Below are 459,033 nucleotides of genomic sequence, written 5' to 3' on the forward strand. Positions count from 1 at the left end.
GTTTCGCGGCGTACGGGAATCGGTTGGTCATCGCGTCCTGCTCAGCCTGAAACGCCAAAATGTCCGCCGTCATTTGGGGTGACCAGTGAACCCAGATCGGGTCCGGGAGGTCGGTCAGGTCGGCGTCCATCCGAATTTCGTGGGGAAGCAGGGCCCATCGCCTGCTGCGCGGGAGTGTTACCGAACAGCAGGAACGGAAACTCCGTACCAGCGGGCGGTGGAACAGAAGGGCATTCGCTTGACGGTCGGCATTCCGTCGCAGGTACCCAGAGAAAGCGCTGAGGAGTTCCGTCCTTGGCTTGCGCCATGATCTGCTGAGCGGCGTACGGCTGCACACCCCATATAGCCGCCAGTCGTGCCATGTTCGCGGGGATAGACACGTTGCGGTCGCGGTCGGCGTTGGTCATACCTACGTCTGAGCCGATCCACAGTGATCGGAGCATGCCGCCCGTCTTCGACCCTTCACGGGCGAACTCGGCGTTCAGGGTCGCCACCTCGTCGGCGTGGATGGTCACGGAATGACGGAAGAAACGGGTCACAAGGTAGGGGGTGTCGAGAGGCTTACCCTCTTCGTCCTTGGACACCTTCACCGTCTCGGCGAAGGCTTTGACGATGCCCTGCCCGGTGCCGTCTGCGATGGTGCCGCCCAGCGGGGGCACCAGTTCCTTCGCGGCGCTCATGGTCGCCGTCTTGCCACCTGATGGTGGCGATACCTCTGCCACGTAGGTGTTCAGTGAGGTGCCGCCTGCCAAGGTCTTCCCCTCTTTACCGTTGCGGCGAACCAGAACCACATTCGGCGGTGGCTCAGGCGGTGCGCCATCACGGCTACCAAAAGGCCCCACGGAGACATACGTCCTTCGCTGCGCGCAACCTGATGAATGCGCTGAAGTTGCGGCTTTGCGTTCCAGAAATTGGTGGTGGTTTCAATGTCGTCCAGGAGGTCGCCGTCAGTTGGCTCTCCGATGGGTTCGGACGGTCGTACGGGTCAGCGGAGTTAGTCCGTGTTACATTTGACTTAGACATTTGAAGATTCCTTCCGGTGGACTTCTTGGCGGCGGGCGGGGTTTCGTCGTTTCTAGGGCTTAGCGGTCGGTCGCGGCGTGGAGACGGTGACCCCATATCAGGAGCGCGTCGCGCGGGCGAACTAGCCACACGGTCACCCGCTGCCCGTTGCCCACGCGCTGGGCTGGAAGCCTTCCTGTGCGAATCGCATGGAGGACTGCGCCGCGTGTGACACGAAGCGCTGCGCCGTTTCCGTCGCCGTCATGCGCGGCGCGTCGGCGTCGAACAGGGCGTCTGGAGTTGTGTGTCGATGCCTACGCTCACGGCTTTCCTTTCATCCCGTCAATTGTTTGCTCAGTACGTCAACGCTATCTCCAGATTTCAGAATCGCCTACAAATTCGACACCCCTCGAAACAAGTGCAAATGAGAAAGTGGTGTCCCCTACCTGTGTATATGTGTAGATATCGACGTAACACCCTTCGCCATCACCGCAGCGTGAGGGCAGGGCCAACGGACTCAAGAAGTTTGCTGTTATGTTGACGTATACAGGCAATCGAGCATGTGTGACCAAGGTCACACCGAGTGCGGGCGTCGGGGGCGCGGAAGCAAGGCTGGATACCGCCCAAACCGCCGCCGCGAGGGTTTGGGCGGCGTATGGCTGCGTATGGCGATTTCGGGTCGAGGACGCTAGGCGGTTTTTGGCGGTTTTGTCGATGACTAGGCGGTTATGGGGGGTAGTAGCCTTGAAAAAGTGGTGTCCCGCGACGCATACCCGCAGGTCAGAGGGCATGTAGGCGATTAATGATTATGGCGGTATGGCGGTATGGCTGTCTTGAGCGCCGCGAAAACCCCTCCCGCTAACGCGCCGCCGCTCTCACAACGCGGCTCACCGAAACGCATATCCGCAGCTCAGAGTATATAAATATATAAGTGTCACGTCCCCAGGTATTCATAACGAGAGCAAACCCCTAGCGGCGTAGGCGATTCATGGCTGGAGTCGCCATATCGGGGCTCAAGACAGCCATACCGCCATACCGCCATAAATGCGAGCGGCGAAATATGCCCTGACCTGCGGATATCCTGCTGTGCGGCATGGCTAAACGGGGTCTTTATCGCCTAAACGACCCCAGAACCGCCTACAAACCGCCTACAGCCGCCACCACCCGCCATGCGTCACCCACAGCCAAGCGCCCCTCTTTCCCCTCCCACCACCCTCACGCCGCGCCCGAAAACCCACCCGACCAGCCGATTCAGAGTCCCGTGTGGCGGGTGACCAGGTGACCGTGTGTGTACGCCGCGCAGTCCCGATATACCGCTGACCAGCGGAAACGGGACCATATGCCCGCTAGTGGTCACATGGTCACCACGTGCCCCACAGCCGCGCCCTCCTGCCCACCACCGCCCCGATGGGCAGGCGACCGCCGTTTCAGGGCTCTCACAGGGCACACAGCCGCGATTCCCGCATCAGGTGTCCGATTGCCCGCCGCGACCCGCCCAGTGGCTCAGAGGGGCGCACAGCGCCCCTCAGCGCCACCTGCGCATCCCGCAACGGATCGGTTGACCGCCGCCCGATGCCTGATGTGCGCCGTCCACGCACCACGGAAGTTCCCGGTGTGCGCATGACCGCCGCACAGCGGCAGTTGTGGCGTTTTTGATTACAACTGCCCCGAAAAGGCTGCAACTGCCCGATGCCCGAGGGCAGGTAGACCACCTTCTCCCGCGACCCCAGGAAAAGTCCCCATCGACCACCCCACCCGCCCAACGCAGCGCCCTTCACCGTCCCCGTGTGCGCAGCGCCAAAACCACAGTTCACGAAAAATACATGCAGGTCAGAAGGTGTCGTTACCGCCGACACCTTCGCAATACGCAACGCCACCCCCAACCGCAGGTAGGGGTTTATCGCAGAAAATACCCGCAGGTCAGAGGTGTTACGCACGAAAATCACCGTTGCACCTTTCTGACCAGGGATGACGTCTTTCGTGGTAGAATTGGGCATGTGCAAAGCATCGCCGAAGGTGGGAAACGGTGCCGCTGTGCCGACCCTGAAAAGCAGGAGAAGCGGCGGGCGGCAGCAGCGAAACGGCAGGCGGAGTACATGCGCAAGAAACGCGCCGAGCACGCCGCCGCGACCGCCGTCACCGATCCCGTGGACATTGTGGACGCAGCGCCCGAAACGTCACCGGAAACCGAGCACACCGAAGCGGTACAGCGCCTCACTGACTACCTCACCGCGATCCGCGAGCAGGAGACCGCAGCCCATGCCGAGCAGGTAGCGGCAGCGATGGAAGCGGTGTCATCCGTCCCGAACCTTCACGGGGATTACCGTCCCCGAACCGACCGCCGATCCCATCACCGTGGACGACGCCTACACCGCCCACCTGGCACGTGAAGCGGCGGAGGAGCGCAGAGCAGGCAGAGCAAGAACAACGGGACGCAGCCCCGAAGCGCAGGGCTCAGGCCGCCCCGCCGAGCAGGCGAGGGTGGAAGCGAACTTCCGCGAGTTCATGGAAGAGATGCGCGCCGCGCAGGTGTTACGTCCACCTAACAGCAAACGTCGTACAGTACCCCTATACAAGTCAACACCCTCATCTACAGGGTATTTTGCATAGAGACCCTGTACGATGGGCATATGACAGCAACTGTTTCCGGGGCGAGCCTCTTGCTGACCCTTCGGCGACAAACCGCCGAGGTGCACCGCGCGCGGGAGGCAGCCCACGACGCGAGCCGAGCACGGTTCTTGACCATCGCCCGCCTTCGCGGTTTGGGCGTCCCGTACCGCGCCATCGGCGCGGCGATGGGCTTGACCGCGAGCGCCGCGCAACGCCTGATCGAGACGGCACGCGAGCGTCACCCGGAACTGATGACCCACAGACACAGCCCGCGACGCTGGGCGCAGGTACGACCCTGAAGGCAGGTATCCGATGAACAAGACCACAGCCGCAGCGGCAACCCTCACGGTGCTCACCGCTTTGTCCGGTGCGGGTTTTGGTGCACGGGTAGGTGCTGAACCACGGCAGGATGGGCAGAGTGTCACGTCCCCGCATCGAGCGCGCCCGCACCGTGGTGCAGGCAGCGCCCGCCCAGTGAGCCGCTGTGCGCCGAGATGTTGGCACGGTGTGCGCCGATTCCGCCCGCGCCGATGACCCGCCTGGACGTGTCGGTGCCCGAGGAACCGAAGACTGACATGGCAGCGGAGTACAGCGCCGCGTGGGATGAGGTGAAGGCACGATGAGCCCGTACCACGGAATCAGCCAACGCCTTGGCGAGCTGGCAGAGCAGGTCAACGACTACACCGCCTCTGTGTCCACCTTTCCCCGGAAAGGGCACCACCGTTGACGCGGCGAACGCCGCGAGGACAACGATGGCTCAGCATCTGGGAAACCTGGCAGATTGGCTACATACCGCATCGGTAACCGCAGACGCAGGCGTCCTACGACAAGGGGAGGCAGCGCCGAGCCCCTCCGACATCACCGACCTGCGAGGCTTGCCACGCGTCAGGCAACGACCCCGAGGTGGTGAAGGAACTCAAGGACGCGATGGGCAAGAAGGAAGCCGCGCAAGACCTGCACAACTCCGACACAGCAGGTACCGAGTGGGGTGATCAGCCCGCAGCCCCGCAGGTGCCCCATACCTAGTACCGAAAACCCGAACGGCGACTTCGGTGACGGAACGGGCGGCGGTCTGGGCGACCTGGACGGCGACCGTACTGAAGACCCCGACGTGGAGGGCGCTGAGGACACCCCCGTCACGATGAGCGAAGGCGGTGAGAGCGCACCGGTAACCATGTCCACAGGCACGCCCGAAGCTCCCGTCACCATGACTGACCCGATCAGCGACACCAACGTGGGTACCGAGACGAGCGCGGACACCACGATTCCTCCCACAGCGGAGAGCGGGCACAGGGCAGCTCACTCAACCGACTCAGGCGACTGGCGGGCAGCCGATGCAGACAGGCGGCAGCAACCCAACGCCGCGTACGGACCCGGTGGCGGTGCGCCTGGGCAGCTTTCGCAGCCGCAGGCATCCCGTGGAGGGGCACCTCAGTCACCCGAGAAGAAGCGCGAAGCGCAGGATCGGCGGACGAGCGTGACGCGGCTCTGGACGCTGGAACAGGTGTTGCTGGTACCGCCGCTGCGGGAATCCTTGGCGCAGGGCTCACGTCCTCACCGCCGACCAACACGTCTGGCGCGCAGGGTGTTACGCCCCCTCAGGGGACACCCCCGACTACCAACACCCCGCCCGCAGGTGGTGGCGTGATGGGCGGGGCTGGTGGTGTACGCCCGCCCAACGGCTCGATGGGCAGCGGCGAAAATGTCGCCCACATGAAGCGTCCCGTGATTCTTCGTTCCGAGGAGGAGCTGAACCGCGAACTGGACGAACTGCTGGGCATCCTGACGACCGCGACGACGAGGAGCCGAAGCGATGAGCGACGAAATCACCGTAGACCCTGAGGCATTGGCGAACGAGAGGCAGCGACTGACCGCGCTTTCGAGCAGCATCTCCGCGACCATCACCGCCATCGACACCGCAGCGGCAGACGTGCTCACGGAGACCGCCGAGTGGGGCACGAAGTGGGAGGCACTGGGAGCCTATGACCCGACCGCCGCGTCCCTCAACGAGGGCATGGTGAAGATCGCCGCATCGCTGGGCGCTATCAAATCCGAACTGGACAACCAGGCGCAGGTCACCGTCACACGCGCCGAGGACACCGAGGCTGGAAGCCGAAGCCGGACGCCGCTTCGACGGCATCGACACCGACCTGGGCACAACAGGACGTTCCACACCGCCGCCCGCCGATTCGGGTTCTAGCGAAGGGTCTTTCAAGATATGAGCCGCAAAGTGTCACGTCCCCTAGCCACTGGTACCGAACTGTTTGTACCGAGCGTTGTATCAGGTATGGGCACACGGAAGCGCTGGGCGACCGTCACCGCAGCGGTGGTGACGGCTATCGCGCTGTCCGCGTGCGGGACAACGACGACCGCTGGCACCGCAATCAGCTCACCCGCCGTGACCACGCCAAAAGCTCCTATGCCGACTTTGACCGCCGCGCCGACAACCGCCGCCGCTGCCGAGACCGTGCAGGAATTGGTATGGAGGGCGCTCAACGACATCGACCCTTTCTGGGAGACCGCGCTGGGGCGCACGATCAGCGCAGAGGTGGTGCCGTTCGATAGCCGCCTTGGCGAGCGCCCGACGTGCGACGGTGACGCCGTGAAGGTGGCGGGCTACTGTCCCGCAACCACGAAATCGGACACGATCATCTGGGATGTTTCCGAGTTGGAGCGCATCCGCACCGAAGGCGGCGACCTGGCGGTGGCTCTGGTGATGGCTCACGAGTACGGGCACGCCGTCGAGGACGCCGTGGGGCAACCCTCACGCGGTGTTACCGCCGAAAACCGCGCCGATTGCTTGTCCGGGGCATACATGCGTACCAACGCGACCGACTACACCGGGGACTGGGACGCGGCGGTGAATGCTGCCAAGCCCGAAGGTACCGAGGATGCCGACCAACGCGCAGCCCGCATTGCAGGCATCGAAGCGGGGCGGGCGATGACTGATCCCGCCGCGTGTTTGTCGTACTCACCGTAAACGCTTACCCCACAACATATTTCATAACTCAGCAGCCCACCACGGCGGCTCATACCGCACCACCCACGGTCTATCGGGGTCGGTCACAATCACCGCGCCGTCGTCCTCGAACGCGGGCAACGGGTCGTCATACGGGTCAGCCCAGTCCAGCTCGGTCGGACACCACCGCGCGGCGTCCGTCCACGGGAAGTCATCGGTGTCGTCGTCGTCCAGCTCCAGGGCGTCGATGGTGTCAAGCAGCGCGTCCAGCGGGTCAGTCACGGCGGCGGGATCAGCTCCAGGCGTGCCACGCCCTCGGGACAGTGCAGCTCCGCCCAAGGGCGGCGGGACAGTTGCCTATTCACCAGGTCGCACAGCATCAGGTAGTGCTCGGTGTCGTTGAGGTGGTGGATGATCCCCAGGTCATCGCACATCTCCTCAATCCCGCAGCCCATCCGCCGCGCCATCCGCCCCTCCAGGTAGTCGCCGCTCACGGTCACGGTGTCCCCGCCGTCGCGCGGTATCCAGGTCACCCTTGCCTGTAGCCACATTCGGTCAGCGTCGGTGATGAAGGGCGTGAGGTCGTAGGTCACGACGCGGCTCTTTCGATCCTCACCACATCGGACGATGTCCTGATGGTCACGCACCCATCGACACCAGGGGTGTCCAGGACGACACCGAAACCGTGCCCGATTCTCGGGTAGTCGATCACGCTGACGATGGACACCGCATCACCGTCCCATCGCATCACGGTGTCATCGTCGGGGCGGGCGCGCGCGATGGTCATGGCGTCGAAGTCCCACACATGCACCGCGCCGCTGATGGTTGTTACCCACAGACCCGGTACTCGCGCGCGTCAGGTAGACGGGGATGTCTTCGGTCACGTCGTTGCTCATGGTGTCAGCATCGCTCAGCCACCGACATCAGGCAGCAGGTAATGGGGACGTGCAGAATCCAGCGATGTGACCTGATTCGAGTCACGGCCACGTAACAGGTTCGTCAGGCGTACTTCACCGCGTGGTCCGTTAAAGCTCCTTGTCGCTCGCGCCATCGGCACGAATCGCCTTGCGCACTTCGGAGTCGAGCAAGTTGAGCTTCACCAGTCTCCCGACTTGTTCTTCGCCAGCGATTCGAAGCCCGCGTACTCGGACGGGTACCGCTCCACGAAGGCGGCGAAACCCTTCAGCCGCTCGATACCGTCATCGAAGTGACTGCCGTGCGGATCGACCACCGATGCGATCACGGTGCCGTCTGCCTTCTGCTGAAGAAGATGAAATCGGGCTGCGCAGTGGTCCAGCTTCCGTCCTTCCTCTGATACGGCACGCGAATTGCATTCTCCGTTGCCGCCGAAGGATTGCGGTACCAGCCAACGACCTTCGCAGTACCCTTCCGCGCTAGCTCGGTCTTCACGACTTGGTGCTCCCAACCGCTCCTGAAGTCCAGCGGATAGTCGCCGTTCGCATCGGACAACAGGTGCCGCCGCGAAGTGGGCATGGGTTCTTTCCTTCCTTGTCCTGGTCGGCTCCAGCTTGTGGTCGGCAATACTGCTGGTTGAGGTAGCGGCACCAGCACGTCCCTGATCCTGCTGTACTGGGCCTTCTGCTCATCGCTGAGTGCACGAATCCCCGCGTCGTAGGTCGCCATCCATTCCTTGACTACAGCGGTTGCCTTCTCATCGAGCGCCGTTTTCACCACTGGAAGTGTTGTAAGCGCAGCCACTTCGAGTTTCGCCTGGATGAGGTCCATGTTGCCGTCCGCGTCCTTGTCACGTTCGGCGCGGAACTTTTGGTACTTCGTGGCGATGTTCTTGGTGATGGCTCGACTCGCGGCGCTGAACGCCGCGTCGATGGCGCGGGTATCAGCGGCGAGCGTCATCTTGTCCGAGTTGGTTGAGCCGTCCTTCATGTTCACTTCAGTCACCGCGACATCGGCGGTCTGGATGTCCGCTATAGCTTTTGCGATGGCGTCCTTGTGCTCCGACGAGTTGAAAATCCCGTCGAGCACGTCGAATAACATTGCAGCGCTTTCGCGTTCGCGTCTGTCAGCAGTCCGTCACCCGCAAGTGCGACAGCGGCGTCGAACAGATTCGCTAAGGGTTTGGCGGCAGGTTGCGGCTTCGTCTCACTGGGCAAGAGCGGGAACAGATCGAACACCGCCTGTGGGACGTAGCTGTCCTTGCGTGGGTCTCCGTCGTCAACACCGCCTGGGGGCACGATGTTTTGATGCAACGTCACTGGATCGCGCAAAACCCGCTGTTTGCCGCCGTCATTCTCTCCATCCGAGCTGGATTCGTCGTACGCACGGTTGGTCAGTGCTTTTGCCACCTCGTCGGTGGTCTGCGAATCGAACTTGGGAAGCAGGCAGGTGACCGAGTTCAGCAATTCGTCCGAGGGTATCCGTCGTGCTAACGGTACGGACCATGCGCCCGGAACTGTGTAATGAAGGTGCGGTCCCGTCCGCCCGCATCGAGAACAACACCTCGGCTCGTGGGCAGTCCCATCCTGTGTTCACCGCGTTCTTGGCAAGAAGCACACGGATATAGGACTTCCGCTTGAACAGTTTCGGGTTCGACGTGACGGACGTTGATGCCTGCCGTTGCGATGTCGAGTGGTCCCCGAACACGTGGCGAATGTTCTTCTCGGTCAGTTCATCCCACTCTTCGAGGATGGTACCGACAATGAGTTTGAGTTCAGCGTCGCTTGGTTTGTCTCCGACCTGAACCACCAGCAGCGGAAGCGGGATCAATACCCTGTTCCTGGCAGTAGGCATCCCAACGCGCAGTTTGGTCCTTCACAGATGCCACGGCTGCCCGCAGCATCGTTGTCTCGAACTGTCCATCTTCACTTGGCGCATTGAGGACGATGGTGTCTTTGAGGAGCCGGAGTCCTGAACATCAGCGACTGAGACTGTCGTCGTCCTCGGTCATCCGACCAGTGGCACCCTCCATAGCCTTCTTGAACCGCTCAGGCGTCGCGGAGATGCCCCACACGATTGGCACTGGCGGACGGTCACCTTCCCCGTTGACCAGACGCAGCGCCGTGGTGGACTTGTTCTGCTTACCGTTGGTCATACCCTTGTGCGCCTCATCGAGGACCAAATAGAGGGTGCGCGTGGGTTCTTCGATGGTGTTCTTAATGGTGTCCCACAGCGTCCAAGGACGCGTCGCGGTTCGTTGAGTCCAACTCGTTGAGCCGTCATACAGCTTCTGCACATTCAGGAAGTACACGGTCAGCGGGTCGAAGACTTCTGGGAAGTGAGGAATGATCAAGACTTGTGGATCTGGGAGGGCGTGCCTTCCCGCAAATATGATCCCGGTAGTCACTTGATCAAGTCAGCGTTGCAGCGCTGGCGGAAAGGCACGCTTCGTGCTCACGGTAGTCAACAACAACGAAGGTTCCAACCCGGCCGGCCAAGACCGCTCGATCCTCGATGAGATCGTGCGTGACGGGGCCCGGCAGATGCTCGCCGCGGCACTGCGCGCTGAGGTCGCCGCCTATATCGACCAGTTCGTCGATCAGGTCGATGAGAATGGGCACCGGCTGGTGGTGCGCAACGGGTATCACCACGAACGTGAGGTGATGACCGCCGCCGGTGCGGTCGCGGTGGCACCCGGGGTCAACGACAAGCGTGTCGACCGGAAACCGGTGAGCGGCAGAAGTTTTCGTCGAAGATCCTGCCTGCGTGGGCACGCAAGAGCCGGATCTCTGCGGTGCTTCCGTTGCTGTACCTGCATGGGCTGTCCTCCGGTGATTTCGGGCCGCCTGGAGCAGTTCCTGGGGTCGGGCGCGGGGCTGTCAGCAGCCACGATCACCCGGCTGACCAGTCAATGGCAGAAAGAGGCCGCCGCCTTCGCCGACCGGGCTATCACCGCCGATTATGTGTACCTGTGGGTCGACGGCATCCACCTCAAAGTGCGTTTGGAGCAGGAGAAACTATGCCTGCTGGTGATGATCGGGGTCGCGCCGACGGCAAGAAGGAACTCATCGCCCTGGCTGATGGGTATCGGGAATCGACCGAGTCGTGGGCCGATCTGCTGCGCTCGTGCAAACGCCGCGGCATGACGGCGCCGGCCCTGGCGGTCGGGGACGGGCGCTCGGGTTCTGGGCCGCGCTGCGGAGGTGTTCCCACAAGCGCGTGAGCAACGCTGCTGGTTCCATAAACAAGCCAATGTGCTTGCTGCACTGCCGAAATCAGCACACCCCAACGCGATCAAAGCGATGCAGGAAATCTACAACGCCGAAGACGACACGCACGCACGCCAAGCGATCGTGGCCTTCGAGAAGGCTTACGGCGCCAAGTACCCCAAGGTTGTGGCCAAGATCATCGATGACGCCGACGTGTTGCTCGAGTTCTACCGGTACCCGGCCGAACACTGGATACACCTGCGCACCACTAACCCGATCGAATCCACCTTCGCGACCGTGCGACTGCGGACCAAGGTCACCAAAGGCCCCGGATCCCGCGCTGCGGGTCTGGCGATGGCCTACAAGCTGATCGAGGCCGCACAGGCGAAATGGCGAGCGGTCAACGCACCCCACCTGGTGAAACTGGTCCGCGACGGCGCCACCTTCGAAGGAAAACTCGCCGAAACCGACTCCACCTCACCCACCGAGGAGGCCGCCTGAAACTCGCTCATCCACAAGTCTTGACAATATCTCCTGGGAAGTCCGTGTTGTTGATGGACAGAAGCTGGTTCGAGTTCAGCTCCGACGCGGTGAGCATCCTGCCTTTGGTTTGATTGTTGAGGCTCTCATCGTCAGTCAGCCAGAGAACAACCGCCGTGGGGTCGTGTTCGATGTCGTATTCGTTCGAATCTTTGAACAAGGCTTCGATCACTGCCGAAGCGATGACGGTCTTGCCCGCGCCAGTGACGGCAGCGAGAGCAAATGCGGTGCGCTTGTTGTAGTTCGGGTCACGGTAGATTTTGCGTGCAGTCACCAGTTTCGACAGCACCTCACGTGCAGCCGAGTCCTGGTAGTCGAATAGCGAGAAATGCACTTCCGGTTACTCCTACACGCGAGTTGTGTTGATTTCGAAGTTATTCAGGTAGTTCTCGTACAAACGCACCACATCAAGCCGATGCCCGTTCACTTCGTCGGGCAGCTTCGATGTGACGCGCTGAAACAGTGCATCGTCGTCGGTCACCACATACACACAGCGCAAGACCTCGACCTTCTCCAGAGAGCGTACGAAGCCGCGCCAATGGTCAGGGTCGAAGAGCACGCCGTAGTGATCGGCAACTGCGAAAGTGTCCGTGCGCGTGTCAATTCGAGAGCCTTGCCCACCCGCGCGCAGCCACAACATCGGCGCTACGGCGGTGAAAGCTAGGTCCAGCCGCACAGCTTCGGCGTCTTCGTAGGTCAGGGTAAAGAACTCGACGTTCTCCTCGAAGCCCTCGGACATCGGGAACTCATCGGTGAACTTGTAATTACCCTTGATGGTCTCGCCTTCGGGAGTCCGCCCCGTCACCGCCGCTTTGATTCGAGGTTTGGTGATGTACTCACAGATTCCCCACGCCTCCCATGCGGCATCACCTGGGTACCGTCCCTCCTCACGGAGCTTCTTCTGCTCGTCAGCCGAGACTTCGTTGTTCGTGATGGAGATGGACTGTCGCCAACCGTTGTCTTGACGGTTCAACCGCATCACGGCATGAGCAGTCGTTCCCGATCCTGCGAAGAAGTCAAGGATCACCGCATCGGGCTTGTCCTTGAGGAAGAACCGCAGGCAATCCTCCACGGCGTACAACGATTTCGGAAAGGGAAAACTACGCCCAGGCAGAAAACTCGACAAGAGAGTGGAGCCATGCTCGGAGGCGTTGTGAGCGCGCAGCTTCCATTGAGTAGGTGCGATGCGTCGCCCGTCGCGCCGACCAACCGCGATGAGCGATCCATCCTCTGCCCGACCTGTGACCTCAAACTGATCAGACATCACGGCTTCGTACGCACCGTCTGGCAAGTAGTTCACGACAAAGCCGTAAGTAGTTGGACGCCCAAGTCGTACACGTCCCTGTTCTATCCGCGTTCGCAGTTCGCCCGCCGATATCTGCCACCGTCCTTCCTTGCCATTCCGTCGCAGAGGCAAAATCGCAACGAGCCCCTTGCGCGTCGGAGCCTCATGAACACCCGCTGGGAGGGCGTCACCAACATCAACGATCTTCGGGATGGACGGGTCGGCGTATATCGGATAGAACATCGACGGACGGTCAGCCCGCGCGGCGTTTGATCCACGGCGCATCATTGAGGTCCACTCGGGAGTTTGAAGCTCCGGTTCCGTGTCAACGTCCTCAGCCGAAACATCCTCTGTACCCGCTGCTGAACTCGACCACTCGGGACCAAGGAGGAGCCGAGTGGGAGCCGCAGCGCCCAACATCGCATAGAAAATGTACTCATCGGTGCGGCGGAACTCAGCGCCCCGTGACACGCCCTTGGGGTTTATCACCGATGAGACCATTTGGATACGCGCCTGCGGGAAAGTCTGCTCCAGCAGTAACCCCAGTCGATGCACTTCCTTCTCGTCAATCGTGACGATCAGAACCGAGTCATCGGGATCGAGCAGTTTTTTCGCCAGCTCCAGTCTCCGCTTCATGAAAGCCAGCCACTTGCTGTGCGAGTAGGTATCTTTCGGGTCCACGAAGTCGTTGTTGTACTTCCAGTCGTTGGCTCGCGTGTTGTACGGCGGGTCAATGTAGATGCAATCGACCTTGCCCGCGTGCGTAAACGACAGGGCTTCCAGCGCGTGTGCGTTTTCGGCGTTGATGACAGTGTGGAACGGCTTCTCCCCGCCGCGCTCGATGCGGTCTCCTGTGGACTTGAGTCCGGGGTAGATGGGGTCACGGAAGTCAGCGATCACCACGAGGTTGTCGAGCGGCTGGTTGTCCCTCAGCGCGTCTGTGTCGGCACTGACAATCTCGGCAACGCGACCACCCTTGGCGCGGCGCACCTTGTTCACGCGCCAGGTGCGCCCTCCCTCGTCGTCTTTGATGCGCACCTTGTCGAGAACACGCACGGCGCGTCCGGGCAGTTCGACAGTCTCGGGTAGGTGACGATTGAATACCAACCCGAACTCGCGGTCGGCGGTGACGGACTTAATGGCGCGGCGGAGGTCGTCCGCTAGCGACGGGTCATTGTCGCGGACCCTACTGAGGAGCGAGTCGATCAGATTCGTTGCCCTCGGAGCTGGTACCGCTGCTGATGGCTCGTCTGACATTCGAAATGACCCCCTCAACCTGCACTGTTACTGCCTAGACCCTATCGAGTCGGCGTCGATAGCGGTCAGGGACACGGACCTTCTCTCACAATCTGGAGGTAGGGGCAACAAACCAGCGACACAACCGCGCATCCGCCCACTGCCACGCCGCCGTGACCAGCTCGCCGTCACCCGTTCCAGCCGCCGACGACCGACCACGACGCGGACCTCTGTGCGGAATCGCTGCGTTAGTCCTCACCGCTATCTGGGACAGGTGCTCACCCAGAAGCGGTCAATCGCAGTTCCTGCGAAGGGACGTGACATAAGTGGTCAGCCCCTCCCCCGTTGACCACTTATTAGCCGAATATGTGGACAACCCCGCTGTTGAGCGAGGCGGTTCATTAACAGTTTCCCCAGTTCACAGGGTTTTATAGTCCGCCGTTGTCGGTCGCTGATATCAGGTGACAGCGGTGACCACTAACAGCGGGTCCGGGGTTCGAAACCCTGACGGCGCACCAAGGCCGGAGCCGGTATCTGCAAGGCGGATACCGGCTTTCTGCTTTCATGGCCCACCGCTCACCCGGCCCGGTAACTTTCCCCGACACTCTGTTCAGCCTCTTCGAGCAGCATTTCGACGGCCCCCGCCAGGTGTGCCGCGGCGTAGCCACGGTCGCGATACTGCTCGGACTTGAAACGATTGAGCTCCCTCCGTAGATCGTTGAGGGTTTCGTCGCTCACATATGCCATCAGGAACTCCAGATATGGGTAAGCGACGACTCGCACCGGCCCCCCGAAGGTGCCGATGCGAGCCGTCGTCAGTGTTGTTAACGAACCTCGACTTTGGCGGCACCGTCGGTGTACGTGATGGTTCCGTGCTGGAACTCCGACTGCCAGCCCCCTGGGATCGTTTTCTCGTCGGCCGTGGGGTAGCCGAGGCGCCCGCCGGCACCGCCGTCGTTCTCCCACGCGTCACGGATACCGCCCCACACGATGTGTGCGCCCGTTTGCGGCGTCCAATAGATGGCACCGCCGTCGAACGTGCTGAAGCGGCCGCCATTGGGCGCGGGTTCCTCGCTGGCGGTCGGCGCCCCCAGCGGGCTGTTGGCCCCGCCGGTCGCGTTGTACTTCTGCAGGATGATGCCCTGCACGACGAACTCTCCGTTCGGCGTGACGATGGTCGTGCTGTCGGCGCCACCGGCCGGTGCGCCGGGTGCTCCCGGCTGGCCAGGTGCGCCAGGAACTCCAGGTGCTCCCGGCTGGCCGGGTGCCCCCGGCGCGCCCGCTTCGCCGGGGGCACCGCCTGGCTCGCCGTTGGAGCCCGGAGCAGCCCCTTGCTCGCCCGGCGCGTCGACTCCCGGCACGCCCGACGCCGTGGCGGCACCCGATTCGGCACCGGTGGTTGCCGCGCCTTCCCCACCGGTCGACTCGGGTTTGTCTGAATTGCTCGAACAACCAACACCGAGTACGCCCGCGGCAGCAGCTGCGATGATGGCGGCAAATTTCGCTTTCGTTTGCTGCATTAGAATCTCCCCTTGTCACACGGCCCATCCGTGTCGCGATTCCACTCAGATCCCAGCCCGCCTCCCCCGGCCAAGACCTGAATCCGACCTTAGCTGGGCGAGGACTCAGTAGCAACCAATTCTCAAATAAGAGCCGTTCACACCGTGCCTTACATTAAGCCTCACCATTTTCCAATGTTCGCCTGACTTAGTCGCGAAATCCCCTGCGCTGCAATGGAAGAACAGCCGGCGCGCATCAGCCGGCATCGGCGTCGCTGCGCAATCGCGGCCGGAGGGCCAAATTGCACTCCCAATGCAGCAAATGCAGACCCACGCTGCAACGTAGGCTCGAACGAGCTGCCGACCCGCAGAAACGCCACCGCCGGCCGCCGATCACAGCTCGGAAAAGTACGAAAGTCGACGACATCCAGCAATGTCGGGTGAATTGCGGACACTCCGCGCCCGCAGAGCCTCCCACTGCATCTGCAAATTGGCTGAGAATGTGCTAGAGCCAGGGATTCAGCGCGTTACAGATGCACGAAATCTGACTATTTGACGATTGCGCAAGTTACTGCCAAGTACGCTGGAAGCAGCGCATACGCTGGTCAGACACCCGTCAAGATGCTAGGCTCAAGTTAGCTGGCGTCCCGCGTATCGCGAACTGACCAGTCGAACGCATGGAAACGAGGTGTTAGCTGATGAGCATCACTGCGGGCAGGCCGAATGCCGAGACGCCGAGCGGTGCCGCAGTTGCTGCGCAACAGCCCCTCGCGGTGTACACCTGCAGTCGCCTCGGCCGCGTCGCCAATCCCCCGAGTTTTTCGTTGACGGATTGGCTCCTGCCGGGCCGCCGCCGCTGAGCGGCGAATCTGCGCCAGCCGCTGAGCGGCCGGCATCCGCACGTCGAAATCCCGAAACAGTCCGCACTGAACGGTGATTCAAACCCATGCCGCCGGTGCGGCATGGGCGACAGCTCAGTGCCGTTTGATCCGGCGAATGACGATGAAGACCACCAACGCGCCGGTGCCGGCCAGCGAGGCGATCACGACGGGCTTCTTGACGAAGCCCAGCACGACGGCCTTGGCGTCGTCGGCCAGCCGTTGCGGATTGGCGCGCTCGGCCAAAGAGTCCACAGTTGCTGCCAACTGGTCGCGAGCTTGATCGATCTCTTGTTTGATCGTGTCAGGATCCCGGTTCACCACTGCGCTCCTCCAAGCCGCTCTGAGTCGTGCTGCCCTGCCGAACTACCCTAGAGCAGCGTGCCGTGTGACGACGGCACCGGTCGAGAAGAAGGGAATCCAGCGCATGCCGCCAACCCCGCGACTCCAGGTGGGTGACACCGCCCCCGCGTTCAGTTTGCCTGACGCCGACGGCAACACCGTCAAGCTTGCCGATTACCGGGGCCGCAAGGTCATCGTGTACTTCTACCCCGCCGCGTCGACGCCGGGTTGCACCAAGCAGGCGTGCGATTTTCGCGACAGTCTCGCCGAACTCAACGGGGCCGGGCTCGACGTCGTGGGAATCTCGCCCGACAAGCCGGAGAAGCTGGCCAAGTTCCGCGACAACGAGGGGCTGACCTTCCCGCTGCTGTCCGACCCGGACAAAAAGGTTCTGACGGCCTGGGGCGCGTTCGGCGAGAAGACGATGTACGGGAAAACCGTTCAGGGCGTTATCCGTTCGACGTTCGTGGTCGACGAGAAGGGCAAGATCGAGGTCGCGCAGTACAACGTGCGGGCCACGGGGCACGTCGCCAAACTACGCCGCGATCTCTCGGTCTAGGTCAGGTCTGCGTCGTCAACAGCAGGGCCAGGTAGGCCAGGTAGGCGGTGACCATCGCGGCTCCTTCCCCGCGGTGGATCCGTCGTCCCGAGATGAAGATCGGGATGCACACCAGAGCCGCGGCCGCCATGATCGGAATGTCGACCCGTACCAGGCTCTGCGACACCGGCAATCCGTGTGCGGGCACCAGGCACGTGACGCCGAGGATCAGCACGATGTTGTAGATGCTGCTGCCGAGCAGGTTGCCGATCGCGACGTCGCGCTCACCGCGCACGGTCGACACGACGGTGGTGACCAGTTCGGGGGCCGATGTGCCGATGGCGACGACGGTCAGGCCGATGAGGGCGTCGGACACGCCGAATCCACGGGCCATCCCGACGGCTCCCGTGACCAGCCACTCGGCCCCGATGATGATGACGACGATGCCGCCCAACATCATCGCGGTGTCGTAGGCGGCACGTCGCCGCGACGGTGCGGCCCTCGGGCTGTCCGGGTACGCATGTGCGTACTCGGCGACGACGTCTCGGCTTTCGCGCCGCGAGGCTCGGATCAGCGCCGCGGTGTACACGGCCGCGCAGCACACCAGGATCGCGCCGTCGATGCGGGACAGCACGCCGTTGGCCGCCAGCAGCCACAGCAGCACGGCCGCACCGGCCATCACCGGCAGATCGAACCGAAGCGTGCGGGCCTCGATCGCCAGGGGCCGCAGCAGTGCGCTCAGGCCGAGGATGAACAGGATGTTGACGACGTTGGTGCCTGCGATGTTTCCGACCGCGAGCTCGCCGCTGCCCTCGGTGGCCGCGGTGATACCGATCGCGAGTTCGGGCAGGCTGGTGCCGATCGACACGACCGTCAACCCGATCAAGATCGGACTGATCCCGAGCCGGGCCGCGACGTTGGTGCTGCCGCGGACCATCGCTTCCGCCCCGACGGTCAGGGCGATGAGGCCGACCACGAACCACGCGGCGTCTCCGGCCATGCGTGGACTAGCGCGCCAGCGCTTCGAGCAGTAGCGCTTCCGCTGTCGCGGCCTTCCGGAGCACCCCCAGGTGCAGGCTCTCGTTGATGCTGTGCGCCTGCGTGGCGGGGTCTTCGACGCCGGTGACGAGGATCGTCGCGTTCGGGAAGGTGGCGGCGAACTCGGCGATGAACGGGATCGAGCCGCCCATGCCCATGTCGATGGGATCGGTGCCCCAGGCTTGCCGGAACGCCGCGCGTGCGGCGTCGTAAACGTCTCCGGTGGAGTCGATCTGGTAGGGCTGGCCGATGTCGCCCGGTGTCACCGTGACCTGTGCGCCCCACGAGACGTGCTTCTCGAGGTGGCGCGTCAACGCGTCGAGGTGCGCCCGGGCGTCGCCACCCGGTGCGACACGCATGCTGATCTTGGCTCTGGCCCGCGGAATCAGGGTGTTGGACGACTTGTCGATGGGCGTGGTGTCGATGCCGATGACGGTGATGGCGGGCTTGGCCCACATGCGTTGTACCACTGAGCCGGAACCGATTTCGGACACGCCCGGCAACAGACCGGACTCTTCACGCACCCAGTCGGGTCCGCGGTCCACGTCGGCCGCCGTGGCCTCGTGCAAGCCGGCGACCGCGACGTTGCCGTCGTCGTCGTGAAGGCTGGCGAGAACGCGCACCAGCACACTCAGGGCGTCGGGCACCACGCCGCCCCACAGCCCCGAATGCAGACCGTGATCAAGCGTGGCCACCTCGACCACGCAGTCGGCCAGACCGCGCAGGGATACGGTCAGCGCGGGCTGTTCGGTGCTCCAGTTGTCGGAATCGGCGATGACGATGACGTCGGCGGCCAGCGCGTCTTTGTGCGCGGCCAGCAGCGCGCCCAGTGACGGGGAACCGGACTCCTCCTCACCTTCGACGAACACCGTCACGCCCACCGGCGGCTTGCCGTCGAACGCCCGGATCGCCGCCAGATGTGTTGCGATACCGGCCTTGTCGTCGGCGGTACCGCGGCCGTAGAGCCGGCCGTCGCGTTCCGTCGGTTCGAAAGGCGCGGAGTTCCACTGCGCCGGGTCGCCTTCGGGCTGTACGTCGTGATGGGCGTAGAGCAGAACCGTGGGGGCGCCGTCGGGCGCCGGGTGATGCGCGATGACCGCGGGGGCACCGCCTTCGCTGACGATGCGGACCTCGGGAAAGCCCGCATCGGAGAACAGTTTCGCGACCGCCTCGGCACTGCGGGCCACCTCGTCGCGGCGGGCCGGGTCGGCCCATACCGACTGGATGCGGACCAGATCCTCCAGATCGGCCCGCACCGACGGCAACACCTGCTGAACCCGCTGCACGACATCACTCATGGTGACGAGCGTAGTGGGTCGCCCCACCCGCGCGAGCAGACGTCAAAGTCCCCCGGAAGGCGCTTTCCAGGGGACTTTGGCGTCTGCTCGCCGGTTAGGGTTCCTCGATGATCGCGACCGCGGCGGCGGTGTCCGCCTCGTGGGTCAGCGATACGTGGATGGTGACGTCCTCCAGATGCTTGGCGATGTCACCGGACAGCCGCACCTTGGGGCGCCCCCACATGTCGGTGACCACCTCGATGTCGCGGTGGATCCCCTCCGGCAACGCCGGGCGCTTGGAGAACCGTGAACTCGACCAGGCCTTGATCACGGCTTCCTTGGCCGCCCACCGAGCCGCCAGGTGCCGGGCCGCCGACGAACTCTTGTCCGCGGCGTCCCGGCGCTCACCTGGCGTGAACGTCTCGGCGAAAACCGTGCCCGGCCGATCAACCTGCTCGGCGAAATCCGGTATGGAAACCAGATCGATGCCTACTCCGACTATCGCCACGCAGCGACCTTAGCGGACGTAAAGGTCGTCATCGCCGAGTCGGGCATCTGCGTCGAGCAACATGGCCGCTTCCTGGCGCTTCTCCGGCACGTCGTGGTCGAACCGGCGGTCGGCAGGCTTCTCGTACATCGGGCGTCCACCTGCGATGGCCGAGGCCAACCGCCGCTGACCGGCCAGCGTGCGCTGCTCGGCCCGCTTGCGGTAGCTCTCCCGCTCAGCGGGATCCAGCGCCGCCATGAAGGCCTCCGGGTGCACCAGCGCGACCAGACCCGACACGTGGCCGAACCCGAGGCTGGTGATCAGACCGGCCTTGAGCGGGAACTTGCCGCGCAGGTCGAGGGCCTCGCGCACCCACACGAAGTGGCCGGAGCCGGCCAGCTCGTCGTCGACGCAGTCCAGGCTGCGGTTCGGCGGAATGATGCCGTCGCGCAGGATCTGGCACAGACCCATCATCTGGAACACCGCCGCGCCGCCCTTGGCGTGCCCGGTCAGCGTCTTCTGGCTGACGATGAACAGCGGGTTGCCCGCCGAGCGTCCCATCGAGTCGGCGAGCCGCTCGTGCAGCTCGGTCTCGTTGGGATCGTTGGCCAGGGTCGAGGTGTCGTGCTTGGAGATCACCGCGATGTCGTCGGCACCGACCCCCAGCTTGGCCAGCGAACGGGCCAGCTGCGAATCCTTGCCGCCACGCCCGGCGCCGAGGGCACCCAGGCCCGGAGCCGGGATCGAGGTGTGCACGCCGTCGGCGAAGCTCTGCGCGTAGCCGACGACCGCCAGCACCGGCAGGCCCATCTTCGCGGCGAGGTCGCCGCGGGCCAGCAGGATCGTGCCACCGCCCTGGGCTTCCAGGAAGCCGAGGCGACGACGGTCGTTGGCGCGCGAGAACTTCGAGTCGCTGATGCCCTTGGCCCGCATCATCTCGGTGTCGGCGGTGGCCGCCATGTCACCGAAGCCGATGATGGCTTCCAGGGTCAGGTCGTCGAAGCCGCCCGCGACCACGAGGTCGGCCTTGCCGAGGCGGATCTTGTCCACACCCTCCTCGACCGAGACGGCCGCGGTTGCGCACGCACCGACCGGATGGACCATCGCGCCGTAGCCACCGACGTAGCTCTGCATGACGTGTGCCGCAACGACGTTGGGCAGCACCTCCTGCAGGATGTCGTTCGGCTTGGCGCGGCCCAGCAGGTTGCCGTGGTACATGGTCTGCATCGAGGTCATGCCGCCCATGCCGGTACCCTGCGTGGAGGCCACCAGGCTCGGGTGCACCCAGCGCATCAGCTCGGTCGGGGTGAAGCCCGACGACAGGAACGCGTCGACGGTCGCCACGATGTTCCACAGCGCCACCCGGTCGATGGAATTGGCCATGTCCGGGGTGATGCCCCACACCGTCGGGTCGAACCCGGTGGGGATCTGTGCGCCGACGGTCCGCGACAGCTTGGTCTTGCGCGGGACACGGATCTCGGTGCCCGCCTTGCGGATCACCTGCCAGTCGCTGGAGTCCGGCACCGGCCGGGCCACCGTGTGCTCGGGATCGAACGACACGAACGCCCGGGCGTCGGCCTCGCTGGAGACCACGAAGCTGAAGTCCTTGTCCAGGAACACACTGACCAGCAGCGGCGAGGCGTGATCGGGGTCGATCGCACCGTCGTCCACGAATTCGCGGATGCCGCAACGCTCCACCACGGCGTCGTGGTAGCGCTCCACGATCTCCGATTCGGGAACCAGCTCACCGGTCGACGTGTCGTACCAGCCGGCCTTGGGATCGTCCTCCCACTTGACCAGACCGGTGGTCCACGCCAACTCCAGGACGCCGGCCGCCGACAGTTCGCCGGAGACCTCCATCTCGAAGCGCGTGCGCGACGAACCGTACGGTCCGAGTTCGGCACCACCCACGATCACCACCAGGTCGGCCGGGTCGACATCGAGGTCGTCCCATTCCGGCGCCGGGGCCGGGTCGTACCCGCGCGGCGGGGACGGCAGGGCCGCAATGGTGCCATGAGCATCGCCGTCGTCGTCTGAATCTGAGGCAGCAGAGGACATCTCCTCGCGGGCCTTGGCGGCCAGCTCAGCCATGTCGATCTTGATGTCGCCGAGCCCGCCGGTCAGATCAGCCTTGATGGGCGCGCTCGCCGCGGCCACCTTGGACTCCACCGTGCACAGATCCAGCAGCATCGCCGCCATCTCGTCGGTGGTGTAGGTGGTCACGCCGGCCTCTTCGACCGCGCTGACGATGGCGTCGTTGTGGCCCATCAGGCCCGTGCCCTTGGTCCACCCGATGAGCGCATGCGCCAACGTGACCCGCTCGGCCCACGACGACTCCGCGCTCCACCGGTTCACCAACGCGTCGAGCGCCGACTTGGACTCGCCGTAGGCGCCGTCACCGCCGAACATGCCCCGGTTGGGCGAGCCCGGCAGCACGACGTGCAGGCGCGAGGCGATGTCGCGCTCGGCACCGATGGTCGACAGCCCGCCGATGAGCCGCTGCACGGCCCACAGCAGCACCTTCATCTCCATCTCGGAGCGCGAGCCCGCCTCCGACAGATCCCCGGCCACGCGCGGCGCGGCGAACGGGAACAGCAGCGTCGGGGTCTGCGCATCCTTGAGGTGAATCGACTGCGGCCCAAGGCTTTCGGTCTGCTCGCTACCGACCCACTCCGCGAGCTTGTCGATGTCGGAGTAGGACGCCATGTTGGCCGGAACCACCCACAGGGTGGCGCCGTAGCGGGCGTTGTCGCGGTAGAGCTGCTTGTAGAAGGCGAGCCTGGCATCGTCGAGGCGCGAGGTGGTGGCGATCACGCTCGCACCACCGGCGAGCAGCTGCCCGACCACGGCCGAGGCGATCGAACCCTTCGAAGCACCGGTCACCACGGCGATCTCATCGCTGTAGCGGCCCTTGCCCGGGTTCTCTGCGCCCGCCGCGATGCGGCCGAACAACGACGCGTGCACGTTGCGGCCCGCGGCCAGGGCCTTGCCCTGCCACCAATTCGCCTGGGTGGCAACGACATGGCCGGCACCTTCGAAGCTCTCGGACAGCCGTGGCCAATCCGCGTCGATCTCACCTTCGTCGGCCAGCCACAGCTTGACCAGATCTTCGCGGGCGCTGGCCCACCGGTCGTCGAACAGCACAGCCTTGCGGCTGTCGAACGACGGCGCAACGAGTCGCGGCCAGTCCGAACCGAGTTCGGCCGTCACCAGGTCGATCAGTTCGGCGTCGGTCGCGGCCTCGGGAGTGGTGACCGGGGTGTCCAGGCCGAGCTGCCCCAGGATCGTACGGGCCGCGTTGGCCAGCACACCGTCGCGACCGGTGACCGTCTCGGCGAACTCGCCGAGCGCGGCCGAGTCGACCACACCGCCACCGGCACCGCCGGCCGACGGCAGCGACACCGCGATGCCGCGGCGGGCCGCGACCGCGGCCACGGCCGCGTCGATGACCTTGTCGACCGTGGCGGCATCGGCCAGCGCACCTTCGTGCAGGCCACCCAGATCGCCACCGCGAACGCTGCTGCCCTCACGAGTGCCGAGCGCGACCTCGACGGTCACGTGCTTGGCCCAGCCCGGACCCAGCTCCCACGTCTTGGCGACGCGCTCGGCGATGTACGCCGGCCGCTTGCCCGACGGGCCGAGCACCGTGCGCAGCTGATCGTTGATGGCGTCGGAGAGCACCGGGCCGAACGGCTTGTAGGTCCGGGCGAGCTTGCTCACCTGTCCCTTGAGCGCGTTCAGGTCCGCTTCGGCGGCACCGTCGATGGCACCGAGGTTCAGCTCCGAGCCGAGGTCGACCAACAGCTGGTTACGCCGTGACGACGCACCGTCGGTGATGGACTCGATGGAGTCCAGGCCTTCGATCTGGTCGATGCGCATCTTGGCCGACAGCGCGATGAGACCCACCGTGGCGTCGGCGGCGTCGAACGTGAGGTCGTCCGGACGCGGTCCGCCCGAAGGCGCGGCGGGGGCCGCCGCGGGGGCCGGAGCCGCAGCTGCGGGCGCAGCGTCGGCAGCGGGGGCCGCCGGAGCCTCGTCCACCTCGGGCTCGGGTTCCGGATCGGTGTCCGTCGCGAACAGGACGGCGGCGTCGCGCTCGGAGTTGAGCACCTCGACAGTGCTGTGCGAGTACTCGGGCAGCTTGAGCGTGTTGGTCGCAAGGCCGGCCACCGTGGGCGCCGACTTCACGCCGATCTCGACGAAGCGCTCGACGCCGAGACCGCCTGCGGCCTCTTCGATGAAGAGCAGATCCTGCGTCTCGATCCAGCGCACCGGGCTGGCGAACTGCCAGGCCAGCAGCTCGATGACGATCTTGCGGCACAACTCCTTCGGCTTCTCGTTACGCCAGGTGTCGTAGTCGGCGAGGATCTCGTCGAGCGGCTCGGCCGGCACCAGATCCCGGATCTCCTGGATGAAATCCTTGTCCAGCGTGAACGGCCGGGGCACCAGGTTCGGGATGTACTTGCCGATGATCAGCTCGGGATCCTTGTCCCGCGGCATGACCCGCTCGAGGCTGCGCCGGAAGTCGGCGACACCGACCCGCAGCACCGACGAGTGGAACGGCACGTCGATACCGGGAACCAGGATGAACGACCGCTTGCCCCCGGTGATCTCGCGACGACGCTCGATCTCCTCCTCCAGCGCCTCCAGACCGCGGACGGTGCCTGCGATCGCGTACTGCGAACCACGCAGGTTGAAGTTCACGATCTCTAAGAATTCACCGGTGCGCTCGGAGATCTCGGCGACGAAGCTCTTGACGTCGGCGTCGTCGAGGTCGATCTGGCTCGGCCGGATCGCGGCCAGCCGGTAGTTGGACCGGCCGAGCTCGTCGCGCGGCACGATGTCGTGCATCTTGCCGCCACGAGCGAACACGACCTCCAGCAGCGCCTCCAGCTCGTACACGCCCGACACGCAGGCCAGGGCGGTGTATTCACCGACAGAGTGACCGCAGGCGATCGCACCTTCGACGAAGGCACCCTGCTCGCGCATCTCGGCGACCTGGGCCGCGGCCACGGTGGCCATGGCGACCTGCGTGAACTGCGTCAGGTACAGCACGCCTTCGGGGTGCTGGTAATGCACACCCGACGCGATCAGGCTGGTGGGGTTATCCCGCACGACGTGCAGCACCGAGAAGCCCAGCGTCTCGCGCGTGAACTTGTCGGCCGAGTCCCACACCTTGCGGGCGGCCTTCGACCGGGCCCGGACCTCCATGCCCATGCCCTTGTGCTGGATGCCCTGGCCGGGGAAGGCGTACACGGTCTTCGGTGCGGCCAGGCGGGCCGTCGCCGACATCACGAGTTCGCCGTTGACCTTGGCCGAGACCTCGAGAACCTCTGCGCCGACGTCGATTCCGACCCGGTCGACACGGAAGTCGATGTCGTCACCGGGCAGCACCATGCCGAGGAAGCGGGCGGTCCAGCCGATCAGCTTGGCCGGCGGAACCGGCTTGCCGTCGGTCGCCGTGACGACGTGCTGCGCCGCGGCAGACAGCCACATGCCGTGCACGATCGGCGACTGCAGACCGGCGAGCAGTGCGGCGGCGCGGTCGGTGTGGATCGGGTTGTGGTCACCCGACACCACGGCGAACGGCCGCATGTCGACGGGCGCGCCGATCGCGATGTCGCGACGACGACGCCGCGGGGTGTCGGTGGCGTTGTCCGAGATGGCCCCGCCCGCGCGCTGCGGGTCGGTCAGCTCGGCTGCGCCCGTGCGGCCACGGATCGCGAACCGCTCCTCCAGCTTGGCCAGCTCGGTGCCGTCGGCGGACTTCACGACCACCGAGACCGGGACAACACGCCCGACCTCGGTGTCGATCGCCGCGGAAGCCGTTGCGGTGACGGACAGTTCGGCGTGCTCGGTGGGCAGCGGCGCCAGCAGCTGAGCCGCGTGGTCCAGGTGCACCAGGCTCAGCAGACCTTCGACGACCGGGAAGCCGTCCTCGGTCGCTGCCGACCCGATCGCGGCGAACACCGCGGGCCAGCAGCGGCCCACGAGCGCGTCGGGAACCACGGTCAGCGTCGGGGCCAGCGGGGCACCGAACGTGGCGGTCACGCCGGTGTGGTCGGCGACCTGCTCTGGATCCCACGCCACGGTGACCTCAGCGGTCCCGTCGACGACGGGCGGCAGGGCGTCCGGACCGTCCACTCCCGCAGCGATGGCGAGCACTGAGCGCATGGCGGTCGAGGCGTCCTGCACCGAGACGATCGGCGCGCCGCCGCTGCGGACGGCGTCGGTGAGGCTGAACGGAATCTCGATCCAGGTGCCCGACAGCGGCACCGAGAGCACCACGCGGTTCTCGTCGGCGACCTCGAGCCGAGCTCCCGTGGAAGCGTTCGTCGCGGAACGGTTTTCGTTCACCTGCCAGTCGGCAGGCGGTGCGATGCGGTGCACCGGGTTGATCGCGATGCGGCCCGCCCACAGCACGTCGGGCGCGTCGAGCAGCACGGCCAGCGGGCCGCTCACGTCGGTACGGCCCTGGCGACGCGAAATCACCTGCCGGGCTTCACCATTGGTGGCGAGCACCTCGTCGACCGCGGCCTGCTCGAAGCGGTCCAGCAGCTCGCCGACGGGCTCGTCGACGCGCGTGATGCCCGCGACGGCGGCGGTGCCGGGGATGATGCAGACCTGATCGGCGTCGTAGCGGGCGTCGTGGGCCTGCCACAGCGAGTCGCTGCGCCACCAGCGGCGCACGTCCTTGTCGATCACCGGCACGAAGTTGACCGGCTTGCCCAGCGTCTTGCACAGCTCCGTGAAGAACGGCACATCGGCCGGGTGCAACTGCACCGACGCGGCATCCGGGTAGGCCCCGACCAGCGCGGCCAGCGCGGCCTTGGGATCCTCCAGCAGTTGCTCGTCGTCGAACAGCGTCTCGATCGGACCGAAATCCTGCGCGTGCAAACGGGCTTCGGCACGCTTGAGCATGTGCTCGAAGCGATCACGCCAGGTGATGTCGAGCCACGGCGAGTGGTCGCGCTTGGTGTCGGCGGTGCTGTTGCCGTCGCCGATCGCCAGCTCGACGTAGCGGCGCAGCCACTGCAGGTAGGTCATCTCGGCGACGTCACCGAAGTACGGCTTGGCGGTGTTGGCCATCGCGGCGATGATCTCGTCGCGGCGCGCGGCCACCGCGTCGGCGTCACCGGCGACCTCGTCGAGCAGCCGGCCGCAGCGCGACGCGGTGTTGTCGATCTCGTGGATGTCGGCGCCGAGCTGGCTGCGCCCGGAGGCCATGCCGCCCTGGGCTTTTCCGGCACCCACCCACTGATCGGTGCCCTGGGTCTCCACCAGCATCTGCTTGACCTGCGGGCTGGTGGTCGCCTCCAGCGTCGCCATGGCGGCGGTGCCGACCAGGATGCCGTCGATCGGCATGAGCGGGTAGCCGTGGGTTTCCGACCAGCGTCCGGACAGGTACTCCGCGGCCCGCTCGGGCGTGCCGATGCCACCGCCGACGCAGATGGTGATGTTGGACCGGCCGCGCAGCTCCGAGTAGGTGGTCAGCAGCAGGTCGTCGAGATCCTCCCACGAGTGGTGGCCACCGGCGCGGCCGCCCTCGATGTGCACGATCACGGGCTTGGTGGGCACCTCGGCCGCGATGCGGATGACCGAGCGGATCTGCTCGACGGTGCCCGGCTTGAACACCACGTGGCTGATGCCGATCTCGTTGAGCTCGTCGATGAGGTCGACGGCTTCCTCGAGATCCGGGATGCCCGCGCTGACCACGACACCGTCGATCGGGGCGCCGGACTGGCGCGCCTTCTGCACGAGGCGCTTGCCGCCGACCTGAAGTTTCCACAGGTACGGATCGAGGAACAGGGTGTTGAACTGGATGGCGCGGCCGGGCTCCAGCAGTGTGGTCAGCTCGGCGATGCGGTCGTCGAAGATCGCTTCGGTGACCTGCCCGCCGCCGGCGAGCTCGGCCCAGTGGCCTGCGTTGGCGGCGGCCGCGACGATCTTGGCGTCGACCGTCGTGGGGGTCATGCCGGCGAGCAGGATCGGGGACCGGCCGGTGAGGCGGGTGAACTTGGTCGACAGCTTCACCGAGCCGTCGGGCAGCGTAACGACCTGAGGGGCGTAGCTGGACCACGGCTTGGCCACCTCGGGCACCGCTCCAATGGTGAACAGGTTGCGCTGACCGCCGCGCGTGGCCGCGGGCACGATGCCGATGCCGAGGCCCCGGATCACGGGAGCGGTGAGGCGGGTGAGGATGTCGCCGGGGCCGAGGTCGAGGATCCAGCGGGCGCCCGCGTCGTGGACCTCGGTGATCTCGTCGACCCAGTCGACCTGGTCGACGAGGATGGCCGCGGTCATCTCCCGGGCGAGCTTGCCGTCGATGCCGACGGCCTCGGCCCACCGGCCGACGATCTCGATACCGTCGGACAGCCGCGGGGTGTGGAAGCCGACCTCGACCTGGACCGGGTCGAAGACCGGCGCGAACACCGCGCCACCGCGGACTTTGCTCTTGCGCTCGGCCTCTTCCTTCTCAGCGATCTGCTGGCAGTACAGCTCGAAGCGCGACAGCTGCTCGGGCGTGCCGGTGATGACCACCGAGCGGCGGCCGTTGCGGATGGACAGCACGGGCGGCAGCACGGTCCGGACGTCCTGGGAGAACTCTTCGAGCAGTTCGTAGATGCGCTCGGGTTCGGCGTTGGTGACCGACACCATCGGGGGGCGGTCACCCAGCACGGTGATGCCACGCCGACGGGCCACCAGCGTGCCCGCGGCTCCGATCAGCTGCGCCAGTGCCAGCAGCTCGACGTCCTTGGTGCCCTTGGCGGCCAGCGCCTCGACGGCCAGCACACCCTGGGAGTGCCCGACGACCGACACCGGCGGGGTGGCCACGAGATCCATGCCCTGCCGCGCGAGCGCGCGGATGGCGGCGATCTGGGTGAGGAGCACGCCGGGTACCGACACCGCGGCGGAGGTCAGTTGCTTGGCTGACGGCACGGGCTCTTCTGCGGCCAGCGCGCGGACCCATTGCAGCGGCTCGAAGCCGATCGGGCGGACCACCACGAGTTCGGCGGCCACGGGTTCCAGCAGCAGCTCTGCTTCGCCGGCCAGCGTGGCCAGCTCGGCTTCGATGCCCGCCGAGGAGACGAGCTCTTCGAGAGTCTCCAGCCAGGCGCTGCCCTGACCACCGAAGGCCACGGCGTAGGGTTCACCGGCGCTGAGCCGGTCGACGAGGGCGTGAGCGTCAGCAGCCTTCCCGTCGGATGCAGGTTCGTTGTTCCAACCGGCGGACACTCGGTCGTGTTCGTTGATCGTCACTGGCGCTATCTCCTCGGTGCTGCTCTGGCGTTGTCGCGTATGACTGTCGCGTCTCGGTGTTGGTCTGCGGTGTCGTCGGGCCCGTCAGGTGCGCTCCGCGTGGGAGTCGGGCCGTCGGCGATTCAGCGTCGAATCCGTCGGAATGCCGCGGGCGGCGGTCCGGGGTCTCCGGGCCGACCTGCATGGCACTCCTTGCCCTACTAAGAGTGGCATAAGAGCGAGGGATACTTTTTCGGCCAGATTGGTTACTGACGAGTTCTACGCATGGGTAACCGGCGGTAACGTAACACCCCGCCGAGTGGCGGCCCAAGCTATTCGGGACAAACGTCCTGCTGGCAGGTGGTTACGGTCGAGTAGCTACAACAGCGCTGATCAAAGCAGTATTGTTATCGAATCGTTATCTAAATTTTTCAGCCTGCCGACAGCCCTGAGCGACCCGCTTAGCAGTCGACAATCCGACACGACTTGTCCAGCGAACCGTACCGAGTTCGACAGGAAGTTTGCTGGAAAAGCTTACTAGTCGGTAAGTTTTCAGTCCCACTGACCGAATCTCGGCTTGAGGATGTGGTTGATGTCGACCCCGACACCGCCAACGCTGCGCTCGTCGATCTCCACCTGATGTAGGTGTGCGGCCGGGTGTGCGACCTTTCCCGGCGAGCCCCAGTTGTGCTGCCAGAAGTACGAGCCCAGCCCGTCCTGGACGGCCCATTCGATGGTCTTGGAGTTGGCGTACACGCCGACACGTTGGTGCCCGAGCACCGATTCCCAGCCCCGCAGATACGGCGCGACCTGCTGTTTGTACTGCTCGAACGTCGGATCGTCATCGATCGAGGCATAGATCGGCGCCCCGTTGGAACCACCGGCGGCGAGGTGCAGTTGCCAACCACGCTTGGCGTGCTGAATCCCCGCGTTCTGGCCACCGAGCCAGTCGGCGGTGTCCTGCTTGCCGTACTGGTAGCAGGACACGAGCTTGAGCCCGTTCTGGTAGAAGTCACGCGCCTCGGGAAGCTCGATCGGCTTGCCCAACATCCAGGCCCCGCCGGGTCGCCGGTCCGATACGTAGCGGATGGCGCCGATAGCTCCGGACGTCCGGATGTCACTGGCCCTGATCACACCGGCGGCGTAATCGAGCAGCACGCCGAGCGGTGCGGCCGACGCGGGAGCCGCCGACACCGCCGCCCCGAACCCCAACAGCGCAGGCGCGGCGGCTGCGTATTTGAGCACTTCGCGCCGGGACATCGACACGACCTCAGATTACGACAACTACCTCATCATTCCCGGCTATGCCACTGGCAACACAGACATCACTACTCACACGGCCGCGGGATCGGTGGCACGACACGGCCGATGACACGAAATCCTCAATGACTCTGCGGGCACACGGAGGTATTCATACGATGAACCATGCCTTCGGGGATGGTCAGTACGCCGCCCGACATGCCCGCCGTCTCCCCCGGCGCCCAACCCCAGATCGAACTGGTGGGTGTCCGAAAGGTGTTCGGCGACTCTCATCACGCGGTCGTCGCCGTCGATCACGCGGATCTGTCGGTGGCCGACGGCGAACTGTTCGCGATCCTCGGCCCGTCCGGATCCGGAAAGACCACCGTGTTGCGCATGATCGCGGGATTCGACATGCCCACGGCCGGGACGATTCGGCTCGGCGGGGACGACGTGACGACGACGCCCGCGAGGCATCGGGATGTCAACACAGTGTTCCAGGAGTACGCGCTGTTCCCGCACATGACGGTTGCGCAGAACGTCGAGTACGGGCTGCGGGTGCGCGGCGTGCCCAAGGCCGAACGACGCAGGCGCACGACCGACGCGCTCGACATGGTGCGCCTGACCGACCAGGCGGCGCGCCGCCCCGCACAGCTGTCCGGTGGCCAGCGCCAACGCGTCGCTCTCGCACGTGCCCTCGTCGGCCGGCCACGGGTGTTGTTGCTCGACGAGCCGCTCGGCGCCCTCGACCTCAAACTGCGCGAACAGATGCAGATCGAACTCAAGGCGATCCAGCGCGAGGTCGGCATCACGTTCGTGATCGTGACCCACGACCAGGACGAGGCCCTGACCCTGTGCGACCGGATGGCGGTGTTCAACGCCGGGCGCATCGAGCAGGTAGGCGCCGCGCGCGACGTTTACGAGCGCCCCGCCAATCGGTTCGTCGCGGACTTCGTCGGCACCTCCAACGTGCTCGACGGGGTCGATGCCGAACGCGTCTTCGGTCAGTCCGGCGTCCTCGCGGTGCGTCCCGAGCGGATCGCCGTGTCGGCCGATGAGGCGGCCGCTGTGCCCGGCCATCGGGCAGTCGCCGCCACGGTCACCGAGATCATCTACGCCGGGCCGCTCACCCGCGTCGCGGCACAGACCGCCACCGGGATCCCGCTGACCGCGAGCGTCCTCACCGCGAGCGCGGGGCTCTCCACCGACCTGGCCCACGGTGATCCGATCACCATGTCCTGGCCCGAATCCGCCGTGCACCGCCTCGACGGCTGACCACCGAACCACCGCAGACGCACCGAGGGAAGGACACGACGATGAAAAACCCTGCTCTCCGTACCGCTTTCACAATCGCGGCCTGCGTAACCCTGCTCGCAGGGTGTAGTGGCGCGCAAGAACAGGGCGGTGCCGGTTCTTCTCCCCCGAAGCTCGAACCGCTCAGTGCCGTCGGTGACGGCGAGGGCCAGCTCAACCTGATCGCCTGGGCGGGCTATGCCGAGGACGGTTCCAACAGCAAGGACGTCGACTGGGTGACCCCGTTCGAACAGCAGACGGGCTGCCAGGTCAACGTCAAGATCGGCAACACCTCCGATGAGATGGTGCAGCTCATGCGCAGCGGCCAGTACGACGGCGTATCGGCCTCGGGCGACGCGACGCTGCGGCTCGTCTACGCCGGGGACGTCGCGCCGGTGAACACGTCGCTGGTGCCCAACTACGACACCATCTCGTCGTTCCTCAAAGACCAGCCGTGGAACTCCGTCGACGGCCAGATGTACGGCATTCCGCACGGTTGGGGCGCGAACCTGTTGATGTACAACGTCAACGTCGTGCGCGACGCTCCGAGTTCGTGGGCCGCGGTGTTCGACGACGCGGCCAAATACAAGGGCAAGGTCACCGCCTACGACTCGCCGATCTACATCGCCGACGCGGCGCTGTACCTGTCCAAGACCCAACCGGATCTCGGCATCACCGATCCGTACTCACTGACCACCGAACAACTCGACGCCGCAACGGAACTGCTCAAGAAGCAACGGGAGAACATCGGCGAGTACTGGTCCGATTACACCAAGGAGGTGCAGGCGTTCGAGTCGGGCACATCGGTGATCGGCACGAGCTGGCAGGTGATCGCCAACACGATCGGTGCCGACAACAAGGTGCAGGTGAACACCGTGGTGCCCAAGGAAGGGTCCACCGGATGGTCGGACACCTGGATGGTGTCGTCGAAGGCCGCGCACCCGAACTGCATGTACAAATGGATGAACTGGATCACCTCGCCCGAGATCAACGCCAAGGTGGCCGAGTACTTCGGCGAGGCGCCGGCCCAGACGAAGGCCTGTGAGCACACCACAGAGAAAGACTTCTGCGACATCTACCGGGCGACCGACGCCGACTTCGCCGAACAGATCCATTATTGGACCACTCCTCAGACCAAGTGCGTCGACGGCAGCGGCGACGACTGCACGGCCTACAGCGAGTGGGTCGACAAGTGGCAGCAGATCAAGGGCTGACAGAGCGGGTGCGGTTGGCGTTGCTGCTGACGCCGCCGCTGGCCTGGCTCGGGGTCGCCTACCTGGGATCGATTGCCGTCCTTCTGGTCTCGTCGCTGTGGAGCACCAACGAGTTCACGGGAGCGGTGGTCAGGACGGTCACCACCGACAATTTCGCGCGCGTGCTGACCGAGGAGTTGTTCCGCACTGCGACCCTGCGCACGGTCGGTGTCGCACTGACCGTCACGGCTGTGTGCGCGGTGCTCGCCGTCCCGATCGCGCTCTACATGGCCAAGGTCGCCGGGCCGCGCCTGCGGCTCGCGCTCGTGGTGGCGGTGACGACTCCGCTGTGGGCCAGCTATCTGGTCAAGGCGTACGCCTGGCGGATGCTGCTGTCACCCGAGGGGCCGCTGTCCTGGGCGACCGGCTACACGCCGGGCTACGGCCTGCTCGCCACCGTCGTCACACTCACCTACCTGTGGCTGCCCTACATGGTGATACCGGTGTACGCGGCCTTCGAGCGCATACCCGACACGCTTGTCGACGCGAGCTCGGATCTCGGCGCATCGGATCTGACCACGCTGCGGACGATCCTGGCGCCCTTGGTGTTTCCCGGCATCGCCGCGGGATCGATCTTCACCTTCTCGCTGTCGCTCGGCGACTACATCGCCGTGACGATCGTCGGCGGCAAGACACAGATGCTGGGCAACATCATCTACGGCCAGTTGGTCACGGCCAACAATCAGCCACTGGCCGCCGCGCTGTCGCTCATCCCGCTGGTAGCGATCATCGGGTACCTGTTCGCCGTGCGCCGCACCGGAGCCCTGGAGAGTCTGTAGATGTTCTCGCGCAACGGTCGCCGGGCACTGCGGATCTGGACCGCGGTGGTGCTGGTGTTTCTCTACATCCCGCTGCTGCTGGTGCTGCTCAACGCGTTCAACGCATCCCGGACGTTCGCCTTCCCACCCACCGGATTCACCCTGGCGTGGTGGGCCGACGCCGCACACAGCGCCGGCATGTGGCAGGCCCTGGTCAATTCGGTGGTGGTGGGCCTCGCCGCCACCGCGATCGCATTGGTGCTCGGCACCATGATCGCGTTCGCGGTCGGGCGCTACCGGTTCTTCGGCCGTTCCGCGGTCAGTTTTCTCGTGGTGCTCCCGATCACGTTGCCCGGCATAGTCACCGGTATCGCGCTCAACGCCACCTTCACCTCGGTGCTCGCGATGACCCTGGGCCTGGCCACCGTGGTGATCGGTCACGCCACGTTCTGCATCGTGATCGTGTTCAACAACATCCAGGCGAGACTTCGGCAGATGGGGACGAGCCTGCAGGACGCGTCGGCCGACCTGGGTGCGTCACCGTGGCAGACCTTCCGATTCGTCACGTTCCCGATGATGCGGGGCGCGCTGCTCGCCGGAGCCATTCTGGCGTTCGCGCTGTCGTTCGACGAGATCGTCGTCACCACCTTCACCGCGGGTCCGACCGTGCAGACCTTGCCGATCTGGGTGTTCGCCAATCTGTTTCGGCCCAACCAGGCACCGGTGATCAATGTCGTGGCGGCCGCGCTCACGGTGCTCGCGATCATTCCGGTGTGGCTCGCCGGACGGTTCGGCGGCGACCCCGCGACCGCGCGGGTATGACGGCCGTCAGCCCGTGACGGACTGTTCGTGCAGAGCCCGCTGCAGGCTGCCGGCAAACCGCCGCGACACCACGGTCTGTGCGAGTTCGCGGCAGTCACGCGCCGGCTGGGTCGCGAGGTATTCGGTGAGCGCCGCGACGGTCACGTCGGCCAGGCGGTCGACGGCGGCGTCGGTCGACTGCGCGAGCCGGGCGATGACACGCACGCACAGCCGCTGATCGGATGCTTTCGCCACCACCCGGGCCAGCGCAGGATCGGTGAGTACGACGGCACCGTCGACCACATCGGCCAGCCCGAGGTCGACGAGGGCGCGCGCATCGTCGTCGGCCGGGTCGATGTCGAGGCGACGGTCGGCACGGCCGAGCGCCAGGCGCCGGATGCCGAGCACGTCGGCCAAATCCTGGCCGGCCCGCAAGCTCCCGAAGAACTCGGCGATGTGCGCCGAACTGAACCCTTTGCCGAGTAGCTGGCTGATGGTCTGCAACTGCGCGAGGTGGGCATCGCCGTAGTACGCCGAGCGGCCTGCCCGGCGCGGCGGATCGAGCAGCCCACGCTCGCGGTAGGCGCGGATGTTGCGGGCGCTGACCCCAGACATCCGAGCCAGATCATCCAGTCGGTACTCAGCCAATCCGACTCCCCCTGCGTCGGCTTGAACAGCGGTTCATGGCAACACCCTACCCCGGGCACAGATTTGCGAGCGAATTTTTCACCACTGTGATCAATCATTCGCCGCGCGCCATATTACGGTCATTATCTGCACATTTGTAGATTAACCCGCTCGTTAAACAACATGCTAACGCAATCACAGCCAACTCATAGAAGCCTGCGGTGAGTGAATTCACCCTGCATGAATTGGCCCACCGCCCCCAGGGTGCGCGACCATGTAGCAGGACATTAAGACAAAACCACTCGACGAAAGGCTCCGCGTGCGTCCCTGGATCGTCTGGGCCACCGGACTCCTCGCCTATATCGTTGCCGTCCTCGACCGCACCACCTTGGGCGTGTCCGGGCTTCAGGCCGCCGACAGGTTTGCCGCCAATCCGAGTGTGCTGTCGAGTTTCGTTGTCCTCCAGGTGATCGTCTATGCGGGCGCACAGGTGCCCGCCGGCCTGCTGCTGGACCGCTTCGGTTCCCGGCGGCTGATCGTCTCCGGGGCCGCCCTCATGGCGACGGGCCAACTCGTCCTCGCGCTCAGCGAATCGCTGCCCGCCGCGATCGCGGCCCGCGCCATCGTCGGGTTGGGCGACGCGCTGACCTTCATCTCGGTGCTGCGGCTCGTTCCGTACTGGTTCACCCCGGAGCGCGTGCCGCTGGTGACACAGCTGACCGGCATCTGCGGCCAACTGGGGCAGGTGCTCTCGGCGGTGCCGTTCCTGGCGATCCTGACCGGCGCGGGGTGGACCTCGGCCTACGTGTCAGTGGCCGCGTTCGGAGTCGTCGCGATGGCGCTCGTGGTCGCGCTGGTCCGTAACACCCCGAACGGACCGGTCGTGCAGACCGAAACCACCTCGATCCGCGACACGCTGGCGAGCGTCAAGACCGTATGGCTGCGGCCCGGCACCCGGCTGGGCTTCTTCACCCACATGGGAACCCAGTTCTCGGTGACCGCATTCACGCTGATGTGGGGCGTGCCCTACCTCACCGTTGCGCAGGGCGTGTCCACCACGATGGCGGGCTCGCTGCTGACGATCTCGGTCGCGGCGGCCATCACCGCCGGAATCGTGATCGGCATCCTCACCGGACGCCATCCGCACCGGCGGTCGCACCTGGTTCTCGCGATCATCGCGAGCAACGCCCTGATCTGGACCGTGGTGCTGGCCCTGCCGAGCCGGGCGCCACTGTGGCTGCTGGTCGTCCTGATCGTGGTGATCTCGATCGGCGGCCCCGGTTCGATGGTCGGGTTCGACTTCGCCCGCACCTTCAACCCGAGCACCACGCTCGGCACGGCCCAGGGCATGGTGAACATGGGCGGATTCGTGGCGGCACTACTGGTCATGCAGACCATGGGTGTGATCCTGTCGCACGCCGGCGACTACTCGTTCGAGTCCTTCCGACTCGCCTGGACCGTGCAGTACGCCGTGTGGATCCTGGCCACCGCCGGCATTCTCATCACCCGCAGCAAGGCCCGGAGACTCATGCGGGCCGAGCAGGAACGCATGCTGCTGGAAGGCTTCGAGGCTCACCCCTCGCGGTGACCGGCCAACCGCTTCGCGACGATCGCGGCGGCGTGCCGGTGCCCTATCGCCTCGAATCCGACCACCACGACCACGGGTGCGGCGGTCACGACCAACAGACACAACGGCATCGAGATTCCGGACGCCGCCATCGCCACGGCGCCGATCAACACCGCCGCGGCCAGCACCACCAGCACGGTGTGAAAGACGTCGACGTCGCCGACCAGCAGCGAGTAGATGACGAACATCGACACGAGATACGTGGCGACCGGGATCGCGACCGCGAGCACGGTGGCGACCGAGCCCAGGTGGGATTCCTCCTCGATGTAGTACGCGGCCACGTGCAGTCCGGCTCCGGTCGCCACGATCGAGGCGAACACCAGCATGTGCAGATACCCGTACCTGAACGACAGCCTGCGATGAGCGTGCAACAGATCGGCCGCGGGGACCAGGAAGTACACCCACCACATGCCGAAGGTCAGTCCGGTGCCTGCGACCACCAACAGGATCGCGTCCGTCGTCCAGCCGTGCTCGCCGACCGCCGCGGTCAGCGATGCCACGGTGCCGACCACGCCCTCACCGAGCGCGATGATCGCGAGCAGCCCGTAGCGTTCGGCGATGTGGTGGGCATGCCACGGCGTGCCGCCCATGCGGCGTTCCGCCAGGTACGGGCCGCTCATCTCGACGATCACCAACACCACCGCGGTGACGAAGAAGACCACGACCGAGGTGTGCGCGAAAATCTGGACGATCCAGCCGATCTGGGCCACGGTCACCGCTGCCGCGTACGTCAGACACGCGGTTCGATGTTCGGGATCCTGACGCGCGGCACGTAACCACTGGCCCACCAACGCGATTCGCATGACGACGTAGCCGGCGACGAGCACCGTGTTGTCGACATGGCCACCGTGCTCGACTGATGCGAACATCTGCGGCAGGCCCAGCGCCAGAATGATCACACCGACCATCTGCAGCATGGTCATGGCGCGGAACACCCAGTCGTCGGTGTCGAATGCCGACGCGAACCAGGTGAAGTTCATCCACGCCCACCAGATCGCGAACGCCGCGAAGCCGAAGCCGACCAGTCCTGCGCCGACATGATCCTCGGCCATGAGGTGCGCAAGTTGCGATGCCGCGACACCGAACGCGATCACGAACGTCAGGTCGAACAGCAGCTCCAGTGGGCTCGCCACCCGGTGCTGTTCATGTGGATCGCGCCCGGCCATGCGGCGCAACCGGTGAGTCTGTACTGGAGAGTCCGGTTTGCCCTCGTTCACCTGATCCGCCCCTTCGATGCCGTGCCCGCCGATCGACCGGTCTATTTCACCTCATCGGTGGCAAACTCACACCGCGGGCACGCGGGTCGCGCGTACGGAACCGGATCCTGCGGTGACTCAGACGGGGTCGAACGATGAAATCAGCCAGTGTCCATCGTCTTTGGTCATCCCGACCTTGACGCTGCTGACGGCGAAGGATCCGTCGGGCATTTCCTGGCTGGTGGTGTTCTGGTTGATGAACAGCAGCACCACTGCGGAATCGGGCCGCAGTTCGGCGACCGCGCCCTGGACCACTTTGGCCGTCGTCTTGACCTTCTTCTGCTGCGCGGCCGGGGTGACCACCTTGGTGGTGAAGTCGGTGTAATAGGACAGGAAGTCACCGGTCAGGTGCGCCTTGGCGTTGGAGAAGTCGCGGTCGAGGGTGTCGGGGGCATAGGACAGCAACGCGACGGTACCGTCGGTCGCCGCTTGGACGGCGGCCTGCGCCGCGGCGTCGTCCGTCTGCTTGTCCACCCGGAATTGCGTGAAGTAGAGAACCGCGGCCAGCGCCGCGGACGCGGTCAGCGCGGTGCCGAGCAGAATGGGCAGAATCCTGGTCCTGATCGCGCCACCGAGCCCGGCCCGCCGCCCGCGCTCGCCGTCGGGCGTGCGGTCGACGCCGTCGCCGGCTCCGGCAACATCTTCATCCACGGTCATGGCACGAACTCGACTTTCGACAGTTTGATCTGGTCGCCGTCTCTGGCGACTGTCACGCTGAGCCGCCAGTTCCGCGGATCCTGTTTGGCCCCTGCGGCATTGGTGACGTGCGACGTCGCCGCGACCAGGACCACCGCCGAGTCGTCGGACATCGAACTGACCGCGGCGGCGTTCACGGTGACGTCGGTACTCACCTTCGAGCTCTCGGCGACCTTGGCGAAGTCTTCGGCGGTCGCTTCGAAATCGGTCTTGAACTGACCGGTCGAGCTGTCGATTATGCGTTGGACGTCTTCCTTGGCGTGGTTGAAGTCGAGCGACATCAGCGTGACCACACCCTGGCGGGCTGCCGCAGCGAACTCGGCGGCCCGACGCTGCTCCGCTTGCGCGTCGCGGTGATGCCAGATCATGTACCCGGCGGCCGCGAGCAACGCCACGGTGAGCATGACGGCGACGCCGGCAGCGACGACTTTCCACCAGTTGCCACTCGGCAGGTTCAGCCGACGACGCGGTTCGGCAACGGTGGCCTCGTCGCCGGCGGGCTCGTCCGGCACGACCTGCGCGGCGTCGTCGGCGGCGGCGTCCGCGCCATGGTCGGTGTCGTCCACAGCCTCGGGAGGGGCGTCTGCGGCGACGGTCCCGGCCCTGGCCTTCTCCTCTGCCTGCCGGCGAAGGCGGAGGGCCCGCGCCCGTGCCCGCGCTGCCGCGGCGACCGCCTCGGCCTCCAGGGCCTCGGCCTCGGCCTGCTCGGCAAGAGCCAGCGCATCGCTGGACGACATGTCGTCGCCGCCGTCATCTCCCGAATCGAGAACCGACGACGAAGGCTTGCGGGACGGCATGTCGACCTCCTGTCCGTTCAGCAGCCTGCCAAATGAGAATCACGTTATCATTTTTTGCTAGTGTGCCGACCATACATCACTCAGGAACGCGACAAAATGCGGTATCAACTGCGGAAATGGTGTTTACATGCTGTGCGGATGCTCAGCGTGGATTGGAGGACGCCCGCGTCACCAGCCGGTCCTTCAACACCTTTCCCGTGGCGTTGAGCGGCAAGTCGTCCAGGAACTCGACGTACCGCGGAACCTTGTAGCCGGCCATTCGCTCACGGCTCCAGGCAATCACATCGTCCGCAGTAATTCCATCGCTCGCGGCAGACGATACGCCGGCGAAGGCCGGGTGCTTCACGACGTACGCCTTGCCCACCTGCCCCAGACGTTCGTCCGGCACGCCGATTACGGCCACCTGCGCGACGGCGGGATGTTCGAGGAGGAACCCTTCGATCTCGGCAGGGTAGGCGTTGAACCCGCCGACGATGAACATGTCCTTCTTGCGCCCCACGATCTTGAGCCGCCCCGACGCGGTGAACTCTCCGAGATCACCGGTGTGCAGCCAGCCGTCGGCATCGATGGCCTCGGCGGTCGCCACCGGGTCGTCGAGGTAGCCCCGCATCACGCTGTAGCCACGGACCACCACCTCGCCGTCGTCGGTGACGCGTACCTCGACGTCCGTGCACGGCAGCCCCGCCGTCGTGGCCACATCGTCGAACGAGTCGCCGGGCCGCGACAGCGTCACGTTGCCCGCTTCGGTGAGGCCGTATCCCGTCATCAGGGTCCGGAACGGAAGCTCGTCGTGGATCCGGCGCACCAACTCCACCGGGATGTCGGCCGCACCGGTGACCCCGGCCCGCAACGTCGCGAGCCTGGCCTTGTCGCGCACGGCGAGCAGCGAGTGGTACAGCGTCGGCGGCCCTGGCAGCATCGTAATGCGCTCGCGGTCAACGAGATCCACGATCCTGTCGATGTCGAAGACCGCGACCGGCAGCATCGTCGCGCCGCGCAAGAACGACGCCACCAGGCCTGCCTTCAAACCGAAGGTGTGAAAGTACGGGTTGATCATGAGGTAGCGGTCGCCGCGACGCAGGTCCGCGAGCGTCGCCCATTCGTCGTACATTCGCAACGTCTGGGAGTGACACATCATCGCGCCCTTGGGACGGCCCGTGGTGCCCGAGGTGTAGATGACGTCGGACACGTCGTCGCCGTCTACCGCACACTCGAACGGCGTGCCGCTGCTCAGGAAGTCCGATCGCAGATCGATGACCGGCACCCGGGGTAACGCGAAATCCTGTCCCAGGAAACCCTTTTGGACCATGACCGCCTTGGCGCCGCTGCGTGACACCACATCGGCGGCCTCGTCGGCCTTGAATCGCGTGTTGACGGGGACCAGCACCCCGCCGGCGGTCATGATGCCGAACGCCGCGACGATCCACGCGGCGGAGTTGGGCGCCCAGACCGCGACCCGATCCCCCTTGCCGATGCCGAGCTCTGCGAACGCTCCCGCCGCGCGCCGGATCCGGTCGCCCACTTCGGTGAAGGACAAGCGCAACGGACCGCCGGCCTCGGCCGGATTGTCGCCGTAGTCGACGACCGCTTCCGCGTCGCCGAACCGGTCCGCTGCGCTCAAGACCATCTCGGGGATGGTCCGCCAGGACGCCACCCTCAGGTGGTCACGAGCCGACCGAGGTTGCCGCCCATGATCTTTGCCTGATCCTCCACCGAGAGATGCTCGAGCGCGGTCACGTAGTGCGTCGGCTCGGCCAGGCCCTCCGGGTGCGGCCAGTCGGAGCCGTACAGCACCTGGTCGACTCCGATCAGGTTGATCAGGTCGTCGATGCCCTCTTCATAGAACGGGCTGACGTAGATGCGGTTCTTGATCTCCTCGATCGGGTTGCCCAGGAATGCCTCCGGCGCCTTCTTGTAGACCTCGGCCATCGAGTCCAGCAGCGGGAACATCCATTTCGACCCGGCCTCGACGATGCCGACCTTGAGCTTCGGGTGCCGGAACAGCGCGCCGTGGATCACCCATGACGCCACCGCATCCTGAATCGGCCGCCACTCGTTGAGGATCGACATGGCGTTGGTCTGGAACGGCAGCATCTCCTGCACCGTGCCGTCCCATTCCGAGGTGTACCGCGAGTAGCCACTGTCCGAGGAGTGCATGCCGATGAACACGTCGTACTCGACGCAGCGCTCCCAGAAGGGATCGAACTCGGGCAGCGCGAACGACCGCGGGCCCCGGAAGCCCGGCACCGGCGCGGGGCGGATCAGGATGGCGCGGGCGCCGCGCTTGACGGCCCACTCCAGCTCTTCGATGGCCTTCTCGACGATCGGCAGGGTGATGACCGGGGTGACGAAGATGCGGTTCTGGTAGTTGAAGCCCCAGACTTCGTCGAGCCACTGGTTGAGCGAGTGGATGATGACGTGGATGGCGACCGGATTGTCGCGCAGCCGCTCCTCGATGAGGCTGGCCAGCGTCGGGAACATCAGGGAGCGGTCGACGCCGAGTTCGTTCATCAGCTCCAGGCGCGGCGCAGGCTCGAAGAACGCCGGGATGGACCGCATGGGCTCACCGAACAACTCGCGCTTGCTCTTGCCGTCCGGGTTGCCGAACTTGAAGTACTCCTCCCACGCGCCCGGCTTGGCGACATGCGAGAAGGTCGGGTTGGGGATGTAGTTGCTGATGTGGCCGTCGATCGCGATCTTGGTCCGGCCGTTGACCTCGACGTACTGGACGATGTCCTTGTACTCCTTGGGGAGGTACTTGGTCATCGCCTCCGGCGGCTCGTACAGGTGGTTGTCCGCGTCGAACAGCGGAAACGGAATGTCGACCCGGTGCGACAGTTGCCCCATTGAAATGCTCCTTTTCAGTTCACGAGAATCATATTCTCAGTTTGCGGATGCCGCAATGCTCATCGGTGGCCCCGTCCGCGATCGCCCTGCGGATCGCGAACTTCTGCACCTTGCCGCTCGCGGTTCGTGGGTAGTCCTCGCCATCCGGAACCGCATGCAGCTCTTCGGGCCACTTCTGCCGGGCCACCCCGGCCCGTTCGAAGTGCTGCCGCACGTGCTCGAGCGTCGGCATCGGGTGGCCCGCCCGGATCCGCAGCACCGCCGCGACACGTTCGCCCAACCGGGCGTCCGGCGCCGCAACCACGGCAGCCTCGGCGATCTCGGGCATGGCCAGCAGCACCTCTTCGACCTCAAGGGCGCTGATGTTCTCGCCGCCGCGGATGATCAGGTCTGCGGTGCGGTCGGTGATCGTGAGATAGCCATCGTCGTCGAGCACCCCGATATCGCCTGTGCGATACCAACCTTCGTCGTCGAAACACGCCGCGGTCAGAGCCTCGTCGGTGTAGCCCAGACACAGATCGGGCCCACGGCTGTAGATCTCGCCGTCGGGTCCGAGGCGGATCTCCACGCCGGGCCGTACGTTGCCGTCGGTGAACAGCCGCTTCTCCTCGGGCGCGGACGCCCCGGACCCGGTGATCGACGGATGTTCGGTGCTGCCGTAGGCACGGAACACGAAGATGCCCAGGTCGGCAAGCCTGCGGGTGACGGCCGCAGGCACCGTCGAACCACCAAGGCCCACGGTGGTGAACCGGGCCAGATGGTTGTCGTCGAACCGCGGATGATCCATGAGGCTCGTGACGAAATACGGTGGGCCACCGCCGATCGACAGCCCGTCGCGCTCGATGAGTTCGAGCACCCTGCCGGGATCCCACACATCGCACAGGTCGATCGGCGCCCCCTCGAGCACCGGGATGAGGAACGCGCCGAGCATGCCGATGAAATGCCCGACGGGCGTCGCGGTGAGTTGACGACCGCGCTCCGGCGGATAGTTCTCCAACAGCTGCCGGGTTTCGAAGCCCAGCGTCTGGTGACTGTGGATGACACCTTTGGGTGCCCGGGTGGTGCCCGACGTGAAGGCGATCAGGGCCGGAGCGGCCGGGTCGGCGGCGACGGCGCCTGCCATCGGTTGCGCGGCCAGGAGCTCGTCGAAGCTCGGCTCCCCCACCAGACCGACTATCGGCACGTCCGCGCACAGGTCGGCCTGGAACGACATCCGGCCGAACCCCGCCGTGGTGAGAAAAACCTTGGGTTGGGCAGTGGCCAGGATGTGGGCGAGCTCCTTGCGGCCGTAGAAATGCACGATCGGCACAGTGACCGCGCCGAGAAATGCTGACGCCCAGAACGCGGCGGCCGCTTCCATCCAGTTCGGCAACTGCAGTGCCACGACGTCACCCGGGCCCACGCCGCGCTGCCGCAGCCCTGCTGCCAGCCGCCGCGCGACGAGTTCGACGTCGGCGAAGGTGCCGGCGAACGGCCGCACCTCCGAGTGCACCCAGAACCCGGTGTCGGGCGCAGCCGCCAGGCCGTCGGCCAGCATCTGGCCGATGGTTTCCGGTCGCCACCATCCTTCTTCGACGTACCGTTTGGTCAGCTCAACGGGGATGTTGCGCACGTCGGTGATGTTATTCTCACGTACCGAGAATGCCAATCCCAGAATCGGAGAATGTTCGATGGTCGACCTCGAGACCGATGTTGAACTGGCGATCATCACGATCGACCGGCCGGAGGCCCGCAATGCCATCTCGCTGAACACCATGGATGCGCTGGACAAGGCGCTGGACGGGACCGTCGGCGCGTCTGCTCTGGTCATCACGGGCGGCGGCGACCGGGCGTTCGTCTCTGGCGGCGATCTCAAGGAATTGGCAACGCTGCGAACCGAATTGGAGGCGTCCGCGATGGCCTGGCGGATGCGCTCGATCTGTGACCGGATCGCCGGGTTTCCCGGGCCGGTCATCGCCGCGCTCAACGGCCACGCGCTCGGCGGCGGCGCCGAGGTCGCCGTCGCGGCCGATATCCGCATCGCGGCCGACGACATCAAGATCGGCTTCAACCAGATCTCGCTCGCGATCATGCCGGCCTGGGGCGGTGCGGAGAGGTTGGCACGGTTGGTGGGGCGCAGCCGCGCGCTGCTGCTCGCCGGAACGGGACGCGTGCTCGACGCCGTCGAGGCCGAGCGCATCGGCCTGATCGACCAGGTGGTTCCCCGCGCCGAGTTCGCCGCGGCGTGGCGGTCGACAGCGCACCAGCTCGCGCGCCGCCCGGCCGGCGAGATCAAGCGCGTGCTCGACGGCGTACCGACCACCGAGGCCGTGGCCGCCTTCGCCCGGCTCTGGGTTTCCGACGAACACTGGGCCGCGGCCGACAAGGTGATGAACAAGGGCAAGTAGCCGATCAGACGCACGCGTCGGCCACGTGAAACCCCGGCGATGACAATTGATTCTCACTAGACGAGAATTACATTTCCGGATATCGTCAGCGGCGTGTCAAATCAGATCGCCCTTGCACCGGACATCTCGACGTGGCCCGATGCCGAGCCACAGCTGATCGGCAGTCGCTGCGCCGACTGTTCGGCCACCACGTTCCCGGCCCAGGCCCGCTGCCCCAGGTGCAGCGGTGCCAACACCGCCGAGGCTCTTCTCCCCCGCCAGGGCACATTGATCGCCTGGACCACGCAGGGATTCCCTCCCGGCGCCCCTTACAAGGGGCCGACCGGGAAAGACTTCGTGCCATTCGGTGTCGGCCTCGTGCAGTTGGGCGACGTCATCCGCGTAGAGGGCCGACTCACCGAAAACGATCCCGCGAAATTGCAATTCGGCATGGACGTGGAACTCACCATGGTTCCGTTCACGACGGACGAAGACGGCAACGAAGTCGTCACATTCGCCTTCAAGCCGGCGGGGTCCGGCAAATGACCAACGACGTTGCGATCGTCGGGGTCGGGTTGCATCCGTTCGGCCGCTTCGACAAGACCGCGATGCAGATGGGCGCCGAGGCCATCCAGTTCGCCCTCGACGACGCCGGGATGGCTTGGAAAGAAATCCAATTCGGTTTCGGTGGCAGCTACGAGGTGTCCAATCCCGATGCGGTCACCCGGTTGGTCGGCCTCACCGGCATCACGTTCACCAACGTGTTCAACGCGTGCGCCACCGCGGCCAGCGCGATCCAGCAGACCGCCGACACCATCCGCCTCGGCAAGTACGACATCGGCATCGCCATCGGCCTCGACAAGCACCCGCGCGGGGCGTTCACCGACGACCCGGCCAAGCTCGCGCTTCCGCAGTGGTACGCCGAGAACGGGCAATTCGTCACCACCAAGTTCTTCGGCATGAAGGCCAACCACTACATCCACAAGCACAACATCTCGCGGGAGACTTTGGCCCGGGTCGCCAACAAGAACTTCCGCAACGGCATGTTGAACCCGAACGCGTTCCGCCGCAAGGAGATATCCGTCGACGAGATCCTCGGCTCGGCGGTGCTGAACTATCCGCTGACCCAGTACATGTTCTGCGCCCCCGACGAGGGGGCGGCCGCGGTGATCATGTGCCGCGCCGACCTCGCCCACAAGTACACCGACACACCGGTGTACGTGCGCGCCAGTGAGATCCGCACCCGCACCTATGGCGCCTACGAGGTACACGCGACCTCAGCACCGCTCGACGAGGATCCGTCACCCACCGTGTACGCGGCCAAGGCCGCCTACGAGGCAGCCGGGATCGGCCCCGAAGACGTCGACATCGCCCAGCTGCAGGACACCGACGCGGGCGCCGAGGTCATCCACATGGCCGAGACCGGTCTGTGTGCCGACGGCGAGCAGGAGAAGCTGCTGGCCGACGGCGCCACCGAGATCCACGGATCGATCCCGGTCAACACCGACGGTGGGCTCATCGCCAACGGCGAACCCATAGGCGCGTCGGGCCTGCGCCAGATGCACGAGCTGGTCCGCCAATTGCGCGGCGAGGCAGGCGAACGCCAGGTGCCCGGCAACCCACGCGTCGGCCTGGCTCAGGTCTACGGCGCACCCGGCACGGCGTCCGCGACGATCTTGTCCCTCTAGTTTTTCCGCGAGCAGACGCGCAGGTACCCGGAAAACACTGTTACACGGTACTTTTGCGTCTGCTCGCGGAAAGAATCACCACAGGTAGATGGCGAGCACGGTGCCCCACAGCACCAGCAACCAACCGTCGGTGACCCAGCGCAGCCAGTGCGGCGCGCTCCGGATCTCCATGAAGTACCGGAACACCAGCCGGCACTTCACCAATCCCAGCACAAGCACGATCATGGTGATCGGCACACTGGGTTGCGGCGTGGCGTCCCCGCGGACGGGGCCCACCCACCAGGACGCCACGGTGAGCACGCTCAGCGCCAGCCACACATAGGTGATCAGCCGGCCTTCGGTTCGGGTCCGGGTCGTCAAAACGTCACCTCATCACGTAGACCAGGGTGAAAATCACGATCCACAGCAGATCCACCAGGTGCCAGTAGATGGCTCCGGTTTCGACCAGCGTGACCCGCCTGCCCTTCGGGTTGCGCAGCTCGGCACAGCTGACGCCGAGGAACACCAACCCGAGCGCGACGTGGAACAGGTGCACGCCCGTGAGCAGGTAATAGAACATGAAGAAGTCGTTGCTCGGAAAGGTCAGCCCCTGACCGATTTTCGCCGACCACTCGAAGGCCTTGATCGCCATGAACACCACACCGCACGCCCCGCCGCACAGTGTGAGCTGAATGGCTCTGCGGTACTGCCCGTCGCGGGTTGCCAGCACGCTACGCGCGACGAACCACGAACTGCCCAGCAGCACCAGGGTATTGGCGACACCGAAGTTGATGCTCAGGTGCCGCTGCGACTCCAAGAAAAACTCAGGCTGCCGGGCCCGGTAAACCATGAAGATGACGAAGTACGCCGAGAAGATCACCAGATCCCCGAGGACGAACACCCACATGTTCGAGTCGCTGGGCAGATGCGGTTTCGGGGTGCCGACATCGGTTCTTGCCTCGGCGTCCAGCTGCCCGGTTTCCGTCATGTGCCCTCAGTCCTGGATCTGCTCGTCGGGTGACTGGCGTTTGATCGTCACGAACAGCAGATAGATGATCGAGGTCTGCCAGACCACGAACACCACTGTGCCCAGGTAGAAGCTGATCGACCCGTTCCACGCCAGCGGGCCCGACGTGAAGATGAAGACCGGGCCGGCGAGGAGCTCGGTGACTATCATCCAGATCGACATGTAGGCAAGCCATTTGGGAAGGATTCCGTTGCGGTCCAGGAAGATCGCCAGCGCGAGCACCATGTTCTGCGTGCAGAAGCACCCCAGTGACCCCACGAACGACAGCAACGCGAGATCGTAGAGCATCGCGACGATGTGCGGATCGCGCTCGGGGCGGAATGCGGCTGCGAGGAACGAGAATGCCGCCATGAGACAGCCCGGCACGGCGCCGACCACGAGCGCCGCGATGTAGCCGTACGCGAACACCGGGGCCACTGTCATGCGCTTGATCTGCAGCGCGATGAGACCGTTTGCCACCCCGGTGAATCCGATGAAGAACATCAGCAGCGCGAACCCGATCCGGATGGTCGGCGCATGATCGGCGAAGAACGCGACGATCTGATCCTGATTGATGTCGGGACGCGGCGGCGGCATCACCCGGGTCAGGACGACGAAGATTAGCCCGAAGATGACATAGAAGACCGGTATGGTCCACCAACAGATCCACTGGTCGATCTTGGGCCGGCGCTGCCACGGCACGCGCTCGCCGCGCTCGACGGCGGGGAGGGACGCGGTCATCGGGACACCGGTTGGGCGGCAAAGGTTTCCGGGAGCGCCCGGTCTTCGAGGGACTGCCGTTTCACCGCCGCCCACACCACGCAGAACAGTACCCCGACGTTGACGCAGAACGCGCCGAGTCGCAGCCAGAACGACACGGCGCCGTCCCACGCCAGCGGACCCGTCTGGAACACCACCGCAAACGCCGCGGGCGTCATCGCCGCGGCGGTGACGACGCTGAACGGGGCCACCCACCGCGGGAAGACCGGCCGTTCGGTTGCGTCGAGCCAGACCGCAAGGGCCAGACAGAGGTTCTGTACGACGAACATGCCGACGGGCGCGATGAAGATCAGCCAGGCCATGTCGTTGAGCAACTGGACCAGCGCGGGGTCGCGGCCGGGGCGAAACGCCGCAACGAGCCACAGGATGTCGGCGATCGCGAACATCGTCGCACCGGTGGAGACCGCGCCGATGTAGCTGTAGGCCAGCACGTGACTGGGTGTGGCCATCCGCTTGATCTGCACCACGATCACCATGAAGAACGGGATCAGCATGATGGCGCACAGGTTGAACGTGATCATGGCGAACCGGATACGTGCGGCGTTGGCGGCGAAGAACGCTGCGACTTCGTCCGCGGGAAGACGGGGCGACATGGGTGGCAGGAAGCCCGGAAACGCGAAGAACGCCACGATCATCACGCCGGCGAAGAACAACGTGAGCCACAAGCTGATCCACTGGGCCCTGGTACTCATCGGATCGCTCGTCCCTCCCCGCGCCTGCCACTAGCCGATCGGCTACTTTCGACGCTAGCGCCGAGCGCTATACCGCGTCAACGGTGGATGCAAATCCGGGTACCACTGACGTAATTATCGTTCTACAATTCGAGAATGCGGTTTCCGTGTGAGCCCGCGAAGACTGCGCCGCCGACCGGGGCAGACGGCTCAGGCCGACACCTCGACGGGCTGCGGCTCGCCCTCCAGCCGCCGCAACCAGCCTTCACAGAATTCGATCACCTCGGCATGCCCTGCCGACATCCCGAGCGCCTGCTCCATCACCATCACGCGCGACACGCTCGTGGCGAACACGGTCCACACCACGGGCGGCACCTCGGATGCGTCGACGCCATAACGCTGCAGCGCGGCGGTCATGGCTTTCGTCTGTTCCTCACGGAACTTCTCGGCGTAGCGGCCGATCTCGGTTCGGAGCACCTTCCGGTGGTTTGCCAGACCCATGATCTCCATGGTCAGCCTGGTGGCACTCGGATCGGTGCCGAACCGCCACAGCGCCCACAGCGGCTGCGCCGAGTTCAACGCCAGCGCCTGGGCTTCCAACCCCTGCTCGGCCCGCCGGCGGAACACCTCGAGGAACAAGTCGTCCATCGTGCGGAAGTAGTAATGCACCAGCTGAGGCTTCAGGCCGGCCTTGTCCGCCACGCGCCGCGACGTCACCGCCGCATACCCCTCGTCGATCATCAACTGTTCGGCAGCGTCGAGCAGCACGACCCGGTTCTTGGCGTCCGGCGCCCCGATCCTTCGCGCCGATCCCATGGCCATCCCCTCTCCTGCGCCACCGCACGTTGCCACGCAGATCGTAGCTGCGCCACGCCGCGTGATCTTGACCACGACTCTACCGCCATGCTAAGCAGATGCTCAGCATTTTCGTCTCAATCCGTCCGCGCGGTGCAGCCCGCCGCGAAAACCACCGCAGCGCAAGCAGATTTCGGGAGGCAGCGCACACCATGACAGATGCCGGGACAACCGATTACGACACGGTCGACTACTTCACCGATCAGTCCCTGGTGCCCGATCCGCACCCGTACTTCGACCACCTCCGCAGCAAGTGTCCTGTGGCGCGCGAACCCAACTACGGCGTGCTCGCGATCACCAGCTTCGAAGAAGCCACCACGGTGCTCAAGGACACCGACACCTTCTCGTCGTGCATCGCCGTCGGCGGCCCGTTCCCGCCGCTGCCCTTCACGCCCGAGGGCGACGACATCAGCGAGCAGATCGACAAACACCGCGCCGAACTCCCGATGTTCGAGCACATGGTCACCATGGACCCGCCGCAGCACACCGATGCGCGCTCGCTGCTGAACCGGTTGCTGACCCCGCGCCGTCTCAAGGAGAACGAGGACTTCATGTGGCGTCTCGCCGACGAGTGCCTCGACGACTTCATCGACAACGGCAAGTGCGAGTTCCTGTCGGCGTACGCCAAACCGTTCTCCCTGCTGGTGATCGCCGACCTGCTCGGCGTCCCCGAAAGTGACCACGACGAGTTCCGGCATGTGCTCGGCGCGCCCCGGCCTGGTGCCATCGTGGGTTCACTGGAGGGCGACCAGCTCGCGATGAACCCGCTGGCCTGGCTCGACGACAAGTTCGTCGGCTACCTCGAGGACCGCCGCGAGAATCCGCGCGACGACGTCCTCACCGCGCTGGCGACCGCGAAATACCCGGACGGGTCGACGCCCGAGGTGATCGACGTGGTCCGTTCTGCGACATTCCTTTTCGCGGCGGGACAGGAAACCACCACCAAGCTGCTGTCCGCGTCGCTGCGCGTACTGGGCGACCGGCCGGACATCCAGCAGGCGTTGCGTGACGACCGGAGCCGAATCCCGACCTTCGTCGAGGAAGCACTGCGAATGGACGCCCCGGTCAAGAGCCAGTTCCGGTTGGCCAAGAAGCACACCGAACTCGGCGGTGTCGACGTGCCTGCGGGTACGACGCTCATGGTGTGCCCGGGTGCGGTCAACCGCGACCCGATCCGGTTCGAGGATCCGCACACGTTCAGCCTCGATCGCAAGAACGTGCGCGAGCACATCGCGTTCGGCCGTGGCGTTCACAGCTGCCCGGGCGGCCCGCTGGCCCGGGTCGAGGGCCGGGTCTCGATCGAACGCATCCTCGATCGCATGGCCGACATCGGTATCGACGAGGAGCATCACGGCCCCGCCGACGATCGGCGCTACACCTACGAGCCGACCTACATCCTGCGCGGCCTGACAGCACTCAACATCACGTTCACTCCGCTGCGGTGACCGAGCGTTCGGAACCGCTCCTCCGAAGCGAGAATGATATTCTCGCCGGATGCAGGTGATATTCCGGATCGTCCTCGCCTTCGCGTGATGTCGTTCTATAGTCGGCCGAGCGGGGCGAATCATGGAGGGACACGGTGAAATCCGGTTTGCTGAGCACGGTCATGGGCACCGCTCTGGTGGCGGTGGCGATCATCCTGGCCCCGCCCGCGTCAGCCGTCATGCCGTTCGGCAACTATGACCTGCACATACCGGACCGGAGAGACTTTCACACCTGGGTGTTGTCAGCCCTGGCCCCGTGCCGGGGAGAGAACAACGTGAAACGGCACGACTGCCTCGAGATCGAGCTCGTTCCCCGGCCGATCGCCAAGGCGCAGCAGAGCACCCGCGAGGCCAATCTGGTCGACGGTCGCTACACGGTGACCGTCGACGACCCGTTCGGGCTCCGCTGCGGTGACATCTATTACGGTCCCACCATCCCCACCCACGACGTTTACAGCTGGGACGCCAATACCCTGGTCGGGGAAGTGGTTTCGACTTTCGACGCCGCATGCGACAACGCACCGGGCGGTTCGCTCACCTACCCCATCACCTTGACGAGGATGTGATCGATGCGGGCCGTATCAGCCTTCGCCGCGGCCACAGCGGCGCTCACGTCGATCGGCGGTGGACTGACGGCCGCAGCCCCGGCCGTGGCCGAGGAGCCGGTGCTGCATCACGTCCGCTACACCGTGACGGCCGATGCGCCGTTCTGGGCCACGATCTACTACCGCGACGTCGACCCGCCGAGCTGGTCCGACTACAGCCACAACCCGTATGAGTTCAGCCCGCGCGCCGACGCCGACATCGGCCCGAGCCAACCGTGGATCCATGACACCATGCTCGCCGACCCGAATTCGTGGGCGATGGTGACCGTGCAGAGCGGCGATGCACCGAACATCCCGCTACCCGGATTCAACTGCACCCTCGAGGTCGACGGGGTCGTCGTGAAGAGCAACAGCGGCCCCAAGGGCGCGCTGTGCTCGCTCCGCAACTGGTGAAAAGCCCGCACAACACCTGAGCCGGGTGGCTCAGTTGCCCTCAGGTGTCCCCGCGGCGCCAGAGCACGTCACCGTTCATCGGGACGCATGTGAGGAACAACCCGTCCGGCGCCTGCGCGACCATGTTGAGTTCGGTCGGGCACGGACTGTTCTCATCCCGGATTCCGGCCAACGGCGGAGAGCGGAACCAGCGTGGCTCGTACCGCCGCGGCGATCCGCAGAACACCAGCCGACCGGGCTGGATGGAGGGTCCGGCCAGCGCCACCCCGAATACGAAGTAGGTGGTGTTGTCGCAGGGGGATCCCAGCACCACGTCCGGCCTGATACCCGGAACGCAGAACGCGTCATTGCAGGCTTGAGGTCCGGCATTCGCCTGTGGGGCAGCCAAGGTTCCGGCGACAATAGCTGAGACGGCCGCCGCCGCCACCATCACACGCACGTTGCCACTTTCCCACACTTGAAAACGAAATTCTCTGTATCGAAGAAGAATACTCCATCGCTTTCGACCTCAGTGCGGAACGCGGTTCGCGACGTCGGCAAACGTCCGCCGAATCACTGAAGCGACCCCGTCGCGACTGATATTCTCCTATTCTGAGAACGGCACTACCGCACCGGAGGAGTTGTTGCATGCCGGCAACCAGAAGGATTGCGGCCGCGGCGGTCGTGGCCTCGGCGACGTTGATCGGCCTCGGCGCGGCGCCAGCCGGCGCCGATGAGAACTGGGGTATCAACGGAACCTACGCCACGTCGGTCAACGGCGATTGGGCGAAGGTCAACGAACGCTATGAAGACCAGCCCTCAGAGCGAGCCACCTGGACGGTGAGCACCGACTGCATCTCCCCCACCGACTGCGCGGGCACCGTCACCAGTGACCAGGGCTGGTCAGCCCCGATCTACACCGTCAACGGGCTGTACTACGTCAAGCGCACCGTCCCGGAATGGCGGTTCTGCGCAGACGGCACGCCCATCGAAGGCCTGCAGATCTACAAGCTCTACCCGGTGGGCTTCGACGGCCACGTGGACCTGTCGTCGAGCGAGTACACCGGCGAACAGCAGACCACCGGCCCCAGTGGATCCTGTGGCCGCAATCAGTGGCCGGCCATCCGGGCACCCTTTTACATGAAGAAGATCTAGCCGAACCGCTTCTACTGCAACGGGAACCGGCCACAGGCGCCAGCCTGTGGCCGGTTCCGTTCGGAGACAACTAGATCGGCATCATGTCCTGCCATGACGTCACCTTGGTCGTGAGGTTGGCCTGCTTGTAGAGCCTGCCGTCCTGCCCCTGGTACTCACCCGTGCGCGGGTTGTACTTGCTGATCGCCAGTGACGGTCCGCCCGGCTGACCACCGGAGAATCCCGACGGTGCGAGGACCGGATCCATCGACGTCGGTGGCGCCGAGGGATCGATCGGCGTACCCGCAGGCGGACCGTGTGGCACCGGTACCTCCCGCGGTAAATCCGCGGGCGGCATCGGAACGGTGTTCAGATCCGGGGCCGGTGGCGGGGCCTGACCCGGGACCGGAGGTTCGGCGAACGTCACCGGGCCGGGCGGCAGCGCGCCAGGGCCCATCGCCGGGAAGCTGGGCGGCTGCTGTGGTTCCGGCGGCGCAGGCGGCCCCGCCACCGCAACCCCTGGTGGCAGCGCTGTACCTTCCAGCGGCCCGAAAGTGTTGTCGTCCAGTTCTACTCGAGAGTCCGGCGCAATCCCCTGCGAGACCAGATTCGGATCGAAGGGATAGGGGCCGAGGGTGTGCTGACGTTGCGCCAGGGGCTGATACCCATTCGGGTCATTGCACAGTTCTACGGTGGGGGCGCGCTTACCCGGGTGCTCCATGCAGGGATAGTTGCGGGCACCGCGCACCGCGATCGGAGAATCCTGCGGCAGCTTGCAGTAGATGTTGTCCGGGGTGTCGATGACAGACTCATCGGTCGGCGCCCGCCATGCCGACGGCGGCAGAAATCCGACCGTGCACGAGTTCGGATCGCCCAGCCCCAGCGAGAATTCACCGTTGGGCAAACCCGTTGGGTTGTTGCCAGGAAGGTAGGTCTGGGTCTGGGCCACATACGGCGGGAAGAGCACCAGCACTTGCTCGACCGACGCGTGATAGGTCACCAGCACCTGGCCCAGCGTGGTCATGTTCGCCAGCAGCACGGGCAGTGTGGGCTTGATCTGATCGAGCAGCCGAGAAGTCTCCTGCGCGAAGCCGGGTCCGTTCTGCAGAACCGACCGGAACTGCGCGTCGTCGGTGACCATCTGCCCGGTGATGCCGGCCAGGCTGGCGGCCCAGGTACGGATCGAATCGCCGGTTTGTGCCTGCGCATCGAGGAATGGACCGGAATCGTCGATCAGCCCGCGGGTCCGGTCGGACACCTTGTTCGCATCGTCGGTGATGGTCGACGCCGAGTCGAGCAGCGATCCGAAATCGTAGCCGGTGCCGTTGAACGCGTTGTACGACTCGTCGAGCAGCCGGCTCAGCGAATCCTTCGGGATGGTGTCCACCAGGGCACTGAGCTGATCGAGCATCGGTCCGACCTGTTGCGGCACCTCTGTGTTGTCCACCGAGATCACGGAGCCGTCGTGCAGATACGGACCGGAATCAGTGCGCGGCAACAGATCCACGTACTGTTCACCGACCGCGGACATGCTGCGGACCGCGGCCTTCAGGTCGGCGGGAACCTTCGGGGAGCGATCCAGCGACAGCGTCGCCTCCGCCCCGTTCGCGGTCAGATCTACCGCGGTGACCTTACCGATCTGCGAACCACGGTAGGTCACGTTGCCGAACTTGTAGAGCCCACCGGTGCTGGGCAGCTCCAGCTTCACCGTGATCCGGCCGATGCCGAGGAGTGTCGGAACCTGCATGTAGGCGAACAGCATGACTGCCACGCCCACGATCGATGCGATGGTGAACAGAATCAACTGGGTCCGGACAAAACGTGTGAGCATTTATCCGCCACCCCCTGTCGTCGGAGCTGGTGGATTGGCAGACGAATTGGCTTGAGCCGCATAGGGCCCGGCGAATATCGGAGGCGCCGATCCCGGTGCGGGCGGAGCGGCCGGCGCAGGTGAACCGGGCAGGGTCAACGGCTCCGGCGGCGCGACGGGCACGATCGGCCCCGCATACGGTGGTGGTGGCGGGGGCAACGCCTCCTGTCCTCCAGCCGTGTCCACGGGCGCCTCCGCCGGGGGAAACGCGTCTGGCGGTGGCGGATTGACACCGGTCTTGAGGGGGTCATAGGTGTAGTTCAGCCACGCCGGATCGCCCGGGGCCGGAACCAGCTGGGCGTTCTCCTGCTCCCAGCGGGTTCCGAGCATGAAGCTGCGCTTGAGCCGCGGAATGGTCAGATCGATGGTGGCGAACAGGTTGAAGTAGTCACCGCGAATGTCCCGATCGATGAAGTTCTGGGTGAACGGATAATGCGCGGCGAATTCGAGGACGCTGGGCAGTTCCGGTCCCACGTCGGCCAGCGCCGCGAGGGCCGGCTCGAGGTTGCGCAGGTTGCGCACCAGATCGTCCTGCGACTCGTTGGCCAGTTTGGTGGCCGTGTCGCTGAAGGTTCCGAGTTTCTGCAGGGCGGTGGTCAGCCGGGGCCGTTCCTTGATCAGGACATCCATCGCCGGCGGGATCTTCTCCAGGGCACGGGTGATGACGTCGCGCTGACCGGCGAAGGTCGATGCCAGCCGGTTCAGCGATTGAATCGAGTTCACGATGTTGTCGCGTTGCGCGTCAAGGGTTCCGACGAAGGTGTCCAACCGGGTGAGCAGGTGCCGGAAATCGGTGTCGCGACCGTTGAGGGCGGCGCTGAAGTTGTGGATGATCTCGCCGGCCTGGCCGAGGCCGCCGCCGTTGACGACGGTGGCCAGCGAGGACAGCGTCTGCTCGGTGGTCGGGTAGGTCGAGGCGTTGTTCAACGGGATCGTCGACCCCGGCGGCAGGCTGCCCTCCGCGTCTTTCCCGAGCGGCGGGTTGATCGCCAGGTGCATCGAACCCAGGAGACTGGTCTGCCCGATGCTCGCGACCACGTTGGCCGGCACCACGACGCCCGGCTCCACGGAGAACTCGATGTCGGCATGCCAGTCCCTGACCGACATGCTGCGCACGCTGCCGATCACGACGTCGTTCATCATCACGGGTGAATTCGGCTCCAGCGTCGCGACATTGCCGATTTCGACGTGGTACACGCTGGATTCCGGCCCCCGCCCCACGGCACCGGGCAGCGGCAACGAGTTGACGCCCTGGAACGCGCATCCGCCGGCCGTCAGTGCAACACAGGAGCCCGCGGCGACCGACAACCGCAGCCGTCTTCCGCTGATCATGCCGGTGGTGTCCCTTCAGCCGGAGGTGGCGGTGCGGGTGCGTCCGCCGGCGGCGGGCCTGCCGCCGGTTCCAGCGGGGCCTCGGCCGGCAGCGGGCCGGGAGCGGGCCCCTCGGGCACGCCTGCCGGATTGAGCATGTCGCGCAACGACGACGGCACATTCGGCGGCACTATCGGCGGTGCACCTGGCAGCATCTGCTGGGCACCGGGCGGCGGCGTGCCCGGCGGCCGGCCCGTGAACGGTGGAGGTGGCTCCGGTCCAGGAACGTAGGCCGACTCCGACGGCGGGATCGGGATGTCGGGCACCTCCGGTGAGCCACCGCCACCACCCGGTGCCAGGCCGGGTTCCGAATAGACCAGGTTCTCCGGGTTCGCCGACGGTGCCAGGTACGGCGCTACCGGGAACGGCATGTTGTTGAAGTTCATCAGTCGCAGCGCCGGGCCGAGGTATTGGGCGCAGAGTTTCGCCGTCTCCGGTGCTGTCGTGTTCTCCACTGCGCCGATGGCGCCGCAGATGAACTGCACCGGGTTTGAAAAGCCGTGCAACACGAACTGGCCCACCGGGCTGCCGGTGTCGGGGTTGTAGATGTTGTAGGCGTTCACCAACGCGTTGGGCGTTATGTGCAGCAGGTTCTCCACGTTCAACTTGTTGTCCACGAGGATCTGCGTGACGTTGGCCAGCCGCTGCACCTGTTCGGAGGCCTTGTCCCGACTGCCCGCGACGAACCGCTGTACCTCGACGACGGCCGTGGACAGGTTCTTCAGCGCAGCATCGAGATCCGAACGACTTCCGTCGATGACGCTGGTCAGCGTGGCCAACCGGTTTTGGAAGGACACCACCTGCACATTGCTGTCCCGAAGTGCGGTGACGAAGGTCTGCAGGTTCTTGATGATGTCGACGATGTTGCCGCTGCCCTCGGCGAGGATGCGAGCCACCCCCGACAGCTGGGAGATGGTCTCGCGCAGCTTTTCTCCGTTGCCGTCCATGGCGTTGGCGGCACTGTCGATGAACCGGGACACCGACGTGCCGTCCACCCCGTTCTTGGGGCCCAGGTCGGTGGACAACCGCATCAGCTGTTCTTTGACTTCATCCCATTCGACAGGTACCGCGGTGTGATCGAGGCCGATGACCGCGTTGTCCGCCATCTTGGGGCCGCTTGACCGGTAGGCCGGGGTGAGCTGAACGTACCGCGCCGCGACCAAATTCTGGGCGACGATCACCGCCTTGGCGTCTTCGGGAATCGGCACGCTCGGGTCGACCTTGAGGACCAGTCTGGCTTGGGTGCCTTCCGGTTTGACGGATTCGATGGTGCCGACCTTGACGCCGGAGACCCGCACGTCATCACCCGGGTAGATGCCGGTGGCCGAGGTGAACAATGCGGAGATGGTCTTCGGTGCGAAATACAACTGGCGCACCAGGACTGCCGCACCCGCCACCAGCAGCGCCACCAGGCCCACCGCGAGCCCCGTCGTCACCCGTTTGCGGTTCATCAACGCGTTCCCCCGGGAATTCCGTTGTAGGGCAACGGTAGTTCGGCACGCGGTCCCACGGTGTCCGGCGGCTGCCCGGCGTTGACACCGCGCCGGAATCCGAACGCGTAGTCCAGGAACGGCTGCAGGGCAGCCTGGCTCACCAACAGGTTTGGCACGAAGGCGTTGTAGTACGGACCGTTGGCCAGGGTTTCGGCCTGCGCGAGCCAGAACTTCTTCATGTCGGGCAGCATCTTGTTGATGTTGTCGCGGTTCTTCTCGAGAATCTCGGTCACGCGGTTGAGCCGCTCCAGGGTGGGCGCAAGTTCCTGCTCATTGTCGGCGACCAGCCCGGACAGCTGCTCTGCCACGGCGGACGTGTTGGCCAACAGGTCCACGATCGCCTGGCGCCGGTCGTTGAGCACACCGAGCAGGTCATTTGCGTTGAGGATCAACGTGTTCAGCTGCTGACTGCGCTGCGACAGGATCCCGGTCATGTCGGCGGCGCTCTTGAGCAGGCCGGCCAGGCTCTCGTTGCGGCCGTTGATCGATTTCGACAGCCGGCTCAGGCCGTCGAACGTCGGGCCGAGCTTCGGGGCCACCTGATCGATCGTCGCCGCGAGGGTGTCCAGCGACTGGTTGAGCGACGTGGTGTCGGTACCCGCGGTGTTGGTGGTCAATTCACTGACGGCATCGGTCAGGGAATAGGGCGACGACGTCCTCGACGTCGGGATCACGTCGGTCGAGCGCAAGGTGCCGCTGCCTTCGGACTCCAACGTGAGCACCCGCTCGCCGAGCAACGACCCGGTGCGAATGTGTGCCGACGTCAGCGAGCCCAGCTGCTGCTTGCCCTCGGTCGTGAAGGTGATCAACGCATCGCCGTCCTGCAGCGACACATCGGTGACCGAGCCGATCTTTATGCCCGACAGGGTGACGTCGTTTCCGACGGTGATGCCGCCGGCTTCGGTGAACAACGCGTGATGGCGCACCGACCCGGCCCATTGCGTCAACCGCTCGGGCTGCAGCCCGATGGCGATCACGAGCACCATCAGCACCACGCCGATGAAACCGGCCTTGACGAGATTGGATTCGCGGTACTTGAGCATCAGGGCTCTGCGCACCTCCCGCCTTCTTGCTTGAGCCAGGGGAAGACTGCGGTCCGGCCCTGGAGGTCGGAGACGCGCAGGTTGATACCGCACACGTAGTACATGATCCAGCTGCCGTACGACCCGAGCCGAGCCATCTTGCGGTAGTTGTCCGGGCCCTTCTGCAGGCCCCGATCCAACACGGCCTTGTTGTCATCGAGCAAGGGCGCCAACCGGTTCAGCTGGTCGACGGTGCCGGCCAGCGGCGGGCGTGCCTGGGTGAGCAGGTTCGCAACGGACGCGGTGCCGTTGTCGATCGAGGTGATCGCAGTGCCGATCGGATCGCGGTCCTCCGACAGACCGCTGATCAGTTTCTCCAGCCGGTCGATGGTGGCCGAGAACTTGTTGCCGTCCCTGTCGAGCGTGCCCACCACATCGTTGAGGTTGTCGATCAGCTGCTGGATGACCTCGTTGTTGTCACCCAGGGTGTTGGAGAACGACGAGGTCTTGCTCATCAACGAATCCAGGGTGTCCCCCTGGCCCTGAAAGATGTTGACCAGTGACGAGGTCAGCGCGTTGACGTCCTGGGGGTTGAGCCCCTGGATCACCGGACGCAGGCCACCGAGCAGCAGATCCAGGTCCAAGGCACTCTGGGTGCGGTCCACCGGGATCTGGGAACCCGCTGCCAGCAACCGGGTCGAGTCGGGCGTGTCGAGCAACTCCAGGTAGCGGTCGCCCACCAGGTTCAGGTACCGCACGGCGGCATTGGTACCGGTGGTCAACGCGACGCTTCGATCAGTGTCGAACTCGACCAGCACCGACTTGTCCGGTTGCAGCGACACACTTTTGACCGTGCCCACGCGGACGCCTGCGACGCGCACCGAATCCCCGGCCTCCAGCCGCGAGGCATCCTTGAACACCGCCGAGTAGGACGAGTACGTGCCACCGCGATACTCGGAGAACGTCATGAACAGGAACGCGGTGAGGACCGCCATCACGATCGCGAACGCCCCGAACTTCAGGAATGTGCTTCTGCCGCGGTTCATCCCGGTTGTCCGATCTGTGCGGTGTTGCGCGGCGGGCCGTCGAGCGGCCCGAACAACATCTGCTTGAGACCGTCGGAATTGAGCAGGATGCCCTGGTTGCCGTACTGCCAGGGGTTGGCATTGGTGTCGGTGACAAGGTATTTCGTCCGGTTGCCGAAGCCGACGTTGGGCAACCCCATGCAGTGTGGTCCACCCTTGGCCGCGACCTTGGGCAGGTTCTGCGGGTACCGGTAGCGTTCGATGCCCAGCGTGAACGCCAACTGGACAACGATGCCCGGATCCATTGCCGGCGGCTGGTTCTTGACGGTGACCATGCCCTGCAGCGCGCATTTGAGCGCAGGCGAGTACTCGTTGAGCAGATCGGTGGTGGGCGCCAGGAGCTCCAAGGTCTTGCTCAACGCCGGCTGATTGCCGCCGATGACGTCGTTGCCGACATCGGCCAGGCCGATGGCACTGATGAGAAAGGCGTCGAGATTCTGCTCTTGGTCGACGAGCGTGTCGCTGAGTTTGTTGGTGTTGTCGACAGTGCGCAACAGATCGGGCGCCGCGTCGCCGTAAGCGCTCGACACCGCAGCCATCGACTCGATGTCGTGCGAGAGATTCGGCAGGCTCGGTTCGAGCTTGGCCAGCAGGGCCTCGAAGTCGGTGACGGTCTTGCCCATCTTCTCGCCGCGTCCGGAGAACGCGGACGATATGGCGCCGAGGGTCTCGTTGAGCTTGACGGGGTCGATCTTGTCCAGCACCTGCGTGAGTTGTTGGAACACGGTGTTGATCTCGACGGTGACGTGGTCACCGCGCAGCACCTGCCCGGGCTGAATGGGTTTGGCAGACGGGTTGTCCGGGGCGGCCAGTTGAACGAACTTGGCCCCGAACACCGTCGAGGACGCGATGTCGACCTTGACGTCCTGGGGAATCAACTTCATCTGCGCCGGATCCATCGCGAGATGCAGCGCAGCCGTTCCGTCCGGGCGCGACTCGATCGACTCGACCCTGCCGACCTGGACGCCGCGCATCTTCACCTTGGCGTCCGCGTTCATCACCAGCCCGGCGCGATCGGAGATCACGGTCAGTGGAACCGTTTTGGTGAAGCTGCCGCGGAACAGCGCAACGGCCAGCGCGATGATCAGCCCGACCGCGACCACGGTTCCCAGGCCGGCGAGCGGCCTTGCGTAGCCGCGCGCACCGAAGCTGCGGCCGGGACGCGCCGCGACGGGTACCGCCGAGGTCGCGGTTTCGGACCGGTGGGCTGGGCCCGGGCCGATGTGTCGTGTCACTGTGTCTCCCGCCCGCTAGCCACTCAGGTTGAAGTTTCCGTTGGAGCCGTACACCGACAGCGACACGAGCAGAGTCACCGACACCACGACGATGAGCGACGTACGCACCGCGTTGCCGACCGCCACCCCGACTCCGGATGGGCCACCGCTGGCGAAATAGCCGAAATAGGTGTGGATCAGCAGGATGGTGATCGCCATCAACACGGCCTGCAGAAACGACCACAACAGATCGATGGGGTTGAGGAACGTGTCGAAGTAGTGGTCGTAGAGACCACCGGACTGCCCGAGCAGCACCACGGTGGTGAACTGGGACGCCAGGAACGACAGGATCACCGCGATCGCGTACAGCGGCGTGATCGCGATCATGCCCGCGACGATCCGCGTGCTCACGAGATATTCGACCGGCCGGATCGCCATCGACTCCAGCGCGTCGATCTCCTCGTTGATGCGCATCGCCCCGAGCTGCGCAGTCACACCGGCACCGAACGTCGCGGCCAGTCCGATCCCCGCGACGACGGGTGCTGCGATCCGCACGTTGATGAAGGCCGACAGGAACCCGGTGAGTGCCTCGATGCCGATGTTGCCCAGCGAGCTGTACCCCTGGATGGCCAGCACACCGCCGGTGGCCAGCGTCAGGAACCCGACGATCACCACGGTTCCGCCGATCATCGCCAATGTCCCGGCGCCCATCGAGATCTCGGCGATCAGCCGGACGAGCTCCTTGCGGTAGTGCAGCGCCGCGTGGGGCGTGCCCGCGATGGCCTTGGCGTAGAACAACGTGTGGTCGCCGATGCGGCCCAACAGCGAGACCGGTTTGTTGAACTGCCGGGTCAACCGTGGGTACGTGGACCGCAGGATCGTCATGGTTCCCATCGCGGCCGCCTAACCCGTCGTCATCCGGATGCCGATGGCGGTCACCACCACGTTGACCACGAACAGTGACATGAATGCGTACACGACTGTTTCGTTGACCGCGTTACCCACGGCCTTGGCGCCGCCTCCGACGATCGTCAAACCCCGGTAGCAGGCCACCATTCCGGCGATCAGCCCGAACAGCGCGGCCTTGACGCAGCTGATGATGACCTCGGGCACCCCGGTCAGCAGCGTGATCCCGGCGGCGAACGCGCCCGGGTTGACGTCCTGGATGAACACCGAGAACACGTAGCCGCCGAGGATGCCGATGATCACCACCAAACTGTTGAGCAGCAACGCAACCAGACCCGAGGCCAGGATGCGCGGCGTGACCAGCCGCTGCACCGGGTTGATCCCCAGCACTTCCATGGCGTCGATCTCCTCGCGGATGGTGCGGGAGCCGAGGTCTGCGCACATCGCGGTGGCACCGGCCCCTGCCACGATCAGCACCGTGACCATGGGTCCGAGCTGAGTCACCGCGCCGAACGCGGCGCCTGCGCCGGACAGGTCGGCGGCGCCCAGCTCCCGCAACAGGATGTTGAGGGTGAAGCTCACCAGCACCGTGAACGGGATGGCCACCAGCAGCGTCGGGGCCATGGAAACGCGCGCGACGAACCAGCACTGTTCGAGGAACTCGCGGCCCTGAAACGGCCGGCGAAACGCGAACAGGATCGCGTCCGCCGACATCGAGAACAGCGCCCCGACAGCCTGCATGACGCCGGACATGTTGCGGCCGAGCGAGATTCCCGGCAGCCATCTATCCGCCATCGGGCGCCTCCAGGACTGTCACCGCGATGCGCGCATCACCGACGCTTCGCGTCTCGCTCTCGCCGGGTCTGTGCGCGCCGAAACATTCGGCGAAACCCAGCTCCTCGTAGCTGATGAAGTCACGCACTTCGGCGACATCGACATCGGCCGGCATGAGTCCCGCCATGCCGAAGGCCTGCATGGCTTTCCTCATGCCGCCTCCGGCTGGAAGGCGTATCCGTAACCGGGCGCGCCGGACCGCACGAGCTCGACGATCACCGGTGAATCTGGGCTGCGTAGTCCCGGCACCGGAATCTCAACGGTGACTTCGGTATACACCGTGCCCGTGCGCGGCAACGGCGTCAACTCGTGGTCGGCGCTCAAGGCACAACTGTCGTCGACGCGGTTGCGCAGCGGTAGGTCCATACCGTCGCTGTCAGCGTATTTGCCTGCCCCCCAACGAACTTTGGCCTCGAAAGCGCGTTCGTAGGCCGCCGGTGAGATCTGCAGATCGGCACCCCGCGTCACGGCACCCTCCGATACCGGGCGTGCACCCCGTTCGCACCGGATCACCTGCGTCTCCCCACTCGCGACGGTGATGCCTGACAAGCTGGCTTGCTCAACGGCGACCAGGGGGCCGATGCTATCGGACTCGGCGAGTGCCGCGAGCGCAAACAAGCCAGAACTCGCTCCGGCGGTCCGGCGATGCTCGGCACCCCAGCACGGCAGGTACGTTCCGATGGACGCGATGTGCGGCATGTCGAATCCGGCCTAAGTGACGGCGCCGGCCGTCTTGAGCTCGATGATGCGGTCCCAGTCCAGGCCCAGTTCGACCAGGATGTCATCGGTCTGCTCGGCGAACCCGGGAGCGGCTCCCGTGCAGGGTGCGCTGACGTCGAACTGCACCGGATTGGCCACCAACTCCAGTTCACCTGCGCGGACGAAGTATTCGTTGGCCCGGATCTGGGCGTCCTGGGCGGCCTGCAGCGTGTCCTGCACGGGCGCCCACGGTCCGGCGAGCGTCGCGAACCGCTCGCTCCATTCCGGCAGTGTGCGCTTCTTCATGGCCTCGGTCAGGATCTCGACGGCGGCCGGGGTGTTCTCGGCGAAACCCTCGGCGGTGGCGAACCGGGGATCGTCGAGGTACTGCTCGAGATCCATGTGCCTGCACACGTCGGCCCAGAACTTGGTCGGCTGCATCATGACGAACGAGATGTAGCGATCGTCGGCGGTGGCGTAGAGCCCCACCAGCGGATTGATCGGTGAACCATGCACGCCCGGCGGGGGCTGCACCATGAGCTGATTCAGGTGTGACGTCAGCGCGAATGTATGCCCCATCGCCCACAGCCCGCTGCCGAGCAGCGAAACGTCGACGACGGACGGCTCACCCGTGCGTTCCCGTTTGAGCAGGGCCGCGGCGATCCCGCCCGCGAGGTTGGTTCCGGAGATGGTGTCGCCGTAGGCGGGGCCCGGCGGCCCGATCATGCCCTCGATGCCGGGCGGGGTGATCGTGGCGGCGGTGCCTGCCCGGCACCAGAACGCGGTCATGTCGTAGCCGCCTTTGACCGATTCTTCGCCGCGCGGGCCCAACGCACTGCCGCGCGCGTAGATGATGTCCGGGTTCACCGCGCGGATGTCGTCGACGTCGATGCCGAACTTCTCCCGGTGCCCGGGCAGGAAGCTGGTGAGGAACACGTCGGCACGACGCGCGAGCTCGACCAGAATCTCTCTGCCCTCCGGGATCGACATGTCCAGCCCGATGCTGCGCTTGCCACGGTTGGCGTGTTCGATGTTCGGGTTCGGGTCGCCCTCGACCCGCAGCGGTCCGGTCTGGCGCAGTCCGCGTTGCGGATCGCCGGTGACGGCGTGCTCGACCTTGATGACGTCGGCACCCCACTCCCGGAGCACCGCACCGGCCGACGGCACGAATCCGTACATGGCGACCTCGAGGACGCGGATGCCCTTCAGCGGGCCGCTCATGACAGCACCCGCGCAAACGTCTTCGACTCCAGGAACTCCTCGAGGCCCGCGGTGCCCATCTCCCGGCCGATACCCGACTGCTTGTAGCCGCCGAACGGACTGTCGGGACTGAAGTAGTTGCCGCCATTGATGGAGAACGTTCCGGTTCGGATCCGGCGGGCCACCGCGAGGGCACGATCCTCGCTGCCGAACACCGCACCGGACAGGCCGTAGATCGAGTTGTTGGCGATCCGCACGGCATCGTCGTCGTCCTCGTACGCGATGACGGCCAGCACCGGGCCGAAGACCTCCTCCTGGGCGATCTCGCTGTCGGGATCGACATCGGCCAGCAGTGTCGGCGTGTAGAAGAAGCCGGGGTCGACCTTTTCACCGCCGGTGACCAGGGTGGCCCCGGCCTCGACGGCACGCTTGACCATGCCGTCGACCTTGTCGCGCTGCTTCGCGCTGATCAGCGGCCCCATATAAGTCTTGGGATCGGTCGGGTCGCCGAACCGCACGTGCCCGAAGTTGGTCTTGACCAGTTCGACGATCTCGTCCTTGTGTTTGGCAGGCACGAGCAGGCGCGAGGTCAGCGCACACCCCTGGCCCGCGTGCGTCACCATGCTGAACGCGGAAAACAGTGCCGCGGTGTTGAAGTCGGCATCGTCGAGGACGATCGCGGCCGATTTGCCGCCGAGCTCGAGGAACACCTTTTTGAGGGTCTCGCTCGCTGCGGCCATGATGCGCCGCCCGGTCGGGGTGGAACCCGTGAAGGTCACCATGTCGACGTCACGGCTGGTGGTCAGTACCGCACCGACCTCGGGATCGGCGCCGGAGAGCACGTTGACCACACCCGGCGGGATGTCGGTGTGCTCGGCGATCAGCTCGCCCAGCGCCAGCGTGATCAGCGGCGTGTCAGGAGCGGCCTTGAGCACCACGGTGCAGCCGGCCGCCAAGGCGGGTGCGAGCTTGGCCAGCGCGAGCTGGTTCGGGTAGTTGTAGGCAATGATCGCGGCGACCACGCCCGCGGCCTCCTTCTCGACCCATCGGTGGTGCCGCATGCCGCGGCTGGAGATGTTGCCGAGATCCTCGGTGAGCGGGTAGGTCGCCAGGAGCTCGGCGTAGTACCGCACGATGTCGATCGGCTGGTCCAGCTGAGCGCCCGCGCACAGCGCCGCGGTGGCACCCACTTCGGCGGTGGTCAGCGCGGCCAGTTCGTCGCGATGTTCGACGAGCGCCCGGTGGAACTGGTGCAGGCACCGCACGCGCAGTTCGGTGTCGGTCGACCAATCTGTGGTGTCGAAGGCGCGGCGGGCCGCGGCGACGGCTGCCTCGGCGTCGGCGACGGTGGCGTCGGGCGCATACCCGAGGACGTCCCCGGTTGCCGGGTTGACGGAAGGAAACGTCCGCGGGGTTTCGCGCAGTTCTCCGCCGATCAACAGCCTCCGGTCAACCTGCCGTTCCTCCGCGATGGTGGGCGTTTCCTGCATCATCCTCCTCAGCGATTTCCACAGTGTGATGGAAACTTCATTCTCATCACCGGCGAATCATACATTCGCAACTTGAGAACACAAGGGAAAGCTAGATTGGCTAGTCATGGCCTATACGACCGGCTATGCCGGTCTCTGTACACACCTGTCGGCAATGCGTCGGCATCTTGCGATATATACGAACACGAGAGTACGGTTCTCATATTCGGAAGGAAGATTCTTGATGCTTGAGACGCCCGCGATCCGCCCGGCGCCAGGAGTACCGCTGTGAAGAATGCCGTCGTCACCGGTGGAGGGTCCGGAATCGGCGCGGCGATCGTCGCGCGACTGCGGGCCGACGGACTCAATGTCGCGATATTGGACCTGCACCCGTCTGACGACGAGTTCGCCCACGTCGCCGATGTCACCGACCGCGCCGCCGTGGACGCCGCGCTGAACGCCGTCCGAGCGCAGCTCGGTCCGATCTCGGTGCTCGTCAACGCGGCAGGGCTGGACTGCTTCACACGGTTCACCGAGGTGTCGTTCGACCGGTGGCAGCGCGTGGTCGACGTCAATCTCAACGGCGTCTTCCACTGCATCCAGGCGGTACTGCCCGAAATGATCGAGGCGGGCTGGGGCCGCATCGTCAACATCTCGTCATCGAGCACCCACTCCGGCGCGCCGTATATGGCGCCCTACGTCGCCGCGAAGTCCGCCGTGAACGGTCTAACCAAGACGCTCGCGCTGGAATACGGACCCGCGGGAATCACCGTCAACGCCGTTCCGCCCGGGTTCATCGACACCCCGATGCTGCGCGCCGCCGCCGACAAGGGCTACCTCGGCGACATCGACAAGACCATCGAGGCGACGCCGGTGCGCCGCATCGGCAGGCCCGAGGACATCGCGGCGGCATGTGCCTTCCTGATCTCCGAAGAGGCCGGCTACATCACCGGTCAGATCCTCGGCGTCAACGGCGGCCGCAACACATAACGAAAGGAAGCGGACAGTGGGGAATTCAGCAGGCCGGGTCGCCGGGAAGGTCGCGTTCGTCACCGGCGCCGCACGGGGGCAGGGACGCAGCCACGCGGTCCGGCTGGCCGAAGAGGGCGCCGACATCATCGCGGTCGATCTGTGTCACAACATCGACTCGATCGGCTACGCGATGGCGACCCCCGAGGATCTCGACGAGACCGCGCGGTTCGTCGAGAAGGCGGGGCGACGCATCGTCACCGCGCAAGCCGACGTCCGCATCGCCGAACAACTCAAGGACGCGCTCGAGCGTGGCCTCGCCGAGCTCGGCAAGGTCGACATCGTCGTCGCGCAGGCCGGCGTCGCAGGCATGAAGGGCAACCCGCCCCTGCAGGCCTGGACCGACGTCATCAACACCAACCTGGTGGGCACCATCAACGCCATCCAGGTGGCGCTGCCGCACCTGACCGAAGGTGCCTCGATCGTGGCGACCGCATCGGCGGCCGCACTCATGGATGCCCACAACAAGCCGAATCCCGGCGCAGATCCCGGCGGCATGGCCTACATGACGTCCAAACGCCTGCTGTCGCAGTACGTCCACGACATCGCGACCGAACTCGCGCCCCGCGGAATCCGCGCCAACGTCATCCATCCGACCAACTGCAACACCGACATGCTGCAGAGCGAACCGATGTACCGCTCGTTCCGCCCGGACCTTGAGCATCCGACCCGGGCCGACGCCGAACCGGTGTTCTACGTGCAACAGGCCATGAAGGTGCCGTGGATCGAGCCCGTCGACATCAGCAACGCGGTGCTGTGGCTCGCTTCGGACGAGGCCCGCTACGTCACCGGTATGCAGCTGCGCGTCGACGCCGGCGGCTACCTCAAGTGGTACGACTACCACGTGTGAGTTCACTGATTCGAAAGGGGTTGGCGTAGTGAAGGTTTCGGTCGATGCGAGTCGCTGCCAGGGCCACACTCTGTGCTCGATGATCGCGCCCGACTCGTTCGAACTCGACGACGTGGACGGTCACGCGTCACCGGTGTCGGATGTGGTGCCTGCCGACCAGGAGGAGGCGGTCCGGGAAGCCGCGCACTCCTGCCCCGAACAAGCCATCGTCATCGAGGACTAGCAAGGGAGACAACGCCGTGAGCATCGACCGCGACGAGCCGCCTGCCAGCGGAGTCACGACCGACGACGAACGCAAGAAGAACACCTACCACTTCGACCGGCACACGCCGGAATATCGCGGACAGTTCGAGAAGATCACCGAGGAGATGCACGCCCGGTGTCCCATGGCGTGGACGGACGTCTACAACGGGCACTGGGTGGCCGCGGGCAGCAAGGAAGTGTTCGAGCTCGCGCGCTGCCCCGCGGTGTCCAACGATCACGACATCACCGGTGAGGGCACGGGCTACGAGGGCATCAGCATTCCGCTCGCGAGCCGGGCAGCCGCCGTGCGCGGCGGGATCCTGGAGATGGACGAGCCCGACCACAGCATCTACCGGGGTGCGCTCAACCCCTACCTGTCACCGGCCGCGGTGAAGCGGTGGGCGCCGTTCGTCGACGAGATCACCCGGGCAGCGCTCGACGAGAAGATCGAGTCGGGCCGCATCGACTTCGTCGACGACCTGGCCAACGTGGTGCCCGCCGTGCTCACGCTGGCGATGATGGGGCTCGACCTCAAGAAGTGGAAGGTCTACAGCGAGCCGACCCACGCCTCGGTGTACACCCCTGAACACTCGCCGGACCGCGAACGCATCAACGACATGCACCGTGAAATGGGCATCGACCTGCTCACCAACATGTCCGCGATCAAAGAGAACCCGCGGCCCGGCCTGATCAACGCGCTGTTGCAGCTGCGGATCGACGGCGAACCCGCGCCGGACATGGAGATCCTGGGCAATCTCGGCCTGATCATCGGGGGCGGGTTCGACACCACCACCGCACTCACCGCGCATGCCCTGGAGTGGCTCGGTGAGCATCCTGACCAGCGTGAGCTGCTCAGCCGCGAACGCGAGACGCTGCTGAACCCGGCCACCGAGGAGTTCCTGCGGTATTTCACGCCCGCACCGGGTGACGGGCGCACGTTCTCGGCCGATGTCGAGGTCGAGGGCACGCAGTTCAGGGAAGGCGAGCGGCTGTGGATCTCGTGGGCGATGGCCAACCGGGATCCGTCGGTGTTCGAGGAGCCGAACAGGATCATCCTCGACCGCAAGGGCAACCGGCACTTCAGCTTCGGCATCGGCGTGCATCGCTGTGTCGGCTCGAACGTGGCCCGGACGGTGTTCAAGTCCATGCTGACCGCGGTGCTCGACCGGATGCCCGACTACGTGTGCGATCCGGAGGGCACGGTGCACTACGACAGCATCGGCGTGATCCAGGGCATGCGGAACCTGCCGGCAACGTTCACGCCGGGCCAGCGACTGGGCCCCGGCCTCGACGAGACCCTCGACAAGCTGCAGCGCATCTGCGACGAGCAGGAGCTGGCGCGCCCCATCACCGAACGCAAGGAAGCAGCGGTCATCGACTGAGTTCTGCCCTTAGGGGCAGGTAACAGGTCATCCCCCTGCGCCGATAGTCCTGTTAACCTCGATTGAGGTCGCTTTTTCGGACGTCTGGGCAAACTCGCCGCCAATACCGGCGGAACAAGATGGGGGTAGTTGGAGACATGATCAAGTTGTCGCGCGCGAAAATCGCATTCGCAATCGGCGGTCTCGCAGTGGCGATCCCCGCTTCGGCCGGTGTCGCAGCAGCAGCGCCGTTCGACGCGGTGGTCAACACCACGTGTACCTACGAACAGGTCATTGCTGCGCTCAACGCGCAGCAGCCCGCACTGGCGCAGGAATTCAACGCCTCGCCGTTCGCGCAGGGCGCGCTGCGCAGCTTCCTGGCCTCGGGCCCGGTCGAGCGTCAGCAGACCGTCAACCAGTTGCAGGGCAACCCGATGGCGCAGCAGTACTTCGGTCCCATCAGCTCGATCGCGGGCAGCTGCAACAACTACTGATCCGGCTGCTCCCCGCGCCGGGGTACCTCGCGTTGGCGGGGAACATAGAACTGCCCCCTCTTCCCTGGAAGAGGGGGCAGTTCTATTAGCCGACAAGGCCACCCCAACGGGACAGCGCGGCCCCATTGGTTGGGCCGAAAGCCCTCAACGGCGAGGCAGGCCGAGTACCTGTGTCGCGATGATGTTGCGCTGGATCTCCGACGTGCCGCCCGCGATGGTGCCCCCGAAGCTGCGGGCGTAGCGCTCGAACCAGCTCGCGAAGTAGTGGTCGAGGTTCATGTGCTCGTAGGGACCGGTGGTGGACGGATGGATCAATCCGTCGGGCCCGGCCGCGGTCAACGCGTTCTCCATCGCAGTGCGTTCGGCTTCCGAGCCGAACAGCTTCAGCACCGACACCGACGCGGTGTCCATCTCGCCCCGTGACGCCCGCGCAAGCGCCGCAGAGCCCATGGCCCGCAACGCCTGATAGTCCATGACGGTCGTGGCGTACTGATCGCGTTCGAGCTCGGTGCGCGGCTCGAAGTCGGCAAGCATGTTGTCGATGCGGTCGGCGAATCCCAGCCACATCATGGTGCGCTCGTGTCCAAGAGAACCGTTCGCAACACCCCAGCCGCCGTTCAACGGGCCGACGAGGTTCTCGGCGGGCACGCGCGCGTCGGTGAAGAAGACCTCGTTGAAGTCGAGGTTGTCCTGGCCGGTCATGTCGGCGAACGGCCGGCATACCACGCCGGGCGTGTCGGTCGGGATGATCAGCGCGCTGATTCCCTTGTGCTTCGGTGCATCCGGATCGGTGCGCACGAACGTCAGCAGGAAGTCTGCGTCGTGGGCGCCCGAGGTCCATACCTTCTGGCCGTTGACGACGAAATGGTCTCCCGCCACGACTGCGCGGGTGCGTAGCGAGGCCAGGTCGCTGCCCGCGCTCGGCTCGCTCATACCCAGGGACGCGGTCTTCTCGCCCCGTAACACGGGTACGGCCCACCGGTGTTTCTGCTCGTCGGAGCCGAACGAAAGTAGCGACGCCGCAATGATGTTGACGCCCTGCGGGTTGAAGCTGTGGTATATCCGCCGCCGGCACAGCTCGTCGAGGTGGACGAACTGCTGCACCACGGTGGCATTACGGCCACCGAACTCGGGAGGCTGGGCCGGCAGCAGCCAGCCGTTGTCGAACAACAGGCGCTGCCAATCCCGTGCCCACTGCGGCATGTGCGAAACCGACCTGGGCCGCTCCAGCGTCTGCGCCTGCGACGGCAGGTTGGCGTCGAGGAACGCGACGAACTCGGCGCGGAAGTCCTCGACGTCGGAATCGAATGTCAACTGCATTTCAGAGTCCCCTGTAGGTCGTGCGGTATTCGGCTGCGATCACCGCGCGATGCTCGGCCGCGCCGCCCAGCAGCAACTCGCCGGCCTTCGCGCGCTTCAACGCGAACTGCGCATCGTTCTCCCACGTGAAGCCCATCGCGCCGAACAACTGCAGGCCATGGCGGAACACCACGGCCTGGCACTCTCCCGATGCCGCCTTGGCCATGGCCGCGGCCAGTCGACGCCGCGGGTCGTCGGCCGCGATGGTCAGTGCGGCGAAATACGCCAGCGCACGGGCGCGTTCGATCGCGACATGCATGTCGACGGCCTTGTGCTGCACGGCCTGGAACGAGCCGATCGGCGCCTCGAACTGGTGGCGCTGCTTGACGTGCTCCAGCACGAGGTCGAGCACCCGTTGGCAGGCGCCCACGGTGGTCACGGCCAACCCGGTCAACGCCAGATGCCGGGCCCTTTCGGCGTCGGCACGCACACGGTCGGTGTCGGGGATCGCGACGGCGTGAAAGGTCACCTCGGCGACATGCAGCACCGGATCGAAGATCGAACTGCGCCGGATGACGGCCCTGTCCGCGGCAACGAGAAACACCCCGGCATCGGTGACCACCGCGAGCGTCTCGGCGCGATCGCCGTCGAGCACGTGATGTGCGGTGCCGTCGAGCACCCACCCCGTGTCGTCGCGACGCGCCGTCACACCGTCGTAGACCGCGGTGCCGGCCTGTCCGGCGTCGAACCGGTCACCTGCGAGCGGAGCGAACTGGGTCATGGTCGCCAGGTACGGCGTCAGATCGGTGGCCCTGCCCAGTTCCTCCAGGACGATCGCCAACTCGACCGCGTTGACGGGATCCGTGAGTTCCGTCCACCCCTGGTCCACATAGCTCTTCCACAGTGGTGTCGGGTCGACACCCTGTTCGGCAACCTCCCGGACCAGCGTGGCAGGGCATTGCTTGGTCACCGCATCGCGCACAGTTTCCTGCCATAGTCGCTGATCGGCATCGAATTCCAGTAGCACTCGCAGCCTCCTGATGCGCCGTCACGTCTGAACGAGAATAGCATTCTCTTCAGATGATCTATCGTTCTCCTCTGGCAACTTCCAGTTCTCCACCACGGGCCGCAGAGTGCGTGACCAGCAGGCACGTTCACCTGCGGCGAGACGATGGCGGCGACAGAGAACAATATTCTTGCTATTGAAGAATAAGGATCTAAACTGGGCAGAGGTCCGGTGTCGTGGGCGCACCGTCAGCGACGTGTGCACACCACGTTTCCGGACGAGCATCGGAGGAACCACCTTGGCCATGCACCACCCGGACGGAACCCGGACGCCCGTGATCGACGCGAGTGTGCACATCTTCTTCGGGTCGAACAAAGATCTGCGGCGAAACTTCCTGCGTGAGCCTTTTGCCAGCCGCGGGTTCCCCGACTACGAGATGAACTGGTATGGCGCGCCTGGCGGTGAATACGCCGTCGATGAGCCGCTTGCGCGAAGAGCAATAAAGGGCACAAAGGGATCCGAGCGTCAGTACCCAGGGTCCGACCCCGACCTCGCTGCTCAGCATCTGTTCGGCGACCGTGGCGTCGACATCGCGATCCTGCATCCCATGACCCGGGGCATCATGCCGGACCGTCATCTCGGCACCGCACTTGCCAACGCGCACAACGAGATGATGGTGACGCGCTGGCTCGACCACGCCGAACACGGCCGGAAGTTCCGTGGCACCATCCGGGTCAACCCAGACGACGTGGCGGGCGCGCTGCGCGAGATCGACAGATACCGGGACCATCCGCGCGTAGTGCAGATCGGGGTTCCACTTCAATCGCGTGAGCTGTACGGCAAGCCGCAGTACTGGCCCCTATGGGAGGCCGCCGCCGAGGCCGGCCTGCCGGTCGCGGTTCACATCGAGGGCGGCGCGGGCATCCAGTTTCCGCCGACGCCGTCGGGCAAGACCCGCACCTACGAGCAATACCTCGGCTTCATGGCGTTGAACTACCTGTACCACCTGATGAACATGATCGCCGAGGGCGTATTCGAGCGGATGCCTGCGCTCAAGTTCGTCTGGGCCGACGGCGCTGCCGACATGCTCACGCCGTTCATGTGGCGCATGGACTGCTTCGGCCGCCCACACCTGGAGCAGACGCCATGGGCGCCCAAGATGCCCAGTGATTACCTGCCCGGTCACGTCTATTTCGTGCAAGGTGCCCTCGACGGGCCGGGTGATGTCGAGTTCGCCGGGGAGTGGTTCGGCTTCACCGGCAAGGAGGACATGGTCATGTTCGGTTCGAGTTATCCCCACTGGCAGCTCAACACACCCGAGGTGCCAAGCGCATTCACCACCGAGCAATGCGACAAGTTGTTGTGGCGCAACGCTGCCGAACTCTACGGCCTGCACAGCGACGTAACGCCGTCAACCGTTGCGGCGCAGTAGACGGTCAGCGAGGGAGGCAGACATGTCGATCACAGCGAACCCACGGGTGCCGGCCGCCGAGCGGGTCACCGTACGGTGCGTGGACTCCGACGTCCACCCCATGCCAAGACGGGGCGAACTGGTCGAGTACATCCCCGAGCCGTGGCGCAGCAAGTATTTCACCAACCACGCTGTCGGCGACCAGATCTACTACGACGCGCCCGATTACGCGCACTCGTACGCGATGCGCGTCGACGCGTTCCCGCCCGACGGCGAGTTCGCGTGCAGCGACCCTGACATGGCGCTGCGGCAGCTCGTCATGGAGGCCGGCTCGGACATCGCGATACTCGAGCCGACGCACGGCGAGAGCCGGCTCGGCGAGGCCACGGCCGCCTATTGCACCGCGACCAACGAGTGGCTGGCCCATCATTGGCTCGACGGCCACAACAACTGGCATGAACGCTGGCGCGGGTCCATCTGCGTGGCCATCGAGGAGCCGCACCTGGCGGTGGCCGAGATCGAGAAGTGGGCTGAGCATCCCTACATGGCGCAGGTGCTGATCAAGGCCGAGCCGCGGCCACCGTGGGGCGACCCGAAGTACGACCCGATCTGGGCAGCGGCGACCAAGCACGACATCACGGTCAGCTGTCATCTGTCCCGCGGCGAGTTCGACACCCTGCCGCTGCCTCCGGTCGGGATGCCCAGCTACAACCACGATTTCATGGTCACGTACTCGCTGTTGGCGGCCAACCAGGTGATGAGCCTGATCTTCGACGGCGTGTTCGATCGCTTCCCGACGCTGCGCATCGTGTTCGTGGAGCACGCGTTCACCTGGATCCTGCCGCTCATGTGGCGCATGGACGCCATCTACGAGGCACGCAGATCCTGGATGGACATCAAGCGCAAACCCAGCGAATACGTCAAGGACCACATCAAGTTCACCACCCAGCCGCTCGACTACCCCGAGGACAAGACCGAGTTGTCGCGGGCGCTGGAGTGGATGGAATGCGACAAGATCCTGCTCTACAGCAGCGACTACCCGCACTGGACGTTCGACGATCCCCGCTGGCTCGTCAAGCACCTGCCCGAACATGCCCGCGAGGCAATCATGTTCCGCAACGGTATCGAGACATACAAGCTGCCCGAGACGGTGCCGGTGCTCGAGGGCCAGGTGCGGGTGTTCTAGTGACCGAGCAGAAACCGCCCCGGCTCGCTCAAGGGCGCGAGCACGTGGTCGCCACGGTCGATGAAATCCCGCCGGGTACCCACAAACTGGTGCCGATCGGCCGCCACGGCGTCGGGGTGTACAACGTCAACGGGACGTTCTACGCCATAGCCAACTACTGCCCCCACGAGGGCGGGCCGCTGTGCTCCGGCCGGGCCCGAGGGCGAACGGTCGTCGACGAGTCGGCGCCCGGCGATGCCGTGATGGTGCGCGACCTGGAATACATCTACTGCCCCTGGCATCAGTGGGGTTTCGAGCTGGCGACGGGCACCACGGCGGTCAAGCCGGAGTGGAGCATCCGCACCTATCCGGTGCGGGTCGTGGAGAACGAAGTGTTGGTGATGGCGTGATGCTGGGCACCCCCGTGCTCAAGCGCGGCGAAAAGTCCATCGAGATCAACGGCGGCAACGTCGTCTACGAAATCCTGGGCAGGCAAGGCGATTTCATCGCACTGACGCCGGGCGGCCGGTTCAGCAAGGACATCCCCGGGTTGCGACCGCTCGCGCAGGCCCTGGTCAAGGGCGGCTATCGAGTGCTGCTGTGGGATCGCCCCAACTGCGGTAAATCCGACGTGCAGTTCTACGGCCAGAGCGAATCGCATATGCGGGCCGAGACGCTGCAGGCCCTGATCACCAAGCTGGGCATCGGGCCGTGCGTTCTGGCCGGCGGTTCCGGGGGAGCTCGCGACTCGATGCTGACGGCCATGCTGTACCCCGATCTCGTCACCAAGCTCGTGGTGTGGAACATCGTCGGCGGAGTGTACGGCTCGTTCGTGCTGGGCTCCTACTACATCGTGCCGAGTATCCTCGCGGTCCGCGGTGCGGGCATGAAAGCCGTTGCCCACATCGACGAGTGGAAGGAACGAAGCCTGGAGAACCCGGTGAACACGGACCGCTTGTTGGCGCAGGATCCCGACGAGTTCCTCAAGCTCATGCTGCGCTGGCTCAACGCGTTCGTGCCGAAACCGGGTCAGACCATCCCCGGTGTCGAGGACGAGATGTTCGACAACATCAAGGTTCCGACCCTGATCATCCGCGGCGGGGAGAACGATCTCGACCATCCGAAACGTACGTCGCTGGAGGTGAGCTGCCTGATCAAGGGGTCGAAGCTGATCGACCCGCCGTGGCCCGAGGACGCCTGGGAGCGGGCCGGTGAAGCCCGCGCATCGGGGAAAGTCAAGCGGTTCAACATGTTCGACACGTGGGTGCAGGCCGCGCCTGCGATCCTGGAATTCCTGAAGTCGTGAGCCGCTCACACTGTTCGGATGTGCACCTCGCTGTTGAGCGAGGCCTCCAAGGCCGTGTGGATCCGGCTTTCCGGGATGCGCGCCAGGTCCGACTTCTGCAGCGTCACGGTCACCACGTCCCAACCGTCATCGGCACGGCTGCGGCTGACCTCACCGGTCAGCCCGAATCCGGCCAGTACTCCGTGCGCGTCGTCGTCGGTGCCGCGGCTCACAAAGGTCACCACCCCCGCAGTCGGACTCGTGCCGAACGCCTTGGCGCACAACTGCATCACCAACTGCTGCAGTTCGGGCGCGCCCTCCCCCGCGATCAGCACCTCGATCTCACGACGGCTCGCAGGCAGCCCGGCCAGCTCGGCGTCGAGAACCTGCGCATCGTGTCGCACAGCCAACTCACGGAGCCGCATCATGCCGTCGGCTAACCGGTCGGGCCCCAACTCGCCGGCTGGGTCCACACCGACACGCACCACCGCAGTTCTCATGCGGTCAAGCCTATCCGGGAGCGGAAAGTGACCATGACGACCGATCTGACGGTGGCGGTGTGGCCCGGCGTCACGCCGCGGCTGCTGCGCACCGGCCCGGAAACACTGGCCGAGTACACGGACGCGGGCGGGTTTGCGCCCCTTGCCGATCCGGAGCAGCTGCTCGACGCGGTACAAGCGAGCGGCCTGCTCGGGCGAGGTGGAGCGGCGTTCCCGCTCGCCGTGAAGTTGCGCACCGTGCGCGACAATGGCCGCGACGCCGGAGGGGCCGTGGTGATAGCCAACGGCGAGGAGGGCGAACCCGCCTCGGTCAAAGATCGGTGGCTACTGCGCAACCGGCCCCACACCGTTCTCGACGGTCTGCGCCTCGCGGCCCGCGTCGTCGAGGCCGACCGAGCCTATGTCTACGTGTCGGACCGCCGGGCTGCCGACAGCGTCGCGGACGCCCTGACATCCTGCCCCTGGGCCGGCGACCTGAGCATCGAATTGATCACTGTTTCACCGGGTTACGTGGCGGGCGAAGAAAGCGCCGCCGTCCATATGATCAACGGTGGACCGGCCAAACCCACCGACAAACCTCCGCGCCCGTTCGAGGAGGGGGTCGGCGGCAGGCCCACCCTGATCAGCAACGTCGAAACTCTGGCCCAGCTGGCATACGTGCACGGCCACGGCGCCGAGCAGTTCCGTGCGGTGGGCACCGACGGCTCACCGGGCACATTCCTGGCGACCGTCACGGGGGCCGGTCGTCCGGCGGCGCTCTACGAACTTCCGCACGGCGTGGCTGTGGCGGACGTGCTGACGCTGCACGGTGTCGCGGCGGCGGAGGTGCGTGGCGCGTTGATGGGCGGATACTTCGCAGGCCTGCTCAACCGCGGTGTACTCGACACCACACTGGATCACGAATCCGTGCGTGCATTGGGCAGCGGATTGGGCTGCGGCGCGATCGGTTTCCTGACCGAGGATTGTCCGGTCGCGGTCGCGGCGTCGGTGCTCGCCTACTTCGACCGGGAAAACGCCGGTCAGTGTGGTTCGTGCTTCAACGGCACCGCGGCGATGGCCGCCGTCGCGATCGCACTGCGTGACGGAGTGGCGACAGACGAGGATCTCGCCCGGTTACGCCGCTGGTCGGTCGTGCTGCGCGGCCGGGGTGCCTGTGCCACGCTCGACGGTGCGGCCAACATGGCGGGCACCCTGCTCGCACAGTTCCCCGACGTGGTGACCCGGCACCTCGAAAACAATTGTCAGACCTGTCGTTCCGGAGCCTTCACGGCCCAGCGGCCCTACGAGGTGGAACAACTGGAGGCGGTGGTCACGGTATGAAGATCAAGCTCGACCGCACGATGTGCGACGGCTTCGGGCTGTGCGCCAAGCATGCGCCCGCGTACTTTCCGCTCGACGACTGGGGATACGCGTCGCTGGAGGGCGACGGCACCGTCGCCGCCGCCGATCAGGATGCGGTCAAACGCGCCCTGTTGGATTGCCCGGTGCACGCGATCATCGAGATGCGCGAACGCACGCGCACGGCAGCGGGTTGACGACGGGAGAACAGTTGTCACAGATACCAGGTCGGCCACTTCCCACGGTCACCGCACTCAACGAGTTCTTCTGGACCGCCGGCGCCGACGGCGTGCTGCGCATCCAGGAATGTCTGGACTGCAGTGCGCTGATACATCCGCCGCAACCCGTGTGCCGCTACTGCCGTAGCCATAAACTCGGCGTGCGCGACGTGTCGGGTCGAGGGTCGCTGGCCGGATTCACCGTCAATCACCGGTTCGGCTTTCCCGATCTGCCACCGCCGTACGTGGTCGCGGAAGTAGCAGTCGCCGAGGATCCGCGAGTTCGGTTGACCACCAACATCGTCGACTCCGATCCCGCGTCGCTGACCCTTGGCCAGCCTGTCGAAGTCGCCTTCCAGCACGTCGAGGATGTCTGGCTGCCGGTTTTCAAGCCGGCAGCCGACACGACGCCGACTCCGCAACCCGTCGATGAGATCGCGCCGCAAGACTTCGGCAAATATGTCCGCCCCATGCTCGGCAAAGAGAAGTTCGAAGAGCGTTCGGCGATCACCGGCATCGGGATGTCGGCGATAGGCCGGCGCTTGATGGTGCCTCCGCTGTCACTCACCATCGAGGCGTGCGAGCAGGCTGTCGCCGACGCGGGTCTGACGTTCGACGACATCGACGGGCTGTCGACCTATCCCGGGCTCGACATGGCTGGTATGGGTGAAGGCGGCGTGACCGCTCTTGAGGGCGCGCTCGGACTGCGGCCGACGTGGATCAACGGCGGCATGGACACGTTCGGCCCGGGCGGCTCGGTGATCGCGGCGATGATGGCGGTCGCCACCGGTATGGCGCGCCACGTGTTGTGCTTCCGCACACTGTGGGAGGCGACCTTCGGCCAGTTGGTCAAGGAGGGCAAGATGGCCCCTCCCATGGGTGGCCGCACCAACAGCTGGCACCATCCGTTCGGTGCCACCTCGGCCGCACACACGTTGGCGCAGAACGCCGGCCGCCATTTCGACCGCTATGGCACCACGCGCGAGACGCTGGGTTGGATAGCGTTGAATCAACGCGCCAATGCCGCGCTCAACCCGACCGCGATCTATCGCGATCCCCTGACCATGGACGACTACCTGTCGGCGCGCACCATCACCACCCCGTTCGGCTTGTACGACTGCGACGTGCCGTGCGACGGAGCCGTCGCGGTCATAGTGTCGGCCATAGACACTGCCGCGGACCGCCCCAAGCCGCCGGTCCGGTTCGAGGCCGTCGGCACCCAGATCATCGAACGGCTCGACTGGGACCAGACCACGCTGACCCACGAGCCGCAGGTGCTCGGGCAGAGTGCACATCTGTGGTCGCGAACCTCCTTGCGGCCCGGCGATGTCGACGTGGCCGAGCTGTACGACGGGTTCACGTTCAACTGCCTTTCCTGGCTGGAGGGCCTGGGCTTCTGCGGCATCGGCGAGGCCAAGGACTTCCTCGACGGCGGCCACAACATCGCGCGCGACGGCATCATCCCGCTCAACACCCACGGCGGACAGCTGTCCCACGGCCGTACGCACGGCATGGGCCTGATCCATGAGGCCGTCACCCAGTTGCGCGGTGAGGCCGGCGAGCGCCAGGTAGCCGACGCCAAAGTGGCCGTCGCCAGTTCCGGTGGGCTGACGCCGAGTGGCGTGCTGCTGATGCGGGTGGACGACTAGCCATGGTGAGAACGGATCCACACCCCAGGGTCGTCATGGTGGACGGCGTGCCGATGTCGGCCCTCGTCGCCGAGGCTTCCGACCCCCGAGGCGTCGTCGTCGCACTGCATGGAGGCGCGACCACGTCGGCATACTTCGATTGCCCTGGCCACCCGGAACTTTCGCTCTTACGGCTCGCGGCGGACGAAGGCTACACCGTGGTCGCGCTGGACCGCCCCGGATACGGTGCGTCAGCGGCCTATCCGCAAGCCATGGCGCGACCGGACCAGCGGGTGGCGCTCGCATTCGGCGCGACCGAGCGCATCGCGGGCACTCGTGGCGTGTTCGTGCTCGGCCATTCGATGGGCTGCGAACTCGCGGTGCGGATGGCTGCGACCGGGCAGGCGCGGGGCGTCTCGCTTGCGGGCACAGGCCTGCGCTACCAGTCCGGTGCCAACGACATCCTCAAGAATGCGGCGATCGACCATCGTCCCCGCGGACTGCGGGATCTGCTGTGGCAGCCCGAGCGACTCTACCCGCCGGATGTTCTGGGCAACGGCCTATCGTCCGGCGGGACGCCGTACGAGGCTGATGTCATCAAAACGTGGGCGTCCCATGACTTTCGGGAACTTGCCGCACAGATCGAAGTGCCCGTGCAGTTCATCGCGGGTGAGCACGAAAGCGTGTGGGAATCCGACGACGAGGCGCTCGCGGCCGTAGCCGCGATGTTCACCGCCGCACCGCACGTCGATGTGGGGGTGCTCGCCGACAGCGGGCACAACCTGAGCGTGGGGCTGTCCGCCGGCGAATATCACCGGCGCGTGCTGTCGTTTGCCGACGAGTGCGCGGCGCGTACCGATGTGGAAGTGGAGGCAGGTTGATGCGTGTCGGATTTATCGGACTGGGCAGCCAGGGCGCTCCGATGGCCCGCAGGATCGTCGAAGGCGGATTCGAGACGACGCTGTGGGCGCGGCGCCCGGCATCGGTCGAACCGTTCGCGGATACGGCGGCCAAGATCGCCGGCTCCCCCGCCGAACTCGCGGCCGCGAGCGATCTGGTGTGCCTGTGCGTGGTGGGCGACGCCGACGTCAAGGAAGTGCTCGACGGCGAGACCGGCGTGCTCGCCGGCCTCGCTCCCGGCGGCATCATCGCCATCCATTCCACGGTGCACCCCGACACGTGCATCGCGATCGCGGAACAAGCTTCCCCACAGGGTGTTTCGGTCATCGATGCGCCGGTGAGCGGCGGCGAGCCCGCAGTCCAGGCCGGCACCCTGCTGGTCATGGTCGGCGGAGACGGCGAGATCGTCGAGCGCGTCCGGCCGGTGTTCGCGACATACGCCGACCCGATCGTGCACCTGGGCGGTGTCGGCAGTGGCCAGGTCGCCAAGATCCTCAACAACCTCCTGTTCAGCGCCAACCTCGGCGCCGCCATGAGTGCGCTCGAACTCGGTGAGGCGCTGGGTGTTCCGCGTCAGGCGCTGTGCGAGGTGATCACGCGGGGTTCGGCCACCAGCAAGGCCCTCAACAGCATCGCGATGTTCGGTGGCACCTTGGACAACCTCGCGCCCATCGCGGGCGCACTGCTGCAGAAGGACTGCCGCCACGCCGCGAGCCTGGCCGAAGATGCGTCGGCGCCACACGGTGCGGTGTTTGACGCAGCCGATGCCGCGCTGACCCTGATGGACCATCCGCGCTGATGCGGGTCGGTTTCATCGGTGCGGGCCGGATGGGGACACCCATGGTGTCCCGCCTGGTCGCTGCGGGACACGTCGTGCGACTGCTTGTTCGCACCCCTGAAAAACGCGCGGCTGCGGCCGAATTGGGAGCCGAGCCCGCGGACACCGTAGCTGATGTCGGCGAGGATGCCGACGTGGTCGTCGTCTGCGTCTTCACCGACGACCAGGTTCGGGAGGTATGTTGCGACGCGCTGTTCGGCGCCATGCCGCCGGGCTCGGCACTCGTGGTACACACCACCGGAAGCCCTCGTACCGCCGAGGAACTTGCGGCCATCGGCGCCGGTGGCCGCGTTGCCGTGGTCGATGCTCCGGTCAGCGGTGGGCCGCATGACATCGCCGCGGGGACCGTGACGGTGTTCGCCGGAGGTGCCGACGACGCAATGGCGCGGGCCCGTCCCGTCGTGGCGGCCTATGCCGATCCGGTACTGCACGTCGGCCCCGTCGGTGCGGGCCAGCGGGTCAAACTCGTCAACAACGCCCTGTTCGCCGCGCAGATCGGGCTGGTGACCGAAGCCGTGCGGATCGGCACGGCGTTCGGCATCGAGGAGTCGACGCTGCTGACCGCACTCACCCACGGCAGCGCTGTCAGCCGCGCCCTCGCAGGCATCGCCGCAACGGGTTCGGCCGACGCATTCATCAGCAGAGTAGGAGAATTCGTCGGCAAAGACATCGCGGTGGTGCGGAAGACCGCACAGGGCCTTGGCACTGACCTCGGTCAGTTCGACGGCCTGCTCGACATCGCGGCAGGCGCCCATTCTCCGCTTTTCAACAACTCCTGACCGCGTTACTGTTACCGTTACAGTTCAGTACATTCCCGTAACGCCTCGCGCAGCACTTCCGGCACCAGCCAGCCGCGAAGGAGGAGCCCATGACCAAGCCTCAGGTGATATTCGATCCGTTCTCCGAGGACTATTTCAACAACCCGTTCGACACTTACCGGCAGATGCGTCAGGACGCGCCGCTGTATTACAGCGAGGAGCAAGACTTCTACGCGCTGACCCGCCACGAGGATGTCTCCGCCGCGCTCAAGGACCACGAAGCGTTCTCCTCGTCGCGGGGCTGCGATCTCGCGATGGTCCAGGGCGACGAGCCGCCGCAGAAATCGATCATCTTCATGGACCCGCCCGATCACCGCCACATGCGCAGCCTGCTCAACAAGGCGTTCACCCCGCGAGCCATCCAGTCCCAGAAGGACACCGTGGTCGAGCTGATCGACCACTATCTCGGTCTGATCGACTCGGACGAGTTCGACATCGTCCAGGATTTCTCCGGTCCGTTCCCCGTCGAGGTCATCACCCGGATGGCCGGGGTCGATCCGGAATACCGCCAGCAGGTACGGCATTGGATCGACACCAGCCTGTCCCGTGAACCCGGCCAGGTCGGGCTTTCCGAGGCAGGCATGCAGGCCAACATCGACACCGCGATGTACTACTACTCGCTGGTCCAGAAGCGCCGCGAGAACCCGCAGAACGACATGATCAGTCGCCTTGTCGCAGCCGAGATCCCAGGTGACGACGGCGAGCTGCGCCGCCTGGACGACATCGAGATCACCGGCTTCGCCACGCTTTTGGGCGGGGCGGGCGCCGAGACGGTGACCAAACTGGTCGGCACCGCGATGGTGCTGTTCGCCCGGTATCCCGACCAGTGGCAGAAGCTGCTCGATGACCGCGACAAGATCCCGGCCGCGGTCGAGGAACTGCTGCGCTACGAGGGACCGGTGCAGTACAACGTGCGCTACACGCTCAAAGAAGCCCACGTGCCCAGTCGCACCATCCCGGCAGGCAAGGCCGTGTTCCTGATCAGCGCCGCGGCCAACCGCGATCCCGACGCGTTCACCGATGCCGACACCTTCGACATCGACCGGGATCGCACCGAGGCGCAGAATCTCGGCTTGGGTTACGGCATCCACAGCTGCCTGGGCGCGGCGCTCGCGCGGATGGAGAGCGCGATCGCGCTGGAAAAGCTGCTCGATTTCATGCCGCGCTACGAGGTGAATTGGGACGGTCTGCAACGCGTGCACATGCAGAACGTGGCGGGCTATTCTCACGTCCCGGTTCGGAGGTTGTCGTGAGCAAGGTTCACGTGGACTTCGGGCTCTGCGAGAGCAATGCCGTGTGCATGGGCATCATCCCCGAGGTGTTCGATCTCGATGACGAGGACTACCTCCACATCCTCGACGAGAACGTGACATCCGAGAACGAAGCCCGGATCCGCGAAGCGGTCCGGCAGTGCCCGCGGCAGGCCATCTCGATCGACGACGAATGACGCACCGCTGACGGCTCACGCCGCCGCGATCACCGTCGTACCGAAGCGCTCGACCGCCTCCAGTGCATGCGCGAGGCTGTCGCCGGGCAGCGTCACATGCAGCCACGTCACCCCGAGTGCCGCCAGCTTCTCGACGCCCGCCAGGTATGCGTCGGCGTTGAAGTCGTCGGCACCGGGGTTGCCGCCCTCGAAGTTGTTGAACACGATGTCAATTGACGACGGCTCGCGCCCGGCGATCGCCAGCCTGGCTCTCAGGTCGTCGATGCCGGCTGCGAGGCGGTCCAGCGAGTCGATGGTCGCGGTCCCGGCGGTTGCCGCGAGGCCCGGCGGCGCGGCGAATGGGCACCACCCGTCGCCGTGCGCGGCGACACGCGCCCGCGCTGCCCCGGTGTTGCCGCCGATCCAGATCGGCGGCGGACTCGCGGGCCGGGGGTGAGCGGTCACGCCCCGTGCGTTGAAGTGCGTGCCCTCGAACGTGTAGTCGTCGGTGGTCCAGATGCCGCGGATCACCTGTAGCGCCTCGTCGAACAACGCGGCGCGCTCGCCGTAGGCGACGCCCAGCGCGGCGAATTCCCGCTTGAGGTAACCCACCCCGACCGCCAGCGTGAACCTTCCGCCCGACAGCAGGTCCAGCGTCGCACCAGATTTGGCCACCACGAAGGGGTTTCGATACGGCAGGACAATGATGTTGGGCACCAGGCGCAGCGTCGTCGTCGTTGCCGCGGCGAAAGCCATCGCCACGAACGGATCCACCGCGTCGTGCCCTCCGGCGTCGAGCCAGCGTTGTGACGGCGCGGGGTGATCGGTGAACCCGAAACCGTGGAAACCCGCAGCCTCGGCAGCCGCCGCCACGGCGGCCACCCCACCCCCGCTCACGAGATCCGGGTGGTACGGATGCGTGTGCATCGGGTGAGTGATGCTGTAGCGCATGGTGTCTCAGGTCGGGAAGCCGGCGAGGATCACACCGTTGCAGTCGGCGGCCCCTTGCCGCACCTTGGCTGCCGCCTGATACGCGTCGGAGTGGTACCAGTCCCGCGCGGCGTCGACCGACTCGAACTCGAGCACCACCGTCTGCGTGCCGTGCCAGGATCCTTCGATCACCTCGGGGTTCTGATCCACGGCCACGATGGTCGCACCGGCCATGGCCGACCTCGCGAGCTTGCCGTACTCGGCCATCCCGGCCGGATCCTTGACATCCTCGGTGATGATCACATAACCCTTGGGCCCGTTGGCCATCCGGAAATCTCCTCAGTCGTCGGTTTCGATGATCGCGCGCTCAGGGCAGTTCTCGACGGCTTCGCGGGCGGATTCCCGCAGCTCGTCGGGAACCTGTTCGGGGTCGGCTACGGCGTATCCGTCGTCGGACAGGCTGAAGATCTCCGGGCACATCGTGAGGCACATGCCGTGCCCGCGACAGCGATCCTCGTCGACCGTGACCCTCATCGGACGTCGAACTCCAGGTGCAGCTCGGTGAGCCCGCGCAGGATGAACGTCGGAATGTAGGTGTAGCGCCGCTGCGCCTGCGGGCCGTGCTTGGCGTCGGAGATGCGGATGTCGGCCGTGCGGTCGAGCAGCCGTTCGATGCCGACCCGCGTTTCCGCACGGGCCAGCGGCGCGCCGGGGCAGCTGTGAATGCCGCGGCCGAAGGCCAGATGCTGACGGGCGTTCTTGCGGGCCGGGTCGAACGTGTCGGGATCCTCGAATCGGCGGGGATCCCGGTTTGCCGCGCCGTTGAGGACCATCACCGTGGTGCCCGCACTCAACTCGGACTCTCCGACCGTGACGGGGCAACGGGACAACCGGAAGTCGCCCTTGACCGGGCTTTCGATGCGCAGTGCCTCTTCGATGAAATTCGGGATGAGACTGCGGTCTTCGCGAACCCGCTGCTGGATGTCGGGCCGTTCACCGAGCACTTTGAGCGCGGTGCTCAGCAGCCGCACCGTGGTTTCCTGCCCCGCGGAGAACACGTTCGTGGCCACGCGCGCCACATCGCCGACGTCGGGGATGGAACCGTCGGGGAAGGTCGCCTCGGCGAGGCCGGTCAACACGTCCTCTCGCGGGTTCGCCCGGCGATCGGTGACGTAGTCCGAAAACTGTCCGTACAGGAACTCCAGCGGGCTGTGCGACAGGGATTCCTTACTGGTGCTGCCCACTCCACCGCCCGAGTGCTGCTTGATGCCGTCGACGAAGCCGGCGCGATCCTCGGCCGGGATGCCGAGCAGATCGGCGATCACCAGGAGCGTGAACGGGCTCGCGAAACCTTTGATGAAGTCGCCGTGGCCGGGCGCCAGATAGCTGTCGAGCACCTCGTCGGCGAGTTGCCACATCGCGTCCTCGTTCTCCTTGAGGCGCTTGGGCGTGATGAGCCGCATCAGCAGCGAGCGGTGATCGGTGTGCGTGGGCGGGTCGAGGGTGGGCAGTTGATCGCTGAACGGCAGCTCGTCACGGTGCTTTTCGATGAGTGCGGTGACCTCGTCAGCGCTGCGGCCTTCCAGCGGTACGGGGAAACCGGGGAACGGGCCGGTCACGGAGATACACGACGAGAACGTCTCCGCGTCGTTGTAGACGGCGACGGCCTCGTCCCAACCGGTCACCATGGTGACGCCGTAGTGGTCCTCCCGGCTGACCGGGCACTTGTCCCGCAGTGCCTCGAAGAACGGATACGGGTTGTCGACCAATCGTTCATCGCGGAAGAAATCGATACCGGTTGGGTCGATCGCCATGTGCTGCTCCCGTTCCTGCCACACCACATGAGAATGCGGCTCTCATCTTTGAACATTACATTTCCACAGCGGTGGATGCGCGTCAACGCAATGCCGGAATCCGCGATAGCGCCTGCGAATTAGTTAGACAAGCGTCAACTATTTCCACCGCCGGAAATCGCTGTTACAGTCCGGCTATGCCGAGGGCAGCCGCGCTGACCGCGACTGACAGTGGTCAGCGCCGTGCGTCATACCAGCGCGCTCGTTCGCACGAGACCAAGCGCGGTCTGGTGCAGGCGGCAATGGCGCTGTGGCGGACCAACGGGTATGCCGGCACCACCGTTGCCGACATCTGCCGCGCCGCCGGGGTGTCCCGCGCACTGTTCTACTTCTACTTCCCGGCCAAGGAAGACGTGCTGTTCGAGGTCGGAGTGCTGTCCACCAGGTCTGCACAGAAACGCGTGCGCGCATTGCTCGAGACCGATTACGACGTGATCGCGGTCGTCACCGAAGCACTGCGCAGCCTGGAACAGTCGATGTCACGCAACCCGCCGGAGCTGATCATCGAGACGGTCCTGGAGGGCTACCGCCATGAGCACCGCATCCTGGCCGGCGGCGCAGGCCCGGATGAGGCAGACGCCGACATGTTCGGCGAGCTGTTCGCCAAGGCCCAGGCGGACGGCAAACTCGCGGCGCACATCGACGTGGCACACCTGTCGCAGCTGGCACAGGTCATCGTCAGTGCGGGCGTACGGCATTGGGCCGGAGGCAGTTACGGCGGCCGGTCGTTCACCGACGTCGTGGCCGCCGACCTCGCCGCGTTGATCACCGGTTTCAACACCGTCACCCAGTAGATCGAGGAGCCACCATGGCATGGGATTTCGAGACCGACCCCGAATACCAGAAGGTGTTGGACTGGGCGGACGAGTTCGTCCGCGACCAGGTCGAGCCGCTCGACCTGGTGTGGCCGCACCAGCAGTTCACCCCGCTGACGGGCAAGCGCCGTGAGGCCGTCGATCCGCTCAAGGACGAGGTACGCCGCCAGGGACTGTGGGCCACCCACCTCGGTCCGGAACTTGGCGGCCAGGGCTACGGCCAGCTCAAACTGGCCCTGCTCAACGAGATTCTCGGCCGCTCCCAATGGGCGCCGATCATCTTCGGTTGTCAAGCCCCGGATACCGGGAACGCCGAGATCATCGCGCACTACGGCACGCAAGAGCAGAAGGATCGTTATCTGCGACCGTTGCTCGACGGTGAGCTCTTCTCGTGCTATTCGATGACCGAGCCGCACGCCGGCGCGGATCCCACGCTGTTCACCACCCGTGCGGTGCGCGACGGCGACGACTGGGTGATAAACGGCTGGAAGTTCTTCTCCTCCAACGCCAAGACCGCATCGTTTCTGATCGTGATGGTGGTGACCAACCCGGACGTGAGCGCGTACCAGGGCATGTCGATGTTCCTGGTGCCCACCGACACCCCCGGGGTCAAGATCGTGCGCAACGTGGGCCTACACGGCGAACGCGACAACGAAGGCTCGCACGCGCTGATCCACTACGACAACGTTCGGGTGCCCGACGAAGCGCTGCTCGGTGGCGAGGGGAAGGCGTTTGTCATAGCCCAGACTCGGTTGGGCGGCGGTCGCATCCATCACGCCATGCGGACGATCGGCCTGGCCCGAAAGGCGCTGGACATGATGTGCGAGCGGGCACTGAGCCGCGAGACACAGGGCAGCAAGCTGGCCGACAAACAGTTCGTGCAGGGGTACATTGCCGATTCGTACGCGCAGCTGCTGCAGTTCCGGCTGATGGTGCTCTACACCGCGTGGGAGATCGACAGGTACAACGACTACAAGTTGGTCCGCAAGGATATCGCAGCCGTGAAGGTGGTGATGCCGACGGTGCTACACGACATCGCCTGGCGGGCAATGCAAATCCACGGCGCCCTCGGTGTCACCAACGAGATGCCGTTCCTGGGTATGGTCACCGGTGCCGCGGTCATGGGGCTGGCCGACGGGCCGACCGAGGTGCACAAGACCACCGTCGCACGCCAGGTGTTGCGCGACCATCGACCGACCGACGACACCTGGCCGACCGAGTGGATCCCGCGCAAGCGCGAGGCGGCCCGGGCCCGGTTCGCCGACTACCTGGAAGCAGAAGTAGGGAATCAGTGAGTGAGATAGACGTTGCACGGCTGGCAGATTGGATGGACGACGCCGGCCTGCCCGGTACAGGCGAGCCGTTGTCCGCGCACTTCCTGTCCGGCGGCACCCAGAACGTCATCTACGAGATTCGCCGCGGCGAGGAAACCTGCGTGCTGCGCATGCCGCCGCCCGGTGCACCACCCGACCGCGACAAGGGCATCCTGCGGGAGTGGCGCATCATCGAAGCGCTCGACGGCACCGATGTCCCGCACACCGCAGCCGTCGGCGTGTGTGCGGACCCCGACGTGCTGGGCCGGCCCTTCTATCTGATGGGTTTCGTCGACGGCTGGTCGCCGATGGATCAACACAGCCGGTGGCCCGAACCGTTCCACAGCGACCTCACCGCCCGTCCCGGCCTGAGTTATCAACTGGCCGAGGGGGTCGCGCTGTTGTCCCGCGTGGATTGGCAGGCACGTGGCCTCGGTGATCTCGGCCGGCCCGACGGTTTTCACGAGCGCCAGGTCGACCGCTGGATCGGTTTTCTTCAGCGCATCAAGACCCGCGAGCTGCCAGGGCTTGACGTCGCCACCGGATGGCTGCGGACGCACCGCCCACTGGATTTCATCCCCGGGCTCATGCACGGCGACTACCAGTTCGCCAACGTGATGTACCGCCACGGCGCACCCGCACAGCTGGCGGCCATCGTCGACTGGGAGATGGGCACAGTCGGCGATCCGAAACTCGATCTCGCGTGGATGGTGCAGTCGTGGCCGTCCGACATGGACAACCCACACGCATCAGAGATGGGATATGTGGACATGCGCGGGATGCCCTCGCGCGATCAGGTGGTCGCGCACTACGCCGAGGTGTCGGGCCGCCAGGTCGACGATCTGGACTACTACCTGGTGCTGGCGAAGTGGAAGCTGGCCATCGTGTTGGAGCAGGGCTTCCAACGTGCGGGCGACGACGAGAAACTGCTGGCATTCGGCCCGGTGGTGACCGAACTGATGCGCTCGGCGGCCGAGCTGGCCTCTTCCAGCGACTACCGGTGATCGCCGCAGTCTGTCCACACCATGGGCCGCCGGAGGTGGTGCGTGCGCAGGAGTGCCCCTCCCCCAGCCTGCAGGACGGTCAGGTCCGAATTCGCGTGGCCGCGGCAGCCGTCAACTTTCCCGACGTGCTCATGGTGGCCGACCGGTACCAGATCAGCGTCTCCCCACCGTTCATCCCCGGTAGCGAGTTCTCCGGCATGATCACCGAAACCTCCCCCGGCGTCTCCGATTTCACGGCCGGCGACCGAGTGACCGGCACGGGACTCTTCGGCGCGTTCGCCGAAGAGGTATGCGTTGAGGCCGACGGGCTGTCAGCCATTCCGGACGGCGTCGACGATCTCACGGCGGCAGCCTTCGGGGTGGCGCACAGCACTGCGTACCACTGCCTGCGATCGGTCGCGCGGGTGTCCGCCGGCGACGACGTGATCGTGCTGGGCGCCGGTGGCGGCGTGGGGCTGGCTGCCGTGCAGCTGGCTACGGCGCTCGGTGCCCGGGTGACCGCCGTGGCATCGTCAGTCGAGAAGCTCGGTGTTGCAGCCGGTTACGGGGCCACGTATGTGGTGGACCATACGAACGGTGATGTGCGCGCGGCACTTCGCGAGGCCCTCCCGGACGGCGCGCACGCCGTCGTCGACCCCGTCGGCGGTGAGCTGTCCGAGCCCGCGTTGCGATCGTTGCGCCGCGGCGGGCGGTTCGTGACAGTCGGCTACGCCTCCGGCGTCATCCCCCGTATACCGCTGAATCTCGTCCTGTTGAAAGGCATCCATATCCTCGGATTCCACTTCCAGGACGTGCCACCACACGAGTTCGTGCGCAACGAAACCGAGTTGCGCGAACTGTTCACCTCCGGTGCCGTGGCACCGCATATCAGTGCGGTGTATCCGCTCACTCAGACAGCGGCCGCCCTGCGGGTGGTCGCCGACGGGCGCGCGGTCGGCAAGGTCGTCATCGATCTTTCGGCAAACACGCCGCCACGACGTGATCATGCCGTTACATCACGCCCAATCACTGTAACGGCGACGGGACCGTGGGGCAATCCTTGACCGGGCGATCTCCAGCCTGCTAAGCAGATGCACAGCACCTTCAATCCGGTCAGGAGATCAGCTGTGCCCACGTCAACCGAAGCCGATCTGTATTACGACCCGTACGACATCGACATCAACATGAATCCCCACGCGGTGTTCGCCCGGTTCAGGGAAGAAGCCCCGCTCTACTACAACGCCGAGCACGACTTCTATGCGCTGAGTCGCTACGACGACGTCAACAAAGCCGTCATCGACCACGACACGTTCATCTCCGGACGCGGAGCCCTGCTCGAGCTCATCAAGTTCGGCATGGAAATCCCGCCTGGCACATTGATCTTCGAGGATCCCCCGATCCACAACATCCACCGCAACCTGCTGTCACGAGTCTTCACGCCGCGCAAGGTTCTCGCGCTCGAACCTCAGATCCGCGAGTTCACCAGGCGGTGCCTGGACCCGTTGGTCGGCGCGGACAAGTTCGACTTCGTCAACGATCTCGGGGAACAGATGCCGATGCGGGTCATCGGTATGTTGCTCGGCATCCCCGAAGACCGGCAGCAGCAGATCACCGACCACGGTGAGGAGACGCTGCAGGGCAAGACGGTCGACTCGCTGGCCACCGGTGAGGTGTTCGCGGAGTTCATCGACTGGCGCGCCGAACACCCGTCCGACGACATCATGACCGACCTGCTCAACGCCGAGTTCACCGACGAGACCGGCACATTGCGCAAACTACGCCGCGATGAGCTGCTGCTGTACCTGACGGTCATTGCGACCGCCGGCTCCGAGACCACCACACGGCTGCTCGGCTGGGCAGGCAAGACCTTGGCCGAGGTTCCGGATCAGCGGCGTGACCTGGTCCAGGATCCCGACCTGATCCCACAGGCCATCGAGGAGATCCTGCGCTGGGAGCCGCCGGCGCTGCAACTCGCCCGCTACGTCACCCGCGACGTCGAGTACTACGGTCAGACCGTGCCGGAGGGTTCGGCGATGCTGCTGTTGGTTGGTGCGGCCAACCGAGACCACCGCAGGTTTCCACCTGACGGCGACGTCTTCGACATCCACCGGGAACATCGCTCACACCTGACGTTCGGTGCGGGAACGCACTTCTGCATGGGTAATGCGCTGGCGCGCTTGGAGCTTCGCATCGCCATGGAGGAGATCCTCAAGCGCTTTCCGGAGTGGCAGGTCGATTGGGCCAACGCGAAGCCGTCGGAGACCGCGGCTGTTCGCGGGTGGGCCGCCATGCCGACGTTCGTCTAGGCCTCGCGCGGTCCTCGCACACATCGACTCTGCGGTCAGGGCGCTGCCCACTCGCACTTTCACGCCCTGGGCGCAGACTCAACACGCGAAACGTCCTCGCGCACATCGACTCTGCAGTGAGGGCGCTGCCCACTCGCACTTTCACGCCCTGAGCGCAGACTCAACACACGAGTAGTCCGCCACTCAGCGCCCTCCACCCACTCAGCCCACCGCGATCAGGTCGGCCGGCACCGACCGGAAGGCCATAACACCGCACCGGAACGCCTCGGTGTAGCCGACGGAAACCGCGTCGGGGGCGTTCGCTGCCGCGAGCGCCTGTGCCTTGAAGGCGCGCGCGGCGGCCGAAAGTTCGTGGCGTACGGGATCAACGCTGAGTTCCGCCGGACAGCCGTCCCCCCACAGCGTGACTTCGGTCCGCCCCTGTTCGAGCGCGCCGAGGACTCCGCGCCGCACCCGCTCGTCGCTGTTGAAGAGATCCGCTGCGACAGCAACAGTTTGGGGATGCGGCCGGTCCTGCCACGACACCAAAACGCTCTCCAGGTCCATGGTGTCGACGCCAAGGATGTCGAGCGGTCGCACGTCTTCGTCGGCGCCGATCAGCACCGTGACGTCCCACCCCGCCATCACTCGGTCGACCAGCCACCCGCCGGCGAACCTGACCGCGTCGACCACGCAGGGTGCGACAACGTCGAGCCGGTACCGCATGTCGTCCTCCGATCTCACTGGTCTGCCTCTTCGGCCGGCACCTCGATCTCCCGGGCCAACATCTCGGCGTAACCCTTGAACACGTCCACCAGCGGCAGTGAGGGATCGAGTAACCACGAGGTCTCCATTCCGTTGACGAAAGCGAGAATCTCCACGGCCTTGGTGGCCGCGTCGAAGTCTTGGCGGTAGCGCCCGCTGAGCTGTCCGCGCCGGATGATGTCGGTGACGATGTCGCGGGCATCCTGCTGACGCTTCAGCAGGCGGTCGTGCAATGGCGCGTCGGGCTGGATGTTCTCGACCAACAGCACCGTGAAGGTGCCCACCAGTTCGGGCGCGCGTTCGAACCGCTCGGCCACGCGCGTGATCTCCTCGGCGAGATCGCCCGACCGGTCGGCGTGAATGTCGTCGTCATAGTCGCGGGCGTCGAGCACCGCGTTGAGCAATTGTTCTTTCGACTCGAAGTGGTGCAGCAGACCGGCCGAGGTGACACCGGCTTCCTTGGCGATCTGCGCGAGTGAGGTGTTGCGCCATCCGTTGCGCGCCAACAGTCGTTCGGCGACCGAGAGGATGCGCTGCCTGCGGTCCTCGCCCTTGGCGAGGAGCGACTCGTAAGGCCGTTGCCCACGGGCCCCGGAAAGGGAGGTCACCGGACTCCTTCGATTCAAACCAACCTAGTGAACACACAGTAGGTAGGTTTGCAGCGTGTGACAAGGGTCTCACCAGGATTAATTCCCGTCGACCGTCACATTTCTCGCCGGCTCATTTGCTGGCTATTGCTACAAGCCCAACGACTTCGCGATGATCACCTTCATGACTTCGCTGGTACCGGCGTAGATTCGGGCCACCCGAGCATCGGTGTACAACCGCGCGATCGGGTACTCCATCATGTAGCCATAACCGCCGAAAAGCTGCAGACAACGGTCGATCACCCGGGCCTGCATCTCGGTGCAGAAGAGTTTCACGCGGGCCGCGTCAGCACCCGACAGCTCGCCGTCGACATGCAGCGTCACCGCCCGGTCGAGCATGGCCTGGGCAGCCTCGACCTCTGTCGAACAGGCGGCCAACTCGAACTTGGTGTTCTGGAACGAGGCGACGGGCGTGCCGAACGCCTTGCGATTCTGCGTGTAGTCGATGGCCGCCGCGATCGCCGAGCGCGCCTGGGCCACGGAGCCGACTGCGACGGTCAGCCGTTCCTGCGGCAGGTTGTGTCCCAGGTAGCTGAAAGCCTCACCGTCGGCCCCAAGCACATTCGCCGCGGGCACGCGGACGTCGGCGAACGACAGCTCCGCGGTGTCCTGCACCTTGCAGCCCATCTTCTCCAGCTCGCGGCCCCGCGTGAACCCCGCCATGCCGTCCTCGACCACCAACAGGGTCAAGCCTTTTCGGCGATTCTCCGGGTCGGTGGACGTCCGCGCGACGACGATGACGAGGTCGGCCTGGATCCCGCCGGTGATGAAGGTCTTGGCGCCGTTGAGGATGTAGTCGTCGCCGTCGCGCACGGCGGTGGTCCGCATGCCCGCCAGGTCGGAGCCGGTGCCCGGTTCGGTCATCGCCACCGCGGTCAGCAACGTCCCGTCCGCAAGGCCGGGGAACCAACGCCGGCGCTGCTCGGAGTTCGCGTAGTGCAGGAAGTACGGCAGGATCACCTCGAGCTGGGTGCGGACGGTGGACAATGTCACGAATGCGCGGGCCGCCTCTTCCTGCAGCACCACGTTGTAGCGGTAGTCGGAAATTCCTGCGCCACCGTACTCCTCGGGGATGGCCATGCCGAGCATGCCCAATGCGCCCATCTGTTTGAAGACGTCGCGTGGCATCCGACCGGCCTTCTCCCAGTCCGGATAGGCGGGAACGACCTCTTTCTCGACGAAATCCCGTGCCAGAGTCCGGAATGCCTCGTGATCCTCGTTGAACAGGCTTCGCTGCACTCACATCTCCTCAGGCGAGCAGTTCGACCAGCGTGGCATTGGCGGTACCGCCGCCCTCACACATGGTCTGCAGTCCGTAACGAATTCCGTTGTCGCGCATGTGGTTGATCATCCGGGTCATGAGCACCGCACCCGACGCCCCCAGCGGATGCCCGAGGGCGATCGCCCCGCCCAGTGGATTGAGCTTGGCCTCGTCGGCGCCGGTCTCGGCCAGCCAGGCCAGTGGCACGGGTGCGAACGCCTCGTTGACCTCGAACACCCCGACCTCGGCGAGCCGTACGCCGGCCTTGTGCAGCACCTTCTCGGTCGCCGGGATTGGCCCGGTCAGCATCAACACCGGATCCGCGCCGGTCACCGCACCGGCGCGGTACCGTACGATCGGCGAAAGGCCCATGGCCACAGCATTTTCCGCGGTCATCACCAGCAGTGCGGCGGCACCGTCGGAAATCTGCGACGAGTTGCCCGCATGGATCACGCCGTCCTCCGTGAACGCCGGCTTCAGCCCGGCCAACTTCTCGACGGTGGTCCCCCGCCGCACGCCTTCGTCGTCGACCACCGGATCACCGTCATCCGGGAACACCGTGATCGTCTGCGTCTCGAAGGCTCGGCTGTCCTGCGCGGCGGCCGCTCGTGCGTGCGACGCGGCGGAGTACTCATCGAGCCGGGTCCGGCTGAAACCCCATTTCTGAGCGATCATCTCAGCCGAGATACCTTGGTTGAACGCGAAACCTTTATACCGGTCAAGCACTTTCGGGCCATAGGGTTGGCCGGTGGCGCGGGCCGCGCCCAGTGGAACGCGGCTCATCACCTCGACCCCGCCGGCCACCACGACGTCCTGCTGTCCCGACATCACGGCGTGCACCGCGAAATCCAGGGCCTGCTGGCTGGACCCGCAGGCGCGGTTCACCGTGGTGCCCGGGATGTGCTCGGGCCAGCCCGCGGCGAGCACCGAGAATCGACCGATGTTGCTGGACTGGTCTCCGACCTGGGACACGCAGCCCCACACCACATCGTCGATGATGTCGGGACTGATGCCCGTGCGTTCGACGAGCGCGTTGAGGACGAGTGCGGACAGGTCGGCGGCGTGGAACCCGGACAATCCGCCGTTGCGTTTGCCGACCGGGGTGCGGACGGCGTCGACGATGACTGTTTCACGCATGGCGAGTGCTCCGATCTCGAGATGTCGGGTATTGCGGGCCGATCGCACCCTGTTCGCGCAGCTCGGCGATCTCGTCGGCGGTCATACCCATATCCGTCAGGATGGCATCGGTGTGCTCGCCGAGGCCGGGAACCGCGCCCATCGGTTGTTCGAATCCCGTGATCACCGGCGGCGGCAGCAGAGCGGAGATCTCACCGTTCGGGGTCGCGACGGGCCGCCAGCGGTCCCGGTCTTTGAGGTGCTGATGGGCGACCACCTCACTGGGCCGGTTGTAGCGCGAGTTGCCGATACCCGCTTCGTCGGCGATCTGCTGGATCTCGGCGAGGTCGTGCTGTGCGCACCACGCTGCGATCGCGTCGGTGAGCACGTCGCGGCCCGCGCAGCGGTCGGAATTGGTGGCGAACCGCGGATCGTCGGCCAGATCCGGTCGGTCGATGATCTCGCGTGCCAGCCGCTGCCATTCCCGGTCGTTGGTGGTGCCGAGCACCACGGTCTGTCCGTCACGCGTCGGAAACGCCCCGTACGGGGACACGGCCGGCGAGCTCATCCCGAGTGGCTGCTGGTCGACACCGGAATGCTGGGTGTAGGTCAGCGGATAGCCCATGATGTCGGTCATGGTGTCGAACAGGCTGACCGCAACGGCCGGGGCAGGCCCGTTCTCGTGCCGCCGTGAGCGGCCGAGCAAAAGCGCCATGATCGACAGTGCGGCATAAAGACCCGTCGAGATGTCGGCGACCGGCGGCCCGGGTTTGGCCGGCTGGTCCGGATACCCGGTGACCGCGCACGCCCCCGATTCGGCCTGAACCAGCAGGTCGTAGGCGCGCTTGTGCGACAGCGGACCGCCGGTGCCGTACCCGTCGATCTCGACGGGTATCAACCGCGGATGGCGCTCGGCCAGATCGGCGGGCCCGAGCCCCATACGCGCGGTCGCGCCCGGCGCCAGATTGGACACCAACGCGTCGGCCCCCTCGAGCAACCGGTGCAACACCGCCATGCCTGCGGCTGACTTCAGGTCGAGGGTGATCGATTCCTTGCCGCGGTTGGCCCAGACAAAGTGGGCGGCAAGGCCGTTCACCACATCGTCGTAGTCGCGGGCGAAGTCTCCGCCCTTCGGGTTCTCGACCTTGATCACCCGAGCCCCGAAGTCTGCGAGCACCCGCGTGCACATCGGGGCCGACACCGCCTGTTCCAGTGCCACGATTGTGATCCCGGCCAGCGGCGCGGTCTGAGATTCGCTCACAGGCTCACATAACCATGCCGCCGTCGACCGGCAGCACCTGCCCGGTGATGTACGACGCGGCATCGGAGGCCAGGAAGACGAACGCTCCGGCAACTTCCTCGGCTTGGGCCCACCGCTTCAACGGGATCCGGTTCATCATGTTGGCCGCGAACTTCTCATTGGTGCGGATGGTCTCGGTCATCGGTGTCGCCGCAAGCGGCGCCAGCGCGTTGACCATGATGTTCTTGGGCGCCAGTTCCCGCGCGAGCGATTTGGTGAAGCCGATGATGGCTGCCTTGGCCGCCGAGTAGTTGACCTGGCCAAGGGTTCCGGTGATCCCCGCCGACGACGTGACGTTGATGACGCGCCCCGTGCCGTCCGTCGGCAGGTGCGGCAATGCGGCCTGGGTGACGTGGAACGTTCCCATCACATGAACGTCGAACGTCAACCGGAACGTCTCGTCGGTCAGCTTGGGAAACATCGCGGGCGACGTGACGCCCGCGTTGTTGACGACGATGTGCAGGTTGCCTTCGCCGAGCGCGGCCGCCTGCGCTGCGGCGGCCACCGCGGCGTCGCGGTCGTTCACGTCGAGCGCGGCACTGTCGGCCTTCCCGCCTCCGGCGGCGGTATTGGATTTGCCGCCTCCGGCGGCGGTGTTGATCCGTTCGGCAACCACGGCCGCCGCGTCACCACTGATGTCGGTGACGAGCACCGCCGCACCCGCCGCGGCCAGCGCCTCGGATACGGCGGCACCGATGCCGGCACCCGCGCCCGTCACCAGTGCCGAGCGTCCGGTCAGATCGAAATAGGTTCTCATCGAACGAGTTGTCTCCTCAGTAGCTCTTGGGCAGGCCGAGCACATTGGCACCGAGGAAGTTCAGGATCATCTCCTGGCTCACCGGAGCGATCTTCATCAGTCGCGACTCGCGGAAGAACCGCGAGATGTTGTACTCCTCGGAGTAACCCATGCCGCCATGCGTCTGCAGCGCACGGTCCGCAGCGGTGAACCCGGCGTCCGCGCACAAGTACTTGGCCATGTTGGCCTCACGGCCGCAGGGCTTTCCGTTGTCGTAGAGCCAGGTGGCCTTGCGCAGCACGAGCTCGGCGGCGTCGAGCCGGGCCAGCGAGTCCGCCAGCGGAAACTGGATGCCCTGGTTCATGCCGATGGGACGGTCGAACACGACCCGCTCGTTGGCGTACTGCACGGCCCGGTCCAGCGCGACCCGCCCGATGCCCAACGCCTCGGCCGCGATGAGCATCCGCTCGGGGTTGAGCCCGTGCAGGAGGTAGCTGAACCCTTTGCCCTCTTCACCGATCCGATGCTCGACGGGCACCCGCAGATCGTCGATGAACAGTTCGTTGGAGCTCACGGCGTTGCGGCCCATCTTGCGGATCGGCCGGATGTCGACGTGATCGCGGTCGAGGTCGGTGAGGAACAGCGACAGCCCGTCTGTCGGCTTCTGCGCCTCCTCACGCGGCGTCGTACGCGTCAGCAGCAGGATCTTCTCGGATTCGAGTGCTTTTGAGATCCACACCTTGCGGCCGTTCACCACATAGCTGTCACCGTCCCGCCTGGCGAATGTGGTGATGCGCGAAGTATCGAGGCCCGCACCAGGTTCGGTGACGCCGAAACACACATGCAGGTCGCCGCCCGCGATCCGGGGCAGAGTCTCCGCCTTCATCTCGTCGGAACCGAACACCACGACGGGCTGCATACCGAAGATCGACATGTGGATGGAGCTGGCGGCGTTCATGCCGCCGCCCGAGCGGGCAACCTCCTCGGCCAGGATGGTCGCCTCGGTGATGCCGAGGCCGTGGCCACCGTATTCCTCCGGGATGGTCATTCCGAGCCAGCCACCGCCGGCGATGGCGTCGTAGAACTCTTGCGGGAATTCGTGGGCCTGGTCCTTCTCCATCCAGTAGTGGTCGCCGAACTTGGCCGCCAGCTCCGCGACCGAGGCACGGATCAGCTGCTGATCCTCGGTCAGTTCGAAGTTCATCCCACCCGACACGTCGCGGTCTCTCCTTCAGTCTTTGGCGCCGGCAACGGCTTTGGCGTTGGCCTGGAAGTCGGCAAACGTGGTGCCGGTCTTCTCCTTGTGGCTCAGTGCACGGATCGACACGTCATGCCCCTCGGCAGCCTTGCGCAGCGCGCCGACCGTCGCCTGGTCTTTCGGAACGTGCGCGAACGGGTCGAAGTGGTACAGCCGCATGGCGTTCTCGTGGGTGATCTTGTTGATCTCGTCGTCGGGCACGTTGTAAGTGTCGAACACCGCGGCGAGTTCTTCTGGTGCACCGGGCCACATCGAGTCTGAGTGCGGGTAGTCCATTTCCCAGCAGATGTTGTCGACACCGATCTCATGGCGGTTCTTCACGCCGATGGGGTCGGAGATGAAGCACGTCATGAAGTGCTCCCGGAACACCTCGGACGGCAACTTGCCGCCGAAATTCTGGTGCGTCCACGTCGAATGCATGTCGTAGGTCCGGTCGACCCGGTCCAGGAAGTACGGAATCCAGCCGGTCCCGCCCTCCGACAGTGCGATCTTGAGATCCGGGTAGGCCTTGATGGGCGCGGACCACAGCAGGTCGGCCGCGGCTTGCACGATGTTCATGGGCTGCAGCGTGATCATCACGTCCATCGGCGCGTCCGGCGCGGTGATCGCGAGCTTGCCCGACGACCCGATGTGCACGTTCATCACCGTGTCGGTGTCACACAAGGCCTCCCACAACGGCTTCCAGTACTCCAGGTCATGGAAGCTGGGATAGCCGAGGGTCGACGGGTTCTCGGTGAAGGTCAGCGAGTGCACGCCTTTCTTCGACACGCGCCGCACCTCGTCGGCACACAGCTGCGGATCCCAGATCGCCGGCAGCGCCATGGGGATGAAGCGGCCCGGGTTGGATCCGCACCACTCGTCGATGTGCCAGTCGTTGTAAGCCTGTACGAGCGCCAGCGAGAACTCGGAATCGTCGGTGGCGAACAGGCGCGCGGCGAAACCGGGGAACGACGGGAAGTTCATGGTCGCCAAGACCCCGCCGGCGTTCATGTCCTTGACCCGCTCGTCGGGGTCATAGCAGCCCTTGCGGATCTCATCGAGGCCTTGCGGCTCCAACCCGTATTCCTCTTTCGGGCGGCCCGCCACGGCGTTGAGCGCGACGTTGGGGATCACGGTGTCGCGGAACTGCCACGTGTCGGACCCGTCCGGGTTGTGCACGAGCCGGGGCGCCTCATCCCGGTACTTCTCCGGCAGGTGGTTCTTGAACATGTTCGGCGGCTCGATGATGTGGTCGTCCACGCTGATCAAGATCATGTCGTCTTTGTTCATGACTGCTCCGTTCCGCTCGCCAACCGATTCTCCACTTCAGAAAACTAGCTTCTCGCCAAACGAGAATCAATGTCTGACCGCGCTGACGAGCGCGAATACCCAGGTCATCCCGCGGGTTGCCACGCTCCCATTGACCGTCGGAGAAAAAGATGGAAACCTCTTAGTCCGAAATGAGAACATGATTCTCATCAACGAGAGTCATGGAGAGGAGGCCGGAACGTGCGCGTGCCCCCGCTGCCAGCCGACGAGTGGGACGACGACGTGCGACACGCACTCGCGGTCATGCTCCCCGAGGAGCGGCTCAACCCGGAAGGTGCCGGCACCGCACTGTCGACGCTGGCCCGCCACCCGCACCTGACCAAGGCGTTCCTGCGGTTCAGCAACCACCTGCTGTTCCGCTCGACGCTCGACGCCCGGCTCCGCGAGCTCGCGATCCTGCGGATCGCGCACCGCAGGCATTGCGAATACGAGTGGGCCCACCACGTTTTCATCGCCAAGGCCCAGGGGCTGACCGACGACGAGATCGCGGATATCCAGCTCGGCAAGGCCGCTGCCACGCTCGACCAGTTGGTGCTCGACGCCGTGGACGAACTCGATGAAGAGTCCCGCATCTCCGACGCCACGTGGGCGGCGCTGTGCGAGCACCTCGACGAACGTCAGCGCATGGACCTGGTTTTCACGATCGGCGGCTACGGCCTGATGGCCATGGCTTACAACACGTTCGGCATCCAGCCCGAACACGGCACGGCCGAACCCGGACCCCGAGAGAGAAGGTAGACAAGTGGCACATTTCCCGAAACCGGCTGTCGGCAGCTGGACCGAGAACTGGCCTGAATTGGGCACGGCCCCAGTCGATTACACCGATTCGATCGATCCCGAGCAGTGGAAGCTCGAACAGCAGGCGATCTTCCGCAGGCTCTGGTTGCACGTCGGCCGGGTCGAGCGACTTCCCAAGACGGGCAGCTACTTCACCCGCGAGATGCCGTCGGTGGGCCCCGGCACGTCGATCATCGTCAACAAGGACAAAGACGGCACCATTCGCGCCTTCTACAACATGTGCCGCCATCGCGGCAACAAGCTGGTCTGGAACGACTACCCCGGCGAGGAAGTCTCGGGCAGCTGCCGACAGTTCACCTGCAAGTACCACGCGTGGCGCTATGCACTCAACGGGGATCTCACGTTCATCCAGCAGGAGCAGGAGTTCTTCGACGTCGACAAGGCCGACTATCCGCTCAAGCCAGTGCGCTGCGAGGTGTGGGAAGGCTTCATCTTCGTCAACTTCGACGACGACGCCGAGCCGCTGCGGGATTACCTCGGCGACTTCGCAAAGGGTTTGGAAGGCTACCCCTTCCACGAGATGACCGAGGTGTACAGCTACCGCTCGGAGATCAAGGCCAACTGGAAGCTCTTCATCGACGCGTTCGTCGAGTTCTACCACGCACCGATCCTGCACATGAAGCAGGCCACCAAGGAGGAGGCCGAGAAGCTCGCCAAGGTCGGATTCGAGGCGCTGCACTACGACATCAAGGATCAGCACTCGATGATCTCGTCCTGGGGCGGCATGAGCCCGCCCAAGGATCTCAACATGGTCAAGCCCATCGAGCGCATCCTCCACAGCGGCCTGTTCGGCCCGTGGGACCGTCCCGACATCAAGGGCATCCTGCCCGACGAGCTGCCGCCCGCGGTCAACCCCGCGCGCCAGAAGACCTGGGGTCAGGACTCCTTCGAGTTCTTCCCCAACTTCACGCTGCTGCTCTGGGTGCCGGGCTGGTACCTGACGTACAACTACTGGCCGACGGGCGTGGACACCCACATCTTCGAGGCCAACCTGTATTTCGTGCCGCCCAAGAACACCCGGCAGCGACTGTCCCAGGAGCTCGCCGCGGTCACGTTCAAGGAATACGCGCTGCAGGACGCCAACACCCTCGAAGCCACCCAGACTCAGATCGGCACCCGCGCGGTCACCGAATTCCCGCTGTGCGACCAGGAAATCCTGCTGCGGCACCTGCACCACACCGCGCACAAGTACGTCGATGCGTACAAGGCGGAAAAAGCAGTCAAGACCAATGGGAGCGTCGCGCATGTCTGAGACCAAAGAAGCCCTGCTGCCGGCGGAATTCGCCGACCTGGAACGGTTTTCCGACTGGATCCTGCCCACCGAGCCCGAGCGTTACGCCAAGCGGTTGGCGTCCTCGATGGAGGAGATGCAGGAGCTCTACGACGTCGGCATGGCCCGGCTGGAGGACGTCATGGTGTACCTGGACGCCCGCTTCCCGTTGCACGGCATGCCCGACGACGCCAAGCGGCTCATGCACCTGATGCAGTCGGTGGTGATGGTGAGCTTCCCGGTAGAGGTGTGGAAGCAGCCGCGCGTGCTCGACAGCGGCGCGGCATGGGTCGAGATCGTCCGGGAGCCGGTGGTCTAGAGGTGCTGACCCTCAAGGCTGCGGGCCTTCTCGACGTCGATGCCGGGACGATCATCCGCCCCGGCATCGTCTGTGTCGACGGGGACAGAATCGTGAGCGTCGGAACCGAGATTTCCCAGGGCTCCGAGGTGATCGATCTCGGCGACGCGATCCTGCTGCCCGGGCTGATGGACATGGAGGTCAACCTGCTCATGGGCGGGCGGGGCGAGAACCCCGGCCTGTCGCAGGTGCAGGATGATCCCCCGACCCGCGTGCTGCGGGCCGTGGGCAACGCCCGCCGCACGCTGCGGGCCGGGTTCACCACCGTGCGCAACCTCGGCCTGTTCGTCAAGACCGGCGGCTATCTGCTCGACGTCGCCCTGGGCAAAGCGATAGACGCCGGCTGGATCGAGGGTCCGCGTATCGTGCCCGCGGGCCACGCGATCACCCCGACGGGCGGTCATCTCGACCCCACGATGTTCGCCGCGTTCATGCCCGGTATCCTGGAGCTGACGATCGAGGAGGGCATCGCCAACGGCGTCGACGAGATCCGCAAAGCCGTGCGCTACCAGATCAAACACGGCGCGCAGCTGATCAAGGTGTGCTGCTCGGGCGGGGTCATGTCACTGACCGGAGAGGCCGGGGCGCAGCACTATTCGGACGAGGAGCTGCGGGCCATCGTCGACGAGGCGCACCGCCGTGGGCTGCGCGTCGCCGCCCACACGCACGGCGCCCAAGCCGTCAAGCACGCGGTGGCCTGCGGTATCGACTGCATCGAACACGGATTCCTGATGGACGACGAGGCCATCCAGATGCTCGTCGACCACGACCGGTTCCTGGTCACCACACGGCGACTGGCGCAGGCCATGGACGTTTCCAAGGCTCCGAAGGTGCTGCAGGACAAGGCAGCCGAGATGTTCCCCAAAGCCGAGACGTCGATCAAGGCCGCCTACGAGGCCGGGGTGAAGATCGCTGTCGGCACCGACGCCCCCGCCATCCCGCACGGGAAGAACGCCGACGAGCTGGTCACGCTGGTCGAGTGGGGCATGCCGCCGGCGGCCGTGCTGAAGGCGGCGACCGTGACGGCGGCCGAGCTGATCAACGCTGATGATCGCGGCCGTCTCGCCAACGGCCTGCTGGCCGACATCATCGCGGTACCCGGCGATCCACTGCAAGATATCAGCGTTACACGAGATGTGAAATTTGTAATGAAGGGAGGTAAGGTCTACCGCAATGAGTACGCCTAGAACTGACGACCTGGTGGAGATCCAGCAGCTGCTGGCCCGTTACGCCGTCACCATCACGCAGGGCGACATCGAAGGCCTGATCTCCGTGTTCACCCCGGACGGCACTTACAGCGCGTTCGGGGAAACCTATGCGCTGGAACGCTTCCCGGTGCTCGTCGACGCCGCCCCCAAAGGACTGTTCATGACCGGGACCGCGCTGGTGACCTTTGACGCCGACGATCATGACGCCGCGACCGGCACCCAGCCACTGTGCTTCATCGAGCACTCCACGCACGACATGCGCATCGGCTACTACAACGACACCTACCTGCGGACCCCCGAGGGCTGGCGACTGAGAACACGCGCCATGACGTTCATCCGGCGCAGCGGCGCGCACGACCACGGCAAACCGCACGCGATCGGTCGGCCGTCAGCATGACCGAACTGCATGATCCCGCCGCATTCCGTGCCGCCCTGGGGATCTGGCTCGACGAGCATGATCTGACGCCGCCGCCCGACCATTCACTGGCGGGGCACGTGCGGCAGTTCGCGCGTGTGCAAAGAGCTCTCTATGACGCCGGGTGGAGCCGCTACGGCTGGCCGGAGCACGCCGGCGGACTGGGCGGGCCGGCGATCCTGCGGGCGATCGTCGGCGAAGAGGTGGTGGGCCGCAGGCTGGCCGAACCGGGACCGTACTCGATGCTCGAGGTGCTGGCGCCGACGATGATCGACTACGCCCCGGCGGATCTGGCCGCGGAGATGGTTCCGAAACTGCTCAGCGGTGAAGAGCAGTGGTGCCAAGGTTTTTCCGAGCCGGGCTCGGGCAGCGACCTGGCGTCTTTGACCACCCGGGCCGAGCAGCGCGGTGACAAGTGGGTGGTGAACGGCCAGAAGGTGTGGACCAGCTTCGCCCAGTACTCGCACCGGTGCATCCTGCTCACCCGCACCGGTGCCGCCGAAACCCCCGATCACGATGCCCTCACTGCGTTCTTCGTCGACCTCGACTCGCCGGGTATCACGGTGCGGCCGTTGCAGACCATGCACGGCGTGGACGAGTTCTGCGAGGTGTATTTCGACGATGTCGAGGTCGACACGGGCCGCATGCTCGGCCAACCCGGGGACGGTTGGCAGCTGGCCATGGATCTGCTGCCGTATGAGCGCTCGACCTGCTTCTGGCAACGTATCGCCTACCTGTACTCGCGGTTCGACGCGTTGATCGGTGAGGTCAAAAGCCTTGGCCAAGTCGTGGATTCGGATATGGGCGAGGCCTACCTGGCGCTGCACACACTGCGCTGCCGGTCCCGTGCCACGCAGCACCGGCTGGCCGACGGACACAAGCTCGGCCCGGACACCTCGATCGACAAGGTGCTGCTCGCCGGTGCCGAACAGCAGCTCTACGACACCGCGCGGGATCTGTTGGCGGGCACGATCGAGCTCGACGACACCGAATGGCGCACCGAGTTCCTGTACTCGCGCGCCGCCACAATCTACGGCGGCACGGCCGAGGTGCAGCGCAACATCATCGCCCGCCGCCTACTCGACTTGGGGAAGGAGTGACCGATGGATCAGGAGTCGCTCGACCTGCTCGAAGAGGCATTGCGGAAGACCATGCTCTCGATTTCCGGCGCCGAGCTCGACTCTGCGCTCGCCGACCTCGGCTGGACTGACATGGTGGCCGACGTCCCCGACGTCGCGATACCACTGGTGTTCCGACTGTTGGGGGAAACCGGTTCGCACGCTTCGGTTCTCAACGACGTGCTGCTGGAGACCATCGGTGGTCTGCCCGGAGGCACCCCTCCCATGCCGTATACGGGTGGCGGTTGGGTCGTGTGGTCGCGCTCGAGCGTCACGGATCCGACCCTGGGCGGACTGCCGCTGCATCGGGTGCCCGATGGTGAGCTCATGCGGATGGGCGAGGCGCGCAAGGCCGTGGGCTGGTGGCTGGTCGGCTCGGCCCGGGCGATGCTCGCACTGGCCCGCACGCACGCGCTGGACCGGGTCCAGTTCGGCAAGCCGATCTCGTCATTCCAGGCCGTCCGTCACCGGCTGGCGGAAACCCTGGTCGCGATCGAGGGTGCGGAGGCGACGCTGAGCCTCCCGGGCTCCGAGAGCCCCGATCTCACCGCGATGCTGGCAAAGGCCGCCGCGGGCAAGGCCGCCCTGACCGCGGCCAAGCACTGCCAGCAGGTGCTCGGCGGCATCGGCTTCACCGCCGAACACGACCTGCACCACCACCTGAAGCGGGCCTTGGTTCTCGACGGATTGCTCGGCAGCTCACGCGAACTCACCCGCAAGGCAGGCGCAGGACTGAGGGCCCGCGGTTCGGCTCCCCGCCTGGCAGAGTTGTAACTTTTCCTTGGCGAGCGTGCGGGTCTGCTGCCCGACACGCCGCATCCCGGCGGCAGTTTCCGCACGCTCGTCGCGGGGTGAGCGTGCGTGAAACACTGCGTCGCGACGGCGTGTCGGCCGACAGACCCGCACGCTCGCGGTGATCAGGTGAGGGGCTCGGCGAACACCGTCGCGGTCGAACGGCCCCGCAGGACCGTCGAGCCCCGCACCACCCAGTGGTTCCCCTCGTCGGCGCCGGCGCTCGCCAGCGCGCTGCCCGAGCACAGCACTGCGGTATCCCAGTCCTTGGCGTGGTCGGCCAGCCGGGCCGCCTCGTTGACGGCGTCCCCGATCACCGTGTACTCGTACCGGTTCTCGGCGCCGATATTGCCCGCGAAAACCGACCCACATGAAATGCCCACGCCGAATTCGACATCGGGCAGCTCCCGCAATCTCGGCATCAATGCGCGCGCCGTCTCGAGGGCCGACGAGGCCGCGTTGTCGAGCCGCAGCGGCGCGCCGAACACCGCCAGCACGGCGTCCCCCTCGAACTTGTTGATCAGGCCGTGGTGGCTTTCCACGGTTTCGACCACGATCCGGAAGAACCCGTTGAGCAATTGGGCCACGTCCTGCGGTGGCCGCGAGGCGCCGAGCACCGTCGACCCCACCAGGTCGACATAGAGCACTGCGGCATCCCGGACGTCACCGCTGACCGCACCGCCTTGCTCCAGAGCATGTCGCGCCACGTCGACGCCGACATAACGGCCGAACAGTTCGCGCAACCGATTTCGCTCGGCCAGCCCCGCGACCATCCGGTTGAACCCGTATTGCAACCGGCCGATCTCCGATGGTTCGTACACCTTGACCGAGACCGCCGCCCAGCCCCGCTCGACCGCCTTCATCGCGAGCACGACCTCACGCACCGGATCGGATATCGACCGCGCGACAAGCACCATCGACCGCAATCCGAACAGCAACGAGACGACGGCGACCACCAGTACGGCGGCCTCCACCGGCGCGGTCTTCTGCACGAACCAGCCGTTGGATCGCGCCAACACGATCAACGCGATACCGACGGTCGGAAGACCACTGAACAGCACCCAGATGGTGATGAGCCGCCCCAGGATGCCCGGCATCGTCACGTGGGTGGCTGACGACGCGTTGAGCGACGCCGCGACGATGGGACGCAACATCCGCTGGGTCACGAGGAATCCCATGCATGCGGCCGCGACGCCACCGAACAGGATCGCCCCGCCCATCACATAGCCCACTCCCCCGCCGGCGCCGAGGTTCACCAGCGTGTACACGACCGCGCTCACCGCCCAGGTGCCGAACTGGATGACGGTCTGCCGCGGCCCGATCCGCATCGCGGCGCGCTGCTGTTGCGGCGTCGGATGCCGGCCCGCGGCAAACCATTTGAAGGTCGGGTACACGTTGACGTAGCCCACGACCGTATCGACGATTGCCGCCGCGGTCATCAAGGCGATCAGCGCGATCAGGTTGGCCGAGGTGAGCAGCTGCCGCGCATCGCCCACGGTGTTGCGGCTCAGCGCCAGCACCACAAGAGTCACCGCGACTGCCGCCGTGGTCTGCGCGTAGATCTGCCTGGCAGCGTAGGCCACGCTCAACCGGATGGCGTCCATCCGCGATGCTATTTGATGTTGGCCTTCATCTGCTCGATGTCGACGAGGACCGGCCAGCCACTGACGCTCAACGCATTTCCGTGGCCGGTCTGGTGGATGTCGAACACCGACTGGATCGCCGCATAGAAGCCCTGGATGTCCAACGTCTGGTTGACCGCACGTTTGGCCTGACGTAGTGCGAACGCCGGCATGGTGGCGATCTGGGCGGCCAATTCCCTGGTGCGGTCGTCGAGTTCGGCACGGGGCACGACGCGGTTGACCATGCCCGTGCGTTCGGCCTCCTCGGCGGTCAGCGCTCTACCCGTGAACAGGATCTCCTTGGCCTTGCGCGGGCCCAGTTCCCAGGTGTGACCGTGGTATTCGACACCGCCGATACCCATGAGCGCGACCGGGTCGGAGAACAGCGCGTCGTCTGCCGCCAGGATCAAGTCGCACGGCCAGCACAGCAACAGTCCACCGGATATACACCTGCCCTGTACGGCCGCGATCGACGGCTTCGGAACGTTACGCCAGCGCAGGGTGTACTCCAGGTATCGCCGGGCTTCATGCTCGATGATGAACTCGAGCGAGATCGTGTCCGGCACCGGCCCGCCGCCACGGAGATCGTGGCCCGCGGAGAAGTGCTTGCCGTTCGCCCGCAACACGATGACCTTGACGTCGGCGTCCTCGGCGGCCCTGGTCCATGCGGCGTCGAGCTCGTCGAGTAGTTCTGGGTTCTGCGCATTGGCGGCCTCAGGCCGGTTGAGGGTGATGGTGGCGATCGCATCGGCGGCGTCGTAGTCGATGTACACGTCGGTTCACTCCATGTCTATCGCGGCGTCTGTCCACGCGGCAGGCTCGGATACGACGCGATGCCCTCGTCGGGAAAAGCTTCAAAAATGCCCGCAATGAGAATAGTATTCTCATACTGAGAAAGTTACAATCTCCGACACGTTGACCGCGAGGGGGTCTGGCACCGCGATGGCAAGGCGTTCTCCGGTACAGTCAATCCATGTTCTCCCGACTCGACACACAGATGATCCGCCGGTGACCACCGCCGGCGATGAACCCGCATGGAAGCAGCGGGCTGTCGAGCGGTCCATCAAAACCGCGAAGCTGCGCGCTGCCCAGCGCGTCCAGCGCTTCCTGGACGCCGCACAGGCCATCATCATCGAAAAGGGCAGCACCGACTTCACGGTGCAAGAGGTCGTCGACCGCTCGCGGCAGTCGTTGCGCAGCTTCTACCTGCAATTCGACGGTAAACACGAGCTACTGCTCGCGCTTTTCGAAGATGCGCTGAGCCGTTCGGCCGACCAGATCCGCGCCGCCACCGCGAGCCACAGCGATCCCATCGACCGGCTCAAGGTGGCCATCCAGCTGCTCTTCGAGTCGTCTCGGCCGGACCCGGCCGCCAAGCGACCGCTGTTCACCGACTTCGCCCCGCGGCTGCTGGTATCCCACCCGGCCGAGGTGAAAGTCGCCCACGCGCCCCTGCTGGCCCTGCTCACCGAGCTCATGGAGGAGGCCGCCGATGCCGGCCAACTCCGCAAGGGCATCAGCCCGCGCCGCATGGCGGCCATGACCATGCAGACCGTGATGTTCGTCGCGCAATCCAGCGGAGGGACCGAGGACGGCGCCCCGCATCCGATCACCGCGGACGAAGTATGGGACTTCTGCGCCCACGGATTCGCCGCCGGCTGATCGAGAATTTTGTTCTTGATTCGGTAGAACTCACCTCACGCGTCGCACGCCCGGCCGCGGGTGGCCATCGATCGTGTCGACGCGATCCCGGACTCAGTCCGCTGTGAAACGACACTAGGGCCACACGATCACCAGGCCTTCGCGTCGGTGAGCGGGGGATTCAGAACGATTTTGACGCCCTCCCGAGAATATAATTCTGAAAATTCGAGAGTGCTAATTGCCAAAAGCGGTTCCGGCGTTGACACGGCGGGCACGCCGATGAAAGAGTGCTGAGCAGATGCACAACATGCGGGCATAGCGGCGTCACACCACGAACAGGAACCGAGGTAACCAATGTCAGGACGGGTCGAAGGCAAGGTCGCCTTTGTGACCGGCGCGGCGCGCGGTCAGGGGCGTAGCCACGCGGTGCGGTTGGCGCAGGAGGGCGCCGACATCATCGCCGTCGACATCTGTGGGCCGATTCGGCCGGGTGTGGACACCGCGATCCCGGCGTCGACGTCGGACGACCTCGCCGAAACCGCGAACCTGGTCAAGGGCCTCAACCGGCGCATCGTCACCGCAGAGGTCGACGTCCGCGACGCGGCCGCCGTCAAGGCCGCGGTCGACAGTGGCGTAGAACAGCTCGGCAGGCTCGACATCATCGTCGCCAACGCAGGCATCGGCAACGGCGGCGACACGCTCGATCAGACCAGCGAGCAGGACTGGGACGAGATGATCGACATCAATCTGTCCGGGGTGTGGAAGTCGGTCAAAGCCGGTGTGCCGCATCTGATTGCCGGCGGACGCGGCGGTTCCATCGTATTGACCAGCTCGGTCGGCGGCCTCAAGGCCTACCCACACTGCGGCAATTATGTTGCCGCCAAGCACGGCGTCGTCGGTCTGATGCGAGGTTTCGCCGTCGAACTCGGCCAGCACAACATCCGGGTCAACACCGTGCATCCCACGCACGTCGCAACCCCGATGCTGCACAACGAGGGCACATTCAAGATGTTCCGACCGGATCTGGAGAACCCCGGCCCCGACGACATGGCCCCGATCTGCCAGATGTTCCACACTCTGCCGGTTCCGTGGGTCGAGGCCGTCGACATCAGCAACGCGGTGCTGTTCCTGGCGTCCGACGAGGCCCGGTACATCACCGGCGTGACCCTGCCCGTCGACGCAGGCAGCTGCCTGAAGTAAGGGCCGGAATCCCTAGCCCGGCCCTAGCGTGAAGGCACCGGTCTGCGGGTGGGGGTACCAGCCACCCGCAGCCCGCGTGCCACCGTCCACGTGGATCGTCTGCCCGGTGATGTAACTCGACATCGAAGACGCGAGAAACACTGCTACCGAGGCAATTTCGTCGACATGCCCGGGCCTTCCAGCGGAATCGCGTCGGCGATCCCGCGCGGCAAGCCCTCCGGCGACAAGGCCAGCAGCCCTCCGGTGACAGTCAGATCCGGCGCCAGCGCATTGACCCTGATGCCGTGCGGCGCCAGCTCGGTCGCCGCGGTCTGCGTGTAGTTGACGACGCCGGCCTTCGCGGCCGCATAAGCTGCGTAGCCGGGCGCGGCCCGGACGCCCTCGATCGACGTCACATTGATGATGCTGCCCGGCAATTCGGCAGCAACCAACTGGCGGGCGACCCGTTGCGTGCACAGCAGCACATGACGCAAATTGCTGCGGTAGAGCGCATCCCAGCCGTTCTCTGTCGTCTCCAGCAGTGGCGAGGCGAAAACCCCGCCCGCATTGTTTACCAGGATGCGTACCGGACCGAGTTCGGAGATGGTTTGAGCCAGTGCGGCATCCACCTGATCAGCGTCCCGCACGTCGGTGACGATGCCCAACCCGTCGACGGATTCCGCTGCCGCCGCGCAACTCTGCACGTCGCGCTCCCACACCGCCACCCTGGCTCCGAAGGCGGCCAGGCCGGCCACGATGCCACGCCCGATACCGGCCCCGCCGCCGGTCACGACCGCGACCTGCCCGGTGAGCAGGATGTCAGAAGGGTTGATGGCCATGGTTGTTCAGCCTGGCGAGCCGTTTCGATGCAACACCGCGGAGACACTCACCACGTGGTCGGCACATGCCAGGTGGCCCGCAACGCCTCACCGTAGCGGGCTTGCTCCTCATGCCCGGGCATGGCGACGGTCGCGGCGAGGTATCGGCTGGTCTCGAACAGTTCGGGCGTGCATGCCACGCCGGTGATGCGCTCCGCGAGTGCGAAGCCCGCCGCACTGAGATCAATCGCGGCGACGTCCTCCGGTCCGGCGTCCAGTGGGATGCCGATGGCCCGCAGGCCATCCAGCACCACGTCGGGATCCGCGCCGAACCTCTCCGTCGGGAACAACAGGTCGAAATCCACGAGCAATCGCCCGTCGTGCCACCACTGAAATCGGTGCACGGCGTTGATATTCCGGAAGTGCGACACGACCGTCCGGTCGATGGACAGCGGCCCGATGAGACGTTCTGTGACACCCACGTAGCCGTTCGACTCCGCGATCAACGACCATCCGCCGTCGATCCCGGCGACGCCCAGCATCGCCTGATCGGGGTCGTAGCCTGCGCCCCAGTGCTCAACCGTACGGTCCAGGAGGGCATCGATACCCTGCAACAGGACCGGTGGGCCTGTCTCGAGCGAATGGGCGACCTGGTGGGGTTCGGCATCGCTGAGCACCGTGATGCAGTAGCTGTCGGCCCATTCCGGCCGCCAGGAACTCCACCACGCATAGTCGTCGGCTGTCGCGGTCAACCCGGCCCCTCCCCTGCAGGTGCGCACGTCGAGGGTATCGCACCGGTCAGCGCTTGGCGGTGCCGCGCCGCGGTTCGGTACCGATCACACCGGCATGCTCCAGCGCGTCGATCTCCGCATCGGACAAGCCCAATTCCGACAGCACGGCATGGTTGTGCTCACCGAGCAGCGGTGCAGGCTCACGATGAAACTCGCGTGGCCCGTCGGCCAGGGTGACCGGCAGGGTGCTGTGGGGCGCGGCGACGTTCACCGGATGCCCGACGTGCTCGAAGAACCGCCGGTGCCACAACTGGGGAAGTTCGCCCTGGCGGTGCGGCTGCATGACCTTGGCCACCGGAACCCCGGCCGGCCACAGTGTTTCGATGATCTTGTCACCGCCCCGTGATACGCACCAGTCCGACAGCTTCTCATCAATGAGGTCGTGCTGGGCGCGGCGGCCTGCCGCAGTGGACAGCGCAGGGGCCCTAGTCCATCCGGGACGACCGAGAGCTTCGCACAATGTGTCCCATTGCGCATCTGTCTCGACCGCGATCGCAACCCAGCTGTCCGGACGACCGAACTCGTCGATGTCGGCGCAGCGGTACAGGTTCTGCGGTGCCGCGACCGGTCCCCGGTTACCGTCCCGTTGCAACAGTGCGCCGTAGGCCGAGTACTCGATCACCTGCTCGGCGGCGATGGTGAGCGCCGCGTCCACCATCGCGGCCTCCACCAATACCGCCTCACCGGTCCGGCGGTGGTGTTCAACGGCGAGCAGCACCGCGTTGAGCGCGTGCACGCCGGCGTTGGGGTCGCCGACCGAATACGGTTCGTAGGGGGTTCGGTCCGGATATCCGGTCAGCCAACTCAATCCGGACGCATCCTCGATGATGTAGGCGAAGGCCGGGTTGTCCCGCCACGGCCCGTCGAGCCCGAACCCGGGCATCCGCACCATGATGATTCCGTCGCGCAACGCGCGGACCGTCTCGAAATCCAGTCCGATCTGGTCGATGACCCGGGGCGTGAAGTTCTCGACCACGACGTCACACGTCGCGATCAGCCTGCGTAGGACTTCGCGGCCCTGCTCGGTCTGGAAATCCAGCGTCAGGCCCTTCTTGTTGGTGTTGAGCGCCGAGAAGATGGGCGAACGCTCCCACCACTGCTCGACACTCGCGGGGATTCCGGCGATCAGCCGGGTGCCGTCGGGACGGGCCGTGGACTCCAGGTGAATGACCTCGGCGCCCAGCATGCCCAGCGCGTGTGTACACGACGGGCCGGCCCAGAACGTGGTCATGTCAAGGACTCTGAGCCGTTCCAGCGGCAGGCGGTTACGGTGCCTGGCGCCCGAGGGCGGGTCTCGGCGAGGCAGGCCGGCACCGACGACCTCACTCGTGTGCTGTCCGAGGCGCGGGGCCGCCGCGGCAGTGCGCAGCTCGACCCCGCTGATCCGGTAAGGGTGTGTAGGCTGGGTGAAACCGTCGCGGGGATTGCGCTCGAACGCACCACGCTTGACGAAATGGTCCATCTCCGTGACGTTCTCACCGTTGCCGACCGGCGAGTTGGGGATCCGGAACGCCGATGCGAGTTCCCGGAGGTCGTCCGCATGTTGTCCGCGAATCCAGCTGTACAACTCGTCGGCGTGCAGGTTCGCCTGCTCGGTTATTGTCAGTTCGGTGGTCTCGTCGATCCAGTCGTCGTGCCCCGACATGGCGCACAGATCCCACCACTGCTGAGCCGTCCCGCAGCCCAGCGCCACCAGCCCGTCGGCCGCTTGCGCCACGCCGGGCACGGTTGGCCTGCGCTCGGTCCGCCACGGCCGGTCGAGTATCTCGAAATAGGTGACCGGATAGTAGGTCAGACCGAGGATCTGGGCTTCCAGCTTGGACAGGTCGATCAGTTCGCCGTAACCGTCTCGCAGTGCGCGAAGCCAGAAGGCCTGCACCATGGCGGCGGCATAGCACCCGGCCAACCACTCCCCGACCTGACCGCCGACGTGGACCGGCGCCCGGTCCTGCGAGCCACGCCCGATGCCGATCGCACCACCGGACCAGGCCTGCAGCGTGAACTCGGTCGCCGGACGATCGTGCCAGGGCCCGTCCAATCCAAATGGCGTGATTGCGGCCACGATCAGATGCGGATGACGACGGTAGAGCTCCGTCGGTGATACCCGCTGGGCGACCGGAGACTCCGGGGACCAGACCACTGCATCGGCTGCGGCCACGAGACGTTCGACGTCACCGATTTCCGACGGGTCGACGACGACGCTGCGTTTTCCGCCCGCCAGGAAGCTGAACAGCGCACCGTCGCCGTCGAATTCGGCTCCCGATGCCGACCAACGGCGCAGCGCGTCGCCCTCGGGTGCTTCCACTTTGATGATGTCGGCACCGCCGTCGGCGAGGATCTTGGTGCAGTACCCGCCGGCGATACCGCTGGACAGATCGATGACGGTGTACCCGTCAAGTGGTGCGGTCATGTTTCTATTCGGGTTTCGCCCTGTTCTTCTTGGACAGCCGGAACTCGGGTGGGAACCTGCTGTCGTTGTCGTTGACCGCGTCCGACAGACCGGACTCGATCGACTCGAACATGTCCAGGTCGTCATCGCTGTCGTTGGCCACGCCGTTGCCCATCGACTCGAAGAACGCGCTGAGCAGGCTGCCCAGGTATTCACCCTGCTGCTGCTTGTAGATCTCGAAGAACATCTTCTGTTGAAAGACCGTGTCCACCGGCCGGTTCCGAGCACACGCGCGCGCGTACTTGTCGGTCTCGGCTTCCAACTGATCGCGCGGTACGACCTTGTTGAGGAAGTTGCAGTCGTACATTTCCGCGGCCGTGAACGGGCGGCCGGTGAACACCATCTCCTGGAACTTCCTCAGCCCCATCATCTGGACCCACGTCCACATCCGCGGGCCCCAGCCGTGGTACCGGAACGAAGGATGCCCGAACAGCGCGTCGTCGCTGGAGATCACCAGATCGGCGTCGGCACACTGATAGAAATGCCACCCGTAGCAGTAGCCCTTCGCCTCGACGATGCTGATCTTCTTGAAGTCCTGCAGCGCGCGGTTACCGGCCTGCGAGTTGGCGTACCACGCGCTGATGGTGGCACCGTTGCGGAAGGTGCCCTTGGGCGGGTACGTGACCTCCCCGACGCCGTCGTCCTCGAGCCGCAACTCCGCGAGCCGGGCCGCCGGATTGTCGTTGCCCTCCATGAACTCAGGCAGGTCGGCACCGCTGCCCAGGTTGTCCCCCACACCACGGATGATGACGACCTTGACGTCGTTGTCGGCGTTGGCCGCACGCAGCAGATCGGCGTACCGCAACCGGGCCATCGACGTCGGCGCATTGAGGAACTCGGGCCGGTTGAACGTAATGGTGGCGATCTTGGTGCGCGGATCCTTCGCGTAGAGGATGATCTCCTCCGGTTTGGGCCGGTCAGCCATCCTGGCCTCGCCAGGCCGGGCTGATCGACAGCACCTCGGCGCCATCGGCAGTGATCAGCACTGCGTCGCGGCTGAACACCGCGCCGAGCCCGCGCTGCCACACGTGTGCAGTCACCGCGAGCACCATGCCCTCCGACAGGATCTCGGCGTCGCAGGTCGCACGCAGGTGAGGTGAGACAACCGGCGGATCGAACCCCAATCCCAGGCCGTGCGCAACCGGGGCCGGCGGGATCGGCTCGCCGGCAGACTCGTAGGCGGCCAGCAGTGCGCCTGCCGGATTGCCCGGCCGGCACGCGGCAATCAGGCTGTTCCACAATGCATCACGGCGGGCATACAGTGCACGGACCGCAGCGAGGTCGGTGATCTCACCGACGGGAAAGGTGCGCGCTACCTCCCCGACATAGCCGTCGGCCAGAACCCCGGCGGACACCACCACCAGGTCTCCGTCGCGTAATCGGCCATCACCGGCAGCGCGCCGCCACGGCGTGTCCCTGCTGGTGATCCATGCGGAATCCTGCGTTGCGGGAGTGCTCACGCCGCCGGCTGCCTCAGCCTCCATCAACGCGCCGGCAAGCGTCCGTTCCGAAGCACCCGGAACGAGTTCCGCCACTGCCGAAGCCAGACCGTCCTGCGCGACCCGCACCGCCCCACGCAGCGCGGTGAGCTCCTCGGCCGTTTTGATCCGCCGGGCCGTCCGCATGGCTTGCTCACCGTCGACAAGTTCCGCGTCGGGGAACGCGAGTGGCAGCAACTTGGCGAAAGTCGGTGTGAGCGCGTCTGTCCCGACGCGCTTGGCGGTGGCGGCACCATTGACACCCTGCAGCACCCCGATGAGCGTCATCGGATTCCAGGCCAGCCCGTAGAGACGCTCGTGCGGTATCTCGTCGGGGATGCCCTCGTCCCATGTGCTGTTCAGGTGGATGTCCCCGGTCTCGCGGACCAACGCGCAGATCGGGCCGAACGGCCGGGTGCCCGCGACCCACAACTGCGGGGCGCCGGTCACGTAACGGACGTTGGCCTGCCTGCCGAGCACCAGGATGTCGAGATCGTGTTCGGCCATCTGGGCCAGCACGCGATCGCGACGCCCGTGGCGCAGATCGTGGGAGTCCGCCTCGATTTCGGTGCGGGCCTCGCTTCGCACGGGCGCGCTCACAGGTACGGGTCGTAAGGGTAGTCGGTCAGCGGCATCCAGCCGCCCTCGGTGATCACCACGATCTCCTCGCTTCGATAGCCACCCGTGCCGTCCTCCCAGATCACCGGTTCCAGAACCAGCAGCATGCCGGCCGGGAACACGAAATTGTCGTCGAACTCCTCGCCGAGATCGGTGCCGATCATCGGCATTTCGGCTGCGTTGGAGCCGATCCCGTGGCCGAGGTAGAAGTGCGGCAACCACGGTTTACGGCCACCGGCCGCGGTGATCGCCGCCCGCGCCAGATCGCCTGAAGTGGCACCGGCCTTCGTCACCGCCAAAACGGCGCCGAGGATATCTCGCCACTGGTGGAACTGGTCATGCTGGCGTTCCGTCGGTTCCTGCCCCACCAGCCAGGTGCGGCCGAAGTCCGAGCAGTAGCCGCCGTAGGTGATGGACACATCGGTCCACAGCACGTCGCCCTTGGCAAGCTCGCGTTCCGTGGTGAGCAACGGCAGCGCCAGGTCACCATGCGTGGTCCAGGTGCCTGCGGCCTTGGAAGACGGCATCACCTGCCAGATCGCCTCCAGCATGTTCGCCGTCGCACCGAGTTCGAATGCGCGCCGGACGAACTGCGCCGACAGGTCGATCTGCCGCACACCGGGCGCCAGCGATTTCTGGACGTCGACCATGGCCTCCTCGGTGATCCGGCAGGCGCGCCGGACCGCCGCGATCTGGTCGGGCGTCTTGACGAGCTTGGCCGCGCCGACGACGGGCGCCGCGTCGACGGGGGCCTTGCCGGGGAACAGCCGGGAGCCGGCGCGGCGCATCGCGCCGGTCAGCTCGTCGACGGCCACCGTCGCCCCGGGTCGGATCAGCTCGGCCAGCACCTTGCCGAAATAATCGACGCCCTCGTCGAATTCGAGGAACAGCGGCCCGTGTAAGTGGTCGTCGGGCAGGTCGGTCTCCAGCGGAGCGCCCTCGCGCGCCGGCATGAACAGGTGTGGGTACTCGTCGTCGACGAGCATGACGGCGATCGGACGCTCGACATGGGACAGCCCGGCGTCCAACAGCGGCCAGCTGGCCCCCGTGGCGTAGACCACGTTGCCGTTGCCGAGCAGGATCAGTGCCCCAACCCCCTGCTCGCGCATCGCATCCCGCAGACGCACGCTGACCTCGCGGCGCATGCGCGCGAAGTCGGGTTCGGTCGGGATGTCCAACGTGGTCGTCCCGGTCATGGCGAACGTCGTCATGAGAGCCCCAGGAACTTCTGGATGTTGGTGCTGACGATCTTGGTCGCGGCTTCGGGACCGACCGCCTCCACGACCGCGGCCAGCGACTTCTCGGAATAGCCGAACGTGGATTCGTTGTGCGGGTAGTCACTGGACCACATGACGTTGTCGACGCCGATGTCGTCGATCAACCGCAGCCCCAGCGGATCGACCATGAACGACGCGCTCATGTGACGGTCCCAGTAGTACCGGATATCCTGTTGCAGTTCATGGTTGAACATGTGCCGGTATGAGGCGAGCATGTGCTCGGCATCCTGCAGCGCCGTCGGCACCCAGGCGATACCGCCCTCGAACCAGCCGATCTTCAATCGAGGGTGCCGGTCCAGGATTCCGGAGAACAGGTACTTGGCGAACTGTTCGCGGAACGAGTCGACGTTGACCATCATGCCGACGACGACGCTGTTGTTCTGACACGGCGTCTTGGGCGGAGTCTCGCCGATGTGGTGGCTGACCGGGACGCCGGCCGCCTCGATCTCGTCCCACACCGCATCCATGTCAGTGCTGCCGTAATCGTAGATGTTGCCCTCGTCATCCTTGCCCGGGTTGAGCGGCAACAGGAACGTCTTGAGCCCCAGCGATTTCAGTTCCTCGAGGGTGCTGCGAGTGCCTTTCGGATCCCACCAGTTGATCAGGCCCACACCGTAGAAGTGGCCGCCCGAGCGCTCCTGCAGATCGGCGATGTGTTCGTTGTAGATGCGGAACACGCGCTCGCGCAACGCCTTGTCCGGGTAGTGGAACAGCGCCAGTACGGCGTTGGGGAAAGCGAGTTCCTTGTCGATTCCGTCCCCGGCGAGTTCCCGGATGCGAGCCTCGATGTTGTTCGACGCCGCCCCCGCCAGGTCGTCGTACTGCATCAGGACGCGGCCGAAGTCACCGCCCGTCCACGCCTTGCCCTTCATGCCGACCATGTACGCGCCGTCCTCGTACCAGATGCGTGGCGCGGCACCCTTGAGCTCCTCGGGGAAACGCTCGTAGAAGATGTCGTCGGCGACAGAGATATGGTTGTCGGCCGAGAAGATCACGGTGCCGTCGGGAAGACCGAGGTTGCCGGTCGCGTGGCCGCGCCGATTCTTCGGTGCGCCGAAACCTTCTGGTGGATAAAGCGTCTGAGTCATGGTGGACATCGGATGTACTCCAATCAAGGGCTGTCGGTCACCAGGTGACGGGAAGTTCGTAGACGCCGTAGGCAAGCCGGTCGTGTTTGAACGGCACCTCGTCGAACGGGATCGCCAACCGCATGGTGGGGATGCGGCGCAGCAGGGTGTGGAACACGATCTGCAGCTCGGCCCGCGCCAACTGCTGGCCGACGCACTGATGACGGCCGTAGCCGAAGCCGAGCTGTTGCCCGGCGTCACGGGAAAGGTCGAGCTTCTCGGGCTCGGGATAGGCCTTGGCATCCCAGTTGGCAGGCGCGAGATCGAGGATGATGCCCTCACCGGCGCGGATGGTCTCACCGCTGATCTCGATGTCCTCGATGGCGATGCGGCGCTGGCCGTTCTGGATGATCGACAGGTAACGCATGAGTTCTTCGACCGCGTTGGCGATCACCTTCGGATCCTCGGCGTCCCGCAGGAAATCCGCTTGCTCGGGGTTCTCCAGCAGCGCGAGCACGCCGATGCCGATCATGTTGGCGGTGGTTTCATGTCCCGCGATGAGCAGCCCGGTGCCCAGCTGCGCGGCCTCCTTGACGCTGATCTCGCCGGCCGTGACACGTTCGGCCAGGTCCGACACCGCATCCTCGGCGGGATTCTGCTGTTTGGCCTCGACGAGGTTGATCAAGTACTGCGCCAGGCTCATGGCGCCCTTCTGGCCGTCCTCTGCCGACGCGTACCTGGCCAGCCCGACATTGGCGTGATGCTGGAAGAACTCGTGGTCTTCGTATGGGACGCCGAGCATCTCGCTGATCACCACGGTCGGTACCGGCAGCGCGAGTCTGGCGACGATGTCAGCGGGCTGCGGCCCGGCCAGGATCTCGTCGATGCACTCATCGGTGATCTTCTGGATCGCCGGCCGCAAGCCCTCGACCCGCCGAAACGTGAAAGGCTTGGACAACATTCGCCGAAATCGGGTGTGCTCCTCGGCGTCGGACGTGAAGACCGAGCGTGGCCGCTTGTCGACGGTCGAGAGCATGTGCTCGTTCCAGTGCGGGAAGCCGGGGCGGCGGTCGTCGACGCTGACCCGAGAGTCCGCGAACAAGGTCCGGGCTTCCTCATGGCCCGTGATCAACCATGGGGTGCTGCCGTCCCAGATCCGTACCCTGGATAGCCCTTTCGGGATTCCCAGCATCTGCGGGGGCGGCGCGAACGGGCAGCGCGCGTCGCGCTCCATCGGATAATCGGGGATGTCGATCTGCGTCAGCGCTTCTGACATGTCATTCCTCAATGTGGATGGCAAGGGCTGGGCAGGCCGCGGCGGCGCGCCGGGCGGCCTCGGCGTGGTCAGGGCCGGGGCTGGGCTCGAGTAGTTCGACGACGCCGTCCTCGTCGCGCTGGTCGAACACGTCTGCCGCATTGAGCACGCATTGGCCCGACGACACGCATTTGTCTTGGTCGACAGCGATTTTCACACGTCCACCCCGGTGACCGGCGCGCGCCACAGCCCGACGATCGCGTCGATGAGCCCGGACGCCGCGGCGTTCCAGGACGGCCGCGGCACCGTGGCGCCCTGCGCCAGGCCGCGTTCCCGGTCGGCGCAACTGTGCATCAGCAGGTTGCGGGCCATGATGTTGCGCTCGGCCCGGACCTCGACGGGCAGATCGGGCAGGCAGTTCTTCATGCCGTCGATGACCTGCACCAGAGACGGTGAGCTCAACGCGTCCCTCACCACGATGTCGTGGTACGCCGGGTCGGCCATGACCTGCGCGGCGAACCGCGCATACCAAGTCGGATTGCCGAGTGCGGCAAGGTGATCGGTCAACGGTTGGACCAGACACGCCACCCAGTCCCGAAGCTCGGTGGAATCGCCCGTGGCCGCGACCATCTGCTCGCGCAACTCCTCGATCGGCCCGCGGTGCTTGTGTTCGATCGCGCGGACCAGATCGGTCTTGGTTCCGAAGTGGTAGCCGACCGCTGCGTTGTTGCCCTGCCCCGCCGCTTCACTGACCTGGCGGTTGGACACCGCGAACACACCATGCTCGGCGTAGAGCCGCTCGGCCGCCTTGAGGATCGCCTCCTGCGTGCTGCTGGCCCGGTCGGCCCGCGCCATCCGACTGGCTGTGGTCACCGTTACAGTCAACGCTTCTCCTGTAATTAAGTCAAGCAGTTGATTTAATCCGCGCCGCGCCTCGAGACGACGGTTTTTGCCGGGATAACCGCGTTACCTCGCCAAAACCCGTCGTCTCGACGTCAGGCTTTCTCCCGGCGGACGATCACCTTGCCCGCGACCGTGCCGCCGTCGATGGGCAACACGGTTCCGGTGACATACCGCGACCGGTCGCTCGCGAAGTACACGGCGGCCTCGGCCACGTCCTCGACCGTGCCTTCCCGCTTGAGCGGACGGTCGGCACGCATCTGGGCACGAATGTCCGCCTCGAACTGCTCGATGCGTTCACGGTCTTCCGCAGCGGCGGACTTCGCGACGATCGCGGTGCGGATGTTGCCCGGGGCGATCGCGTTGACCCGGATCTCGTGATGCGCCAGTTCGATCGCGGCGGACTTGGTGAACTGGATGACGGCGGCTTTCGATGCGCGGTAGGTCATCACGCCGCCACCGGCCTGGATGCCGCCGATCGACGTCAGGTTGAGGATCGAGCCACCGCCGTGCTCGGCCATGTGCCGGGCGGCGTCGCGGGTTCCGGCCATCACTCCGAGCACGTTGACGCCCATGACGTGGTGGAAGTCCATTAGGTCGTCATCGAGGAACCGTCGGTGCATGGTGCCCGACACCCCGGCGTTGTTGACCATGACGTGCAGTCCTCCGAACCGTTCGATCGCCGCGTCCACCAGGGCGCCGATCTGTTCGGGATCGGATACGTCCGTCGTCAGGAACGACGTGCTGTCCCCCAGCTCGGCGGCCAGCGCTGCGCCGCGGTCCTTCTCGACGTCACCGATCATGACGCGGGCGCCCTCGGTGACAAACCGCCGCACGAGCCCCTCGCCGAGCCCTGCGGCTCCACCTGTCACGACCGCGACCCTGCCGGCCAGAGCCTCTGTCATGCCACCTCTTTCAGGAAGTCGAGCACCAGGTCGACGACGGCCCGCGGCTGCTCGATCTGCGGGCAGTGCCCGGCGCCGTCGACGACCGCGGACCTCGCCCCGCCGACCTGGGCAGCGATCTCGGCGGCCCACCCGGGCGGCAGCAGCTTGTCCGCGGCGCCTTCGATGATCAGCGTCGGCACCTCGACCCGGTCGTAGGCGCGCCTGCTCGACGGGGGCGGCAGCGCATCCAGGCCCGGGCGCCGGAACCGGGCCGCGGCAAGGGATTCCCACGCACCCGGCGCGATGCTCGCCTCATACCGGCGCCGCACATACGCCTCGTCATCCACATAGGCCGCGTCGGCGAACAGCGCGGTGACGATGCGGCGCATGCCGTCGAGGGTGGCGTCGTAGTCGTACAGCGCCGCGCTGTGCTCGTTGCGCTGGATTTCCCCTCCGCCGCAGATTGCCACGAAGGAGCGCACGGGCAGTCGCGGCGCCGGCGAGGTCAGGTCAGTCCACAGGTTGACGGCGCCCATCGAGTTCCCGACGAAATGTGCTGAACCGATGCCCAACTCGGCACAGAACCGAGCGATGTGCCGGATGCGCATGCCGCGGCCGTCGGTGAAATCGACCACTTTGGCGCTATCGCCGAATCCCAGCATGTCCGGCGCCAGCACCCGGTAGTCGACCGCGAGTTCGTCGATGACCCGCTCCCAGCCGAGTTCGGCTCCCGCGCCGAATTCCCCGCCGTGCAGCAGCACGACGGGCTCGCCCGCGCCGGCCTCCAGGTAGCTGGTGGTCAGGCCGTCGACGACAAGCGTCCGGCGTTGGTAGGTCACCTCACGGCCCCGCTCGACCGCGCGAAGGTCAGCAACTGGTTGGCCAGCATGTCGAGCTGGTTGCGGACCGGTCCGTCGGCCAATTCACCCGTCTCGGACCAGATCTGGTCCGCCGAGTTGATCGCGACACCGAGCGGGGTCGGCCAGGCGCGTAACGCATGCCCGATCGAGCGCAGCTGGCCAAGCGTGCCGACAGCGGCCTGCCAGCCGTAGGCGCAGCTGATGCAGCCCCACGGCGTGTTGTCGAGGTAGACGCGGGGATCCTCGCGCAGATCCTCGATGTAGTCGAGCGCGTTCTTGACCAGACCGGATATCGCGCCGTGATAGCCCGGCGACCCCACGACCACGGCGTCGGCGTCGCGCAGCGCCTTCACCAACTCGAGTGCGGCGGGCGTGCGGTCCAGCGAATGTGGCGCATACATCGGCAGATCCAGGTCCGGACCGGCGAACATTCTCGTCTGGCCGCCCTGACGCTCAACGGATTCCAGGCAGTACCGCACCGCGCGCTCGGTCGATGAATCGGCCCGTAGCGTTCCACCGAGGCCGACGACGAACGGTGCCTTCTCAGTTGATGTCATGCTCTCCTCATTTGATCGCGATGGGGTTCACCGGGGAGCCCACGGCACCCGTCACCCGTAACGGTGGTGCGACGAGCTGGAACTCGTAGCGACTGTCGGCGGCACAGTCCGCGGCCAACGCAGCCAGATCCCAGTATTCGCCGAGCATCAGGCCCATGTCCCGCAGGCACAGCATGTGCATCGGCAGGAACGCGCCTTCGACACCGGAGACCGGATTCTCGACCATCAAGTTGTCGGCGGCGATCGCCGCGACCTCATGGTCGTGCAGCCACGACGCGCACGTCCAGTCCAGCCCGGCGCCGGGCTCGGCGCCGTTTCCGGTCTGCCGGAAACGTTCCCACCAACCTGTGCGGACCACGACGATGTCGCCGCGACGCACCTGAACGCCCTCGCGGCGCGCGGCTTCGTCCAGCTCGGCGGGGGTGATCGGATCGCCCAGCTCGCAGAACGTCTCGACGTCCCGCAGCCGCACGATGTCGAGCAACACTCCACGCGACGTGATGCCCTTGCCGTCCACCTTGTCGATACCGCAGTGGAACGCGCCGGCGCTGGTTACCGAGTCGGCGGGAAATCCGTTGTAGAGCCGGTCCTCGTAGTACACGTGCGACAACGCGTCCCACTGTGTCGCGGCCTGCAGCGGCATGATGATGAGGTCGTCGTTGAACCGCATCGGGTTGCCCTCGAAGTAGCCGGCCAACTGTCCGGCTGCCGGATTCGCCAGCCATTTCGGCCCGTACTCCAGCAGGGTGCTGGTGTCGCCGCCGTCCACGGTCATCACGTGCGTGGGGTTCTGCCGGAAATGGAACGCACCCTGCGGGCCTGACGAGCCGAAATCGACGCCCAGCGGAAAAACCTTGCCCGCCTTGACCAAGCTTGCGGCCTCCGCCACCTTGTCCGCGGTGATCAAGTTCAGGGTGCCGAGTTCGTCGTCGTCACCCCAGCGGCCCCAGTTGCGGACGTCGTCGGCGACGCGGCGGAAGTCGCTCATGTCGGCCACTGTCGAATCCCTTCCAGGGTTGCGGCGACCCGGGCGGCCACGGCACCGCCGTCGACCCAGATGACCTGTCCGGAAATGTAGCTTGCGGCTTGGCTGTTGAGGAAGGCCAACACCGAGGCCTGCTCGTCCGGACCGCACACACGGCCCAACAGTTTGGGGAAGGAATCCAGATATCCCTGCCCATACGCACCACGCAACTGGTCGAGTATCGGGGTGTCGGTCACGCCCGGACCGGTGCAGTTGATCCGGATGCCGCGCTCCCCCAATGCCAGCGCACGCGTCATGCCGTACAGGATGATCGCCTCTTTGGACAATCGGTATCCCCCGTCAGCCAGCGCGTCCGGGTTGGCCTGGCACCACGCCACCCCGTCGGCCATCGACGAGGTGGCCAGCAGCCCGGCCGTCTGGGCGGTGTTGTCCCGGTAGTTCGCCGCGGTCAGCGACGAGACGTTGGCGATCGCGGCGCCGTCGGTCAGCTTCGGCAGCAGGGCCTCGGTGAAGTGCCGCGTGCCGAGGAAGTTGATGGTCACGACGAGCAACGGGTTACCGATTCCCGACGACACCCCGGCCACGTTGAACAGCGCATCGACGGGCCCGTCGATCGCCGCCACGGCGTCGTCGATCGACCGGTTGTCCGCGAGGTCCACCTCGATGAACTCCGCGGGCACCGCATCGGGCCGACGCACGTCGAGACCGATGACATGCGCCCCCAGGCCGGCCAGTTGTGTCGTGAGGTGCGCGCCGATACCGGACGCGCATCCCGTCACAACGGCCCGACGACCGTCGTAGCGCCACACCATATTCGGGCTCAACCCGCCTGCTCGCGTGCGGCTTTCTCCTCTTTCGCCGCCTGGACGCGGCCTTCGTTCATCTCGGCCATGGCCTCGGGGATCTCACTCGCGGTGAACTTGCCGCCACGGCCGGTGGGCAGACCACCGAACGAGTAGTCCTCGTCGAAGTCCGGGGCGAGCGAAGCTTCGCGGCGGGCCTCGACCTTCTCCAGGATCGGCGCGAGCCGTCTGGCCTTGGCCGCGACGGCTTTCTCGTCACGTTCGATGAACTCGGGCAGCACCTCCTTGCCCATCAGCTCGATGGACTCCATGGTGCCCTCGTGGCTGCGGGGGTTCAGCAGCAGGATGATCTCGTCGACGCCACTGTCTTCGTAGCCGCGCAGGAATTCCCGCACGGTGTCCGGTGACCCGATGGCGCCGCGGCCCGGGCCGTACGCAAGCGTCTGATCCTGTTCGACCTCTTTGAGATAACGCTCCCACACCTTTGTGCGGCCAGGGGTGTGTGCGCCGGTCATGTAGTAGTGCATGATGCCGAACGAGAAGAAGCCACCGCCCACGCCGAGCCGCTGCACGGCCTGCTCGTCGGTCTTGGCCACCATCATCGAGAGGTCTCCCCCGATGGCCAGGATGTTGGGGTTCACCAGCGGCGTGACGGGTGCGCCCTTATCCGCGAACTCCTGGTAATAGCCGTCGACGCGCTCCTTGAGCGGTCCGGGGCCGGTGTAGGCGAAACTCAGTGCGCCGATGGCCTTCTGCGCCGCCATCTGCACCGACGACGGCCGGGTACACGCGACCCACACCGGCGGGTGCGGCTTCTGCGCAGGCTTGGGGACGACGTTGCGGGCCGGCATCTCGATGTGTTCACCCTTGAAGCCCGTGAACGGCTCCTCGGTCATACAGCGGATCGAGACCTCGAGTGCCTCTTCCCATTGGGCACGCTTGTCGGCCGGATCGATGCCGAAGCCGCCGAGCTCACCGACCGACGACGATTCCCCGGTGCCGAACTCCACGCGCCCACCGGAGATCAGGTCGAGCGTCGAAATGCGTTCGGCGACGCGGGCGGGGTGGTTGACCGCGGGCGGCAGATGCATGATCCCGAAGCCCAGCCGGATGTTCTCGGTGCGCTGGCTCGCCGCGGCCAGGAAGATCTCGGGCGCGGTCGCGTGACAGTACTCCTCGAGGAAATGGTGTTCGGTGAGCCACACCGTCGAGAATCCGGCCTTGTCGGCAGCCTCGACCTCGTCGAGCCCGTCGAGGAAAAGCTTCTGCTCGTCGTCGTCGGACCACGGGCGCGGCAGCGCGAACTCGTAGAACAAGGAGATCTTCATGGCTTCCTCTTCCTCCTAGGGAATCGTCAATGTGTTGTCTGTCGAAGCGGTATCGACCTGGGCAGCGGCATGTTTGGCGGCGACATAGCCGAATGTCATGGCCGGCCCGATGGTCGCTCCTGCGCCCGCGTAGCTGCGTCCCATCACCGCGGCCGAGACATTGCCGACCGCGTACAGACCACGCACCACGGTGTCGTCGTCGCGTAGCACCCGGGCGTGCTCGTCGGTGCGCAAGCCGCCCGAGGTACCCAGGTCGCCCAGGATGATCTGGAACGCGTAGTACGGCGGCTTGCCGAGCGGTCGCAGGTTCGGGTTGGGCAACGTCGGGTCGCCGTAGTAGTTGTCGTAGGCGCTGTCGCCTCGGTTGAAATCGTCGTCGTGGCCGGCCTGCGCGAGTTGGTTGAACCGCTCGGCGGTGGCGCGCAGATTCTCTGCCGGGACGTCGATCTTGCGCGCCAACTCATCCCAGCTGTGAGCCTCTTTGACCACACCGGATTCCAGCCAGGCGCGTGGCACCTTCCGGCCCGTCGGCACGGGCGCGAACGGCACCTTCGGGATGGGCAGGTGCCCGGCGACGACGTAGCGATGGAATGAGTCGATGTCGGTGACGAGCCAGCACGGGATGTGGGTCATGCCCGACTGCTGGCCCTTGATCATCGCGTGGGCGAAATCCATGTACGGCGCGGCCTCGTTGACGAACCGCCTGCCATCGCCGTTGACCACGAACTGTGCCGGCATCATGCGCTCGTTGAGCATGAACTGAAGGCGCCCGTCCGGCCAGCAGATGGCGGGAAACCACCATGCCTCGTCGAGCAGATCTGTTGACCCACCGACCTTTTCCCCGGCCCGGATACCGTCACCGATGGCCGCGGGGTTGCCGAAGCTCCAGTCCTGCTCCAGCACCGGCAGGTGAACTTTCCGCCAGGCCATGTCGTGGTCGAAGCCGCCAGAAGCCAGGACCACACCGCGCCGGGCCCGGATCCGCAGCGGCCTGCCGTCACGCTCCACCACCGCACCGATTACCTCGCCGTCGGCGCCCGTGATCAACTCGACCATCGGCGCATCGAGCCACAGCGGAATCCCGTGCTGTTTCATGGCCAGGCGCAGCCTGGCCGCCAGAGACTGGCCGATCGCGGCCATCCGGTCTCCGAACACCCGAGCCCGGAACATCCGCCAGATCAGCTTGACGAGTACGGCCTTGCCGCGCCAGTTCTGCCGCACCTGGTAGAAAAGCCGAAGGTCTTTGGGCGCAAACCAGATTCCCTTCGGGGCGAGCGCAAGCGGCGCCAGCAGGCGCTGCTCGTCGTCGCCCAGCTTCCGCAGGTCGATCGCGGCGACGTTGATGGTGCTGCCGAGCGCGGAGCCGCCGGGCAGTTCGGGATAGTAGTCGGCATAGCCGGGCTTCCAGACGAATTCGCACCAGTCACTGGTGCGTTCGAGGAAGTCCATCATCTCCGGGGCGGCCTCGACGTACCGACGCAGCCGGGCGTCGCTGACGGCGCCCTCGGTGATCAGCTTGAGGTACTCGAGTACGCCTTCGGGCGAGGGCACATACCCGGCGCGGCGTTGCGCGGGTGCGCCCGGTACCCAGATGCCGCCACCGGACAGCGCGGTGGAACCCCCGAATCGCGGCGACTTCTCGACGACGACGGTGTCGAGGCCTGCCGCGTCGGCGGTCAGGGCCGCAGTCATCCCGCCGCCGCCGGAGCCGACGACCAGCAGGTCGACGGTATGGTCGAAGCTCTCTGACGTCATGTGGGTACCGCCGTCCTGATTGCGAATCCTGCGATCAATTCCGGTGCCGCCCGGTAGAAGTGGGTGCCGGTCCGGTACGGACCGTGGACCGCCAACGCGGCGAACGCGGCCACCCAGGTGCGGATCTCGTGCGCCGAATTGCCGGCCTCTGCGGCGATCGCGTCGTTGGACCAGCTGTCGAGTTCGGCGAGCCTGCCGTGGTCGAATATTTCCAGCAGGCGACCGTCCCAGTCAGGGTTCAACGGCTGCAGTGCGCTGTCCCCGTTGGCGAAGTCACGAGCGGCCTGGCTCACCGCGGTCTGCCGTGCCATACGTTGCTCGGCGGTCATCGGCACGCCGTGCACGATCCGGTTCAGGGCAGCCGGCGGCGCGGTCGCCAGCGTCGGAACGGGCGGATCATGAGACAGGCCACCGGATCCGAGAACCAGAACCCGCTTGTCCAGGGTCGCCAGAAAGGCGCCGACCGCGGCCCCCAACACACGTGCCCGCGACAGCGGGCCCAGCGGGGTCGCGACCGAGTTGACGAAGATCGGCACCACCGGGCGGGCCGTCGCGTCGCCGAAGAGTTCCTGCAGCGGCTGCACGGTGCCGTGGTCGACGTCCATGCTCGACGAGATCGCGACGTCCACGCCGGATTCCCAGACCGCTTGCGCGCACGCCTGCGCGATGTCTCCTGCGACGTCGAGCGGACCTTCATGCGTCCCGTAGTCTCCGACCGCGCTTGCGGCGGTACCGATGCAGAATGGCGGCATCAGCCGATAGAAGAACCCGTTGTAATGATCGGGTGAGAACGTCACGACCAATTGCGGGTCGAAGTCGGCGACAAACTTTCGTGCTCCCGCCAAACCGGATTCGATGTCGTCAAGGAGTTCCCGCGACGGTCCCGGAAGATTGAGCAGTGGGCTGTGGGACATACAGCACAGGGCTACCGACACCATGACCTCCTCCCTGCGTCAGCTTGAGCACGTCGAACAACGCGGAGCTCAGTTCCGGCGCGCGTTGCGCGATGTCGGCTCCGGCAATGCAGCGGTCCGGGCGCAGCACCAGAACCGACTCGGTGTGGACGTCGAACCAGGATTTGAGGGCACCGGTGCGGTCGCCGACGACGACCACGGCCGGATCTTCAGGGGCATCCGCCCCCGTCCAGTGCAGTTGCGTCTGCGGCCGCGCGGCGATGAACACCGCGCCCAGCGCCTTCCACCGCTCGAACGCCTCGGCACCGAGCAGGGACCGCGGATCGTTGTTCCAGCACAGCACCGCGAAGCCCGGGCCGACGACATCGTCGAGCAGAACGTCGGAGTGTTCGCGGGTGTCGACCCTGGGCTGGATGAACAACGTGCCGACGGGCGAGGCTGCGGTGGGCGGCTTCGGGTGATGGACGGCGCCGTGCTCGTAGCGCGGCATGGGTTTGAACCGCATCTCCAGTACATAGCGTTTGAGCGTCGGCACTACCGAAGCGCCACGAATCATCCTGTCCCGCAATGCTGCAACCCTGCGGTTGGTGGGCGAGATGACGCGGCCCACCATGGTGGACAGGTCGATCATGGCGCGAGCATGCTTGCGGCGTTCGACGTCGTAGGTGTCCAGCAACCCGTCGCCGGCCTGGCCGTTGACCACCGCGGCGAGCTTCCAGCCGAGATTGGCCGCATCCCGGATGCCGCTGTTGTACCCCTGGCCCTGCCACACCGGCATCAGGTGCGCAGCGTCCCCTGCGAGCAGCATCCGGCCCTCGCGGAACGCCCCCGCGATGCGCGAGTGGTGGGTGTAGACGCGCCTGCGGATCACGTCCACCTTCTCGGGGTGAGGCACGAACGGAGCGAGCAGGCGCGCCACGAATTCGGGATCCTCGGCCTGCTCATCGGTTTCGTCGGCATGGATCATGAACTCGAAGCGCCGGATGCCATGGGCGATGGAGATCGAGGCGTACGGCCGGTCAGGGTCGGCTCCGACCTCACTGTTGGGATGCCCCAGCGGATCGTTCGCGAGATCGATCACCACCCAACGGGTCGCCGAGGTGGTGCCGTCGAACGACACTCCCATGAGGTGCCGGGTGGCACTCCGACCGCCGTCACACCCGACCAGGTACCGCGCCCGCACTGTGGGTATGCCGTCAGCGAATTCGACCGTGACGTCGTCGGCCGACTGGCTTGCCGTTTCCATGCGCCGGCCCCACGCTACCTCGACATGGTCGAACCGGTCCAGGCCCGCCAGCAACTCGGCGTCGACCATGGGCTGGACGAATCCGTTGCGCTTGGGCCAGCCGAATCGTGCGTCGGGAGGCGCCATTTCGGCAAGCAGCCGGCGACGGGCGTCGTAGAACCGCAGGATCTGGTTGGGGACGGTGTGCGGCAGTATCTGGCCGACCAGCCCGATGGACTGGAACGTGCGCAAGGATTCGTCGTCGAGGCCGACACCGCGGGGGTAGTCGATGAGAGAATCACGCTCCTCGACGACGAGCGTGCGGACACCTTGCAGCCCGAGGATGTTCGCAAGGGTCAGCCCGACCGGACCGGCGCCCACGATGACGACGTCGACCTGCTGTTGGGGTGTCATTGCCGCCCCAGCAGGAAGTCGAGGTGCAGTCGGTTGAACGTCTTCGGATCCTCGTACTGCGGCCAGTGTCCACACCCCGGCATGACCTCGAACCGGGCGCCGGGAATCATCGAGGCGATCCGGCGTCCCTCTGCGACGTCGGCGGTCGGGTCGTCACTGGTCCACACCACCAGAGTGGGCGCGGCGATGGACCCGTAGTCATTCTCCCCCAGCAGGTTTCGCGCCCGGATTTCTGGATCCTGCAGTGCCATGATGTCGCTCATGGCCGAGACGAAGCCGGGTTGACGGTAGACGCGCTGCCGGCTCGCGACGATATCGTCGTAGTCCTTGGACTTGTCGGCCATGAGCCACTTGATACGCGCCTGAACTGTTTCCCAAGAGGGGTTTTCGGCCGCGGCCATGGACAGCGTGACGATGCGCTTCATCACCTCGGGGTCGGCCTGTGAGCCACCGGCGGTGTTGAGCACGAGCCGGTCGATGCGCTCGGGGTGATCCACCGCGGCCCGAGCGGCGACCCAGCCACCCAGCGACTCCCCGGAGATGTGGGCGCGGTGCGCACCGACCGCGTCCAGGAACGACATCAGGTGGCCGACGTAGTGCGCGACCTCCAGGGGATGACCGGGCTTGTCGGTGTACCCGTGCCCGAGCATGTCGATCGACCACGTCGAGAAGTGTTCGGCGTGCGCCGCGAGATTGCGGACGTACGCCTCGGCGTGCCCTCCTGAGCCGTGCAGCAGAACAAGTGTGGGCAGACTCCGATCACCCGCGTGCAGGTAACGCGTGCGCACCCCGCCCGCGTCGAGGTATCCCTGGGAGAACTCGATGCCCTGCAGGTCGCTCCAGACGCTCTCGAATTCGGCAGCCGTGCTTGCCATGGTCCCCTCTCCGGAGAGTGCGAGAATATTATTCTCTTTATTCGTAAGCAGTTTGCTCATTTATCGCACGTTGATGTGCATTATTATCAGAGCATCACTCTCACCGAACTGTCTGTCAAGGAGGGGTGCGATGCCAGCCAGGTCCAGTCAGCCAGCGCCTCGATCGGCTGTCGACGGCGCACCCAACGGAGCCCCGGGATCCCAGACCTTGGCCCGCGGGCTCAGCGCCCTGCAGGCGATCGCCGATGCCCCGACCGGGCTGACCGTGCAGCAGGTGGCCGACCACCTCGGGGCGCACCGCACGATCGCCTATCGGCTGCTGGCCACGTTGAGCCAATTCCGTTACATCGCAAAGGGTGACGACGGTCGCTACCGACCCGCGGCGGCGCTGGCGGTCCTCGGGTCGTCGTTCGACAACAATCTGCGCCAGTTGAGCGTTCCGACGTTGCGCGCACTGGCGGACGAACTCGGCACCACCGTGTCACTGTTGGTGGCCGAGGGCGACCAGCAGGTGGCGATCGCGGTGATCGTGCCGACCCAGGTTTTCTACCAACTGTCCTTCCACGAGGGCAGCCGTCATCCGCTCGACCGGGGCGCGGCCGGAGTGGCACTGCTGGCCAGCATGCCGCCGCGTCCGGGTGAGCGCGAACTGGTTCGCCAGACCCGGGAACAGGGCTGGGTGATCACCCACGGCGAGATCGAACCCAACACGTTCGGGCTGGCCGTGCCGGTCCGAAGGCGCCTCCCGGCACCCCCCACCTGCATCAACCTCATCTCGCACCGCGAAGACGTCGTGCTGGACGGCAAGGACGCCGTGGTGCGAGCCGCACGGGAACTGTCCGCGATCCTGCACTGAAAGGCCATGCACCAGTGAATTATTGGGATATCGAAGTCGACGTCGTGGTACTGGGCAGCGGCGGCGCCGGTCTCACCGCGGCGCTCACCGCGGCCGTCAGCGGCGCATCGGTCGCCGTATACGAGAAAGCGCCCACAGTCGGCGGTACGACAGCCGTCTCGGGCGGCATCGTGTGGATTCCGGCGCACGACCGCGCGGCCGACGGCCCGTTGCCGGTTGCCGACGCCATGGCCTATCTGCGTGCACAGTCCCTCGGGTACATGGATGCCGACCTGGTCGAGACATTCGTCCGCACTGGGCCCGCCATGCTCGACTTCGTCGAGGCCAACAGCGAACTCCGATTCGCTGTTGCCGAAGGATTTCCCGACTACAAGCCCGAGCTGCCCGGCGGGCGTCCCGGCGGCGGGCGATCACTCAGCGCCGGGCCGGTGGACCTGGCCCGGCTAGGCGACTGGGCGACCCGGATCACGTCCTTTCCAGCGGATTTCAGCAATGTCGGCATCGACGCGGAGACGCGGGCCCGGATCCACGCCACCTACGACGACCCCGGCGCCGACCTGTGTGTGGCCGGTACCGCGCTGATCGCCGGGCTGCTGCGGGGACTACTGGAGCGTCACGTGTCACCGGTGACCGGAGCCCGGGCGGTCGAACTGCTTGGCGCCGCCACCGGCATCACCGGAGTGCGGATCTCAGTCGGCGGCACCGACATCCGAGTCCGAGCCCGCAGCGGCGTCGTGCTGGCAACGGGCGGGTTCGAATGGGACGCAAAGCTGGTCGAGGCGTACCTGCGGGGCCCGATGCACGGTCCGGTGTCGCCGCCGAACAACACGGGTGACGGGCTGAGGATGGTGATGGCGCACGGCGCCGATCTGGCCAACATGGGTGAGGCCTGGTGGGTTCCCGTCGTCCAGATCCCCGGGGACACCATCGACGGGCACCCACGCAGCCGCAGTGTCCGGTTGGAACGCACACGGCCCCGCAGCATCATCGTCAACCGCGCCGGGAAACGGTTCGTCAACGAGGCCGGCGAGTACAACTCGATGGCAGGGCCCTTTCAGTACCTCGACCCCAAGGTCGGTTACGCCAACGATCCGGCGTGGATCGTGTTCGACTCAGTGCACCTGCAGCGCTACGGGTTCCTCGGCGTCGAGCCCGGTGAGCCGGTACCGGACTGGTTCTGCGAATCGGTCTCTCTCGCCGACCTGGCCACCAAGACCGGTATCGATCAGCAAGGCCTGGCCGCGACGCTGGCGAGCTGGAACGACAACGTCGCCAGGAATACCGATCCCGATTTCGGCCGCGGCGCAAGCGCGTACGACGGCTATTGGGGTGACCCGTCGGCCACCACCGTGGCCGGGCAGACGCTCGGTCCGGTCGACACCGCGCCGTTCTACGCCGTGCCCGTCAAGGTGGGGGCCATGGGCACCAAGGGCGGGCCACGCACCGACCGCGACGGCCGTGTGCTGCACGTGAGCGGCGCTCCGATACCGGGACTGTTTGCCGCAGGCAACGCCATGGCGGGAGTGACGGGCAAGGCCTACGGCGGCGCGGGCGGCACACTGGGGCCCGCGATGGTGTTCGGCTATCGCAGCGGGTACACCGCGGCCACCGGCAAGTCCGTTTCCTGAGGCCACACCGGACTGTCGGTTACCCTCGTGTCGTGCTGTTCACGCCGCGCAGTGCCGCGCAGACCCGCATCCTCGATGCTGCGCTCGAGCTGATCTCCGAGCACGGGGCCGCAGGCACGTCGCTGCAGATGATCGCAGACGCCATCGGTGTCACGAAAGCCGCTGTGTACCACCAGTTCAAGACCAAGGAAGCGATCATCATCGCACTGACCGAGCGGGAACTCGGGCAGCTCGAGGAAGCGCTTGAGGCGGCCGAAGCCGAGGGATCGCCCGCACGGGCACGCGAAGTGCTGCTCACGCGCGTGATCGAGATAGCCGTGCGACGCCGGCGTGCGGCCAGCACACTGCAGTTCGACCCGGTCGTGGTGCGGTTGCTCGCCGAGCACGAACCGTTCCAGGTGTTCATCGACAGGCTCTACGCCGCAATGCTCGGAGATCAGCGCGGCAGCACCGCACGCGTGCACGCGGCGATGCTGTCAGGAGTGATCAGCGTTGCGGTGATGCATCCGCTCGTCGCCGACATCGACGACGACACCCTGCGCGCCGAACTGATCCAGACGATGCGCCGCATCGTCTCACTGCCTGCCTGATTCGGAAATCAACTGCGCGGCAGCACTGTACGGGTCGCTGATCCCGTCCGCCACCTCGGCCGCCAACCGGTCGAGTTCGGTGTGGTTGCGCAACAGCGTCTGCGCGAGCGACAGAATCTGCGTGCGAGCTCTGGCGGAGCGGCGCGCCGCCGTGTCCGCGCGATGGTGGGCATCGATCGCGGCCACCAGTTCGCCGAGCCCGTCGCCTTGCGAGGCAACGAGCTTCAGCACGGGAACGGTCGCTTCGGCCCGCAAGTCACGCGCGGTCTGATCGGCGCCGTCGCGGTCGGCCTTGTTCACCACGACAAGATCGGCCACCTCGAGCAGGCCGGCCTTGGCCGCCTGGACCGCATCGCCCGCTCCCGGGTTGAGGATGACCACCGTGGGATCGGCGAGCGCGGCGATCTCGATCTCGGACTGCCCCACACCGACGGTCTCCAACACGATCAGGTCATACGACAGTGCGGCCAGCAGTCGGATCGCGCCGGGCACCGCAGCAGCCAGACCACCCAGATGCCCGCGTGCCGCGACGGATCGGATCAGCACATCGGGATCGTTGATGTGGGCGGCCATTCGGATCCGGTCACCGAGCAGCGCGCCGCCGCTGTACGGAGATGACGGATCGACGGCCAGCACGGCCACGCGCTGCCCGAGACCGCGGTATGCGCCGACGAGCGCGGCGACCGTGGTCGACTTGCCCGCCCCGGGTGGGCCGGTGACGCCGATGACGCGCGGCGAGGCGGGCTCGAGTACTGCCAAAACCTCGTCGCGGCGGTCGCTTTCGACGAGGCTCAGCAGTTTGCCGACCGCGCGCACGGAGCCGCCGCGGGCCGAGGCGATCAGTTCGTCGATGGTCATCGGATGCGACTCTACGGAGGTGGTGCCGTGATCAGGCATTGATCTGCTCCTAGTTCACCCCGCATGAGAATGCTATTCTCTCAGTTCGAGAGTCTGAGTTGCAAGAAGGGGAACCATATGCAGATCGCCGGTAGCTCTGCGCTCGTCGTCGGCGGAGCGGGCGGCCTCGGTGAGGCGACCGTCCGCCGCCTGCACGCGGCAGGCGCCAAGGTGGTCGTCGCCGATGTCGCCGACGAGAAAGGTGCCGAGCTGGAAAAGGAGCTGGGCGTCCGCTACGTCCGCACCGACGCCACCGCCGAGGAATCCGTGCTGGCGGCGATCGCCGAAGCCGAATCACTGGGCCCGCTGCGGATTTCCGTCGACACCCACGGCGGCCCGGCCAGCGGCGGCCGGTTGGTCGGCAAGGACGGCTCACCGCTGGATCTCGACGGGTTCAAGAAGACCATCGAGTTCTACCTCACCGCGGTGTTCAACGTGATGCGCCTGTCGGCCGCGGCGATCGCCAAGACCGATCCCTTGGACGAGGGCGGCCGCGGCGTCATCATCAACACCGCGTCCATCGCCGGCTACGAGGGACAGATCGGGCAGTTGCCGTATTCGGCAGCCAAGGGTGGCGTGCTCGGCATGACTCTGGTGGCCGCGCGTGACTTGTCGCCGTTGGGCATCCGCGTCGTCACCATCGCGCCGGGCACCATCAACACCCCCGCCTACGGCAAGGCCGCCGATCAGTTGGAGCAGTACTGGGGCCCGCAGGTGCCGTTCCCGAAACGCATGGGCCGCTCGGTGGAATACGCACAGCTGGCGCAGAGCATCGTCGAGAACGACTATCTCAACGGCGAGGTCATCCGCCTCGACGGGGCGCTGCGGTTCCCGCCGAAGTGAGCCCACACCCCGCGACCGTGCGGGTCTGCTGGTCGACACACCATGCCGCGTCGGCATTTGTGCACGCTCGGGAGCATCCACCACGCCCGCAAGCGCCGAATACGAATCCGAGTGCGGTACTACGGGTAGTACCGCACTTCTCCAGGCGATGTGATGTCCCAGCGGTCGATGGTCGCCGAACGTGCGCGAAATGTTGCTGCGTACCGGCGTGGCGGCCAGCAGACGCGCACCCTCGCGGTGCCGAGAGGAACGGGTCAGCTCTTCGCGATCAGGCCGTCGACGATGCGGTTGAAGTCGGCGGTGCCGAACGACACGTACTCGGCGAGGTTGGCGTAGTCGAGCGACGCCATCACGCGTTGCTCCAGTTGGATGTTCATGAGCCGCTTGGTGGCCTCGACGGCCTGCCGCGGCAGCTCCATGAGCTTCTTGACGCATGCGATCGCCTCGCTCAACGGGTCGGCGACGACATGATTCGCCAGCCCGAGTGCCACGGCGCGCTCGGCCGTGATCCGCACGCCCGTCAGTGCAAACTCCTTGGCCTGCAACAACGAGATCTGTGAACCCCACACCAGTGGGCCGCCGTCGGCAGCCACGAGGCCGATCTGGACGTGCGGATCTGCGAAATGGGCGGTCTCGGCCATGTAGACCACATCGGACAACGCCGCCAGGCTGCAGCCCAGCCCGACCGCAGGACCATTGACCGCCGCGACCACCGGGATCCGGCAACGCAGCATGCCGATCACGAGATCACGTCCGTGTTTGATGGTCTTCTGCCGCAGCGCCTCGTCACGACGCAGCTCGTCGAGGTAGTTGAAGTCGCCGCCCGCCGAGAATGCCCGGCCCGCACCGGTGATCACCGCCGCACGTGCGTCGGCGTCCTCGTTGAGCGCTTCCCACAGCCTCGCGAGCCCGACATGCAGGTTGTCGTTGACGGCATTGAGGGCATCCGGCCGGTTGAGGGTGATGATGCGCAGGCCGCCATCGGCCCGCACATCGATTTCTGCTGGCATGCCGTACATCTGGTTACACCCCTAATCCGAGGATCCGCGACGCGATGATGTTCTTCTGGATCTGCGATGTGCCACCCATGACGCTCTGTGCGCGGCTGTAGAGGTAGGCGCTCAGCAGCTCGGGATCCGTGGTGCCGCTGACCGCAAGCGCGGCGTGACCGACCGACTGCTCGACCCAGGTCATCAGCAGCTTGTCCAGTGAACCCTGTGGACCGTGCGTGATGCCGTCGAGCTGCTCGGACAATCGGCGCCGCACGTGCAGCCGCAGCATCTCGGCCTGCACGGCAGCCCATGCCAGCTCCTCGGGAACCTTGCCCTGAACCCGAGACGCCATCTCGCGCACCAGTTTTCCGTACCGGGCGGAATACCCCAGCGTCGACGGCTCCCGCTCGTGGCTGACGACGGTCATGGCCAGCCGCCAGCCGTCACCCGGTGCGCCCACCATGTGCGACGCCGGCACCACCGCGCCGTCGAACGTGACCTGGCCGAACTCGGTCGTGACACCGTTGATCATCCGCAACGGCCGTTGCTCGATACCGTCCTGGTGCATCGACACGATGAACGCCGAAATGCCTTTGTGTTTGGGGCTGGCTCCGTCCGTGCGGGCCAGCACGAGGCACCAGTCGGCGACATCGGAGTAGCTGGTCCAGATCTTGTGCCCGTTGATGATGTAGTTGTCGCCGTCGCGGGTCGCCGTGGTGGTGAGCGACGCCAGGTCCGAGCCGGCGCCGGGCTCCGAGAAGCCCTGGCACCACCGCTCGGTCCCGTTGATCATGCCGGGCAGGAACCGCTGCTGCAGTTCCTTGCTGCCGTGGTGGCCCAGGCCCACCACGAGGTAGCCCAGACTGGGGCGGGGCGGAGCACCGGCCCGGGCGAGTTCTTCGTCGACGATCACGTCGTACACGGGCGGCAGCTCCTGGCCGCCGAACTCCTTGGGCCAGGACGTCCCGAAAAACCCTGCGGCATACAGGGCTTGGTGCCACTGCCCCTGCCGGGTCCAATAGGCGTCGCCGGATGCCTTGAACGACGCCGCGTTGTCCGCCAACCAGGCCCGCAGCCGGTCCCGGAACGCCGCTTCCTCGGGCGAATCACGAAAATCCAAGATCGATGTCCTCCAGTCCAACGGGCCACAACGCGGTGGCGGTCAGTACGCGCCGCAGGTACACGTGCGCCAGGCATTCCCAGGTGTTGCCGATGCCGCCGTGGACCTGGATCGCGGTCTCACAGACCGTGCGCGCGGCGCGCGCGCAGTACACCTTGGCGATCCGCGCGGCGCGAACCGCCTCGGCGGCCGGAAGCTCGTCGACGGCCCAGGCTGCGTGGCGCAGCACGCTGATCGAGCCTTCGATCAGCGCCAGGCCCTCGGCAAGCAGATGTGCGATGGCCTGGTACGAGCCGATCGTCGAACCGTACTGCTCGCGGACTTTCGCATAGTCGACAGCCAGAGCATGAGCGCCACGCGCGGCACCGACGATGTCCGCGCTCGTCGACGCCACTGCCAGGGCCTGCCAGCGCAGTGCCTCGTCGGCGCTGAGTTCGTGTAATTGCGAAGGAGATTCGACGACACCGACCGTACTGCGGGTGAGATCAACACCAGCCGGCGCGGCCTCGGCGCCACCCACGGTCACGGCGTGCCCGAGCCTGCGGGCCAGGTCATCGGAGAGCACCGGGCCGAGGAACGGCACGTCGACGAGACCGCGCCCGAATTCCTCAGCGACGACGGCCACTTCGACACCGGAGGCACCGTCAGACCGCAGCGTGCGCCACTCGGTCGCGGCCACCGTGCTCTCCAGCCGGGCCACCCGCCGTTCATCGGCGAGTTCGGCAACCGACCCCGGTCCCAGATCATCGGCCAGTTTCGCCGCGGCTTCTCGCAGCTGCTGTTGTTCAGCCGTCAGACGGACGTCCATGCCGCTCCTTGAGCACTCGTCGTAACACCTTTCCGGAAGGGAGTCGGGGGATCTCGGGTACGAACTCCACGCGCGCGGGCTTCTTGTACGACGCCAGCCGCTCACCGACCAGTCCGATGAGTTCTTCGGGCCGCACTGCGGCACTTGTGGTTACGGCCGCGACGACGGCTTCCCCGTCGACCGGGTCGGGTTCGCCGAACACCGCGCAGTCCACCACCGCCGGATGCCCGTGCAGCACCGCCTCGACCTCGGCAGGCGCCACCTGGAAGCCCCGGACCTTGACCATCTCCTTCGCCCGGTCGGTGATGTGCAGGAAGCCGTCGTCATCGAGGAAGCCGACGTCACCCGTGCGGTACCACCCGTCGCGGAAGGCCTCGGCCGTCGCGTCCTCGGGCAGGTAGCCCGCCATCACCGAGTCCGACCGCACTTGGATCTCTCCGTCACCGGCGATCCGCACGTCGACTCCGCGGGCCGGGATGCCGACGGTGTCGATGCGGGTGCCCGAAAGCGGATTGCACGCGATGACAGGCAATTCGGTGGTGCCGTAGGCGGTGAGCCAGCGGAGCCCGGTGCGTTCGCTGACCGCGTCGGCGACGGTACGGGTCACAGGCGTCGCGCACCACATGACATATCGCAGCGACGAAAGGTCGTAACCCTCCAATCCGGGGTGCGCGGCCAGCGCCAAGGCGATCGGCGCCACGGCCATTTCGATCGTGATGCGGTCGGATTCGATGTGCCGCAGCATGGTCTCGACGTCGAAGCGCCGGTGCAACCGCATCCATGCGCCGGTGTCGAGCACCGTCGCGATGTTGAGCAGGCCGAGAATGTGCGAAGGCGGCGTCATGATCTGCATGCGATCGTTCGCCGTGAGCCCCAGGGCGTCGCGCCAGTGCCGGATCGCGGCCGCGAACCCGCCGTGGGTGTGCCGGACCGCTTTCGGCAGGCCTGTGGTGCCCGAACTGAACACCAACAAGGCGTCGGCATCGGGCGCGGGCACATCGAACCGCCGCCGCGCGGGAATGACCGGCTCGTCCAGATGCACCATCGGCATGAGCGCCGCCAGTACCTCATGGTCCCCCACCGCGTGGGCCGGCGCGGTCAGCGCGAGCGCATGTGCCACCTCGGCCGCTTTCCACGCGGGGCTGATCAACACGGCCGCGGCCCCCAGACCCCAGATCGCCCGCAGTGCCACGACGAACTCCGGGCGGTTCGAAGACATGACCGCCACACGATCACCCGGGTTCACCCCGCGACACGAAAGCGTCGTGGCCATTCCGCCGGCCAGCGCGTCGAGTTCGTCGAGCGTGTACCCGCGATCCCCGAATGCGAGGGCAACGGAGCTGCGGACGGCCGCCTCGGTCACGAATCACCACCCATCACGCACCCGTCGCCAACCACACCGAGAAGATACTATCATTAATAGAGAATGCTATTCTCTCAATATCAGAACGCACTTGCTCAGGGAGCCTCATGACTGCAGAACCGATGGCCGCAGGCGAAACCGGCGGCAAGGTGACGATCGTGTTCGAGCGCGAGCAGGCGTCCGTGCCGCGCAGGCAAGACGAGACACTGCTCGAGAGCGCGCGGCGCGCGGGGATGACTCCGCCGTTCTCCTGCGAGGCGGGCAATTGCGGCACATGCATGGCCAAGCTTCTGGAAGGCACCGCAACCATGCGGGTGAACGATGCGCTCGATGACGACGAGGTCGCCGACGGTTACGTGCTGACGTGTCAGGCCGTCCCGGACTGCGACTCGGTGACGGTGTCCTACGACGAGGACTGAACGGACGCATCGGCATGGCGGCGGGACAATTCGTCGAACGCGGGCGCAGGCCGGTAGTGCGGTGTGTAGCCCGCCACGTGGATCGGGCTGCCCACCAACCGGAAGTCGCCTGCGGTGACAAGGATCTCGGGCACGGCTGAGAGCGCCTCGGGCAGCGTCCGGACCGCGGCGGCCGGAATACCGAGCGGCTTGAGGCGCGATTCCCAGCCTGCTGCGGTACCACTCGCCAGAGCGGCCGTGACCACGCGCAAAACCTCGTCACGCCGCGCGGCCCGTTCGGCCATGGTCTCGAAACCGTCGATGCCGGCCTCGTGTGCGAAAGATCTCCAGAACCCGTCGTGCGTCACGAACAACGCGAGATAACCCTCGGCGGTCGGAAAGAGCTGAGCGGGAACGTAATAGGAATGCGCGCCGTAGGGATGACGACATGGCTCGGTGCCGTCGTTGAGGTACGCCGACGCGCGGTAGTTCAGCTGCGACAGCATGACATCGCGCAACGAGACGTCGACCTGCCCGCCCCGTCCGGCGACGATCATCGCCAGCAGTCCAAGCGCCGCGGTCAGGCCCGTCGAGTTGTCCGCGGACGAATAGCCCGGCAGTGTCGGTGGGCCGTCCGGGTCGCCGGTCATCGCAGCGACCCCGGTGGCCGCCTGGATCACGTAATCGAATGCCGGGTCATCGCCGCCGTCCAATCCGAAGCCCGTCATCGCGACACACACGATCTCGGGATTGAAGGTCCGAAGCTTTTCGTAGGTGAGGCCAAGTTTCCGGATCACCGACGGTTTCATGTTTACCAACAGCGCATGCGAATCAGTGACCAGTTCGCCGAGTTTCGCCTGCCCCGCCGCTGAAGCCAGGTCCAGGCACAGGCTGCGCTTACCGCGGTTGAGGCTCGCGAAATAGCTGTCGCCCACCTGCCGCGAGATCTCGCCACCGGGCGGCTCGACCTTGATCACCTCGGCACCCAGGTCCGCGAGCATCATCGTGGCGTACGGACCGGCCAGCATGACGCCGACCTCGATGATGCGGATGCCGGCCAGCGGGGCAGTCATCGCAGCGCCTTGGCGAGCTCGGCGATCGCCTCACGCGTCCGGTACTTCGACGCGATCAGCTCGTCTCGGGTCTCCCCGATGGGCAGCAGCCGCACCGACAGGTCCGTCACCCCGGCGTCGGCGAACTTCTCGAACCGCGCCAGGATCGCGTCTTCGTCGCCGGCCGCGCACAGGTCTCCGACGTTTCGGGCCTCGCCGCGATCCAGCAGACGCTGGTAGTTGGGTGAGGTTTCGGCCTCCGCCAGAATCCGGTTTGCGCGATCCTTGGCGGCCTCGATCTCCGAATTCGCACACAGGCAGACCGGGATTCCGGCCACGATCCGCGGCGCCCGGCGGCCCGCGGCTGCGGCGGACTTGGTGATCTTGGGAGCGATGTGCTCACCGATGGCCTTCTCGTCGGCCATCCACAACACCGTGCCGTCGGCCGACTCGCCTGCGATCTGCAGCATCACCGGTCCCAGTGCCGCAACCAGCACGGGCATCGGCGGGTCGGCGCCGAGCACCGTCGGATTGTGCACGGTGAACGTGTCGTTCTCCACGTCGACCGGACCCGGACCGGCGAGCGCGGCCGCCAGTACCTCCAGATAGTCACGCGTGTAGGCAGCCGGTTTCTCGTACGGCAGGCCCAGCATGTCCCGGACGATCCAGTGGTGCGACGGCCCGACACCCAGTGCCAGCCGGCCATCGGCGACCGCGTGGGTCGACAAGGCCTGGCGCGCCAGTGCAATCGGATGCTGTGCCTGCAACGGAACCACCGCGGTTCCGAGCTCGATCGTCGAGCTGTGCGCGGCCATCAACGACACCATGGTCAGCGCATCGAAATCACTGGGCACCTGCGGCATCCACGCACTGTCGAGGCCTGCCGACTCGGCCCACCGGATGTCGGAGACCAGCTTGGAGACTTTGCGGGCCATGTCACCGCGCTCGGCCCCGATCATCACACCCAGCCTCATCAGCCTGAAACCTTTTCTGTCAGGGCCCGGACATCGGTTACCAACGTGTCGAGGGAGGTTCCGGTCGGGAACACCGCTGCCGCACCGGCATCCAGGAGCTTCTGCACGTCGGACTGTGGGATGGTGCCGCCGACGACCACCGCGATGTCCCCGGCATCAGCCGCCCGCAATGCCTCGACGGTGCGCGTGGTGAGCGCGACGTGGGCACCGGACAGGATCGAAAGCCCCACCAGCGCAACGTCTTCCTGCAGCGCGATCGACACGATGTCCTCGATGCGCTGCCGGATACCGGTGTAGATCACCTCGAATCCGGCGTCGCGCAGTGTGCGGGCGACGATCTTGGCGCCGCGGTCATGCCCGTCGAGACCGGGCTTGGCGACCAGAACGCGAGTCGCCATCAGAACACCACCGGCTGCCGGAACTCGCCCCACACCGACTTCAAGGTCGACACCATCTCCCCCACTGTGCAATACGCATTGGCGCAGTCGATCAACCTGTGCATCAGGTTGTCGTCACCCTCGGCGCCCCGGGCCAACGCGGCCAGGGTTTCTTTGACCGCGACGCCGTCACGCTCGGCCTTGACTTTCGAAAGTCGCTTGAGCTGGAGATCGCGCCCCTCGGCGTCGAGCTCGTACGTCGCGATCTCCGGCGCAGGTTCGTCGACGGCGAACTTGTTCACCCCTACGACAACCCGGCGTCCCGTTTCGACGTCGAGGTGGATCTTGAACGCCTCGTCGGCGATCAGGCCCTGCAGGTAGCCGTCCTCGATGCACTGCACCATGCCGCCGTGCGTATCCAGGTCAGCCATGATGTCGATGATCTTGGCCTCGGTGGCGTCGGTGAGCGCCTCGACGAAGTAGGAGCCACCGAGCGGGTCGGCCACCTTGGTCACGCCGGTCTCGTAGGCCAGGATCTGCTGTGTGCGCAGCGCGAGCGTCGCGGATTCCTCGCTGGGCAGCGCGAACGGCTCGTCCCACGCGGCGGTGAACATCGACTGCACCCCGCCGAGTACCGAGGCCATGGCTTCGTACGCCACCCGCACCAGGTTGTTCTGCGCCTGCGGCGCGTACAGCGACGCTCCCCCGGACACACAGCCGAACCGGAACATCGAGGCCTTGTCGGTGATCGCGCCGTAACGCTCCCGCACGATGGTCGCCCAACGACGCCGGCCCGCACGGTATTTCGCGATCTCCTCGAAGAAATCACCGTGGGTGTAGAAGAAGAACGAGATCTGCGGCGCGAACTTGTCGATGCTCATGCGGCCGCGCTCGACGACGGTGTCGCAGTACGTCACGCCGTCGGCGAGCGTGAACGCCATCTCCTGCACAGCGTTGGCCCCGGCGTCGCGGAAGTGCGCCCCGGCCACCGAGATCGCGTTGAAGCGCGGCACCTCCTCCGCACAGAACTCGATGGTGTCTGCGATCAGCCGAAGCGACGGCTCGGGCGGCCAGATCCAGGTGCCGCGCGACGCGTACTCCTTGAGGATGTCGTTCTGGATTGTGCCCGTGAGCTTCTCGCGCGGCACCCCCTTCTTCTCCGCCGCGGCCACGTAGAAGGCCAGCAGGATCGCGGCCGTGCCGTTGATCGTGAAGCTCGTGCTGATCTTGTCCAACGGTATGCCGTCGAACAGGATCTCGGCGTCAGCCAAGGAGTCCACCGCCACCCCGACCCGGCCGACCTCTTCGCCGTACTCGTCGTCGTCGGAGTCGTAGCCGCATTGGGTGGGCAGATCGAGCGCGACCGACAACCCGGTGCCGCCCTGGTCGAGGAGGTACCGGTACCTGCGGTTGGACTCTTCGGCGGTTCCGAAGCCCGAGTACTGCCGAAACGTCCAGGTCTTGCCGCGATAGCCAGAGGCGAAGTTGCCGCGCGTGAAGGGATAGCTGCCCGGCGCGGGCGGATCCCCGGCACGGTCGCCCGGCCCGTACACGGGCGCCAGCGGGATGCCCGAGGGAGTCTGTACGTCGTCGTTCATCACTGGATAACGTACTTGCAGAAAATGAGAATGCCAATACCGATGAAGGGAAATAGTGGGTGTGTGCAGGCTCGGAGCCGACGCGGCCATCCAGCGACGCAGCACACCAACGGGCGCGAACAGTCTGGTGAACCCGAATCACCGGCAGCGACGCCGTATGATTACGAGACTTGCTAAAAAGGAGAATGGCAATACCATTCTGATACGGTTGCGCGCGCTCGCTGCCGCATCCGACGAGGAGGCGCATGTCCAGCCAGCAGGAGTCATTCAGCGACCGGACGCTGGTCGTGTCGGGCGGCAGCCGGGGTATCGGCCTGGCGATTGCCTTGGGCGCGGCCCGCCGCGGCGCCAACGTGGTGCTGCTGGCCAAGACCGCCGAACCACACCCCAAACTCCCCGGCACGGTGCACACGGCCGTCGCCGATGTCGAGGCCGCAGGCGGCAAGGCAGTCGCCGTGGTCGGCGACGTTCGCAAGGAGGACGACGTCGCACGTGCTGTCGAGACCGCCGTCGAGCACTTCGGCGGCGTCGACATCGTGGTCAACAACGCCAGCGCCATCGCCACCGACCCCACCGAGTCGCTGCCGGCCAAGAAGTTCGACCTGATGATGGACATCAATGTCCGGGGTACTTTTCTGCTCACCAAGGCGGCGCTGCCGCAGCTGCGCAAATCCGCTTGCCCACACGTGCTGACGCTGGCCCCGCCGTTGAACCTGAACCCGTACTGGCTGGGCGCGCATCCCTCGTACACGCTGTCGAAATACGGCATGACCCTGCTGTCACTGGGCTGGGCCGCCGAATATGCCGATACCGGAATCGGGTTCAGTTGCCTGTGGCCCGAGACCTACATCGCGACCGCCGCAGTCGCCAACGGTGCGGGCGGCGAGGAGATGCTGGCCGCGTCCCGAAGCCCGGAGATCATGGCCGACGCGGCGGCCGAGATCCTGTCGCGTTCGCCGCGCGAGGTCACCGGCCGCTGCTTCGTCGACGCCGAGGTGCTCACCGCCGCGGGTGTCGACGACCTGTCCCGATACGGTGGCGGGGAGACGCCGATCATCGACCTCTTCATCGATGCACCTGGACAGGGCCAATGAGTATTTCACTGCTGCTCGAGATGGCGTCGTCTGGCAACCCGGACCGCACAGCCGTGGTGTCCGACGACATCCGGCTGTCCGCGGGAGAACTGAGCACTCTGGCCGCCGGCGGTGCCGGCGTCATCACCGGCACCGGCGCCCAGCACGTGGTGTACGTCGGAACCGGAGGCGCACTGCTGCCCCTGCTGCTGTTCGCCTCGGCCGGCGCCGGCGTGCCGTTCACGCCGCTCAACTACCGGCTCAGCAAGGACGGCCTTCACGAGCTGATCGACCGGCTGCCCGAGCCCTTGGTCGTCGTCGACACCGACTACACCGAGGTGGTGGTGGGAGCCGGCAAGCAGGTCATGACCTCCGACGAGTTCCTGGCCGCCGCCCGCACCGCTGAACCCGCGGCCGAGTTCGCCGACCCCGACGCGGTCGCCGTCGTGCTGTTCACCTCGGGCACCACCTCACGCCCCAAGGCCGTCGAGCTCACGCACAACAACCTCACCAGCTACATCACCGGCACAGTCGAATTCGGGTCGGCGGCAGAAGAAGACGCGGCGTTGATCTGCGTCCCGCCGTATCACATAGCAGGTGTGAGCGCGGCCATGTCAAACCTCTACGCCGGCCGCAAGATGGTGTACCTACGATCATTCGACGCCTCGCGGTGGGTGAATCTGGTGCGGGCAGAAGGCGTCACGTCCGCGACCGTGGTGCCGACCATGCTCGATCGCATCGTCAGCGTGCTGGAGGCCACCGGCGCGGAGTTGCCGACGCTGCGCAGCCTCGCCTACGGCGGCTCCAAGGTGGCCATGCCGCTGGTGCGCAAGGCGCTGCAGCTGCTGCCCGGCGTGGGCTTCGTCAACGCCTACGGCCTTACCGAAACCAGTTCCACCATTGCGGTTCTCGGCCCCGATGACCACCGGGCCGCGCTGGCCGCCGACGATGCCGCGGTGGCGCGCCGGCTCGGGTCGGTAGGCCAGGTGGTCCCCGGCGTCGAAGTGCAGATCCGCGCCGGCGACGGGACCGTGCTGGGGCCCGGCGAGACCGGCGAACTGTTCGTGCGGGGCGAGCAGGTCTCCGGCCGTTACACCGACATCGGTTCAGTGCTCGATGCCGAAGGCTGGTTCCCCACCAAAGACGTTGCGATGCTTGACGGTGACGGCTACCTCTTCATCGGCGGACGCTCCGACGACACCATCATCCGGGGCGGCGAGAACATCGCCCCGGCCGAGATCGAAGATGTGCTCGTCGAGCATCCCGAAGTGCGCGAGGTGGCCGTCGTCGGGCCGGACGATCCGCAGTGGGGCCAGATCATCGTCGCCGTCGTGGTGCCCGCCGAGGGCGCCTCTCCCGACCCCGACGCGTTGCGCGACCATGTGCGTAAGCAGCTGCGGGGTTCGCGCACACCCGACCGGGTGGTCTTCCGGGACGAACTGCCCACCAATGCCACCGGAAAAGTGCTGCGCCGCCAGCTTGTCGACGAACTGCAGCCGATCTCGAAGGAGTCCGCATGATCAAGAACGGCACCCGCCTGCAGAGCCAGGTGTGCGATACCCAGGTGATCGTGGTGCGCAGCGCCGAAAGCCTCGACGACCTACGCGCAGGCGGAGTCGCGATGATCGCCCTCGATGCCGAAAAGGATCCGGCCGCGACCCTCGACCCGGCCTACGCCGGCGGAAACCTGATGGGCAAACGTTACGTCGACGACGCCGGCGCAGAGGTACTGGTGACCAAAGCCGGCGCGGGAACCCTGTCGGTGGGCACCACCGCGCTGAGCCTCAAAGAGGCCAAGCCGCTTCCCGCCAGCGACTAGCACCGGCGCGGAGCCCCGCCCACGCCTCACGCGTGCCGGCTGGTCACTCCTCCGTCCACGACGAGCTGGGTGCCGGTGATGAACGACGCCTTCGGCGACATCAGGAACGCCACGGCGGCCCCGATCTCGTCGGGCCGGCCGAGCCGGCCCAGGGGCGCCGCCTGTTCGAAGCTCGTGCGGACCTCCTCGACGTCCAAGGCGATTTGCAGCATCGGGGTGTGGATGAAGCCCGGGCACACCGCGTTGACACGGATTCCCGACGGGCCCAACTGGGCCGCCATCGATCGCGTCATACCCAGCAGACCGGCCTTCGACGCGCAGTACGCCGGAATGAACGGGTTGGCCGCCAGACCTTCGATGCTGGAAATACCCACCACCGCAGGCGAGGCACCCTCACTCGCCGACTTCTCCAAGTACGGCAGGAGAAACTGCACCAACAGCGCTTGTGCGCGCAGGTTGACGTCGAGCACCGCGTCCCAGGACTCCTCCGTATAGGTGCCCACCGGTTCCGGGATCACCCGGCCCGCAGCGTGGACGAGGCCGTCGATGCCGTCGAGTTCCCGGGCGGTCTCCTCGACCGCCGCCGAGAGCGCACCGGTGTCACACACATCGATCACCGTCGACGGCATGCCCAGCCCTTCGGCCACGGCGCGAACCTCGGGAGCGATGTCCCACAAAGAAACCCGCCGTCCGTCGGCGATCAGCGCCTCTGCGCTGGCCCGCCCGATACCCGACGCTGCACCTGTCACCACCACACCTGTCATGGCGGACAGGTTAGGTGCTCGGTGGGCCGCCGCGGGCGATTTTGGTTATACCGGCTAACCGATGGGCTCGGCCAGCGCATCGGTCATCGGATCAGGGCCGGCATCGAATCCCACCCGCGGACGGTCGAAGTCGGTGACAACACGGCGCTTTCCAGGTCGACCTCCCACTCCGGGAAACGCTTGAGCATCTCTTCCAGCGCGATGCGGCCTTCGAGCCGGGCGAGTGCCGAGCCGAGACAGTAGTGGGTGCCCACACTGAAGGCCAGGTGCTGGCGCTGCTCTCGGTGAATGTCGAAAACCTCACCGTCCGGCGGGAATTGGCGGCTGTCGCGCACCGCCGCGCCGATCAGCATCATCATCACGCTGCCCTCGGGCACGGTCTGGCCATAGAACTCGACGTCACGGGTCACATACCGCGCGACATGCGGGGCGGGCGGCTCGAAGCGCAGGAGCTCCTCGATGGCCTGCGGGATCAGGCCAGGGTTCTCCACCAGCTGACGGCGTTGATCCGGATGCTCGGCGAGCACCTTTGCCGCCCAACCGATCAGCCGGGTCGTGGTCTCGTTACCGGCACCGGCCACCACGTTGAGGTAGATCAGGAGTTCTTCCCGCGTGAGCTTGCGGATGACGCCGTGCTCGTCGGTGAACTCGACATGGAGCAGGTCGGTCATGATGTCGTCGGACGGATTGTCCTTGCGCCAATCGATGTAGGTCTCGAAGATCGACCCGTCGACGAGGCCTTCCCGGGCGGCCTTCATCGGCTTGCCGGCTTCCGTGCGCAACTGTTCGTTGCCGTGGTCGCGGATCATCTCCTGGTCGTCCTCGGGGATTCCCAGCAGCGCGCTGATCACGCGCATCGGCATGATCGCGCCGAAATCCTTGATGAAGTCGATCTGTCCCGCGCCGACCAGCGGATCCAGCGACTGTGCGCAGAATTCCCGGATCTTGGATTCCAGCGCATTGATCTTGCGCGGCGTGAACATTCGGGCCAGCAGCTTGCGGTGGATGTCATGGATCGGCGGATCCTCGAAAATCAGGGCACCGGAGGGGATGTCGATGTTCGCCTTGATCAGTTCGATGATCGCGCCACGCGCCGAACTGAACGTCTCGTGATCGACGAGGCCCTTGTTCACGTCGGCGAACCGACTCAGCGCATAGAAGTCGTACTGCTCGTTGTAGTACAGCGGCGACTCGTCACGGAGCCGGGCGAACGTCGGGTACGGATCGGCGTTGATCGCGACGTCGTAGGGGTCGAAGTACACACTTTGGGTCGCGCTGGCTGTCACGGAAATCCACCTCTCTGTGTCCGAGAGCGGAGTTTACACGCGGATGCTTATGCGCGTAAGTACGTGGCGCGATCCGACCGCGCGCCTTGAAGCTCAGGTGGATTCGCGCTCAACCAGCCTCGCGACGGCCGCGGCGCTCGTTTCCTGCTCAGCGGGATACCCCAGCTCGGACATCATGGCGGCAACCGCGACGTCGACGATGGCCTTGGCGTCGAACGCCACGGAGGTCAGCGGCGGGGCGCTGACGGCACCCAACTCGGTCGCGTTCACGCCCATGACCGCCATGTCCTGCGGGCATCGCAGGCCCGCCTGCCGCAGGCCGTGCAACACCACGAACGCGGTTTCGTCGCTCTGCGCGCACACCGCGGTCACGCCGGCCGAGGCCCAGTCGGTGACGATCTCGGCGGCGTTTGAGCCGTCGGCGGCGAAGCTGGCGAGCGCGATCTCGGGCAGTGCCCGCCGTTGCGCGGCCGCGCGCAGCCCGACCAACCAGTAGTCGCCGAGCGGTCGCAATTCCTCATCCGTGGTGTAGGCGAACGCCAATCGGGTGTGACCGCGGCCCGTGAGGTACTCGACGCGCATCTCACCGATACTGCGGTCCAGTGCGCCGATCGAGTGCAATTGCGAACTGCCGAGATGGATCTGGGGTATGCCCGCGGCGGTTGCCGCTGCGAGCGCGTTACCCGAAAGCGGAAAGGTACTGGTGACGGCCATCGGATTCAGGTCGGCGATGGCATCGACGACGTTGCGGTCGTCGTCGGTTTCGAACTGCAGCGACAACACGATTCCATGGCGAGCCAACGCCGTGGTGAGCCGGCTGCCGACCTCGATGGGCAGATTGCCCAACGCGAGCCTGCCGACGATGTAGAGCACCACTCCGCTGCCACCGACCGCGAGGTTGCGCGCGGCCAGGTTGGGGCGATAGCCGAGCTGTGCGGCCGCATCGCGCACCGCCCGCTGGGTCTGCTCCGAGATGCGTTGCCCGGAAACATTGTTGAGCACGTAGCTGACGGTCGCGGTCGAGACCTTGGCGAGCCTGGCCACGTCGGCCTTTGTCGGACGGGGGCCGACAGCGGCTCCGCCCGGGCGGGGCGTTCCCTTGGCACTCACGGCTTCATCGTGGCATGTTGCTGATCCGAATCGCGAAGTCCAACCACTCCGCCGCATTGGCGATCGAGGCGCCGGCGATCGCCTTGCGCACAGTGGGGGTTGACGCTGGGGTGCCTCTTCGGTGACGTCAACAGAAAACTCGCCTCTCGGTTCGCGAGAGGCGAGTTTACCTGTCTGGCTATGCGGATGAGCCTCTTTCGGAGGCTTACCTGTCAGACGGTGGCCAGCGTGTCCGCGGTCAGCAGCGCCTGGGCCACACCGGAGACGATCGACGCAAGCCGGATGGCCTCGAAGATCGCCGTGCGCGACACGTCGGCGTCGCGTAGCACCGTCTCGTGCGCGGCCAGGCAATGCCCGCAACCGTTGATGGCCGAGACCGCGAGCGACCACAGCTCGAAGTCGGTCTTCGGCACGCCCGGGTTGGCGATGATGTTCATCCGCAGCCCCGCGCGCAGGTCGTCGTACCGCCCGTCGAGTTGCCCCTTGGTGCGGTAGAAGACGTTGTTCATCCCCATGATCGATGCTGCCCCGAGTGCGGCGTGATAGGCCTCCTCACTCAGCACGTCGAGGGCGTCCTCGGAGATCTCCTTCAGCAACTGCGGCGACTTGGTGGCCGCCGCCGTGGCCACCAGCGCACCCCACAGCTGCTGCTCGGTGAGCTCGGTGGACTTCACGATGCTGCCGAAGTTGAGCTTGAGATCCTTCGCGTACTCGGGCAGCGCTTCCTTGATGTTGTCGACGCTCACGGTCACACCGCCTCGGCCAGCAGGTCGCCGGCATCGATCGTCGGATCCCCCTTGCGCCAGTTGCACGCGCACAGCTCGTCGGACTGCAGCGCGTCGAGCACCCGCAGCACCTCGTCGACGTTGCGGCCCACCGAACCGGCCGTCACGGACACGAATTGGATCTCGTTGTTCGGGTCGACGATGAAGGTGGCCCGGTCGGCCACGCCGTCGGCATTCAGTACACCGGTTGCCAGCGACAACTCCCGCTTGAGGTCCGAGGCCATCGGGAACGGCAGCTTCTTGAGATCCTCGTGCTGGGCGCGCCACTGGAAGTGCACGAACTCGTTGTCGACCGACACGCCGATCACCTTGGCGTCACGGTCTTCGAAGTCCTCGTTGAGCTTGCCGAATGCGGCGATCTCGGTCGGGCACACGAAGGTGAAATCCTTGGGCCAGAAGAAGATGATCCGCCACTTGCCGTCGTGGTCCGTGCTGGTGACGCGGGTGAAGTAGTCATCGGGCTGCTGGGCGTTGACCTTGGACAGATCTCCGCCCACCACCGCAGTCAGGTCGTACTGCGGAAACTGATCGCCAATCGTCAAAAGTGCCATCGCAACATATCCCATCGCTCATATTTTCTGGAATGATTCCAGACTTCACGATCTTGATTCTGGTCCCGAAATGACCACTGGCGCAACCAGAAACGAGGTGATTGTGACCACAGGTCACTTTGTGACGCGGCCCATACCAGCCGTGCCGACTCCGGCATGAGCTGTCACCTCCGAACGAATCACGTGATCGGCTCAGCCCGGCGATACTGGGATACTTGGTTCACCGCGCTGCCGCCAGGCCGCGCAATCGCACCGTGTCGGAGAGGCGGGGGCAGTTGACGGGTCGGGGACTTTGCCGGTGGCTTGTCATCATGTGTTGTGCGGTCCTGCTGACGGCGTGCGGCACCGTGGTGCACGGGCGCGCGACGTCGATGTTGTTCGACCCGAACCGGGTCGGCGGGTTGCCCGTCACCGACGGCAACAGCGGGCTGCGCCCCAACGCGCCCGAACCGATGCGGACCGCGGAGAACTCCGACGGCGGCGACATCGACAACATGGTGCTGCTGGCGATCGACGACATCGAGGAGTTCTGGAAAGAGAACGACAGCTCGCTGCCGAAACCGTTCGAACCCGTCGAGACCCTGGTGTCCTACGACTCCGACGATCCGAACTCGCCCGAGGTGTGCGGCGAGAGCACCGCCGGGTTGGTCAACGCGTTCTTCTGCCTGGAAGACAATCTGATCGGATGGGACCGCGGTGTCCTCGTTCCCGGTGCTTCGAAGTTCTTCGGCGAGATGGCCCTCGTCGGCGTGCTGGCGCACGAGTACGGCCACGCCATCCAATACAACAGCGGCATCCTCGACGATTCGGCACCCGTCATCGTGGCCGAACAGCAGGCCGACTGCTTCGCCGGGGTCTACCTGCGCTGGGTCGCCGCCGGCCACTCCAAACGGTTCGAACTCAGCACAGGCGACGGTCTCAGTCACGTCCTCGCGGGCCTGCTCTACATCCGCGATCAGCTCAAGACCGAACGGGCCGCGAAGGCCCGGGGTAACGCCCACGGCTCGGCGCTCGACCGCATCAGCGCCTTCCAGATCGGCTTCGCAGGAAACGTCGACCAATGCGCGGCCATCGACTTGGAGGACATCAAGAAGCGTCAGGGCGACCTGCCGAAGTTCCTCGAATACGACAGCTACGGTGACACCCAGCCCGTCGACACCGAACTCGACGAGAAAACGCTGCAGAGCCTCATGGACGTGCTGGGCAAGATCTACTCGCCGTCGGACCCGCCCACGCTGAGCACCGACGCCGCCGACTGCCCCGACGCCAAGGCCTCCCCGCCGGCGTCATACTGCCCCGCCACCAACACCATCACGGTGGATCTTCCCGCGCTACAGGTTCTGGCCGAGGCCAAGAACGAGGACGAGCAGCAGGAGCTGCTGCAGGGCGACAACACCGCCATCTCAGTGCTCACCTCGCGCTATGCCCTGGCGATCCAACACGAAAAAGGGCTGACGCTCGACACTCCGGTCGCCGCGATGCGCACGGGCTGCCTCACGGGCGTCGGGCAGGCAAAGATGGCCGAGCCCGGCGGGGATCTGACCCTGTCCCCGGGTGACGCGGACGAGGCAATCTCGGGTCTGCTCACCAACGGCCTGGCTGCCGCCGACGTCAACGGCACCCTGTTGCCTGCCGGGTTCACGCGGATCCTCGCCTACCGCTCGGGCCTTCAAGGCGACGCCGAACAGTGCTATCAACGCTTCCCATGAGCTACTCACGCCACCACCGCGCCGGACGCAAGGAGATCACATGACCGACCCCCAGCCCTGGTGGGCTCGACCAGGTGGCGCATCGCCTGCACCGGGGGACACGCCGGGACAACCCGCGCAGCCGAGCCGCGGCGACGGGCCGTACTGGAATCCGAATCCGCCGAGTGCGCCACCGGCTCAGCACAACCCGTACGGCGCGCCACAACGATCGTACGGATCCCCCACCCCTGCCCAGACTCCCTGGCAAGGCGGCTCCAACCAGCCGGGGACCGCCAATCCCTTTCAGGCACAAGGATATTCCGGCTCACAGCCGTATCCCTCACAGCCCGAACAGCCCTACCAGGGCTACGGCGGGACGCCGCAAAAGCCGAAGTCGTCATCGAAGTGGTTGTTGATCGGTGGCCTGGCCGTTGTCGCGGTGCTCATCGTGGGCGGAGGCCTGCTGGCCTGGAGCCTGATGGGCAGCGGCAAGGAACTCGACGTCAAACAGGCCGAAGCCGGGGTGCAGGAGATTCTGAGCGACCCGATCAACGGCTACGGGTCCAACGACGTCACGGCGGTCACGTGCAATGACGGCAAGAACCCTGAGGTCGAAACGAACAAGAGCTTCACCTGCCAGGTGGAGATCAACGGCACCACCCGCAACGTCAACGTGGAGTTCACCGATGACGAAGGCACGTATGCAGTCGACGGACCCAGGTAGGTTCCGGGTGGCCGGTAACCGCGGGCCGATCCGCCACACGGTGTCGCTGCTCGCCATCGCCTGCTGCGCGATCCTGCTGGCCGGCTGCGGCACCACCGTGGTCAAAGGCCGCGCGACGTCAATGCTGTTCGATCCCAACCGGGTTGGTGGCCTCCCGGTCACCGACGGCAACAGCGGTCTTCGACCCGATGCGCCGGACGCGACGCGTGAGGTGGAGAACACCGACGGCGGCGAGATCGACCAGATCGCGGCCCTGGCGATCGACGACATCGAGGAGTTCTGGAGTCAGAACTACACCAACCTGCCGGGCGAGTTCGAACCGGTGACAGCGTTGGTGTCCTACGACTCCGACGATCCCGACAGCCCCGTCATCTGCGACGAGGACACCGTCGGGATGGTCAACGCGTTCTATTGCGGCCTCGACCATTTGATCGCCTGGGACCGCGGCGTCATGTTCTCGGTGGCGTTGCAGTACTTCCAGGACATGGGCATCGTCGGAATCCTGGCCCACGAATACGGCCATGCCATCCAGCGCAAGGCCCGCACCATCAAGAAGTCGGACCCGGTCATCGTGGGCGAGCAGCAGGCCGACTGCTTCGCAGGCATCTACATGCGGTGGGTCGCGGCGGGAAAGTCGTCGCGATTCGAGCTCAGCACGGGCGAGGGCCTGAACTACGTCCTGGCCGGCATCATCTACAGCCGCGACCCGCTCATGACCGAGGACGAAGGCGGTGGCATCGAGCGCGGACACGGGTCCGCGCTGGACCGCATCAGCGCCTTTCAGGTCGGCTTCGCAGGCAACAGCGACCAGTGCGCCGCCATCGACATGGACGAGATCAAAGAGCGCCAGGGCGACCTGCCCCACTTCCTCGAGTACGACAACTACGGCGACACGCAACCGGTGAACACCGAGATCAACGAAGACACGTTGCAAAAGCTCATGGGCATCCTGGGCGACACGTTCCAGCCTGCCGACGCGCCGAAGCTGTCCACCGACCCCGAAGACTGCCCCGACGCCAAGGCCAGCCCGCCGGCGTCATACTGCCCCGCCACCAACACCATCTCGGTGGACATCGCGGCCTTGAAAGTGTTGGGAAAAGCCAAGATCGAAGAGAAGCAGGAGGAACTGCTGCAGGGCGACAACACCGCGATCTCGGTGTTCATGTCGCGCTACGCACTGGCCGTACAGCATGAGAAAGGGCTGGCGATAGACACCCCGGTGTCGGCGATGCGCACAGGCTGCCTGACAGGCGTCGCGCAAGCGAAGATGGCAGAACCCGGCGGAGACCTCGTCCTGTCCCCCGGCGACGCCGACGAGGCCATCGCGGGCCTGCTCACCAACGGCCTGGCCGCCAGCGACGTCAACGGCACCCTGCTGCCCGCCGGCTTCACCCGCATCCTCGCCTACCGCTCAGGCCTGCAGGGCAACGACGACCAGTGCTACCAACGCTTCCCGTGACGCCACCGGCGGTGTTATCTGGATCACACCAAAATTGGCGCGTGACTACCGTCATAGAGGCTGGTGGGGCGCCCTAATTAGCAGCACTACTATTCTCGAGCCATGGGTCGGGAAGCTCACGGTGCCGCTGCCGTCGCAACGGCGGAATCCAGCATCGAAGATTATGTTCGCCCTGACGGCACCATCGTGGTGCCCGAAGGTGTGACACTGACGTCGTTCCTCGACCGCAACCGGGCCCGGTTCGGCGACGCGCCGTCCTACCGTTTCATCGACTACTCGTCGGACCCCGACGGGCAAGTCATCGAGCTGAGCTGGAACGGCCTGTGGTCGCAGGTGTGCTCGGTGGGCGCCCGTCTGCAGCAGGTCACCTCGCCCGGCGACCGGGTGGCGATCCTTGCCCCGCAAGGGGTCGATTACGTTGCGGCGTTCTTCGCTGCCGTGCACGCCGGCAACATCGCCGTCCCGCTGTTCGCGCCGAGCCTGGCCGGGCATGCCGAGCGACTGGCGGCCGTGCTTGCCGACGCCAAACCCGCCGTGGTGCTGACGACGACCGCGGCATCGGAGTCTGTCCGCAGCTTCCTGCGCACCCTGCCCGCCGCCGAGCGCCCTCGCATGATCGCAGTGGACGCCGTTCCGGGCTCACTGGCGCCGATGTTCACCGAAGTCACTCGCGGCACCGACGACATCGCGTACCTGCAGTACACGTCGGGCTCGACGCGCACCCCGGCCGGCGTGGAGATCACCCACCGCAACGTGTGCACCAATGTGATGCAGATGATCCTGGCGGGCGACCTCGAGATGGGCATCCGCGGGGTCAGCTGGCTGCCGCTGTATCACGACATGGGTCTCATCATGATCATGTTCCCGGCGTTGTGCGGCAACCACATAACGCTCATGGACCCGATGGCGTTCGTGCGCAGACCATACCGCTGGATCAAGCGCCTCGCCGAGGAATCGGCCACCGGGCCGACCCTGGCCGCCGCACCGAACTTCGCGTTCGAACTGTGCGCACAGCGCGGCCTACCGCCCAAGGGTGAGTCGATCGATCTGAGCAACGTGGTGACGCTGCTCAACGGATCCGAACCGGTGACCATGTCCTCGATCGAGGAGTTCACCACCGCGTTCGCGCCGTACGGCCTGCCCGCGACGACCGTGAAACCGTCGTACGGGATGGCCGAGGCCACGCTGTCGGTCGCCAGCATCGCGCCCGACGAGACTGCCAGCGTGATCTATCTGGACCGCGAGCAACTCAACGCCGGGCAGGCCGTCCTGGTCGACGCCGACGCCGCCGGCGCGGTGGCGCACGTGTCGTGCGGCCGGGCGATCCCCAACCAATGGGTCGTCATCGCCGGCGCCGACGGCGACGAGATGCCCGACTCCCGGGTCGGCGAAATCTGGCTGCACGGTAACAACGTCGGCCGCGGCTACTTCGGCAGGCCCGACGAATCACAACGGGTGTTCGGCAACAAGCTGCAGACCCGCCTCGACACGGGCAGCCATGCCGACGGTGTTCCCGACAACGGATTGTGGTTGGCCACAGGCGATCTCGGGGTGTACGTCGACGGCGAGCTCTATGTGACCGGCCGCATCAAGGACATGATCATCATCGACGGGCGCAACCACTATCCGACCGACATCGAGACCACCGTCAGCGAGGCCTCGCGGGCTGTGCGATCCGGCTACGTGGCGGCGTTCTCGGTGCCGGGTGCCCATGGTGAAGAGCTGGTCGTGGTCGCCGAGCGCGCAGCCGGAGCCGGCCGGGCCGAACCCGGGCCCATCGTCGACGCCGTCCGCGCGGCCGTGTCCCGGCAGCACCAGGTGCGAGTGGCCGACGTCCGCATGGTGGCGGCCGGCGTCATCCCCCGCACCACCAGCGGAAAGCTCGCGCGCAAAGCTTGTCGCGCCGAGTATCTGGCCGGAAAGTTCGAGCGGTAGCGGTTTTTCGCGCGCGGTGTCACGGCGATGGCTCTGCGTCCAGGGCGTTGAAGTGTGAGTGCGCTACGCCCTCAGCGCAGTCTCAACGCCGAAAGGTGACTAGCACTCGATTGATTCTGCGGCTAGGGCGTAGATGTGCGAGTGACCACCGCCGTCACCGCAGACTGAACGCCCGACGGCGTGGCGTAGCCGGTTCATCTGGTCTCGCACGTCGACGTGCCGCACACTCTCTGACGTGACGATGCAGGATCGCCTCGACAATTGGGAACACCGCGCCGAATGGCCGTTGGCGGCAGTGGCGGCAGTGTTCCTGGCCGCGTACTCGGTCGAAGTACTGGTCCAGCCCCGTGGGTTCGGCGCCCGCGCAGTCGAGTTCGCCACCTGGCTGTCGTGGGCGGTGTTCACCGCTGACTACGCGGCGCGGCTGTATCTCTCCCCCGACCGCAAGCAGTGGTTCGTGCGGCACCTCGCCGACCTGGCGATCGTGCTGCTGCCGCTGCTGCGTCCCCTTCGTCTGTTACGGCTCGTGGTGCTCATCGGGGTGATGCAGAAAGCCGTCGGCAACGCCATCCGCGGCAAGGTGATCCTCTACACGATTTCGGGCGCGGTGCTGCTGGTGTACGTCGCGTCGCTGGCCGTCCTGCAGGCCGAACGCAACGCCCCCGAAGCCCACATCGTCAATTTCGGCGATGCCGTGTGGTGGGCCATCACCACGATCACCACAGTCGGCTACGGCGACATGTATCCGGTGACGACGACGGGCCGAGTGATCGCGGCGCTGTTGATGATCGGCGGGATCAGCCTGGTCGGTTCGATCACCGCGACCATCGCGTCGTGGATCGTGCAGAGCGTCGCCGACGACGACAACGCCACCGCGGCCGCGACGGCCGCACACATCAACGAGCTGCGGTCGGAGATCGCGTCGCTGCGGGACGAGTTGCGGCAGGCGCCGGCCAACGGCTCGGGGACCGACCGCCGACCGTGAGACGTCACACCTGCAGATCACAGGTGACTTGAGTGCGGGCGGTGGGACTCGAACCCACAAACTCTTCCGAGCACGGGCACCTAAAGCCCGCATGTTTGCCAATTTCATCACGCCCGCAACGTCCCGATGCTACCGCCCTGGAGGTCTCCGCATCTGTCGGAGGGCACCAATATCGTCGAGCCATCACCCGGCGAGAGGGGACGCTACATGCGATCCGCCAAAGAATTCACCAACGTGCAAATGCTCATCGCCGCCGGCCTCAACGATTGTGAAATCTCGCGCCGAACTGGAATCCCCCGCAAGACTGTCTGGCAGTGGCGGTGCAAGCCCGGCGTTCGAGACAGATGTACGACTGATTCTTCGGGGCATTGCACCGTCCATGATTTCTCTGCGATTCCCGCCAAGGCGTATTGCTACGTCCTCGGCATGTATCTCGGCGACGGCTGCATCTCTCGTGGCACCCGGACATGGCACCTGAGGATCACGCTCGACTCAAAGTACCCGGGCATCATCGACAGCTGCCGTGAAGCCCTCGACATACTGATGCCCGGCCAGCACGCAGCTCTTATCCGCCGCAAAGACAACTGTGCCGACGTATCTCTCTGCTCAAACCACTGGCCGTGCCTGCTTCCGCAACATGGCCCGGGCAAGAAGCACACCAGACCCATCCGGTTGGAGCATTGGCAGGAGAACCTCGTCAAGCAGGCCCCCGAGGACTTCGTTCGGGGCTTGATCCACAGTGACGGGTGCCGCGTTGTCGCCGACGACCGTGGGGTCAAGAGCATCCGATATCACTTTTCGAATCGATCTGACGACATTCGCGGCCTGTACTGCGCAGCGCTCGACTTTCTCGGAATCCCATGGACCTGCCCCAGCAAGTACGACGTCGCTGTATACCGCAAGGCTGCCACCGCTCGCCTCGACGAGTTCATCGGCCCGAAGGTGTGAGCGCGAATGGGCCGTTCAAGTCCCGCGCCGTACCATGGATGAATGTCCACTACACGGCGTAGGAGACCGGCGCTCATCGCGCTGGTCTGTCTTGGCGCCGCCGGCTGCCTGGCACTCGCCTGGTGGCAATGGACCCGCTACGAGTCCGCCTCGGGCACCTTCCAGAACCTGGGCTACGCCCTACAGTGGCCGATGTTCGCGGCGTTCTGCTTCTACGCGTACTACAAGTTCGTCCGCTACGAGGAAGCTCCTCCCGAGCCGCAACACCGCGACACGGTGACCGAGATCCCGGCCGGGCTGCTGCCCGAAAGACCGCAGCCCGCAACACAATCGGACGACGACCCGGCACTGCGCGAATACAACGCCTACCTCGCCGAGCTTGCCAAGAACGACAACGACGACAGGACCAGTCAATGACCGCACCAGAATCATCAGACGCCGAGGTCGCCACGCCCGTCGAGAGCATCCGCAAAGCCCTGCTGGGCTACCGCGTGATGGCCTGGACGACGGGCATCTGGCTGATCGCGCTGTGCTACGAGATGGTGCTCAAGTACATCGTCCAGGTCGACAACCCGCCGAGCTGGATCGGCATCGTGCACGGCTGGGTGTACTTCGTGTATCTGCTGTTCACGGCCAACCTCGCGGTCAAGGTTCGCTGGCCCATCGGCAAGACCATCGGCGTGCTGCTCGCGGGCACGATCCCGCTGCTCGGCATCATCGTCGAACACTTCAACACCAAGGAACTCAAGGACCGCTTCGGCTTGTGAGCCGGTGCCGAACCTACCCCGAGGCCAGTGCACGCAGCGCGGGCACCAACAATGCGAGGGCGCGGCCGCGGTGGGACTCCGCGTCCTTCTCGGCGGGCGACAGTTCGGCAGCGGTCCGCGATGACCCGACCGGCAGAAACACCGGATCGTAGCCGAACCCGCCCTCGCCACGGGGTTCACGCGTCACTGTCCCGGGCCACTCCCCGCGCACCACCGTCGAACCCGACTCCGACACCAGTGCACACGCCGAGACGAACGCGGCCCCGCGCCGCTCGTCCGGTACGTCGGCCAACTGCCCGAGCAGCAGCGCGGTGTTGGCGCCGTCGTCACCGTGGGCACCCGACCATCGCGCCGACAGCACGCCCGGCATGCCGTTCAACGCGTCGACAGCGATGCCGGAATCGTCGGCCACACATGCCAGCCCGGTAGCCCGGAAGCCGTCAGTGGCCTTGGCCAAGGCATTCTCTTCGAACGTCGCTCCGGTCTCGGGCGCCTCATCGAACGGCGCGACGTCGGCCAGCGACAGCAGCGCCAGGCCCGTCACCCCGGCGGCGTCGAGCACGCGGCGCAATTCGGCCAGTTTCTTCGGATTGCGACTGGCCACCAGCAGGTCCGTCAACGCAGATCCTCCCCTGTCTTTTCGATGACCACCAGATAGAGCTTGTCCGGATCCGACTCGCTCTTCTGGCGGTACCACAGCCGGATATCGGCATCTGGCACTCTGTGCATGCGGTATGGCCGCTCACCGGCACCGGGCCTGGTGACGTGAGGATCCAGGTCGGGCCGGAAATCCGGCCGGCCCATCCGAACCACCTCGGCGTGGACGAGATGTTGTTCATGGGGCGTGAGCGTCGTCATCGTGAACACCGCGTCCTCGACGAGCAACACCGAGCCGGTACCGAACTGCGCATCGTGGTATTGAGACACCGTCTCCTGCAACGACTTCCGTGCCTCGTCCAGGCTGGCTCCGGCGACGAGCTCGCCTCGCTGGATCTGTTTTTCGGCACGGCGCGCCTTGAGCTTGGGGATCTTGAGAAGCCCGAGGTCGACGATCCTGTCGACACGCGGGTAGAACGCGGCGAGCACGACGACCACCACCCCGACCAGAACGAAGAACCCGCCCGTGAGCTTGTCGTGCGCACCGAAATAACCCCACAGTCCGGCCGCGAGCAGCACCGCGCCCAAGCCGCCCAAGAGGAGCTGACCGACCGGCTTTCCGTCAGCAGAGTCGTTCACCCCCACGCACCGGCTAGCTGCCGAACGCCTTCTTCGGTGCCGGCCCCTCGGGCAGCACGCCCGGGTACGGCAGCTCCAGCGCTTCCCGCTGAATCACGAACAACTGCTCGCACGCCCCGAGCGCCGCGTCGAGCAGCTTGTCCAGAGTGGACCGCGGGAACGTCGCGCCTTCGCCGGTGCCCTGGATCTCCACGAGCGTGCCGGTGTCGGTGGCGACGACGTTCATGTCGACCTCGGCGCGGGAGTCCTCGGTGTACGGCAGGTCGACGCGCACGCGGCCGTCGACCACACCGACCGAGACCGCCGCGATGGCGCACGACAGCGGCCGCGGGTCGGACAAGCGCCCCGCCGCGGCCAGGTACGTCACGGCGTCGGCCAGTGCCACATAGGCCCCGGTGATGGCCGCGGTGCGGGTGCCGCCGTCGGCCTGCAGCACATCGCAGTCGATGGCGATGGTGTTCTCCCCCAGCGCGCCGAGGTCGATACACGCGCGCAGCGAACGCCCGACCAGCCGGCTGATCTCCTGGGTACGTCCGCCGACCCGGCCCTTGACCGATTCGCGGTCAGAGCGGTCGTGGGTCGCGGCGGGCAGCATCGCATATTCGGCGGTCAGCCAGCCCTGCCCGGAGCCCTTGCGCCAGCGCGGAACCCCCTCGGTCACCGACGCGGTGCACATGACACGGGTCTGCCCGAACTCCACCAGCACCGACCCGGCCGGATGGTTGGTGAAGCCGCGGGTGATCACTACCGGGCGCAGCTCGTCATCGAGACGGCCGTCTTCTCGTCTGGACACCCGCCAACCCTAACGGGTCGGACCGACACGATCGGTGACGACTCAGCTGCGGGTGACGTCGAACGCCTCGCCGCACACGACGGCGTGCACAGGGCCGTCGAACTCGGCCTTGGCTTCGCTGATCACGTCCTCGCGTGATGTCCACGGCGGGATGTGTGTCAGCAACAACTCGCCCACACCGGCGGCGGCGGCCGCACGGCCCGCCTCGGTGCCCGACAGGTGCAGGCGCGGTGGGCGCGACGGGTCATCCGTCCACGACGCCTCGCACAGGAAGATGTCGGCGCCGCGGGCCAGGTCGATCAGCGCGTCGCAGTAGCCGGTGTCCCCGCTGTAGACCAGGGTCGCCCCGGTCGGATCGGTGAACCGCATGCCGTAGGACTCGGTGGGGTGGCACACCAGCCGCGGCATCACGTTGAGCGTGCCCAATTCGACCGCTTCGCCGTCCACCCAGGTGCGGACGTCGAAGATGTCGGTGAAATCGTCGATCTCGCCGCCCTCGGGCGACGAAGCGGCCCCCAGCCGGGCCCATGTGTTGGCCGGCCCGTACATCACGCCGCGGGTGGTTGCCGGTGTCGGGTGGTACCGCCGCCACACGAATAAACCGGGCAGGTCCAGGCAATGATCGGCGTGCAGATGCGAGAGCAGAACGTTAACCGAATTGGGGTCGGCGTAGCGCTGGAGCGCCCCGAGCACGCCGCCACCGAAGTCGATCACCATCGGCACCGTGTCCGGTGCGGTGATGAGATACCCCGACGCTGGCGAATCCGGTCCGACAACACTGCCGGAGCATCCCAGGACGGTCAATCGCACGTTGTCTAGCTTGCCATGTTCGTTGTCAACCTGGCGAAGACATCGCCGGTTTGGGCGACGGAGATCATGTTCCGGCGCCGGCGTGACGCCGCACCTGGCGCACCCCGTCGAGACTCGGGCCCAGGAACCGCGCCGCGAGCGTGGTGAACGCGTCGGGATCACCGGTCGCTTCGAACACGCGCCGGGCCGGCGGCGCCTCGTGCGGCTTCAGCAAATCCATCTCGGTCAACACCCGCAACAGATCCTTGGCCGTCTCCTCCGCGGACGACACCAGCGTGACGTTCTGTCCCATGGCCAACTGGATGAGCCCCGACAGCATCGGGTAATGCGTGCAGCCCAACACCAAGGTGTCCACCTCGGCGCGCTGCAGGGGCTCCAGGTAGCCCTCGGCGAGGCCGAGCACCTGACGTCCGCTCGTGACGCCCCGCTCGACGAAGTCGACGAACCGTGGGCAGGCCACACCGATCACCTCGGTGTCGCGGGCCGCGGCGAACGCATCCTGGTACGCGCGCGACGCGATGGTCGCCGCGGTGCCGATCACCCCGATGCGTCCGTTGCGCGTCGCGGCCACCGCGCGCCGGACCGCGGGCAGGATCACCTCGACGACCGGCACGGGGGCGTACCGCTCGCGAGCGTCGCGCAGGCACGCCGACGACGCGGTGTTGCACGCGATCACGAGGGCCTTGACGCCTCGGGACACCAGATCGTCGCCGATGGCCAGGGAGTGCGCGCGGATCTCCGGGATGGTCAGCGGTCCGTAGGGCCCGTTGCCGGTGTCGCCGACGTAGACGATGTCCTCGTCGGGCAGCTGGTCGATGATGGCGCGTGCGACCGTGAGCCCGCCGACGCCGGAATCGAATATCCCGACGGGTGCCAGTTGATCGGTCATGAGGTCAGGCGCGGCTGGACGGTGCGTTTGCGTGCTTCACGGGCCTTGCGCTCCGGCCCGGACAACACATAGGCCGCGATCACACCTGCGACGGCCCCGCACAGGTGTCCCTGCCACGACACCCCGGGGGTGCCGGGCAGCACGCCGAACAGCACGCTGCCGTAGACGAACAGCACGATGACGCCGACGACGATCTCCCAGAGCTTTCGGGTGAAGAAGCCGAACACGATCAGGAACGCGAGCCAGCCGAAGATCAGGCCCGACGCACCGATGTGGTTGGCTTCGCAGCGCACTCCGACATAGGGGCAGTGCGCGCCGATGTTGCCGATCAGCCACGTCCCGAAGCCGCCGAGCACCCACACGATGGCCGTCGCGAAGATGAACCGCGACATGCCCGCGAGCGTCATCAGGAACCCCAGCACGAGTGCAGGGACCGAATTCGCCATCAGGTGTTCCCAGTTGGCGTGCAGCAGCGGCGCGAACAGGATGCCCCACAACCCGTCGGTTTCCAGCGGCCGGATGCCGTTGTTGTCGAGCCGGTGATTGGTCAGCGAGTCCCACAGCTCGATGAGCCACAGCAGCGCGACGAAGCTGACGATCGTGACGCCGCCGACAACCCATGCGGGCCGCTTCTTCGGCGCGGTCGGCGTCGCCGAATATCCGGGGCTGCTCATGCCCACAACTGCCCTTCCAACGCGTCCTCTGCGTCATCAAGGCTACCGGCGTACGCGCCGGTCGACAGATACTTCCAACCCGCGTCGGCCACCACGAAGGCGATGTCGGCACGCTCACCGGCCTTGACGGCCTTGGCCGCCATGCCGAGTGCCGCATGCAGCACCGCGCCCGTGGAGATACCCGCGAAGATGCCCTCGCGCGTGACGAGATCGCGCGTGCGTCGCACCGCGTCGAACGAACCCACCGAGAATCGGGTGGTCAGCACATCGGCGTCGTAGAGCTCGGGGATGAAACCCTCGTCGATGTTGCGCAGCGCGTACACGCCTTCGCCGTAGCGCGGTTCGGCCGCGACGATCTGGACGCCCGGCACGTGCTCGCGCAGGAACCGGCCGGTGCCCATCAACGTCCCCGTGGTGCCGAGGCCTGCCACGAAGTGCGTGATCTCGGGCAGGTCGGCGAGCAGCTCCGGTCCGGTCCCGTGGTAGTGCGCATCGCTGTTGGCGGGGTTGCCGTACTGGTAGAGCATGACCCACGAAGGATTTTCCGCGGCAAGCTCTTTCGCTGTCGCCACCGCGGTGTTGGAGCCGCCCTCGGCCGGGCTGAAGATGATCCTGGCTCCGTAGAGCTCCAGCAGCTGGCGCCGCTCGATCGAGGTGTTCTCGGGCATCACGCAGATCATGTTGTAGCCCTTGAGCAGGGCTGCCATCGCCAGCGAGATGCCCGTGTTTCCGCTCGTGGGTTCCAGGATGGTGGCTCCGGGCGCCAGCAGCCCGTCGCGCTCGGCCTGCTCGATCATCCGCAACGCGGGCCGGTCCTTGATCGAACCCGTCGGGTTGCGGTCCTCCAGCTTCGCCCACAGCCGCACGTGCGGGGCGCCGTCTTCGTCGTCCCAGCGCGGTGACAGGTTCTGCAGCCCCACCAACGGCGTATCACCGAGGGCCTGCAGCAGTGAGTCGTGCCGGGCCATCGGCTACCCGCCTGCCACGGCAGGCAGGATCGTCACCGAATCACCGTCGGAGATCGCGGTGTCCAGGCCGCCGGAGAACCGCACGTCCTCGTCGTTGACGTAGATGTTGACGAAGCGGTGCAGCTTGCCGTTGTCGACGAGCCGGTCGGAGATGCCGGAATAGTTGGCCTCCAGGTCGGCGATGACGGCCTGCAACGTGTCGCCGGACGCGCTGACGCGCTTCTGTCCGTCGGTGTGCGGGCGCAGGATCGTGGGGATCGAAACGATGACTGACACGGTTGCTCCTTATCGGTACTGCTCGACGATGGTGACGGGTTCCTCGGTGACGACGCCGTCGATGATGCGGTAGCTACGCAGTTCGTGCTCGTCAGGATCACGCGTCGAGACCAGCACGTAGTGCGCGTCCGGCTCCTGCGCCAGGGAGATGTCGGTGCGGCTCGGGTAGGCCTCGGTCGCGGTGTGCGAGTGGTAGATGACGACGGGCACCTCGTCGGCCTCGTCCATCGAGCGCCACACCTTGAGCTGCTCACCGGAATCGAACCGGTAGAACGTCGGCGAGCGCTCGGCGTTGGCCATCGCGATGAAGCGCTCAGGCCGATCGGAACCCTCCGGTCCCGCGATCACCCCACAGGCTTCGTCGGGGTGGTCGGCACGGGCGTGCGCCACCATGGCCTCGACGAGGTCACGGCGAATCACCAACACTGCACTGATCTCCTTACTCGAACGCTCCCGGCAACATGCCACGGTAGGTCGGTATTCCTGCGACCGGCTCGGCCGCAAGCACACCCACCAGCACGGCACGGGCCAGGCAGTCCGCCGCAGCCGCGCCGATCTGGGTGACCAGCGCCGTCTCCGGCGACATCGCCGCGGGTGTCCTCGGGTCGGGTTCGACCGTGACCGCCCCGGTGGCCAGCGCGAACACCGTATCGCCATCCAGCGGGGTGTGACACGGCCGGATGGTGCGCGCAAGCCCGTCGTGGGCCGCGACCGCGACGCGCCGGCACCCGGCAGGGCTGAGCGCAGCGTCCGTCGCGACGACCGCGATGGTCGTGTTCAGCGGGCTCAGTTCGGTGTGCCGGTCGGCGTAGGCGGCGAGCTGCCCCGGCGGGGGTGCCGTCAAGCCGAACTCTTCGATCAGCGCTGCCATCCACGGCAGTCCGGTGGCCGGGTCCACCACGTCGCCCGCGGCGTTGACGATCACCAACACGCCCACCGTGACGCCGCCGGGCAGCGCGGTGGACGCGGTACCGACGCCGCCCTTGAGCACCCCGGCCCGCGCACCCACGCCGCCGCCGACCGTGCCGAGCGCGAACTCGGTGCCCGCCGCAGCGGCCGCGGCGGCGCCGAACTCCGCGGTAGGCCGGTTTTCCCAGCCGCCCACCGGCAGATCGAAGATCACCGCGGCAGGCACGATCGGCACCACACCGCCTGCCATCGCGACGCCGCGGCCCTGCTGCTCCAGCCAGGTCATCACGCCGTCGGCGGCGGCCAGGCCGTAGGCACTGCCGCCGCTCAGCACCACCGCGTCGACGTGGCGGACGGTGTTGATCGGGTCGAGCAGATCGGTTTCCCGGGTGCCCGGTGCACCACCGCGCCCGTCGACAGCGCCCACCGTCCCGGGCGGCGCCAGCACGACCGTGCTGCCCGACGCCCAGCCGGCACCGAGCGTCGCGTCCGGGTCGAGACGGTGATGGTGGCCCACCAGGATGCCGGCGACGTCGGTGATGGTGCCCATCTACTTCCCCATGAGTCCCAGGACCAGGTACTCCTGCAGCACGGTGAGCCACTGGTACACGTCGAGGTGTCCGGCCATGGGATGCTCCGGCGACAGGCGGTCGGGCCCCTCGGGGCCGATGTCGAGCATGGTGCCGAGCGCAAGCCGGACGTCGTTGACCGCGCCGGCCCAGGCCTGGGCGTCGTCCTCGGACAGCTCGAACTTGCCGCCGCCGTCGGGAACGGTGTCCAGCAAGCGTTGCGCGGCTTCACGTTTGGCGTCGATGATGGCAGGCTCGTGCAACCCGCGCAGCGCGCTGTTGAGGCTCTCGGCCGTGCCAGAACCCGCCGGATGCTCGGTCTGCGGCCGATAGAAATCCGGCAGCAGGCGTTTCATCGTGGCGTCCTGCGGCGGCTGCGGGTTGCCCGTACGCATCCCGGTGATGGCCTCGAGTTCGTCTGCGGGGCGCGATGATTCGCGATCGTCGAGCATCTCCAGCATCGACGTCACCAGGCTCTGCAGCAACGACGCCTCGTGTGCGGCCAGGGCCGACCGGAACCGCGGACCGTCAGCGGTCTCGACCCGCTTCCATTTGCGCACCGTCGATCAACGGTCCTGCTGCAAGGTGGCCCACAGGCCTGCGGCGTGCAGTTTGGAAACATCGGTCTCCATGGACTCGCGACTGCCCGCAGACACCACGGCCTTGCCCTCGTTGTGCACCTGCAGCATCAGCTTGGTGGCGTGCGGCTCGCTGTAGCCGAAGAGCTTTTGGAACACGTAGGTCACGTACGTCATCAGGTTGACCGGATCGTCCCAGACGATGGTGACCCACGGGCTGTCGGTGGCCTCGTCCTCTCGCGGGGCGGTGCCCACGCTCCGTTCCTCGCGGGTTCCCGGACGGGCCTTCGCCGGAGTAACCATGCGCCCACAATACCGGCTGGGGTGCGGCGAACTTAAACAGCGCTCAGCAGCTACGGTTGCTGCTGTGACGGCCGCGTTGCTCACAGACAAATACGAGCTGACGATGCTCGCCGCCGCGCTGCGTGACGGCACCGCACACCGGCAGACAACCTTCGAGGTCTTCGCCCGCCGCCTGCCCGAGGGCCGGCGATACGGCGTGGTCGCGGGAACAGCGCGCTTCGTGGAAGCTTTGGCGCAGTTCAGATTCGACCAGGCCGAACTCGACGCCCTTTCGGACTTCCTCGACGACGACACACTGGCGTTCCTGGCCGACTACCGGTTCGGCGGCGACGTCGACGGCTACGCCGAGGGTGAGCTCTACTTCCCTGGTTCCCCCGTGCTGTCGGTGCACGGCAGCTTCGCCGAATGCGTGATCCTGGAAACGCTGGTCCTGTCGATCTTCAACCACGACACCGCGATCGCTTCCGCGGCAGCCCGCATGGCGGCCGCCGCGCAGGGCCGCCCGCTGATCGAGATGGGGTCGAGGCGCACGCACGAACAGGCCGCGGTGGCGGCCGCGCGCGCCGCGTATCTGGCCGGGTTCGCCGGTTCGTCCAACCTGGAGGCGCAGCGTCGCTACGGAGTGCCCGCGCTGGGCACGGCGGCGCACGCGTACACCCTGCTGCACACCACTGCGGACGGCCCCGACGAACGTGCCGCGTTCCGCGGTCAGGTGGCGGCCCTCGGCACCGGGACCACTCTGCTGGTCGACACCTACGACATCACCAGGGGCGTGGCCAATGCCATCGAGGTGGCAGGCCCCGAACTTGGCGCGGTGCGCATCGACTCGGGTGACCTGGGAGTGCTGGCGCGCCAGGTCCGTCAGCAACTCGACGGTCTCGGCGCCACCAAGACCCGCATCGTGGTGTCGGGCGACCTCGACGAGTTCGCGATCGCGGCACTGCGCGCCGAACCCGTCGACAGCTACGGCGTCGGCACCTCGGTGGTGACCGGATCCGGCGCCCCCACCGCGAGCATGGTGTACAAACTCGTCGAGGTCGACGGTATCCCGGTCGCCAAACGCAGCAGCCACAAAGAATCCCACGGTGGTCGCAAGCAGGCGCTCCGGTTGGCGAAGGCCTCGGGCACCATCGTCGAGGAAGTCGTGTACCCGCACGGCCAACCGCCGTCGGACGCGTCCGACTTCGTCTCACGGCAGCTCACCGTGGACCTGGTCTCCGGTGGTGTTCCGGTCGGCACCTCCGATCTTGCCGACGCACGCGCGCTCGTGGCGGCCGGGCTGCACAGCCTGCCGTGGGACGGGCTGAAACTCTCCCGCGGCGAACCCGCGATCCCGACCCGGATGGCCCCGGCCGCGACGTGACCAACGTCGTCACCGAACTCCTCGCCGTCGCCGTCGACGGACTGGGCGGCACATGCCGCACCGGTCAGGTCGAGATGGCCGAGGCCGTCGCGCATGCTTTCGAATCCGGCGAGCACCTCGCGGTCCAGGCCGGGACCGGCACCGGCAAGTCGCTTGCCTACCTGGTGCCTGCCATCGCGCGTGCCCTCGAAACCGAACAACCGGTGGTGGTGTCGACGGCGACCATCGCGCTGCAGCGGCAACTGGTCGACCGCGACCTGCCCCGACTCGTGGAGTCGCTGACCAAGGTACTGCCGAGACGCCCCACCTTCGCGTTGCTGAAGGGGCGCGGAAACTATTTGTGCCTCAACAAGATCCACGGCGGCGCGGGCGAACCCGAGGACCGTCCCCAGGATGAGCTGTTCAACCCCGTCGCGGTCAGCGCCATGGGCCGTGACGTGCAGAGGTTGATGGACTGGTCGTCCGACACCGAGACCGGCGACCGTGACGAGGTGGTGCCCGGCGTACCGGACCGGTCGTGGGCTCAGGTCAGCGTCTCGGCGCGGGAGTGCATCGGGGTGTCGCGCTGCCAGTACGGGACGGACTGCTTCGCCGAGCGTGCCAGAGCCAAGGCGGGCACGGCCGACATCGTGGTCACCAACCATGCGCTGCTCGCGATCGACGCCCTGTCCGATTTCGCGGTACTCCCGGAATACGAGCTGCTGGTGGTCGACGAGGCGCACGAACTCGCGGACCGGGTCACCGGCGTGGCCACCGCCGAGCTGTCCGCGACGTCGATGGGCGTCGCGCATCGGCGCATGGCGCGCCTGGTCGACCCCGATCTCGCCGAACGGTTCGAGGCCGCGACCGCGACCCTCTCGTCGATGCTGCACGAGCTACCGGCCGGGCGCATCGACGTGCTCGACGAAGAGCTGGCCACCTATCTGACCGCACTGCGCGACGCGGCCAACGCCGCCCGCACGTCCATCGACACCTCCCCGAGCGATCCCAAGGCCGCGACCGCGCGGACCGAAGCCGTCACGGCGCTCAACGACGTGGCAGACACCGCGACCCGCATCCTGACGTCGTTCGTGCCGGCAATCCCCGACCGCACCGATGTGGTGTGGGTCGAGCAGGACGAATCGCAACGAACCACGCGGGCGACGCTGCGGGTGGCTCCCATGACGGTGTCAGGATTGTTGCGTACCAGGCTTTTTGCGCACACCACGGCCGTGCTGACGTCGGCGACGCTGAGCTTGGGCGGCAATTTCGACGCAATGGCCAGGAACTGGGGCCTGGCAGGCGGGCCCGACGGCGACGACACCAAGCCGGGCTGGCGGGGCATCGACGTGGGCTCTCCGTTCGAGCATGCGAAATCCGGAATCCTCTACGTCGCCAAGCATTTGCCGCCGCCTGGCCGCGACGGTCTCGGCACCGAGACGCTCGACGAGATCGCGGAACTGGTCACGGCGGCGGGTGGCCGAACACTGGGACTCTTCTCGTCGATGCGGGCTGCCAAGGCCGCCGCCGAGGTGATGCGCCAACGCCTCGACACCCCGGTCATCTGCCAGGGCGAGGACACCACTTCGGCTCTCGTGCAACAGTTCTCGGCCGACCCGCAAACGTCGTTGTTCGGCACGTTGTCACTGTGGCAGGGTGTCGACGTACCCGGCCCGTCGCTGTCGCTCGTGCTGATCGACCGGATTCCCTTCCCCCGCCCCGACGACCCGCTGTTGACCGCACGCCAGCGCGCGATCAGCGCGCACGGCGGCAACGGTTTCATGACGGTCGCGGCCAACCATGCCGCGCTGTTGCTCGCACAGGGCGCAGGACGGTTGCTCCGGCACACCGACGACCGCGGTGTGGTGGCGGTGCTCGACTCCCGGCTGGCAACCGCGCGGTACGGCGGCTACCTGCGCGCGTCGCTGCCCCCTTTCTGGGCCACGACCGATCCCGCTCGCGTGCGCCAGGCCTTGCAGCGATTGCGCGGCGCCACCTGAGATTCCGGCGGCGGTACGCAGAATTTCACTATCCTGGCCGCAACAGCCGCACCACGCCACGGAAGGTGAATCCATGAACCGACGGCAGCTCATCGCCGTCGTGATGGCGTGCGTGGCGCTCCCGCTGGCCGGCTGCGCGGACGTCCTGGAGGGCAAACCGGTATCGGTGTTCGCCGACCCGTTCTCGGTGGCAGGCATGCCGGCCACCGACGGGCCGAGCGGCCTGCGCCCTGACATCGACGAGCCCGCGCGCGAGGTGACGGGCACCGACGGCGGTGAGATCGACAAGCTGGCCGGCAATGCCGTCACCGACATCGAAGAGTTCTGGTCCGGCGCCTTCCCCGACGCGTTCGACGGTGACTTCAAGCCCGTGTCGAAGCTGATCTCTTGGAACGCCGAGGGATTCGACGATGAGTTCTGCGGGTTGGACACCTACGGGCTGGTCAACGCCGCGTACTGCAAGCTCGACCGTTCGATCGGCTGGGACCGGGGCGTGCTGCTTCCGACGCTGCGCAGGGACACCGGTGACATGGGCGTGGTCATGGTGCTCGCGCACGAGTACGGCCATTCCGTGCAGCGGCAGGCCGCGATGGCCGCACGGAGCACTCCGACACTGGTCGCCGAGCAACAGGCGGACTGTCTGGCGGGCTCCTACATGCGCTGGGTGGCCGAGGGAAACTCACCGCGGTTCACCCTCGACACCGGCGACGGGCTCAACAGCGTGCTGGCCGCCGTGATCTCGTTCCGCGACCCGCTGCTGAGCGAGAACGAGGCGGCCGGGGCCGCGATCGACGAGCACGGCTCGGCGTTCGAACGGGTCTCGGCCTTCCAGTTCGGGTTCACCGACGGCCCGTCGGCGTGCGCCGGGATCGACGTCAAGGAGATCCAGCAGCGCCGCGGTGACCTACCGGTCCTGCTGCCTGCCGATCAGACGGGTGAACTGCCGATCACCGAAAAGTGGGTGCGCGCCATGGTCGACGCACTGAATGCGTCGTTCAGGCCGCCGAACCCACCCGCGTTGAGCTTCGACGCACGCGCCGCACAGACCTGCCCGTCGGCGCGGCCCAGCCCACCGGCGTCGTATTGCCCGGATACCAACACCATCGTCGTCGATCTCGCCGAGCTTGAGCGCCTGGGCGCGCAGTCCGACGAGGAGAATGCCCTGGCCAACGGCGACAACACGGCGTACTCGGTGGTGACGTCGCGCTACATGCTGGCCCTGCAGCACGCGCGGGGCGCGTCCCTCGACGACGCCGAGGCCGCGCTGCGGACCGCGTGCCTGACCGGGTTGGCGACCGCCAAGCTGAGCAAGACGACCTCACTGGCCGACGGAGACAGCCTGGTACTGACCGCGGGTGACGTCGACGAGGCGGTATCGGGCATCCTCACCAACGGGTTGGCCGCCAGCGACGTCAACGGCGAGTCGGTGCCGTCGGGTTTCTCCCGGATCGACGCGTTCCGGCTCGGCGTGCTCGGTGACCAGGAACGGTGCTTCAAGCGGTTCGCGTGACGGTCAGGCCGGCATGCGCAACACGTAACCGGCCTCAAGCGCCACCCACGGCGCCCCGTCGGGGCCGATCGCCACGCCGTGCGGTTCGCTGTCGCGGGGCAGGTCGATCACGATGACCTCGCCGTCGCCGCTGATCTTCGCCAGCTGCGCCGTACCCCACAGGCTGACCCAGACGCCGTCGGCCGGGTCCGCCACCACCGCATGCGGTTTCCCGGGCAGGTCGAGCTCCTGGATCGCGTCGCCCATCGGGATGCGCCCGAGCTTCTCGGCGCGAATCTCGGTGACCCACACGGCGTCGTCGTGGGTCGCCGCGATCCCCACGGGACCTGCTGCGGGCGTGGGCAATTCCCGCACCGTGAGCTTGCCGGCCTCGGTCAGCCGACCGACGGCACCGGCTTCGTTGAGCGTGAACCACAGGGCGCCGTCGGGCCCTGTGGTGATCATCGACGGCATCCCGCCGACCACCGCCTGACTGCTGACCTCGCCGGCCGTGGTGATCCGGCCGATCTCTCCGGAGACCATCGCGGTGAACCACAGGGCACCGTCCGGACCCGCCGTGATGCCGAATGGTGCACTGCCGTCGGCCAATTCGAACTCCGACAGTTCGCCCGACATGGTGATGCGACCGATGCGGTCGTCACCGCTGCGGGTGAACCACAGCGCACCGTCCGGACCCGCCGTGATCACCGACGGACGGGACTGCGGCGCCACCGCGTACCGGGTGACGCCGCCGTCTGCGGCGATCCGGGCGATCTCGCCGGAGTGCACCAGCGTCACCCACATGGCTCCGTCGGGACCGGCCGCCAGCGCGTACGGGCCGCCGTCGACCTCGACCTTGAGTGCCCTGCTCAAGCGAGGGTGACCAGGCCGAGTTCGTTGTCGGCGGCCAGCAGTGGGTGATGCGGCAGTACGCGCACGGTGTAGCCGACGGGTCCGGCCACCGGCAGCGGCGTGCTGGTCGAGAACACCTCGTTGCCGCCGTCGGCGGTGCCCGTGTGGGTCATCGGTACGGTCACCGGGTCGACGATGGTGTCGCCGCCGTTCACGCGGCCCAGCACGGCCTGCACCACGACCTCGTCGGGCTTCAACCCGGCCAGTTGCACGGTCGCGGTGAGGCTGAGCTGCGAGCCCAGCAGTGGCGTGTCGGGCAGGCCGAAGCTGTCCACGTCGGTGATCGCGATCTTTGGCCAGGCCTGAGCGGCGCGGCGCCGGTAGGCCGCCAAGTCCCGGGCCGCCCCGAAGGGTTCGTCGGAGGTGCCTTCGACGGTGCGGCGCAGCGAGCGGGCCGCGGGCAGGTAGTACTTCTCGGTGTAATCCTCGACCATGCGCGAGGCGAGCACCTTGGGCCCGAGCACCTGCAGGGTGTGGCGCACCATCTCGACCCAGCGGGTCGGCACTCCGTGCTCGTCGCGCTCGTAGAACTTCGGGGTCACCGCGTTCTCGAGCAGGTCATACAGGGCGGCCGCCTCCAGATCGTCGCGGCGGCCCTCGTCGGCCAGCCCGTCGGCGGTGGGGATCTCCCAGCCGTTCTCGCCGTCGTACCACTCGTCCCACCAGCCGTCGCGGATGGACAGGTTCAGCCCACCGTTGAGCGCGCTCTTCATGCCCGAGGTGCCGCAGGCTTCCAACGGACGCAACGGGTTGTTGAGCCACACGTCACAACCCCAATACAGCAGCCGGGCCATCGACATGTCGTAGTCGGGCAGGAAGGCGATGCGGTGACGCACCTCGGGGCGGTCGGCGAATTTCACGATCTGCTGGATCAGCGCCTTGCCGCCGTCGTCGGCCGGATGCGATTTGCCTGCCACGATCAACTGCACGGGCCGCGCCTCATCGAGCAGCAACGCCTCCAGGCGCTCGGGATCGCGCAGCATCAGGGTCAACCGCTTGTAGGTCGGCACCCGGCGGGCGAACCCGATCGTCAACACCGACGGGTCGAACGCCGTTGCGATCCAGCCGAGTTCGGCCTCCGACGCACCACGCTCCAACCACGACTTGCGCAGCCGCTCCCGCACGTCGGCGATCAGCGTCTCACGCAGCTGCGAACGGATCCACCACAGATGGCCCGGGTCGACCTGCTGCAACTTCTCCCACACCGCGGGCTCGCGCAGCGAACCGAGATCATCGCTGCCGATCAGCTCGCGACCCAGCTCAAGCCACTGCGGGGCAGCCCACGTCGGCCCGTGCACGCCGTTGGTGATCGACCCGATCGGCACCTCGTCCGGGTCGAACCCCGGCCACAGATCGTTGAACATCACCCGGCTCACCCGGCCGTGCAGCAACGACACCCCGTTGGCCCGCTGCGCCAATCGCAGACCCATGTGCGCCATGTTGAACTTCGACGGATCATCCTCGGCACCAAAGGCGACCACCCGATCCAACGGCACTCCCGGCAGCAGGCGGGAATCCGCCGGACCGCCGGGTGGGCTGCCGAAGTACCGCTTCACCATCTCGACCGGGAAGCGGTCGATGCCCGCGGGCACCGGCGTGTGCGTGGTGAACACCGTCGAGGACCGCACCACCGTCAACGCGGTGTCGAAGTCCAACCCGGCCGCGACCAGCTCACGGATCCGCTCGACCCCGAGGAAACCCGCGTGGCCCTCGTTCATGTGGAACACCTCCGGGGCCGGCAGCCCCTCGGCCTCGGTGAACGCCCGGATCGCCCGCACCCCGCCGATACCGGCCAGGATCTCCTGCTTGATCCGGTGTTCCTGGTCACCGCCGTAGAGCCGATCGGTCACCCCGCGCAGATCGTGCTCGTTCTCCCCGATGTCAGAATCGAGCAGCAGCAACGGAATCCGGCCAACCTGCGCGATCCACACCCGCGCCTTCAGCTCACGGGCCTCCGGCAGCGCCAGCGACACCAGCACCGCAGCCCCCGACGCGTCGGTGAGCAGCCGCAACGGCAGACCCTGCGGGTCGAGCGACGGATAGTTCTCGTGCTGCCACCCGTCGGCGGTCAGCGACTGCCGGAAGTAGCCCGAGCGGTAGTACAACCCGACCGCGATGAGTGGCAGCCCCAGGTCGGAGGCCGATTTCAGGTGATCACCGGCCAGGATGCCCAAGCCGCCCGAGTAGTTCGGCAGCACCTCGGCCACTCCGAACTCCATCGAGAAGTACGCGATGCCCTTGGGCATGTCGACCCCGTCGGCGGCCTGCTGCTGATACCACAGCGGCCGCGTCAGATAGTTGTCCAGATCGGCGGCCAACCCATCGAGGCGGCGCAGGAACGCGTCATCGGAGGCCAACTCGTCGAGCCGCTTGGGACTCACGGCCCCCAGCAACGCGACCGGGTCGCCTCCGGTCTGGTGCCACAGATCCTCATCGACGGCGGCGAACAGATCCTGAGTCGGCTTGTCCCAGGACCAACGCAAATTGATCGACAGTCGTTCCAGCGCGGCCAACCTCTCGGGGAGGTGGGCACGGACAGTGAACCGGCGGAGGGCTTTCACGCGACCCAACCTTACTGACAATTCGCCGTCTCGCAGGCGATGCACCGGGCCGAAGGAAAACCCACACCGAAGGTGGGCAAACGCACAGAGAAAACAACACCAACGCGGGTTTTGCTCATATGAGCCCCCTTCGGGCCGGCGATATCGACGCGCGCAGTGATCGCTTCACGCCCGCGACGTTCGGCCGGACACTACGGTGGGTAAAGGACGCGACAAGGCAGTGAGAACCAACCAGACAGCCCAGTGCCGACAACGTGAGGAGTACTCGAGTGGCCGGTCGTATCGGAATCGACGATGTCGCTCCTGTGATTTCCGGTGGACGCTTCCCGGCCAAAGCGGTCGTCGGCGAAGTGGTCCCGGTCCGGGCGACGGTCTGGCGCGAAGGCCACGACGCGGTGGCGGCCACTCTGGTGGTGCGCTACCACGGCACCGATTATCCGCAGCTGGCCGGCGGCCCGGCGATCCCCGCGGTGCCGGTGCCCATCCAGGATGTTGTCTCGCCGGCACCCCGGATCAAACCGCAGGCGCTGCCGATGTCGAAGGGCCGCACACCTGACGTGTTCCACGGCCAGTTCACGCCTGGCAACGTGGGATTGTGGACGTTCCGGGTCGACGGCTGGGGCGATCCGATCGCGACCTGGCGTCACGCGGTGGAGGTCAAGCTCGGTGCCGGGCAGAGCGAAGGCGAGCTGTCCAACGACCTGCTGGTCGGGGCCCGCCTGCTGGAGCGCGCGGCCGCGGGCATGCCGCGGGAACTGCGCACCCCCCTGATCGAAGCCGCCGCGGCGCTGCGGACCCCTGGCGACCCGTTCACCCGCGCCGGCGCGGCCCTGTCCCCCGAGGTCACCGCGCTCCTGACGCAGTATCCGTTGCGTGAATTGCTCACGCGTGGTGAGCAATACGGCGTCTGGGTGGATCGACCCCTGGCCCGGTTCAGTTCGTGGTACGAGATGTTCCCGCGGTCTACGGGCGGATGGGACGATGCCGGCCACCCAGTTCACGGGACGTTCGCCACGGCGACCGCGGCGTTGCCCCGCATCGCCCGCATGGGTTTCAATATCGTCTACCTACCGCCGATTCATCCGATCGGCAAGGTGCACCGCAAGGGCCGCAACAACTCTGTGACGGCGGCACCCGGCGATGTCGGGTCGCCGTGGGCGATCGGCAGCGATGAAGGCGGGCACGACGCGGTGCACCCGGCGCTTGGCACGATCGACGACTTCGACGCGTTCGTGGCCGCGGCCCGCGACCAGGGGCTGGAGGTGGCACTCGACCTGGCGCTGCAGTGCGCACCGGACCACCCGTGGGCCAAGGAGCACCGCGAGTGGTTCACGGTGCTGCCGGACGGCACCATCGCCTACGCCGAGAACCCGCCCAAGAAGTACCAGGACATCTATCCGCTGAACTTCGACAACGACCCGGCAGGCCTGTACCACGAGGTTCTGCGAGTGGTCCGGTTCTGGATCTCGCACGGGGTCAAGGTGTTTCGGGTCGACAACCCGCACACCAAACCGCCGAACTTCTGGGCCTGGCTGATCGGCGAGGTCAAGAACAGCGATCCCGACGTGCTGTTCCTGTCCGAGGCCTTCACCAGGCCGGCCCGGCTCTACGGGTTGGCCAAACTCGGCTTCACGCAGTCCTATACGTACTTCACCTGGCGTACCGCCAAGTGGGAGCTCACCGAATTCGGCAACGAGATCGCCAAGTACGCCGACTGCGCACGGCCGAGCCTGTGGGTGAACACGCCCGACATCCTGCACGAGAGCCTGCAGCACGGCGGCCCGGGCATGTTCGCGATCCGCGCGGTGCTGGCGGCCACGATGAGTTCGTCGTGGGGCGTGTACTCCGGCTACGAACTTTTCGAGCACCGCGCGGTACGTGAGGGCAGCGAGGAATACCTGGACTCCGAGAAGTACGAGTTGCGACCGCGCGATTTCGAGACGGCGGTCGCACGCGGCGAGTCACTCGAGCCATTCCTGTCCCGGCTCAACGAGATTCGCCGGCTGCACCCCGCGCTGCGCCAACTGCGCACCATCACGTTCCATCACATCGACAACGACGCCCTGCTGGCCTACAGCAAATTCGACCCGATCACCGGCGACACCGTTCTGGTGGTGGTGACGCTCAACGCATTCGCACCGGAGCAGGCCACGCTGTGGCTCGACATGGGTGCGCTCGGAATGGAGTCCTACGACCGGTTCTGGGTACGCGACGAGATCAGCGGCGAGGAATACCAGTGGGGTCAGTCGAACTACATCCGTATCGACCCCGCCAAGGCGGTGGCACACGTGTTGAACATGCCGCTCGTGCCGGAGGAGAAACGGCTCGAGCTGCTACGCAGGGAATGAGGGCGAGATGACGCGAAGCAATCAACTCACCAATGCGCAACTGCGGCCCGACCCGTCAGATGTGCACCGGCTGCTCGCCGGTGAGCACCATGACCCGCATTCGGTGCTCGGCGCGCACGAATACTCCGATCACACCGTGATCCGGGCCTACCGGCCGCACGCGGTGAGCGTGGTCGCGTTGATCGGCGGCCAGCGATTCCCGTTCGAACACCTGGAGTCCGGCCTGTTCGCGGTCGCCGTGCCGTTCACCAACCTCGTCGACTACCGGCTCGAAATCGGCTATCCCGGGCCCGATGACACGATCGTCACGCACACCACGGCCGACGCCTACCGGTTCCTGCCCAACCTCGGCGAACTCGACCTGCACCTGTTCGCCGAGGGGCGTCACGAACGGCTCTGGGAGATCCTCGGGGCGCATCCACGGTCCTTCACCACGCCCGACGGTCAGGTCGACGGCGTGTCGTTCGCCGTCTGGGCGCCGAACGCCAAGGGCATCAACCTGATCGGCGACTTCAACCACTGGGACGGCAACGAAGCGCAGTTGCGCGTCATGGGCTCCTCGGGGGTCTGGGAACTGTTCTGGCCCGGCTTCCCCGCCGACGGTCTGTACAAGTTCCGGGTGCACGGCGCCGACGGTTCGGTCACCGACCGCGCCGACCCCATGGCCTTCGCCACCGAAGTACCGCCGCAGACCGCATCGCGCGTCACTCAGAGTTCCTATGAGTGGAACGACGACGACTGGATGACACGTCGGGCCGCGCTCAACCCGGTGTTCGAACCGATGAGCACCTACGAGGTCCACCTCATGTCGTGGCGGCCCGGCCTGAGCTACCGCCAACTGGCCGTCGAGCTCACCGAATATGTTGTGGAACAAGGCTTCACGCACGTCGAACTGTTACCGGTCGCCGAGCACCCGTTCGGCGGATCGTGGGGCTACCAGGTCACCTCCTACTACGCGCCCACGTCGCGGCTGGGCAGCCCCGACGACTTCCGCTACCTGGTCGACGCACTGCACCAGGCCGGCATCGGCGTCATTGTCGACTGGGTACCCGCGCACTTCCCCAAAGACGCCTGGGCCCTCGGCCGCTTCGACGGCACCGCACTCTACGAACACTCCGACCCCCGCCGCGGCGAACAACTCGACTGGGGCACCTACGTTTTCGACTTCGGCCGCCCCGAAGTCCGCAACTTCCTGGTCGCCAACGCGCTGTACTGGCTGCAGGAGTACCACGTCGACGGGCTCCGGGTCGACGCCGTCGCCTCGATGCTCTACCTCGACTACTCGCGCCCCGAGGGCGGCTGGACCCCCAACATCCACGGCGGCCGCGAAAACCTCGAAGCGGTGCAGTTCCTGCAGGAGATGAACGCCACCGTCCACAAGGCCACGCCCGGAATCGTCACCGTCGCCGAGGAATCCACCTCCTGGCCCGGCGTCACCCGACCGACGAACCTCGGCGGCCTCGGCTTCTCCATGAAATGGAACATGGGCTGGATGAACGACACGCTCGACTACATCAGCCGCAACCCCATCTACCGCAGCTATCACCACCACGAGATGACGTTCTCGATGCTCTACGCATTCAGCGAGAACTACGTGCTGCCGATCAGCCATGACGAGGTGGTGCACGGCAAGGGCACCCTGTGGGGCCGCATGCCTGGCAACGACCACGAGAAAGCCGCCGGGCTGCGCAGCCTCCTCGCCTACCAGTGGGCCCACCCCGGTAAGCAACTGCTGTTCATGGGCCAGGACTTCGGCCAGCGCGCCGAATGGTCCGAAGAGCGCGGGCTGGACTGGTTCCAGCTCCAGGAACAAGGGTTCTCCGGCGGCATCCAACGCCTGGTCCGCGACCTCAACACCATCTACCGCAGCCACCCCGCGCTGTGGAGCCGCGACACCAGCCATGAAGGCTACTCGTGGATCGACGCCAACGACTCCGCCAACAATGTGCTGAGCTTCCTGCGGTTCGGCAGCGACGGCTCGATGCTGGCGTGCGTGATCAACTTCGCAGGCACCGAACACAGCCACTACCGACTCGGCCTGCCACACACCGGCACCTGGAACGAGGTGCTCAACACCGACTCGGCGATCTACAACGGCTCAGGCATCGGCAACCTCGGCGCGGTCGAGGCCACCGACGAGCCGTGGCACGGCCGCCAGGCCTCTGCGGTCATGGTGCTGCCGCCGCTGGCCGCATTGTGGTTCGAACCCGCCTAGTTCTGTTCTCCGCCGAGCAGACGCCAACGTACCCCGGAAAGCGCTTCCCAGGGTACGTTGGCGTCTGCTCGCGGAAAAACGTCAGTACAGCGCGTTGGCGAGATTGCGGCGGCCCGCGACGACGTCCGGGTCGGCGGGGTCGAAGAGGTCGAACAGCTCGATGAGCCGCGTCCGCACCGCCGTCCGGTCATCCCCGGACGTGCGCTTGATCAGGGCGATCAGCCGGTCGAACGCGGCCGACACCTGCTGCTGCAGGATCTCGACGTCGGCCGCGGCGAACGCCGCTTCGATGTCCGCCGGTGCGGCGTCCGCGACCGCGACCGCATCGGGCCGTTGCGCACTGGCGCGCTGCAGGAACGTGATCTGCCGGACGGCACCCTTGGCCTCGGCGTTGTTGGGGTTGGCAGCCAAGATCGCCTGGTAGGCCGTCAGCGCCTCGGCGAAATTGCCGTTGTCGAGATGGTCGCGCGCCGCCGCCAGCTCCGGGTCGACCTGCTCGGGTTCATCGCTGTCGGGCGAACCGCTGAGCTTGCCGCGAGTCGCCTCCAGCAGCGAATCGACCCATCGCCGCAGCTGATCGGCCGGCTGGGCACCCTGGAAGCTCGCGATGGGCTGGCCGGCCGCCAGCGCCACCACGGTCGGAACACCCTGGATGCCGAACATCTGCGCCACGCGCGGCGTGGTGTCGACGTTGACCGAGGCCAGCGACCACTTGCCGGCATCGGCGGTGGCCAGTCCGGCCAATGTGTCGCCGAGCTGCACGCTGGAGTCGCTGCGCGGCGACCACAACAACACCACCACCGGCACCTGACTGGACCGGATCAGCACCTCGGCTTCGAAATTCGCCTCGGTCACCTCGACACCACCCGGGCCTGCGGTCGCGTCTGAACCACCGGTCTGCGCCGGGCGCTGCTTGAGCGCCGAGAGGTCAACTGCACCGGCCAATGCCGGGCCGACAGAAGGTCGTGGACGAGTCACGTATCCAAGTCTGTCACGTCGTTTCGGGCACGGCCCCGCCCGGTTGCGAGACCAGCGCCGACCGGCCCGAGGATCGCAGCCGCGCGGTGCGATCGGCCCACATGACGAAGATCACACTGCCAAGCGGCACGATGCTCGCCAGCAACGCCAGAATCCAGGTGCCGATACCCCACTTGAACGCGAGTCCGACCAATATCGCGGCCACCACGAACGCGATGAAGATGCCGCCGTGGATCGGACCGAACACCTTGACGCCGACCTCGGTGCGAGGACTGCCCAGGTACTTGAAATACATGCCGACCAGCAGGCCGGCCCAGCTGACGGCCTCGGCCAACGCGATGAGCCGGAACCAGCCGGGGATCGAACGCAGGTCAAAAGAGCTTGTCATGGCCGCCATTGTGCCCGACCCGCCGGCCAGCTACTACGTAGCGTCGTATAAGGCGTCGCCGATTAGCTGTCAGCGCCGCAGAACCAGCGCATCACCCTGGCCACCGGCGCCGCACAACGCGGCCACCGCGTAGCCCGAGCCTTTGCGGGCCAGTTCCAGCGCGGCGTGCAGTGTGATGCGGGCGCCCGACATGCCGATCGGATGGCCGATCGCGATCGCGCCGCCGTTGACGTTGACCTTCGCCGGGTCCACACCCAGTTCCCTGGTGGACGCCAGCGAAACCGCAGCGAACGCCTCGTTGATCTCGACGACGTCGAGCTGATCGACCGTGATGCCCTCGCGCGCGATCGCCTTCTTGATCGCATTCGCGGGCTGAGACTGCAACGTCGAGTCGGGGCCCGCAACCACGCCGTGCGCGCCGATCTCACAGAGCCAGCTCAGGCCCAGCTCCTCGGCCTTGGCCTTGTTCATCACCACGACCGCACACGCACCGTCGGAGATCTGCGACGACGAACCCGCGGTGATGGTGCCGTCCTTGCGGAACGCGGGACGCAGGCCGCCCAGCGACTCGGCCGTGGTGTTGGCACGGATGCCCTCGTCCTCGGCGAACTCGATCGGATCGCCCTTGCGTTGCGGAATCGAGACCGGCACCACCTCGTCGGCGTACACGCCGTCCTTCCACGCGGCGGCGGCCTTCTGGTGGGACTGCGCAGCAAACTCGTCCTGTTCGGCGCGCGTGAACTTGTCGACTTCGTTGCGCTGCTCGGTCAGCGCGCCCATCGGCTGATCGGTGAACACGTCGTGCAGGCCGTCGTAAGCCAGGTGATCGAGCACCGTGACGTCGCCGTATTTGTAGCCCTCACGGCTCTTGGGCAGCAGGTGCGGCGCCTGGGTCATGGACTCCTGGCCACCGGCGACGACGACGTCGAACTCGCCGGCCCGGATCAGCTGATCGGCCAGTGCAATGGCATCGATACCGGACAAGCACATCTTGTTGATGCTCAGGGCGGGCACGTCCCAGCCGATGCCGCCGGCCACCGCGGCCTGCCGAGCAGGCATCTGCCCGGCGCCCGCAGTCAGCACCTGCCCCATGATCACGTACTCGACCAGCGAAGCGTCCACGCCCGCCTTCTCCAGGGCACCCTTGATGGCGATCCCGCCCAGGTCGCTGCCCGAGAAATCCTTGAGCGAGCCCATCAGCTTGCCCACCGGAGTCCGCGCTCCAGCAACGATCACCGACGTTGTCATTTGTTACCTCCAGGGGTGGTTGAGAAAGCTGTGTGGCCGATCACACATTCCGCAAGCGTTCAGGTAAAGGTTACCGTTGCGTTATGACCACCGAACATGTCGATGCCCGTCCAGCGCTCTCCAGCGCCCTGGTGACCGCGATCGATCATGTCGGTATCGCGGTGCCCGATCTCGATGCCTCGATCAAGTGGTACCACGACAACCTCGGCATGATCGTCCTGCACGAGGAGATCAACGAGGAGCAGGGCGTCCGCGAGGCGATGCTGTCGGTTCGTGGCGCACCCAAGGGCAGCGCCCAGATCCAGCTGATGTCGCCGCTGGACGAAAACTCGACCATCGCCAAGTTCATCGACAAGCGGGGCCCTGGCCTGCAGCAGCTGGCCTACCGGACCAGCGACATCGACGCCTTGAGCGAGCGGCTGCGCAGCCAGGGCGTGCGCCTGCTGTACGAGGCGCCCCGCAAGGGCACCGCGAACTCGCGCATCAACTTCGTCCACCCCAAGGATGCCGGCGGCGTGCTGGTCGAGCTGGTCGAGCCGGCCGGCGACGAGCACTGATCCGCTAGGACCACCTACGCGTCGGGCCGCGGTTTGCCCGATTGGCCCAGCACGGCGTGTGCCAATGGCGGCGGTCGTCCACCGCGGCTTCCCCCATATCCGCGGGCCACGCCACGACATGAGCTGTACCCGAACGAATTTCGTGGTCACACCCCGGACACCGGTACGTCTTGACCGCACGCGCCGCGGTGACGGTCCGCACCTCGTACTCATAGCCGTCCGGGCCGGTTTCGATTCGACGCGTCGACAACGCCGGCGGCAGTCGCCGCGGTTCCCGACGTCGCCGCGCCATCAGAACAGCCGGTACTCGTCGTTGTCCATGCCCCGCATCTGGTCGTAATCCAAAGTCACGCAACGGATCCCGCGGTCGGTCGCCAAGGTACGAGCTTGCGGCTTGATCTGCTGGGCCGCGAAGACGCCGGCGACCGGAGCCAGCAGACTGTCCCGGTTGAGCAGCTCGAGGTAACGCGTCAGCTGTTCGACCCCGTCGATCTCACCACGCCTCTTGATCTCCACCGCCACCGAACGGCCCAGCTCGTCGCGGCACAGCAGATCCACCGGACCGATCGCGGTCGGGTATTCGCGACGCACCAATGTGTAACCCGCGCCGAGCAACTCGACATGTTCGGCGAGCAAGACCTGTAGGTGCGCCTCGACGCCGTCCTTCACCAGACCGGGATCGACGCCGAGTTCATGGCTCGAATCATGCTCGACGTCCTCGACCGTGATCCGCAGTTGCTCACCGGCCTTGTTCTCCACCACCCACAGCAGGCCTGCCCCATCCGAGCTTTCCTCGGTCACCCAACACGGTGGGCTCATCCAGTTCAGGGGCTTGTAGGCACGGTCGTCGGCATGCACGCTGACCGACCCGTCGGCCTTGAAGAGCAGAAGCCGGCGAGCCGATGGCAGGTGGGCCGTCAACCGGCCCACGTAGTCGACGGTGCACTGGGCAATGACGAGGCGCACCCGATCCACCTTAGGGGCACGCCCGACGAACTAGGCTGACGGCACAATGAACGCTGACAATTCGGTCGCCCGGCGACTGGGCCGCGTCCTCGAAACAGTCACGCGGCAGAGCAGCAAGATCCCCGACACGCCGGAATTCGGCTCGTGGATCCTGGGCCGGGTGTCGGAGAGCCAGCGCAAGCGGCGGATCCGCATCCAGCTGATCCTGACGACGTTCGTGATCGTCGCGAACCTGCTGGGTATCGGGGTCTCCCTGCTCATCGTCACGGTCCTGTTCCCGACCCCGAGTGTGTTCGACTCGCAGGTGCTCTGGATCACGTTCATCCTGGCCCCGGCCTACATCGCCACGGCTCTTGTGGTCGGCGTGTTCTGGGCGACCAACCGTGTGATCCGCAACGTTCGGTGGTCCTTGGAGGGGCGGCAGCCGACCATCGCCGATCAGCGCAACACGTTCTTTGCGCCGAACAAGCTCACCATCGTGCTGCTGTTCCTGTGGGGGCTGGGCACTGCCGTCCTCACCACGGCCTACGGCCTGGTGAACACCAACTACATTCCGAAGTTCTTGCTGGGCATCAGTTTTCCCGGGATCGTGGTGTCCGTCAGCTGCCACCTGTTCACCGAGTTCGCACTGCGGCCCGTGGCTGCACAGGCGCTGGAGGCCGGCCCGCCGCCCGTGCGGCTGGCACCGGGAATCATGGGCCGCACCATGGTGGTGTGGTTGCTGAGTTCTGGGGTGCCCATCTTGGGCATCCTGCTGGCGGCCGTGTTCGCCTTGACCCTGGAAAACTTGACGCCCACGCAATTCGGGTTCGCCGTGATCGGGCTGGCGGTCTTCGCACTGATCTTCGGGTTCCTGCTGATGTGGATCCTGTCGTGGCTCACCGCTACGCCCATCCGTGCTGTCCGGGCTGCGCTGAATCGCGTCGAACAGGGCGATCTCGACACCAATCTGGTGGTGTTCGACGGCACCGAACTGGGGCAGTTGCAGCGCGGATTCAACTCGATGGTGCACGGCCTGCGGGAACGCGAACGCGTCCGTGACCTGTTCGGCCGCCACGTCGGTCGCGAGGTGGCCGCGCTGGCCGAGCAGGAGAAGCCCCAGCTGGGCGGTGAAGAACGGCACGCCGCGGTCATATTCGTCGATGTCATCGGTTCCACCCAGCTGGTCACGAGCCGACCCGCGGTCGAGGTCGTCGACCTGCTCAACCGATTCTTCGCCGTGATCGTCGACGAGGTGGACCGCCATCACGGCCTGGTCAACAAGTTCGAGGGCGACGCTGTGCTGGCCGTGTTCGGCGCACCGGTGCACCTCGACCACGCCGAGGACGAGGCGCTGGCCGCGGCCCGGGCGATCGCCCGCAGGCTCCGGGCCGAGGTGCCCGAACTCGACGCCGGCATCGGCGTGGCGGCCGGCCAGGTGGTGGCGGGCAACGTCGGCGCCAAGGAACGCTTCGAGTACACCGTGATCGGCGAGCCGGTCAACGAAGCAGCGCGGCTGTGTGAACTGTCCAAATCCATACCCGGACATCTGGTGGCCTCATCGGACACCATCGCGAACGCCACCGAAACCGAGAGCGCCCATTGGTCTTTGGGTGACACCGTGACGTTGCGTGGGCTCGACGAACCGACGCGATTGGCGATTCCGGTCTAACGGCCCGCGGCGGCCAGCGCGTCGTCCACCGAACCGAACGCTGTGAGACCCGTGCCGATCACCGCATCGGGGTCGACCAGGTAGCCGTCCTTGCCCTGCGCCCGCAGCGTCGCACTCATGCCGGCGAGCAGAGCCCGCGCTGCGTCGTCGATGTCGTCGACCCGGGACACGTCGAGGATCGCCACATCGAAACGGTCACGTTCGCGGTCGACGGTGCGCGCCACCTGCTCTGCCCCGCAGAACAACAGATCGCCATGCGCCTCATAGACGCGGATCCGGTCCACGGGCTCGTACACGGCCCGCAGGGTGGCCCGCGAATCCCTTGCGACCGTGAGGAAATGCAGTCCGAGCTGTTCAGAGAGGCTGCGGCACACCCGAACTCCCCGCACGCTGTTGCCCTTGGCGTCCAGCAGAGGCGAGTACACCCCGATCCCCAGCTGCCCCGGCAGCACTGCGACGATGCCGCCTCCGACGCCGCTCTTGGCGGGCATCCCGACCGCGCTGACCCAGTCGCCTGCCGCGTCGTACATGCCGCAGGTCACCATCACAGACAGCGTGCGACGCACCACCGCGCCGTCGGTCACCCGACGACCGGTCATGGGGTTGATGCCACCGCGGGCCAGAGTTGCCGCCATCCGAGCCAGGTCGGTGCTCGTCACCTTGAACGAGCATTGCCGGAAATACACGTCGAGCACGTCGTCGGGATCGCCGTCGAGCACACCGAAGCTGTCCAGCATGTAGGCGATCGCGCGGTTGCGGCTGCCGGTCGCCTTCTCCGACGCGTACACCTGATGATCGATCTCCAACCGGCGGCCGGCGAAACCCGAGTAGAACTCCTGGATCAGGTCGAACTTCTCGTCCGCCGTCCGGCCCGGCACGAGCGAGACCGCGGCGATCGCACCCGCATTGATCATGGGGTTCTTGGGCATGTTGGTGACTTCGTCGACACTGATGACGTTGAACGCCTCCCCGGAGGGTTCGACGCCGATCCGCGCGTCGACAGCACATTGCCCGATGCGGTCAAGCGCGAGCGCATAGGTGAACGGCTTGGAAATCGACTGGATGGTGAATTCGACTGTTGCGTCCCCGGATTCGTAGACGAAGCCATCCGAGGACGACACCGACAGAGCGAATCCCTCGGGGTCGACCCGGCTCAACTCCGGGATGTAATCAGCCAATCTCCCATCGGTGACATCGGCGTGTTCGGCGCGGATCCGGTCGAGGTACTGCTGCACGAGTTGTGCCACGATCGGCATTCTAGAGCTCGGGCACACGCGGATCTTAGATGTCGGTTTTCCGCTAGTGCTGTCGGTGGTGGCGTGTAAACGTTGACGGTATGCACGAAGATTTCGACCGCTGTTACCGGGCTGTGCAGTCCAAGGACGCCCGGTTCGACGGCTGGTTCGTGACCGCCGTGCTCACCACGGGCATCTACTGCCGTCCGAGTTGTCCCGTTCGTCCGCCGTTCGCGCGGAACATGCGCTTCTATCCGACCGCGGCGGCCGCCCAGGCAGCGGGCTTCCGGGCCTGCAAGCGCTGCCGTCCGGACGCGTCGCCGGGATCCCCCGAATGGAATGTGCGCGGCGACGTGGTGGCGCGGTGCATGCGGCTGATCGCCGACGGCACGGTAGACCGTGAAGGCGTCACCGGATTGGCGGCACGCGTGGGCTACACCACCCGCCAACTGCAGCGCATCATGCAGGCCGAGTTGGGCGCCAATCCGCTCGCGCTGGCCAGGGCTCAGCGCACGCAGACTGCCCGGGTGCTGATCGAGACCACCGAATTGCCGTTCAGCGACGTGGCTTTCGCGGCGGGCTTCGCGTCGATCCGTCAATTCAACGACACCGTGCGGGCCGTGTGCGACCTGACGCCGACAGAGCTCCGCGGCCGGGCCCGAGCTCGTTTCGCACGCGAGAATCCGTCGTCTCCCGGGACGTTGTCGTTGCGGCTACCGGTCCGCACGCCATTTTCCTACGAAGGGTTGTTCGGCCACCTGGCCGCCAGCGCTGTGCCCGGCATCGAGGAGGTGCGCGGTGACACCTTCCGGCGCACGTTGCGCCTACCGCACGGCAACGGCGTGGTGGGCCTCGCCCCGCAGCCCGACCACGTGCGCTGCGAGCTGGTCCTCGACGATTTCCGGGATCTTTCCGCGGCGATTGCCAGATGCCGGCGCCTGCTCGATCTGGACGCGGATCCGCAAGCCGTGGTCGACGCGCTCGGCGCCGATCCGGATCTGAGCGCCGTGGTGGCCAAGGCACCCGGACAGCGCATACCCAGGACCGTCGACGAGGCCGAACTGGCGCTGCGCGTCGTCATCGGACAGCAGGTGTCGATCAAGGCCGCGCGGACGCATGTCGGACGCCTCGTCGCCGCGTACGGGACACCCGTCAACGATGAGCGGGGTGGCCTCACCCACGTCTTCCCCAGCGTCGCGGACCTCGCGGAGATCGATCCGAAGCACCTGGCGATGCCCGCGTCACGCAAACGGACGGTCGCCGCTTTGCTGCACGCGTTGGCATCTGGAGACCTCGGTCTCGACCCGGGCTGCGACTGGCAACTCGCACGCGAACAGCTGCTCGCACTGCCCGGCGTGGGGCCCTGGACTGCCGAGGTGATCGCCCTGCGCGGCCTCGGCGACCCGGACGCCTTCCCCGCCAGTGACCTCGGGGTGCGACTTGCCGCGGAGCAGCTGGGCATGCCGACCGATGCTCGCGCGCTGACCGAACACAGCAGTCGCTGGCGGCCCTGGCGGGCGTACGCGACCCAGCACCTGTGGACCACACTGGACCACGCGGTGAACGATTGGCCCCCGACGGGCGGGCAACGAATCCAGCAACGGGAGAAGTGATGACAACACTGCAATGCCGCACCGTCGACAGTCCGGTCGGGCCGCTCACACTGGCCGGCCGGGACGGAAGGTTGATGCACCTCCGAATGGTCGACCAGACCTATGAACCCAGCCGCAACGGTTGGGTGAACGACGATTCGGCCTTCGATGCCGCCGTGACGCAACTCGCCGAATACTTCGCCGGCGACCGCACGGAATTCGAATTGGACTTGGAAATGGTCGGTACACCATTTCAGCGGCGGGTCTGGGATGCGCTGCAAACCATTCCCTACGGGCAGACGTGTTCTTACGGAGAAATTGCGCGAGAAATCGGATCGCCTGGCGCTTTCCGTGCCGTCGGATTGGCCAACGGGCACAATCCGATTGGAATCATCGTGCCGTGCCATCGCGTGATCGGAGCCAATGGCAGCCTCACGGGTTATGGCGGTGGTTTGGACCGCAAAAGGGCGCTTCTCGAATTGGAGAAGAGCCGCCGGGAGCCGGCCCTTTTCGACTGACGTCGGATACAAAAATGCCCGGGCCCCCAATCGAAATTGGGGGCCCGGGACTTAATTTGTGTTCGGCGGTGTCCTACTTTTCCACCCGTGTGGGTAGTATCATCGGCGCTGGTAGGCTTAGCTTCCGGGTTCGGGATGGGTCCGGGCGTTTCCCTGCCGCTATTACCGCCGTAACTCTATTCTCTTGTGTGTTCAAGAGTGAATTCTTGGGTTGTTTTGGTGGTGGGGTGTGGCACCCCCGGGTGTGGGGGTGTGTGTGGTGTGGTTGCGAGCGGTGTCGTTTTTCCCTGTGTTTGGGGGGTTGTTGTAAGTTTTCGGCCGGTTAGTGCCAGTTCCCTGAACACATTGCTGTGCGTGTAGGTCTGGTCTATCGATCCCGTGGTCTGCGGGGGGCCTTATCCCTCTAAAAGGGTGAGAAGCCTGGTCTTGGAGGGGGTTTCCCGCTTAGATGCTTTCAGCGGTTATCCTGTCCGAACGTGGCGATCCAGCGGTGCCCCTGGTGGGACAACTGGTAGACCAGAGGTTCGTCCGTCCCGGTCCTCTCGTACTAGGGACAGGTTTCCTCAAGCTTCTGACGCGCGCGGCGGATAGAGACCGAACTGTCTCACGACGTTCTAAACCCAGCTCGCGTGCCGCTTTAATGGGCGAACAGCCCAACCCTTGGGACCTGCTCCAGCCCCAGGATGCGACGAGCCGACATCGAGGTGCCAAACCATCCCGTCGATATGGACTCTTGGGAAGATCAGCCTGTTATCCCCGGGGTACCTTTTATCCGTTGAGCGACACCCCTTCCACTCAGAGGTGCCGGATCACTAGTCCCGACTTTCGTCCCTGCTTGACATGTACGTCTCGCAGTCAAGCTCCCTTGTGCACTTACACTCAACACCTGATTGCCGTCCAGGTTGAGGGAACCTTTGGGCGCCTCCGTTACATTTTAGGAGGCAACCGCCCCAGTTAAACTACCCGCCAGGCACTGTCCCTGAACCCGGTTCAGGGTTCGAGGTTAGAGGCCCAATACGATCAGAGTGGTATTTCAACAACGACTCCACACTAACTGGCGTCAGTGTTTCACAGTCTCCCACCTATCCTACACAAACCGTATCGAGCACCAATACCAAGTTGTAGTGAAGGTCCCGGGGTCTTTTCGTCCTGCCGCGCGTAACGAGCATCTTTACTCGTAGTGCAATTTCGCCGAGTCTATGGTTGAGACAGTTGAGAAGTCGTTACGCCATTCGTGCAGGTCGGAACTTACCCGACAAGGAATTTCGCTACCTTAGGATGGTTATAGTTACCACCGCCGTTTACTGGGGCTTAAATTCTCCGCTTCACCCCAAGGGGTTAACGGGTCCTCTTAACCTTCCAGCACCGGGCAGGCGTCAGTCCGTATACCTCGTCTTGCGACTTCGCACGGACCTGTGTTTTTAGTAAACAGTCGCTTCTCACTGGTTTGTGCCACCCCCTACCGCTACCCACCGCAAAGGTGTTGACGGTGTGGGGGTCCCCCTTCTCCCGAAGTTACGGGGGCATTTTGCCGAGTTCCTTAACCATAGTTCACTCGTACGCCTTAGTATTCTCTACCTGACCACCTGTGTTGGTTTGGGGTACGGGCCGTGTATGTCCTCGCTAGAGGCTTTTCTTGGCAGCATAGGATCACCGAATTCGCCTCAAACGGCTATGCATCACCTCTCAGGCTGTATGAAACGCGGATTTGCCTACGTTTCGCCCTACCGGCTTACCCCAGTACAACCACTGACTGGTACGGCTACCTTCCTGCGTCACCCCATCGCTTGACTACTACCAACGAAGATCCCATGCAGCCCCACCAACGCCGCACCCCGAAGGGATTGGTCACGGTGGTTTTGGATGGTTAGTACCGCTGATTCATCAGGGACGCACATACACGGGTACGGGAATATCAACCCGTTGTCCATCGACTACGCCTGTCGGCCTCGCCTTAGGTCCCGACTCACCCTGGGCGGACTGGCCTGGCCCAGGAACCCTGGTCTTTCGGCGGGCAAGGTTCTCACTTGCCTAATCGCTACTCATGCCTGCATTCTCACTCCCACACCCTCCACCACTCGATCACTCGGCGGCTTCACCGGATGCAGGACGCTCCCCTACCCAACGACACAAGATCGTTGCCGCGGCTTCGGCGGTGTGCTTGAGCCCCGCTACATTATCGGCGCACAATCACTTGACCAGTGAGCTATTACGCACTCTTTCAAGGGTGGCTGCTTCTAAGCCAACCTCCTGGTTGTCTTCGCGACTGCACATCCTTTTCCACTTAGCACACGCTTAGGGGCCTTAGCCGGCGATCTGGGCTGTTTCCCTCTCGACGCACGGAGCTTATCCCCCGCCGTCTCACTGCCACACTCTTAGACTTGTCGGCATTCGGAGTTTGGCTGACGTCAGTAACCTAGTAGGGCCCATCGGCCATCCAGTAGCTCTACCTCCAACAAGAAACATGTGACGCTGCACCTAAATGCATTTCGGGGAGAACCAGCTATCACGGAGTTTGATTGGCCTTTCACCCCTACCCACAGCTCATCCCCTCAGTCTTCAACCTAAGTGGGTTCGGGCCTCCACACGGTCTTACCCGCGCTTCACCCTGGCCATGGGTAGATCACTCCGCTTCGGGTCCAGAACACACCACTACACCAACCCCTACGGATTGGATACGCCCTATTCAGACTCGCTTTCGCTGCGGCTACCCCACCCGGGTTAACCTCGCGACATGTCCCTGACTCGCAGGCTCATTCTTCAAAAGGCACGCCATCACCCCACACAAAAGCGAGGGCTCTGACGGATTGTAAGCGCACGGTTTCAGGTACTCTTTCACTCGGGTACTTTTCACCATTCCCTCACGGTACTAATCCGCTATCGGTCACTGGGAAGTATTCAGGCTTACCGGGTGGTCCCGGCAGATTCACAGCAGATTCCACGGGCCCGCTGCTACTCGGGAACACCATCCAAGGCAGATGTCAGGTTTTCACGTACCGGGCTCTCACCGTCTACGGCAGGCCATCCCAAGCCACTTCCGCTAACCACAACATTTTCTCACTACCCTCCAGGTGAGTAGACCTGGACAGATGGATCCCACAACCCCGCACACACAACCCCTACCCGGTATCACATGCATACGGTTTAGCCATCCTCCGCTTTCGCTCGCCACTACTCACGGAATCACAATTGTTTTCTTCCTACGGGTACTGAGATGTTTCACTTCCCCGCGTTCCCCCCCAACGCCTATACATTCAGCGTTGGGTGACACGACATCACTCGTGCCGGGTTTCCCCATTCGGACATCCTCGGATCCACGCTCGGTTGACAGCTCCCCGAGGCATATCGCAGCCTCCCACGTCCTTCATCGGCTCCCAGTGCCAAGGCATCCACCATGCGCCCTTAAACACTTACAACACAAAAAACCAAATATCAGAGAAAAATTACACCACAACAAACCACACACCACACCGAAACCCCAAAGGGCCCCCATGCGGCACACGTGCGGCTTGATGCTCGCAACCACTATCCACAAATCAAACACCACACCCCACCACCAAAGTGAGGCAACAACACGCCGACCCCCGCAACCGGAAGCCACCCCCACAAAGAGGGCACGGGCCTGTTGTCTCAAAGCCCAATAGTGTGCCTGGCAGTTCCATCACCGCAAATCCCTTGCGGCTCACATGTTTGTTGTGCACCAAGCCGGCGCCACTACAGCGCTCCAGCTCCTCACGGCTCGACCGGAACCCAATGTCCCGATCCTCTCGTGGTGCTCCTTAGAAAGGAGGTGATCCAGCCGCACCTTCCGGTACGGCTACCTTGTTACGACTTCGTCCCAATCGCCGATCCCACCTTCGACGGCTCCCTCCCACAAGGGGTTAGGCCACCGGCTTCGGGTGTTACCGACTTTCATGACGTGACGGGCGGTGTGTACAAGGCCCGGGAACGTATTCACCGCAGCGTTGCTGATCTGCGATTACTAGCGACTCCGACTTCACGGGGTCGAGTTGCAGACCCCGATCCGAACTGAGACCGGCTTTGAAAGGATTCGCTCCACCTCACGGCATCGCAGCCCTTTGTACCGGCCATTGTAGCATGTGTGAAGCCCTGGACATAAGGGGCATGATGACTTGACGTCATCCCCACCTTCCTCCGAGTTGACCCCGGCAGTCTCTCACGAGTCCCCACCATCACGTGCTGGCAACATGAGACAAGGGTTGCGCTCGTTGCGGGACTTAACCCAACATCTCACGACACGAGCTGACGACAGCCATGCACCACCTGCACACAGGCCACAAGGGAACCGACATCTCTGCCGGCGTCCTGTGCATGTCAAACCCAGGTAAGGTTCTTCGCGTTGCATCGAATTAATCCACATGCTCCGCCGCTTGTGCGGGCCCCCGTCAATTCCTTTGAGTTTTAGCCTTGCGGCCGTACTCCCCAGGCGGGGTACTTAATGCGTTAGCTACGGCACGGATCCCAAGGAAGGAAACCCACACCTAGTACCCACCGTTTACGGCGTGGACTACCAGGGTATCTAATCCTGTTCGCTCCCCACGCTTTCGCTCCTCAGCGTCAGTTACTGCCCAGAGACCCGCCTTCGCCACCGGTGTTCCTCCTGATATCTGCGCATTCCACCGCTACACCAGGAATTCCAGTCTCCCCTGCAGTACTCCAGTCTGCCCGTATCGCCCGCACGCCCACAGTTAAGCTGTGAGTTTTCACGAACAACGCGACAAACCACCTACGAGCTCTTTACGCCCAGTAATTCCGGACAACGCTCGGACCCTACGTATTACCGCGGCTGCTGGCACGTAGTTGGCCGGTCCTTCTTCTGCACATACCGTCACTCGCGCTTCGTCTGTGCTGAAAGAGGTTTACAACCCGAAGGCCGTCATCCCTCACGCGGCGTCGCTGCATCAGGCTTGCGCCCATTGTGCAATATTCCCCACTGCTGCCTCCCGTAGGAGTCTGGGCCGTATCTCAGTCCCAGTGTGGCCGGTCACCCTCTCAGGCCGGCTACCCGTCGTCGCCTTGGTAGGCCATCACCCCACCAACAAGCTGATAGGCCGCGGGCCATCCCACACCGCAAAGCTTTCCACCCCAGACCATGCAGTCCGAGTCCTATTCGGTATTAGACCCAGTTTCCCAGGCTTATCCCAAAGTGCAGGGCAGATCACCCACGTGTTACTCACCCGTTCGCCACTCGAGCACCCCGAAGGGCCTTTCCGTTCGACTTGCATGTGTTAAGCACGCCGCCAGCGTTCGTCCTGAGCCAGGATCAAACTCTCCAAACAAAAACCCCCCGGACAAACCAGGGCAGAATTCGAATCAGAAAAATCCGATCACAAACAAAAGACACCAAAACTGGCATCAAAAAACAACAACCACACCCTAAACGGGAAAAAGAATGTGGCCAAAAACAACAAACAAAAACCACCAAACACACTATTGAGTTCTCAAACAACAGACCAGATTTTTTCGGTTCCCCCTCTTCAGGGCAACCCTGCCAGCTTAAACCATCTTCGTCAGAGAGTCAAGCGGCTTTGTCTCCCCGCTGCCGGGGCAACTCGATTAGATTAGAACTTCTCTCCTCCGCGAGTCAAATCCGCTGGTCAGAGGCTTTTCAGTCCAACCGCAGCCGACTCGACCTAGGTTACCCGCTCGATCTCCGCTCCCAAACTCACCAGGTTCTCGACGAACAACGGGTAGCCCCGATCGATGTGGAAGACGTCGTGAACCTCGGTGTCGCCGTCGGCGACCAAGCCCGCGAGCACCAGCCCGGCGCCGGCACGGATGTCCGACGACCACACCGGAGCACTCGATAGCTGCGGGATCCCCCGGATCACGGCATGGTGCCCGTCCGTACGGGCGTCCGCGCCGAGCCGGATCATCTCCTCGACGAAACGGAATCGCGCCTCGAAGACGTTCTCGGTGATCATCGACGTGCCGTCAGCGATCGAGGCCAAGCCGATCGCCATCGGCTGCAGGTCGGTCGGGAAGCCCGGGAACGGCAGGGTCGCGACGTTGACGGCCTTGGGTCGCTCGTATTGCACGACCCGGAAGCCGTTGTCGTTCTGGGTCACGGTGGCGCCTGCGTCGTGCAGCTTGTGCAACACGAGCTGCAGGTGCTGCGGATCGACCCCGGTCACCGAGATGTCACCGCGCGTCATCGCAGCCGCGATCCCCCACGTCGCCGCGACGATGCGATCTCCGATTACCCGGTGCTCGGTGGGATACAGGCGATCCACCCCGGTGATGGTCAGCGTCGACGTACCCGCCCCGCTGACCTTGGCGCCCATCTGGTTGAGCATCGCGCAGATGTCGACGATGTCGGGTTCGCGCGCGGCGTTGTGGATCGTGGTCACCCCCTCGGCCAGCACCGCCGCCATCAGGATGTTCTCGGTCGCGCCGACCGACGGAAACTCGAGCTGGATCTCGGCACCGCGCAGGTGGTCGGCCTCGGCGACCACGCAGCCGTGCTCGATGTTGCATCGCGCTCCGAGCTGGCGCAGCCCCGCCTGGTGCATGTCGAGGGGTCGCGAACCGATCGCATCACCGCCGGGCAGCGCAACCTTGGCTCGCTTGCACCGACCGACGAGCGGCCCCAGCACACATACCGAAGCCCTGAACTGGCGCACCGCCGCGAAATCGGCGTCGTACTTGGGCTCGTCCGGCGACGTGATCCGAACTGTCTCGCCATCGAGTTCCACCGTCGCCCCGAGGCCACGCAGCACCTCGGCCATCAGCGGCACGTCGAGAATGTCGGGGCAGTTGGTAATCGTGCTGGTGCCCTCAGCCAGCAGTGCGGCCGCCATCAGCTTCAGCACGCTGTTCTTCGCTCCGCCGACAGCAACTTCGCCCGACAACCGGCTACCGCCGGTGACCACGAATCGCTCGCTCACGCGGCTTAGTGTAAGCAGCCGAGGGTTCAGTTTCAGAACGCTCGGCGAGAACATCGGCGGACGTGGAACGGTTGATCGGCCCCCCGGTACGGTTCTTCCATGGCTGTTCACCTGACCCGCATCTACACCCGCACCGGTGACGACGGCACTACCGGGCTCAGCGATTTCAGCAGAGTCGCGAAGAACGACAGCAGGCTCGTCGCCTACGCCGACTGTGACGAAGCCAACGCGGCTATCGGGGTTGCGGTTGCTGTGGGGAATCCGGATGAACGCATACGCGCCGTGTTGCGCCAGATCCAGAACGACCTGTTCGACGCGGGCGCGGATCTGTCCACTCCCGTGGTCGAGAATCCCGAACATCCGCCACTCCGCATCGCGCAGTCCTACATCGATCGACTCGAGTCCTGGTGCGACGAGTTCAACGAACCACTGCCGGCGTTGAACTCGTTTGTGCTGCCGGGTGGGACACAACTCTCGGCATTGCTACATGTCGCGCGCACCGTGGCCCGGCGTGCCGAAAGGTCGGCGTGGCTTGCTGTCGCCGAGCACCGCGAATCGGTGAGTGTTTTGCCGGCCAAGTACCTCAACCGGCTTTCTGACCTGCTTTTCATCCTGTCGCGCGTGGCGAATCCGGACGGCGACGTGCTGTGGAAGCCGGGCGCCGATCAGTAGGTGCGCCGGCGCGCCCGCGGAGACGGGCGTGATTCGAGCCACGACGTGAACGCCGTCAAGGCGCCCCGGTCGAGTGCGATCTCATATCCTTGGCGCCGCTCGGGACTCGTGTCCCGCAGTTCGAGCACCACGATCTCGGACGTCATGATGTCGAATTCGTCGCCACGCGGGGAACGCCGTGAAATCACTTCGAGGCCGCGGCGGCTGAGCCGCCGGTCCGGCCACCACCGCAGGCTGGAGAGCCGGTAGAAACCGGCCTCCCCGCCGCGGTACCGCATCACACCGTGCCGCCAACCGTGACCGCCCACCGCCGGGATGTCGCGAAGAATCGCCGCAGTCCCGCCGACCTGTCGTAGCTTCCACAGTCGGTAGCACAGTGCGCTGACCACCAGTGCCAGCACACAGATCAGCGCGACCATGACAATCATGAGCGCGCTCATCTGCAACGTCAGTCGATCTGGCCTAGGGCACGCAGCCGCGCCCGGCCCCACGCCGCGGTTTCCGGATCATCCGACTCGGAATCCTGCTTCGCAGCATCGGCGTTGATCTCGGATTCGAACTCTGCGTTCTCGACCAGAATCCGCACGGCTTCTTCGGTCACCGACAGGAACCCGCCGTCGACGGCGATCCGCAGATCGTCCTCGCCCTCACGCTCGACCCGCACCATCGCGTCGTCGACCAGCTGGGCCACGAGCGGGATGTGGCGTGGCAGGATGCCGATTTCGCCTGCGGTGGTGCGGGTGAACACGAACGTGGCTTTACCCGACCACAGCTCGCGCTCGACGGCGACGATCTCGACGTTCAAATCAGCCATGTCACACCACCTCTCGCACTCGGGTTGCTACAGAGTTCATCACAGCTTGGCGCCGAGGCTTTCGGCCTTCTTCGCCAGGTCGTCCAGACCACCGATCAGGAAGAAGGCCTGCTCGGGCAGGTGATCGAAGTCGCCCTTGGCGAGCTTGTCGAACGCCTCGATGGTCTCCTTGAGCGGCACCGTCGAGCCCGGCTGGCCGGTGAACTGCTCGGCCGCCATCATGTTCTGGCTCAGGAAGCGCTCGATCTTACGGGCGCGGTACACCAGCACCTTGTCCTCTTCGGACAGTTCGTCGATACCGAGGATCGCGATGATGTCCTGAAGATCCTTGTAGCGCTGCAGGATCCGGATGACTTCCTGCGCGACGCGGTAGTGCTCGTCGCCGACCACGCTGGGGTGCAGGATCGTCGAGGACGATGCCAGCGGATCCACCGCGGGGAAAATGCCCTTGGAGAACACCGCACGCGAAAGCTCGGTGGTGGCATCGAGGTGCGCGAACGTGGTCGCGGGCGCCGGGTCGGTGTAGTCGTCGGCGGGCACGTACACGGCCTGCATCGAGGTGATCGAACGGCCACGCGTCGAGGTGATGCGCTCCTGCAGCTCACCCATCTCGTCGGCCAGCGTCGGCTGGTAACCCACGGCCGAAGGCATACGACCCAGCAGGGTCGACACCTCGGAACCGGCCTGCGTGAACCGGAAGATGTTGTCGATGAACAGCAGCACGTCCTGGCCCTGCTCGTCGCGGAAGAACTCGGCCATGGTCAGGGCCGACAGCGCGACGCGCATACGGGTGCCTGGCGGCTCATCCATCTGACCGAACACCAACGCGGTGTCCTTGAGCACGTTGGCGTCAGCGAGCTCGACCCACAGGTCGTTGCCCTCACGGGTGCGCTCCCCCACGCCGGCGAACACCGAGGTACCACCGAAGTTGCGGGCGATGCGGTTGATCATCTCCTGGATCAGCACCGTCTTGCCCACGCCGGCACCGCCGAACAGGGCGATCTTGCCGCCACGCACGTACGGCGTGAGCAGGTCGACGACCTTCAGACCGGTCTCCAGCATCTCGGTGCGGGGCTCCAGGTCGGCGAAGGCCGGCGGCTTGCGGTGGATGGACCAGTGCTCGAAGTCCTTGCCGTAGCCCGGATCGTCGAGGCAGTCGCCGAGGGCGTTGAACACGTGGCCCTTGACGCCGTCGCCGACGGGCACCGAGATCGAGGCGCCGGTGTCCGACACCTCGGTGCCGCGCACCAGGCCGTCGGTGGGCTGCATCGAGATGCAGCGCACCAGGTTGTCGCCGAGGTGCTGGGCGACCTCGAGCGTCAGGGTCTTGGCGAGCGCGCCGAAGCTGATGTCGGCGTGCAGCGCGTTGAACAGGTCAGGTACAGCGCCACGCGGGAACTCGACGTCCACCACCGGGCCGGTGATTCGGACAACGCGACCCGCGGTCTTGGTGTCTACGGCAGCAGTCATTTTGTTTCTCTTCGCTTCCTACGGGGCTTACTTGGCGTCGGCCAGCGCGTTGGCGCCACCGACGATTTCGCTGATTTCCTGGGTGATCTGAGCCTGCCGTTCGCGGTTGGCCGCCAGCGTCAGCGCCTTGATCAGATCGTCGGCGTTGTCGGTGGCCGACTTCATGGCGCGGCGGCGAGACGCCGACTCGGAGGCCGCGGCCTCCAGCAGCGCCGCGTACACGCGCGTCGCGATGTAGCGCGGCAGCAACGCGTCGAACAGCGTCTCGGCGTTCGGCTCGAACGAATACAGCGTGTGCGGACCGGTTTCGGGCTCGCCGACGTATTCCACGACCATCGGCGCGATCCGCAGTGCCACCGCAGTCTGCGAAAGCATCGACCTGAATTCGGTTGAGACGATGTGCAACTCGTCCACCCCGAGGATGCCGTCGGCACCCGGCTCGTCACCGGCGTCGTCGGCTCCGGCCATGAACGCCGTCACCAGCGTGTCGGCGACCTTCTTGGCGTCCTCGTACGCGGGGCGCTCGGAGAAGCCGGTCCACGACTCGGTGACCGTGCGCTGCCGGAAGCTGTAGTAGCCCAGGGCCTTCCGGCCGACCACGTACAGCACCGGGTTCTTGCCCTCCTCGCGCAACAGCGAGAACAGCTCTTCGGCCCGGCGCAGCACGTTGGCGTTGTAACCGCCGCACAGACCGCGGTCCGAGGACACCACCAGCACGCCGGCCCGCTTGGGGTTCTCCCGCTCGACGAGCAGCGGGTGATCCAGCGCGCTGGCACCGGCCAGCTCGGTCAGCATGTTGGTGATCTCGGTGGCGTAGGGCCGGGCCGCGTCGACCCGCGCCTGCGCCTTGGCGATCCGCGACGTGGCGATCAGCTCCTGGGCCTTCGTGATCTTCTTGATCGACGAGGCGGAGCGGATACGTCCGCGTAGCTCGCGCAGTGTGGCTGCCATTGGTTACCTAGGCCTTCTTGGGAGCAGGCTTGCGGACCTTGACCGATTCCTTCTCCAGATCCTCGGGATCCAGTGCATCGGCGTCGGTCTCGTTGACGACAACCGAGCTGCCGTCGGAGGCCGCGAAGCCCTTCTTGAAGTCATTGATGACCGAAACCAGCTTCTCTTCGGCCTCTTCGGACAGCTTCTTGGATTCCTTGATCCCGGTGAGGATGTCGGAGTGGCTGGCCTTGACGTGCTCGAGGAACTCGGACTCGAACCGCGAAACATCCTCGGCGGGCACCGAATCGAGGTGCCCCTGGGTGCCCAGGAAGATTGCGACGACCTGGTCCTCGACCGCCATCGGGCTGTACTGCGCCTGCTTGAGCAGCTCGACCAGGCGGACACCACGGTCCAGCTGGGCCTTGGAGGCGGCGTCGAGATCCGACGCGAAGGCCGCGAAGGCCTCCAGCTCGCGGTACTGCGACAGGTCCAGACGGAGACTTCCTGCGACTTCCTTCATTGCCTTGATCTGAGCGGCACCACCGACGCGGGACACCGAGACACCGACGTTGACGGCAGGCCGCACACCCTGGTTGAACAGGTCGGACTCCAGGAAGCACTGGCCGTCGGTGATCGAGATGACGTTGGTCGGGATGTAGGCCGAGATGTCGTTGGCCTTGGTCTCGATGATCGGCAGGCCCGTCATCGAGCCGCCGCCGAGTTCGTCGGAGAGCTTGGCGCAACGTTCCAGCAGACGCGAGTGCAGGTAGAAGACGTCACCCGGGTAGGCCTCGCGGCCCGGCGGGCGGCGCAGCAGCAGCGAGATCGCGCGGTAGGCCTCGGCCTGCTTGGTCAGGTCGTCGAACACGATCAGCACGTGCTTGCCGTCGTACATCCAGTGCTGACCGATGGCCGAACCGGTGTAGGGCGCAAGCCATTTGAAGCCGGCCGAATCCGATGCGGGGGCCGCGACGATGGTGGTGTACTCCATCGCGCCACCCTCTTCCAGCGCGCGCTTCACGCTGGCGATGGTGGTGCCCTTCTGGCCGACGGCGACGTACACGCAGCGCACCTGCTGCTTGGGATCGCCGGTCTCCCAGGCCTCGCGCTGGTTCAGGATGGTGTCGACGCAGACGGCGGTCTTGCCGGTCTTACGGTCACCGATGATCAGCTGACGCTGGCCGCGGCCGATCGGGGTCATGGCGTCGATGGCCTTGATACCGGTCTGCAGCGGCTCGCCGACACCCTGGCGCTGCACCACCGAGGGGGCCTGCAGCTCAAGGGCACGGCGGGTCTCCGCGGCGATGTCGCCCTGACCGTCGATCGGCTGGCCCAGCGGGTTGATGACGCGGCCGAGGAAGGCGTCGCCGACGGGTACCGAGAGCACCTCGCCGGTGCGCTTGACCTGCTGGCCCTCTTCGATCTTCTCGAACTCACCCAAGATGACGGCGCCGACGCTGTGCTCGTCGAGGTTGAGCGCCACACCGAGCACGCCACCGGGGAACTCCAGGAGCTCCTGTGTCATCACCGAGGGCAGGCCCTCGACGTGGGCGATGCCGTCACCGGCATCGACGACGGTGCCGATCTCTTCGCGCTCGGTGTCGGCGGAAAACGAGGACACATAGTCCTCGATGGCACCTTCGATATCAGCAGCCGAGATTGTCAACTCTGCCATGGTTTTTCGTCTTCCTACCTAGTTCTTGGGTGGTTCTGAGTCTTGGTCAGTCCGGCAGTCCGGTTTGCGCGGCAGCCAGTCGTGACGAGATGGATCCGTCGATGACCTCGTCACCGACGGCGATCGACAGACCACCGAGGAGATTCGGATCGACATGGAGTTGGACGGAGACCGGGTGACCGTAGATCCGGGTCAGCACCTCGGTCAGTCGCGTGTTCTGGGCGTCGCTGAGCGGCGCCGCAGCCGTGACGTGTGCGACGACTTCACCGCGGCGCGCGACGGCCAGCTCGGCGAGATCGATGACGGCCTCATCGGCCCGCTCGCCGCGCAGCAGCCCCACCGTCTGGGACAGCAGCGCCTTTGCGGTTTCGTTCACGCCGCTTGAAGCCGGGATCACCTTGTCCAGCAAGGCGATCCGACCGTCCGCGGGGGCGGTGTAATCGCTCAGCAGGACCGAGAGCTTGGGCTCTGCGTCGAGTACCCGGCCGAACCGGAACAGCTGGTCCTCCACCGCGTCGACCTCACCGGAGACCTCGGCGCGCTTGAGCAGCGCCAGCCGCGCGGTGTGCTCGATGGCGTCGACCAGGTTCGACTCGGTCGACCAGCGCTGGGACACCGCGGTCTTCACCAGGTCGAGCGTCGGGGCACCGACCTTGCCCGAGAGCAGCGTGTCGACCAGACGCACCTTGGGGGCGGCATCGTCGGACGGCTCCGCAAGATGCCGGTTCAGCACCGTCTCCGACAGCAGCAGCTTGGCCACCGAAGCCAGTTCGTCGGCAAGCGTGGTCAGCCCGGCGGCGTCCAGACCGCCTGCGACCGAGTCGAACTTGTCGACAAGCACGCCCAGCGATTCGCGGCTGGCCGCGCGCAGCTTGGCCGTCGCGGCGGTGTCGATCACCGCGGTGGACGGCGCCATCTGCTCCAGCTCGGCCAGGAACCGGTCGACTGTGGCCGACTGCGCGGCCGGATCGGACACGTGGGCCCGCACCAGCTCATCGGCTTTGGCCACCGACTCAGCACCCAGGCCGGACCGCAGCTGACGAATGAGCTGCTGCCGCATGAGCTGGACCTGTTGGCCGCCCTGGGCCTTGATCCGCTCGGCCTCGACCCCGGCCTGCTCGGCCAGCTGCGCGGCGATCCGCTCGGAGTCCTGCTTGGCCTCTTCGGTCACCTTGGCAGATTCGGCCTTGGCCTCGGCGAGCGCCTTGGCGTGCATCGCATCGGCGTCGGCGAGTTTCTTTGCGGCCTCAGCACTCTCGGCGAGTGCGGTGCGCACCGCCTCCTGCTGCTTGGCCATCAGCGCCTTCATCGGCGGCACCACATAGCGCCACAGGATGTATGCGATGACGGCAAAGCCGATCAGCTGTCCGATGAATATCGACATCTACTGCGTCCCACCTGATTTCACGTCGACGCCGAGAACGCGGCTGGCGAGGGTGGCCGAAAGGCCATCGACGGACGACTCGAGGTCGGCCCGCGCCGCGGCACCTTGCGAAGACAGTTGCTCGTCGGCCTGGCGTACCGTTTCGGCCACCTCGCCGCTGGCTTCGGCGCGCTTGGATTCGACCACCTGACGGCCCGCGGCGCGGGCCTCGTCGCGGATGGCTGACGCCTCGGTACGTGCCCCGGCCATCGCTTCGTCGTAGTCCGCCTGGGCCGCTGCGACCTGCTCGGCCGATTTGCGGTTGTCCGCTGCGGTTTTCGCCAGCATCGCCTCGCGCTCGGCGAGAACCTTGCTGACTGGCGGCACCACCCATTTCCAGATCACGGCCAGCGTGATCACGAAGATGAGCAGTACGGCGAAGAAGGTGCCGTTGGGGATCAGGAAGTTACTGGTCCCCCCGCCGCCTTCTTCCGCCGCCAGGATTGATGTGGTCAGTTCGCCCATGCCGACGGATTACTGCAGGCCCGGCGTGGCGAACACGAACAGCGCCATGAAGGCCAGGTTGATGAAGTACGCGGCCTCAACCAGACCAACGGTGATGAAGAACGGGGTGAACAGCCGGCCCTGGGCCTCGGGCTGCCGGGCGATGCCCGAGATCAGCGCGTTACCCGCGATGCCGTCACCGATGCCAGCGCCGATGGCGCCGCCACCCATGATCAATCCACCGCCGATCAGAGCGCCGGCCGTGATGATGGCGTTTGGATCGAGTTCCATTCCTTTTATCCTCCTTGATAACTGGCGGCCGTGCCGTCAGAGTCTGTGGTCACTTGGTAGTGGTCGGTTGGTCGGTGCTGGTTAGTGGTCGTCGTGGTCGAGCTCCATCGACTGGCTGAAGTACAGGATCGTCAGCAGCGAGAAGATGAACGCCTGGATCAGGCCCACGAAGAGGTCGAAGGTCTTCCAAATCGCGTTGGGCGCCCACTGGATGTACCAGGGGAACATCGCAATGAGGGCGACCAGGATGCCGCCGGCGAAGATGTTGCCGAAAAGTCGGAGGGCCAGCGAGATGGGCTTGGCGAGTTCCTCGACGATGTTGATGGGCGCGAGGAATGCGACGTGTCCCTTGAGCACCTTGACCGGGTGGCCGATGATGCCGCGACGCCAGATGCCTGCGGCGTGGTAGCAGACGAACACGAACAGCGCGAGGGCCAACACGAAGTTGATGTCCGAGGCCGGCGGCTTGTAGAGCTCGGCCGCTGCGCCGTCGGCGCCGCCGTACTGCAGCGGCAGCACCGCGAGCCAGTTGGAGATCAGGATGAACGCGAACAGGGCCACTGCCAGCGGCAGCACGAACGGGGCGATCTTCATGCCGATCGAGCCCTCGATCTGCTGGCGCATCTGGATGGTCAGGGCCTCCCAGAACAACTGCACACCACCGGGAACGCCGGTCGAGGTGACCTTGGCCTTCAGGAAGAACGCCAGGGCGATGATGATGACGGATGTGATCGCGGTGGCGAGGATCGTGTCGCCGTTGAACGTCATGCCGAAAAGCTCGAACACCATGGTGTGATGCCCGACGTGGATAGCGGCGCCCCCTTCTTCGGCGGCGAGCACGGTCTCAGTCATCTGCGTCATTCCTGGTAGCTCAATCCTTCGATTCCGTATCCAAGACATCCAGGCCGTTGGCGCGGATCTTCCGCAGCACGGGAATGCTGGTGCTCATCACCAGCAGCGCCTGGAATATCGCCAACCCGAACAGCACGGCGATGCCGCCCGAGGCCTTGAAGATAATTGCAATGGCGAGTGCGATCGCCGTGATCACCAACAATCGGGTGGCCGAGTTGAGCGCCATCTTCTTCTTGAGCGGATGGTCCTCGGCAGTGATGGCTTCGACGGCCCGGCGCACCAGCAGCGCGTTGAGCAAACCCAGGGCGAGCCCGACACCGAAGAAAACACCGAAGAAGATATGCCCCAGGAAGCCCGACGCCAGCATGGCAACGCCCGTGAGGGCGGCGCAGACGATCAGGAGCCGCAGCGGCCGGAACGCCACCGACGGAAACACCAACGGCGCATCTTGCGCTGGTGTCGTCACTGTTTCACCCCAATCTCGCCGTCACGGAGGCCGTCCCCTTGAGCACATTGCGCCTGGCAAAATCCTGTGTGTGCCCGACGAGCGTATCGAAGGGCGACGGGCGCGCTGGAATCACCCAAGGGGTAGCTCCCTTTGTCGGTCGTATATCGGCGCCGATCGGCTTCTCGATCCGATGGGCCGGGCCGGCAACCCGCGAGGTTTTTCGGGTTCTGCCAGCACCGTACCACATGGTAGGCAGCCTAAAACGGGGCCTACTACTTTTCGTCGTACTCCCCGTCGACGGCGTCGCCGCCGCGCTGTAACAGCGGAATCAGAGTCACCACGATCGCGACGAGAATCGCCGCCGCCATGACCGCGCCCGTGTACCGCGGATCGAAGAAAATCGTGCTGGCCGCACCGAACGCGATGATGCCCACCCACAGGTAGATCAGCAGCACGGCCCGCCGGTGCGAGTGCCCGATCTGCAGCAGCCGATGGTGCAGATGCATCTTGTCGGGACTGAGCGGGCTGCGGCCGGCCCGGGTACGGCGGACGATCGCCAGCAACGTATCCAAGGCGGGAACCAGCATCACGGCAACCACCAGCAGGAAGGGCGACAACAGCGCGAACACGTCGCGCGCACCGTAGGCGTTCTGCGAGATGGGGCCGGCCGCGGTGGTCGACGCCGCGCCGAGCATCAGCCCGATCAACATCGAGCCGGAATCACCCATGAAGATCTTGGCCCGGTGGAAATTGTGCGGCAGGAAGCCCAGACATGCCCCGGCCAGCACCACCGAGATCACCGCGGGCGGGTAGAACAGCACGTCGCCGCCGTGATCGCGCAGCAGCCCCACAGAGAACACACAGATCGCCAGCGCCGTGATGAGCCCGAGGCCGGCCGCGAGGCCGTCGAGCCCGTCGACGAAGTTCATGGCGTTGACGATCGACACGGTCAGCGCGAGGGTCAGCAAGATCGACGAGACCTGATCGAGCACGATCGTGCCCACTCCCCCGATCGGGATGTACAGCACGCTCCAGGCCACGCCCATGGTGACCAGCACGCTGGCCGCGGTGATCTGACCGGCGAACTTGGTCAACGCATCGAGACCCCACCGGTCGTCGATCAACCCGATCGCCATGATGAGGCCACCCGCCACCACGACCGCGGGCATACCCGTCGAGTAGACGAACCCCCTGGTGAGGGCGGGCAACTGGGATGCGAGCAGCACGGCGGCCACGACCCCGACGTACATCGCGAGACCGCCCATCCGCGGGGTCGGCTGCACGTGGACGTCGCGTTCGCGCGGATATGCGACCGCACCGAGCCGGATGGCCACGACACGGACCCAGCCGGTGGCGAAGTACGTGATGATGGCCGCTGTCAGGCCCACCAGCGCGAGCTCACGCAGCGGGACACCGGCGCCGCGGTCCGTCAACGCGAGGAGATTCGCGGCATGACTCTGGACGCCGGCCGTGATCACCGGTGCACCGTACTGCAGCAAGCTGAGATCACTCCGTCACTGGAATGAGTGTCGCGGCGTCGACGTCGAGCACCCTGGCGACATCCGCGGCGCTGATCGGGCCTTCCCGCAGGATCCGGGGGTGTGCGCCGGTGAGGTCGACGATGGTCGAGGCGGCCTGTCGTTCCGACGGCCCGCCGTCGAGATACGTCTCGACGAGGTCGCCGAGTTGGTCCCGCGCCTCGGTCACGGTGTTGGCCGCGGGCCTGCCGGACACGTTGGCGCTGGAGACGGCCATCGGCCCGACCTCGCGCAGCAGTTCGATCGCGACCGGGTGCAGGGGCATCCGCAACATGACACTGCCGTTCGCGTCGCCGAGATCCCATTGCAGCGACGGCGCCTGGTGCACCACGAGGCTCAGCGCCCCGGGCCAGAACGCTCGGATGAGTTCGCGTGCGGTGCGCGGCACCGAATAGACCAGGCCGTCGATCGTCGTCCAGGAACCCACCAGTACACCGACAGGCATGTCGCGACCCCGGCCCTTGGCCGCGAGCAAGGCACCCACGGCGTCTGCATCGAACGCGTCCGCGCCGATCCCGTACACCGTGTCGGTGGGCATCACCACGAGCCGACCGCCTTTGACGGCGCTGACCGCCGACGCGATGCCGGTGGCCCGTTGCTCGGGATCGGAGCAGTCGAACACCTCGGTCATCTCAGCTCCTCGCAGGTGCACATGAACTTCAGCTTGGCCCAGTCCGCGTCGCGGTGACAAAGCGGGGTCGCCCGGCCAGGTCACGGTGCGCCGTCACGTCGGTGAAGCCGCCGTTGCCGGCGAATGCCGCGGCGGTGCGCGCCGACGTGGTGTCGTCATGTTCTATACCGCAGCACGCCCCGTCCCGCAGCCAGCGCGCCGCCAACCCAACGATCGGCCCGATCACTGCCATACCGTCGGGGCCGCCGAACAGCGCGTGCGCCGGATCGTGTTGGGCCACTTCGGGTTCCAGCTCCGCGGCGTCGGGGATGTAGGGCGGATTGGAGACCAGCAGGTCGACCCGGCCGTCGAGTTCCGGCATGAGTCCTGGCGTGGTGACATCGGCGTCCACCACCTCGACGCCCGTCCCCACGGCATTGCGACGGGCGAATTCGAGGGCCGCCGGCGAATCCTCGACGGCCAGCACCCGGGCATCCGGTCGGTGCGCAGCCAGCGCCAGCGCCAGCGCGCCAGAACCGGTGCACAGGTCCACGATGACGGGGTTCCGCGGAAGCTGTTGCTTCAGAGCCCATTCCAGCAGGGCCTCGGTTTCCGGCCGCGGGATGAAGACCCCTGGGCCGACACTCAGCGTCAGCGGCCCGAATGCGGCGGTTCCGACCAGATGCTGCAGCGGCACGCGCCGGGACCGGGCTGCCACGAGCTCGCCGTAGACCCGCTCGAACTGCTCGCCGGGATCATCGAGGAACATCAGCCGGGTCCGGTCGGTGCCTGCGGCATGCGCGGCCAGCAGTTCGGCGTCGACGCGCGGCGAACCGACACCCGCGTGTGCCAGCGCCGCGGTCGCAGCCTCGATCGCTTGACGCAGCCGGGCCCGGCCGTCCCCCGAGGGTTGGCTCATACCTGCTGCAGGCGGGACTGCTTGTCGGCCGCGGCCAGTGCGTCGAACAGGTCGTCGAGGTCGCCGTCGAGCACCTGGTCGAGGTTGTGCGCCTTGAAGTTGATCCGGTGATCGGCGATCCGGTTCTCCGGGAAGTTGTAGGTGCGGATGCGCTCGCTGCGATCGACCGTGCGGATCTGGCTGGCCCGGTCGGCCGAAGCGTCGGCCTCGGCCTTCTCCTCCGCGAGCGCCTGCAGCCGCGCGGCGAGCACCTGCATGGCGCGCGCCTTGTTCTGCAGCTGCGAGCGCTCGTTCTGGCACGTGACGACGATGTTGGTGGGCAGGTGCGTGATGCGCACGGCCGAGTCGGTCGTGTTCACACCCTGCCCGCCCTTGCCCGACGACCGGTAGACATCGATGCGCAGATCGGACTCGTCGATCTGCACCTGCTCGACTTCCTCGGGTTCGGGATAGACCAGAACACCGGCCGCCGAGGTGTGCACGCGGCCCTGCGACTCGGTGACCGGCACCCGCTGCACGCGGTGCACGCCGCCCTCGAACTTCAACTTCGACCACACGCCGTCGGCCGAATCGCCCTTGCTCCGGATCGACAGGGTCGCGTCCTTGTATCCGCCGAGGTCGGAACTGGTCTCGCCGAGCATGGTCACGGTCCAACCGTGCCGCTCGGCGTACCGGATGTACATGCGCGCCAGGTCGGCGGCGAACAGGGCCGATTCCTCGCCGCCCTCACCGGACTTCACCTCGAGCACGATGTCGTCGGCGTCGTGCGGATCGCGCGGCGCGAGCAGGTCGGTCAGCTGGGTGTCGAGTTCGGCGACCTTGGCAGTCAGCTCGTCGACCTCGTCGGCGAAGCTGGCGTCGTCGGCGGCCAGCTCGCGTGCCGCCTCGAGGTCGCCACGCGCGGCTTCGAGCTTGCGGTAGGTGGCCACGATCGGGGACACCTGGGCGAACCGGCGGCCGACCTTGCGGGCCGCCGACGCGTCGGCGTGCAGGTTCGGATCGGCGAGTTGACGCTCGAGGTCGGCGTGCTCGGCGAGGATCGCCTCGATCGCGGGAGCGGTGTCTGTCACGTCGGCCTCCTCCGAGTTTGGTCCTGAAACGAGAACAGCGCCCGGATCTGACGCGAATGCGACAGATCGGGCGCCGTTGACGTAGCTAGTTGTCGGCAGCAGCCTTGGCGTTGCGCTTGCCGTAGCGCTTCTCGAAGCGCGCCACGCGGCCGCCGCTGTCGAGGATCTTCTGCTTGCCGGTGTAGAACGGGTGGCACTGCGAGCAGACCTCGACCACGATCTGGCCGCTCTGCTTGGTGCTGCGGGTGGTGAAGGTGTTGCCGCAACCACAGTGCACAGTGGTCTCGACGTACTCAGGATGAATGCCTGTTTTCATGGTTCCTCTTCATTCGTTGGCCCGGGTCGCCCACCGATCTAATGCGCGGGGACGTGAACCGGGACCGAGGGTCAGCGGTCCATTATGCCAGGTCAACCGCCAGCATCCTAAACGCGTGATGACGGGGCGGTATTCCCCTGCCCGGCCACCGCGAAGGCCGAACCCACACGGTGCCACAGCAGCCGGCCGTCAGCGTCCGGACCACGGGCGACCAGCTCGCGTTTGAGGATCTTGTTGGTCGCCGTGACGGGCAGATCCTCGGCGATCCAGACGTACCGCGGCCAGGCTTTGGGTGACAGATCCCGTTGGCAGGCGAGGAACTCCTCGAACTCTGCTGGGCTCAGGGTGGCCCGGTCCTGCAGCACGATCGCGGCCATCACCTGGTCGCCGACGTGTTCGTCGGGCACGGGATACACCGCGACGCGGTTGATCGCGGGCAGCCGGAGCAGGATCCGCTCGATCGGCGCGGTGGTGAGGTTCTCGCCGTCGACCCGCATCCAGTCCGCGGTGCGGCCGGCCAGGTAGATCCAGCCGTCGGCGTCGCGGTAGGCCAGGTCACCGGACCAGTACATGCCGTGGCGCATGCGCTGGTCGGTGGCGCCCTGGTCCTTGTAGTAGCCGCGGAACAGCCCGCCACCCGAGGTGTTGACCAGTTCGCCGATCGCGGCGTCGGCATTGGTCAGCGCGCCGTTGTCGTCGAACTCGGCGACTGCGCATTCGGTGATGGTTTCGGGGTCGTAGATCGCGACACCGGGAAATCCCCTGCCGATCGATCCGTGCGGGCAGTCGTCGGGACGTGTGATGATCACCGCGGTCTCGGTCGAGCCGAAGCCGTCCCACACGGTGCAGCCGAAACGCTTGCCGAAGGCCTCGATGTCGCGGTCGGCGGCCTCGTTGCCGAATGCGATGCGCAGCGGATTGTCGTGGTCGTCGGCCTTTTCCGGGGTCGCCAGGATGTACGCCAGCGGCTTGCCGACGTAGTTCATGTAGGTGGCGCCGTAGCGCCGGACGTCGCGCAGGAATCCAGATGCCGAGAATGCCGCGGGCGCCATGGCCGCGCCGGCCCCGAGCGCCACGCTCCAGCCCGCGTACACGGCATTGGAGTGGAACAGGGGCATGGCGAGGTAGCACACGTCGTCGCTGGTCAAGCCGTATCGTTCGACGAGCGCCGTGCCCGCGAACAACACCATGGCATGAGGCACCTCAACGGCTTTCGGCTCACCACTCGTACCTGAGGTGAAGATCATCATGAAGGTGTCGTCGGGTCCGACCTCGCGGTGCGGAATCAGCGGCTCGTCACGCAGCCACGCGGTCGACACGTCGATGACCGTGACGCCGGAGAGATCGAGGCCGTCGAGCAGGTCGCGATGCTCGGCGTCGGTCAGCAGTACCTGGCAGTCGACGCGGTTGATGTCGCGGACCAGGGCCTCGCCCCGCCGCGTGGCATTGATCCCGCACAGCACGTATCCGCCCAGCGCGGCCGCGGCCAGTGCGGTCAGCATGTCCGGGGTGTTGCCGAGCAGGGTGCCGACATGCAAAGGGCGGGACGGGTCGGCACGGGCGATCAGGGTGGCCGCGTGCCTGCGAGCTTCCGCGATGTGTTCGCGCCAGGTCCAGCTGCGGTCGCCGTATCTGATCGCGACGGTGTCCTGCGTGCCGCGTTCGCGGAGCAACTGCTGCAGCGTGTCGGCCACGGCAACCCCCAGAGCTAGTGAACAGATCTAGAAATCTGTCTACCATGGCCATGGCGCGGTTCGGTAGCGTCGAGGCCTTGGCAGAATCATCTACTGACCCAGTCCCCAGGACCAGGAGCCGCCCCGTTGACTGAAGCCTCGTTGACCAACACGAAGCCACCCAGGAATGTGCGCGATCGCCTCATCGACGCCGCCGAGGTGTGTCTGCGCACCAAGGGCATTCGCGCGACCACGGTCTCCGAGGTCGCCGAGGCCGCCGGGGTGTCGCGCGGCTGGCTCTACCGGCACTTCCCGGACAAGGTGACGCTGCTGGGCGCGGCGATCGTGCGGCTGAACGAGGCGTACTGGTCGGAGGCGCACGCGATGCTGGAGCAGTACGAGGGCCTGGATCGGCAGATCGCAGCCGGTATCCGGCACGGCCGCACCGCATACGACGATCCCGGCGCGCTGCTGATGAAGCTGCGGATGGAGGAACCGGACGAGTTCGCGGCGTGCGCGGGCGCCGGCGTGCAGGGCCTGGTGCCCGACCTGGCCGAGTTCTGGTCGCGTTATCTGGTGGCGGCCCGCGACGCCGGGGAGATCCATGCCGACACCGACATCGCGGAGGCCTCGGAATGGGTTGCCCGGGTACTGCTGTCATTCGCGACCGTCCCGGGCCAGCAACTGGACGCCAGTGATTTCGATTCCGTGCTCATGCATCTGCGGCGCTACGTGATGCCCGGCCTCAAGTCCGATCCGGCGCAGGCCCAGAGCTGACCTCGGCGTCGTCGGCGAATTCGAACTCCCCCGCCGCGATCCGGTCCAGCATGCCCGCCGTCCATCCGGCGGTGGCCGCGAACGTCGCCCGCCAGAGATCCAGCAGGTGTTGCGCATGCGGCGGCTCTCCGGGATCCGGCCAGTTCGGCTTCATGTCGTGCAGCTGATCGCCGATGGACTCGACGGTTCGACGCTGTGTGCGCAGCAGAGCTTCGACCCCCGCCCGCGGCAGGCACCGCATGAACGCAATACCCGCGCCGAACTCCTCGATGTCCGGACTGGTCAGCGCGGCTTCCAGGAGCCGCACGAATTCGGCCTGCCCGGCCGCGGTGATCAGGTACTCGACCCTCGCCGGGCCGCGCGGGCTGCCTTGCGGGGCCGCGGCGCGTAACAGCCCTTCTCGGTCGAGTTGCTTGACGGCGTGATAGATCGACGGCGGCTTGACCGCTGTCCAGGTGTCGACGCGCCACGACATCAGCTCGCGATGAATCGCGTACCCGTGCGCCCGACCGCGGGTACGGACCACGCCGAGCACCAGCAGCCGAACGGTCGGCGCGGCTACTCCAGCCATCGACGCAGCTCGGTGATCGCCGTCAGCTCGGTCGCCGCAGCGGCTCGTTCCGCGTCGGTCAACGACATCGAATCAAGCTCGGCCCCAACGGAATCCGCGGTCGCGTCGTCGCCGAGCGCAACCGCGAGCTCGACCCGGTCGGCGAGTGCCCGGATCAGGTCCAGGCGCGGCGCACCATCCCGATGCCTGCGCAGTGCGGCGTCCAGCGCCCTGGCCGCGAGCGCGTCGTCCAGCTTGAAATCCCGGAAGATCGCGACGTTGTCGAGGGCCTTGGCCAAGCCGGAGAGGTTCTCCGAACCGCCGTAGGTGATGTCGTGCTCACTGCGCTCGACGAAAGCGATGCAGTTGCCCGACGGATCGAAGATGCTGAATCGACTCTGGTTGGGTCGCAGCCGGGTGATCCGCGGCAGCCCGTAGGCGGGGATGCGGCCGTAATGCGCGCGCAACCGCGCACTGAACACCTCGTGGAAGCCGCGAACCTCGTCGACCATCACCAGACATCCACCCGACAATTCATCGGCCGGGTTCAGCGTGGGGGCCGGATCCTTGAAATGCACCTGGATCTCAGGCGCGTCGGGCAGCGCGAAGGCCAGGTAGAGGTAGGGCTTGGTCTGCCGGTCCGACGTATCGAATCCGAGTGCCCCGAAAAACTCGACAGTCGACTCGGGCGCGAGGCACGGCAGCATCGGGATGGTTGTCGCGGCAGTCACAGCTCGATGGTACTCAACTTTGACTACCAAACGCGAGCAGACGTGGCGGTACCCGATTTAGCGCGAAACCGGGTACCGCCACGTCTGCTCGGCGGGAAAACGGGACCGAAAAACGCGAAAAGCCCCGCCGGGTGGCGGGGCTTTCTGCGTGGGCGTCGTGGGTTAGTCGGCGTCCATGTTGCCTGGCGCGGTCTTGGAGACCTGGACCAGGAACTCGTAGTTGTTCTTGGTCTTGCGCAGCTGGCTCATCAGCAGGTCGATGGCCTGGTGCGGGTCGAGGCCACTCAGCACGCGACGCAGCTTGTGCACGATCGCGAACTCGTCCGGGGACAGCAGGAGCTCGTCCTTGCGGGTGCCGGACGGGTTGACGTCGACGGCCGGGAAGACCCGACGCTCGGCGATCTTGCGGTCCAGCTTGAGCTCGGCGTTACCGGTGCCCTTGAACTCCTCGAAGATGACGGTGTCGCCGGTCGAACCGGTCTCGACCATCGCCGTGGCGATGATGGTCAGCGAACCGCCGTGCTCGATGTTGCGCGCCGCACCGAGGAAACGCTTGGGCGGGTACAGCGCGGTCGAGTCAACACCACCGGACAGGATGCGGCCCGAGGCAGGCGACGCGTTGTTGTACGCACGGCCCAACCGGGTGATCGAGTCCAGCAGCACCACGACGTCCTTGCCCTGCTCGACCAGGCGCTTGGCCCGCTCGATGGCCAGCTCGGCGGCCTGCGTGTGGTCTGACGGCGGCCGGTCGAACGTCGAGGCGATGACCTCGCCCTTGACCGAGCGCTGCATGTCGGTGACCTCTTCAGGGCGCTCGTCGACGAGCACGACCATGAGGTGGCATTCCGGGTTGTTCTTGGTGATCGCGTTCGCGATGTCCTGCATGATCGTGGTCTTACCGGCCTTCGGCGGCGACACGATCAGCGCACGCTGACCCTTGCCGATCGGCATGATCAGGTCGATCACACGGGTGGTGAGCCGCTCGGTGGTGGTCTCCAGCCGCAGCCGCTGATTCGGGTACAGCGGGGTCAGCTTGCTGAACTCGGGCCGCTTCTTGGCGTCCTCGACCGAACCGCCGTTGACGGTGTCCAGCCGCACCAGCGGGTTGAACTTCTGGCGCGGATTCTGGCCGCCGCCTTCGCCTTCCCGGGGCACCCGGACCGCACCGGTCACCGCGTCACCGCGGCGCAGGCCGTTCTTGCGGACCATGTTCATCGACACGTACACGTCGTTGGGCCCGGCGAGGTAGCCCGACGTGCGCACGAACGCGTAGTTGTCGAGCACGTCGAGGATGCCCGCGACGGGCTGCACGACGTCGTCCTCGCGCAGTTCGGTCTCGTTGCCGCCGCCGCCTTCGCCGCCGCGTTCGCCACGGCGCCTGCGGTCGCGGAACCGACGGCCACGCCGGCCCTGACGGCCCTCTCCGTCGTCGTCCCCGGCGTTGTTACCGCCGCCACGATTCTGCTGGTCACCCTGCTGATCGGACTGATCGCCGGACTTGTCCTGCTTGTCCTGGCGGTCCCGCGCCTCGGCAGGGCGATCCTGCTTGTCTTTCTTGTCCTGGGCGTCCTGCCGGTCGGACTTGTCGGCCTGCCGTTCGGCCCTGGCCGGCTTCTCCGATTTCTCGGGCTGCTCGGACTTGCCCTGCTTCTCCTGCGGTTCGCGCTTTTCCTGGCGCTCGGCAGGTTCTGCGGCGGGCTCGGCCGCCTTTTCGGCGGTCTTGTCGGTACCGGTGTCGGCCGCGGCAGGCGCGGCGGCATCCGCGGCAGGAGCACCCGCCTTGCGAGACGCGCCGCGACGTTCACGCCGCGGAGCGGGCTGGTCCTGGGCGGTCTCGGCCGCGGCGGTCTGCTCACCGGCCTGGGCGGATCGGCCGTTGGCCTCGCCCCGGTGCGCACGGATGGCGGCGACGAGCTCGCTCTTGCGAAGCCCCGACGCGCCCTCCACGCCGATTTCCTTGGCCAGGGCACGCAGCTCTGGCAGCACCATGGTCGACAGCGACGCAGACCGGCCGGCGGCGCGGGGTGCGGTGTCGGAAGCAGGTGCGGACGGCGCAGCGGCAGGCGTTTCCGGGGTGGCAACCGCGGTGTTGTCAGTGCTGCTGTCAGCCGTGAAGAGGTCCGTTTCGGTCACGGATTTCCTTTCTTTCCCTCGCTGATTGCGTCGCGCGAGGGTTCCCCAAAGGTCAAGTCGCATTCAGCTCAACCACTGAACGCAAAGCTCACACCGTCGCGTGCGCAACGGCGGTCGCCGGGATTCACCGTCAAACGGCGAACCGTCAGTCCACGAATAGAACACAAGAAGATTGGGTGGTCGTCCTGGTGTCGACGCAGGCAGAGACGCTGCGATTGCTGGACGACAGCGAGGATAACGCGCTTTCGTACAGGAATCAAGCAACGCCGGTGCTGCGCGTGTGGCGACTGTTGCGCCGGGCAACCACTCATCAGTCTGGTCAGGCCCGCGCTGCCACACCCGAAGTCCAGCGGACACCAGACCCCACCGACATCTCCCGGACGGTGAACCCGTTGGCAGCGCCGTACTCCAAGGCTTGGGCTGGTAGACCCACCTGCGAGCTGAGTCCGAGCACCGAAGGTCCGGCGCCGGAAAGCACTGCCGCGATACCAGAACGCCGCAGGATCTGCAGATATTCCGCGGACGCCGGCATCGCGGCCGCACGCTGGGGCTGATGCAGCACATCCTCGGTCGCCGCCATCAGCAGATCGGGCCGCTCGGAAAGCGCGACCATGAGCAGCGCGACCCGGCTGACGTTGAACCGCGCGTCGACATGGCTGACCTGTTCGGGCAGCAGCACCCGCGTCTCGGCGGTCGACGACCGCTGCTGGGGCACCGCCGAGAACAGCCTGATGTCGGGGTGCAGACGGACCGACGCGGCCGAGTATCGCGGTTGGCCGCCGGGGCCGGCGCCCTCCTCGGTCCACGACACCACCGCGCCGCCGACCACCGCCGCGGCCGCGTTGTCCGGGTGGCCTTCGAACTCGCTGGACAGCTGGATCAGCTGCGCTTCGGTCATCGGCTCCGAACCGACCTGTGTGACAAGGCCGTTCACCGCAGCCAGGCCACCCACCACGGCAGCTGCCGAGGAGCCGAGCCCTCGCGAATGCGGAATGTCGTTGCGGCAACGCACGATCAGGCCCGGCGCGGAGAACCCGGTCGCCCGCAGGCCCGCTTCGATGGCCCGCACCACAAGGTGCGAAGCATCCAGCGGAACCTGTCCGGCCCCTTCGCCCTCGACCTCCACCTGCAGGCCGGATTCCGTTGTCTCTACGACGATTTCATCGTAGAGACTGAGCGCGAGCCCGAGGCTGTCGAAGCCGGGCCCAAGGTTGGCACTCGACGCTGCGACGACAGCGGTGGAGGCGATTCCGACCGGCAGAGTGTGTGTCACCGTGTGTTGCTTCCGCTAGACCAGACCGAGTTCGGCAACGACCGCCACGGGATCCACCGGAACGGCGGTGACTGCGGGCATGCCCTTCAGCGCAGTGTCCGGATCCTTGAGGCCGTTGCCGGTGACCGTACACACCACGGTCGAACCACGCTCGACCCAGCCGTCCTCGATCGACTTGAGCAGACCGGCGATGCTCGCCGCCGACGCCGGCTCCACGAACACGCCCTCGGCCCGCGCCACCAGGTGGTAGGCCGCGAGGATCTCTTCGTCGGTGGCCGCCAGGAAACGTCCGTTGGACTGCTGCTGGGCCTCCACGGCCGAGTTCCACGAGGCAGGCGACCCGATCCGGATCGCGGTCGCGATGGTCTCGGGTTCCTTGACCGGCTCGCCGAGCACCAGCGGCGCCGCGCCCGCGGCCTGGGTGCCCAGCATGCGGGGCAGCCGATCGGACAGGCCGTCGCGGTGGTACTCGGTGTAGCCCTTCCAGTACGCGGTGATGTTGCCCGCGTTGCCGACCGGCAGCGAGTGCACGTCGGGCGCGGTGCCGAGTGCGTCGACGATCTCGAACGCGGCGGTCTTCTGCCCCTCGATGCGGTAGGGGTTAACCGAGTTCACCAGCGCGATCGTCGGGAAGTCGGCGGTCATCTTGCGCGCGAGTTCCAGACAGTCGTCGAAGTTGCCGTCGATCTGAATGATCTTGGCGCCGTGCATGACCGCCTGGGCGAGCTTGCCCATCGCGATCTTGCCCTGCGGGATGAGCACCGCGCAGGTGATCCCGGCGCGCGCGGCATATGCGGCGGCCGACGCCGACGTGTTGCCGGTCGAGGCGCACAGCACCGCCTGCTGGCCGCGGGCCACTGATTCGGTGACGGCGACGGTCATGCCGCGGTCCTTGAACGACCCGGTCGGGTTGAGCCCTTCGACCTTCAAATGCACTGTGCAGCCGGTGTGTTCGCTCAGCCTCTTGGCGTGGATGAGCGGGGTGCCGCCTTCGAGCAGGGTGACGGTCGTCCAGTCGTCACCGATCGGCAGCCGATCGCGATAGGCCTCGATCAGGCCCGGCCACGGCCGGTGCACCGCCTGTGCTGAACTCATACGTCTGTCCCTTCCATACGAAGCACGCTGTTGATGGTCAGCACCACGTCGAGATCGGCCAGCGCCTCGACAGTCTCCGACAGCGCCGCGTCGGTGGCCTGGTGGGTCACCACGACGATGCGGGCCCCGCACGGCTGGCCACCTTCGTCGACCATGCCTTCCTGGCGCACCTCGGCGATGCTGACCTCACGCTTACTGAATTCCGCTGCCACCGCGGACAACACGCCCGGGCGGTCCGCGACGTTCATGTTGACGTAGTAGCGAGTGGGGATGAACCCGATCGGGGCGATCTTGAGCTTGGCGTACTTCGACTCGCGCGGCCCGCGGCCGCCCTGCACCCGGTTACGCGCGGCCATCACCACGTCACCCATCACCGCGGACGCGGTCGGAGCGCCGCCGGCACCCTGGCCGTAGAACATCAGCCGGCCGGCCGCCTCGGCCTCGACCACGACGGCGTTGAACGCCCCGTTGACCGCGGCCAGCGGATGGGTCAACGGGACCAGTGCGGGGTACACCCGCGCCGAAACCCGTTGCTTGCCTTCGTCGGTGGTGAGCCGCTCGCAGATCGCCAACAGTTTGATGGTGCAGCCCAACGCGCGCGCCGAGGCGAAGTCCTCGGCGCTGACCTTGGTGATGCCTTCGCGGTACACGTCGTCGGCGGTGACCCTGGTGTGGAACGCGATCGACGCCAGGATCGCGGCCTTGGCCGCGGCGTCGTACCCCTCCACGTCGGCGGTCGGATCGGCCTCGGCGTAGCCGAGCGCGCTCGCGTCGGCCAGCGCCGCGGTGTAATCCGCACCGGTGCTGTCCATCTCGGAGAGGATGTAGTTGGTGGTGCCGTTGACGATGCCTGCCACGCGCAGCACCGAATCCCCGGCCAGCGACTGGGTAAGCGGGCGGATCACCGGGATGGCGCCGGCCACCGCGGCCTCGAAATACAGGTCGACGCGGGCTTTTTCGGCGGCCTGGGCCAGCTCGCCGGTCGATTGCGCCATGAGGGCCTTGTTGGCCGTGATCACCGACTTGCCCTGCTCCAGCGCGGCCAGGATGGCCTTGCGGGCCGGCTCGACCGGGCCCATCACCTCGACCACGATGTCCACGTCGTCGCGGCGCACCAACGCGTCGATGTCGTCGGTCAGCAGGTCGGCGGGCACGCCGCGATCGTCGGACACGCGGCGCACGCCGACGCCACGCAGCTCAAGCGGAGCGCCGATGCGGGCCGCGAGGTCCGGCGCGCTCTCGGTGATGATCCGCACGACCTCACTGCCGACATTGCCCAAACCCAATACCGCTACGCCGATGGGCTTCTCACTCATTGGCCTGCCACCTCCAAACTCAGTAGGTCGTCGACGGTCTCCCGTCGCAAGATCAGTCGTGCGTTGCCGTCGCGGACGGCCACCACAGCGGGGCGGCACAACAGGTTGTACCGGCTCGACATCGAATAGCAGTACGCGCCGGTCGCTGCCACGCCGAGCAGGTCGCCGGGGGCGATGTCGTCGGACACCCAGGTGTCGCGCACGACGATGTCGCCGCTCTCACAGTGCTTTCCGACGATACGTGCGAGCGCAGGCGGCGCGTCACTGACCCGCGACACCAGGCGCGCGTCGTACTCCGCGGCGTACAGCGAGGTGCGGATGTTGTCGCTCATGCCGCCGTCGACACTGACGTAGCGCCGGTGGGCGGTGGGGCTGACGGCCACGTCTTTGACCGTGCCGACCTCGTACAGCGTTATGGTGCCCGGCCCGGCGATCGCGCGGCCCGGCTCGACCACGAGCTTGGGCGCGGGCAGCCCGACTGCGGCCGACTCCGACCTGACGATGTTCAGCAGCTTGTCGGCCAGGTCTTGCATCGGCGGCGGGTCATCCTGCGGCAGATAGGAAATGCCCAGTCCACCACCGAGATCGACGATCGACATCTGCGAGGTCTTCTCGACCCCGAATTCCGCGACCACGTCACGCAGCAGGCCGATGACGCGGTGGGCCGCGACCTCGAAACCGTCCACGTCGAAGATCTGCGAGCCGATGTGGCTGTGCAGGCCGACCAGACGCAGGTTGTCGGTGGCGAATACGCGCCGCACGGCGTCCATCGCGGCACCGGTGACCAGGGACAGCCCGAACTTCTGATCCTCGTGGGCGGTGGAGATGAACTCGTGGGTGTGCGCCTCGACCCCGACCGTGACCCGCACCAGCACGTCCTGGACGACGCCGGCCTCGCCTGCGATGGCATCGAGCCGTTCGATCTCGATCATGGAGTCCAGCACCACGTGGCCGACGCCCGCCTTGACCGCGGTGGTGAGCTCGCTGATCGACTTGTTGTTGCCGTGCAACGTGATTCGTTCCGGCGGGAAGCCGGCGTGCAGCGCCACGGCCAGTTCACCGCCGGTCGCGACGTCGAGCGCGAGCCCTTCCTCGTCGACCCAGCGCGCGATCTCACTGCACAGGAACGCCTTCGCGGCGTAGTGCACGTACTCGCCGCCCCCGAATGCCGCGGCGATGTCGCGGCAGCGCGACCGGAAGTCGTCCTCGTCGATCACGAACAACGGAGTCCCGAACTGCGCCGCGAGGTCCGTCACCGTCACACCGGCGATCGACACCACACCGTCTGTTCCGCGAACCAGGTTGCGCGGCCACACATTCGGGGCCAGCAGCAGGATCTCGTCGGGCCCGGACGGCTTTGCGGGCGCGCCGGGGTGGTGGATTTCCTCGGCGTGGCGAGGACCGGCGGGGTGCGCGTTCACATCCGCTCCGGGGCGCTGACGCCGAGGATCGCCAGACCGTTGGCGATGACCTGACGCGTCGCGTCGCACAGCGCGAGCCGTGCAGCGTTGAGCTCACTCGGGTCTTCGTCGCCCTGCGGCAGCACCCGGCAGGCGTCGTAGAACCGGTGGTAGTCACCGGCCAGATCCTCCAGGTACCGGCACACGCGGTGCGGCTCACGCAGCGCCGCAGCGGCTTTGAGCACGCGAGGGAACTCGCCCAGGTTGCGGATCAGCGTGCCCTCTTTGTCGTGCGTGAGCAGGTCCAGGTGCGCGGTGTCGGCCGTGACGCCGAGGTCGGCGGCGTTACGGGCCAGCGCCGACAACCGCGCGTGGGCGTATTGCACGTAGTAGACCGGGTTTTCGTTGGACGCGCTCGACCACAAAGCCAGGTCGATGTCGATCGGGGTGTCCACCGACGAGCGGATCAGCGAGTACCTGGCGGCGTCGACTCCGATGGCCTCGACCAGATCGTCGAGCGTGATGACGGTGCCGGCGCGCTTGCTCATCCGGACGGGCTGCCCGTCGCGGACCAGGTTGACCATCTGCCCGATCAGCACCTCGACGGTGTTCGGGTCGTCGCCGAGCGCCGACGCGGCCGCCTTGAGCCGGGCGATGTAGCCGTGGTGGTCGGCGCCGAGCATGTAGATGCACAGGTCGAAGCCACGCTGACGCTTGTCCAGGTAGTAGGCGAGGTCGCCCGCGATGTAAGCCGGGTTGCCGTCGCTCTTGATGACGACGCGGTCCTTGTCGTCACCGAACTCGGTGGTGCGCAACCAGGTTGCGCCGTCCTTCTCGTAGATGTTGCCCGTCTGGCGAAGCTTCGCGATGGCCTGCTCGACACGCCCCGACGTGTGCATCGAGTCCTCGTGCGTGTACACGTCAAAGTCGGTGCCGAACTCGTGCAGGGATTCCTTGATGTGCGTGAACATCAGGTCCACGCCGACCTCGCGGAACGCCTCCTGCTGCTGATCGGCGGGCAGGCTCAGCGCGTCGGGCCGCTGGGCCAGCACGGCCGCGGCGATGTCGTTGATGTAGGTGCCCGCGTAGCCGTCCTCAGGCGTCGGCTCACCCTTGGCCGCCGCGACCAGCGACCGGGCGAACCGGTCGATCTGGGCGCCGTGGTCGTTGAAGTAGTACTCACGCGTCACGCCGGCGCCCTGCGTGGCGAGCAGCCGGCCCAGCGCGTCTCCCACCGCGGCCCAACGGGTGCCCCCGATGTGGATGGGCCCGGTGGGATTGGCCGAGACGAACTCGAGATTGATCTTTTCGCCGCCCAGCTCAGTGGAGTTTCCGTAGCCCGCGCCCGCGCTCAGCACGTTGGTGACGATGACGCCCTGCGCCGACGCCTCGATGCGCAGGTTGACGAACCCGGGGCCCGCGACATCGGCCCCGGCGATCCCATCGGCGCTGCTCAGCGCGGTGGCCAGCCAGCCGGCGAGCTCGCGCGGGTTCACACCCACCAACTTGGCGAGCTGCAGCGCAAGGTTGGTGGCGTAGTCGCCGTGCTCGGGGTTGCGCGGACGCTCGACCGTGACAGTGTCGGGCAACGCGGCGGTGTCCAGGGCATGCTCGGTCAGCACCGCGGCGGCAGTGGCCTTGAGCAGGTCGGCAAGGTCGGCGGGGGTCACGAGGGTCCATCCTATGGGCTGAGGTCTGCTCCCCCGAATCCGTATTCCGCTTCCGATGCGCTACGCTATCCACGCCCAATCGGTGCAGCTGATTTCAGCGAGCGCCCCCGTAGCTCAGGGGATAGAGCGTCTGCCTCCGGAGCAGAAGGCCGCAGGTTCGAATCCTGCCGGGGGCACCACGTCTGACCTGGTAAAACAGGGTTTCACGCGGTGACCTACCTATCCGTTACCCATGCCTCACCGGTTTGCGGTGCCCGATTCTGTTTGCTGGCGCTGCGCTGCCGGTCGCGCGCCAGCCGCCCCGCTGCCCTGCTGACTGCCCGCCGATCTTGCGGCCAGCATCGGCCCCAATCCGCGCCAGCGAGCGGCCCCGAGCTGGCCGACCGGCGACACACCACCACGCACCAACCCGCCCTGGCGGGGTGTCAACAATGGCGCATTTCGTGCTGTCTCGCATTGTCTCGCGCATATCGCGAATCATGCTAATGTCGTATTCATAGAGGGCTTCTGCCGCTCGGCCCACCAAGCGAGCGCGCCATTGCCGTTCTGTTCGGCCACACCACCGAAAAGCTTGGGCCGATGAAAGGCGCTCATTGTGGCAATGGCAAAAACTCAGACGAAACCCAAAACCGCCGATTTGATTTCGACTACAGAAACCGCTAAGCGGCTCGGCGTCACTTCGAACATGGTTCGCACACTGGTAGCCGATGGCCATCTGATCGGTTACAGGATCGGCAGAGTTGTTCGAATCGACAGCGATTCGATCGAATCGTTTCTTGCGAAAAACCGGATGGGCGGACATCAATGAGAGACCGCCGACATCGGTTCACGCTCGCTGGACGCGCGGGAGAATAGACTGGCAGATGTGCCAGGAACCGACGCCAACACGGCGAACGACGATCCGAACTACCGAAACCCGAAGTGCTACGTAAACACCTATGGCGGATGCTCGCGCAAGATCTCTGGTGAGCACTTCATCACCCATAGCATCATCAAGCTGTACAGCTTCGGCGACGACGATGTGACGGTCAAGCACGACAACGGGCGCGGAATCCGCGAGTTCGTATCTCCGAAGAAGTTCGTAACCAACATCCTGTGCACAAATCACAACACCGCCCTTCACAACGCCGACGATGCCGCTCTGGAGGTTGCGAAGTTCCTTTTCAATATCTCCACTACCTACAAGTGCGGAACCGGGCAATGGGGCGATCCCGCCGAAATCACTGTTTCCGGCGACGACTTCCAAGTGTGGGTGCTGAAACTGCTTCTCAACCACGTGATGGGCAAGGCGTTCCCCCATCAACGAGACGAATCGGTGAATCCGTTCCCGCCGGAATGCGTCGATCTTCTGCTTGGTCGCGTTATGTGGCCGAACGACCAAGGGCTTTGCGTCGCGGGTGATCCATCCAACAAAGATCTTATGCTGAACGACTTCGGCAGCTTCGAAGACATCATTTCGCACCACGTTTCGTTTCGGCCGTTTATCTTCGGCGACCACATCGTGGGTCGCGGCGGCGAGGTCGCAGGCGGAATCGTCAACCTGAATGGCGTGGGCTTCGGCATGACTGTCGTCAACACCGGGCGAAGCGATGCGGCCACGTTCAACGCACAACCCGGCAACCCGTTGCGGGGTTCTGTTCTACGTCCGAGGTCGATTGCTTGGAAGCTCGATGGAGTCGAAAAGCGGATCAACTTCACTTGGTCGGACATCTGGAACCACGAACCGGTGACGTACACCATCAAAGTTCGCGGCTAGCCGGGACGGGTCGGCGTGACGGGCCGATTCTGGCCGTTTCGGGGATTGCGCCACGGGCGCACGGTCTGCCCGTAACGCATCGGGCCGGGTTGCAGCGGATACGGCGGTTCGGCGGGCCGGTAAGTGTCGCTCAATGTGCGATCTTCCGGCCCGCTGTGACACCGACGTAGTACCGACCCTTGCCCCTGCGGGGTTTGAGTTCCACACCGGCGCGAAAACCGGCGTACTGACCGCCAGGACCAACGCGACCAACGCGCACGTTCTGACGAACCGACCCGCGAACGACGCGCGTCGGCAGCGACCGTTTGACCCGCGTTGACCGGCTCGCCGTAGAGGCAAACTGACCCTTGCGGTTGCGCTTGTAGGTGCGACGTTTCGCCATCGTTAGCGCTTCTTGGTGAATCGACCGGACTTGCTGCGCGGTCGGCGTTTGCCTTTGCCCTTTTTCGCCATGTCGTCGTTCCTCCCAGATCGTCGGTTCGTGGGGCCGGTGTCAGTCGGCCAGGCGGGGCCGAGGTCGGCCAGCGTGCGGACGCGCCGACGTGACTTCGACCGGTGGTGGGGCCGAGTTGCGCCGATGGTCGCGATTGACCAACGGCGCAACGTCGTCGCGGTTGAGCGCTCGCCCCGGTCCGTACTCCGAAGCGCCGAAACGGTCACCGCGCGATTTCGCGTCGTGCATCGCGTCGATGAGCTCTTGCGTTGCATTGGCGCGCGCGTTATCGAAAACCATTGCGGTTACCTACTTTCAGCGATTCGCAGACCGCGACCGTTGCGCCGGATCACCGCTTACAGGGCGATGGTCGGCGCGGTGTAGGTGGTGCCGCTGCCGATCTGGATCGCGACCGCTGCGCCGCGCTGGCGCACGCCGACGCCGAACGACCGAATGTATTGGCTGTCCTGAATCGGGTAACCGGTATTGCCAGGTACGGCCAGCAAGCCGCGATAGCTCTCGACCGGATGCTCACGAACGCCGATCACGTTGTTTTGCGAGTTCGGCCCGCCAGTCGCGACAACGGCGATGTAGCCATCGGGGATGAACTCGGTTTGGACCAACCACGCGGGACCGTAGGAACCAAGGCACTCGATTCCGTGGAACTCGCCGGAAATCGCTTCGCCGACGATGTTGTCGGGAGTGAGGTACGCCGGAGCTTTCTTCGACGGGATGAACGAGTGTTTCGCGATGATGCCGCTTGACGCACGCGATTCCTCGCCCTGGCGGAATGTCTGGATATTCTCGCTTTCGATCTGCGACGCCAGGATGAGAATCTGCGAACCCGCTTCGCGACCGTAACCCTTGGCGCGGATCATCCTGATTGCGTCTTCGATATCGCTCGAATCAACCGCCGTCGCGTTGGACTTGATGTAGTGATTCGTGGTCGCCGGGTCGAACTCGTTGCCGAGGTAAGGCGGCACGAACTGACCATCGGCATTCCAGAGGCCACGGCAAACGTATCCCTCGTTGTTCGTCTTCGGCGACGGATCAAACAGCCGTTTCAGGATCGTGCCGGTAACCAGACGATTGTCGCTGTGCATGATGCCGTTGATTACGGCGTAAACCTGTTCTGCCGTCATGGCCCGAAGTGCTCGCCAGGTCAGCGACTGCCGCAAGCCGAAGTCGTCAAAGTCGTATCCGAGCACTAGCGCCGAACTCGGCACACCCGCAGCGTTGGTCACGCCGTATTCGGTGAGCTGCTCGAAACTCGGGCTTGATATCTGCTGTGGCACAGCCTCACCGGGCAGAACGGTGCGGAACGCCAACAGATCAGAAATGCCGGTGCGATGCGCGTTCCACGTGTCGAACGCTTCGACCAGATCGGCCCAAATCGCGTTCAGATCAACGCCGTCTGCGGTGTGCGTCGCGAGCGCGTCGCCAGCGGCGATGATGCCCATCTGGCCGGATTGCTCACCGCCGAAGATCGGTAGAACCGGCACGCCGTCAATCATCGGGAAATCGGCGAAATCGAGAATCGCGGCCATTATCAGAACCTCACATTTTCAGGCGCGTTTATCGCGCGTGGTGGCTCGATTTTACTCGGCGGAATGGCGCGAGCGGGGCCGCGTATAGACGCCACGCCGACAATTCACGCGCCACGGGCGCCATTCGTGACATAGCGTCCACAATGCACTATTCTGGACCCTGAAACGGACACCTGAGCGAGCCAGGCTAGCGCGCGGGCCGCGAGGCCATCGGTAATGAAAGGTGCCCGTTTCTCATGTCTCAGGATCGCGTGCGGCTCGATGCAGTGGGCGACATGCTCACCACAGCGCAGGCCGCGAAACTCCTTGGTATAAGCCAGAATTCGATACGACGGTACGCCCGTGACGGGTTGATCCCGGCCCACAAAGTCGGCAAGCGGCTGCTTCGATTCCGTCGCGACGACTTGATTCGTCTCATTTCAAAATCGGACAAAAGCGCGTGAGCCGCGGAATCGAAAAGCGCCGAAATTCAGTGACCGTCGATCTGGTCAAACTCTCCGTTTATGACCTGTTGTTTTCGTTGGTCACACGGTCTGGCGTGGAAATCGCGCTAAGTGTCGGTGAAGTGAAAATAGGTGGAAAGGGTAAATCATGACAATTGACTTTGGCAGACGAGTCATAGGTCCGCGCGTCGCAGCGTTCCGCAACGACCGATCCCGGTGGAACTTGGCGAACCTTTTCGCCGGTGAACGTCGCCGTTTGGTCGAACTCGATGCCGAGATCGACCGGCGCGCTTACGCATTCGCGCCCGCCGACCGCAACCTACAGGAACGCGCACGGCGCGCGATGACACAAGCCGCAAAAATCGCACTCACGGGAAGCTACGCGAAATGAACCACGACAACAGACGACCGATCAGCGCAGCGACGCGCGCAGACATCACCGGTCGATTTTCGACACTGACTGACTCAAGCCTGAGCGGCGAAACCGATAATCCCGCGCTGGCTGCTATGGCCGAACAGATCCTGTCTGGCCTGTTGCACGCCGATGGTTTGGCCGCACAGCACTACGAACGGAAAGCGCCGGGCTTCCTAGCCGCGCATCAGTCGGTTTCGTTCCTGCCCGAGCTGGCGCGGATCGCCGCAAACGCCGTCGCAGCGGATCGCCAGATGATCGACGGCGACGACGGCGGGCCGTGGGTGATCTTCACGACGCGACCGGGCGAACGCTACGCCCTGGCGACTCCCGGCATTCTCGACGCGGCGCTGGACACGGTTGCCGGTGACATCGCGTGCGATCTTCGCCGCAGTTGGGGCGGAAACGGCTACTGCGTGTCCGACATGAATATGTCGAAACGGCACAAACTGCCACCCACCGATAAAAGCGGAAAGATGCTGAATCGTCCGTTTACGTTTCCGTTCGCACATGGCGAATATCTCGTTTTGTCGAGAATCTGCATCGACTGCTGGATCGATTTCGTCAAACACTACGAAATCAAAGATGTACGAATTCAGAATCCTTGGGAAACGCTCGGATGACCGAAGCGCAACGCCCTTCACGGGTCGGTGACCGTGCTCTAAATGCGCTCTACCACAGTGTATTTCAGCCAGAACTGACGAACCCCGACCGGGGAAACGAGGAAAGCCGGTCGGGGTTCGATCACGGTGTTCGGTCACCGCAGAACAAGCACTTTCGAGAATACCGCGTCGGTCGCTCAATTTCACAGCCCCGTAGGTAAATTGAGCAAAGAATTAGCGGGCCGATCATTCCCACAAGATCGGCCCGCCGCAGCCACCCCGCAACAAAGGTAACTGATGACCATTACACCACAGGTCAATGACAAACTCGACAGACCTGCGCGCGTTTTGCAATTTCCCCCGGTTGGTCGAATTGATCCCCGCGACATCATCGCGACCGGGCCGATTCCAGTATCCCGTGGCCGTCGCCGCGCGTTCGACTGCGAGACAGCGCAACGCTGGGCGACGCGCCGCGCGGACCTGGCCGCAACGCTGGCCGCGCTGCCGATCTTCGGCGGCAGCATGCCCGCCGACGACGACCAGGCCGACGCCGTGACCGCGATCCCCGACGTGGCCGGACAGGACACGCCAACCGCCGCACTGGCCTACGCGAACGCGGGTATGTACCTGATACCGACCAGCGCCGATGACATCAAGAACCCCGGTTCGATTCTCGGCAAAGGCTGGCAGGACAAGACAAGTCGAAACCGGGCGCAGATCCGAAAGTGGTTCTCTGACAATCCCGGCGCGGGCATCGCGTGGGACGTTGGCCGATCCGGCGCAATCGCTTTCGATCTCGATTGCGACGACAAGCCCGCCGACATGAGCGACGCCGTTTGGACGGCGCTGCAAACCGGCGCGATACACACAACCCGCCAAGGCGGATCGGCGCGGGCACACTACGTTTTCGCGTGCAAGCCAGACGAGTTCGGCAACGGCGCGGGCACATTCGGGCGATGGGGCGAAGTCCGATGCAGCAACGGCGTGATCGTTCTCGCGCCGACACCGCACCCCGACGCCGACACGAAAGGCGGTTCCTACCGCTGGCGCAAGTCCGGCGAGTTGCCGCCGTTGCCCGATGTGCTGCGCGGTCTGTTGTCCAGCGCTGCGCAAAACGACGATCCCAAAACGCCGGCCGAACTGACCAAGTTTCTCGGCGCGCACGTCCGCGACGATCAGCCGCGAGGGTTGCAAGGCCATCTGACGAGTTTCGCCGCAGCGGTTGAACGCGGAGAGTCTCGCCACGACTCGATGACCAAAATCATGGCATGGGCTTTCCGCGAATCGCTCATCGGGCGATTCGGTGCCCAAACCGCGTATGACGCTCTCAAACTCGCGTTCTACCGCGCCAAACCGGAGACCAGAGGAACCGGAGAGTTCGACCGGATCGCTCGGTGGGCGGCAGCGCAAGCCGAAATCGCCGATCCCAACGAAACCCGGCAGCGCGTCAGTCGCGACACCTACGCCGATCCGTTCGGATCGATTCGTTCGGATCTGGCCGATTTCTGGTCGTCGTCACCGCAACTGTCCGACTTACGCCAGTTCGCGCAATCTCGGCTGGTCGGCCCTATGTCCATGTTGGGCAACTCGCTGGCGCGCGTCGTTGCGTCGATCCCGCCGAACGTCGTCTTGCCGCCCATCGTTGGCGGCGTCGCCAGCCTGAATCTGTTCGTTGCGCTGGTCGGCAAAAGCGGTGAAAGCAAGTCGGCGTCAATGCGCGCCAGCGCCGATTGGTTGCGGATCGAACCGAACTACCAACCGTCCAAACCCGGCAGCGGCGAAGGGTTGGCGAAATGCTTCGCCTACAAGTCGAAACTTGCGGGCGGTAGCGGGTGGGTGCAAGTCGGCAAGCAATGGTCAGTGCTGGCGCAGATCCCCGAAGTGGACACTTTGGCCGCGACCGGCAACCGCAGCGGTTCGACCATCATGAGCACCCTTCGCGAAGGCTGGTCGGGCGAACGTCTCGGCCAGGACTACGCGGGCGATGACAAGCGGATCATTCTGCAAGACAACCGATACCGGCTGTGTTTGAGTCTCGGCGTTCAGCCGTTGCGGGCCGCGCCGATCTTCGATGATGCAGACGGCGGCACGCCGCAGCGGTTCGTGTGGTTTTCGGCGGTCGATCACGACTTGCCCGATGTCGAACCCGACGCGCCGCCAGTGCTCGATTTGGGCCGTTGGGAACACGGCACTTCGAGCATTTCCGGCACCAACTCGGCGGCGCTGGTCGATCCGGATATCGACCGTAACGCCAATCTTGCGGTTCCCGCCGATCCGGCAGAGTTCGACATTCTGACGGTTCCCACCATTGCCGAGCGCGAGATCAGAGACGTTCAGCGCGCGATCCGGCGCGGTCTCGGCGGCGTCGATCCGCTCGACGGGCATCGGTTGCTTGTTCAGTTGAAAGTGGCTGCCGCGCTCATGGCGCTGGAAGGCCGACGCCACGAGATCACGGAATCCGATTGGCAGCGCGCCGCCGTCGTGATGGCAATGTCGAACATCACGCGCAACGCGGTGCGCGATGAACTCGCGTCGAAGTCCCGAGAGCTGAACCTCGCGCGTGGTCGCGCCGAAGGCGAACGCGAGATCATCAAGTCCGACGTGATCGCCGAAGACCGGCAACGGGTGTTCCGCATGGCCGAACGTCTTCGGGACAAGCTCAAGACCGACGACGGACAGACGTTGTCGAAGTTGCGCAAGAACCTTGCGGCAGGAAACGCCAACAGAGACATCTTCGACAAAGCCGTTGTGTTCGCCGCCGACAACGGGATGATTCGACGCGAAGAATTCACCGCGACCAACGGCCAGGAAAGTACGCGGTTATGGCTGGCGTGAGCGCGTCCAGCAAACACAGTCGGTCGGTGCCCGCGTCGTGTGCCGGAAGGGTGGAAGGGTGGAAGGGTTCCACCCTTCGCGCGAAAAACTGTCTCCGACCGATTTCTATAACCCCAGGTCACACAGATTCATTCATCGCCTATATGGAGCATAGCGGCGGGGTTTCGCACGGCAAGGGTGGAACCTTCCACCCTTCCACCCTTCGCGGCCAGACCGGCGCAGATGTGGGGCAGAGCAAGCAAACAATGACGGGCGCAGAAAGGGCCAAACAATGGAGTTGATTACGACGGAAATCGAAGCAATGGACGAAACCGAACCGGCACGCTTCCGGAGATCGCCAAGCACGTTGAAAGCTCCAAAGGCGCCGAAAGGGATGGAACCGTGCACGGCCGAACTGTGCACGAATCTTCCTGCGACGCAAGGTGGTCTGTGTCCCGGGCATCGGCGAACGCTGTTACTGACGGCGAAGATCTCCGATGCGGTTCGGGAATTTCTGAGTTCTGCGGATATTCCCCCAAACGCTGAAAGCGGATTGATCGAAAATCAGGTGATGGAAGCGGGCGAATATCTGGCGCAAGGCTTGGGGTTGCTCGCAACCACACAGTTTGACGAACAACTGATTTGGGATTCTTTACCAATTCACATCGAACCCGAAAAATGGCAAGGGCGATGGCGAGTTGAGTTCGTATGGAAGATCGCCGATAACGACGAAACCGAGATTGGAGCGAAAGCGGGATGAGTAAGAAAGCGTTCAAGTCGAATCCGACGAATCCCAAGGTTCGGGCAGGTTCGAACATGGTTCGTAAGAAAAAAATGCAGATCGGTAAACCACAGGGTCGCAAACCACAAATCGGCAAACCGACCAAATAGAAACCGACGAAACTACCGGGAACGCTGAAAGGCAAGCACATGACTGACTACGACGACGGCCAGCCCATCGGCCAGGACGACAACGACAACGACAACGCCGAGCACCCTTCGAACTCTGCACCCATCGAACCCGTCCAGCGGCACCAACGGAAATGCACCGCGCACAAGACAAACGGGCAGCCCTGCGAACGCTGGGCTATCGCTGGTGGGCGAGTGTGCCCATCGCACGGCGGGCGCGCGGCGCAGGTTCGGCGCAAAGCGCGGCAACGGCTCGAAGAAGCAACCGACCGAATGGCGAAAGAACTACTCCGGATGGCCGTCGATCCCGGCGTTTCCGACGCCGTGAAGCTGCGCGCGATCACCGAAGCGCTCGACCGTGGAAATCTGTCGGCAAAGACTGAAATCGAAGTCAGTGCAAAGCCTTTCGAGCAGATCGCAGAATCGGCAGCAATGACGCTCGAAATCACGTCGCGCGCCGAGTTCCGCCGAGCGCAGGGAACCGAAGACGGCGAATCCGACGACGACGATCCGCTGGCGAGTTTGCACGCGGCAGACGTTGCGAAAGCGACCGTCGACGAATCCCGGCGATGTGACGAGATCTGCTATGGCACAAGTGATCCCAACGTGATCGATGCTGAAACGGTCGAAATCGACGGCGATGTCATCGATTACGGCCATACGATCACACCAGGCGACTACGAACGCGAACCCACCCGCCTTGGCGTACCCCCGCTTGACCCGCTGACGGGACGGCCACACTTCGATCCTGCGGAGTTCGACGGCCCGATGACCACCGAGCAAGCGAACGACGTGGTTGCCGAGATCAACCGGCGCAACGCCGAGCGCGTCCAGCGTGAGCGTGCCGACGCGGGCCGCGCCGTCGTTCACCCGGTGCGCCGAGCGCTGCCACGGGGCCGCTCGTGACAGCATCACGGCGGCCAGACGGTCACAGTATGCGAATTGACCGGAATACGTTGCAGCACAGTGCAATTCGGTGATCCTGCGGCCAGGTCAACCGACAACCGCAGGTAAGCAACCTGCCGGGGTTAACGCGCTGACCAGCGAAAACAACCGAATCGATGGGCCAACTACCTATCCGCTACCCATGCCTCAATCCGGTGGATACAGCGCGGCCCACGTTTCGACGGATGGTTGCAAGCGGTCGGGATACAGGATCGGTCGATCTGTGTTCGTCGTGTGGTTCTGCGCTTGCGCTTCGAACAGGGCTACCGCGCATTCAGCCATCGTCACAGCGATGTTGACGGACTCAACGATCATTCGGGCCATTTGAATCTCGCCGTTCGGCATGTAGTCGAGCGGCCATTTCAGGCCGTGCACAATCGCCGAATTGACGTTGTAGAACCGCGCGGCAACATCTTCGAATCCGTAAGCGTTGCCGTACAGGTCGGATGGATCATGTTGTGGCGGATGCTGATCAAGCCACTTCGCCGCAGCGGCAACGACAAAGCCACTGTCCAACACTTTGGCCTTCGGCGTTTGTTGCTTACCCTGTTCCAGCATCTTCACCCGCTCATCGAATAGGCGGACATGTTCGAGGAACTCTCGATACGCGACTGACTGTTTTGTGTCGGGGTATTGATCGAACCGCTTACGCGTCGATCTGTGAAACGCACGTTGCGCGTTCAGCTCGGATGCGGTGAAACGCACACTGAGACTTCGCCTTACGGCACGGTCGGGATTCGATAGCAGCCATATCGTCGTTGCCGCCGATTCGGCTGCCATGCGGGTCAGCGTGAGGTTTGACGACGTGTGGTGATCGCCCGAACCTTTGCGGTCGCCGGAGTCGTCCCTACCGTCGATCAGCTCGGACACTGCGGTGAGGGAATCGATGGCATTGATGATCGGGAACAGTGCGGTTCCGCTCACCATGTCGCCCGCGTAGTCAGTCATGAAACCGTCGTCGTCGTTGGCAAGACTGCTACCAGGATCGGCCAGTTGGCGTTTTACCTGCATTGCCCAAGGTTTCAGTTCCGCGCCGCGCTTTGCCTTCGCGTTTGTGCGTTGCAGAATCTCGATCCTCTGTTCTCGGTTCGCAAAGGCCGCGAGTAGTTGAAATATGGTCGGTTGGTTCACTGCGCGTCGGCCAGGGCGGCTGGGTCGGTGTGCTCGGACGCTGCGGCCAGCTCGGCAAGTGCGTTGGCCGACAGGTTCGCCGCCACGATGGCATCGCGCCCGTCTTGGGAATGCTGGTAACGCAACGCGGCGTCAACCGTCTTGTGTCCGAGCCGGGACATGTTTTCGGTCAGCGTCGCAACCTGTGCGTTCTTCGAACCGGCGAACCGGCGCAAATCGTGCGCTGACAGATCTTCGCGTCCGACCGATGCGGCAGCTTTCTTGAACACGTCTTTATTAAACACACGGTCGTTCAGATGGCACCCGCCACGCGCCGGTTTGAACAACAGCGCTTCGGGGTCAGAACCGACGAACCGCGCAAGGTGGTCTTTCACGTCGTCGCGAATGTGGGGCGGAATCGTCACGGCGCGCTCATCTTCATTGCCCTTGGTGCTGTCGATCCGGCAACGGCCCGCTTTCGCAGCGCTGTCGGTTTCGTCGGCGTTGGGGTCCGCGCGATGCGTGACGGCGCGAGTAACCGTCAGCACTTCGCACTTACGGTCAAAGTCCTTTCGGCGCAGCTCGGACACTTCGCCGAAACGCAGACCGCACCAGCCGGCCAGCAATACAAGCGCTTTGAAACGTGCGTTGTTTTCGTCGGCACCGAGCTTGTCAGCGATGGCATGGAGTTCGACGGTCGTCGCGATCTTGACGCGCTTTTTCGTCTTCGGGTTCATCGCGCCGCGCACATCGCAGGGATTGCGGTCTAACAGTCCGTCGCTGACGGCGGTGTTGCAGATCATGTTGAGGATCGAATACGCGTGACCGTTGCGCGTGGCTTTGGTTTTGTCCAAACTGGCGAACCACGCGCGCACGGCGGTCGTCGTCAGATCTCGCACGGGCAGATATCCCAAACCGGGTTCGATCAGCTGCGACCACTTCGCTTCATATTCGATGCGCGTGCGCGGTTTGAGGATGCGCGCGTCGATCACCTTTTTGCCGTACTCGGACAGTCTGACCGTCTCGGCTTTCTGTTCCTGCGCGCGCTGTGACGGCGGTTTCCACGGTTCGTCAGTTCCGGCGCGGCGTTCGATGTTGTCCTTTTCGCGCGCAAGCCAGCGTTCAGCGTTCATCTTGGTTGTGAAGATTTCCGGCGCGTAGTGCCGTCGCCCATCTGGGCCGACGAACGACGCTTGGAAACTTGGCCGCTTGGTCCGTTGTTTCTTGATGCTCCCCCATGCGCGGTGTCCCACTTTCGCGGCCATTTCAGATTCTCCCGATCTCGTGTTGGTGCGCCCGTCGCGAAATCGCCGGAATCGATTTCTGAGCCAGAGCAAACCAGATTTTCCCTGTGGTTTCCGCTGAGATTCCTGCGGCCCTTGGGCGCTGACCTGCGGCGTTGCTGCCGCTTACCCACCAGCTACCCATGCAGAACAGCATAACGGTTGCGAAGTGCGCGAAATGCGCGAACCACCGAACAGATCAAACCCGTTGGGAGACAAAGAAACTGCTGGTCAAACTAGATGTTTGCTGGAAACGTCACCGCAGGTTCGAATCCTGCCGGGGGCACAACTTCTACCAGCGGATACGCGCCAGGCGCCGATAGGTGGACGTCCGCCTTCGGGGTATCCAGACCGGCTGACGCGTGCTCCATGAGCGTTTAGCCGCTAGTCCGTCAGCGCCTCGGCGCTGCCACCAGCTTGCAGGTACTCAAGTCCATCGCGACCCGCTCGCACCGCTTCTCCGTAGTCCATGTCTTCAGGCAGCGCCCACAACACCAGTACGAATCGGTCGGCACCGTCGAATCGACGTAACCGATCGCCGAACTCATCGGGTTCCGTCCAGCCACCCATTGACGTCACGCTCTTGTTGTCTTGCTCCAGCACATGGGTGTAGGCCGGCACCAAAGCTGCCCCCTTTGCGAATGGACCAAACTTCGGCTCCCAGACCACTTCTGCCGCACACGTCAGCATGATCGACGATAGCGGCGTTGAACAACTTCTGAGTCCGACCACGTTCGGGCGTAGCCGGAGATGACTTCGATTTCGGTGTATACGCGTTCTGCACCCGTCGCGCGCGGTGCATTATGCCAGCGACTTCAGCTGCTTATTTGCTGAAATCTCATCGCGACGTACGGTTCACCGCACCTGGCCATCCCAGATCCCTGGCGCCGTGACCGGTTGCGGGTGGCGTTCGGCGGACCATGACAGCACTCGAATCACGCCGCCGCCACGAGACCGATTCCTGAGTCAAAAACCGCCAAGAACCTCGTCTTTCGACCGTGTCAATCCGGCATGCGAAGGAGTAGTCTTCAATACCGCGGCCACGCGCGAGGCATCGCGGTCCGAGGTGGCCGTACGGGACTGGCTCTGAGCGAGGTGTCGCCACCCATGAAACTCACCAGAATATTTGCTAAAGCCACTATCGCCGCAGGGCTCGGTATCGCCGCCCTCGGCGCCGCCTCAGGTGTGGCGCACAGCGCTCCGCCGTCTCCCGACCTGTCTGCCACCGTATGGGCGCAGGGCGGCTGGGGCTGGGGGCACCACGGCTGGGGCCCGGGCTGGGGAGGCGGCCCCTGGTACTGGGGCGCTCCTCCGCCACCTCCTCCGCCATGGGGGTACCCCGGATACGCAGGCTGGGGCGGCGGTTGGGGCTGCTGACGCAGCACCAACCGCAGCCACACTCCTGACCGCAGCCCGCCTGACAGCGCGCTTCATCGGCCGGGCCCACGGCTACTGCGCAAAACCGTTGTGGCCCAACAGAAATCGCCCCTCACGCGCGTACGCGTGAGCAGGAATCAGCGTTCGGTCAGTGCGGTACCGCGAATCCTTCCGGAGTTGTAAACGTGAACGGCGGCTTGGCAACCGACGTTTCCGGCGCCTTGGCAGGAGTCGATTCCGTGATCGTGGCTCCGGTGTTCATCGGAGCTTCGATCCAGTTGTGTTGCGCCCCAGCGGAAGCCTGGCTCGCCACCGCGCCGAGGACGCCCATGCTCACAGCCGCTGTCAGGCCGGCGACGGCTGACAGCAGTTTGAGTCGTTTCTTCAGATGCACCTCTGACCACCCCACTCGGTCTCGGGTGGCCGCTCGGTTGAACGGCCCTACCAGGTGCAATCCATTGATCGCCGCTCGTATTCCATGATTCCGCAAATTTCCTGAACCGAGCCCGGCCCGAGTTCACCTGAAAACCCGTGCCGCAGGGTGGTATTCGCACGTCAAAGCGTGTTCGGCGGTGTTTCCGCCCGGTCATTCTTCCGCGCGGCCGCCGAGGTGCTTCGCGAGGAACTTGTCGGCCGCGCGGTAGAACGCGAGCCGGTTGTCGGGTTTGACGAAGCCGTGCCCCTCGTCTTCGAAAAGCAGGTACTCATGGTCGATACCGTGGTCGGCCATCGCCGCCACGATCTGCTCGGACTCGGCGCGCTTCACCCGGGGATCGTTGGCGCCCTGGGCGATCAGGATCGGGATCCTGATGTTGTCCACCTTGGACAGCGGCGAACGCGACCACAGGAATTCGGGCTCGGTGTCGTGGTCACCGACGCGGTTTCGGAAGTTGGCGATCATGGGCTTCCAGTATTCAGGGAACGACTCGACGAACGTGTTCAGGTTCGAGATGCCCACCATCGAGATCGCGCAGCGGAACACGTCCGGCGTGAACGTGGCGCCGACGAGTGCGGCATACCCGCCGTAGGAACCGCCGTAGATCGCCAGCCGGTCCCGGTCGGCGTGCCCCATCGCAATGAGGTGTTCGAGGGCATCGATGAGGTCGTCGTGCATCTTCGCGCCCCACTCGCGGTTGCTCGCGGTGACGAAATCCTTGCCGTAACCGGTGGACCCGCGGAAGTTCACCTGCACGCACAGGTAGCCCCGGTTGGCCAGCCACTGCGCTTCGGGGTGAAAGCCCCAGCCATCGCGCAGCCACGGGCCGCCATGCACGTTGAGCACGGTCGGCAGGTTCGCCCGCTCCGCGCCGGGCGGGTACGAGAGGTAACCGTGGATCTCCAGGCCGTCGCGGGCCGTGAAGGAGAACGGCTCCATCGGCGCGAGAACGTAGTCGTTGAGTTCGGGGCGGTGGTCGAACAGGAACGTGGCCTGCTTGGTATCGCGGTCGTACCGGTAGAACCGCACCGGCCCGACATCGGTGTCGTAGGCCACCAACCACGTGCGGTTGGCGTGGTCACGGTCGGAGATCACGAGGTCGCCGTCCTGCAGCCGGTTGAGCGTCTCGATGTCGTCGCGGATCGACTCGTCGAGGATCAGCTGCTCCAGGCGGTCCTTGTAGAACATCACCGCCTGGGGCTCACGCGTGTCGGGTTCCATGATGACGCCGCTGACGTCGTAGGTCGGGTCCGACGCGATGACCTCGACGACGCCGGTGGCGAGCTCCATCTTCACGAGGCGGCTGGTGTTCGAGCCCACCGAGCTCTGGAGATACAGGCTGCGTCCGTCTTTGGTGAAGCCGACGGGTCCGGTGGTCTGGGCGTCCTCGAGCGGCGCGGTGAGCAGGGGCCGCCAGTCCGACTCCTCGGTGTCGCGGACCATGACGGTCACGCCACCGTCCGGTGTGGGGGCGACCGCACCCCGCACCTCGAGCTCGTCGTCGAACACCCAGCCGAGGAACCCCGGGTTGTCGAGGATCTTCTTGAGCTCACCGGTCCGCAGGTCGACGTGGTAGATGTCGTGCAGTTGCGGGTTGTCCTTGTTGATGCCGATGAACAGGTCGTTGGGAAACTTCTTGCGGTGTGCGATGAGTCGGCACTGCACGCCGTCGAGGGGCGTGAGGTCTCGCTCGTCGCCGGACTCCAGGTCGACGTCGTAGACCCGGAAGTTCTCGCTGCCGTCCTTGTCCCGGACATAGATGATGTGCCGGTTGTCGTGGGCCCAGAAGTAGCCTTGGACGCCCCGCTCGGTGTCGAACGTGACCGGTCGGTCGTTGCCGGCACCCACGTCGCCGACGAAGACGTTCAGCACGCCGTCGACCGGCGCGAGGTATGACAGCCGCCTGCCGTCCGGCGAGATCTGGGCGCCGGCCCGTTCGGGATTGCCCAACAGAACCGCAAGCGGGATGAGCTTCGCATCCGTCATCCGATCACTCCCTCTGGGCGAGGCGGGCCGTCCGGTGTCCTCGATGGTTCCGGCGGGGTGCGGCAGCGTCAATTCACGTGTGGGCACCGATCGGTGCCCGATGGGGCAGATTCACCGACGCGCGAACGCGGGAGCGTGCTCGGGCAGCGGTCCGACTCCGACGAGATAGGCCGGGATCACCGAGAGCGAAGGCACCCAGGTGAACAGTGTCGCAACCACTTTCACGAGCCACGCGGGCGGTTGCTTGATCTCGCGGCCCAGCAGCGCGGCCGCGAGACCCCGGTGCAGGACGCGCTGCACGGCCTGGATCACCGCGGCGGGCATGTTCCGCCGCCGACGGACCGCCGCGAGGTCGCGTTCGGACACGCGACGGGTACGCAGCGGCTCGGCCAGGATGCGGGCGGTGGCCACCGCGTCGGCGACCGCGAGGTTGATGCCCACACCACCGACGGGTGACATCGCGTGTGCGGCATCGCCGATGCACAACAGGCCCTTGCGGTGCCAGCGGCGGAGCCGGTTGAGCCGCACGTCGAGAACCTTGACGTCGTCCCATGACGTGACGCTGTCGGCGGATGCTTCCGGCACCAGCTCGGCCACCTGAGACCGGAACGTGTCCAGCCCGCGGGCGCGCAGCTGCCGTTCGCCCCCTTTGGGCAGGAAGCAACCCGCTTGGAAGTAACCTTCCCGCGGGATCAACAGCAAGGCCAGGCCGTCCGAGATCCTCGGGCTCAGTTGATACTCAGCGTCCTGCAGCCGGTTCAGCCGGAACCATCCGACATCGAAGGGCACCCGGTACTCCCGCGGTATGAGCGCCGCTTCCCGGCGCACCACCGAGGTGCGACCGTCGCACGCCACGGTGAGGTCTGCGCGCAACTCCCCCGGGCCGTCCGGCCCGACGTAACGGACACCGGTGACCGCGTCGCCGTCGCGCAGCAGTCCCGTGACCTCGGTCTGCATGCGCAGAGTGAACGTCGGTTCGTCCCTGCCCGCGTCGGCGAGCAGGTCGAGCAGATCCCATTGCGGCACCATCGCGATGTAGGGATGCGGCTGCCGCAATCGCCGGAAGTCGACCAGTGTGACCGTGCGCCCGCCGATGTCGAAGCGGCCCTTCTCGACTCGGCTGTGCGGCAACGCATCGAACCGCTCGAACAGGCCCAGCTCGTCGAGCAGCCGGAGGGTGACCGGGTGCACGGTGTCCCCACGAAAGTCGCGCAGGAAGTCGCCATGCTTCTCGAACACCGTGACGTCGATCCCGCCGCGGGCCAACAGCAATCCGAGCACCATGCCTGCCGGGCCGCCTCCAACGATTGCGCACGTGGTCTGCTGCGTGGTCATCGCTGCTCGCTTTCCCGACGGGTCTCGCCGGCCCGGTCGAAAATATCAGCGAGGCTCCGAACCGCGCAGCGACAACGCGCTGCGGTGGATCAGCGGTTTACGGGAACCACTTGCCGGGCTTGTTCCAGTGCCCCGGCGGCGGAACGAACGGCAGGTGGCTGATCTGGCCCGGCGGCACGTTGACGACGTCGCCCACCACGCCCGGCGGTGGAATCGGCACCCACCAGTTGTCGTCGGCACTGGCCTGACCGGCACTCAACCCGATCGCGGCAAAACCCATTGCCCCCGCGGCAGCCGCCGCGACAGCGACCTTCTTCAAACCCATCACACACTCCTCAGCAGCCGAATTGCGGCCTCAGTACCTCTATCGTCCCACTCGTGCCGAGCGTTAACCGAAGGCGAAGGCAACGCAAGCGTCAAATACGGCTCCGCCAGGCCGTAACCGCACCTACGATGCCCTCACAGCAAATGGCGCGGCGTTCAGGAGTGCGGTCGTCATGAATCAATCCCCGGTCGCACCTACCGTCGCCGACCACGCAGGCGCCATGTCACGGCGACAGCTGGTGTTCATGATCGCCGCACTGGTGGCATCGGTGACCTCGTTTGGTCTCAACGCCACCATGGTGGCGCCCGCCTATCACGCCATCACCACGGAGTTCGGCTCAGGCGCTTTCGTGGCCATGTCGACGTACTTCTACCTCGCCGGGGCGATCGCTAACGTCGTGCTGATCCGCTGGAGCGACTACATCGGCCGCAAACGAGTGCTGGTGGCCATCATGATCGTGCTCTGCATCGGGACGGCACTGTGCGTCGTCGCGTCGTCGCTGCCCATGTTCGTCCTCGGCCGCGCGCTGCAGGGCATGTCCAACGTGACGTTCGGGCTGGCGTTCCTGATCATGCGCGAACGGCTCAGCGGCCCGATGTTCGGCGTGTGCTGTGGCGTGATCTCGTCGATCAACGGCGGTGTGGCCGGCGGCGACGCGTTGCTCGGCGGCATCATGGTCGACCACCTCGGCTTTCGCTCGATCTTCGTGCTGATCCTCGTGGTCGGGCTGGTGGGGCTCGGCCTGGCCTGGAAGTCGATACCTTCCGATGAGTCCGGCAGCCGGTCAACGGGCCGGATGGACTGGGTGGGCGCGGCACTGATCTCGTTGACGGTCGGTGGCGTAAACCTGTTCTTCAGTGCAGGCGGACACGACGGCTGGACCTCGAAACCCGCGCTGATCTGGATCACCGTCGCAGTCCTGGCGCTGATCGCGTTGATCGTCGTCGACAGCCGCCTGGCCCACCCGTTGATGGCCGTGCGGCACATGCGTTCTCGCGAAGCCTGGCCGCTGATCGCAGTGACGATCCTGGTGATGGGTTCGTTCATGGTGGTGACGGGATTCCTGGTGCCCGCGCTCGCCGAGGATCCCGACTCCGGCTTCGGGCACGACGCGACCACGACGGCGTTGCTGTTCCTCACGCCTGCGGCCGTCGTCCAGGTCATAGCAGGTCCGTTTGTCGGCAGGCTTGCGGTGCGGATCGGGTTCGTCACCGTGCTCCGCGCGGGAATCGTTGCCTCCGTGGCGGTCACCGCTCTGCTCGCGTTCTTCGCCGAGCAGCAGACCGCGATCATCTGGTTGATGGTGCTGTACGGGCTGGCCTTCAACGCGGTGCTGTTGACGGCGATGAGCTCGCTGGGTGTGCTGCAGGCCTCCGACGAGGAACCGGGCGCACTGCCGGGCATCGCGAACGCCAGCTACGGGATCGGTGCCTCGCTCGGATTCGCGTGGGCCGGCCCGATCGTCGGTTCCGGAACCGACGCCACGTTCCAGCATGCGTTCTGGATCTGCATGGGCATCGGGGTGGCCGCGTTCGTGTTCAGCATCATCTTGAAACCCAAGCCAGGCCCTCTGGTGCTGTCGGCCGTGCCGGCCCACTAGCGCTCACGCGAGATCGTTGACGATGTCGGCCACGCGCCGGACCTGATCGAGGTCGGCACTGGTGGGGATGAGATGGATCTCGTCGGTGCCGATCGCCTCGAACGCCCGCAGCACCGAAGCCAACTCGTCGTCCGAGCCGGACCAGCCGGTGGTCGGTGCCATGGCGTCGACATACTCGGCGGGGATCCAGTTCATGTAGCGGCGCAGATGCCTGCGCACCTGATCCCGGCCGTGCGCGCCGAACGCGAACCAGAACGACGTCGCGAGGTGCGGCGCGGGCTTACCGGCCTGTGCCCACGCGTCGCGCGCGACGTCGAACAGTTCGTTCTGCCTGGCGACGTCGAGATCGAGGGTCGTCCCGGCCAGTCCGTCCGCCCACGCCGCGGCGCTGCGCACGGTTTTCGGTCCGATCGTGCCGATCAGCAGCGACGGTCCGCCTGCACGCGCAGGCGAGGGCCCCACGGGCAGAACCGATTCGGTGACCTTCTCCCCTGCCCACACGCGGCGCATGATCTCGACCCGCTCGGTCATCCCGCGGATGGTCTGGGTCTTCGGGTCGGCGCCCACCGCGCGGTAATCCTCGTGGCGGCCGCCGATTCCGATACCGACCGTGAGGCGCCCACCGCAGAGCATGTCGCCCGTCGCCAGGGCCTTGGCGCACATCACCGGGTCGTGCAGCTGCGGCACGATCACGGTCGTCACCAGTTGCACGCGGTCGGTCCACGCCGCCAGTGCACCGAGCAGGGTCAGGCTGTCCGGATTGTCGAACGCTATGCGTTCACCCCAGCACAACGCCGAGAACGGGCCGTCGTCGACCGCCTGCGCCCACGATTTGAGCACCGTGGCATCGAGATCGGGCTCCATCACCGGCAACGTCATCCCTACCCGCACGCCGGCCATTGTGGCATGTCACCGCGCGGGATCCTTGTACGCCTTCACCGGACCGGTGCTCGGCGGCGGCTGGAACAGGTTGCCGCGCAGACTTCCTCGCGCCGTTCGAAGCGCCACCAGAACCCACGTGAAGAGCAGCGCCACATAGGCGATGGCCGCCGCGATCTTGAACGCCGGCAAGTGGGTGTGCAGCGCGAGCTGCGTGGTGCCGGTGACGAACGTGCCGACCGGGAATGTCAGGCTCCACCACGTCAACGCGAACGGCATGCCGCGGCGCAACGTGCGCACGGTCAACGACGCGGCCAGCGCGATCCACAGCACGGCGAAACCCCACACCGGCACGCCGTAGAGGATCCCGAAAACCCTCATGCCCGCGGCGATCTCGCTGTCCACCGCAGGCGCGGCGCTGGCCCCGAGCAGGCCCGCGGCCGTGATGGATTGACCGAGCGGGCCGAGCACGATCCACAGGGTGGGCACGCGCGCAGTGCCCGACGTGCCGTAATGCGTGAGCCTGTTCCAGATCATCGCGACGATCAACAGCGACGCCACCAACGACAGCCCGAACATCGCGTAACAGCCATACAGCATGGTCTCGCGACCCGTGCCCGGGGCCATGTGCGGAATCAGCAGCGCACCGCTGGCCGCCGACACCATGGGCGGCACCACGGGCATCAGCCAGCCGCCGAACGCGGCGTCGGGTTCGACGTTGTACTGCGTGAACATCAGAAACGGGATGCTCACGGCGGTGAACAACCCGCCCACCGTGCCCGCCGTCCACAACACCCACGCCAGATCCACCGCGACCCGTTCGCCGATCAGATCGCGGCCGACCAGCAGAGCGCCCGATCCCACCGTCATCAGCGCCATCGGTGCGGCCCCGTAGAAGTGCGCCATCTGCGGATTGCGGGCGTGGCTGCGCGCGACCGTCGGGTGCCGCACCCAATGCCCTCCGACGACGACGATCAACACCGCTAGCAGCAGCGCTGCGATCACCCACACCACCTCGGCGAATCCGCGCAGCCCGGGCACGTGCACCGGCAGGCTGGCCGCGGCGGTCGCGACGATTCCGGTACCCATCACCGACGCGAACCAGTTCGGCCCGATGTTGCCCAGCACCTCGACGCGGGCCTGGGACTCGTCCGGCTGCGCAGTGGTCATGGCAGACCTTACGTCCGGATCACTACGGCAGGGGTGGTTATCCCCCACTAGGGACTCGGGAAAACGCTGTGTCGTTTCCCGCCGGCAATCCATAAGTTGGGGGCATGGTCGCAATCAGCGAAGTCAGCCCACCGGTCACGCAGGCCCCGGTCACCAAGGCCAACCGCACCATAGGCCTGGTGCCCAGCGCCTCGATGCTCACGGGTGCCGTGATCGCCACGGTGTGGTTCTGGATTCCGTTGTCCGTCATCATCATCGGTTTCTCGTCGATTCCGTCCGTCATCGGGTTCGTCCTGGCGGTCGTGGTGTTCATCTACCTCATGCGCGGCGTGGAACGGGTCGAACGGATCCGCAGCGAGGCCGTGTTCGGTCTCGAGATCGGCGTCCAGCCGCGACACCTTTCGCACTACACGGGATTTCAGCGGTGGGCGCATCAGCTGTGGCTCGACGTGAGCAGCGCCCGGTTCTGGAAGGCCACCGCCCACCACTACCTGCGGATGAGCTACGACATGCTCGTCGTCGGCCTGGCTCTGGCGCTGTTGGCGTTCGCGTTCCTGGGTCCGGCGGCTTCACTGGCGGTGCAGCACAGCGACGACGACGCCGGATTGCCCGAAATGCCGGTGCCCTTGGCGTGGCTGCTGGCTCTCGTGGCGGCGGCCGGCGCGGCGGCGATCCTCGTGTTCGCACCTGCCGTCGACGCCGTGATCGACCGCTGGCTGCTGTCGCCGTCGCCGACCGCCGCGCTGCAGTATCAGGTGAGCGCACTGGCCGATGCCCGCCAAGGCGCGGTCTCCTCGGCGCAGACCGAGCGCCACCGCATCGAACGCGATCTGCACGACAGTGTGCAACCGCGCCTGGTGTCGCTCGCGATGACCATCGGCCTGGCGCAGACCAAGCTGGACTCGGATCCACCGGCGGCCAAGACGCTGATCGCAGAAGCCCATGACGATGCCAAGGCCGCCCTTGTCGAGTTGCGCAACGTGGTGCGCGGCATCGCGCCCACGATCCTATCCGATCGGGGTCTCGACGCGGCACTTTCCGCAGTCGTCCAGCGCGCCGAAACCTCCGGGGTGCCAACCACTCTGCATCTTGAGTTGCCGCGCCGGCTGCCCGACGAGGTCGAGTCGGTCGCCTACTTCGTCGTCGCCGAGGCGCTGACGAACGTCGCCAAACACGCCGGCGCCACGCAGGCGGTGGTCACCGTCCGGCTCGACGGATCGGCGAACCTGCTGCACATCTCGATCTTCGACGACGGCCGCGGCGGTGCCTCCATCACCACCGACGAGAACGCCACGGGCCTGCGCGGACTACAAGAACGCGTACGTGCCGCGGGCGGCACGTTCGGGGTGTCCAGCCCGGCCACCGGCCCCACGATCGTCACGGCGGTGCTCCCATGCGGATCGTGATCGCCGAAGATTCGGCCCTGCTGCGCGCCGGTATCGAACGCATCCTCACCGACGCCGGTCACCAGGTGGTGGCCGGGGTTCCCGACGCGACGAACCTGTTGCGCCTGGTCAACGAGCAGCGACCCGATCTGGCGATCGTCGACGTCCGGATGCCGCCCACCTTCACCGACGAAGGCATCCGGGCCGCGGCGCTGTTGCGGTCGCAGAACCCCGAATCGCCCGTGCTGGTGCTGTCCCACTACGTCGAAGAGCGCTACGCCGCCGACCTGATCGCCTCCGACACCAAAGGGTTCGGATACCTCCTCAAGGACCGGGTGGCCGACGTGCCCGCGTTCCTGGACGCGGTCGCGGTCGTCGGCAACGGCGGCACGGTGCTCGACCCCGAAGTGGTCTCGCAGATCCTGCTGCGCTCGCACCGGCGCAGCGCGCTCGATCAACTGACCCCGCGTGAGCACGAGGTGCTGCAGCTGATGGCCGAGGGCAAGACCAATTCGGCCATCGCGGCCTCGCTGCACGTCTCGGTCGGATCGGCCGAAAAACACATCGCCTCGATCTTCACCAAGCTGGACCTCGCGCCCGACGAAACCGAGAACCGCCGCGTCCTCGCGGTCTTGCGGTTCCTTGAATCGTAGTCAGTCTTCAATTCCCGGAAGGACTTTCATCTCATGACGACCGTCACCGCACCTCCGCCGGCCAGTCCACCGCCGCCGCTGTCCCCGGCCGGGCGCACCGCAGTGCGGGTCACCCTGGTGGCCGCCGCGGCAGTCATCCTCGTCGGCGCGGTGGTCAGCCTGTCCGTCGCCGCGTGGGGCATCAGCTCGTTCCGGGTGAGTACCGACACCGAGGAACTGCCCGCATCCATGCGGTCGCTGACCCTGGACACCGGTGACGTGCCGATCGGTGTGCGCATCACCGCGGATCGCGAAGCCAAGACGGCCCGCGCGGACCTGCGCCTGGTCAACTCGAGCAGGTCCGGTGACCAGCAGTTGAACCTCGACACCGAGGCCGGCACCACCCGCATCTCCCTCGGCGAGGACCACTCGTCGCCACTGGACTGGGCCCGCGGCGGCGAGATCACCGTGACCCTGCCGCCCGACCAAGCACGCCGGCTGAGTCTGACCACCCGGATGGGCATCGGCGAATTGCTGATCCAGACCGATCTCGATCAGCTGGTGGCCCGGTCCACCGACGCCGACGTGGTTCTCGGCGGGGCGGCGCGGCGTGTCGAAATCCACACGGTGTCAGGCGATGTGACCACGCGCAACCCGATCGCCGTGGCCGAGCAGTTCAGCGCCAGCACGGCCGACGGCGACATCACGGTGGACTTCGGCGAGGTCGCGCCCAAGACGGTCGACGCCGTCAATCGTGACGGCGACGTGGTGATCGGGCTGCCTGAGCCCGGCCCCTACCTCGTGCAGGCCAGCTCGGGCGAGTCGACGCGCGTCCGGGTGGCCGAGACCTCCAGCCCCACAACAGCTGTCGCACAGGTGACCGCGCGTTCGGACAACGGCGACGTGGTGGTGGAGAACGTCCGGCCCGAACACCGATGAGACGGCAAATGCGCCGACTTCCCTCACACTGACGGAATCGGCGCCTTGCCGTACCGTTCGGCATGCAGCCGCACCCTCACGGGTTCTCCTGGGTGCAAGATCACCTCACGTCCCTGAACCGACGCCGCGACGTCGGTATCGGCACCGTCGAACTGCAATGTGATGTCGTCGTGCGTGATGGTCACTGCGACCACGCCCCCGTGCCAGCGCAGCCGAAAGCCCAAATGCTCCCAGGTTGGTGGGAGCCATGGATCGAACGACATGGCACCGTCGCGGATCCGGAAGCCGCCGAATCCGCACACCACCGTCTGCCACGTCCCACCGGCTGACGCGATGTGCATGCCCTCGGCGGTGTTGCCCTGGTTGTCGGTCAGATCGACGAACGCCGAACGCGCGAAATACTGTTCGGCCCGGGTGAAATCGCCGACCTCGATGCCCATGATGGCGTGGATCGACGGGCTCAGCGACGACTTGTGTAGGGTTCTTGCCTCGTAGTACTCGAAGTTCACGCGTTTGGTCTCGCGGCTGAACGCATCCGGCAGCAGGTACATCATCATGACCACGTCGGGTTGCTTCAGCAAAGTCGTATTCTCACAGTTGAAGTGGTGATAGCCGTCGGGGTACTGCGGCATGTCGTTGTCGTCCCACGTCGTCACCGGGACATCCTGAAGGTCGAAGTAGCCGCGGAACTGTTCGATCACACCAGTTTCGGATTCGACGAGATCCGCCATGTTCGCGGCGCATTCACGCCACTGTGCGACCTCATCGGCTTCGAGTCCGATCCGGACCGCGAGGTCCGCCAGCCCATCGCGATGGTGGTCGCGCAACATGTCGTAAGTCGCTACCGCCTGCTCCAGGTTCCAGCGCACGAGACGATTGGTGAACGCGTTGTCGTCGACGTGGATGTGAAACTCGTCCGGCCCCATCACCGTATTGAGGTGGTAACGACCCGTGGTGGCGTCGAAATGCAGTCGGTCGATCCAGAATCGACTGGTCTCGAAAAGGATCTCGGCGCCGTGGTCGACCAGAAACCCGATATCGCCGGTGGCCGCGACGTAGGTCATGACGCCATAGGCGACGTCCGCACCGACGTGTAGTTCCTCGTCACGCATCCACAGGCGGTCGACGCCGTCGACGGTCCAGATCGGGCACACCTCACGGCCCGTGTCGGCGGACTCCCACGCGAACCGCGCTCCCCGGTTCCCACTCTCGTGAGCATTCGACCGCGCACCGTCGAGGGTGTGGTAGCGGTAGCTCAGCAACGCGCGAGCGGTATCGGGCTGGGTGTAGATGAAGAACGGCAGCATCATGATCTCGGTGTCCCAGAACACATGACCCCGATATCCCTCACCGCTGAGCGATTTGGCCCCGATGTTCACTGTCGGATCGTGCTCGTTGGCGGCAATCAGCAGGTGATAGATGCTGAACCGCACCGCCTTCGCCGCGGACTCGTCGCCTCCGATCACGCAGTCCGAGCTTGTCCACTTGGCATCCCACACCGCACAACTGGCCGCCAGGCACGCATCCAGGCCGGCCGCGGTGGACGTATCGAGTACCTCGGTGCAGCGGTTCCGCACGTCAGCACCATGGGCAGCCGGTCCCGGATAGTCGCGAGAGGTCGCGAAGCTCACCAGTTTGTCCAGCACGATCGGCTCACCGGCAACCACTTCGACGTCGAAGCGTTCCGCGATCTGCTCGTAGCGCTCGAGCACGGTCCGCCGCGCAGGCGTGGCAACTGAAGTCGTCGACGCACAGCCGACCGTGATGTCGCTGTCGATCGTGCGCATCTCCAAGTAGATGCGGTCACCGTCGTGGTTCCTGCCTACCTCGGACAGGTGTTTCGTATGTGCCCATTTCTCCCATCGAGTCTCGGGACTGAACACCGTGCCGGGCGGATAGGCAGGCATTCTCTCCAGGTTTCGGCGGTGGCCGTTGATGCCGCTGACGACCGCGATCGGTGAGCTGTGATTTTCCGGCGTGACCTCCACCCGCATCCCGCACAGCGAACGGTGGAACATGCTCGCGAAGCGCACGGATTCGACGCGGGTTCTGCGTCCGGCGCTGTCTTCGAAAAGTGTGTTTCGCCAGAGCAATCCGTGAGAGATGTCGAGCGCGCGCTCGTGGTGGAGCACCTGGCTGGACTGGACGTCGAGGCGCACCCCGGCGACTTCGACTTCCAGCCACAGCCAGTCCGGCACGTTGACGAGGTCGATGTCGGGGCAGTCCCAGGCATCGTAGACACCGCCGAGGTACGTGCCGGACCATTCGCCGCGGTGTCCCTCCTCCAAGCTGCCCCTGGTACCGAGCCGACCGTTGCCGACGGTGAAGACCGTCTCGAAGTAGTTGGCCCGGGCCGGCTCGTGGCCGGACTCGCGGATCAGCCAGGCTTCGTCTGCGAGCATGTTGTTCAGCATCGGGGCTCCCTAGGCAAGTTGGGTGGTGATCGCGCCCACGGCCGGCCCGTAGGCCTGCTCGATCTGCCGCTGCGTCTCGGCCAGAGTGCGGTAGACATCGAGCGCCGAACCCGCGCAGCGCTGGGCGCCCATGGCATTGCCGTAGCGGGCGGCCATCACGAAATCATCGTGTTCCAGATATCCGAAAGCCATGCCTGCCGCGAAGGAATCGCCGCAGCCCGTGGTGTCGACGACGTTCTCCACATGAATGCGCGGCACGAAATCCTGCCGCATGTCACCTGCCTCGTCCAGGTGATAGACGACGCAGCCTTGTTCATCGAGGGTGATACACACGGCGCGCACGCCGTGCCGCAGACAATGCTCGGCGAAGTTGGGCATTTCTTGAGCCGTCATCGGCTTGCCGCCCGAACCGTCGACGTCCTCCCGATACGGGAACCAACTGCATCCTGCTTCTTCGAGATTCATCTTGAGAATGTCGACGTACGGCAGCCACGCATCACGTTCGACCCAGAGCCGCAGGAAGCGCTCGCCGCCTCGGGTGAGGGTGTTGGTGGGGCCATGGGCATCGAGTAGCACCTTCGCCGAGCTGTGCTCCTTGATGTATGCGAGTGTGGACTGCCCGACTTCGTAGTCGGTGATGGGCACGCACACGAATGCGTCTGCGTCGAGTACGAACTCGATGTCTTGCGGAAGGATCGGACTCATGAATCCGGACTGTCGTTCGACCCGCGAGTTGTGGGCGACGTAGTTCAGTTCCACCACATCCCCGCGGTCGTTGTCGGAGCGGATGCCGGTCACGTCGACGTTCGGGAACGCCGACAGTTGCGCCTTGATCGCATCCTCGTCCTGGCGCCGCACGTGCACGACCGGGCATATCCGATCGTCGGGCTTCATGAGCGACGACAGCGCTGCCACGGTGTACAGCACGCATCCGTACTTGTCGAAGGTCTCACCGTTGTGAGTGACGATGTGGTCGCGCGGGATCGGGCCCAGCACCGCGACGGTCCGACTGTGTGCCATGTTCGCTTCTCCCTACGCCATGTCCTGAGGCTGGCCGACGCCGGCGGGCGGCTTCACGCCGGCATCCATGTCTTCCAACGTGCGGCCCTTGGTTTCCCGGACCCACTTGAAGACGAAGACGAATGACAACACCGCCGCGGTGGCGTAGATGCCGTACGCCATCCCGAGGGACAGATCCTTGAGAGCTGGGAATGTCACGGTGATCACCCAGTTCGCCACCCACTGGCCTGCTGCGGCCAACGAAAGGGCCGCTGCCCGAATACGGTTCGGGAACATCTCGCCGAGCAACACCCAGACCACAGGGCCCCACGACATGCCGAAGGCAATCACGAACACGTTCGCGGCGATCAGCGCGATCGGTCCGGCGATGCCGCTGAGGTGAGGTACACCGTCCGCCCCGATCGTCGCGGTTCCGAAGATGACGGCCATCGCGCCCAGCGATGCGGCCATTCCGGTGGAACCGATGAGCAGCAACGGCTTCCGCCCGATCTTGTCGACCAACCCGATCGCGATGAGGGTGGTCGCAATGTTCACGACCGACGTGATCACGGTGATGAGGAACGCATTGCTCTCGTCGAATCCCACAGCCTCCCAGAGGATGTTCGAGTAGTAGAAGATCACATTGATGCCCACTGCCTGCTGGAACACCGACAGCGCCAAGCCCACCCACACGATCGGCAGTAGCCCGCCACGCGCGCCGCGGATGTCACGCCATGACGGCGGTTTCTCGTCGGCCAGTGTGCGTTGGATCCGGGTGATGGTGATCTCGAGGTTCTTCTCCCCCAGTAGCGCGGTCAGGATCTTGCGGGCCTCCGGAACACGATGGCGCGCAATGAGGTAGCGCGGGGACTCCGGAATTGTGAGTGCCAGGACCCCATACAGGATGGCGGGCACCGCCATCGCGATGAACATCCACCGCCATGCTTCCAGTCCCAGCCACAAGGTCTCCTTGGAGCCGCCGGCCAATGCAGCGAGCGCGAAATCGACCAGCAGGGACAGAAAGATGCCGAAGACGATCGCGAGCTGCTGCAACGAACCCAACCTGCCCCGGATACGCGGCGGCGACACCTCGGCGATATAGGCCGGCGCGATGACCGATGCTACCCCGACACCGATCCCGCCGACGACTCGGAACACGATGAGCACGCCCAGATTCGGTGCCAGACCCGTGGCAATCGCGCTGACGAAGAACAGCACTGCGGCGACCTTCATCACGAACAAGCGTCCGAACCGGTCGGCAAACCGGCCTGCCGACATCGCGCCCGCGGCCGCACCGAGCAGTGCCGCCGCGACCGCGAATCCGAGGGTCGCGCCGCCGACGGAGAACTCGTCCTCGATCGCCGATACAGCGCCGTTGATCACGGCGCTGTCGTAGCCGAACAGCAGACCGCCGAGCGCCGCGACCGAGGCGATCCGGACCACACTGCGACCGCTCGCCGTGTCGTCATCTTCGTACATGGATGGGACGTCGTTGAACGACGCATGTTCACTCATTGAACACCTCTCCTTTGGACTGTGGGCCCGAGGGCATGGCGCAGACGCTGACCGGCCATGGCACGCGCGAATCCCGGCGTCAGCCTGCTTCTATGTGAGATGTCGCACATATCGATACGGATGTGAGCGCCTTCACATCAAAGCGCATCGCTGCAGAATTTACAAGACATGAACAAAAAACGACGCATTGCAGAGATGGGACTACATACAGTGCACGTAGCGGGTAGGGCTCGGGGCTGCCGCGTAGCTCGCGTCATGCTTCAGCAGGCGGCCTCCGCGCCGCTAGGCTGGAACCGGTTGGCGTCACCAGCGGCGTGACAGCATGCGTTCAGAGGAGCTACGAGAATGAGCACGGCCGACGCACGATCCGGACCCGGATCTCAGGCCGCGCTCCGCAACGCCAACCAAGCCCGCATTCTCGAACTGTTGAAGATCTCCGGGGAGTTGAGCCAGGCCGAGATCGCGCGCCATACGGGTCTGGCGCCCGCGACCGTGTCCAACATCGTCCGCGAGTTGACCGCCGGAGGTGTGATCGACGATTCCGGCGACGGCAAGCGGCGCAGGATGGTGCGGCTGGCCCGCGCGGCAGGCCTGGCAGTAGGCATCGACTTCGGTCACCGTCATGTCACCGTCGCGATCGCCGACCTCGGTCACACCATCCTCGCCGAGCGCCGCATGCCGCTGGGCCCCGTGGGCTCGGCATCGGAGAATCTCAGTCGGGCAAGCGCTCTGCTCAACGAAGCGATGGCAGGCATCGAAGGTGCCATGTCCGACGTCGTGGGCATCGGATTGGGCTTGCCTGCACCGATCGACAGCAAGACCGGTGAGGTAGGGGCGGTTTCGATCCTGCCGGGCTGGGTCGGGGTGCCCGCCGCACAGATCGCGTCGGAGCATTTCGGACGCCGCGTCGAAGTCGACAACGATGCGAATCTCGGAGCGTTGGCCGAACACATGTGGGGCGCCGGCCAGGGATGCGACAACCTGGCGTTTCTGAAGCTGGCGGACGGGGTCGGTGCGGGCTTGTTCGTCGACGGCCGACTGTTCCGGGGCCGCAACGGAACCGCAGGCGAGATCGGCCACACGACGTTCGACGAATTCGGCCGGGTATGCCGGTGCGGCAACCGTGGGTGCCTGGAGACCATCGTCGCCGCCAGATCGGTCATCGACCTGCTGGAGCCGCGGTACGGAGCAAATTTGACGATTGCCGACATCGTCCGAATGGCAGCCGATGGCGACGCGGCGTGCACCCGCGTGCTCGCGGACACGGGCCGCCAGGCCGGGGTGGCAGTCGCCAACCTGTGCAACTTGTTCAATCCTGAGCGAATTCTGATCGGCGGCGAGCTCGCGCAGGCGGAAGAGATGATGTTGGCCCCCATGCGGGAGTCCGTTCGGAGGTGCGGAATACCCAGCTCAACGCAGGACGTGTACATCGGCCTTGCCGAACTCGGCGCACGGGCGCCCGTGCTCGGGGCGGTGGCGCTGGCCCTGCAAAATTCTTCGCAACGCGTCAGCAAGCTCAACAGTTGATAGGTTGAACATCAGATCCAAGAATCAGCTCAAGTATCGCTATTAGTTGTATAAAGTGTGGGTTCCTTACACCTGAACGGGAGGAACACCACATGGGCTCGGCGCTCGAACCTGGATCCACGCAATGAAGTTGTCCGACTGCGATGCTGTCCTTTTCGACCTCGACGGCGTTCTGACCGACACCGCAGCTGTCCATGAAAAGGCTTGGGCCGCATTGTTCACCGAACTGTTCGCGAATCCCGAGATCTGCATCGGCGAGCCCACGCCCTACTCGACCGCGGACTATTTCAAGTACATCGACGGCAAGCCACGCAACCAGGGGGTTCTGGCAGTTCTGGCTTCCCGCGGCATCGAGCTGCCACTCGGTGGGCTCGCGGACGAGCCGAGCCGGCTGACCGTGAACGGCCTCGGCAACCGGAAGAACGGAGCATTTCTGGCGGCCATCGACGCCGATGGGGTGCGACCCTATCCCGGCTCCAGCGATGTGCTCGAATGGCTTGCTGCCCAAAGTATCCCGCGGGCAGTCGTATCGAGCTCGCGCAATGCCGAAGCCGTGCTCGGCGCGGCAGGATTACGCGACCTGATCGACGTGGTGATCGACGGGAACGAGGCAAGCGTCCTCGGACTGCCGGGCAAGCCGGCACCGGATACTTACCTGCGAGCAGCCGAAGTACTGTGCGCGGTACCGGAGCGAACGATCGTGGTCGAGGACGCGGTTTCCGGGGTCGCGGCAGGACGTGCGGGTGGATTCTGGGTCGTCGGCATCGACCGCGGCGCGGGTGGCAACAATTTGTTCGAGAACGGCGCCGACACGGTCATCGCTGACCTTGCCGAGATGTTCGGGCTTGAAACCCCTTCAAAGCCGCTCTAGCGCAAGGCCATCCCGAACAGCAGGGCGTCCTGTGGTTCGGCACTGATGTTGGGGAACATGCCGTAGCGCGCGAGCCGGCCCTCCAGCGTCAAGCCGCACCGGCGCAGCACGCCTGCCGATCCGGCGTTGTCGACGTGGCAGTACGCCGAGGCCCGGTACACCGCGCGGTCCTGGCGGGCATCGTCGAGGAGCACCGAAAGTGCCTCTGACATCAACCCTTTGCGCCACCAGTCGCGGGCCAGGCAGTAGCCCACGTCCACGACATGCGGCTGTGGGCGGCGCCGCCCGCACAAGCCGACAGCCTCGCCGGCCACCTCGATGAGCCAGGTCTCTTCACCGCCGGTGTTGAACAACGTCGTGATCACCCGCCGGGTCTCGGCGACGTCGGGGTGCGGGCGCCACGCCAGATAGCGCGTCACCTCGGGATCGGAGGCGATGCGTGTGAACAGTGCTTCGGCATCGTCGACGACGGGCGGCCGCAGCCGCACCCGCGGACCGGCCAGGATCTCGCCAGCTGGCATCCCCCCATCCTGCACCGTTGCCGACCGCGGTTGCCAACAGGTTTACTGGACGAAATGGCCATCACTTTCAACCACACGATCGTCGCGTCGAAAGACCGACGGGAATCCGCGGTCTTCTTCACCGAACTGTTCGGATTGCCCAGCCCACAGGAATTCGGCCCGTTTCTCGCCGTGACACTCAACCACGGGGTCAGCCTCGATTACGCCCAGGCGGGCCCCGATGAGGACATCCGTCCGCAGCACTACGCATTCCTGGTGTCCGAGGACGAATTCGACGCCATCTACGGCCGGATCCGCGAATGGGGCCTGCAGCACTGGGCCGACCCGCGCGGCACGCGTCCCGGCGAGATCAACCACAACGACGGCGGACGCGGCGTGTACTTCCAGGATCCGTCCGGGCACTATCTGGAGATCATCACCAAACCGTACGGCGGCTGAAAGCCGTTCAGCGGCTTGAGTTTCGGTGCCCGCGCTGGGCTTCCTGGCTGCGGTACGCATCCGCGAGCCTGCCGACATGCTCGGGCAGCGCACCGCAGGCCACGTCGGCCAGGCTGGTTTCCTCGAGCACCGAGCGCATGCTGGCCCGCAGGGCGCGCCACACGTCGGTCAACGCCGACGTCGGGCCCGAGTACGGCAGGTCGCCCAGACCGATGTCGCGCACACTGGCCAGCGGGCCGTCGATGCAACGCAGCACGTCGGCGATGCTGATGTCCGCCGCGGGGCGGGCCAGTTCGTAACCGCCGTCGCGCCCGCGGTGACTGCGCACCAGCCGGTCGGTGCGCAGGTCGGACAGGATGTCGACGAGGAACTGCGCCGGTATGCCCTGGGCCTTGGCCAGGTCGTCGGTCTTGGCGAGCACACCCTCCTCGACCGCAGCCAGCTGGACCATGGCGCGGACGGCATACTCCGCCTTCGCCGACATCCGCATAGGGCGATTGTGCCAGGCGGGGTTATCGCGTTCGCCGGGCTATCGCGGCGCTTGGTTGCGCAGCACGCCGGTCATGGCGCGCACCGAGGCCGGCACCGGCGTGTCCGGCGCGACGTCAGGTGCTGTCTTGGCCTCTCCGTAAGTCACGGTCAACGGCACCACGCCGGCCCACACACCGCTCGCGATGTCCTCCGGTGGATCCTCGGGCCACCCGTCGCTGAGCTTCAACGACCAATTGTCGGTGCCGATGGCCAGCCGCATCGCCACCGTCGCCGCCAGTTCCTTACGCGTGCTGGCCCGGAGTTCGGCGACCCGGCCGGGCACGAACGTGTCGGTGAGCCGTTCCAGGTATCCGGGCTTGGCGTCGTCGTCGATCTTCTCGAACGACCCGAACAGCACCGCGCTGCGGTAGTGGAACGACGACTCGAAGCTGCTGCGCGCAACGGCCACCCCGTCGAGCGCCGTCACCGAGACCGCGGCCGGCGCACCGTCACCGAGCGCCCGCAGCCACGGTGATCCGGTGGACCCGTGGATGACGAGTTCATCTCCGAGCCGGGCGAACCCGATGGGAAAGATCACCGGATGCCCGTCGCGGACCAGGGCGATGGTGGCCAGCGGTGTGCTGTCGAGCAATTCGTCGAGGCGCGCTCGGGACGTGTCCTGCAGGTCGCTGAGCCGGGTGACCTGTGTAGAAGGCCGAGTCACGGTCAGTCGGGTATGCCGGCGCTGTCCGGCACGACGATCGCGAACAGATCGGCCAATGCCGCCAGGCTGGCGGCCTGCAACGCGGAAGCGGAAACCGCCTGCCCGTCGGGCCCGGCCAGGGGTCGCGTGGCCGTCGCGGCCGCCACCACGGTCGGCGCGTAGCCCAGGTTGAACGCGCCACGAGCGGTCGAGTTGACGCACATGTGCGTCATGAAGCCGGCCAGCACCAGGTTGGACGCCCGCACGGCCTTGAGCCGCTCATCGAGGTCGGTCTGCACGAACGAGTTGGGGTACTGCTTGACCACCACCGGTTCGTCACCGCGGGGTGCCACCGAGTCGACGATCGCACCGCTCTGGCCCTCGATGTCGTAGAGCGAGCCGGGTCCGTCGGAGTGCTGGATGTGGATGATCGGGATGCCCGCGCTGCGAGCCCGGTCGAGCAGCTGGGCCGTCTCCAGCAGGGCGGCCTGCACGCCTTCGAGTTCCATCGTCCCCTGCGTGTACGTGTTCTGGCAGTCGATGAGCACCAACGCGGAGTCGGCGAGACGGACGGGCTCGGCGGGCAGACTGGCCAGCTCACGCAACGTAGGACGGGTCATGGTGCTGAGCGTAGTGGCCGGGGGTGACAGCACACGCCGGAATCAACGCTGTGGTCGAGGACCGGTGCGTCGATTCCGGCGCGCCGTACTAGGCCGCGCCCGCGGTGACCGCCAGCACCCGCTCGGCGAGCTCGGGCCGGCACACCACGAGGTCGGGCAGCTTCGGGTCGGCCGAGTTGTAGACCAGCGGGGAGCCGTCGATGCGCGACGTGTGCAGGCCGGCCGCCCGGGCCACCGCTACGGGTGCCGCCGAGTCCCATTCGTACTGACCACCGGCGTGCACATACACGTCGGCGACGCCGCGGATCACGGCAGCGACTTTGGCTCCGGCCGAACCCATTTCGACCAACGTTCCGTCCAGCGCGTCGCGCACCGCGAGCGCGATGGCAGGCGGGCGGGTCCGCGACACCACGATCCGGGGCGGACCGTCGAATGCGCGTGGCGCGGCAACTTCGGGGGTGGACAGTGTGGTGTTCTGCGCGGGCAGCGCGACCGCACCGGCCACCAGTTCACCCGACTGCCACAGCGCGACGTGTACGGCCCAGTCGTCCCGGCCCAGTTCGGAGAACTCCCGGGTGCCGTCGAGCGGGTCGACGATCCACACCCGCTCGGCGGTCAGGCGCACCGGATCGTCCACACCTTCCTCGGACAGCACGGCATCGCCCGGACGCTGCGCCGCGAGCTCGGCCATCAAGAAGTCGTGAGACTGCTTGTCGCCCGCGGCTTTCCGCTCCTCGACCGTGGCGTCGGCGAAGTCGGCACGCACGTCGAGCAGCAGATCGCCCGCCCTGGTGGCCAGCCGGGCCGCCAATTCGTCGTCGTTCACCGTGGAATCTCCATCAGGTCGATCACCAGCTCGGCCAGTTCGTCCGGGCTGCGGTCGGGCGTGAGCCGCAGGTCCGGGTTCTTCGGCCGCTGGTACGGGCTGTCGATGCCGGTGAAATGCGTGATCTCACCCGCACGCGCCTTAGCGTAAAGGCCCTTGGGATCGCGGCGTTCGCAATCCTCCAGCGGTGTGTCGCAGAACACCTCGTAGAAATCGCACCCCGCGTCGGTGTGCACCTTGCGCGCGAGCTCGCGATGTTCGGCCAGCGGGCTGATGGCGGGCACCAGCACCACCTGACCGGAATCGGCCAGCAGCGTCGCGACGTGGGCGAGCCTGCGCAGGTTCTCGGCCCGGTCGGCCATCGAGAATCCGAGGTCGGCGTTGAGCCCGTGCCTCAGGTTGTCTCCGTCGAGAACGTAAGCAGGCACGCCTCTTTCGAGCAGCTTCTGTTCGACCAGCACGGCCACCGAGGACTTGCCCGAACCGGACAGCCCGGTGAACCACACGGTGCGGCCGCGGGTGAGCCGGTCGCCCGGGGTGACCAGCGACGCGTGCCGCACGGTGTTCGGGCTCGACGACTCGTTGCGGGCATCGCGCAGCACCATGCCTGCGGCCACGGTGCCGTTGGTGTTGGGGTCGATCAGGATGAACGACCCGGTGGCGGCGTTGCGGCTGTACTCGTCGAGCAGCAGCGGAGCCTGCGTGCGCAGCGAAATGCGGCCCAGCTCATTGAGTTTGAGCGCGGTGGCGGACTTGTCGCGGTGCAGGGTGTTGACGTCGAGGCGATAGTCGAGACCGGCGACCTTGACGCGGGTGGTGCGGGTGGTGTGCTTGATGACGTACTCGCGGCCGGGCTCCAGCGAGGAGTCGTCGGCCATCCAACACACCGTGGCGTCGAAGTCCTGCACCACGCGCGGTTGATTGTTGGGCCGCGCGATCATGTCGCCCCGCGAGATGTCGATGTCGTCGGACAGGCTCAGCGCCACCGCCATGGGCGGGAACGCCTCGTCGACCGGGCCACTGGGGCCTGCGATCTCGGTGATGCGAGAGGACTTGCCTGCGGGCAGCACCACGACGTCGTCACCGACCCGCATCACGCCACTGGCCACGGTGCCCGCATAGCTGCGGTGATCGTGGTGGTCGTGGGTCTGCGGCCGGATCACGTACTGCACCGGGAACCGCACGTCGACCAGGTTGCGGTCACCCGCGATGTAGACGTCTTCCAGGTGGCTCAGCAGCGCCGGGCCGTCGTACCACGGCGTGACATCCGATTTGGTGACGACGTTGTCGCCGTTGAGCGCCGACAGCGGGATCGTGGTGACGTCGTGCACGTCCAACCGGGCGGCGAACGCATGGAACTCGTCGCGGATCGCCTCGAAACGGGCCTGGTCCCAGTCGATCAGGTCCATCTTGTTGACCGCGAGCACGATGTGCTGGATCCCCAGCAGCGACGCGAGGAAGGCATGCCGACGCGACTGCTCGAGCAGGCCGTGGCGCGCGTCGACCAGCACGATGGCCAGCTGCGCGGTGGACGTTCCGGTCACCATGTTGCGCGTGTACTGGATGTGCCCCGGAGTGTCGGCGATGATGAATTTGCGCTTGGCCGTGGCGAAATAGCGGTATGCGACGTCGATGGTGATGCCCTGCTCGCGCTCGGCGCGCAGGCCGTCGGTGACCAGAGCCAGATCCGTGTAGTCGTTGCCGCGTTCCTTCGAGGTGCGCTCGACGGCCGCGAGCTGGTCCTCCATGACGGCCTTGGAGTCGAACAGCAGCCGGCCGATCAGTGTGGACTTTCCGTCGTCGACGGACCCGGCGGTGGCGATGCGCAGCAGCGTCGACATCAGAAGTAGCCCTCTCGCTTGCGGTCTTCCATTCCGGCCTCCGAAATGCGGTCGTCGGCGCGCGTGGCGCCGCGCTCGGTCAACCGAGACACCGCGGTTTCCGCGATCACCTCGGAAACCGTTGCGGCGGTTGACTCGACGCAGCCCGTGCACGTGACGTCGCCGACGGTCCGGAACCGCACCGACTTCTCGATGATCGGCTCGTCCTTGCGCGGCTGCAGGTGGCGGTGCACGGCCAGCAGCATGCCGTCGCGCTCGAAAACCTTGCGTTGGTGCGCGTAGTAGATGCTGGGGAGCTTGATCTTCTCGGCGCCGATGTAGGACCAGATGTCGAACTCGGTCCAGTTGGACAGCGGGAACACCCGGATGTGCTCGCCCTTGTGGTGCCGCCCGTTGTAGAGGTTCCACAGCTCGGGGCGCTGCGCCTTCGGATCCCACTGGCCGAACTCGTCACGGAAGGAGAACACGCGCTCCTTGGCACGGGCCTTCTCCTCGTCGCGGCGGGCCCCGCCGAACGCCGCGTCGAACTTGTTCTCACGGATGGCGCGCAGCAGCGTCACGGTCTGCAGCGGATTGCGCGACGGGATGGTTTCCACCACGCGGCCCGCGTCGATGTCGTCCTGCACCTTGGCCACGACCAGCCGCACACCGTGCTCGGCCACCAGCTCGTCGCGGGTCTCGAGAACCTCGTCGAAGTTGTGTCCGGTGTCGACGTGCATGACCGGGAACGGCAACCGCCCCGGTTTGAAGGCCTTGAGCGCCAGGTGCAGCATCACGATCGAGTCCTTGCCGCCGGAAAACAGCAGCACGGGCCGCTCGAACTCGGCGGCCACCTCGCGGATGATGTGGATGGCCTCGGCCTCCAGCGAACGCAGGTGGCTCAGCTCGTAGTGCCCCGACCTCGTGTCGGGCTTCTCAGTGGTCGTCACCGTTACCTCGTAAAGTTGGTAGAATTGACCAGAATTGCAAGCATGACCTGGAATGTATCGGCCGTGCCATGGCCTGTCAACGTTCAGAATCAGCGCAATATTGCGTGCTTCGTCACGTCAGCCGTGTCCGCTGACGTGTGCGCCGGCGGTCCGCGGCAACCGCAGGCTCTCGATCAGGGTCAGCGCAAGAAACGCACCGAGCACCAGGAACGTCGCGGGATATGACGTCAGCTGGCTCAGCAGCAGGGCCGCGACGGCGATGCCGAGGCCTGCGGCCAGTTCCTGCACCGACGCGTTGAGCGTGTTGGCGTGGGTCAGGTCGTCACCGTCGACGTCGGAGAATGCCAGGCTGTTGTAGGCCGTGAAGCCGATGGACCGCAGCGCACCGCTGACATAGAGGATCGCGGCGATCGCCACGACGGGCAGGCCCGGGCGCAGCAGCGCGAGCAGCCCGAAGCATCCGACCGATACGACACCGTTGACCAACAGCACGGTGCGGATGCCGAACCGCCGCATGAGCGGCGTCGTGACCGGTTTGATCGTCAGATTGCCCGCGAACAGCGCGGCCACCATCAAACCCGCGGCGAACGGTGTCCAACCGAACTCGAGCTGGAACTGCAACGGGAGCAGGAACGGCACCGCGGTGATCACCATGCGGTACAGCGACCCGGCCGACACCGTGATGCGCAGGGTGCGTACGCGCAGTACGCGTAGTGCCACCAGGGGTGCGCGCGCGCTCGACAACCGCCAGACCGCGGCCGCCAGCAGGATCACCGCGGCCGCGGCGCATCCGCCGACCAGCACCCAGTCGGTACCCGAGACCCTGACGTTCTCCAGCGCGATGAGCGCGACCGCGATCCCCGAACCCAACGCGAGCAGGCCGGGCCAGTCGAGCGACCGCGGCGCGGGCTGCGGCTCACCGCGAATCAGCTTGAGTGCGAGCACGAATCCGATCACGCCGATCGGAATGTTCACCGCGAAGATCCACCGCCAGCTGCCGAGCGTCGCGATCGCACCGCCGAGAACCGGCGCGACCACGGGTGCCGCGAGCGCAGGCCACGTCAGCAGCGCAATGGCCCGCACCAGGTCCGATTTCGCGCTGTACCGCAACACCGCGAGCCGCCCGACGGGCACCATCATGGCGCCGCCGACACCCTGCAGCACGCGCATGCCGACCAGCATCGGCAGCGATGTGCTCAGCGCGCAGCCGACCGAGGCCAGCGTGAACACCGCGATGGCGGCGATGAAAACCCGCCGGATCCCGAACCGGTCGGCCATCCAGCCGCTCGCGGGAATCAGCACCGCGACGGTGACCAGATAGGCCGAGATCGCGACGTTGACATCGACGGCCTCGACGTTCAGCGACGACGCGATCAGCGGTATCGCCGGGGTGATGATGGTCGCGTCGAGGATCTCCATGAAGAACGCGCCGGCCACCAACAACGCCATTCCTCTGGGGAACGGTGACGTCTCGGGTGAGGACACCCGAGGCACCTTAACCGAGACGGGTCTCAGCTACCGAGCACGAAATCGATGCGCCGCGCGCAGACATCGGCCAGATCGATGCCCGGCAGATCGAATCGGTGGTTGAGCCGGACCAGTGCGACCGCGAGCAGCAGGGGCGCGGTGATGTCACCGAACTCGACGTTGCCGATCGGGTGTCCCACCGCACGCTCGTAGCGGTCGATGGTCTCCTCGCGGCTGGGCGTGCCCGGTGCCGGTGCGTTGCCCGGCAGTGGGCTGCTGACCCAGTCGGTCATCAGCAGCCAGCTGATGTCGGCTGCAGGATCCCCGAGATAAGCGATCTCCCAGTCCAGCGCTGCTCGCGGCCGCAGGTCCGGCATGTAGAGAACGTTGGACATGCGGGCGTCGCCCCAGCACAGGCCGACGTGTTGCGGGGTGTAGGGGTGCGCGTCGAGCCAGTCGAGCGCGCGCGTGAAGGTCGGGTGAATCGGCTTGTCGGCGTACGCCCACCCGATCGCGTATCGCAGGAAGGCCACCAGCGCACCCGGCGACGGGTCGCCGAGGAAACCCAGCCGATACGCCCGCGGGTCGATGCCGTGGACCTTGGCGATCATGTCGACGCAGCCGTTCCACAGCCTGGCCCGGCCCGCGTCGTCGGTCTCGGCGAAGATGCCCGCCTCGTGATACGGCGGCACGTCGCTGACCCCGATCACGCCGTCGATGCGGTCCATCACCAGATAGGGCGTGCCCAGGGCGTCGTCGGTCGTGTCGATCCAACGGACCGCCGGTACCGGAACCTGTGATACTGCAAGCCGTTTCATCACCAGATACTGCCTGCGCAGGTCATAGTCGGGCAGGATCTGAAACTCCGGCGGCCTGCGGAACACCAGGCCTGCAGTCGACCCGTCGTCGAGATCCTCGAGGTCGAACAGGAAGGTCTCGGTGGAGTACCCGCCGGGGCTGGGGCGCCAGTTGACGATGCGGGCGTGCTCCGCTCCCGGAATATGCTTTCCGACGATGCCTTCCAGCGCACCGGGCAGCTCGTCGGCCGGCAGCCTCACCATCCGGTGTATCCGTAGCGCGGATACGCCCCGACGAACACCATCTCCACGAGGCCATGACCGGTCTTGCCGTCCATCCGCACCTCGCACAGCGTCTCGGACAGGAAGCTGACCGGTTTGATGACGTTCAGATCCGTGCCGTCGACCGTGAACCCGTCGATGAATTCTTTTCCGCGCCAATGCCCCGACGCATATCCGTTGACCTCCATGTAGCCGGCCAGGCCGGGCCAGAAATCGGTGATGGGGGTGACCTCCACGGTGCTCGTGGTGCGGTCGCCGCGGTGCACCGTGAAGGTGCCGCCGCTGATGACGCGCAGTTCATCGCGGAACTTCAGATCGTGTTCGACGTCGATGATGGTGCCCGCGGGGCGGCCGCCGGCCAGCGGATAGAGGATCTCGCCTTCGAACTGCCACCGCTCCCCCGTGCTGGTCTCACGTTGGGCGAAATGCACGAGTTCGTCGTCGAATTCGAAAATGCCCATGTAATACAGCGTGCCGTCCGGGATCTCCTGCGGTTGCAGGTTCGCGCCCTCGGGCAGGCTGCCGCCGCCCGGTCCGTTACGGATGCCCCACGAGTGGTCGCGGCCGAACCACCAACGGCTGCTGTCGATCTCGATCCGCTCACCGTCGATCTCGATCCAGCCCTCGAGGTCGCCGTTCTGGTAGAACCGCCGGGCATCCTCACTGACCCGGCCGCGGCTGCGGTGGAATGCCGGGGTCTGCTCGTAGGTCGGGAACCGCCCGCGCAACCGGAGGTCGAGACTCACGCCCTGCTCGTTGGGCTCGAGCACGGCACGCACGGTGCGCAGCGGCTCCTCTATCCGATACGAGAACGGGCCGACGGAATACGTTCCGAGCGGCCCGGATTCGGGATTCAGCTCGGTCGACATCCGCACCACCCGGGTCTCGCCGCTGCGCTTGGTGATCATCGCGTAGGCGTCGGTGACGTTGCGGTTGGGATAGCGCGCCAGCCCCGTCATCACGTTGACATCGCCGGACCGGTCGAAGCCGTACATCACGATGCGTTCGGTCCAGCGCAGGTCGGACTGCGCGACATGGTCGAACGTCGTGGGCAACTGATGACAGAGCAATTCGTCGTGCGGGGTGAGCATCAGCATCCTTCCGGAATAATTACGTTATGACTCATAACGTAACAGCCGCGCGCCGATCGGGATAGGTTTTTGCCGTGACGAACGCCGTGGGACGCCCCCGCGACCCTGCCAAGGACGCCGCCGTGCTGGCCGCGGCCCGCGATCTCCTGGTCGAAGAGGGGTACCAGGGGACCACCGTGGTGGCGATCGCCCGCCGCGCGGGCGTGGGGGCACCGACCATCTACCGGCGCTGGGCCACCAAGGAAGCCCTCGTCGAGGACGCGGCATTCGGCCACGCCGGCCCGGTGCCGCTGCCCGCGCCGACCGGAGATCTGCGCGCCGACCTGCGCGGGTGGGTCGCGGTGTTCCTGGACTGGCTCGCCAACCCGGTGACGCGCGCCGCGCTGCCGGGCCTGCTCACCGCCTATCACCGCGACGAGACCATTTATGAGCGGCTCGTGCTGCGGTCCGAGTCCGATGTGCGCGCGTTGATGGTCGAACTGATCGGCGACCCGGAGCGCGCCGACACCGTATTCGATTTCCTGGTGGCCACGACCGTGGTTCGGGCGATGACGCGGGGCCTCATCGACCGCGATGCGTTCTGCGACCGCACCGCCGATGCCCTGACCCTCCTGGCCCGCGACGCCTGATTTCCCCGCGCGAGTTTCCCCGCGCGAGCAGACACGCCGGTACCCGGTACGGCGGCGTTCCGGGTACCCACGCGTCTGCTCGGCGGGAGAAGGTGACTACCCCACAGGTAATTGAGTCACGCCGCGCGGGCAACAAGACTGCGGGTCATGACGACTCAGACGGGCGCCGACGTCATGGCGCAGTTCATCCCGCAGTCACCGTTCGTCGCGCGCCTCGGCATCGTGCCCGAGCACCTCGACGGCCCAGAGGTCCGGGTGCGGCTGCCGTGGGATCCGGAAAACACCACGCTCGCCGACATGGTGCACGGCGGCGCGATCGCCGCGCTGGCCGATGTCACGGTGATGGCCGCGGCGTGGGCCGAGGCGCCGGTACCCGATTCGCTGCGTGGAGTCACGGTGTCGATGTCGGTGCAGTACCTGGCACCGGCCCGCTCCACCGACCTGATCGGCGTCGGGCGCGTGCTGCACCGCGGGAAGTCCCTGGTGAACGTCGATGTCGACGTCGTCACCCCGGACGGCGATGCTGTCGCGAAGGCCATCGCGACCTACAAGGTGGGGTGAGAGGCTAGAGCGTGACCTCGTCGAGCCTGCCTGTCGCGACGTCGAAGATGAAGCCGCGCAACGATTCATGTTTGGTGACGAACGGGCTGGCCTCGATGCGGCGCAAAGACTGCCGGACGTCCTCGGCGATGTCGTCGAATGCCTCCGCGGCCCACTCGGGTTTGATGCCGGTCTCGTCCTGGATCGCCTTCTTGAACTCATCGTCGGTGAAAGTCAGCATGCCGCAGTCGGTGTGATGGATGAGGATGATCTCCCTGGTGCCCAGCAGCCGCTGGCTGATAGCCAGGGACCGGATTTCGTCGTCGGTGATCACGCCGCCGGCGTTGCGGATGACATGTGCTTCGCCGTCGGCCAGGCCGAGGATGCGGTACACGTCGAGCCGGGCATCCATGCAGGCCACCACCGCGACGTGTTTGCTCGGTGGCAGCGGCAGCGGACCGGTGAAGGTCTGCGCGTAGACCTCGTTGTTGGCCAGGTATTCGTCGGTGACAGACATGCGCTGACGCTAACAATGGGGCGCGGTGGCCACCAGCGGCCAGATCACCGTGAGCAAATGAGCCGTGCCGACCAATAGCTCCTATGTCAAGCCGCGGCGGTTAGGTGTTGATTGTGGGTGTGGTTGTCGTGGTGGAGGGCCTGGTAAATGCGGCGGGAGATGCGGCGTTTGAGGCAGCGGCGGGCTTTGGCTTTGGTTTTCCCGGCGGTGATGAGCCGGTGGTAGTAGGCGTGGCCGTCGCTGCCTTTCATTCGGGCTTGGGTGACGGCGATGCGGTGGATGGCGGCGTTGAGTTGGCGGTTGCCTGAGCGGCTTAACCGCATCTGGCCGGCGTTGGCGCCCGACCATGCCGGGATGGGTGCGACCCCGCAATGGCAGGCGAAGGCGGCCTCGCTGGTGAACCGGTCGATGCCGGCGGCCTCGCCGACAATCTTGGCCGCGGTCAGCTCCGCGCACCCGTCGATGGCCAGCAGGCTGGGCGCCACTTCGCGGGCCCGAGCGGCCAGACGCTGCTCGAGCTTGTCGATCTCGCCGGTGAGTCGGATGATGTCGGCCAGCTCATCGCGGGCCAGTTCAGCCACCAGACCCGGCTGGATGTTCAGCCATGTCTGCAACGCCTGCTGATGGGTGCGGGTTTTCAACGCGCGAGGTGGCGGGGCCTGGTCGGGGTCGAGTTCATGCACGCCACAGCAGTTGGTTGATCGTCTGAGTGCGTTGCCGGACAAGGACATCGCGACGGTCGGTGAGCAGTTTGAGCTCCGGGATTGCTCATCGTGGGAAGCGATGGGCAGGTCGGGTTCGCGCAGCACCGCCCGTGCGACCGACTCGGCATCGATCGGGTCGGACTTGCCGCGGGTGCGGGCGGACTTGCGCGTCTGGGCCGACAGTTTGGTGGGTACCCGCACCACTTTCTGCCCGGCACCGAGCAGGTCGCGTTCCAGCCGCGCGGACATGTTGCGGCAGTCTTCGATACCCACACCAGTTCGGTGCCGAACTGGTCACGCGCCCATCAGGGCCGCGTGGTGGCCCTCGGTGGTGGCCTTGACGGTCTTCTCGCCGAGGCGCCGGCCTACCTGATCAACGGCGACAAAGGTGTGGGAGCGCTTGTGTACATCGGCGCCAACAACAATCATGGTGAATGCCTCCTTCACGCGTGGGAGAGGTTGTTGAGGTTGGACCGGTCGGCCGACACATCTCAGTCGGGGCGATGCCACGCTCCTATCAAGTCAGGTCGGCCGGTCCGTCTCACCTGGTGCCGGCACTACTGCTCAACGCCAACTCCACAGGGCGGCAGACGCGTACCGAGCCAGACACCAGGTGAAACGCAACCAACCACCGCGCTACAACGCCTGTCACGCAGACACGCCGTAAACCCGGCACACTCACCATGACACTGAGACGCGTACGTACCCGATAACGGCGATTTGTGGGTACCGGCACGTCTGCTCGCCGTGAAAAGGCGACGGCTGCCCTGCTCGGGGGAAGCGGGGCAGCCGTCGCGGTCTCGGGGATCAGTTGTGCGGTGCCTGTAGGTCGTAGACGGTGATCCCACCCGTCTGCGTGCCGGTGAAGTGCTGCTTGACCCACGCGGTGATCTCACCCGCACTGCCGTTGGCATCGTGCGGCGGGCCGCCCCGATCGCCTGCCGGGCGATCGAAGAAATACCGCACCTGACCATCGGCCACATACTGCTGGAACTGCGCCAGGGTCGGCGAGTTGTCGCCACCGGTGAACCCGCCGATCGCCATGAGCGACGCGCCGGTCTTGAGCTCCAGATCGCTGACCATCATCGAGCCCACACTGGCTGCGGCCCAACGGTTGCCGACTCCCTCCAACAGTTCGCCGAGCACCGCGTCGTCGGCCTTGCCGAATCCGGGCGGACCACCACCCGGGCCGCCGAAGCCCCAGTCCCGCTTGGGGCCCGACGTCGCCATGGGTCCGCTGCTGTTGCCGTTGGCCACGGTCTGGATCGAGTACGCCGCGGTCGCGCCGAGACCGAAGATCATCGCGGCCAGCACCAGCGCCGCCGTGGCCCGGCCCGGCCGCTGAGCGCGCACCGCGAGCAGGACGGCGACGAGGATCGAACCGCCGAGCAGAATCCAGCGCAGCGCAGGCAGCCAGTCGGGGGTCCGGTTCAGCAGCACGAAGGCCCACCCGCCGGTGCCCGCCATCATCACGGCCAGCACCACCCGGGCCGGCAAACGATCACGGACGCGCCACAACTCGGCCACCGAGATGCCGACGAGCGCCGCGATGGCCGGGGCCAGTGCCACGGTGTAATACGGGTGAATGGTGCCGTCCATGAAGCTGAACACCGCGCCGGTCACCAGCAGCCAGCCGCTCCACATGAGCAGCCCGGCGCGCACGCCCGCGGTACGCGAAGCCCGTCGCGTCAGCCACAGCGCGGCGACCAGACCGATCAGCGCGGCTGGCAGCAACCACGACGCTTCGGTGCCCATCGACATCCCGAACAGCCGGCCGATTCCGGCCTCACCGCCGAAGAACAGGTTGGCCCCACCACCGCCCGGGCCGTGGCCGGGTCCGCCGCCAGGCTGGTTCTGTCCGACGATCCGGTCGATTCCGTTGTAGCCGAACGCCAATTGCAGCAGGCTGTTGTCGGTCGAACCCGCGATGTACGGCCGCGAGTCGGCAGGCCACAACGCCACCAGCGCGATGTACCAGCCCGCCGACACGATCATCGCGACACCGCCGACCGCCAGCATGCCCAGCCGCCGCCACAAACTCACCGGCGCGACGACCAGCAGCACGAGCGCCAGACCGGGAACGATCAGGAACGCCTGCAGCATCTTGGTCAGGAACGCGAAGCCGAGGGCGCATCCCGACAGCGCCGCCCAGCGGTAGCTGCCGTTCTCGATCGCCCGCACCATGCAGTAGGCCGCGACCACGAGCAGCAGCACCAGCAGTGCGTCGGGGTTGTTGTAGCGGAACATCGCCGTGGCCACGGGCGTCAACGCCAGGGCCGCCCCCGCGATCAGAGCCGCGCCCGGGCCGTTGGTGCGGCGCACTGTGGCGTAGAGCACGGCCACCGCGGCCACCCCCATCAGCGCCTGTGGCAGCAGCATGGTGAATTCGTTGAACCCGAAGATCCGGCCGAAGAGCCCCATGGCCCACATGGCAGCGGGCGGCTTGTCCACCGTGATGGCGTTGCCGGCGTCCAAGGATCCGAACAGCCACGCCTTCCACGACTGGGTGCCCGCCTGGGCGGCCGCGGCGTAATAGCTGTTGGCCCAGCCCGACGAACCCAGACCCCACAGATAGAGCACCGCGGTTGCGGCCAGCATGGCCCAGTACGCGGGCCGGATCCACCGGGGCGTACCCGGCGGCCTTCCGGACAGCACCACGGGTTCCGGGGTGTCCGATTGTGCCTCAACGATTGTCGTCATGTTCGGTGTCTTTCGGTTGGCGTTCAGCGGCGGGTCCGGGCCGGATGGAACACCCAGCCGCGCAACAGCACGAAGCGGACAACGGTGGCCACCAGGTTCGCCGCGATCAGCACGGCCAGTTCGACGGCTCGGTGCGGTTCGGTGGTGAACACGTGCAGCAGGCCCAGCGAGCCGCTGGTGATGGTCAGCGCGATCCCGAAGACGATGAGCCCTTCGAAGTGGTGGCGCGTCACACTGGTCGACCCGGCGATGCCGAACGTGAAGCGGCGGTTGGCCGCGGTGTTACCGATCGCGGTGACCAGCAGGGCCACCAGGTTCGCGGCCTGCGCGCCGAGCCCGGCCCGCAACAGCATGAACAGCAGCAGGTAGGCCAGTGTCGACACCACACCGACCGCGCCGAAGCGCACCACCTGGCGCAGGAGTGAGCCGGCCGGAGCCGAGCCTCGCGACGAACCGAGCTGGGCGGCAATGGTGTTGACGGGTATCGAACCGTTGGCGAACCCGCGCAGCAGCCGGCCGATGCCCTTGAGGTCGGCCGTCGCGGTCGCCACGATGTCGACGCGGCTGTCCGGGTCATCGACCCAGTCGACCGGCACCTCGTGAATTCGCAGGCCGCTGCGCTCGGCCAGCACCAGCAACTCGGTGTCGAAGAACCAGCCGGTGTCGGCGACATGTGGCAGCAGCAGCTTGGCGACGTCGGCACGGATCGCCTTGAATCCGCACTGCGCGTCGGAGAACCGCGCCGAGAGCGTGCTCTTGAGGATGAAGTTGTAGCACCGCGAGATGAATTCGCGTTTGGCGCCGCGGATCACGCGTGAGCCTCGGCTCAGCCGCGTGCCGATCGCCAGATCGGAATGCCCGGAGATCAGCGGCGCGACCAACGGCGCCAGCGCCGCGAGGTCCGTCGAGAGGTCGACGTCCATGTAGGCCAGCACGGGCGAGTCGGATGCCGACCACACCGCACGCAGAGCGCGGCCACGCCCCTTCTCCTCCAACCGCACCACCCGGACGTTGTCGAGTTCGGCAGCCAGCTCCGCCGCGATATGCGGGGTGTCGTCCACGCTGGCGTTGTCGGCGATGGTGATGCGCACCGGCAGCGCGAAGTTCTCCTGCAGGTACTGATGCAGCCTGCGCACCGAATGTGCAAGGGCCGCTTGCTCGTTGTACACGGGGACCACCACGTCGAGGACGGGGACGCCTGCCGCGCGGGCGATCACCGCCGCGTTGGGGCGTGACCCGAACTGAAACCGGTCTCCCTGAACAGAGGATGCGACGCGGTCGATGTCGTCATGCACGGCTGTGTCTGTCATATCCTCATCGTTCTCCGGTGGTGTGTGTTCCCCGTGGGGCGAAGCTATGCGCCTGCTATGTGTTCGTCGCACGTTGCGTCAGGTCGTAGATGGTCACGCCGTCGATGGTCAACGGCGCGTAGTGCGCCTGCACCCAATCGGCGATGTCGGCGGCCTCGCGGGAGCCGCTGGTGGCGCGGCCGCCGAAGCCACCCATCATCCGACCGTGGATGAAGTAGTGGATCTGCCGTTCGGCGACGAGCTGCTCGAACTCGTCGAGCGTAGGCGCGGGATCGGTCCCGTTGAACCCGCCGACCGCCATGACCGGTGCGCCGCTTGCCAATTGGTATCCCGCGGCATTGCTGGACCCGACAACGGCCGCTGCCCAGGTGTAGGCATCGGCGTCGGCGGCCAGTGTCGCCGTCAACGTCGCGCCCGGATCGGGTGCGGCGAACATGCCGCCGAAACCCCCGCCACCGCGGGACGGACCGACCGACGGTATGGCCCCGCTGTGCGGGCTCGCCGCGGTGGCGACCGAGAACGCCGCCGGGCCCGCCAGGCATGCCACCACGGCCAGGCCCGCCGCCAGCTTCACCATCGGCCGGTCCAGCCTGCCGACCACGAGCAGCAGAACCGCGGCGCCGACCCCCACGACGGCCACCGCCGCCCGCAGCCACGGCAGCCAGCCGTCATGGCGCGCGAGCAGAACCGCGGCCAGGACCGAGGTGAGCAGCACCGTGCCCGAAAGGGCGGTCGCGGCGCGAATGTCGTTGCGCTGCCGCCACAATACGGTGGTCCCGATCCCGACGAGCGCGCCGACCGCTGGTGCGAGCGCCACGGTGTAATAGGGATGGACGATGCCGTTCATGAAGCTGAACACCACGGCGGTGGTCAGCAACCAACCGCCCCACAGGATTAGCGCCGCGCGGGTGGCGTCGGTGCGCGGAGCCCGTCGGGTGACGACGAGCCCGGCGACGAGGCAGATCAACGCGGCAGGCAGGAGCCACGCGATGTCGGCTCCCATCTGTGCACCGAACAGCCGTCCGGCCCCGACGTCGAAGTTCAGATTGCCGAGCCCGCCGGTCTCCTCACCGGTGAGCCTGCCGAATCCGTTGTATCCCAATGCCAGTTCGACGATGCTGTCGTTCTGCGAACCGCCGATGTAAGGCCGGGCCGAGGCCGGCCACAGCTCGACGAGCAGCAGATACCAACCGCCGCTGACGATGATCGCCACGCCGGCCGCCAGCACATCGGCACACCGGCTGCGCAGGGATCTGTCACCGGCCACCAGGGCTGCCGCGGCGAATGCCGGCAACACCAGGAAGGCCTGCAGCATCTTCGCCAGGAAGCCGAATCCGACGGCGGCGCCTGCAGCGACGAACCACCACCGGCTCGCGTCGCGCTCGATGCCGCGCTGCACGCAGTAGGCCGCGACGACCAGCAGCAGTACGAGCAGCGCGTCGGGATTGTTGAACCGGAAGATCAACGCGGCCACCGGGGTCAGGGCGAGCACCGCGCCGGCCAGCAGCGCGGCCCACGGCCCGGCCGCTCGGCGCACCGCGGCGTAGAGCACCCCGACCGCCGCGACGCCCTCCAGGGCCTGCGGCACCAGCACGCTCCAGGGATTGAGGCCGAACAACCGGACCGAGAGGTCGATGATCCACAGCGCCGCCGGGGTCTTGTCCACGGTGATGGCGTTGGCGGCGTCGCTCGACCCGAACAGCATCGCGGTCCAGTCACTGCCACCGGCCTGGGCGGCCGCGGAGTAGAAGGCGTTCGCCCATCCGCTGGCGGACAGGTTCCACAGGTACAACACCGCGGTTGCCGCGAGCAGCAGACCCAGGCCAACCCGATGCGAGCAGACAGAGAATCGCACGACCGGAACGGGTTTTGCGCGAGTGTGTGTCTGCTCGGCGGGAAGAACCAGAGTCACCCCTTCATCGTTGTGGCGATGACTAGGTGCCGGATTGGCCCTACCTGTGCGTAATCTGTGAAGCTCCGTCGGGTAGCCGTACCGTGAACGTGGTCGCGCCGGGCACACTGTGAACCTCGATGCTGCCGCGGTGCGCCTTGACCACCGCCGCGACGATTGCCAGGCCGAGGCCCGTGCTGCCTTCCCGCCGGGAACGTGACGAGTCGCCGCGGGCAAACCGTTCGAACACCTCGGGCTGCAGCGTCTCGGGTATCCCCGGGCCGTCGTCGGCCACTGTCAGCACCGCGGCACCGTCCGCGTCGGCAGCCAGGGTCACGGTGACCGACGTGCCGGCCGGGGTGTGCGTGCGTGCGTTCGCCAGCAGATTGCCCAGCACCTGATGCAGCCTGGCCTCATCCCCTTCGACGACGACCGGCTCGTCCGGCAGCTCCAGCGACCAGACATGGTCGGGCCCCGCGATGTGGGCGTCGCTCACGGTGTCCACCACGAGCCGCGACAGGTCGACCGGTTCGCGCTCCAGCGGCCGCCCGGCGTCGAGCCGCGCCAGCAGCAACATGTCCTCGACCAGCTGGGTCATACGCGCGGTTTCGGACTCGACACGGTTCATGGCGTGCGCGACGTCGTCAGGTAAGGCGTCGCGTTTCCGTTGGGCCAGTTCGGTATAGCCGCGGATCGCGGCGAGCGGCGTACGCAGTTCATGGCTCGCGTCGGCGACGAATTGACGAACCCGGGTCTCACTGGCATGACGCGCCGACAATGCGCTCGCGATGCGGTCGAGCATCCGGTTCAACGAGGTGCCGAGCTGGCCGACCTCGGTGTGCGCACTGGCCGGATCGACGCGGACGATCGGGGTGGGCAGTCGCACCTCGCCGCGGTCGAGCTCCAGATCGGCCACTTCGCGTGCGGCGGCCGAAACCCGCGACAACGGCGCGAGTTGGCGTCTGATGATGAGGATGCCACCGGTGATCGCGGCGATCAGCGCGACCGCGGCGAGCACACAGAACATGCCGAGCACCCACAGCAGGGTGTCATCGACCACTGACGTCGGCAGCCCGGTCACGATGAGCTGCGGACCGCCGTGGCGTGGATGCATTCCGATCAGGCGGTACCGGCCGAGCCCGTCCAGATCGACCGTCTCCGGTGTGTGATCGGCGGGGACTTGGGAAAGCTGCTCGGCCGCAGCAGGACTGACCTCGACACGATCACCGTCGGCGGTGATCACGCCCGCGTCGATCGGCCGCCCCGGCGTGACGACCGCGCCCACGGTGCGGGCCGCCTGTCCGGGCGCGTTGAGAAACCCTGGGCCCGGGCCCTGCTCGGGATCGAAGAGCACGCGGATGTGCCTGCCGGGCCGCGGCGGTTCGAACGGACCGGCCGGACCGGGTGGCGGTCCCATCGGAGGACCCATGCCCGGCTGCCCGAGCACGATGGTCGGCCCGGGGAAACCCATGGGCGGCGGTGGCAGTTCGAAGATCGCAGCCGACCGGCGACCCGCCTCGACCACCTGATCGTCCAACTGGTTCATCAGGAACCGTTGCAGCGCAAACTCCGTCGCGATGCCGATGACGGCGCAGACCACGGCCAGCAGCGCGACCTGGGTCAGCACCAGGCGTCGGCGCAAGGACCAGGTGCGCGGAGACCACCACCGGGTTCCGGCGGCCACCTCAGCGCGCGGGTCGAAGGACATACCCCGCACCGCGCAAGGTGTGGATCATGGGTTCGCGCCCGCTGTCGATCTTCTTACGCAGGTACGAGACATAGAGTTCGACGATGTTGGACCGGCCGCCGAAGTCGTAGCTCCACACCCGGTCGAGGATCTGCGCCTTGCTGAGCACGCGTTTGGCGTTGCGCATCATGAATCGCAGCAACTCGAATTCGGTGGCCGTCAACGTGATCGGCTCGCCCGCGCGGGTCACCTCGTGGCTGTCCTCGTCGAGCACCAGGTCACCGACGATGATCTTGGCGCCGCCGTCCTCACTCGTGACGCCGGTCCGGCGCAGCAGAGCCCGCAGCCGCAACACGACCTCTTCGAGGCTGAACGGTTTCGTGACGTAGTCGTCGCCGCCCGCGGTCAGGCCCGCGATGCGGTCCTCGACGGAGTCCTTCGCCGTCAGCAGCAGCAACGGCAACCCGGGAATCTGCTCCCGCAGTTTTCCCAGCACCTCGAGACCGCTCATGTCGGGCAGCATGACGTCGAGCACCACGACGTCCGGCGGGTTCTCCCGCGCCGCCGCGATGGCGCTCGCGCCGTCACCCGCGGTGGCGATGTCCCACCCCTCGTAGCGCAACGCCATCGACACGAGCTCGGCCAGGACGGGTTCGTCGTCGACCACCAGCACCTGGATCGGGTTGCCGTCGGCGCGGCGCATGACCGCGCGGGCCGGTTCGTTGTCGTTGGCAGTGGCAGGCACGGGTCCATTATTCGACCGCGCGATATGGCGCGACTGTGCGGTGTCTATGCGCCCGCTGTGAAAATCTGTCCGCCCGACTGTGGGCTGCCTGACCACACATATGTCGCTGACCGCAGGCACAGCCCACACACAGCCGCGGTCGGCACGGTGGATCCATGGGCATGCGACAGAGCCTGGGCGCGGTGGCCGTGGCCGCGGCGATCGCCGGGCTGGGCGGTGCCGCGGTGTATGCGGCCACCGACAGTCCGACGATGGGCTGGGGCGACGGCCCGCCCGGCCATGGTGGACCGCCCGGCCAGGACGGACCTGGCCGGAGCGGCCCACCGGGGCCTCTGGCCGCGAACGACTCGGCAGACCTCGTGCACGGCGAGTCGGTGCACACCAACCCGGCCGGGGCCTACACCACCGAAATCACCCAGGTCGGCGTCATCACGGCGATGTCGCCGACGTCGGTGACCGTGCGGAGTTCCGACGGCTTCAGCCAGACCTACACCCTGCCCAAGGCTGCCGACCCGCCGTTCACGGTCGACGATCGCGTCCTCATCCGCGGTACCCGCGCAGGCGCCCGCGCAACGGCCACGACCATCGGCGATCCGCCGCCGCATACTCGCTAGCCGTTGCCGTAGCCGTCAGGCAGCTCGACCTTGACCGGCGGCGTCGCAAACGTGGTCTCGGGCTCAGACGGTGCAGTGGACTTGGTTTCCGTCTCACCAACCGAGGCCTGCGGCATATCACCGAAAATTCCTGCAGCACTTGACGACTGAGCCATCACGGGGCCCAGCACCGCCATCGCCACGGCAGCCGCCGCGCCGGCGACCGCCATCAGGAATCTGACCTGTGTTCTGTTCTTTACTTCGCTGTTCTTCGTATTGGCCACTCTGACCCACCCCATTCGGTATCCGGTCAGGCCCCCCGTTCAGCGGGAAGGCCCGTTGAACAGTTCACGCACGAGCACACCCCCGCTGCGCCCATGGGTGACCCTAGCGGCCGAGCACGAATTGGCAACCCGGCAGCGAGATCGCAACGGGTTGCGGTCAGTGCGGCGTCGCGAAACCGGACGGCGTGGTCACCGAGACCGGCGGCGTCGCCACGGACGTTTCGGGCGAGGTCGGCGGAACCGTCTCGGTCACCGTCTCACCAGTGGTGATCGGTGTGGTCTCGACCGGCTCCTGCGGATCAGCCGCCACTCCGGGCGTACTCGTCCCGAGAATCGCCATCGCCGCGACGGCGGCCACACCGGCACTGCCCGACGCCAAAATAAGAGTTCTATGAGTATTTGTCGCATTCACCTCAGCATCACCTCTGCCCACTCGGTGTTGGGGTCTCACACCGAGTAGCCGCGAGGTTGCCGCGCCAAACGTGGATCAGTGCGTCGTCGCGAAGCCCGACGGCGGCGTGTAGCCCTTGATCCCCGGCACCGCCATCGAGACCGCGGGCGCCGTCGGCGGCGTGGTCTCGGTGGTGGTCTGGCCGATGTTCATGTTGTGGGAGCTCGCGGTCACCGCGGTCGGCGACCCCGCGGACAAGCCGAGTACGCCGAGCGTGAGCGTGGCGGCCCCACCGACGGCCGCCGCGAGCAACTTCACACCAGTGGATCTGCTGTTACAGGTTTTCACCATTTCGCACCTCACTTGCCGGGATGTAGTGGAGAAACCGCAGGTGACATCCAGTGAACGCGCCACATCTGCGACCCAGCTGGCGGCAGGCTGGGAATTGTCGCCATGTGCCCGCTGGCCCGCCACACGCTGCGCGCCGCGACGTGACGGGCAGCTCGGTTTCGCTGATCTACCCTGTCTCCCATGCGCGGCAGGGGCACGGCGATCAGGGGCTCGATCACATGACGCGGTTTCTGGCGCGCCGCCTGCTCAACTACATCGTGCTGCTGGCCTTGGCGAGCTTCCTGACGTTCAGCCTGACGGCGCTGACGTTCGAACCGCTCGACAGCCTGCTGCAACGCAATCCGCGCCCGCCGCAATCGACCATCGACGCCAAGGCCGCCGAACTGGGCCTCGACAAGCCGATCCCGGTCCGGTACGTCGACTGGGCTGCCGGAGCCATCCGCGGCGACTTCGGCACCACCGTGACCGGGCAACCCGTGAGCGACGAACTGTGGCGCCGGATCGGCGTCAGCCTGCGGTTACTGGTCATCGGATCGGTCCTCGGCACGGTGATCGGGGTCGTGGTCGGTGCCTGGGGTGCGATCCGCCAGTACCGATTGTCCGACCGCGTCATCACCGTGCTGTCACTGTTGGTGCTGAGCACACCGACATTCGTGATCGCCAACCTGTTGATCCTGGCTGCGCTCAACGTCAATTCGGTGCTGGGCGTGCAGCTGTTCGAATACACGGGCGAGACCTCGTCCGACGCCGTCGGCGGTTCGTGGAACCAGTTCGTCGACCGGCTGCAGCATCTGGTGTTGCCGACGTTCACCCTCGCGCTGGCCGCGATCGCGGGATTCAGCCGCTACCAACGCAATGCGATGCTCGACGTGCTCGGCCAGGACTTCATCCGCACCGCGCGGGCCAAGGGACTCACCCGCAGGCGCGCACTGTTCAAACACGGACTGCGCACCGCGCTGATCCCGATGGCCACGCTGTTCGCCTACGGCGTCGCGGGTCTGGTCACCGGCGCGGTGTTCGTCGAGAAGATCTTCGGTTGGCACGGCATGGGTGAATGGGTCGTGCAGGGCATCGCGACGCAGGACACCAACATCATCGCCGCGATCACGGTGTTCACCGGCACGGTGATCCTGCTGGCCGGGCTGCTGTCCGACATCATCTATGCGGCACTGGATCCCCGGGTGAGGACGCGATGACGGAAACTGCCACCACGGCCCGGTCGGGCCTGCACACCGAGCAGTTCGCGACCCGGCGGACCCTGGTGTTCCGGCGCTTCGTGCGCAACAAGCCCGCCGTGGTATCGGTGATCGTGCTGGCCGTGATGTTCGTCGGGTGCTACGCCCTGCCGCCGCTGCTGCCCTACTCCTACACCGATCTCGACTACTACGCACTGCAACAGCCGCCGACCCTCGAGCACTGGTTCGGCACCAACGCGCTGGGCCAGGACATCCTGGCCCAAACCCTGCGCGGCATGCAGAAATCCATGTTGATCGGTGTCTGCGTGGCATTCATCTCGACGATCATCGCGGCGACCGTCGGATCGATCGCGGGATATTTCGGCGGCTGGCGCGACGCCGCGCTGATGTGGATCGTCGACGTGCTCCTGGTGGTGCCCAGCTTCATCCTGATCGCAATCGTCACACCACGGCTGGGTCAGGCCGACCGCGTGTTCTGGTTGATCGTGCTGTTCTCGGTGTTCAGCTGGATGATCAGCTCCCGCATCGTGCGGGGCATGACCATGACGCTGCGCGAACGCGAATTCGTCGTGGCGGCACGGTATATGGGTGTCAGCAACTGGCGGATCATCGTGCGCCACATCCTGCCCAACGTCGCGTCGATCCTGATCATCGACACCGCACTCAACGTCGGCGTGGCCATCCTTGCCGAAACCGGGTTGAGCTTCCTGGGTTTCGGCATCCAGCCGCCCGACGTGTCACTGGGCACACTGATCGCCGACGGCACGAGGTCGGCCACCACGTTCCCGTGGGTGTTCCTGTTCCCGGCCGGCATGCTGGTGCTGATCATCCTGTGCGCCAACCTGACCGGTGACGGGCTGCGCGACGCGATCGATCCCGGCAGCGGCCGGTTGCGGCGGCGCAGGCGCGACAAGCGGGAGGCCTACAAGTGAGCCGGCTGCTCGAGGTCAGCGACCTGACCGTGACGTTCCCGACCGAGACCGAAGAGGTGCCCGCGGTGCGGGGGCTGAACTTCCACGTCGACGCCGGAGAGGTGCTCGCACTCGTGGGCGAATCCGGGGCCGGAAAGTCGGCCAGCGCGATGTCGGTGATCGGGCTGCTGCCCGAGTACGCCGCGGTCACGGGCTCGGTGCGGCTGCGTGGCGAGGAATTGCTGGGTAAGTCGGATGCCGAGCTGTCACAAGTGCGGGGCAACGCGATCGGCACGGTGTTCCAGGATCCGATGTCGGCGCTCACGCCCGTGTACACCGTCGGCGATCAGATCGCCGAGGCCATCGAGGCGCACAACACGGAGATCGGCAGGCACGCCGCCCGGGTCCGCGCCGTCGAACTGCTCGAGCTGGTCGGCATCGCCCAGCCCGACCGCCGTGCCAGGGCTTTCCCGCACGAACTCTCGGGCGGTGAGCGTCAACGCGTCGTCATCGCGATCGCGATCGCCAACGATCCCGACCTGTTGATCTGCGACGAACCCACCACGGCCCTCGACGTCACGGTGCAGGCCCAGATCCTCGACGTGCTGCGGACCGCCCGCGATGTGACCGGCGCGGGCGTGCTGATCATCACCCACGATCTCGGGGTGGTCGCCGAATTCGCGGACCGCGCTCTGGTGATGTACGCGGGCCGCGCCGTCGAACACGCCTCGGTCGCCGAGCTGGCGCGGGCACCGCGCATGCCGTACACGGTCGGGCTGCTGGGCTCGGTGCCGCGGCTCGACGCCGAGCAGGGCACCCGTCTGGTGCCGATACCGGGTGCGCCACCATCGATGACGGCACTGCCACCCGGCTGCCCGTTCGGTCCCCGGTGTCCCCTGGTGGTCGACGAATGCCGGTCCGCGGAACCGGAACTCGTCGAGGTGGGCCGGAACCACCGGGCCGCGTGCATCCGCACCGACCAGGTGGCGGGCCGCAGCGCCACCGAGATCTACGACGTGCCCGCCCCGGCGGCCGCCGCACCGCCGGACGACGCACCGCTGGTGCTCTCGGTGCGTGACCTGGTGAAGACGTACAAGCTCACCAAGGGCGTGGTGTTCCGCCGCCAGATCGGCGAAGTCCGGGCCGTCGACAAGGTCAGCTTCGACCTCCGGCAGGGCCGCACGCTCGGCATCGTCGGGGAGTCAGGTTCGGGCAAATCCACCACACTGCACCAGATTCTGGCGCTGACGGCACCGCAGGCCGGGTCCATCGAGGTACTCGGAGCCGATGTCGCCGCGTTGGACCGCCGATCACGCCGTGCCGTGCGCACCGATCTGCAGGTGGTGTTCCAGGATCCGGTCGCGGCGCTGGACCCGCGGCTCCCGGTGTTCGACGTACTGGCAGAACCGTTGGCCGCCAACGGTTTCGACAAGAAGCGCACAGCCGACCGGGTTTCGGAACTGCTTGAGGTCGTTGGCCTGCGGCACGGTGACGCCAGCCGCTACCCCGCCGAGTTCTCAGGTGGCCAGAAGCAACGCATCGGCATCGCGCGCGCACTGGCGCTGCAGCCCAAGATCCTTGCGCTCGACGAACCGGTCTCTGCGCTGGACGTGTCCATCCAGGCCGGCATCATCAACCTGCTGCTCGAACTGCAGGACCGGTTCGCGCTGTCCTATCTGTTCGTCTCGCACGACCTTTCGGTGGTCAAACATCTGGCCCACGACGTCGCGGTCATGTACCGGGGCGCCATCGTCGAACAGGGTTCGGGCGACACGATATTCACCGATCCGCAACACGAGTACACCCGGCGCTTGCTCGCCGCGGTGCCGCGGCCGACCGTGGGCTAGCCCTCAGCGGTTGTACGGCTGCTCGCGGACCCAGCTGAAGCCGCGCTCGACCAACGGGAACGAGCTGGGATCCACCTTGGTGCACCACGCGTGGATCCGGTGGCCGGCATAGTCGTCGGCGTCGATGACCAACCGGTCCGGGCCCGGCCACCAGTACGTCAGGCGTACGCGCACGGGTGTCTCGCGGTAGGTGCCCAACTCGATGTAGTGGTTCAGATCGATGAAGTGTCGCGCCGGGTCGATCGTGCCGCCATACTCCTCGAACGAGTCGTCCATGTGCTGGATGGTCAGCCGCACCGGATCGGTGATGTTGAACGAGCGGTCGAAGATCACTCGCCGCCACTGCAATTCGTCGGTGAGCAGCGGATCCCGCCGGTAGCCTTCGGCCGAGAAGCCGTCGACCTGGTAGATGCCGTACAGCTCGGGCACGGGCCTGGCCCACTGCTGCCAGTTCTGCGCCGCGGTGAGCCCCAACAGCATCGTCCCGAGCAGCAGCTGGACCACCAGCGCGATCCGGTTGGCCCGCGGGCTCGTGAACAACGGGGCCATCCGCATCGCGGGAACCGCACGTTCGGAGAACAGCACCGCCGCCAGCCGCGCCGCGTACGGCGCGAGCAGGAACAGGCTCATCATCAGCAGCATCGACGAGACCGTCTTGAGCCGGATGTCGTAGGTCATGTTGAGCAGGAACACCTGCGTCATGTCGACCGCGCACAGCAGCGCTCCCGCGGGCACCGTGCGCGGGACGAGCAGCAGCACCCCAGCGAGCAGTTCGGCCGCACCGAGCGCGATCTGATACGGCTGCGAGATGCTCACCTGCGACCACAACACGCCCTGGGGACTGAAGTTGCCGAACGGCTCGACCAGCCGGTTGAGCACGAACGGCATCTGCGTCGGGATGGCCTTGGCCATGCCGAAATAGAACATCGCCGTGGCCAGCACGAACCGCAGGTACAACGTGAACCAGGCAAGCAACCTCTTGTAGCCGCCGCGCCGGCGGTCGAGCGCCGACCACAGCGCCGTCGCGACCACCGAGACCACCACCATGAGGAACAGCGCGGTCCACTGGAACGCGCTGTCACTGCCGACCTGCATGCTCTCGACCCGAAGGCCGAGCACGTGGGACGCGGTCCATTCGATCGGCGCGCGCACCGTCGCGAGCAGCCCGGACACCGACGTCCATGGCAGGTGGACCCCCGCCCCGGCCAGCAGGATCGGTGTCAAACCCACGAGGCAGGCCAGGCCGAACAGGCCGAAGAAGCAGAATCCGAACCGGAAACCGATCCTCGTCGCGAGCGGCCAGCGAACTTCTGCGGCAGGCGTGTCCGTCACGGCCGTCCTCCCCCGTCGAGCAACCCCTGCACACGGTATCGGCAGTTGCCATCCCGGCACCGCCGAACGCGCGCGGTCGGAGGTCCTGCCCCCATTTCGGTCCGGCTACCTCTAGCATCGGCGGGATGAACGGATTGAGGATCCGACGTCTGGCCGTCGCCACCGTTGTCACCGGGCTGGTTCTCACGGGGTGTTCGGGCGGCAATGATGAGACCCCGTCGGCCGGCGGTAACGCCGAAGTCGGCACCACCAGCGACATCAATCCGCAGGATCCGGCGAATCTCAAGCAGGGCGGCAACCTGCGCCTTGCGCTGACGGAGTTCCCGTCGAACTTCAACCCGCTGCACCTCGACGGCAACACCGGCGACGTCGGCGCGCTGTCGAAGCCGACGCTGCCCCGCGCCTTCAACATCGCCGCTGACGGTACGACCTCGGTGAACACCGACTTCTTCACCAACGTCGAGCTGACCGGCACCAACCCGCAGGTGGTGACCTACACGATCAACCCCAAGGCGGTGTGGTCGGACGGCACACCCATCACCTGGGAAGACATCAAGTCCCAGGCCGAGGCCAACAGCGGCAAGGATCCCGCGTTCGTCATCGCGGCGCCCAACGGCTTCGAGCGAGTGGCCTCGGTGACGCGCGGTGTCGACGACCGTCAGGCCGTCATGACGTTCGCCAAGCCGTATGCGGACTGGCAGGGCATGTTCGCGGGCAACGGCCGGCTGCTGCCCAAGAGCATGACCGCCAACCCCGAGGTGTTCAACAAGGGTCAGCTCAACGGACCCGGCCCGTCGGCCGGACCGTTCATCGTGTCGAACATCGACCGCGGTGCACAGCGAATCACGTTGACCCGCAACCCGAAATGGTGGGGCACGCCACCGCTCCTGGACAGCATCACCTATTTGGTGCTCGCCGACGAGGCCCGGATGCCTGCGCTGCGCGACAACGCGATCGACGCCACCGGAACCACATCGCTCGACGAGCTGACCACGGCCCGCAAGACACCGGGCATCGCGATCCGGCGGGCTCCCTCGCCCAGCTGGTATCACTTCACGTTCAACGGGGCGCCCGGCTCGATCCTGTCCGACCCGGCACTGCGCCGCGCGGTCGCCAAGGGCATCGACCGGCAGGCCATCGCCAACTTCACCCAGCGCGGCCTGACCGACAACCCGGTGCCGCTCAACAACCACATCTTCGTCGCGGGGCAGAAGGGCTACCAGGACAACAGCGCGCCGGTCGCGTTCAACCCCGAGCAGGCCAAGGCCGAACTCGACGCACTGGGCTGGAAACTCAACGGGCAGTTCCGCGAGAAGGACGGCAAGCGGCTGGTGATCCGCGACGTGTTCTACGACGCGGGCAGCACCAAGCAGGTCGCGCAGGTCGCGCAGAACACGCTGGCCCAGATCGGCGTCGAGCTCAAGCTCGATTCCAAGCCCGGCACCGGTTTCTTCACCAACTACATCAGCAAGGGTGATTTCGACATCTCCCAATTCGCGTTCCTGGGCGACGCGTTCCCGCTCAGCTCGCTGACCCAGATCTACGCCCAGAACGGGGCCAGTAACTTCGGCCACATCGGCAGCCCGGAGATCGACGCCAAGATCGAGCAGACCCTCGCCGAGCTCGACCCCGAGAAAGCCCGCGCTTTCGCCAACGAGCTGGACACGATGCTGTTCGAGGAGGTGTTCAGCCTGCCCCTGTTCCAGTCTCCGGGCAACGTCGCGGTCCGCGACACGCTGGCCAACTTCGGCGCCTTCGGGTTGGCCGACGCCGACTACACCAAGATCGGCTTCATCAAGTAGCCACCCGCCGCAGCGGCAGGACCGATTCGAGGCGCGCGGCCGCCGAGATGGCCGCCACGAGCAACCGCAACGCGGGCCGTTCCGGTAGCGCGTCGAGCTGCTGCGCCGTCAGCCGGTCGACGGTCCCCGTGCGTACGGCGTCGATCACGGTCAGCGCGGCCCGTTCCCGGCTGTCGAGCACACTGTGCCCTGCGGTCGGCATCCGCACCAGCGTCGCGCCCGGTATCAGCGAGGCGATGCGCTCGGCGACCGCGGGCGGTGTGGTGAGGTCACGGCCACCTGAGATGACGGCGGTGGGCCAGCAGAACTGCGGCATATCTGCGACCAGGTCGTACGGCTCGGTCTCGAACGGCTCGAAATTCTTTGCGTTGTCTGCCATCTCGTGCATGTCGAGCGCGGGATCGAGCGGAAGCCCGTCGGGCACGCCGGCATAGTCCAACTCGCGGAATGCGATCCGCGCGACCAGATCGACCTCGTTGCGGTACGGAGCCTTTCGGGTGGTGAGCCGGTCCAGGTGCGTCAGCGCCCACCACAGCATGGTGCGGCCGTGCAGCAAGAGGTCCAGTTGCCGGTCCAGCAGGGCCGCGCCGCCGTATCCGTACAGGAGGCCCGCGAGCTGGCCACCGGAACGCGCCAGCACCCCGGTGCGGACCAGCCGCCGCACCTTGGGGGCCAGCGCCGCGGTCTGCGGATCGGAGCCGTGCCACAGCAGATCCCGGATCGCCGTGCGCATCGCTTCGATGTCCGCGGTGGACAGCAGCGGCGAGTCGAGGATCATCGCCTCGACCCGGTGCGGATGGCGGACCCCGAAACCCGCCGCGAGATACGAACCATAGGACGTGCCGTACACGATCGCGGTCGACACGCCCGCGTCGTCGAGAACCGCCGCGATGTCGTCCACGACCTGGTCGACGGTGATGGCTGCCGGTCCGAGGTCGGCGCCGGCGTCGTTGTGTCGCGACATCCCGACGCCGCGGTGCTCGATCATGATGACGTCGAGGCCTGCCGCGGTGGCACGCCGCCGCAGACCGCGGTACGGCTGCACCGAAGCGACGCCGGGGCCGCCGGGAATGATCACCACCGGATGCGTGGACTTGCGGCCCGTGCGCACGTAGAAGAGGTCGAAATGTTCACCAGCGCCGGGGGCCACGGGCCGCCGGACCGCGCGGACTCCCGGTAGCGCGGCGAGCTTGTCGTGCCTGCGCCTGCGCTTGGCGTTCATGGTCATCGGCGTCCATTGTGCCCGCGGCCACGCGGCCCCGGTAGCCGCCTTTGCGTCGAGCTGATCCAAAGCAGTGCCTCACCGTGCGGTCACTCGATACAACGATGGCCATGACAAGCGTTGAGGACGTCACCCACATCCTGCCCGGCACCGAGGCATGGTCCGACCTGCTCGCCCAGATCGCCGCGGGCGCCAAAGATCGCGATCTCGCGGACGAGAATCCCTTCGACCAGGTCGCGTTGCTCAAGCGGGCCGGCTTCGGCACGCTGCGCCTGCCCGAATCCCTCGGCGGCGCCGGTTTCACCGTGCCGCAGCTGTTCTCGGCCGTGATCGACGTGGCACAGGCCGATCCGATCGTCGCGCACATCTTCCGCACCCACTTCTGGTTCACCGAGGAGCGGCTGCGCACCGCGTCGGACCCCGTGTCGCAGGCTTGGCTGCGCAAAATCGCCGCGGGCAAGATCTTCGGAAACGCGTTCAGCGAGAAGGGTTCCCTGGCCGTCGGCAGCCTGGTGTTCAACACCCGGCTGCTGCCCGCCCCGGCCGGCGGATACACGCTCACCGGCGAGAAGTACTACAGCACCGGCACGCTGTTCTCCGACTACCTGACCGTCACCGCCACCACCGACCACGATTCGGTCGCGACCGTGATCGTCCCGGCGGACCGCGACGGTGTGCGCCTGGTCGACGATTGGGACGGCTTCGGGCAGCGTCGCACGGGCACGGGCACGACAACGTTCACCGACGTTGCGGTGGCCGCCGACGAGGTGCTCACCGACAGCCCGTACGACGCAGCGCCGACCCCGACCGTGCAATACGCATCGCTGCAGCTGTTCATCCACGCCGTGGTCGCGGGCATCCTGGCCAATGTCGTCGACGACGGCGTGGCGTTGCTGCGGTCGCGGGACCGCAACTTCAGCCATGCGCTCACCGAGCGGCCGTCCGAAGATCCGCTGCTGCAACGTCAGCTCGGCGTGCTGGCCAGCACCGCCTACGTGGCGCGGGCCGCGGTGCTGGACGCCGCGGCGGCCATCGCCGCGGCGACCGATTCGGAAGTGGACGGCGTGCCCGATGCGCAGTTGGCCGCCGACGCACAGCTCAAGGTCGCCAAGGTCAAGGTGCACCTCGACGACGTCGCACCCGAGGCGGCGACCCGGCTTCTGGAGCTCGGCGGCGCGAGCGCGGCCAGCAGGCAGCGCAACCTGGACCGGCACTGGCGCAACATCCGCACCATCACGCTGCACAACCCCGTGGCCTACAAGGCCCGCGTGATCGGCCAGAACCTGTTGGACGGCACGCCCGTTCCGGCCAACGCCTACTTTTGATGATCCCGAGTGATTTGTGTGCGTTCACCGGCGGTCAGCGCCGCTCGACGCGCACAAATCACTCGTGGTGCATGACGGTGCGCACGCAATCGCGGAGCCAGCGGTGCGCGCCGTCGGCGTGGTAGCGCGGATGCCAGGCCATGCTGAGCACGAGCGGCGGCAGGTCGAGCGGGATCGCGAACGTCCGCAGCCCGAAGGTGTCGATGGCATGCTGCCCGATGCGGGCGGGCAGCATGCCCACCAGGTCGCTGTCCTTGATCAGGAAGAGCCCGCCGGCCGGGTTGGGCGCGCAGGCCACCACTCGACGGCGCAGCCCGTGCTCGGCGAGCAGATCGTCGACCGGCCCGCGCAGCCTGCCGCGCCGGGAGAACACCACGTGCTCGGCAGCGGCAAACTGCTTGAGCGTGACGCGTTTTCCGGCCAGCGCGTGGCCTGACCGCACGACCCCGACGAGCCGGTCGTCCACCACGTGCTCGATGTGAGTCTCCGGTTCCGTGCGCCGGATCTGGCCGATCTCGATGTCGACGCTCCCGTCGCGCAACGACTGCGTGTCCTCATGGCTCTCCCCGACGAAGCGCACCGTGACGCCGGGAGCTTGAGCCCGGATCTCCGCGAGCAGCCGCGAGCCGATGGTGCTGAACAGGCCCTCGCCCAGCTGGACCGCGAACGTGCGCTGCAGCGTCGCGGGCTCGGGAACATCCGGAGGGATGAACACGGCCCTGGCCTGCGCCACGATGTCGTGCACCGTGCCCTGCATCGCCAATGCGCGTGGTGTCGGGACCATTTCACGACCCGCCCGCACCAGCACCGGATCGCTCAGCACCCGCCGCAGCCGCGCCAACGTCCGGCTCATCGCCGGGGCCGAGGTGTGCAGGCGCAGGGCCGCACCACCGACGCTGCGTTCGTCGAGCAACGCATCCAGCGCGAGCAACAGGTTGAGGTCGAGATTCGGTTCCATACTCAATTCCATTTCTGACAACTATTGCTTACCAAACATGCACTGGAAGGCAATCCAGAACGAGCATAGCGTGAACGGCATGACAAACACCCTGACAACCGATCCGGTATCCACTGTGCTGCAACACCTTCTGACCACCGAGCAGGAAAACGACCCGGCCGTGTTCGCGACGGTCGGCGGCTATCCGGTCGACGCCGATGCGGCCCACCGCGCCGATCTGTTCAAAGACGTGTACATGTCGGTCTCGGAGACCGGCGGGCAACTGTTGTACCTGCTGGCCCGCGCCACCGGAGCTCGCACGGTCGTCGAGTACGGCACGTCGTTCGGCGTGTCGACCATCTACCTGGCCAGCGCGGTTCGTGACAACGGCGGCGGCACCGTCATCGGGACAGAACTGCAACACGAGAAAGCCGCTGCCGCACAACGAAACTTCACCGATGCGGGGCTGGCCGACGTGATCGACCTGCGCGTCGGCGACGCACGCGAAACGCTGGCCGACATCACCGGACCGGTGGATCTCGTCCTGCTCGACGGCTGGCCGGAGCTGGCGCTGCCGGTCCTCGAGATCCTCGAGCCGCGGCTTCGCCCCGGCACGCTGATCCTCGTCGACGACGTCAACCTCGACTTCGGCCACGACGCGCACGGTGCGCTGCGGCGCTACCTCGCGGAGTCCGACACCTACGTCGCGGTCACGCTGCCGGTCTCCGACGGCATCCAGGCGTGTGTGCGGCTGAGCTGAGCTCAGCCCGCGATCAGCTCGGCCGCCTTCTCGCCGACCAGCACACTCGGCGCGTGGGTGTGGCCCCGGATGAGCGTCGGCATCACAGACGCGTCGGCGACCCGCAACGCCTCGATCCCCCGGACTCGCAGCTGCGGGTCGACGACGCTGTCCTCGTCGCTTCCCATGCGGCACGTGCCGACAGGGTGATACAGCGTGTGTGACACCGAATTCAGGGCCCGCGTGAGCGTTTCGTCGTCCAACGTGCTCGCGTCGAGCGGCCGGGCGACCTTGCCGATCACGTTCGCCAGGGCAGGCGCCTGCGCGATCTCGGCGGTCATCCGCAGCCCGGCCATCAACGCGGTGCGGTCGGCTGGGTCGCTGAGGTAACGCGGATCGATGATCGGCTTGGCCATCGGATCAGCCGAGCGCAACGTGATGGTGCCCCGGCTGCGGGGTTTGAGCAGGATGGGGCCCATCACGATGGCGTGGCCGTACGGGTCGCCGATGCCCTCGTCGAAGAACGGGGCCGGCGCGAAGATCAGTTCCAAGTCGGGTAGGTCCAATTCGGGCGTGCTGCTGACGAACCCGTAGGCCTCACCGACATTCGAGGTCAGCATGCCCCGCCGCCGCGTCAGGTAGTTGACGAGTTCGAGCGGCTTCTCGGCGGCGAACAGGCTGTCGTGCTCGACCTCGAAACCCAGCGGAACCACCAGGTGGTCAAGGAGATTCGCGCCGACACCGGGCGCATGCTGGATCACGTCGACACCGTGGCGCGCCAGCTGGTCGCGGTCCCCGACGCCCGACAGCATCAGTAGCTGCGGGGAGTTGATCGCACCGCCGCACAGGATGACCTCGCGCCGTGCGGTCACCACGTCCCGCACGCCGCCCTTGTCGAATTCGACGCCGATGGCCCGGTTTCCCGCGAAGACGACGCGAGTGGCCGTGGCCTCCGTGAGAAGGTTGAGATTTCGGCGCCGCAGCGCGGGCTTGAGATAGGCGTCGGCGGTGCTCCACCGGGCCCCGCGGCGCTGGGTGACCCGCGTCTCGCGGAACCCCTCGTGTCCGCACTCCCTCGCGGCGGCCAGCCACGCGGCCGTCGAGCTGCGCGGACTGCGCTGGGCCTCGATCACGAGCGGGCCGGCCTCGACCCGCTTCAGGTACTTCTCGAGGCTCGCATAATTCCAGTCCGCACCGGCGTGGTCACCCCATTCGTCGTAGTCGGCCGGAAATCCCGGCACCCACATCATCGCGTTCATCGACGACGAGCCGCCAAGGGTCTTGCCACGCGGCCAATAGATCTGGCGACCGTCCAGTTCCGGCTGCGGCTCGGTCAGGTAATCCCAGTCGACCTCGCTGCGGAACAGCTTCGAAAACGCCGCCGGGATATGGATGAACTTGTTGCGGTCACGCGGCCCGGCCTCCAATGCCAGCACCGAGACGTCCGGTCGAGCACTCAACCGGTTCGCCAGTACCGCACCCGCCGAACCGGTCCCCACCACGATGTAGTCAGCCTCCACGTGGCGGAGTGTATGCGGCTGGGCCGGTTATATGGTCAATTCGATGTGGTGCGCCCCGGCGACCGCCGCGTACCGCTCCGGGCTGCAGGTCAGCACGATCACCTGGCCGTCGCCGCCAACCGCGTCGAACACCGCGCCCATCTTGGTCAACCGGTCGGCGTCGGTGAAGCCCAGCGCATCGTCGATGATCACCGGAACCGTGTCCTCCTTGGCCACGAGCGACGCGCCCGCCAGCCGCGCGACGATGGCCAACTGCTCCTTGGCACCACCGGACAGCGACTCATAGGGCACCGTGCGGCCCGAAACGGTCCGGTTGCTGATCTTCAGGTCGACGTCGACACCGACCTCGAAGTCCTCGCCGAACACCAGCCGGCCCAGGCGCTGCACCTCGAGGCGGAACGGATCCGCGTACCGCGCCCGGGTGGCGTCGCGGTGCCTGCCCATCACCGATCGCAACATCTCCGCGGCGCGGGCACTGCGATGCACGCGCAGGTATTCGGCCTTGGCATGTTCGCGCTCGGTCTCGGCCGCATCGAGCAGCCCCTTACGGCCCTCGGTGCCGTACACCTTGAGCTGGGCCGCGACTTCCCGCAGCCCGTCGACCGCGGCGGCATGCTGTGCCGCGAGGGATTCGGCCTGCCGTGTCGCGTCGTCGAGTTCGGCGACTACCGAATCTGCCGCGGTGGCGTCCAATTCGCCGCGCAGCGCGGCGACGCGGGCCACGGTGGCCCGGGCCTGCTCGTCATCGGCCTGGGCCTTGAGCGCCAACGCTTCATCGGCGGCCGTGGCACGCTGCGCATCGAGGCGGCCGCGGCACACCGTGAGCTCGGCGTCCGCCGCGGTCAGCTTCTCCCGCAGCACCGTGACCCGGGTGGACTTGTCGGTGCGCGCCTGTCCCGCCGCGGCGGCCACCTTCCGGCTGGTCTCGCGGTGCGCGACCGCCTTCCGGTGCGCCGCGACTGCGGCGTCGAGTTCGGTTCTGGCCGTGCCGATATCGGCCGGGCCGTCGAGGTCGAACAGCGGGGCCTCGGCCGGCTGGCCCGCGCGCAGGGCATCCAGCCGGTCACGCAGCTGCGTCACATCGTCATCGCCGACCAGCGCTTCCACTGTGGCGCGCAACCGATCTCGGCTACCGATCAGCTCCCGGCGCCGGTCGTGCAAGATCCGCGCCTGTGCCACGTCCCCGACGCCGGCGGCAGCCAACGCGGCGGCAAGAACCTCCTGAGCCGCGTCGAGCCGGGACTGTGTTTCGGCCGCAGGGGTTCCCGGCACCACCCGCATGGTCACACCCGGAACCCGGACTTCGGTACTCGCCGTTGAGCTGACGCTCCACGCGACACCCGCCTGCAGTGCGACATCGGCGTCGCCCACCCGCACGGCAACATCCTCGTCGGCCACCAGTTCGATGCGGGCCGAGGCCAATTCGGCTTGACCCGCGGCACGCTCGACGGCGACTGCGGCGGCTTCGATGGCGCGCATGCCGGCATCGTCGAGCGTGATCTCGGCCAGCTCGCACACGGCCTTGTCGAGCTCCCGCGTCGCGGTGTCGATCTTGTTGAGCCGTGCGACGAGCCGGTCGGCCTCATCGCGATCGGCAAGCCGCTGCAGCGCGATGCGGGCCTGCTCGACCCGGTCCTCATGTTCCCACACGGCCCGCTGGGCGGCCTCAAGCTCGTCTTCGGCCGCCTCATACACCTCGCGCGCGGTGTCGGCTTCCTCATCCGCGGCAGTCAGCGCGGCCTCCGACTGGGCGATGGTGGCGGCGCGCTCGTCGATTTCGGCGCGCATCCGGCGGCGCTCGGTGAGCGCCGCCAAGGACGCACTGTGGGTCGCTCGCGCCGCTTCGGCCACCACCTCGGCTTCGGCGAGCTGGCGTTGCAGCACGGCGACCGCGTCGGCCGCCGTGCGCGCGGCGGCGAGCCGCTGCTGCGCCTGGTCGCGCGCCGCGGTGAGCCTGGCGACTTCGGCACCGAGTTCCTGATGGCGGCGGACGGCATCGTCGACCTCGGCGACCGCTGCCGCGCAGCGCGCGACCTCGCCGTCGGCCACACTCAGCCGCTTGATCGCGGCTCCCCATTCCGCCGTGGGCCTGCCCGTGGCGGTGAAGTAGCGCCGGTATTCGTCGTCGATCCGCTCGATCAACAGCGACTCGTCGCCGGACAGCGTGACGGCCTCTCCCGCCGCGACGTCCAGGGCCCGCGCCAGTGCATCGGAGCCCGAAAGGTCCACGGGCGCGGTCGACGACGCTTGCAGCACCCGCTGCGCGCGCCACAATTCGGTGTCGACGGTCTCGCCGAGCATCGCGAGCACGCGTTCGTGCGCCTCGTCACCGGTGAGCTGTTCGCGGACCGGCGCCAGCACCGTCAGCGCCGTCTCAGCGCGCTTGTGGAAGCGCTTGCGGTACACGAACCGGTATGGGCCCGTGGAGATTTCGGCGGAAACCTCGGCCCCGACGTCGGCGTGGGTGGGCTTGACCTGTTTGACTTCCTTCTTCGCCGAACGGTCCTTGGCCTCGAGCAGCAGATCCAGCGCCTCGATCATCGACGACTTGCCGATCTCGTTGGCGCCGCTGATCACCACGACACCCTGATCGGGAAACTCGATCTCGCGGTGCGTGATACCGCGGTAATTGGTCAGGACCAGCCGATGCAGTTTCATGCCACGTTCTTCCGATCCACGAGCCGCAGCAGCAATCCGAGCGCCGCGCGTGCGTCGTCGGCAGCGTCGGCCTCGGATCGCGCGGTCGCCACCAGTTCGTCGACCGCAGCGGCGGCGAATCCGCCGATGCCGAGATCGTCGAACTCGCCGTCGGCAGGTATCACCGCGATCTCGGTGTGCCGCTCCCACAACGTGAGCGCGCCGAACAGCCGGGCGTACTTGTCGAGACAGGCATCCAGCGCAGCCTTGTCGGTCACGGTCAGCGACCCCGTCAGCGCCAGCCGCACCACGGTGCGTTCCTTGTCGGGCAGCAGGTCGAGGTTGATGTCGAGATCCGCCACGTCGCGGTCGGTGTCGACCGAACGCCGCAGGGTCACGAACCGCCAGCGGCCGACACGTTCGGAGCTCACCCGCGCAGGTCGGTGCGGATCGGTCTCATCGATGTCGACGAGCAGCACATGGCCGGGATCGGACTCGATGTCGTCGTAGTTGGTGACCTCGGGCGAGCCCGAGTACCAGACTCGGCCGCTGGAGCCGACCTGGGTGCGGGAGTGCTTGTCCCCCAAGGCGACATAGTGCACGACGCCACGGGCGATGGCACTTTCCAGCGCGGCCATCCGGATCAGCGACGGCTTGTCCTTGTCCGGGTCGAGGATGTCGACGCCGCCATGGGCGACGAGCACACGCGTGACGCCATCGGCGGGCAACTGGGCCAGCACGTCGGCAGCCAGGTCGGTGGTCGGCGCCTTGGACCGCCACGGCGCGGCGACGATCTGCAGCCCGGGCCGCACCTCGTGGACCCCAGCGGTGTCGAGAACCACGACGTTGTCGGGGCATTCGGCCAGGAACAGCGCGCTGGTGTACACCGACGACGCGTCGAGCGGATCGTGGTTGCCCGGCAGCAGGTACACCGGCACGCCGATGGCCCGCATGGCCTCCAGCGACTGGCTCACCTCACGCGGGGCCAGCTGATTGTGCTCGAAGACGTCGCCGGCGACGACCACGAATTCGGCCCCCGTCCGCTGTGCCACCGCGCCCAGAGCCGCGACGGCGTCGCGGCGGGCGGCCGAGTAGCGCGGTTGCGCTTCCCCGTCACCGGCACTGAGAAAGTGGCGGGTCATGCCGAGCTGCCAGTCGGCGGTGTGGAGGAAACGCATCGGCCCGTCCTTTCTGTCGTCCGTGCGGCGCGTGTTCTGCACCGGGCAAGGCGAGTCTAGGTCTGGGTGCCGACAAGTCCCGGGACGCGCGCCTAACGTGGTAGCGATGAGAACCCTGCTGGTGCTGCGTCATGCCAAGTCCGACTACCCCGACGGGGTAGCCGACCACGACCGCCCGCTGGCCGCCCGCGGGATCAGGGAGGCCGGGCTGGCCGGCGACTGGATCCGCGCACACGCACCGTCCGTCGACGCCGTGCTGTGCTCGACCGCGACCAGGACACGTCAGACGCTGGCGCGCACCGGGATCACCGCGCCGGTCGAGTACGTCGACCGGATCTACGACGCCACGCCGGGGGCGGTGATCGACGAGATCAACGGTGTGGAGTCACGTTTCGGCGCCGCGGTGAACACCGTCCTGGTCGTCGGGCACGAGCCTGCGATGTCGGCGGTGGTGCTTGGCCTGTCCGACGGTCGCAATGTCTCTGCCGCGCAGCAGATTTCGCTGAAGTTCCCCACTTCGGCGATCGCCGTGCTGCGCCCTGAGGGCGCGTGGGACCAGTTGAGCCTCGGCGGCGCCGAACTGGTCAGCTTCCACGTGCCCCGCTAGCGCTACGAGTTGGTGGCCAGCGTCAGTTCCATGAGCTTGATGGCCTGGCCGCACGCGTCGATACCCGGCGCCTGAGGATTCACCCACCAGCCCACCACGCCCGCGGCGTCGCTGGCCACGCCGCACGCCCCGTTGGGACCGTTGGTCTTCATGATGATCGAGTCGACACCGTTGATCCGGCGGGTCTCGATGCCGTACTGCAGCTGCTCAGCGGTCTTGCGCTCGTTGTCCAGGCTGCCCTGCTCGTACCAGAACCGCGTGATGTCGATCAGACCACCGGGATTGAGGGCCTGCCACCGGCACACCGCGCCCACGAACGTGCTCTGGATGTCGAGCGGCTCGGCGCCGACCGTCTTGGCCAGGATGTCCTCGGTGAGCACGTCGCACTCTTTGAGGAGGTTGGGGTACTTCTGCTGGGAATTGTTGTTGCTGGCCCCACCGCCCGAGCCTTCCTTGGCCGCGGTGCCGTCGACCGTCTTGGTGCAGCCGGTCAACCCGGCGAACACGGCCAGCCCGGCGACCGCCGTGGCGATTCCCCGCTTGACTCCCGTCGGAACACTCATTTCGAATTCACAATCGACTGTCGGGTGAGCTCTTTGGCCACCTCGCACGGATCCGGGTACGGCTTCTGGTTGAAGCTGATCGACCATTCGATGAAATCGTCGTCGAACTGGATGCCGATCTCGCACAGGTTGATCTCGTCCGGCTTGAGGATGTCGCCGCCGAGCGCGATGAAACCGCCGTGCCCTTCGATGTTGATGTCCTCCACCTTGGTGCGGGACAACTCTTCGGTCTTGCGCTCACGACCGATCGGGCTGCCGCGGAACCACGTGAACGAGAAGTGCGGACCCGCGATGCTGCCGTTCTGCAGCCACTGGCAGCCCGACGAGTTCGTCGCGGTGTTCACCAGTCCCGGCACCTGGGTCAGCTCGCTGACCGTCTGGTCCGTCACGCCGCCGCACTGCGGGAAGAACGGTCCGTGCTTGGACGCCCCCGCGGTCGGGGCCCCGGTCTGGGGTACATCCGGCGAAGTGGGTTCATCGGTCGAACACGCAGCGAACACCGGAACCACGGCGGCCGCGAGTACCGCCAATGTTCTGGCGCTGCGGGTCCATCCGGTAGCGGCCGTGCTGGGAGTCACGCCATGCACTGTAGCCGCAGCCGAAAAAGGCAACCACCGACATGCCGACTGACCTGGACTTTCCGAAGCTCACCAAACGCCGCGGCCGGACACGTACGGACGTGGCCGGGTGTGCGACAGTAGCTGGATGCTCTGGGCGCTGCTGCGACAGTATGTGCGGCCGTACCGGCAGCTGCTGGTCGTGGTGGCCGTGCTCCAGGTGCTCAGCACGCTGGCCTCGCTGTACCTGCCGACGGTGAACGCCGCGATCATCGACGACGGGGTCGCCAAAGGCGACACGCGGACCATCGTCGAGCTCGGCGGCGTGATGCTCGCGGTCACGGCCCTGCAGGTGGTGTGTGCAGTGGGTGCGGTGTATTTCGGCTCGCGTGCGGCGATGAGCTTCGGCCGCGACCTGCGCACGGCGATCTTCGAGCACGTGACGACGTTCTCGGCCACCGAGACCGCTCGGTTCGGCGCCCCGACCCTGCTGACCCGCACCACCAACGATGTCGGACAGGTCCAGCAGTTGCTGCAGCTGACCTGCACGATGCTGGTCACCGCGCCGATCATGTCGATCGGCGGCATCGCGATGGCCCTGCACCAGGATGCGGGATTGTCCTGGCTGCTGCTGGTCAGTGTCCCGGTGCTGGCGCTCGCCAACTACACGATCATCCGTCGCCTCATGCCCATCTACCGCCGGCTGCAGCGCGTGATCGACGGCATCAACCGGGTGATGCGCGACCAGCTGGCGGGCATCCGCGTGATCCGGGCATTCGCCCGCGAGCCCGTCGAGCGGCTGCGGTTCGCCGACGCCAACCGCGCGCTGGCCGACACCGCGATCGAGGGCGGCCGGTGGCAGGCGCTCATGCTGCCCGTCACGACCCTGGTGATCAACGTCTCCAGTGTCGCGCTGATCTGGTTCGGCGGGCTGCGCATCGACGCGGGTCACATGCAGGTGGGTTCGTTGATCGCCTTCCTGGCGTATTTCATGCAGATCCTGATGGCAGTGCTGATGGCGACGTTCCTGCTGGTGCTGTTCCCCCGGGCCTCGGTGTGCGCCGAACGCATCACCGAGGTGCTCGACACCCGGCCGGCCATCACCAATCCCCACCGACCGGTGTCACCGGCGGCCCGCGCGGGCGAGATCGCCTTGGAAAACGCCACGTTCAGCTACCCCGGAGCCGAACAACCCGTGCTGCAGGACATTTCGTTCACAGCGCGGCCGGGCACGACGACTGCGGTGGTCGGCTCGACCGGATCCGGGAAATCGACGCTGCTGTCACTGATCTGCCGGCTCTACGACGTCACGGCAGGCGCGGTCCGGGTCGACGGCGTCGACGTGCGCGACGCCGACATCGAGGCTTTGTGGTCGACGCTCGGGCTGGTGCCGCAGCGCGGCTACCTGTTCACCGGCACGGTGGCCGAGAACCTGAGTTACGGCGCGGGCCCGGGGCAGGTGCTGACCGACGACGACATGTGGGAGGCGCTGCGGGTGGCCGCGGCCGACGACTTCGTCCGTGCGCACCCCGACGGGTTGCAGATGCCGGTCGCGCAGGGCGGCATCAACTTCTCGGGCGGGCAGCGCCAACGCCTCGCGATCGCGCGGGCCGTCATCCGGAAACCGAACATCTACCTGTTCGACGACGCCTTCTCGGCGCTCGACGTCCACACCGACGCCCGGGTCCGCGCGGCGCTGCGGGAGATCTCGGGCGACGCGACCGTGGTCATCGTGTCCCAACGCATCTCGACCGTGATCGAGGCCGATCAGGTGGTCGTCGTGGAAGACGGCCGCATCGTCGGGATCGGCACGCACGACGCGCTGTTGGCCGAATGTCCCACGTACGCCGAGTTCGCCGAATCGCAATCGGTCGGGGCAGGTGAACGTCCATGACGCTCCCGATGGGCCGCCGCGCGCTGCAGCAGGCGCCCGCCGAACGCACCCGCGACTTCCGCGGCTCGGCCCTGCGACTCGTCAAACTCCTGATGCCGCAACGTGGGCTCGCGATCGCGGTGATCGTGCTCGGTGTCGCGGGTATCGCGATCGGTGTGATCGGCCCGCGCATCCTCGGCCACGCCACCGACCTTTTGTTCAACGGTGTCATCGGGCGTGAACTGCCGGTCGGCATCACTAAGGAACAAGCCGTCGAAGCCGCGCGGGCCCGCGGTGACACGACGTTCGCCGACCTGCTCTCGGGCATGAACGTGGTTCCCGGGCACGGTGTGGACTTCGGCGCGGTGGCCCGCACCCTGGCGTTGGCACTCGGCCTGTATCTGATTGCCGCGCTGCTGGTCTGGTTGCAGGCCCGGCTGCTCATCGTGGCCGTGCAGCGCACCATGTTGACGCTGCGCGCCGCGGTCGAGGACAAGATCCACCGACTCCCGTTGTCCTACTTCGACTCCCGCCAGCGCGGCGAGGTGCTGAGCCGGGTCACCAACGATGTCGACAACATCCAGACATCGGTGTCGATGACCATAAGCCAGCTGATGACCGCGGCGCTCACCGTTTTCGCTGTGCTGGTGATGATGCTGACGATCTCACCGCTGCTCACCCTGCTGACCGTGGTGACCGTGCCGTTGTCGCTGTGGGTGACCCGCTGGATCACCCGGCGTTCGGCGAAACTGTTCGTCGCGCAGTGGCGCAACACCGGGCGGCTCAACGCCCACATCGAGGAGACCTACAGCGGCTTCACGATCGTCAGGACGTTCGGTCACCGCGCCGCCGCCCGGCAGCGGTTCGCCGAGCTCAACGGCGACGTGTTCGAGGCGAGCTTCGCCGCACAGTTCTTCTCGGGGCTGGTGTCTCCGGCCACGATGTTCGTCGGCAACCTGAGTTATGTGGCCGTCGCGGTGGTCGGCGGCCTGCAGGTGGCGACCGGCCAGATCACGCTGGGCAGCATCCAGGCGTTCATCCAGTACGTGCGGCAGTTCAACCAGCCACTCACCCAGATCGCAGGCATGTACAACACTCTGCAGTCCGGAGTGGCCAGTGCGGAGCGGGTTTTCGAGTTGCTCGACACCGCCGAGGAGCCGCCCGACGCGCCCGCCCGGCTCGACATCCATGCGGGCCGCGTCGAATTCGAGCAGGTGAACTTCAGCTACCGTCCGGACACTCCGGTGATCGAAGATCTGTCGTTGGTCGCCGAGCCCGGCAGTACCGTCGCCATCGTCGGCCCGACAGGCGCGGGCAAGACCACGCTGGTGAACCTGCTGATGCGGTTCTACGACGTGGATTCCGGGCGCATCCTCATCGACGGAACCGACATCTCGACGGTGGACCGCCAGTCGCTGCGGTCGTCGATCGGCATGGTGTTGCAGGACACCTGGCTGTTCGGCGGCACGATCTACGACAACATCGCATACGGCAGACCCGAGGCCGATGCCGACGACGTGATCGCCGCCGCCAAAGCCGCGTACGTGGACCGGTTCGTGCACAGCCTGCCCGACGGCTACGACACGCAGGTCAACGACGACGGCGGCGCCGTCAGTGCCGGTGAGAAGCAGTTGATCACGATCGCTCGCGCGTTCCTGGCGCGGCCCCAGCTGCTGGTGCTCGACGAGGCGACCAGTTCGGTGGACACCCGCACCGAACTGCTGATCCAGCATGCGATGACCGAATTACGCAGGGACCGCACGAGTTTCATCATCGCCCACCGGTTGTCGACGATCCGCGACGCCGACCTGATCCTGGTGATGGACGCCGGCCGGATCGTCGAACGCGGCACGCATGCCGAGCTGGTGGCCCGGCACGGCCGCTATTGGGAGATGACGCGGCTGTAACCCGCCGAGCAGACACAGAATCGCGTCAACTGCCGTTGTTTCATGCGATTATGCGTGTGCTCGCGCAGGTCAGACGCCAGGGCCCTCGGCGCGCAGATCGTCGACGTTCTTCATGGCCTCGCGCAGCTTGGCCAGCCACTCTTCGGCGTGCTCGCCGACCAGCCGCACCGACCACGCCAGCGCATCGGACCGCGACCGGGCCACACCGGCGTCGACCAGGGTGTCGAGCACCTGGCGTTCCGGCTGCTTGAGTCGCGTCATCACCGGAACGGCGATGTGGGTGAACAGGATCCGCTCCGCCGGAGCACCCGCTCCGGTGCTTACGTCCACGCCCCAGGAGACCTTGCGGCCGAACCGGTCCTGGGCCTCGTCGGCGATGCGCATGCGCTCCCCGCGGGTCTCCTCGCGGAACCGGGCCGCCCGTCCGGAGGCCCTCGCCTCGCTCTCGGCGTCGGCGGGATCGGGTAGATGACCGATGACGGTGATCTCTTCGCGGTCGACGATGACGGTGGGGTCACCGGCGAACCAGGTGTCGGGTAGCCGTCCGGCGAACCACTCGGCGGCGTCGCTCGCGTCGGGTTGCTGTGCTTGTTGCCAGCCGCCGGGGCGGCGGTGATGTTGGTGCTTCATGATTACATAATTACACCGTTACAGCCCTGTGAGCGCGGCGTTCACCGTCGGCGAACGCCGTGGTGGGCGAGCCGCTAGTTGCGCTTCATCAACACCGCCGCACCGCCGACGAGCACCAGCGCCACCAGGAGCAAGGCCGCCCACGCGGTACCGAACACCCACCACACGACACCGAGCGCGACGATCGCCGGTGACAGCGCGAACAGCACCAAGCCGGGATGCTGCTTGATGACCGCGGCGGCGCTCTGCGCACGCACCCGGTCGATTTCCTTTGCCATGTCCACCAGCATGCCAGCGGATAGCCTGGTGTCGTTTCCAATGCCAGACAAATGCTCGAGTACGACCCGACCAGAGGAGAAAACGGTGAACGGTCAATGGCTGCCGGATCCGGAAGGCCGCTTCGACTACCGCTGGCATGACGGACAGTCCTGGACAGACCAGGTGTCGCACCAGGGCCAGCAAGGGCGGGCGCCACTCACCGGCGCTCCGGGCGGTGGGCCCGATCCGAGGGACCAGCCGCGGCCCGGACAGCATGAGGCCCGGCCGCAGCAGGGCGGTCAGCAAGGTGGGCAGCAGTACGGCGGGCAAGGCGGACCCCAAGCCCAGCAGTACGGCGGGCAAGGCGGACCCCAAGCCCAGCAGTACGGCGGGCCGCAGGGCGACGGCTTCTCCGGCATCAGCGGCGACCTGGTCGACGGCCGGTTCAGCGAGAAGGAGGCGACTCCCATCGCCAACCAGAACTCGAAACTCCTGCGCGTACGCCTCGGCGAACCGTTCATGGCCCGGCAGGGCTCGATGGTCGCCTACCAGGGCAATGTCGACTTCGCCTTCGAGGGCGGCGGTGCGGGCAAGTTCCTCAAGAAGGCACTGACCGGCGAAGGCCTGCCGCTGATGCGGTGCCAGGGCCAGGGCGACGTGTTCCTCGCCGATCAGAGCTTCGACGTACACCTGCTGCAACTGACCAACTCCGGCCTGTCGATCAGCGGTAAGAACGTGCTGGCGTTCTCGTCGAGCCTGGACTGGAACATCGAACGCGTCAAAGGCGGCAGCATCGCGACCGGCGGGCTGTTCAACACCACGCTGCGTGGCACCGGTTGGGTCGCGCTGACCACCGACGGCCCGCCGGTCGTCCTCAACGCCGCCGAAGCCCCCACCTACGCCGACACCAATGCTGTGGTGGCCTGGTCGGCCAATCTGCAGACGCAGCTCAAGACGAGCTTCAAGGCCGGCGCGCTCATCGGGCGGGGCTCGGGCGAGGCGCTGCAGGTGGCATTCCACGGACAGGGCTTCGTCATCGTCCAGCCGTCAGAGGGCATCACCGTCCCGACGCAGTGAGGATGCGCGGCCGGAGATGACCACGGCGGTGCAAAACCCACAGCGCAAGCGCGGACACCACACCGACCGCGAGCAGGCCGAGCCACACCAGTTCCGGCCGGTCGACGGCACGCGCCGCGGTGATGGCCGACCCGGTGGCGAGATTGCCGAGCAGGATGCCGACACCCACGATCGTGTTGTAGAAGCCGTAGTGCGTCGCCACCAGGCGATCACCGGACAGCGACACCACGGTGTCCATCTCGAACGGGAACACCGCGGCCGAGCCCAGTGCCAGCAGCGCCGCTGTCGCGAGCAGGGCCACCACACCGAGCCGGCCCGAGTCAGGCACCACCGCGACCGGAACGAACGCCACGGCCAGCAGCAGCATCCCGATCACGAGGCTGCGGCCGGCACCCCAGCGCGCCGCGAACCACCGGGTTATGCGTAGCTGCCCGGCGACCGCGACCAGCCCTGACACCACGAACAATCCTGCCACGACCCAGGATTGGGCTCCGGGCGCCAGGTACGCCGCTTGTAGCGGCAACGCGAGGTAGACCTGGAAGGACAGCACGTACGACCCGATCATCGCCGCCGCGAACATCAGGAACGAGCGGTTGGCCACGACGCTGCGCCAGTCGTCGAGCACCGAGCCGCGCTGCGCGGCAGGTTCGGTCGCGTGCCGCGGCAGCGCCAGCAGCTGGGCCACCGTCAGCACCGCGAACACCGCAGCGGCCACCGCGGCGGTCACCCGGAAATCCAACGCGATCAAGGCCATTCCGACCAGCGGCCCCAACAGGATCCCCGCCTGGTAGAACACGTTGAACGTGGCGAACGCCTCGACGCGCCGGTCGCCCGCATCCGCGGCGAGATAGGCCCGCACCGCCGGATTGAACAGTGCCCCGGCGAAACCTGTTGCCGCCGAGGCGATCAGCATGACCGGCAACGAGTCCGCGAAGACCAGCAGACCGAACCCCGCGGTGCGCAACAGACATCCCGCGACGATCAGCGGCTTGTAGCCGAGCCGGTCGGCCAATGTGCCGCCGACGATGAACATGCCCTGCTGCGAGAAGTTGCGAACACCGAGGACCAGGCCCACCGCCCACGCCGCCAATCCCAGTGGCCCGGCAAGAAAACCGGCCAGATAGGGCATCAGCATGTAGAAGCCGAGGTTGATGCCGAACTGGTTGACCATCAACAGCCGGCTGGGCAGATCGAAGCTGCGGAACTGTGCGACGAGACCGCTCACTTCGCCACCGCCATCGGATCGACGACGGTCTCGCAGCGGGTCCACGTCTGCACGACGCGCTCGTTCGGGTCGCCGATCGTCTCCGGTTCGTCGGCCGGTCGGTGATCGAGCAACCCGAGCTCCCGGCAGTAGTCGTCGTTGTAGACGGTGTCGAAATAGCGCTGCGGGCCGTCGGGGAAGACCGCGGCGATCGTGGTGCCGCGCGGCTGGTTTCGCGCCGCCCACCCGGCGACCAACCCGACCGCGCCGACGCTCCAGCCTCCGCTCGCGTAGTACGTGGCGGCCAGCGTGCGGCATGTCGCCACGGCGTCGGCCGGTGCGACCCAGTGCACCTCGTCGAACGCGCCGTAGTCGACGTTGCGGGGATAGATGCTCGAGCCAAGACCCCGCATGACGCGCGTCGCGGCGGGCTGACCGAAGATCGTCGAGCCGATGGTGTCGACCCCGATCAGTCGCATCTGCGGGTTGAACTCGCGCAATACTCGGGCTATCCCGGCGGAATGCCCGCCGGTGCCGACCGAGCACACCAGCACGTCGACGTGACCGATCTGCGCGTTGAGTTCGAGCGCGAGCGGCCGGTAGGCCTCGACATTGTCGGGATTGTTGTATTGGTCCGGGTACCAGGCGGACGCGTCAGCGGCGAGCAATTCGTTGACCCGGTCGCGGCGGGCCTGTTGCCAGCCGCCGCTGGGGTGCGGTTCGGCGACCATCGACACCTCGGCGCCGTACGCCGTGAGCATGCGCGCGATGATGGGTTCGAGCCCCGGATCTGTCACCAACGTGACGGGATGGTGGTACACGGTGCCCGCGAAGGCCAGCCCGAGACCCAGGGTGCCGCTTGTCGATTCGATGATGCGCCCGCCGGGCCTGAGGTCTCCCCTGGCCCGGGCCTGCTCGACCATGTGCATCGCGGGCCGGTCTTTCATGCCACCTGGGTTGAATCCTTCGAGCTTCGCCCAGAATCCGCGCCCGTCGGCGGCGAACGGAGCGGAGATCCACAGCGCCGGGGTATGGCCGACCATGGTGTTGGGCCCGCGGTTTCGGCGCAGGACGTGGAAGGAATGTGCGGACAGGACATGGTTCATGGCGTCGCCGTTTCTGTATCGGAGCCGCGCCTGCGGCAATAGGCTGGACAGCGTTGGGCCACAGCGCATTACGCGCTGATGGACTCGCGCTGCGATCAGCGGCGCGCGATACAGATCCGGAGCAGAAGCGATTGACCCGCGGGCGGGACGCCATGATGGTCAGGTGGCCCTCGCAACGTGCGCACCGCAGCGCACCCGCACACCAGCACGCAGCCCACGACGAACGCCACCGCAAGCAGCGCGGCCGCGGTGACGGTGGCCCGGGGCAGCACCGCGGCGGTGAAACTGTCGGGTGCGTGCGGTGTCGAACCGTCACCGGCGTGCGGATGGTCCACCAGCACCGCGCTGCCTGGGTCGATCGCGGCCGAGACGGCGTGCGGCAGGTGTACCGGCCGGTCGTGGCCGGCCGCCTGCCACTGCCCGGCCAGCACGCCCGCCCACGCCGCGATCGCCAGCACGGCCACCAATCGTGGCAGTCGGGGCACGATCACCGGAATCGCCGTAGCCGCAGGCTGTTGCTCACCACGAACACCGACGAGAACGCCATGGCCGCGCCTGCGAGCATGGGATTGAGCAGGCCCGCCGCGGCCAGTGGCAGCGCAGCGACGTTGTAGGCGAAGGCCCAGAACAGATTTCCCTTGATGGTCGCCAGGGTTCTGCGGGAAAGCCGGATGGCGTCGGGCGCGGCCCGCAGGTCGCCGCGGACCAGCGTCAGGTCGCTCGCCTCGATCGCGGCGTCGGTCCCGGTGCCCATCGCCAGGCCCAGATCGGCCTGCGCGAGCGCGGCAGCATCGTTGACCCCGTCGCCCACCATGGCGACCACGGCGCCGTCGGCCTGCAGCCGCTTGATCACGTCGACCTTGTCCTTGGGCAGCACCTCGGCGTAAACGTCGTCGATACCAACTTGTTCGGCGATGGTTCTGGCGGCCGCCTCGTTGTCGCCTGTGAGCATGACCGGGCGCAGGCCCAGGCCGCGCAACTGGGTGATGGCGTCGTGTGACGTGGGCTTGACGGCGTCGGCCACCACCAGCACGGCCCGCGCCTGACCGTCCCAGCCGACCGCAACGGCGGTGCGACCCTGCTGCTCGGCGGCCCGCACGGCATCGTCGAGCGCTGCGGGCAGCTGTTGCGCCCAATCCGCGAGCAACCGCCGACGCCCCACCACCACGGCGTGGCCGTCGACGACGCCCTGCACGCCGAGCCCCTCGATGTTGGCGAAATCTTCGACCGGGGGCAGGTCGCCCACCTTGTCGCGCGCGGCGTGCGCGATGGCGCGCGCGATCGGATGCTCGGACGCGTTCTCCAGCGCACCGGCCAGCCGCAGCACGTCGGCGACGTCGTCGCCCTCGGCCGTGACGACGTCGAGCAGGGTCATGGTCCCGGTGGTCACGGTGCCGGTCTTGTCGAGCACGATCGTGTCGACACGCCGCGTCGACTCGAGCACTTCCGGCCCGCGGATCAGGATCCCGAGTTGCGCGCCGCGACCGGTCCCGACCAACAGCGCGGTCGGAGTGGCCAGCCCGAGCGCGCACGGGCAGGCGATGATGAGCACCGCGACCGCCGCCGTGAACGCGGCTGCGACCGATCCGCCGGTGCCGATCCAGAATCCCAGGGTGCCCACCGCGAGTGCGATGACGATGGGCACGAAGATGCCGGACACCTTGTCGGCCAGGCGCTGTGCCTGCGCCTTGCCGTTCTGGGCTTCCTCCACGAGCTGAGCCATCTGCGCGAGCTGCGTGTCGGATCCGATTCGGCTGGCGCGCACCACGAGTCGGCCACCGACGTTGACCGTGGCACCGACCACCTGATCGTCCGGCCCGACCTCGACGGGCACCGATTCCCCGGTGAGCATCGAGGCGTCGACCGCCGAGGAGCCCTCGATCACCACGCCGTCGGTCGCGATCTTCTCCCCCGGCCGCACCACGAACTCGTCGCCGACCACCAGCCGCTCTACCGGAATACGTTGCTCCGTACCGTTTTTGAGTACCGCGACGTCCTTGGCGCCGAGTTCCAGCAGCGCGCGGAGCGCGGCCCCGGCGCGTCGTTTGGACCTGGCTTCGAAATAGCGGCCGGCCAGGATGAAGGTTGTTACACCGGCCGCGACCTCGAGGTAGATGTTGCCGGCGCCGTCGGACCGGGAGACGGCCAGCGTGAACGGATGCGTCATGCCTGCCGCCCCGGCGGTGCCCCAGAACAGCGCGTAGACCGACCAACCGAAGGCCGCCAGGGTGCCCATCGAGATGAGCGTGTCCATGGTGGCGGTGCCGTGGCGCAGGTTGGTCCACGCGGCCCGGTGGAACGGCCACGCGCCCCACACCACGACCGGCGCGGCCAGCGTCAGCGAAAGCCATTGCCAGTTGGTGAACTGCAGCGCGGGGATCATCGCCATCGCGATGACCGGAACCGCGAGCGCGGCCGAGATGATCAGCCGCGTGCGCAGCGCGGCCGTCGGATCGTCCGCACCCGCCTCGGTCTCCGGTTCGGTCTCCGGCAGCTGTGCGGTGTATCCCGCGCCCTCGACGACCTCGATGAGTTGCGCGGGGGTGACCTCACCGGCGACCCGGACGCTGGCCTTCTCGGTCGCGTAGTTCACGGTGGCGGTGACGCCATCGAGCTTGTTGAGCTTCTTCTCGATGCGCGCCGCGCACGACGCACACGTCATGCCACCGATCTGCAGTTCGACATGCTCGGTCGCTGTGCTCATGATGTCTCCTGTCGCTCAGTGTCCATGGCCGTCGGCAGGCGCGGGCGCCGACGGCGCCGTCGCAGGTTGCGTCGCCCGCGGTACCGCAACGGTGAACTCTGCGGTGCGCACCACGTCGCCGTGCTTGAAGTCGAGATACAACCGGTACTCGCCCGGGCTCGCGAACGCCGTGTGGAAGCCGATGCCGGGACCGGCCGGGGTGCCGTCGCCGGGCTCACCCATGGGATGCACGTGCAGGTACGCCAGGTCGGACGCGCGCAGCGCCACGAGATGCCCGTATGCGCCGAGGTAGGGCTGCAGGTCGGTGACGGGCTTACCGGCCCGGCTCACCGACAGGGTCAGTTCCGAGGGTTCGCCGGCCGCCGCCACACCGGTCAGCGTCACGGTGTATCCGTCGACCGTCGCGGTCGAGGCCGCGGCCGGCAGCGGTTGCGGGTCGTACCGGCCCGCCACCTGCAGGTCGGTGCCCAGTGTGAGCGCCGGTCCACCGGCGGGGACGAAGTCGGCGAACACCCGGTAGGCCCCGGCTTCGCGCAGGTTCAGTGGCACGCTCCAGGTGCCCGAACTGTCGAGCACCGGGTGCACGTGTTGATATCCGGTCAGGTCACGCCGCACCACGATCAGGTGCAGTTGCTTCTCATGACTGTCGACAAAGTCGGTGACCGTCGCACCAGACGGGTCGGTGACGCGGAACGTCAGCGGCACCGCGGCACCCGACGGCACGATCGTCTGGCCGAGCTGCAGGGTGTAGCCGTCCTGGGTGGCGGCCAGGCCCGCGGGCAGCGCCGGTTCTGCGGCTTCGGGAACAGGCACCTCGGCGTGCGTGGCGGGCGCCGTGGGGGCGCCGCCCACGAGTGCGCCGACGCCGAGCGCGGCGGCGAACACCACCGCGAGTGCGGCGGCGAACGCGGCGATCTTCTGGGCGGCGGTCACGGTCAGATCCTCTCGTTGTGTCTTCAGCCGGCGAGTTCGTAGCCGGCTTCTTCTACGGCCTCTTTGATCGCGCCCTGATCGACCGCGCCCTCGCTGGCGATCGTGACGCGGCCGCTCGCCAGATCGACGTCCACGGCCGTGACGCCGGGGATGCCGCCGATCTCCTCACGCACCGAGGAAACGCAATGTCCGCAGGTCATTCCACTCACGGTGACCGTCACTGTGCTGGTCGGATCGCTCATGCGGGCCCTTTCTCCCGTCGACTGTCGCTGTCGCATTCATACTATACCCCCCTAGGGTATCAATCGGTGGTCTGGTGCACGATGTCACAGTGGACCGAACATCTGCCGGCTACCGGGCCCTCGTCGTCGACGACGAGGAGGCCCTCGCCGGCGTCATCGCCAGCTACCTCACCCGCGAACAGTTCGACGTCACGGTCGCCCACGACGGGCACGACGGCGTCCGGCTTGCCCGCGACATCGATCCCGACGTGGTGGTTCTCGACCTCGGCCTGCCCGGCATCGACGGCGTCGAGGTGTGCCGCCAGTTGCGTACCTTCTCCGACGCGTATGTCGTGATGCTGACCGCCCGCGACACCGAGGTCGACACCATCGTGGGCCTGTCCGTGGGAGCCGACGACTACATGACCAAGCCGTTCAGCCCGCGCGAACTGGTCGCGCGGGTCCGCGCGATGTTGCGCAGGCCACGCAATGCGGCACCCGCGGCCGACGAACGCCGGTTCGGCGCGCTGCGGATCGACGTGGACGGACGCCAGGTGTTCATCGACGACGAACCGATCCTGTTGACCCGCACGGAGTTCGACGTTCTTGCCGCATTGTCGGCCCGGCCAGGCGTGGTGTTGAGCCGGCGTCAACTCCTCGAAACGGTCTGGGAGCCGACATATGTCGGCAATGAGCACCTCGTGGACGTCCACATCGGTCACCTGCGCCGCAAGCTCGGCGACGACCCGGCCGACCCGCAGTACGTGATCACCGTGCGCGGTGTCGGATACCGGATGGGTTCGGGACGGTGACGGCCCCGCGGTTGCGGAAACGGCCCGGCCTGGGGGCCAGACTGCTGCTCGCCCAGGCCCTCGTGCTCGCGGCGGGCGCAGGTACCACCGGCCTGGTGGCCGCCGTCGTCGGGCCACCGCTGTTCCGGGAGCACCTGCACCGCGCCGGGGTGTCCGGCGACTCTGCCGAGCAGATGCACGCGGAAGAGGCCTATGTCTACGCGACGGTGATCTCGATCGGCGTCGCATTGTGCGTCGCGGTGCTCGCGGCGCTCGTGGTGACCTGGTACGTGAGCCGCCGCCTGCAACGGTCGGTCACCGGTGTCGCCGCGGCCGCAACCGCAATTGCCAACGGCCACTACGACTCCCGGGTTCCGCCGGCCCACCTCGGCGACGATTTCGATTCCCTGACCCGCTCTTTCAACCAGATGGCGGGACGGCTGGAAGCCGTGGACGCGAGCCGCCGCCGCCTGTTCGCCGACCTGGCACATGAGATCCGAACTCCCGTCGCAGTGTTGGAGGCGTACTTCGAGGCGGTCGAGGACGGTGTGCGCACCCTGGACCCCGAAACGGTGGCGATGCTGCGGCAACAGACCCACCGGCTGGTGCGGTTCGCCGCCGACGCCGCCGCGCTCGCGCAGGCCGAGGAAACCCAGGCCCTGATCACCCCGGCTACCGTGACCGTCGACGACGTCGTCGGCGCGGCCGCGGCGGCAGCCCAGGACCGGTTCGACGCCAAGGGCGTCGGGCTGTCGACGCACGTGGACCCTGGGCTGCCACAGTTGTGGGCGGACCGGCACCGGCTCGCACAGGTACTGGACAACCTGCTCGACAACGCGTTGCGCCATACTCCGGCAGGCGGGCTCGTCGAGATCGGCGCCGCCGCCGACGGCGCGACCGTCAGGCTCACCGTCACCGACTCGGGCGACGGCATCAGTGCCGATCATCTGCCGAACGTGTTCGAGCGCTTCTATCGCACGGACACCGCACGCGACCGTGACCGCGGCGGCTCAGGTCTCGGGCTGGCCATCACCAAGGCGCTGGTCGAAGCGCATGGCGGCCATATCGCGGCGACCAGTGCCGGGCCGGGAACGGGAACCACGTTCACGATCACCCTGCCGGGCCGCTAAAGCGTACCCAGAATGTTCCGCATGGTGTCGATCTCCTGCTGCTGAGTGGTCACGATCGCCTTGGCCATCTGCACGGCGGTGGGGTACTGCCCCTTCTCGATCTCGTCCTTGGCCATGGTGATCGCACCCTCGTGATGCGCGATCATCTGGGTGAGGAACAGTTTGGCGGCCTCGACGCCCTGGGCGTTCTGCAGTGCGGTCATGTCGGCGTCTGACATCATGCCCTGCATCGCGGGCATGTCGCCGCCTGTCGCGCCGTGCCCCATGTCGCCCATGTTTCCGTGGCCCATGTCCCCTGACGGCATGGACGACATCGGCGGCATGGGCGGGTTGCCCCACTGCTTGAGCCAGCCCTGCATCTGCTCGATCTCGGGGCCCTGCGCCGCCTTGATCTGGGTGGCCAGATCGGTGACGCGCTTGTCGATGCCCTGCTTGCCCAGCAGCATGTCGCTCATCTCGACCGCCTGCTGATGGTGCGGGATCATGTGCTGGGCAAACATCACATCGGCGTCGTTGTGCGCCTGGTCCTGCGATGCCGTGGTCGGCGCCAGCGAACTGCTCGCGGCGGCCGACGGGCTCGGCGACGGCGCGGCCTGGTCGGAGTTGCCACTACAGCCTGCCGTGACGGCCACCGCCACGAGTGCGCCGGCGCCCATCAGGGTTGTCTGCTTCCACGTCCACATTTTGTGTGCTGTTCCTCTCAGCTACCGGTCTCGGGTATCTCGATACCGAGCCTGCCGCACGTGCCATGTGGCGGGACTAGAGGTTCTGTGAAGATTCGATAAAGGCCACAGCCCGCTCGTCCGGCCGAGTCAGGAAACAGCGCGGCGCGCACGGAACAGTTTCACGTCGCCTTTGATGCCTTTGAGGTGCCGGGCCCCGGCGAACGACCACGTGAACGCGTCCGCGGCGCCGATGGCTTCGCGCGCGGACTCCGCCACCAGCACCGTGCCCGGCCGCGCCGCACCCGTGACGCGGCTGGCCAGATTCACCGGGCTGCCGAACCAGTCACCGGCCCGGCTCACCGCCATGCCCGTCGCGAGGCCCACGCGCAATCGCGGGAAGTCGTCATCGGTTTCGGTGACCGCCACCAAGGCCAGCGCAGCGTCCAGCAAAGCCACCGGATCGGTACTGACGAACATCACCGCGTCGCCGATGGTCTTGATCAGCCGGACCGGCCCGACGGCGACGTCGCGTGCGGCCTCGGCAAGCCGATTCGCCAGCCGCTCAAGGTCTTCCGGTGGAACGGCCTCACCCAATCGGGTGAATCCGACCAGATCGGCGAAGGCGACGGTGACCGACCGGGCCCCCGGCAGCGGCAAGCCCTCGGCCCGCTCCGAGGCGTTGACGGCCTCGTTCGCCATCGCGTGGCGCAGCTGCACGAACAGCATGTCGGAGATCATGGGCCCGAGCAGCGGAACCACTTCGGCCACCAGCTCTTCGGAGCCCTCGGCGATCTCCAGCTCCGTCGCACCGGGCCGCAGCACCGCGGCGAGTGCGGCGTACCGCATGACCTCGGCGGCCCGGCCGAGGCCCTCTGCCAGCATGCGGGTGATCTGCACGATCTGGTCGGGCTCGATGCCCATCTCGATGAACCGCTGCGCGAACGACACCGCTTCGGCGTCGGCCCGCAGGTGCACCGCGGCGTCCGGATCGTCGACGGTCGGCAGGCCCATCGCCCGCTGCATGCGCTGGAGCAGCTCGAGATCGATGCCGGTCTTCTCGCTGATCTCACGTGCCGAGACGTAGCTGCCGTCGTCACCGACCAGCCGGCGCGGCGCGAGCAGCATCGGCGCGATCTCGTTGCGGATCTGCTCGACCGTCACGCCACGGTCCAGCAACCACGGGATCAGCTCGATGCGCTCCGTGCGCGTGCGCTCGTCCAGACCGTCGAGCAGACCCGAAGCCTCGAGCTCTGCGGGGCTGAGCTGTTCCGGCACGCCAGTCAACGCGTCCCGCGCACCGCATGAACCGCAGGTGCCGTTGACGAGATCAGGAGCGACGACATGTCCTGAGGATAACGGACGTCGACCACCACCGAATCCCCGAAGCGGTACGGCTTGCCGGCCACCAGGCCCACGAACTGCTTACGCAGGCGCGACATTTCGGCCCGCACGGTCACGACACGGGACCGGTCGCCGTAGAGATCCTCGGCCAGTTCCGGCGCCGACCGGCCCTGCTGGTTGGTCGCCAGCACGAGCAGGATCTCGGCGTGCCTGCTCGAGATGCTGCGCCGCCAATTGCCGAACTGCCCGGCCATCTCGAGCGACGGTTCACCGTCGCGCAGGTCGAGGATGACCCGCGACGGCGCCGCCGTGGACTCGGCATCGTCGGCGACCCGCACCAGCCAGCCACCCGGCAACGACTCCACGTCGCACATGCCCAACGGCGGGATCCACACGCGTCCGGGTAAACCGTTCTCCGGCAACAGGATCCGATTGTGCAGCGGCAACGAATCCACGGCGGCCACCCAGCCCTCGGTGTCGACCGCGAGTGCCGGGCTGCCGACCCTGGCCAGAATCGGTGCGGCGACCGTGCGCAGCACGTTCAACGTACGGTCATGCGCCTCGCGCAGCTGCGATTCGGCGAGCCGGGCCACCAGGTCCACCAAGGCCACCGTGGTCGGGTGCACCGTGGCGGCCGGACCGGACACGTCGACGATTCCGATCACCTGACCGGTTCTCGGGTCGCGGATCGGTGCGCCGGCACACGTCCAAGGGTGATGGCTGCGCAGGAAATGTTCGGCCGAGAAGATCTGCACCGCACGGTGCGAGGCCAGCGCCGTACCGATTCCGTTGGTGCCGACCGCGTTCTCACTCCACGTCGCGCCCTCGATGAAACCTAGCCGGTCGGCGAGCCCGAGCACGCGCGGCGAACCGGACCGCCACAGCACGCGACCGCGCGCGTCGGCGATGACCAGGATGTTGTCACCTTCCTGGATCACCGATTCGAGCCCGCGCGTGACGTCCTCGAGCACGGTCACGAGCCCGGATTGTTGCCTGAGCAAGTCGAGACCCGCGGTTTCCACCCGGGGCGGGATGTGGTGGTCCGGGTTTATCCCCTTGGCGCGCAACCTGTTCCACGAGTCCTCGATCACCGCGCGGGGACGCGCGGGGGCTCGGTCTCCCGACATGGTCGCGTCGTACACCGCGGACAACAACATGGCGTAGCGCCGCGGGTCGTCTCCGGGCGACACCGCGGGTTCAGGTACGGACGAGCCAGCCATCACTGCCGATTGTGCTCCACATCACAACGGCACGCTACGGCGGGCCTACCGATAGACCAGCCCGCCGTCGATCAGGCCGGCTTGACCGGTCATGTAATCGGCGTCAGGCCCGGCCAGGTATGACACGAATCCGGCCACGTCTTCAGGGGTTTCCGGCCGGCCCAGGGCGATGCCGCCGGCGTACTTCTCGAACGTCTCACCCTCGGCCGCACCGGTGAGTTCGGCGAACCGCTTGTCGATCTCGACCCACATGTCGGTGCCAACGATGCCGGGGCAGTACGCGTTGACCGTGATGCCGGCCGACGCGTACTCCTTGGCCGCGGCCTGGGTCAGCCCACGCACCGCGAACTTGCTGGCGCTGTACACGCCGAGCATCGCGAAACCGTCGTGCCCGGCGATCGAGGACGCGTTGATGATCTTGCCGGGCCTGCCCAGCTCGATGAACTTGGCCGCGGCGGCCTGGATGCCCCACAGCACGCCGTCGACGTTGATGGACCACACCCGGGCGATGTCGGCCGGCGTGACGTCGGCGATGGGGCCGACGAGCGCCACGCCTGCGTTGTTGACCATCACATCGAACCCGCCGAGCGCCGCGGCGGCATGGTCCACCGCTGCGTACACCGCATCGCGGTCACTCACATCGGCAACGAACGTCGTTGTCTTGGAACCTATTTCGGCGATCTCCTCGGCAACCGAACTGATGCCGTCGGCCGTCACGTCGACAAGTGCGACGTCGGCGCCGTCACGCGCCAGCCGCAACGCGATACCCCGCCCGATCCCCCGGCCCGCGCCGGTGACGAGCGCAACCTTGCCGTCCAGTGTCACGATGCTTCTCCGTTCGGGTCGACCAGAACCTTCATCTTCTTTCCGGCGTGCAAGGCCTCGAATCCCTCGTCGATCACGTCGTCGAGCGCGATGGGAGTCACCCATCCCTTCGTGTCGTACACCCCCTGCGCCATGAGATCAATGACCGCCTTGAAGTCCGCCGAGGTGTAGCACAGCGACCCCTGGATGCGGGACTCGTTCATCACGAGGTTGAGCAGCGGCGTCACCAACGGCTTCTCGTAGATCGCGACACTGACCGTTGGCTTGCGGGCACCCACACACGCTGTGGCCGCGGCGATGGCGGGCGCCACCCCGGCGGCATCGAACGCCGCGTCCGCGCCGCGGCCGTCGGTGTGATCGGCGATGAAGGCGGGCACGTCGGTCACGGTGGGATCGATGGTCTTGGCGCCGAGCGCCTCGATCGCCGCCCGGCGGGTGGGCGACGGCTCCGCGACAAACACCGAATCCAGGCCTTTGCCGCGCAGCGCAAACCACAGCCCGATACCGATCGGCCCGGCCCCGAAGACCACCGCGGTGTGCAGCGGGCCGACCTCACCGAGTGTCGCGGCATGGTAGGCAACCGACATCGGCTCGACCAGGGCCCCGAGTTCGAGCGAGACGTTGTCAGGCAACCGGTGCAGCATGTTGGTGGGGACGACGGTGTATTCGGCCATGCCGCCGTCGGACATCAAGCCGTGGAAACCGATCTGCTGGCAGATGTTGTAGGTGCCTGCCCGGCACGGCGCGCACTGGCCGCACCGGTAGATGGGCTCGATCGCGACCCGATCACCGGGTGCGTAATCGGTGACTCCCGCGCCGACCTCGGTCACAGTGCCCGAGAACTCGTGGCCCATGGTCAGCGGCAACTGCCTGCCCGTCAGCGGATGCGGCTCAGTCGGCACGAAGATCGGGCCGGCATAGTATTCATGCAGGTCAGTCCCGCAAATTCCGTTGAAGCCGACTTTGATCTTGACGGTGCCGGGGGTCGGGTCAGGCTCGGGGACGTCGGCGACTTCGACCTTGTTCGGTCCGTAGTACACGGCTGCTTTCATGGTGGTCGTTTCTAGGCCAGCGGCCGGTGGCGCCGTAAGGGTTGCAATACGTTGCGGCTTGTTTGCGCACGAAAACGTCACGCCCGCTGCAACCCCGTGCAACCCTTGTCGGGCCCCTTGACCTCGGTGTGGGCTGACTCACATGACACAGACCACCGCTGCACCGCTGGCCACACTGTCACCGCAGGAACGGGTTGACGCCTGGCTGGCCGATTTCGAGTCCGCACTCGCCGATCGGGACATCGAGCGCGTCGTCGGCAAGTTCGCAACCGACAGCTTCTGGCGCGACCTGGTTGCCTTCACGTGGAACCTCAAGACCGTCGAGGGCCACGAGGGCATCGCCGACATGCTGACCGCGCGCCTGGCCGACACCGATCCGTCCGGGTTCCGGACCCGCGAGACCCCGACCGAGGACTTCGACGGCGACCATGTCATCACCTCGGCGTTCATCGAATTCGAGACCGCCACCGGCCGGGGCAAGGGCCACCTGCGGCTGCGCGATGACAAAGCATGGACCCTGCTCACGACACTGCAGGAGATCAAGGGTCACGAAGAGCGCCAAGGCGCGACCCGCGTGCTCGGTGCGGTGCACGGCTCTGATCCCGACACCCGGTCGTGGTCCGAGAAGCGCCTCGACGAGGAGCTCACGCTCGGCTACTCGGAGCAGCCCTACATAGTGGTGATCGGCGGCGGCCAGGGCGGCATCGCGCTCGGCGCCCGGCTGCGGCAACTCGGCGTGCCCGCGATCGTCGTCGACAAGCACGAGCGGCCCGGCGACCAGTGGCGCAAGCGCTACAAGTCCCTGTGCCTGCACGATCCCGTGTGGTACGACCACCTGCCGTACCTGCCGTTCCCGGCCAACTGGCCGGTGTTCGCACCGAAGGACAAGATCGGCGACTGGCTCGAGTTCTACACGCGCGTCATGGAGGTGCCGTACTGGAGTTCGACCACGTGCGTTTCGGCGTCCTACGACGAGGCCGAGCAGCGCTGGACCGTCGAGGTGGACCGCAAGGGCGAGCGCGTGACGTTGCGGCCGGCGCACCTCGTGCTGGCGACCGGGATGTCCGGCAAGCCCAACATCCCGACGCTGCCCGGCCAAGAGGTGTTCCGCGGCGATCAGCACCACTCGAGCCACCACCCCGGCCCCGACCAGTACGTCGGCAAGCGCGCCGTGGTGATCGGGTCGAACAACTCCGCGCACGACATCTGCAAGGCACTGCACGAGAACGACGTCGACGTCACGATGGTCCAGCGGTCCTCGACGCACATCGTCAAGTCGGACTCGCTGATGGATCTCGGCCTTGGCGATCTGTATTCGGAACGCGCCGTGGCCGCGGGCATGACCACCGAGAAGGCCGACCTGACCTTCGCGTCGCTGCCCTACCGCATCATGGCCGACTTCCAGAGGCCCATCTACGACGCGATCCGCAGGCGCGACAAGGACTTCTACGCGCGGCTCGAAGCCGCCGGGTTCGAACTGGACTTCGGTGACGACGATTCCGGCTTGTTCATGAAGTACCTGCGTCGCGGTTCGGGCTACTACATCGACGTCGGCGCGTCCGACCTGATCGCCGACGGCAGTGTGAAACTGGCGCACGGCGAGGTCGACCGGCTGACCGAGGATTCGGTGATCCTGGCCGACGGCACCGAGCTGCCCGCCGACGTCGTCGTCTACGCCACCGGCTTCGGCTCGATGAACGGCTGGGCCGCCGACCTGATCGGTCAGGAAGTCGCCGACAAGGTCGGCAAGGTGTGGGGCCTCGGTTCGGGCACCACCAAGGATCCCGGGCCGTGGGAGGGCGAGCAGCGCAACATGTGGAAGCCCACCCAGCAGGAGAACCTCTGGTTCCACGGCGGCAATCTGCACCAATCCCGCCATTACTCACTGTATTTGGCGTTGCAGCTCAAGGCCCGCTACGAGGGGCTGGCAACGCCGGTGTACGGCCTGCAGGAGGTCCATCACCTGAGCTGACGACCACACGACATGGCGCCCCGAACGTGATTTCCCCACTCCGTTCGGGGCGCCCGCGTGTGTGCGGGTATACAGCAAGGGTGCGTCGATGGATGTGGGGTCTGGCCGTGCTGCTGGTCGTCGTGGTGACGGCGGTCGCGAGCGGTTACCGGCTCTCCAATTCCAGGAGCTTCCAATTGGCCGGCACCCTGGTGGACCGGGTGCAGACCTCCGACAAGGTGGTTGCGCTGACGCTCGATGACGGCCCGACCGCCGAGACACCCGAGATACTACGGATTCTCGCCGCGGCCAGGGTGCCGGCAACGTTCTACCTGACCGGCCGGGAGCTGACCGAGGCGCCTGAGCACGGAGTGTCCATCGCGGCGGCCGGGCACGAGATCGGCAACCACAGTTACTCGCACCGGCGCATGGTGCTGATGTCACCGGCAACCGTCGCCGACGAGATCGAACACACCGACACCGCGATCCGGGCCACGGGCTATCAGGGCCCCATCACGTTCCGGCCGCCGTACGGCAAGAAGCTGTGGGCACTGCCCCACTACTTGGCCGGCCATGGCCGTACCACCGTCACATGGGACGTCGAACCCGACTCCCCGACCGCGGCTGACGCCGACACCATCGTCTCGCAGACAGTCGACGCGGTACGGCCCGGTTCGATCATCCTGTTGCACGTCATGTACCCGAGCCGGGCTGCGTCGCGAGCCGCCATCCCCCGGATCGTCGACGAATTGCGTTCCGACGGCTACCGATTCGTCACCGTCTCGGAGCTGCTGAGCCGCCATGGCTGAGTTGCTGCACGGGCTGGCACCGATCGTCGGAGCACGGGCCCGCGTGCTGATCCTGGGCAACATGCCCAGCGTGATGTCCTTGGCCGCGCACGAGTACTACGGCAATCCGCGCAATGCGTTCTGGCGTATCACGGGCGAGATCTTCGGCTTCGACGCCGGGGCGCCGTATCCCGAACGGGTGGCATCGCTGCACGGCCACGGCGTCGCCGTGTGGGACGTGTTGCGCTCGTGCCGCCGCATCGGCAGCCTGGACTCCGCGGTCCAGCGGGACAGCATGGTGCCCAACGACTTTGCCTCGTTCTTCGCTGAACACCCGACCGTCGCGCGGGTGCTCTTCAACGGCGCCGCTGCGGAGACCAACTTCCGCCGGCTGGTCGGCGTCGGGCACCTTCCGACGGTGCGGCTCCCCTCGACCAGCCCCGCGCAGACCATGCGGTACGCGGACAAGCTCAGGGCGTGGCGGAGCCAGCTGAGCAGTTAGGCGATGCCGTCGACGATGTTCTTGGCCTCGCGCAGCCCCAGCCCGGTCTCGTCGCGCAGCAGCTTGATGGCGGCAATCTTGTTGCCCTGCACCGCGAGTTGGCGCACCATGTCGCTCGCGACCGTCTCTCCGGATGGCGAGGGTCGCGGCGCAATGCCCGCGGCCCGTTCCAGGATTGCGATGCGCCGTTCCAGGGCCTCGATCCGCCGCCGGAGATCGTCATCGGAGCCACCAAAGAGTGCCATGGGGACCAGTCTGCCTCACGACGTCGCGACAAGACCGGTTCGGCACCGAGTCACGCCCCGTGCCTGCTGGCGTACTCCCCCGGTGTGCAGCCCAGCATGGACCGGAAGTCGTTGCTGAAATGGGCCTGGTCGTACCAGCCGAGACGCACTGCCAGATCGGCGAAATCGGTGTCGGGCCTGCTCTCGATTTCGAGCGCGGCCTGCTGCAACCGGTACCGGCACAGCACCCACTTCACGGGGACGCCGACGTAGCGCCGGAACACACGTTGTGTGGTGCGGACGCTCCACGGCGCATGGTCCATCACCTGTTCGACGCGGTGCAGAGAGCCGTCGTCACGCATCCGCTCGAGCAACGGAACGAGACGTTGATACGTCGGGTCGAGCGAACCGGTGTACGCCCCGATGGCGGATTCCAAACCAGCCCGCACGGCGTCGACATCGTCACCGAGAACGAGTGGCGCCCCGAACAATTGATCGTCGACAGGTTCCACGCGCCCGGTCATGGCTGCGGCGTCGCCGCCGAAGCGCGCGGTGAACCCGCCGGGCAGAAACCTCGCGCCGACCACGGCGCCGCGCCCCTCGATGGCGATCCGGAACACCCGCGGTACCACCCCGTGCACGAGCGTGCTGGGTAGCGGATGGCCGTGGCGGACACCGTCATCGCCCCATTCCCTGGTGATGTGCATGGCCGGGAAGGTGATCACGGTGTTGTCGAACGGTTCCTGGCCCGTCCGATCCCAGCTGACCGACCAGAGATGTTCGACGAAGCGGGCGGCTTCGGCCGCAGGCATCCAGCGTTGCAGCGTGAATTCCGCGGCGCTGCCGGCCCGGCCGACCACGCCGCGCACTGGCGCGTTTTTCCAAGCGGGCATCACCCCAAGGCTACGAAACTGGCGGACATGAGCGTCACACCGATTCCCGAGGGCTACACGAGCCTGACCCCGTTCCTGTGCATCGACGGCGCCGCGGCGGCCATCGACTTCTACGAGAAGGTGTTCGGCGCCACGTTGGTCAGCAGAATGGACGGACCGGACGGCACCGTCGCGCACGCTGAACTCGACTTCGGCACCGGGCGTCTCCAACTGGGTGATCCACAGGATGCCTACCAGCTGGCCGCACCCGACAAGGACGCGTTCGCCACCGGATCGATCGCGTTCTACTGTGCCGACGCCGACGCCGTGGTGGCACGTGCCGAAGCGGCAGGCGCCACCATCCGCGAGCCGATCCAGACGTTCGTGACGGGCGACCGCTTCGCGTCGATCATCGACCCGTTCGGGCGGCGCTGGACCGTGATGACCCGCGTGGAGGACATCACGCCGGAGGAGCAGGAGCGTCGGCTCGCGGAGTGGGCGAGTAGTCAGTGACGAGGGTGCGTTTGACCTCGAGCCGCCGCAGCTTGCCTGACGACGTGCGGGGCAGCGCACCGGGTTTCACGAACACCACGTCGGCGGGCACGACACCACACCCCGACGCCACCTGTTGCGTGACCAGTGCCCTGGTCCCGTCCTCGTCGGGGCCGCGGAACTCGGCGACGATCACAAGGCTGGGCCGGATCGAGCCCTCCCCGACGCCGACGGCGGCCACGGCGCCTTCGCGCATGCCCGGCACCTGCGCGGCGATCTGTTCGACCTCGGCGGGAAACACGTTGCGGCCGGCCACCGTGATGATCTCTTTGGCGCGCCCACACACCACGAGGGCACCGTCGACGAAATAGCCGAGATCGCCGGTGTGAAACCATTCACCGTCCCGCAGGGGTTCCTCGCCGAGATAACCCGTCATCATCGACGAACCCCTGATGACGATTTCGCCGATCTCCCGGTCGGTGACCTCCACCGACGTGTCGGCGTGCGGTTCGATGCGCACCTCCATGCCGGGCAACGCATGGCCGAGCATCGCGTGCCGCCGCGGCGTGGCTCCTTCGTCGGTGAGGAACACGGTCTCGTCGACCCGGAGGCCGTCACCGGGCTCGGGAATGGTCACCGCACAGGTTGATTCAGCCAGGCCGTAGGAAGGCGAAAGCGCGTCGGCGGAGAACCCGAAGCGGGCCATCTCCACCGCGAAACGCTCGGTCAGCTCGCAGTCGACCGGTTCACCGCCGTTGAGTGCGAAGCGGAGCGAACTCAGGTCGACATCGGCCACCCGGCGGGAGTACTTGCCGATCATGCCGTAGGCCATGTTCGGCGCCGCAGTGAGGGTGGCCCGGCTGTCGCTGAGCCAGTTCAGCCACCGGAAGGGCGACGATTGGAACGCCGACGTGGGCGCCTGCCACACCTCGACACCCGCCAGCGCACCGGCGATCAGGAAGCTCAGCCCCATATCGTGATACAGCGGCAACCACGAGCATCCGACGTCGGCACCGGTGACCCCGGTCCGCTCGTTGATCCCACTCAGGTTGGCCAGCATCGCGGCCGGCGAGATCTTCACACTCCGCGGCAAGCCCGTCGAGCCCGCGGTCCCCTGCAGGACCGCGATCGGGGCGTCGGCCTGCGGCACTGTGAACGGCGTGCAGCGTTGCGCGGGAACGAATCCCGTGAGGTCGACGACGCGCGGTGTGTCGGCGATCCCGGTGAGGCGTTCCAGATAGCTCCCCTGACTCAGCACGCACTGCACACCGATACCGCGAAACCGGTTCAGCGTGTTGGACGCCCACTGCGAGGCCTCGGCACCACGCACCGGCCCCGGCAGGATCGACACCGACGTGCCCGCGAGGAATGCCCCGATGATCGCCGACACGAGATCCGCCGTGGGCTCTCCGACCAGGCCCACGCGCGTGACCTCGTCGTCGAGCAGCCGCTCGGCACTGTTCTGCGCCCGCGCCAGGATTTCCTGCCATGGATAGCGGACCCACACCCCGTCTTCGAGCAGAACCAGATGCTGCGGACTGGTGCCGAGGCGCGCGCTCAGCGCCTCCGCCAACAGGTTCATCGGGCAACCGCCGCGTCGAACATGACGACATTGCGATGCCGCGCGTCGCGCGTCGCCTTCAGACTCATCAACACCGGTTGTGGTGCAATTTTGACGGTCGTGCAAGCCATACCGAGAAGGTACTCGCTCTTTGCCGAAAAGTGGGAGGTGTTCATCCAGGCAACGGATGAACGGCGAATTGATCGACGCCATCGGCTGCCCTTTCGGGCACGGCGTTAACGTGGCGGGATGTCATGCGTGTTCTGCGCCATCGTCGCCGGCGAGGCCCCGGCCATCCGGATCCACGAAGACGACGACTACCTCGGGATCCTCGACATCCGGCCCTTCACCCGGGGCCATGCGCTCGTGATCCCCAAGAAGCACACCGTCGATCTGACCGATACGCCCCCGGAAACCGTCGCGGCGATGGCGGCCATCGGGCAGCGGATCGCCCGGGCGGCCCGAGGATCCGGTCTGCACGCCGACGGCAACAATCTCGTCATCAACGACGGCAAGGCCGCGTTCCAGACCGTGTTCCACATCCACCTGCATGTGGTTCCCCGGCGCAACGGCGACAAGCTCTCGTTCGCCAAGGGCATGGTGTTGCGCCGCGATCCGGACCGCGAGGAGTCCGGCCGGCTGCTGCGCGCGGCGTTGGCGCAACTGGACACCGCCGAGCAGGATTGAGCCCATGAGCATGCCATGGTGGGAGCGCTACATCGGTCTGCCGATGTTGATGCTGCACGACAAGGTGTACCAGGCGACCGGCGGGCGGATCGGACATCACGCCCGATTCCGGTGATCGTGCTGACCGCGCGATAGCATGGCCTGGGCGGGGTGCTATCGAATCAAGGTCACCGAACAGGCTTCTCATGTATCTGAGGCGGTTGGCTGCGGGGGCGGCCGTAGCGGCACTAGGAATTGTCGGCGTTGCACCCTCTGGTGCTGACGGCTACCCCGTTGGTCCGGGTATTGCCAACGCTTCACCGTGTCCGCCCGGCGTCGAGTGCGGCGGGCCCAAGCCACCCAAGGGTGGGGGCGGTGGCGGGGGCCCGCAGAAGCCTGACGACGGCGGCGCGAAGGCGCCCAAGGTCGATGTGCCCAAGGCACCCAAGATCGACGTACCGCAAGCCCCCGGTGTCGATCTGCCCAAACCACCGAAAGTGGATGTGCCGCAGGCGCCCAAACCCGACCTCCCGAAGGCACCCAAGATCGATCTGCCCAAGGCTCCCGACATCGCCGTCCCGAAAGCACCCAAGATCGATCTGCCCAAAGCCCCGAAGATCGACCTTCCCGATCCCGAGCGGATCCCAGGCAAGCTGCGCGTCGACTTCCCGCTGCCCAAACCGCCCAAAGGCGACGTGCGCGTCGGCGTGAAGCTGCCCGGACGGATCGCGGCCGATGCTCGCGGCGGCTTCCGGGTGAACCTGCATCCGCCTCAGAAGCACGGCGACATCAAGGTGAATTTCAAGTGGCCCGGCCGCCCGGCCGCCGACTTCCGGGGGATGTTCCGCTTCGATCCGCGTGGCCCGCGCGGCGAGATAAAGGTCGATTTCAAGTGGCCCGGCCGCGCGCCAGCGGACTTCCGCCCGAAATTCCGCATCCATTTCCGGGCACCGGGCCGACCCGCCGCCGACTTGCGGCTGAGCCTGCGATTGATCGCGCCGCTGGATTTCCGGCTCGATCGGCACGGCCTGCGCATCTACCTCGCGCCCCCACCGTGGCGGGGCGGTCCGCCGCCGTGGGGCCATGGCCCGGCGCCGTGGGGTTGGGGACCACCGCCACCGCCCCCGCGGTTCGGCCCACTGCCTCCGCGGTTCGGCCCGCCGCCACCCCCGTTCACCTATTGGGGCTATCGCGTCGTGCCCATCTGGGATCCGGGGTTCTACCAGTGGGGTTTCTGGTTGTACGGCCTGTGGATACCGCTGGTGCCTTAGATGTGACGGCCGGCTACCACTGAACGCCGAGCGCCTGGCATACCGACAGCGGACCGCCGTAGGCGACGATGCTGTCGGTCCACGCCGCCTCGTCGTACGGGGTTCCGGGGCCGGGCCGCACACTCGCCACAAACAGCTGCATATCGTCGATGTAGCGCTGCAGCGCGCGGGTCATGAACCGTGGCGGGGTGGCATGCGCGTCGAGCACTTCCTGGGTGCGGCGCGCCCAATCCTGGGTGTCGGTGACGAAGCCCGGCAACGCCTCGGTCTGTTGCGGCGAGCCCGGATCGCCGCTGCCGAGAAAGCCGTTGCTGCGGTCGTCGTTCTCCTTCATCAGTGGTGCGATGGCCTGGCACAGAGCCCGGTCGGCGTCGGTGGTGGCGACCTGCGGCGCCGCGGTGTCCGTGGCAGGGGCGGCGGCGGGTGCCGGCTCGTCCCGGCCGAGCGAGACCAGCGAGATGACGAGCGCTGACACCGCGAGAAGCAGCGCCAGCACGACGCCCGCGGGCACCAGTCGACTCCGTTGGTGATCGGCGGGTGGGGCGATGGGCGGATACTGCGGCAGCGGCGAACGGCCGGTCATCCCAGGACGAGGCGGTAGCGAGCGACCAGTGTCCTGTGGGCGATCAGTCACGTCGCCAGCTTACGACCGCCGTCGTGACCGCCTAGAACAGCTCTTTGGCCAGCAGTTCCAGCGTCGTGTCGCGCGCTGTCGCGGTCGCCGGGTCGGCCCCGCGCCGCGCAGACGCCACGGGGTTGACCATGACCTCGTCGACGCCGAACTCCTCGGCCAACGCGCGTACCTGATCGGCGGCCTCGGTCGGTGAACCGACCACCGCACGTTGCAGTCCGGCGGCCACAATGGCCTGCGCCTGCGGAGTCATGGTGGTCGCTTCGGCATCCTCGACCAGATCCAAAGGCCCGAGCGGCTGGCCGGTGCGCAGCCGGCCCATCATCTGCAACTGCGGCAGGATCAGCGCCTCGGCCTCTTCACTGGTCTCGGCCACCACGGCATTGACCGTCAGGAACGTCACCGGCTCGGCGGCCAGCTCGGAGGGCTGGAACTCGTCGCGGTAGACGGCCAGCGCCTCGGCCGTGCCATGCCCGGAGAAGTGATGCGCGAACACGTACGGCAGGCCCTTGGCGGCGGCCAGATGCGCCGAATACATCGACGAGCCGAGCAACCACATCCGCGGCTCGGTGACCGCGACGGGCGTGGCCTTCAGAACGTAGTTCTCGCGCAACAGATCCCGCGGCAACGGCACCCGAACCCCGCGCGCGCCCATCAGCGCGACCACGTCGTCGAGATACTGCGGGAACGCTTCGATGTCGCGCTCGTCGCGACCGGCCGCGCCGCGCAACGCCAACGATGTGACCGGGTCGGAGCCGGGCGCCCGGCCGATGCCGAGGTCGATGCGACCCGGGTGCGCGGCCTCCAGCAACGCGAACTGTTCCGCGACGGCCAACGGTGCGTGATTGGGCAGCATCACACCACCCGAGCCCAACCGCAACTGCGCCGTATGGGCCGCGAGATGCGCGATCAACACGGGCGGGCTGGTGGCCGCCACGGCAGGCATGTTGTGGTGCTCGGCGATCCAATAGCGGGTGTAGCCCAGCCGGTCGGCGGTCTGCGCGAGATGCGTGGTGGCCGTCAGCGCGTCGGCCGTGGTCTGGTCGGTACGCACCGGAACAAGGTCGAGGACAGAAAGGCGCATGACAGCGTCAACGTCATGACCCGGCGGGTTCGTTCCCCAGCCGTATCGCAGTGACGAAGATGTCATCGAGCATCGCCGGGGTGAGCCGGCCCGTGAAGGTGTTCTGCTGGCTCGGGTGGAAGCAGCCGAGCAGCGTGACCTGGCCGAACGGCGTCGTGATCGTCGCCGTCGCACCATGGCCGAACTTCGGCGCAGGCCTGACCGCGGCGCCGGCCATCTCGAGCGCGGCCCGCCATGCGAACCCGCCCAGGGCCACGATCACCCGCACGTGCGGACCCACCAGCCGCCATTCGGCGTCGAGCCACGGCGCGCAGGTCGAACGTTCGTCGGGGGTCGGCGCGTTGGCGGGCGGTGCGCAGCGCACCGCGGCGGCCATTCTGGTGTCGATCAACCGCAGGCCGTCGGCGGCGTCCAGGCTCTGGGCCTGGTTCGCCAGACCGGTCCGGTGCAGCGCGGCGAACAGGAAGTCCCCCGAACGGTCGCCGGTGAACACGCGGCCGGTGCGGTTGGCACCCTGCGCGGCGGGCGCCAGGCCGACGATGAAGATGCGCGGCCGCTGTGAACCGAACCCCGTTGCGGGGCGACCCCAATACGGTTGATCGGCAAAGGATTTGCGCTTGACGACGGCAACTTCCTCACGCCACGCGACCAGCCGGGGGCAGGCCCGGCACACCGACACCAACGCGTCGAGCTCGTCGATCTCGGTCACCGCGGCGGCGCGCCGCCGTACCTGCGCGGCGGTCTTCGCGACCGGGGTGTCCGCGGTGGCCGGGTCGCCGGGCCAGCCCGACCCGGCGGGCACGGGTGATGCGAAGAGCTCCCCGGTCCTAGGGTGGCGCAGCTGAGGCATCCGATCACTGTGCCGCAAATTCCGTCGCGAACGGCAGGGACGCGCTGTTAGATTCGGCCCGAAACCATGACCGACACCAAACGCGGCCCGCTGCTGCTGATCCTGTTCGCCGCGCTGATGGCCGGTGCGGGCAACGGCATATCGATCGTGGCGTTTCCGTGGCTCGTGTTGCAGCGCAACGGATCCGCCCTCGACGCATCGATCGTCGCGATGGCAGGAACGCTGCCACTGCTGGTAGCCACCCTGATCGCCGGGGCTGCGGTTGATTACCTCGGCCGGCGCCGGGTCTCGATGCTGTCGGATCTGCTCTCGGCGCTGTCGGTCGCGGCCGTCCCGGCACTGTCCCTGGCGTTCGGGGTCGAGGCGATCAACGTCGCGGTGCTCGCGGTGCTGGCCGCGTTCGGCGCGTTCTTCGACCCCGCCGGGATGACCGCGCGCGAGACCATGCTGCCCGAGGCCGCGGGCCGCGCCGGGTGGACCCTGGACCACGCCAACAGTGTCTACGAGGCCGTGTTCAACCTGGCCTACATCGTCGGGCCCGGCATCGGCGGCCTGCTCATCGCCACGCTCGGCGGCATCAACACCATGTGGGTGACCGCCGCGGCGTTCGGCTTCTCCATCGCGGCCATCTCGATGCTGCGGCTCGAGGGCGCAGGCCAGCCCGACCGTACCGAGCTGCCCGAAGGGGTGTGGTCCGGAATCGTCGAAGGGCTCAGATTCGTGTGGCACACCCCGGTGTTGCGCACGCTGGCGATCGTCGACCTGGTCGCGACGGGGCTGTACATGCCGATGGAGAGCGTGCTGTTCCCGAAGTACTTCACCGACCGCAACGAGCCCGCGCAACTGGGGTGGGTGCTGATGGCGTTGAGCATCGGCGGACTCGTCGGCGCGCTCGGCTACGCGGTGATGTCGAAGTACCTGAGCCGCCGGGCCACGATGCTGATCGCGGTGATCACCCTGGGAGTGGCGATGACGGTCATCGCGTTCCTGCCGCCGCTGCCGCTGATCCTGGTGCTGTGCGCGATCGTCGGGTTCGTCTACGGACCGATCGCGCCGATCTACAACTACGTCATGCAGACCAAGGCGCCCTCACACCTGCGCGGGCGCGTGGTCGGTGTGATGGGATCGCTCGCCTACGCCGCGGGCCCGCTGGGTCTGGTGGTGGCCGGACCGCTGGCCGACGCCGCCGGGCTGCACGCGACCTTCCTGGCGTTGTCGCTGCCCATGCTGGTGCTCGGCCTGGTCGCGATAGCACTGCCCGCGCTGCGGCAGCTGGACTCCGACACGCGTCACTGACCCTGCGGCCGGGGCGGGAAAGTGCGAGTGCCCCGCGCCCTCGCCGCAGACCCGACCGGCCGCCCTAGGATCACAAATGTGCTGTCAGAGCTGATCGCCGAACTGCCCGAGGGTGTCGTCGTCACCGACCCCGACATCCTGGCGTCCTACCGGCAGGACCGGGCCGCCGACCCGGCCGCGGGTACACCGCTTGCCGTGGTCCGCCCGTACCGCACCGAGGAAGTGCAGACCGTGATGCGCTGGGCGACCGCGCACAAGGTGGCCGTGGTTCCGCGTGGCGCCGGAACCGGGCTGTCCGGCGGCGCCACGGCGCTCGACGGCGGCATCGTGCTGTCCACCGAGAAGATGCGCGACATCACGGTCGACACCGTCACCCGCACGGCCGTCGTACAGCCGGGGCTGCTCAACGCCGAAGTCAAGAAGGCCGTCGCCGAGCACGGCCTTTGGTACCCGCCGGATCCGTCGTCGTACGAGATCTGCAGCATCGGCGGCAACATCGCCACCAACGCGGGCGGGCTGTGCTGCGTCAAGTACGGCGTCACCACCGACTACGTGCTGGGCCTGCAGGTGGTGCTTGCCGACGGCACCGCGGTGCGGCTCGGCGGCCCACGCCTGAAAGACGTTGCGGGCCTGAGCCTCACGAAACTGTTCGTCGGCAGCGAGGGCACGCTCGGCGTCGTCACCGAAGTGACGCTGCGGCTGTTGCCGCCGCAGCATTCGCCGTGCACCGTGGTGGCCACCTTCGACTCCGTGGCGGCGGCGGCCAGCGCGGTCGTCAAGATCACCGGCAAGATCCGGCCGTCGATGCTGGAGTTCATGGACGCCGCGGCCATCAACGCGGTCGAGGACAAACTGCGCATGGGCCTGGACCGGACGGCCGCCGCGATGTTGGTGGCCGCCTCCGACGACCGGGGCGCGGCCGGTGCCGACGACGCCGAGTTCATGGCCGCGGTGTTCACCGAATACGGTGCCACAGAGGTGTTCTCGACGTCCGACCCGACCGAGGGCGAGGCGTTCGTCGCGGCCCGCCGGTTCGCGATCCCTGCGGTCGAGGCCAAGGGCTCACTGCTGCTCGAAGATGTCGGGGTGCCGCTGCCCGCGCTGGCCGATCTGGTGAGCGGCGTCGCGAAGATCGCCGCCGAGCGCGATCTGCTGATCTCGGTCATCGCGCATGCCGGCGACGGCAACACGCACCCCTTGATCGTGTTCGACCCGGCCGATGCCGACATGGCGCGTCGCGCCGAGCTCGCGTTCGGCGAGATCATGGATCTGGCCATCGGGCTTGGCGGCACCATCACGGGTGAGCACGGGGTCGGCCGATTGAAGCGGCCCTGGCTGGCCGGTCAGATCGGGCCCGACGCCATGGCGCTCAACCAGCGGATCAAGCAGGCACTCGACCCGGACAACATCCTGAACCCGGGCGCGGCGATCTAGCCGTCAGGTCAGCCCGAGCGACGTGAGCAGGCTGCCGGTGCGCCAGAAGACCAATCCCGCGAACAGCACGAGGGCCGCGACCGAAGCCGCGGCCTGCACCGCGGTGCGCTGCTTGCGTGGCGGGTAGACGAAAGCCGCGGCGATCGCCGCGCCGGTCACCAGGCCGCCGAGATGGCCCTGCCAGCTGATCGCCCCCGTGCCGAGCGCCGGCCCGACGAACGTGAACACCAGGTTGATGCCGATGACCACGGCCACCCATTTCACGTCGAGATTGAGCCGCCGGGCCACCACGAAGACCGCACCGAACAGACCGAAGATCGCGCCTGAGGCACCGGCCGTCGGGGTGTTGGGCGCAGACAGCAGATAGACCAGCACCGACCCGCCGAGCCCGCTCAGCGCATATAGCACGCCGAACCGCAGCCGGCCCAGCCAGCCCTCAAGCGGCGGCCCCACCACATACAACGCCCACATGTTGAACAGCAGATGCGCGGCGCCGTAGTGCAGGAACATCGACGTCCCCAGCCGGTAGTACTGGTCATAGACCGCAACGCCGTTGGGCCACAACGTCAGGTCGTCGGTCAGGTTGTGGACGGCCATCTGCAGCACGAACATCAGCACGTTCAGCGCGATGAGCGTGTAGGTGAGCACCGGTGCGCCCTGCCGGGCGACCCCACCGAACTGGGTGCGTGGTGCGCGCACGGACTTGGCGCCCTCGTCGACGCACTCGACGCACTGGTGCCCGACGGCGGCAGCGCGCATGCAGTCGGGGCAGATGTAGCGGCCGCAGCGCGTGCAGCTGACGTACGTCGGCCGGTCCGGGTGCCGGTAACAGGCCGGTGTCTCGGCAGGCGACTGCTGCGGATAGGGGTAGCTCACGGCGCCGAGCCTAACCCGATGTCAGGGCGGTGGTTGCGGCAGCGGATGGGCGCCTTGAGGACGTAGGCCGTCGAAGATGATCGCAAGGTAACGCCGCCACAGCTCGGGTGCCGGGTCGGGCAGGTTCTCGACTGCATGAACGGGTGCACACATCAACAGGAAGACATCCATCGCGGTGATGTCAGAGCGTATGGCACCGGCGTCGCGAGCCTTCGCGACGAGTTCCCCGATACGCGTGAGCAGTTCGTCGCGGACCGCGGTCACGCGTGAGTCACCGTCGCTGACCGACTGCAGGAACGTCAGGTCGTGTTGCTGGCGCTGGTGGGCGGCCACGGTCAGGAACTCGAGCAGCGCCGCCCCGGGATCCGGCGCGTCCGCCAGCCGGTGCGCAACGCACGCGAGCGTGGCGACGTGTCCGCAGACGATCGAGGCGATCAGATCCTCTTTCGTCGCGAAGTGACGAAACACCGTGCCCTTGGCCACGCCCGCGCGGCGCGCGATGTCGGCCACCGACGCCTCAAGGCCCCGTTCGGCGAACTCTTCTTCGGCCGCAGCCAGGAGCAACTCGCGGTTGCGGGCTGCATCCGCGCGGAGCGGCCGAACAGGTGACGTCACGACATGAGGCTAACAAGTTGACCGTGCGGTCACGTTACGCCTACCGTGACAGAGTCAACATGACCGATAGGTCACCTTTTCGGTTCGGAGGTCACATGAAGCTGCACGGCGCCACCGCCCTGGTCACAGGTTCGAATCGCGGGCTCGGCCACCATTTCGCGGTCGAACTCCTCGCGCGGGGCGCGAAGGTCTACGCCACCGCACGGCGGCCCGAACTTGTCGAGGTACCCGGGGCCGAGATCCTGCGCCTTGACATCACCGACCCTGCGTCGGTCGCGGAGGTCGCAGAACTGGCAGGCGACGTCGACGTGTTGATCAACAACGCGGCGGACACCGCCGGTGGGAACCTCGTGTCCGGCGACCTGGACGCGATCCGGTCGACGATGGACTCGAACTACTACGGCACTCTCGCGATGATCCGGGCGTTCGCGCCGATCCTGGCCCGCAACGGGGGCGGCGCCATCCTCAACGTGCTTTCGGCCGCGGCGTGGACCACCGTCGACGGCAACACCGCCTACGCCGCCGCCAAATCCGCCGAATGGGGACTGACCAACGGCGTCCGGATCGAACTCGCCGACCAGGGAACCCTCGTCGCCGCCCTGGTCCCCGGACTGGTCGGCACCCAGACGTTGTTCGACTTCGCCGAGAGAACAGGCATCCCACTGCCCGAAGATGACGTGGTCGACCCGGCCGACTTGGCGCGGTTGGCCCTCGACGGGCTCGAAGCCGGGGACATCGAAATCCTGGACCGTATCGGCGCCGACGCCAAGGCCGGCCTTGCCGGGCCGCCCCGGGCGTTCGCGTTGTAGCGGCGTTTACCGCTGTATGTGTCCGATGACGTTGTCCCAGTTGCGATAAGCGATCTTTTCCTGATCGTCGCGCTCCAGTGGAGCCGTGGTGACAAAGTCGCGGGCCGCGAAATCCTGCGGGCTGTTGAACGGGTAGTCCGACGCGTGCATGACACGGTCGACGCCGACGACTTCGATGGCCCAGCGAAGGTAGCGGTGGCTCGCGATACCGCCAGGGGTGACGTAAACGTTGGTGTGGAAGTAGTCGATCAGCGGCCGCTGCAGGCTGGCGAACCGATCGAGCACGGCGATGCGGTCGAGATAGAACAACACCATTTCGCCCCAGTGCCCGAGGATGATTCGGAGGTTCGGGAAGCGGTCGAACACGCCTGCCAGTATCAGCCGCAGCAGTGCGATCCCGGTCTGGTAGTGCCATCCGGGGGCACCGGTGCCCAGAATTCCGTCGACGGAATCCCCGAGGCCCCGGTAGTACGTGGTGTCCACGGCGGCGGCCGGCCGGCTCGGGTGCAGATACACCGGGGCGCGGTGGTGGTCGGCGGCCTCGAAGATGTCCCAGTACCGCTTGTCGTCGAGAAAATCGTTGCCCGCCATGGTGTGCAGCATGACGCCGTGCAGGCCGAGATCGGCGATGCAGCGCCCGAGTTCGCCCGCCGCCGCAGCCGGTGACGATGTGGCCAGCGTCGCGAAACCTTGAAAACGGTCCGGGTGACGACGCACGGCGTCGGCGAGGACGTCGTTGGTCGGCGCCTGTAGGGCAACAGCCTCGGCTTCGGGGAACTGCTGCAGGCCGGGCGTGGTCACCGACAGCACCGCGGTGTCGATCCCTGCCTGGTCCATGTCGCGCAGTCGGCCTTCGCCGAGATCGACCAACGGCGCGGCGGCCCTTTCCGTCATCTGCGTCGTCAAGCCTTCGCCCCCATGCCGTCGCCATGCGGCGAACAAGTCGGCGGTCGCCATATGTTCTTCAAGGCCAACGATTTTCATGTGATTCTCCTCAGACCGTGACGACAATCTTGCCCACCTGCCGCCCCTGCTCGAGGTAACGGTGCGCGTCGGCGACGCCGGTGAACGCGAACACCCGGTCAACGGTGGGGCGAAGCGCTTGACTGCGCAGCCCGGCGGCCAGGAACGACGCGATCCGCCGTACCGCGACCGGGTCGAGCGTGTGCTCGAAGCTCGCGTAGCGGTGGATCGTGATGGGCTTCATGGGAAACGACGCAGGGCGAGGATCCAGCCAGCCGACGGTCACGAGCGTTCCCCCGACCTTCGCGGCGCCGGCCAGTTCGGCAAGCCCCGGGCCCATCACCGAGTCGACGATGATGTCGACGCCGTCGCCGTCGCTGTGGCGCCTGGCGGCCTCGGCGACGTTTTCGCTGTCGGACGTGATCACCACGGCCGCACCGGCGTTCAGCAGTGCTTCCGTCTTGTCGGAACTGCGTGTGACGGCGAGCGGAACCGCGCCGATCTGGTTGGCGATCTGGATGGCGGCCAGACCCACCCCGCTCGACGCCGCGGTGATCAGTACTTGGTCACCGGGGCGCATCCCGGCTTTCTCGACGAGCGCACCATAAGCGGTGGAGTACGACACCCACAGAGCGGCGGCGCCGACCGCGTCGATGCCGTCGGGGCGCGCGATCACCCGGGCGGCCGGGACGATCGTGTACTCGGCGTACGTGCCACGCACGTCGGCGTCGGGCACCGCGGTGATGATGACCTCGTCGCCGATGGAGACCCCGTCGACGCCTGCACCGACCGCGTCGACGGTACCGGTGCCCTCAACACCGAGGCGCGCATGCGGGAGCCGGATCGGCGCGGGCGACTCCCCCACGCGCATCATCTGATCGAGCCGGTTGACCCCGAATGCCTCGATTCTGACCCGTAATTCACCCGGACCCGGCTCACTGACCGGCTCGTCGACGATCCGCAGCACGTCGGGTCCACCGAACTCGTCGAATACGACGACTGCTGCCATGCGTGACTCCTTGGGGATGATGTTTGATGGCTAGTCCCATTCTTTATACACTCGTTCAAGTAATGCAAGCGCTGAGGAGGCGACAATGGCCGGACGGCCGGTGGATCATCAAAGACGGGCCGAGTTGCTGGATGCCATCGTCGATTACGCCGTCGAGCAGGGCTTCTCCGAGCTGACGTGGCGCCCGGTCGCCGCCGCGCTGGGTGTCACGTCGAACACGCTCGTGCATCACTTCGGCACCAAAGAACAGATGTTCTCGGCCGTCCTCGAACGCCTACGGGCGCGCATCGTCGCCGACACCGACGAGCTGCTGGGCGAGCACCCGGATCTGGCGACCGCTGCCCGCGTGACATGGGAACGGACGTCGGATCCGAAGCGCGGGCTGGAGTTTCGGTTGTTCTTCGCCGTGTACGGCCGCGCGCTGCAAGCCCCGCAGCAGTTCTCGGACTTTCTGGATCGGGTGGTCGCCGACTGGATCCGCGCGCTCATTGAGATGCAGGGCCCCGACGTGGATCCCGGGACGGCAAAGCGGCGCGCAACGCTCGTGATCGCAACGATTCGCGGCCTGCTCCTCGACCTGCTGACCACCGGCGACCACGACCGGGTTCATGACGCGGCGGAGGCATTTCTGGCCGCCCTGTGACCTGCGTAGTGCACAGCGTCCCACCACCTGTCATCGCGGACTTCGTCCCACGCCAATGTCATTTATGGGTCAACAGATGTCATGAACAAAGTTGTCGGGTAAGTCCTTGATTGCTACTCAGTGGAGCGGTCCCTACCTCTGCGTGCGCTGACGGTAAGTTCGCCAACTGACTTTACGCCGGTCGGTAATGCGCGGAGTGCCCCGTCAGCCCTTTGGTACACGGCCACGAGGTTGCACCCCACTCGCGGGTTTCATAGGTTGCCAATGACCGATCTAGGGTGTCTGATGCGCTTCGCTTGACACGGGAGCGAATTGAATCCAAACGTGCTTCAGGTCGATCGTTACGTCGGCTGTTCGGTGGTGTGTCGATTGGTGGGTTAACCCGAAGTATTCGGTCCGGGTTTTTCCTAGGCGATGTTCGTTGCCCATCAGCGTGTGAGTAGCTACGAATCCGTTAACAGCGTCGAGTAGACCGTCCGTCGTGACCTGCTGGACGTATCCGACCATTACCCCTAGCGGCGCGCCAGCCCCGTAGGCTGCACTAACAAAACGCTCCATCCCATTGTTCACATAGTCTCGGCACCATGTTCCATGTGACCGCAGCCTCTTGCATTCTACGTGGACACTCAGCGGTTCGAGCGACAGATTCAGGTCTGGACGCCGGGCAGTCGTAACCGATTCTTCCCCTGTCAACATCTCGGGAGTCAGATTGATGAACTCAAGTTCGATGTTGACGTGAAAGAACTGGCTGTCAGCTCGCTTCGCCTCCTTCAGCCAGCGGTAGAGCTGTGCGGTGCAGTTCACCTCGCCCTCGTCGAAGGTGCGCCACCTATTCTGGCGCCATCGCTCCAACGCTTCGAGGATCAGTGCGTCGATCGTTTCAGGGAACTTTCGTGCCGCCTGTTGCTGAAGTGCTAATGCGACGCGGCCCGTTACGCGGCCCAGTGCTCTCTCAAGCATGGACATCCAGATCGGCGTCGGACGACACGTCACCGGTCAACAACGCACTGAAGATTCGTGCAGCATCGTCCTGGGTGCAGCTAATCGTCCAACAGCTCAGTCGATCTGGCTTCACGAGGTGAACTGCTGTTCCATCCAACACCAACGCTTCAGGCTCGATGATGGTTACAGATGAGAACCAAATGTCCTGCTGGCGGGCGCTCTCCGACATCAGCTGCTCGATTGAAAACCGGGCGTCGATCCGGTCGACGTCTCGCTCTCCGGCGAGTAGCTGGCATGTCACCATCGCGAATCCATGTGATCTCTCAGTGAGCGACACTCCCCACTGACCTAGATCCAAGTCCTTGAGTTGTGCTTGAAGTCTCGCCGCGTAGGCCGACATATGATCATCGCTTGGAGGGCGATAGGAGAACGATCGCCAGCCGGACCGAAATTCTGACAAGCGAATCGTGAGCGCGTCTTCGATAACCTCTCGCTCAGAATTCGTGAGACCGTAGGCATCCTCGACCGTGCGGTCCAGTGTGGCTCGCCAACTCGGCTCAGGTCGGCCGGCGGCTGCGGATTCAACCACCGCGAGCAGCTCTTCCGACTGTTGGTGGGTCAACGGCGGGATGGGGAGGCTCATCCATTCGCGATGGTGCAGCTGTTCCCGTTCGACACCCCATGAGCTCGAAGTCATCAGGAACCAGTACCGGGCGACCGACGAGTTCAGAATCGCCGAAATGGCCCGCAGCTGAGGGCCAGAGCTTTCATCTGCTGCGACGGCCGAGAGTCCGTCGGTGAACGTCACTCCGTAGGGAATGAATGCCGCCCCGGGGAATTCTTTGAACCCCTTCCTCATGAGAACGTGTGGGGCCCGGTAGATTTCGACTCGTCGCGGGCGATGCATCGACGGCTTGTCAATGGGATCTGAGAGATTCGCCGGCAGTCGCATGGCCTCAAGTTCAGCCGTCGGAAGATATGGGAAGTCGGCGATGTGCCTTGCGTCGTTCTTGGCCCCGCCTTTCTCCTGGAACCCTTGCCCGTCGTACCAGCGATTCTTCTCGGCGATAGCTTGCAACGAGGTGAAGCTTTCGCGCAGGTGCCTGACAAGATCCACATCTTGAGGGCCGCCCCAGAGGAGGGGTTTCCAGATCGCAGGATCGGTCTCGGTCGTTGGCCGTGGAACACGGCGGATGTTTTGCTGCGGAATCGCAATGGCATCAGCGATCTGGGCGACCGGCGTTCGTCGAGGCGATACATGCAACAGCGTGTCGCTGCGGCTCTCACGGTGACTGAAGATGACGATCGCGGCGGGACTAGAAGCGGCGCCAAACAACTCTCGACGGAGGGGCGACAAATCGATGATCGTGTGGACGTTCAAGTTCGAAAAGAGCTGCAGGCGAAAGCGGTCGGCTGCCGTCCCACGATTGTGGAGGATCGTCTTTGATGGGAGCACGAGGCCGACAACGCCGTCGTCCTTGAGCAGCTCAACTGATCGCCATACGAAGGCGGCGGCGATCTGGCGATCGGGCACCTGGCGGTCAGAACGTTCGAGGAACCGAGTTGCCGGCTCCGATGTCTGACTCTTCCAAGGAGGGTTACCGACAATCGCGTCGAATCGATGAGACGACAGCGAGTGGTTGTCAAAGAAGTCTGCGACGACGAGGTTAGTCCCGATCAGATTAGGGAGCCGGGCACGCAGCCAAGCCGTCCGAGGGTCGACGTGCTCGAGGAGGGCTAGGTACAATCCGAACGCCGCGACGCCCACCGCGTCAGCGTTGCGGTCGACGCCGAAGACTGAGTCGACAAGCAGGCGAGACAGGTCCTCGAAAGTAGGTGCGCGACCTCGACCCAGGGTATGTCTATGCACGATTCGGCGAAATGCCTCGGTGAGGAAAATGCCTGACCCACAGGCCGGATCGAGCAGCGTGCGGTTGCCTCCGGACAGCCAGTCCGCCGGCATAACTTCATCCAGGACGAGATCGACGACGTGACGGGGAGTGTAGTAGGCGGCGTCGCTCTTCTGCTTCTCGATCAGAAGCTGTTCATATATCGAGCTGATGAGTTCAGGAGGGATGATTGCGAAGTCGTATGGCCACAGGGACTGCTGACCGGAAGTCATGTCGGCTGCGCGGAAAAATTCACTCAACATGCTCAGTGCGGTCTGATCGACCGGCTGGGAGATCGCGCCCTTGCGGAAAACGTCCCCGTTGAAGTGGTCTGACATCGCGTCAAAGAGTGAATCGACTGCAGCCCAACCACTGTCGAGCGCGGCGACGAGCGATTCTGCCTGGTTAAGCTCTAGGAGATCTTCGGTCCGCAGAATGCCGCGATCTTCGAGGTATCGGATGAAGATCGAACGACCCAACAGCGGCTCAATATCCGATTCGGGCACGCCGGCTCGGATAAGGAGTACGCGCAGCTCTTGAAGATTTCGCAGGAGCGCTTGATCAACGCGATTCGTCTTGTCGAGCTGCTTGTACTTTCGCTCTGACAAACGACCTGACTCGATGCTGAATCGCGTGAAGTCTGCAAGAACCTGAAGGAGATCCTGACCCTCATCTGCGCTCGCGAGAAACGCGGCTTCGGGGTCATTGCTTCCCGCACTGTGACAGCTAAGGGCAAAGACCTCCGACGCGGTGGCCGCGATAAGCACCGGGACGCGGCCGTAGTTCCAGAGCCGTCGCTGTGTCGACAGAGCGTCGTTGCGCGAATCCGCGGTCGAGAAGGCGACGATGGGAACAGCTCCTTTGAAGAATGCTGCGTCTACACCGCACTTCTGACTCAGATCGGTCCAGATGAACCCACGAACCCCGACGTCTACTGCAGACTGGTCTATGTAGCCGTCAGATGTGCGGTATCCCAGGGTTGTGATTGCGTCTTGCAGTGTGTTCTGGCTGGTCACTTGGGGCCGATCTCGGGAGTTTGGGGTGTACTCAGGCTAGTGCAAGGTGGCGACAATTCGACGCAGCCGACCAAGCGATGAGTCGCACGGGTCAATCCCAAAGAGTGGCGCGCACTCGGTTCCAGATTCTCGGGTTCCATAGACCCGCTTCGTCGCAGGCTGCATGCCTGCTCAAGGGGGCATCGCTCACATGGCACGTCACAGCAGCGCCTTGACGAAGCCGCATGCTCGTTGGTCATTCGCACACGCGACTTGGTTGGGCGGCCAGAACGGAAACAATCGGCTCGTCCCACAAAGTTGTCCAATTTGCCTCAAAAAGGACACGTAGTGGACAAAGCATCCGGGATTAGGACAAATGTACTGCGACCGACGGCTATTGACACCAACCGGACATCTGTCGTACCAATGAGACATGACAGCTCATGTGTCTCAGCACACGCCCGTGCAGTTCGAACCCGCCACGGCCGACACGTGGGCGGCCCCATGGCCGATGTATGCCGCACTACGCGATCACGATCCGGTGCACCACGTGGTGCCCGACGGTCACCCCGAACTGGACTACTACGTGCTGTCGCGGCACGCCGACATCTGGGCCGCGGCGCGCGACCACGAGACGTTCTCGTCAGCTCAGGGCCTGACCGTGAACTACGGCGAACTTGAGATGATCGGCCTGGCCGACAATCCGCCGTTCGTCATGCAGGATCCGCCCGTGCACACGCAGTTCCGCAAACTCGTGTCGCGCGGCTTCACGCCGCGGCAGGTCGAGGCCGTCGAACCCAAGGTCCGCGAGTTCGTCGTGACCCGGTTGGAGGAGATGCGCGCCGCGGGCGGCGGCGACATCGTCGTCGAGCTGTTCAAACCACTGCCGTCGATGGTCGTCGCGCACTACCTCGGAGTGCCCGACGAAGACCGGGCTCAGTTCGACGGCTGGACCGAGGCGATCGTAGCGGCCAACACCGCCGAGGGCGGGATCACCGCCGCGATGGGCACCGCGGGCGAGGCCGTGGCGTCGATGATGGCGTACTTCTCCGAACTGATCGAGCGCCGCCGCCGCGAACCCGGCGACGATACGATCTCGCATCTGGTGACCGCGGGCGTCGGTGACGACGGCGACCTCAGCGGCGTGCTGTCGATCCTGGCGTTCACGTTCACCATGGTGACCGGCGGCAACGACACCACGACCGGAATGCTCGGCGGCGCAGTGCAATTGCTGCAGCAGCGCCCCGACCAACGCCGGCTGCTCATCGAGGATCCGGCGTTGATCGCCGACTCGATCGACGAGTTCCTGCGACTGACCTCCCCGGTGCAGGGCCTGGCCCGCACCACCACCCGCGACACCGTCGTCGGCGACACGACCATCCCCGCCGGCCGCAAAACCCTGCTGCTCTACGGGTCGGGCAACCGTGACGAGCGCGAGTTCGGTGCCGACGCAGCGGAACTCGACATTCGGCGCAAGCCCCGCAACATCCTGACGTTCAGCCACGGTGCGCACTTCTGCCTGGGAGCCGCAGCCGCACGGATGCAATCGCGGGTAGCGTTGACCGAACTACTCTCGCGCTATCCGGAATTCGAGGTCGATGTGGACGCTGTGGTCTGGGCCGGTGGCAGCTATGTGCGGCGGCCGCTTTCGGTGCCCTTTACGGCCGGTACCTGATGGCACGCGACTGGCTCGGGGCCCGGCGCACCGAGGTGGCCGCCGACCGGATTCTCGACGCCGCCGACGAGCTGTTCACGCGGCAGGATGCCGCGACTGTCGGCATGCACGAAATCGCCTCGGCGGCAGGGTGTTCCCGCGCGACGCTGTACCGGTACTTCGAGAATCGCGAAGCGCTCTACACCGCCTACGTGCATCGCGAAGCACGGCGGCTATATGACGAGCTGACCTTGCAGGTCGGCGACGTGACCGATCCGACGGAAAGATTGATCGAGGGTGTGCTCACCGGGTTGCGCGCGGTGCGGGAGAGCCCGGCGCTGTCGTCCTGGTTCGCGACCGCGTCTCCTCCGATCGGCGGCGAGATGGCCGAACACTCCGAGGTGATCCGGGCGCTCGTCGAGGGTTTTGTGCGGTCGTTGGGCGACGGGCCGGCCGACGCCGACGTGGGCCGGCAAGCCCGGTGGCTCGTGCGCGTGATGGTGTCGATGCTCGTCTTCCCCGGTACCGACGAAGCCGACGAACGCGCGATGCTGGCCGAGTTCGTGGCACCGTTGGTGGTCAGGACGCCGCAGCGCGCCGACTAGGTGTCACGCCCGCATGACGACGACGCGATCGTCGGCATCGCCACCAGAGCAATCGTGTGGCGCCACAACCTGATCGAACGACACCGAACGGCGCACCCGGCTGTGCAGACGTCCCGCGGCGACCTTGAACAGCAGATCGGCGAGCTTGTGGCCGCTCGGCCTGACCACCGTCGGCACGTAATCGGCGACCGACAGCGGGGGCAGCGCGTCGCCGACCGAGGTGAACGTCCCGCCCGGCCGGACCACCCCGGCCGCGACGGCGAGGTCACCCGCCACATGCAGAGCGGCGTCGGAGTATCCGCCCAGTGCGTTGCGCACGCGCTTGATCGTGTTCGTCGCGCTCGCGTCTTCGCTGATGACGAAGTCGGCGCCGCGCTCCCAGGCAAGCCTGGCGTATCTGGGCGGCGTGACCACCGCGACTACGGCACCGCGCGCCTTGGCCAGCTCGAGTGCGAACCCGCCCGTGCCGGTCACCGGGCCGTGAATCACGAGGATCTCCAGACCACCGACCGCGAGCGCGTCGAGTGCGTCCAGCGCAGTGATCCCGGCCAAGCCCACGGCGGCGACATGCGCGAGGTCGACCCCGTCCGGCACCGGCGCGAGCAGATCCGCAGGCACCGCGACCCTTTCGGCAAACGTGCCGGGTTGGCGCGCCACGGCGGGCGGCAAGACCCCGGCGACCCGCATTCCGACGTCGATGTGCAGTACGTACTCACCGACCGCCGCCACGGTGCCGACGAAGTCACGCCCCAACAGCGTGGGCTCGGGCCTGCGCCCGGAACCGGCCCACCGCCCGCCGACGGCCGCGCGGTCGAAGTCACTCACGGATGCGGCCGCGATGTCGACGACGACGGCACCGGGCCGGGCGATCGGTTCGGCGACCTCGAACAGCCGTGGCATGAAATCCGGTTCGATCACTCCGATTGCCTTCATCGCCGATCCCTCTCCCGAGCCACTACTGGCCTCATGGTGGGTTAAACACTTAAGCGAATCGAGAATTCCCGGTTCAACAATTAAGTTAATGTGAGGATGTGACCGCCGCAGATCAGCCCCGGTGGCTGGACCCGCAGGAGCAGCGGACCTGGGTGCAGCTGTCGACCATGGTGCTGAGGTTGCAACCGGTGCTGGGTGCGCAGTTGCAGCGCGAATTCGGCATCAGCCACTTCGAATACCTGATCCTGGCCCGGCTCTCGGACGCCGCCGAAGCGAAGCTGCGCATGAGCGTGCTCGCCACGCTCACCGGCAGCTCGCTACCGCGGTTGTCCCAGGCCGTCGGGCGCCTTGAGAAACGCGGTTGGGTGGCCCGGCAATCGGACCCAGACCACAGCCGCTACACGCTGGCCGTTCTCACCGACGCGGGCCGGCGCCGCCTTGAGGACATGGCACCGTCGCACATCGCGACCGTGCGCGAGTACGTGTTCGACCGCCTGACGCGTGCTCAGGCCCGCCAGCTCGGCACCATTTCACAGCGCATTCTCGACGGCCTGCCGCCAGACGACACCTGGCCGTCCTAGGGCATCGGCCAGGTCAGGCCGCCCAGTACGCCTGGGCTTTGATGGATTTGCGCGGGATGCCGTACTCCTCGCGGAAGACCTTGGCCACCGCTCGGGTGGTGCGGTTGTTGCAAGCCACCCAGCCGAAGTGGTCGGCGGCGTCGAACGCCGACGAACTGACGACGTCGACGAGTTCTTCGCGATCCACCCAGGTGATCTCGGCGTCACCCGCGACCGACAGCTCGCGGTCGTCGTCGTGCCCGGCTTCGAGGAACACCCGCGCGGGCGCGTCGCCGATCGCGTCGAGCAGTGAATTGATCGCGGGCAGCGACGCCGCGTCACCGACGATGACGTACCCCGCGGGCTGCGGCTCGGGCAGCGAGAAGTTGCTGCCCAGCACCGTCACCTCCAAGACGTCGCCGGGCTGCGCCGCACTGGCCCAGCCGGTCGCGACACCGTCGTGCATCGCGAAGTCGATGTCGACGGTGCCGGCCTCGGGATCCGGGTTGACCAGCGTGTAACCGCGCTGGTGCGCCTTGTCGCCATGCGGAAACCAGCCGCGCACCCACATGGTCGGATGTAGCCGCTGCTCGGCGAGCAGGCGCTCGGCGGTGAAATGCAGCCGCAGGTAGTTCGGGGTGATCTCGGTGCGACCGGCCACCGTCAACTCGTAGTCGCCGCCACCACACAGCTTGACGAGCGCACCTTCCAGACCGCGCGACGCCTTGTGTTCGACCATCCGAACTCGACCCCTTCCACTCTTCTTTAGGTAAGCATAACCTAAGTAGAAGTGGTCTGCATCGGCTCGGCTTGTGCACCCGCGGTAACGGTGGCCGTTACGGCAGGTGCACAAGTCACTGCGCGACGTACTGCGCGAGGTGCTGACCGGTGAGCGTCGACCGATCCGCGATCAGATCCGCCGGGGTGCCTTCGAACACCACGCGGCCGCCGTCATGCCCAGCCCCCGGACCCATGTCGATGACCCAGTCGGCGTGCGCCATGACCGCCTGGTGGTGTTCGATGACCACCACCGACTTGCCCGAGTCCACCAACCGGTCGAGCAGGCCGAGCAGTTGCTCGACGTCGGCGAGATGCAGACCGGTCGTGGGTTCGTCGAGCAGATAGACCTCGCTCTCCCCGGCCTTGCTCGCGCTCAGCGCACTGGCGAGCTTGAGCCGCTGCCGCTCACCACCGGACAGCGTGGTGAGCGGCTGCCCGAGCGTGAGATAGCCGAGCCCGACGTCCGCGAGCCGCTCCAGGATCTTGTGCGCCGCCGGGATCCGCGCATCCCCGGTACCGAAGAACTCCAGCGCCTCGGTCACCGGCATCGCGAGCACCTCGGCGATGTTGCGACCGCCGAGGGTGTATCCCAGCACCGATGCGTCGAAGCGCTTGCCTTCGCAGTCCTCACACGGGGATTCGACCGTCGCCATCACCCCGAGCTCGGTGTAGATGACGCCGGCACCGTTGCACGTCGGACACGCGCCCTCCGAATTCGAGCTGAACAGTGCCGGTTTGACACCGTTGGCCTTGGCGAACGCCTTGCGGATCGGCTCGAGCAGCCCGGTGTAGGTGGCGGGGTTGCTGCGCCGCGAACCCTTGATCGGAGACTGGTCGACCGACACCACGCCGTCCATGCCTGCCACCGAGCCGTCGATCAGCGAGCTCTTGCCCGAGCCCGCCACGCCGGTCACCACCACCAGCACGCCCAGCGGAATGTCGACGTCGACATCGACCAGGTTGTGCGTGTTCGCGCCCCGCACCTGCAGCGCGCCCGTCGGCTCCCGCACCGAATCCTTCACTGCCGCACGGTCGTCGAGATGCCGTCCGGTCAGGGTGCCGCCGGCCCGCAACCCGTCGAGATCCCCCTCGAACACCACCTCGCCGCCCGCACTGCCCGCACCGGGCCCGAGATCGACGATATGGTCGGCGATCGCAATGACCTCGGGCTTGTGCTCGACGACCAGCACGGTGTTGCCCTTGTCCCGCAACTGCACCAGCAGCTCGTTCATCCGCGCGATGTCGTGCGGATGCAATCCGATGGTGGGTTCGTCGAACACGTAGGTCACGTCGGTCAGCGACGAGCCGAGGTGACGAATCATCTTGGTGCGCTGGGCCTCTCCCCCGGACAACGTGCCCGACGGGCGATCGAGCGAAAGGTAGCCGAGGCCGATGTCCACGAAGGCGTCGAGCAGATTGCGCAGCCCCGTCAGCAGTGGCGCCACCGTCTTGTCATCGAGGTTGCGGACCCAGTCGGCCAGATCGCTGATCTGCATCGCGCACACGTCGGCGATGTTGCGACCGTCGATCTTCGAGGATCGGGCCTCGGCCGCCAGCCGCGTACCGTCACACTCGGGGCACGTGGTGAACGTGATCGCGCGGTCGACGAACGCGCCGATGTGCGGCTGCATCGACTCGCGATCCTTGGCGAGGAACGACTTCTGGATCTGCGGGATCAGGCCCGCGTAGGTCAGGTTGACGCCGTCGACCTTGATCTTGGTCGGCTCGCGGTACAGCAGGTCGTGCAGTTCCCGCTTGGTGAACTTCTTGATCGGCTTGTCCGGATCGAAATACCCACAGCCGCGGTAGATCCGGCCGTACCAGCCGTCCATGCTGTAGCCGGGAATGGTCAGCGCGCCTTCGTTGAGCGACTTGGTGTCGTCGTAGAGCGCGGTCAGGTCGAAGTCGGACACCGACCCCATGCCCTCACACCGCGGGCACATGCCGCCGAGCCGGTTGAACGTCGCCTTCTCGGCCTTGGTCTTGCCGCCCCGCTGCACGGTGATGGCGCCGCTCGCGCTCACCGACGGCACGTTGAACGAGTACGCGTTCGGTGGGCCGATGTGCGGATCGCCGATGCGACTGAACAGGATTCGCAGCATCGCGTTGGCGTCCGTGACCGTCCCGACCGTCGAGCGCGGATTGGATCCCAGGCGTTCCTGATCGACGATGATCGCGGTGGTGAGCCCGTCGAGCAGATCGACCTCGGGCCGGGCCAGGGTCGGCATGAACCCCTGCACGAACGCGCTGTAGGTCTCGTTGATCAGCCGCTGCGACTCCGCGGCGACCGTGCCGAACACGAGCGAGCTCTTGCCCGAACCCGACACTCCGGTGAACACCGTGAGCCTGCGCTTCGGCAGTTCGACCGTGACGTCCTTGAGGTTGTTGACGCGGGCGCCGTGGACCCGGATCAGGTCGTGCCGGTCGGCGGGATGGGTCGCCTGGCTCAACGCAGCTCCTGCAGCCGGATCATGTTGCCTGCGGGGTCACGAAGCGCACAGTCACGGACCCCGTACGGCTGCTCGGTCGGTTCCTGGATGATCTCGGCGTCGCCGGCCTGCAGCCGCTCGAACGTGCCGTCGAGATCCTTGGTGGCCAGCAGCAGGCTCGCGAACGTGCCCTTGGCCATCATCTCGTCGATGACGCGCCGCTCGTCATCGGTCAGCCCCGGCGTCGCCTCGGGCGGATACAGCACGATGTTCACGTCCGGCTGGTCGACGGGACCGACCGTGATCCAGTGCATTCCGTTGTAACCGACGTCCTTGCGCACCTCGAAGCCGAGCAGGTCGCGGTAGAAGCCCGTGGCGGCTTCCGGATCGTTGTGCGGAAGGAAGCTGGAGTGAATGGTGATGTCCATGTCGGTCACGGTAGTTGGGCCTAGTCGGCCCGCGCTTCTCGATTCCTGATCGGTCTGGTGACCTGTTTGGCGACGCATGACGGCATGCCGTCGCCCGGCGTCTGGAGCTTGCGGTACTCGCTGGGCGGCATGCCGACCAGTTCGGTGAACCGCGTGCTGAAGGTGCCCAGCGATGAGCAGCCGACCGCGAAACACACCTCGGTGACGCTCAAGTCGCCGCGCCGCAGCAGCGCCATCGCGCGCTCGATGCGCCGCGTCATCAAATAGCTGTACGGCGACTCGCCGTACGCCGCCCGGAACTGGCGACTCAGATGCCCCGCCGACATGTGGACGCCACGGGCCAGCGCCTCGACGTCGAGCGGTTGCGCATACTCGCGGTCGATGCGGTCCCGCACCCGGCGCAGCCGAACCAGATCCTGCAGGTTCGGGCGCGCGGTCACGAACGGACCCGCGTGAACCGGTGCAACAGCCACGCCGCGGGAATGGTGAAGACCAGCGTGAGCACGAAAAGGGTGACGATCGAACCGGTGTAGACCGGTCTGCGCATGACCTCGACCATCACCAACTCCATGATGATCAGGTGGATCAGGAAGGTCTCGTAGGAGATCTCGCCGAGGAACACCATGGGCCTGCTCCCCAGAAACCGCGTGTACCAGCCGCGGTCGCCGAGCGCAGGCGGCGCCACCAGCAACGCCGCGATCACCGCGTAGAACGCGGTCTTGAACAGCGCCTCGCCGAGCCCGGCCGGCGACGTGGTGGGCTCCCCCGCGATCGGTGTTGAGGCGATGAAATAACTCACCACCGCCAGCGGCACACACACCATCGCGTAGCCCCGCACCTTCATCTGCTGCAGAACCGTCAGCGCCATGCCCGCCACGAACCACGCCAGGTAGGTCGGCAACCACAGCCGGGCCGCGTCGGGCAGACCCGTCGTGGTGTGCACGATGTAGAGCCAGATCGGCGAAATGGCCGCCGTCGCGGCCAAACCCAGCATCAGCAGGCCCGGCCGCCACCGCCGTCGGCACAACAGCACCAGCAGCACGTAGGCCAGCAGCGGCAGCACCACGTAGAACGCGGCCTCGACGGCCAGGCTCCACATCTGCGTCAAGCCCTGGTGCAGAAACGAGAACAGGTAGTTGTCGGCGTAGATCTGCGTCAGGGTCAGGTTGCGGAACAACCCTTCCCAGGTGTGGCCGGGGTTCGGGCCCGCGGTCCGGAAGTGGTACACGAGATAGGCGATCAGCACCGTGACCACGTAGGCCGGCATGATGCGTCGCACCCGGTGCCAGGCATAGCGGCGCACCGACGGCGGCTTGTATGCGGTCGCAACCGCTGGATCTGATTCGCGGCTCGCCGCGGCTACCCACGGCCGGAACAGCAGGAAACCACTGAGCACGAAGAAGATCGGCACCCCGATCTCGGCCCGCGACAGCACCAGACCGTAGTAACCCTGCGGGTATTTGCCGGTGGTGTAGGCCGCGTGCGTCAACACCACCAGCAGCGCGGCCACGGCCCGGATACCGGTGAGCGAGGCGACCCGGTCGGTGGTGGAGACGGATTCCAGACCGCCCTGTGCGGGAGGGCCCTGAACACTTTTCGACAGAGTCACTTGGCCTTGCGGCGGGGCTTACCCGAGCCCCCCGGTCGGTCTCGGTGCTCCGGACGTTCGCGGCGCTGCGGCCGGTCCGGCTGCAAGTTGATCAGCACGCCCGAGATGCGGGTGTTCTCCAGCGCCTTGAGCGTCTTCTTGGACAGCTTCTCGGGCAGTTCGACCAGCGAATGGTCGAGCCTGATGGTGATGTGGCCGAACTCGTTGCGGTGCAGGCCGCCCTCGTTGGCGATCGCCCCGACGATGTGGCCCGGCCCGACCTTGTGCCGCTTGCCCACCGCGATGCGGTAGGTGGCCAGACCTTCGCGGGGTGCGCGGGGCGGGCGCTCACTGCGTTCACCGCGCTCCTCGCGCTCGCGGCGCTTCTCCGGCGGCGGCTCGACCATCAGGAACGCGTCGCCGTCGCGCGACTGCAACGCGAGCGCCGCCGCGATGTCGGCCATCGGCACGTCGTTGTCACGCCCGTAGTCCTCGATCAGGCGGCGGAACAGCTCGAGGCCCGGAGCGTTGAGCCCGTCGGTGATCGAGTCGCGGAACTTCGCGACGCGCTGCGCGTTGACGTCGTCCACGCTGGGCAACTCGGACTCGATGAGCCGCGACCGGGTGTGCTTCTCGATGGACTTGAGCAGGTGCCGTTCCCGCGGGGTGACGAACAGCAGCGCCACACCGGACCGGCCCGCTCGGCCGGTGCGGCCGATGCGGTGCACGTACGACTCGACGTCGTGCGGGATGTCGTAGTTGACGACGTGCGAGATGCGTTCGACGTCCAAGCCGCGCGCGGCCACATCGGTGGCGATCAGGATGTCGAGCTTGCCGTCCTTGAGCGCGGCGATGGTCCGCTCACGCTGCGCCTGCGCGATGTCGCCGTTGATGGCCGCAGCCGAGAAACCGCGCGCCTTGAGCCGTTCGGCGACCTCTTCGGTGGCCTGCTTGGTGCGGACGAACACGATCATCGCGTCGAACGGCTCGACTTCCAGCACCCTGGTCAGCGCATCGAGTTTGCGCGGACCCGCGACCTGGATGAACCGCTGCGTGATGTTCTCGGCCGTCGCCGTCTTGGCCTTGACCGTGACCTCGACCGGGTCATGCAGATATTTCGTGGTGATCTTGCGAATCGCCGGCGGCATGGTCGCCGAGAACAGCGCCACCTGCTTGTACTCGGGGGTGTCGGCCAGGATGCGTTCGACATCCTCGGCGAACCCCATCTGCAGCATCTCGTCGGCCTCGTCGAGCACCAGGTAGTCCAGGTGCGACAGGTCCAGCCGGCCCTTCTCCAGGTGGTCGATCACCCGGCCGGGCGTACCGACCACCACCTGGGCACCCCGCTTGAGCCCGGCCAGCTGCGGGCCGTACGACGAGCCGCCGTAGATCGCCAGCACATTGATCTCGGGCAGGTGCGCACCGTACCGGCCGAACGCCTCGGCGACCTGCAGGGCCAGCTCACGCGTCGGCGCGAGCACAAGGGCCTGGGTGTTCCTGCTGGTGGTGTCGATCTTGGACAGGATCGGGATCGCGAACGCCGCCGTCTTGCCCGTGCCGGTCTGGGCGAGACCCACCACATCGGAGCCCGCCAACATGGGCGGGATCGTGGCAGCCTGGATCGCCGACGGCGTCTCGTATCCGACATCGGCCACCGCCTGCAGCACCGCGGGGTGAATGTGCAGGTCGGCGAACGTGGGGTCGGTATCAACCGGATCCGGGTTGGAATCCGGGTTCGGATCCGATTCTGGCGAGGTCATCGAGTCAGCAGTCTAGTGCCAATACAGCGATATCCCTGCCAGACCGCCGCGCGCCTGCCCGGGCCCACCACCCCACCACGGTAGGTTGCCCTGTTGTGAAGCACGTCCTCGTCATCTCGGCGGCCGTGGTCACCCTCGCCGGATGTGGATCGGGCGACTCGACGGTCTCCAAGACCCCCGAGGCAACCGCGAACCCGGCCACGACGGCGGCTTCGACCGCACCCGCCCCGGTTGCCGCGCCGCCGTCGACTCCCGAACCCGACCCGTGCGCCGTCAACCTCGCCGCACCCGAGATCGCCAGAGCAGTGTCCGAGTTGCCCCGAGACCCGCGCAGCAACCAAGCCTGGAGCCCCGAGCCGATCGCGGGCAACTACAACGAATGTGCGCAACTGTCGGCCGTGATCGTGCGAGCCAACACCAACGCGCCGAACCCGAACACCAGGGCCGTCTTGTTCCACCAGGGCAAGTTCATCCCGACCGGGGTGCCCGACACGTACGGGTTCAACGGCATCGAGAAATCCACGTCGACGGGCGACACCGTGGCCCTGCAATATTCCGGGGGCTACCACGGCCTGGCCAGCGTGGTCAGGTTCCGGTGGAACGGCAACGGCGTCGAGTTGATGGGCAACACCTGACCGTTCGGGTTTCGAGAGCGGCGCCGGTGTCGGGGTGCTCGCCTACAGTGGCAGCGTGTTCGTCACAGATGACGGCATGGTCATCTACAGCGCATCGGACCTTGCCGCGGCCGCGCGCTGCGAGTACGCGCTGCTGCGCTCGTTCGACGCGCAACTGGGCCGTGGCCCGCGGGTCGCGGCGGAAGACGAATTGCTCGCGCGCACCGCACAACTCGGTGGTGAGCACGAACAGCGCCATCTCGACGAGCTGAGGGTCGACGCGTCGGTCACGGTGATCGGCAGGCCGCCCTACACCGTTGCGGGGCTCACCGCGGCCGCCGAGCAGACGTTGGCGGCCGTGCAGCGCCGGGCGCCGGTCATCTACCAGGCCGCGATGTTCGACGGCCGCTTCGCCGGGTTCGCCGATTTCCTGGTGTACGACGGTGAGCGGTACACGCTGCGCGACACCAAGCTCGCCCGGTCGGTCAAGGTCGAGGCGCTCTTGCAACTGGCCGCCTACAGCGAGACGCTCACGGCCGCCGGGGTGCCGGTGGCGCCCGAAGTCGAGCTCGTGCTGGGTGACGGCGCCACCAGCTCCTACCCGGTCGACGAGCTGCTGCCGGTGTACCGGCCGCGCCGCGCCGCGCTGCAACGGTTGCTCGACACGCACCTGGCCTCCGACCGGCCGGTCGACTGGGAGAACACCGACGTGCGCGCATGCTTCCGCTGCCCGGAATGTGCCGCGCAGGTCCGCGCCCACGACGATCTGCTGCTGGTGGCGGGCATGCGGGTCAGCCAACGTGCGCGGCTCATCGACGCGGGCATCACCACCGTCGGGCAGCTGGCCGCACATCACGGACCGGTCGACGGTGTGCACCCGCGCATCCTCACGAACCTGACGGCGCAGGCCCGCCTGCAACGCGCACCCCGCGACGACGGCAAGCCGCCCTACGAGGTGGTCGACACCCAACCGCTCATGCAGCTGCCCAACCCGGACAAGGGTGACCTGTTCTTCGACTTCGAGGGCGACCCGCTGTGGACCGCCGACGGCGTCGAATGGGGCCTGGAGTATCTGTTCGGCGTGCTCGGCACCAAGTCGGACAACGACTTTCACCCGCTCTGGGCCCATGATCGGCAGTCGGAGCGGCGAGCGCTGCGCGACTTCCTCAAGCTGGTCCAGAAGCAGCGCAAGCGGCACCCGAACATGCACGTCTACCATTACGCCGCCTACGAGAAGACCGCGTTGCTGCGGCTCGCGGGGCGCTACGGCGAAGGCGAGGACACGGTCGACGAGCTGTTGCGCAACGGCGTGCTGGTCGACCTTTATCCCTTGGTACGCAAGAGCATCCGCGTGGGTACCGAGAACTACAGCCTCAAGTCGCTCGAGCCGTTGTACATGGGCGCGCAGTTGCGCAGCGGCGACGTCACCACCGCGACCGACTCGATCACGCAGTACGCGCAGTACTGTGCGCTGCGCGCCGAAGGCCGCGACGACGACGCGGCCATCGTGCTCAAGGAGATCGAGGACTACAACCGCTACGACTGCACGTCCACCCGCAAGCTGCGGGACTGGCTCATCAACCGGGCGATCGAATCGAGCGTGCCGCCCATGGGTGCGCAACCGGTCGGCCGCAGCGCGCCCGTGGAACCCGAGGATCTGCTGGCGCGTACGCTGCGGCGCTTCGTCGGCGACGGCGCCCGGCGCCCCGAGCAGCAGGCCGTCGCCATGGTTGCAGCCGCCCGCGGTTACCACCGCCGCGAGGACAAGCCGTTCTGGTGGGGCCACTTCGACCGGCTGAATCATCCGGTCGAGGAGTGGGCCGACGGCACAGACGTTTTCGTGGCCGACGAGGCGATCGTCGAGACCGACTGGCACACTCCGCCCCGGGCTCGCAAGCCGCAACGCCGGGTTCGCCTGAGGGGCGCACTGGCGACCGGCGAGCTGAGCAGGGAGATGTACGCGCTCTACGAGCCGCCGGCACCCGACGGGCTGACCGACGACCCGGACCGGCGCGCGTTCGGTTCGGTCCAGGTGCTGGAAGCCGACGACCCATCCGCACCCACCGAGGTGCTGATCGTCGAACGGGAACCCAAGGACGGCACGGTGTTCGACCAGGTGCCGTTCGCGTTGACTCCCGGCCCGCCGATCCGCACCACGGCACTGCGCGAGTCCATCGACGCGACCGCGAACCAGCTCGCGGCCGGGCTGCCCGCACTGCCGGCGAACCCCGTCGTCGACCTGTTGCTGCGCAGGCCACCACGCACCCGCAGCGGCGCTGCGCTGCCCCAGAGCGGCGAACGCGTGCAGGACGCGATCACCGCGGCGCTGCTGGATCTGGATTCGTCGTACCTGGCCGTGCACGGCCCGCCAGGCACGGGAAAGACGTTCACATCGGCCGCGGTGATCGCCCGGCTGGTCAACGAGCACCGTTGGCGCATCGGCGTGGTCGCGCAGTCACATGCCGTGGTGGAGAACCTGTTCCGCGACGTGATCGCGGCCGGGGTGGACGCCGGCTCGGTCGCGAAGAAGCCGCACGGCGACGATCCGGTCTGGACCGAGATCGGCGAAAAGGACTATCCGATGTTCATCGCCGACCACCGCGGCTGCGTGATCGGCGGCACGGCATGGGATTTCGCCAATGGCAGCCGCGTGCCGCGGGGCGGCCTCGATCTGCTGGTGGTCGAGGAGGCCGGGCAGTACAGCCTGGCCAACACCATCGCGGTGGCGCCGGCCGCCGCCAATCTGCTGCTGCTCGGCGATCCCCAGCAGCTGCCGCAGGTGAGCGCGGGCACGCATCCCGAACCGGTGGACACGTCGGCGCTGGGCTGGCTCGTCGACGGCCGCCACACTCTTCCGGCCGAGCTGGGCTACTTCCTCGATCGCTCCTACCGCATGCATCCGGCGGTGTGCTCGGCCGTGTCGAAGCTGTCCTATGACGGGCGGCTTCGCTCGGTGGATGCGGTGACGACGGCGCGCCGGCTCGACGGTTATCCGCCCGGGGTGCGGGTGCTGCAGGTCGACCACGACGGCAATGCCACCGACAGCCCGGAAGAGGCCGACGCCATCGTCGCCGAGACCGCGCGGCTGGTCGGAATGCCGTGGACCGATGAGCGCGGCACGCGGCCGCTGGCCCCTGAGCACGTCATGGTGGTCACGCCGTACAACGCTCAGGTGGTGACGCTGCGGCAGCGGCTGGACTCGGCCGGGTTCACCGATGTGCGGGTCGGCACGGTCGACAAGTTTCAGGGCCAGCAGGCGCCGGTGGTGTTCATCTCGATGGTCGCCTCGTCAATCGACGACGTGCCACGCGGAATCTCGTTCCTGCTCAACCGAAACCGGCTCAACGTGGCCGTGAGCCGGGCGAAGTACGCGGCAGTGATCGTGCGGTCGGCACACCTGACCGAGTACCTGCCGGGCACCCCGGCCGGCCTCGTCGAGCTGGGCGCGTTCCTGGCCCTGCCGAGCTGTGATACACCGTCGGAGTGACCGAAACGTTTACCGGAACCCTCGCGGCGATCGTCGGCACCGGCTACGTGACCGCCGATCCCGACGTGCTCGCCGGCCGCTCGGTCGACCACACCGGGCGCTACCGGGGTCAGGCGAGCGCGCTCGTGCGGCCGGGCAGTGCCGAGGAGGTCGCGGCGGTGCTGCGGGCCTGCCGGGAGTCCGGTGTCTGCGTGACCGTGCAGGGCGGGCGGACGTCGTTGGTGGCGGGCACCGTCCCCGAACACAGCGATGTGCTGCTGTCCACCGAGCGGCTCACCACGATCGGCGACGTCGACACCGTGGAACGTCGGGTCAGCGTGGGCGCGGGCGTCCCCCTGGCTGCCGTACAACGTGCGGTCACGGCCGCGGGCCTGGTGTTCGGCGTCGACCTGTCCGCACGCGACTCGGCCACCGTCGGGGGCATGGCCTCAACCAACGCCGGCGGGCTGCGAACCGTGCGCTACGGCAACATGGGCGAGCAGGTGATCGGCCTCGAGGTGGCGCTGCCCGACGGGACGATCGTGCGCAGGCACAGCCGGGTGCGCCGCGACAACACCGGCTACGACCTCGCCGCGCTGTTCGTCGGCGCCGAGGGCACCCTCGGGGTGATCACCGCACTCGATCTGCGGCTACATCCGGCACCGACGCACCGGGTGACGGCGATCTGCGGTTTCGCCGATCTCGACGCCCTGGTCGAAACCGGCCGGGTATTCCGGGATCTCGACGGCATCGCGGCACTGGAGCTGGTCGACGCGAAGGCCAGCGCGCTGACCGCCGAACATCTCGGGGTGCCCGCACCTGTCGACGGCGCGTGGCAGCTGCTGATCGAGCTGGCGGGCGATACAGATCAGACCGACCGGCTGGCCGACGCCCTCGGCGACGCGCGCATGGCCGGCGAACCCGCAGTCGGGGTCGACGCCAACGCGCAGCAGCGGCTGTGGCAGGTGCGGGAGTCGGTGGCCGAGGTGCTCGGATTGTTCGGACCGCCTTTGAAATTCGACGTGTCGCTGCCGCTGTCGGCGATCCGGCAGTTCGCGGCGGATGCAGCCGCGCTCATCGCCGAGCATGCGCCACAAGCGATTCCGGTGCTGTTCGGCCACGTCGGCGAAGGCAATCTGCATCTCAACGTGCTGCGCTGCGCCCTCGGCGATGCCGAACGCGACCTGTATTCGGAGATGATGGCGCTGATCGCCCAGCACGGTGGCAACGTCAGCTCCGAGCACGGCGTCGGCACCCGCAAACGCGACTACGTCGCGATGTCACGCACCGCGGCCGACATCGCCGCGATGCGCACGGTCAAGGCCGCATTCGACCCCGATCGCTATCTCAACCGCGCTGTGCTGTTCAGCTGAGTTTTTCGCGCGAGTTCCTCCCGCGAGCAGTCGCGAAAGTACCCGTAAACGCCCATTTTTGGGTACGCGCGCGTCTGCTCGCGCAGGGAAACTCGCGCAGGGAAAATTGCGCGCCCGGAAAGCTAGTCGCCCGGGCGGGAGTGCCTGCCGTAGGACGGGTTGTCGTCGGGATCGCCGCCGTAGTGGTTGCCGTTGACCTGGCGTGGCGGCGCGAGCTTGCGGAACCGCTGTTTGTGGTCGACGTGAAAGCCGTTGTGGGCGTGCCCGATCGGCTCGTCGTCGGGTTGTGACGGCACGTCTTCCATGAGCTGGGCGAGGATGGCCTGCCACGGATCCTCGTGCGGCCGGTCGGGCTCGGAGACCGGTGCCTGGGCTGCGGTGGCCAGTGGTTCGGTGACCGGATCGGCGCGGTCCACCGCCGTGGGGGCAGGCGATGGTGGCTCGTGGTCGAGCGTGAACTCGACGTACTCGTCGTCGTCGGGATAGGCCGGCAGGAACTGGTTGTCCGACCCGATGACCCGCAGCGCTTCGGTGGGTTCGTCGGTGTCCTCGTCGTCGTCCGCGTCGACGGCGGTGACGGGCCGGGCCGTGAAGCCCCGCAGGTACAGTGCGGCGACGACGCCGAACAACGCCACGAACGCGGGCAGCAGCATGGACTGCGCCATCGCGGCCGCGAACGGCTCGTGCAGGAACTGCGGCAGCACCAGGGTCATGGTCTCGCCGTGCGGAGCCTGCACCGCCGACCCGGGCAGCTGCACGCCGATCTGCCACGTCATGAACGCCGCGATGCCCGCGCTGCCGAGCACCGAGCCCACCTGCCGGGTCGCGTTGTACACACCCGAGCCGGCACCCGCGAGTTCGCCGGCCAGGTTGCGGGTCGCGGTGGCCGCCAACGGCGACCAGATGAACGCCATGCCCACACCCATCAGGATCTGCGGCAGCACCAGCCGCCAGATCGGCGTCGTCGGGGTCATCTCGATCGACAGCCAGGTCAGGCCGATGGCCATGGCCGAGAAGCCGAAGCCGATGACGGGCATCGGGTGCGTGCGGTCCACGATCCGGCCGACCAGCGGGGCCAGCACACCGCTCGCGATCGCGGTGGGCGCGGTCAGCAGGGCCGACCGGATCGGTGACAGCCCGCACACCGATTGCGCGTAGAACATCAGCGGCAGGATCATCGCGGTGACCGCGAACCCGATCGTGGCCACCCCGAGGTTGGCCAGGCTGAAGTCGCGGTCAGCAAATATCCGCAGCGGGATCAGCGGTTCACCGGTGTTGACCGACTGCCAGTACACGAACGCCACCATCACCGCGACGCCCACGGCCATCAGGCCCCACACCCACGGCGCCCAGTGATGCGAATGACCCTCCTGCAATGCGAACACGATCAGGAACATCCCGACGCCGGAGAGCACCACGCCGATCAGGTCGAACTGGTGGGACTGCGTGGGCAGCGCGGGAACCAGCCACACCGCGAGCCCCAGACCGATGATGCCGATCGGCACGTTGACGAAGAAGATCCACTGCCAGCCGAGGCCGCCCACGAGCACGCCGCCTGCAATCGGGCCGACGAGCGTCGCGACCCCGGCCGTCGCGCCCCACACACTCATCGCGACGCCGCGGCGTTCGGCCGGGAAGATCCGCGTGATCATCGACAACGTCTGGGGCGTCAGCAATGCCGCGCCGATGCCCTGGGCGACCCTGGCCGCGATCAGCATCTCGATGCTGCCCGCCAGGCCGCACCACAGCGATCCGGCCGTGAACACCGCGAGGCCCGCAAGGTAGAGATTCTTCGGCCCGAGCACATCCCCGAGCCGCCCTGCCACCAGCAGGGGGACGGCGTAGGCCAGCAGGTAGGCGCTCGTCACCCAGATCACGCCGTCGTAGTCGGCGCCGAGCTCTTCCATGATGGTCGGATTGGCGACGGCCACGATGGTGGCGTCGAGCAGGATCATGAAGAAGCCGACCATCATGGCCCACAGGGCATGCCACGGGCTGCCGGGCCGCACACTCCCAACCCGGTTGGCGGTGCGACCCTCGAGGCGGGCACTCAGAGACTGGAACATGAGGTATCGGTAGGGGTACAGCAACCTGGTACAGCATTGGTACGGCCCAGCCGACGCTACGGACCCGCCGCTATCGGGACAAGTCCGGGGTGTCCCCGGCCGCGTCAGGCCGGCTCGACGACGATGTCGGCGGGCAGCTCCGCCTCAGCATCGTCGCCACGCCGCCCGCCGACGGCCAGGAGCGCCAGCAGTGCGATCACCATGCCGGCCGTCATGATGCCGGCCAGTGCCAGTGCCCCGTTGCCGAGCGCACCGACCAGAGGCGCCACCGCGGCACCGAGACCGAACTGCGCGGCACCCAGCAGCGCGGCAGCGGTGCCTGCCGCATCGGGGTGCCGGGACAGCGCGACCGCGGGCGCGTTGGGCAGCACGAGCCCCATCGCGGTCAGCACGGCGAGCACCGGAATCAGGAACCCGGCCAGGCCGCCGATGTCGGCCACGGTCAACCCCACGAACACCAGACCGGCCACCGACGCCGCGACCAGTGCCGCGACCGTGATGGCCTGCGGCGTGAACCGCCTCAGCAGCACCACGTTGAACTGTGTCGACCCGATCAGCGCGATCGCGCCCGCGGCGAACACGAGCGCGAACGCCTGCTGGTTGAGCCCGTACCGGCCCTGCAGCACGAACGGTGCCGCCGAGATGTAGGCGAACAGCCCGGACATGCCGAGCGCCGCGACGAAAACCAGGATCACGAACCGGGTATCCCGGAGCAGCTCGGCATAGGTGCCGAGAATGCTGCGGACGTGCAGTGGTCTGCGATGGGAGACCTCGAGGGTCTCCGGCAACGCCAGCACCGCCATCAACAGCAGACCGCCCGCGAGCACCACGAGCACCGCGAACACCCAGTGCCAGGAGCCGCGCAGCAGCACCGCGGCGCCCAGGGACGGCGCGAGCACGGGCGCGACCCCGAGCACGAGGATCAACCGGGACATCATGGTTGCGGCGGCCGTTCCGGTGTACAGGTCGCCGACGACGGCGATCGCGACGACCGACGCCGCGGCCGCGCCCATGCCCTGCAGCCCGCGCGCCACACCCAGCGTCGCGATGTTCGGCGCCAGCAGGCACAGCACCGACGCCACCATGTGCAGCACGATGCCTGCCATCAACGGGCGCCTGCGGCCGAGCGAATCCGACAGCGGACCGACGACGAGCTGCCCGAGTGCCAGCCCCGCGAGGGTTCCCGTGAGGGTCAGCTGCGCGACAGACGACGACACCGTCAGTTCGTCGGCGATCCTCGGCAGGGCGGGCAGATACATGTCGATGGTGAGCGGCCCGAGCGCCACGAGTGCACCCAGCACCAGGATCATCCTGATGCGGCTCGGCGTGTCTACCACTCTCGTCTCATCCACGTCGGCCGATGATGCCATGAGGTTAATTAGCCACGCATATCATTTTTTTATTCCAACCGCGCTGACCACGGCCGCAGTGACCAGTGTCACTGCCGGGCACGCGGCGCGGGTTACCGTTCGTTGTTCCGGCGTCAGAAGGCGATAGCCTGGACAGTCAGCCGATGTCCAATCGGTACGCACCTGGGGAGGCCCCGACAGTGAGCGCTCGGTCCACCAAGAGTCAGTTGCCCGCAGTCCGCGACGGTGCGGACGAGGATCCCAGCACCGCGGCCAAGGTGCTGTCGGCCATCATCGAACGCAGCTCACGGGTGCAGGCACCCGCGGTCCGCGCCTATGTGGACCGGCTGCGCAGCCACCAGCCCGACGCCACGCCCGCCGAGATCATCACCAAGCTGGAGAAGCACTACGTGGCCGCGGTGATGGCCAGCGGCGCCGCGGTCGGCTCGGCCGCAGCGTTCCCCGGCATCGGCACGCTGGCCGCGTTGTCGGCCGTGGCCGGCGAGACGGTGGTGTTTCTCGAGGCCACGTCGGTGTTCGTGCTCGCGGTCGCCGAGGTCCACGGCATACCCGCCGAGCACCGCGAACGCCGCCGCGCGCTGGTGCTGTCGGTCCTGGTCGGTGAGGACAGCAAGCACGCGGTCGCCGACCTGCTGGGCAGTGGGCGGACCAGCGGCGCATGGTTGTCCGACGGCGCGGCGACCCTGCCGCTGCCCGCGGTCTCGCAGCTCAACTCACGGCTGCTCAAGTACTTCGTCAAGAAGTACACGCTCAAGCGCGGCGCGATGGCGTTCGGCAAGATGCTGCCGGTCGGCATCGGCGCCGTCGTCGGTGGCGTGGGCAACCGCCTGATGGGCAAGAAGATCGTCGGCAACGCCCGCAAAGCGTTCGGTGCGCCGCCGCCGCGGTGGCCCGCGACGTTGCACGTGCTGCCGCCCGCACAGCCCTGACCCACCCCGGCGTTGCGCCGGCCGGCACAGATGCCCGGTGCCGTGGTCGGCGCGAGGCCAAAGGCGCTAGCCTTTAGGCGGCGGTCAAGCGGGGCTGAACCGCCGTAGCAGAACAGACGAGCGGCGAGCGTTTTGCCAGAGCTTGCCGGACACCAGAATCGAGGCGAGCAGCTGCCGTGACCAGTTCACCTTCACCATTCGGTCAGAACGAGTGGTTGGTAGAGGAGATGTATCGCAAGTTCCGCGAGGATCCCTCTTCGGTGGATCCGAGTTGGCACGAGTTCCTGGTCGACTACTCCCCCGAACCGGCCGCTGACACGTCGGCCGCCAACGGCCAGCCCGCCGCACCGGCGGTGCCGGCCCAGACGACCACCACCGCACCGCCCCCTGCTCCCGCTCCCGCTCCCGCCGCAAAGCCGGCCAAACCGGCAGAGCCTGCCAAGCCGGCGAAGCCCGCCGCGACCGCCCCCGCGCCCGCCGAGGGCGACGAGAACCAGGTGCTGCGTGGCGCGGCGGCGGCCGTGGTCAAGAACATGAACGCGTCGCTGGAGGTGCCGACCGCCACCAGCGTGCGGGCCATCCCGGCCAAGCTGATGATCGACAACCGCATCGTCATCAACAACCACCTCAAGCGCACGCGTGGCGGCAAGATCAGCTTCACCCACCTGCTGGGCTACGCGATCGTGCAGGCGGTCAAGAAGTTCCCGAACATGAACCGGCATTTCGCCGAGGTCAACGGCAAGCCCAACGCCGTCACACCGGCCCACACCAATCTGGGCCTGGCGATCGACCTGCCCGGCAAGGACGGCAGCCGCTCACTGGTCGTGGCGGCCATCAAGCGTTGCGAGACAATGCGTTTCGGCCAGTTCATCGCGGCCTACGAGGACATCGTGCGGCGCGCCCGCGACGGCAAGCTGACGGCCGAGGACTTCTCGGGCGTGACCATCTCGCTGACCAACCCGGGCACCATCGGCACCGTGCACTCGGTGCCGCGGCTCATGGCGGGCCAGGGCGCGATCATCGGCGCCGGCGCCATGGAGTACCCGGCGGAGTTCCAGGGCGCCAGCGAGGAACGCATCAACGAGGTCGGCATCGGCAAGCTGATCACCCTGACCTCGACCTACGACCACCGCATCATCCAGGGTGCGGAGTCGGGCGACTTCCTGCGCACCATCCACCAGTTGCTGCTCGACGACGAGTTCTTCGACGAGATCTTCCGCGAACTCGGCATCCCGTACGAGCCCGTGCGGTGGCGCACCGACAACCCGGACTCGATCACCGACAAGAACGCGCGCATCATCGAGCTGATCGCGGCGTACCGCAACCGCGGTCACCTGATGGCAGACATCGACCCGCTGCGCCTCGACAAGACCCGCTTCCGGTCGCACCCGGACCTCGACGTGCTCACGCACGGCCTGACGCTGTGGGATCTCGACCGCGAGTTCAAGGTCGACGGGTTCGCAGGCAAGCAGTACATGAAGCTGCGCGACGTGCTCTCGGTGCTGCGCGACGCGTACTGCCGCCACGTCGGCGTCGAGTACACCCACATCCTGGAGCCCGAGCAGCAGAAGTGGCTGCAGGAACGCATCGAGATCAAGCACGACAAGCCGACGGTCGCCGAGCAGAAGTACATCCTGTCCAAGCTCAATGCGGCCGAGGCGTTCGAGACCTTCCTGCAGACCAAGTACGTCGGGCAGAAGCGCTTCTCGCTCGAAGGTGCCGAGACCGTCATCCCGATGATGGACGCCGCGATCGACCAGGCCGCCGAACACGGCCTCGACGAGGTCGTGATCGGCATGCCGCACCGCGGCCGGCTCAACGTGCTGGCCAACATCGTGGGCAAGCCCTACTCCCAGATCTTCACCGAGTTCGAGGGCAACCTGAACCCGTCGCAGGCGCACGGCTCCGGTGACGTGAAGTACCACCTGGGCGCGTCGGGCAACTACATCCAGATGTTCGGCGACAACGACATCGAGGTGTCGCTGACGGCCAACCCCAGCCACTTGGAAGCCGTCGACCCCGTCCTGGAGGGACTGGTCCGCGCCAAGCAGGATCTGCTCGACGACGGCGCCGACGCCGAAGGCTCGCAGAGGTTCTCGGTGGTGCCGCTCATGCTGCACGGCGACGCCGCGTTCGCCGGCCAGGGCGTGGTCGCCGAGACGCTGAACCTGGCGTTGCTGCGTGGCTACCGCACCGGCGGCACCATCCACATCGTGGTGAACAACCAGATCGGATTCACCACGGCGCCAACGGATTCCCGCTCCAGCGAGTACTGCACCGATGTGGCCAAGATGATCGGCGCGCCGATCTTCCACGTCAACGGCGACGACCCGGAGGCCTGCGCCTGGGTGGCGCGCCTGGCCATCGACTTCCGCCAGGCGTTCAAGAAGGACGTCGTCATCGACATGCTGTGCTACCGCCGCCGCGGGCACAACGAGGGCGACGACCCGTCGATGACCCAGCCGTACATGTATGACGTCATCGACACCAAGCGCGGCTCCCGCAAGGCCTACACCGAAGCCCTGATCGGCCGCGGTGACATCTCGATGAAAGAGGCCGAGGACGCCCTGCGTGATTACCAGGGCCAGCTGGAGCGGGTTTTCAACGAGGTCCGTGAGCTGGAGAAGCACGCGGCCGAACCGAGCGAATCGGTGGAGGCCGACCAGCAGATCCCGCAGCGGCTCGCGACGGCGGTGGACAAGTCACTGCTGGCGCGCATCGGCGACGCACACCTGGCGTTGCCGGATGGCTTCACGGTGCATCCACGCGTCAAGCCTGTCCTGGAGAAGCGTCGGGAGATGGCTTACGAAGGCAAGATCGACTGGGCCTTCGCCGAGCTGCTGGCCCTCGGATCGCTCGTCGCCGAAGGCAAGCTGGTCAGACTCTCGGGTCAGGACACGCAGCGCGGCACCTTCACACAGCGCCACGCCGTCATCGTCGACCGCAAGACCGGCGAAGAGTTCACGCCGCTGCAGCTGCTGGCCACCAACACCGACGGCACCCCCACCGGCGGCAAGTTCCTGGTGTACAACTCCGCGCTGTCCGAGTACGCCGCGGTCGGCTTCGAGTACGGCTACTCGGTGGGCAACCCCGACGCCATGGTGTTGTGGGAGGCGCAGTTCGGCGACTTCGTCAACGGCGCCCAGTCGATCATCGACGAGTTCATCAGCTCCGGCGAGGCCAAGTGGGGCCAGCTCTCCGACGTCGTGCTGCTGCTGCCGCACGGCCACGAAGGCCAGGGCCCCGACCACACGTCGGGCCGCATCGAGCGCTTCCTGCAGCTGTGGGCCGAGGGTTCGATGACCATCGCGGTGCCGTCGACCCCGGCCAACTACTTCCACCTGCTGCGCCGCCACGGCCTCGACGGCATCCAGCGCCCGCTGATCGTGTTCACGCCGAAGTCGATGCTGCGCAACAAGGCCGCCGTCAGCGACATCCGCGACTTCACCGAGAACAAGTTCCGCTCGGTGCTGGAGGAGCCCACGTACACCGACGGTGACGGCGACCGCGGCAAGGTGCGGCGGGTCGTGCTGTGCAGCGGCAAGATCTACTACGACCTCGTCGCCCGCAAGGCCAAGGACAACCGTGACGACGTCGCGATCGTTCGTCTCGAACAACTCGCGCCGCTGCCCAAGCGCCGCCTGGCCGAGACGCTGGACCGCTACCCCAACGTCACGGAGAAGTTCTGGGTGCAGGAGGAACCGGCAAACCAGGGTGCCTGGCCGTCGTTGGGTCTGACGCTGCCCGAGGTGCTGCCCGACTACTTCACCGGCATCAAGCGCATCTCGCGCCGGGCCATGAGCGCGCCGTCCTCGGGTTCGTCGAAGGTGCACGCGGTCGAACAGCAGGAGATCATCGACGAGGTGTTCGCCTCGTAGGAGGTTCCGAACTCGACGAAAAGGTCGCGGTCACCTGGGTGACAGCGACCTTTTCGTCGAAGCGGGCGCGGACGCATTCGAATCACCGCGCGCACAACCCTGGGCGGCCCACGGACAGGCGGCTACCCATCTAGGGTGACTATCGCAGCTGACCCGGTCGCTTCCGCGGCGCCGCACGACGCGAAGGCAGTACGCACCGCCGTGCTGGCGAGCGTCGTGGGAACCACCATCGAGTGGTACGACTTCTTCCTCTACGCGACAGCGGCCAGCCTGGTCTTCAACCATGCGTTCTTCCCCGACCAGAGCTCGTATGTGGGCACCATGCTGGCGTTCGCGACGTTCGCGGTCGGGTTCGTCGTGCGGCCCATCGGTGGCTTCGTGTTCGGCCACGTCGGCGACCGGATCGGCCGTAAGCGCACCCTCGCGCTGACGATGCTGCTGATGGGTGGCGCGACAGCGCTGATGGGCCTGTTGCCGACGGCCGCGCAGATCGGGGTGCTCGCACCGATCCTGTTGCTGGTGTTGCGCGTCGTCCAGGGTTTCGCACTCGGCGGCGAATGGGGCGGTGCGGTGCTGCTGGCCGTCGAACACAGCCCGCGCCACCGCCGCGGCCTGTTCGGCAGCATCCCGCAAGTCGGGTTGGCGCTCGGGCTGGCCCTTGGCACGGGCGTGTTCGTGGTGCTGCAGCTCGCGCTGTCCGCCGAGGCGTTCCAGTCTTACGGCTGGCGCATCGCATTCCTCATCAGCATCGTTCTGGTGATCTTCGGTGTGGTGGTGCGGTTCCGGGTCGCCGAGACTCCGGCGTTCGAGCAGATCCGCCGCGACGACGACCGGGCCTCGGTGCCGCTGCGAGAGATCTTCACGCCGCCGACACTGCGGTCGACGGTGCTCGGCCTGCTGTCGCGCTGGGGCGAGGGCGCGGCGTTCAACACGTGGGGCGTTTTCACGATCTCGTATGCGACCGCGACGCTGCATCTCGGGAAGGTTCCGGTGCTGGTCGTGGTGACGGCCGCGGCGGTGCTGATGGCGGTGCTGCTGCCGGTTTCGGGTCTGCTGGCCGACCGGTTCAGTCCCCGCACGGTCTACGCAAGTGGCATCGCCGCGTACGGCCTCGTGGTGTTCCCGGCGTTCCTGCTGTTCGGCACGCGCAGCATCGCGGCCTATGCGGTGGGAATGCTGTTGGCGTTCGGCGTGATTCACGCGTGGTTCTACGGTGCACAGGGCACGCTGTACGCGTCGCTGTTCCCGACGCGCACGCGCTACACGGGACTGTCGACGGTGTATCAGCTCTCTGGCGTGTACGCGTCGGGGCTGACCCCGCTGATCCTGACCGCGCTGATCGCGACGGGCGACGGCAGGCCCTGGTACGCGTGCGCCTATCTGGTCGGTACGGCGGCCATCAGCGTGGTCGCGACGCTGCTGCTGAAACCACAGCACTGACCTAGCGAGTCAGGACCACCGGGCCGGCTTCGGTGATCGCGATGGTGTTCTCGGTGTGGGCGGTGCGGGATCCGTCGGCGGACCTGATCGTCCAGCCGTCGCGGTCGAAGACGATGCGATTGCTGGTGCGTGCCCACCATGGCTCGAGCGCAAGTGTCATTCCGGGACGCAGGCGCATGCCGCGTCCGGGCTTGCCGCGGTTGGGAACGTGCGGATCCTCGTGCATGGTGCGGCCGAGGCCGTGTCCGCCGAACTCGAGGTTGACGGGATACCCGTACTCCGCGGCGACGGCGCCGATGGCCGCGGAGATGTCCCCGAGCCGGCCGCCGGGTTGCGCGGCCGCGGTGCCCGCCGCGAGGGCCTCCTCGGTCGAGCGGACCAGCCGCACGTCTTCTTCGGCGGGCGTCCCGACGATCACCGTGCGTGCGGCATCGGCGACCCAGCCGTCTATCGAGACCGCAAAATCCATGCTGAGCACGTCACCGTCACGCAGTACGTAGTCGAACGGGAGCCCGTGCAGCACAGCGTCGTTCACCGACAAGCAGATCACGTTGCGGAACGGCCCCCTGCCGAACGACGGGGCATAGTCCCAGTAGCAGGACTGCGCGCCACGGCGTTTGACCATGTCGCGCGCCCGGTGTTCGAGGTCGAGGAGATTCAGCCCGACATCGGCCATCGCGCTGAGCTCGGTGAGCACCTCGGCGACGAACCGCCCGGTGGTTCGCATCTGCTCGATTTCGGCGCTCGTCTTGAGTTCGATCACGTGGCACTCTCCTCCGCTGGTATTTAAATACCGATGCGAGCCTAGCGGTATTTGAATACCGGCGCTAGGGTGGGTCCGTGGTCCGTACCCCGCTGAGCCCAGACCAGGTTGCCGCAGGCCGCAGGCTCGGCGCCGCGCTGCGGAGCGCGCGCGGCCCCCGGACCCTCGAAGACGTCGCACGCGGCGCGGGCATATCTCCCGAGACGTTGCGCAAGATCGAAACCGGCCGGTTGCCGTCCCCCGCGTTCGGCACCATCGTGGGACTGAGCGACGCACTGGGCCTGCCGCTGGAGACGCTGGCCGCGGTGTGGCGGCCCGCGACCGCCGCCGCGTCCTAGCCACCACGCCGAGCCCATGTAAACGGGACCGCAGGTACCGGTTAGTCTCGACAGCAGTCAAGACACGCAAGGGAGTGTGGGCATGGAGGGCTTTGCCGGGAAAGTCGCCGTCGTCACCGGCGCGGGATCGGGTATCGGCCAGGCGCTGGCCATCGAGCTGGGCCGCTCGGGCGCCAAGCTGGCCATCAGCGACGTAGACACCGAGGGCCTGGCCGTCACAGAGGAACGGCTCAAGGCCATCGGAGCGCCGGTGAAGGCCGACCGGCTCGACGTCACCGAGCGCGAGGCGTTCGAGCTGTACGCGAGCGCCGTCGTCGAACATTTCGGCAAGGTCAACCAGATCTACAACAACGCCGGGATCGCGTTCACCGGCGATGTCGAGGTCACCAGCTACAAGGACATCGAGCGCGTGATGGACGTCGACTTCTGGGGTGTCGTCAACGGCACCAAGGCGTTCCTGCCGCACCTGATCGCCTCGGGCGACGGCCACGTGGTCAACGTCTCGAGCATCTTCGGGCTGTTCGCGGTGCCGGGCCAGGCCGCCTACAACTCGGCGAAGTTCGCGGTGCGCGGGTTCACCGAAGCCCTGCGCCAGGAGATGGCCCTGGCCAAACATCCGGTCAAGGTGACCACCGTGCATCCGGGCGGCATCAAGACCGCGATCGCGCGCAACGCGACCGCGGCCGAAGGCCTCGACCCCCAGGAACTGGCCAAGGTTTTCGACAAGAAGCTTGCCAACACCTCACCGCAGCGAGCGGCCAAGATCATCCTGGAAGCCGTCCGCAAGAACCGGGCTCGCGTGCTGGTCGGCCCCGACGCCAAGTTCCTCGACCTGGTGGTGCGGGTGACCGGTTCGGGCTATCAGCGGCTGTTCTCGACGGCCATGTCCCGGATCCTGCCCTACTGAGCCACCGAGTCACCTCTTCTGCGCGAGCCAAGGTCAGTGACCGAGCGGGTTGGCCTGCAGGAAATCTTCGGCGACCGCACGCGCGTCGGCCCCCTCGGCGACCTTGCGCCGCATGTCCGCCAGCGAGCCAGTGTCGAGCACGCCGGCGATCTCGTTGAGCGCGAGGATCTGCCGTTCGGACAGTGCGTTGCGCCGGTAGAGCGGGATCAGGTTCTCGGCCCGGATCAACGCCGTGCGATCGGCGAGCGCCACGAATTCCGACGGGATCTCGGGATCCGCGGTCGTGGCCCAGGCCGCGTTGATCGTGCCCTGCCGCAGCGCTGCGAAAAGGCTTTCCCGGTCCGCGAATTCGCGTACCTTGCGTGGCACGCAGATGCCGATCGACGACGGCGGATGCGAGCCCGCCACCGCGCCGGGCACCACCTTGTCGCAGTTGCGGCGCAGCACCGACAGGTCGGTGCCGCCCCACGCCGACGCAGTCGCCTCGGTGACCACCATCGCGGGCTTGTCCTGCGCCGACATGGTGTAGTCACCCGCCGCTACGCCTTCGGGCAGGACCGACACCAGATCGCGGTACACCTGCTCGTCGGAGTGGGCGACCGCGTCGGGGTCGAACAACCGCAGCAGCTGCCCGGTGAACCCGGGCAGCACCGTCACCTCACCCGAGTCCAGCGCATCGAGCGCCCCCTTGACGGCGGTCACCTCGGCGGGCGTGCCGTAGTAGCGCAGCGCGGCCGCATACAGCTGGCCGACCAGTGCCGACTCCGGGCCGGACCCGGACCCGACCATCATGGGCTGGGCCGGTCGGTGCCCACCGCAGCCGGCGATCACCAGCGCCAGCAACGCCAACACCAGCACCAGTGGACGGCGCACCGACAAACTCAGCCCTCTGACGCGGCCGCGACGGCTGCCGCGACGGCCGGCCCGACCCGCGGATCCAACGCACTCGGCACGATGTGGTCGACCGCGAGGTCGTCGCCGACCACGGAGAAGATTGCCTCGGCCGCGGCGACCTTCATCGCTTCGGTGATCCGCCGCGCGCCCGCGTCGAGCGCACCCCGGAACACGCCGGGGAAGGCCAGCACGTTGTTGATCTGGTTGGGGAAGTCGCTGCGGCCGGTCGCGACCACGGCTGCGTACTTGCGGGCCGCATCCGGGTGGATCTCGGGGTCCGGATTGGACAGCGCGAAGACGATTCCGCCGGGAGCCATCGTGGCGATGAGTTCCTCGGGCACGATGCCCGCGGACACCCCGAGGAAGACGTCGGCACCGGCCAGCGCCTCTGCCACGCCGCCGGTGAGCCCGCGCGGATTGGTCCGTTCGGCCAGCTCGTTCTTGAAGGAGTTCATGCCTTCGCGATCGGTGTGCACGATGCCCTGCGAGTCCAGCACCGTGATGTCGGTGATGCCCTTGGCCAGCAGGATGTTGGTGCAGGCGACGCCCGCGGCGCCCGCGCCCGACACGACAACCTTGAGCTCGTGCATGTCGCGCTCCAGCACCTTGGTGGCGCCGAGCAGTGCCGCCAGCACCACGATCGCGGTGCCGTGCTGGTCGTCGTGCATCACGGGGCAATCGAGCGCCTCGATGACGCGTCGCTCGATCTCGAAGCACCGCGGCGCCGAGATGTCCTCCAGGTTCACCGCACCGAAGGTCGGACGCAGCCGGATCAGGGTCTCGACGATCTCGTCGGGATCCTTCGTGTCGAGCACGATCGGGATCGAGTCGAGCCCCGCGAACGACTTGAACAGTGCGCTCTTGCCCTCCATCACCGGCAGCGACGCCGCGGGGCCGATGTCGCCAAGGCCGAGCACGGCGCTGCCGTCACTGACCACGGCGACGAGGCGGTTGGCCCACGTGTACTTGGCGGCGAGGGTGTGATCGGTGGCGATGGCCCGGCTCACCTGGGCAACCCCCGGCGTGTAGGCGATCGACAATGCGCGCTGGGTGTCCAGCGGCGACTTCAGCTCGACCGAGAGCTTTCCGCCTTCATGAGCCGCGAAGATCTCGGCGTCTTCGACGACTACTTGCGGGGTACGCACCATTTCAGACACGGCGCAAGGGTACTTCACAGGCCTAACTCACAGGGGCGGGTTCCCCGTCGGTGAGCAGCCGGTAACAGGACTCGCGCGTACCATTCAGATGGCTCGATCCGGTCCAGTCCACGGTCCAACGGGAGGCTCAGCGAATGCCGTCATTCCGCGCGCTACCGCCCTCCCTGCTGCGGCCGGCCTCCCGGTCGCGCGCCGCGACGAGCACCGATGCCAAGGCCATTCACGTCCCGGTGGCCCGGGCCATGGTGGACTGCGGGGTGTACTGCGACGGCGGACGGCTGCCCGGCAAATACACGCACGCCGCCGCGCTCACCAAGGTCCGAGAGTTGGAGGCCGAAGGCAAGCGCGCGTTCGTCTGGATCGGACTGCACGAACCCGACGAGTTCCAGATGCAAGCGGTCGCGGATGTTTTCGGGCTGCACGAGCTGGCCGTCGAGGATGCCGTCCACGCCCACCAGCGCCCGAAACTGGAGCGGTACGACAAGACGCTGTTCCTGGTGCTCAAGACCATCAACTACGTCGAGCACGAATCGGTGGCCAACGCCCGCGAGATCGTCGAGACCGGCGAGATCATGATCTTCGTCGGGCCGGACTTCGTGGTGACCGTCCGCCACGGTGAACACGGCGGGCTGGCCGGGGTGCGCAAACGGCTCGACTCCACACCGGCCATCCTCAAACTGGGCCCGTTCGCGGTCATGCACGCGATCGCCGACCACGTCGTGGACCACTACCTCGATGTCACCGATCTCATCGAGACCGACATCGATCAGATGGAAGAAGACATCTTCTCGCCGCTCACGCAGACCAACATCGAGTGCATCTACCTGCTCAAGCGCGAAGTGGTCGAGATGCGCAGGGCGGTCGGCCCGCTCACGCTGGCGCTGCAGCGGCTGCTCAGCGACCACAACGACCTGATCTCGGTCGAGGTGCGCCGGTACATGCGCGACGTGCACGACCACAACGTGCAGGCCTCGGAGCGGGTCACGAGCTACGACGACATGCTCAGCTCACTCGTGCAGGCCGCGCTCGGCAAGGTCGCGATGCAGCAGAACGTCGACATGCGCAAGATCTCGGCCTATGTGGCGATCGCGGCCGTGCCGACCATGATCGCGGGCATCTACGGCATGAACTTCGAACACATGCCCGAACTCAAAGAGGTCTGGGGCTATCCCGCGGTCCTCGCCCTGATGGTCGCCATCTGCGCGTTCCTCTACGCCACGTTCCGCCGCAACCACTGGCTCTAACTGGGTGACGCGGCCCGCCGGGTGGGGTCCAGCACGTCCACCCCGTCCGTCTGCCATGCCTCGCGCATCGCGTCGGCCCCCTTCAGCCGCACCCACGCGGCCTCGGTCGGGGTGATCGGCGTCGCCGCCAGCACGGCCACGGGCGACAACGGCTCCGGCAGGGCGACCTCACCGATAGCGCTGGGGCCCAACAGGAATGCCGTGAACGGTGCCGCTTCGAACAGCGGGGTCTCCAAGTCGACCAGCGCGTCGGGCTCCAGGATCAGCCCCTCGACCGCGGGCGCGGCAGCCAGCACGGCCAGCGACCGGGCCAGCCCCGACGGGGTCGGCCCCCGCAGCGACACCGTCACCTCGGCGCGCGGACCCCGGATCGGATCCGACACCAGCTCGGTGGGGTCGAACATCGGGTGCCGCGAACATCCAAGCGTCACATAGTGATACACGTCCTCGGCGGCTGCGCTCAGATCCGGGCCGAACCGCAGCACGTCGACACGTTCGGTACCGAGGAACGTGACGCTGGCGCTCACGGGTTCGGCGGTGATGCCCGCCGCCGAGTAATACTCGGTCAGCCTGTCCCGCACCGCGGCCAGAACGTCGATCACTCGGAATCGGTGGTTTCGCCGGACTTCTCGGTCGCAGTGTCGTCGGAGTCGGTGTCCTGTGCGTCGGCGTCGGGTGTCTCGGCGGCGGGTTCGGCGTCTTCGACGGGCGCCTCGGCGGGCGCCTCCGTCTCGACGACCCGGGTCAGGTTGATGCCGGTGTCCGCGTCGAAGATCACCAGTTTGGACGTATCGAAGGCGAGCTCGACCTGCTGACCCGCTGTCACCTTCGATTCTGCGGAAACCCTTGCCACGAACTCGTTTTCCCCGGCACCCGAGTCGGCCGCCAACTCGGCCAGCTGGGCGGCCTGGGCGCCTGCGCCCTCGGTGGTGAAGTGGACGTATTTGTCCGCGCCGAGGGATTCCACGATGTCGGCACGCACCGTGAAGCTCAGTGCCCGGATCCGGGCGTACCCGTCGAGCAGCGACGCGTCCTCCAGGTGCTCGGGGCGGATCCCGACGATGATGTTCTTGGACTGCCGATGGCGGGCCAGCTGATCGTGCACGGCCTGGGTAAGGGTGACCTCGCCGAACGGCAGGCGCACGCCCACGTCGGTGAATGTGGCCGGGAAGAAGTTCATCGCGGGTGAGCCGATGAAACCGGCGACGAACAGGTTGGCCGGGTTGGTGTACAGCTCGTCGGGCGTGCCGATCTGCTGTACCTCGCCGGCCAGCAGCACCACCACGCGGTCGCCCAACGTCATGGCCTCGGTCTGGTCGTGCGTGACGTAGACCGTCGTGGTGCCCAGCCGGCTCTGCAACCGGGCGATCTCGGCACGCATCTGCACGCGCAGCTTGGCGTCGAGGTTCGACAGCGGCTCGTCCATCAGGAATGCCTTGGGGCTGCGCACGATTGCGCGTCCCATCGCGACGCGCTGCCGCTGACCACCGGACAGCTGCGCGGGCTTGCGGTCCAGCAGTTCGGTGAGGTCGAGGATCTTGGCGGTCTCCTCGACCTTGGCCGCGATCTGGTCCTTCTTGAGTTTGGCCAGGGTCAGCGGGAATGCGATGTTCTGCCGCACCGTCATGTGCGGGTACAGCGCGTAGGACTGGAACACCATGGCGATGTCGCGGTCTTTGGGGGCCTTGTCATTGACCCGCTGGCCGCCGATGCGCAGCTCGCCCGACGAGATGTCCTCAAGTCCGGCAATCATGTTCAGCGTCGTCGACTTACCGCATCCCGACGGCCCCACCAGGATGATGAACTCGCCGTCGGCGATCGTCATCGAGAATTCCTTGACGGCCTGCCTGACACCGCCTGCGCCGTCTGGGTAACTCTTGGTCACCCGGTCCAACACGATTTCGGCCATCGACCTACCCCTTTACCGCACCGGATGTCAGGCCAGCGACGATCCGCCGCTGGAAGATGAGAACAAAGATGATGATCGGGATGGTGATGACCATCGCGCCCGCCGCGATCGACCCCGTCGGCTCCTCGAACTGCGAACTGCCCGTGAAGTTCGCGATCGCCACCGGCGCGGTGATCGCGCGCTGGGTCGCGGTGAGCGACAACGCCAGCAGCAGGTCGTTCCACGCGAAGATGAACACCAGGATGGCCGCGGTCACGATGCCCGGCGCCGCCAACGGCGCGATCACCTTGCGGAACGCCTGGGCCGGCGTGGCGCCGTCCATCTTCGCGGCCTTCTCCAGATCCCAGGGGATCTCCCGGAAGAACGCCGAGAGCGTGTAGATCGCCAACGGCAGCGCGAACGTGATGTACGGGATGATCAGCCCGGGCCAGGTGTCGAACAGCCCGAGTGCGCGCTCGATGTTGAACAGCGGTGTCACCAGTGAGACCTGCGGGAACATCGCGATCAGCAGGGCCACGCCGACCAGCAGGCGCTTACCCGGAAACGCCAGCCGGGCCACGGCGTAGGCCGCCATGCCGCCGACGATCACCGCGATCACCGTGGTGATCAGCCCGATGCCGATCGAGTTGACCAACGCCGAGGTGAACATGTCACCCGTGAAGATGCCCTTGTAGTTGTCGAACGTGATCTGAGCCGGAATCAGCTTGCCGTCCTTGACACTTGAGGTCGGCTTCAGCGACAGCGACAGGATCCACAGCACCGGCAGCAGTGCGTAGACGACCACCAGGATGTTGATCAGGCCCCAGCCGGTGGCTCGCCGCGCGTTCACCCGTTCGCTCATCGGTTTCCCTCCGCGTCTGCACCGGGCGCCGACGCACCGAAGACCTTGATGAAGACGAACGCGATGACGGCCACCGACAGGAAGATCAACACGCTGATGGCCGAACCCAATCCGAGGTTGAACGCCTTGAACAGGTTGTCGTAGCCGAGGATCGAGACCGAACCGGTGTTGTTGGCGCCACCGGTGAGGACGTAGATGTTGTCGAAGATCCGGAACGCGTCGAGCGTACGGAACAGCAGCGCGACCAGGATGGCCGGTTTGATCAGCGGCAGAATCACTTTCACCAGCCGCTTCCACGCGCCCGCGCCGTCGACCTGCGCGGCGTTGAGCAGATCCTGCGGCACCAGAGCCAGGCCGGCGAGCAACAGCAGCGCCATGAACGGCGTGGTCTTCCACACCTCCGCGAGAATCACGATGGCGAGCGACGGCAGCTGTTCGGTCAGCGGTGCACTGCCCTCGGGCAGCAGATTGGCCAGGTATCCGGTGCCGGGTGTCCAGGCGTAGTACCAGCTGTAGGACGCCGCGACGGTCACGATGCCGTACGGGATGAGGATCGCCGTACGCACCGTGCCCTTGCCGAAGATCGTGCGGTGCATGACGAGTGCCAGCGCCATACCGAGCACGAACTCGATCGACACCGAGATGACCGTGATGGCGAGCGTCACCACGAACGCCGTCCACCAGTATCGGTCGGTGAGGATGGTCTGGTAGTTGGCGAGCCCGACGAACGCGGTGTCCCCCGGCGCGGCGAGGTTGTAGCGCTGCAGGCTCAGCCAGATCGCGTACCCGATCGGGTAGGCCGTGACCGCGAGCATCAGGGTGACCGCGGGCGCGATGAGCGCGAACGCCAACCGCCGTTCGGACTTGCGGTCGTCGCTTATCGGAGCTGTCATGTCGACTCCTCGCGCAAGCGCTCGTCGGTCATGGGATCAGCCCCTTGCCATCGATCGCCTTCTGGACCTGCTCGGCCAACTCGTCGGCCGTGCGGTCGGGGTCGATCTCGGTGATCGGCGCGAGCGTGGCCGAGATCCGGGTCGACACCGCCTGGTACACCGGCGTGGCGGGCCGCACCGCGGCGTTGGTCAACTGCTCGCAGATGATGGCGTACTGCGGGTACTTGGCCTGGAACGCCGGGTCGTCGTAAAGCGACTCGCGCACCGCGGGCAGCCCGCCCTCGACCGACGTGTAGCGCTGGTTCTCCACGTTGCGCAGGCACCGGATGGCCTCGAACGCCTCGGCCTTGTGCTGGCTGGTGGCCGCGACCGCCAGGTTGAGCCCGCCGAGCGTGACCTTCGCGGGCTCACCGTCGACCACGCCCGGGTAGTTGGCGAACCCGAACACCTCTTTGCTGGCGTCGTAGGCGGCCTGGAACTGCTCGTCGGTCGGCGAGAACGTGCCGACGTCGTTGATGGCGCCCTTGAGATCGGGCCGCTGGTCGAGCGGCAGGAAATTGACGCCGCCCTTGACCGCGTTCTCCAGCAGCGAGGGCAGCACGAACGGCCAGTTCACCTCCAGGGCGGCTTTGCCCTGTTCGAGGGCCAACCGCGCGGTGGCCTCGTCGGTCTGGGTCACCGACGGGTCCGCGCCCGGTGCGGTGGCGACCGACTTGATGATCTGCAGCGCCTTGACCGTCGCCGCGCGGTGTTCGGGAGTGTCGGTCAGCGTGACGGTCTTGCCGTCGTCGGAGAGCACCTGCCCACCTGCGCTGGCCAGCAGCGTGTTGAACCACACCACCAGGCCCTCGTACTGCTTGGCCTGAACGGCAATCCAACTGGGCTTGCCCGCCGCGTGCAGCCGGGTCGCCTCGGCCACCATGCCGTCCCAGGTACCGGGCGGTTCCTCCATCAGATCGGCCCGGTACCAAAGCAATTGGGTGTTGGTGGTGATCGGTGCGGCGTAGAGCTTGTCCTGCCACCGCGCGGTCTCCAGCGGCCCGGGCAGCGTGTTGGACTCCGCATCGGCCTCGGCCAGGCCCGCTGGATCGTCCGAAAGCGGCAGCGCCCAGCCTGCCTCGGCGAACTCGGCGGTCCACACCACGTCCAACGCCATCACGTCGAGCGTCTTGTCGTTGCCGGTCAGCCTGCGGGCCAGCTGCAGGCGTTGATCGTCAGCGCCTTTCGGCAGACTCACCTGCCTGATGGTGAACCGCCCGCCGAGTTCCTCGTTGCACCGGTTCGCGACGGCGGTAAAGGTCGCCATCTCGTTTGCCGGCGTGTAGTAGTTGATGACGATCCCGTTGGTCTGCGATCCGCACGCCGACACCATCGTGGCCGTCGTCAGCGCGGCCACTGCCGCAGCACATAGCCGCCGAGCCAGCACCGCTCTGCCTCCCGTCCACGTCCGTCGGGCGGGAACCGCCCGCGCGCAAACCGTAGAGGCAAATGTGCGTGATATGCAACACTTTCGATGCACACGCGTCGCAATCGTGACCTGCGCAACTTTGCCGCACGGTCACGACACGACGGTTACGGGACTCAGATCGTCAAGCGCGCCAGCAGATCCCGCCCCTGTTCGGCACCCTGCGGATCGCACAGCACGTCGTAGCGGCCCGCGACCAGTTGCATGGTCGAACTGAAATCTCTTGTGCCGCGTGCCATCGCGTAAGGGATCGCCGAGGTGATCAATCCGAAGAACACACCGGCGACCAGACCGGTGAGCAGAGCGCTCCACGGGTTGGGGCTGAAGAACCCGAGGATCAGGCCGATGAACAGACCCAGCCAGGCGCCTGACAGCACACCACCGCCGAGCACCTTCGGCCAGCTCAACCGTCCGGTGACCCGCTCGACCTGCATCAGGTCGACGCCCACGATCGTGACCTGCTGGACCGGGAACTGTTGGTCGGACAGATAATCAACCGCGCGCTGGGCTTCGGCGTAGGTGGGGTACGAGCCGATGGGCCAACCCTTCGGCGGCGTCGGCAACGCACCGCGCATCGGGGCGCCGGCCGCGGCGCCAGGGGCCTGCCCGGGCTGGAATGGGCTCGTCATCGCGCTTCACTCTCCTCTGTGCACCGCCTCGGTGTGCGGATGCTTTCATTACAGCAACGTCCCGCCGCCGGAATTCGTGCCTCATTTCGATGACCCGCGTATTCCGTACCGTGCGCTAGGTTTGTCAGCATGACAAATCCGGACGGGTACTCGGGCGACCAGCCGGCATCCGAAGCCGGTGCCGGGCCGTCAGAACCGTCGTCAAGCGGCTACGAAGCACCTCCCATCGAGCAGTCTCAGGATCAACCGCAGACGGCGCAAACGCAACCGTCATACGACACGCCGCCGGCCTCGGAGCCACCGCCGACGTATTCGGCCGGATCGGACTACTCGCCGCCGAGCGATTACTCCGTGCCCCCGGCGTATCAGACCCCGTACTCGGCCGAGCCGCCGACTCCGCCGACGGGATATGCGCCACCGGGCGGCTATCCCCCACCGCCCGCACCGGGCGCGTACCCACCGCCTCCGCCTGCGGGCGCCTACCCGCCTCCCCCGGGCAGCTATCCGCCGCCTCCCGCGGGTTATCCACCGCCGCCCGCCCCGGGCTACGGCGGCTACCCGGGCGCATACCCGACCGGCTACGACATGGCACCCAGCAATCCGAACAACGGCATGGCCATCGGATCGCTCGTGGCGTCGGTGCTCGGTGTGCCGTTCATGTTCTTCTGCTTCAGCGGCTTCGTACCCGCACTGGTGGGCGTCGTGCTGGGCATCGTTGCCTTGAACCAGATCAAGACCACCGGCCAGTCAGGTCGGGGCCTTGCGATCGCCGGTATCGCGGTGGGCGCGGTGATCCTGCTGCTCGGCCTGATAATCCTCGGGTTCGTCGTGCTGTCGGCGTCCACGTCGTCACCGACGTACTGACGTGACCACGCCGCCCGAGGAACCGGCACCGCGATTCGGCGGTGTCGAATACCCAGCGCTCGAACACGCCCATCCGGCGGATCCGCTTGCGCCCGTGGATTATCCGGCCAGTGCGGGACTACCACCGCCGGTGTATCCGGCCGCGCCGGGCTACCCGGGCGCGGGGTATCCGCCGGCCCAGCCCGGTTATCCCTATGCGCCTGCCCAGCCGTACGGGCCGTACCGGCAGCAGCCGCCTCCCGGCACCAGCGGCATGGCGATCGCCGCGCTGGTGTGCTCGGTGCTCGGCTTCCTGTCGTGCCTGACCGGCACGGTCGGCCTGGTGCTCGGCATCATCGCCATGCGCGAGACCAAGCGCACCGGGCAGCAGGGCTACGGCATGGCGCTGGCGGCCACCATCATCGGTGGGTTGCTGACCGCGCTGCTCGTCCTCTTCCTGTTGGCCGGCGTGATCTCGGGCTTGTCGAGCGCCTAGCGATCCCCCGGCGGCTCGAACCGCGGGGCCTGCCGAGTCATCCCCGCTGCGCGGCCCTTCGCCGCAACGACAAGGGCCATCTTGCGGCTCGCCTCGTCGATCATCTCGTCACCGAGCATGACCGCTCCCCTCGCACCTCCGGCGCCCGACGTGTGCCACTCGTAGGCCTCCAGGATCAGCTCTGCGTGATCGTAATCGGCCTGGCGCGGGCTGAAGATCTCGTTGCCCGCGACGATCTGGTCGGGATGCAGAACCCACTTGCCGTCGTATCCCAGGGCCGCCGACCGGCCGGCCACCCGCCGGAAACCGTCGACGTCGCGGACCTTCACATACGGACCGTCGATCGCGTTGACGCCCCGACTCCGCGCGGCGACCAGGATGCGCATGAGCACATGGTGGTGCGCGTCGCCGAGGTCGTAGCCCTCGGGCTGCCCGCCGACTTCGAGGGTTCGCATGTTGAGGCTGGCCGCCATGTCGCCGGGGCCGAGCACGAGCGCCTGCACGCGCGGTCCAGCAGCGATCGCGTCGACGTTGGTGAGGCCCCGCGCATCCTCGATCTGCGGTTCTATGCCGATGCGGCCCACGGGCAGACCGTGCGTCGTCTCCAATTGCGTGAGCAACAGATCCAGCGCCTGCACGTGCGCCACCTCGGTGACCTTCGGCAGCACGATGAGGTCGAGCGACGCGCCGGCTTTCGAAACCACCTCGATGACGTCGGCATAGGTCCACGGCGTGGTCCAGTCGTTGACCCGCACACCCCGCAGCTGTCCCGCCCAGCCGTCGCAGGCCAGCGCCTCGGCGACCTGGCTACGCGCGTGCGCCTTGGCGTCGGGCGCCACGGCGTCCTCGAGGTCGAGGAACACCTCGTCGGCGGGCAGACCCTTGGCTTTCTCGATCATCCTCGGGTTGCTGCCCGGGACGGAGAGGCAGGTTCTCCGGGGTCGATACGTGTTGTCCACGAACACACTCTCTACCCTTTGACTCATGGCGGCGGTCAACAGGGTCTACGCGGCCCGGCTCGCAGGGATGGTGGTGCTGGGCCCCGACGGGGAGTCCATCGGCCGCGTGCGTGACGTGGTGATCAGCATCAGCATCGTCCGCCACCAGCCGAGAGTGCTCGGGTTGGTCGTTGAATTGCTCACGCGGAGAAGGATTTTCGTTCCTATCCTGCGAGTGACCGCGATCGAGCCCGGTTCGGTGACCCTGGCCACCGGCAGTGTGTCGCTGCGCCGGTTCGCGCAACGCCCCGGCGAGGTGCTGGTGCTCGGGCAGGTTTTGGAGACCAGGGTGCGCATCGACGATCCCGACCTGCCGCAGCTGGCCGGAATCGACGTCGTGGTGGTCGATCTGGGCATCGAACAGACCCGCACCAGGGACTGGATGGTCACGCGGGTCGCAGTGCGCCCGCAGCGCCGGCTCGGGCGGCGAAGCAACATCTACGCCGTCGACTGGCAGAACGTGCACGGCCTCACGCCGTCCGGGCTCGCGATGCCCGATCAGGGCGTGGCCTCGCTGCTCGAGCAGTTCGCCGGTCAGCGCGCGGTGGAGGTCGCCGAGGCACTGCGCGAGCTGCCTGCCAAGCGCCGCTACGAACTGTTCCGGGCACTCGACGACGAGCGTCTCGCCGACGTGCTGCAGGAGCTGCCCGAGGACGAGCAGGCCGAGGTGCTACGGCAGCTCAAGACCGAACGCGCGGCCGACGTGCTGGAGGCCATGGATCCCGACGACGCGGCCGACCTCCTCGGCACGATGACGCCCGCGGACGCCGAGGTGCTGCTGCGACGCATGGACCCCGAGGATTCCGAGGACGTCCGACGGCTGCTGAGCCACTCGCCCGACACCGCGGGCGGTTTGATGACGTCCGAACCCGTGGTGCTCGCACCCGACACCACGGTCGCCGAAGCCCTGGCCAGGGTCCGCGATCCCGACCTGACGCCCGCACTGGCGTCGCTGGCCTTCGTGGCCCGGCCGCCCACCGCCACGCCGACGGGCCGCTACCTGGGTTGTGTGCACCTGCAGCGGCTGCTGCGCGAACCCCCGGGCGAGCTGGTCAGCGGCATCGTGGACAACGATCTGCCGACGCTGGGCCCCGAGGACTCGCTCGCCGCGGTGACCCGCTTCTTCGCGGCCTACAACCTGGTGTGTGCCCCGGTCGTCGACGAGGAGAGTCACCTGCTGGGTGCGGTGTCGGTGGACGACGTCCTCGACCATCTGCTGCCCGACGACTGGCGGGAACGGGAAGAACCTGAGCTGCCGGTGGCGGGCTCATGAGTGAACTGTCGGCGCGCCAGCGGTTGGACACCCCGCGCGCGACCCGGGGTTTCGGGCTGCACTTCGACGTCGAGGCGGTCGGCCGGTTCAGCGAGTCCATCGCGCGGTTCCTCGGCACGGGGCGGTACCTGGCCATCCAGACGGTCGTCGTGGTGGTGTGGATCGCCCTGAACCTGTTCGCGGTGAGCCTGCAGTGGGATCCGTACCCGTTCATCCTGCTGAACCTGGCGTTTTCGACGCAGGCCGCATACGCCGCGCCGTTGATCCTGCTGGCGCAGAACCGCCAGGAGAACCGGGACCGGGTCTCGCTGGAAGAGGATCGGCGGCGCGCCGAGCAGACCAAGGCCGACACCGAATTCCTGGCCCGCGAACTCGCGGCGCTGCGTTTGGCGGTCGGCGAGGTGGCCACACGCGACTACCTCCGCCGCGAACTGGAGGAACTGCACGAGGCAATCAACGGGCTGCAGAAGCGGGCCAAACGCGGCGGCCGGTCCGGCAAAGCCGATGACCCGGAGCGCACCCCGAAAAGCAGTGACGCAGACGTCAGTGAACCATTGTCGCAACAGGACAACGAGAAGTAGGTATGGTGACTTGGTTCACAAGACGCTGGACGTCGGCAACCGATCAAAGGACGGCTAGGTGCGCGTAGGGGGAGGAGCGGCTTTCGCGGCCGCTCGGCGCCGTGCCGGCGACCTCGTGCGCACCCTCGGACAGTCCGCGCCGCACAGGCGTGGCGCCTTCGGCGTCGCCGTCCTGACGCCCGTCATCCTGGCCGGCGCCGTCGGCGCGTCTGCACCCACTCCGCACAGCGACGCCGCGGTGACCCCACTCGCCGCGGTCCAGCGGTCCCCCGACCGCGCGGGCCCATCGGTGATCGCGGCCGCCAAGGCACCCACCAAGTTCCACATCGCCGCGGCCGCGGTTTCCGCCCCGCCACCCGCCGCTGTGGTGAATTCACCTGGCGCCCTTGGCATTCCGGGCATGGCCTTGAAGGCCTACCGCAACGCCGAACGCATGATGGCGGCCGCCTACCCCGCGTGCGGCATCAGCTGGAACCTGCTGGCCGGAATCGGCCGCATCGAGTCCATGCACGCCAACGGCGGCGCCACCGACGCCACCGGCACCGCGGTCCGCCCGATCTACGGTCCCGCGCTGGACGGCACGCTGCCCGGCAACGAGGTCATCGTACAGAGTGCACAGGCGGGCCGGGTGACCTACGCCCGCGCGATGGGGCCCATGCAGTTCCTGCCCGGCACGTGGGCCAGGTACGCCTCGGACGGCGACGGTGACGGCAAGGCCGACGTGCAGAACGTGTTCGACGCATCCCTGGCCGCCGCACGCTACCTGTGCAGTGGAGGCCTGAACCTCCGCGACCAGTCCCAGGTGATGAGCGCGATCCTGCGCTACAACAACTCCGTGGCCTATGCGCGCAACGTGCTGGGCTGGGCGGCGGCGTACGCGACGGGCGTGGTCCCCGTCGACCTGCCGCCCATCACGGGAACCATCCCGGCGATCGGGGACGCGCACCTGGACAACCCGGAGGGCCTCGGACCGGGACTGCCGGCCAACGCTCTCGGCCTTCCGGTCGGCGATCCGCTGGCCCTCATCCCGGTGCTCGGCCCCAACGACGCCGCAAGCCGGGTTCCCGCAACCAACGTGCCCGGATTCGCGCCCGGCCAGGTGCTCGGCCCGCTTCCGGGGCCCGCGCAGGCCGTCCCGCCGACCCAACCCGCCGCGCCACCGCCGTGGACTCCGCCATGGGAGCAACCCAAGACCCCGGAGTGCGTCGTGTTCTGCCTGGGCGAACAAGCACCGCCACCGCCGGCGCAGCCTGCTCCCCCGGCCGGGTTGCCGCCCGCGGGTCCGCCACCACCGGGTGCGCCTGCCCCCGGTCCGATGCCCGCGGTGCTCGGGCCTGCGCCCGGCCCGGCCCCGGGACCGGCCTGACGTCGGTCAGCCGTCTGTGCTGAGGTTTTTCGGTGCGCCGTAGACTCAGCGGTGATGTCCGAATCTGCCACCGAGCTGCAAGCCGCGGTCCGTGCTGCACTGGCCAAGGTGATCGACCCTGAGCTGCGCCGTCCGATCACCGACCTCGGCATGGTCAAGAGCGTCTCCATCGAGCCCGATCACGGCGTGTCGGTCGAGATCTACCTGACCACCGCGGCCTGCCCGAAGAAGAACGAGATCGCCGAGCTGGTCTCGGCCGCGGTCACCGACGTGCCCGGTACCGGAGCGGTCAAGGTCGGCCTCGACGTCATGAACGACGAGCAGCGCGCCGAGCTGCGCAAGATGCTGCGCGGCGATTCCCGCGAGCCGGTGATCCCGTTCGCCCAACCCAACTCGCTGACCCGGGTGTACGCCGTGGCGTCCGGCAAGGGTGGCGTCGGCAAGTCCAGTGTCACGGTCAACCTGGCCGCGGCGATGGCCGCCAGGGGCCTGTCGGTCGGCGTGCTGGACGCCGACATCTACGGGCATTCGGTGCCTCGCATGATCGGCGCCACCGACCGGCCCACGCAGGTCGACTCGATGATCCTGCCGCCCACCGCGCACGACGTGCGCGTCATCTCGATCTCGATGTTCACGCAGGGCAACACACCTGTCGTGTGGCGCGGCCCGATGCTGCACCGGGCACTGCAGCAGTTCCTGGCCGACGTCTACTGGGGCGACCTGGACGTGCTGCTGCTGGACCTGCCGCCGGGAACCGGCGACATCGCCATCTCGGTGGCCCAGCTGATCCCCGGGGCCGAGATCCTGGTGGTCACGACGCCGCAGCTGGCCGCCGCCGAGGTGGCCGAGCGGGCCGGTGCCATCGCGCTGCAGACCCGCCAGCGCATCGCGGGCGTGGTGGAGAACATGTCCGGCCTGCAGCTGCCCGACGGCACCGTCATGCAACTGTTCGGCGAGGGCGGCGGACGGCAGGTGGCCGACTCGCTGACCCGTTCGGTGGGGGCCGAGGTGCCGTTGCTGGGCCAGGTTCCGCTCGATCCCGGTCTGGTCGCAGCAGGCGACGCCGGGGTGCCGCTGGTGCTGTCCGCACCCGATTCGGCCGCCGGGAAAGAACTCCGCAAGATCGCCGACGCGCTGTCGAGCCGTAAACGCGGGCTGGCCGGCATGTCGCTGGGGCTGGATCCGGCCGGACGCTAGACGGCCGTCGTCGCGCTTGCGGCGCGCGCCGGCCGCCAGGGATTCCGCAAAACGCTACGTGGCGTCGGGGTCGAAGACCGTCCCGCTCGGCTTCGGCTGCGCAGGTGGCTCAGGCGTCGGCGTCACCGCGGGCGGTGTCGTGGCCGGCGGTTGAGCGGGCTTCTCGTCGAATTTTCCGGTGAGGAACGAATCGTCTCCTTCGAGCAGGTGCTTGGTGATGGCCGCCCTCGGCGTCATGCCCCGCAGCTTCTGCAGTTCGGCGAGCGGCTCACGCAGATCGTCGAATTCCGGGCCGAGATCCTGCCGCAGCTGACTCGTGGCACCACTGACGTAGTCGCGGGCCTGCCGCAGCGCGCTGGAGGTCCAGCGGATCGCGCCAGGCAGCCGCTCCGGGCCCAGGATGACGAGCCCGGCGATCACCAACACGAGCATCTCGCCCCACCCGACGTTGGCGAACATGACTACTGCGAGCTTGGTTCGTCGCCGATGGGCGTGACCGTCAGCGTCATCGGGCGACCGTCGCGGACCACCTCGATGGGGGCTTCCTGGCCGATGTTGAGCTGGCGAATCGCCACCGCGAGCTCGTCGGCGTCGGCGACCTTGCGATCCCCGACCTTGACGATGACGTCGTTCTCCAGAATCCCGCCCTTTTCGGCAGGCCCGCCGACCCTGACGTCCTTGACGCGCGCGCCCTGCGCCACGCGATTGCTCACGGAGTCGGCGTTGATCCCGATCGACGGGTGGACGATGCGGCCGTCCTGGATCAGCTTCTCGGCGACGCGCTTGACCTCGTTGACCGGAATCGCGAAGCCGAGACCGCTTGCGCTGTCGGACAACGACTTTCCGGCGGTGTTGATACCGATGACCTCGGAGTCCATGTTGATCAGCGGGCCGCCGGAGTTGCCGTGGTTGATCGAGGCGTCGGTCTGCACACCGTCGATGACGGTGTCGGTGTCGGAACCGTCGCCCGACAGCGGCACCGGGCGGTGCAACGCGCTGATGATGCCGTGCGTGACGGTGCTGCGCAGGCCCAGCGGCGCACCCGCGGCGATCACTTCTTCGCCGACGCGGAGCTTCTCCGAATCACCCATGCGCGCCACGGTCAGGTTGTCGACGTTGTCGACCTTGAGCACCGCCAGGTCGGTCTTCTTGTCGCGGCCGACCAGATGTGCGGGTACCACGGTGCCGTCGTTGAACACGACGTTGAGTTCGTACTCGGCGGGCTTGTTGGCGGCCTCGGAGATCACGTGGTTGTTGGTCACGATGTAGCCGCGCCCGTCCACCACGACGCCTGAGCCCTGCGATCCCTCGGTCTTGCCCTTGGCCTCGATGGTGACCACCGAGTCGGCGACGGCCTCCGCGACGGTCGCGAACCGGCCCGGGGGCGCCTCGGGGTTGTCGCCCGTCTCGAGCGTCACCTTGGACGTGGTGAAGGCGTGCACGGTGCTCGCGGTCATGTTGCCGACCCAGCCGCCCAACGCGCCGATCAACAGTGCGACGAACGTCAGCACCAGCAGCGCGACCCAGGACACGCGGCGCCCGAACAGCACGTCGCGCACCCCGATCTTGCCGACCGGGGCGCTGACCACCGTGGGCGCCGACGGCGGCCGGGCCGGGATTCCGAGTGCGACGGCCGCGCTTGGATCGCGCCAGGGGTCGAGATCGTCGTCGGCGTCGCGGTTGCGCTCGGCTTCGAGCGCACCGGCGTCGGTGGGGTGGCGCTGCAGGGACTCGCGGGCGGTCGCGGGCCGGCCGAACGCTTCGGCCAGGACCGGATCCGGCGGCTGATCTTTCGGGGTGTACTCCCCCTGGTCGCGATGCTGCTCGGCACCGAGGAAGGAGCCGTCGACGCCTGCCGGTCTGCCGAACGCGCGCTGGGCGGCGGGATCGACAGGTGGGCGCTCAACAGGGCGCGGCGCCAGGCGGCCGCTATCGCCGGACTGGTCGGAGTTTGTCACCGGTGTTTCACTCTCTAGTCTTCAGCGCCTTCCCGGCACGAAGACCGGGCACGGACCGCTGCTCACCTGTTGGGATACACCCTACCGGCGTTTGCGCCGACCCCGCGTCGGGTCCTCAGCAAACTGCGACTGCTCACGCAGCTCGGCACCAGGGTGTGGGGCATGGTGCGGTATCTGGGACAACATGCCCAGCAACGTGTTCGGGATGGCGATCGGACAAGAGTCCCGCAATGCCGCGCGCGCCTGGCCCTGGGCGTCGACCTCAGCAGCACACTCAGGACACAGCGACAGGTGATGAGCGGCGCGCAGGTGCGCGGTCATCCGCAGTTCGCCGTCGACGAACGCCGCGATCGCTTCGATCGACAGATGCTCGGTGGACCCGAATTGGCGCGGGGCGCCGACAGGTGCGTCGCTCTGAGACGCGAATTGCGCGGGCAGCCAGGAGAAAGCACGACGGAACACATGTCCCGGGTCGACCATCGCCCAGCTCCTCTCGGTACGCACAACTACCCCGCCTTTGAATGTAGCGCGGGAGGCTGCTCCCGACCTACGTGAACGCTCAAGCAGTTTGCGAAGTTTCCGAAGAGTGCTTGGCCAGGTAATCCCGCAGCGCCTGCCGACCGCGGTGGATACGGCTGCGCACCGTGCCGAGTTTCACGCCGAGAGTGGCGCCGATCTCCTCATAGGACAGACCTTCGATGTCGCACAGAACCACGGCGGCACGGAATTCCGGCGGCAGTGAGTCGAGCGCGGCCTGCAGATCGGCCCCCAGGCGCGAATCGTGGTAGATCTGCTCGGGGTTCGGGTCGTCGGCCGGCACCCTGTCGTAATCCTCGGGCAGCGCCTCCATCCGGATGCGGCCGCGGCGGCGGACCATGTCCAGGAAGAGGTTCGTGGTGATGCGGTGCAACCAGCCCTCGAACGTGCCGGGCTGATAGTTCTGCACCGACCGGAACACCCGGATGAACGTTTCCTGCGTGAGATCCTCGGCGTCGTGCTGGTTGCCGGACAGCCGGTAGGCCAGCCGATACACCCGATCCGCGTGCTGGCGGACCAGCTCGTCCCACGACGGCATCGTGGCGTGGTCACCCGTGGCGTCGAACACCGCGGTGCCGGTCAGTTCGTCGGATGGTTCCACCCAGTCCCCTTCGGTGTATTGCTCAAGATGTGCCATCGACACCGGTGCGGCCTGGGTAGTACTGATGGTGGTCGTTTGATCCTCCTGCTCACAGACTTCATGTTGACCAACAGAACGGACGACTTCGTTATTCCGACGCTGCGCGATCGGCCAGCGGCTGTCGTGTTCCATGCGGATACCGTTCCCGATGCCGGTGAGGCCGGCATATGAGCAAACTGAACTTTCCCTGAGAAACCCGAAGATACGCACAGCGACCTGCAAAAACCAGCGAATATTCGGTGGCCATCCGGTCCGGGTGCGGGCGTGTCGCGGCTCCGCGGCATGGCTCTGGCCTACGCTGCGGGGCATGGCCAGCTCCGACGAGACGACAGGTCACCAGCCGCCCAGCCGGGCCGAGGCGATCGTGACCCATGCCGAGCGATCGATCTCCGAGGATGCGATCGTGGCCGCGGCCCGCGAGCGCGCCGTCGACATCGGCGCAGGCGCTGTCACACCCGCGGTCGGAGCGTTGCTGAGCGTGCTCGTGCGGCTCACCGGCGGCCGCGCGGTCGTCGAGGTGGGCACGGGCGCAGGCGTGAGCGGTTTGTGGTTGCTGTCAGGTATGCGCGACGACGGTGTCCTGACCACGATCGACGTCGAGCCCGAGCACCAGCGGATCGCCAAGCAAGGGTTCACCGAAGCGGGCGTCGGCCCCGGGCGCACCCGGCTCATCAGCGGGCGCGCGCAAGAGGTGCTGACCCGGCTCGCCGACGAGTCCTACGACCTGGTTTTCATCGACGCCGACCCGATTGACCAGCCACAATTCGTGGCCGAAGGCGTGCGCCTGCTGCGGGCCGGTGGCGCCATCGTGGTGCATCGGGCCGCGCTGGGCGGCCGCGCGGGCGACGCCGCTGCGCGTGACGCCGAAGTCACCGCGGTCCGCGAGGCAGCCCGGCTCATCGCCGAGGACGAACGGCTCACCCCCGTGCTGATCCCACTCGGCGACGGTTTGCTGGCCGCCGCGCGCGACTGAGCCTTTTCCCGCCGCTTGCCGCGGAACTGCATTCCCGGTTGCCAAAGCGCTGGCTTGGCAACCGGGAATGCAGTTCCGGCGCGTGGTTGACGAAATTTACGGATTCCTGACGGGACACCCCCTTGACTCGTGACTGAACGCATGTTTAGCGTACTAAACATGCGTACAGCAGACGACCGGACAGCCATCGCCCGGATTCGCGACGCCGCGATCGAACAGTTCGGTCAACGCGGGTTCACCGTCGGGCTACGGGCAATCGCCGACAGCGCCAACGTCAGCGCCGCGTTGGTGATCCACCACTTCGGCTCGAAGGAGGGCCTGCGCAAGGCGTGCGACGACTACGTCGCCGAGGTGATCCGCGAAGCGAAATCCGAATCCCTGACGACCGCCGACCCCGCGGCCTGGCTCACGCAGGTCGCCGCGATCGAAGAGTTCGCGCCCGTGGTGGCCTACCTCGTGTGCAGCCTGCAGTCCGGCGGCGACCTGGCCAGGGCGTGGTGGCGGCGCATGATCGACAACGCCGAGCAGTACCTCGAGGAGGGCGTGCGGGCAGGCACGCTCAAACCCAGCCGGGATCCCCGGGCCCGCGCCAAGTACCTCGCGATGAGCAGTGGCGGCAGCCTGCTGCTCTACCTCCAGATGCACGAGAACCCGAGCGACATCCGCGCGGTCCTGCGCGACTACGGCGAGGACATGATGCTGCCCGCGCTCGAGGTCATGACCGAAGGCCTGCTCACCGATTCGACCATGTACGACGCGTTTCTGCGCCAACACGAACAAGGCACTCCGTTCACCTCGCCCGGCCCGGCCGGCTCAGACCGAAAGGAACCAGCGTGACCACTCAGACGTTCTTCGCCCTCTTCTGGCCCGAGATCTCCACGAACACCAAGTACTAGACCCGGATCAAGTCCACCCGCCGTCCCATCCATACGAGTGAGGACCACATGAACAACTACGCTCCTGCCGTCGAAATCCGCGGCCTGTCAAAGTCGTTCGGCCACACGCGGGCGCTGGACGGGCTCAACCTCACGGTGTCCCCCGGCCATGTCACGGGCTTTCTCGGCCCGAACGGCGCGGGCAAGTCCACAACGATCCGCGTGCTGCTCGGGCTGCTCCGCGCCGACAGCGGCACGGTACGGCTGCTCGGCGGTGACCCGTGGCACGACGCGGTGGACCTGCATCGCCGGATCGCCTATGTGCCAGGTGATGTGACGCTGTGGCCCAATCTGACCGGGCTGCAGGCCATCGACTTCCTGTGCCGCCTGCGCGGCAACGGTGTCGACACCCGCAGACGGGATCAGCTGATCGACCGTTTCGAACTCGATCCGCACAAAAAGGCCAGGACGTACTCGAAGGGCAACCGGCAGAAGGTCGCGATCATCGCGGCGTTCAGCTGCCACTCCGAGCTCTACATCCTCGACGAGCCCACGTCGGGCCTGGACCCGTTGATGGAACGCGCATTTCAGCAGTGCGTGGCCGAGGTCTCCCGGCACGGCGCCGCGGTGCTGTTGTCCAGCCACATCCTCGCCGAGGTCGAGAAGCTCTGCGATGACGTGACCATCATCCGGGCGGGCCGCACGGTGCGCTCGGGCACCCTGGCCGAACTGCGCCACCTCATGCGCACCACGGTGGCGGCCAGAACCCGATCGGACGGCCGTGCCCTGCAACAGGTTCCGTATGTGCACGATTTCCGCATCCGCGACGGGCAGGTCAGATTCTCGGTGGACCGCGCCGACCTGGAGTTCACCATGGAGCACCTCACCGATCTGGGTATCGAGGATCTGACCGTCACCCCGGCGTCCCTGGAGGACATGTTCCTCCGCGAATATCAGGGTGTGACACCGTGACCGGCGCGACGCTGACACCGCAGTTCACCGGTGTCGGCGGACTGCTGCGGCTGGCCGTCAGGCGCGACCGCGTCCGCCTGAGCGTGTGGATCGCGGTGTTGACACTGATGATGGTCTACGCGCCCAATGCGATCCGGCTCGCCTACCCCGAGGAGCCGCAGCGCCTCGCGCGCGTGAACCTGCTCAAGACCCCGGCCGGCATGATGCTCGGTGGCCCGATGTTCGGCATCGACGAGACCGATCTCGGCGTGATGATGGCCAACGAGCTCATGCTCACCCTGATCATCGCAACGTCGATCCTGTCGATTCTCACCGTGATCCGCCATACCCGCTCCGAAGAGGAAAGCGGGGCGGCCGAACTCATGATGTCCTCGGTCGTCGGCCGCTATGCGCGCACGTTCGCGGCGCTGCTGCTGGTCGGCGGACTCAACGCGGTCCTGGCCGGCACCATGACGGTGGCCATGGCGGCAACCGGCTTCTCATTCGTCGACACGGCCGCGATGTGCCTCGGGATCACGGGTGTGGCCATGGTTTTCGGCGCGGTGGCCGCGGTCACCGCGCAGCTGTGGCGGCAGGCCCGCACCGCGACGGGCGCCGCGATGGGTGCGCTGGCCGTCGCGGCGCTGGTGCGCGGGGTCGGCGACGTCGTCGACAACGCAGGCAGCGCACTGAGCTGGTTCTCCCCCATCGCCTGGGCGCAGCAGATGCGGCCGTTCGTCGAACTGCGATGGTGGCCTTTTGCACTGCTGGTGCTGCTGACGCTCGGGCTGATGGCACTCGCCGCGGCGCTTGAGGTCCGGCGGCAGTACGACGCCGGCACCATCCCGTCGACCGGCGAGCGTCCGCACGCGCACGCGATCAGCGGGCCGTTCAATCTGCACTGGACGCTGCAGCGGGGCCAGGTCATCGGGTGGAGCGTCGGATTGTTCCTCGCCGGCTTGGCTTTCGGGTCGATGACGAAGTCGCTCATGGACGCCGCGCGGGACAACGAACTGATCGCGCGCGTGCTCGCGGCACAGGGCAACGACGGCGTGTACACCACCATGACGCAGTTCCTCGCGGCGGCCGCGTGCGGCTACGTCGTCTCCGCCGTGCTGCGGGTTCACGCCGACGAGCAGAGCGGCTTGGGCGAGGCCGTGCTGGCAGGCGCGGTGTCGCGCTGGCGCTGGCTGGTCGGTGCGGTGGCCGCCGCCGTGCTCGGCTCCGCCGTCCTGATGTTCTGCGCCGGTTTGGGCAACGGCCTGGGAGCGGGCCTCACGCTCGGCGAGCCCGCAACGATCGTCCGGCTCACGTTGGCCGGGTTGGCCTTTGTGCCTGCGATGACAGTTCTCGCGGGGGTCGCCGCGCTGGCGGTCTCGCTGCGTGCGCCCTGGATCGGCTGGCTGGCAGTCACTTTCGTGATCGTCGCGCTGTACCTCGGAGCGCTGCTGCGCCTACCGCGGTGGCTGATCGAGCTGTCTCCGGTCGGCCAGACCACCGTGCCCACAGATTTTCCCGCCGCGGCGTTGGGTCTGATGCTCGTCGCCGCAACGATTTTGACCCTCGCCGCCGGCTGGATCTACCGCAGCCGCGACGCAGTGTGAGAGGAGCACGATCATGAAACTCGCCCTTCAGACGAGCGCATCCGGGTTGTTCGGGCTGGTGTTCTTCGGCGCGGCCCTGTTCTGGCCCGCGGGCACGTTCGACTACTGGCAGGCCTGGGTTTTCATCGGGGTGTTCCTGGCCGCCACCCTGATCCCCAGTATCTATCTGGCCGTCAAGGATCCCGCCGCGCTGCGGCGCCGTATGCACGGCGGCCCGACGGCCGAGACCAGGCTCGTGCAGAAGATCGTCATCTCGCTGACCATCGTCGCGGTGCTCGCGGTCCTCGTCGTCAGCGCACTGGACCACCGGTTCGGCTGGTCGGATGTGCCGACCACGGTGGTGATCCTCGGCGATGTGCTCGTGGCGGGCGGGCTGTTGCTCGCGCAGTTCGTGGTGTTCCAGAACAGCTTCGCCGGAGCCAGCATCCGCGTGGAGGCCGAGCAGCACGTGGTGTCCACCGGTTTGTACGGACTGGTCCGCCATCCGATGTACTTCGGCACGCTCCTGATGATGTTCGGTACGTCGATCGCGCTGGGTTCGTACTGGGGACTGGTTCCGACGATCCTGGCCATCCCCATCCTGGGCGTGCGGATCAGCGATGAGGAGAACATGCTACGAGCCGAACTCGACGGCTACGACGAGTACACGCACAAGGTCCGGTACCGGCTCCTGCCCTACGTGTGGTGAGGCGCGACGACCCGCGTGGCGGCCTCGACGGCCGCGGCCCGGCGCTGCGCGAGCACCGCGGGATCGTCGCTCACCACGTCGGGGTGCGGCAGGTTGGCCCAGGCCAGGCCGATCGCGAACAGCATGACGATCAGGTCGGTCGGATCCCAGGTGGGGTCGACGTGACCGGCGGCCTGGGCGGCTTCGACGGCCGCCACGGCCTGCGCGTGCACGGGTTTGCCGTCGGCCTGCGGCTCGTCGAGCGTGAATCCCTCGAGCTGCGCCCACGTGATCATGCGCAGGTGCTCGGGTCTGCGGCAGGCCAGGTCGAAGATGTCACCGACGAATTCGGGGACGGCGTCGGGCCGCAAGGTCACCGACCGGAAGAACTCGGCACCGTCGGCCGCGAAGACCTCCCGGAACAGCGTCTCCTTGTCGCCGAAGTGGGCGTACAGGCGCTCCTTGCTGGCCTGCGCGGCCTTGGCGATGCGGTCGACGCGCGCACCGGCCAGGCCGCATTGGGCGAACTCGGTTCGCGCGGCCGCGAGGATCTCGTCACGCAGTTCCGTTGTGCTTCTCACAGCCAAATCATAGCCAGACGAACTAGTTCGTTCGGTACGGTGGTGGCAACATCCGAACGACAGGAGCATCGACATGAGTGAGATCGCAGCCGTTGCGAGCATGCCCCGCGGCGGACCCGACGCCTCGTGGCTGGACCGGCGTTTGCAGACCGACATGCTGGAATACACCGACCGCTACGACATCCCCGACGAAGTCAAGCAGAAGGTCATCACCGCGCTCGACCGGATCGGCACCCGCACGCGCCAGCACGAGAAGAACGCGCACATCGCCCTCGACCTGGTCTCGCGAACCGCCAATCCGCGCATCCTCGAACTGGGCGCAGGACACGGCAAGCTTTCGACAGAGATCCTGCGGTTGCACCCGACCGCGACGGTCACCGTGAGTGATCTCGATCCCACCTCGGTGGCCAACATCGCCGACGGAGCTCTGGGCCGGCATCCACGGGTGCGCACGCAAGTGGTCGACGCCACCGCAATCGACGCTGAAGACGACAGCTATGACCTCGTGGTGTTCGCGCAGGCATTCCACCACCTCCCGCCTGCCGTCGCGGCTCGCGCGATCGCCGAGGCCACCCGCGTCGGGAAGCGGTTCCTGGTCATCGATCTCGCCCGGCAGTCGCCGGTCGGATTCATCCTGACCGCCCTGCTGCTGGCACCGTCGGCCGTCGCGCTGGTGCCGCTACCCTCGGTTCGGCCGCTGATCCATGACGGATTCATCAGCTCGCTGCGCGCCTACAGCCGGTCGGCCTTCACCGCGCTGGCCGCGGCGGCCGCTCCCGACATTCGGATCACCTTTCTGCCGAGCGAGTTTCGCCTCGGCCCCCGACCGACGGTGGTCACCTTCACGCGCGACGCGCAAGCGCCCCGGTCATGACCGACGCGCGTGACACCGACGCGATCATGAACCAGCCCCGCCGGGTCCGCGCCATGCGCCGGGCGGCGGAGGCGGTTGCCGACGGCATTGCGCCATTGGTCGACCTGTACCGACCCTATGTGGAAGGGCTGGCCAATATTCCCCGGGACGGCCGATTCCTGTTGGTGGGCAACCACACCCAGTTCGGCTCCGAGACACTGTTGATCCCCTATGTCGTGCGCCGCGAAATCGGTATGCGGGTGCGGCCGCTCACCGATCGCGCGTTCGGGAACCTGCCGGGCCCGGCGGGTGACATGCTGGCCGCATGCGGAGCCGTCGTCGGCGCGCCCGAGGTGGCCGGCGAGCTCATGCGGCACAACGAACCCATCCTGGTGTTTCCCGGCGGTGGCCGCGAGATTCCCAAGTTCCGGGGTGAGCAGTACCGGCTGCGCTGGGCCGGGCGAACGGGATTCGCGCGGATATCGATCGAACACGACTACCCGATCGTCCCGGTCGCACTCGTCGGCGGCGACGACGTCTACCTGAGCCTCACCGCGCGCGACGACTGGTGGGGCCGGCTCAGCCAGTCCGTCGCCGAGAAACTCTCGGGCCGCAGCGATATGGCGATGCCACTCATACGTGGCGTCGGCCCGACGCTGATCCCCCGCCCGCAACGCATGTATCTGCGGTTCGCGGAACCGATCGAGACCACGGAACCGCCCGGCCGGTCAGCACAGACGTGGGTCGACTCCGTCAAGCAGACCACCCACGACTCGCTGGAACGGGCCCTGGCGAAGCTGCTCGCCGTGCGCCGCGACGATCCCTACCGAGAACTGAATCCGTTGGCATGGCGCAGCGCGAAACAGCCGGTGTCCTGAAGAGCCCGTCTCCCGACCATCCCGCGGTCATACTGCAGATGTGGAACTGCTGACCGGTTTCGGGCTGGCCACCGCGGCGGGATTGAATGCATACATCCCGTTGCTGGCGCTGGGCCTGCTGTCCCGGTTCACCGACCTGGTGACGTTGCCGCACGGCTGGGCGTGGCTGGAGAACGGCTGGGTGATGGCGATCGTCGGCGTGCTGCTGGTGGTCGAGGTGGTCGCCGACAAGATCCCTGCGCTGGACACGGTCAACGACACGATCCAGACGTTCGTGCGGCCCACGGCCGGCGGCATAGTGTTCGGGTCGGGCACGGCCGCCCAGACCTCGGCCGTGACGGATCCGGGCGCCTTCGCGCAGTCGGGTCAATGGATTCCGGTGGCGATCGGTGTGGTGACCGCGCTGGTGGTATCGCTGACCAAGACAGCCGTGCGGCCGGCGGCCAACGTCGCCTCGGCCGGCGTCGCGGCCCCGGTGCTGTCGACGCTCGAAGACGTCACCAGCGTGGGGTTGGTGTTCGTGGCGATCCTGCTACCGGTGTTGGTATTGGTGGCTTTAGTTGGTTTGGCGTGGGCCATTTTTCGCGTGTGGCGGTGGCGTCGCCGCCGAGCGGCGGTCAAAGCCACGAAAAGCCAACCCGCCGCGGTCGATCCATGGGAGTGAACGCCGCGCGCGTCAGATCCACACGCCCTTACCGACGGCCACGACGCCGCCCGCGCTGACCGAGAAGCGCTCGCGGTCCTTCTCAAGGTCGACACCGACCATCTCGCCGGGACCAACCACGACGTTCTTGTCCAGAATGGCCTTGCGTACCACCGCACCGCGCCCGATCCGGACCCCGGGCATCAGCACGCTGCCCTCGACGATGGCGCCGTCATCGATCGCGACATTGGACGACAGCACCGAATTGCGCACGGAGGCCGCGGAAATGATGCTGCCCGCGCCGACCACCGATTCCTGCGCGGAGCCGCCGTTGACGAACTTGGCGGGTGCCAGGTTCTCCGATTCACCTCGGATCGGCCAGCGCTTGTTGTACAGGTTGAACACCGGATGCACCGACACCAGATCCATGTGGGCGTCGTAGAACGCGTCGAGCGTGCCGACGTCGCGCCAGTATCCGTGGTCGCGTTCGGTCGCCCCCGGGACTTCGTTGTTGTTGAAGTCGTAGACCGCGGCCATGCCGTCGGAGACCAGCCGCGGGATGATGTCGCCGCCCATGTCGTGATCGGAGCCGTCTTCGTCGGCGTCGGCCCGGATCGCGTCGATCAGCACCTTCGTGGTGAAGATGTAGTTGCCCATCGACACGAAGGTCTGCTCGGGATCGTCGGGGGTGCCGGGCGGGTCAGGCGGTTTCTCCACGAATTCCCGGATGCGCCCGGAATCGTCGGCGTCGATGCAGCCGAACGCGGTGGCCTCGGAACGCGGTACCCGGATTCCGGCCACCGTCGCGCCCGCGCCGCTCTCGATGTGGAACCGCAGCATCTGCTCGGGATCCATGCGATACACATGGTCGGCGCCGAAAATGATGATGTAGTCGGGATCCTCGTCGTAGATGAGGTTCAGCGACTGATAGATCGCGTCGGCCGAACCCGTGTACCACCGCGGCCCCAGCCGCTGCTGCGCGGGCACCGGGGTGATGTACTCACCGGCCAGGCCCGACAGCCGCCAGTTCTGGCTGATGTGGCGATCGAGCGAATGCGATTTGTATTGCGTGAGAACGCAGATCCGCAAGTATCTGGCGTTCACCAGATTCGACAGCACGAAATCGATCAGCCGGTACGCACCGCCGAAGGGAACCGCAGGCTTGGCCCGGTCCGCCGTCAACGGGTACAGCCGCTTGCCTTCTCCGCCGGCCAGAACGATGCCCAGCACGTGTGGCAGCTCCCTCATGCTCCAAACCTATCCGCCAGCAAGCACTCCGGCTAGCCATTGGCCCGATTGGTCCCGGCTGCCGTCAAGGGTTTTTGGCGCCGCGGCGGATGAACATCGGAGCAAGGTTGTCGACAACCGTGCGGCGCGACGAACCGGCCGCTACCGTGCCAGATATGCGGGTGGCCATGATGACTCGGGAGTATCCACCCGAGGTGTACGGCGGGGCCGGTGTGCACGTCACCGAACTCGTCGCGCAGTTACGTCATTTGTGTGAAGTCGACGTGCATTGCATGGGCGCGCCGCGCGACGGCGCGATCGTCGCGCAGCCCGATCCGGCGCTGCGGGGCGCCAATGCCGCGCTGGCGACCCTGTCCGCGGACCTCAACATGGTCAACAGCGCCGCCGACGCCACCGTCGTGCACTCGCACACGTGGTACGCCGGGATGGCCGGCCATCTCACGGCGCTGCTCTACGGCATCCCCCATGTGTTGACCGCGCACTCACTCGAACCGATGCGGCCGTGGAAGGCCGAGCAACTCGGCGGCGGCTACCGGGTGTCCTCGTGGGTCGAACGGACGGCCGTCGAGGCAGCCGATGCCGTGATCGCCGTCAGTGCGGGCATGCGCGACGACGTGCTGCGGACGTACCCGGCGCTGGATCCCGGCCGCGTGCACGTGGTCAAGAACGGTATCGACACCGACGTGTGGTTTCCCGCGCACGTGAGGAGCGATTCAGGCGGAGCGCCCCCTGGCGAGGACTCGGTGCTGGCCGAACTGGGCGTCGACCTGAGCCGGCCCATCGTCGCGTTCGTCGGGCGCATCACCCGGCAGAAGGGTGTCGCGCATCTGGTCGCCGCGGCGCACCGGTTCAACCCGGAGGTGCAGCTGGTGTTGTGCGCCGGCGCGCCGGACACTCCCGAAATCGCCGCCGAGGTGTCCTCGGCGGTGCAGGAGCTGGCCCGCGCCCGCACCGGCGTGTTCTGGGTCCGCGAGATGCTGCCGGTCCAGAAGATTCGCGAAATACTGTCCGCAGCAACGGTTTTTGTCTGCCCTTCGGTTTACGAACCGTTGGGGATCGTGAACTTGGAGGCGATGGCCTGCGCGACTGCGGTGGTGGCCTCCGACGTCGGCGGCATCCCCGAGGTGGTCGCCGACGGGCAGACCGGACTGCTGGTGCACTACGACGCGAACGAGCCCGAGCTCTACGAAGGCCGGCTGGCCGACGCGGTCAACTCGCTGGTGGCTGAACCCGATACGGCGAAGAAATATGGCGAGGCCGGGCGTCAGCGCTGTATTGACGAGTTCTCGTGGGCACACATCGCCGAGCAGACCTTGGAGATCTACCGCGAGGTGTCGGCGTAGATTCGGCGTGATCGGTCACGACCCGCAACCGATCACGCCGAAAGGCACTAACTCGTGACGCCCTTGAGTTCGTCGCCGAGGGCGGCGGCTTCATCCGGGGTCAGCTCGACAACCAGGCGTCCACCGCCTTCCAGCGGTACTCGCATCACGATGCCTCGCCCCTCTTTGGTTGCTTCCAGTGGACCGTCGCCGGTCCGGGGCTTCATCGCCGCCATCGAGTGCTCCCTCCAACTGAGCCGGTCCGCGTAAGCGGGCCAGGTCGGGGCCGACGCCGCCCACTCGTTGACGGCACCCGGCGCTGAACTGCTACTGAACTTCCCCTATTCTTCCCTATCCGCAGCGATGGGTGTGCAAAGACCCGTCGGATGGCGCTGGCGTGGCGGCTACTCGGCGGCCGGAACCCAGCAGGACGCGACATGATCGTCGACCATTCCGGTGGCCTGCATCAACGCGTACGCCGTCGTCGGTCCGACGAACTTGAAGCCGCGACGCTTGAGTTCTTTGGCCATCGCGGTCGACTCCGGGGTCACCGCAGGCACCTGTGACAGGTCGGCCGGACGCGGCCGGCGCGGCGGCGCGAACGACCAGAGCAGATCGCTGAGGTCGACGTCGAGTTCGGTGACGGCCCTGGCATTGGCAATGGTGGCCTCGATCTTGGCCCGGTTGCGCACGATCCCGGTGTCGGCCATGAGCCGCTCGATATCGGCATCGGTGTACCGCGCGACCTTCTCGGCCTCGAACCGATCGAAGGCCTGCCGGAAGTTGTCCCGTTTACGCAGGATGATCAGCCACGACAGGCCGCTCTGGAACGCCTCGAGGCTGATCCGCTCGAACAACGCACCGGCACCCCGCAGCGGCCGGCCCCACTCGGTGTCGTGGTAGTCGCGGTAGAGCGTCGAGCCACCCGCAGGGTCGGCGGCCCAGCCGCAGCGGACGCGGCCGTCGTCGGTCACGGCTGCTCGTCGCTCGCGCGCACCCGGCCCGCCGTGGCCGAGACCTCGACATCGTCGGATTCGGCTTCGTCAGGTTCGGCATCGTCGTCGGGAACCCCGTACGCGGCGCGCAGCGCGGCCAGTTCCCCGCGCAACGCGTCGAGCTCCTGCCCGAGCCGGTCCAGCGCCCAGTCGACCTCACTGGTCTTGTAGCCACGCAGGGCCTGGGCGAACTTGAGGTCGTCCACATCGGCCCCCGTGACCCCTGACGCGGGCAGCACGGTCGCGGTGGTGCCCCGCGGGAGCGGCGGCAGTGTCTCGCCGCGGCCGAAGAGCACACTGCCCAGCCCGAACAGCACCGTGGCAACCAGCACGAGCACCACCAGGTACAGCAGTATCAGTGTCACGTCTTCGATACTGCCTCACGCAACCGACAACTAGTGCGGGCGCAGCGTCACCATGGGCGGCCGGTCGGCCAGCGACACCGACGAAACCCTTGGCGTGAACCCGTCGCCGTCGGCGAAGAACTGGGTCAGGCCCACGCCGGAGTCGGCGATGCCGCACCGCGACAGCAGCGTGGCGATCACCTGGCGGCTCATCGAGGCCAACTCGGTCAGCGGTCGGTTGCGGTGCGCGCGCACGCCGAGGTTGACCTGGGCGATGGCGTCCAGCCCGAGCCGGTCGTAGGTGTCGACCAGCAGGCCGATCTCGACGCCGTAGCCGGGTGCGAACGGCACCGATGTCAGCAGTTCGCGGGTGCCGGCGTATTCACCGCCCAGCGGCTGCAGCACGCAGTTGAGCTCGGGCCGCAGCGAGGCCAGCAGCGGGCGCGCGACGAGCTCGGTGACCCGGCCACCGCCGTTGGCGTCCTCGGCGCCGCTGACCTTGAGCGGGCGCCGGTAGAAACCTTTGACCAGGTGCACGCCGTCGGTCGTGAGCAGCGGGCCCAGCAGCTTCGGGACGAACATCGGGTCGGGGTCGATCAGGTCGGAGTCGACGAACGCGATGATGTCGCCCGTCGTGGCGGCCAGCGACCGCCACAGCACCTCGCCTTTGCCGGGCTGGGGCGCGAGCTCGGGCAGCGCGACCTCGCGGCTGACCACCCGCGCGCCCGCGGCGACCGCGCGGATCTCGGTGTCGTCGGTCGAGCCGGAATCGAGCACGATCAGTTCGTCGACCAGGCCGCCGAGCAGCGGCGTGATGGTCTCGACGACGGATCCGACGGTCTCCTCTTCGTTCAGGGCGGGTAGCACCACCGAGACCGTGCGTCCGGCCTTGGCGGCCTCCAGTTCGGCGACGGTCCATGTCGGCCGGTTCCAGCTGTGGTCGGTCAGCCAGCGATGCCCGACCACTCCGTCGGTCAGTTCAGGTATCACGGTCATGCCAGTCCCCTCACTGTTCGTGCGGGTGCCCGCACTCCCTGGATCGACGCGACCATCTCCAGTACGCGCCGTGTGGACCCCACCTCGTGTACCCGGAACATGGCGGCGCCATCCGCGGCGGCGAGTGCCGTCGCGGCCAGCGTGCCCTCCAGGCGTTCGGTCAGGTCCACACCGAGAGTCTCCCCGACAAAATCCTTGTTGCTCAGGGCCATCAGGACCGGCCATCCGGTCTTAACAAGATCTTTTACGTGGCGCAACAAACTAAGACCGTGATAAGTGTTCTTGCCGAAATCGTGGGTCGGATCGATCAGGATCTTGTCGCGTGCCACCCCGGTGGCCACTGCATGCTCGGCCGCCGCGGTGACCTCTGCGATGACGTCGTCGACCACGCCGCGTTCGGTGATGCCGTAGTTCACCCGGAACGGCCGGGTGCGCGGCACCGCGCCGCCGGTGTGCGAGCACACCAGGCCCGCGCCGAACTCGGCGGCCACCTCGGGCAGGCCCGGGTCGGCGCCGGCCCAGGTGTCGTTGATCAGGTCCGCCCCGGCCGCACAGGCCTGCTTGGCGACGGCCGAGCGCCAGGTGTCGATGCTGATCAACTGGTCGGGGTAGGTGGTCCGCACCCATTCGATGAACGGGACGACGCGCGCGATCTCCTCGTCGGCGTCGACGGTGCTGCCCGGGCCGGCTTTGACCCCGCCGACATCGATGACGTCGGCACCCTCGGCGATCACGCGGGCGACCGCGGCCTTGGCGGCCTCGTCGGTGAACGTCGCGCCGCGGTCGTAGAACGAGTCAGGGGTGCGGTTGACGATCGCCATTATCAGCGCCCGGTCACCTGCGACCGGGCGCCCGCAAAACGTTGTCCCGCCGCTCGCCAACACGCCTTCCATAGTGCCTGACCACCTGTACACCCTGGTCGGCCAGGCGGCGCGTGCCGGTCAGCCCTTGGGCCGTTTGCCCGCCACGACCTCGTCGGGGTATTCGGCGTAGAACGGCACGTAGCCCTCGTCGCGGCCCGCCAGCACGTACAGCGGATCCTCGATCTCGGTGCCGTACCCCTGCTTGCGCAGTTCGACCTTCTGGCTCTTGAACGTCGAGGTGTGCGCCAGTTCGGAGACGACCCGGACGAACAGCGGCACCGCATAGGCAGGCAGGTTGCCGTAGAACGCATCGGCCAGAGCCTTGCCGTCGAACTCCTTGCCCTCCTTGAGCTGCACCGCGGCCATGCCGGCACGGCCGCCCGCGCCTGGCACCTCAACGCCGAACACCGTGCACTCCTCGACCGCGGGGTGGCCCGCGACCGCGGCTTCGACCTCGGTGGTCGCGACGTTCTCGCCCTTCCACCGGAACGTGTCGCCGAGCCGGTCGGCGAACGCCGCGTGGCCGAACCCCTGCGACCGCATCAGGTCGCCGGTGTTGAACCAGACGTCGCCCTCTTTGAACGCGTTGCGCACGAGCTTCTTCTCGGTCGCCGACTTGTCGGTGTATCCGTCGAACGGCTGGAAATCGCTGACCTTCGACAGCAGCAGGCCGGGCTTCCCGGAGCGGACCTTGCGCAGCCGCCCGTCGGCGCCGCGGGCCGGTTCCCCGCTGTCGGGGTCGTATTCGACGAACGCGACCGGGCTCGGGCAGATGCCGGTGGACTTCGACACGTTGAACACGTTGACGAACGCGGTGTTGCCCTCGCTGGCGCCGTAGAACTCGCACACCCGCGGGATGCCGAAACGCTGCGTGAACTCGTCCCAGATGGCCGGCCGCAGGCCGTTGCCGACGATGACGCGGACCTTGTGGGCGCGGTCGGTCGGCTTGGGCGGCTGGTTGAGCAGGTAGCCGCAGATCTCGCCGATGTAGACGAACGCGGTGGCGTCGTAGCGGATGACCTCGTCCCAGAATCGCGATGCCGAGAAGGACTTGCCGAGAGCAAGGGCAGCGCCCGAGTTCAGCGCCGAACCGACCGACACCGTCAGCGCGTTGTTGTGATACAGCGGCAGGCAGCAGTACAGGGTGTCGTCGCTGTGCAGCCGCAACCCGAGGCCGCCGAACCCGGCGAGCGCCCGCAGCCAGCGGTAGTGGGTCATGACGCTGGCCTTGGGCATGCCGGTGGTGCCCGACGTGAAGATGTAGAACGCCTTGTCCTTGGCCAGCACGGCCGACGCGCTGGCCGGATTGCCGGTCGGGGCCGTGCTGGCAAGCCGCCGCAACTCCTCGACCGTCATGAGACCCGTCGTATCGGCGCCGCTCTCGGTGATCGGATCGATCAGATCGGATTCGGCGACCACCGCGGTCGCATTGAGCAGGCCGATGCTGTGGGACAGCACCTGGCCGCGCTGGTGGTAGTTGAGCATGCCCGCGATCGCGCCGCACTTGACGATCGCGAGCATCATCAGCACCGCATCGGGCGAGTTACGCAGCATCACGCCGACCACGTCACCGTGTCCGACCCCCTTGGCGGCCAGCACCGCGGCGTACCGGTTGACGGTCTCGTTGGCCTCTTTGTAGGTGATCCGCTCGTCCTCGAACTTGAGGAAGATGCGGTCGGCGTGCTGTGCGGCCCGGTCCTGGAACACCTTGCCGATCGAGGTCTTGGCCGTCGGCCGGGCCAGAAAACCGGTGAGCACGCCGCGCAGGATGACCGGCGCGTCCATGATCAGGCCGGGTACCTGGCTGGCGATGTCGAGCAGGCCGACGCTGCTCCTGGTACCCGAGTTCTCGTCGGTCATGCGGTCAATCCCCTCCACGTCGATTTGGCCAACACCTTAACCGCGCAGGTGGTCGGCGTTACCGCCGGTTCTGCCTAACCGGTTCAGGCGGGCGCGCACGCCTCGAGGGCGGCGTCGACATCGTCGACCACGATCAACCGATCCATCGCCGATTGCGCGACGTAGCCGGTGGCGACCAACCCCTCAAGCCACGTCACCAAGCCCTCGTAATGCCCGAAGGGGTCGAGGAGGACCAGAGGCTTGTCATGCATGCCCAGGTAGCCCGCGGTCCAGGCTTCGAAGAACTCTTCGAGGGTGCCGATGCCGCCGGGCAGCGCGATGAACGCGTCGGAGCGATCTTCCATCTCCTTCTTGCGCTCACGCATGGTGTCGGTGACGACGAGCTCCGCGGCGTCGACGTCGGCGAGCTCGCGGTGCACGAGGGCCTTGGGGATCACGCCGACGGTGCGCCCGTCCGCCGAACGGGCCGCCCGGGCCACCGCGCCCATCGCCGAGACGTTGCCGCCGCCGGACACCAGGGTCCAGCCGCGCTTGGCGATCGCGACTCCTACCTGGCTGGCCAATGCCAGCAGTTCGGGATGCGTCGGGCCCGACGCGCAATAAACACACACCGCCCACTGGCGGTCGACTTCAACGGACACGTACTCAACGTAAGGGTTCGGCATGAACGCCGGATTTCGGGCCGGGTCGGCGCGGCCGCGCCATAGGATGCGGGGGATGGCTGTCGACTGGGTGATCACGCCGCATGATCGTGTGCTTGACGGCCTGGAAGCCGGTTTGCGAGAGCGGTCCGGCGCGGCACTGCTGGGCCCCGCCGGGGTCGGCAAGACCTCGCTGGCGCGCAGCGCCGTGGACTGGATCGGCCCGGACTTTCAGCGGGTCGAGTGGGTGACCGGCACGGAATCCGATGCCGCGGTGCCGTTTGCGGCCGTGGCCCATCTCATCGAGGTGCCGGCGGCGGGCAAGACCGCCGATGTGCTGCGCGCCGCCAGGGACTCGCTGGGATCGGGCTTGCTGCTGGTGGTCGACGACGCCCAGTTTCTCGATCCGCTGTCCGCCGCGCTCGTCTACCAGCTGACCGTAAGCCGCGCGGCCAAGCTGATCGTCACCGCGGCAGGCGACGCGCCGGACGAGGTCTCGGCGCTGTGGCGCGACGGGCTGCTGAGCCGGATCGAGGTGCAGCCCGCCGGCCACGACGATGTCCGGCTGGCCGAGCAGGTTTCGCAGTTCATCGCGGAGCTGCCTGCCGACGCTGCGCGCACGCTGCGTTACCTGGCGGTGTACGACCCCTTGCCGCTGTCGGATCTGGTGGAACTGACCGGTGTCGACTCGGTCGAGCAGGCCCGCGAGTGCGGCGCGATCCGGGTCGACGACGCCATGGTGTCGTGCGCGCATCCGCTGTTTCGCGATGCGGTGCGTGCGGCGGTCGGCGGGCCTGCCCTGCGCCGGCTGCGTACCGCCCTCGTCGAACGCCTCATGGCCACCCCGGCCCGCGGCGTGGTGGATCGGTTGCGGCTCGCGGTGCTCGCCGTGGACAGCGACCGGGCGCTCCCGCCGGACGAGATGGCACTGGCCTCCGCCGAGGCGCTGCGGCTGGGCGACCTTGAGCTCAGCGAGCGCCTGGGCCGTGCGGCGCTCGCCGCCGGTGCTGGATTCGGTGGAAAGCTCACGCTGGCTTATGCACTCGCGTGGCAGGGCCGCGGCCGGGAGGCCGACGCGGTGCTGGCCGAGATCGATCCGGCGACGCTGACCGAGACCGAGTTGATGTCGTGGGCACTGCCCCGGGCCGCGAACCAGTTCTGGATGCTCTCCGAGCCCGAACGTGCGACGGCGTTCCTGCGGGCCACCCGCAACCGCGTGACCACGCCGCGAGCGCAGACCACGTTGGACGCGCTTGCGGCGACGTTCGCGATGAATGCCGGCGCGCCGGACCGGGCGCTCTCGATCGCCGAGGACGTGCTGGCATCTCCGTCCGCCGACGACACCGCGGTGGGCTGGGCGGCCTCGGCGGCCGCGTTGAGTTGCGCGCGCATGGGGCGGTTCGGCGAGGTCGACGCGATGGCGCAGCGCGCGGTGGCCGCGGGGCATCCCGGACTGTTGCGGTTCACCAGTGGCTTCGGCCAGACGACGGCGCTGATCATGACCGGCGACCTGGAGCGTGCGCAGGATCTGGCCCAGGAGATGGCCGATTTCGCGCAGCTGCAGCAACCCGGCCGAGCGGTCGGCGCGGTGCTGCTCGCCGACGTGCTGCTGGCCCGCGGTTGCGCCGAGACGGCGGTAGCGCTGCTGCGGCGCGCGACCGCCGCACTGGCGCCGACCGGTTATTCGTGGGGACCGCTGGCGTGGATGTTGTCGGCGCAGGCCCTCGGACAACGGGATATGCCCTTGGAAGCGGCAAAAGCGTTGTCCCGCGCGGAATCCCGGCACGGGCTCAAGTCGATGCTGTTCGCCCCGGAGTTGGCCTTGGCCAAGGCTTGGACGTGCCACGCCCGCAAGGACTCGGTCGGCGCGGTCGCGGCCGCCCGCGACGCGGTCAAGGCCGCCGAACGCGGCGGCCAGTCCGCGGTGGCGTTGCGGGCCCTGCACGATGCCGTGCGCTTGGGCGACACGCGCGCGGCCGACGCTCTCGAGCGGATAGACCTCGACTGCGTATTCGGACGGCTGACCCTGGACCACGCCCGGGCCCTGGCGGCTCGCGACAGCGCTGCGCTGCAGGACGTTTCGACGCGCTACGCCGCGGCGGGCCTGGCCGCCGCGGCAGCTGACGCGGCCCGGCAAGGTTCATCCGGCACCTGAGTGCGCCGTAGAATGGCGCAAACACTGTCGAGGTGAAGCGCTATGACCGGTACCTACCAATTCTCGCCCGATGCCAATCGCGAATGGGCGCAGCCCCACCAGGACGCCTCGAACACGCTGACCGAATCGAACGCCGTCGCACCGCCGTCGCTGCAATCGACCCAGGGGCCCATCAGCTTTGCCGCCGACAACGCCACTTCCAGCGCGGGGGCCTCCCGCAGCAACGCATTCCGCGCGACTGCCGCCAACTCCCAGCAGATGGGCGAGCTGCTCAACCAGGCGGCTCAGGCCTATGAGCGCGGAGACATCGAAGCCGCCCAACGCCTGCGCGCACAGGCCGACCAGCTCGACGGCACGGCCGCCAAGCCTGCGGGCACCGGCGGCGCGGACGGCGGCGGTCAGGCTGCCGGCCAGCTGATGGGTCAGTTCGGCCAGCTGGCCGGCCAGGCGATGCAGGGCGTCACGCAGCCCGTGCAGGGCGCCATGCAGGGCCTTTCACAACTCCCGCAGCAGCTGTTCCAGGGCGTGCAGGGCATCGTCGAGGCCGCCACGCAGGGTGGCGGCGCCGCAGCGGAAGCGGCCGCCGGCGCGGATGCCGGGGCCGACGCGACCGCGAAGGGCGAAGTTCCCGACGGGGCCGGCGGCAAGGGCGACGGCGAGCGGGCTCCGGTTGACGCCGTGAGCGCGCGTGACGACGAACGCCGTGACCCACCCGACAAGCAGGACGACGACAAGCAGGACGACGACAAGCCGCACGAGGCCCGGCAACTGGGCAACCGCGCCGAGACCACCATGGCGCCCAAGAGTGATCAAGACCGCGGCCCCACCGCGCCAACGCGTTCCATGTGACGGTCAGACAGTAGCCAGCTCGCCCGCCTCAAGCCGCAGCCATCGCTCGATGCCGATCGCGTCGAGGAACCGCTGATCGTGGCTGACCACCATGAACGCCCCGCGGTAGGCGTCGAGCGCGGATTCCAGCTGCCCCACGCTGACCAGGTCGAGGTTGTTGGTCGGCTCGTCGAGCAGCAGCAGCTGTGGCGCAGGCTCGGCGTAGAGCACACATGCGAGGGTTGCGCGTAACCGTTCCCCGCCCGACAACGCCGACACCGGCAAGTGGATGCGGTCCCCGCGAAACAGGAACTGCGCCAACAGATGCATGCGCCGGGTATGTGACAGGCTGGGCGCGGCCGCAGCCAGGCTCTCGGCCACCGTCCTGTCCGGGTCGAGCAGATCGAGCCGCTGCGACAGGTAGGCCACACGTCCGTCGGCACGGTGCGCACTGCCTGCGTCGGGCTGGATCTCCCCCGAGACGATGCGCAGCAGTGTCGACTTGCCCGCACCGTTGGGCCCGGTCAGCGCGATCCGCTCCGGCCCACGGATCGTCAGGTCGATCCCGTTGCCGTCGAAGAGCTTCCGGTCACCGCGGCTGATCTGCAGACGCTCGCCCGTGAACAAGGTTCGGCCGGCGGGCACTTCGGTGTCCGGCAGGTCGAGGGTGATCACCGCGTCGTCGCGCAACGCGCGTTCGGCCTCGTCGAGCTTGCTCCGGGCGTCGTCGACACGGCGCGCGTGCACCTCGTCGGCACGCGCCGCGGATTCCTGGGCGTCTCGCTTCAGTTTTCCCGCAACGATTTTCGGCAGACCGGCGTCCTTGACGTTGCGGGCCGCGGTACCGGCGCGCCGGGCGGCCCGTTCGCGCGCCTGCTGCATCTGGCGCTTTTCGCGCTTCAGCTGCTGTTGGGCGTTGCGGATGTTGTTCTCCGCGACCTGCCTGCCCGCTTCGACGGTTTCCTGATAGGCCGTGAAGTTGCCGCCGTAGAACAGCACCTCCCCGCGGTACAGCTCGGCGATCTGGTCCATCCGATCGAGCAGCACGCGGTCGTGGCTCACCACGAGCAGGCAGCCGCCATAGTCGTCGAGCGCGTCGTAAAGCCGTTCGCGCGCATCGGAATCCAGATTGTTCGTGGGTTCGTCGAGCAGCAGCACGTCGGGCCGCTTCAGCAGCTCGGCCGCCAGTCCCAGCGAGACCACTTCCCCGCCGGAGAGAGTCGAGAGCCGACGGTCCAGCGCAACGCCGGTCAGGCCCAGCCGGTCCAGCACGGCACGCGAGCGCTCCTCGATGTCCCAGTCGTCACCGATCACGGTGAAGATCTCGTCGCGCGCGTCACCGTCGGCCAGGGCCGCGAGCGCGTCGAGCACCGGGGCCACCCCGAGCACCGCGGCCACCGTCAGATCGCCTGCGAACGGCAACGTCTGGGGCAGGTAGCCGACGGTCCCGTCGGCCGTCACCGAGCCGGACGTCGGAAGATATTGGCCTGCGATGAGTTTGAGCAACGTGCTCTTGCCCGCGCCGTTGGGCGCGACCAGTCCGGTCCGGCCTGCGCCGACGGTGAAGGACAACTCCGAGAACAGCTCGGTGTCGTCGGGCCAGGAAAATGACAGGTTCGAACAAACGATAGGCATGCGGGAAATCTCCAAGGGGGGCGGCGGCTGGACGCACCGCAACAGGACAGGACGACAGGGAATGCGACTCGCAGGATTTACCCGGAGATGTCGTCGTCTCCCAGCATGTTTCAGCCCACCTTGGTTGACAGCAGTTGCAGTTCCCCATGTTAACCATGGCCGCAACCGATTATCTGGCTGTGGTCGGCGAGTCCGAAGACCCGCCGACCACAGCGCGCGGTGTCAGTGCTGGGGCGGGTATCCGCCTTGCGGGTAATTTCCGGGCGGCGGGCCGTAGCCGTGCCCCGGATACTGGCCCGGTTCCTGGTACGGCTCCTGATAGGGCTCGCGATACGGCTCCTGGTAGTGCCGCGGGTCGGCACCGCCGAGCGGCTGCTCGGCATGCCGCGGCGGGTACTGCTGCTGGGCGGCTTCGAAATGGGTGGTCGGCGGATCGGCGGGCGGTCCATAACCGGCCCGCTGCGCCTCGGCTTGGCTCGCCTGGTAGGCCTCGGCCTGGCTGCGCAGTGCGGGGATCTCCGACTCGATGTTGCCCAGCCAGCGGTCCCACCGCTCCTGCATGGGACGCACCAGGCCACCGCCGACGCCGACGACCGCGATGCCGCCGATCGTCGCCAGCACGGCGATGAGCACCGGCGTGGTGACCGTGGTCGCTACGCCGATCTGATTGAGCGCGGCGATGATGCCGATGCCCCACACGAACACCGCGGCCAGGGTGCCCAGCAGCTTGCCGTACGACAGGCCGCCAAGGACGTTGGTGATGAGCGTTTTCAGGCCCTTGGCGATCGCCCCGACCACCACGATGATGACCAGCGCGATGAACAGCTTCGGCAGCCAGGCGACCACCCCGGCGAGCAGCTCGCTCACCGGGTTGGGGCCCCACACCCCGAAGCCCATCTGCAGCGTGATCAGCAGGATCGCGTAGTAGGCCAGCTTGGCGAGGATGTCCGACGCGTCATAGCTGCTTCGGGCGAGCACGTCCTTGAGGCCACCGCGCTCGACCACGCGGTCGAAACCGATCTTGTTGAGGATCGTCGTGACGATCTTGGCGACGATCTTGGCAATGATCCAGCCGATCACCAGGATCACCAGGAAGGCGACGAGTTTCGGGACGAAGGTTGCTACCGAGGACCACGCCTCGGACAATCCCCCCTGAAAGTCGATCGCCAGATAGGCGGTTGACACTGTCTCTCCTTTGTCGAGTTGTCGGACGCGGCCCAAGCCGTGTGCCGAAAACAGCACGTCGCACGCGGAAACGCGCGAAGAGAGTTCCCCCCAGGAGCCCCCTGCAGCCGAGCCGCAACCCCACCCTAACGCGGTTGAGGCGAGCCCGCGCGGTGTTTGCTGGGTGAGTTCGGCGCGATTTAGCTGGACAGGTAGCGGCGCAGCATGTCGGTGGTCGCGCTGATCTGCGCGACCTCGACCCGCTCATCGACCTTGTGCGCGAGGTTCGGATCGCCCGGCCCGTAGTTGACCGCGGGAATGCCCATCGCGGCGAAGCGCGCCACGTCGGTCCAGCCGTACTTGGCCCGGACCGCTCCCCCGGCCGCGGTCACCAGCGCGGCCGCGGCCGGCTTCGTCAGGCCCGGCAAGGCGCCCGCCGCGGCGTCGGTCAGCTCGATGCTCACGTCGAGACCTTCGAAGGCATCGTGCACGTGCGCGAGGGCCTGCTCGGTGCTGCGGTCGGGTGCGAACCGGAAGTTGACGGTCACCGACGCGGCGTCCGGGATGACGTTGCCCGCGATGCCGCCGTCGATGCGGACGGCGGACAGCCCCTCCCGGTAGACGCAGCCGTCGATGTCGACACTGCGGGCCTGATAAGCACTCAGGCGGTCGAGCACCGCACCCAGCTTGTGGATGGCGTTGTCCCCGAGCCACGAGCGCGCCGAATGCGCGCGGGTGCCGGAGGCGCTGACGACGACGCGGATGGTGCCCTGGCACCCGGCCTCGATGTAGCCACCCGACGGTTCACCGAGGATCGCGACGTCGGCCGCCAGCCAGTCCGGCAGCTCGCGTTCGATGCGGCCCAGCCCGTTGGCACTCGACTCGATCTCCTCGCAGTCGTACATCACCAACGTGATGTCGTGCGCGGGTGCGGCGATGGTGGCGGCCAGGTGCAGGAACACCGCGTCGCCCGACTTCATGTCCGACGTGCCGCAGCCCCACAGTTCGCCGTCGTCGAGCCGGCTCGGCAGGTTGCCTGCGACCGGAACGGTGTCGATGTGGCCGGCCAGCATGACGCGCGACGGCAGGCCCAGGTGGGTGCGGGCCAGCACCGCGTCGCCGTTGCGGATCACCTCGAAGTGCGGTGCCTGCGCACGCAGTGCGGCTTCGATCTCGTCGGCGATGCGCTGCTCGTGGCGGGACTCGCTCGGGATATCCACCAGCGCGGCGGTCAGGGTGATCGGATCGGCGCGCAGGTCTAGCCCCATGAACGTCGAGGCTAGTCCAGTAACCTAGGCCACCGTGACTTCCGCATCTGGTGTCGGCCTGGCCACCATCGCCGCCGACGGAACCGTCCTGGACACCTGGTTTCCCGCTCCGGCGCTGAGCGCCGACGGGCCGGCAGGCACCGTCAAGTTGACCGGCGACGACATCCCCGCCGACTTCGCGGGCCTGACCGGACCCGACGCCGACCGCGGCGTCGAGGTGGTGGCCGTGCGCACCACGATCGCCTCGCTGGACGACAAGCCGGCGGACACCCATGACGTCTGGCTGCGCCTGCATCTGCTCTCGCACCGGCTGACCAAGCCGCACGAGGCGAACCTCGACGGCATCTTCGGCCTGCTGGCCAACGTCGTGTGGACCAACTTCGGGCCGTGCGCGGTCGAGGGCTTCGAGACCGTGCGGGCGCGGTTGCGGCGGCGCGGCGCGGTCGCCGTCTACGGCGTCGACAAGTTCCCGCGCATGGTCGACTACGTGACGCCTGCGGGCGTGCGGATCGCCGACGCCGACCGCGTGCGCCTGGGTGCGCACCTCGCGTCGGGCACCACAGTCATGCACGAGGGTTTCGTGAACTTCAACGCGGGCACGCTGGGCACCTCGATGGTCGAGGGCCGCATCTCGGCCGGTGTGGTCGTGGGCGACGGCTCGGACGTCGGTGGCGGTGCGTCGATCATGGGCACGCTGTCGGGCGGCGGCAAAGAGGTCATCTCGGTCGGCAAGCGCTGCCTGCTGGGCGCCAACTCGGGCCTGGGCATCTCGCTGGGCGACGACTGCGTGGTCGAGGCCGGGCTCTACGTCACGGGCGGCACCAAGGTGACGGCGGCCGACGGTCAGACCGTCAAGGCCGTCGAGCTCTCGGGCGCGAACAACCTGCTGTTCCGGCGTAATTCGCTGTCCGGCGCGGTCGAGGTGGTCAAGCGCGACGGCACCGGCATCACGCTCAACGAGGCGCTGCACGCCAACTGACCTCTGCACCGCGAGCGTGCGTGTCTGTTGCCCGCCACGCCGCAGTTCATCCGCATTTCGCGCACGGTCGACGCCCACGAATGTGCGAAAAGTGCTGCTGTTCAACGGCGTGTCGGCCCGCAGACTCGCACGCAGCGCAGCGCAGCGGAGGTCAGTCGGGGGCCAACACGCAGAACTCGTTGCCCTCGGGGTCGGCGAGCACGACCCAGGTCTGCTCGCCCTGCCCGATGTCGACGTGGCGGGCACCCATGCCGATCAGCCGGTCGACCTCGGCCTGCTGATCGTCGGGCGTGAAGTCGAGGTGGATGCGGTTCTTGACCACCTTGTCCTCGGGCACCACCACGAACAGCCACGTGGGCCCGGCACCGGACGGCGGCGTCAACAGCACGTCGCCGTCTTCGTCGGTGCCGCACGGCCAGCCGAGCGCCTCCGACCACCACCGGCCCAACGCCTCGGGATCGTGCGCGTCGATACAGATCTCGGTGAACCTCAGCCCCATTGCACCAGTTCCTTTTTCAGTACCTTGCCCATCGCATTGCGGGGCAGTTTCTCCACGAGCCGCACCTCCCGCGGCCTCTTGTGCACTGAAAGCTGCTGAGCCACATAGTCGATCAGCTCTTTGGGATCGGCCTCGCCAACCACGAACGCCACGATGCGCTGACCGAGGTCGTCGTCAGGCACCCCTACCACGGCCGCTTCGTGCACCCCGGAATGCCCCAGCAGCACCGTTTCGATCTCTCCCGCGCCGACGCGGTACCCGCCTGACTTGATGAGGTCGACGGACTCGCGACCGACGATGCGGTGCATGCCGTCGCCGTCGATCACCGCGACGTCGCCCGTGCGGTACCAGCCGTCGACGAACGCCTCGGCGGTGGCCTCTGGCCGGTTGAGGTAGCCGTCGAACACCATGAGCCCCCGGACCTGAAGCTGCCCAATGGTTTCGCCGTCGTGCGGCACCGGGTTGCCGTGGTCGTCGACCAGCCTGGTCTGCACCCCTGCCACCGGCAGGCCCACCCAGCCGGGTCTGCGGTCACCACCGACGACGGTGCTCAAGGTGATCAGCGATTCGGTGCTGCCGTAGCGCTCGATCGGGGTGTGCCCCGTGAGCCGCACCAGTTCGTCGAACACCGGCACGGGCAGCGGTGCACTACCCGACACCAGCAGCCGGGCCGAGGACAACGCCAGGGCCGCATCGAGATCCTTGACGACGCGTGACCACACCGTGGGCACCCCGAAGTACAACGTGCCGCGAGCCTCGGCGTACGCGGCCGGAGTGGGTTTCCCGGTGTGCACGAACCGGTTTCCGATGCGCAGCGAGCCCAGCAGACCCAGCACCAGCCCGTGCACGTGGAACAACGGCAGGCCGTGCACCAGGGTGTCGTCGGCCGTCCACTGCCACGCGGCCGCGAGGGCGTCGATGTCGGCGGCGATGGCCCGCCTGGTCATCGGCACGCCTTTGGGTGCTCCGGTGGTGCCGGACGTGTACATGATGATGGCGGTCGAGTCGGGCGCGGGCTCGGGGTAGCGATGCCAGGACCGGGCATGCAGCCGGACCGGGATGTGCGGCAGTCCTTCGGTTTCCTCAGGCTGCTCCCCCAGCCAGGCCTGCGCGCCAGAGTCGGTGAGGATGTGCCGGCGTTCGGCCGCTCCGACGTCGGCCGGTACCGGGATCACCGGAACACCGGCGATCAGGCAGCCCGTGATCGCGAGAACGGTTGTGGCAGTGGGTTTTGCCAGTACGGCGACGCGACGCGCTGCGGCGACCCGTTCGGCCACCGAGGTCGCGGCGCCCACGAGGTCACTTCGGCTGAGCACCGCACCGTCGATGCGGACGGCATCGGCTATGTCGGCGCCTGCGGCGACCGCCGCGGGATTCAGGGAGGCCAGGAGCACGGTTGTGAGGCTACTCCGGGCGGTCGGCAATACTGGCCTCATGGGCGTGATCCGGCAATTGCAGTCACGTGAGGTCTATCGCAACAATTGGTTGACGTTACGTGAGGACGACATCCGCCGACCAGACGGCACCGAAGGCGTGTACGCCGTCATCGACAAGCCGACGTATGCGCTGGTCATCGCGCGTGACGGGGACCGGTTTCACCTCGTCGAGCAGTTCAGGTATCCCCTCGGCCTGCGCCGGTGGGAGTTTCCGCAGGGCACCGCACCGGATCGGCTCGACCTCGAGCCGGAAGCGCTCGCGCACCGGGAACTGCGCGAGGAGACGGGGCTGCGCGCGTCCTCAATGCAGCGGCTCGGGCAGCTCGACGTCGCGGCGGGCATGAGCAGTCAGCGCGGCTGGGTTTTTCTGGCAACAGGGCTCAGCGAAGGTGAGCACGAGCGTGAACTCGAGGAACAGGACATGCACAGCGCGTGGTTCGAGCGTGCCGAGCTGGAACGTATGATCTGGGACGGCGAGATCACCGACGCCCAGTCGATCGCGGCGTGGGCGTTGCTCCTGCTCAACGAGCGTCCGCCCGGTTAAGGTATCGGCACGATGAGGAGGCCCGTAGCGGTCGGCATGTTGATCGTCGCGGCCCTGACCGCCGCGCCGACGGCGCACGCCGCGAACCAGGTGTGGAACGGGAAGTACTCCCTGGTCCGCTACGCGGCCCAGAAGACCGGCACGAGCCTTGCCGCCAGGCAACCCGAGCCCACGTTCAGCGACGTGTACACGTTCTCCACCGATTGTTCTTCGAGCACATGCATTTCCACCGTCATCGACGGTCCCACGCCGAAGAATCCGACGCTGCCGCTGCCACCCCGGTACACGTGGGACGGCACCCGCTGGGTGCACATCTACGACTGGCAGTGGGACTGCTATATGGGAGAAGGAGTTCCGAAGGTGTGGGCACCGGCGCGGTCATGGGCGTACTACGCGCCACAGCCCGACGGAACCCTGCGGGGCACCTGGCTCACCCAGATCGCCGGTGGCCCGTGTGGTGGCACCGTTCAGATGGAGGTGGCGGCGTTTCCCGCGTGAACCATCGCTCTTGTTGTGCGAGAGGAATTTTCGCGCTTGACATCAACTTCGGTTGAGGTTCTAGCGTCGAGCGCGTGACCCAACCAGAAGTGATAGTCGACCGAGTCGTCCTGCAAGACGGCTTCGTTCCGGTGATAGACATCAGCAGCGCCCGCAGTGGCGACCCGAGGCAACGCCGGGCAGTGGCCGACGCGATCGGCCGGTGCTGCGAAACCAGTGGTTTCCTGCTGCTGGTCGGCCACGGCGTGCCCGATCAGGTGATCGACGACGTCAACCGTGCGCTGCGTGGATTCTTCGCCCTGCCCCAGGCGATCAAGGAGCAGGTCGGGGCGCAGCCCGGCGATCCACTGGCCCGCGGGTTCAGTAGCGCAGGCAACCTCGCGGCGACCAATGCCGGCGCGGATGTCGAAGCCGAGCACCGGGCGCCTGACCGGGTCGAGAAGTTCGTGCACTTCCCGCTCGGAAATCCGGAGGGCGTCGACGGCCCCGGGTGGACCGACGAACGGGTGTTCGTCGCCGAGCGGTGGCCCGAGTTACCCGGATTCCGCGTTGCCTATCAACGGTATTACGCCGAGATGGAAGGCCTTGCCACCGAGCTGTCCCGGTTGTTCGCGCTCGCACTGGGCCTGCGCGAGGACTGGTTCGAGGCGTTGATCGACCGGCACAACTCCAACCTGATGGCCAACTATTACCCCGCAGACGACCGGCCGGCCGGCGACATCCGGCTGAGCCAGCACAGCGACTGGGGCAACCTCACGATCCTGCTGCAGGACGAATCTCAGCGCGGGCTGCAGGTTCGCGACGACCGCGGCAGATGGCTCGATGTGCCGGTGGTCCCGGGATCGTTCGTCATCAACATCGGTGACCTGCTGGCCCGGTGGACCAATGACAGGTGGGTGAGCACCGTGCACCGCGTGGTGAGCACGGGAGCCGGCCGCGAACGGTTCAGTCTCCCGTTCTTCCACCAACCGAACTACGACGCGGTGATCGAGTGCATCCCCACCTGCGCGACACCGGACCATCCGGCCCGTTACGAGCCGGTGGTGTCGGGTCCGTACCTGCTCGACAAGTTCAAGCTCGCCTACGCGCTCTGACGAGGCTCAGCCGCGCTCGGCCAGGGCGCGCAGGAAGAACCCGAAGTTGGCCGGGCGTTCGGCGAGCCTGCGCACGAAGTAGCCGTACCACTCGTTGCCGAACGGCACGTAGACCCGGACGTGGTTGCCCGCGTCGGCCAGCCGCCGCTGCTCGGCATCGCGGATGCCGTACAGCATCTGGTACTCGAATCCGTCGGTATCACGGTCGAATTCACGTGCCAGGCCCGGCACGGCATCGATGATGACCGGATCGTGCGAGGCCACCATCGGATAGCCCGATCCCGCCATCAGCACCCGCAGGCACCGCAGGTAGGACGCGGTGACCTCGTCGGCGTCGCGGTAGGCCACGGACGCGGGCTCGTCGTACGCGCCCTTGCACAACCGGATCCGGGCGCCGGCCGCCGCGAACTCGCGGCAGTCGGCCTCGGTGCGGTGCAGGTAGGCCTGCAGAACCGTGCCCAGCCAATCGAACTCGGTGCGCAGGTCGCGGACGATCGACAGGGTCGAATCGGTGGTGGTGTGATCCTCGGCGTCGACGGTCACCCACGCGCCGACCTCGCGGGCCTTGGTGCAGATCGTGTGCGCGTTCTCGAGCGCGATCTTCTCGCCGTCGCGCGGCAGCGCCTGGCCGAGCGCGGACAGCTTGAGCGAAACCTCCAGCGGTCGCACCGTGGTGGCTTCTTCGCCACGCTGTCCCAGCAGGTCGAGCAGCGCCAGGTAGGCCTTTACGGTCTGTTCGGCATCCTCGACGCGGGTGGTGTCCTCACCGAGGTAGTCGATGGTGACGAGCCGCCCCGAGGCACGCAGTGCGGCAACCGAATCCACTGCCTCGGGAATGGTCTCGCCTGCGACGAACCGTTCCACGACCTTGCGGGTCACCGGGATCCGCTCGGCAGTCCGGCGCAGCCGCGTTGAACGGGCGGCGCCGAGGATCACGGGGCGCGCGACCCTGTCGAAGAGCCCCATGTCAGGCCTCCATGTGGGGATAGTTGTGATCGGTGGGCGGCACGAAGGTCTCCTTGATGGAGCGGGCCGAGGTCCAGCGCAGCAGGTTCAACGCCGAGCCGGCCTTGTCGTTGGTTCCCGACGCCCGGGAGCCGCCGAACGGCTGCTGACCGACGACGGCGCCGGTCGGCTTGTCGTTGACGTAGAAGTTGCCTGCTGCGTTGCGCAGGCGGTCCTGCGCGGCGAGCACCGCGGCGCGGTCGTCGGCGATCACGGCCCCGGTCAGGCCGTAGCGCGAGCCGGTGTCGACCACGTCGAGGATGCGGTCGTAGTCGTTGTCGGGGTAGACATGCACCGCGAGGATCGGGCCGAAGTACTCCGTGGAGAAAGCCTCGTCGGTCGGATCGTCGGACAGCAGGACCGTGGGCCGCACGAAATACCCTTCGCTGTCGTCGTATTCGCCGCCTGCCGCGATGGTGACGCCGGCCGCACCCTTCGCGCGCTCGATGGCCTTGACGTTCTTGGCGAACGCCCGTTCGTCGATCACAGCGCCGCCGTAGTTCGAGAAGTCGGTGACGTCGCCGTAGCTCAGCGCATCGGTGGCCGACAGGAAGTCGTCGCCCATCTGGTGCCATACCGAACGCGGCACGAACGCCCGCGAGGCCGCCGAGCACTTCTGCCCCTGGAAGTCGAAGGCTCCGCGAATCAGTGCGGTACGCAACACATCCGGGTTCGCCGAGGAGTGTGCCAGCACGAAGTCCTTGCCGCCGGTTTCCCCGACCAGACGAGGATAGGTGTGGTAGCGGTCGATGTTGGTGCCCACCTCGCGCCACAGGTGCTGGAACGTCGCGGTCGATCCGGTGAAGTGGATTCCGGCCAGGCGCGGATCGGCAAGGGCCACATCGGAAACCGCGATGCCGTCACCGTTGACCAGGTTGATCACGCCAGGCGGCAGGCCCGCGGCTTCCAGCAGCTGCATGGTCAGATACGCCGCGAAGGCCTGTGTGGGCGACGGCTTCCACACCACGGTGTTGCCCATGAGCGCGGGCGCGGTCGGCAGGTTGCCTGCGATCGCGGTGAAGTTGAACGGTGTGATCGCGTAGACGAAGCCTTCCAGCGGGCGATGGTCGGTGCGGTTCCACACACCGGGGCTGCTGATCGGCTGCTGCGCCATGATCTGCCGGGCGAATGCGACGTTGAACCGCCAGAAGTCGATGAGCTCGCACGGCGTGTCGATCTCGGCCTGGTAGGCCGTCTTGGACTGGCCCAGCATGGTGGCACCGGCGAGCTTCTCACGCCACGGTCCGGACAGCAGGTCTGCGGCGCGCAGGAAGACCGCGGCACGCTCGTCGAACGGCAGGGCGGCCCAGTCGTTCTTGGCGGCCATGGCGGCCTCGATCGCGGCGCTCGCGTCGGAATGCTCGGCGTTGGTGAGGGTGCCCAGCCGCGCCGAGTGCCGGTGCGGCTGCACGACGTCGATGCGGGCGCCGTTGCCCATCGCGTGTTTGCCGCCGATGACGTGCGGCAGGTCGACGGGGGTACTGGCGAGGTCGGTGAGCGCGGCGGTGAGCCGGGTGCGTTCACCCGAGCCCGGGGCGTAGTTGTGGACCGGCTCGTTGGCCGGCATCGGCACGTCGGTGATGGCATCCATGGGTTCAAGAATCCCCGACGTGACGCACGCAACTCTTGTCCGATCGGACAACACTGCATGCGATTACCAGTAAAATCGGACAACATGCCGACTACCGGTGTCAGCCTCGGCCAACTGCTGTTGGCGCTGGATGCCACGCTGGTCCGGCTCGTGCAGGCGCCGCGTGGCCTCGATCTGCCGGTGGCGTCGGCGGCCCTGATCGACTCCGATGACGTACGCCTGGGCCTGGCCCCGTCGGCCGGGTCGGCCGATCTGTTCTTCCTACTGGGTGTCTCCGAAGCCGACGCCCGCACATGGGTCGATCAGCAGACCGCGCGGCGAGCGCCGACGGCGATCTTCATCAAGGAACCGTCGGCCGCTGTGGTCGCCCGCGCGGTCGATGCGGGCACCGCCGTGGTGGCCGTCGATCCCCGCGCCCGCTGGGAACGCCTGTACCGCCTGGTCAACCACGTTTTTGAACACCACGGGGACCGGGCCGAGCACGATTCGGGCACCGACCTGTTCGGCCTGGCGCAATCGATCGCCGACCGCACCCACGGCATGGTCAGCATCGAGGACGCCCAGTCACACGTGCTGGCGTACTCGGCCTCCAACGACGAGGCCGATGATCTGCGCAGGCTGTCCATCCTGGGACGGGCCGGCCCGTCCGAACACCTGGCGTGGATCGCCCAGTGGGGCATCTTCGACGCATTGCGGGCGAAACCCGACGTGGTGCGGGTCGCCGAGCGCCCCGAGCTGGGCCTGCGGCCCCGGCTGGCCATCGGCATCTTTCAGCCGTCGGGCGACGAGCGCCGGGCCCCGGCCTTCGCGGGCACCATCTGGGTGCAGCAGGGCAGCCGGCCGCTGGCCGAGGATTCCGACGACGTGCTGCGGGGCGCCGCGGTGCTGGCCGCGCGCATCATGGCGCGGTTGGCCGCGACACCGACGACGCACGCGGTCCGCGTGCAGGAGCTACTGGGCCTGCGCACCGATGGCGAGCCGCTCGACGTCGAGGCCGTCGCACGCGACCTCGGTGTCGACCCCGAGGGCCGTGCGGCTGTCATCGGGTTCGACGGCACGCAGCAAGGATCGCGGCTGGCCGATGTACTGGCGTTGAGCGCCAGCGCTTTTCGCAGCGACGCGCAGCTCGCGTCCTTCCGCTCCCGGGTCTACGTGCTGTTCCCGAGCACGGGCAAGCCGGCCGCGGTGACGTCGTGGATCCGCGGTACCGTCGCGGCGCTACGCGCCGAGCTGGGTATGGAGTTGCACGCCGTGATCGCGGCACCGGTGGCCGGGCTGGCCGGCGCGGCCGCTGCGCGGCTGGAGGTGGACCGCGTGCTGGACAGCGCCGAGCGCCACCCCGGCGCGCTCGGGGCCGTCACCTCGTTGGCAGAGGCGCGCACCACTGTGCTGCTGGACGAGATCGTCACCGCGATCGCGTCCGACGAGCGGCTGATCGACCCGCGGGTACGTACGCTGCGGGCCGACGAACCGGTGCTCGCCGACACGCTGCGGGCCTATCTGGACAGCTTCGGGGATGTCGCCACGGCCGCGCAGTGGCTGCACGTCCATCCCAATACCGTGCGCTACCGCGTGCGCAGGATCGAGCAGCTGCTGGGCGCCACGCTGGCCGATACCGATGTGCGGCTGCTGCTTTCGCTGAGCCTGCGGGCCACCCAGCCCTGAGGCGTCTACCGGAAGGCGGATTGGCCGGTCAGCGCGCGGCCGATCGACAGCATGTGCATCTCGCTCGTGCCCTCGTAGGTCAGCACCGATTCGAGGTTGTTGGCGTGCCGCAGCGGCGAGTACTCCAAGGTGATGCCGCTGGCGCCCATCACGGTGCGGGCCTCACGCGCGATGGCCAGGGCCTCGCGGACGTTGTTGAGCTTGCCGAGGCTGATCTGGTCGGGTGTCACACCCCTGCCGTCCTTGAGCCGGCCGAGTTGCAGCGCGAGCAGCATGCCCTTGCCGAGTTCCAGCGTCATGTTGGCGAGCTTCTCCTGCGTGAGCTGGTAGCTCGACAGCGGGCGGTCGAAAACCTCACGCGCACCGGCGTAGTCGATCGCGGCCTCGAGGCTGTCCCGGGCGGCGCCGAGCGCGCCGAACACGATGCCGAAGCGGGCCTCGTTGAGGCACGACAGCGGACCGCGCAGGCCGATGGCCTCGGGCAGCTGAGCCGACGCGGGCAGCCGGACGTTGTCGAGGACAAGTTCGGACGTGACCGACGCGCGGAGCGAAAGCTTGCGGTGGATGACGTTGGCGCTGAAACCGGGGGTGTCGGTCGGCACGACGAAGCCGCGGATGCCGTCCTCGGTCTGGGCCCACACGGTCGCCACGTCGGCGAGGTTGCCGTTGGTGATCCACATCTTGGTGCCGGACAGAATCCAGTCCGAGCCGTCGCGACGTGCCGTGGTGCGCATGCCGCCGGGGTTGGAGCCGAAGTCGGCCTCGGTCAGGCCGAAGCAGCCGATCGCGTCACCGCTGGCCAGCCGGGGCAACCATTCCTGCTTCTGTTCTTCGGAGCCGAATCGGTGAATCGAGAACATCGACAGCGAGCCCTGGACCGAGACGAAGCTGCGCAGTCCACTGTCGCCCGCCTCGAGTTCCATGCAGGCCAGGCCGTAGCTCACCGCGTTGGTGCCGGCGCAGCCATAGCCCTCAAGGTGCATGCCGAGTAGCCCGAGTTCACCGAACTCCTTGGCGAGTTCGCGGCCGGGCAGTTCACCCTTCTCGAACCATTCGGCGAGGTTGGGGCGCAGCCGGGTGTCGACGAACCGGCGCACTGTGGCGGCGATATCGCGCTCGTCGTCATCGAGGAGAGTGTCGATGCCGAACATCTCGAGTGGCCGCAGGTTGCCGGCCGGGGCGATCGTCGCCGCAATATCTGAACGCGTCATAAGAGCCACCCTACGAGGCGAAAGCTGTGGTGAGATATATCAGAAGTGTCCAGTCGAAGCGCTGAGCACCTGACGTTTTGTACAGTGCCGGCCGAGAGGAACCCACGATGGCGATGACGGTACGCCGGCTGATCGGCATCAACGACCTGGCGTTGTCCCTGGTGGCCGGCCGCGTCGGGATCGACCGGGTGATCTCGTGGGCCCACGCCATCGAGCTCACCGACCCCAGCCCCTGGCTGTCGGGGGGCGAGCTGGTCATGACGACCGGCCTGCACCTGTCCGAATCCCCCGCCGAGCAACGCGACTACGTGCAGCGCATCGTCGAATCCGGCAGCACCGCAATCGCTTTCGACACCGGAGTGCGGTTCCGCGAGGTGCCCCCGGCGGTGGTCGCCGCGGGCGACGAGTTCGGCATCCCGGTGCTCGCGGTGTCCCCCGAGACCCCGTTCATCGCGATCTCCCGAGCGGTCATCGACGAGATCACGGCCGATCAGGTGCGGCTGGTGCAGAAGGTGGTCCAGGGCCAGGAGAACCTCGCGCGGGTGACCATGCGCGGCGGTATCCCCGCGCTGGTGGACACCTTGAGTTCAGCCCTGAACTGCACGGCATGCGTGCTGGACCGGTCCCGCGTGGTGCTTGCCGAATCCGGGGTGGGCACCACCGAACTGGTCGAACGTGTGCAGGAGCAGCTCGACAAGGACCAGAAGCGGCGCCGCGGGGTGAGCCGGGTGCTGGTCGACGATCGCGGCACCCTCACGATCCAGCAGGTGCCGGGCGCCGACGAGAAGCAGGGTTATCTCGCGGTGGCTTCGGCAGATCCGCTCGACGCGAGCGACCGGCTACTGGTGGGCCACGCATTGGCGTTGCTGTCGATCGAGCTCGCCAAACCGGCGCGGGTGATCGACGCCGAACAACGGCTGCGCACCGGCGTCACCGAGGCACTGTTCGAAGGCGGGCTCGACGTCGACTCGACGCTGTTGCGCTACTTCGGCTTTGCGCCTGACGTGTCAGTCGTGGCCGCGGTGTTCACCGACGTCGGACCCGCACTCCCCGCCCAACATCAACTCGCGGCCGCGCTGGACGGCCAGCCGTACCTGATGGCGGGCAACGGAGACGGTGTCGCCGTCGTCGTGCACGCCGACGGGGCCGACCGGCTGCTGCAGCAGGTGTACACCCGCGCCCGCACCGGCCTGCGTCGCGCCATCAACGCCGGCGTGGGCGCCCCCGCGAGCATCGGCAACGCGGGTCTGAGCCTGCAGCAGGCACTTTCGGCGGTCCGAGTGGCCGAGGCCAACGGGCACCGGCTGGTCGGATTCGAGGAGCTCGGCACGTTCAGCCTGCTGCTCAGCACCCAGCCCGAGACCGTACTGCGGTCGATCGCCAATCGCTCACTCGGCGTACTCGACGACTACGACCGGGACAACGGCGCCAAACTCGTGCAATCGCTGGAGTCGTTCCTGCACCACAATGGGCATTGGGAATCCGCAGCCGTCGAACTCGGGGTGCACCGGCACACCTTGCGGGGACGCATGGCGCGGGTGGTCGAGTTGCTCGGCCGTGACCTCGACTCCGCGCACACCCGCTCAGAGTTGTGGATCGCGCTCAAGGCCAGGGAGCTGCTGGCGCAGGATTTACCGAAACGCTGAGGGGGACACATGCTGGCGCTGGGAATCGTCGCACTCATCGTCGCCGCGGTACTGGCCTACCTCGCCGTCAATCCGGATCGGGCGTTCTACCTCGACGAAGGCTGGAAATTCCGAAACAAGACCGAACCATCGGAAGCCTACGTGGCCGTCAACGGGCTCAGAAGTGGCATCGCTGCCCTCCTGGCAGCCGGCCTCGGGATCGGTGCCATCGTGATGCACTTCACCGAGCAGGGCCGCCAACAGGACAAGAACGACCGGGCCGCTCGGTACGCCGCATCGCAACAACGGTGCGAGTCTGAGATCCGTCCCAGGTTCAACGACACGCTCAAGTGGACCCGGGACGGCGCTCTGACCAATCGCGACGAAGCGCTCGCACTGGGTCGTGAACTCAACGTCGAGGTGAAGATCGAGGCCAACGATGCCCTCGCCGCTTCAGAAAACCCGCCGCCACCGTCGGATGTCGTCTGGATATACGACACGTCGCTGCCGGGGCAGGACAAACTGATCCTCGCCTATCACGGCAGTTCGATGACCAGGCAGACCGCCCAGGAGTGCATCAAGCCGCGCCGAACCTGACCGTCAGGGGTTCACGATCCCAATCTCGGTGGCGCGCTGCGGTATTGCACCGGTGTGGCCGACATCTTGATCGGGTTGGCCACCTGTGGTGCCGAACTGCCCGGGACGTCGACGACCGCGTCCAGCTCGAGCCGCTTGGCCAACTCGAACGCCTGGCTGATGTCGTTGATCGGGCCGACCGGCACCCCGGCCGCGGTCAGCACCGTGAACCATTCGTCGCTGCCGCGGGTCCGCAAGCGCTCGGTCAACGCGGTGAACAGCGCCTCCCGATTGGCCACGCGCGACGTGTTGTCGGCGTAATCCGGTGAGTCGGCCAGCGATTCGGCACCCAGAGCCTTGCACAACGCCCGGAACTGCTTGTCATTGCCGACCGCGAGCACCAACGGCCGGTCCGCGGTCGAAAACACTTCGTACGGCGCGATACTCGGATGCCGGTTACCCATGATGCCCGGCACCGCACCGGCGCCCAGGTAACCCGACGCCTGGTTGACCAACGACGACAGCAGCGTCGACAGCAGGTTGACCTCGATCTTCTGGCCCTGGCCCGTGCCGTTGCGGTGTTGCAGCGCAGCGAGAATACCGGTCGCGGCATGCAGCCCGGCGAGCACGTCGACCAAGGCCACACCGACCTTGGTGGGCTCGCCCGGATGTGGCCCGGTCACACTCATCAGGCCGCCGACGGCCTGCACCAACAGGTCGTAGCCGGGCAGGTCGGCGCCCTGGCCGGAGCCGAAACCCGTGATGGCGCAATAGATGACATCGGGCCGGTGCTCGACCAGATCGGCGTAGCCCAGGCCCATCCGCTCCATGGTGCCGGTGCGGAAGTTCTCGACGACGATGTCGGCGCCGCGCACGATCTCGCGGGCCTGCTCGACACCGTCAGGGCTGTGCAGATCCAGCACCACCGACCGCTTGTTGCGGTTGACGGCATTGAAGTAGGTGGCCTGCCCGTCTGAGTCGAACGGCGGACCCCAGCTGCGGGTGTCGTCGCCGCTGCCGGGGCGCTCGATCTTGATCACCTCGGCACCGAGGTCGGCCAGCATCATCGTCGCGTACGGTCCGGCCAGCACGCGACTGAAATCCGCGACGACGATCCCGTTCAGGGCTCCCGGGGTGGTCACGCCCGGCCTCCCCGCAAATACACGGTGGTGGTGTGAGTGAAGAACTCGCGCGCCGCTTCACCTTGCTCCTTCGGGCCGTAGCCACTGCGCTTCGCGCCACCGAAGGGCACATGTGGGTCGGCCCCAGCCGACTCGGAATTGACATGCAGCACACCGACATCGATGTCGTCGACGGCCGCGAGAGCCCTACCGAGATCGGAGGTGAACACCGCAGCCGACAGGCCGTACTCGCCCGCATTGGCCACAGCGAAGGCCTGCTCGACGCCCTGGGCGCGCACCACCGACAACACCGGGCCGAACAGTTCCTCCGACCACAGCTCGGCATCGGTCGACGGCAACTGCAGCACCGTCGGAGTGACGAAGTACCCGTTGTCCGAGCCGGATTGGCGTTCCTCTGCGGTCGCGACGACCGTGGCACCCGCCGCGACAGCGTCCTGCGCACGTTGCGTGATGTATTTGCAGGCGGATTCGCTGACCACCGGTCCCATCGCGACGGACGCCAGCATCGGATCGCCGACCTCGAGACCCTTGACCCGGACCGTGAGCTCGGCGAGAAACTCGTCGGCGATCGCATCGTCGAGCACCAAACGCGACGTGGCCGTGCACTTCTGTCCCGACGACCGGAACGCGCCCAGCATCACCTGCTCGACCGCGAGATCCAGGTCGGCGTCGGCCAGTACTACCGCCGCGTTCTTGCCGCCCATCTCGGCCTGCACCGGCACGCCTCGTGCGGCGGCCGCTGCGGCGATGCCCCGGCCCACTCCCGTTGAGCCCGTGAAGGTGACCGCGTCGACACCCGGATGCTCGGCCAACGCGCCGCCGACCGAGCCCCCGGCGAACACCAGGTTCAGCACGCCCTGTGGCAGACCCGCATCCACCAGCGCCTGCGTCAAGCGCAGTGCGAGCAACGGAACAGCACTGGCGGGTTTGAACACCACGGTGTTGCCGTACACGAGCGCCGGCGCGATCTTCCACGCCGGGATGGCGATCGGGAAGTTGAACGGCGTGATGACACCGACGACACCGATCGGCTTGCGGGTCACCAGGATCTGCTCGCCGGACCGCGGCGACGAGTACACGGTGCCTGCCTCGCGGTCGGCGGCGCCGCCGTAGTAGCGCAGGATCTGCGCGGCGCGACGGACCTCACCTATGCCTTCGGCAAGGGTCTTGCCTTCCTCGCGGGTCAGTTCCGCGCCCCACTCCTCGGCCGCGGCATCGACGATGTCGGCGGCACGCGTCAACACCGCCGCGCGGGCGTGCATAGGTTGGCGAGCCCAGCCTCGCGCGGCGGCCCGCGCGGCCTGCACGGCGCGGTCCAGTTGCGCGGCGTCGGCCAGCGCTCCGGTCGCGACCACCTGGTCGGGGTGTGCCGGGTTGGTGTCGATCAATTCGCCTGCGGCGCCGCCGGTCCACGCGCCGTCGATATGGCTGAGTAGCTCTGTCACGTCGGTCACCCGTCCTCAGATTCGTGCCACAGCGTCACGAATGACGCCGAGCCCTTCCAGAAGCAGATCGTCGGAGATCGTCAGCGGAGGCAGGAATCTCAACACATTGCCGAACGTACCCGCGGTCAGCGTCAGTACACCGTTGGCCTGCGCATACCGCACGATCTCGGCTACGGCGTCCCGGTTGGGAGCCTTGTCCGCGCCCGTGACGAACTCGGCCGCGATCATCGCACCACGGCCGCGGATGTCGCCGATGATGTTGGTGTCAGCGGCGATTGCGGTCAACTCGGCCTGCAGCATCTCACCTATGCGGCGGGCCCGCGCAAGCAAACCTTGCGATTCGATCGTCTCGAACACGCCGAGCGCAGCCTCGCAGGCAACCGGGTTGCCGCTGTAGGTGCCGCCGATACCGCCCGCATGAGCGGCGTCCATCACGTCGGCGCGGCCCGTCACGGCAGCCAGCGGCAGCCCACCACCGAGGCCCTTGGCCGTGGTGATGAGATCGGGCACGATGCCCTCGTGTTCGCTCGCGAACCAGTTTCCGGTGCGGGCGATACCGGTCTGAACCTCGTCGGCGACCAGCAGGATGCCACGCTCGGCGCAGAAGTCGGCGACCTGCCGCAGGAATCCCGGTGCGGGAACGATGAATCCGCCCTCGCCCTGGATCGGCTCGACCACCACTGCGGCCACCGAGCCGGCACCGATCTGGGTGTCCACCACGAGCCGGAACTGCGCGAAGGCTTCCGCGGCCGCATGCTCAGAACCGCTGGGCCAGCGGTACGGGTAGGCCATGGGCACCCGGTACACCTCGGGCGCGAACGGTCCGAAGCCGTTCTTGTACGGCATGTTCTTGGCCGTCATGCTCATGGTCAGCAAGCTGCGGCCGTGGAACGCGTGATCGAAGACCACGACCGCCGGCCGGCCGGTGGCCGCCCGCGCGTACTTGACGGCATTTTCGACGGCCTCGCTGCCGGTGTTGAACAGCGCGGTGCGCTTGGCGTGGCTACCCGGAGTCAGCCGGTTCAGCGTCTCGCAGACCTCGACGTAGCTTTCGTAGCCGTTGACCAGAAAGCACGTGTGGGTGAACCGGCCCAGTTGTGCGGCGGCCCGTTCGACGACGCGGGGCGCGCCGTTGCCGACCGTGGTTACGGCGATTCCGCTGCCCAGGTCGATGAACGAATTGCCGTCCACGTCGACCAGAACGCCGTCAGCGGCCCGGTCGGCGTACACCGGCGACGAACTGGCGAGGCCCGCGGGCACCGCGGCGGCGCGGCGGGCCGCGAGTTCGATCGAGCGGGGTCCGGGGATCGCGGTGACGACCCGGCGCACGCTGCTCGGGCGGTCTTGACGAGTGTCGACGACAGTCATGTCCCCGACTCTAGGCAGCGCCGCGTCATCGCCGAATGTACAAAGTGGATGGTGCCGAGATCCTGCTACGACGATTTGTACAGAAGCCAGGACGGCGCGCGTCGTTAGTTGAGTGGTGGTTGGTAGGGGGTGTAGTGCGCATCGGAGCCGTCGGCGGCGCGTGCGGCGATCACCCCGACCTGATCCAACGACAATCGACCCTCGCTCAGGGCCCGGGTGCATTGCGGGAACTCCTCGACGCGTCGGGCGACGGCGAGCATGATGTCGGCGTTGTGCGGGGTGATGCCGGTTTTCCAGGCCACCAACGCTGTCATCGACCGCGCGCCGGTGGCACCCCAGAGTTCGACGCGGTCGATTTCGGCGACGATCTGCGCCAGCCGCCCGTCGATGGCGTTGCGCTGCCCGCACAACTCGGCCATCTCCTCGAACAACACCTCCAACCGCTGCACCGGACTCGGGCCCGGAGCCACAGGAGCTGCCGCCGAAGACATACCCCAATCCTCGCAAAAGGGACCGACAAAACCGGACCCTCTACAACGAGGAACCGACAGCCCTACTTCACGTAGGCGACGGGGGTCACCGCAGGCGGATCCGGCAGCGGCTCAGACTTGTATGCGCCGCGGATGCCCTCGATGTAGTGGATGCAGCGTGGTGTCAGACCTTCCGGCGTCTGCATGCGGCCCTTGGTGACCAGGATGCCGAGATCGGCTCCCTTGAACCGGTAGTCGCCCTCGGCATACACCCGCAGGAAGAACGCTTCGTCCTCGCCCGTGATGTCGTGCCAGTCGTTGGCCACCTGCGAGAAGGTCAGCTCGCCGTCATCGTCCAGGTGCCACGTTCCGGTCTTCGGCGCGGACAAGATCCGCTCCACAGTCTTGTTAGGCTCCTTCATGATCAGCTGCGACCACACGTCCACGGCCGCGAGATCGCGCCACCGGTCGTTGATCTCCTCGACATTGACGGTGTATTCGACGTCCATGAATTCGAGGAGATGGAACAGGAACAGCGGAACGTCGGCGTAGGCGCCGGCCGTCACGTTCGTCATCGACGACGCACCGGAGATACGCGGGTTGAGTTCGCCGAGGTACACCTCGTCGGTGTCGAGGTCGATCAGCACGTCGATCTCGAGAAACCCGCGGTACCCCTCCTTGGCCAGCCGGTCCCCCATCTTGCGGACGTGGTTGATCGCGGTGGCGCGGTGTTCATCCGAAAGCGCTTCCGGGAACAGGTCGTTGCCGCACCAGCCACCCTTGTAGGGCGTCAGCTCGGGATACCCGGTCAGGTCGGTCATGAACGGACCCACGATGGTGCCGTGCTTGGTGATGCACGCCTCCACGGCCGCGGCCTTGTTGTTGATCCGCTTCATCACCTTGAGCTGTTGACCGATCATGTCGTCGGCGTTCTTGTCCCAGTCGGCTTTTGACTTGATGAAGAATGTCGTCTTGCCCGAATCACCGTACGGTGTCTGCACCACGAGATCCGAACCGAGCCGCTGGCTGCCGGCCAGCTTGCGCAACTGGGTGTAGTTGTTGGCTGTGCCGAGCACGTTGGGCACCGACGGCGCACCCGCCTCGTTGCCGAGCTGTGTCGTGACGATCTTCGAGTCCAGCCGCCGCCGCAACGAATCCGGCGGCAGGATCAGCTTGTAACCGAGTTCCTCACAGATCTGCTCGGTCTCCTCGTCGAAGAACACCATGGCAACCATCGGTGTGCCACCGCGGCGCTTGAGGTAGGCCCGCACCTCGGGGTCGCGCAGCAGGTAGTTGTTGATGTGTTCGCTCGACTCGAATTCGACGTACGGCTTGTTCTTCGGCGCGAAGACGCGCGGGTGTGCGCCGTCCCAGGAGTCGTAATAGGTGATGTACTGGAAATTCCGCACCCAACGGTCGATGCCGAGCAGGTTGAACGCGGTCGGCCCGACGAAGTAGATGGGCTGCGTGTTGGTGCGGAAGAACGTACGGATCTCGGAGATTCCGTTGAGCGGCTTACCGCCCAGCGGACCCTTGCGGCTGGCCGACGCCTTGGCGGGAGCTTTCGTCGCAGCCTTTTTGGTTACCGCTGAGCGGGAAGCGGTTGTGCGCGCGGGCGCTTTCGTCACTTTCTTGGCAGCAGTCCTCTTGGTGGCCGCCTTCTTCGCAGGAGCCTTCTTTGCAGGAGCCTTCTTTGCGACCGTCTTTCTCGCCGCGACTTTGGTAGCGGTGGACTTTTTGGCAGGCGCCTTCTTGGCGGGCGCCTTCTTCACCGCGGCCTTTTTGGCGGGGGCTTTCTTCGCAGCCACTTTCTTCGCGGCAGGCGCTTTCGTGGCCCTGGTCGCCTTGGTGGCTTTGGTCGCTTTGGCAGCCTTGCGCGCCGGCGCCTTCGCCGTGGTTTTCCGCGCCGCAGGCGTTTTGGCGGCTTTGCTCACCGCAGAAACCCGTTTCGCCATTACCTACTACCTCCCGCGTCGCGAGCCGGTCCATTTCCATCGCCGCGATGGAAGGACCAGACTAAGACGAACTTCCCGCGGCGCGGGCGCAATCGGCGCGAACGGTCACGACTTTCCCGATTTGCCCGCCCCGCTGTGGCGGCTCATCCCGGACACGATGCCCGGTAACCGGTGTTTGTCGCCCATGCGTTGGCGCCCGCTCAACTCACCGCCGACTGCGTCGAATGCCCGCAGCGTGTCCTGCATGAACCGGGGCTCCTGCGCGTTGGGCCAACTTGAGAGTTTTACGCACACCGTGCGGGTGCGTCGGCTGACATGCACCATTTGCCCATGAATTCCCAAGCAAAGCAACACATCTCCAAATTCGCCGGGCCGGAACCACAATTGATTGCGGTACCAGCCGCCCGGCATCGACAATTCGTTCGGCGACTCGATGAACACCGAGCGGGCGTCTGCATCGACCGCCCACGCGTCCCTCAGCCAGCGCGGCCCGATCACGGTACGCACGCCGTCGTCACCGTCGTCGGGCACCGTGCCGCCGTCGAGCAACAGCTGGCCGAATCGAGCGAGGTCGCGCGCCGTGGCGCAGAGTCCGCCGTCGTGTATAGCGGTCCCTGCTGTGTCACAAAGAATCTCGGCATCGAACTCGGCACCCATGGGCTGCCAGATCAGTGTCGAGATGAGCTCGGCCATGGGCGCACCTGCCGCGCGCTCACACACCCAGCCCAACGCGTCGGACTCGCCGGAGCGGTACAGGAAGCGCTGTCCGTGCGGCGCCTCGGCCACCAACCCGACAAGGTACTCGTACAGGCCGCGGGAACCCAGCCAGTCGTCGAGCATCCGAATCTCGGAATGCGGATTGGTGTACTCCTCCCGGAACCGCACGCCACTGCGCATGTCCAGTAGATCGCGCACAGTGGCCCCGGCGTATCCGCTGCCGGCCAACTCGCCGACGATGTCCTCGACCGGGCTGCTCACATCGAGCACGCCCCGATCGACGAGCACGCCCGCGACCGCGCCGACCACGGACTTGGTGATCGACATCGACGCGTGCGGGCGATCGGGGGAACCCTCGGCGCCGTACCACTCGGTGACCAAGCCGCCGTCCTGCAGCACCACGTAGGCGTCGGTGTAGGTGTCGTCAAGCACCTGACCGACTGTGGACGATTCACCGTCGGACCGAATGAGGTTGACCTGCAACAGGTCCGGGGCATCCACCGCGGGCAGTGGCCGCACGGGACCGGTCCCGCGGGATATCGGCTGCGTCGGCAGTACGTCCTCGACATGCCAGTACGCCCACCGGTTGAACGGCGGTTGCTGCCAGTTCTGGGGGTTCACCTCCACAGTAAGGATGGTAGGCGAGCGAGCGCCACGGCAAACCCATCCGGCGCTACCATTCCCAGCCATGCTCGACGATACCGGTCCCATGACAGGCTTTCCTCCCGCCGCCGACCGTCAGGTCACGCTGGCCAACTGGCAGCAGCCGGAGTTCCTGCGCTGGGGGTTCCAGCACCTGCGCGAGCTATTGCCCACGCATCGGATCGCTGCGCCGCCGCAGCCGCGGGAGCTGGAGAAACACCAAGCACCCCTTGGTGATCCACCGGTGATCTGGCCCGACGGCACCGCGGGTACCGCAGAGGAGGTGTTCGCCGCGACGTACACCGACGCACTGCTGGTGCTGCGCAACGGCCGCATCGCCGACGAACGCTACTGCGGGACCATGACGGATTCCACTCGCCATCTGCTGATGTCGGTGTCCAAATCCCTCGTGGGCTGTGTCGCGGGAGTACTGGTGGACCGCGGCCAACTCGACCCGGCCGCACCGGTCACCGAATACGTTCCGGATGTCGCCGATTCGGGCTACCGAGGCGCGACGGTACGCAATGTGCTCGACATGCGAACGGGCGTGGCGTTCCGCGAGGCGTACGCCGCTGCCGACTCCGAGGTCCGCGCGATGGAACGGTCCGTCGGCTGGGCGCCGATGGAGCCTGACGACCCCATCGGCGGGTATGCCTACCTGCGCGGAATCGGTTCGGCTGGGCCGCATGGCGGAGAGTTCACCTACCGCTCGTGTGACACCGACATGCTGGGGTGGGTCTGCGAGCGCGCGACAGGTGTGCGGATGGCCGACCTGATCTCGACGCTCATCTGGCGGCCCATGGGCGCCGAGTTCGACGCCGAGGTGGTCTGCGATGCGGTCGGCACCGCGGTGCACGACGGTGGCGTCTGCGCGACCCTGCGTGACCTGGGTCGGTTCGGCCAACTGCTGCTCGATGACGGCACCGTCGACGGCCAACCGGTCGTCCCCGCGCAATGGCTTGCCGACACCTTCGCCCCGGGCGCAGATGTGCGCGCGGCATTCGCCGACACCGAGAACGAACCGATGCTGCCGGGCGGTTGGTACCGCAACCAGTTCTGGTTCTACCGCAACGCATCCGGACCCGTGTTGCTGTGCCTCGGCATCCACGGTCAGCTGGTCTACGTCGACCGGGCGTCGGGCACGGTCGTGGTCAAGATGTCGTCGTGGCCGACGGCGCAGGACGCCACCTTCCTCGCCGCGACCCTGAGGGCGTGCGGGGCGATCGCCGCAAGCGGCTAGACGAAACGGCCAACCGGGCGGACTTGATTGGCCGCTTCGGCAGGTGTGCAAACGGGTGCCCCCTCCCATACTGGGGCGAATCCGTGCGCGGCGTCACACCTGGAGGACCGATGACTGACACCATCGTTCAGACGTTCCACCCGCTTGATCCGCTCGGCGAGGACGAATTCCGTCGCGCCGCGGCCATCGTGCGACGCGACCGCGGTGTCGACGAGCGGTGGCGGTTCACGTCGATCGAACTGGCCGAACCGGACAAGCAACAACTGGCCGCCTACGACGCGGCAGGCACCATGCCCGATCGGCAGGCCATAGTCGTGTGCCTGCACCGCGATTCCAACAGCACCTACAAGGCGACCGTCTCGCTCACCGGTGACGTGGTGCTCACCTGGACGCATCTGCCCGGTGTACAGCCGAATTTCACGGTCGACGAATGGGACGAATGCGATCGGGCGATGCGCACGCACCCCGACGTGATCGCCGCACTCGCGCGCCGCGGGGTCACCGACCTCGACACCGTGTTCATGGACGTCTGGACCTACGGCGACATCCTGATCCCCGACCGGTACCAGGGCCGGCGGCTGGGCTGGACCGACACGTGGGTGCGCTCGCCCGGCGGCGAGAACATCTACGCCCAGCATCTGCGCGGTTTCCACTGCATCGTGGACATGAATTCGATGGAGCTGCTGGAGATCGAAGAGGGCGACCCGATCGACCTGCCGGAGGTGATGGCCGAGTACCGGCCGGAGGTCGTGCCCGCACAATTGCGGGATTCGAGCACCCGGCCTCCGCTCAAGCCGCTGGATATCACGCAGTCCGAAGGTCCGTCGTTCACCATCGAGGGCAACCGGCTGGAGTGGCAGAACTGGTCCCTGCGAGTCGGTTTCAACTACCGCGAGGGCATGACCCTGCACACCGTCAGATACAACGACCACGGCACGGTCCGCCCGATCGCCCACCGGATGTCCTTCGCCGAGATGGCGGTGCCGTACCGCGACCATTGCCCGGACCACTACCGGCGCACCGCGTTCGACATCGGCGAATGGGGCATCGGTTTCATGACCACGTCGCTCGAGCTCGGCTGCGACTGCCTCGGCGAGATCCGCTACCTCGACGCGGTCCTGCACAACACCAAGGGTGAGCCGTACACGATCCGCAACGCGATCTGCATCCACGAAGAGGACAACGCCGTGCTGTGGAAGCACGTCGAGCACGGCGGCACCGCCGACGTCCGCCGGATGCGCCGGCTGACGGTGTCCTCGCACATGACGGTGGCCAATTACGAGTACCTGGTGTACTGGCGGTTCTACCAGGACGGCAACATCGAATGTGAGGTCCGCGCAACCGGTTTGATGGTGACGACGGCCCTGCGCGAGGGCGAGGAACATCCGCACGGAATCTTGGTGGACAACCGCACATATGCGCCGATCCACCAGCACTTCCTCACCGCACGCCTCGACCTGGACATCGACGGTTCGGGCAATACCGTGTACGCGACCGAGACCGAGACCGAGCCGATCGGGCCGGACAATCCGTACGGACTGTCGCTGCGCCAGAAGAACACCCCGCTGCGCACCGAGGAAGAGGGCAAGCAGGACTTCAACTGGGAGACCCAGCGGGCGTGGAAGGTGGTCAACGAGAACGTCACCAACGGACTGGGTACGCATCCGTCGTACAAACTGGTTCCCGGCGCGGCGTTCCCGCACATGTTCGACCCGGCCTCGCCGATCTTCCGCCGGGCCGAGGCCATCGCGCACACCGTGTGGGTCACCCCCAATCATCCCGATGAGCGTTGGCCTTCAGGCGAATTCGTCAACCAGAGCGGCCCAAGCCTGGGCCTGCCCGAATGGACCGCGGCCAACCGGTCGATCGAAAACACCGATGTGGTCGTGTGGTATACCTTCGGCATCCACCACATTCCCCGGCCGGAGGAATGGCCCATCATGCCGGTCGACGTGTGCTCGTTCTGGCTCAAACCGGCCGGGTTCTTCGACCGCAACCCGGCCCTCGACGTACAACCCACTCCCCCTGCCGCGTGTCACCACCACAACTGATCGGAGTTCGAAAGATGGTAGACAAGAAGATCATCCACAACATCATCAACGGCGAGGTACAGGCCGCATCCGACGGCGAGATGATGGACATCGTCAACCCGTCGACCGGCGAGGTGTTCGCCTCGGCACCCAATTCCTCGGCCGCTGACGTCGATCAGGCGTTCCAGGCCGCCGGCAAGGCGTTCGAGAGCTGGCGGTGGTCGACACCCAGTGAACGGCAGCGGGCGCTGCTCAAACTCGCCGATGTCATCGAGGAGAACGCCGACGAGCTGATCGCGATCGAATGCGAGAACACCGGCAAGCCGGTGTCGCTCACGGCGTCGGAGGAGATCCCGCCGATGCTGGATCAGATCCGCTTCTTCGCCGGTGCCGCACGGGTTCTGGAGGGCCGCTCGCAGGGCGAGTACATGCGGGGCCACACGTCGTCGATCCGCCGGGAACCGGTCGGGCCGGTGGCCCAGGTGGCGCCGTGGAACTACCCGATGATGATGTCGGTGTGGAAGTTCGCCCCGGCGCTGGCCGCGGGTTGCACCGTGGTGCTCAAGCCGTCGGACACCACCCCGGCGTCGTCGTACTGGATGGTCGAGAAGATGCAGGAGATCTTCCCGCCCGGCGTGTGCAACCTGGTGTGCGGTGACCGCGACACCGGCGCAGCGCTGGTCGCCCATCCGGTACCGCAACTCGTGTCGATCACCGGCTCGACGCGCGCGGGCATCGCGGTGGCCGCGAGCGCCGCCAAGGATCTCAAGCGCGCCCACCTCGAGCTCGGCGGCAAGGCCCCGGTCGTGGTGTTCGACGACGCCGACATTTCGGCGGTCGTCGAGGGCATCACGGCCGCAGGCTATTTCAACGCGGGCCAGGACTGCACGGCAGCCACCCGCATGATCATCCAGGACGGCATCTACGACGAGTTCCTAGCCGCTATGACCGAATCGGTTGCCGCGACCAAGACCGGTTTCGATCCCGACGACGAGGACATCCTGTTCGGCCCGATCAACAACCCCAACCAGCTGGCCCACGTGTCCGGCCTGGTGTCCCGCGCACCCGAGCACGCCCGAATCCTCGCCGGTGGCAAGCAGAAGGAAGGCGCCGGGTTCTTCTTCGAGCCGACCCTGATCGCCGACCTGCGCCAGGACGACGAGCTGATCCAGACCGAGATCTTCGGGCCGGTCGTCACCGCGCAGCGATTCAGCACCGAGGAGGAGGCGCTCGGCTTCGCCAACGGCACCGAGTACGGCCTGGCGTCGTCGGTGTGGACCCGCAACGTCGACACCGCCGCGCGCATGTCGGCACGTCTGGACTTCGGCTGCGTGTGGATCAACACCCACATCCCGCTCGTCGCCGAGATGCCGCACGGTGGCTTCAAGCATTCCGGCTACGGCAAGGATCTGTCGATGTACGGCTTGGAGGACTACACCCGGATCAAGCACGTGATGCACTACCACGGCTTCGAGGGGTAGCAGCATTTTGCGCACGCTGGCGATGCATCGATCGGGCAGCTCAAGCGCACAATCATCTAACTTGAAGATTGCGGCTCAATACTGACCGCAATCTTCAACATTGTGGTGAATCCGTTGCCAGGGAGGAATGCCGACGTACCCGTCATCCGTGCTCGTTGGCCGAACGTAGGTGTCCGGCCTCGGCATGAGGTCTTCTGAATGCTGTGGCGAGCGTGCATCCTTTTCAGCCGACGCCGCGAATGCGCCCCGAAATGCTGCACGTTCGTCACAGCGTCTGGAACAGAACTAAACCAGCAGAAATGCTGGAGAACCCGGCACCCTCGCGGCGCTTGGCCACCCACAGGTGAGGCCACCAGAACCAGCGGCCCAGTAGCGCCGCGATCGCAGGGACGATCGCGGCGCGAACGACGAAGGTGTCGATCAACAACCCGATGCCGATCGTCGACCCGACTTGCGCGATGGTGATGAGGTCGGCGCTGAACATCGCGAACATCGTCAGCCCGAACACCACACCGGCGGCCGTCACCACGCCGCCGGTCCCCGCGAACGTACGGATCATCCCGGTGTGGAGCCCGGCCACGGATTCCTCCCGCAACCGCGCCGCGAGCAGCAGGTTGTAGTCGGCGCCGACGGCCACCAGCGCGATGAAGGACATCGACGGTACGGCCCAGTGCAGGTCGTGGCCGAACACGTAGCGCCACAACGCATGTGATGCCCCCAGTGCCGACGCATAGGACGCCACCACGGTGGCCAGCACCACGAGGGCCGCCACGGGGCTGCGCAACATCAGTGCGATGACCACGAAGATCAGCAGCATCGACGTGACGGCGAGGAGCCGGAAGTCTCCAGTTATCTGTAATTTGACGAAATAAAATTTGATACACAGCACGTCTATCTGCGTGTTTATCGTCCGATACATGTATCCTTAGATAGTGAGACGGGAAGGAGAATTCCACGAGCGGCACGCTGGGCGTGTTGCTTGCCTAGACTGTTTTTCTGTGCGAAATTCGCCACATGAACCTACAGGGGTGGCTCGATTGGGTGGTTTCCGATCATCGGCCGTCGTTGGCGACGCTGCGTTACGACTTGGAGCGGGCGATTCCGCGGGTGTCGGGGATGTGGAAGCCGTGGGTAGAGGATCCGCGCGACCTTCATGGCCAGGCGTTCTGTACCGATGTGCGGTCGATGGTGTTGCATATGCGCGAGCAGCGTGGGGCGATTGCGGGGGATTCGTTGTTGACCTCGCGTGGAAATGGTTTGTCGGTGCAGATTTCCAATGGGCGGGGTATGGATCTGCGGGTGCGCCGGTGGCCGTCGAAGATGTTGCACGGGGAGCGTGTTCGTGTGGTGGTGCTGCCGGGCGGGGGTGGGCAGCGGCTAATTCGGGTGGCTTCCGAGCCGGGCAAGCAGATGGCTCTCGACGAGGGACTGGGCGCGGAGGTGTTTGCGGCTCCGTTGAAGACGCCAGCGGGCGATCACGACGTATTTTCGCTGTGGTGGCCCACCGAAGACATGATGGGCTTGGAGGAGGCGGTGTTGGCGGCGGTGGTCGATGTGGACAGCGCGTCGCGGGTGCAGATCCTCGCGACGGCGCCGTTGCCGCCGGTAACGGAGTCGCCGTTGTTGTCGTTGCCGAGGCGGGTCGCCAGGCCGGCCAACGACTTCGGGGAGCTCGAACCGCCCGTGCGGGGGTCTGGTACCACCGATCCCGGCGAACCGGCGTAGCTGCGGGGTTGACGTGCGCCGGCGGCCGGGGTGATCGGTGTCGTGGGGTCGGTGTTGAATCGTGGCTGCGATGATGGAAACGACCGTGGACGTGTACGGCTTGCGGATTAATCAGGCCCGGGTGATGCGGGCAATGACAGTGGAGGCTGTACGGGAAGCGTTGGGCTGGAAGCATTCCCGGCTCAACCGGTTGGAGAAGTCGATGACGGCATCGTTGCCGGCCGAGGACTTGGAGCGGCTGGTTGAGGTATTGCGGTTTCCGGCGAAGTTCTTCACCACCGCTCCCACGTCACGGGTGCATGTCTCGCAGCTGTTGTTCCGGGCTCCGCGTTCGATCACCGCTGCGGAGCGGGAGTACCTCGCTCAGTTCGCGGCGTTGGCCGGGGAGTTCCTCGACGAACTCGATCGCCGTGCCCAGTTGCCGCCGCTGCGGCTTCCGGTGCTGTCGGCCGATACCCCGACGGTGCAGGCCGCCGAGATGGTCCGCCGGGCTTGGGCTTTGGACTCAGATGTGCCGATCGACTTCTTGACTCATGAGATCGAGCGCAGCGGTGCGGCGGTCGTGGTGCGGCGGTGGTTGACGTCGTCTTCGCGGCGGGTGCTCGGCGATGAGGATTCCACTGGCAAGCTAGACAAGCACCTGGGGTATTCGGTGCGGGTCGGCGAGTTCAATACCAGGCCGTTGATCGTCATCCGGCAGTCCAGTTCGTGGGAGCGGACCCGCTGGACGTTGGCGCACGAGGTGGGGCATTTGGTGTTGCACGCGTCGGGCAGCGTCACCGATGAACGCGAGGAACAAGCCTCGGCGTTCGCCTCAGAGTTGTTGGCGCCGGCCGCGGTGTTGGCTGGTGAGGTGCCGCGTGCGCCGTCGCTGGCCGAGTTACTGCCAGTCAAGGCTAGGTGGGGGATCTCGTTGGGCGCGTTGCTCAAACATCTGCACACTTCACAGTTGTTGAGCACTGATCGGTTCGAGGCGTTGCGCCGCCAGCTCTACACCCGGGTGAACCCCGAAACCGACACCACCTGGGGCCGTGTAGAACCGGGCTGGAATGACCGTGAGGTCGAGCGGCCGCTGTTGATCGGCCGATGGCTGGAGATCGCGTTCTCGGCCCGCTCGGCGGCGATGCTGGCGCCCTATGACCTGATGTGGCCGCAGGACCTGCTGGAGGACTTCATGGCTGGCCAGCGCAATGGAACCGACGGCGTGGTCGGGGGCCATGCCGTCGAGGCCACCCCGGTTACCGGTACGCACAGCAATGTGGTGGTGTTACCGGTGGGCCGGCGGCGCGGCTAGGGCACGACGGTGGCGCGGGCGCAGCGGGTCAGTTTCGGGGATGAGCCCGACACTTTCACCGTGGTGGACACCGACGGGTTGCCGATCGCTCCGGCTGCGGAATACCTGCGATTCCTACGCGACGGGGGGGCTTCGCCGAACACCGTGAAGGCCTACGCGGCCGGGATCGCGGACTGGTTCACGGTGCTCGACCACTGCGGCTATCGCTGGGATGACTTCCCCACCACCCTGTTTGGGCAGTTTCTGCAGTTTCTGCGGACCGGGGATCTGCCCGGGGCGGCCCGTATCGGGCCGCCGCAGACACGTCTCGCCGCGTCGTCGCTGCAGCCGCGGGCGGCGGCGGTGTTGTCGATGTACCGTTTTCACGCCGACGCCCATCACACCGAGACACCTTATCGGCGGCTATTTACCTCGCGGGGCAGTTGGCGGCGGTACCGGCGCTATGTCGGTTTTCTCGACGGTGTCGGGCCTCGCCGGCGGAGCGAGCATCCGGTCTATCGGCTGCGCGATCATCGAACTGCGACCACGCCGGTGCTGACTCCCCAGCATGTCAATACGATCCTGGATACGTGCGCGGTGCAGCGGGACGGGCAGTGGAGCGGCGGCCCGGCGGGAGTGCGCAACCGACTGTTGTTCGCGGTGCTCGCCGAGACCGGAATGCGGTTGGGTGAGGCATTGTCCTTGCGACATACGGATTTTCATATCGGTGCTGGGGCGACACCGTTCATCGAAATTGTCGACCGCCAAGACCATCCGCATGGGGTACGCGTCAAGACCGGGCCGCGGCGGATCTATGTCGGCGATGACTTGGAGGCGTTGTATTCGGAGTATGTCTGGCAGCTTGTGGCGATGGCCGCCGACGTCACGGTGCCTGACCTGGCCAACCACTTCGTGTTCGTCAACGTCAGCGGCCGGCCCCGGTTCGCAGCGATGCGACCCGAAACCGTCTACGAGAAGGTCCGTGGCATCAAGCGGGCTCAGCCCAGCCTGCCACCGGACTGGACTCCGCACTGGCTGCGCCACACCCATGCCACCGCGTTGCTGCTGGCCGGGGTGCCCGAGCATGTGGTGATGCGTCGCCTCGGTCACGCCGACGTCCAGACCACACTGTCGATCTACGGCTGGGTCACCGCCGACGCCGAGATGCGGTCATTGGCGGGCTGGAAGAATTATGTCGCCGGGTGGAAGGGCCTCCACGATGCGCCACCATGACGCCCATCCCCGCTCTGCGACACGGGCACCGTCGTGGGAGACCGTCTGGGAGCAGGTGCCCGAACCGTGGCGGAAGCCGGTCTATCGCATCGACACCGCCCCGGCGTGCACGGTGTTCCAGCAGAACAGCTACTACCTGCGGCAGCACCGTGGATCGGCCGAGCACGATTTCAGTCCCGCTGGTGCGCCGCCACGGTTCGCCCAGGAGGTTGCGTGGTGGGTGTGGTTGTGTCACCACGAGGGACTGCGCAAGATCGAACCATCGGTGCTCAGGTGGGCCGGCCAGGCGCTGGCCAGCGCGGCGGCTGATTACCGTGCCCGGGTCGGCCGGTTGCCGGCCAGTATCACCCAGTTGTCCTCGGCGGCGATCGTGCGCCACGCCGTTAAGGTCTTCGAGACTCGCAATGGGCGCCTACCGTCACCGGGGGCGCGGCGCAACGTCACCCACCTGATCGAGCATCTGCACCTTTACCTGTCGGTGCGCACGACCGACACCGACTGGTGGGCCCACGATGTGTGGGATTTGCACGCCGATCCCCGCATCCCTCAACGTGAGCACGAACCCTGCCACGAACAGCCCCTGCGGATCGGCGCGATCAGCCCGCCCTGGTTGCGTGAAGGGGTCCGGTTCTGGCTGCGCACCGCCCTGGACGCCGAATTGCTGCGGTGGTCTTCAGCGGTCGAACGTGCCCGCGACATTGCACGTCATTTCGGGGTGTTCGTCACCGAACGGGGATACACCGACCCGGTCCTGGCCGAGGACCCCGCCCAGCTGCGGCTGATCTTCACCGCCTTCACCGAATACTTGCGGTCCCCGGCCGCTGCCGCCAACCCAGACAAGCCGCTGACACCGAGCGCCATTGACGCCACTCAGTCCCAAATCCAGGTGTTCTATACGTTCATGGTCGACCATGCCCCCGAAGCCGCTGCCGCCGCCGCGGAGCCACGCTGGATGGATCTCACCGATGCACACACTCGGTTGTGGGGACCGGCGTTTCGGACCCGCCGCGCCAATCGCACCCGGGAGCTGACCTGGTATTCGACCGGGGAGTTGCAGCAGATGCTGGCCTACCTCGATGTGCTCGCCGCTGAGCGCACCGCGCTGGTGGCCGTCACCCATCCCGACGGGAAGGTGTCGCTGATCAAAGGCCTCGGTGACCCGCAGGCCGCACGGATTTGGCTGCTGCAGGCACTGACCGGGCGCCGAGCCTCGGAGATCTTGATGCTTGACCACCAACCCCTGCAAACAATCCCGGGTGCCGAACGCCCTACCGACAGCGACGACCCCGATGCCTTCGTGGCGAAACTGCGCTATCAGCAGACCAAGGTCGACGGGGTTGTACCCACGATCCTGGTCGAGCAGGCGGTGGTCAATGTGATCACCGAACAGCAACGCTGGCTCGCCGCGATCTTCCCGAACTTGTCACCGAAGTACTTGTTCATCGGCATCAAGCAGAACCTGGCCGGGCGGCGCCCCCGGCCGTACGCCACCTACAACGCGGCTCTAGGAAAACTCGACAAGCTGCACGGGTTGACCGACGCGGCCGGCAATGCGTTGCGGTTTACCCAAACCCACCGCCTGCGCCACACCAGGGCCACCGAACTACTCAATGACGGCGTGCCCATCCACGTGGTGCAGCGCTATCTCGGGCACAAGAGCCCGGAGATGACCCTGCGTTATGCCGCAACCCTGGCGGCTACCGCCGAAGCGGAATTCCTCAAGCACAAGAAGATCGGCGCCCACGGAGTCGAGATCGCTATCAGCCCATCCGACATTCTCGACATGACCCAGTTGTCGCAGCGCACCGACCGAGTGCTGCCCAACGGGGTATGTCTACTACCGCCGCTGAAGACCTGCGACAAGGGCAACGCGTGCCTGCCGTGCGGGCATTTCGCCACTGACGTCACCCATATCGACGAGTTACGCGATCAACACGCCAAGACCACGGCGCTGCTCCAGACCCGCCGGCAGCAATACCGTGACCGCACCGGCAGAGAACTCACCGACGACAATGTCTGGATCCGCGAGCGGCTGCGCGAGCTGAACTCCCTGGAATCAATCCTTCAACGACTCGATGAGCAGGCATCGGCCCACAACACGGCGATCACCGGTGCCGGCACCGCCAAACGTCTTCCCTTGCAAGTCATCGTGACCCGCGGGGCCCACGACTCAGTGTTGCGCAAGGCCGACCCGCAAACGGACTCGTGAGCCCGGTCACCGAGGCGTCCCGGCAGGCGCTGGCAGCCCACACACGCCGACGCCGTGACGCCGTTACCGCCCGCATAGAGAAGACGCTGAAGGCCATGCGGCGCGAGAAGGCGGCCATTACCGTCAGCAGTGTGGCGCGGCGGGCGAAGGTCACGCGACCCAGCATCCACCGCCGCCCGGAACTGCTGGCCATGATCAAGGCGCACGAACGGCTGAGCGCGGTCGACACCGACACACCACCGACCGCCGCCGCCAGCGGCGAATCGGGCCTGGTAGCAGCTCTAAGGTCACGGCTGATCACCAAGGAGGAACAGATCGCCGAACTCAGATCCGCACTGCGGGAACGCGACCGCACCATCGCCACCCTGCACGGTGAAATCGACAGACTGAACGCCACCCGGCGCCGACCGTGAAGGCGAGACCATTACAACTCCGGTGGCAGTCAAGTACTGACCGCATCACTGTCACGGAACCCAGCCCGGAATACCGCTGCCCTCAATCGGGCTCATGATGAACGCGACGCTAAACCGGGCGCGCGTAACCGCAACATAGAGGCGGGCGGCCTGTCGGTCATCCAACGATATTCCATCGGTGAGGAACTTGCGTACCGGACTGGTCGGGCAAATCAGAACACGTTGCCGATCAAGCCCTTTCGCGTCACCAATATTCATTGGGGCGAGGTGATCGTACTGCGCACCGCTGGTCCTGCTGTGGCGCAGCACAAGTGGGTGAAACTGGTCATAATAGGCATCGACGTCTTGTGGGGCAACAAGGAATATACCGTCGTGACCGGTGCGCTCAGCATTGCGGGATGCGGTAGGTGAGAATTCCCAGTGCGTGGCAAACAAGCTGTCCGCGAACGCCGCGATTTCCGGCCCGCACCGCCAAGTTTCACACCGATACTCGATCGTGATTCGTCCGGTTTTCTCTTGCTCACGGAACCAGTTCCAGATACTCATGAACATGTACTTCTTGTTCTTGAGTTCGCGTTCGTTGGTCACCATGATGGCCTGCCGGACATCACCGACCATTTCCACGGTAATACCCGATGCGATAAGCAGTTTCAGGATCTCCAGGTCGTAGCCTGATAGGTCCTGGACCTCGTCGATCATGATGCGGTCGTAGATGCGTTCGAGTCGCTGAATGCATACCCCTGCGCCGGCCTCGTTGGTGCGCACCGCCAACTGCGGCAGGTGAACACGTCTGGCTTCACTGTGTTCGTTGAAGTAGCGCTGCCATCGATCGTTGGCCGCATACCTCTGCGGCGGGCTGCCGAAGTCGAAGCCCTCCACACGGGCACCCGGGTACAGCAACGGGAGGAATGGCCCGACGAAGTGGTGTAGCAGGAAGGAAAACCAACCGGCAACATCGATGTGGGGATGGTCGCCGGCGTATGCCGCTAACCGGGTCGACAGCTCAGCCTGGTTGTTTCTTGTGTAGGTCAGCACCAGGATTCGCTCGGCGGGATCGGCTTCCTTGCACGCCTCTACCAACCCTTGCGTTTTGCGTGACCCGGCCACCGCCAGGGTCAACCGATTATTCGGCTGGGGCATCGAGGAAGGCAATCGCATCTCGGATGTAGCTGGGGGCTTTAATCATCTTGGGGCTCTCCAGTATTCGCAGTGCACCTTCGGTCTTGTTGTTCTCCATCCATGTCGCCAGATCAGCCCGTTCGGTGATACCCAGCACCGCACGTAACGTCGGTTCGTCGTTTGCATAAACGAGCTGCGGTTCGAGCGTCTTGCCCTCACCGGCTGCACCCATGAACAAGCCTCGGCCGTCCCCAAGGTAGTCGGCAAGCTCGACTCGGAGCCCAGCTTGGTCTCTGTCGTCGTTATCGCGCAGAACCGCACATTGTTTCCTCAGAGCTCTGACCAGCCGCAGGCAGTGTTTCAGCGACAGAGCCCGCATGCTGATCACGTCGATTCCGTCGTCAATCGGGCGGCGGCCATCGTGGGTGTCCCGGTAGAACCGTTCGACGACGAGCTCATCGGACGGGCCCTCCACCAATATGAGTCGCGCCGCAAGCGCCATCCGCAAGGTGTCGTAGCCGGGCAGCTTCTTGAAGTAGGTGACCGTGTCGTCATCAAGGTCCAGGAGCGTGAACACACCGTTGTCACCAACCAGCTGCAACCCATCCAAGCCGATTCGGTTCAGCACGTACGCGCTATGGGTGGTGACGAGCAGCTGTTGCTCCTCGCCAGCCAGATCGTCGATACGCGCGAGCAGCTTGTTCAGGTTGGTGTGCGAAAGGTGGTTCTCGGGCTCTTCGATCATCACCGTCTGGGCCTCTGAAGCCTTGCGCCCCATCGCCAGCGCGATCTTGATAGACGCCTGTTGCCCCTGTCCCGACAGGCTGAATGGCACGTCGCTGACATGGGGTATCACGTTGGAATCCCATGCACCACGGCCGGTTTGGTCTAACGCGAGCTTCAGTGGCTGATCGTCCAACGGGCCGGTCAGATCGGCCATCTTGTCGTTAACCGTCTGCAGATGGGGCGAGGACACCTCGTCCCGGGTGGCCCGCACCGCCAGCGATACCGCAGCCTTATCTGTGGGATCAAGATGGTCGTTGAGGATCTGCTTGAAGTGGAAGTCCATCCCGCCGCTGGCCCGAATGGTGCGGGAGTCGATGATCGCGGTCGTCAGCTCCTTTGGTCGCGCAATCAGAACCTTGCCGGAGAACGTCCGCCAATCGACCCGGTAGTACTCCACCGGCAGCGCCGCCGGCCCGCCACTGTTCTCCTGCCTGTCCGATAGGTATCTCTCGATCTCGTCGCCGTAATCTGGGTCAGGCTCTACGCGCAGTCTCACCCCGGCGCAAGACCGTGCGGGATTCTCAGAATTGTGTGCGCCGAACAGATTTCGCGCGAACTCTTCGCGGTTGTGCAAGAATACCTCGATCTCGATCGTCGGCGGTGCTGGCGTCTCACCGCGCGCTCGAGCGTCGAAGAATTCCGTGATCATTGCTGCGTTGAACCAGAACGGGTTGATCTCATCGCTTGCCAACCGGCCGTTGACCCGGCCCGTCAGCGCCAGGGTGATGGCCTCCAGCAATGTCGACTTGCCCGCATCGTTATCGCCAACGAGAATGTTCAAGCGCTGATGGGGCGCGAACTCCAATGCGCGGAGCTTGCGATACCCCGCGATCCGAACACGTTCAATCACCAGTGATGTCCTTTCCCACCCGGAGGGCATGCCAAATCCCATCGCATACAGCTCACACACCAGTCGCGCAGATTTCAGTATGTGACATCACCCCGACACCGAGGGGCAGCCCGCCGGAAAGCCCCGTTGCTGCCCAGGTATCGCACACCAGGCGAAACCGCCAATGCCAGTGGTAAGAACCGCCGCAGCAGCCACGGACCATGGCCTGGGGATTCGCGTCCACCAACCCCGCGTCGATGGCGCCGCACGCGCGCAGCCGCGTGCCGGGACTTGCCCGCAGACCAGGAGGTTTCGGCGTTGCCGAAGCCTGCGCCGAGCCGCCCCGGTGGCGTCGTGATCCACGTTGTTCCGACAGCTTCTTTCGGGGGACCTCAGTGGTGTCCGCCAGGACGCCAGCGGCGCACCGATGGTCCCGCTACGAGCAACCCCGCGGAAGGTCGGCGGCTACACGGCGTTCTGATCGGCGTTAGCGCTCACCGTGGCGAGTGTCGAGGACCTGCGGGACGTGATAGTTCCCGGAACTCGCACCGTGCGTACCCGACCGAGCCCTGGCTTAGCCTGCATGACATCAAACCCACCTCCACCGATCCAGCCGTACTGCGCGGTGATCCCGCCCGGGTCCTCGCCGTTGACCACTGCGGCCAGCCGCCGGATCAGGGTGGTCTGCGTCGTGGCGATGGATCGCTCCACGGCAATCCAGCGTCGCCCCATTTTGTGCGCCGCGGCAGCGGTGGTTCCCGAGCCTGAAAACAGGTCCATCACCAGTTCGCCGGGATCCGTGCTGATATGGATGATCCGCTCTAGCAGTTCTTCGGGCTTCGGGGTGGCAAATACACTTCCGGCGTCCGGGAACAGGGTTTGCAGATGACGCTTGGCGTCGTCGTTGGTGCCAGTCTCGGCCGCACCCCATACCGAGAAGGGCACGAGGCCACGGATCTGATGTGCGAACAGCTTCAGGCGGGGGTTGCCCGCGCCGTTACGTGGGAACCAGATCCTGTCCTCACCGAGCAGCTGCAGGTAAGTCTCCTCGGTGGCATACCAACTGCGTCCACGAGGCGGATGTAGCACTCGCCCAGAAGGATTGACGATTTCATATTGCTGATTGGCTCGATAGCCCGGAGCCGTAAAGGGCGCGTCGGCCCACGGGCCGCGCGGGTCTTGATCGCGGTTCTGCAGCTGGGAAGCATCCTTGGTTAACAGATTTCGGCGCTTCTTCCACGACTGTGGGCCTGAGGGGGCGTACACCATGAGGTGGTCATGGTTGTTGGAGAACGCCGAGCGTGATTCTCGGGTGGTTCGCTTCTGCCATACGATGTTGGTCACGAACGCTCCGCTACCGAATACCTCGTCGAGAACGCAACGTGCACGGTGGTTTTCGCTGTCATCAAGGTGGACCCAGACGCTCGCGTCGGCGGCAAGATACGGTTTGACCGCGGCCAGCCGGTCTCGCAGCAGTGACAACCACGTTGCGCTGTCGAGCGAGTCCTCGTAGTCGCCGAAAGCACGTCCGGTATTGAAGGGGGGGTCAATATACACCAGGCGGACCGTGCCCGGTTTCAGTGCAGAGGCCGTCGACATCGCACTCAGCGCATCCAGCCCGTCCCCACACACCACCAGGTTCGGGCGCAGGCTGAGTCGACCGATCGATGAGACCACCTCGAGCGGCTTAGGCGAGGGCCCGTCGTCGCTCCACTCGTAGTCGCGCTCTCCGCGGGCCAGGAGCGCCTTGTCCTTGTTAGGCCAGTTGAGCACGACCCCACCGTCTGCCATGCTCAACTCCTGGCGAAGTCGACGCCGCGAGAGCGGAAGACGGTTGGCCGGTCGTCGTGCACACATATGACAGACATATAATAGATGTTAGGTGATGGCTATGACTCAGCGATACCGACACACCGGCTCACCTGGGGAAAAGCTCTGCGAGAGCCGGGATAAGCAGCCGGGTTTGCGGTGGCCAATAGCCGTCGACAACATGCTCGACCGATTGGTTGAAGTGGCCAACGACAATGGGTTGAAGACCAACCGCAGGGAACTCATAGCCGCCATTGTGACGGGGCACTCCGACAGTCCCGCCAAGTTGGCCAAACTGCTCAAGTATTATCGGATGGTCACCTTGCGGGAAGCGACTGGGCAGGACGGTGCTGCGGAGATTCGTTTGGTGGAACACGGCCCCGGACCGCGAACCCGCCGCGCCTAGCAGGACCGAATACTGCCACGCAAGTCGCAGAGGAATCTCCCCCGGGCACGGAGAGGGGCCCTCCTTAGTCGCTGGGCGCAGTAGCTTGGACGACCTGATCGAGCAGTGCGGCCACCTGTTGACCACGCTGGACATCGCCCGTTCCGCGGGTGTAGGTGAACATGGATAAGCCCAGGGTCGCCAGACGACTCGGGCGACCGGCGAAGCCTTTTACGGTGTAGAGCCTCAGCGGGTCATCACCCGGGTAGACCAAAACGGCGGTGGGGGTGTTCAATGACGCCGCGGTCGTTAGTGTCTGGAACACGTGGCTGCGGTGCGGCGGGCACGTCCACGTGGTGTATTTCGCCTCAAAGGAAACCGCCGGTACGGAATTCCGGGCGAGCAACCCGTCTGGTTCGACGGATTGGACAATGCCCTCGGCTTGGGTGAGGAGTTGGTAGTGACGCTTCGGGACGAGCTCGTACTCGCCGTTGCTTTGTTGAGCGAATGATCGCAGTGTGCGTTGCAGCAGCACCTCCAACAGCGGCCAAGGCTCGACTGCGACTTCAAGGCCGGCCACAGAGCCAGGATCGCCCACCACGGACCTGTTCCGCAGGACTGCCGCGGCGATGTCCCAAGCAGGGCGGAAGGCGGACCATTGTGGCGGCAACGGACGACTCGCGATCGCCGGATTGATCACGGTTGCCGGCGGTTGTCCCGGCAACAGTTGACGCTCCAACGCCCGTAGCCGTGAGGACACTCGCCCGTTCCTGGACGAGATCGCCAGCACCCAGGCAACTTTCGCCAAGGCGATGCTGAAATCGTTCGAGGTGGTGAAGCTGTCGTACTCGATCGGGAAAACCGCCGGATTCAGCGTTACCGTGCGCAGCCATTGCGACACTCGGAGGTGTCCGCTGAGCCTGCTGGAGATGCGCTGTTCACGTCTGTACGCCTCGATCGGGCCGACGCGCCGTAGTGCAGCATCGAGCCGGTTGGCGTACTCGGCAGCAACGGCGGTGACGAGGTCATTGCGGCGCGGGTTCTGACTCGAGCGTTGATGTCCCGAGACTGCGATGCGGGTACCCTCATCCAGAAGCTGTGCGATCGATTCTGCCCATCGGTCATCGACGTCGTGGCGTGGTTGGACATGTAGCGCGTCGCCGGAGGGCAGCCGAACCGAACCCAAAAGGTTGCGGATCGTGGTCACGCCTCCAGGTTGGGATTTGATCTGCGAGATTCGTGGTTGCAGAACGTCTTTGAGGTCTGCGATGGCGGTCCGGGCCAGCGCGGCAACCGGCTGCGGTAAGTCGGTGGGTTCCCACTCCGTGACGATGAAGGTGGAGTCAACCACTAGGGGTTTGCTTGTCTGAGCAGTTCGGTGAGGGCGTCACTGGGGTCCAGTGATCCCAGCCGTGTCAGCACCAGTCGGGGCTGGCCGTAAGTCGGGACTGAGATATCTGCGACTCGCCACCACGCCACCCGTGGAACGGTGTTGTTCACGGCGGTGTCGGCAGCCCCGGCGAGAAGTACCGCGGCGAGGGCCTCGTCGTTGTCCTGGAACGCCATACGCAAGGTCGGCCTGACGCGATCATCCCAAGCAGTCACAAGCGCATCGAGACGCTTCTGTGCGGATGCGCCCTCCACATGCCAGAAGTTGCTTTGTCCCAGTTCGAAATCACTGCCCAAGACGGTCGTGATCCGACGATTGACCGCCTTCAACACCTCGACCGCCAACCGGGCAATGTCTTCTGAAGTCCATTGCGCCAGAGGGTCGGTAAGCGGGTCTGGGTCCGAGCCAGCATCTGACCCGGCCTCTGAGCCCGAGTCGGATTCGGCGAATGCTGCTGGCATCGCGTCGGCGGCCTCGAGATGCAACTCCAGCGCCGCGTAGTCGGGGGGAACCTCTCGGATGGAGAAGCGTCGACGGAGGGCCGCGTCCAACGGTGCCACCGACCGGTCGCTGCTGTTCATCGCCGCCACCAGCCACAGATTGGGTGGCAACGTGAACCGATTGGGAACCTGTGCCGAACCTCCATCCGTGAACTCGGGTGCCACGCTGATACCCAGATCGGCGTAGGCGAGGTCGATCGCCGCAGACCCGCGCTTGTCCTTGTCCATCAGCGCCAACATGTCACCCAGGATCGAGGCCGCGTTGCCGCGATTGAACTCATCGAGAAGGAGCACAGTCCTGCTCTGAGGATTGTGGGTCGCGTAGTGCGCGAGATTGAGCAAGGGACCTGCGACGGCCTGTACTGACACCCCGCCCGCGTCGTTCGGGGTTGGCAACAAACCGACGACGAGGTTGTCGTACGAATAGTTGGGGTGAAACACCACGGTTCGTACCTTGCCGGGCGAGACAGTGGCTTCTTCGGCCGACCAGGCGTCATGGTTCTTGTCCGGATCGAAAAGGACTCGGCTACCCGGACTTTCGATGTACCGAGCGAGCTTGTCAAGCAGGACAGTTTTACCCGTTCCCGGTGGCCCGACAAGCAGAAGATTCGGGTTCTCCTCGAGCTTGGCCATCAGCTCAGCCACTTCCGGGCTCAGTCGCTGCCCTTCATTACCGAGCGCGAGCCACTGAAATGCGTCTGACTGTCTCGTCGACAGCGCTAGCTGGCGGATCGGATCCGGGAGCTGAGCAACGTCGGCGAACTCCAGCCCCGCGATGGGATTGCGCAGGTAGACCCGCAGGTGCAAGACCGCTGGTTCATCGACAAGCTTCACCGCGACGATGTAGGCGGACATCCCGGTTGCGGTGAACGCGTCGAATTCCGCATTGGCGTCCGCCTCGACTGTCCTCGTGGGGTCGCCCATGATCGTCTGGGGCCCAGCTGAATTCGGCGCCGGCGTCATCTTCAGCGGGGCGGGCGGCCCTTCCGATGTGGACCATGCCATGTGAGGGCGATCTGATGATCGAATCGCTACATAGCCTGGGGCTTGTCCTCCCGGCCAACGGTAGGTGATCGCACTGTACCCATCGTCCTCAGCGGGCGGTGGGAACATCGCGAGCAGAGCCTCGCGCAATTCAGCACTTTGATTCAGCTGAAAGTAGTCCTTGGTGTACGTGCGACTCCCCTGAACTACACGGCCGTATGCCGCCTTGTGTGCCGCCAGCCCGTAGTAAACAACGAAGACCGCCTCGACCTCCCGCTCAGCCATCAAAATTTCCCGATGATGATGGACTCCGGTGACTGCTTGGCCTCGACAGTTCGCCCTACCTGAGCCGACAGTGCCCTGTGTGTCGTGAACGTGACCATGTCGGCGAATCCAAACAGATCACGCACGCCGGGGGTATCACGATTGCTCATGACCCATTGAACACCTTGTGCAGTAAGGGTTTTGCAGATTGCAACGAGATCGTCGAGGTCGCATTCGTCGAACACCTTAGCGGTGTACTTGTTGAACTTCGAGGTGGGCTCCGTCTCGTCGGCATTGGTGAAGATCGGCAAGTACGGTGGGTCCAGGTAAACGAAGTCGCCGGGTTTCACCTCCGCAAGCGCCGTTCGGAAGTCACGCTGGCAGATGACGACCCCTTCCAGCGTGCACTTGATCTGTTCCAGCACAACCGGATCGAATCCCTTGAAGGTGCGATCTCCCCACGGCGCATTCATGGTTCCAGTCTTCGAGTTCTCCCTCCACAGATGGTTCCACGACGTGGCATTGAGGTAGAGGAATCGGGCTGCCTTTTCGACGGGGTCGGCGGGAGACTCGGCTCGAACCTGGTAATAGAGGTCCTTCGAATCGTTGGCCCGATACCAATCGAGCCACGGCACGAGAGACTCTGGTTGGTCGCGCATCGCGATCCAGGCACTCACAAGGTGCTCGTTGAGGTCGCTCAGGTATGCCGATCCAGAGATTCGGTCCCGGACCGCCAAGAAGACACTCCCACCGCCGACGAACGGCTCGTGGTAGTTGGCGATCTGCGCTGGAAAGTGCGGTAGCAATTTCGCCAGCAGGCGAGTCTTGCCCCCGGCCCACCGAATGAACGGCTTGGGCGCAACCGCGGGATCGGCGCACACCGATTCGACCGTCGTCACCAGACACTCCCTTCGACCCGTTCACCCTAATGGCTGCCACTGCCTGCCGATGTAACTACGCCTCCCCGACAAAACTGTCACCCTGTCGTGGCCGAAGCCTGAGCCATGCGGTAGCACCTCGCCGATCTGCTGCGCGGAGGTCGCATCGGTGCTTGGGGAGGTGGTCCGGGCGGCGAAAGCATCCAGCGCCTTAAGGCACACCTCTACAGATAACTCTGTATCTGATGATCGACCGATGGCAATAGGCATCAGTGGAATACAGTCAGATACATCGCTACCGACCTACAGATAACGTATTCGAAGTAGCGGTGCAGGTCGGCGGTCGCCGATCCGACGCCACTGATGTGGATGTCGACGTCCACCACCGAGCCCTCCTTGGTGGCCTCGCGGACGGCCAACCGGATCTGCTCGGCACGCGCGGCGCCGGCGCGCCCCCAGGAGTCCTCGTCCCCGTAGACCAGCAGCCGCGTGGCATGCCCGTCCGGCGAGCACAGCAGCTGCAACACCCGTTGGAAGCGGGGATCTTTCAACGCGCTGCCCGGTAGATAGAACCCGCCTTCCGCGGTGCCCGCGAAGTCGCTGCCAAGCCCGGTGAGGTAGTCCGTCATCTGCTGCAACTGCGGCATCAGTCCGTCCATCGTGGCGGTCAGCGTGTCCACGAGCTCCCGAAGGTCCGCGACCGCACCACGCATCGTGGCCACCGCGTCGGTCGCACCGGCCAACGACCTGCCTGCGTCGGCCGCCCCGGCATCGAACTTTCCGGTCGCGTCGGAGAGTTTCCCGGTGCCGGACAGCATTCCGTCGATCGGTGCGACGATGCGCTGCACCGGCCCGCAGATCGGGTGCACGGGACAATCGGGCGTGTTCGCGACAAATGCCCGCAGCGGGTCGAGATAGCCGGCGAGGGTTTCGGAGTTCTCGCGTACTGCCCGCACACCGGCGCGCAGCTCGGCACCGCCCGAGCTGATCTGCTCCAAACCGTGTACCCCGCCGGAAAGCCCGGTCTGCAACTGGCCGACGGCGCCGGACAACCGGACCAGCGTCGTGCGTATCGTGCCGATCGAATCGATTTGCGGCTCAAGCGTGCTCGTCTGCGATGCGAGTTGGCTTCCGATCCGGCCGGCCTGATCCGTCAGTGTCGACTCGGGCTGCACACCGCCGGCGGGTCGGCTCGCGGATTGCACCGCGCGCACCCCGGGTATCTCCATGATGCGCCGGCTGATTCTCTCGATCCCGATCAGCCCTTGCGGAGTGCGGAGGTCGTGGTCGGCCTCGACGAGCACGATCTCGGGCAACAACCGCTCCGCGGGGAAGTGTCGTTGCGCAGCCTGATAGCCCTGGTTGGATTCCGTGGACGACGGCTGCACCGCCACCTCGCTGTAACCGATCGACAGCCAGAACAACGGCACCGCACAGACCGCCAGGAGCGCTCCCGCGGTCACCAGGACAGGGCCCGGCCAGCGCGCCACCACGATGCCGACCCGGCGCCAGCGCCGGGCGATCCGTGACGGTTTGGGTTCGATGAGCCGCAGCCGGCCGGCCACGGCACACAACGCGGGCAGCAACGTCAGCGATGCGGCCATGGCGACCACGATGCCGATGGCGCAAGGAATTCCGGCGCTGCGCAGCATGCCGACCTTCGCGAACGACAGGCAGCACAGCGCGGCCGCGATCGTGGTGGCGGACGCGGCGATGACTGGCGCGACACTTCGATACGCGCCGATCAGGGCGTCGCGGTGATCGATGCCCGCGCGCCGGTTCTCGTGATAGCGGCCCAGCAGGAAGATGCCGTAATCGGTTCCAGCACCGAGGATCATCGCCGAGATGAGCGCTGTCGAGAACACGGACACCTCGATCACGCCGTGTGCACCGAGCGCGGCGACGATGGGCCGCGCAACCCCGAGCGATAGGCCGACGGTGATCAGCGGGATGGCCGCGGCCACCACCGAGCGGTACACAATGAAGAGCAGGGCCGCGATCAACACCACGGTCACGGCCGTGATCACCAGCATCTGCCGGTCGAACGAGGCGAACTCGTCGTAGATCGTGGCGCCCGGTCCGGTCACGTAAGCCGCCACACCCGGCGGCGGTGACAGTGCGGTGACCAAGTCGCGCACCGCCTGCACCGAGCGGGCCGCCTCGGCACTGCCCAGGTCACCGGACAAGCGCAACAACACGTAGGTGGCTCGTTGATCGCGACTCTCGGCGATCGGCGCGGTCAGCGGATCCGACCACAGGTCCATCAGCGATTCGACATGCGTCGTGTCGGCGCGCAGCGCCGCCACCAGGGCGTCGTAATAGGCGCGCGCAGACCCGTCCAGAACGCCCTCCAACACCACATACGTGACGTTGTTGCTGTCGGAATCGCCGAACACCTCACCCATCCGCGCAGCCGCCACACTCGCGTCGGCGTCGGGCGGGAAGAACGCGCGGGACTGCTCGTGGATCACCTGCTCGAGCTGAGGTACTGCCAGGTTGCCCGCGCCGGCCAGCAGGGCCCACAGCCCGATCACCACGATCGCGAACCGCTCGACGAAGCGCACCACACTGCGATCTTTCGGCCGACGACCAATGGTGCGCGACCACCGGGCGGCTAGGGGCGCTGTCCACCGTTCGATTGACAGCACGATCATCCGCGTAGTGGTCGCCGCGGTCCGGCCACCCGGCGCACGATGAGTGTCATGATCGACCTGAAGGAGTCCGCCGCATGACCACGGCACTACGACGTACGTCGACGAACCCTTATCTTGAAGGTAACTACGCACCCGTGCACCGCGAGACGACCGCGGTCGACCTCGAAATCACCGGCACCGTGCCCGGCTATCTCGACGGCCGCTATCTGCGCAATGGTCCCAACCCGCTCGACGACCCCGATCCCGACCGCTATCACCTGTTCCTGGGCGCCGGCATGGTGCACGGCCTGCGCCTGCGTGACGGTCGTGCCCAGTGGTATCGCAACCGTTGGGTGCGCTCCGCCGACGTCGCCCGTCACCTCGGCGAGCATTGGGCGGGCGGGCCGCACGACGGCGGATTCGATTTCGCGGCCAACACCAACGTCATCGGGCACGCCGGCCGGACGTTGGCGCTCGCGGAAGCGGGTGTGCGGCCGTACGAACTCACCGACGAGCTGGAAACCGTTGGGCCGTCCGACTTCTGCGGAACGTTGTTCGCGGGCTACACCGCACATCCCAAACGCGATCCCGACACCGGTGAGCTGCACGCGGTGTCCTACAACCCGTTACGCGGCGCCCTGGTGCGGTACACGGTCACCGACACCGCCGGACGCGTGCGGCACCGCATCGACATCCCGTTGCGCGAACTGGGGGCACCGCCCGCTTGCGGGGGAACCATGATGCACGACTTCTCGCTGACCGAACGCTATGTCGTCATCTACGACCTGCCCGTGGTGCTCGACCTGTCGGGCGCCCTCCGCAACAGGCCCGCGAAGGCCGCGGCTCGGTGGCTGTCCGGATTCGCCGCGCGTCACGCCGCGCCCGACTTCGTGTTGCGCACGGCCATGCGAGGATCCGAGCGCAGCGGGCCACCTGCGGTCGGTGCGTACCCGTACCGGTGGGAACCCGAGAAACGGGCGCGGTTGGGCGTGCTACCCCGGGAAGGCACCGCCGCGGACATCCGGTGGTTCGAGGTGCAGCCGTGCTACGTGTTCCACCCGCTCAACGCCTACGACGAAGCCGGACGCATCGTGCTCGACGTGGTCCGGCACGACTCGGTGTTCGCCGACGACCCGAACGCCACCGGGATCCAGACGCTCGACCGCTGGACCGTCGACCTTGCCTCTGGAACGGTCCGTGAAGAGCGTCTCGACGATACGCCCCAGGAGTTCCCGCGCGTCGACGAACGCCTGGTCGGCAAGCGACACCGGTACGGGTACGCGGTCGGATACGCGCCGGACACCCCGGGGATCACCGCGCCGAACGCCCTGCTCCGTCATGACCTGTCCACGGGCACAACGGAATCGGTGTCCTTCGGCGCGGGCCGGGAACCGGGCGAGTTCGTCTTCGTACCGTCGGATGGGCAGGCCGCCGAGGACGACGGGGTGCTGATGGGCTTCGTCTACGACCGCGGTTCGAACCGCAGCGACCTGGTGCTGCTCGACGCCGAGACCCTGAACACCGTCGGCACGGTGCACCTGCCCGCACGCGTGCCGCACGGCTTCCACGGCAACTGGGTGGACAGTGAGCGTTAGCATCGGGCCATGACCGATGTGCCCGCCGCCGCCACGGGAAGCGAGTGGCACTGGCTGTGGGAGACCTACGTCGTGGGTCTGCTGGTCGCGGCGATGATTGCGGTGGCCTTGCTGGAGCCTCGGTTCGGCGGGCAGGTGCTCGGTGCGGTTGCCGCGTTGGCCGCGATCGTCGTGTGCGTCGGCGTATTCGGCCGGCGGCTGATCCTGGCCGAGGAGAAGAACTGGCATTCCGCGGTTTTCGTCGGCGCCGTGGTGGCGCTGTGGGTCGGCGCGCTCATCGCGTCGCCCGTGGCGGTGGCTGCGGTGCCTGCGCTGTACCCGCTGTTCTTCGCGAGCCTGCCGCTGCCCTGCGCGCTCGTGGTGACCACCGTGGTGAACCTGGTGCCGTTGGCGCTCACGCTCATCGACGACATCCACTCCCCCGACATTCCGATGGCGATCGCGATAACCCTGATCGGGGTGGTGGCCGCACCGGTGATCGGCACGGTGATCGTGACATCTCACGCGCAACGCAGAACTCTGGCCGGTGTCGTCGCCGAGCTCGCCGCCAGCCGCGCCGAGAGTGCGCAGCTGTCCCGTAAGGCCGGCGCGGCCGCCGAACGTGAACGGTTGTCCCGCGAAATCCACGACACCCTGGCGCAGGGCTTCACGAGCATCGTCGCGCTGGCCCAGGCGGTCGAGGCCGAGCTGGACACCGACCGGGCCGCGGCAACCGCCCACGTCAAGCTCATCCAGACCACGGCGCGGGAGAACCTCGCCGACGCACGGGAGATGGTCGCCGGCCTGAATCCCGCAGCGCTCAAGGAGGATTCGTTGCCTGCCGCGATCGCGCGGCAATGTCGGCGGTTCACCGCCGAGACCGGAACACCGGTGATCACCGACATCGACGAGGCGCTGCCGTCGTTGGGTATGGCCGGTGACGTCGTGCTGCTGCGGGCAGCGCAGGAGGCCCTGGCCAACATTCGCAAGCACGCCGCCGCCACCGCGGTCGAGGTGGCGCTGCGTGCCGATTCCGATGGGGTCCGGTTGTCCTTGTCCGACAACGGGATCGGCTTGGCAGACGATCACAGCGACGGTTTCGGGCTGCGCGGGATCCGCACGCGGGTGAGTCAGGTCGGCGGAACGGTTGCGGTGTCATCCGCTGGAACGTCCGGCGTACGGATCGATATCGAGGTGCCGACGTGACGACCACCGTGCTGCTGGCCGACGATCATCCCGTGGTCCGCGAGGGCCTGCGCGGCATGATCGATGCCGAACCCGACCTCACCGTCGTGGGTGAGGCGGCGTCGGGCGCCGAAGCCGTCGCGATGGCGAAAGCTCTTGAGCCGGACGTCATCCTGATGGACTTGCGGATGCCTGACGTCGACGGCGTGACCGCCACCGAACGCATCCGCAGTGCGCAGCCCGCCGCGCGCGTCGTGGTCGTCACCACCTACGAATCCGACGCGGACATCCTGCGTGCGGTCGAGGCCGGCGCGGCCGGATACTTGCTGAAAGACGCGTCCCGGGCCGAGCTCGCGGCAGCGGTGCGCGACGCCGCGGCGGGCAAGACGGTGCTGGCGCCGTCGGTGGCCGGGCGGCTGTTCGGGCTGATGCGCGAACCCGCCCAGGCGCCGCTGTCGGCGCGGGAGGTCGACGTGCTCGCGCTCGTGGCGAAAGGCCGGACCAACGCCGAGATCGGCCGTGACCTGCACATCAGCGAGGCGACCGTGAAAACCCACCTGCTGCGGGCGTTCAACAAGCTCGGCGTCTCGGACCGGACCGCGGCCGTCACGACCGCGATGTCGCTGGGCTTGCTGCCGTAGTGCTGCGGCGAACGGGCCTCAGGACAGGCGCGCGACGGCGGCGGCGATCCGTTCGTCGGTCGCGGTGAGCGCGACTCGCACGTATTGGTCACCGGCAGGACCATAGAACTCGCCCGGCGCGGCGAGGATTCCCCGCTCGGCGAGCCAGCGGACGGTGTCGCGGCACGCCTCGCGACGCGTCGCCCACAGGTACAAACCGGCCTCGGAGTGTTCGACGGTGAATCCCGCGGCGCGCATCGCGGGCAGCAGCACCGCGCGGCGCTGCCGGTACCGCTCACGTTGCACCGCTTCGTGTTCGTCGTCGTCGAGCGCGGCGACCATCGCGGCCTGCACCGGCGTCGGCACCATCATGCCCGCGTGCTTGCGCACCGCCAGCAGCTCGGCCACCACGGCCGGATCGCCCGCGACGAACCCCGCGCGGTATCCGGCCAGCGACGATGTCTTGGACAGCGAGTGCACCGCCAACAGGCCCGTGTGGTCACCGCCGCAGACCGACCGATGCAGGACGCTGACCGGCTGGGCATCCCAGCTCAGGCCCAGATAGCACTCGTCGGACGCGATCAGCACGCCCCGCTCCCGGGCCCAGGCCACCACGGCACGCAACTGATCGACATCGAGCACCCGCCCGGTGGGATTGCTCGGCGAGTTCAGGTAGATCAGGGCGGGGTTGCCGAACTGCGAGACGTCGTCGGCACGGACGACATCGGCACCGGCCAGCCGCGCCCCGACTTCGTAGGTCGGATAAGCCAACTCGGGCACCACGACGGTGTCACCGGCTCCCAGGCCCAGCAGCGAGGGCAGCCACGCGATCAGCTCCTTGGTGCCGATCGCGGGCAGCACCGCGTCGGGCGCGAGATCGGTGATGCCGTAGCGGCGTTCCAGCGCGCTGCGCGCCGAGGCCCGCAGCGCCGGCGTGCCCGCGGTCGTCGGGTATCCGGGCGACGCACTGGCCGCAGCCAGGGCATCCCGGATCACGGGCGCCACCGGATCCACCGGAGTGCCTACCGAAAGGTCGACGATGCCGTCAGGGTGCGCACGGGCCAGCGCCGTGACATCGGCGAGAGTGTCCCAGGGAAACTCCGGCAGCGACGCCGACCGGCGCTGTCGCACCACGGACTCAGACCCCAAAGACAGGGTCAGTCCTCACCCTGCGGCGGCAGATCCTTGATCGCCTGCGGGTCATTGTCTGTCTGCCCGACCTTGGACGCACCGCCCGGCGAACCCAGCTCAGTGAAGAAGTCCGCATTGGCCTGCGCGTAGCTGCTCCACTGGTCCGGCACGTCATCTTCGTAGTAGATGGCCTCCACCGGGCAGACGGGTTCACATGCGCCGCAGTCCACACACTCGTCGGGGTGGATGTACAGCATGCGTCCACCCTCGTAGATGCAGTCGACGGGGCATTCTTCGATGCATGCCTTGTCTTTGACGTCGACGCAGGGTTCGGCAATGACGTACGTCACTGATGTCTCTCCTGTCCAGTGGGCTGCTGGTCGGGTTCGTTGTGTCAGGACTCTGAGCCTGTCGCGACAGTATGCGTTGCCCATACCTGGACGCTCGTCTCAGTGTGCCCTAACTTCACGCGCTGCCAGGTAAGGGTGGCGCGTGGTTACTGATACTAACCGTTGCACATACAGCTCGCCTAGTCGCCACGCCATATGCACTTTGCTGCACTGCAACTAGTTACATAGGACCGCAGGTATCGCCTACACTGCCGGGGTGGCCTTGCAGCACGCCATCCTGGTGTCACTGTGCGAACAGTCCGGTTCGGGATACGAGCTGGCGCGCCGATTCGACCGGTCGATCGGGTACTTCTGGACCGCAACCCATCAGCAGATCTACAAGACGCTGCGGGCCATGGAGGCCGACGGCTGGGTACACGTCACCCCCGTCGTACAGCACAGCCGGCCGGACAAGAAGGTGTACACGGTCTCCGATGCGGGCCGCGGCGAACTGGCCCGCTGGATCTCCGAACCCGTCACCCGCGCCGGCTCGGCCCGCGGCGGCTCGGTCGCCGACAACCGCACCCGCGACCTCGCCGTCAAGGTCCGCGCCGCGGCCTACGGGGACATCGCAGCGTTACGCAGCCAGGTCGACGCGTTACGCACCGAACGCGCCGAACTGCTCGACGTCTACCGCGGCTACGAGAAGCGGCAGTTCCCCGATCCGGCCGCACTCACCGGCAGCGCCCTGCACCAGTACCTGGTCCTGCGCGGCGGCATCCGCGCCGAGGAGAGCGCGATCGAATGGCTGTCCGAAGTCGCGGCAGCCCTGAAGGAGACCCCGTGACCTACCCGAACCTGTTGTCGCCCTTGGACCTGGGCTTCACCACCCTGCGCAACCGCGTCGTGATGGGATCTATGCACACCGGGCTCGAAGACCGGGCCCGCGACACCGGCAAGCTCGCCGAGTACTTCGCCGAGCGGGCCCGCGGCGGCGTCGGACTGATCATCACCGGCGGCTACGCGCCCAACAAGACCGGCTGGCTGCTGCCGTTCGCGTCGCAACTGGTGTCGTCTGCCGAAGCGCGCCGGCACCGCCGCATCACGCGCGCGGTCCACGACGCCGACAGCAAGATCCTGCTGCAGATCCTGCACGCGGGACGCTATGCGTACCACCCGTTTTCGGTGAGCGCATCATCGATCAAGGCCCCGATCAACCCTTTTACGCCGCGACGGCTCCGTAACGTTCAAGGCACCATCGACGACTTCGTCCGCTGCGCGCTGCTGGCCCGAGAGGCCGGCTATGACGGCGTCGAGATCATGGGCAGCGAGGGCTATCTGCTCAACCAGTTCCTGGCGCCGCGCACGAACAAGCGCACCGACGCGTGGGGCGGCACCCCGGAGAAACGCCGGCGTTTCCCGGTCGAGATCGTGCGCCGCGTCCGCGAAGCCGTCGGCACCGATTTCATCCTGTGCTACCGCATGTCGATGGCCGACTACGTGGAGGACGGCCAGAGCTGGGACGAAATCGTCGCACTAGCAAGTGAAGTCGAAGCAGCCGGTGCGACGATCATCAACTCCGGGTTCGGCTGGCACGAGGCGCGGGTGCCCACCATCGTCACGTCGGTACCCAACAGCGCGTTCGTCGACATCAGCAGCGCTCTGGCCGAACACGTCTCGATTCCGGTGGTCGCCTCAAACCGCATCAACATGCCGCAGACCGCCGAACAGATCCTCGCCGACACCCACGTGCAGTTGATCTCGATGGCGCGCCCGTTGCTGAGCGATCCCGAATGGGTGCACAAAGCCGCGGCCGACCAGGCCGACGAGATCAACACGTGCATCGCGTGCAATCAGGCCTGCCTCGACCACGCATTCGTGCACAAGAGTGTGTCGTGTCTGCTCAACCCGCGGGCCGGCCGGGAGACCTCACTGGTCCTGTCGCCCACCCGGCGCGCCCGTTCGGTGGCCGTCGT

The 459,033-nt window shown here is 66.5% G+C and carries 425 protein-coding genes, 2 tRNA genes, 3 rRNA genes and 10 pseudogenes (1 of these 440 only partly in view); 171 read left to right on the top strand and 269 right to left on the bottom strand.

Translation table 11 applies throughout. From position 1 onward, the window contains the following. Window positions 1-41 precede the first annotated feature (41 nt). Both G6N67_RS00005 and G6N67_RS00010 read right to left on the bottom strand, forming a co-directional pair. Window positions 42-842: a hypothetical protein gene (locus tag G6N67_RS00005; protein WP_163642055.1), complete on the bottom strand. Its 801-nt coding sequence runs from the start codon at window positions 840-842 to the stop codon at window positions 42-44. Between the two features lie 1,596 nt (window positions 843-2,438). Then, window positions 2,439-2,999, bottom strand: a complete 561-nt coding sequence (locus G6N67_RS00010) for a hypothetical protein (protein WP_163642057.1) — start codon at window positions 2,997-2,999, stop codon at window positions 2,439-2,441. On the opposite strand from G6N67_RS00010, the gene G6N67_RS00015 reads away from it, so the two are divergent. Next, window positions 3,000-3,392, top strand: coding sequence for a hypothetical protein (locus tag G6N67_RS00015; protein ID WP_163642058.1), 393 nt, complete (start codon window positions 3,000-3,002; stop codon window positions 3,390-3,392). A gap of 240 nt (window positions 3,393-3,632) precedes the next feature. Further along, complete coding sequence (locus G6N67_RS00020; protein WP_163642060.1) at window positions 3,633-3,911, top strand: hypothetical protein; 279 nt, start codon at window positions 3,633-3,635, stop codon at window positions 3,909-3,911. A gap of 122 nt (window positions 3,912-4,033) precedes the next feature. On the opposite strand, the gene G6N67_RS00025 is transcribed toward G6N67_RS00020, so the two are convergent. Further along, window positions 4,034-4,189 carry a hypothetical protein gene (locus G6N67_RS00025; protein WP_163642062.1) on the bottom strand — a complete coding sequence of 52 codons (156 nt, stop codon included), beginning with the start codon at window positions 4,187-4,189 and terminating at the stop codon, window positions 4,034-4,036. Window positions 4,190-4,515: 326 nt separating this feature from the next. Here G6N67_RS00025 and G6N67_RS39445 point away from each other — a divergent pair, with 326 nt between their 5' ends. The 3 genes from G6N67_RS39445 (at window position 4,516) to G6N67_RS00035 (ending at window position 6,592) form a co-directional block, all read left to right on the top strand. Then, a complete protein-coding gene (locus G6N67_RS39445; protein ID WP_268951243.1) occupies window positions 4,516-4,638 on the top strand; it encodes a hypothetical protein in 123 nt (40 codons plus the stop codon). Between the two features lie 787 nt (window positions 4,639-5,425). Beyond that, the gene (locus G6N67_RS00030) at window positions 5,426-5,812 is read left to right on the top strand and encodes a hypothetical protein (RefSeq protein ID WP_163642064.1); all 387 of its coding nucleotides are present in this window, start codon (window positions 5,426-5,428) and stop codon (window positions 5,810-5,812) included. Between the two features lie 87 nt (window positions 5,813-5,899). After that, a complete protein-coding gene (locus tag G6N67_RS00035; RefSeq protein ID WP_163642066.1) occupies window positions 5,900-6,592 on the top strand; it encodes a neutral zinc metallopeptidase in 693 nt (230 codons plus the stop codon). A gap of 21 nt (window positions 6,593-6,613) precedes the next feature. On the opposite strand, the gene G6N67_RS00040 is transcribed toward G6N67_RS00035, so the two are convergent. From G6N67_RS00040 to G6N67_RS00070, 7 genes are all read right to left on the bottom strand, one after another. Continuing rightward, window positions 6,614-6,853: a hypothetical protein gene (locus G6N67_RS00040; RefSeq protein WP_036436335.1), complete on the bottom strand. Its 240-nt coding sequence runs from the start codon at window positions 6,851-6,853 to the stop codon at window positions 6,614-6,616. After that, window positions 6,850-7,164, bottom strand: a complete 315-nt coding sequence (locus G6N67_RS00045) for a hypothetical protein (RefSeq protein WP_163642068.1) — start codon at window positions 7,162-7,164, stop codon at window positions 6,850-6,852. The genes G6N67_RS00040 and G6N67_RS00045 overlap by 4 nt, the downstream gene beginning before the upstream one ends. Continuing rightward, a complete protein-coding gene (locus tag G6N67_RS00050; protein ID WP_163642070.1) occupies window positions 7,161-7,358 on the bottom strand; it encodes a hypothetical protein in 198 nt (65 codons plus the stop codon). Before G6N67_RS00050 ends, G6N67_RS00045 begins: the two co-directional genes overlap by 4 nt. A 309-nt stretch (window positions 7,359-7,667) precedes the next feature. Next, the gene (locus G6N67_RS00055; RefSeq protein ID WP_163642072.1) at window positions 7,668-7,814 is read right to left on the bottom strand and encodes a hypothetical protein; all 147 of its coding nucleotides are present in this window, start codon (window positions 7,812-7,814) and stop codon (window positions 7,668-7,670) included. Next, on the bottom strand, window positions 7,811-8,575 hold the full coding sequence (locus G6N67_RS00060; protein WP_163642074.1) for a hypothetical protein: 765 nt from the start codon (window positions 8,573-8,575) through the stop codon (window positions 7,811-7,813). Before G6N67_RS00060 ends, G6N67_RS00055 begins: the two co-directional genes overlap by 4 nt. Then, window positions 8,518-8,952 carry a hypothetical protein gene (locus tag G6N67_RS00065; protein WP_163642076.1) on the bottom strand — a complete coding sequence of 145 codons (435 nt, stop codon included), beginning with the start codon at window positions 8,950-8,952 and terminating at the stop codon, window positions 8,518-8,520. The genes G6N67_RS00060 and G6N67_RS00065 overlap by 58 nt, the downstream gene beginning before the upstream one ends. Window positions 8,953-9,464: 512 nt before the next feature. After that, the gene (locus G6N67_RS00070) at window positions 9,465-9,839 is read right to left on the bottom strand and encodes a hypothetical protein (RefSeq protein ID WP_163642078.1); all 375 of its coding nucleotides are present in this window, start codon (window positions 9,837-9,839) and stop codon (window positions 9,465-9,467) included. A gap of 463 nt (window positions 9,840-10,302) precedes the next feature. On the opposite strand from G6N67_RS00070, the pseudogene G6N67_RS00075 reads away from it, so the two are divergent. Further along, window positions 10,303-11,196: pseudogene (locus G6N67_RS00075) on the top strand (transposase). A 7-nt stretch (window positions 11,197-11,203) separates the two neighbouring features. Here G6N67_RS00075 and G6N67_RS00080 read toward each other — a convergent pair. The 4 genes from G6N67_RS00080 to G6N67_RS00095 form a co-directional block, all read right to left on the bottom strand. Next, window positions 11,204-11,569, bottom strand: coding sequence for a DEAD/DEAH box helicase family protein (locus G6N67_RS00080; RefSeq protein ID WP_163642080.1), 366 nt, complete (start codon window positions 11,567-11,569; stop codon window positions 11,204-11,206). 12 nt (window positions 11,570-11,581) lie between these two features. Next, complete coding sequence (locus tag G6N67_RS00085; RefSeq protein ID WP_051578961.1) at window positions 11,582-13,777, bottom strand: site-specific DNA-methyltransferase; 2,196 nt, start codon at window positions 13,775-13,777, stop codon at window positions 11,582-11,584. Window positions 13,778-14,332: 555 nt separating this feature from the next. Beyond that, window positions 14,333-14,503, bottom strand: coding sequence for a hypothetical protein (locus G6N67_RS00090; protein ID WP_163642038.1), 171 nt, complete (start codon window positions 14,501-14,503; stop codon window positions 14,333-14,335). Between the two features lie 77 nt (window positions 14,504-14,580). Continuing rightward, the gene (locus tag G6N67_RS00095) at window positions 14,581-15,276 is read right to left on the bottom strand and encodes an LGFP repeat-containing protein (protein ID WP_036436323.1); all 696 of its coding nucleotides are present in this window, start codon (window positions 15,274-15,276) and stop codon (window positions 14,581-14,583) included. Between the two features lie 677 nt (window positions 15,277-15,953). On the opposite strand from G6N67_RS00095, the gene G6N67_RS38740 reads away from it, so the two are divergent. Continuing rightward, window positions 15,954-16,115: a hypothetical protein gene (locus tag G6N67_RS38740; RefSeq protein ID WP_165572174.1), complete on the top strand. Its 162-nt coding sequence runs from the start codon at window positions 15,954-15,956 to the stop codon at window positions 16,113-16,115. Between the two features lie 114 nt (window positions 16,116-16,229). Here G6N67_RS38740 and G6N67_RS00100 read toward each other — a convergent pair whose 3' ends face one another. Continuing rightward, the gene (locus G6N67_RS00100) at window positions 16,230-16,457 is read right to left on the bottom strand and encodes a DUF3618 domain-containing protein (protein WP_036436321.1); all 228 of its coding nucleotides are present in this window, start codon (window positions 16,455-16,457) and stop codon (window positions 16,230-16,232) included. Between the two features lie 103 nt (window positions 16,458-16,560). Between G6N67_RS00100 and bcp the strand changes: the two genes are divergently transcribed. Next, window positions 16,561-17,034 (top strand): thioredoxin-dependent thiol peroxidase, encoded by a 474-nt coding sequence (gene bcp, locus G6N67_RS00105; RefSeq protein WP_036438286.1) that lies wholly within the window; start codon window positions 16,561-16,563, stop codon window positions 17,032-17,034. 1 nt (window position 17,035) lies between these two features. Here the strand turns inward: bcp and G6N67_RS00110 are convergent, their stop codons facing one another. The 5 genes from G6N67_RS00110 to G6N67_RS00130 all read right to left on the bottom strand — a co-directional run bounded on the left by G6N67_RS00110 (window position 17,036) and on the right by G6N67_RS00130 (window position 30,321). Beyond that, on the bottom strand, window positions 17,036-18,013 hold the full coding sequence (locus tag G6N67_RS00110; protein WP_036436318.1) for a calcium/sodium antiporter: 978 nt from the start codon (window positions 18,011-18,013) through the stop codon (window positions 17,036-17,038). A gap of 7 nt (window positions 18,014-18,020) precedes the next feature. Beyond that, entirely contained in the window at window positions 18,021-19,349 is a 1,329-nt protein-coding gene (locus G6N67_RS00115; protein WP_036436315.1) for a dipeptidase, read from the bottom strand. 94 nt (window positions 19,350-19,443) lie between these two features. Then, the gene (gene acpS, locus G6N67_RS00120; protein WP_036436313.1) at window positions 19,444-19,836 is read right to left on the bottom strand and encodes a holo-ACP synthase AcpS; all 393 of its coding nucleotides are present in this window, start codon (window positions 19,834-19,836) and stop codon (window positions 19,444-19,446) included. A 9-nt stretch (window positions 19,837-19,845) separates the two neighbouring features. Continuing rightward, window positions 19,846-29,076 (bottom strand): type I polyketide synthase, encoded by a 9,231-nt coding sequence (locus G6N67_RS00125; RefSeq protein ID WP_036436311.1) that lies wholly within the window; start codon window positions 29,074-29,076, stop codon window positions 19,846-19,848. A 531-nt stretch (window positions 29,077-29,607) separates the two neighbouring features. Then, the gene (locus tag G6N67_RS00130) at window positions 29,608-30,321 is read right to left on the bottom strand and encodes a DUF1906 domain-containing protein (protein ID WP_179976791.1); all 714 of its coding nucleotides are present in this window, start codon (window positions 30,319-30,321) and stop codon (window positions 29,608-29,610) included. A 159-nt stretch (window positions 30,322-30,480) separates the two neighbouring features. Here G6N67_RS00130 and G6N67_RS00135 point away from each other — a divergent pair, with 159 nt between their 5' ends. Genes G6N67_RS00135 through G6N67_RS00150 form a run of 4 tightly spaced genes read left to right on the top strand, consistent with a single transcriptional unit; the run spans window position 30,481 to window position 34,420 of the window. Continuing rightward, window positions 30,481-31,569, top strand: coding sequence for an ABC transporter ATP-binding protein (locus G6N67_RS00135; protein WP_036436310.1), 1,089 nt, complete (start codon window positions 30,481-30,483; stop codon window positions 31,567-31,569). A gap of 41 nt (window positions 31,570-31,610) precedes the next feature. Beyond that, window positions 31,611-32,801, top strand: a complete 1,191-nt coding sequence (locus tag G6N67_RS00140) for an ABC transporter substrate-binding protein (protein WP_036436308.1) — start codon at window positions 31,611-31,613, stop codon at window positions 32,799-32,801. Next, entirely contained in the window at window positions 32,780-33,619 is an 840-nt protein-coding gene (locus tag G6N67_RS00145; protein ID WP_036436305.1) for an ABC transporter permease, read from the top strand. The genes G6N67_RS00140 and G6N67_RS00145 overlap by 22 nt, the downstream gene beginning before the upstream one ends. Next, on the top strand, window positions 33,620-34,420 hold the full coding sequence (locus G6N67_RS00150; protein ID WP_036436301.1) for an ABC transporter permease: 801 nt from the start codon (window positions 33,620-33,622) through the stop codon (window positions 34,418-34,420). 6 nt (window positions 34,421-34,426) lie between these two features. Here the strand turns inward: G6N67_RS00150 and G6N67_RS00155 are convergent, their stop codons facing one another. Further along, window positions 34,427-35,047, bottom strand: coding sequence for a MerR family transcriptional regulator (locus tag G6N67_RS00155; RefSeq protein ID WP_036436299.1), 621 nt, complete (start codon window positions 35,045-35,047; stop codon window positions 34,427-34,429). Window positions 35,048-35,345: 298 nt separating this feature from the next. Between G6N67_RS00155 and G6N67_RS00160 the strand changes: the two genes are divergently transcribed. Next, on the top strand, window positions 35,346-36,614 hold the full coding sequence (locus G6N67_RS00160; RefSeq protein ID WP_036436296.1) for an MFS transporter: 1,269 nt from the start codon (window positions 35,346-35,348) through the stop codon (window positions 36,612-36,614). Here the strand turns inward: G6N67_RS00160 and G6N67_RS00165 are convergent. From G6N67_RS00165 to G6N67_RS00190, 6 genes are all read right to left on the bottom strand, one after another. Next, window positions 36,599-37,819: a low temperature requirement protein A gene (locus G6N67_RS00165; RefSeq protein ID WP_110798556.1), complete on the bottom strand. Its 1,221-nt coding sequence runs from the start codon at window positions 37,817-37,819 to the stop codon at window positions 36,599-36,601. The genes G6N67_RS00160 and G6N67_RS00165 overlap by 16 nt on opposite strands. 168 nt (window positions 37,820-37,987) lie before the next feature. Then, window positions 37,988-38,566 carry an Rv1363c family protein gene (locus tag G6N67_RS00170; protein ID WP_036436292.1) on the bottom strand — a complete coding sequence of 193 codons (579 nt, stop codon included), beginning with the start codon at window positions 38,564-38,566 and terminating at the stop codon, window positions 37,988-37,990. Continuing rightward, window positions 38,563-39,402: an Rv1363c family protein gene (locus G6N67_RS00175; RefSeq protein ID WP_036436289.1), complete on the bottom strand. Its 840-nt coding sequence runs from the start codon at window positions 39,400-39,402 to the stop codon at window positions 38,563-38,565. Before G6N67_RS00175 ends, G6N67_RS00170 begins: the two co-directional genes overlap by 4 nt. A gap of 142 nt (window positions 39,403-39,544) precedes the next feature. Next, complete coding sequence (locus tag G6N67_RS00180) at window positions 39,545-41,056, bottom strand: FadD3 family acyl-CoA ligase (protein ID WP_081812669.1); 1,512 nt, start codon at window positions 41,054-41,056, stop codon at window positions 39,545-39,547. Window positions 41,057-41,058: 2 nt separating this feature from the next. Next, entirely contained in the window at window positions 41,059-42,249 is a 1,191-nt protein-coding gene (locus G6N67_RS00185) for an amidohydrolase family protein (RefSeq protein WP_036436287.1), read from the bottom strand. Window positions 42,250-42,277: 28 nt separating this feature from the next. Next, window positions 42,278-43,861, bottom strand: a complete 1,584-nt coding sequence (locus G6N67_RS00190; RefSeq protein ID WP_051579089.1) for an AMP-binding protein — start codon at window positions 43,859-43,861, stop codon at window positions 42,278-42,280. Between the two features lie 58 nt (window positions 43,862-43,919). On the opposite strand from G6N67_RS00190, the gene G6N67_RS00195 reads away from it, so the two are divergent. The 3 genes from G6N67_RS00195 to G6N67_RS00205 all read left to right on the top strand — a co-directional run bounded on the left by G6N67_RS00195 (window position 43,920) and on the right by G6N67_RS00205 (window position 46,303). Beyond that, complete coding sequence (locus G6N67_RS00195; RefSeq protein WP_036436286.1) at window positions 43,920-44,636, top strand: enoyl-CoA hydratase/isomerase family protein; 717 nt, start codon at window positions 43,920-43,922, stop codon at window positions 44,634-44,636. An 81-nt stretch (window positions 44,637-44,717) separates the two neighbouring features. Continuing rightward, the gene (locus G6N67_RS00200; RefSeq protein WP_036436283.1) at window positions 44,718-45,161 is read left to right on the top strand and encodes a Zn-ribbon domain-containing OB-fold protein; all 444 of its coding nucleotides are present in this window, start codon (window positions 44,718-44,720) and stop codon (window positions 45,159-45,161) included. Beyond that, window positions 45,158-46,303 carry a thiolase family protein gene (locus G6N67_RS00205; RefSeq protein ID WP_036436281.1) on the top strand — a complete coding sequence of 382 codons (1,146 nt, stop codon included), beginning with the start codon at window positions 45,158-45,160 and terminating at the stop codon, window positions 46,301-46,303. Before G6N67_RS00200 ends, G6N67_RS00205 begins: the two co-directional genes overlap by 4 nt. A gap of 75 nt (window positions 46,304-46,378) precedes the next feature. Here G6N67_RS00205 and G6N67_RS00210 read toward each other — a convergent pair whose 3' ends face one another. From G6N67_RS00210 to G6N67_RS00230, 5 genes are all read right to left on the bottom strand, one after another. Then, window positions 46,379-46,663 carry a cytochrome C oxidase subunit IV family protein gene (locus G6N67_RS00210; RefSeq protein WP_036436279.1) on the bottom strand — a complete coding sequence of 95 codons (285 nt, stop codon included), beginning with the start codon at window positions 46,661-46,663 and terminating at the stop codon, window positions 46,379-46,381. Between the two features lie 4 nt (window positions 46,664-46,667). Continuing rightward, window positions 46,668-47,270: a cytochrome c oxidase subunit 3 family protein gene (locus tag G6N67_RS00215; RefSeq protein ID WP_036436277.1), complete on the bottom strand. Its 603-nt coding sequence runs from the start codon at window positions 47,268-47,270 to the stop codon at window positions 46,668-46,670. 6 nt (window positions 47,271-47,276) lie between these two features. Further along, window positions 47,277-48,029: a hypothetical protein gene (locus G6N67_RS00220; RefSeq protein ID WP_051578960.1), complete on the bottom strand. Its 753-nt coding sequence runs from the start codon at window positions 48,027-48,029 to the stop codon at window positions 47,277-47,279. Further along, on the bottom strand, window positions 48,026-48,760 hold the full coding sequence (locus G6N67_RS00225) for a hypothetical protein (RefSeq protein WP_051578959.1): 735 nt from the start codon (window positions 48,758-48,760) through the stop codon (window positions 48,026-48,028). Before G6N67_RS00225 ends, G6N67_RS00220 begins: the two co-directional genes overlap by 4 nt. Before the next feature lie 189 nt (window positions 48,761-48,949). Next, window positions 48,950-49,555: a TetR/AcrR family transcriptional regulator gene (locus G6N67_RS00230; RefSeq protein ID WP_036438275.1), complete on the bottom strand. Its 606-nt coding sequence runs from the start codon at window positions 49,553-49,555 to the stop codon at window positions 48,950-48,952. 191 nt (window positions 49,556-49,746) lie between these two features. Here G6N67_RS00230 and G6N67_RS00235 point away from each other — a divergent pair, with 191 nt between their 5' ends. The 3 genes from G6N67_RS00235 (at window position 49,747) to G6N67_RS00245 (ending at window position 52,076) form a co-directional block, all read left to right on the top strand. Further along, window positions 49,747-51,039 carry a cytochrome P450 gene (locus G6N67_RS00235; protein WP_036436274.1) on the top strand — a complete coding sequence of 431 codons (1,293 nt, stop codon included), beginning with the start codon at window positions 49,747-49,749 and terminating at the stop codon, window positions 51,037-51,039. A 134-nt stretch (window positions 51,040-51,173) separates the two neighbouring features. Beyond that, window positions 51,174-51,644: a hypothetical protein gene (locus G6N67_RS00240; RefSeq protein WP_036436272.1), complete on the top strand. Its 471-nt coding sequence runs from the start codon at window positions 51,174-51,176 to the stop codon at window positions 51,642-51,644. 3 nt (window positions 51,645-51,647) lie between these two features. Then, window positions 51,648-52,076 (top strand): Rv2576c family protein, encoded by a 429-nt coding sequence (locus G6N67_RS00245; protein WP_036436270.1) that lies wholly within the window; start codon window positions 51,648-51,650, stop codon window positions 52,074-52,076. A 40-nt stretch (window positions 52,077-52,116) separates the two neighbouring features. Here the strand turns inward: G6N67_RS00245 and G6N67_RS00250 are convergent, their stop codons facing one another. Further along, the gene (locus tag G6N67_RS00250; protein WP_036438273.1) at window positions 52,117-52,506 is read right to left on the bottom strand and encodes a hypothetical protein; all 390 of its coding nucleotides are present in this window, start codon (window positions 52,504-52,506) and stop codon (window positions 52,117-52,119) included. 197 nt (window positions 52,507-52,703) lie between these two features. Between G6N67_RS00250 and G6N67_RS00255 the strand changes: the two genes are divergently transcribed. Then, the gene (locus G6N67_RS00255; RefSeq protein ID WP_036436267.1) at window positions 52,704-53,210 is read left to right on the top strand and encodes an Rv2253/PknI dimerization domain-containing protein; all 507 of its coding nucleotides are present in this window, start codon (window positions 52,704-52,706) and stop codon (window positions 53,208-53,210) included. Window positions 53,211-53,280: 70 nt separating this feature from the next. Here G6N67_RS00255 and G6N67_RS00260 read toward each other — a convergent pair whose 3' ends face one another. The 12 genes and pseudogenes from G6N67_RS00260 to G6N67_RS00315 form a co-directional block, all read right to left on the bottom strand. Further along, entirely contained in the window at window positions 53,281-55,020 is a 1,740-nt protein-coding gene (locus tag G6N67_RS00260; RefSeq protein WP_036436264.1) for an MCE family protein, read from the bottom strand. Next, a complete protein-coding gene (locus G6N67_RS00265; RefSeq protein ID WP_036436262.1) occupies window positions 55,021-56,391 on the bottom strand; it encodes an MCE family protein in 1,371 nt (456 codons plus the stop codon). After that, window positions 56,388-57,881 carry an MCE family protein gene (locus G6N67_RS00270; protein WP_036436261.1) on the bottom strand — a complete coding sequence of 498 codons (1,494 nt, stop codon included), beginning with the start codon at window positions 57,879-57,881 and terminating at the stop codon, window positions 56,388-56,390. The genes G6N67_RS00265 and G6N67_RS00270 overlap by 4 nt, the downstream gene beginning before the upstream one ends. Then, window positions 57,881-58,966 carry an MCE family protein gene (locus tag G6N67_RS00275; RefSeq protein WP_036436258.1) on the bottom strand — a complete coding sequence of 362 codons (1,086 nt, stop codon included), beginning with the start codon at window positions 58,964-58,966 and terminating at the stop codon, window positions 57,881-57,883. Before G6N67_RS00275 ends, G6N67_RS00270 begins: the two co-directional genes overlap by 1 nt. Next, complete coding sequence (locus tag G6N67_RS00280) at window positions 58,966-59,991, bottom strand: MCE family protein (RefSeq protein ID WP_036436256.1); 1,026 nt, start codon at window positions 59,989-59,991, stop codon at window positions 58,966-58,968. Before G6N67_RS00280 ends, G6N67_RS00275 begins: the two co-directional genes overlap by 1 nt. Beyond that, window positions 59,988-61,265 carry an MCE family protein gene (locus G6N67_RS00285; protein WP_036436253.1) on the bottom strand — a complete coding sequence of 426 codons (1,278 nt, stop codon included), beginning with the start codon at window positions 61,263-61,265 and terminating at the stop codon, window positions 59,988-59,990. Before G6N67_RS00285 ends, G6N67_RS00280 begins: the two co-directional genes overlap by 4 nt. 15 nt (window positions 61,266-61,280) lie before the next feature. Beyond that, complete coding sequence (locus tag G6N67_RS00290; protein WP_036436251.1) at window positions 61,281-62,138, bottom strand: MlaE family ABC transporter permease; 858 nt, start codon at window positions 62,136-62,138, stop codon at window positions 61,281-61,283. Between the two features lie 9 nt (window positions 62,139-62,147). Continuing rightward, window positions 62,148-62,945: an MlaE family ABC transporter permease gene (locus tag G6N67_RS00295; RefSeq protein ID WP_036436249.1), complete on the bottom strand. Its 798-nt coding sequence runs from the start codon at window positions 62,943-62,945 to the stop codon at window positions 62,148-62,150. Continuing rightward, window positions 62,935-63,138: a thiolase C-terminal domain-containing protein gene (locus tag G6N67_RS00300; RefSeq protein ID WP_110798554.1), complete on the bottom strand. Its 204-nt coding sequence runs from the start codon at window positions 63,136-63,138 to the stop codon at window positions 62,935-62,937. The genes G6N67_RS00295 and G6N67_RS00300 overlap by 11 nt, the downstream gene beginning before the upstream one ends. Beyond that, a pseudogene (locus G6N67_RS00305) lies at window positions 63,135-63,623 on the bottom strand (DNA-binding protein); the annotation flags it as partial. The gene G6N67_RS00300 and the pseudogene G6N67_RS00305, both read right to left, overlap by 4 nt. A gap of 72 nt (window positions 63,624-63,695) precedes the next feature. Then, on the bottom strand, window positions 63,696-64,904 hold the full coding sequence (locus G6N67_RS00310; protein WP_036436244.1) for a CaiB/BaiF CoA transferase family protein: 1,209 nt from the start codon (window positions 64,902-64,904) through the stop codon (window positions 63,696-63,698). After that, window positions 64,901-66,373, bottom strand: coding sequence for an aldehyde dehydrogenase family protein (locus G6N67_RS00315; protein ID WP_036438269.1), 1,473 nt, complete (start codon window positions 66,371-66,373; stop codon window positions 64,901-64,903). Before G6N67_RS00315 ends, G6N67_RS00310 begins: the two co-directional genes overlap by 4 nt. Window positions 66,374-66,640: 267 nt before the next feature. Here G6N67_RS00315 and G6N67_RS00320 point away from each other — a divergent pair, with 267 nt between their 5' ends. The 5 genes from G6N67_RS00320 (at window position 66,641) to G6N67_RS00340 (ending at window position 70,329) form a co-directional block, all read left to right on the top strand. Then, window positions 66,641-67,342, top strand: a complete 702-nt coding sequence (locus G6N67_RS00320; protein ID WP_036436242.1) for an SDR family NAD(P)-dependent oxidoreductase — start codon at window positions 66,641-66,643, stop codon at window positions 67,340-67,342. 16 nt (window positions 67,343-67,358) lie between these two features. Further along, window positions 67,359-68,231, top strand: coding sequence for a mycofactocin-coupled SDR family oxidoreductase (locus tag G6N67_RS00325; protein WP_036436240.1), 873 nt, complete (start codon window positions 67,359-67,361; stop codon window positions 68,229-68,231). A 28-nt stretch (window positions 68,232-68,259) separates the two neighbouring features. Next, the gene (locus tag G6N67_RS00330) at window positions 68,260-68,454 is read left to right on the top strand and encodes a ferredoxin (protein WP_036436238.1); all 195 of its coding nucleotides are present in this window, start codon (window positions 68,260-68,262) and stop codon (window positions 68,452-68,454) included. A gap of 22 nt (window positions 68,455-68,476) precedes the next feature. Next, complete coding sequence (locus G6N67_RS00335; protein ID WP_036438267.1) at window positions 68,477-69,856, top strand: cytochrome P450; 1,380 nt, start codon at window positions 68,477-68,479, stop codon at window positions 69,854-69,856. Between the two features lie 137 nt (window positions 69,857-69,993). Next, entirely contained in the window at window positions 69,994-70,329 is a 336-nt protein-coding gene (locus G6N67_RS00340; protein ID WP_036436235.1) for a hemophore-related protein, read from the top strand. Window positions 70,330-70,473: 144 nt separating this feature from the next. On the opposite strand, the gene G6N67_RS00345 is transcribed toward G6N67_RS00340, so the two are convergent. Together G6N67_RS00345 and G6N67_RS00350 are read right to left on the bottom strand one after the other, a co-directional pair. Further along, complete coding sequence (locus tag G6N67_RS00345; RefSeq protein WP_036436233.1) at window positions 70,474-71,649, bottom strand: acyl-CoA dehydrogenase family protein; 1,176 nt, start codon at window positions 71,647-71,649, stop codon at window positions 70,474-70,476. Window position 71,650: 1 nt separating this feature from the next. Then, on the bottom strand, window positions 71,651-72,655 hold the full coding sequence (locus G6N67_RS00350) for an acyl-CoA dehydrogenase family protein (RefSeq protein ID WP_036436231.1): 1,005 nt from the start codon (window positions 72,653-72,655) through the stop codon (window positions 71,651-71,653). A gap of 283 nt (window positions 72,656-72,938) precedes the next feature. Here G6N67_RS00350 and G6N67_RS00355 point away from each other — a divergent pair, with 283 nt between their 5' ends. Genes G6N67_RS00355 through G6N67_RS00370 form a run of 4 tightly spaced genes read left to right on the top strand, consistent with a single transcriptional unit; the run spans window position 72,939 to window position 76,516 of the window. Then, window positions 72,939-74,066 (top strand): amidohydrolase family protein, encoded by a 1,128-nt coding sequence (locus G6N67_RS00355; protein ID WP_036436228.1) that lies wholly within the window; start codon window positions 72,939-72,941, stop codon window positions 74,064-74,066. Window positions 74,067-74,088: 22 nt separating this feature from the next. After that, window positions 74,089-75,231 (top strand): amidohydrolase family protein, encoded by a 1,143-nt coding sequence (locus tag G6N67_RS00360; RefSeq protein WP_036436225.1) that lies wholly within the window; start codon window positions 74,089-74,091, stop codon window positions 75,229-75,231. Beyond that, complete coding sequence (locus G6N67_RS00365) at window positions 75,231-75,620, top strand: Rieske (2Fe-2S) protein (protein WP_036436223.1); 390 nt, start codon at window positions 75,231-75,233, stop codon at window positions 75,618-75,620. The genes G6N67_RS00360 and G6N67_RS00365 overlap by 1 nt, the downstream gene beginning before the upstream one ends. Next, complete coding sequence (locus G6N67_RS00370) at window positions 75,620-76,516, top strand: alpha/beta fold hydrolase (RefSeq protein ID WP_036436221.1); 897 nt, start codon at window positions 75,620-75,622, stop codon at window positions 76,514-76,516. Before G6N67_RS00365 ends, G6N67_RS00370 begins: the two co-directional genes overlap by 1 nt. A 5-nt stretch (window positions 76,517-76,521) precedes the next feature. Here the strand turns inward: G6N67_RS00370 and G6N67_RS00375 are convergent, their stop codons facing one another. Continuing rightward, window positions 76,522-76,995 (bottom strand): hypothetical protein, encoded by a 474-nt coding sequence (locus G6N67_RS00375; RefSeq protein ID WP_036436219.1) that lies wholly within the window; start codon window positions 76,993-76,995, stop codon window positions 76,522-76,524. 33 nt (window positions 76,996-77,028) lie between these two features. Between G6N67_RS00375 and G6N67_RS00380 the strand changes: the two genes are divergently transcribed. The 8 genes and pseudogenes from G6N67_RS00380 to G6N67_RS00415 all read left to right on the top strand — a co-directional run bounded on the left by G6N67_RS00380 (window position 77,029) and on the right by G6N67_RS00415 (window position 84,182). After that, the gene (locus tag G6N67_RS00380; protein WP_179976792.1) at window positions 77,029-78,315 is read left to right on the top strand and encodes an NADH-ubiquinone oxidoreductase-F iron-sulfur binding region domain-containing protein; all 1,287 of its coding nucleotides are present in this window, start codon (window positions 77,029-77,031) and stop codon (window positions 78,313-78,315) included. Beyond that, window positions 78,312-78,512 (top strand): annotated as a pseudogene (locus G6N67_RS00385) (ferredoxin); the annotation flags it as partial. The gene G6N67_RS00380 and the pseudogene G6N67_RS00385, both read left to right, overlap by 4 nt. A 32-nt stretch (window positions 78,513-78,544) precedes the next feature. Beyond that, window positions 78,545-80,200, top strand: coding sequence for a thiolase C-terminal domain-containing protein (locus G6N67_RS00390; RefSeq protein WP_036436213.1), 1,656 nt, complete (start codon window positions 78,545-78,547; stop codon window positions 80,198-80,200). Between the two features lie 2 nt (window positions 80,201-80,202). Further along, the gene (locus G6N67_RS00395; protein WP_036436209.1) at window positions 80,203-81,060 is read left to right on the top strand and encodes an alpha/beta fold hydrolase; all 858 of its coding nucleotides are present in this window, start codon (window positions 80,203-80,205) and stop codon (window positions 81,058-81,060) included. Continuing rightward, window positions 81,060-81,878 carry an NAD(P)-dependent oxidoreductase gene (locus G6N67_RS00400; RefSeq protein ID WP_036436206.1) on the top strand — a complete coding sequence of 273 codons (819 nt, stop codon included), beginning with the start codon at window positions 81,060-81,062 and terminating at the stop codon, window positions 81,876-81,878. The genes G6N67_RS00395 and G6N67_RS00400 overlap by 1 nt, the downstream gene beginning before the upstream one ends. Next, window positions 81,878-82,696, top strand: coding sequence for an NAD(P)-dependent oxidoreductase (locus tag G6N67_RS00405; protein ID WP_036436204.1), 819 nt, complete (start codon window positions 81,878-81,880; stop codon window positions 82,694-82,696). Before G6N67_RS00400 ends, G6N67_RS00405 begins: the two co-directional genes overlap by 1 nt. Window positions 82,697-82,785: 89 nt before the next feature. Next, on the top strand, window positions 82,786-83,988 hold the full coding sequence (locus G6N67_RS00410) for a cytochrome P450 (protein WP_036436202.1): 1,203 nt from the start codon (window positions 82,786-82,788) through the stop codon (window positions 83,986-83,988). Beyond that, window positions 83,985-84,182: a ferredoxin gene (locus G6N67_RS00415; protein WP_036436200.1), complete on the top strand. Its 198-nt coding sequence runs from the start codon at window positions 83,985-83,987 to the stop codon at window positions 84,180-84,182. The genes G6N67_RS00410 and G6N67_RS00415 overlap by 4 nt, the downstream gene beginning before the upstream one ends. A 15-nt stretch (window positions 84,183-84,197) precedes the next feature. Here the strand turns inward: G6N67_RS00415 and G6N67_RS00420 are convergent, their stop codons facing one another. From G6N67_RS00420 to G6N67_RS00435, 4 genes are read right to left on the bottom strand one after another with little or no spacing between them, the layout of a single operon-like run. Beyond that, window positions 84,198-85,112 carry an LLM class F420-dependent oxidoreductase gene (locus tag G6N67_RS00420; RefSeq protein WP_036436198.1) on the bottom strand — a complete coding sequence of 305 codons (915 nt, stop codon included), beginning with the start codon at window positions 85,110-85,112 and terminating at the stop codon, window positions 84,198-84,200. A gap of 6 nt (window positions 85,113-85,118) precedes the next feature. Beyond that, window positions 85,119-85,418, bottom strand: coding sequence for a DUF1330 domain-containing protein (locus G6N67_RS00425; protein WP_036436195.1), 300 nt, complete (start codon window positions 85,416-85,418; stop codon window positions 85,119-85,121). A gap of 12 nt (window positions 85,419-85,430) precedes the next feature. Next, a complete protein-coding gene (locus tag G6N67_RS00430; RefSeq protein WP_036436193.1) occupies window positions 85,431-85,625 on the bottom strand; it encodes a ferredoxin in 195 nt (64 codons plus the stop codon). Further along, entirely contained in the window at window positions 85,622-86,905 is a 1,284-nt protein-coding gene (locus G6N67_RS00435; protein WP_163642082.1) for a cytochrome P450, read from the bottom strand. The genes G6N67_RS00430 and G6N67_RS00435 overlap by 4 nt, the downstream gene beginning before the upstream one ends. Before the next feature lie 176 nt (window positions 86,906-87,081). Here G6N67_RS00435 and G6N67_RS00440 point away from each other — a divergent pair, with 176 nt between their 5' ends. The 5 genes from G6N67_RS00440 to G6N67_RS00460 are packed head-to-tail and all read left to right on the top strand — an operon-like array spanning window position 87,082 to window position 92,361. Continuing rightward, window positions 87,082-87,738: a TetR/AcrR family transcriptional regulator gene (locus G6N67_RS00440; protein WP_081812666.1), complete on the top strand. Its 657-nt coding sequence runs from the start codon at window positions 87,082-87,084 to the stop codon at window positions 87,736-87,738. Between the two features lie 14 nt (window positions 87,739-87,752). After that, window positions 87,753-89,054, top strand: coding sequence for an acyl-CoA dehydrogenase family protein (locus G6N67_RS00445; RefSeq protein WP_036436191.1), 1,302 nt, complete (start codon window positions 87,753-87,755; stop codon window positions 89,052-89,054). Window positions 89,055-89,086: 32 nt separating this feature from the next. Further along, window positions 89,087-90,076, top strand: a complete 990-nt coding sequence (locus G6N67_RS00450; RefSeq protein ID WP_051578957.1) for a phosphotransferase family protein — start codon at window positions 89,087-89,089, stop codon at window positions 90,074-90,076. Then, a complete protein-coding gene (locus G6N67_RS00455) occupies window positions 90,073-91,119 on the top strand; it encodes an NADPH:quinone oxidoreductase family protein (RefSeq protein ID WP_081812665.1) in 1,047 nt (348 codons plus the stop codon). The genes G6N67_RS00450 and G6N67_RS00455 overlap by 4 nt, the downstream gene beginning before the upstream one ends. A 27-nt stretch (window positions 91,120-91,146) precedes the next feature. Continuing rightward, on the top strand, window positions 91,147-92,361 hold the full coding sequence (locus G6N67_RS00460; RefSeq protein ID WP_051578956.1) for a cytochrome P450: 1,215 nt from the start codon (window positions 91,147-91,149) through the stop codon (window positions 92,359-92,361). 201 nt (window positions 92,362-92,562) lie between these two features. Here G6N67_RS00460 and G6N67_RS00465 read toward each other — a convergent pair whose 3' ends face one another. The 8 genes from G6N67_RS00465 to G6N67_RS00500 form a co-directional block, all read right to left on the bottom strand. Beyond that, the gene (locus tag G6N67_RS00465) at window positions 92,563-93,066 is read right to left on the bottom strand and encodes a hypothetical protein (protein ID WP_036438258.1); all 504 of its coding nucleotides are present in this window, start codon (window positions 93,064-93,066) and stop codon (window positions 92,563-92,565) included. A gap of 14 nt (window positions 93,067-93,080) precedes the next feature. Next, entirely contained in the window at window positions 93,081-93,713 is a 633-nt protein-coding gene (locus tag G6N67_RS00470) for a TetR/AcrR family transcriptional regulator (protein ID WP_036436186.1), read from the bottom strand. 129 nt (window positions 93,714-93,842) lie between these two features. Beyond that, window positions 93,843-94,991: an acyl-CoA dehydrogenase family protein gene (locus G6N67_RS00475; protein ID WP_036436184.1), complete on the bottom strand. Its 1,149-nt coding sequence runs from the start codon at window positions 94,989-94,991 to the stop codon at window positions 93,843-93,845. A 10-nt stretch (window positions 94,992-95,001) separates the two neighbouring features. Continuing rightward, on the bottom strand, window positions 95,002-96,150 hold the full coding sequence (locus G6N67_RS00480; RefSeq protein WP_036436183.1) for a thiolase family protein: 1,149 nt from the start codon (window positions 96,148-96,150) through the stop codon (window positions 95,002-95,004). Further along, window positions 96,143-97,390, bottom strand: a complete 1,248-nt coding sequence (locus G6N67_RS00485; RefSeq protein WP_036436181.1) for a CaiB/BaiF CoA transferase family protein — start codon at window positions 97,388-97,390, stop codon at window positions 96,143-96,145. The genes G6N67_RS00480 and G6N67_RS00485 overlap by 8 nt, the downstream gene beginning before the upstream one ends. Window positions 97,391-97,394: 4 nt before the next feature. After that, window positions 97,395-98,186, bottom strand: a complete 792-nt coding sequence (locus G6N67_RS00490) for an SDR family NAD(P)-dependent oxidoreductase (RefSeq protein WP_036436180.1) — start codon at window positions 98,184-98,186, stop codon at window positions 97,395-97,397. 16 nt (window positions 98,187-98,202) lie between these two features. Further along, on the bottom strand, window positions 98,203-99,369 hold the full coding sequence (locus G6N67_RS00495; RefSeq protein ID WP_036436177.1) for an acyl-CoA dehydrogenase family protein: 1,167 nt from the start codon (window positions 99,367-99,369) through the stop codon (window positions 98,203-98,205). A 27-nt stretch (window positions 99,370-99,396) separates the two neighbouring features. Beyond that, a complete protein-coding gene (locus tag G6N67_RS00500) occupies window positions 99,397-100,692 on the bottom strand; it encodes an amidohydrolase family protein (protein ID WP_036436175.1) in 1,296 nt (431 codons plus the stop codon). A gap of 219 nt (window positions 100,693-100,911) precedes the next feature. Here G6N67_RS00500 and G6N67_RS00505 point away from each other — a divergent pair, with 219 nt between their 5' ends. The 7 genes from G6N67_RS00505 to G6N67_RS00535 are packed head-to-tail and all read left to right on the top strand — an operon-like array spanning window position 100,912 to window position 106,672. Beyond that, complete coding sequence (locus G6N67_RS00505) at window positions 100,912-101,469, top strand: carboxymuconolactone decarboxylase family protein (RefSeq protein WP_036436174.1); 558 nt, start codon at window positions 100,912-100,914, stop codon at window positions 101,467-101,469. A 4-nt stretch (window positions 101,470-101,473) separates the two neighbouring features. Next, the gene (locus G6N67_RS00510; RefSeq protein ID WP_036436172.1) at window positions 101,474-102,781 is read left to right on the top strand and encodes an SRPBCC family protein; all 1,308 of its coding nucleotides are present in this window, start codon (window positions 101,474-101,476) and stop codon (window positions 102,779-102,781) included. Continuing rightward, window positions 102,774-103,118: a hypothetical protein gene (locus G6N67_RS00515; RefSeq protein ID WP_036438257.1), complete on the top strand. Its 345-nt coding sequence runs from the start codon at window positions 102,774-102,776 to the stop codon at window positions 103,116-103,118. The genes G6N67_RS00510 and G6N67_RS00515 overlap by 8 nt, the downstream gene beginning before the upstream one ends. Window positions 103,119-103,120: 2 nt before the next feature. Continuing rightward, window positions 103,121-104,344 (top strand): metal-dependent hydrolase family protein, encoded by a 1,224-nt coding sequence (locus G6N67_RS00520; RefSeq protein WP_036436170.1) that lies wholly within the window; start codon window positions 103,121-103,123, stop codon window positions 104,342-104,344. Then, a complete protein-coding gene (locus tag G6N67_RS00525; RefSeq protein WP_036436168.1) occupies window positions 104,331-104,762 on the top strand; it encodes a nuclear transport factor 2 family protein in 432 nt (143 codons plus the stop codon). The genes G6N67_RS00520 and G6N67_RS00525 overlap by 14 nt, the downstream gene beginning before the upstream one ends. Further along, window positions 104,759-105,880, top strand: coding sequence for an acyl-CoA dehydrogenase family protein (locus G6N67_RS00530; protein WP_036436167.1), 1,122 nt, complete (start codon window positions 104,759-104,761; stop codon window positions 105,878-105,880). Before G6N67_RS00525 ends, G6N67_RS00530 begins: the two co-directional genes overlap by 4 nt. 3 nt (window positions 105,881-105,883) lie before the next feature. Next, the gene (locus G6N67_RS00535) at window positions 105,884-106,672 is read left to right on the top strand and encodes an acyl-CoA dehydrogenase family protein (protein WP_036436165.1); all 789 of its coding nucleotides are present in this window, start codon (window positions 105,884-105,886) and stop codon (window positions 106,670-106,672) included. A gap of 143 nt (window positions 106,673-106,815) precedes the next feature. Here the strand turns inward: G6N67_RS00535 and G6N67_RS00540 are convergent, their stop codons facing one another. Beyond that, a complete protein-coding gene (locus G6N67_RS00540) occupies window positions 106,816-108,294 on the bottom strand; it encodes an adenylate/guanylate cyclase domain-containing protein (RefSeq protein ID WP_036436163.1) in 1,479 nt (492 codons plus the stop codon). A gap of 8 nt (window positions 108,295-108,302) precedes the next feature. Continuing rightward, a complete protein-coding gene (locus tag G6N67_RS00545) occupies window positions 108,303-109,085 on the bottom strand; it encodes an enoyl-CoA hydratase (RefSeq protein WP_036436160.1) in 783 nt (260 codons plus the stop codon). Between the two features lie 169 nt (window positions 109,086-109,254). On the opposite strand from G6N67_RS00545, the gene G6N67_RS00550 reads away from it, so the two are divergent. Further along, window positions 109,255-109,974: a TetR/AcrR family transcriptional regulator gene (locus G6N67_RS00550; RefSeq protein WP_073903316.1), complete on the top strand. Its 720-nt coding sequence runs from the start codon at window positions 109,255-109,257 to the stop codon at window positions 109,972-109,974. A gap of 333 nt (window positions 109,975-110,307) precedes the next feature. Continuing rightward, window positions 110,308-111,153, top strand: a complete 846-nt coding sequence (locus G6N67_RS00555) for a mycofactocin-coupled SDR family oxidoreductase (RefSeq protein WP_036436156.1) — start codon at window positions 110,308-110,310, stop codon at window positions 111,151-111,153. A 12-nt stretch (window positions 111,154-111,165) separates the two neighbouring features. Here G6N67_RS00555 and G6N67_RS00560 read toward each other — a convergent pair. From G6N67_RS00560 to G6N67_RS00655, 20 genes and pseudogenes are all read right to left on the bottom strand, one after another. Beyond that, window positions 111,166-111,971 (bottom strand): annotated as a pseudogene (locus G6N67_RS00560) (SDR family NAD(P)-dependent oxidoreductase). 47 nt (window positions 111,972-112,018) lie between these two features. Then, entirely contained in the window at window positions 112,019-112,702 is a 684-nt protein-coding gene (locus tag G6N67_RS00565; protein ID WP_036436155.1) for a DUF6461 domain-containing protein, read from the bottom strand. Between the two features lie 46 nt (window positions 112,703-112,748). Next, complete coding sequence (locus G6N67_RS00570; RefSeq protein WP_036436152.1) at window positions 112,749-115,151, bottom strand: CaiB/BaiF CoA-transferase family protein; 2,403 nt, start codon at window positions 115,149-115,151, stop codon at window positions 112,749-112,751. A 4-nt stretch (window positions 115,152-115,155) separates the two neighbouring features. Continuing rightward, window positions 115,156-116,115: an enoyl-CoA hydratase/isomerase family protein gene (locus G6N67_RS00575; protein ID WP_036436149.1), complete on the bottom strand. Its 960-nt coding sequence runs from the start codon at window positions 116,113-116,115 to the stop codon at window positions 115,156-115,158. Next, on the bottom strand, window positions 116,108-117,268 hold the full coding sequence (locus G6N67_RS00580; RefSeq protein WP_230021863.1) for a M24 family metallopeptidase: 1,161 nt from the start codon (window positions 117,266-117,268) through the stop codon (window positions 116,108-116,110). The genes G6N67_RS00575 and G6N67_RS00580 overlap by 8 nt, the downstream gene beginning before the upstream one ends. Beyond that, window positions 117,265-118,497, bottom strand: coding sequence for a M24 family metallopeptidase (locus G6N67_RS00585; RefSeq protein ID WP_036436147.1), 1,233 nt, complete (start codon window positions 118,495-118,497; stop codon window positions 117,265-117,267). The genes G6N67_RS00580 and G6N67_RS00585 overlap by 4 nt, the downstream gene beginning before the upstream one ends. Next, window positions 118,494-119,660 (bottom strand): amidohydrolase family protein, encoded by a 1,167-nt coding sequence (locus G6N67_RS00590; protein ID WP_036436145.1) that lies wholly within the window; start codon window positions 119,658-119,660, stop codon window positions 118,494-118,496. Before G6N67_RS00590 ends, G6N67_RS00585 begins: the two co-directional genes overlap by 4 nt. 28 nt (window positions 119,661-119,688) lie before the next feature. Beyond that, a complete protein-coding gene (locus G6N67_RS00595) occupies window positions 119,689-120,906 on the bottom strand; it encodes a cytochrome P450 (RefSeq protein WP_036436143.1) in 1,218 nt (405 codons plus the stop codon). A 1-nt stretch (window position 120,907) separates the two neighbouring features. Beyond that, window positions 120,908-121,102, bottom strand: a complete 195-nt coding sequence (locus G6N67_RS00600) for a ferredoxin (protein WP_036438253.1) — start codon at window positions 121,100-121,102, stop codon at window positions 120,908-120,910. Next, window positions 121,099-121,758, bottom strand: coding sequence for a TetR/AcrR family transcriptional regulator (locus tag G6N67_RS00605; RefSeq protein ID WP_396916024.1), 660 nt, complete (start codon window positions 121,756-121,758; stop codon window positions 121,099-121,101). The genes G6N67_RS00600 and G6N67_RS00605 overlap by 4 nt, the downstream gene beginning before the upstream one ends. 122 nt (window positions 121,759-121,880) lie before the next feature. Continuing rightward, complete coding sequence (locus tag G6N67_RS00610) at window positions 121,881-122,690, bottom strand: SDR family NAD(P)-dependent oxidoreductase (protein ID WP_036436138.1); 810 nt, start codon at window positions 122,688-122,690, stop codon at window positions 121,881-121,883. Beyond that, entirely contained in the window at window positions 122,687-123,511 is an 825-nt protein-coding gene (locus tag G6N67_RS00615) for an alpha/beta fold hydrolase (RefSeq protein WP_036436137.1), read from the bottom strand. The genes G6N67_RS00610 and G6N67_RS00615 overlap by 4 nt, the downstream gene beginning before the upstream one ends. Beyond that, window positions 123,508-124,089 carry an NADPH-dependent FMN reductase gene (locus tag G6N67_RS00620; RefSeq protein WP_036436135.1) on the bottom strand — a complete coding sequence of 194 codons (582 nt, stop codon included), beginning with the start codon at window positions 124,087-124,089 and terminating at the stop codon, window positions 123,508-123,510. The genes G6N67_RS00615 and G6N67_RS00620 overlap by 4 nt, the downstream gene beginning before the upstream one ends. 7 nt (window positions 124,090-124,096) lie before the next feature. Continuing rightward, window positions 124,097-125,077 (bottom strand): cyclase family protein, encoded by a 981-nt coding sequence (locus G6N67_RS00625; protein WP_110798599.1) that lies wholly within the window; start codon window positions 125,075-125,077, stop codon window positions 124,097-124,099. Further along, entirely contained in the window at window positions 125,074-125,886 is an 813-nt protein-coding gene (locus G6N67_RS00630; protein ID WP_036436128.1) for a coniferyl-alcohol dehydrogenase, read from the bottom strand. The genes G6N67_RS00625 and G6N67_RS00630 overlap by 4 nt, the downstream gene beginning before the upstream one ends. An 8-nt stretch (window positions 125,887-125,894) precedes the next feature. Next, window positions 125,895-127,205 carry an LLM class flavin-dependent oxidoreductase gene (locus G6N67_RS00635; protein WP_036436127.1) on the bottom strand — a complete coding sequence of 437 codons (1,311 nt, stop codon included), beginning with the start codon at window positions 127,203-127,205 and terminating at the stop codon, window positions 125,895-125,897. Between the two features lie 15 nt (window positions 127,206-127,220). Next, the gene (locus tag G6N67_RS00640) at window positions 127,221-128,960 is read right to left on the bottom strand and encodes an FAD-binding protein (RefSeq protein ID WP_036436125.1); all 1,740 of its coding nucleotides are present in this window, start codon (window positions 128,958-128,960) and stop codon (window positions 127,221-127,223) included. Further along, complete coding sequence (locus tag G6N67_RS00645; RefSeq protein WP_036436123.1) at window positions 128,957-129,874, bottom strand: 3-carboxyethylcatechol 2,3-dioxygenase; 918 nt, start codon at window positions 129,872-129,874, stop codon at window positions 128,957-128,959. Before G6N67_RS00645 ends, G6N67_RS00640 begins: the two co-directional genes overlap by 4 nt. Continuing rightward, on the bottom strand, window positions 129,822-131,513 hold the full coding sequence (locus G6N67_RS00650; protein ID WP_036436120.1) for a bifunctional 3-(3-hydroxy-phenyl)propionate/3-hydroxycinnamic acid hydroxylase: 1,692 nt from the start codon (window positions 131,511-131,513) through the stop codon (window positions 129,822-129,824). Before G6N67_RS00650 ends, G6N67_RS00645 begins: the two co-directional genes overlap by 53 nt. After that, the gene (locus tag G6N67_RS00655) at window positions 131,510-132,388 is read right to left on the bottom strand and encodes an alpha/beta fold hydrolase (protein ID WP_036436117.1); all 879 of its coding nucleotides are present in this window, start codon (window positions 132,386-132,388) and stop codon (window positions 131,510-131,512) included. The genes G6N67_RS00650 and G6N67_RS00655 overlap by 4 nt, the downstream gene beginning before the upstream one ends. Window positions 132,389-132,518: 130 nt before the next feature. On the opposite strand from G6N67_RS00655, the gene G6N67_RS00660 reads away from it, so the two are divergent. The 3 genes from G6N67_RS00660 to G6N67_RS00670 are packed head-to-tail and all read left to right on the top strand — an operon-like array spanning window position 132,519 to window position 135,462. Further along, the gene (locus G6N67_RS00660; protein WP_036436115.1) at window positions 132,519-133,244 is read left to right on the top strand and encodes an IclR family transcriptional regulator; all 726 of its coding nucleotides are present in this window, start codon (window positions 132,519-132,521) and stop codon (window positions 133,242-133,244) included. Between the two features lie 14 nt (window positions 133,245-133,258). Beyond that, window positions 133,259-134,872: an FAD-dependent oxidoreductase gene (locus tag G6N67_RS00665; protein WP_163642084.1), complete on the top strand. Its 1,614-nt coding sequence runs from the start codon at window positions 133,259-133,261 to the stop codon at window positions 134,870-134,872. A 32-nt stretch (window positions 134,873-134,904) separates the two neighbouring features. Continuing rightward, window positions 134,905-135,462, top strand: coding sequence for a TetR/AcrR family transcriptional regulator (locus tag G6N67_RS00670; RefSeq protein ID WP_036436112.1), 558 nt, complete (start codon window positions 134,905-134,907; stop codon window positions 135,460-135,462). Here G6N67_RS00670 and G6N67_RS00675 read toward each other — a convergent pair. After that, window positions 135,448-136,320 (bottom strand): ArgK/MeaB family GTPase, encoded by an 873-nt coding sequence (locus G6N67_RS00675; RefSeq protein ID WP_036436111.1) that lies wholly within the window; start codon window positions 136,318-136,320, stop codon window positions 135,448-135,450. The two genes, G6N67_RS00670 and G6N67_RS00675, sit on opposite strands and share 15 nt — an antisense overlap. Window positions 136,321-136,437: 117 nt before the next feature. Here G6N67_RS00675 and G6N67_RS00680 point away from each other — a divergent pair, with 117 nt between their 5' ends. Next, window positions 136,438-137,202, top strand: coding sequence for an SDR family NAD(P)-dependent oxidoreductase (locus G6N67_RS00680; protein WP_036436108.1), 765 nt, complete (start codon window positions 136,438-136,440; stop codon window positions 137,200-137,202). 254 nt (window positions 137,203-137,456) lie between these two features. On the opposite strand, the gene G6N67_RS00685 is transcribed toward G6N67_RS00680, so the two are convergent. Genes G6N67_RS00685 through G6N67_RS00700 form a run of 4 tightly spaced genes read right to left on the bottom strand, consistent with a single transcriptional unit; the run spans window position 137,457 to window position 141,485 of the window. Then, window positions 137,457-138,221 (bottom strand): enoyl-CoA hydratase/isomerase family protein, encoded by a 765-nt coding sequence (locus tag G6N67_RS00685; protein WP_036436106.1) that lies wholly within the window; start codon window positions 138,219-138,221, stop codon window positions 137,457-137,459. Window positions 138,222-138,225: 4 nt separating this feature from the next. Then, on the bottom strand, window positions 138,226-139,314 hold the full coding sequence (locus G6N67_RS00690; RefSeq protein ID WP_036436104.1) for an acyl-CoA dehydrogenase family protein: 1,089 nt from the start codon (window positions 139,312-139,314) through the stop codon (window positions 138,226-138,228). Beyond that, window positions 139,301-140,122: an acyl-CoA dehydrogenase family protein gene (locus G6N67_RS00695; RefSeq protein ID WP_036436102.1), complete on the bottom strand. Its 822-nt coding sequence runs from the start codon at window positions 140,120-140,122 to the stop codon at window positions 139,301-139,303. The genes G6N67_RS00690 and G6N67_RS00695 overlap by 14 nt, the downstream gene beginning before the upstream one ends. Beyond that, window positions 140,100-141,485: a class I adenylate-forming enzyme family protein gene (locus G6N67_RS00700; protein ID WP_036436100.1), complete on the bottom strand. Its 1,386-nt coding sequence runs from the start codon at window positions 141,483-141,485 to the stop codon at window positions 140,100-140,102. Before G6N67_RS00700 ends, G6N67_RS00695 begins: the two co-directional genes overlap by 23 nt. 107 nt (window positions 141,486-141,592) lie before the next feature. Here G6N67_RS00700 and G6N67_RS00705 point away from each other — a divergent pair, with 107 nt between their 5' ends. Beyond that, window positions 141,593-141,904 carry a 2Fe-2S iron-sulfur cluster-binding protein gene (locus G6N67_RS00705; RefSeq protein WP_036436097.1) on the top strand — a complete coding sequence of 104 codons (312 nt, stop codon included), beginning with the start codon at window positions 141,593-141,595 and terminating at the stop codon, window positions 141,902-141,904. Here G6N67_RS00705 and G6N67_RS00710 read toward each other — a convergent pair. The 4 genes from G6N67_RS00710 to G6N67_RS00725 are packed head-to-tail and all read right to left on the bottom strand — an operon-like array spanning window position 141,889 to window position 145,884. After that, window positions 141,889-142,956 carry a CaiB/BaiF CoA transferase family protein gene (locus tag G6N67_RS00710; protein ID WP_036436095.1) on the bottom strand — a complete coding sequence of 356 codons (1,068 nt, stop codon included), beginning with the start codon at window positions 142,954-142,956 and terminating at the stop codon, window positions 141,889-141,891. The genes G6N67_RS00705 and G6N67_RS00710 overlap by 16 nt on opposite strands. Continuing rightward, a complete protein-coding gene (locus G6N67_RS00715) occupies window positions 142,953-143,909 on the bottom strand; it encodes an LLM class F420-dependent oxidoreductase (RefSeq protein ID WP_036436093.1) in 957 nt (318 codons plus the stop codon). The genes G6N67_RS00710 and G6N67_RS00715 overlap by 4 nt, the downstream gene beginning before the upstream one ends. Beyond that, window positions 143,909-144,307, bottom strand: a complete 399-nt coding sequence (locus G6N67_RS00720; protein ID WP_036436092.1) for a cobalamin B12-binding domain-containing protein — start codon at window positions 144,305-144,307, stop codon at window positions 143,909-143,911. The genes G6N67_RS00715 and G6N67_RS00720 overlap by 1 nt, the downstream gene beginning before the upstream one ends. Beyond that, complete coding sequence (locus tag G6N67_RS00725) at window positions 144,307-145,884, bottom strand: methylmalonyl-CoA mutase family protein (RefSeq protein ID WP_036436091.1); 1,578 nt, start codon at window positions 145,882-145,884, stop codon at window positions 144,307-144,309. Before G6N67_RS00725 ends, G6N67_RS00720 begins: the two co-directional genes overlap by 1 nt. 245 nt (window positions 145,885-146,129) lie before the next feature. Here G6N67_RS00725 and G6N67_RS00730 point away from each other — a divergent pair, with 245 nt between their 5' ends. The 3 genes from G6N67_RS00730 to G6N67_RS00740 are packed head-to-tail and all read left to right on the top strand — an operon-like array spanning window position 146,130 to window position 148,776. Beyond that, entirely contained in the window at window positions 146,130-146,978 is an 849-nt protein-coding gene (locus tag G6N67_RS00730; RefSeq protein WP_036436088.1) for an SDR family oxidoreductase, read from the top strand. After that, a complete protein-coding gene (locus G6N67_RS00735) occupies window positions 146,975-148,477 on the top strand; it encodes a class I adenylate-forming enzyme family protein (RefSeq protein WP_036436087.1) in 1,503 nt (500 codons plus the stop codon). The genes G6N67_RS00730 and G6N67_RS00735 overlap by 4 nt, the downstream gene beginning before the upstream one ends. Continuing rightward, entirely contained in the window at window positions 148,474-148,776 is a 303-nt protein-coding gene (locus G6N67_RS00740; protein ID WP_036436085.1) for a hypothetical protein, read from the top strand. The genes G6N67_RS00735 and G6N67_RS00740 overlap by 4 nt, the downstream gene beginning before the upstream one ends. Before the next feature lie 26 nt (window positions 148,777-148,802). Here the strand turns inward: G6N67_RS00740 and G6N67_RS00745 are convergent, their stop codons facing one another. From G6N67_RS00745 to G6N67_RS00765, 5 genes are all read right to left on the bottom strand, one after another. Further along, the gene (locus tag G6N67_RS00745; protein ID WP_036436083.1) at window positions 148,803-149,540 is read right to left on the bottom strand and encodes an SDR family NAD(P)-dependent oxidoreductase; all 738 of its coding nucleotides are present in this window, start codon (window positions 149,538-149,540) and stop codon (window positions 148,803-148,805) included. Between the two features lie 83 nt (window positions 149,541-149,623). Continuing rightward, window positions 149,624-150,826, bottom strand: coding sequence for a cytochrome P450 (locus G6N67_RS00750; protein ID WP_036436081.1), 1,203 nt, complete (start codon window positions 150,824-150,826; stop codon window positions 149,624-149,626). 93 nt (window positions 150,827-150,919) lie between these two features. Continuing rightward, a complete protein-coding gene (locus G6N67_RS00755) occupies window positions 150,920-151,936 on the bottom strand; it encodes a LacI family DNA-binding transcriptional regulator (protein ID WP_051578955.1) in 1,017 nt (338 codons plus the stop codon). A 212-nt stretch (window positions 151,937-152,148) separates the two neighbouring features. Beyond that, a complete protein-coding gene (gene ahpD / locus G6N67_RS00760; protein WP_036438252.1) occupies window positions 152,149-152,682 on the bottom strand; it encodes an alkyl hydroperoxide reductase AhpD in 534 nt (177 codons plus the stop codon). 2 nt (window positions 152,683-152,684) lie between these two features. Next, on the bottom strand, window positions 152,685-153,272 hold the full coding sequence (locus G6N67_RS00765; protein WP_036436077.1) for a peroxiredoxin: 588 nt from the start codon (window positions 153,270-153,272) through the stop codon (window positions 152,685-152,687). A gap of 311 nt (window positions 153,273-153,583) precedes the next feature. Here G6N67_RS00765 and G6N67_RS00770 point away from each other — a divergent pair, with 311 nt between their 5' ends. The 5 genes from G6N67_RS00770 (at window position 153,584) to G6N67_RS00790 (ending at window position 160,063) form a co-directional block, all read left to right on the top strand. Beyond that, window positions 153,584-154,981: a neutral zinc metallopeptidase gene (locus G6N67_RS00770; RefSeq protein ID WP_051578954.1), complete on the top strand. Its 1,398-nt coding sequence runs from the start codon at window positions 153,584-153,586 to the stop codon at window positions 154,979-154,981. Window positions 154,982-155,021: 40 nt separating this feature from the next. Continuing rightward, window positions 155,022-155,684 (top strand): DUF4333 domain-containing protein, encoded by a 663-nt coding sequence (locus G6N67_RS00775; RefSeq protein WP_110798551.1) that lies wholly within the window; start codon window positions 155,022-155,024, stop codon window positions 155,682-155,684. After that, window positions 155,647-157,143, top strand: a complete 1,497-nt coding sequence (locus tag G6N67_RS00780) for a neutral zinc metallopeptidase (RefSeq protein WP_230021866.1) — start codon at window positions 155,647-155,649, stop codon at window positions 157,141-157,143. Before G6N67_RS00775 ends, G6N67_RS00780 begins: the two co-directional genes overlap by 38 nt. Before the next feature lie 102 nt (window positions 157,144-157,245). Further along, window positions 157,246-159,078: a fatty acyl-AMP ligase gene (locus tag G6N67_RS00785; RefSeq protein ID WP_036436071.1), complete on the top strand. Its 1,833-nt coding sequence runs from the start codon at window positions 157,246-157,248 to the stop codon at window positions 159,076-159,078. Between the two features lie 235 nt (window positions 159,079-159,313). Next, entirely contained in the window at window positions 159,314-160,063 is a 750-nt protein-coding gene (locus tag G6N67_RS00790; protein WP_370466301.1) for a potassium channel family protein, read from the top strand. Window positions 160,064-160,096: 33 nt separating this feature from the next. Here the strand turns inward: G6N67_RS00790 and G6N67_RS00795 are convergent. Continuing rightward, window positions 160,097-160,180, bottom strand: a tRNA-Leu gene (locus tag G6N67_RS00795). A gap of 90 nt (window positions 160,181-160,270) precedes the next feature. Between G6N67_RS00795 and G6N67_RS00800 the strand changes: the two genes are divergently transcribed. The 3 genes from G6N67_RS00800 to G6N67_RS00810 are packed head-to-tail and all read left to right on the top strand — an operon-like array spanning window position 160,271 to window position 161,778. Continuing rightward, the gene (locus tag G6N67_RS00800) at window positions 160,271-161,011 is read left to right on the top strand and encodes a hypothetical protein (RefSeq protein WP_036438246.1); all 741 of its coding nucleotides are present in this window, start codon (window positions 160,271-160,273) and stop codon (window positions 161,009-161,011) included. 42 nt (window positions 161,012-161,053) lie between these two features. Then, window positions 161,054-161,428 carry a hypothetical protein gene (locus tag G6N67_RS00805; protein ID WP_036436068.1) on the top strand — a complete coding sequence of 125 codons (375 nt, stop codon included), beginning with the start codon at window positions 161,054-161,056 and terminating at the stop codon, window positions 161,426-161,428. Further along, window positions 161,425-161,778: a DUF3817 domain-containing protein gene (locus G6N67_RS00810; protein ID WP_036436067.1), complete on the top strand. Its 354-nt coding sequence runs from the start codon at window positions 161,425-161,427 to the stop codon at window positions 161,776-161,778. Before G6N67_RS00805 ends, G6N67_RS00810 begins: the two co-directional genes overlap by 4 nt. Before the next feature lie 13 nt (window positions 161,779-161,791). Here G6N67_RS00810 and rdgB read toward each other — a convergent pair whose 3' ends face one another. From rdgB to clpS, 12 genes are all read right to left on the bottom strand, one after another. Continuing rightward, on the bottom strand, window positions 161,792-162,397 hold the full coding sequence (gene rdgB, locus G6N67_RS00815) for an RdgB/HAM1 family non-canonical purine NTP pyrophosphatase (RefSeq protein WP_036436066.1): 606 nt from the start codon (window positions 162,395-162,397) through the stop codon (window positions 161,792-161,794). After that, entirely contained in the window at window positions 162,394-163,014 is a 621-nt protein-coding gene (locus G6N67_RS39025; protein WP_230021868.1) for a hypothetical protein, read from the bottom strand. Before G6N67_RS39025 ends, rdgB begins: the two co-directional genes overlap by 4 nt. A gap of 13 nt (window positions 163,015-163,027) precedes the next feature. Continuing rightward, window positions 163,028-163,807 carry a ribonuclease PH gene (rph, locus tag G6N67_RS00825; RefSeq protein ID WP_036436064.1) on the bottom strand — a complete coding sequence of 260 codons (780 nt, stop codon included), beginning with the start codon at window positions 163,805-163,807 and terminating at the stop codon, window positions 163,028-163,030. Window positions 163,808-163,849: 42 nt separating this feature from the next. Then, on the bottom strand, window positions 163,850-164,617 hold the full coding sequence (locus G6N67_RS00830) for a cyclic nucleotide-degrading phosphodiesterase (RefSeq protein ID WP_036436062.1): 768 nt from the start codon (window positions 164,615-164,617) through the stop codon (window positions 163,850-163,852). A 64-nt stretch (window positions 164,618-164,681) separates the two neighbouring features. Then, complete coding sequence (murI, locus tag G6N67_RS00835) at window positions 164,682-165,506, bottom strand: glutamate racemase (RefSeq protein ID WP_036436060.1); 825 nt, start codon at window positions 165,504-165,506, stop codon at window positions 164,682-164,684. Beyond that, on the bottom strand, window positions 165,503-166,180 hold the full coding sequence (locus G6N67_RS00840) for a rhomboid family intramembrane serine protease (RefSeq protein ID WP_110798598.1): 678 nt from the start codon (window positions 166,178-166,180) through the stop codon (window positions 165,503-165,505). The genes murI and G6N67_RS00840 overlap by 4 nt, the downstream gene beginning before the upstream one ends. Continuing rightward, the gene (locus G6N67_RS00845) at window positions 166,177-167,148 is read right to left on the bottom strand and encodes a cysteine synthase (protein ID WP_036436058.1); all 972 of its coding nucleotides are present in this window, start codon (window positions 167,146-167,148) and stop codon (window positions 166,177-166,179) included. Before G6N67_RS00845 ends, G6N67_RS00840 begins: the two co-directional genes overlap by 4 nt. Before the next feature lie 3 nt (window positions 167,149-167,151). Then, complete coding sequence (locus tag G6N67_RS00850; protein WP_036436057.1) at window positions 167,152-167,424, bottom strand: MoaD/ThiS family protein; 273 nt, start codon at window positions 167,422-167,424, stop codon at window positions 167,152-167,154. A gap of 9 nt (window positions 167,425-167,433) precedes the next feature. After that, the gene (locus G6N67_RS00855) at window positions 167,434-167,850 is read right to left on the bottom strand and encodes a M67 family metallopeptidase (protein ID WP_036436055.1); all 417 of its coding nucleotides are present in this window, start codon (window positions 167,848-167,850) and stop codon (window positions 167,434-167,436) included. 13 nt (window positions 167,851-167,863) lie between these two features. Further along, window positions 167,864-168,883 carry a P1 family peptidase gene (locus tag G6N67_RS00860; RefSeq protein ID WP_036436053.1) on the bottom strand — a complete coding sequence of 340 codons (1,020 nt, stop codon included), beginning with the start codon at window positions 168,881-168,883 and terminating at the stop codon, window positions 167,864-167,866. After that, on the bottom strand, window positions 168,884-169,462 hold the full coding sequence (aosR, locus tag G6N67_RS00865) for an oxidative stress transcriptional regulator AosR (protein ID WP_036436051.1): 579 nt from the start codon (window positions 169,460-169,462) through the stop codon (window positions 168,884-168,886). 6 nt (window positions 169,463-169,468) lie between these two features. Then, a complete protein-coding gene (gene clpS / locus G6N67_RS00870) occupies window positions 169,469-169,783 on the bottom strand; it encodes an ATP-dependent Clp protease adapter ClpS (RefSeq protein ID WP_036436049.1) in 315 nt (104 codons plus the stop codon). A 64-nt stretch (window positions 169,784-169,847) separates the two neighbouring features. Here clpS and G6N67_RS00875 point away from each other — a divergent pair, with 64 nt between their 5' ends. The 3 genes from G6N67_RS00875 (at window position 169,848) to G6N67_RS00885 (ending at window position 174,635) form a co-directional block, all read left to right on the top strand. Then, entirely contained in the window at window positions 169,848-171,146 is a 1,299-nt protein-coding gene (locus tag G6N67_RS00875; RefSeq protein WP_036436047.1) for a nicotinate phosphoribosyltransferase, read from the top strand. Then, window positions 171,143-173,125, top strand: a complete 1,983-nt coding sequence (locus G6N67_RS00880) for an ATP-dependent DNA helicase (protein ID WP_036436046.1) — start codon at window positions 171,143-171,145, stop codon at window positions 173,123-173,125. The genes G6N67_RS00875 and G6N67_RS00880 overlap by 4 nt, the downstream gene beginning before the upstream one ends. 73 nt (window positions 173,126-173,198) lie before the next feature. Further along, the gene (locus G6N67_RS00885; protein WP_036436044.1) at window positions 173,199-174,635 is read left to right on the top strand and encodes a neutral zinc metallopeptidase; all 1,437 of its coding nucleotides are present in this window, start codon (window positions 173,199-173,201) and stop codon (window positions 174,633-174,635) included. A gap of 3 nt (window positions 174,636-174,638) precedes the next feature. On the opposite strand, the gene G6N67_RS00890 is transcribed toward G6N67_RS00885, so the two are convergent. Next, on the bottom strand, window positions 174,639-175,487 hold the full coding sequence (locus tag G6N67_RS00890) for a Vgb family protein (RefSeq protein ID WP_036436040.1): 849 nt from the start codon (window positions 175,485-175,487) through the stop codon (window positions 174,639-174,641). After that, a complete protein-coding gene (glgP, locus tag G6N67_RS00895) occupies window positions 175,484-178,087 on the bottom strand; it encodes an alpha-glucan family phosphorylase (protein ID WP_036436039.1) in 2,604 nt (867 codons plus the stop codon). The genes G6N67_RS00890 and glgP overlap by 4 nt, the downstream gene beginning before the upstream one ends. A gap of 269 nt (window positions 178,088-178,356) precedes the next feature. Here glgP and G6N67_RS00900 point away from each other — a divergent pair, with 269 nt between their 5' ends. Further along, the gene (locus G6N67_RS00900; protein ID WP_036436037.1) at window positions 178,357-180,435 is read left to right on the top strand and encodes an alpha-1,4-glucan--maltose-1-phosphate maltosyltransferase; all 2,079 of its coding nucleotides are present in this window, start codon (window positions 178,357-178,359) and stop codon (window positions 180,433-180,435) included. Window positions 180,436-180,442: 7 nt separating this feature from the next. Then, window positions 180,443-182,650: a 1,4-alpha-glucan branching protein GlgB gene (gene glgB, locus G6N67_RS00905; RefSeq protein ID WP_036436035.1), complete on the top strand. Its 2,208-nt coding sequence runs from the start codon at window positions 180,443-180,445 to the stop codon at window positions 182,648-182,650. Between the two features lie 81 nt (window positions 182,651-182,731). Here glgB and G6N67_RS00910 read toward each other — a convergent pair whose 3' ends face one another. The 3 genes from G6N67_RS00910 to G6N67_RS00920 are packed head-to-tail and all read right to left on the bottom strand — an operon-like array spanning window position 182,732 to window position 185,264. Further along, complete coding sequence (locus G6N67_RS00910) at window positions 182,732-183,628, bottom strand: tetratricopeptide repeat protein (RefSeq protein WP_036436033.1); 897 nt, start codon at window positions 183,626-183,628, stop codon at window positions 182,732-182,734. A 13-nt stretch (window positions 183,629-183,641) separates the two neighbouring features. Continuing rightward, a complete protein-coding gene (locus G6N67_RS00915; protein ID WP_036436030.1) occupies window positions 183,642-184,025 on the bottom strand; it encodes a DUF3817 domain-containing protein in 384 nt (127 codons plus the stop codon). A 60-nt stretch (window positions 184,026-184,085) separates the two neighbouring features. Beyond that, window positions 184,086-185,264, bottom strand: a complete 1,179-nt coding sequence (locus G6N67_RS00920; protein WP_036436026.1) for an acetyl-CoA C-acetyltransferase — start codon at window positions 185,262-185,264, stop codon at window positions 184,086-184,088. A gap of 83 nt (window positions 185,265-185,347) precedes the next feature. Here G6N67_RS00920 and mce point away from each other — a divergent pair, with 83 nt between their 5' ends. After that, entirely contained in the window at window positions 185,348-185,821 is a 474-nt protein-coding gene (gene mce, locus G6N67_RS00925) for a methylmalonyl-CoA epimerase (RefSeq protein ID WP_036436023.1), read from the top strand. A 4-nt stretch (window positions 185,822-185,825) separates the two neighbouring features. Here the strand turns inward: mce and G6N67_RS00930 are convergent, their stop codons facing one another. Both G6N67_RS00930 and nucS read right to left on the bottom strand, forming a co-directional pair. Continuing rightward, window positions 185,826-186,113 carry an Rv1322 family protein gene (locus G6N67_RS00930; RefSeq protein ID WP_081812659.1) on the bottom strand — a complete coding sequence of 96 codons (288 nt, stop codon included), beginning with the start codon at window positions 186,111-186,113 and terminating at the stop codon, window positions 185,826-185,828. Next, complete coding sequence (nucS, locus tag G6N67_RS00935; protein ID WP_036438243.1) at window positions 186,113-186,787, bottom strand: endonuclease NucS; 675 nt, start codon at window positions 186,785-186,787, stop codon at window positions 186,113-186,115. The genes G6N67_RS00930 and nucS overlap by 1 nt, the downstream gene beginning before the upstream one ends. Before the next feature lie 46 nt (window positions 186,788-186,833). On the opposite strand from nucS, the gene G6N67_RS00940 reads away from it, so the two are divergent. Continuing rightward, window positions 186,834-188,438, top strand: coding sequence for an adenylate/guanylate cyclase domain-containing protein (locus G6N67_RS00940; protein WP_036436021.1), 1,605 nt, complete (start codon window positions 186,834-186,836; stop codon window positions 188,436-188,438). On the opposite strand, the gene glsA is transcribed toward G6N67_RS00940, so the two are convergent. Next, window positions 188,435-189,685, bottom strand: a complete 1,251-nt coding sequence (glsA, locus tag G6N67_RS00945; protein WP_036438242.1) for a glutaminase A — start codon at window positions 189,683-189,685, stop codon at window positions 188,435-188,437. The genes G6N67_RS00940 and glsA overlap by 4 nt on opposite strands. An 89-nt stretch (window positions 189,686-189,774) precedes the next feature. On the opposite strand from glsA, the gene G6N67_RS00950 reads away from it, so the two are divergent. Continuing rightward, complete coding sequence (locus tag G6N67_RS00950) at window positions 189,775-191,286, top strand: DNA-3-methyladenine glycosylase 2 family protein (protein ID WP_036436018.1); 1,512 nt, start codon at window positions 189,775-189,777, stop codon at window positions 191,284-191,286. Further along, window positions 191,286-191,783 carry a methylated-DNA--[protein]-cysteine S-methyltransferase gene (locus G6N67_RS00955; RefSeq protein WP_036436017.1) on the top strand — a complete coding sequence of 166 codons (498 nt, stop codon included), beginning with the start codon at window positions 191,286-191,288 and terminating at the stop codon, window positions 191,781-191,783. Before G6N67_RS00950 ends, G6N67_RS00955 begins: the two co-directional genes overlap by 1 nt. Before the next feature lie 60 nt (window positions 191,784-191,843). Here the strand turns inward: G6N67_RS00955 and rrf are convergent. The 4 genes from rrf to murA all read right to left on the bottom strand — a co-directional run bounded on the left by rrf (window position 191,844) and on the right by murA (window position 198,691). After that, window positions 191,844-191,956 (bottom strand): 5S ribosomal RNA (gene rrf, locus G6N67_RS00960). 129 nt (window positions 191,957-192,085) lie between these two features. Continuing rightward, window positions 192,086-195,199: ribosomal RNA gene (locus tag G6N67_RS00965) — 23S ribosomal RNA — on the bottom strand. 367 nt (window positions 195,200-195,566) lie between these two features. Further along, window positions 195,567-197,083, bottom strand: a 16S ribosomal RNA gene (locus G6N67_RS00970). The 16S, 23S and 5S rRNA genes sit together here, the layout of an rRNA operon. A gap of 354 nt (window positions 197,084-197,437) precedes the next feature. After that, entirely contained in the window at window positions 197,438-198,691 is a 1,254-nt protein-coding gene (murA, locus tag G6N67_RS00975) for a UDP-N-acetylglucosamine 1-carboxyvinyltransferase (RefSeq protein WP_036440927.1), read from the bottom strand. 99 nt (window positions 198,692-198,790) lie between these two features. Between murA and G6N67_RS00980 the strand changes: the two genes are divergently transcribed. Then, window positions 198,791-199,363 (top strand): cob(I)yrinic acid a,c-diamide adenosyltransferase, encoded by a 573-nt coding sequence (locus tag G6N67_RS00980; RefSeq protein ID WP_036440932.1) that lies wholly within the window; start codon window positions 198,791-198,793, stop codon window positions 199,361-199,363. Here the strand turns inward: G6N67_RS00980 and G6N67_RS00985 are convergent. The 16 genes from G6N67_RS00985 to fadD1 form a co-directional block, all read right to left on the bottom strand. Further along, window positions 199,357-199,803: a DUF2550 domain-containing protein gene (locus G6N67_RS00985; RefSeq protein ID WP_036440935.1), complete on the bottom strand. Its 447-nt coding sequence runs from the start codon at window positions 199,801-199,803 to the stop codon at window positions 199,357-199,359. The two genes, G6N67_RS00980 and G6N67_RS00985, sit on opposite strands and share 7 nt — an antisense overlap. 8 nt (window positions 199,804-199,811) lie before the next feature. After that, a complete protein-coding gene (locus tag G6N67_RS00990) occupies window positions 199,812-200,177 on the bottom strand; it encodes a F0F1 ATP synthase subunit epsilon (protein WP_036440938.1) in 366 nt (121 codons plus the stop codon). 39 nt (window positions 200,178-200,216) lie between these two features. Continuing rightward, a complete protein-coding gene (gene atpD, locus G6N67_RS00995; RefSeq protein ID WP_036440941.1) occupies window positions 200,217-201,647 on the bottom strand; it encodes a F0F1 ATP synthase subunit beta in 1,431 nt (476 codons plus the stop codon). A 27-nt stretch (window positions 201,648-201,674) separates the two neighbouring features. Further along, the gene (locus G6N67_RS01000; RefSeq protein ID WP_036440944.1) at window positions 201,675-202,598 is read right to left on the bottom strand and encodes a F0F1 ATP synthase subunit gamma; all 924 of its coding nucleotides are present in this window, start codon (window positions 202,596-202,598) and stop codon (window positions 201,675-201,677) included. Window positions 202,599-202,605: 7 nt separating this feature from the next. Beyond that, a complete protein-coding gene (gene atpA, locus G6N67_RS01005; protein ID WP_036440947.1) occupies window positions 202,606-204,255 on the bottom strand; it encodes a F0F1 ATP synthase subunit alpha in 1,650 nt (549 codons plus the stop codon). Between the two features lie 46 nt (window positions 204,256-204,301). Further along, window positions 204,302-205,639, bottom strand: a complete 1,338-nt coding sequence (locus G6N67_RS01010) for a F0F1 ATP synthase subunit B/delta (protein WP_036440950.1) — start codon at window positions 205,637-205,639, stop codon at window positions 204,302-204,304. Next, the gene (locus G6N67_RS01015) at window positions 205,640-206,143 is read right to left on the bottom strand and encodes a F0F1 ATP synthase subunit B (RefSeq protein ID WP_036440954.1); all 504 of its coding nucleotides are present in this window, start codon (window positions 206,141-206,143) and stop codon (window positions 205,640-205,642) included. A gap of 9 nt (window positions 206,144-206,152) precedes the next feature. Next, complete coding sequence (locus tag G6N67_RS01020) at window positions 206,153-206,413, bottom strand: F0F1 ATP synthase subunit C (protein ID WP_036440957.1); 261 nt, start codon at window positions 206,411-206,413, stop codon at window positions 206,153-206,155. A gap of 81 nt (window positions 206,414-206,494) precedes the next feature. Continuing rightward, on the bottom strand, window positions 206,495-207,265 hold the full coding sequence (gene atpB, locus G6N67_RS01025; protein WP_179976793.1) for a F0F1 ATP synthase subunit A: 771 nt from the start codon (window positions 207,263-207,265) through the stop codon (window positions 206,495-206,497). Between the two features lie 19 nt (window positions 207,266-207,284). Continuing rightward, the gene (locus G6N67_RS01030; protein WP_036440962.1) at window positions 207,285-207,731 is read right to left on the bottom strand and encodes an ATP synthase subunit I; all 447 of its coding nucleotides are present in this window, start codon (window positions 207,729-207,731) and stop codon (window positions 207,285-207,287) included. Between the two features lie 254 nt (window positions 207,732-207,985). Then, window positions 207,986-209,212, bottom strand: a complete 1,227-nt coding sequence (locus G6N67_RS01035; protein ID WP_036440964.1) for a glycosyltransferase family 4 protein — start codon at window positions 209,210-209,212, stop codon at window positions 207,986-207,988. 7 nt (window positions 209,213-209,219) lie between these two features. Further along, on the bottom strand, window positions 209,220-209,882 hold the full coding sequence (locus G6N67_RS01040) for an L-threonylcarbamoyladenylate synthase (protein WP_036440967.1): 663 nt from the start codon (window positions 209,880-209,882) through the stop codon (window positions 209,220-209,222). Window positions 209,883-209,910: 28 nt separating this feature from the next. After that, window positions 209,911-210,780, bottom strand: a complete 870-nt coding sequence (gene prmC, locus G6N67_RS01045) for a peptide chain release factor N(5)-glutamine methyltransferase (protein ID WP_036440970.1) — start codon at window positions 210,778-210,780, stop codon at window positions 209,911-209,913. Further along, the gene (prfA, locus tag G6N67_RS01050) at window positions 210,777-211,850 is read right to left on the bottom strand and encodes a peptide chain release factor 1 (protein ID WP_036440973.1); all 1,074 of its coding nucleotides are present in this window, start codon (window positions 211,848-211,850) and stop codon (window positions 210,777-210,779) included. Before prfA ends, prmC begins: the two co-directional genes overlap by 4 nt. 85 nt (window positions 211,851-211,935) lie before the next feature. After that, window positions 211,936-212,166 carry a 50S ribosomal protein L31 gene (rpmE, locus tag G6N67_RS01055; RefSeq protein WP_036440976.1) on the bottom strand — a complete coding sequence of 77 codons (231 nt, stop codon included), beginning with the start codon at window positions 212,164-212,166 and terminating at the stop codon, window positions 211,936-211,938. Between the two features lie 107 nt (window positions 212,167-212,273). Next, window positions 212,274-213,860 carry a fatty-acid--CoA ligase FadD1 gene (fadD1, locus tag G6N67_RS01060; protein WP_036440979.1) on the bottom strand — a complete coding sequence of 529 codons (1,587 nt, stop codon included), beginning with the start codon at window positions 213,858-213,860 and terminating at the stop codon, window positions 212,274-212,276. 126 nt (window positions 213,861-213,986) lie between these two features. Here fadD1 and G6N67_RS01065 point away from each other — a divergent pair, with 126 nt between their 5' ends. After that, a complete protein-coding gene (locus G6N67_RS01065; protein WP_230023095.1) occupies window positions 213,987-214,616 on the top strand; it encodes a TetR/AcrR family transcriptional regulator in 630 nt (209 codons plus the stop codon). Here the strand turns inward: G6N67_RS01065 and G6N67_RS01070 are convergent. From G6N67_RS01070 to argS, 8 genes are all read right to left on the bottom strand, one after another. Beyond that, the gene (locus tag G6N67_RS01070) at window positions 214,585-215,187 is read right to left on the bottom strand and encodes a PadR family transcriptional regulator (protein WP_036440983.1); all 603 of its coding nucleotides are present in this window, start codon (window positions 215,185-215,187) and stop codon (window positions 214,585-214,587) included. The two genes, G6N67_RS01065 and G6N67_RS01070, sit on opposite strands and share 32 nt — an antisense overlap. Next, window positions 215,175-215,897 (bottom strand): DUF8817 family protein, encoded by a 723-nt coding sequence (locus tag G6N67_RS01075; protein ID WP_235684097.1) that lies wholly within the window; start codon window positions 215,895-215,897, stop codon window positions 215,175-215,177. The genes G6N67_RS01070 and G6N67_RS01075 overlap by 13 nt, the downstream gene beginning before the upstream one ends. 162 nt (window positions 215,898-216,059) lie before the next feature. After that, window positions 216,060-218,030, bottom strand: a complete 1,971-nt coding sequence (gene rho / locus G6N67_RS01080) for a transcription termination factor Rho (RefSeq protein WP_036440986.1) — start codon at window positions 218,028-218,030, stop codon at window positions 216,060-216,062. Window positions 218,031-218,349: 319 nt separating this feature from the next. Further along, window positions 218,350-219,303: a homoserine kinase gene (gene thrB / locus G6N67_RS01085; protein WP_036440989.1), complete on the bottom strand. Its 954-nt coding sequence runs from the start codon at window positions 219,301-219,303 to the stop codon at window positions 218,350-218,352. 15 nt (window positions 219,304-219,318) lie between these two features. After that, a complete protein-coding gene (gene thrC, locus G6N67_RS01090) occupies window positions 219,319-220,398 on the bottom strand; it encodes a threonine synthase (protein ID WP_036440991.1) in 1,080 nt (359 codons plus the stop codon). Beyond that, window positions 220,395-221,714, bottom strand: a complete 1,320-nt coding sequence (locus tag G6N67_RS01095) for a homoserine dehydrogenase (RefSeq protein ID WP_036440994.1) — start codon at window positions 221,712-221,714, stop codon at window positions 220,395-220,397. Before G6N67_RS01095 ends, thrC begins: the two co-directional genes overlap by 4 nt. Next, on the bottom strand, window positions 221,711-223,135 hold the full coding sequence (gene lysA, locus G6N67_RS01100; protein ID WP_036440997.1) for a diaminopimelate decarboxylase: 1,425 nt from the start codon (window positions 223,133-223,135) through the stop codon (window positions 221,711-221,713). Before lysA ends, G6N67_RS01095 begins: the two co-directional genes overlap by 4 nt. Next, the gene (argS, locus tag G6N67_RS01105) at window positions 223,132-224,784 is read right to left on the bottom strand and encodes an arginine--tRNA ligase (RefSeq protein WP_036441000.1); all 1,653 of its coding nucleotides are present in this window, start codon (window positions 224,782-224,784) and stop codon (window positions 223,132-223,134) included. Before argS ends, lysA begins: the two co-directional genes overlap by 4 nt. 103 nt (window positions 224,785-224,887) lie before the next feature. On the opposite strand from argS, the gene G6N67_RS01110 reads away from it, so the two are divergent. From G6N67_RS01110 to G6N67_RS01120, 3 genes are all read left to right on the top strand, one after another. Beyond that, window positions 224,888-224,963, top strand: a tRNA-Arg gene (locus G6N67_RS01110). Window positions 224,964-225,385: 422 nt separating this feature from the next. Next, the gene (locus G6N67_RS01115; protein WP_036441002.1) at window positions 225,386-225,592 is read left to right on the top strand and encodes a helix-turn-helix domain-containing protein; all 207 of its coding nucleotides are present in this window, start codon (window positions 225,386-225,388) and stop codon (window positions 225,590-225,592) included. Window positions 225,593-225,649: 57 nt separating this feature from the next. After that, entirely contained in the window at window positions 225,650-226,540 is an 891-nt protein-coding gene (locus G6N67_RS01120) for a hypothetical protein (RefSeq protein ID WP_036441005.1), read from the top strand. Here the strand turns inward: G6N67_RS01120 and G6N67_RS01125 are convergent. The 3 genes from G6N67_RS01125 to G6N67_RS01135 all read right to left on the bottom strand — a co-directional run bounded on the left by G6N67_RS01125 (window position 226,537) and on the right by G6N67_RS01135 (window position 228,520). Then, on the bottom strand, window positions 226,537-226,674 hold the full coding sequence (locus tag G6N67_RS01125; RefSeq protein WP_163642086.1) for a hypothetical protein: 138 nt from the start codon (window positions 226,672-226,674) through the stop codon (window positions 226,537-226,539). The two genes, G6N67_RS01120 and G6N67_RS01125, sit on opposite strands and share 4 nt — an antisense overlap. Before the next feature lie 359 nt (window positions 226,675-227,033). After that, entirely contained in the window at window positions 227,034-227,273 is a 240-nt protein-coding gene (locus G6N67_RS01130) for a hypothetical protein (RefSeq protein WP_036441008.1), read from the bottom strand. Between the two features lie 56 nt (window positions 227,274-227,329). Beyond that, a complete protein-coding gene (locus G6N67_RS01135; RefSeq protein ID WP_235684098.1) occupies window positions 227,330-228,520 on the bottom strand; it encodes a hypothetical protein in 1,191 nt (396 codons plus the stop codon). Between the two features lie 236 nt (window positions 228,521-228,756). Between G6N67_RS01135 and G6N67_RS01140 the strand changes: the two genes are divergently transcribed. The 7 genes and pseudogenes from G6N67_RS01140 to G6N67_RS01160 all read left to right on the top strand — a co-directional run bounded on the left by G6N67_RS01140 (window position 228,757) and on the right by G6N67_RS01160 (window position 234,606). Continuing rightward, on the top strand, window positions 228,757-228,963 hold the full coding sequence (locus G6N67_RS01140; protein ID WP_036441017.1) for a helix-turn-helix domain-containing protein: 207 nt from the start codon (window positions 228,757-228,759) through the stop codon (window positions 228,961-228,963). Window positions 228,964-229,219: 256 nt separating this feature from the next. After that, window positions 229,220-229,354 (top strand): hypothetical protein, encoded by a 135-nt coding sequence (locus tag G6N67_RS39450; protein WP_268951246.1) that lies wholly within the window; start codon window positions 229,220-229,222, stop codon window positions 229,352-229,354. Further along, the gene (locus G6N67_RS01145) at window positions 229,351-229,998 is read left to right on the top strand and encodes a hypothetical protein (RefSeq protein WP_131524846.1); all 648 of its coding nucleotides are present in this window, start codon (window positions 229,351-229,353) and stop codon (window positions 229,996-229,998) included. The genes G6N67_RS39450 and G6N67_RS01145 overlap by 4 nt, the downstream gene beginning before the upstream one ends. A 600-nt stretch (window positions 229,999-230,598) precedes the next feature. Continuing rightward, a pseudogene (locus G6N67_RS39605) lies at window positions 230,599-230,997 on the top strand (bifunctional DNA primase/polymerase); the annotation flags it as partial. A 51-nt stretch (window positions 230,998-231,048) separates the two neighbouring features. Continuing rightward, a complete protein-coding gene (locus G6N67_RS01150) occupies window positions 231,049-232,812 on the top strand; it encodes a hypothetical protein (RefSeq protein ID WP_235684100.1) in 1,764 nt (587 codons plus the stop codon). Between the two features lie 271 nt (window positions 232,813-233,083). Further along, window positions 233,084-233,551, top strand: a complete 468-nt coding sequence (locus G6N67_RS01155; RefSeq protein WP_131524786.1) for a hypothetical protein — start codon at window positions 233,084-233,086, stop codon at window positions 233,549-233,551. Between the two features lie 170 nt (window positions 233,552-233,721). Beyond that, a complete protein-coding gene (locus G6N67_RS01160; protein WP_051579008.1) occupies window positions 233,722-234,606 on the top strand; it encodes a hypothetical protein in 885 nt (294 codons plus the stop codon). 186 nt (window positions 234,607-234,792) lie between these two features. Here G6N67_RS01160 and G6N67_RS01165 read toward each other — a convergent pair whose 3' ends face one another. The 3 genes from G6N67_RS01165 to G6N67_RS01175 all read right to left on the bottom strand — a co-directional run bounded on the left by G6N67_RS01165 (window position 234,793) and on the right by G6N67_RS01175 (window position 237,659). Beyond that, on the bottom strand, window positions 234,793-235,776 hold the full coding sequence (locus G6N67_RS01165) for a hypothetical protein (RefSeq protein WP_235684101.1): 984 nt from the start codon (window positions 235,774-235,776) through the stop codon (window positions 234,793-234,795). Next, window positions 235,773-237,020, bottom strand: coding sequence for a tyrosine-type recombinase/integrase (locus tag G6N67_RS01170; protein ID WP_051579009.1), 1,248 nt, complete (start codon window positions 237,018-237,020; stop codon window positions 235,773-235,775). Before G6N67_RS01170 ends, G6N67_RS01165 begins: the two co-directional genes overlap by 4 nt. Before the next feature lie 402 nt (window positions 237,021-237,422). Then, window positions 237,423-237,659, bottom strand: coding sequence for a hypothetical protein (locus G6N67_RS01175; RefSeq protein ID WP_036437347.1), 237 nt, complete (start codon window positions 237,657-237,659; stop codon window positions 237,423-237,425). A 486-nt stretch (window positions 237,660-238,145) separates the two neighbouring features. On the opposite strand from G6N67_RS01175, the gene G6N67_RS01180 reads away from it, so the two are divergent. Then, a complete protein-coding gene (locus tag G6N67_RS01180) occupies window positions 238,146-238,415 on the top strand; it encodes a hypothetical protein (protein ID WP_179976794.1) in 270 nt (89 codons plus the stop codon). A gap of 148 nt (window positions 238,416-238,563) precedes the next feature. Here the strand turns inward: G6N67_RS01180 and G6N67_RS01185 are convergent, their stop codons facing one another. From G6N67_RS01185 to G6N67_RS01200, 4 genes are all read right to left on the bottom strand, one after another. After that, complete coding sequence (locus G6N67_RS01185; RefSeq protein WP_036438497.1) at window positions 238,564-238,809, bottom strand: hypothetical protein; 246 nt, start codon at window positions 238,807-238,809, stop codon at window positions 238,564-238,566. Window positions 238,810-239,001: 192 nt separating this feature from the next. Continuing rightward, entirely contained in the window at window positions 239,002-240,837 is a 1,836-nt protein-coding gene (locus G6N67_RS01190; RefSeq protein WP_036437349.1) for a S9 family peptidase, read from the bottom strand. 111 nt (window positions 240,838-240,948) lie between these two features. Beyond that, on the bottom strand, window positions 240,949-242,172 hold the full coding sequence (locus G6N67_RS01195; RefSeq protein ID WP_036437350.1) for an FAD-dependent oxidoreductase: 1,224 nt from the start codon (window positions 242,170-242,172) through the stop codon (window positions 240,949-240,951). A gap of 97 nt (window positions 242,173-242,269) precedes the next feature. Then, complete coding sequence (locus G6N67_RS01200; protein WP_036437351.1) at window positions 242,270-242,497, bottom strand: hypothetical protein; 228 nt, start codon at window positions 242,495-242,497, stop codon at window positions 242,270-242,272. Between the two features lie 172 nt (window positions 242,498-242,669). On the opposite strand from G6N67_RS01200, the gene G6N67_RS01205 reads away from it, so the two are divergent. Beyond that, window positions 242,670-244,097 carry an MFS transporter gene (locus tag G6N67_RS01205; RefSeq protein ID WP_036437352.1) on the top strand — a complete coding sequence of 476 codons (1,428 nt, stop codon included), beginning with the start codon at window positions 242,670-242,672 and terminating at the stop codon, window positions 244,095-244,097. A 3-nt stretch (window positions 244,098-244,100) separates the two neighbouring features. Here G6N67_RS01205 and G6N67_RS01210 read toward each other — a convergent pair whose 3' ends face one another. Both G6N67_RS01210 and G6N67_RS01215 read right to left on the bottom strand, forming a co-directional pair. Beyond that, a complete protein-coding gene (locus G6N67_RS01210) occupies window positions 244,101-244,976 on the bottom strand; it encodes an LLM class flavin-dependent oxidoreductase (RefSeq protein WP_036437355.1) in 876 nt (291 codons plus the stop codon). Window positions 244,977-245,006: 30 nt separating this feature from the next. After that, window positions 245,007-246,146 (bottom strand): TDT family transporter, encoded by a 1,140-nt coding sequence (locus tag G6N67_RS01215; protein WP_036437357.1) that lies wholly within the window; start codon window positions 246,144-246,146, stop codon window positions 245,007-245,009. Window positions 246,147-246,250: 104 nt separating this feature from the next. Here G6N67_RS01215 and G6N67_RS01220 point away from each other — a divergent pair, with 104 nt between their 5' ends. The 3 genes from G6N67_RS01220 to G6N67_RS01230 are packed head-to-tail and all read left to right on the top strand — an operon-like array spanning window position 246,251 to window position 249,102. Further along, window positions 246,251-247,552, top strand: coding sequence for a sensor histidine kinase (locus tag G6N67_RS01220; protein WP_036437359.1), 1,302 nt, complete (start codon window positions 246,251-246,253; stop codon window positions 247,550-247,552). After that, entirely contained in the window at window positions 247,540-248,184 is a 645-nt protein-coding gene (locus G6N67_RS01225) for a response regulator transcription factor (protein ID WP_036437361.1), read from the top strand. The genes G6N67_RS01220 and G6N67_RS01225 overlap by 13 nt, the downstream gene beginning before the upstream one ends. 33 nt (window positions 248,185-248,217) lie before the next feature. Beyond that, window positions 248,218-249,102, top strand: a complete 885-nt coding sequence (locus tag G6N67_RS01230) for a DUF4097 family beta strand repeat-containing protein (RefSeq protein WP_036437362.1) — start codon at window positions 248,218-248,220, stop codon at window positions 249,100-249,102. Window positions 249,103-249,125: 23 nt separating this feature from the next. Here G6N67_RS01230 and G6N67_RS01235 read toward each other — a convergent pair whose 3' ends face one another. Genes G6N67_RS01235 through G6N67_RS01245 form a run of 3 tightly spaced genes read right to left on the bottom strand, consistent with a single transcriptional unit; the run spans window position 249,126 to window position 253,994 of the window. Further along, on the bottom strand, window positions 249,126-251,516 hold the full coding sequence (locus G6N67_RS01235; protein WP_036437368.1) for a glycoside hydrolase family 65 protein: 2,391 nt from the start codon (window positions 251,514-251,516) through the stop codon (window positions 249,126-249,128). Between the two features lie 9 nt (window positions 251,517-251,525). Further along, window positions 251,526-252,536, bottom strand: coding sequence for a carbohydrate kinase family protein (locus G6N67_RS01240; RefSeq protein WP_036437370.1), 1,011 nt, complete (start codon window positions 252,534-252,536; stop codon window positions 251,526-251,528). A gap of 12 nt (window positions 252,537-252,548) precedes the next feature. Next, window positions 252,549-253,994, bottom strand: coding sequence for a sugar porter family MFS transporter (locus G6N67_RS01245; RefSeq protein WP_051579118.1), 1,446 nt, complete (start codon window positions 253,992-253,994; stop codon window positions 252,549-252,551). Between the two features lie 381 nt (window positions 253,995-254,375). Here G6N67_RS01245 and G6N67_RS01250 point away from each other — a divergent pair, with 381 nt between their 5' ends. After that, on the top strand, window positions 254,376-255,557 hold the full coding sequence (locus G6N67_RS01250; protein WP_036437373.1) for an ROK family transcriptional regulator: 1,182 nt from the start codon (window positions 254,376-254,378) through the stop codon (window positions 255,555-255,557). 124 nt (window positions 255,558-255,681) lie between these two features. Beyond that, window positions 255,682-256,428 carry an HAD family hydrolase gene (locus tag G6N67_RS01255; RefSeq protein WP_036437376.1) on the top strand — a complete coding sequence of 249 codons (747 nt, stop codon included), beginning with the start codon at window positions 255,682-255,684 and terminating at the stop codon, window positions 256,426-256,428. Here the strand turns inward: G6N67_RS01255 and G6N67_RS01260 are convergent. Then, window positions 256,425-256,949, bottom strand: a complete 525-nt coding sequence (locus G6N67_RS01260) for a GNAT family N-acetyltransferase (RefSeq protein ID WP_036437379.1) — start codon at window positions 256,947-256,949, stop codon at window positions 256,425-256,427. The two genes, G6N67_RS01255 and G6N67_RS01260, sit on opposite strands and share 4 nt — an antisense overlap. 54 nt (window positions 256,950-257,003) lie before the next feature. On the opposite strand from G6N67_RS01260, the gene G6N67_RS01265 reads away from it, so the two are divergent. Further along, a complete protein-coding gene (locus tag G6N67_RS01265) occupies window positions 257,004-257,387 on the top strand; it encodes a VOC family protein (protein WP_036437382.1) in 384 nt (127 codons plus the stop codon). A 7-nt stretch (window positions 257,388-257,394) separates the two neighbouring features. Here G6N67_RS01265 and G6N67_RS01270 read toward each other — a convergent pair whose 3' ends face one another. The 9 genes from G6N67_RS01270 to G6N67_RS01310 all read right to left on the bottom strand — a co-directional run bounded on the left by G6N67_RS01270 (window position 257,395) and on the right by G6N67_RS01310 (window position 266,414). Next, window positions 257,395-257,877, bottom strand: a complete 483-nt coding sequence (locus G6N67_RS01270) for an Rrf2 family transcriptional regulator (RefSeq protein WP_036437385.1) — start codon at window positions 257,875-257,877, stop codon at window positions 257,395-257,397. 39 nt (window positions 257,878-257,916) lie between these two features. Further along, window positions 257,917-258,582, bottom strand: a complete 666-nt coding sequence (locus G6N67_RS01275) for a pyridoxamine 5'-phosphate oxidase family protein (RefSeq protein WP_036437388.1) — start codon at window positions 258,580-258,582, stop codon at window positions 257,917-257,919. Between the two features lie 2 nt (window positions 258,583-258,584). Beyond that, window positions 258,585-259,181 carry a cysteine hydrolase family protein gene (locus tag G6N67_RS01280; RefSeq protein ID WP_036437390.1) on the bottom strand — a complete coding sequence of 199 codons (597 nt, stop codon included), beginning with the start codon at window positions 259,179-259,181 and terminating at the stop codon, window positions 258,585-258,587. A gap of 88 nt (window positions 259,182-259,269) precedes the next feature. Then, the gene (locus tag G6N67_RS01285; RefSeq protein WP_036437392.1) at window positions 259,270-260,007 is read right to left on the bottom strand and encodes a 3'(2'),5'-bisphosphate nucleotidase CysQ; all 738 of its coding nucleotides are present in this window, start codon (window positions 260,005-260,007) and stop codon (window positions 259,270-259,272) included. Beyond that, a complete protein-coding gene (gene cysN / locus G6N67_RS01290; protein ID WP_036437394.1) occupies window positions 260,004-261,848 on the bottom strand; it encodes a sulfate adenylyltransferase subunit CysN in 1,845 nt (614 codons plus the stop codon). Before cysN ends, G6N67_RS01285 begins: the two co-directional genes overlap by 4 nt. Next, complete coding sequence (gene cysD, locus G6N67_RS01295; protein ID WP_036437396.1) at window positions 261,848-262,777, bottom strand: sulfate adenylyltransferase subunit CysD; 930 nt, start codon at window positions 262,775-262,777, stop codon at window positions 261,848-261,850. The genes cysN and cysD overlap by 1 nt, the downstream gene beginning before the upstream one ends. Window positions 262,778-262,894: 117 nt before the next feature. Continuing rightward, window positions 262,895-264,226: an MFS transporter gene (locus G6N67_RS01300; protein ID WP_036437400.1), complete on the bottom strand. Its 1,332-nt coding sequence runs from the start codon at window positions 264,224-264,226 to the stop codon at window positions 262,895-262,897. Window positions 264,227-264,288: 62 nt separating this feature from the next. Then, on the bottom strand, window positions 264,289-265,305 hold the full coding sequence (locus tag G6N67_RS01305) for a phosphotransferase family protein (protein ID WP_036437401.1): 1,017 nt from the start codon (window positions 265,303-265,305) through the stop codon (window positions 264,289-264,291). Further along, window positions 265,299-266,414 carry an Rv3169 family protein gene (locus G6N67_RS01310; protein ID WP_036438500.1) on the bottom strand — a complete coding sequence of 372 codons (1,116 nt, stop codon included), beginning with the start codon at window positions 266,412-266,414 and terminating at the stop codon, window positions 265,299-265,301. Before G6N67_RS01310 ends, G6N67_RS01305 begins: the two co-directional genes overlap by 7 nt. Window positions 266,415-266,488: 74 nt before the next feature. Between G6N67_RS01310 and G6N67_RS01315 the strand changes: the two genes are divergently transcribed. Continuing rightward, window positions 266,489-267,043: a TetR/AcrR family transcriptional regulator gene (locus G6N67_RS01315; protein WP_036437403.1), complete on the top strand. Its 555-nt coding sequence runs from the start codon at window positions 266,489-266,491 to the stop codon at window positions 267,041-267,043. 147 nt (window positions 267,044-267,190) lie between these two features. After that, on the top strand, window positions 267,191-267,604 hold the full coding sequence (locus G6N67_RS01320) for a PaaI family thioesterase (protein ID WP_036437405.1): 414 nt from the start codon (window positions 267,191-267,193) through the stop codon (window positions 267,602-267,604). A 4-nt stretch (window positions 267,605-267,608) separates the two neighbouring features. Here G6N67_RS01320 and G6N67_RS01325 read toward each other — a convergent pair whose 3' ends face one another. From G6N67_RS01325 to G6N67_RS01355, 7 genes and pseudogenes are all read right to left on the bottom strand, one after another. Continuing rightward, complete coding sequence (locus G6N67_RS01325; RefSeq protein ID WP_036437408.1) at window positions 267,609-268,100, bottom strand: beta-class carbonic anhydrase; 492 nt, start codon at window positions 268,098-268,100, stop codon at window positions 267,609-267,611. Between the two features lie 86 nt (window positions 268,101-268,186). Continuing rightward, window positions 268,187-269,251 (bottom strand): annotated as a pseudogene (locus G6N67_RS01330) (IS110 family RNA-guided transposase). A gap of 360 nt (window positions 269,252-269,611) precedes the next feature. Continuing rightward, a complete protein-coding gene (locus tag G6N67_RS01335; RefSeq protein ID WP_081812706.1) occupies window positions 269,612-271,504 on the bottom strand; it encodes an ArnT family glycosyltransferase in 1,893 nt (630 codons plus the stop codon). A 23-nt stretch (window positions 271,505-271,527) separates the two neighbouring features. Further along, on the bottom strand, window positions 271,528-272,814 hold the full coding sequence (locus G6N67_RS01340; RefSeq protein ID WP_036437411.1) for a bifunctional glycosyltransferase family 2/GtrA family protein: 1,287 nt from the start codon (window positions 272,812-272,814) through the stop codon (window positions 271,528-271,530). Between the two features lie 55 nt (window positions 272,815-272,869). Continuing rightward, window positions 272,870-274,669 carry a glycosyltransferase family 39 protein gene (locus G6N67_RS01345; protein ID WP_051579011.1) on the bottom strand — a complete coding sequence of 600 codons (1,800 nt, stop codon included), beginning with the start codon at window positions 274,667-274,669 and terminating at the stop codon, window positions 272,870-272,872. Between the two features lie 97 nt (window positions 274,670-274,766). Beyond that, the gene (locus tag G6N67_RS01350; protein ID WP_036438508.1) at window positions 274,767-276,413 is read right to left on the bottom strand and encodes a sensor histidine kinase; all 1,647 of its coding nucleotides are present in this window, start codon (window positions 276,411-276,413) and stop codon (window positions 274,767-274,769) included. Continuing rightward, a complete protein-coding gene (locus G6N67_RS01355; RefSeq protein ID WP_036438510.1) occupies window positions 276,391-277,095 on the bottom strand; it encodes a response regulator transcription factor in 705 nt (234 codons plus the stop codon). Before G6N67_RS01355 ends, G6N67_RS01350 begins: the two co-directional genes overlap by 23 nt. 197 nt (window positions 277,096-277,292) lie before the next feature. On the opposite strand from G6N67_RS01355, the gene G6N67_RS01360 reads away from it, so the two are divergent. Continuing rightward, the gene (locus G6N67_RS01360) at window positions 277,293-277,751 is read left to right on the top strand and encodes a hypothetical protein (RefSeq protein WP_036437418.1); all 459 of its coding nucleotides are present in this window, start codon (window positions 277,293-277,295) and stop codon (window positions 277,749-277,751) included. Here G6N67_RS01360 and G6N67_RS01365 read toward each other — a convergent pair. From G6N67_RS01365 to G6N67_RS01375, 3 genes are all read right to left on the bottom strand, one after another. Beyond that, window positions 277,748-278,014, bottom strand: coding sequence for a hypothetical protein (locus tag G6N67_RS01365; RefSeq protein ID WP_131524787.1), 267 nt, complete (start codon window positions 278,012-278,014; stop codon window positions 277,748-277,750). The two genes, G6N67_RS01360 and G6N67_RS01365, sit on opposite strands and share 4 nt — an antisense overlap. A 157-nt stretch (window positions 278,015-278,171) precedes the next feature. After that, complete coding sequence (locus tag G6N67_RS01370; protein ID WP_230022600.1) at window positions 278,172-278,393, bottom strand: hypothetical protein; 222 nt, start codon at window positions 278,391-278,393, stop codon at window positions 278,172-278,174. A gap of 108 nt (window positions 278,394-278,501) precedes the next feature. After that, window positions 278,502-278,723 (bottom strand): hypothetical protein, encoded by a 222-nt coding sequence (locus tag G6N67_RS01375; protein ID WP_229477571.1) that lies wholly within the window; start codon window positions 278,721-278,723, stop codon window positions 278,502-278,504. A 251-nt stretch (window positions 278,724-278,974) separates the two neighbouring features. On the opposite strand from G6N67_RS01375, the gene G6N67_RS01380 reads away from it, so the two are divergent. From G6N67_RS01380 to G6N67_RS01390, 3 genes are read left to right on the top strand one after another with little or no spacing between them, the layout of a single operon-like run. Continuing rightward, window positions 278,975-279,952, top strand: coding sequence for an oligopeptide ABC transporter permease OppB (locus G6N67_RS01380; RefSeq protein WP_036438512.1), 978 nt, complete (start codon window positions 278,975-278,977; stop codon window positions 279,950-279,952). Then, the gene (locus tag G6N67_RS01385; RefSeq protein ID WP_036437428.1) at window positions 279,949-280,884 is read left to right on the top strand and encodes an oligopeptide ABC transporter permease OppC; all 936 of its coding nucleotides are present in this window, start codon (window positions 279,949-279,951) and stop codon (window positions 280,882-280,884) included. The genes G6N67_RS01380 and G6N67_RS01385 overlap by 4 nt, the downstream gene beginning before the upstream one ends. Further along, complete coding sequence (locus G6N67_RS01390) at window positions 280,881-282,710, top strand: oligopeptide ABC transporter ATP-binding protein OppD (RefSeq protein WP_036437430.1); 1,830 nt, start codon at window positions 280,881-280,883, stop codon at window positions 282,708-282,710. Before G6N67_RS01385 ends, G6N67_RS01390 begins: the two co-directional genes overlap by 4 nt. 3 nt (window positions 282,711-282,713) lie before the next feature. Here the strand turns inward: G6N67_RS01390 and G6N67_RS01395 are convergent, their stop codons facing one another. Next, complete coding sequence (locus G6N67_RS01395) at window positions 282,714-284,042, bottom strand: hypothetical protein (RefSeq protein WP_051579012.1); 1,329 nt, start codon at window positions 284,040-284,042, stop codon at window positions 282,714-282,716. A gap of 125 nt (window positions 284,043-284,167) precedes the next feature. On the opposite strand from G6N67_RS01395, the gene G6N67_RS01400 reads away from it, so the two are divergent. After that, window positions 284,168-285,844, top strand: a complete 1,677-nt coding sequence (locus G6N67_RS01400) for an oligopeptide ABC transporter substrate-binding protein OppA (RefSeq protein WP_179976795.1) — start codon at window positions 284,168-284,170, stop codon at window positions 285,842-285,844. On the opposite strand, the gene G6N67_RS01405 is transcribed toward G6N67_RS01400, so the two are convergent. Continuing rightward, the gene (locus G6N67_RS01405) at window positions 285,837-287,072 is read right to left on the bottom strand and encodes an alpha/beta fold hydrolase (RefSeq protein ID WP_036438518.1); all 1,236 of its coding nucleotides are present in this window, start codon (window positions 287,070-287,072) and stop codon (window positions 285,837-285,839) included. The two genes, G6N67_RS01400 and G6N67_RS01405, sit on opposite strands and share 8 nt — an antisense overlap. 104 nt (window positions 287,073-287,176) lie before the next feature. Between G6N67_RS01405 and G6N67_RS01410 the strand changes: the two genes are divergently transcribed. Continuing rightward, window positions 287,177-288,391 (top strand): acyl-CoA dehydrogenase family protein, encoded by a 1,215-nt coding sequence (locus G6N67_RS01410; protein WP_036437433.1) that lies wholly within the window; start codon window positions 287,177-287,179, stop codon window positions 288,389-288,391. Window positions 288,392-288,449: 58 nt separating this feature from the next. Here G6N67_RS01410 and G6N67_RS01415 read toward each other — a convergent pair whose 3' ends face one another. Next, window positions 288,450-289,349: a LysR family transcriptional regulator gene (locus G6N67_RS01415; protein WP_036437435.1), complete on the bottom strand. Its 900-nt coding sequence runs from the start codon at window positions 289,347-289,349 to the stop codon at window positions 288,450-288,452. Between the two features lie 79 nt (window positions 289,350-289,428). Here G6N67_RS01415 and G6N67_RS01420 point away from each other — a divergent pair, with 79 nt between their 5' ends. Continuing rightward, entirely contained in the window at window positions 289,429-290,088 is a 660-nt protein-coding gene (locus tag G6N67_RS01420) for an O-methyltransferase (protein WP_036438521.1), read from the top strand. 2 nt (window positions 290,089-290,090) lie between these two features. Here the strand turns inward: G6N67_RS01420 and G6N67_RS01425 are convergent, their stop codons facing one another. From G6N67_RS01425 to G6N67_RS01435, 3 genes are read right to left on the bottom strand one after another with little or no spacing between them, the layout of a single operon-like run. Further along, window positions 290,091-291,587 carry a GMC family oxidoreductase gene (locus tag G6N67_RS01425; protein ID WP_036437438.1) on the bottom strand — a complete coding sequence of 499 codons (1,497 nt, stop codon included), beginning with the start codon at window positions 291,585-291,587 and terminating at the stop codon, window positions 290,091-290,093. Window positions 291,588-291,614: 27 nt separating this feature from the next. After that, window positions 291,615-294,245 (bottom strand): AAA family ATPase, encoded by a 2,631-nt coding sequence (locus G6N67_RS01430; RefSeq protein ID WP_036437440.1) that lies wholly within the window; start codon window positions 294,243-294,245, stop codon window positions 291,615-291,617. Further along, window positions 294,242-295,402 carry a metallophosphoesterase family protein gene (locus tag G6N67_RS01435; protein WP_036438524.1) on the bottom strand — a complete coding sequence of 387 codons (1,161 nt, stop codon included), beginning with the start codon at window positions 295,400-295,402 and terminating at the stop codon, window positions 294,242-294,244. The genes G6N67_RS01430 and G6N67_RS01435 overlap by 4 nt, the downstream gene beginning before the upstream one ends. 106 nt (window positions 295,403-295,508) lie before the next feature. On the opposite strand from G6N67_RS01435, the gene G6N67_RS01440 reads away from it, so the two are divergent. Beyond that, a complete protein-coding gene (locus tag G6N67_RS01440; RefSeq protein ID WP_036437442.1) occupies window positions 295,509-296,009 on the top strand; it encodes a SixA phosphatase family protein in 501 nt (166 codons plus the stop codon). 2 nt (window positions 296,010-296,011) lie between these two features. Here G6N67_RS01440 and G6N67_RS01445 read toward each other — a convergent pair whose 3' ends face one another. Then, window positions 296,012-296,572, bottom strand: a complete 561-nt coding sequence (locus tag G6N67_RS01445; protein WP_036437445.1) for a DUF3558 domain-containing protein — start codon at window positions 296,570-296,572, stop codon at window positions 296,012-296,014. Next, on the bottom strand, window positions 296,569-297,159 hold the full coding sequence (locus G6N67_RS01450) for a DUF3558 domain-containing protein (protein ID WP_036437448.1): 591 nt from the start codon (window positions 297,157-297,159) through the stop codon (window positions 296,569-296,571). The genes G6N67_RS01445 and G6N67_RS01450 overlap by 4 nt, the downstream gene beginning before the upstream one ends. Before the next feature lie 118 nt (window positions 297,160-297,277). Between G6N67_RS01450 and G6N67_RS01455 the strand changes: the two genes are divergently transcribed. After that, window positions 297,278-299,023, top strand: coding sequence for an ABC transporter ATP-binding protein (locus G6N67_RS01455; protein WP_036437451.1), 1,746 nt, complete (start codon window positions 297,278-297,280; stop codon window positions 299,021-299,023). Then, entirely contained in the window at window positions 299,020-300,909 is a 1,890-nt protein-coding gene (locus tag G6N67_RS01460; RefSeq protein ID WP_036437454.1) for an ABC transporter ATP-binding protein, read from the top strand. Before G6N67_RS01455 ends, G6N67_RS01460 begins: the two co-directional genes overlap by 4 nt. 69 nt (window positions 300,910-300,978) lie before the next feature. On the opposite strand, the gene G6N67_RS01465 is transcribed toward G6N67_RS01460, so the two are convergent. Next, window positions 300,979-301,539, bottom strand: coding sequence for an ATP-binding transcription factor AbmR (locus G6N67_RS01465; RefSeq protein WP_036437457.1), 561 nt, complete (start codon window positions 301,537-301,539; stop codon window positions 300,979-300,981). 74 nt (window positions 301,540-301,613) lie between these two features. Beyond that, window positions 301,614-301,817, bottom strand: coding sequence for a hypothetical protein (locus tag G6N67_RS01470; RefSeq protein WP_036438526.1), 204 nt, complete (start codon window positions 301,815-301,817; stop codon window positions 301,614-301,616). Window positions 301,818-301,857: 40 nt separating this feature from the next. Here G6N67_RS01470 and G6N67_RS01475 point away from each other — a divergent pair, with 40 nt between their 5' ends. Beyond that, entirely contained in the window at window positions 301,858-302,874 is a 1,017-nt protein-coding gene (locus G6N67_RS01475) for an AIM24 family protein (RefSeq protein WP_081812707.1), read from the top strand. On the opposite strand, the gene G6N67_RS01480 is transcribed toward G6N67_RS01475, so the two are convergent. From G6N67_RS01480 to G6N67_RS01505, 6 genes are all read right to left on the bottom strand, one after another. Then, complete coding sequence (locus G6N67_RS01480) at window positions 302,855-304,099, bottom strand: MFS transporter (protein ID WP_036437459.1); 1,245 nt, start codon at window positions 304,097-304,099, stop codon at window positions 302,855-302,857. The two genes, G6N67_RS01475 and G6N67_RS01480, sit on opposite strands and share 20 nt — an antisense overlap. Next, window positions 304,096-305,184, bottom strand: coding sequence for a PLP-dependent cysteine synthase family protein (locus G6N67_RS01485; RefSeq protein WP_036437460.1), 1,089 nt, complete (start codon window positions 305,182-305,184; stop codon window positions 304,096-304,098). The genes G6N67_RS01480 and G6N67_RS01485 overlap by 4 nt, the downstream gene beginning before the upstream one ends. A gap of 95 nt (window positions 305,185-305,279) precedes the next feature. Next, window positions 305,280-305,675 (bottom strand): putative copper homeostasis (lipo)protein LpqS, encoded by a 396-nt coding sequence (lpqS, locus tag G6N67_RS01490; protein ID WP_163642091.1) that lies wholly within the window; start codon window positions 305,673-305,675, stop codon window positions 305,280-305,282. Continuing rightward, window positions 305,672-307,888, bottom strand: coding sequence for a heavy metal translocating P-type ATPase (locus G6N67_RS01495; protein ID WP_036437461.1), 2,217 nt, complete (start codon window positions 307,886-307,888; stop codon window positions 305,672-305,674). Before G6N67_RS01495 ends, lpqS begins: the two co-directional genes overlap by 4 nt. A gap of 15 nt (window positions 307,889-307,903) precedes the next feature. Continuing rightward, a complete protein-coding gene (locus tag G6N67_RS01500) occupies window positions 307,904-308,821 on the bottom strand; it encodes a DUF8832 domain-containing protein (RefSeq protein WP_051579014.1) in 918 nt (305 codons plus the stop codon). A 23-nt stretch (window positions 308,822-308,844) separates the two neighbouring features. Beyond that, window positions 308,845-309,063 carry a heavy-metal-associated domain-containing protein gene (locus G6N67_RS01505; RefSeq protein WP_036437462.1) on the bottom strand — a complete coding sequence of 73 codons (219 nt, stop codon included), beginning with the start codon at window positions 309,061-309,063 and terminating at the stop codon, window positions 308,845-308,847. A gap of 89 nt (window positions 309,064-309,152) precedes the next feature. Between G6N67_RS01505 and G6N67_RS01510 the strand changes: the two genes are divergently transcribed. Together G6N67_RS01510 and G6N67_RS01515 are read left to right on the top strand one after the other, a co-directional pair. Continuing rightward, entirely contained in the window at window positions 309,153-309,854 is a 702-nt protein-coding gene (locus tag G6N67_RS01510; RefSeq protein WP_081812738.1) for a response regulator, read from the top strand. Further along, window positions 309,851-310,963 carry a HAMP domain-containing sensor histidine kinase gene (locus tag G6N67_RS01515; protein WP_036437464.1) on the top strand — a complete coding sequence of 371 codons (1,113 nt, stop codon included), beginning with the start codon at window positions 309,851-309,853 and terminating at the stop codon, window positions 310,961-310,963. Before G6N67_RS01510 ends, G6N67_RS01515 begins: the two co-directional genes overlap by 4 nt. On the opposite strand, the gene G6N67_RS01520 is transcribed toward G6N67_RS01515, so the two are convergent. The 5 genes from G6N67_RS01520 to G6N67_RS01540 all read right to left on the bottom strand — a co-directional run bounded on the left by G6N67_RS01520 (window position 310,960) and on the right by G6N67_RS01540 (window position 316,066). After that, entirely contained in the window at window positions 310,960-311,646 is a 687-nt protein-coding gene (locus G6N67_RS01520) for a DUF305 domain-containing protein (RefSeq protein WP_051579016.1), read from the bottom strand. The two genes, G6N67_RS01515 and G6N67_RS01520, sit on opposite strands and share 4 nt — an antisense overlap. 129 nt (window positions 311,647-311,775) lie before the next feature. Then, the gene (locus G6N67_RS01525; RefSeq protein WP_036437465.1) at window positions 311,776-312,903 is read right to left on the bottom strand and encodes an adenylate/guanylate cyclase domain-containing protein; all 1,128 of its coding nucleotides are present in this window, start codon (window positions 312,901-312,903) and stop codon (window positions 311,776-311,778) included. 5 nt (window positions 312,904-312,908) lie between these two features. Next, window positions 312,909-314,189 (bottom strand): GAF domain-containing protein, encoded by a 1,281-nt coding sequence (locus G6N67_RS01530; RefSeq protein ID WP_036437466.1) that lies wholly within the window; start codon window positions 314,187-314,189, stop codon window positions 312,909-312,911. A gap of 45 nt (window positions 314,190-314,234) precedes the next feature. Further along, window positions 314,235-315,014: an acetoin reductase gene (locus G6N67_RS01535; protein ID WP_036437468.1), complete on the bottom strand. Its 780-nt coding sequence runs from the start codon at window positions 315,012-315,014 to the stop codon at window positions 314,235-314,237. Next, window positions 315,011-316,066, bottom strand: coding sequence for a 2,3-butanediol dehydrogenase (locus tag G6N67_RS01540; protein ID WP_036437469.1), 1,056 nt, complete (start codon window positions 316,064-316,066; stop codon window positions 315,011-315,013). Before G6N67_RS01540 ends, G6N67_RS01535 begins: the two co-directional genes overlap by 4 nt. Window positions 316,067-316,208: 142 nt before the next feature. Between G6N67_RS01540 and G6N67_RS01545 the strand changes: the two genes are divergently transcribed. From G6N67_RS01545 to G6N67_RS01555, 3 genes are all read left to right on the top strand, one after another. Next, complete coding sequence (locus G6N67_RS01545) at window positions 316,209-318,038, top strand: flavin-containing monooxygenase (protein ID WP_036437472.1); 1,830 nt, start codon at window positions 316,209-316,211, stop codon at window positions 318,036-318,038. 80 nt (window positions 318,039-318,118) lie between these two features. Continuing rightward, complete coding sequence (locus G6N67_RS01550) at window positions 318,119-318,826, top strand: polysaccharide deacetylase family protein (protein ID WP_036437474.1); 708 nt, start codon at window positions 318,119-318,121, stop codon at window positions 318,824-318,826. Beyond that, the gene (locus tag G6N67_RS01555; protein ID WP_036437476.1) at window positions 318,819-319,307 is read left to right on the top strand and encodes a DNA-deoxyinosine glycosylase; all 489 of its coding nucleotides are present in this window, start codon (window positions 318,819-318,821) and stop codon (window positions 319,305-319,307) included. Before G6N67_RS01550 ends, G6N67_RS01555 begins: the two co-directional genes overlap by 8 nt. Here the strand turns inward: G6N67_RS01555 and G6N67_RS01560 are convergent. After that, window positions 319,304-319,552, bottom strand: coding sequence for a ribosomal protein L7/L12 (locus G6N67_RS01560; RefSeq protein WP_036437478.1), 249 nt, complete (start codon window positions 319,550-319,552; stop codon window positions 319,304-319,306). The two genes, G6N67_RS01555 and G6N67_RS01560, sit on opposite strands and share 4 nt — an antisense overlap. 50 nt (window positions 319,553-319,602) lie before the next feature. Next, a complete protein-coding gene (locus G6N67_RS01565; RefSeq protein WP_036437481.1) occupies window positions 319,603-320,424 on the bottom strand; it encodes an AraC family transcriptional regulator in 822 nt (273 codons plus the stop codon). Between the two features lie 27 nt (window positions 320,425-320,451). On the opposite strand from G6N67_RS01565, the gene G6N67_RS01570 reads away from it, so the two are divergent. Then, a complete protein-coding gene (locus tag G6N67_RS01570) occupies window positions 320,452-320,916 on the top strand; it encodes a VOC family protein (RefSeq protein WP_036437484.1) in 465 nt (154 codons plus the stop codon). Here the strand turns inward: G6N67_RS01570 and mbtM are convergent. Then, window positions 320,864-322,477 (bottom strand): long-chain-fatty acid--ACP ligase MbtM, encoded by a 1,614-nt coding sequence (gene mbtM / locus G6N67_RS01575; protein ID WP_051579017.1) that lies wholly within the window; start codon window positions 322,475-322,477, stop codon window positions 320,864-320,866. The two genes, G6N67_RS01570 and mbtM, sit on opposite strands and share 53 nt — an antisense overlap. Window positions 322,478-322,705: 228 nt before the next feature. On the opposite strand from mbtM, the gene G6N67_RS01580 reads away from it, so the two are divergent. Both G6N67_RS01580 and G6N67_RS39570 read left to right on the top strand, forming a co-directional pair. Then, a complete protein-coding gene (locus G6N67_RS01580; RefSeq protein ID WP_036437486.1) occupies window positions 322,706-323,143 on the top strand; it encodes an HIT family protein in 438 nt (145 codons plus the stop codon). 1,034 nt (window positions 323,144-324,177) lie between these two features. After that, window positions 324,178-324,393, top strand: a pseudogene (locus G6N67_RS39570) (hypothetical protein); the annotation flags it as partial. A 13-nt stretch (window positions 324,394-324,406) separates the two neighbouring features. Here the strand turns inward: G6N67_RS39570 and G6N67_RS01595 are convergent. The 3 genes from G6N67_RS01595 to G6N67_RS01605 all read right to left on the bottom strand — a co-directional run bounded on the left by G6N67_RS01595 (window position 324,407) and on the right by G6N67_RS01605 (window position 326,958). After that, window positions 324,407-324,976, bottom strand: coding sequence for a hypothetical protein (locus tag G6N67_RS01595; protein ID WP_051579019.1), 570 nt, complete (start codon window positions 324,974-324,976; stop codon window positions 324,407-324,409). 82 nt (window positions 324,977-325,058) lie between these two features. Further along, window positions 325,059-326,108 carry an LLM class flavin-dependent oxidoreductase gene (locus tag G6N67_RS01600; protein ID WP_036437487.1) on the bottom strand — a complete coding sequence of 350 codons (1,050 nt, stop codon included), beginning with the start codon at window positions 326,106-326,108 and terminating at the stop codon, window positions 325,059-325,061. A gap of 13 nt (window positions 326,109-326,121) precedes the next feature. Continuing rightward, a complete protein-coding gene (locus G6N67_RS01605) occupies window positions 326,122-326,958 on the bottom strand; it encodes a uracil-DNA glycosylase (RefSeq protein ID WP_036437489.1) in 837 nt (278 codons plus the stop codon). A 66-nt stretch (window positions 326,959-327,024) separates the two neighbouring features. On the opposite strand from G6N67_RS01605, the gene G6N67_RS01610 reads away from it, so the two are divergent. After that, complete coding sequence (locus G6N67_RS01610; protein ID WP_036437491.1) at window positions 327,025-328,254, top strand: multidrug efflux MFS transporter Tap; 1,230 nt, start codon at window positions 327,025-327,027, stop codon at window positions 328,252-328,254. Window positions 328,255-328,323: 69 nt separating this feature from the next. Next, window positions 328,324-329,688 carry an FAD-binding oxidoreductase gene (locus G6N67_RS01615; RefSeq protein WP_036438543.1) on the top strand — a complete coding sequence of 455 codons (1,365 nt, stop codon included), beginning with the start codon at window positions 328,324-328,326 and terminating at the stop codon, window positions 329,686-329,688. A 3-nt stretch (window positions 329,689-329,691) separates the two neighbouring features. Here G6N67_RS01615 and G6N67_RS01620 read toward each other — a convergent pair whose 3' ends face one another. After that, window positions 329,692-330,564 (bottom strand): rhomboid family intramembrane serine protease, encoded by an 873-nt coding sequence (locus G6N67_RS01620; RefSeq protein WP_110798579.1) that lies wholly within the window; start codon window positions 330,562-330,564, stop codon window positions 329,692-329,694. Window positions 330,565-330,585: 21 nt separating this feature from the next. Further along, a complete protein-coding gene (locus tag G6N67_RS01625; RefSeq protein WP_036437493.1) occupies window positions 330,586-331,179 on the bottom strand; it encodes a TetR/AcrR family transcriptional regulator in 594 nt (197 codons plus the stop codon). Between the two features lie 95 nt (window positions 331,180-331,274). Here G6N67_RS01625 and G6N67_RS01630 point away from each other — a divergent pair, with 95 nt between their 5' ends. Continuing rightward, entirely contained in the window at window positions 331,275-331,988 is a 714-nt protein-coding gene (locus tag G6N67_RS01630; RefSeq protein WP_036437494.1) for an SDR family NAD(P)-dependent oxidoreductase, read from the top strand. Between the two features lie 6 nt (window positions 331,989-331,994). Here the strand turns inward: G6N67_RS01630 and G6N67_RS01635 are convergent, their stop codons facing one another. Both G6N67_RS01635 and G6N67_RS01640 read right to left on the bottom strand, forming a co-directional pair. Beyond that, on the bottom strand, window positions 331,995-332,972 hold the full coding sequence (locus G6N67_RS01635; RefSeq protein ID WP_036437495.1) for an amidohydrolase family protein: 978 nt from the start codon (window positions 332,970-332,972) through the stop codon (window positions 331,995-331,997). 10 nt (window positions 332,973-332,982) lie between these two features. Further along, the gene (locus tag G6N67_RS01640; protein ID WP_036437498.1) at window positions 332,983-333,960 is read right to left on the bottom strand and encodes a zinc-dependent alcohol dehydrogenase family protein; all 978 of its coding nucleotides are present in this window, start codon (window positions 333,958-333,960) and stop codon (window positions 332,983-332,985) included. Window positions 333,961-334,045: 85 nt separating this feature from the next. Here G6N67_RS01640 and G6N67_RS01645 point away from each other — a divergent pair, with 85 nt between their 5' ends. Then, window positions 334,046-334,603: a TetR/AcrR family transcriptional regulator gene (locus tag G6N67_RS01645; RefSeq protein WP_036437500.1), complete on the top strand. Its 558-nt coding sequence runs from the start codon at window positions 334,046-334,048 to the stop codon at window positions 334,601-334,603. Between the two features lie 273 nt (window positions 334,604-334,876). On the opposite strand, the gene G6N67_RS01650 is transcribed toward G6N67_RS01645, so the two are convergent. Both G6N67_RS01650 and G6N67_RS01655 read right to left on the bottom strand, forming a co-directional pair. Beyond that, entirely contained in the window at window positions 334,877-335,569 is a 693-nt protein-coding gene (locus G6N67_RS01650) for a hypothetical protein (RefSeq protein ID WP_036437502.1), read from the bottom strand. Further along, window positions 335,556-338,450 carry an N-6 DNA methylase gene (locus G6N67_RS01655; RefSeq protein ID WP_036437504.1) on the bottom strand — a complete coding sequence of 965 codons (2,895 nt, stop codon included), beginning with the start codon at window positions 338,448-338,450 and terminating at the stop codon, window positions 335,556-335,558. Before G6N67_RS01655 ends, G6N67_RS01650 begins: the two co-directional genes overlap by 14 nt. A 412-nt stretch (window positions 338,451-338,862) precedes the next feature. On the opposite strand from G6N67_RS01655, the gene G6N67_RS01660 reads away from it, so the two are divergent. Together G6N67_RS01660 and G6N67_RS01665 are read left to right on the top strand one after the other, a co-directional pair. Further along, complete coding sequence (locus G6N67_RS01660; protein WP_036437505.1) at window positions 338,863-340,104, top strand: cytochrome P450; 1,242 nt, start codon at window positions 338,863-338,865, stop codon at window positions 340,102-340,104. Next, window positions 340,104-340,688: a TetR/AcrR family transcriptional regulator gene (locus G6N67_RS01665; protein WP_036437506.1), complete on the top strand. Its 585-nt coding sequence runs from the start codon at window positions 340,104-340,106 to the stop codon at window positions 340,686-340,688. The genes G6N67_RS01660 and G6N67_RS01665 overlap by 1 nt, the downstream gene beginning before the upstream one ends. A 3-nt stretch (window positions 340,689-340,691) precedes the next feature. On the opposite strand, the gene G6N67_RS01670 is transcribed toward G6N67_RS01665, so the two are convergent. Beyond that, entirely contained in the window at window positions 340,692-341,621 is a 930-nt protein-coding gene (locus G6N67_RS01670; protein WP_051579020.1) for an alcohol dehydrogenase catalytic domain-containing protein, read from the bottom strand. Window positions 341,622-341,719: 98 nt separating this feature from the next. On the opposite strand from G6N67_RS01670, the gene G6N67_RS01675 reads away from it, so the two are divergent. After that, window positions 341,720-342,202 (top strand): MarR family winged helix-turn-helix transcriptional regulator, encoded by a 483-nt coding sequence (locus G6N67_RS01675; protein ID WP_036437508.1) that lies wholly within the window; start codon window positions 341,720-341,722, stop codon window positions 342,200-342,202. 13 nt (window positions 342,203-342,215) lie between these two features. Here the strand turns inward: G6N67_RS01675 and G6N67_RS01680 are convergent, their stop codons facing one another. From G6N67_RS01680 to G6N67_RS01705, 6 genes are all read right to left on the bottom strand, one after another. Further along, window positions 342,216-342,920, bottom strand: coding sequence for a siderophore-interacting protein (locus G6N67_RS01680; protein ID WP_036437509.1), 705 nt, complete (start codon window positions 342,918-342,920; stop codon window positions 342,216-342,218). A 115-nt stretch (window positions 342,921-343,035) separates the two neighbouring features. Further along, a complete protein-coding gene (locus G6N67_RS01685; protein ID WP_036437512.1) occupies window positions 343,036-345,411 on the bottom strand; it encodes an ATP-binding cassette domain-containing protein in 2,376 nt (791 codons plus the stop codon). Continuing rightward, complete coding sequence (locus G6N67_RS01690; RefSeq protein WP_036438552.1) at window positions 345,408-345,818, bottom strand: VOC family protein; 411 nt, start codon at window positions 345,816-345,818, stop codon at window positions 345,408-345,410. The genes G6N67_RS01685 and G6N67_RS01690 overlap by 4 nt, the downstream gene beginning before the upstream one ends. Window positions 345,819-345,838: 20 nt before the next feature. Further along, on the bottom strand, window positions 345,839-346,258 hold the full coding sequence (locus G6N67_RS01695) for a helix-turn-helix transcriptional regulator (protein WP_036437514.1): 420 nt from the start codon (window positions 346,256-346,258) through the stop codon (window positions 345,839-345,841). Next, window positions 346,255-347,427, bottom strand: coding sequence for an acyltransferase family protein (locus tag G6N67_RS01700; protein ID WP_036437515.1), 1,173 nt, complete (start codon window positions 347,425-347,427; stop codon window positions 346,255-346,257). The genes G6N67_RS01695 and G6N67_RS01700 overlap by 4 nt, the downstream gene beginning before the upstream one ends. Further along, complete coding sequence (locus G6N67_RS01705; RefSeq protein ID WP_036437517.1) at window positions 347,424-349,166, bottom strand: DEAD/DEAH box helicase; 1,743 nt, start codon at window positions 349,164-349,166, stop codon at window positions 347,424-347,426. The genes G6N67_RS01700 and G6N67_RS01705 overlap by 4 nt, the downstream gene beginning before the upstream one ends. A 95-nt stretch (window positions 349,167-349,261) precedes the next feature. On the opposite strand from G6N67_RS01705, the gene G6N67_RS01710 reads away from it, so the two are divergent. From G6N67_RS01710 to G6N67_RS01720, 3 genes are read left to right on the top strand one after another with little or no spacing between them, the layout of a single operon-like run. After that, window positions 349,262-349,801: an LppP/LprE family lipoprotein gene (locus G6N67_RS01710; RefSeq protein ID WP_036437519.1), complete on the top strand. Its 540-nt coding sequence runs from the start codon at window positions 349,262-349,264 to the stop codon at window positions 349,799-349,801. A gap of 55 nt (window positions 349,802-349,856) precedes the next feature. Beyond that, window positions 349,857-353,267: a TM0106 family RecB-like putative nuclease gene (locus G6N67_RS01715; RefSeq protein ID WP_036438554.1), complete on the top strand. Its 3,411-nt coding sequence runs from the start codon at window positions 349,857-349,859 to the stop codon at window positions 353,265-353,267. After that, complete coding sequence (locus G6N67_RS01720) at window positions 353,264-354,619, top strand: FAD-binding oxidoreductase (RefSeq protein WP_036437521.1); 1,356 nt, start codon at window positions 353,264-353,266, stop codon at window positions 354,617-354,619. The genes G6N67_RS01715 and G6N67_RS01720 overlap by 4 nt, the downstream gene beginning before the upstream one ends. Before the next feature lie 122 nt (window positions 354,620-354,741). On the opposite strand, the gene G6N67_RS01725 is transcribed toward G6N67_RS01720, so the two are convergent. Continuing rightward, window positions 354,742-356,685: an MFS transporter gene (locus G6N67_RS01725; RefSeq protein WP_036437523.1), complete on the bottom strand. Its 1,944-nt coding sequence runs from the start codon at window positions 356,683-356,685 to the stop codon at window positions 354,742-354,744. A 104-nt stretch (window positions 356,686-356,789) separates the two neighbouring features. Next, on the bottom strand, window positions 356,790-358,055 hold the full coding sequence (locus G6N67_RS01730; RefSeq protein ID WP_036437526.1) for a multidrug effflux MFS transporter: 1,266 nt from the start codon (window positions 358,053-358,055) through the stop codon (window positions 356,790-356,792). A 179-nt stretch (window positions 358,056-358,234) separates the two neighbouring features. Between G6N67_RS01730 and G6N67_RS01735 the strand changes: the two genes are divergently transcribed. From G6N67_RS01735 to G6N67_RS01745, 3 genes are all read left to right on the top strand, one after another. After that, window positions 358,235-358,984 (top strand): hypothetical protein, encoded by a 750-nt coding sequence (locus G6N67_RS01735; protein ID WP_036437529.1) that lies wholly within the window; start codon window positions 358,235-358,237, stop codon window positions 358,982-358,984. A 176-nt stretch (window positions 358,985-359,160) separates the two neighbouring features. Beyond that, window positions 359,161-362,862: a multifunctional oxoglutarate decarboxylase/oxoglutarate dehydrogenase thiamine pyrophosphate-binding subunit/dihydrolipoyllysine-residue succinyltransferase subunit gene (locus G6N67_RS01740; protein ID WP_036437531.1), complete on the top strand. Its 3,702-nt coding sequence runs from the start codon at window positions 359,161-359,163 to the stop codon at window positions 362,860-362,862. Window positions 362,863-362,997: 135 nt separating this feature from the next. After that, a complete protein-coding gene (locus tag G6N67_RS01745) occupies window positions 362,998-364,302 on the top strand; it encodes an MFS transporter (RefSeq protein WP_036437534.1) in 1,305 nt (434 codons plus the stop codon). Between the two features lies 1 nt (window position 364,303). Here the strand turns inward: G6N67_RS01745 and map are convergent, their stop codons facing one another. Continuing rightward, window positions 364,304-365,065: a type I methionyl aminopeptidase gene (map, locus tag G6N67_RS01750; protein WP_036437536.1), complete on the bottom strand. Its 762-nt coding sequence runs from the start codon at window positions 365,063-365,065 to the stop codon at window positions 364,304-364,306. A gap of 77 nt (window positions 365,066-365,142) precedes the next feature. On the opposite strand from map, the gene G6N67_RS01755 reads away from it, so the two are divergent. Beyond that, window positions 365,143-365,403 (top strand): helix-turn-helix domain-containing protein, encoded by a 261-nt coding sequence (locus tag G6N67_RS01755; protein WP_036437539.1) that lies wholly within the window; start codon window positions 365,143-365,145, stop codon window positions 365,401-365,403. Between the two features lie 82 nt (window positions 365,404-365,485). Then, window positions 365,486-366,310: an SDR family NAD(P)-dependent oxidoreductase gene (locus G6N67_RS01760; protein WP_036437541.1), complete on the top strand. Its 825-nt coding sequence runs from the start codon at window positions 365,486-365,488 to the stop codon at window positions 366,308-366,310. Window positions 366,311-366,343: 33 nt separating this feature from the next. Here the strand turns inward: G6N67_RS01760 and G6N67_RS01765 are convergent, their stop codons facing one another. Further along, window positions 366,344-367,183, bottom strand: a complete 840-nt coding sequence (locus G6N67_RS01765; RefSeq protein ID WP_036437543.1) for a glycine betaine ABC transporter substrate-binding protein — start codon at window positions 367,181-367,183, stop codon at window positions 366,344-366,346. Between the two features lie 8 nt (window positions 367,184-367,191). Further along, complete coding sequence (locus G6N67_RS01770) at window positions 367,192-368,352, bottom strand: NAD(P)-dependent malic enzyme (protein WP_036437546.1); 1,161 nt, start codon at window positions 368,350-368,352, stop codon at window positions 367,192-367,194. 143 nt (window positions 368,353-368,495) lie between these two features. Here G6N67_RS01770 and corA point away from each other — a divergent pair, with 143 nt between their 5' ends. Then, window positions 368,496-369,605 (top strand): magnesium/cobalt transporter CorA, encoded by a 1,110-nt coding sequence (gene corA, locus G6N67_RS01775; protein WP_036437548.1) that lies wholly within the window; start codon window positions 368,496-368,498, stop codon window positions 369,603-369,605. Here corA and G6N67_RS01780 read toward each other — a convergent pair. The 6 genes from G6N67_RS01780 to G6N67_RS01805 all read right to left on the bottom strand — a co-directional run bounded on the left by G6N67_RS01780 (window position 369,602) and on the right by G6N67_RS01805 (window position 375,342). Next, window positions 369,602-370,207 (bottom strand): suppressor of fused domain protein, encoded by a 606-nt coding sequence (locus tag G6N67_RS01780; protein WP_036437550.1) that lies wholly within the window; start codon window positions 370,205-370,207, stop codon window positions 369,602-369,604. The two genes, corA and G6N67_RS01780, sit on opposite strands and share 4 nt — an antisense overlap. Next, on the bottom strand, window positions 370,204-371,514 hold the full coding sequence (locus tag G6N67_RS01785; protein ID WP_036437554.1) for an ABC transporter ATP-binding protein: 1,311 nt from the start codon (window positions 371,512-371,514) through the stop codon (window positions 370,204-370,206). Before G6N67_RS01785 ends, G6N67_RS01780 begins: the two co-directional genes overlap by 4 nt. A 4-nt stretch (window positions 371,515-371,518) precedes the next feature. Then, a complete protein-coding gene (locus G6N67_RS01790) occupies window positions 371,519-372,343 on the bottom strand; it encodes a carbohydrate ABC transporter permease (RefSeq protein ID WP_179976838.1) in 825 nt (274 codons plus the stop codon). An 8-nt stretch (window positions 372,344-372,351) separates the two neighbouring features. After that, the gene (locus tag G6N67_RS01795) at window positions 372,352-373,248 is read right to left on the bottom strand and encodes a carbohydrate ABC transporter permease (protein WP_036437560.1); all 897 of its coding nucleotides are present in this window, start codon (window positions 373,246-373,248) and stop codon (window positions 372,352-372,354) included. Between the two features lie 28 nt (window positions 373,249-373,276). Beyond that, window positions 373,277-374,674: an ABC transporter substrate-binding protein gene (locus G6N67_RS01800; RefSeq protein WP_036437562.1), complete on the bottom strand. Its 1,398-nt coding sequence runs from the start codon at window positions 374,672-374,674 to the stop codon at window positions 373,277-373,279. Between the two features lie 155 nt (window positions 374,675-374,829). Continuing rightward, on the bottom strand, window positions 374,830-375,342 hold the full coding sequence (locus G6N67_RS01805) for a YflT domain-containing protein (RefSeq protein ID WP_036437565.1): 513 nt from the start codon (window positions 375,340-375,342) through the stop codon (window positions 374,830-374,832). Window positions 375,343-375,471: 129 nt separating this feature from the next. On the opposite strand from G6N67_RS01805, the gene G6N67_RS01810 reads away from it, so the two are divergent. Together G6N67_RS01810 and G6N67_RS01815 are read left to right on the top strand one after the other, a co-directional pair. Then, on the top strand, window positions 375,472-376,206 hold the full coding sequence (locus tag G6N67_RS01810) for a DUF4190 domain-containing protein (RefSeq protein WP_073912306.1): 735 nt from the start codon (window positions 375,472-375,474) through the stop codon (window positions 376,204-376,206). 1 nt (window position 376,207) lies between these two features. After that, entirely contained in the window at window positions 376,208-376,681 is a 474-nt protein-coding gene (locus tag G6N67_RS01815; protein ID WP_036437568.1) for a DUF4190 domain-containing protein, read from the top strand. Here the strand turns inward: G6N67_RS01815 and G6N67_RS01820 are convergent. Continuing rightward, the gene (locus tag G6N67_RS01820) at window positions 376,678-377,640 is read right to left on the bottom strand and encodes an HpcH/HpaI aldolase/citrate lyase family protein (protein ID WP_081812742.1); all 963 of its coding nucleotides are present in this window, start codon (window positions 377,638-377,640) and stop codon (window positions 376,678-376,680) included. The genes G6N67_RS01815 and G6N67_RS01820 overlap by 4 nt on opposite strands. A gap of 25 nt (window positions 377,641-377,665) precedes the next feature. Between G6N67_RS01820 and G6N67_RS01825 the strand changes: the two genes are divergently transcribed. The 4 genes from G6N67_RS01825 to G6N67_RS01840 are packed head-to-tail and all read left to right on the top strand — an operon-like array spanning window position 377,666 to window position 382,096. Then, on the top strand, window positions 377,666-378,952 hold the full coding sequence (locus tag G6N67_RS01825) for a magnesium transporter MgtE N-terminal domain-containing protein (protein WP_036437571.1): 1,287 nt from the start codon (window positions 377,666-377,668) through the stop codon (window positions 378,950-378,952). After that, a complete protein-coding gene (locus G6N67_RS01830; protein WP_036437573.1) occupies window positions 378,949-379,533 on the top strand; it encodes a DUF1003 domain-containing protein in 585 nt (194 codons plus the stop codon). Before G6N67_RS01825 ends, G6N67_RS01830 begins: the two co-directional genes overlap by 4 nt. A gap of 58 nt (window positions 379,534-379,591) precedes the next feature. Then, a complete protein-coding gene (locus G6N67_RS01835) occupies window positions 379,592-380,899 on the top strand; it encodes a lytic transglycosylase domain-containing protein (RefSeq protein ID WP_163642094.1) in 1,308 nt (435 codons plus the stop codon). Window positions 380,900-380,953: 54 nt separating this feature from the next. Continuing rightward, window positions 380,954-382,096 (top strand): Mrp/NBP35 family ATP-binding protein, encoded by a 1,143-nt coding sequence (locus G6N67_RS01840; protein ID WP_036437575.1) that lies wholly within the window; start codon window positions 380,954-380,956, stop codon window positions 382,094-382,096. Between the two features lie 54 nt (window positions 382,097-382,150). Here the strand turns inward: G6N67_RS01840 and tatB are convergent, their stop codons facing one another. The 4 genes from tatB to sigE all read right to left on the bottom strand — a co-directional run bounded on the left by tatB (window position 382,151) and on the right by sigE (window position 385,363). Next, window positions 382,151-382,555, bottom strand: a complete 405-nt coding sequence (gene tatB, locus G6N67_RS01845) for a Sec-independent protein translocase protein TatB (protein WP_036437576.1) — start codon at window positions 382,553-382,555, stop codon at window positions 382,151-382,153. Between the two features lie 2 nt (window positions 382,556-382,557). Beyond that, window positions 382,558-384,054, bottom strand: a complete 1,497-nt coding sequence (htrA, locus tag G6N67_RS01850) for a serine protease HtrA (protein WP_036437577.1) — start codon at window positions 384,052-384,054, stop codon at window positions 382,558-382,560. Between the two features lie 81 nt (window positions 384,055-384,135). Beyond that, on the bottom strand, window positions 384,136-384,534 hold the full coding sequence (gene rseA, locus G6N67_RS01855; protein WP_036437579.1) for an anti-sigma E factor RseA: 399 nt from the start codon (window positions 384,532-384,534) through the stop codon (window positions 384,136-384,138). Window positions 384,535-384,613: 79 nt separating this feature from the next. After that, window positions 384,614-385,363, bottom strand: coding sequence for an RNA polymerase sigma factor SigE (gene sigE, locus G6N67_RS01860; RefSeq protein ID WP_081812709.1), 750 nt, complete (start codon window positions 385,361-385,363; stop codon window positions 384,614-384,616). Between the two features lie 175 nt (window positions 385,364-385,538). On the opposite strand from sigE, the gene G6N67_RS01865 reads away from it, so the two are divergent. The 5 genes from G6N67_RS01865 (at window position 385,539) to G6N67_RS01885 (ending at window position 390,322) form a co-directional block, all read left to right on the top strand. Next, window positions 385,539-386,204: an O-methyltransferase gene (locus G6N67_RS01865; RefSeq protein ID WP_036437583.1), complete on the top strand. Its 666-nt coding sequence runs from the start codon at window positions 385,539-385,541 to the stop codon at window positions 386,202-386,204. A gap of 159 nt (window positions 386,205-386,363) precedes the next feature. Then, the gene (locus G6N67_RS01870) at window positions 386,364-387,041 is read left to right on the top strand and encodes a TetR/AcrR family transcriptional regulator (RefSeq protein WP_036437584.1); all 678 of its coding nucleotides are present in this window, start codon (window positions 386,364-386,366) and stop codon (window positions 387,039-387,041) included. A 107-nt stretch (window positions 387,042-387,148) separates the two neighbouring features. Beyond that, on the top strand, window positions 387,149-388,051 hold the full coding sequence (locus tag G6N67_RS01875) for an ABC transporter ATP-binding protein (protein WP_036437586.1): 903 nt from the start codon (window positions 387,149-387,151) through the stop codon (window positions 388,049-388,051). Continuing rightward, window positions 388,048-389,634 carry an ABC transporter permease gene (locus tag G6N67_RS01880; protein ID WP_051579022.1) on the top strand — a complete coding sequence of 529 codons (1,587 nt, stop codon included), beginning with the start codon at window positions 388,048-388,050 and terminating at the stop codon, window positions 389,632-389,634. Before G6N67_RS01875 ends, G6N67_RS01880 begins: the two co-directional genes overlap by 4 nt. 13 nt (window positions 389,635-389,647) lie before the next feature. Continuing rightward, window positions 389,648-390,322 (top strand): methyltransferase family protein, encoded by a 675-nt coding sequence (locus G6N67_RS01885; RefSeq protein WP_036437588.1) that lies wholly within the window; start codon window positions 389,648-389,650, stop codon window positions 390,320-390,322. Here G6N67_RS01885 and G6N67_RS01890 read toward each other — a convergent pair. Then, window positions 390,310-390,882 (bottom strand): TetR/AcrR family transcriptional regulator, encoded by a 573-nt coding sequence (locus G6N67_RS01890; RefSeq protein ID WP_036437589.1) that lies wholly within the window; start codon window positions 390,880-390,882, stop codon window positions 390,310-390,312. The genes G6N67_RS01885 and G6N67_RS01890 overlap by 13 nt on opposite strands. Window positions 390,883-390,955: 73 nt before the next feature. On the opposite strand from G6N67_RS01890, the gene G6N67_RS01895 reads away from it, so the two are divergent. The 3 genes from G6N67_RS01895 to G6N67_RS01905 are packed head-to-tail and all read left to right on the top strand — an operon-like array spanning window position 390,956 to window position 393,277. Further along, window positions 390,956-391,756 carry a class I SAM-dependent methyltransferase gene (locus G6N67_RS01895; RefSeq protein WP_036437591.1) on the top strand — a complete coding sequence of 267 codons (801 nt, stop codon included), beginning with the start codon at window positions 390,956-390,958 and terminating at the stop codon, window positions 391,754-391,756. Beyond that, complete coding sequence (locus G6N67_RS01900; protein WP_036437592.1) at window positions 391,753-392,613, top strand: lysophospholipid acyltransferase family protein; 861 nt, start codon at window positions 391,753-391,755, stop codon at window positions 392,611-392,613. The genes G6N67_RS01895 and G6N67_RS01900 overlap by 4 nt, the downstream gene beginning before the upstream one ends. A gap of 40 nt (window positions 392,614-392,653) precedes the next feature. Next, window positions 392,654-393,277: a DUF4126 domain-containing protein gene (locus tag G6N67_RS01905; RefSeq protein ID WP_036437594.1), complete on the top strand. Its 624-nt coding sequence runs from the start codon at window positions 392,654-392,656 to the stop codon at window positions 393,275-393,277. Window positions 393,278-393,289: 12 nt separating this feature from the next. Here G6N67_RS01905 and glgC read toward each other — a convergent pair whose 3' ends face one another. Further along, window positions 393,290-394,504: a glucose-1-phosphate adenylyltransferase gene (glgC, locus tag G6N67_RS01910; protein ID WP_036437596.1), complete on the bottom strand. Its 1,215-nt coding sequence runs from the start codon at window positions 394,502-394,504 to the stop codon at window positions 393,290-393,292. 155 nt (window positions 394,505-394,659) lie between these two features. On the opposite strand from glgC, the gene glgA reads away from it, so the two are divergent. Then, the gene (gene glgA / locus G6N67_RS01915; protein WP_110798627.1) at window positions 394,660-395,847 is read left to right on the top strand and encodes a glycogen synthase; all 1,188 of its coding nucleotides are present in this window, start codon (window positions 394,660-394,662) and stop codon (window positions 395,845-395,847) included. Window positions 395,848-395,894: 47 nt separating this feature from the next. Here the strand turns inward: glgA and G6N67_RS01920 are convergent, their stop codons facing one another. From G6N67_RS01920 to G6N67_RS01950, 7 genes are all read right to left on the bottom strand, one after another. Beyond that, the gene (locus G6N67_RS01920; RefSeq protein WP_003406247.1) at window positions 395,895-396,062 is read right to left on the bottom strand and encodes a DUF3117 domain-containing protein; all 168 of its coding nucleotides are present in this window, start codon (window positions 396,060-396,062) and stop codon (window positions 395,895-395,897) included. Window positions 396,063-396,230: 168 nt separating this feature from the next. Further along, entirely contained in the window at window positions 396,231-396,800 is a 570-nt protein-coding gene (locus G6N67_RS01925; protein ID WP_036437597.1) for a DNA-3-methyladenine glycosylase I, read from the bottom strand. Beyond that, window positions 396,797-397,186, bottom strand: a complete 390-nt coding sequence (locus tag G6N67_RS01930; RefSeq protein ID WP_036437599.1) for a DivIVA domain-containing protein — start codon at window positions 397,184-397,186, stop codon at window positions 396,797-396,799. The genes G6N67_RS01925 and G6N67_RS01930 overlap by 4 nt, the downstream gene beginning before the upstream one ends. 30 nt (window positions 397,187-397,216) lie before the next feature. Beyond that, on the bottom strand, window positions 397,217-398,161 hold the full coding sequence (locus G6N67_RS01935) for a glucosyl-3-phosphoglycerate synthase (RefSeq protein WP_036437600.1): 945 nt from the start codon (window positions 398,159-398,161) through the stop codon (window positions 397,217-397,219). Further along, on the bottom strand, window positions 398,158-399,054 hold the full coding sequence (gene folP / locus G6N67_RS01940; RefSeq protein WP_036437602.1) for a dihydropteroate synthase: 897 nt from the start codon (window positions 399,052-399,054) through the stop codon (window positions 398,158-398,160). The genes G6N67_RS01935 and folP overlap by 4 nt, the downstream gene beginning before the upstream one ends. Before the next feature lie 48 nt (window positions 399,055-399,102). Beyond that, window positions 399,103-400,884 carry a long-chain-acyl-CoA synthetase FadD6 gene (gene fadD6, locus G6N67_RS01945; RefSeq protein WP_036437603.1) on the bottom strand — a complete coding sequence of 594 codons (1,782 nt, stop codon included), beginning with the start codon at window positions 400,882-400,884 and terminating at the stop codon, window positions 399,103-399,105. A gap of 83 nt (window positions 400,885-400,967) precedes the next feature. Beyond that, complete coding sequence (locus tag G6N67_RS01950) at window positions 400,968-401,525, bottom strand: cytokinin riboside 5'-monophosphate phosphoribohydrolase (RefSeq protein ID WP_036438559.1); 558 nt, start codon at window positions 401,523-401,525, stop codon at window positions 400,968-400,970. A 76-nt stretch (window positions 401,526-401,601) separates the two neighbouring features. On the opposite strand from G6N67_RS01950, the gene G6N67_RS01955 reads away from it, so the two are divergent. Together G6N67_RS01955 and G6N67_RS01960 are read left to right on the top strand one after the other, a co-directional pair. Continuing rightward, window positions 401,602-403,680, top strand: coding sequence for an AAA family ATPase (locus tag G6N67_RS01955; protein WP_036437605.1), 2,079 nt, complete (start codon window positions 401,602-401,604; stop codon window positions 403,678-403,680). Between the two features lie 42 nt (window positions 403,681-403,722). Next, window positions 403,723-404,529, top strand: a complete 807-nt coding sequence (locus G6N67_RS01960; protein WP_051579024.1) for a type VII secretion target — start codon at window positions 403,723-403,725, stop codon at window positions 404,527-404,529. A 3-nt stretch (window positions 404,530-404,532) separates the two neighbouring features. On the opposite strand, the gene G6N67_RS01965 is transcribed toward G6N67_RS01960, so the two are convergent. From G6N67_RS01965 to dapE, 3 genes are all read right to left on the bottom strand, one after another. After that, window positions 404,533-406,143, bottom strand: coding sequence for an ABC-F family ATP-binding cassette domain-containing protein (locus G6N67_RS01965; protein ID WP_036437607.1), 1,611 nt, complete (start codon window positions 406,141-406,143; stop codon window positions 404,533-404,535). 222 nt (window positions 406,144-406,365) lie between these two features. Further along, complete coding sequence (locus tag G6N67_RS01970) at window positions 406,366-407,328, bottom strand: mechanosensitive ion channel family protein (protein ID WP_073910155.1); 963 nt, start codon at window positions 407,326-407,328, stop codon at window positions 406,366-406,368. Between the two features lie 179 nt (window positions 407,329-407,507). Continuing rightward, on the bottom strand, window positions 407,508-408,575 hold the full coding sequence (gene dapE / locus G6N67_RS01975) for a succinyl-diaminopimelate desuccinylase (protein WP_036437608.1): 1,068 nt from the start codon (window positions 408,573-408,575) through the stop codon (window positions 407,508-407,510). A 34-nt stretch (window positions 408,576-408,609) separates the two neighbouring features. On the opposite strand from dapE, the gene dapD reads away from it, so the two are divergent. Next, on the top strand, window positions 408,610-409,554 hold the full coding sequence (dapD, locus tag G6N67_RS01980; RefSeq protein WP_036437610.1) for a 2,3,4,5-tetrahydropyridine-2,6-dicarboxylate N-succinyltransferase: 945 nt from the start codon (window positions 408,610-408,612) through the stop codon (window positions 409,552-409,554). Window positions 409,555-409,705: 151 nt separating this feature from the next. Here the strand turns inward: dapD and G6N67_RS01985 are convergent, their stop codons facing one another. After that, a complete protein-coding gene (locus tag G6N67_RS01985) occupies window positions 409,706-410,053 on the bottom strand; it encodes a VOC family protein (protein WP_036437612.1) in 348 nt (115 codons plus the stop codon). Next, window positions 410,044-411,447, bottom strand: coding sequence for an acyl-CoA synthetase (locus G6N67_RS01990; protein WP_036437614.1), 1,404 nt, complete (start codon window positions 411,445-411,447; stop codon window positions 410,044-410,046). Before G6N67_RS01990 ends, G6N67_RS01985 begins: the two co-directional genes overlap by 10 nt. A gap of 40 nt (window positions 411,448-411,487) precedes the next feature. Here G6N67_RS01990 and G6N67_RS01995 point away from each other — a divergent pair, with 40 nt between their 5' ends. The 3 genes from G6N67_RS01995 (at window position 411,488) to G6N67_RS02005 (ending at window position 413,625) form a co-directional block, all read left to right on the top strand. Further along, entirely contained in the window at window positions 411,488-412,033 is a 546-nt protein-coding gene (locus tag G6N67_RS01995) for an NUDIX domain-containing protein (RefSeq protein ID WP_036437616.1), read from the top strand. A 12-nt stretch (window positions 412,034-412,045) separates the two neighbouring features. After that, entirely contained in the window at window positions 412,046-412,531 is a 486-nt protein-coding gene (locus G6N67_RS02000; protein WP_036437617.1) for an Rv2253 family sensor-like surface protein, read from the top strand. Between the two features lie 74 nt (window positions 412,532-412,605). Continuing rightward, a complete protein-coding gene (locus tag G6N67_RS02005) occupies window positions 412,606-413,625 on the top strand; it encodes an isopenicillin N synthase family dioxygenase (protein WP_051579025.1) in 1,020 nt (339 codons plus the stop codon). Window positions 413,626-413,631: 6 nt separating this feature from the next. Here G6N67_RS02005 and G6N67_RS02010 read toward each other — a convergent pair whose 3' ends face one another. Then, window positions 413,632-414,591 carry a proline dehydrogenase family protein gene (locus G6N67_RS02010; protein WP_036437619.1) on the bottom strand — a complete coding sequence of 320 codons (960 nt, stop codon included), beginning with the start codon at window positions 414,589-414,591 and terminating at the stop codon, window positions 413,632-413,634. Between the two features lies 1 nt (window position 414,592). Continuing rightward, on the bottom strand, window positions 414,593-416,221 hold the full coding sequence (gene pruA / locus G6N67_RS02015; protein WP_036437621.1) for an L-glutamate gamma-semialdehyde dehydrogenase: 1,629 nt from the start codon (window positions 416,219-416,221) through the stop codon (window positions 414,593-414,595). A gap of 84 nt (window positions 416,222-416,305) precedes the next feature. Between pruA and G6N67_RS02020 the strand changes: the two genes are divergently transcribed. Next, window positions 416,306-417,886: a PucR family transcriptional regulator gene (locus tag G6N67_RS02020; protein ID WP_036437623.1), complete on the top strand. Its 1,581-nt coding sequence runs from the start codon at window positions 416,306-416,308 to the stop codon at window positions 417,884-417,886. Between the two features lie 5 nt (window positions 417,887-417,891). Here the strand turns inward: G6N67_RS02020 and G6N67_RS02025 are convergent, their stop codons facing one another. Then, on the bottom strand, window positions 417,892-419,097 hold the full coding sequence (locus G6N67_RS02025) for an acyl-CoA dehydrogenase family protein (RefSeq protein ID WP_051579026.1): 1,206 nt from the start codon (window positions 419,095-419,097) through the stop codon (window positions 417,892-417,894). 107 nt (window positions 419,098-419,204) lie between these two features. Between G6N67_RS02025 and G6N67_RS02030 the strand changes: the two genes are divergently transcribed. Together G6N67_RS02030 and G6N67_RS02035 are read left to right on the top strand one after the other, a co-directional pair. Continuing rightward, window positions 419,205-420,743, top strand: coding sequence for a PucR family transcriptional regulator (locus tag G6N67_RS02030; RefSeq protein ID WP_036437625.1), 1,539 nt, complete (start codon window positions 419,205-419,207; stop codon window positions 420,741-420,743). 9 nt (window positions 420,744-420,752) lie between these two features. Then, complete coding sequence (locus tag G6N67_RS02035; protein ID WP_036437626.1) at window positions 420,753-421,319, top strand: DUF6199 family natural product biosynthesis protein; 567 nt, start codon at window positions 420,753-420,755, stop codon at window positions 421,317-421,319. Between the two features lie 11 nt (window positions 421,320-421,330). Here the strand turns inward: G6N67_RS02035 and G6N67_RS02040 are convergent, their stop codons facing one another. The 6 genes and pseudogenes from G6N67_RS02040 to G6N67_RS02065 form a co-directional block, all read right to left on the bottom strand. Next, window positions 421,331-422,440 (bottom strand): CaiB/BaiF CoA transferase family protein, encoded by a 1,110-nt coding sequence (locus tag G6N67_RS02040; RefSeq protein ID WP_036437629.1) that lies wholly within the window; start codon window positions 422,438-422,440, stop codon window positions 421,331-421,333. After that, on the bottom strand, window positions 422,437-423,894 hold the full coding sequence (locus tag G6N67_RS02045; RefSeq protein WP_036437631.1) for an aldehyde dehydrogenase family protein: 1,458 nt from the start codon (window positions 423,892-423,894) through the stop codon (window positions 422,437-422,439). Before G6N67_RS02045 ends, G6N67_RS02040 begins: the two co-directional genes overlap by 4 nt. Before the next feature lie 6 nt (window positions 423,895-423,900). Beyond that, window positions 423,901-425,253: a 4-aminobutyrate--2-oxoglutarate transaminase gene (gabT, locus tag G6N67_RS02050; protein WP_036437633.1), complete on the bottom strand. Its 1,353-nt coding sequence runs from the start codon at window positions 425,251-425,253 to the stop codon at window positions 423,901-423,903. Window positions 425,254-425,384: 131 nt separating this feature from the next. After that, window positions 425,385-425,744 (bottom strand): annotated as a pseudogene (locus G6N67_RS02055) (DUF222 domain-containing protein); the annotation flags it as partial. A gap of 62 nt (window positions 425,745-425,806) precedes the next feature. Continuing rightward, window positions 425,807-427,525, bottom strand: a pseudogene (locus tag G6N67_RS02060) (biotin carboxylase); the annotation flags it as partial. A 258-nt stretch (window positions 427,526-427,783) separates the two neighbouring features. Beyond that, window positions 427,784-429,022: a serine hydrolase domain-containing protein gene (locus G6N67_RS02065; protein ID WP_051579027.1), complete on the bottom strand. Its 1,239-nt coding sequence runs from the start codon at window positions 429,020-429,022 to the stop codon at window positions 427,784-427,786. 61 nt (window positions 429,023-429,083) lie between these two features. On the opposite strand from G6N67_RS02065, the gene G6N67_RS02070 reads away from it, so the two are divergent. The 3 genes from G6N67_RS02070 to G6N67_RS02080 all read left to right on the top strand — a co-directional run bounded on the left by G6N67_RS02070 (window position 429,084) and on the right by G6N67_RS02080 (window position 433,788). Continuing rightward, window positions 429,084-430,277 (top strand): serine hydrolase domain-containing protein, encoded by a 1,194-nt coding sequence (locus G6N67_RS02070; protein ID WP_230022003.1) that lies wholly within the window; start codon window positions 429,084-429,086, stop codon window positions 430,275-430,277. A gap of 110 nt (window positions 430,278-430,387) precedes the next feature. Then, window positions 430,388-432,328: a primary-amine oxidase gene (locus tag G6N67_RS02075; RefSeq protein ID WP_036437637.1), complete on the top strand. Its 1,941-nt coding sequence runs from the start codon at window positions 430,388-430,390 to the stop codon at window positions 432,326-432,328. 14 nt (window positions 432,329-432,342) lie between these two features. Beyond that, on the top strand, window positions 432,343-433,788 hold the full coding sequence (locus G6N67_RS02080; RefSeq protein ID WP_163642096.1) for a gamma-aminobutyraldehyde dehydrogenase: 1,446 nt from the start codon (window positions 432,343-432,345) through the stop codon (window positions 433,786-433,788). 265 nt (window positions 433,789-434,053) lie between these two features. On the opposite strand, the pseudogene G6N67_RS02085 reads toward G6N67_RS02080, so the two are convergent. After that, a pseudogene (locus G6N67_RS02085) lies at window positions 434,054-434,641 on the bottom strand (MMPL family transporter); the annotation flags it as partial. A gap of 212 nt (window positions 434,642-434,853) precedes the next feature. Here G6N67_RS02085 and G6N67_RS02090 point away from each other — a divergent pair. The 5 genes from G6N67_RS02090 (at window position 434,854) to G6N67_RS02110 (ending at window position 440,641) form a co-directional block, all read left to right on the top strand. Then, window positions 434,854-435,513, top strand: a complete 660-nt coding sequence (locus tag G6N67_RS02090) for a hypothetical protein (RefSeq protein WP_235684102.1) — start codon at window positions 434,854-434,856, stop codon at window positions 435,511-435,513. A gap of 70 nt (window positions 435,514-435,583) precedes the next feature. Beyond that, window positions 435,584-436,807 carry an ImmA/IrrE family metallo-endopeptidase gene (locus G6N67_RS02095; RefSeq protein WP_235684103.1) on the top strand — a complete coding sequence of 408 codons (1,224 nt, stop codon included), beginning with the start codon at window positions 435,584-435,586 and terminating at the stop codon, window positions 436,805-436,807. 9 nt (window positions 436,808-436,816) lie between these two features. Next, window positions 436,817-438,019, top strand: coding sequence for a tyrosine-type recombinase/integrase (locus tag G6N67_RS02100; RefSeq protein WP_036437645.1), 1,203 nt, complete (start codon window positions 436,817-436,819; stop codon window positions 438,017-438,019). Then, window positions 438,006-440,228 (top strand): tyrosine-type recombinase/integrase, encoded by a 2,223-nt coding sequence (locus G6N67_RS02105; protein WP_036437646.1) that lies wholly within the window; start codon window positions 438,006-438,008, stop codon window positions 440,226-440,228. The genes G6N67_RS02100 and G6N67_RS02105 overlap by 14 nt, the downstream gene beginning before the upstream one ends. Next, the gene (locus G6N67_RS02110) at window positions 440,225-440,641 is read left to right on the top strand and encodes a hypothetical protein (protein ID WP_036437647.1); all 417 of its coding nucleotides are present in this window, start codon (window positions 440,225-440,227) and stop codon (window positions 440,639-440,641) included. The genes G6N67_RS02105 and G6N67_RS02110 overlap by 4 nt, the downstream gene beginning before the upstream one ends. Before the next feature lie 51 nt (window positions 440,642-440,692). On the opposite strand, the gene G6N67_RS02115 is transcribed toward G6N67_RS02110, so the two are convergent. The 3 genes from G6N67_RS02115 to G6N67_RS02125 all read right to left on the bottom strand — a co-directional run bounded on the left by G6N67_RS02115 (window position 440,693) and on the right by G6N67_RS02125 (window position 445,166). Further along, window positions 440,693-441,781 (bottom strand): UvrD-helicase domain-containing protein, encoded by a 1,089-nt coding sequence (locus tag G6N67_RS02115; RefSeq protein ID WP_036437649.1) that lies wholly within the window; start codon window positions 441,779-441,781, stop codon window positions 440,693-440,695. Continuing rightward, entirely contained in the window at window positions 441,765-443,396 is a 1,632-nt protein-coding gene (locus G6N67_RS02120; RefSeq protein ID WP_036437651.1) for an ATP-dependent nuclease, read from the bottom strand. The genes G6N67_RS02115 and G6N67_RS02120 overlap by 17 nt, the downstream gene beginning before the upstream one ends. Before the next feature lie 444 nt (window positions 443,397-443,840). Next, window positions 443,841-445,166 (bottom strand): site-specific DNA-methyltransferase, encoded by a 1,326-nt coding sequence (locus G6N67_RS02125; RefSeq protein WP_051579029.1) that lies wholly within the window; start codon window positions 445,164-445,166, stop codon window positions 443,841-443,843. 100 nt (window positions 445,167-445,266) lie between these two features. On the opposite strand from G6N67_RS02125, the gene G6N67_RS02130 reads away from it, so the two are divergent. Next, window positions 445,267-445,590, top strand: coding sequence for a hypothetical protein (locus G6N67_RS02130; RefSeq protein ID WP_063835174.1), 324 nt, complete (start codon window positions 445,267-445,269; stop codon window positions 445,588-445,590). A 64-nt stretch (window positions 445,591-445,654) separates the two neighbouring features. On the opposite strand, the gene G6N67_RS02135 is transcribed toward G6N67_RS02130, so the two are convergent. From G6N67_RS02135 to G6N67_RS02150, 4 genes are all read right to left on the bottom strand, one after another. Further along, window positions 445,655-446,920, bottom strand: coding sequence for a 5-methylcytosine restriction system specificity protein McrC (locus tag G6N67_RS02135; protein ID WP_036437654.1), 1,266 nt, complete (start codon window positions 446,918-446,920; stop codon window positions 445,655-445,657). Beyond that, a complete protein-coding gene (locus G6N67_RS02140) occupies window positions 446,920-448,728 on the bottom strand; it encodes an McrB family protein (RefSeq protein ID WP_081812716.1) in 1,809 nt (602 codons plus the stop codon). Before G6N67_RS02140 ends, G6N67_RS02135 begins: the two co-directional genes overlap by 1 nt. Then, window positions 448,728-449,606, bottom strand: coding sequence for a DNA adenine methylase (locus tag G6N67_RS02145; protein WP_036437658.1), 879 nt, complete (start codon window positions 449,604-449,606; stop codon window positions 448,728-448,730). The genes G6N67_RS02140 and G6N67_RS02145 overlap by 1 nt, the downstream gene beginning before the upstream one ends. 248 nt (window positions 449,607-449,854) lie before the next feature. Continuing rightward, entirely contained in the window at window positions 449,855-452,152 is a 2,298-nt protein-coding gene (locus tag G6N67_RS02150) for an MMPL/RND family transporter (protein WP_051579031.1), read from the bottom strand. A gap of 161 nt (window positions 452,153-452,313) precedes the next feature. Between G6N67_RS02150 and G6N67_RS02155 the strand changes: the two genes are divergently transcribed. The 3 genes from G6N67_RS02155 to G6N67_RS02165 are packed head-to-tail and all read left to right on the top strand — an operon-like array spanning window position 452,314 to window position 455,618. Beyond that, window positions 452,314-453,813 carry a carotenoid oxygenase family protein gene (locus tag G6N67_RS02155; protein ID WP_036437659.1) on the top strand — a complete coding sequence of 500 codons (1,500 nt, stop codon included), beginning with the start codon at window positions 452,314-452,316 and terminating at the stop codon, window positions 453,811-453,813. Between the two features lie 9 nt (window positions 453,814-453,822). Then, on the top strand, window positions 453,823-454,998 hold the full coding sequence (locus tag G6N67_RS02160; protein ID WP_051579032.1) for a sensor histidine kinase: 1,176 nt from the start codon (window positions 453,823-453,825) through the stop codon (window positions 454,996-454,998). After that, entirely contained in the window at window positions 454,995-455,618 is a 624-nt protein-coding gene (locus G6N67_RS02165; RefSeq protein WP_036437660.1) for a response regulator, read from the top strand. The genes G6N67_RS02160 and G6N67_RS02165 overlap by 4 nt, the downstream gene beginning before the upstream one ends. An 18-nt stretch (window positions 455,619-455,636) precedes the next feature. Here the strand turns inward: G6N67_RS02165 and dapC are convergent, their stop codons facing one another. Beyond that, window positions 455,637-456,731, bottom strand: a complete 1,095-nt coding sequence (dapC, locus tag G6N67_RS02170) for a succinyldiaminopimelate transaminase (RefSeq protein ID WP_036437661.1) — start codon at window positions 456,729-456,731, stop codon at window positions 455,637-455,639. A 23-nt stretch (window positions 456,732-456,754) separates the two neighbouring features. Continuing rightward, window positions 456,755-457,078 (bottom strand): ferredoxin, encoded by a 324-nt coding sequence (fdxA, locus tag G6N67_RS02175; RefSeq protein WP_036437662.1) that lies wholly within the window; start codon window positions 457,076-457,078, stop codon window positions 456,755-456,757. A gap of 256 nt (window positions 457,079-457,334) precedes the next feature. On the opposite strand from fdxA, the gene G6N67_RS02180 reads away from it, so the two are divergent. Beyond that, on the top strand, window positions 457,335-457,904 hold the full coding sequence (locus G6N67_RS02180; RefSeq protein ID WP_036437663.1) for a PadR family transcriptional regulator: 570 nt from the start codon (window positions 457,335-457,337) through the stop codon (window positions 457,902-457,904). Beyond that, window positions 457,862-459,033, top strand: the 5' portion of a protein-coding gene (locus tag G6N67_RS02185) for an FAD-dependent oxidoreductase (RefSeq protein ID WP_407663312.1). Its footprint extends 877 nt past the window's final position; 1,172 of the gene's 2,049 nt are visible here — the first part of the coding sequence; it begins with the start codon at window positions 457,862-457,864; its stop codon lies off the right edge, out of view. Before G6N67_RS02180 ends, G6N67_RS02185 begins: the two co-directional genes overlap by 43 nt.

This window comes from Mycolicibacterium mageritense, assembly GCF_010727475.1.
In the GTDB taxonomy this organism is placed as follows: Bacteria; Actinomycetota; Actinomycetes; order Mycobacteriales; family Mycobacteriaceae; genus Mycobacterium; species Mycobacterium mageritense.

Bases quoted from the DNA above. Each gene is read 5' to 3' on its own strand.
- G6N67_RS00010 (WP_163642057.1), bottom strand. From the start codon at position 2,999: ATGCCCAATTCTACCACGAAAGACGTCATCCCTGGTCAGAAAGGTGCA.
- G6N67_RS00020 (WP_163642060.1), top strand. From the start codon at position 3,633: ATGACAGCAACTGTTTCCGGGGCGAGCCTCTTGCTGACCCTTCGGCGA.
- G6N67_RS00025 (WP_163642062.1), bottom strand. From the start codon at position 4,189: ATGTCAGTCTTCGGTTCCTCGGGCACCGACACGTCCAGGCGGGTCATC.
- G6N67_RS00030 (WP_163642064.1), top strand. From the start codon at position 5,426: ATGAGCGACGAAATCACCGTAGACCCTGAGGCATTGGCGAACGAGAGG.
- G6N67_RS00035 (WP_163642066.1), top strand. From the start codon at position 5,900: ATGGGCACACGGAAGCGCTGGGCGACCGTCACCGCAGCGGTGGTGACG.
- G6N67_RS00050 (WP_163642070.1), bottom strand. From the start codon at position 7,358: ATGACCATCGCGCGCGCCCGCCCCGACGATGACACCGTGATGCGATGG.
- G6N67_RS00085 (WP_051578961.1), bottom strand. From the start codon at position 13,777: ATGTCAGACGAGCCATCAGCAGCGGTACCAGCTCCGAGGGCAACGAAT.
- G6N67_RS00090 (WP_163642038.1), bottom strand. From the start codon at position 14,503: ATGGCATATGTGAGCGACGAAACCCTCAACGATCTACGGAGGGAGCTC.
- G6N67_RS00095 (WP_036436323.1), bottom strand. From the start codon at position 15,276: ATGCAGCAAACGAAAGCGAAATTTGCCGCCATCATCGCAGCTGCTGCC.
- G6N67_RS38740 (WP_165572174.1), top strand. From the start codon at position 15,954: ATGAGCATCACTGCGGGCAGGCCGAATGCCGAGACGCCGAGCGGTGCC.
- bcp (WP_036438286.1), top strand. From the start codon at position 16,561: ATGCCGCCAACCCCGCGACTCCAGGTGGGTGACACCGCCCCCGCGTTC.
- G6N67_RS00110 (WP_036436318.1), bottom strand. From the start codon at position 18,013: ATGGCCGGAGACGCCGCGTGGTTCGTGGTCGGCCTCATCGCCCTGACC.
- G6N67_RS00115 (WP_036436315.1), bottom strand. From the start codon at position 19,349: ATGAGTGATGTCGTGCAGCGGGTTCAGCAGGTGTTGCCGTCGGTGCGG.
- G6N67_RS00135 (WP_036436310.1), top strand. From the start codon at position 30,481: ATGCCTTCGGGGATGGTCAGTACGCCGCCCGACATGCCCGCCGTCTCC.
- G6N67_RS00140 (WP_036436308.1), top strand. From the start codon at position 31,611: ATGAAAAACCCTGCTCTCCGTACCGCTTTCACAATCGCGGCCTGCGTA.
- G6N67_RS00150 (WP_036436301.1), top strand. From the start codon at position 33,620: ATGTTCTCGCGCAACGGTCGCCGGGCACTGCGGATCTGGACCGCGGTG.
- G6N67_RS00165 (WP_110798556.1), bottom strand. From the start codon at position 37,819: ATGGCCGGGCGCGATCCACATGAACAGCACCGGGTGGCGAGCCCACTG.
- G6N67_RS00170 (WP_036436292.1), bottom strand. From the start codon at position 38,566: ATGACCGTGGATGAAGATGTTGCCGGAGCCGGCGACGGCGTCGACCGC.
- G6N67_RS00175 (WP_036436289.1), bottom strand. From the start codon at position 39,402: ATGCCGTCCCGCAAGCCTTCGTCGTCGGTTCTCGATTCGGGAGATGAC.
- G6N67_RS00185 (WP_036436287.1), bottom strand. From the start codon at position 42,249: ATGGGGCAACTGTCGCACCGGGTCGACATTCCGTTTCCGCTGTTCGAC.
- G6N67_RS00195 (WP_036436286.1), top strand. From the start codon at position 43,920: ATGGTCGACCTCGAGACCGATGTTGAACTGGCGATCATCACGATCGAC.
- G6N67_RS00205 (WP_036436281.1), top strand. From the start codon at position 45,158: ATGACCAACGACGTTGCGATCGTCGGGGTCGGGTTGCATCCGTTCGGC.
- G6N67_RS00215 (WP_036436277.1), bottom strand. From the start codon at position 47,270: ATGACGGAAACCGGGCAGCTGGACGCCGAGGCAAGAACCGATGTCGGC.
- G6N67_RS00220 (WP_051578960.1), bottom strand. From the start codon at position 48,029: ATGACCGCGTCCCTCCCCGCCGTCGAGCGCGGCGAGCGCGTGCCGTGG.
- G6N67_RS00225 (WP_051578959.1), bottom strand. From the start codon at position 48,760: ATGAGTACCAGGGCCCAGTGGATCAGCTTGTGGCTCACGTTGTTCTTC.
- G6N67_RS00230 (WP_036438275.1), bottom strand. From the start codon at position 49,555: ATGGGATCGGCGCGAAGGATCGGGGCGCCGGACGCCAAGAACCGGGTC.
- G6N67_RS00235 (WP_036436274.1), top strand. From the start codon at position 49,747: ATGACAGATGCCGGGACAACCGATTACGACACGGTCGACTACTTCACC.
- G6N67_RS00245 (WP_036436270.1), top strand. From the start codon at position 51,648: ATGCGGGCCGTATCAGCCTTCGCCGCGGCCACAGCGGCGCTCACGTCG.
- G6N67_RS00250 (WP_036438273.1), bottom strand. From the start codon at position 52,506: ATGGTGGCGGCGGCGGCCGTCTCAGCTATTGTCGCCGGAACCTTGGCT.
- G6N67_RS00255 (WP_036436267.1), top strand. From the start codon at position 52,704: ATGCCGGCAACCAGAAGGATTGCGGCCGCGGCGGTCGTGGCCTCGGCG.
- G6N67_RS00260 (WP_036436264.1), bottom strand. From the start codon at position 55,020: ATGCTCACACGTTTTGTCCGGACCCAGTTGATTCTGTTCACCATCGCA.
- G6N67_RS00265 (WP_036436262.1), bottom strand. From the start codon at position 56,391: ATGATCAGCGGAAGACGGCTGCGGTTGTCGGTCGCCGCGGGCTCCTGT.
- G6N67_RS00270 (WP_036436261.1), bottom strand. From the start codon at position 57,881: ATGAACCGCAAACGGGTGACGACGGGGCTCGCGGTGGGCCTGGTGGCG.
- G6N67_RS00275 (WP_036436258.1), bottom strand. From the start codon at position 58,966: ATGCTCAAGTACCGCGAATCCAATCTCGTCAAGGCCGGTTTCATCGGC.
- G6N67_RS00280 (WP_036436256.1), bottom strand. From the start codon at position 59,991: ATGAACCGCGGCAGAAGCACATTCCTGAAGTTCGGGGCGTTCGCGATC.
- G6N67_RS00290 (WP_036436251.1), bottom strand. From the start codon at position 62,138: ATGGGAACCATGACGATCCTGCGGTCCACGTACCCACGGTTGACCCGG.
- G6N67_RS00295 (WP_036436249.1), bottom strand. From the start codon at position 62,945: ATGGCGGATAGATGGCTGCCGGGAATCTCGCTCGGCCGCAACATGTCC.
- G6N67_RS00300 (WP_110798554.1), bottom strand. From the start codon at position 63,138: ATGAGGAAAGCCATGCAGGCCTTCGGCATGGCGGGACTCATGCCGGCC.
- G6N67_RS00310 (WP_036436244.1), bottom strand. From the start codon at position 64,904: ATGAGCGGCCCGCTGAAGGGCATCCGCGTCCTCGAGGTCGCCATGTAC.
- G6N67_RS00315 (WP_036438269.1), bottom strand. From the start codon at position 66,373: ATGCAGGAAACGCCCACCATCGCGGAGGAACGGCAGGTTGACCGGAGG.
- G6N67_RS00340 (WP_036436235.1), top strand. From the start codon at position 69,994: ATGATCAAGTTGTCGCGCGCGAAAATCGCATTCGCAATCGGCGGTCTC.
- G6N67_RS00345 (WP_036436233.1), bottom strand. From the start codon at position 71,649: ATGCAGTTGACATTCGATTCCGACGTCGAGGACTTCCGCGCCGAGTTC.
- G6N67_RS00355 (WP_036436228.1), top strand. From the start codon at position 72,939: ATGCACCACCCGGACGGAACCCGGACGCCCGTGATCGACGCGAGTGTG.
- G6N67_RS00360 (WP_036436225.1), top strand. From the start codon at position 74,089: ATGTCGATCACAGCGAACCCACGGGTGCCGGCCGCCGAGCGGGTCACC.
- G6N67_RS00370 (WP_036436221.1), top strand. From the start codon at position 75,620: ATGCTGGGCACCCCCGTGCTCAAGCGCGGCGAAAAGTCCATCGAGATC.
- G6N67_RS00375 (WP_036436219.1), bottom strand. From the start codon at position 76,995: ATGAGAACTGCGGTGGTGCGTGTCGGTGTGGACCCAGCCGGCGAGTTG.
- G6N67_RS00380 (WP_179976792.1), top strand. From the start codon at position 77,029: ATGACGACCGATCTGACGGTGGCGGTGTGGCCCGGCGTCACGCCGCGG.
- G6N67_RS00395 (WP_036436209.1), top strand. From the start codon at position 80,203: ATGGTGAGAACGGATCCACACCCCAGGGTCGTCATGGTGGACGGCGTG.
- G6N67_RS00400 (WP_036436206.1), top strand. From the start codon at position 81,060: ATGCGTGTCGGATTTATCGGACTGGGCAGCCAGGGCGCTCCGATGGCC.
- G6N67_RS00405 (WP_036436204.1), top strand. From the start codon at position 81,878: ATGCGGGTCGGTTTCATCGGTGCGGGCCGGATGGGGACACCCATGGTG.
- G6N67_RS00410 (WP_036436202.1), top strand. From the start codon at position 82,786: ATGACCAAGCCTCAGGTGATATTCGATCCGTTCTCCGAGGACTATTTC.
- G6N67_RS00420 (WP_036436198.1), bottom strand. From the start codon at position 85,112: ATGCGCTACAGCATCACTCACCCGATGCACACGCATCCGTACCACCCG.
- G6N67_RS00425 (WP_036436195.1), bottom strand. From the start codon at position 85,418: ATGGCCAACGGGCCCAAGGGTTATGTGATCATCACCGAGGATGTCAAG.
- G6N67_RS00430 (WP_036436193.1), bottom strand. From the start codon at position 85,625: ATGAGGGTCACGGTCGACGAGGATCGCTGTCGCGGGCACGGCATGTGC.
- G6N67_RS00435 (WP_163642082.1), bottom strand. From the start codon at position 86,905: ATGGCGATCGACCCAACCGGTATCGATTTCTTCCGCGATGAACGATTG.
- G6N67_RS00440 (WP_081812666.1), top strand. From the start codon at position 87,082: ATGCCGAGGGCAGCCGCGCTGACCGCGACTGACAGTGGTCAGCGCCGT.
- G6N67_RS00445 (WP_036436191.1), top strand. From the start codon at position 87,753: ATGGCATGGGATTTCGAGACCGACCCCGAATACCAGAAGGTGTTGGAC.
- G6N67_RS00450 (WP_051578957.1), top strand. From the start codon at position 89,087: ATGGACGACGCCGGCCTGCCCGGTACAGGCGAGCCGTTGTCCGCGCAC.
- G6N67_RS00460 (WP_051578956.1), top strand. From the start codon at position 91,147: ATGCACAGCACCTTCAATCCGGTCAGGAGATCAGCTGTGCCCACGTCA.
- G6N67_RS00465 (WP_036438258.1), bottom strand. From the start codon at position 93,066: ATGCGGTACCGGCTCGACGTTGTCGCACCCTGCGTGGTCGACGCGGTC.
- G6N67_RS00480 (WP_036436183.1), bottom strand. From the start codon at position 96,150: ATGCGTGAAACAGTCATCGTCGACGCCGTCCGCACCCCGGTCGGCAAA.
- G6N67_RS00490 (WP_036436180.1), bottom strand. From the start codon at position 98,186: ATGAGAACCTATTTCGATCTGACCGGACGCTCGGCACTGGTGACGGGC.
- G6N67_RS00495 (WP_036436177.1), bottom strand. From the start codon at position 99,369: ATGAACTTCGAACTGACCGAGGATCAGCAGCTGATCCGTGCCTCGGTC.
- G6N67_RS00500 (WP_036436175.1), bottom strand. From the start codon at position 100,692: ATGAACAAAGACGACATGATCTTGATCAGCGTGGACGACCACATCATC.
- G6N67_RS00515 (WP_036438257.1), top strand. From the start codon at position 102,774: ATGTCTGAGACCAAAGAAGCCCTGCTGCCGGCGGAATTCGCCGACCTG.
- G6N67_RS00525 (WP_036436168.1), top strand. From the start codon at position 104,331: ATGAGTACGCCTAGAACTGACGACCTGGTGGAGATCCAGCAGCTGCTG.
- G6N67_RS00530 (WP_036436167.1), top strand. From the start codon at position 104,759: ATGACCGAACTGCATGATCCCGCCGCATTCCGTGCCGCCCTGGGGATC.
- G6N67_RS00535 (WP_036436165.1), top strand. From the start codon at position 105,884: ATGGATCAGGAGTCGCTCGACCTGCTCGAAGAGGCATTGCGGAAGACC.
- G6N67_RS00540 (WP_036436163.1), bottom strand. From the start codon at position 108,294: ATGGACGCCATCCGGTTGAGCGTGGCCTACGCTGCCAGGCAGATCTAC.
- G6N67_RS00550 (WP_073903316.1), top strand. From the start codon at position 109,255: ATGGCAAGGCGTTCTCCGGTACAGTCAATCCATGTTCTCCCGACTCGA.
- G6N67_RS00555 (WP_036436156.1), top strand. From the start codon at position 110,308: ATGTCAGGACGGGTCGAAGGCAAGGTCGCCTTTGTGACCGGCGCGGCG.
- G6N67_RS00570 (WP_036436152.1), bottom strand. From the start codon at position 115,151: ATGACCGCACCACTTGACGGGTACACCGTCATCGATCTGTCCAGCGGT.
- G6N67_RS00575 (WP_036436149.1), bottom strand. From the start codon at position 116,115: ATGGCTGACCGGCCCAAACCGGAGGAGATCATCCTCTACGCGAAGGAT.
- G6N67_RS00585 (WP_036436147.1), bottom strand. From the start codon at position 118,497: ATGACGACGTTCGCCATGACCGGGACGACCACGTTGGACATCCCGACC.
- G6N67_RS00590 (WP_036436145.1), bottom strand. From the start codon at position 119,660: ATGTCCACCATGACTCAGACGCTTTATCCACCAGAAGGTTTCGGCGCA.
- G6N67_RS00595 (WP_036436143.1), bottom strand. From the start codon at position 120,906: ATGTCAGAAGCGCTGACGCAGATCGACATCCCCGATTATCCGATGGAG.
- G6N67_RS00610 (WP_036436138.1), bottom strand. From the start codon at position 122,690: ATGACAGAGGCTCTGGCCGGCAGGGTCGCGGTCGTGACAGGTGGAGCC.
- G6N67_RS00620 (WP_036436135.1), bottom strand. From the start codon at position 124,089: ATGACATCAACTGAGAAGGCACCGTTCGTCGTCGGCCTCGGTGGAACG.
- G6N67_RS00625 (WP_110798599.1), bottom strand. From the start codon at position 125,077: ATGAGCGACTTCCGCCGCGTCGCCGACGACGTCCGCAACTGGGGCCGC.
- G6N67_RS00630 (WP_036436128.1), bottom strand. From the start codon at position 125,886: ATGGTGTGGCGCTACGACGGTCGTCGGGCCGTTGTGACGGGATGCGCG.
- G6N67_RS00635 (WP_036436127.1), bottom strand. From the start codon at position 127,205: ATGAAGATCTCCTTGTTCTACGAGTTCGCGCTGCCGCGCCCGTGGTCC.
- G6N67_RS00640 (WP_036436125.1), bottom strand. From the start codon at position 128,960: ATGACGTCAGAGAGCTTCGACCATACCGTCGACCTGCTGGTCGTCGGC.
- G6N67_RS00645 (WP_036436123.1), bottom strand. From the start codon at position 129,874: ATGTCCCACAGCCCACTGCTCAATCTTCCGGGACCGTCGCGGGAACTC.
- G6N67_RS00650 (WP_036436120.1), bottom strand. From the start codon at position 131,513: ATGACACCCCAACAGCAGGTCGACGTCGTCATCGTGGGCGCCGGTCCG.
- G6N67_RS00655 (WP_036436117.1), bottom strand. From the start codon at position 132,388: ATGGCAAGCACGGCTGCCGAATTCGAGAGCGTCTGGAGCGACCTGCAG.
- G6N67_RS00660 (WP_036436115.1), top strand. From the start codon at position 132,519: ATGCCAGCCAGGTCCAGTCAGCCAGCGCCTCGATCGGCTGTCGACGGC.
- G6N67_RS00675 (WP_036436111.1), bottom strand. From the start codon at position 136,320: ATGACCATCGACGAACTGATCGCCTCGGCCCGCGGCGGCTCCGTGCGC.
- G6N67_RS00680 (WP_036436108.1), top strand. From the start codon at position 136,438: ATGCAGATCGCCGGTAGCTCTGCGCTCGTCGTCGGCGGAGCGGGCGGC.
- G6N67_RS00685 (WP_036436106.1), bottom strand. From the start codon at position 138,221: ATGTACGGCATGCCAGCAGAAATCGATGTGCGGGCCGATGGCGGCCTG.
- G6N67_RS00695 (WP_036436102.1), bottom strand. From the start codon at position 140,122: ATGGACGTCCGTCTGACGGCTGAACAACAGCAGCTGCGAGAAGCCGCG.
- G6N67_RS00705 (WP_036436097.1), top strand. From the start codon at position 141,593: ATGACTGCAGAACCGATGGCCGCAGGCGAAACCGGCGGCAAGGTGACG.
- G6N67_RS00710 (WP_036436095.1), bottom strand. From the start codon at position 142,956: ATGACTGCCCCGCTGGCCGGCATCCGCATCATCGAGGTCGGCGTCATG.
- G6N67_RS00715 (WP_036436093.1), bottom strand. From the start codon at position 143,909: ATGAGGCTGGGTGTGATGATCGGGGCCGAGCGCGGTGACATGGCCCGC.
- G6N67_RS00720 (WP_036436092.1), bottom strand. From the start codon at position 144,307: ATGGCGACTCGCGTTCTGGTCGCCAAGCCCGGTCTCGACGGGCATGAC.
- G6N67_RS00725 (WP_036436091.1), bottom strand. From the start codon at position 145,884: ATGAACGACGACGTACAGACTCCCTCGGGCATCCCGCTGGCGCCCGTG.
- G6N67_RS00730 (WP_036436088.1), top strand. From the start codon at position 146,130: ATGTCCAGCCAGCAGGAGTCATTCAGCGACCGGACGCTGGTCGTGTCG.
- G6N67_RS00735 (WP_036436087.1), top strand. From the start codon at position 146,975: ATGAGTATTTCACTGCTGCTCGAGATGGCGTCGTCTGGCAACCCGGAC.
- G6N67_RS00740 (WP_036436085.1), top strand. From the start codon at position 148,474: ATGATCAAGAACGGCACCCGCCTGCAGAGCCAGGTGTGCGATACCCAG.
- G6N67_RS00745 (WP_036436083.1), bottom strand. From the start codon at position 149,540: ATGACAGGTGTGGTGGTGACAGGTGCAGCGTCGGGTATCGGGCGGGCC.
- G6N67_RS00765 (WP_036436077.1), bottom strand. From the start codon at position 153,272: ATGGCACTTTTGACGATTGGCGATCAGTTTCCGCAGTACGACCTGACT.
- G6N67_RS00770 (WP_051578954.1), top strand. From the start codon at position 153,584: ATGTGTTGTGCGGTCCTGCTGACGGCGTGCGGCACCGTGGTGCACGGG.
- G6N67_RS00775 (WP_110798551.1), top strand. From the start codon at position 155,022: ATGACCGACCCCCAGCCCTGGTGGGCTCGACCAGGTGGCGCATCGCCT.
- G6N67_RS00780 (WP_230021866.1), top strand. From the start codon at position 155,647: ATGACGAAGGCACGTATGCAGTCGACGGACCCAGGTAGGTTCCGGGTG.
- G6N67_RS00785 (WP_036436071.1), top strand. From the start codon at position 157,246: ATGGGTCGGGAAGCTCACGGTGCCGCTGCCGTCGCAACGGCGGAATCC.
- G6N67_RS00800 (WP_036438246.1), top strand. From the start codon at position 160,271: ATGCGATCCGCCAAAGAATTCACCAACGTGCAAATGCTCATCGCCGCC.
- G6N67_RS00805 (WP_036436068.1), top strand. From the start codon at position 161,054: ATGTCCACTACACGGCGTAGGAGACCGGCGCTCATCGCGCTGGTCTGT.
- G6N67_RS00810 (WP_036436067.1), top strand. From the start codon at position 161,425: ATGACCGCACCAGAATCATCAGACGCCGAGGTCGCCACGCCCGTCGAG.
- murI (WP_036436060.1), bottom strand. From the start codon at position 165,506: ATGACCGATCAACTGGCACCCGTCGGGATATTCGATTCCGGCGTCGGC.
- G6N67_RS00840 (WP_110798598.1), bottom strand. From the start codon at position 166,180: ATGAGCAGCCCCGGATATTCGGCGACGCCGACCGCGCCGAAGAAGCGG.
- G6N67_RS00845 (WP_036436058.1), bottom strand. From the start codon at position 167,148: ATGGCCCGGCACGACTCACTGCTGCAGGCCCTCGGTGATACGCCGTTG.
- G6N67_RS00860 (WP_036436053.1), bottom strand. From the start codon at position 168,883: ATGGGCACCATCACCGACGTCGCCGGCATCCTGGTGGGCCACCATCAC.
- clpS (WP_036436049.1), bottom strand. From the start codon at position 169,783: ATGGTTACTCCGGCGAAGGCCCGTCCGGGAACCCGCGAGGAACGGAGC.
- G6N67_RS00885 (WP_036436044.1), top strand. From the start codon at position 173,199: ATGAACCGACGGCAGCTCATCGCCGTCGTGATGGCGTGCGTGGCGCTC.
- glgB (WP_036436035.1), top strand. From the start codon at position 180,443: ATGACGCGAAGCAATCAACTCACCAATGCGCAACTGCGGCCCGACCCG.
- G6N67_RS00915 (WP_036436030.1), bottom strand. From the start codon at position 184,025: ATGGCGGCCATGACAAGCTCTTTTGACCTGCGTTCGATCCCCGGCTGG.
- G6N67_RS00920 (WP_036436026.1), bottom strand. From the start codon at position 185,264: ATGACAACGTCGGTGATCGTTGCTGGAGCGCGGACTCCGGTGGGCAAG.
- mce (WP_036436023.1), top strand. From the start codon at position 185,348: ATGACCACCGAACATGTCGATGCCCGTCCAGCGCTCTCCAGCGCCCTG.
- G6N67_RS00930 (WP_081812659.1), bottom strand. From the start codon at position 186,113: ATGGCGCGGCGACGTCGGGAACCGCGGCGACTGCCGCCGGCGTTGTCG.
- G6N67_RS00940 (WP_036436021.1), top strand. From the start codon at position 186,834: ATGAACGCTGACAATTCGGTCGCCCGGCGACTGGGCCGCGTCCTCGAA.
- G6N67_RS00950 (WP_036436018.1), top strand. From the start codon at position 189,775: ATGCACGAAGATTTCGACCGCTGTTACCGGGCTGTGCAGTCCAAGGAC.
- G6N67_RS00955 (WP_036436017.1), top strand. From the start codon at position 191,286: ATGACAACACTGCAATGCCGCACCGTCGACAGTCCGGTCGGGCCGCTC.
- G6N67_RS00980 (WP_036440932.1), top strand. From the start codon at position 198,791: ATGGCTGTTCACCTGACCCGCATCTACACCCGCACCGGTGACGACGGC.
- G6N67_RS00985 (WP_036440935.1), bottom strand. From the start codon at position 199,803: ATGAGCGCGCTCATGATTGTCATGGTCGCGCTGATCTGTGTGCTGGCA.
- G6N67_RS00990 (WP_036440938.1), bottom strand. From the start codon at position 200,177: ATGGCTGATTTGAACGTCGAGATCGTCGCCGTCGAGCGCGAGCTGTGG.
- atpD (WP_036440941.1), bottom strand. From the start codon at position 201,647: ATGACTGCTGCCGTAGACACCAAGACCGCGGGTCGCGTTGTCCGAATC.
- G6N67_RS01000 (WP_036440944.1), bottom strand. From the start codon at position 202,598: ATGGCAGCCACACTGCGCGAGCTACGCGGACGTATCCGCTCCGCCTCG.
- atpA (WP_036440947.1), bottom strand. From the start codon at position 204,255: ATGGCAGAGTTGACAATCTCGGCTGCTGATATCGAAGGTGCCATCGAG.
- G6N67_RS01010 (WP_036440950.1), bottom strand. From the start codon at position 205,639: ATGTCGATATTCATCGGACAGCTGATCGGCTTTGCCGTCATCGCATAC.
- G6N67_RS01015 (WP_036440954.1), bottom strand. From the start codon at position 206,143: ATGGGCGAACTGACCACATCAATCCTGGCGGCGGAAGAAGGCGGCGGG.
- G6N67_RS01020 (WP_036440957.1), bottom strand. From the start codon at position 206,413: ATGGAACTCGATCCAAACGCCATCATCACGGCCGGCGCTCTGATCGGC.
- atpB (WP_179976793.1), bottom strand. From the start codon at position 207,265: ATGACTGAGACCGTGCTCGCCGCCGAAGAAGGGGGCGCCGCTATCCAC.
- G6N67_RS01040 (WP_036440967.1), bottom strand. From the start codon at position 209,882: ATGACCGAGGTGTTCGACTGCTCCGATCCCGAGCAACGGGCCACCGGC.
- prmC (WP_036440970.1), bottom strand. From the start codon at position 210,780: ATGAGCCAACCCTCGGGGGACGGCCGGGCCCGGCTGCGTCAAGCGATC.
- rpmE (WP_036440976.1), bottom strand. From the start codon at position 212,166: ATGAAAACAGGCATTCATCCTGAGTACGTCGAGACCACTGTGCACTGT.
- G6N67_RS01070 (WP_036440983.1), bottom strand. From the start codon at position 215,187: ATGGCTGGAGTAGCCGCGCCGACCGTTCGGCTGCTGGTGCTCGGCGTG.
- thrC (WP_036440991.1), bottom strand. From the start codon at position 220,398: ATGAGTTCAGCACAGGCGGTGCACCGGCCGTGGCCGGGCCTGATCGAG.
- G6N67_RS01095 (WP_036440994.1), bottom strand. From the start codon at position 221,714: ATGAGTGAGAAGCCCATCGGCGTAGCGGTATTGGGTTTGGGCAATGTC.
- G6N67_RS01115 (WP_036441002.1), top strand. From the start codon at position 225,386: ATGGCAAAAACTCAGACGAAACCCAAAACCGCCGATTTGATTTCGACT.
- G6N67_RS01130 (WP_036441008.1), bottom strand. From the start codon at position 227,273: ATGGTTTTCGATAACGCGCGCGCCAATGCAACGCAAGAGCTCATCGAC.
- G6N67_RS01135 (WP_235684098.1), bottom strand. From the start codon at position 228,520: ATGGCCGCGATTCTCGATTTCGCCGATTTCCCGATGATTGACGGCGTG.
- G6N67_RS01140 (WP_036441017.1), top strand. From the start codon at position 228,757: ATGTCTCAGGATCGCGTGCGGCTCGATGCAGTGGGCGACATGCTCACC.
- G6N67_RS01145 (WP_131524846.1), top strand. From the start codon at position 229,351: ATGAACCACGACAACAGACGACCGATCAGCGCAGCGACGCGCGCAGAC.
- G6N67_RS01155 (WP_131524786.1), top strand. From the start codon at position 233,084: ATGGAGTTGATTACGACGGAAATCGAAGCAATGGACGAAACCGAACCG.
- G6N67_RS01160 (WP_051579008.1), top strand. From the start codon at position 233,722: ATGACTGACTACGACGACGGCCAGCCCATCGGCCAGGACGACAACGAC.
- G6N67_RS01170 (WP_051579009.1), bottom strand. From the start codon at position 237,020: ATGGCCGCGAAAGTGGGACACCGCGCATGGGGGAGCATCAAGAAACAA.
- G6N67_RS01180 (WP_179976794.1), top strand. From the start codon at position 238,146: ATGAAACTCACCAGAATATTTGCTAAAGCCACTATCGCCGCAGGGCTC.
- G6N67_RS01190 (WP_036437349.1), bottom strand. From the start codon at position 240,837: ATGACGGATGCGAAGCTCATCCCGCTTGCGGTTCTGTTGGGCAATCCC.
- G6N67_RS01195 (WP_036437350.1), bottom strand. From the start codon at position 242,172: ATGACCACGCAGCAGACCACGTGCGCAATCGTTGGAGGCGGCCCGGCA.
- G6N67_RS01200 (WP_036437351.1), bottom strand. From the start codon at position 242,497: ATGGGTTTGAAGAAGGTCGCTGTCGCGGCGGCTGCCGCGGGGGCAATG.
- G6N67_RS01205 (WP_036437352.1), top strand. From the start codon at position 242,670: ATGAATCAATCCCCGGTCGCACCTACCGTCGCCGACCACGCAGGCGCC.
- G6N67_RS01210 (WP_036437355.1), bottom strand. From the start codon at position 244,976: ATGACGTTGCCGGTGATGGAGCCCGATCTCGATGCCACGGTGCTCAAA.
- G6N67_RS01215 (WP_036437357.1), bottom strand. From the start codon at position 246,146: ATGACCACTGCGCAGCCGGACGAGTCCCAGGCCCGCGTCGAGGTGCTG.
- G6N67_RS01220 (WP_036437359.1), top strand. From the start codon at position 246,251: ATGGTCGCAATCAGCGAAGTCAGCCCACCGGTCACGCAGGCCCCGGTC.
- G6N67_RS01225 (WP_036437361.1), top strand. From the start codon at position 247,540: ATGCGGATCGTGATCGCCGAAGATTCGGCCCTGCTGCGCGCCGGTATC.
- G6N67_RS01230 (WP_036437362.1), top strand. From the start codon at position 248,218: ATGACGACCGTCACCGCACCTCCGCCGGCCAGTCCACCGCCGCCGCTG.
- G6N67_RS01235 (WP_036437368.1), bottom strand. From the start codon at position 251,516: ATGCTGAACAACATGCTCGCAGACGAAGCCTGGCTGATCCGCGAGTCC.
- G6N67_RS01240 (WP_036437370.1), bottom strand. From the start codon at position 252,536: ATGGCACACAGTCGGACCGTCGCGGTGCTGGGCCCGATCCCGCGCGAC.
- G6N67_RS01245 (WP_051579118.1), bottom strand. From the start codon at position 253,994: ATGTACGAAGATGACGACACGGCGAGCGGTCGCAGTGTGGTCCGGATC.
- G6N67_RS01250 (WP_036437373.1), top strand. From the start codon at position 254,376: ATGAGCACGGCCGACGCACGATCCGGACCCGGATCTCAGGCCGCGCTC.
- G6N67_RS01255 (WP_036437376.1), top strand. From the start codon at position 255,682: ATGAAGTTGTCCGACTGCGATGCTGTCCTTTTCGACCTCGACGGCGTT.
- G6N67_RS01260 (WP_036437379.1), bottom strand. From the start codon at position 256,949: ATGCCAGCTGGCGAGATCCTGGCCGGTCCGCGGGTGCGGCTGCGGCCG.
- G6N67_RS01265 (WP_036437382.1), top strand. From the start codon at position 257,004: ATGGCCATCACTTTCAACCACACGATCGTCGCGTCGAAAGACCGACGG.
- G6N67_RS01270 (WP_036437385.1), bottom strand. From the start codon at position 257,877: ATGCGGATGTCGGCGAAGGCGGAGTATGCCGTCCGCGCCATGGTCCAG.
- G6N67_RS01280 (WP_036437390.1), bottom strand. From the start codon at position 259,181: ATGACCCGTCCTACGTTGCGTGAGCTGGCCAGTCTGCCCGCCGAGCCC.
- cysN (WP_036437394.1), bottom strand. From the start codon at position 261,848: ATGTCGACGCTGCTGCGCATCGCCACCGCCGGGTCCGTCGACGACGGA.
- G6N67_RS01300 (WP_036437400.1), bottom strand. From the start codon at position 264,226: ATGGCGTTGTTGGTGGCCGGCGCGTTCTTCATGGAGATCCTCGACGCG.
- G6N67_RS01305 (WP_036437401.1), bottom strand. From the start codon at position 265,305: ATGGTGAGGCTGCCGGCCGACGAGCTGCCCGGTGCGCTGGAAGGCATC.
- G6N67_RS01310 (WP_036438500.1), bottom strand. From the start codon at position 266,414: ATGCTCACCCCGCACGACGAATTGCTCTGTCATCAGTTGCCCACGACG.
- G6N67_RS01320 (WP_036437405.1), top strand. From the start codon at position 267,191: ATGACGACTCAGACGGGCGCCGACGTCATGGCGCAGTTCATCCCGCAG.
- G6N67_RS01325 (WP_036437408.1), bottom strand. From the start codon at position 268,100: ATGTCTGTCACCGACGAATACCTGGCCAACAACGAGGTCTACGCGCAG.
- G6N67_RS01335 (WP_081812706.1), bottom strand. From the start codon at position 271,504: ATGACGACAATCGTTGAGGCACAATCGGACACCCCGGAACCCGTGGTG.
- G6N67_RS01340 (WP_036437411.1), bottom strand. From the start codon at position 272,814: ATGACAGACACAGCCGTGCATGACGACATCGACCGCGTCGCATCCTCT.
- G6N67_RS01350 (WP_036438508.1), bottom strand. From the start codon at position 276,413: ATGTCCTTCGACCCGCGCGCTGAGGTGGCCGCCGGAACCCGGTGGTGG.
- G6N67_RS01355 (WP_036438510.1), bottom strand. From the start codon at position 277,095: ATGCGCCGCGCCGACGGCAACCCGATCCAGGTGCTGGTGGTCGACGAC.
- G6N67_RS01360 (WP_036437418.1), top strand. From the start codon at position 277,293: ATGGGCATGCGACAGAGCCTGGGCGCGGTGGCCGTGGCCGCGGCGATC.
- G6N67_RS01380 (WP_036438512.1), top strand. From the start codon at position 278,975: ATGACGCGGTTTCTGGCGCGCCGCCTGCTCAACTACATCGTGCTGCTG.
- G6N67_RS01385 (WP_036437428.1), top strand. From the start codon at position 279,949: ATGACGGAAACTGCCACCACGGCCCGGTCGGGCCTGCACACCGAGCAG.
- G6N67_RS01400 (WP_179976795.1), top strand. From the start codon at position 284,168: ATGAACGGATTGAGGATCCGACGTCTGGCCGTCGCCACCGTTGTCACC.
- G6N67_RS01405 (WP_036438518.1), bottom strand. From the start codon at position 287,072: ATGACCATGAACGCCAAGCGCAGGCGCAGGCACGACAAGCTCGCCGCG.
- G6N67_RS01410 (WP_036437433.1), top strand. From the start codon at position 287,177: ATGACAAGCGTTGAGGACGTCACCCACATCCTGCCCGGCACCGAGGCA.
- G6N67_RS01415 (WP_036437435.1), bottom strand. From the start codon at position 289,349: ATGGAACCGAATCTCGACCTCAACCTGTTGCTCGCGCTGGATGCGTTG.
- G6N67_RS01420 (WP_036438521.1), top strand. From the start codon at position 289,429: ATGACAAACACCCTGACAACCGATCCGGTATCCACTGTGCTGCAACAC.
- G6N67_RS01430 (WP_036437440.1), bottom strand. From the start codon at position 294,245: ATGAAACTGCATCGGCTGGTCCTGACCAATTACCGCGGTATCACGCAC.
- G6N67_RS01435 (WP_036438524.1), bottom strand. From the start codon at position 295,402: ATGCGTTTCCTCCACACCGCCGACTGGCAGCTCGGCATGACCCGCCAC.
- G6N67_RS01440 (WP_036437442.1), top strand. From the start codon at position 295,509: ATGAGAACCCTGCTGGTGCTGCGTCATGCCAAGTCCGACTACCCCGAC.
- G6N67_RS01445 (WP_036437445.1), bottom strand. From the start codon at position 296,572: ATGAGTGTTCCGACGGGAGTCAAGCGGGGAATCGCCACGGCGGTCGCC.
- G6N67_RS01455 (WP_036437451.1), top strand. From the start codon at position 297,278: ATGCTCTGGGCGCTGCTGCGACAGTATGTGCGGCCGTACCGGCAGCTG.
- G6N67_RS01460 (WP_036437454.1), top strand. From the start codon at position 299,020: ATGACGCTCCCGATGGGCCGCCGCGCGCTGCAGCAGGCGCCCGCCGAA.
- G6N67_RS01465 (WP_036437457.1), bottom strand. From the start codon at position 301,539: ATGAAGCACCAACATCACCGCCGCCCCGGCGGCTGGCAACAAGCACAG.
- G6N67_RS01470 (WP_036438526.1), bottom strand. From the start codon at position 301,817: ATGGCAAAGGAAATCGACCGGGTGCGTGCGCAGAGCGCCGCCGCGGTC.
- G6N67_RS01475 (WP_081812707.1), top strand. From the start codon at position 301,858: ATGCCAGACAAATGCTCGAGTACGACCCGACCAGAGGAGAAAACGGTG.
- G6N67_RS01485 (WP_036437460.1), bottom strand. From the start codon at position 305,184: ATGAACCATGTCCTGTCCGCACATTCCTTCCACGTCCTGCGCCGAAAC.
- G6N67_RS01495 (WP_036437461.1), bottom strand. From the start codon at position 307,888: ATGAGCACAGCGACCGAGCATGTCGAACTGCAGATCGGTGGCATGACG.
- G6N67_RS01505 (WP_036437462.1), bottom strand. From the start codon at position 309,063: ATGAGCGATCCGACCAGCACAGTGACGGTCACCGTGAGTGGAATGACC.
- G6N67_RS01520 (WP_051579016.1), bottom strand. From the start codon at position 311,646: ATGTGGACGTGGAAGCAGACAACCCTGATGGGCGCCGGCGCACTCGTG.
- G6N67_RS01530 (WP_036437466.1), bottom strand. From the start codon at position 314,189: ATGGCTGGCTCGTCCGTACCTGAACCCGCGGTGTCGCCCGGAGACGAC.
- G6N67_RS01540 (WP_036437469.1), bottom strand. From the start codon at position 316,066: ATGAAAGCAGCCGTGTACTACGGACCGAACAAGGTCGAAGTCGCCGAC.
- G6N67_RS01545 (WP_036437472.1), top strand. From the start codon at position 316,209: ATGACACAGACCACCGCTGCACCGCTGGCCACACTGTCACCGCAGGAA.
- G6N67_RS01555 (WP_036437476.1), top strand. From the start codon at position 318,819: ATGGCTGAGTTGCTGCACGGGCTGGCACCGATCGTCGGAGCACGGGCC.
- G6N67_RS01560 (WP_036437478.1), bottom strand. From the start codon at position 319,552: ATGGCACTCTTTGGTGGCTCCGATGACGATCTCCGGCGGCGGATCGAG.
- G6N67_RS01565 (WP_036437481.1), bottom strand. From the start codon at position 320,424: ATGCCCGCTTGGAAAAACGCGCCAGTGCGCGGCGTGGTCGGCCGGGCC.
- G6N67_RS01570 (WP_036437484.1), top strand. From the start codon at position 320,452: ATGAGCGTCACACCGATTCCCGAGGGCTACACGAGCCTGACCCCGTTC.
- mbtM (WP_051579017.1), bottom strand. From the start codon at position 322,477: ATGAACCTGTTGGCGGAGGCGCTGAGCGCGCGCCTCGGCACCAGTCCG.
- G6N67_RS01580 (WP_036437486.1), top strand. From the start codon at position 322,706: ATGTCATGCGTGTTCTGCGCCATCGTCGCCGGCGAGGCCCCGGCCATC.
- G6N67_RS01595 (WP_051579019.1), bottom strand. From the start codon at position 324,976: ATGACCGGCCGTTCGCCGCTGCCGCAGTATCCGCCCATCGCCCCACCC.
- G6N67_RS01600 (WP_036437487.1), bottom strand. From the start codon at position 326,108: ATGCGCCTTTCTGTCCTCGACCTTGTTCCGGTGCGTACCGACCAGACC.
- G6N67_RS01605 (WP_036437489.1), bottom strand. From the start codon at position 326,958: ATGCCTCAGCTGCGCCACCCTAGGACCGGGGAGCTCTTCGCATCACCC.
- G6N67_RS01610 (WP_036437491.1), top strand. From the start codon at position 327,025: ATGACCGACACCAAACGCGGCCCGCTGCTGCTGATCCTGTTCGCCGCG.
- G6N67_RS01630 (WP_036437494.1), top strand. From the start codon at position 331,275: ATGAAGCTGCACGGCGCCACCGCCCTGGTCACAGGTTCGAATCGCGGG.
- G6N67_RS01635 (WP_036437495.1), bottom strand. From the start codon at position 332,972: ATGAAAATCGTTGGCCTTGAAGAACATATGGCGACCGCCGACTTGTTC.
- G6N67_RS01640 (WP_036437498.1), bottom strand. From the start codon at position 333,960: ATGGCAGCAGTCGTCGTATTCGACGAGTTCGGTGGACCCGACGTGCTG.
- G6N67_RS01645 (WP_036437500.1), top strand. From the start codon at position 334,046: ATGGCCGGACGGCCGGTGGATCATCAAAGACGGGCCGAGTTGCTGGAT.
- G6N67_RS01650 (WP_036437502.1), bottom strand. From the start codon at position 335,569: ATGTCCATGCTTGAGAGAGCACTGGGCCGCGTAACGGGCCGCGTCGCA.
- G6N67_RS01660 (WP_036437505.1), top strand. From the start codon at position 338,863: ATGACAGCTCATGTGTCTCAGCACACGCCCGTGCAGTTCGAACCCGCC.
- G6N67_RS01665 (WP_036437506.1), top strand. From the start codon at position 340,104: ATGGCACGCGACTGGCTCGGGGCCCGGCGCACCGAGGTGGCCGCCGAC.
- G6N67_RS01670 (WP_051579020.1), bottom strand. From the start codon at position 341,621: ATGAAGGCAATCGGAGTGATCGAACCGGATTTCATGCCACGGCTGTTC.
- G6N67_RS01680 (WP_036437509.1), bottom strand. From the start codon at position 342,920: ATGGTCGAACACAAGGCGTCGCGCGGTCTGGAAGGTGCGCTCGTCAAG.
- G6N67_RS01690 (WP_036438552.1), bottom strand. From the start codon at position 345,818: ATGGACATCACCATTCACTCCAGCTTCCTTCCGCACAACGATCCGGAA.
- G6N67_RS01705 (WP_036437517.1), bottom strand. From the start codon at position 349,166: ATGACCTCGCCAGAATCGGATCCGAACCCGGATTCCAACCCGGATCCG.
- G6N67_RS01725 (WP_036437523.1), bottom strand. From the start codon at position 356,685: ATGTTCCAGTCTCTGAGTGCCCGCCTCGAGGGTCGCACCGCCAACCGG.
- G6N67_RS01730 (WP_036437526.1), bottom strand. From the start codon at position 358,055: ATGGCATCATCGGCCGACGTGGATGAGACGAGAGTGGTAGACACGCCG.
- G6N67_RS01760 (WP_036437541.1), top strand. From the start codon at position 365,486: ATGGAGGGCTTTGCCGGGAAAGTCGCCGTCGTCACCGGCGCGGGATCG.
- G6N67_RS01770 (WP_036437546.1), bottom strand. From the start codon at position 368,352: ATGGTGCGTACCCCGCAAGTAGTCGTCGAAGACGCCGAGATCTTCGCG.
- corA (WP_036437548.1), top strand. From the start codon at position 368,496: ATGCCGTCATTCCGCGCGCTACCGCCCTCCCTGCTGCGGCCGGCCTCC.
- G6N67_RS01785 (WP_036437554.1), bottom strand. From the start codon at position 371,514: ATGGCCGAAATCGTGTTGGACCGGGTGACCAAGAGTTACCCAGACGGC.
- G6N67_RS01795 (WP_036437560.1), bottom strand. From the start codon at position 373,248: ATGACAGCTCCGATAAGCGACGACCGCAAGTCCGAACGGCGGTTGGCG.
- G6N67_RS01805 (WP_036437565.1), bottom strand. From the start codon at position 375,342: ATGACGAGCCCATTCCAGCCCGGGCAGGCCCCTGGCGCCGCGGCCGGC.
- G6N67_RS01810 (WP_073912306.1), top strand. From the start codon at position 375,472: ATGACAAATCCGGACGGGTACTCGGGCGACCAGCCGGCATCCGAAGCC.
- G6N67_RS01825 (WP_036437571.1), top strand. From the start codon at position 377,666: ATGGCGGCGGTCAACAGGGTCTACGCGGCCCGGCTCGCAGGGATGGTG.
- G6N67_RS01830 (WP_036437573.1), top strand. From the start codon at position 378,949: ATGAGTGAACTGTCGGCGCGCCAGCGGTTGGACACCCCGCGCGCGACC.
- G6N67_RS01840 (WP_036437575.1), top strand. From the start codon at position 380,954: ATGTCCGAATCTGCCACCGAGCTGCAAGCCGCGGTCCGTGCTGCACTG.
- tatB (WP_036437576.1), bottom strand. From the start codon at position 382,555: ATGTTCGCCAACGTCGGGTGGGGCGAGATGCTCGTGTTGGTGATCGCC.
- rseA (WP_036437579.1), bottom strand. From the start codon at position 384,534: ATGGTCGACCCGGGACATGTGTTCCGTCGTGCTTTCTCCTGGCTGCCC.
- sigE (WP_081812709.1), bottom strand. From the start codon at position 385,363: ATGGAACACGACAGCCGCTGGCCGATCGCGCAGCGTCGGAATAACGAA.
- G6N67_RS01865 (WP_036437583.1), top strand. From the start codon at position 385,539: ATGGCCAGCTCCGACGAGACGACAGGTCACCAGCCGCCCAGCCGGGCC.
- G6N67_RS01870 (WP_036437584.1), top strand. From the start codon at position 386,364: ATGCGTACAGCAGACGACCGGACAGCCATCGCCCGGATTCGCGACGCC.
- G6N67_RS01875 (WP_036437586.1), top strand. From the start codon at position 387,149: ATGAACAACTACGCTCCTGCCGTCGAAATCCGCGGCCTGTCAAAGTCG.
- G6N67_RS01885 (WP_036437588.1), top strand. From the start codon at position 389,648: ATGAAACTCGCCCTTCAGACGAGCGCATCCGGGTTGTTCGGGCTGGTG.
- G6N67_RS01895 (WP_036437591.1), top strand. From the start codon at position 390,956: ATGAGTGAGATCGCAGCCGTTGCGAGCATGCCCCGCGGCGGACCCGAC.
- G6N67_RS01900 (WP_036437592.1), top strand. From the start codon at position 391,753: ATGACCGACGCGCGTGACACCGACGCGATCATGAACCAGCCCCGCCGG.
- glgC (WP_036437596.1), bottom strand. From the start codon at position 394,504: ATGAGGGAGCTGCCACACGTGCTGGGCATCGTTCTGGCCGGCGGAGAA.
- glgA (WP_110798627.1), top strand. From the start codon at position 394,660: ATGCGGGTGGCCATGATGACTCGGGAGTATCCACCCGAGGTGTACGGC.
- G6N67_RS01920 (WP_003406247.1), bottom strand. From the start codon at position 396,062: ATGGCGGCGATGAAGCCCCGGACCGGCGACGGTCCACTGGAAGCAACC.
- G6N67_RS01935 (WP_036437600.1), bottom strand. From the start codon at position 398,161: ATGACCGTGATACCTGAACTGACCGACGGAGTGGTCGGGCATCGCTGG.
- folP (WP_036437602.1), bottom strand. From the start codon at position 399,054: ATGGAAGGCGTGTTGGCGAGCGGCGGGACAACGTTTTGCGGGCGCCCG.
- fadD6 (WP_036437603.1), bottom strand. From the start codon at position 400,884: ATGACCGACGAGAACTCGGGTACCAGGAGCAGCGTCGGCCTGCTCGAC.
- G6N67_RS01955 (WP_036437605.1), top strand. From the start codon at position 401,602: ATGGCTGTCGACTGGGTGATCACGCCGCATGATCGTGTGCTTGACGGC.
- G6N67_RS01960 (WP_051579024.1), top strand. From the start codon at position 403,723: ATGACCGGTACCTACCAATTCTCGCCCGATGCCAATCGCGAATGGGCG.
- G6N67_RS01965 (WP_036437607.1), bottom strand. From the start codon at position 406,143: ATGCCTATCGTTTGTTCGAACCTGTCATTTTCCTGGCCCGACGACACC.
- dapE (WP_036437608.1), bottom strand. From the start codon at position 408,575: ATGGGGCTAGACCTGCGCGCCGATCCGATCACCCTGACCGCCGCGCTG.
- G6N67_RS01985 (WP_036437612.1), bottom strand. From the start codon at position 410,053: ATGGGGCTGAGGTTCACCGAGATCTGTATCGACGCGCACGATCCCGAG.
- G6N67_RS01995 (WP_036437616.1), top strand. From the start codon at position 411,488: ATGGGCGTGATCCGGCAATTGCAGTCACGTGAGGTCTATCGCAACAAT.
- G6N67_RS02000 (WP_036437617.1), top strand. From the start codon at position 412,046: ATGAGGAGGCCCGTAGCGGTCGGCATGTTGATCGTCGCGGCCCTGACC.
- G6N67_RS02010 (WP_036437619.1), bottom strand. From the start codon at position 414,591: ATGGGGCTCTTCGACAGGGTCGCGCGCCCCGTGATCCTCGGCGCCGCC.
- pruA (WP_036437621.1), bottom strand. From the start codon at position 416,221: ATGGATGCCATCACCGACGTGCCGATGCCGGCCAACGAGCCGGTCCAC.
- G6N67_RS02020 (WP_036437623.1), top strand. From the start codon at position 416,306: ATGCCGACTACCGGTGTCAGCCTCGGCCAACTGCTGTTGGCGCTGGAT.
- G6N67_RS02025 (WP_051579026.1), bottom strand. From the start codon at position 419,097: ATGACGCGTTCAGATATTGCGGCGACGATCGCCCCGGCCGGCAACCTG.
- G6N67_RS02030 (WP_036437625.1), top strand. From the start codon at position 419,205: ATGGCGATGACGGTACGCCGGCTGATCGGCATCAACGACCTGGCGTTG.
- G6N67_RS02035 (WP_036437626.1), top strand. From the start codon at position 420,753: ATGCTGGCGCTGGGAATCGTCGCACTCATCGTCGCCGCGGTACTGGCC.
- gabT (WP_036437633.1), bottom strand. From the start codon at position 425,253: ATGACTGTCGTCGACACTCGTCAAGACCGCCCGAGCAGCGTGCGCCGG.
- G6N67_RS02070 (WP_230022003.1), top strand. From the start codon at position 429,084: ATGCTCGACGATACCGGTCCCATGACAGGCTTTCCTCCCGCCGCCGAC.
- G6N67_RS02075 (WP_036437637.1), top strand. From the start codon at position 430,388: ATGACTGACACCATCGTTCAGACGTTCCACCCGCTTGATCCGCTCGGC.
- G6N67_RS02080 (WP_163642096.1), top strand. From the start codon at position 432,343: ATGGTAGACAAGAAGATCATCCACAACATCATCAACGGCGAGGTACAG.
- G6N67_RS02095 (WP_235684103.1), top strand. From the start codon at position 435,584: ATGATGGAAACGACCGTGGACGTGTACGGCTTGCGGATTAATCAGGCC.
- G6N67_RS02105 (WP_036437646.1), top strand. From the start codon at position 438,006: ATGCGCCACCATGACGCCCATCCCCGCTCTGCGACACGGGCACCGTCG.
- G6N67_RS02115 (WP_036437649.1), bottom strand. From the start codon at position 441,781: ATGCCCCAGCCGAATAATCGGTTGACCCTGGCGGTGGCCGGGTCACGC.
- G6N67_RS02125 (WP_051579029.1), bottom strand. From the start codon at position 445,166: ATGGCAGACGGTGGGGTCGTGCTCAACTGGCCTAACAAGGACAAGGCG.
- G6N67_RS02130 (WP_063835174.1), top strand. From the start codon at position 445,267: ATGACTCAGCGATACCGACACACCGGCTCACCTGGGGAAAAGCTCTGC.
- G6N67_RS02140 (WP_081812716.1), bottom strand. From the start codon at position 448,728: ATGGCTGAGCGGGAGGTCGAGGCGGTCTTCGTTGTTTACTACGGGCTG.
- G6N67_RS02155 (WP_036437659.1), top strand. From the start codon at position 452,314: ATGACCACGGCACTACGACGTACGTCGACGAACCCTTATCTTGAAGGT.
- G6N67_RS02160 (WP_051579032.1), top strand. From the start codon at position 453,823: ATGACCGATGTGCCCGCCGCCGCCACGGGAAGCGAGTGGCACTGGCTG.